Annotated in this window: 409 protein-coding genes, 10 tRNA genes, 1 other RNA gene, 4 pseudogenes and 1 riboswitch (1 of these 425 only partly in view); of the genes and pseudogenes, 164 read left to right on the top strand and 260 right to left on the bottom strand. The window is 71.7% G+C overall.

Annotated features, from left to right (window positions below):
• Positions 1-100: 100 nt before the first annotated feature.
• The 10 genes from H4J02_RS10475 to H4J02_RS10520 all read right to left on the bottom strand — a co-directional run bounded on the left by H4J02_RS10475 (position 101) and on the right by H4J02_RS10520 (position 8,774).
• On the bottom strand, positions 101-1,084 hold the full coding sequence (locus tag H4J02_RS10475) for a cyclase family protein (RefSeq protein ID WP_187674525.1): 984 nt from the start codon (positions 1,082-1,084) through the stop codon (positions 101-103).
• Positions 1,081-1,596, bottom strand: a complete 516-nt coding sequence (locus H4J02_RS10480) for a VOC family protein (protein ID WP_187674526.1) — start codon at positions 1,594-1,596, stop codon at positions 1,081-1,083. The genes H4J02_RS10475 and H4J02_RS10480 overlap by 4 nt, the downstream gene beginning before the upstream one ends.
• Positions 1,593-1,979 carry a 4-carboxymuconolactone decarboxylase gene (gene pcaC / locus H4J02_RS10485; protein WP_187676546.1) on the bottom strand — a complete coding sequence of 129 codons (387 nt, stop codon included), beginning with the start codon at positions 1,977-1,979 and terminating at the stop codon, positions 1,593-1,595. Before pcaC ends, H4J02_RS10480 begins: the two co-directional genes overlap by 4 nt.
• Positions 1,980-2,058: 79 nt before the next feature.
• A complete protein-coding gene (locus H4J02_RS10490; RefSeq protein WP_187674527.1) occupies positions 2,059-2,985 on the bottom strand; it encodes an AEC family transporter in 927 nt (308 codons plus the stop codon).
• Positions 2,982-3,497 carry a VOC family protein gene (locus H4J02_RS10495; RefSeq protein ID WP_187674528.1) on the bottom strand — a complete coding sequence of 172 codons (516 nt, stop codon included), beginning with the start codon at positions 3,495-3,497 and terminating at the stop codon, positions 2,982-2,984. The genes H4J02_RS10490 and H4J02_RS10495 overlap by 4 nt, the downstream gene beginning before the upstream one ends.
• Positions 3,494-4,639 (bottom strand): serine hydrolase domain-containing protein, encoded by a 1,146-nt coding sequence (locus H4J02_RS10500; RefSeq protein ID WP_187674529.1) that lies wholly within the window; start codon positions 4,637-4,639, stop codon positions 3,494-3,496. The genes H4J02_RS10495 and H4J02_RS10500 overlap by 4 nt, the downstream gene beginning before the upstream one ends.
• On the bottom strand, positions 4,639-5,652 hold the full coding sequence (locus H4J02_RS10505; protein ID WP_187674530.1) for a sugar phosphate isomerase/epimerase: 1,014 nt from the start codon (positions 5,650-5,652) through the stop codon (positions 4,639-4,641). Before H4J02_RS10505 ends, H4J02_RS10500 begins: the two co-directional genes overlap by 1 nt.
• Complete coding sequence (locus H4J02_RS10510) at positions 5,649-6,779, bottom strand: Gfo/Idh/MocA family protein (protein WP_187674531.1); 1,131 nt, start codon at positions 6,777-6,779, stop codon at positions 5,649-5,651. The genes H4J02_RS10505 and H4J02_RS10510 overlap by 4 nt, the downstream gene beginning before the upstream one ends.
• A gap of 94 nt (positions 6,780-6,873) precedes the next feature.
• Positions 6,874-7,731: a helix-turn-helix domain-containing protein gene (locus H4J02_RS10515; RefSeq protein WP_187674532.1), complete on the bottom strand. Its 858-nt coding sequence runs from the start codon at positions 7,729-7,731 to the stop codon at positions 6,874-6,876.
• A gap of 149 nt (positions 7,732-7,880) precedes the next feature.
• On the bottom strand, positions 7,881-8,774 hold the full coding sequence (locus tag H4J02_RS10520; protein ID WP_187674533.1) for a LacI family DNA-binding transcriptional regulator: 894 nt from the start codon (positions 8,772-8,774) through the stop codon (positions 7,881-7,883).
• 292 nt (positions 8,775-9,066) lie between these two features.
• Between H4J02_RS10520 and H4J02_RS10525 the strand changes: the two genes are divergently transcribed.
• Positions 9,067-10,122: a Gfo/Idh/MocA family protein gene (locus H4J02_RS10525; protein ID WP_187674534.1), complete on the top strand. Its 1,056-nt coding sequence runs from the start codon at positions 9,067-9,069 to the stop codon at positions 10,120-10,122.
• On the top strand, positions 10,119-11,012 hold the full coding sequence (locus tag H4J02_RS10530) for an NADP-dependent oxidoreductase (RefSeq protein ID WP_187674535.1): 894 nt from the start codon (positions 10,119-10,121) through the stop codon (positions 11,010-11,012). The genes H4J02_RS10525 and H4J02_RS10530 overlap by 4 nt, the downstream gene beginning before the upstream one ends.
• 64 nt (positions 11,013-11,076) lie before the next feature.
• On the opposite strand, the gene H4J02_RS10535 is transcribed toward H4J02_RS10530, so the two are convergent.
• Genes H4J02_RS10535 through H4J02_RS10545 form a run of 3 tightly spaced genes read right to left on the bottom strand, consistent with a single transcriptional unit; the run spans position 11,077 to position 14,171 of the window.
• Positions 11,077-12,357, bottom strand: a complete 1,281-nt coding sequence (locus tag H4J02_RS10535; RefSeq protein ID WP_187674536.1) for an ABC transporter substrate-binding protein — start codon at positions 12,355-12,357, stop codon at positions 11,077-11,079.
• Between the two features lie 45 nt (positions 12,358-12,402).
• Entirely contained in the window at positions 12,403-13,224 is an 822-nt protein-coding gene (locus tag H4J02_RS10540) for a carbohydrate ABC transporter permease (RefSeq protein WP_187674537.1), read from the bottom strand.
• Positions 13,221-14,171: a carbohydrate ABC transporter permease gene (locus tag H4J02_RS10545; RefSeq protein ID WP_222942173.1), complete on the bottom strand. Its 951-nt coding sequence runs from the start codon at positions 14,169-14,171 to the stop codon at positions 13,221-13,223. Before H4J02_RS10545 ends, H4J02_RS10540 begins: the two co-directional genes overlap by 4 nt.
• 363 nt (positions 14,172-14,534) lie before the next feature.
• Between H4J02_RS10545 and H4J02_RS10550 the strand changes: the two genes are divergently transcribed.
• From H4J02_RS10550 to H4J02_RS10560, 3 genes are read left to right on the top strand one after another with little or no spacing between them, the layout of a single operon-like run.
• A complete protein-coding gene (locus H4J02_RS10550) occupies positions 14,535-16,274 on the top strand; it encodes a dihydroxyacetone kinase family protein (RefSeq protein WP_187674538.1) in 1,740 nt (579 codons plus the stop codon).
• The gene (locus H4J02_RS10555) at positions 16,271-16,747 is read left to right on the top strand and encodes a ribose-5-phosphate isomerase (protein WP_187674539.1); all 477 of its coding nucleotides are present in this window, start codon (positions 16,271-16,273) and stop codon (positions 16,745-16,747) included. Before H4J02_RS10550 ends, H4J02_RS10555 begins: the two co-directional genes overlap by 4 nt.
• Entirely contained in the window at positions 16,747-17,508 is a 762-nt protein-coding gene (locus H4J02_RS10560; RefSeq protein ID WP_187674540.1) for a triose-phosphate isomerase family protein, read from the top strand. The genes H4J02_RS10555 and H4J02_RS10560 overlap by 1 nt, the downstream gene beginning before the upstream one ends.
• A gap of 68 nt (positions 17,509-17,576) precedes the next feature.
• Here H4J02_RS10560 and pth read toward each other — a convergent pair whose 3' ends face one another.
• The 9 genes from pth to H4J02_RS10605 form a co-directional block, all read right to left on the bottom strand.
• Positions 17,577-18,161, bottom strand: a complete 585-nt coding sequence (gene pth, locus H4J02_RS10565) for an aminoacyl-tRNA hydrolase (protein ID WP_187674541.1) — start codon at positions 18,159-18,161, stop codon at positions 17,577-17,579.
• A 21-nt stretch (positions 18,162-18,182) separates the two neighbouring features.
• Positions 18,183-18,806 (bottom strand): 50S ribosomal protein L25/general stress protein Ctc, encoded by a 624-nt coding sequence (locus tag H4J02_RS10570; RefSeq protein ID WP_187674542.1) that lies wholly within the window; start codon positions 18,804-18,806, stop codon positions 18,183-18,185.
• Between the two features lie 226 nt (positions 18,807-19,032).
• Positions 19,033-20,064, bottom strand: coding sequence for a D-2-hydroxyacid dehydrogenase (locus H4J02_RS10575; protein WP_187674543.1), 1,032 nt, complete (start codon positions 20,062-20,064; stop codon positions 19,033-19,035).
• Positions 20,061-20,582 carry a gluconokinase gene (locus tag H4J02_RS10580; RefSeq protein ID WP_187674544.1) on the bottom strand — a complete coding sequence of 174 codons (522 nt, stop codon included), beginning with the start codon at positions 20,580-20,582 and terminating at the stop codon, positions 20,061-20,063. Before H4J02_RS10580 ends, H4J02_RS10575 begins: the two co-directional genes overlap by 4 nt.
• Positions 20,583-20,636: 54 nt before the next feature.
• On the bottom strand, positions 20,637-21,557 hold the full coding sequence (locus H4J02_RS10585; protein WP_262406041.1) for a D-isomer specific 2-hydroxyacid dehydrogenase family protein: 921 nt from the start codon (positions 21,555-21,557) through the stop codon (positions 20,637-20,639).
• Positions 21,554-22,345 (bottom strand): carbohydrate ABC transporter permease, encoded by a 792-nt coding sequence (locus H4J02_RS10590; protein ID WP_187674545.1) that lies wholly within the window; start codon positions 22,343-22,345, stop codon positions 21,554-21,556. The genes H4J02_RS10585 and H4J02_RS10590 overlap by 4 nt, the downstream gene beginning before the upstream one ends.
• 5 nt (positions 22,346-22,350) lie before the next feature.
• On the bottom strand, positions 22,351-23,235 hold the full coding sequence (locus H4J02_RS10595) for a carbohydrate ABC transporter permease (protein ID WP_187674546.1): 885 nt from the start codon (positions 23,233-23,235) through the stop codon (positions 22,351-22,353).
• Between the two features lie 64 nt (positions 23,236-23,299).
• Positions 23,300-24,628, bottom strand: a complete 1,329-nt coding sequence (locus H4J02_RS10600; protein WP_187674547.1) for an ABC transporter substrate-binding protein — start codon at positions 24,626-24,628, stop codon at positions 23,300-23,302.
• A 70-nt stretch (positions 24,629-24,698) separates the two neighbouring features.
• Positions 24,699-26,198: an ADP-ribosylglycohydrolase family protein gene (locus H4J02_RS10605; protein WP_262406278.1), complete on the bottom strand. Its 1,500-nt coding sequence runs from the start codon at positions 26,196-26,198 to the stop codon at positions 24,699-24,701.
• Between the two features lie 210 nt (positions 26,199-26,408).
• Here H4J02_RS10605 and H4J02_RS10610 point away from each other — a divergent pair, with 210 nt between their 5' ends.
• Both H4J02_RS10610 and gndA read left to right on the top strand, forming a co-directional pair.
• Positions 26,409-27,074, top strand: coding sequence for a FadR/GntR family transcriptional regulator (locus H4J02_RS10610; protein WP_187674549.1), 666 nt, complete (start codon positions 26,409-26,411; stop codon positions 27,072-27,074).
• A gap of 150 nt (positions 27,075-27,224) precedes the next feature.
• A complete protein-coding gene (gene gndA / locus H4J02_RS10615) occupies positions 27,225-28,628 on the top strand; it encodes an NADP-dependent phosphogluconate dehydrogenase (protein ID WP_262406279.1) in 1,404 nt (467 codons plus the stop codon).
• Positions 28,629-28,839: 211 nt separating this feature from the next.
• On the opposite strand, the gene H4J02_RS10620 is transcribed toward gndA, so the two are convergent.
• Positions 28,840-30,204 (bottom strand): CoA transferase, encoded by a 1,365-nt coding sequence (locus H4J02_RS10620; RefSeq protein WP_187674551.1) that lies wholly within the window; start codon positions 30,202-30,204, stop codon positions 28,840-28,842.
• Positions 30,205-30,420: 216 nt separating this feature from the next.
• On the opposite strand from H4J02_RS10620, the gene H4J02_RS10625 reads away from it, so the two are divergent.
• Positions 30,421-30,792 (top strand): hypothetical protein, encoded by a 372-nt coding sequence (locus H4J02_RS10625; protein WP_187674552.1) that lies wholly within the window; start codon positions 30,421-30,423, stop codon positions 30,790-30,792.
• A 103-nt stretch (positions 30,793-30,895) separates the two neighbouring features.
• Positions 30,896-31,204 (top strand): nuclease, encoded by a 309-nt coding sequence (locus tag H4J02_RS10630; RefSeq protein WP_262406043.1) that lies wholly within the window; start codon positions 30,896-30,898, stop codon positions 31,202-31,204.
• Here H4J02_RS10630 and H4J02_RS10635 read toward each other — a convergent pair.
• Genes H4J02_RS10635 through H4J02_RS10645 form a run of 3 tightly spaced genes read right to left on the bottom strand, consistent with a single transcriptional unit; the run spans position 31,138 to position 34,692 of the window.
• Positions 31,138-31,635, bottom strand: coding sequence for an aldehyde dehydrogenase (locus tag H4J02_RS10635; protein ID WP_187674553.1), 498 nt, complete (start codon positions 31,633-31,635; stop codon positions 31,138-31,140). The two genes, H4J02_RS10630 and H4J02_RS10635, sit on opposite strands and share 67 nt — an antisense overlap.
• 55 nt (positions 31,636-31,690) lie before the next feature.
• Positions 31,691-33,718 (bottom strand): FAD-dependent oxidoreductase, encoded by a 2,028-nt coding sequence (locus H4J02_RS10640; protein ID WP_262406045.1) that lies wholly within the window; start codon positions 33,716-33,718, stop codon positions 31,691-31,693.
• Positions 33,715-34,692 (bottom strand): ribose-phosphate diphosphokinase, encoded by a 978-nt coding sequence (locus tag H4J02_RS10645; protein WP_187674554.1) that lies wholly within the window; start codon positions 34,690-34,692, stop codon positions 33,715-33,717. The genes H4J02_RS10640 and H4J02_RS10645 overlap by 4 nt, the downstream gene beginning before the upstream one ends.
• Before the next feature lie 148 nt (positions 34,693-34,840).
• Here H4J02_RS10645 and H4J02_RS10650 point away from each other — a divergent pair, with 148 nt between their 5' ends.
• Entirely contained in the window at positions 34,841-35,518 is a 678-nt protein-coding gene (locus H4J02_RS10650; protein WP_187674555.1) for a TIGR00645 family protein, read from the top strand.
• A gap of 16 nt (positions 35,519-35,534) precedes the next feature.
• Here H4J02_RS10650 and H4J02_RS10655 read toward each other — a convergent pair whose 3' ends face one another.
• Both H4J02_RS10655 and H4J02_RS10660 read right to left on the bottom strand, forming a co-directional pair.
• Positions 35,535-36,242 (bottom strand): SOS response-associated peptidase, encoded by a 708-nt coding sequence (locus H4J02_RS10655; RefSeq protein ID WP_187674556.1) that lies wholly within the window; start codon positions 36,240-36,242, stop codon positions 35,535-35,537.
• A gap of 81 nt (positions 36,243-36,323) precedes the next feature.
• Positions 36,324-36,683, bottom strand: coding sequence for an Lsr2 family protein (locus H4J02_RS10660; protein WP_187674557.1), 360 nt, complete (start codon positions 36,681-36,683; stop codon positions 36,324-36,326).
• A 261-nt stretch (positions 36,684-36,944) separates the two neighbouring features.
• Between H4J02_RS10660 and H4J02_RS10665 the strand changes: the two genes are divergently transcribed.
• Positions 36,945-41,045: a CARDB domain-containing protein gene (locus H4J02_RS10665; protein ID WP_187674558.1), complete on the top strand. Its 4,101-nt coding sequence runs from the start codon at positions 36,945-36,947 to the stop codon at positions 41,043-41,045.
• Between the two features lie 66 nt (positions 41,046-41,111).
• Here the strand turns inward: H4J02_RS10665 and H4J02_RS10670 are convergent, their stop codons facing one another.
• The 8 genes from H4J02_RS10670 to H4J02_RS10705 all read right to left on the bottom strand — a co-directional run bounded on the left by H4J02_RS10670 (position 41,112) and on the right by H4J02_RS10705 (position 47,173).
• On the bottom strand, positions 41,112-41,597 hold the full coding sequence (locus H4J02_RS10670) for an SRPBCC domain-containing protein (RefSeq protein ID WP_187674559.1): 486 nt from the start codon (positions 41,595-41,597) through the stop codon (positions 41,112-41,114).
• Positions 41,598-41,622: 25 nt separating this feature from the next.
• Complete coding sequence (locus H4J02_RS10675) at positions 41,623-41,961, bottom strand: helix-turn-helix transcriptional regulator (protein ID WP_187674560.1); 339 nt, start codon at positions 41,959-41,961, stop codon at positions 41,623-41,625.
• Positions 41,962-41,994: 33 nt separating this feature from the next.
• Positions 41,995-42,150, bottom strand: a complete 156-nt coding sequence (locus tag H4J02_RS10680; protein ID WP_187674561.1) for a hypothetical protein — start codon at positions 42,148-42,150, stop codon at positions 41,995-41,997.
• Between the two features lie 248 nt (positions 42,151-42,398).
• Positions 42,399-42,474, bottom strand: a tRNA-Glu gene (locus H4J02_RS10685).
• Between the two features lie 65 nt (positions 42,475-42,539).
• Positions 42,540-43,460 carry a diacylglycerol kinase family protein gene (locus H4J02_RS10690; RefSeq protein WP_187674562.1) on the bottom strand — a complete coding sequence of 307 codons (921 nt, stop codon included), beginning with the start codon at positions 43,458-43,460 and terminating at the stop codon, positions 42,540-42,542.
• A gap of 46 nt (positions 43,461-43,506) precedes the next feature.
• Entirely contained in the window at positions 43,507-45,786 is a 2,280-nt protein-coding gene (locus tag H4J02_RS10695; protein WP_187674563.1) for a heavy metal translocating P-type ATPase, read from the bottom strand.
• Complete coding sequence (locus H4J02_RS10700) at positions 45,786-46,067, bottom strand: metal-sensitive transcriptional regulator (RefSeq protein ID WP_187674564.1); 282 nt, start codon at positions 46,065-46,067, stop codon at positions 45,786-45,788. Before H4J02_RS10700 ends, H4J02_RS10695 begins: the two co-directional genes overlap by 1 nt.
• Before the next feature lie 137 nt (positions 46,068-46,204).
• Positions 46,205-47,173, bottom strand: coding sequence for an acetylxylan esterase (locus tag H4J02_RS10705; RefSeq protein WP_187674565.1), 969 nt, complete (start codon positions 47,171-47,173; stop codon positions 46,205-46,207).
• A gap of 58 nt (positions 47,174-47,231) precedes the next feature.
• Here H4J02_RS10705 and H4J02_RS10710 point away from each other — a divergent pair, with 58 nt between their 5' ends.
• Positions 47,232-47,876: an MBL fold metallo-hydrolase gene (locus H4J02_RS10710; protein WP_187674566.1), complete on the top strand. Its 645-nt coding sequence runs from the start codon at positions 47,232-47,234 to the stop codon at positions 47,874-47,876.
• A gap of 33 nt (positions 47,877-47,909) precedes the next feature.
• Here H4J02_RS10710 and H4J02_RS10715 read toward each other — a convergent pair whose 3' ends face one another.
• From H4J02_RS10715 to H4J02_RS10735, 5 genes are all read right to left on the bottom strand, one after another.
• Positions 47,910-48,587, bottom strand: a complete 678-nt coding sequence (locus tag H4J02_RS10715) for a GAP family protein (protein WP_187674567.1) — start codon at positions 48,585-48,587, stop codon at positions 47,910-47,912.
• Positions 48,588-48,685: 98 nt separating this feature from the next.
• The gene (locus H4J02_RS10720; protein WP_187674568.1) at positions 48,686-49,774 is read right to left on the bottom strand and encodes a hypothetical protein; all 1,089 of its coding nucleotides are present in this window, start codon (positions 49,772-49,774) and stop codon (positions 48,686-48,688) included.
• Between the two features lie 344 nt (positions 49,775-50,118).
• A tRNA-Gln gene (locus H4J02_RS10725) sits at positions 50,119-50,190 on the bottom strand.
• Between the two features lie 227 nt (positions 50,191-50,417).
• Positions 50,418-51,923: a glutamate--tRNA ligase gene (gltX, locus tag H4J02_RS10730; RefSeq protein ID WP_187674569.1), complete on the bottom strand. Its 1,506-nt coding sequence runs from the start codon at positions 51,921-51,923 to the stop codon at positions 50,418-50,420.
• A 42-nt stretch (positions 51,924-51,965) separates the two neighbouring features.
• Positions 51,966-52,838: an EamA family transporter gene (locus H4J02_RS10735; protein WP_187674570.1), complete on the bottom strand. Its 873-nt coding sequence runs from the start codon at positions 52,836-52,838 to the stop codon at positions 51,966-51,968.
• 101 nt (positions 52,839-52,939) lie between these two features.
• On the opposite strand from H4J02_RS10735, the gene H4J02_RS10740 reads away from it, so the two are divergent.
• Positions 52,940-53,362: a pyridoxamine 5'-phosphate oxidase family protein gene (locus H4J02_RS10740; protein WP_187674571.1), complete on the top strand. Its 423-nt coding sequence runs from the start codon at positions 52,940-52,942 to the stop codon at positions 53,360-53,362.
• 22 nt (positions 53,363-53,384) lie between these two features.
• Here H4J02_RS10740 and H4J02_RS10745 read toward each other — a convergent pair whose 3' ends face one another.
• From H4J02_RS10745 to H4J02_RS10755, 3 genes are all read right to left on the bottom strand, one after another.
• Positions 53,385-54,152 carry a DarT ssDNA thymidine ADP-ribosyltransferase family protein gene (locus H4J02_RS10745; protein WP_187674572.1) on the bottom strand — a complete coding sequence of 256 codons (768 nt, stop codon included), beginning with the start codon at positions 54,150-54,152 and terminating at the stop codon, positions 53,385-53,387.
• Between the two features lie 105 nt (positions 54,153-54,257).
• Positions 54,258-55,877 (bottom strand): M28 family metallopeptidase, encoded by a 1,620-nt coding sequence (locus H4J02_RS10750; RefSeq protein ID WP_187674573.1) that lies wholly within the window; start codon positions 55,875-55,877, stop codon positions 54,258-54,260.
• A gap of 142 nt (positions 55,878-56,019) precedes the next feature.
• Positions 56,020-56,397, bottom strand: coding sequence for a DUF5997 family protein (locus tag H4J02_RS10755; RefSeq protein ID WP_187674574.1), 378 nt, complete (start codon positions 56,395-56,397; stop codon positions 56,020-56,022).
• A 23-nt stretch (positions 56,398-56,420) separates the two neighbouring features.
• Between H4J02_RS10755 and H4J02_RS10760 the strand changes: the two genes are divergently transcribed.
• Positions 56,421-56,951 carry a LysR substrate-binding domain-containing protein gene (locus H4J02_RS10760; RefSeq protein ID WP_187674575.1) on the top strand — a complete coding sequence of 177 codons (531 nt, stop codon included), beginning with the start codon at positions 56,421-56,423 and terminating at the stop codon, positions 56,949-56,951.
• Between the two features lie 236 nt (positions 56,952-57,187).
• On the opposite strand, the gene araA is transcribed toward H4J02_RS10760, so the two are convergent.
• The 4 genes from araA to H4J02_RS10780 all read right to left on the bottom strand — a co-directional run bounded on the left by araA (position 57,188) and on the right by H4J02_RS10780 (position 62,071).
• Positions 57,188-58,696: an L-arabinose isomerase gene (gene araA / locus H4J02_RS10765; protein ID WP_187676550.1), complete on the bottom strand. Its 1,509-nt coding sequence runs from the start codon at positions 58,694-58,696 to the stop codon at positions 57,188-57,190.
• Positions 58,697-58,704: 8 nt separating this feature from the next.
• On the bottom strand, positions 58,705-59,406 hold the full coding sequence (locus tag H4J02_RS10770) for an L-ribulose-5-phosphate 4-epimerase (RefSeq protein ID WP_187674576.1): 702 nt from the start codon (positions 59,404-59,406) through the stop codon (positions 58,705-58,707).
• Positions 59,403-60,971, bottom strand: coding sequence for a xylulokinase (locus tag H4J02_RS10775; RefSeq protein ID WP_187674577.1), 1,569 nt, complete (start codon positions 60,969-60,971; stop codon positions 59,403-59,405). Before H4J02_RS10775 ends, H4J02_RS10770 begins: the two co-directional genes overlap by 4 nt.
• 113 nt (positions 60,972-61,084) lie before the next feature.
• A complete protein-coding gene (locus H4J02_RS10780) occupies positions 61,085-62,071 on the bottom strand; it encodes a LacI family DNA-binding transcriptional regulator (protein ID WP_187674578.1) in 987 nt (328 codons plus the stop codon).
• 302 nt (positions 62,072-62,373) lie between these two features.
• Between H4J02_RS10780 and H4J02_RS10785 the strand changes: the two genes are divergently transcribed.
• From H4J02_RS10785 to H4J02_RS10810, 6 genes are all read left to right on the top strand, one after another.
• Positions 62,374-63,348 (top strand): ABC transporter substrate-binding protein, encoded by a 975-nt coding sequence (locus H4J02_RS10785; RefSeq protein ID WP_187674579.1) that lies wholly within the window; start codon positions 62,374-62,376, stop codon positions 63,346-63,348.
• A gap of 105 nt (positions 63,349-63,453) precedes the next feature.
• A complete protein-coding gene (locus H4J02_RS10790; protein WP_187674580.1) occupies positions 63,454-65,037 on the top strand; it encodes a sugar ABC transporter ATP-binding protein in 1,584 nt (527 codons plus the stop codon).
• A complete protein-coding gene (locus H4J02_RS10795; RefSeq protein WP_187674581.1) occupies positions 65,034-66,062 on the top strand; it encodes an ABC transporter permease in 1,029 nt (342 codons plus the stop codon). The genes H4J02_RS10790 and H4J02_RS10795 overlap by 4 nt, the downstream gene beginning before the upstream one ends.
• Positions 66,059-67,078: an ABC transporter permease subunit gene (locus tag H4J02_RS10800; RefSeq protein WP_187674582.1), complete on the top strand. Its 1,020-nt coding sequence runs from the start codon at positions 66,059-66,061 to the stop codon at positions 67,076-67,078. The genes H4J02_RS10795 and H4J02_RS10800 overlap by 4 nt, the downstream gene beginning before the upstream one ends.
• A gap of 52 nt (positions 67,079-67,130) precedes the next feature.
• Positions 67,131-68,648 (top strand): sugar ABC transporter ATP-binding protein, encoded by a 1,518-nt coding sequence (locus tag H4J02_RS10805; RefSeq protein ID WP_187674583.1) that lies wholly within the window; start codon positions 67,131-67,133, stop codon positions 68,646-68,648.
• Between the two features lie 7 nt (positions 68,649-68,655).
• Positions 68,656-69,669 carry a LacI family DNA-binding transcriptional regulator gene (locus H4J02_RS10810; RefSeq protein WP_187674584.1) on the top strand — a complete coding sequence of 338 codons (1,014 nt, stop codon included), beginning with the start codon at positions 68,656-68,658 and terminating at the stop codon, positions 69,667-69,669.
• An 18-nt stretch (positions 69,670-69,687) separates the two neighbouring features.
• On the opposite strand, the gene H4J02_RS10815 is transcribed toward H4J02_RS10810, so the two are convergent.
• Genes H4J02_RS10815 through H4J02_RS10825 form a run of 3 tightly spaced genes read right to left on the bottom strand, consistent with a single transcriptional unit; the run spans position 69,688 to position 72,111 of the window.
• Entirely contained in the window at positions 69,688-70,026 is a 339-nt protein-coding gene (locus H4J02_RS10815) for a hypothetical protein (protein ID WP_187674585.1), read from the bottom strand.
• 46 nt (positions 70,027-70,072) lie between these two features.
• Positions 70,073-71,332 (bottom strand): MFS transporter, encoded by a 1,260-nt coding sequence (locus H4J02_RS10820; protein WP_262406049.1) that lies wholly within the window; start codon positions 71,330-71,332, stop codon positions 70,073-70,075.
• Positions 71,329-72,111 (bottom strand): fumarylacetoacetate hydrolase family protein, encoded by a 783-nt coding sequence (locus H4J02_RS10825; protein ID WP_187674586.1) that lies wholly within the window; start codon positions 72,109-72,111, stop codon positions 71,329-71,331. The genes H4J02_RS10820 and H4J02_RS10825 overlap by 4 nt, the downstream gene beginning before the upstream one ends.
• A gap of 42 nt (positions 72,112-72,153) precedes the next feature.
• Here H4J02_RS10825 and H4J02_RS10830 point away from each other — a divergent pair, with 42 nt between their 5' ends.
• The 4 genes from H4J02_RS10830 (at position 72,154) to H4J02_RS10845 (ending at position 73,926) form a co-directional block, all read left to right on the top strand.
• Positions 72,154-72,777 carry an alpha/beta family hydrolase gene (locus H4J02_RS10830; RefSeq protein ID WP_187674587.1) on the top strand — a complete coding sequence of 208 codons (624 nt, stop codon included), beginning with the start codon at positions 72,154-72,156 and terminating at the stop codon, positions 72,775-72,777.
• A 117-nt stretch (positions 72,778-72,894) separates the two neighbouring features.
• On the top strand, positions 72,895-73,317 hold the full coding sequence (locus tag H4J02_RS10835; protein WP_187674588.1) for a hypothetical protein: 423 nt from the start codon (positions 72,895-72,897) through the stop codon (positions 73,315-73,317).
• 2 nt (positions 73,318-73,319) lie between these two features.
• Entirely contained in the window at positions 73,320-73,541 is a 222-nt protein-coding gene (locus H4J02_RS10840) for an AbrB/MazE/SpoVT family DNA-binding domain-containing protein (RefSeq protein WP_187674589.1), read from the top strand.
• Complete coding sequence (locus H4J02_RS10845; RefSeq protein WP_187674590.1) at positions 73,534-73,926, top strand: type II toxin-antitoxin system VapC family toxin; 393 nt, start codon at positions 73,534-73,536, stop codon at positions 73,924-73,926. Before H4J02_RS10840 ends, H4J02_RS10845 begins: the two co-directional genes overlap by 8 nt.
• A 3-nt stretch (positions 73,927-73,929) precedes the next feature.
• On the opposite strand, the gene H4J02_RS10850 is transcribed toward H4J02_RS10845, so the two are convergent.
• On the bottom strand, positions 73,930-75,045 hold the full coding sequence (locus H4J02_RS10850) for a branched-chain amino acid aminotransferase (RefSeq protein WP_187674591.1): 1,116 nt from the start codon (positions 75,043-75,045) through the stop codon (positions 73,930-73,932).
• Positions 75,046-75,101: 56 nt separating this feature from the next.
• Positions 75,102-76,148, bottom strand: a complete 1,047-nt coding sequence (locus H4J02_RS10855) for a 3-isopropylmalate dehydrogenase (protein WP_187674592.1) — start codon at positions 76,146-76,148, stop codon at positions 75,102-75,104.
• A gap of 149 nt (positions 76,149-76,297) precedes the next feature.
• Between H4J02_RS10855 and H4J02_RS10860 the strand changes: the two genes are divergently transcribed.
• Positions 76,298-76,552, top strand: a complete 255-nt coding sequence (locus H4J02_RS10860) for a DUF6458 family protein (protein WP_187674593.1) — start codon at positions 76,298-76,300, stop codon at positions 76,550-76,552.
• 111 nt (positions 76,553-76,663) lie between these two features.
• On the opposite strand, the gene H4J02_RS10865 is transcribed toward H4J02_RS10860, so the two are convergent.
• The 12 genes from H4J02_RS10865 to otsA all read right to left on the bottom strand — a co-directional run bounded on the left by H4J02_RS10865 (position 76,664) and on the right by otsA (position 92,481).
• On the bottom strand, positions 76,664-77,935 hold the full coding sequence (locus H4J02_RS10865) for a hypothetical protein (protein WP_187674594.1): 1,272 nt from the start codon (positions 77,933-77,935) through the stop codon (positions 76,664-76,666).
• Positions 77,936-78,059: 124 nt separating this feature from the next.
• Positions 78,060-79,655 carry a phosphoglycerate dehydrogenase gene (gene serA / locus H4J02_RS10870; RefSeq protein ID WP_187674595.1) on the bottom strand — a complete coding sequence of 532 codons (1,596 nt, stop codon included), beginning with the start codon at positions 79,653-79,655 and terminating at the stop codon, positions 78,060-78,062.
• A 211-nt stretch (positions 79,656-79,866) separates the two neighbouring features.
• Entirely contained in the window at positions 79,867-80,229 is a 363-nt protein-coding gene (locus H4J02_RS10875; protein WP_187674596.1) for a hypothetical protein, read from the bottom strand.
• Positions 80,226-80,708 carry a hypothetical protein gene (locus H4J02_RS10880; RefSeq protein ID WP_187674597.1) on the bottom strand — a complete coding sequence of 161 codons (483 nt, stop codon included), beginning with the start codon at positions 80,706-80,708 and terminating at the stop codon, positions 80,226-80,228. The genes H4J02_RS10875 and H4J02_RS10880 overlap by 4 nt, the downstream gene beginning before the upstream one ends.
• A gap of 52 nt (positions 80,709-80,760) precedes the next feature.
• Positions 80,761-81,897, bottom strand: coding sequence for a mannitol-1-phosphate 5-dehydrogenase (locus H4J02_RS10885; RefSeq protein WP_187674598.1), 1,137 nt, complete (start codon positions 81,895-81,897; stop codon positions 80,761-80,763).
• 78 nt (positions 81,898-81,975) lie between these two features.
• Positions 81,976-84,777 (bottom strand): LuxR family transcriptional regulator, encoded by a 2,802-nt coding sequence (locus tag H4J02_RS10890; protein WP_187674599.1) that lies wholly within the window; start codon positions 84,775-84,777, stop codon positions 81,976-81,978.
• A gap of 207 nt (positions 84,778-84,984) precedes the next feature.
• Entirely contained in the window at positions 84,985-86,010 is a 1,026-nt protein-coding gene (gene ilvC / locus H4J02_RS10895) for a ketol-acid reductoisomerase (RefSeq protein WP_187674600.1), read from the bottom strand.
• Between the two features lie 35 nt (positions 86,011-86,045).
• Positions 86,046-86,555: an acetolactate synthase small subunit gene (gene ilvN, locus H4J02_RS10900; protein WP_187674601.1), complete on the bottom strand. Its 510-nt coding sequence runs from the start codon at positions 86,553-86,555 to the stop codon at positions 86,046-86,048.
• Between the two features lie 4 nt (positions 86,556-86,559).
• Positions 86,560-88,377 carry an acetolactate synthase large subunit gene (locus tag H4J02_RS10905; RefSeq protein ID WP_187674602.1) on the bottom strand — a complete coding sequence of 606 codons (1,818 nt, stop codon included), beginning with the start codon at positions 88,375-88,377 and terminating at the stop codon, positions 86,560-86,562.
• A gap of 56 nt (positions 88,378-88,433) precedes the next feature.
• Positions 88,434-90,158, bottom strand: a complete 1,725-nt coding sequence (gene ilvD, locus H4J02_RS10910; protein WP_187674603.1) for a dihydroxy-acid dehydratase — start codon at positions 90,156-90,158, stop codon at positions 88,434-88,436.
• Between the two features lie 50 nt (positions 90,159-90,208).
• Positions 90,209-91,027: a trehalose-phosphatase gene (gene otsB / locus H4J02_RS10915; RefSeq protein WP_187674604.1), complete on the bottom strand. Its 819-nt coding sequence runs from the start codon at positions 91,025-91,027 to the stop codon at positions 90,209-90,211.
• Positions 90,997-92,481, bottom strand: a complete 1,485-nt coding sequence (otsA, locus tag H4J02_RS10920; protein WP_187674605.1) for an alpha,alpha-trehalose-phosphate synthase (UDP-forming) — start codon at positions 92,479-92,481, stop codon at positions 90,997-90,999. Before otsA ends, otsB begins: the two co-directional genes overlap by 31 nt.
• 104 nt (positions 92,482-92,585) lie before the next feature.
• On the opposite strand from otsA, the gene H4J02_RS10925 reads away from it, so the two are divergent.
• Positions 92,586-93,467, top strand: coding sequence for a sugar phosphate isomerase/epimerase (locus tag H4J02_RS10925; protein WP_187674606.1), 882 nt, complete (start codon positions 92,586-92,588; stop codon positions 93,465-93,467).
• 119 nt (positions 93,468-93,586) lie between these two features.
• Here the strand turns inward: H4J02_RS10925 and H4J02_RS10930 are convergent, their stop codons facing one another.
• The 3 genes from H4J02_RS10930 to H4J02_RS10940 are packed head-to-tail and all read right to left on the bottom strand — an operon-like array spanning position 93,587 to position 98,886.
• Positions 93,587-95,374, bottom strand: coding sequence for a YhgE/Pip domain-containing protein (locus tag H4J02_RS10930; protein WP_187674607.1), 1,788 nt, complete (start codon positions 95,372-95,374; stop codon positions 93,587-93,589).
• A complete protein-coding gene (locus tag H4J02_RS10935; protein ID WP_187674608.1) occupies positions 95,371-98,322 on the bottom strand; it encodes an MMPL family transporter in 2,952 nt (983 codons plus the stop codon). The genes H4J02_RS10930 and H4J02_RS10935 overlap by 4 nt, the downstream gene beginning before the upstream one ends.
• 12 nt (positions 98,323-98,334) lie before the next feature.
• Positions 98,335-98,886 carry a TetR/AcrR family transcriptional regulator gene (locus H4J02_RS10940; RefSeq protein WP_187674609.1) on the bottom strand — a complete coding sequence of 184 codons (552 nt, stop codon included), beginning with the start codon at positions 98,884-98,886 and terminating at the stop codon, positions 98,335-98,337.
• A 159-nt stretch (positions 98,887-99,045) separates the two neighbouring features.
• Here H4J02_RS10940 and H4J02_RS10945 point away from each other — a divergent pair, with 159 nt between their 5' ends.
• On the top strand, positions 99,046-99,234 hold the full coding sequence (locus tag H4J02_RS10945) for a hypothetical protein (RefSeq protein WP_187674610.1): 189 nt from the start codon (positions 99,046-99,048) through the stop codon (positions 99,232-99,234).
• Positions 99,231-99,866, top strand: a complete 636-nt coding sequence (locus H4J02_RS10950; RefSeq protein WP_187674611.1) for a hypothetical protein — start codon at positions 99,231-99,233, stop codon at positions 99,864-99,866. The genes H4J02_RS10945 and H4J02_RS10950 overlap by 4 nt, the downstream gene beginning before the upstream one ends.
• A gap of 45 nt (positions 99,867-99,911) precedes the next feature.
• Here H4J02_RS10950 and H4J02_RS10955 read toward each other — a convergent pair whose 3' ends face one another.
• The 5 genes from H4J02_RS10955 to H4J02_RS10975 form a co-directional block, all read right to left on the bottom strand.
• The gene (locus H4J02_RS10955; protein ID WP_187674612.1) at positions 99,912-100,622 is read right to left on the bottom strand and encodes a FadR/GntR family transcriptional regulator; all 711 of its coding nucleotides are present in this window, start codon (positions 100,620-100,622) and stop codon (positions 99,912-99,914) included.
• A 105-nt stretch (positions 100,623-100,727) separates the two neighbouring features.
• The gene (locus H4J02_RS10960; protein ID WP_222942174.1) at positions 100,728-101,504 is read right to left on the bottom strand and encodes a 3-oxoacyl-ACP reductase; all 777 of its coding nucleotides are present in this window, start codon (positions 101,502-101,504) and stop codon (positions 100,728-100,730) included.
• The gene (locus H4J02_RS10965) at positions 101,501-102,868 is read right to left on the bottom strand and encodes an aldehyde dehydrogenase (RefSeq protein WP_187674613.1); all 1,368 of its coding nucleotides are present in this window, start codon (positions 102,866-102,868) and stop codon (positions 101,501-101,503) included. Before H4J02_RS10965 ends, H4J02_RS10960 begins: the two co-directional genes overlap by 4 nt.
• Complete coding sequence (locus H4J02_RS10970) at positions 102,865-103,611, bottom strand: gamma-glutamyl-gamma-aminobutyrate hydrolase family protein (protein ID WP_187674614.1); 747 nt, start codon at positions 103,609-103,611, stop codon at positions 102,865-102,867. The genes H4J02_RS10965 and H4J02_RS10970 overlap by 4 nt, the downstream gene beginning before the upstream one ends.
• On the bottom strand, positions 103,598-104,965 hold the full coding sequence (locus H4J02_RS10975; RefSeq protein ID WP_187674615.1) for a glutamine synthetase family protein: 1,368 nt from the start codon (positions 104,963-104,965) through the stop codon (positions 103,598-103,600). The genes H4J02_RS10970 and H4J02_RS10975 overlap by 14 nt, the downstream gene beginning before the upstream one ends.
• Positions 104,966-105,156: 191 nt before the next feature.
• Between H4J02_RS10975 and H4J02_RS10980 the strand changes: the two genes are divergently transcribed.
• A complete protein-coding gene (locus tag H4J02_RS10980; protein ID WP_187674616.1) occupies positions 105,157-106,710 on the top strand; it encodes an amino acid permease in 1,554 nt (517 codons plus the stop codon).
• A 9-nt stretch (positions 106,711-106,719) separates the two neighbouring features.
• Here the strand turns inward: H4J02_RS10980 and H4J02_RS10985 are convergent, their stop codons facing one another.
• The 3 genes from H4J02_RS10985 to H4J02_RS10995 form a co-directional block, all read right to left on the bottom strand.
• Positions 106,720-108,036 carry an FAD-binding oxidoreductase gene (locus H4J02_RS10985; protein ID WP_187674617.1) on the bottom strand — a complete coding sequence of 439 codons (1,317 nt, stop codon included), beginning with the start codon at positions 108,034-108,036 and terminating at the stop codon, positions 106,720-106,722.
• Between the two features lie 115 nt (positions 108,037-108,151).
• Positions 108,152-109,393 (bottom strand): alanine racemase, encoded by a 1,242-nt coding sequence (locus H4J02_RS10990; RefSeq protein ID WP_187674618.1) that lies wholly within the window; start codon positions 109,391-109,393, stop codon positions 108,152-108,154.
• Positions 109,394-109,431: 38 nt separating this feature from the next.
• Positions 109,432-110,097, bottom strand: a complete 666-nt coding sequence (locus H4J02_RS10995) for a YitT family protein (RefSeq protein ID WP_187674619.1) — start codon at positions 110,095-110,097, stop codon at positions 109,432-109,434.
• Positions 110,098-110,188: 91 nt separating this feature from the next.
• Here H4J02_RS10995 and H4J02_RS11000 point away from each other — a divergent pair, with 91 nt between their 5' ends.
• Entirely contained in the window at positions 110,189-110,668 is a 480-nt protein-coding gene (locus H4J02_RS11000; protein ID WP_187674620.1) for an Lrp/AsnC family transcriptional regulator, read from the top strand.
• A 59-nt stretch (positions 110,669-110,727) separates the two neighbouring features.
• Here H4J02_RS11000 and H4J02_RS11005 read toward each other — a convergent pair.
• A tRNA-Lys gene (locus H4J02_RS11005) sits at positions 110,728-110,800 on the bottom strand.
• A 47-nt stretch (positions 110,801-110,847) separates the two neighbouring features.
• Between H4J02_RS11005 and H4J02_RS11010 the strand changes: the two genes are divergently transcribed.
• Positions 110,848-111,357 carry a peroxiredoxin gene (locus tag H4J02_RS11010; RefSeq protein WP_187674621.1) on the top strand — a complete coding sequence of 170 codons (510 nt, stop codon included), beginning with the start codon at positions 110,848-110,850 and terminating at the stop codon, positions 111,355-111,357.
• Here H4J02_RS11010 and H4J02_RS11015 read toward each other — a convergent pair.
• Positions 111,354-112,364 (bottom strand): YafY family protein, encoded by a 1,011-nt coding sequence (locus tag H4J02_RS11015; protein ID WP_187674622.1) that lies wholly within the window; start codon positions 112,362-112,364, stop codon positions 111,354-111,356. The genes H4J02_RS11010 and H4J02_RS11015 overlap by 4 nt on opposite strands.
• A gap of 61 nt (positions 112,365-112,425) precedes the next feature.
• On the opposite strand from H4J02_RS11015, the gene H4J02_RS11020 reads away from it, so the two are divergent.
• Both H4J02_RS11020 and H4J02_RS11025 read left to right on the top strand, forming a co-directional pair.
• Positions 112,426-113,517 carry an ATP-binding cassette domain-containing protein gene (locus H4J02_RS11020; RefSeq protein WP_187674623.1) on the top strand — a complete coding sequence of 364 codons (1,092 nt, stop codon included), beginning with the start codon at positions 112,426-112,428 and terminating at the stop codon, positions 113,515-113,517.
• A complete protein-coding gene (locus tag H4J02_RS11025) occupies positions 113,514-114,305 on the top strand; it encodes an ABC transporter permease (RefSeq protein WP_187674624.1) in 792 nt (263 codons plus the stop codon). Before H4J02_RS11020 ends, H4J02_RS11025 begins: the two co-directional genes overlap by 4 nt.
• 25 nt (positions 114,306-114,330) lie before the next feature.
• Here the strand turns inward: H4J02_RS11025 and H4J02_RS11030 are convergent, their stop codons facing one another.
• Positions 114,331-117,831, bottom strand: coding sequence for a bifunctional proline dehydrogenase/L-glutamate gamma-semialdehyde dehydrogenase (locus H4J02_RS11030; RefSeq protein WP_187674625.1), 3,501 nt, complete (start codon positions 117,829-117,831; stop codon positions 114,331-114,333).
• A gap of 94 nt (positions 117,832-117,925) precedes the next feature.
• On the opposite strand from H4J02_RS11030, the gene H4J02_RS11035 reads away from it, so the two are divergent.
• Positions 117,926-118,816, top strand: coding sequence for a LysR family transcriptional regulator (locus H4J02_RS11035; RefSeq protein ID WP_187674626.1), 891 nt, complete (start codon positions 117,926-117,928; stop codon positions 118,814-118,816).
• On the opposite strand, the gene H4J02_RS11040 is transcribed toward H4J02_RS11035, so the two are convergent.
• Positions 118,813-119,166, bottom strand: a complete 354-nt coding sequence (locus H4J02_RS11040; RefSeq protein WP_187674627.1) for a hypothetical protein — start codon at positions 119,164-119,166, stop codon at positions 118,813-118,815. The two genes, H4J02_RS11035 and H4J02_RS11040, sit on opposite strands and share 4 nt — an antisense overlap.
• A 246-nt stretch (positions 119,167-119,412) precedes the next feature.
• Here H4J02_RS11040 and H4J02_RS11045 point away from each other — a divergent pair, with 246 nt between their 5' ends.
• The gene (locus tag H4J02_RS11045; protein WP_120763770.1) at positions 119,413-119,661 is read left to right on the top strand and encodes a WhiB family transcriptional regulator; all 249 of its coding nucleotides are present in this window, start codon (positions 119,413-119,415) and stop codon (positions 119,659-119,661) included.
• 3 nt (positions 119,662-119,664) lie between these two features.
• Here the strand turns inward: H4J02_RS11045 and H4J02_RS11050 are convergent, their stop codons facing one another.
• The 10 genes from H4J02_RS11050 to H4J02_RS11095 form a co-directional block, all read right to left on the bottom strand.
• Positions 119,665-120,732 (bottom strand): hypothetical protein, encoded by a 1,068-nt coding sequence (locus tag H4J02_RS11050; RefSeq protein ID WP_187674628.1) that lies wholly within the window; start codon positions 120,730-120,732, stop codon positions 119,665-119,667.
• Positions 120,726-121,472, bottom strand: a complete 747-nt coding sequence (locus H4J02_RS11055; protein WP_187674629.1) for a hypothetical protein — start codon at positions 121,470-121,472, stop codon at positions 120,726-120,728. Before H4J02_RS11055 ends, H4J02_RS11050 begins: the two co-directional genes overlap by 7 nt.
• Entirely contained in the window at positions 121,469-122,458 is a 990-nt protein-coding gene (locus H4J02_RS11060; RefSeq protein WP_187674630.1) for a VWA domain-containing protein, read from the bottom strand. Before H4J02_RS11060 ends, H4J02_RS11055 begins: the two co-directional genes overlap by 4 nt.
• The gene (locus H4J02_RS11065; RefSeq protein WP_262406050.1) at positions 122,455-123,432 is read right to left on the bottom strand and encodes a VWA domain-containing protein; all 978 of its coding nucleotides are present in this window, start codon (positions 123,430-123,432) and stop codon (positions 122,455-122,457) included. Before H4J02_RS11065 ends, H4J02_RS11060 begins: the two co-directional genes overlap by 4 nt.
• A complete protein-coding gene (locus H4J02_RS11070) occupies positions 123,423-123,896 on the bottom strand; it encodes a hypothetical protein (protein WP_187674631.1) in 474 nt (157 codons plus the stop codon). The genes H4J02_RS11065 and H4J02_RS11070 overlap by 10 nt, the downstream gene beginning before the upstream one ends.
• A complete protein-coding gene (locus H4J02_RS11075; protein WP_187674632.1) occupies positions 123,883-124,770 on the bottom strand; it encodes a DUF58 domain-containing protein in 888 nt (295 codons plus the stop codon). Before H4J02_RS11075 ends, H4J02_RS11070 begins: the two co-directional genes overlap by 14 nt.
• A gap of 9 nt (positions 124,771-124,779) precedes the next feature.
• Positions 124,780-125,775, bottom strand: coding sequence for a MoxR family ATPase (locus H4J02_RS11080; protein ID WP_187674633.1), 996 nt, complete (start codon positions 125,773-125,775; stop codon positions 124,780-124,782).
• Positions 125,776-125,961: 186 nt separating this feature from the next.
• Positions 125,962-127,461 (bottom strand): sensor histidine kinase, encoded by a 1,500-nt coding sequence (locus tag H4J02_RS11085; protein WP_187674634.1) that lies wholly within the window; start codon positions 127,459-127,461, stop codon positions 125,962-125,964.
• Between the two features lie 20 nt (positions 127,462-127,481).
• Positions 127,482-128,720 carry a regulator gene (locus tag H4J02_RS11090; protein WP_187674635.1) on the bottom strand — a complete coding sequence of 413 codons (1,239 nt, stop codon included), beginning with the start codon at positions 128,718-128,720 and terminating at the stop codon, positions 127,482-127,484.
• Entirely contained in the window at positions 128,717-129,349 is a 633-nt protein-coding gene (locus tag H4J02_RS11095) for a hypothetical protein (RefSeq protein WP_187674636.1), read from the bottom strand. The genes H4J02_RS11090 and H4J02_RS11095 overlap by 4 nt, the downstream gene beginning before the upstream one ends.
• A 279-nt stretch (positions 129,350-129,628) precedes the next feature.
• Between H4J02_RS11095 and H4J02_RS11100 the strand changes: the two genes are divergently transcribed.
• On the top strand, positions 129,629-129,889 hold the full coding sequence (locus H4J02_RS11100) for a helix-turn-helix domain-containing protein (protein ID WP_187674637.1): 261 nt from the start codon (positions 129,629-129,631) through the stop codon (positions 129,887-129,889).
• 27 nt (positions 129,890-129,916) lie between these two features.
• Here the strand turns inward: H4J02_RS11100 and H4J02_RS11105 are convergent, their stop codons facing one another.
• Entirely contained in the window at positions 129,917-130,486 is a 570-nt protein-coding gene (locus H4J02_RS11105; RefSeq protein ID WP_187674638.1) for a hypothetical protein, read from the bottom strand.
• Between the two features lie 146 nt (positions 130,487-130,632).
• Here H4J02_RS11105 and H4J02_RS11110 point away from each other — a divergent pair, with 146 nt between their 5' ends.
• Positions 130,633-131,076 (top strand): Rv3235 family protein, encoded by a 444-nt coding sequence (locus tag H4J02_RS11110; RefSeq protein WP_262406051.1) that lies wholly within the window; start codon positions 130,633-130,635, stop codon positions 131,074-131,076.
• 131 nt (positions 131,077-131,207) lie between these two features.
• Here H4J02_RS11110 and secA read toward each other — a convergent pair whose 3' ends face one another.
• From secA to H4J02_RS14120, 8 genes and pseudogenes are all read right to left on the bottom strand, one after another.
• Positions 131,208-134,003, bottom strand: coding sequence for a preprotein translocase subunit SecA (gene secA / locus H4J02_RS11115; protein WP_187674639.1), 2,796 nt, complete (start codon positions 134,001-134,003; stop codon positions 131,208-131,210).
• Between the two features lie 87 nt (positions 134,004-134,090).
• Positions 134,091-134,750 carry a ribosome hibernation-promoting factor, HPF/YfiA family gene (gene hpf / locus H4J02_RS11120; protein WP_187674640.1) on the bottom strand — a complete coding sequence of 220 codons (660 nt, stop codon included), beginning with the start codon at positions 134,748-134,750 and terminating at the stop codon, positions 134,091-134,093.
• 39 nt (positions 134,751-134,789) lie between these two features.
• A complete protein-coding gene (locus H4J02_RS11125) occupies positions 134,790-135,560 on the bottom strand; it encodes a ComF family protein (protein WP_187674641.1) in 771 nt (256 codons plus the stop codon).
• 62 nt (positions 135,561-135,622) lie between these two features.
• On the bottom strand, positions 135,623-137,323 hold the full coding sequence (locus H4J02_RS11130; RefSeq protein ID WP_187674642.1) for an LpqB family beta-propeller domain-containing protein: 1,701 nt from the start codon (positions 137,321-137,323) through the stop codon (positions 135,623-135,625).
• Positions 137,320-138,903 (bottom strand): MtrAB system histidine kinase MtrB, encoded by a 1,584-nt coding sequence (gene mtrB, locus H4J02_RS11135; protein ID WP_187674643.1) that lies wholly within the window; start codon positions 138,901-138,903, stop codon positions 137,320-137,322. Before mtrB ends, H4J02_RS11130 begins: the two co-directional genes overlap by 4 nt.
• Positions 138,904-138,915: 12 nt before the next feature.
• Entirely contained in the window at positions 138,916-139,596 is a 681-nt protein-coding gene (gene mtrA, locus H4J02_RS11140; RefSeq protein ID WP_187674644.1) for an MtrAB system response regulator MtrA, read from the bottom strand.
• Between the two features lie 91 nt (positions 139,597-139,687).
• Complete coding sequence (locus tag H4J02_RS14035) at positions 139,688-139,855, bottom strand: hypothetical protein (protein WP_262406052.1); 168 nt, start codon at positions 139,853-139,855, stop codon at positions 139,688-139,690.
• A gap of 6 nt (positions 139,856-139,861) precedes the next feature.
• Positions 139,862-139,948 (bottom strand): annotated as a pseudogene (locus tag H4J02_RS14120) (hypothetical protein); the annotation flags it as partial.
• On the opposite strand from H4J02_RS14120, the gene H4J02_RS11150 reads away from it, so the two are divergent.
• Together H4J02_RS11150 and H4J02_RS14040 are read left to right on the top strand one after the other, a co-directional pair.
• Entirely contained in the window at positions 139,930-140,259 is a 330-nt protein-coding gene (locus tag H4J02_RS11150) for a transposase (RefSeq protein WP_187674645.1), read from the top strand. The pseudogene H4J02_RS14120 and the gene H4J02_RS11150 overlap by 19 nt on opposite strands.
• A 14-nt stretch (positions 140,260-140,273) precedes the next feature.
• Positions 140,274-141,047: pseudogene (locus tag H4J02_RS14040) on the top strand (IS3 family transposase); the annotation flags it as partial.
• Here H4J02_RS14040 and H4J02_RS11155 read toward each other — a convergent pair.
• Positions 140,971-142,290: a DUF222 domain-containing protein gene (locus tag H4J02_RS11155; RefSeq protein ID WP_187674646.1), complete on the bottom strand. Its 1,320-nt coding sequence runs from the start codon at positions 142,288-142,290 to the stop codon at positions 140,971-140,973. The pseudogene H4J02_RS14040 and the gene H4J02_RS11155 sit on opposite strands and share 77 nt — an antisense overlap.
• Positions 142,291-142,476: 186 nt before the next feature.
• Between H4J02_RS11155 and H4J02_RS11160 the strand changes: the two genes are divergently transcribed.
• The 8 genes from H4J02_RS11160 to H4J02_RS11195 all read left to right on the top strand — a co-directional run bounded on the left by H4J02_RS11160 (position 142,477) and on the right by H4J02_RS11195 (position 150,788).
• Positions 142,477-143,586, top strand: coding sequence for a hypothetical protein (locus H4J02_RS11160; RefSeq protein ID WP_187674647.1), 1,110 nt, complete (start codon positions 142,477-142,479; stop codon positions 143,584-143,586).
• Positions 143,577-144,281, top strand: a complete 705-nt coding sequence (locus H4J02_RS11165; protein WP_187674648.1) for a DUF4129 domain-containing protein — start codon at positions 143,577-143,579, stop codon at positions 144,279-144,281. Before H4J02_RS11160 ends, H4J02_RS11165 begins: the two co-directional genes overlap by 10 nt.
• Entirely contained in the window at positions 144,278-145,468 is a 1,191-nt protein-coding gene (locus tag H4J02_RS11170; protein WP_187674649.1) for a DUF4350 domain-containing protein, read from the top strand. The genes H4J02_RS11165 and H4J02_RS11170 overlap by 4 nt, the downstream gene beginning before the upstream one ends.
• Before the next feature lie 43 nt (positions 145,469-145,511).
• Positions 145,512-146,471 (top strand): MoxR family ATPase, encoded by a 960-nt coding sequence (locus H4J02_RS11175; protein ID WP_262406053.1) that lies wholly within the window; start codon positions 145,512-145,514, stop codon positions 146,469-146,471.
• A gap of 4 nt (positions 146,472-146,475) precedes the next feature.
• A complete protein-coding gene (locus tag H4J02_RS11180) occupies positions 146,476-147,789 on the top strand; it encodes a DUF58 domain-containing protein (RefSeq protein WP_187674651.1) in 1,314 nt (437 codons plus the stop codon).
• Between the two features lie 38 nt (positions 147,790-147,827).
• Positions 147,828-148,535: an aquaporin gene (locus H4J02_RS11185; protein ID WP_187674652.1), complete on the top strand. Its 708-nt coding sequence runs from the start codon at positions 147,828-147,830 to the stop codon at positions 148,533-148,535.
• A 131-nt stretch (positions 148,536-148,666) separates the two neighbouring features.
• Positions 148,667-150,130 (top strand): cell wall metabolism sensor histidine kinase WalK, encoded by a 1,464-nt coding sequence (locus H4J02_RS11190; RefSeq protein WP_187674653.1) that lies wholly within the window; start codon positions 148,667-148,669, stop codon positions 150,128-150,130.
• Positions 150,108-150,788 (top strand): response regulator transcription factor, encoded by a 681-nt coding sequence (locus tag H4J02_RS11195; RefSeq protein ID WP_187674654.1) that lies wholly within the window; start codon positions 150,108-150,110, stop codon positions 150,786-150,788. The genes H4J02_RS11190 and H4J02_RS11195 overlap by 23 nt, the downstream gene beginning before the upstream one ends.
• Before the next feature lie 154 nt (positions 150,789-150,942).
• On the opposite strand, the gene H4J02_RS11200 is transcribed toward H4J02_RS11195, so the two are convergent.
• Together H4J02_RS11200 and H4J02_RS11205 are read right to left on the bottom strand one after the other, a co-directional pair.
• Positions 150,943-151,668 carry a hypothetical protein gene (locus H4J02_RS11200; RefSeq protein ID WP_187674655.1) on the bottom strand — a complete coding sequence of 242 codons (726 nt, stop codon included), beginning with the start codon at positions 151,666-151,668 and terminating at the stop codon, positions 150,943-150,945.
• Positions 151,669-151,781: 113 nt separating this feature from the next.
• On the bottom strand, positions 151,782-152,777 hold the full coding sequence (locus H4J02_RS11205) for a stage II sporulation protein M (protein WP_187674656.1): 996 nt from the start codon (positions 152,775-152,777) through the stop codon (positions 151,782-151,784).
• Between the two features lie 17 nt (positions 152,778-152,794).
• Here H4J02_RS11205 and H4J02_RS11210 point away from each other — a divergent pair, with 17 nt between their 5' ends.
• Positions 152,795-153,625 (top strand): RDD family protein, encoded by an 831-nt coding sequence (locus H4J02_RS11210; protein WP_187674657.1) that lies wholly within the window; start codon positions 152,795-152,797, stop codon positions 153,623-153,625.
• A gap of 170 nt (positions 153,626-153,795) precedes the next feature.
• On the opposite strand, the gene ahcY is transcribed toward H4J02_RS11210, so the two are convergent.
• The 3 genes from ahcY to H4J02_RS11225 form a co-directional block, all read right to left on the bottom strand.
• Entirely contained in the window at positions 153,796-155,280 is a 1,485-nt protein-coding gene (ahcY, locus tag H4J02_RS11215; RefSeq protein WP_187674658.1) for an adenosylhomocysteinase, read from the bottom strand.
• 99 nt (positions 155,281-155,379) lie between these two features.
• Positions 155,380-156,792, bottom strand: coding sequence for a phosphomannomutase/phosphoglucomutase (locus tag H4J02_RS11220; protein ID WP_262406054.1), 1,413 nt, complete (start codon positions 156,790-156,792; stop codon positions 155,380-155,382).
• A 3-nt stretch (positions 156,793-156,795) separates the two neighbouring features.
• Positions 156,796-157,011, bottom strand: coding sequence for a DUF3499 family protein (locus tag H4J02_RS11225; RefSeq protein ID WP_187674659.1), 216 nt, complete (start codon positions 157,009-157,011; stop codon positions 156,796-156,798).
• A gap of 41 nt (positions 157,012-157,052) precedes the next feature.
• Here H4J02_RS11225 and H4J02_RS11230 point away from each other — a divergent pair, with 41 nt between their 5' ends.
• Positions 157,053-157,487 carry a metallopeptidase family protein gene (locus H4J02_RS11230; protein ID WP_187674660.1) on the top strand — a complete coding sequence of 145 codons (435 nt, stop codon included), beginning with the start codon at positions 157,053-157,055 and terminating at the stop codon, positions 157,485-157,487.
• 9 nt (positions 157,488-157,496) lie between these two features.
• Here H4J02_RS11230 and H4J02_RS11235 read toward each other — a convergent pair whose 3' ends face one another.
• The 4 genes from H4J02_RS11235 to galE form a co-directional block, all read right to left on the bottom strand.
• A complete protein-coding gene (locus tag H4J02_RS11235) occupies positions 157,497-159,155 on the bottom strand; it encodes a DUF5719 family protein (protein WP_187674661.1) in 1,659 nt (552 codons plus the stop codon).
• Positions 159,148-161,979 (bottom strand): glycosyltransferase, encoded by a 2,832-nt coding sequence (locus tag H4J02_RS11240; protein ID WP_187674662.1) that lies wholly within the window; start codon positions 161,977-161,979, stop codon positions 159,148-159,150. Before H4J02_RS11240 ends, H4J02_RS11235 begins: the two co-directional genes overlap by 8 nt.
• Positions 161,980-162,102: 123 nt before the next feature.
• On the bottom strand, positions 162,103-162,432 hold the full coding sequence (locus H4J02_RS11245; protein WP_187674663.1) for a WhiB family transcriptional regulator: 330 nt from the start codon (positions 162,430-162,432) through the stop codon (positions 162,103-162,105).
• A 134-nt stretch (positions 162,433-162,566) separates the two neighbouring features.
• Positions 162,567-163,535 (bottom strand): UDP-glucose 4-epimerase GalE, encoded by a 969-nt coding sequence (gene galE / locus H4J02_RS11250; protein ID WP_187674664.1) that lies wholly within the window; start codon positions 163,533-163,535, stop codon positions 162,567-162,569.
• Positions 163,536-163,741: 206 nt separating this feature from the next.
• Here galE and H4J02_RS11255 point away from each other — a divergent pair, with 206 nt between their 5' ends.
• The gene (locus H4J02_RS11255) at positions 163,742-164,695 is read left to right on the top strand and encodes a GlxA family transcriptional regulator (protein WP_187674665.1); all 954 of its coding nucleotides are present in this window, start codon (positions 163,742-163,744) and stop codon (positions 164,693-164,695) included.
• Positions 164,696-164,704: 9 nt separating this feature from the next.
• On the opposite strand, the gene manA is transcribed toward H4J02_RS11255, so the two are convergent.
• On the bottom strand, positions 164,705-165,862 hold the full coding sequence (manA, locus tag H4J02_RS11260) for a mannose-6-phosphate isomerase, class I (RefSeq protein WP_187674666.1): 1,158 nt from the start codon (positions 165,860-165,862) through the stop codon (positions 164,705-164,707).
• 143 nt (positions 165,863-166,005) lie between these two features.
• On the opposite strand from manA, the gene H4J02_RS11265 reads away from it, so the two are divergent.
• A complete protein-coding gene (locus tag H4J02_RS11265) occupies positions 166,006-167,184 on the top strand; it encodes an acyl-CoA dehydrogenase family protein (RefSeq protein ID WP_187674667.1) in 1,179 nt (392 codons plus the stop codon).
• 40 nt (positions 167,185-167,224) lie between these two features.
• On the opposite strand, the gene H4J02_RS11270 is transcribed toward H4J02_RS11265, so the two are convergent.
• Positions 167,225-168,559, bottom strand: coding sequence for a hypothetical protein (locus H4J02_RS11270; protein WP_187674668.1), 1,335 nt, complete (start codon positions 168,557-168,559; stop codon positions 167,225-167,227).
• Positions 168,560-168,575: 16 nt separating this feature from the next.
• Positions 168,576-169,376 (bottom strand): class I SAM-dependent methyltransferase, encoded by an 801-nt coding sequence (locus tag H4J02_RS11275; protein ID WP_187674669.1) that lies wholly within the window; start codon positions 169,374-169,376, stop codon positions 168,576-168,578.
• A 106-nt stretch (positions 169,377-169,482) separates the two neighbouring features.
• On the opposite strand from H4J02_RS11275, the gene H4J02_RS11280 reads away from it, so the two are divergent.
• Positions 169,483-170,811 carry an O-antigen ligase gene (locus H4J02_RS11280; protein WP_187674670.1) on the top strand — a complete coding sequence of 443 codons (1,329 nt, stop codon included), beginning with the start codon at positions 169,483-169,485 and terminating at the stop codon, positions 170,809-170,811.
• Positions 170,808-172,118 carry an O-antigen ligase gene (locus H4J02_RS11285; RefSeq protein WP_187674671.1) on the top strand — a complete coding sequence of 437 codons (1,311 nt, stop codon included), beginning with the start codon at positions 170,808-170,810 and terminating at the stop codon, positions 172,116-172,118. Before H4J02_RS11280 ends, H4J02_RS11285 begins: the two co-directional genes overlap by 4 nt.
• Before the next feature lie 9 nt (positions 172,119-172,127).
• On the opposite strand, the gene H4J02_RS11290 is transcribed toward H4J02_RS11285, so the two are convergent.
• Entirely contained in the window at positions 172,128-174,239 is a 2,112-nt protein-coding gene (locus H4J02_RS11290) for an acyltransferase family protein (RefSeq protein WP_187674672.1), read from the bottom strand.
• A gap of 37 nt (positions 174,240-174,276) precedes the next feature.
• On the bottom strand, positions 174,277-177,177 hold the full coding sequence (locus H4J02_RS11295) for a hypothetical protein (protein ID WP_187674673.1): 2,901 nt from the start codon (positions 177,175-177,177) through the stop codon (positions 174,277-174,279).
• A gap of 94 nt (positions 177,178-177,271) precedes the next feature.
• Here H4J02_RS11295 and H4J02_RS11300 point away from each other — a divergent pair, with 94 nt between their 5' ends.
• Genes H4J02_RS11300 through H4J02_RS11310 form a run of 3 tightly spaced genes read left to right on the top strand, consistent with a single transcriptional unit; the run spans position 177,272 to position 183,031 of the window.
• A complete protein-coding gene (locus tag H4J02_RS11300) occupies positions 177,272-178,828 on the top strand; it encodes a hypothetical protein (protein WP_187674674.1) in 1,557 nt (518 codons plus the stop codon).
• Positions 178,825-180,966 carry a hypothetical protein gene (locus H4J02_RS11305; RefSeq protein WP_187674675.1) on the top strand — a complete coding sequence of 714 codons (2,142 nt, stop codon included), beginning with the start codon at positions 178,825-178,827 and terminating at the stop codon, positions 180,964-180,966. Before H4J02_RS11300 ends, H4J02_RS11305 begins: the two co-directional genes overlap by 4 nt.
• Positions 180,959-183,031 (top strand): hypothetical protein, encoded by a 2,073-nt coding sequence (locus tag H4J02_RS11310; protein WP_187674676.1) that lies wholly within the window; start codon positions 180,959-180,961, stop codon positions 183,029-183,031. The genes H4J02_RS11305 and H4J02_RS11310 overlap by 8 nt, the downstream gene beginning before the upstream one ends.
• A gap of 4 nt (positions 183,032-183,035) precedes the next feature.
• On the opposite strand, the gene H4J02_RS11315 is transcribed toward H4J02_RS11310, so the two are convergent.
• The 6 genes from H4J02_RS11315 to H4J02_RS11340 are packed head-to-tail and all read right to left on the bottom strand — an operon-like array spanning position 183,036 to position 191,626.
• Positions 183,036-185,273: a glycosyltransferase gene (locus H4J02_RS11315; protein ID WP_187674677.1), complete on the bottom strand. Its 2,238-nt coding sequence runs from the start codon at positions 185,271-185,273 to the stop codon at positions 183,036-183,038.
• A 14-nt stretch (positions 185,274-185,287) separates the two neighbouring features.
• Positions 185,288-186,778 (bottom strand): glycosyltransferase, encoded by a 1,491-nt coding sequence (locus H4J02_RS11320; RefSeq protein WP_187674678.1) that lies wholly within the window; start codon positions 186,776-186,778, stop codon positions 185,288-185,290.
• On the bottom strand, positions 186,775-188,607 hold the full coding sequence (locus H4J02_RS11325) for a glycosyltransferase (protein ID WP_187674679.1): 1,833 nt from the start codon (positions 188,605-188,607) through the stop codon (positions 186,775-186,777). Before H4J02_RS11325 ends, H4J02_RS11320 begins: the two co-directional genes overlap by 4 nt.
• Before the next feature lie 11 nt (positions 188,608-188,618).
• Entirely contained in the window at positions 188,619-189,779 is a 1,161-nt protein-coding gene (gene glf, locus H4J02_RS11330) for a UDP-galactopyranose mutase (protein WP_187674680.1), read from the bottom strand.
• A gap of 58 nt (positions 189,780-189,837) precedes the next feature.
• Positions 189,838-190,683, bottom strand: a complete 846-nt coding sequence (locus H4J02_RS11335; protein WP_187674681.1) for a glycosyltransferase — start codon at positions 190,681-190,683, stop codon at positions 189,838-189,840.
• A complete protein-coding gene (locus tag H4J02_RS11340; protein ID WP_187674682.1) occupies positions 190,676-191,626 on the bottom strand; it encodes a glycosyltransferase family 2 protein in 951 nt (316 codons plus the stop codon). Before H4J02_RS11340 ends, H4J02_RS11335 begins: the two co-directional genes overlap by 8 nt.
• Positions 191,627-191,757: 131 nt before the next feature.
• Here H4J02_RS11340 and H4J02_RS11345 point away from each other — a divergent pair, with 131 nt between their 5' ends.
• A complete protein-coding gene (locus tag H4J02_RS11345; protein WP_187674683.1) occupies positions 191,758-192,222 on the top strand; it encodes a GtrA family protein in 465 nt (154 codons plus the stop codon).
• Here the strand turns inward: H4J02_RS11345 and H4J02_RS11350 are convergent.
• From H4J02_RS11350 to H4J02_RS11370, 5 genes are read right to left on the bottom strand one after another with little or no spacing between them, the layout of a single operon-like run.
• Entirely contained in the window at positions 192,210-193,028 is an 819-nt protein-coding gene (locus H4J02_RS11350; protein ID WP_187674684.1) for a sugar phosphate isomerase/epimerase, read from the bottom strand. The two genes, H4J02_RS11345 and H4J02_RS11350, sit on opposite strands and share 13 nt — an antisense overlap.
• A complete protein-coding gene (locus H4J02_RS11355; RefSeq protein ID WP_187674685.1) occupies positions 193,025-193,795 on the bottom strand; it encodes an NAD(P)-dependent oxidoreductase in 771 nt (256 codons plus the stop codon). The genes H4J02_RS11350 and H4J02_RS11355 overlap by 4 nt, the downstream gene beginning before the upstream one ends.
• Positions 193,792-194,607 (bottom strand): glycosyltransferase family 2 protein, encoded by an 816-nt coding sequence (locus tag H4J02_RS11360; protein WP_222942176.1) that lies wholly within the window; start codon positions 194,605-194,607, stop codon positions 193,792-193,794. Before H4J02_RS11360 ends, H4J02_RS11355 begins: the two co-directional genes overlap by 4 nt.
• Positions 194,594-195,592, bottom strand: coding sequence for a glycosyltransferase (locus H4J02_RS11365; protein ID WP_187674686.1), 999 nt, complete (start codon positions 195,590-195,592; stop codon positions 194,594-194,596). The genes H4J02_RS11360 and H4J02_RS11365 overlap by 14 nt, the downstream gene beginning before the upstream one ends.
• Complete coding sequence (locus H4J02_RS11370; RefSeq protein WP_187674687.1) at positions 195,585-196,697, bottom strand: FAD-binding oxidoreductase; 1,113 nt, start codon at positions 196,695-196,697, stop codon at positions 195,585-195,587. The genes H4J02_RS11365 and H4J02_RS11370 overlap by 8 nt, the downstream gene beginning before the upstream one ends.
• A gap of 45 nt (positions 196,698-196,742) precedes the next feature.
• Here H4J02_RS11370 and H4J02_RS11375 point away from each other — a divergent pair, with 45 nt between their 5' ends.
• The 5 genes from H4J02_RS11375 (at position 196,743) to H4J02_RS11390 (ending at position 203,467) form a co-directional block, all read left to right on the top strand.
• The gene (locus H4J02_RS11375) at positions 196,743-198,749 is read left to right on the top strand and encodes a DUF6541 family protein (RefSeq protein WP_187674688.1); all 2,007 of its coding nucleotides are present in this window, start codon (positions 196,743-196,745) and stop codon (positions 198,747-198,749) included.
• Between the two features lie 82 nt (positions 198,750-198,831).
• Positions 198,832-199,695 (top strand): ABC transporter permease, encoded by an 864-nt coding sequence (locus tag H4J02_RS14045; RefSeq protein WP_262406055.1) that lies wholly within the window; start codon positions 198,832-198,834, stop codon positions 199,693-199,695.
• Positions 199,679-200,419 (top strand): ABC transporter ATP-binding protein, encoded by a 741-nt coding sequence (locus H4J02_RS11380; RefSeq protein ID WP_262406056.1) that lies wholly within the window; start codon positions 199,679-199,681, stop codon positions 200,417-200,419. Before H4J02_RS14045 ends, H4J02_RS11380 begins: the two co-directional genes overlap by 17 nt.
• Before the next feature lie 8 nt (positions 200,420-200,427).
• Positions 200,428-201,543, top strand: a complete 1,116-nt coding sequence (locus tag H4J02_RS11385; RefSeq protein WP_262406057.1) for a glycosyltransferase — start codon at positions 200,428-200,430, stop codon at positions 201,541-201,543.
• Between the two features lie 97 nt (positions 201,544-201,640).
• On the top strand, positions 201,641-203,467 hold the full coding sequence (locus H4J02_RS11390) for an S-layer homology domain-containing protein (RefSeq protein WP_187674690.1): 1,827 nt from the start codon (positions 201,641-201,643) through the stop codon (positions 203,465-203,467).
• 18 nt (positions 203,468-203,485) lie between these two features.
• On the opposite strand, the gene H4J02_RS11395 is transcribed toward H4J02_RS11390, so the two are convergent.
• The 3 genes from H4J02_RS11395 to H4J02_RS11405 are packed head-to-tail and all read right to left on the bottom strand — an operon-like array spanning position 203,486 to position 206,428.
• Entirely contained in the window at positions 203,486-204,835 is a 1,350-nt protein-coding gene (locus H4J02_RS11395; protein ID WP_262406058.1) for an LCP family protein, read from the bottom strand.
• A 2-nt stretch (positions 204,836-204,837) separates the two neighbouring features.
• Positions 204,838-205,305, bottom strand: coding sequence for a 5-(carboxyamino)imidazole ribonucleotide mutase (gene purE, locus H4J02_RS11400; protein WP_187676559.1), 468 nt, complete (start codon positions 205,303-205,305; stop codon positions 204,838-204,840).
• A 49-nt stretch (positions 205,306-205,354) separates the two neighbouring features.
• Complete coding sequence (locus H4J02_RS11405) at positions 205,355-206,428, bottom strand: 5-(carboxyamino)imidazole ribonucleotide synthase (RefSeq protein WP_187676561.1); 1,074 nt, start codon at positions 206,426-206,428, stop codon at positions 205,355-205,357.
• 126 nt (positions 206,429-206,554) lie between these two features.
• On the opposite strand from H4J02_RS11405, the gene H4J02_RS11410 reads away from it, so the two are divergent.
• The gene (locus H4J02_RS11410; protein WP_187674691.1) at positions 206,555-207,145 is read left to right on the top strand and encodes a GtrA family protein; all 591 of its coding nucleotides are present in this window, start codon (positions 206,555-206,557) and stop codon (positions 207,143-207,145) included.
• Here H4J02_RS11410 and H4J02_RS11415 read toward each other — a convergent pair.
• Both H4J02_RS11415 and H4J02_RS11420 read right to left on the bottom strand, forming a co-directional pair.
• Positions 207,081-207,647, bottom strand: a complete 567-nt coding sequence (locus H4J02_RS11415; RefSeq protein ID WP_262406059.1) for a PH domain-containing protein — start codon at positions 207,645-207,647, stop codon at positions 207,081-207,083. The two genes, H4J02_RS11410 and H4J02_RS11415, sit on opposite strands and share 65 nt — an antisense overlap.
• A 9-nt stretch (positions 207,648-207,656) precedes the next feature.
• A complete protein-coding gene (locus H4J02_RS11420) occupies positions 207,657-208,448 on the bottom strand; it encodes a biotin--[acetyl-CoA-carboxylase] ligase (protein WP_187674692.1) in 792 nt (263 codons plus the stop codon).
• Between the two features lie 24 nt (positions 208,449-208,472).
• On the opposite strand from H4J02_RS11420, the gene H4J02_RS11425 reads away from it, so the two are divergent.
• The 3 genes from H4J02_RS11425 to H4J02_RS11435 are packed head-to-tail and all read left to right on the top strand — an operon-like array spanning position 208,473 to position 211,127.
• A complete protein-coding gene (locus H4J02_RS11425) occupies positions 208,473-209,300 on the top strand; it encodes a polyprenol monophosphomannose synthase (RefSeq protein WP_187674693.1) in 828 nt (275 codons plus the stop codon).
• A gap of 1 nt (position 209,301) precedes the next feature.
• Positions 209,302-210,909, top strand: a complete 1,608-nt coding sequence (locus tag H4J02_RS11430) for an acyl-CoA carboxylase subunit beta (protein WP_397420162.1) — start codon at positions 209,302-209,304, stop codon at positions 210,907-210,909.
• On the top strand, positions 210,906-211,127 hold the full coding sequence (locus H4J02_RS11435) for an acyl-CoA carboxylase subunit epsilon (protein ID WP_187674695.1): 222 nt from the start codon (positions 210,906-210,908) through the stop codon (positions 211,125-211,127). The genes H4J02_RS11430 and H4J02_RS11435 overlap by 4 nt, the downstream gene beginning before the upstream one ends.
• Positions 211,128-211,572: 445 nt before the next feature.
• Here H4J02_RS11435 and H4J02_RS11440 read toward each other — a convergent pair whose 3' ends face one another.
• The 4 genes from H4J02_RS11440 to H4J02_RS11455 form a co-directional block, all read right to left on the bottom strand.
• Positions 211,573-212,625, bottom strand: a complete 1,053-nt coding sequence (locus H4J02_RS11440) for a hypothetical protein (RefSeq protein ID WP_187674696.1) — start codon at positions 212,623-212,625, stop codon at positions 211,573-211,575.
• Positions 212,622-213,851, bottom strand: a complete 1,230-nt coding sequence (locus H4J02_RS11445) for a sensor histidine kinase (protein ID WP_187674697.1) — start codon at positions 213,849-213,851, stop codon at positions 212,622-212,624. The genes H4J02_RS11440 and H4J02_RS11445 overlap by 4 nt, the downstream gene beginning before the upstream one ends.
• Entirely contained in the window at positions 213,844-214,545 is a 702-nt protein-coding gene (locus H4J02_RS11450; RefSeq protein WP_187674698.1) for a response regulator, read from the bottom strand. Before H4J02_RS11450 ends, H4J02_RS11445 begins: the two co-directional genes overlap by 8 nt.
• A gap of 85 nt (positions 214,546-214,630) precedes the next feature.
• A complete protein-coding gene (locus tag H4J02_RS11455; RefSeq protein ID WP_187674699.1) occupies positions 214,631-215,860 on the bottom strand; it encodes a class I SAM-dependent RNA methyltransferase in 1,230 nt (409 codons plus the stop codon).
• Between the two features lie 21 nt (positions 215,861-215,881).
• Here H4J02_RS11455 and H4J02_RS11460 point away from each other — a divergent pair, with 21 nt between their 5' ends.
• Positions 215,882-216,508, top strand: coding sequence for a nucleoside triphosphate pyrophosphatase (locus H4J02_RS11460; RefSeq protein WP_187674700.1), 627 nt, complete (start codon positions 215,882-215,884; stop codon positions 216,506-216,508).
• Between the two features lie 100 nt (positions 216,509-216,608).
• Complete coding sequence (locus H4J02_RS11465) at positions 216,609-218,366, top strand: biotin carboxylase N-terminal domain-containing protein (protein WP_187674701.1); 1,758 nt, start codon at positions 216,609-216,611, stop codon at positions 218,364-218,366.
• 141 nt (positions 218,367-218,507) lie between these two features.
• Here H4J02_RS11465 and H4J02_RS11470 read toward each other — a convergent pair whose 3' ends face one another.
• Positions 218,508-219,944, bottom strand: coding sequence for an NAD(P)H-quinone dehydrogenase (locus tag H4J02_RS11470; protein ID WP_187674702.1), 1,437 nt, complete (start codon positions 219,942-219,944; stop codon positions 218,508-218,510).
• 75 nt (positions 219,945-220,019) lie between these two features.
• Here H4J02_RS11470 and H4J02_RS11475 point away from each other — a divergent pair, with 75 nt between their 5' ends.
• Together H4J02_RS11475 and H4J02_RS11480 are read left to right on the top strand one after the other, a co-directional pair.
• The gene (locus tag H4J02_RS11475) at positions 220,020-220,847 is read left to right on the top strand and encodes a purine-nucleoside phosphorylase (RefSeq protein WP_187674703.1); all 828 of its coding nucleotides are present in this window, start codon (positions 220,020-220,022) and stop codon (positions 220,845-220,847) included.
• The gene (locus H4J02_RS11480) at positions 220,847-222,511 is read left to right on the top strand and encodes a phospho-sugar mutase (protein ID WP_187674704.1); all 1,665 of its coding nucleotides are present in this window, start codon (positions 220,847-220,849) and stop codon (positions 222,509-222,511) included. The genes H4J02_RS11475 and H4J02_RS11480 overlap by 1 nt, the downstream gene beginning before the upstream one ends.
• 173 nt (positions 222,512-222,684) lie before the next feature.
• Here H4J02_RS11480 and H4J02_RS11485 read toward each other — a convergent pair whose 3' ends face one another.
• Genes H4J02_RS11485 through H4J02_RS11505 form a run of 5 tightly spaced genes read right to left on the bottom strand, consistent with a single transcriptional unit; the run spans position 222,685 to position 226,562 of the window.
• Positions 222,685-222,957, bottom strand: coding sequence for a PTS sugar transporter subunit IIB (locus tag H4J02_RS11485; RefSeq protein ID WP_187674705.1), 273 nt, complete (start codon positions 222,955-222,957; stop codon positions 222,685-222,687).
• Positions 222,954-223,415, bottom strand: a complete 462-nt coding sequence (locus tag H4J02_RS11490; protein WP_187674706.1) for a PTS sugar transporter subunit IIA — start codon at positions 223,413-223,415, stop codon at positions 222,954-222,956. The genes H4J02_RS11485 and H4J02_RS11490 overlap by 4 nt, the downstream gene beginning before the upstream one ends.
• Positions 223,415-224,536, bottom strand: a complete 1,122-nt coding sequence (locus H4J02_RS11495) for an adenosine deaminase (RefSeq protein ID WP_187674707.1) — start codon at positions 224,534-224,536, stop codon at positions 223,415-223,417. Before H4J02_RS11495 ends, H4J02_RS11490 begins: the two co-directional genes overlap by 1 nt.
• Positions 224,537-224,589: 53 nt before the next feature.
• Positions 224,590-225,333, bottom strand: coding sequence for an IclR family transcriptional regulator (locus tag H4J02_RS11500; RefSeq protein ID WP_187674708.1), 744 nt, complete (start codon positions 225,331-225,333; stop codon positions 224,590-224,592).
• A gap of 2 nt (positions 225,334-225,335) precedes the next feature.
• Entirely contained in the window at positions 225,336-226,562 is a 1,227-nt protein-coding gene (locus H4J02_RS11505) for an adenosylhomocysteinase (RefSeq protein ID WP_187674709.1), read from the bottom strand.
• 74 nt (positions 226,563-226,636) lie between these two features.
• Between H4J02_RS11505 and H4J02_RS11510 the strand changes: the two genes are divergently transcribed.
• Together H4J02_RS11510 and H4J02_RS11515 are read left to right on the top strand one after the other, a co-directional pair.
• Positions 226,637-227,584, top strand: coding sequence for a nucleoside hydrolase (locus tag H4J02_RS11510; protein WP_187674710.1), 948 nt, complete (start codon positions 226,637-226,639; stop codon positions 227,582-227,584).
• 215 nt (positions 227,585-227,799) lie between these two features.
• Positions 227,800-228,579, top strand: coding sequence for a hypothetical protein (locus H4J02_RS11515; protein ID WP_187674711.1), 780 nt, complete (start codon positions 227,800-227,802; stop codon positions 228,577-228,579).
• Positions 228,580-228,623: 44 nt separating this feature from the next.
• Here H4J02_RS11515 and H4J02_RS11520 read toward each other — a convergent pair whose 3' ends face one another.
• The 7 genes from H4J02_RS11520 to H4J02_RS11550 form a co-directional block, all read right to left on the bottom strand.
• Entirely contained in the window at positions 228,624-229,913 is a 1,290-nt protein-coding gene (locus H4J02_RS11520) for a thymidine phosphorylase (protein WP_187674712.1), read from the bottom strand.
• Positions 229,914-229,958: 45 nt separating this feature from the next.
• A complete protein-coding gene (locus H4J02_RS11525; RefSeq protein WP_187674713.1) occupies positions 229,959-230,372 on the bottom strand; it encodes a cytidine deaminase in 414 nt (137 codons plus the stop codon).
• On the bottom strand, positions 230,369-231,655 hold the full coding sequence (locus H4J02_RS11530) for an ABC transporter permease (protein WP_262406061.1): 1,287 nt from the start codon (positions 231,653-231,655) through the stop codon (positions 230,369-230,371). Before H4J02_RS11530 ends, H4J02_RS11525 begins: the two co-directional genes overlap by 4 nt.
• Entirely contained in the window at positions 231,652-232,980 is a 1,329-nt protein-coding gene (locus H4J02_RS11535) for an ABC transporter permease (protein WP_262406062.1), read from the bottom strand. Before H4J02_RS11535 ends, H4J02_RS11530 begins: the two co-directional genes overlap by 4 nt.
• Positions 232,977-234,488, bottom strand: a complete 1,512-nt coding sequence (locus H4J02_RS11540; protein WP_187674714.1) for an ABC transporter ATP-binding protein — start codon at positions 234,486-234,488, stop codon at positions 232,977-232,979. Before H4J02_RS11540 ends, H4J02_RS11535 begins: the two co-directional genes overlap by 4 nt.
• An 86-nt stretch (positions 234,489-234,574) precedes the next feature.
• A complete protein-coding gene (locus H4J02_RS11545; protein ID WP_187674715.1) occupies positions 234,575-235,675 on the bottom strand; it encodes a BMP family protein in 1,101 nt (366 codons plus the stop codon).
• 236 nt (positions 235,676-235,911) lie between these two features.
• Positions 235,912-237,027, bottom strand: a complete 1,116-nt coding sequence (locus H4J02_RS11550; protein WP_187674716.1) for a mannose-1-phosphate guanylyltransferase — start codon at positions 237,025-237,027, stop codon at positions 235,912-235,914.
• A 261-nt stretch (positions 237,028-237,288) separates the two neighbouring features.
• On the opposite strand from H4J02_RS11550, the gene sdhC reads away from it, so the two are divergent.
• From sdhC to H4J02_RS11620, 14 genes are all read left to right on the top strand, one after another.
• Positions 237,289-237,624, top strand: a complete 336-nt coding sequence (gene sdhC, locus H4J02_RS14050; protein ID WP_262406280.1) for a succinate dehydrogenase, cytochrome b556 subunit — start codon at positions 237,289-237,291, stop codon at positions 237,622-237,624.
• Positions 237,624-238,076, top strand: coding sequence for a succinate dehydrogenase hydrophobic membrane anchor subunit (locus tag H4J02_RS11560; RefSeq protein WP_187674718.1), 453 nt, complete (start codon positions 237,624-237,626; stop codon positions 238,074-238,076). The genes sdhC and H4J02_RS11560 overlap by 1 nt, the downstream gene beginning before the upstream one ends.
• A gap of 26 nt (positions 238,077-238,102) precedes the next feature.
• Positions 238,103-239,911, top strand: a complete 1,809-nt coding sequence (gene sdhA, locus H4J02_RS11565) for a succinate dehydrogenase flavoprotein subunit (RefSeq protein ID WP_262406063.1) — start codon at positions 238,103-238,105, stop codon at positions 239,909-239,911.
• A complete protein-coding gene (locus H4J02_RS11570; RefSeq protein WP_187674719.1) occupies positions 239,911-240,693 on the top strand; it encodes a succinate dehydrogenase iron-sulfur subunit in 783 nt (260 codons plus the stop codon). The genes sdhA and H4J02_RS11570 overlap by 1 nt, the downstream gene beginning before the upstream one ends.
• Positions 240,694-240,736: 43 nt before the next feature.
• The gene (locus H4J02_RS11575; protein ID WP_187674720.1) at positions 240,737-241,810 is read left to right on the top strand and encodes a YihY/virulence factor BrkB family protein; all 1,074 of its coding nucleotides are present in this window, start codon (positions 240,737-240,739) and stop codon (positions 241,808-241,810) included.
• Between the two features lie 71 nt (positions 241,811-241,881).
• A complete protein-coding gene (locus tag H4J02_RS11580; protein WP_187674721.1) occupies positions 241,882-242,715 on the top strand; it encodes an exodeoxyribonuclease III in 834 nt (277 codons plus the stop codon).
• A gap of 118 nt (positions 242,716-242,833) precedes the next feature.
• Positions 242,834-243,841, top strand: a complete 1,008-nt coding sequence (gene trpS / locus H4J02_RS11585) for a tryptophan--tRNA ligase (protein WP_187674722.1) — start codon at positions 242,834-242,836, stop codon at positions 243,839-243,841.
• A 10-nt stretch (positions 243,842-243,851) separates the two neighbouring features.
• The gene (locus H4J02_RS11590) at positions 243,852-244,415 is read left to right on the top strand and encodes a GNAT family N-acetyltransferase (RefSeq protein ID WP_187674723.1); all 564 of its coding nucleotides are present in this window, start codon (positions 243,852-243,854) and stop codon (positions 244,413-244,415) included.
• Entirely contained in the window at positions 244,403-245,140 is a 738-nt protein-coding gene (locus H4J02_RS11595) for an HAD family hydrolase (RefSeq protein ID WP_262406064.1), read from the top strand. The genes H4J02_RS11590 and H4J02_RS11595 overlap by 13 nt, the downstream gene beginning before the upstream one ends.
• Positions 245,141-245,264: 124 nt before the next feature.
• Positions 245,265-245,392: riboswitch (FMN riboswitch) on the top strand.
• A 79-nt stretch (positions 245,393-245,471) separates the two neighbouring features.
• Positions 245,472-246,488 (top strand): bifunctional diaminohydroxyphosphoribosylaminopyrimidine deaminase/5-amino-6-(5-phosphoribosylamino)uracil reductase RibD, encoded by a 1,017-nt coding sequence (gene ribD, locus H4J02_RS11600; RefSeq protein WP_187674724.1) that lies wholly within the window; start codon positions 245,472-245,474, stop codon positions 246,486-246,488.
• Between the two features lies 1 nt (position 246,489).
• On the top strand, positions 246,490-247,104 hold the full coding sequence (locus tag H4J02_RS11605; protein WP_187674725.1) for a riboflavin synthase: 615 nt from the start codon (positions 246,490-246,492) through the stop codon (positions 247,102-247,104).
• Positions 247,101-248,378, top strand: coding sequence for a 3,4-dihydroxy-2-butanone-4-phosphate synthase (gene ribB, locus H4J02_RS11610; RefSeq protein WP_187674726.1), 1,278 nt, complete (start codon positions 247,101-247,103; stop codon positions 248,376-248,378). The genes H4J02_RS11605 and ribB overlap by 4 nt, the downstream gene beginning before the upstream one ends.
• Entirely contained in the window at positions 248,375-248,851 is a 477-nt protein-coding gene (ribH, locus tag H4J02_RS11615) for a 6,7-dimethyl-8-ribityllumazine synthase (RefSeq protein WP_187674727.1), read from the top strand. The genes ribB and ribH overlap by 4 nt, the downstream gene beginning before the upstream one ends.
• Before the next feature lie 66 nt (positions 248,852-248,917).
• Entirely contained in the window at positions 248,918-250,285 is a 1,368-nt protein-coding gene (locus H4J02_RS11620; RefSeq protein ID WP_187674728.1) for an MFS transporter, read from the top strand.
• Positions 250,286-250,334: 49 nt separating this feature from the next.
• On the opposite strand, the gene H4J02_RS11625 is transcribed toward H4J02_RS11620, so the two are convergent.
• The gene (locus H4J02_RS11625) at positions 250,335-250,814 is read right to left on the bottom strand and encodes a nitroreductase/quinone reductase family protein (RefSeq protein ID WP_187674729.1); all 480 of its coding nucleotides are present in this window, start codon (positions 250,812-250,814) and stop codon (positions 250,335-250,337) included.
• Positions 250,815-251,090: 276 nt separating this feature from the next.
• Between H4J02_RS11625 and H4J02_RS11630 the strand changes: the two genes are divergently transcribed.
• The 3 genes from H4J02_RS11630 to H4J02_RS11640 are packed head-to-tail and all read left to right on the top strand — an operon-like array spanning position 251,091 to position 253,623.
• Positions 251,091-251,438, top strand: a complete 348-nt coding sequence (locus H4J02_RS11630) for a hypothetical protein (protein WP_187674730.1) — start codon at positions 251,091-251,093, stop codon at positions 251,436-251,438.
• Positions 251,439-251,494: 56 nt separating this feature from the next.
• Positions 251,495-251,710 carry a hypothetical protein gene (locus H4J02_RS11635; RefSeq protein WP_187674731.1) on the top strand — a complete coding sequence of 72 codons (216 nt, stop codon included), beginning with the start codon at positions 251,495-251,497 and terminating at the stop codon, positions 251,708-251,710.
• 32 nt (positions 251,711-251,742) lie between these two features.
• Entirely contained in the window at positions 251,743-253,623 is a 1,881-nt protein-coding gene (locus H4J02_RS11640; protein WP_187674732.1) for an ABC transporter ATP-binding protein, read from the top strand.
• 82 nt (positions 253,624-253,705) lie between these two features.
• Here the strand turns inward: H4J02_RS11640 and H4J02_RS11645 are convergent, their stop codons facing one another.
• The 16 genes from H4J02_RS11645 to H4J02_RS11720 all read right to left on the bottom strand — a co-directional run bounded on the left by H4J02_RS11645 (position 253,706) and on the right by H4J02_RS11720 (position 271,496).
• On the bottom strand, positions 253,706-255,166 hold the full coding sequence (locus tag H4J02_RS11645) for an NAD-dependent succinate-semialdehyde dehydrogenase (RefSeq protein WP_187674733.1): 1,461 nt from the start codon (positions 255,164-255,166) through the stop codon (positions 253,706-253,708).
• A gap of 130 nt (positions 255,167-255,296) precedes the next feature.
• Entirely contained in the window at positions 255,297-257,498 is a 2,202-nt protein-coding gene (locus H4J02_RS11650; protein ID WP_187674734.1) for an MMPL family transporter, read from the bottom strand.
• Positions 257,495-258,076 (bottom strand): isochorismatase family protein, encoded by a 582-nt coding sequence (locus tag H4J02_RS11655; RefSeq protein WP_187674735.1) that lies wholly within the window; start codon positions 258,074-258,076, stop codon positions 257,495-257,497. Before H4J02_RS11655 ends, H4J02_RS11650 begins: the two co-directional genes overlap by 4 nt.
• 12 nt (positions 258,077-258,088) lie before the next feature.
• Positions 258,089-259,636: a D-alanyl-D-alanine carboxypeptidase gene (locus tag H4J02_RS11660; protein ID WP_187674736.1), complete on the bottom strand. Its 1,548-nt coding sequence runs from the start codon at positions 259,634-259,636 to the stop codon at positions 258,089-258,091.
• A gap of 95 nt (positions 259,637-259,731) precedes the next feature.
• Entirely contained in the window at positions 259,732-260,715 is a 984-nt protein-coding gene (locus tag H4J02_RS11665; protein WP_187674737.1) for a Gfo/Idh/MocA family protein, read from the bottom strand.
• An 83-nt stretch (positions 260,716-260,798) separates the two neighbouring features.
• The gene (locus tag H4J02_RS11670) at positions 260,799-261,665 is read right to left on the bottom strand and encodes a hypothetical protein (protein WP_187674738.1); all 867 of its coding nucleotides are present in this window, start codon (positions 261,663-261,665) and stop codon (positions 260,799-260,801) included.
• 162 nt (positions 261,666-261,827) lie between these two features.
• A tRNA-Thr gene (locus H4J02_RS11675) sits at positions 261,828-261,900 on the bottom strand.
• Positions 261,901-262,056: 156 nt separating this feature from the next.
• Complete coding sequence (locus H4J02_RS11680) at positions 262,057-263,571, bottom strand: alpha/beta hydrolase (RefSeq protein ID WP_187674739.1); 1,515 nt, start codon at positions 263,569-263,571, stop codon at positions 262,057-262,059.
• 23 nt (positions 263,572-263,594) lie between these two features.
• Positions 263,595-264,749, bottom strand: coding sequence for a DNA polymerase III subunit delta' (locus H4J02_RS11685; RefSeq protein WP_187674740.1), 1,155 nt, complete (start codon positions 264,747-264,749; stop codon positions 263,595-263,597).
• A gap of 10 nt (positions 264,750-264,759) precedes the next feature.
• A complete protein-coding gene (gene tmk / locus H4J02_RS11690; RefSeq protein ID WP_187674741.1) occupies positions 264,760-265,386 on the bottom strand; it encodes a dTMP kinase in 627 nt (208 codons plus the stop codon).
• Positions 265,386-268,106, bottom strand: coding sequence for a type I DNA topoisomerase (topA, locus tag H4J02_RS11695; protein WP_187674742.1), 2,721 nt, complete (start codon positions 268,104-268,106; stop codon positions 265,386-265,388). Before topA ends, tmk begins: the two co-directional genes overlap by 1 nt.
• Positions 268,107-268,205: 99 nt before the next feature.
• Entirely contained in the window at positions 268,206-268,607 is a 402-nt protein-coding gene (locus H4J02_RS11700; protein ID WP_187674743.1) for an Rv3654c family TadE-like protein, read from the bottom strand.
• On the bottom strand, positions 268,607-268,957 hold the full coding sequence (locus tag H4J02_RS11705) for a TadE family type IV pilus minor pilin (RefSeq protein ID WP_187674744.1): 351 nt from the start codon (positions 268,955-268,957) through the stop codon (positions 268,607-268,609). The genes H4J02_RS11700 and H4J02_RS11705 overlap by 1 nt, the downstream gene beginning before the upstream one ends.
• A complete protein-coding gene (locus H4J02_RS11710; RefSeq protein WP_262406068.1) occupies positions 268,935-269,123 on the bottom strand; it encodes a DUF4244 domain-containing protein in 189 nt (62 codons plus the stop codon). The genes H4J02_RS11705 and H4J02_RS11710 overlap by 23 nt, the downstream gene beginning before the upstream one ends.
• A 454-nt stretch (positions 269,124-269,577) precedes the next feature.
• Positions 269,578-270,549 (bottom strand): type II secretion system F family protein, encoded by a 972-nt coding sequence (locus H4J02_RS11715; protein WP_187674745.1) that lies wholly within the window; start codon positions 270,547-270,549, stop codon positions 269,578-269,580.
• Positions 270,546-271,496: a TadA family conjugal transfer-associated ATPase gene (locus H4J02_RS11720; RefSeq protein WP_262406069.1), complete on the bottom strand. Its 951-nt coding sequence runs from the start codon at positions 271,494-271,496 to the stop codon at positions 270,546-270,548. The genes H4J02_RS11715 and H4J02_RS11720 overlap by 4 nt, the downstream gene beginning before the upstream one ends.
• Positions 271,497-271,937: 441 nt before the next feature.
• Between H4J02_RS11720 and acs the strand changes: the two genes are divergently transcribed.
• Complete coding sequence (gene acs / locus H4J02_RS11725) at positions 271,938-273,917, top strand: acetate--CoA ligase (RefSeq protein ID WP_397420134.1); 1,980 nt, start codon at positions 271,938-271,940, stop codon at positions 273,915-273,917.
• Positions 273,918-274,073: 156 nt separating this feature from the next.
• On the opposite strand, the gene H4J02_RS11730 is transcribed toward acs, so the two are convergent.
• The gene (locus tag H4J02_RS11730; protein WP_187674748.1) at positions 274,074-274,532 is read right to left on the bottom strand and encodes a RidA family protein; all 459 of its coding nucleotides are present in this window, start codon (positions 274,530-274,532) and stop codon (positions 274,074-274,076) included.
• A complete protein-coding gene (locus tag H4J02_RS11735) occupies positions 274,529-274,693 on the bottom strand; it encodes a DUF4177 domain-containing protein (protein WP_222942177.1) in 165 nt (54 codons plus the stop codon). The genes H4J02_RS11730 and H4J02_RS11735 overlap by 4 nt, the downstream gene beginning before the upstream one ends.
• A gap of 54 nt (positions 274,694-274,747) precedes the next feature.
• Between H4J02_RS11735 and H4J02_RS11740 the strand changes: the two genes are divergently transcribed.
• The 3 genes from H4J02_RS11740 to H4J02_RS11750 all read left to right on the top strand — a co-directional run bounded on the left by H4J02_RS11740 (position 274,748) and on the right by H4J02_RS11750 (position 278,392).
• Complete coding sequence (locus H4J02_RS11740; protein WP_187674749.1) at positions 274,748-277,312, top strand: transglycosylase domain-containing protein; 2,565 nt, start codon at positions 274,748-274,750, stop codon at positions 277,310-277,312.
• On the top strand, positions 277,309-278,268 hold the full coding sequence (locus tag H4J02_RS11745) for a metallophosphoesterase (protein WP_187674750.1): 960 nt from the start codon (positions 277,309-277,311) through the stop codon (positions 278,266-278,268). Before H4J02_RS11740 ends, H4J02_RS11745 begins: the two co-directional genes overlap by 4 nt.
• Before the next feature lie 47 nt (positions 278,269-278,315).
• Positions 278,316-278,392, top strand: a tRNA-Pro gene (locus tag H4J02_RS11750).
• 38 nt (positions 278,393-278,430) lie between these two features.
• Here the strand turns inward: H4J02_RS11750 and H4J02_RS11755 are convergent.
• From H4J02_RS11755 to H4J02_RS11780, 6 genes are all read right to left on the bottom strand, one after another.
• Positions 278,431-279,096: a thymidine kinase gene (locus tag H4J02_RS11755; protein ID WP_187674751.1), complete on the bottom strand. Its 666-nt coding sequence runs from the start codon at positions 279,094-279,096 to the stop codon at positions 278,431-278,433.
• A complete protein-coding gene (locus H4J02_RS11760) occupies positions 279,096-279,779 on the bottom strand; it encodes a response regulator (RefSeq protein WP_187674752.1) in 684 nt (227 codons plus the stop codon). Before H4J02_RS11760 ends, H4J02_RS11755 begins: the two co-directional genes overlap by 1 nt.
• Positions 279,780-279,847: 68 nt before the next feature.
• Entirely contained in the window at positions 279,848-280,921 is a 1,074-nt protein-coding gene (locus H4J02_RS11765) for an Rv2578c family radical SAM protein (protein ID WP_187674753.1), read from the bottom strand.
• Positions 280,922-281,011: 90 nt separating this feature from the next.
• Positions 281,012-282,607 carry an ABC-F family ATP-binding cassette domain-containing protein gene (locus H4J02_RS11770; protein WP_187674754.1) on the bottom strand — a complete coding sequence of 532 codons (1,596 nt, stop codon included), beginning with the start codon at positions 282,605-282,607 and terminating at the stop codon, positions 281,012-281,014.
• Between the two features lie 260 nt (positions 282,608-282,867).
• Positions 282,868-284,295, bottom strand: a complete 1,428-nt coding sequence (mqo, locus tag H4J02_RS11775) for a malate dehydrogenase (quinone) (RefSeq protein ID WP_397420163.1) — start codon at positions 284,293-284,295, stop codon at positions 282,868-282,870.
• Between the two features lie 91 nt (positions 284,296-284,386).
• Complete coding sequence (locus H4J02_RS11780; RefSeq protein WP_187674756.1) at positions 284,387-284,812, bottom strand: hypothetical protein; 426 nt, start codon at positions 284,810-284,812, stop codon at positions 284,387-284,389.
• A 48-nt stretch (positions 284,813-284,860) separates the two neighbouring features.
• Here H4J02_RS11780 and H4J02_RS11785 point away from each other — a divergent pair, with 48 nt between their 5' ends.
• On the top strand, positions 284,861-285,463 hold the full coding sequence (locus tag H4J02_RS11785; RefSeq protein WP_187674757.1) for a MerR family transcriptional regulator: 603 nt from the start codon (positions 284,861-284,863) through the stop codon (positions 285,461-285,463).
• Between the two features lie 974 nt (positions 285,464-286,437).
• On the opposite strand, the gene H4J02_RS11790 is transcribed toward H4J02_RS11785, so the two are convergent.
• Entirely contained in the window at positions 286,438-287,505 is a 1,068-nt protein-coding gene (locus H4J02_RS11790; RefSeq protein WP_187674758.1) for an aspartate-semialdehyde dehydrogenase, read from the bottom strand.
• Positions 287,506-287,687: 182 nt separating this feature from the next.
• Here H4J02_RS11790 and H4J02_RS11795 point away from each other — a divergent pair, with 182 nt between their 5' ends.
• From H4J02_RS11795 to H4J02_RS11805, 3 genes are read left to right on the top strand one after another with little or no spacing between them, the layout of a single operon-like run.
• Entirely contained in the window at positions 287,688-288,851 is a 1,164-nt protein-coding gene (locus tag H4J02_RS11795) for an SHOCT domain-containing protein (RefSeq protein WP_187674759.1), read from the top strand.
• A gap of 15 nt (positions 288,852-288,866) precedes the next feature.
• Positions 288,867-290,180 carry a TFIIB-type zinc ribbon-containing protein gene (locus H4J02_RS11800; protein ID WP_187674760.1) on the top strand — a complete coding sequence of 438 codons (1,314 nt, stop codon included), beginning with the start codon at positions 288,867-288,869 and terminating at the stop codon, positions 290,178-290,180.
• A 9-nt stretch (positions 290,181-290,189) separates the two neighbouring features.
• Positions 290,190-290,456 (top strand): hypothetical protein, encoded by a 267-nt coding sequence (locus tag H4J02_RS11805; protein ID WP_187674761.1) that lies wholly within the window; start codon positions 290,190-290,192, stop codon positions 290,454-290,456.
• A 361-nt stretch (positions 290,457-290,817) separates the two neighbouring features.
• Here the strand turns inward: H4J02_RS11805 and H4J02_RS11810 are convergent, their stop codons facing one another.
• Entirely contained in the window at positions 290,818-292,083 is a 1,266-nt protein-coding gene (locus H4J02_RS11810) for an aspartate kinase (protein ID WP_187674762.1), read from the bottom strand.
• 492 nt (positions 292,084-292,575) lie between these two features.
• Here H4J02_RS11810 and H4J02_RS11815 point away from each other — a divergent pair, with 492 nt between their 5' ends.
• Complete coding sequence (locus tag H4J02_RS11815) at positions 292,576-292,911, top strand: hypothetical protein (protein ID WP_187674763.1); 336 nt, start codon at positions 292,576-292,578, stop codon at positions 292,909-292,911.
• Here the strand turns inward: H4J02_RS11815 and H4J02_RS11820 are convergent.
• Entirely contained in the window at positions 292,908-293,192 is a 285-nt protein-coding gene (locus H4J02_RS11820) for a SemiSWEET family transporter (protein ID WP_187674764.1), read from the bottom strand. The genes H4J02_RS11815 and H4J02_RS11820 overlap by 4 nt on opposite strands.
• 24 nt (positions 293,193-293,216) lie before the next feature.
• Positions 293,217-293,813, bottom strand: coding sequence for a recombination mediator RecR (gene recR / locus H4J02_RS11825; RefSeq protein WP_187674765.1), 597 nt, complete (start codon positions 293,811-293,813; stop codon positions 293,217-293,219).
• A gap of 763 nt (positions 293,814-294,576) precedes the next feature.
• Between recR and H4J02_RS14125 the strand changes: the two are divergent.
• Positions 294,577-294,930, top strand: a pseudogene (locus H4J02_RS14125) (hypothetical protein); the annotation flags it as partial.
• Here H4J02_RS14125 and H4J02_RS14130 read toward each other — a convergent pair.
• Positions 294,828-296,126 (bottom strand): annotated as a pseudogene (locus tag H4J02_RS14130) (DNA polymerase III subunit gamma and tau); the annotation flags it as partial. The pseudogenes H4J02_RS14125 and H4J02_RS14130 overlap by 103 nt on opposite strands.
• 64 nt (positions 296,127-296,190) lie before the next feature.
• Between H4J02_RS14130 and ffs the strand changes: the two are divergent.
• An RNA gene (ffs, locus tag H4J02_RS11835) (signal recognition particle sRNA small type) lies at positions 296,191-296,287 on the top strand.
• 117 nt (positions 296,288-296,404) lie between these two features.
• A tRNA-Ser gene (locus tag H4J02_RS11840) sits at positions 296,405-296,489 on the top strand.
• 164 nt (positions 296,490-296,653) lie between these two features.
• On the opposite strand, the gene H4J02_RS11845 is transcribed toward H4J02_RS11840, so the two are convergent.
• From H4J02_RS11845 to H4J02_RS11860, 4 genes are all read right to left on the bottom strand, one after another.
• On the bottom strand, positions 296,654-297,046 hold the full coding sequence (locus H4J02_RS11845; protein ID WP_187674767.1) for a PPOX class F420-dependent oxidoreductase: 393 nt from the start codon (positions 297,044-297,046) through the stop codon (positions 296,654-296,656).
• A 105-nt stretch (positions 297,047-297,151) separates the two neighbouring features.
• Complete coding sequence (locus tag H4J02_RS11850) at positions 297,152-297,973, bottom strand: hypothetical protein (protein WP_187674768.1); 822 nt, start codon at positions 297,971-297,973, stop codon at positions 297,152-297,154.
• Positions 297,974-298,296: 323 nt separating this feature from the next.
• Positions 298,297-299,835: a hypothetical protein gene (locus tag H4J02_RS11855; RefSeq protein WP_262406070.1), complete on the bottom strand. Its 1,539-nt coding sequence runs from the start codon at positions 299,833-299,835 to the stop codon at positions 298,297-298,299.
• Between the two features lie 26 nt (positions 299,836-299,861).
• Positions 299,862-300,656, bottom strand: coding sequence for an ABC transporter ATP-binding protein (locus tag H4J02_RS11860; RefSeq protein WP_187674770.1), 795 nt, complete (start codon positions 300,654-300,656; stop codon positions 299,862-299,864).
• Between the two features lie 38 nt (positions 300,657-300,694).
• Here H4J02_RS11860 and H4J02_RS11865 point away from each other — a divergent pair, with 38 nt between their 5' ends.
• The gene (locus H4J02_RS11865) at positions 300,695-301,336 is read left to right on the top strand and encodes a hypothetical protein (protein WP_187674771.1); all 642 of its coding nucleotides are present in this window, start codon (positions 300,695-300,697) and stop codon (positions 301,334-301,336) included.
• A gap of 57 nt (positions 301,337-301,393) precedes the next feature.
• On the opposite strand, the gene H4J02_RS11870 is transcribed toward H4J02_RS11865, so the two are convergent.
• Both H4J02_RS11870 and H4J02_RS11875 read right to left on the bottom strand, forming a co-directional pair.
• Positions 301,394-302,011, bottom strand: a complete 618-nt coding sequence (locus H4J02_RS11870; RefSeq protein ID WP_187674772.1) for a GNAT family N-acetyltransferase — start codon at positions 302,009-302,011, stop codon at positions 301,394-301,396.
• A 3-nt stretch (positions 302,012-302,014) separates the two neighbouring features.
• Positions 302,015-303,289, bottom strand: a complete 1,275-nt coding sequence (locus tag H4J02_RS11875) for a saccharopine dehydrogenase family protein (RefSeq protein WP_187674773.1) — start codon at positions 303,287-303,289, stop codon at positions 302,015-302,017.
• Positions 303,290-303,404: 115 nt separating this feature from the next.
• Between H4J02_RS11875 and H4J02_RS11880 the strand changes: the two genes are divergently transcribed.
• The 4 genes from H4J02_RS11880 (at position 303,405) to H4J02_RS11895 (ending at position 306,635) form a co-directional block, all read left to right on the top strand.
• Entirely contained in the window at positions 303,405-304,460 is a 1,056-nt protein-coding gene (locus H4J02_RS11880; protein ID WP_262406071.1) for an iron-containing redox enzyme family protein, read from the top strand.
• The gene (locus tag H4J02_RS11885; RefSeq protein WP_187674774.1) at positions 304,457-304,678 is read left to right on the top strand and encodes a CDGSH iron-sulfur domain-containing protein; all 222 of its coding nucleotides are present in this window, start codon (positions 304,457-304,459) and stop codon (positions 304,676-304,678) included. The genes H4J02_RS11880 and H4J02_RS11885 overlap by 4 nt, the downstream gene beginning before the upstream one ends.
• Positions 304,675-305,682, top strand: a complete 1,008-nt coding sequence (locus H4J02_RS11890) for an SDR family oxidoreductase (protein WP_187674775.1) — start codon at positions 304,675-304,677, stop codon at positions 305,680-305,682. Before H4J02_RS11885 ends, H4J02_RS11890 begins: the two co-directional genes overlap by 4 nt.
• 101 nt (positions 305,683-305,783) lie before the next feature.
• Positions 305,784-306,635, top strand: coding sequence for a PIG-L deacetylase family protein (locus H4J02_RS11895; RefSeq protein WP_187674776.1), 852 nt, complete (start codon positions 305,784-305,786; stop codon positions 306,633-306,635).
• Between the two features lie 34 nt (positions 306,636-306,669).
• Here H4J02_RS11895 and H4J02_RS11900 read toward each other — a convergent pair whose 3' ends face one another.
• Together H4J02_RS11900 and H4J02_RS11905 are read right to left on the bottom strand one after the other, a co-directional pair.
• Positions 306,670-307,317, bottom strand: coding sequence for a phosphatase PAP2 family protein (locus H4J02_RS11900; protein ID WP_262406072.1), 648 nt, complete (start codon positions 307,315-307,317; stop codon positions 306,670-306,672).
• Positions 307,318-307,339: 22 nt separating this feature from the next.
• Positions 307,340-308,569, bottom strand: coding sequence for a multidrug effflux MFS transporter (locus tag H4J02_RS11905; protein WP_187674777.1), 1,230 nt, complete (start codon positions 308,567-308,569; stop codon positions 307,340-307,342).
• Positions 308,570-308,721: 152 nt separating this feature from the next.
• Here H4J02_RS11905 and H4J02_RS11910 point away from each other — a divergent pair, with 152 nt between their 5' ends.
• Complete coding sequence (locus H4J02_RS11910; RefSeq protein ID WP_187674778.1) at positions 308,722-309,939, top strand: ROK family transcriptional regulator; 1,218 nt, start codon at positions 308,722-308,724, stop codon at positions 309,937-309,939.
• Between the two features lie 13 nt (positions 309,940-309,952).
• Here the strand turns inward: H4J02_RS11910 and H4J02_RS11915 are convergent, their stop codons facing one another.
• The 3 genes from H4J02_RS11915 to H4J02_RS11925 form a co-directional block, all read right to left on the bottom strand.
• The gene (locus H4J02_RS11915; RefSeq protein WP_187674779.1) at positions 309,953-310,954 is read right to left on the bottom strand and encodes a sugar phosphate isomerase/epimerase; all 1,002 of its coding nucleotides are present in this window, start codon (positions 310,952-310,954) and stop codon (positions 309,953-309,955) included.
• A 37-nt stretch (positions 310,955-310,991) separates the two neighbouring features.
• Positions 310,992-312,167: a Gfo/Idh/MocA family protein gene (locus H4J02_RS11920; RefSeq protein ID WP_262406073.1), complete on the bottom strand. Its 1,176-nt coding sequence runs from the start codon at positions 312,165-312,167 to the stop codon at positions 310,992-310,994.
• Between the two features lie 76 nt (positions 312,168-312,243).
• A complete protein-coding gene (locus tag H4J02_RS11925; RefSeq protein WP_187674780.1) occupies positions 312,244-313,281 on the bottom strand; it encodes a substrate-binding domain-containing protein in 1,038 nt (345 codons plus the stop codon).
• A gap of 168 nt (positions 313,282-313,449) precedes the next feature.
• On the opposite strand from H4J02_RS11925, the gene H4J02_RS11930 reads away from it, so the two are divergent.
• Together H4J02_RS11930 and H4J02_RS11935 are read left to right on the top strand one after the other, a co-directional pair.
• The gene (locus tag H4J02_RS11930) at positions 313,450-314,970 is read left to right on the top strand and encodes a sugar ABC transporter ATP-binding protein (RefSeq protein ID WP_187674781.1); all 1,521 of its coding nucleotides are present in this window, start codon (positions 313,450-313,452) and stop codon (positions 314,968-314,970) included.
• Positions 314,967-315,992, top strand: coding sequence for an ABC transporter permease (locus H4J02_RS11935; protein ID WP_187674782.1), 1,026 nt, complete (start codon positions 314,967-314,969; stop codon positions 315,990-315,992). Before H4J02_RS11930 ends, H4J02_RS11935 begins: the two co-directional genes overlap by 4 nt.
• Positions 315,993-316,021: 29 nt before the next feature.
• Here H4J02_RS11935 and H4J02_RS11940 read toward each other — a convergent pair whose 3' ends face one another.
• The 6 genes from H4J02_RS11940 to H4J02_RS11965 all read right to left on the bottom strand — a co-directional run bounded on the left by H4J02_RS11940 (position 316,022) and on the right by H4J02_RS11965 (position 323,064).
• Positions 316,022-317,554, bottom strand: coding sequence for an alpha-N-arabinofuranosidase (locus H4J02_RS11940; RefSeq protein ID WP_187674783.1), 1,533 nt, complete (start codon positions 317,552-317,554; stop codon positions 316,022-316,024).
• Positions 317,551-318,810 carry a family 1 glycosylhydrolase gene (locus H4J02_RS11945; RefSeq protein ID WP_187674784.1) on the bottom strand — a complete coding sequence of 420 codons (1,260 nt, stop codon included), beginning with the start codon at positions 318,808-318,810 and terminating at the stop codon, positions 317,551-317,553. The genes H4J02_RS11940 and H4J02_RS11945 overlap by 4 nt, the downstream gene beginning before the upstream one ends.
• Positions 318,807-319,658, bottom strand: coding sequence for a carbohydrate ABC transporter permease (locus H4J02_RS11950; RefSeq protein WP_187674785.1), 852 nt, complete (start codon positions 319,656-319,658; stop codon positions 318,807-318,809). Before H4J02_RS11950 ends, H4J02_RS11945 begins: the two co-directional genes overlap by 4 nt.
• A complete protein-coding gene (locus tag H4J02_RS11955; RefSeq protein WP_187674786.1) occupies positions 319,655-320,596 on the bottom strand; it encodes a carbohydrate ABC transporter permease in 942 nt (313 codons plus the stop codon). The genes H4J02_RS11950 and H4J02_RS11955 overlap by 4 nt, the downstream gene beginning before the upstream one ends.
• 59 nt (positions 320,597-320,655) lie before the next feature.
• Positions 320,656-321,924 carry an ABC transporter substrate-binding protein gene (locus H4J02_RS11960; protein ID WP_187674787.1) on the bottom strand — a complete coding sequence of 423 codons (1,269 nt, stop codon included), beginning with the start codon at positions 321,922-321,924 and terminating at the stop codon, positions 320,656-320,658.
• Between the two features lie 126 nt (positions 321,925-322,050).
• Entirely contained in the window at positions 322,051-323,064 is a 1,014-nt protein-coding gene (locus H4J02_RS11965) for a LacI family DNA-binding transcriptional regulator (protein WP_187674788.1), read from the bottom strand.
• A 117-nt stretch (positions 323,065-323,181) separates the two neighbouring features.
• On the opposite strand from H4J02_RS11965, the gene H4J02_RS11970 reads away from it, so the two are divergent.
• The gene (locus tag H4J02_RS11970; protein WP_262406074.1) at positions 323,182-325,290 is read left to right on the top strand and encodes an RICIN domain-containing protein; all 2,109 of its coding nucleotides are present in this window, start codon (positions 323,182-323,184) and stop codon (positions 325,288-325,290) included.
• 196 nt (positions 325,291-325,486) lie between these two features.
• Positions 325,487-326,854, top strand: a complete 1,368-nt coding sequence (locus tag H4J02_RS11975; protein WP_187674789.1) for an HNH endonuclease signature motif containing protein — start codon at positions 325,487-325,489, stop codon at positions 326,852-326,854.
• Between the two features lie 61 nt (positions 326,855-326,915).
• Here the strand turns inward: H4J02_RS11975 and H4J02_RS11980 are convergent, their stop codons facing one another.
• A complete protein-coding gene (locus H4J02_RS11980; RefSeq protein WP_187674790.1) occupies positions 326,916-328,367 on the bottom strand; it encodes a GH1 family beta-glucosidase in 1,452 nt (483 codons plus the stop codon).
• Positions 328,368-328,443: 76 nt separating this feature from the next.
• A complete protein-coding gene (locus H4J02_RS11985) occupies positions 328,444-329,565 on the bottom strand; it encodes an ROK family protein (RefSeq protein ID WP_262406075.1) in 1,122 nt (373 codons plus the stop codon).
• 300 nt (positions 329,566-329,865) lie between these two features.
• Here H4J02_RS11985 and H4J02_RS11990 point away from each other — a divergent pair, with 300 nt between their 5' ends.
• Genes H4J02_RS11990 through H4J02_RS12010 form a run of 5 tightly spaced genes read left to right on the top strand, consistent with a single transcriptional unit; the run spans position 329,866 to position 336,602 of the window.
• On the top strand, positions 329,866-331,092 hold the full coding sequence (locus H4J02_RS11990) for an ABC transporter substrate-binding protein (RefSeq protein WP_262406076.1): 1,227 nt from the start codon (positions 329,866-329,868) through the stop codon (positions 331,090-331,092).
• A 31-nt stretch (positions 331,093-331,123) separates the two neighbouring features.
• The gene (locus tag H4J02_RS11995; RefSeq protein WP_187674792.1) at positions 331,124-332,092 is read left to right on the top strand and encodes a carbohydrate ABC transporter permease; all 969 of its coding nucleotides are present in this window, start codon (positions 331,124-331,126) and stop codon (positions 332,090-332,092) included.
• Between the two features lies 1 nt (position 332,093).
• Entirely contained in the window at positions 332,094-332,963 is an 870-nt protein-coding gene (locus H4J02_RS12000) for a carbohydrate ABC transporter permease (RefSeq protein ID WP_187674793.1), read from the top strand.
• A gap of 2 nt (positions 332,964-332,965) precedes the next feature.
• A complete protein-coding gene (locus tag H4J02_RS12005) occupies positions 332,966-335,332 on the top strand; it encodes a beta-glucosidase (RefSeq protein WP_187674794.1) in 2,367 nt (788 codons plus the stop codon).
• Positions 335,325-336,602, top strand: a complete 1,278-nt coding sequence (locus H4J02_RS12010; RefSeq protein WP_187674795.1) for an endo-1,4-beta-xylanase — start codon at positions 335,325-335,327, stop codon at positions 336,600-336,602. The genes H4J02_RS12005 and H4J02_RS12010 overlap by 8 nt, the downstream gene beginning before the upstream one ends.
• A gap of 66 nt (positions 336,603-336,668) precedes the next feature.
• Here the strand turns inward: H4J02_RS12010 and H4J02_RS12015 are convergent, their stop codons facing one another.
• Both H4J02_RS12015 and H4J02_RS12020 read right to left on the bottom strand, forming a co-directional pair.
• Positions 336,669-341,336: an endo-1,4-beta-xylanase gene (locus tag H4J02_RS12015; RefSeq protein ID WP_187674796.1), complete on the bottom strand. Its 4,668-nt coding sequence runs from the start codon at positions 341,334-341,336 to the stop codon at positions 336,669-336,671.
• Positions 341,337-341,546: 210 nt separating this feature from the next.
• Positions 341,547-342,563 carry a LacI family DNA-binding transcriptional regulator gene (locus H4J02_RS12020; RefSeq protein WP_187674797.1) on the bottom strand — a complete coding sequence of 339 codons (1,017 nt, stop codon included), beginning with the start codon at positions 342,561-342,563 and terminating at the stop codon, positions 341,547-341,549.
• 130 nt (positions 342,564-342,693) lie between these two features.
• Here H4J02_RS12020 and xylA point away from each other — a divergent pair, with 130 nt between their 5' ends.
• The 3 genes from xylA to H4J02_RS12035 all read left to right on the top strand — a co-directional run bounded on the left by xylA (position 342,694) and on the right by H4J02_RS12035 (position 346,089).
• Entirely contained in the window at positions 342,694-343,887 is a 1,194-nt protein-coding gene (gene xylA / locus H4J02_RS12025; RefSeq protein WP_187674798.1) for a xylose isomerase, read from the top strand.
• 122 nt (positions 343,888-344,009) lie between these two features.
• Positions 344,010-345,431, top strand: a complete 1,422-nt coding sequence (gene xylB, locus H4J02_RS12030; protein ID WP_187674799.1) for a xylulokinase — start codon at positions 344,010-344,012, stop codon at positions 345,429-345,431.
• A gap of 7 nt (positions 345,432-345,438) precedes the next feature.
• A complete protein-coding gene (locus H4J02_RS12035; RefSeq protein ID WP_187674800.1) occupies positions 345,439-346,089 on the top strand; it encodes a ThuA domain-containing protein in 651 nt (216 codons plus the stop codon).
• A 6-nt stretch (positions 346,090-346,095) separates the two neighbouring features.
• Here H4J02_RS12035 and H4J02_RS12040 read toward each other — a convergent pair whose 3' ends face one another.
• The 14 genes from H4J02_RS12040 to H4J02_RS12105 all read right to left on the bottom strand — a co-directional run bounded on the left by H4J02_RS12040 (position 346,096) and on the right by H4J02_RS12105 (position 362,376).
• Entirely contained in the window at positions 346,096-347,349 is a 1,254-nt protein-coding gene (locus H4J02_RS12040) for a substrate-binding domain-containing protein (RefSeq protein WP_187674801.1), read from the bottom strand.
• A gap of 31 nt (positions 347,350-347,380) precedes the next feature.
• Positions 347,381-348,310: a cyclase family protein gene (locus H4J02_RS12045; RefSeq protein WP_187674802.1), complete on the bottom strand. Its 930-nt coding sequence runs from the start codon at positions 348,308-348,310 to the stop codon at positions 347,381-347,383.
• Positions 348,303-349,592: an APC family permease gene (locus tag H4J02_RS12050; RefSeq protein ID WP_187674803.1), complete on the bottom strand. Its 1,290-nt coding sequence runs from the start codon at positions 349,590-349,592 to the stop codon at positions 348,303-348,305. Before H4J02_RS12050 ends, H4J02_RS12045 begins: the two co-directional genes overlap by 8 nt.
• A gap of 142 nt (positions 349,593-349,734) precedes the next feature.
• Positions 349,735-350,904, bottom strand: coding sequence for a cystathionine gamma-synthase (locus tag H4J02_RS12055; RefSeq protein ID WP_187674804.1), 1,170 nt, complete (start codon positions 350,902-350,904; stop codon positions 349,735-349,737).
• Between the two features lie 33 nt (positions 350,905-350,937).
• A complete protein-coding gene (locus tag H4J02_RS12060; RefSeq protein ID WP_187674805.1) occupies positions 350,938-352,299 on the bottom strand; it encodes a cystathionine beta-synthase in 1,362 nt (453 codons plus the stop codon).
• Between the two features lie 106 nt (positions 352,300-352,405).
• Positions 352,406-354,304, bottom strand: a complete 1,899-nt coding sequence (locus H4J02_RS12065; protein ID WP_397420135.1) for an ABC transporter ATP-binding protein — start codon at positions 354,302-354,304, stop codon at positions 352,406-352,408.
• 114 nt (positions 354,305-354,418) lie between these two features.
• Complete coding sequence (locus H4J02_RS12070) at positions 354,419-355,411, bottom strand: carbohydrate ABC transporter permease (RefSeq protein ID WP_187674806.1); 993 nt, start codon at positions 355,409-355,411, stop codon at positions 354,419-354,421.
• On the bottom strand, positions 355,408-356,376 hold the full coding sequence (locus H4J02_RS12075; protein WP_187674807.1) for a carbohydrate ABC transporter permease: 969 nt from the start codon (positions 356,374-356,376) through the stop codon (positions 355,408-355,410). The genes H4J02_RS12070 and H4J02_RS12075 overlap by 4 nt, the downstream gene beginning before the upstream one ends.
• A 121-nt stretch (positions 356,377-356,497) precedes the next feature.
• Positions 356,498-357,856, bottom strand: coding sequence for an ABC transporter substrate-binding protein (locus tag H4J02_RS12080; protein WP_187674808.1), 1,359 nt, complete (start codon positions 357,854-357,856; stop codon positions 356,498-356,500).
• Positions 357,857-358,117: 261 nt separating this feature from the next.
• Complete coding sequence (rplL, locus tag H4J02_RS12085; protein ID WP_187674809.1) at positions 358,118-358,510, bottom strand: 50S ribosomal protein L7/L12; 393 nt, start codon at positions 358,508-358,510, stop codon at positions 358,118-358,120.
• 81 nt (positions 358,511-358,591) lie between these two features.
• The gene (rplJ, locus tag H4J02_RS12090) at positions 358,592-359,107 is read right to left on the bottom strand and encodes a 50S ribosomal protein L10 (RefSeq protein WP_187674810.1); all 516 of its coding nucleotides are present in this window, start codon (positions 359,105-359,107) and stop codon (positions 358,592-358,594) included.
• Positions 359,108-359,306: 199 nt separating this feature from the next.
• A complete protein-coding gene (locus tag H4J02_RS12095) occupies positions 359,307-360,170 on the bottom strand; it encodes a hypothetical protein (protein WP_187674811.1) in 864 nt (287 codons plus the stop codon).
• Between the two features lie 5 nt (positions 360,171-360,175).
• Positions 360,176-361,636 (bottom strand): cell wall metabolism sensor histidine kinase WalK, encoded by a 1,461-nt coding sequence (locus H4J02_RS12100; RefSeq protein ID WP_187674812.1) that lies wholly within the window; start codon positions 361,634-361,636, stop codon positions 360,176-360,178.
• A complete protein-coding gene (locus H4J02_RS12105; protein WP_222942180.1) occupies positions 361,633-362,376 on the bottom strand; it encodes a response regulator transcription factor in 744 nt (247 codons plus the stop codon). The genes H4J02_RS12100 and H4J02_RS12105 overlap by 4 nt, the downstream gene beginning before the upstream one ends.
• Positions 362,377-362,511: 135 nt before the next feature.
• Here H4J02_RS12105 and H4J02_RS12110 point away from each other — a divergent pair, with 135 nt between their 5' ends.
• A complete protein-coding gene (locus tag H4J02_RS12110) occupies positions 362,512-363,114 on the top strand; it encodes a YqaJ viral recombinase family protein (protein WP_187674813.1) in 603 nt (200 codons plus the stop codon).
• Here the strand turns inward: H4J02_RS12110 and H4J02_RS12115 are convergent.
• On the bottom strand, positions 363,111-363,782 hold the full coding sequence (locus H4J02_RS12115) for a Pr6Pr family membrane protein (protein ID WP_187674814.1): 672 nt from the start codon (positions 363,780-363,782) through the stop codon (positions 363,111-363,113). The two genes, H4J02_RS12110 and H4J02_RS12115, sit on opposite strands and share 4 nt — an antisense overlap.
• Positions 363,783-363,881: 99 nt before the next feature.
• Between H4J02_RS12115 and H4J02_RS12120 the strand changes: the two genes are divergently transcribed.
• A complete protein-coding gene (locus tag H4J02_RS12120) occupies positions 363,882-364,838 on the top strand; it encodes an NADP-dependent oxidoreductase (RefSeq protein ID WP_187676575.1) in 957 nt (318 codons plus the stop codon).
• A gap of 16 nt (positions 364,839-364,854) precedes the next feature.
• Here the strand turns inward: H4J02_RS12120 and H4J02_RS12125 are convergent, their stop codons facing one another.
• Positions 364,855-365,385, bottom strand: a complete 531-nt coding sequence (locus tag H4J02_RS12125) for a GNAT family N-acetyltransferase (protein ID WP_187674815.1) — start codon at positions 365,383-365,385, stop codon at positions 364,855-364,857.
• Positions 365,386-365,541: 156 nt separating this feature from the next.
• Between H4J02_RS12125 and H4J02_RS12130 the strand changes: the two genes are divergently transcribed.
• Positions 365,542-366,975 (top strand): FAD-binding oxidoreductase, encoded by a 1,434-nt coding sequence (locus H4J02_RS12130; RefSeq protein WP_187674816.1) that lies wholly within the window; start codon positions 365,542-365,544, stop codon positions 366,973-366,975.
• Positions 366,972-367,325: a cupin domain-containing protein gene (locus tag H4J02_RS12135; RefSeq protein WP_187674817.1), complete on the top strand. Its 354-nt coding sequence runs from the start codon at positions 366,972-366,974 to the stop codon at positions 367,323-367,325. The genes H4J02_RS12130 and H4J02_RS12135 overlap by 4 nt, the downstream gene beginning before the upstream one ends.
• A gap of 16 nt (positions 367,326-367,341) precedes the next feature.
• Here the strand turns inward: H4J02_RS12135 and H4J02_RS12140 are convergent, their stop codons facing one another.
• From H4J02_RS12140 to rplK, 3 genes are all read right to left on the bottom strand, one after another.
• Positions 367,342-368,592: an MFS transporter gene (locus tag H4J02_RS12140; RefSeq protein ID WP_187674818.1), complete on the bottom strand. Its 1,251-nt coding sequence runs from the start codon at positions 368,590-368,592 to the stop codon at positions 367,342-367,344.
• A gap of 187 nt (positions 368,593-368,779) precedes the next feature.
• A complete protein-coding gene (rplA, locus tag H4J02_RS12145; protein WP_187674819.1) occupies positions 368,780-369,469 on the bottom strand; it encodes a 50S ribosomal protein L1 in 690 nt (229 codons plus the stop codon).
• A 2-nt stretch (positions 369,470-369,471) separates the two neighbouring features.
• A complete protein-coding gene (rplK, locus tag H4J02_RS12150) occupies positions 369,472-369,903 on the bottom strand; it encodes a 50S ribosomal protein L11 (RefSeq protein WP_187674820.1) in 432 nt (143 codons plus the stop codon).
• Positions 369,904-370,051: 148 nt separating this feature from the next.
• On the opposite strand from rplK, the gene H4J02_RS12155 reads away from it, so the two are divergent.
• Positions 370,052-370,684 carry a LysE family translocator gene (locus tag H4J02_RS12155; RefSeq protein ID WP_187674821.1) on the top strand — a complete coding sequence of 211 codons (633 nt, stop codon included), beginning with the start codon at positions 370,052-370,054 and terminating at the stop codon, positions 370,682-370,684.
• Between the two features lie 46 nt (positions 370,685-370,730).
• Positions 370,731-371,048 (top strand): YbjQ family protein, encoded by a 318-nt coding sequence (locus H4J02_RS12160; RefSeq protein ID WP_222942182.1) that lies wholly within the window; start codon positions 370,731-370,733, stop codon positions 371,046-371,048.
• A 19-nt stretch (positions 371,049-371,067) separates the two neighbouring features.
• Here the strand turns inward: H4J02_RS12160 and H4J02_RS12165 are convergent, their stop codons facing one another.
• A complete protein-coding gene (locus tag H4J02_RS12165) occupies positions 371,068-373,518 on the bottom strand; it encodes a DEAD/DEAH box helicase family protein (protein ID WP_187674823.1) in 2,451 nt (816 codons plus the stop codon).
• Complete coding sequence (locus tag H4J02_RS12170) at positions 373,515-375,134, bottom strand: site-specific DNA-methyltransferase (RefSeq protein ID WP_187674824.1); 1,620 nt, start codon at positions 375,132-375,134, stop codon at positions 373,515-373,517. Before H4J02_RS12170 ends, H4J02_RS12165 begins: the two co-directional genes overlap by 4 nt.
• Before the next feature lie 122 nt (positions 375,135-375,256).
• Between H4J02_RS12170 and H4J02_RS12175 the strand changes: the two genes are divergently transcribed.
• From H4J02_RS12175 to H4J02_RS12185, 3 genes are read left to right on the top strand one after another with little or no spacing between them, the layout of a single operon-like run.
• Positions 375,257-375,523 carry a helix-turn-helix domain-containing protein gene (locus H4J02_RS12175; RefSeq protein ID WP_262406281.1) on the top strand — a complete coding sequence of 89 codons (267 nt, stop codon included), beginning with the start codon at positions 375,257-375,259 and terminating at the stop codon, positions 375,521-375,523.
• A 49-nt stretch (positions 375,524-375,572) separates the two neighbouring features.
• Positions 375,573-375,857 (top strand): type II toxin-antitoxin system Phd/YefM family antitoxin, encoded by a 285-nt coding sequence (locus tag H4J02_RS12180; RefSeq protein ID WP_187674826.1) that lies wholly within the window; start codon positions 375,573-375,575, stop codon positions 375,855-375,857.
• The gene (locus H4J02_RS12185) at positions 375,854-376,129 is read left to right on the top strand and encodes a type II toxin-antitoxin system RelE/ParE family toxin (protein ID WP_187674827.1); all 276 of its coding nucleotides are present in this window, start codon (positions 375,854-375,856) and stop codon (positions 376,127-376,129) included. The genes H4J02_RS12180 and H4J02_RS12185 overlap by 4 nt, the downstream gene beginning before the upstream one ends.
• Before the next feature lie 81 nt (positions 376,130-376,210).
• Here the strand turns inward: H4J02_RS12185 and nusG are convergent, their stop codons facing one another.
• The 4 genes from nusG to H4J02_RS12205 form a co-directional block, all read right to left on the bottom strand.
• Positions 376,211-377,155: a transcription termination/antitermination protein NusG gene (gene nusG, locus H4J02_RS12190; RefSeq protein WP_187674828.1), complete on the bottom strand. Its 945-nt coding sequence runs from the start codon at positions 377,153-377,155 to the stop codon at positions 376,211-376,213.
• A gap of 40 nt (positions 377,156-377,195) precedes the next feature.
• Positions 377,196-377,477, bottom strand: a complete 282-nt coding sequence (gene secE, locus H4J02_RS12195; protein WP_187674829.1) for a preprotein translocase subunit SecE — start codon at positions 377,475-377,477, stop codon at positions 377,196-377,198.
• Positions 377,478-377,529: 52 nt separating this feature from the next.
• Positions 377,530-377,602 (bottom strand) — tRNA-Trp (locus H4J02_RS12200).
• Between the two features lie 220 nt (positions 377,603-377,822).
• Positions 377,823-378,719, bottom strand: coding sequence for a LysR family transcriptional regulator ArgP (locus H4J02_RS12205; RefSeq protein ID WP_187674830.1), 897 nt, complete (start codon positions 378,717-378,719; stop codon positions 377,823-377,825).
• A gap of 73 nt (positions 378,720-378,792) precedes the next feature.
• On the opposite strand from H4J02_RS12205, the gene H4J02_RS12210 reads away from it, so the two are divergent.
• Positions 378,793-379,437, top strand: a complete 645-nt coding sequence (locus tag H4J02_RS12210; RefSeq protein ID WP_187674831.1) for a LysE/ArgO family amino acid transporter — start codon at positions 378,793-378,795, stop codon at positions 379,435-379,437.
• A 102-nt stretch (positions 379,438-379,539) separates the two neighbouring features.
• Here H4J02_RS12210 and H4J02_RS12215 read toward each other — a convergent pair whose 3' ends face one another.
• On the bottom strand, positions 379,540-380,193 hold the full coding sequence (locus H4J02_RS12215) for a response regulator transcription factor (RefSeq protein WP_187674832.1): 654 nt from the start codon (positions 380,191-380,193) through the stop codon (positions 379,540-379,542).
• Positions 380,190-381,509 (bottom strand): sensor histidine kinase, encoded by a 1,320-nt coding sequence (locus H4J02_RS12220; RefSeq protein WP_187674833.1) that lies wholly within the window; start codon positions 381,507-381,509, stop codon positions 380,190-380,192. The genes H4J02_RS12215 and H4J02_RS12220 overlap by 4 nt, the downstream gene beginning before the upstream one ends.
• 104 nt (positions 381,510-381,613) lie before the next feature.
• Between H4J02_RS12220 and H4J02_RS12225 the strand changes: the two genes are divergently transcribed.
• From H4J02_RS12225 to H4J02_RS12235, 3 genes are all read left to right on the top strand, one after another.
• Entirely contained in the window at positions 381,614-383,344 is a 1,731-nt protein-coding gene (locus H4J02_RS12225; protein ID WP_187674834.1) for a PspC domain-containing protein, read from the top strand.
• Positions 383,341-383,637 (top strand): hypothetical protein, encoded by a 297-nt coding sequence (locus H4J02_RS12230; RefSeq protein WP_187674835.1) that lies wholly within the window; start codon positions 383,341-383,343, stop codon positions 383,635-383,637. The genes H4J02_RS12225 and H4J02_RS12230 overlap by 4 nt, the downstream gene beginning before the upstream one ends.
• 134 nt (positions 383,638-383,771) lie before the next feature.
• Positions 383,772-384,722 carry a hypothetical protein gene (locus H4J02_RS12235; protein WP_187674836.1) on the top strand — a complete coding sequence of 317 codons (951 nt, stop codon included), beginning with the start codon at positions 383,772-383,774 and terminating at the stop codon, positions 384,720-384,722.
• 111 nt (positions 384,723-384,833) lie between these two features.
• On the opposite strand, the gene H4J02_RS12240 is transcribed toward H4J02_RS12235, so the two are convergent.
• Positions 384,834-386,219: an FAD-binding oxidoreductase gene (locus H4J02_RS12240; RefSeq protein WP_187674837.1), complete on the bottom strand. Its 1,386-nt coding sequence runs from the start codon at positions 386,217-386,219 to the stop codon at positions 384,834-384,836.
• Positions 386,220-386,265: 46 nt separating this feature from the next.
• Positions 386,266-387,567, bottom strand: a complete 1,302-nt coding sequence (locus tag H4J02_RS12245) for a glycosyltransferase (RefSeq protein WP_187674838.1) — start codon at positions 387,565-387,567, stop codon at positions 386,266-386,268.
• Between the two features lie 72 nt (positions 387,568-387,639).
• Between H4J02_RS12245 and H4J02_RS12250 the strand changes: the two genes are divergently transcribed.
• The 5 genes from H4J02_RS12250 (at position 387,640) to H4J02_RS12270 (ending at position 391,979) form a co-directional block, all read left to right on the top strand.
• Positions 387,640-388,278: a TetR/AcrR family transcriptional regulator gene (locus tag H4J02_RS12250; protein ID WP_187674839.1), complete on the top strand. Its 639-nt coding sequence runs from the start codon at positions 387,640-387,642 to the stop codon at positions 388,276-388,278.
• Between the two features lie 160 nt (positions 388,279-388,438).
• Positions 388,439-389,353, top strand: a complete 915-nt coding sequence (locus H4J02_RS12255; RefSeq protein ID WP_187674840.1) for an ABC transporter ATP-binding protein — start codon at positions 388,439-388,441, stop codon at positions 389,351-389,353.
• Positions 389,350-390,216 carry an ABC transporter permease gene (locus H4J02_RS12260; protein ID WP_397420136.1) on the top strand — a complete coding sequence of 289 codons (867 nt, stop codon included), beginning with the start codon at positions 389,350-389,352 and terminating at the stop codon, positions 390,214-390,216. Before H4J02_RS12255 ends, H4J02_RS12260 begins: the two co-directional genes overlap by 4 nt.
• On the top strand, positions 390,217-391,356 hold the full coding sequence (locus H4J02_RS12265; RefSeq protein ID WP_187674841.1) for a sensor histidine kinase: 1,140 nt from the start codon (positions 390,217-390,219) through the stop codon (positions 391,354-391,356).
• Positions 391,353-391,979, top strand: a complete 627-nt coding sequence (locus H4J02_RS12270) for a response regulator transcription factor (RefSeq protein WP_187674842.1) — start codon at positions 391,353-391,355, stop codon at positions 391,977-391,979. The genes H4J02_RS12265 and H4J02_RS12270 overlap by 4 nt, the downstream gene beginning before the upstream one ends.
• Positions 391,980-392,237: 258 nt before the next feature.
• On the opposite strand, the gene H4J02_RS12275 is transcribed toward H4J02_RS12270, so the two are convergent.
• The 5 genes from H4J02_RS12275 to H4J02_RS12295 all read right to left on the bottom strand — a co-directional run bounded on the left by H4J02_RS12275 (position 392,238) and on the right by H4J02_RS12295 (position 396,756).
• On the bottom strand, positions 392,238-393,125 hold the full coding sequence (locus H4J02_RS12275) for a ribokinase (protein ID WP_187674843.1): 888 nt from the start codon (positions 393,123-393,125) through the stop codon (positions 392,238-392,240).
• Entirely contained in the window at positions 393,122-394,225 is a 1,104-nt protein-coding gene (locus H4J02_RS12280) for a UDP-N-acetylmuramate dehydrogenase (protein WP_397420137.1), read from the bottom strand. Before H4J02_RS12280 ends, H4J02_RS12275 begins: the two co-directional genes overlap by 4 nt.
• On the bottom strand, positions 394,222-394,644 hold the full coding sequence (locus H4J02_RS12285; RefSeq protein ID WP_187674844.1) for a MaoC family dehydratase: 423 nt from the start codon (positions 394,642-394,644) through the stop codon (positions 394,222-394,224). Before H4J02_RS12285 ends, H4J02_RS12280 begins: the two co-directional genes overlap by 4 nt.
• Complete coding sequence (locus H4J02_RS12290) at positions 394,641-395,087, bottom strand: MaoC family dehydratase N-terminal domain-containing protein (RefSeq protein WP_187674845.1); 447 nt, start codon at positions 395,085-395,087, stop codon at positions 394,641-394,643. Before H4J02_RS12290 ends, H4J02_RS12285 begins: the two co-directional genes overlap by 4 nt.
• Before the next feature lie 520 nt (positions 395,088-395,607).
• Complete coding sequence (locus tag H4J02_RS12295; RefSeq protein ID WP_187676578.1) at positions 395,608-396,756, bottom strand: MalY/PatB family protein; 1,149 nt, start codon at positions 396,754-396,756, stop codon at positions 395,608-395,610.
• A gap of 46 nt (positions 396,757-396,802) precedes the next feature.
• Here H4J02_RS12295 and H4J02_RS12300 point away from each other — a divergent pair, with 46 nt between their 5' ends.
• Together H4J02_RS12300 and H4J02_RS12305 are read left to right on the top strand one after the other, a co-directional pair.
• Positions 396,803-397,327 (top strand): hypothetical protein, encoded by a 525-nt coding sequence (locus H4J02_RS12300; protein WP_187674846.1) that lies wholly within the window; start codon positions 396,803-396,805, stop codon positions 397,325-397,327.
• A 43-nt stretch (positions 397,328-397,370) separates the two neighbouring features.
• Entirely contained in the window at positions 397,371-398,030 is a 660-nt protein-coding gene (locus H4J02_RS12305; RefSeq protein ID WP_187674847.1) for a DUF2510 domain-containing protein, read from the top strand.
• Here the strand turns inward: H4J02_RS12305 and H4J02_RS12310 are convergent, their stop codons facing one another.
• Positions 398,031-399,128, bottom strand: a complete 1,098-nt coding sequence (locus tag H4J02_RS12310; protein ID WP_187674848.1) for a hypothetical protein — start codon at positions 399,126-399,128, stop codon at positions 398,031-398,033.
• Positions 399,125-400,369: a sensor histidine kinase gene (locus tag H4J02_RS12315; RefSeq protein ID WP_187674849.1), complete on the bottom strand. Its 1,245-nt coding sequence runs from the start codon at positions 400,367-400,369 to the stop codon at positions 399,125-399,127. The genes H4J02_RS12310 and H4J02_RS12315 overlap by 4 nt, the downstream gene beginning before the upstream one ends.
• A 148-nt stretch (positions 400,370-400,517) precedes the next feature.
• Here H4J02_RS12315 and H4J02_RS12320 point away from each other — a divergent pair, with 148 nt between their 5' ends.
• On the top strand, positions 400,518-401,219 hold the full coding sequence (locus tag H4J02_RS12320) for a glycosyltransferase family A protein (protein ID WP_187674850.1): 702 nt from the start codon (positions 400,518-400,520) through the stop codon (positions 401,217-401,219).
• 22 nt (positions 401,220-401,241) lie between these two features.
• Here the strand turns inward: H4J02_RS12320 and H4J02_RS12325 are convergent, their stop codons facing one another.
• Positions 401,242-402,603, bottom strand: a complete 1,362-nt coding sequence (locus tag H4J02_RS12325; RefSeq protein WP_187674851.1) for a sensor domain-containing diguanylate cyclase — start codon at positions 402,601-402,603, stop codon at positions 401,242-401,244.
• 148 nt (positions 402,604-402,751) lie between these two features.
• On the opposite strand from H4J02_RS12325, the gene H4J02_RS12330 reads away from it, so the two are divergent.
• From H4J02_RS12330 to H4J02_RS12340, 3 genes are all read left to right on the top strand, one after another.
• Positions 402,752-403,486, top strand: a complete 735-nt coding sequence (locus H4J02_RS12330) for an EAL domain-containing protein (protein ID WP_187674852.1) — start codon at positions 402,752-402,754, stop codon at positions 403,484-403,486.
• Between the two features lie 278 nt (positions 403,487-403,764).
• The gene (locus tag H4J02_RS12335; RefSeq protein WP_187674853.1) at positions 403,765-404,088 is read left to right on the top strand and encodes a helix-turn-helix transcriptional regulator; all 324 of its coding nucleotides are present in this window, start codon (positions 403,765-403,767) and stop codon (positions 404,086-404,088) included.
• A complete protein-coding gene (locus tag H4J02_RS12340) occupies positions 404,085-404,963 on the top strand; it encodes an SRPBCC domain-containing protein (RefSeq protein ID WP_187674854.1) in 879 nt (292 codons plus the stop codon). The genes H4J02_RS12335 and H4J02_RS12340 overlap by 4 nt, the downstream gene beginning before the upstream one ends.
• Positions 404,964-404,982: 19 nt before the next feature.
• On the opposite strand, the gene H4J02_RS12345 is transcribed toward H4J02_RS12340, so the two are convergent.
• Together H4J02_RS12345 and H4J02_RS12350 are read right to left on the bottom strand one after the other, a co-directional pair.
• Positions 404,983-405,056 (bottom strand) — tRNA-Met (locus H4J02_RS12345).
• A 44-nt stretch (positions 405,057-405,100) separates the two neighbouring features.
• Positions 405,101-405,172: transfer RNA gene (locus H4J02_RS12350), tRNA-Thr, on the bottom strand.
• A 159-nt stretch (positions 405,173-405,331) separates the two neighbouring features.
• Between H4J02_RS12350 and glgX the strand changes: the two genes are divergently transcribed.
• Genes glgX through treZ form a run of 3 tightly spaced genes read left to right on the top strand, consistent with a single transcriptional unit; the run spans position 405,332 to position 411,509 of the window.
• On the top strand, positions 405,332-407,479 hold the full coding sequence (gene glgX / locus H4J02_RS12355; protein WP_187674855.1) for a glycogen debranching protein GlgX: 2,148 nt from the start codon (positions 405,332-405,334) through the stop codon (positions 407,477-407,479).
• Positions 407,476-409,806, top strand: a complete 2,331-nt coding sequence (gene treY / locus H4J02_RS12360; protein WP_187674856.1) for a malto-oligosyltrehalose synthase — start codon at positions 407,476-407,478, stop codon at positions 409,804-409,806. Before glgX ends, treY begins: the two co-directional genes overlap by 4 nt.
• Positions 409,803-411,509, top strand: coding sequence for a malto-oligosyltrehalose trehalohydrolase (treZ, locus tag H4J02_RS12365; protein WP_187674857.1), 1,707 nt, complete (start codon positions 409,803-409,805; stop codon positions 411,507-411,509). The genes treY and treZ overlap by 4 nt, the downstream gene beginning before the upstream one ends.
• Here treZ and H4J02_RS12370 read toward each other — a convergent pair.
• The 4 genes from H4J02_RS12370 to H4J02_RS12385 form a co-directional block, all read right to left on the bottom strand.
• Positions 411,493-413,361, bottom strand: a complete 1,869-nt coding sequence (locus H4J02_RS12370; protein ID WP_187674858.1) for a glycoside hydrolase family 13 protein — start codon at positions 413,359-413,361, stop codon at positions 411,493-411,495. The two genes, treZ and H4J02_RS12370, sit on opposite strands and share 17 nt — an antisense overlap.
• Before the next feature lie 91 nt (positions 413,362-413,452).
• Entirely contained in the window at positions 413,453-414,364 is a 912-nt protein-coding gene (locus H4J02_RS12375) for a sugar ABC transporter permease (RefSeq protein WP_187674859.1), read from the bottom strand.
• Positions 414,361-415,914: a maltose ABC transporter permease MalF gene (malF, locus tag H4J02_RS12380; RefSeq protein WP_187674860.1), complete on the bottom strand. Its 1,554-nt coding sequence runs from the start codon at positions 415,912-415,914 to the stop codon at positions 414,361-414,363. The genes H4J02_RS12375 and malF overlap by 4 nt, the downstream gene beginning before the upstream one ends.
• Before the next feature lie 67 nt (positions 415,915-415,981).
• On the bottom strand, positions 415,982-417,211 hold the full coding sequence (locus H4J02_RS12385; RefSeq protein WP_187674861.1) for an extracellular solute-binding protein: 1,230 nt from the start codon (positions 417,209-417,211) through the stop codon (positions 415,982-415,984).
• Between the two features lie 282 nt (positions 417,212-417,493).
• Here H4J02_RS12385 and H4J02_RS12390 point away from each other — a divergent pair, with 282 nt between their 5' ends.
• The gene (locus H4J02_RS12390; protein WP_187674862.1) at positions 417,494-419,155 is read left to right on the top strand and encodes a glycoside hydrolase family 13 protein; all 1,662 of its coding nucleotides are present in this window, start codon (positions 417,494-417,496) and stop codon (positions 419,153-419,155) included.
• 297 nt (positions 419,156-419,452) lie between these two features.
• Here the strand turns inward: H4J02_RS12390 and H4J02_RS12395 are convergent, their stop codons facing one another.
• The 3 genes from H4J02_RS12395 to H4J02_RS12405 form a co-directional block, all read right to left on the bottom strand.
• Positions 419,453-420,178 carry a M23 family metallopeptidase gene (locus tag H4J02_RS12395; protein WP_187674863.1) on the bottom strand — a complete coding sequence of 242 codons (726 nt, stop codon included), beginning with the start codon at positions 420,176-420,178 and terminating at the stop codon, positions 419,453-419,455.
• 350 nt (positions 420,179-420,528) lie between these two features.
• Complete coding sequence (locus H4J02_RS12400; protein ID WP_187674864.1) at positions 420,529-421,326, bottom strand: inositol monophosphatase family protein; 798 nt, start codon at positions 421,324-421,326, stop codon at positions 420,529-420,531.
• 119 nt (positions 421,327-421,445) lie between these two features.
• Complete coding sequence (locus tag H4J02_RS12405) at positions 421,446-421,631, bottom strand: hypothetical protein (RefSeq protein WP_187674865.1); 186 nt, start codon at positions 421,629-421,631, stop codon at positions 421,446-421,448.
• A gap of 135 nt (positions 421,632-421,766) precedes the next feature.
• On the opposite strand from H4J02_RS12405, the gene H4J02_RS12410 reads away from it, so the two are divergent.
• Complete coding sequence (locus tag H4J02_RS12410) at positions 421,767-422,963, top strand: cytochrome P450 (protein WP_187674866.1); 1,197 nt, start codon at positions 421,767-421,769, stop codon at positions 422,961-422,963.
• A 266-nt stretch (positions 422,964-423,229) separates the two neighbouring features.
• On the opposite strand, the gene H4J02_RS12415 is transcribed toward H4J02_RS12410, so the two are convergent.
• Positions 423,230-423,937 carry a TetR/AcrR family transcriptional regulator C-terminal domain-containing protein gene (locus H4J02_RS12415; RefSeq protein ID WP_187674867.1) on the bottom strand — a complete coding sequence of 236 codons (708 nt, stop codon included), beginning with the start codon at positions 423,935-423,937 and terminating at the stop codon, positions 423,230-423,232.
• An 84-nt stretch (positions 423,938-424,021) separates the two neighbouring features.
• On the opposite strand from H4J02_RS12415, the gene H4J02_RS12420 reads away from it, so the two are divergent.
• The 3 genes from H4J02_RS12420 to H4J02_RS12430 all read left to right on the top strand — a co-directional run bounded on the left by H4J02_RS12420 (position 424,022) and on the right by H4J02_RS12430 (position 425,410).
• Positions 424,022-424,480, top strand: a complete 459-nt coding sequence (locus H4J02_RS12420) for a nitroreductase family deazaflavin-dependent oxidoreductase (RefSeq protein ID WP_187674868.1) — start codon at positions 424,022-424,024, stop codon at positions 424,478-424,480.
• A gap of 65 nt (positions 424,481-424,545) precedes the next feature.
• The gene (locus H4J02_RS12425) at positions 424,546-424,710 is read left to right on the top strand and encodes a hypothetical protein (RefSeq protein WP_187674869.1); all 165 of its coding nucleotides are present in this window, start codon (positions 424,546-424,548) and stop codon (positions 424,708-424,710) included.
• 37 nt (positions 424,711-424,747) lie between these two features.
• Positions 424,748-425,410, top strand: coding sequence for a pentapeptide repeat-containing protein (locus tag H4J02_RS12430; RefSeq protein WP_187674870.1), 663 nt, complete (start codon positions 424,748-424,750; stop codon positions 425,408-425,410).
• Positions 425,411-425,480: 70 nt separating this feature from the next.
• On the opposite strand, the gene H4J02_RS12435 is transcribed toward H4J02_RS12430, so the two are convergent.
• Positions 425,481-425,562: transfer RNA gene (locus tag H4J02_RS12435), tRNA-Tyr, on the bottom strand.
• 145 nt (positions 425,563-425,707) lie between these two features.
• On the opposite strand from H4J02_RS12435, the gene H4J02_RS12440 reads away from it, so the two are divergent.
• Positions 425,708-426,718 carry a LacI family DNA-binding transcriptional regulator gene (locus tag H4J02_RS12440; RefSeq protein ID WP_187674871.1) on the top strand — a complete coding sequence of 337 codons (1,011 nt, stop codon included), beginning with the start codon at positions 425,708-425,710 and terminating at the stop codon, positions 426,716-426,718.
• A gap of 211 nt (positions 426,719-426,929) precedes the next feature.
• Here the strand turns inward: H4J02_RS12440 and H4J02_RS12445 are convergent, their stop codons facing one another.
• Positions 426,930-427,706, bottom strand: a complete 777-nt coding sequence (locus H4J02_RS12445) for a lytic murein transglycosylase (protein ID WP_187674872.1) — start codon at positions 427,704-427,706, stop codon at positions 426,930-426,932.
• A gap of 23 nt (positions 427,707-427,729) precedes the next feature.
• On the opposite strand from H4J02_RS12445, the gene H4J02_RS12450 reads away from it, so the two are divergent.
• The 5 genes from H4J02_RS12450 (at position 427,730) to H4J02_RS12470 (ending at position 433,521) form a co-directional block, all read left to right on the top strand.
• Positions 427,730-428,218 (top strand): YajQ family cyclic di-GMP-binding protein, encoded by a 489-nt coding sequence (locus H4J02_RS12450; RefSeq protein ID WP_187674873.1) that lies wholly within the window; start codon positions 427,730-427,732, stop codon positions 428,216-428,218.
• A gap of 146 nt (positions 428,219-428,364) precedes the next feature.
• The gene (locus tag H4J02_RS12455) at positions 428,365-428,982 is read left to right on the top strand and encodes an RNA polymerase sigma factor (RefSeq protein ID WP_187674874.1); all 618 of its coding nucleotides are present in this window, start codon (positions 428,365-428,367) and stop codon (positions 428,980-428,982) included.
• Positions 428,982-429,437 (top strand): hypothetical protein, encoded by a 456-nt coding sequence (locus tag H4J02_RS12460; RefSeq protein ID WP_187674875.1) that lies wholly within the window; start codon positions 428,982-428,984, stop codon positions 429,435-429,437. Before H4J02_RS12455 ends, H4J02_RS12460 begins: the two co-directional genes overlap by 1 nt.
• A gap of 29 nt (positions 429,438-429,466) precedes the next feature.
• Entirely contained in the window at positions 429,467-431,047 is a 1,581-nt protein-coding gene (locus tag H4J02_RS12465) for a S8/S53 family peptidase (protein WP_187674876.1), read from the top strand.
• On the top strand, positions 431,047-433,521 hold the full coding sequence (locus H4J02_RS12470; protein WP_187674877.1) for a CHAT domain-containing protein: 2,475 nt from the start codon (positions 431,047-431,049) through the stop codon (positions 433,519-433,521). Before H4J02_RS12465 ends, H4J02_RS12470 begins: the two co-directional genes overlap by 1 nt.
• 7 nt (positions 433,522-433,528) lie before the next feature.
• Here H4J02_RS12470 and H4J02_RS12475 read toward each other — a convergent pair whose 3' ends face one another.
• A complete protein-coding gene (locus H4J02_RS12475) occupies positions 433,529-433,924 on the bottom strand; it encodes a hypothetical protein (protein WP_187674878.1) in 396 nt (131 codons plus the stop codon).
• 130 nt (positions 433,925-434,054) lie between these two features.
• Here H4J02_RS12475 and cls point away from each other — a divergent pair, with 130 nt between their 5' ends.
• Positions 434,055-435,524, top strand: coding sequence for a cardiolipin synthase (cls, locus tag H4J02_RS12480; RefSeq protein ID WP_187674879.1), 1,470 nt, complete (start codon positions 434,055-434,057; stop codon positions 435,522-435,524).
• 15 nt (positions 435,525-435,539) lie between these two features.
• Here the strand turns inward: cls and H4J02_RS12485 are convergent, their stop codons facing one another.
• From H4J02_RS12485 to H4J02_RS12495, 3 genes are all read right to left on the bottom strand, one after another.
• Positions 435,540-436,886, bottom strand: a complete 1,347-nt coding sequence (locus H4J02_RS12485; protein ID WP_187674880.1) for an FAD-dependent oxidoreductase — start codon at positions 436,884-436,886, stop codon at positions 435,540-435,542.
• 62 nt (positions 436,887-436,948) lie between these two features.
• Complete coding sequence (locus H4J02_RS12490) at positions 436,949-438,010, bottom strand: polyprenyl synthetase family protein (protein ID WP_187674881.1); 1,062 nt, start codon at positions 438,008-438,010, stop codon at positions 436,949-436,951.
• 16 nt (positions 438,011-438,026) lie between these two features.
• Entirely contained in the window at positions 438,027-438,776 is a 750-nt protein-coding gene (locus H4J02_RS12495) for a class I SAM-dependent methyltransferase (protein ID WP_262406082.1), read from the bottom strand.
• Positions 438,777-438,863: 87 nt separating this feature from the next.
• Here H4J02_RS12495 and H4J02_RS12500 point away from each other — a divergent pair, with 87 nt between their 5' ends.
• The 4 genes from H4J02_RS12500 to H4J02_RS12515 all read left to right on the top strand — a co-directional run bounded on the left by H4J02_RS12500 (position 438,864) and on the right by H4J02_RS12515 (position 444,223).
• The gene (locus H4J02_RS12500) at positions 438,864-440,114 is read left to right on the top strand and encodes an isochorismate synthase MenF (protein WP_262406083.1); all 1,251 of its coding nucleotides are present in this window, start codon (positions 438,864-438,866) and stop codon (positions 440,112-440,114) included.
• Between the two features lie 527 nt (positions 440,115-440,641).
• Positions 440,642-442,735 (top strand): sensor histidine kinase, encoded by a 2,094-nt coding sequence (locus H4J02_RS12505; RefSeq protein ID WP_187674882.1) that lies wholly within the window; start codon positions 440,642-440,644, stop codon positions 442,733-442,735.
• A complete protein-coding gene (locus tag H4J02_RS12510) occupies positions 442,732-443,388 on the top strand; it encodes a response regulator transcription factor (protein WP_187674883.1) in 657 nt (218 codons plus the stop codon). The genes H4J02_RS12505 and H4J02_RS12510 overlap by 4 nt, the downstream gene beginning before the upstream one ends.
• A 109-nt stretch (positions 443,389-443,497) precedes the next feature.
• The gene (locus H4J02_RS12515) at positions 443,498-444,223 is read left to right on the top strand and encodes a hypothetical protein (protein WP_187674884.1); all 726 of its coding nucleotides are present in this window, start codon (positions 443,498-443,500) and stop codon (positions 444,221-444,223) included.
• Positions 444,224-444,622: 399 nt separating this feature from the next.
• Here H4J02_RS12515 and H4J02_RS12520 read toward each other — a convergent pair whose 3' ends face one another.
• From H4J02_RS12520 to H4J02_RS12530, 3 genes are read right to left on the bottom strand one after another with little or no spacing between them, the layout of a single operon-like run.
• The gene (locus H4J02_RS12520) at positions 444,623-445,450 is read right to left on the bottom strand and encodes a polyphosphate kinase 2 family protein (RefSeq protein ID WP_187674885.1); all 828 of its coding nucleotides are present in this window, start codon (positions 445,448-445,450) and stop codon (positions 444,623-444,625) included.
• Between the two features lie 9 nt (positions 445,451-445,459).
• Positions 445,460-447,118, bottom strand: a complete 1,659-nt coding sequence (menD, locus tag H4J02_RS12525; RefSeq protein ID WP_187674886.1) for a 2-succinyl-5-enolpyruvyl-6-hydroxy-3-cyclohexene-1-carboxylic-acid synthase — start codon at positions 447,116-447,118, stop codon at positions 445,460-445,462.
• Complete coding sequence (locus H4J02_RS12530) at positions 447,115-447,459, bottom strand: PLDc N-terminal domain-containing protein (protein ID WP_187674887.1); 345 nt, start codon at positions 447,457-447,459, stop codon at positions 447,115-447,117. The genes menD and H4J02_RS12530 overlap by 4 nt, the downstream gene beginning before the upstream one ends.
• Positions 447,460-447,513: 54 nt before the next feature.
• Between H4J02_RS12530 and H4J02_RS12535 the strand changes: the two genes are divergently transcribed.
• Positions 447,514-447,789: a DUF4229 domain-containing protein gene (locus H4J02_RS12535; protein WP_187674888.1), complete on the top strand. Its 276-nt coding sequence runs from the start codon at positions 447,514-447,516 to the stop codon at positions 447,787-447,789.
• Between the two features lies 1 nt (position 447,790).
• On the opposite strand, the gene H4J02_RS12540 is transcribed toward H4J02_RS12535, so the two are convergent.
• The 4 genes from H4J02_RS12540 to H4J02_RS12555 form a co-directional block, all read right to left on the bottom strand.
• Positions 447,791-448,894: a 1,4-dihydroxy-2-naphthoate polyprenyltransferase gene (locus tag H4J02_RS12540; RefSeq protein WP_316250697.1), complete on the bottom strand. Its 1,104-nt coding sequence runs from the start codon at positions 448,892-448,894 to the stop codon at positions 447,791-447,793.
• 85 nt (positions 448,895-448,979) lie between these two features.
• Complete coding sequence (locus H4J02_RS12545; RefSeq protein ID WP_187674889.1) at positions 448,980-450,110, bottom strand: AMP-binding protein; 1,131 nt, start codon at positions 450,108-450,110, stop codon at positions 448,980-448,982.
• Between the two features lie 4 nt (positions 450,111-450,114).
• Positions 450,115-451,038: a 1,4-dihydroxy-2-naphthoyl-CoA synthase gene (locus H4J02_RS12550; RefSeq protein ID WP_262406084.1), complete on the bottom strand. Its 924-nt coding sequence runs from the start codon at positions 451,036-451,038 to the stop codon at positions 450,115-450,117.
• Positions 451,035-451,400 (bottom strand): hypothetical protein, encoded by a 366-nt coding sequence (locus H4J02_RS12555; protein ID WP_187674891.1) that lies wholly within the window; start codon positions 451,398-451,400, stop codon positions 451,035-451,037. The genes H4J02_RS12550 and H4J02_RS12555 overlap by 4 nt, the downstream gene beginning before the upstream one ends.
• A 60-nt stretch (positions 451,401-451,460) precedes the next feature.
• Between H4J02_RS12555 and H4J02_RS12560 the strand changes: the two genes are divergently transcribed.
• A complete protein-coding gene (locus tag H4J02_RS12560) occupies positions 451,461-452,453 on the top strand; it encodes an o-succinylbenzoate synthase (RefSeq protein ID WP_187674892.1) in 993 nt (330 codons plus the stop codon).
• A 712-nt stretch (positions 452,454-453,165) separates the two neighbouring features.
• Here H4J02_RS12560 and ccsB read toward each other — a convergent pair.
• Positions 453,166-454,146, bottom strand: coding sequence for a c-type cytochrome biogenesis protein CcsB (ccsB, locus tag H4J02_RS12565; protein ID WP_187674893.1), 981 nt, complete (start codon positions 454,144-454,146; stop codon positions 453,166-453,168).
• 4 nt (positions 454,147-454,150) lie between these two features.
• Positions 454,151-455,102, bottom strand: partial view of a cytochrome c biogenesis protein ResB gene (locus H4J02_RS12570; RefSeq protein WP_262406085.1) — the 3' portion only. It continues 611 nt past the right edge of the window; only the last 952 of its 1,563 coding nucleotides appear in the window; its start codon lies off the right edge, out of view; the stop codon is at positions 454,151-454,153.

The raw sequence follows: 455,102 nt of genomic DNA on the forward strand, positions 1-455,102 counted from the left end.
TGCTCCGCGCAACGCCCAGCATCCCGATGGCCCTCGCGGTCCACATGCACGCGCCCGCCACCTAGTTGCGTGCGCCTGCCAGGCGATGCCGCGACAGCGGTCACATGAGGGCGAGGGCGTTCGCGGGCGAGCCGATACCGCCCGGGATCCGCAGCGGCGCTGCCGTGAGCAGGCCCTCCCAGCGGTCCTCGCGCGCGCAGTGCTCGGCGAGCGCGTCGAGGTCCCAGAGCTCGCCCACCGCCATCCCGAGCATGGGGATGAGGCGGTAGTGCAGCCAGCCGTCGACGCTGTCGCGCTCGAACGGCATGGCCTCGAGCGCGGGGTTGTCTGCGACGATCGCCGCGGCCTCGACGTCCCACAGCCACGCAGCGAGGTCCTCGCTCGCCGCGAGACCTGGCGTCGGCGGCATGAGCTCGCGGTCGCGCGAGAGGTCGTCGCTCGGCACCATCGCGGCGATGCGGGCGCGCTCCTCGCGCGAGGCCGCGCGGTAGCCCGCGAGCCATCCGGTTCGCACGAGGACCGCGGAGCCGGGCGCCAGCTCGACGCCCTGGGCGACCGCGGTCGCCACGAGGTCGTCGACGCCGATCAGCTCTCGCGCGTCCCAGCGGATCGGACGACCGTAGGAGGCGCGGTGCCGCGCGACGTCGAGCAGCACGAAGCGCGCTGCGATGCCCCGCGCGCCCCAGCGGTCGATGCCGAGACGGGATCCGCGGCCGACGCCAACGGCACCCGCGGGCACGCCGTTGTAGAAGCCGAGCTCCGGATGCCGCACGTGCGCGAGCGAGTCCCACTGGCTCGAGGCCTGGGGGTGCAGGTCGTCGATGCGGTCGTCGAGCGACGTCGGCTCCTGCACCACGGTGTGCGTGAAGCCGCGGCGCCCGAAGAGCGGCGGGTCGGGCTCGTCGAGCGGCAGCGAGAGCGGGAACGCGACACCCTCGCGCACGAGGGATGCGGCGGCCACAGCGCGGTCGGGCGTCGCCTCGTTGAGCGTGCCGATCTCGTCGTCGGCACCGTACACGCCCCAGGAGGTGCCCCGCGGCGCGTCCTCGCGCACGGCGAGGTCGCGGTAGCGCGGCCGCGTCACAACTCCACCCGGATGCGCTCGTGGGGTGGACGGCGACGGGCGGGCGCCTCGATCGCCTCGACGTACGATCCCACCACGTCTCGCACATCGAAGAAGGCGTATGCACCGTCGCCGTCCACACCATGTCCTCCCCCGCTGAGCACCTCGCCGATGCCGAGTCCGGCGAAGTGGGCACGGGCCTCCGCGAGCGACGGCACGTAGTAGCCCACGTGGTGCAGGCCCGGTCCGCGCTCGTCGAGGAACGTCGTGTAGATGCTCGGCCCGGTAACCGGCTGGATGATCTCCAGGGCAGGGCCGTAGGAGGGCATCGCCACGACGGAGGTGTAGTCGGCGTCCTCGCCGAGATAGCGGCGCACGGGGACGTAGGCGCCGTCGTAGGTCCAGACGTTCCACTCGGCGACGCCGAGGACACGCGCCATGCGCTCGACGGCCGGGCGCAGCTCGGGGACGACGTACGCGATCTGGTCGGGTGCGCGGCCGACGAGCGGCAGCCGCTCGGCGGCGCCCGTCACGCCTCGGCGTCCATGTCCGTGAAGACCTGGCGCGCGACCCGGAACGCGTCGAGTGCGGCCGGCACACCGCAGTAGATGGCGGCCTGCAGGAGCACCTCGCGGATCTCCTCGCGGCTCACGCCGTTGTTGACGGCGCCGCGCACGTGGATCGCGAGCTCGTGCGGGCGGTTGAGAGCCGTCATCATCGCGAGGTTGAGCATGCTGCGAGTTCTCCGCGGCAGCTCGTCACGGGTCCACACGCGACCCCAGCAGTACTCCGTGACGAGCTCCTGCAGGTCGCGCGTGAAGTCGTCCATCGCGGCGAGCGAGCGATCCACGTACGCGTCCCCGAGCACGGCACGACGCACCGCGAGGCCGGCGTCGAATTGCTGCTGGGAGGTCATTTCGCTGGGCATGCGGCCATGCTCCCCATCCGCGCCGAACGGCGCTTGACCACGCGCGTCAGGCTCCTGCGTGTGCAGGTCAGCTCGGATGCAGGAGCGCCGCCGCGAGGAACAGGACGGGCACGGCCACCACGGTGGTGAGAAGCACGACGTCACGCGCGTGGACGACGCCTTTCCCGAAGCGCTCGGCGTACGTGTACACGACCTGCCCGGTCGGCAGTGCGGCGATCACCACGGTCGCGAAGACGATAGCCGGGTCGAGGCCGAGCAGGGGCCCCGCGACGACCCATGCCACGAGCGGCATGATGATCGCCTTGATGACGGTCGCCACGACGATCGGCAGCCGGTCGCTCCCGGGCTCGAGCACCCGACGGCCGCGCAGCGACACCCCGAAGGCGAGCAGCACGACGGGGATCGCAGCGTCCGCGAGCAAGTCGAGCGGCACCTCCACGACATCCGGGAGCCGGATGCCGGAGAGGCTGATGGCCACGCCCGTCGCCGACGCCGCGACGACGGGGTTGCGCAGGGGCTGGGTCACGATGCGCCCGAGCGAGAGCGGCCGACCCGAGGTGCCGTCGAGCACCGCCATGAGCACCGGCGTGAACGCGATGGGCTGCAGCACGAGCACGGCCGCGATCGCCTGCGGGTCGTCGAGCACGAACATCGCGACCGGCAGCCCCATGTTGTTGCTGTTGAGGAACACGACGCTCGCCGCGCCGATCGCGGTCTCGCCCGCGCCGCGCCGGAAGAACGCCAGCGACAGCACGAGGTACAGTACGGCCGCCGCGGCCGCGCTCACGGCCGCCACGAGCATGTAGTCCGACAGGATGATGCGCAGGTCGGCATGCGCGAGGATCCGGAACAGGATCGCGGGCGTCGCGACGTAGAACGCGACGCGGGTGAGGGCGTTCGCCGTCTCCTCGCCGAACGCCCCGAGCCGGGCGCACACGTAGCCGATGAGGATGATCGCGCCGATAACGGCGACGCCCTCGACGACGCCGATCACGACGCCGGCGGCCCCCAGAGGCTCGCCTTGCCCGTGACGGGGTCGCGCCACAGCGGCGACCCGTCGTCGGCCACGAGCGGGCCGGGGAGCGGCGAGATGAACTCCATGCGGATGCCGTCGAGGAAGTTCTTGTCGGTGAACATCAGCAAGATGCGGCCCTGCTCGTCGAACGAGCAGCCGTCGATCGCGACCCCCCTGCTCGCGAGCAGCTCGCGGTGTGCCTCGGGGTCGGCGACGTTCTGGATGCCGAGGTGGTGGATGCCGAGCTGGTCCGGGCCGTGGGTGCCCGATCCGGTGACCTCCATGAGCTCGATACGCGGCGGGCCCTCGAGCGAGAACGAGATGCGGGCGTCGTGGAAGTGCGGCTCGGGGTCGCTGTGGTCGGCGTAGCGCTCGGTGCGGTAGCGCCCGATCGGGCTGAACGTGTAGCCGGTCACCGTCGACCAGCGCTCGATCGCCTCCTCGAGGTCGGGCACGAGGATGCCGATGTGCTCGATGAGGGGTGCGGTCATCGCTGACTCCTGGGTTCGGTGCGCGGGGCGAGCCCCCGCATGCAGTGGCGGATGGTGTCGACGAGGGCGAGCCCCGCGGGGCTCGCCCCCGCCATGCGGGGGAAGACGTCGGTCGTCCAGGCGACCGCGAGGCCCGAGTCGGGGTCGGCGAAGACGAACGAGCCGCCCGCCGCCTCGTGCCCGTAGGAGCGGCCGCCGTAGAGCGGTAGCTGAGCGAACGGCAGCTGCATGCCCGACGAGAACGCGGTCTCGACGCCGAGCACGGCGTCGGTGCCGCGCGACAGCACCTCCTCGAACGAGCGACGGGCGGCATCCGACAGCAGCGGGCCGTCGAGCGTCGCGGCGAGGAGACGAGCGAGGTCGCGTGCGCCCGCGACCCCGCTCGAGGAGGGGAAGCCCGCCCGGAGGAAGCCCGGGTCGTTGTAGATGTCCATCTCGCGCGAGAGCGCTGCGGTGGTGCCCGCGGGGATGCCGCTCGCGGCCACGAAGGCGGCGCGCGTCTCCGAGATGGCGGGGCTCAGGTAGCGCACCTTCGCGACGCGCGGGAACGCGGCATCCGGCAGCCCGAGCCACACGTCGACGCCGAGCGGCCCCGCGACGTGCTCCGCGAGGTACTCCCCCACGGTCGTGCCCACGCGGCGCCGGAAGACGCCCTCGAGCAGCGGGGCGAACGTGAAGGCGTGGTAGCCGTGCCGCGTGTTCGGCTCCCAGTAGGGCTCCTGCTGCGCGACGGCGTCCTCGGCGGCGCCGGCCATGAGCTCGTCGTAGCCCAGCCGGCGGTCGAGCGAGGCGATGCCGGAGCGGTGGGCGAGCACCATGCGGGGCGTGATCGCGGCGGTCGAGGCGCGGCGGAACTCGGGCCAGTCGCTCGCGAGGGGCTCGTCGAGGTCGAGGAGCCCGGCGTCGGCGGCGTGGGCCGCGACGATCGCGGTGACGGCCTTCGAGACCGAGAAGACCGGCTGCACCGTGTCGGCCGCATAGGTGCCGCCCCACAGGTCGACGACGAGCTCGCCGTCGCGCACGACCGCGAGCGCGGCGCCGCCCTCGCCCTGTGCCGAGACGGCGCGCGCGAACACCTCGCGGAGCTCCTCGAAGGGGGCGGCCGCGGTGCCGCCCACCGGGATCTGCTCGGGACCGGACATCAGCGGTAGATCGGCGCCAGGTGCTCGCGGAAGTACTCGAGGCCCTGCGCGAGCTCGACGACCGGGTCGGGCGAGTGGTCGATCTCCTCGGTCGCCCAGCCGCTCCATCCGTGCTCGCGCAGGATGTGCATCCACGTCTCCCAGTCGACGATGCCCGAGCCGAGGATGCGGAACGACTGCATCGTCTGCTCGTGGCGCTGCTTCTGGTCACCGCGCTGGAGGTGGCCGGACTTCGGGCCGATGCAGTCCTTCCAGTGCATCGTCGGGATGCGGTCGATGTGGTCGCGCAGCACCGCCACGGCGTCGCCGCCGTCGAGGGTGATGTGGCCCGCGTCGGGGCACAGCGCGATCGAGGCGGGGTCGGTGAGCTCCAGCACCGTCGCGATGTCCTCGTTGCGCGAGCAGATCGAGTAGGCGTCGGTGTGGATCGCGATCTTGACGCCGTGCTCGATCGTGATCGCGCCCAGGCGGTTGAGGTGCTCGGCGAAGCGCTCGTGCACCTCGCGGTCGACCGGACGGGTGAAGTCCTCCTCGGTCGCCGTGTCGTCGGGGCTCTCGTTGCCGAACCGGCTGCGCGGGAGGTTGCCCGACACGATCGTGCCTGCACCCATCTCGGCGAGGAACTCGGCGTGACGGCGGAACGCGTCGTCGGCGACGGGGATGAGCTCGGGGTCGGCGATCGCGTTGCCGATGAGCTGGCGCCCGTGGGCGTAGCTTGAGCTCAGCTCGAGTCCGCGCTCGTCGAGGGCGGCGCGGAAGCCGTCGACGCTGCCGTAGACCTTGAGCGCGGCCTCCCAGCCGGCCGGGTCGGGGGCGAGCTCGACGCCCTCGAGCCCCGCGTCGCGGGCGCCGTCGAGCATCCCGTCGAAGTAGCGACGCGGGTCGGCCCAGAAGGCCTCAGTCCAGCGCGGGTGGTTGAGGCCCGGCTCGAGCCCCCACCAGCCCGACTCGTAGAAGCCGATGATGTTGGTGCTGAAGCGGATGTTGGGCTCGCCCTCGTGCGCGTGGCTCATGCGTGCGCCCCCGCCTCGCCGACCGTCACCCAGCTGTCCGACTGGGCGGCGGCGTAGACGGCCGCGACGACGTCCTCGACGTGCGCCGCGCGGGCGAAGTCGGGCGCGGTGGGCGTGCCGTCGACGATCGCGCGCACGAAGTGCTGCATCTGGATCGCCGAGACATCGGGGTAGCCCGTGCCGAGGCCGGCGAGGCGCCACCAGCCGTCGGGGTGCTGGTCGTTCGTGTGGATGGTGCGGAAGCCCCGGTGGTCGGCGGGCTCGTCGACGTAGGCGACACGGAAGACCTCGCGGTCGTTCCAGTCGAACTGCACGGCGGCACGGCTCGCGTCGAACTCGAAGTAGACGCGGTTCTTCCGGCCGACGCCGTACTGGTTGACGCTGAAGGTGCCGATCGCGCCGTTCGCGAACTCGGCGAGCCACACGGCCGCGTCGTCGATGAGGTCGCCCTCGACACGCTCGGACTCGGGGCGCCATCCGTCGCCCGAGTAGCTGCGGGCGCGCGCGGCGACGCGCACGATGTCGCCGAACAGGTGCTCGGCGAGGTCGATGATGTGCGAGCCGATGTCGCCGACCGTGCCGGACCCGCCCGTGGCCTTGGTGGCGCGCCAGCGGTTCGGGTCGGCCCAGAAGCCGACCTCCTGCGTGTAGCTCGCCCGGAACTGCAGGGGCGTGCCGAGCTTGCCCTCGTCGAGCAGCTTCTTGGCGAACGACACCGCGGGCGTGTGGCGGTAGTTGTACCCGACCTGCGTCACGACTCCGGCCTTCTCGGCTGCGGCGACGATGGCGCGCGCCTCGTCCGGGTCGTTCGTGATGGGCTTCTCGCAGAACACGTGCTTGCCCGCCTCGATCGCCGCGAGGGCGATCTCGGCGTGGAACTGCGGCGGGGTGCAGATGTCGACGATGTCGATGTCGTCGCGGGCGACGGCGGCACGCCAGTCGGTGCCCGACTCGTTCCAGCCGTACGCGGAGGCCGCCGTGGCCGCGACCTCGGCGTTCGCGTCGACGAGCACCTGCTTGACGATCGTCGCGCCGAGATCGCTCGCGATGGGCGCGAGCGCGTAGGCGAGGCTGTGCGCGCGACCCATGAATCCGGCTCCGACGAGCGCGACCTTCAGTTCCTTCACCGGTGTCCTTCCGTGTGGTGTGGTTCCCAGAGTGCGCGAGCCGCGGCCGGGCGTCTTGCCTACGCCCGACTCGCGATTGCTCGAGACCGCCGTGCTACGCGGATGCGCGCAGCTCGGATGCGCCGGTCGAGCCGAGGGCGGCCTGCCGGTACGCGCGAGGCGAGGCCCCGAAGGTCGACTTGAACAGGCGGCTGAAGTGGGCGGCGTCCCACAGGCCCCAGCGGGCCCCGATCGCGCTCACCGAGACGCCCGCCTGGGCGGGGTCGGCGAGGTCGGTGCGGCAGTGCTCGAGGCGGCGGGTGCGGATCCAGGCGCCGAGGGTCATGCCCTCGCGCTCGAAGAGCCGGTGCAGGGTGCGGGTGGAGATGTTCTGGGCGGCCGCGATGCGGTCGGGCGTCAGGTCGAGCTCGCCGAGATGCTCCTCGATGTAGTCGAGGGCGTCGCGCAGCATCGAGGAGCGCCATCCGCTGGTGGGGTCGTCGTCTGCGGCGTCGAGGCACATGAGGCCGATGAGCCCCACGACGTGCTGCGCGAGGCGGGCCGGGTGGTCGGTGCACGCCTGCCCCTGCGCGGCGAGTCCCCGCAGCAGGTGGGCGACGAGACCGGAGGTTCCGGTCGCGGCGACCTGGACGCGGCCGGCGGCGGCGCGCAGGGCGGGCGCGTGCGGACCGGCCGCGCTCTCGGGGACGCGCACGACGATGAGCTCGGCGTCGCCCGCGACGTCGACCCGCACGCGTCCGGATCCGCAGAGCACCGCGAGCTGCGCGGGGCCGAGCGCCGGGGGCTCCGCACCGAGGCGGGCGACGCCCGCCACGAGGTACGCGACGTCGAAGTAGGACTCCCCGCCCGGGCGGTCGCCGAGGGTCCAGTTCCCCGCGGTGAGCGAGAACACCTCGAGGCGGTCGATCCGGACGGCGGTCGGCGGGACGGCGGCGGGGGCGGGCGTGGTCATCATCGACTCCTTGGGCAGTGGTTACTCGTGTCCGTTACTCGTATCCGTTACACGAGTAACCAACATTGAAAGGGGAGTTTACTCGTGTAAACGGCGGCGTCAAGTTCGCATCCGCGACACGCCGGGGGTGGCGGTCGCGACGGGGCGCGTCAGGCCGTGCGGCGCTCGATGACGTGCAGCAGATCGTGGTCGATCGGCTCGGGCTCGATGTCGTCGAGCAGCGCGATCGCCGACGCCACGACGTCGTCGCCCCAGCGGTCGACGTCGATCTCGACGGTCGTCAGGTCGAGCCGGGCGGAGGGGATGTTGTCGACGCCGATGACGGCGAGGTCGCGCCCCGCCTCGAGCCCGCGCGCCTGCAGCGCGCTCACCAGGAGCAGCCCGATCTCGTCGTTGTGCGTCGCGACGGCCGTGAGCCCCTCGCTCGCGAGGAAGACGTCGAGCGCGGCGGTCACCGAGTCCATGTCGGCGGGATCGACCGTGCACACGACGGGCTCGGGGATGCCGAGCTGCGCGCACTCGTCCTGGAGGCCGCGGAGACGCTCCCCCGCGATGAGCTGGAGGCTCGGCTCGCTCGGCAGCACGTAGCCCAGCACGCGATGCCCCTTCGCGGTCAGGTGGTCGGCCTGCAGTCGGCCGATGCGCGCGTTCGGCATCGTGCCGTGCACGCGCAGGACGCGGCTCGCGGTGTTCTCGAGCCCCTCCTGCTCGCTGAGGGTGAGGCCGCCCATGACGACGACGAGGCTCGGCGAGACGAGCTGCCAGAGCTCCTGCACGGAGCGCAGCGACTCGTCGTAGCGGTGGATGAGCAGCACGAAACCGCGCTCCGCGAGCGCGACGTCGAGCTTCCGCAGCAGCGTGTTCGAGATGTAGCCGGGCGAGAAGTCGCGCACGAGGGCGAGCACGACATCGCTGCGGCCGAGGCGCAGCATCCGGGCCGGCGCGTACGGCACGTGGCCGAGCTCGCGCGCGGTGCGCAGCACGAGCTCGCGCGTCGCATCCGAGATCGCGCGGCCCTCGACGTCGTTGAGCACATAGCTCACCGTGGCGCGGGAGACCCCGCAGGCACGCGCGATGTCGGCGTGCGTGACCCGCTTCGGGCGACGCGGAACGGCACTCGCCTCCGCCGACATCGCTCCCCCTCCCGGGCTGGGCGGCACACGATACGTGCGCCTCGCTCGGGATACTACCCACCGCTCCGCTCGCGACGTTTGCGCGTGGCCGTCAGGGCCTGGCGCGTCCGCGACAGCTCGCTCCCTTGCCCGCCGCTGCCAGACCGTTGCGCGCGTCCGCCACCCTCGTCGGGGCGACGTCGGTCGCGCCTAACATGACGGCATGTCGCTGCCGACAACGCTGCCCGAGCCCGTCATCCCCCGCCTCGTCGGAGGCCCCACCCTGCGCTGGGGCGTTCTCGCTCCCGGCTTCATCGCGGGCGTCTTCGCGTCGACGCTGCACCGCAACACCGACCAGCGGATCGCCGCGGTCGCCTCGCGCAGCGCCGAGCGGGCCGAGACGTTCGCGCGCAGCCACGGGATCGACCGCAGCTACGACGACTACCGCGCCCTCGTCGACGACCCGGGCATCGACATCGTCTACGTCGCCGCTCCCCACACCGAGCACCTCGCGCTCGCGACGCTCGCCCTCGAGGCCGGCAAGCACGTGCTCGTCGAGAAGCCGATCGCCGCGAGCGCCGACGAGGCGCGCCGGATCGCCGAGGCGGCGCGCGCGGCGGGGCGCTTCGCGATGGAGGCGATGCACACGCGCTTCCACCCGCGCATGACCGTCATCGAGCGCCTGCTCGCCGACGGCGCCCTGGGCGAGCTGCGGCTCGTGCAGGCCGAGCTCGGCCTCGGCAACGTGCCCGTCGACCCGACGAGCCGCCTCTACGACCCCGCCCTCGGCGGCGGGGCCGCTCTCGACCTCGGCGTCTACCCGCTGTGGTTCCACGACTTCGTGCTCGGCGCCCCGACCCGCCTCGACGTGAGCGGCACGCTCGCCGTGACCGGCGTCGAGGACCAGTGGAACGCGACCCTCCATCACGACGACGGCGCGACCGGCGAGATCGCCGCCACGATGCGCACGTGGACCCCGAGCCACGCCGCGATCGGCGGGGCCGAGGGCCGCATCCACCTCGACTCGCGGCATCCGCAGCCCGGCGGCTTCACCGTGTACGACGTGCGCAACCAGCCCGTGTCGCGCTTCGACGACGAGACCGGCGTCGTCGGCACCGACGGGCTCTGCCGACAGGCCGCCTGGGCCGCGCAGCACATCGCCGACGGCCTGCTCGAGTCGCCCCTGCACCCGCTCGCCACGAGCATCCGCGTGCTCGAGACCGTCGACGGCGTGCGCGCCGGTCTCGGCGCCGCCCCGATCGGAGAGGACGCCGCATGATCACCGCCCGTTACGCCCGCTACGGAGGCCCCGAGGTCGTCGAGCTCGTCGAGCTGCCCCGACCGGAGCCCGGACCCGGCGAGTACCTCGTCGAGCTGCGCGCCGCGGGGCTCAACCCCGCCGACGTCAAGGTGCGCCGCGGTGCGACGCCGGTCGCCCCGCTCCCCTCCGGCATCGGCCGCGAGTTCGCGGGCGTCGTCGTCGCCGTCGGCGAGGGGGCGGCGCGCTACCGCGTCGGCGACGAGGTCATCGGTACGGGCGAGTGGGTCATCGGCGAGTACGCGACGGCTCCCGAGGAGCTGCTCGCAGCGAAGCCCGCCGAGCTGCCCTGGACGTGGGCGGCGAGCATCCCGGTCGCCATCCAGACCGCGGCCGTCGCCGTCGCCTCGCAGGATCCGCGGCCCGGCGACACCGTGCTCGTGAGCGCCGCCGCGGGCGGCGTGGGCTTCTTCGCCTCGCAACTGGCTGTGCGCACGGGCGCACGCGTTATCGGCACGGCGAGCGAGCGCAACCACGCGCTGCTGCGCGAGCTCGGGGTCGAGCCCATCGTGTACGGCGACGGCCTCGAGGAGCGTCTCCGCGCTCTCGCGCCCGAGGGCATCGACATCGTGCTCGACCACCAGGGCCGCGAGACGATCGAGACCGCGCTCGCGCTCGGCGTCGCCCGCGACCGCATCAACACGATCTCCGGCTACGACGGCTGGTACGCCGTGCGCTACGTGGGCCGCAAGGGCATGAACCGCGAGCTCGTCGAGCGCCTCGCGAGCGAGCTCGTCGACGGCACGCTCCGCATGCGGATCGAAGCCGAGTATCCGCTCGCGCGCATCAGGGACGGCTACCGCCACCTCGAGTCGGGCCATCTGGCGGGCAAGGTCGTGCTCACGATCTGAGGCACCCGCGCACACGAGAACGGCCGCCCCTCGCGAGGGGCGGCCGTTCCGCGTGCGGGGTCGACTACTTGGTGTCGAACTCCTTCTGCATCGAGGCCAGCATGTCGGCCGGCGTCGCCGAGCCCACGAGCAGGCCCTGGATGCCGTTCACCATGGCCGATTCGATGCGGGCGTTGGGCCACATCTGGTTGAGGTAGTGCACCGCGTGGCCCTCGTCGAGAGCCGCGACGAGGTACTCCTCGTTGGCGTCGGCCGGGCTGTAGCCCTCGGTGATCGTCGGGACGGTGCCCGGCATGGCCGCCTGGTACAGCTCGATGTTGTCGGCGAGGAACTGCACGAACTTCTTCGCGGTCTCCTGACGCGGCGTCTTGGCGTAGATCGCCGCGCCACCCTGCGTCGACAGCGTCACGGCGTTGGTGCTCTCGTCGTCGTCGCTGTGGAAGGGGTGGATGCGGAACTCGCCGTCCGGGGCGACGGCCTGCAGCGCCGCGATGCGCGTGCCGATCAGGAACTGGCCGAAGGCCTCGCCCTGCGCGACCATGCGGTTCGACTCGTCGTACGGCGTGCCGGTCGCGTTCGGCTGGAAGCAGCCCGCGTCGATCATGTCGACGTACTTCTCGGTCGCCTCCACGTAGCCCTCGTGGTCGGAGAAGGTCGTCTTGCCGTCGAGCAGCTCCTGGTCGAACTCGGTGCCCTCGCCGTAGACGAGGTCGGCGACGAGCGCGTAGTACGGCGCCTGGCCGGCGTAGAGGTTGTTGCCGGCGAGCGCGTAGGCGACCTTGCCGGCGGCCGAGGCGGCCTCGCAGAACGGGATGACGTCACTCCACGTGGTCGGAGCGGTGAGCCCCGCCTCGTCGAGCGCCGCCTGGTTGTAGACGGGGGCGAAGGCCGTCGCGAGCGGGGCCATGATGTAGGCCGCGCCGTCGATGCTCACGAGCTCGCGGATGAAGTCGGGGTAGGCGGAGACCCAGTCCTGGTCCGAGAGGTCGGTCATGAAGTCGCCACCGTCGAGCTGGCGGATGGCGGCCGTGTTCCCGTCGCCCGGCCACACGTAGAACACGTCCGCCGCGGTCCCCGTGCCGAGCTGCGTGCGGATCGAGGCCTGGTACTGCGCCGTGTCGGCGGTCGTCACGACCACCTGGATGTCGGGGTTGGCCTCCTGGAACGCCGCGACCACGGCGTCGATACCGGCCTTCTCGTTGGCCAGCCAGTCGATCTTGAGGAAGGTGCCGTCGTCGGTCGCGCCACCACCACTCTCGGTGCCGGGTGCCGAGCATCCGGCGAGAAGCAGACCGGTCGCCGCCAACGTGGCAGCTCCGATCGTGAGCTTTCGGTTCCACTGCATCGTGGGTTTCCTTTCTTCGGGGTGCTGTGTTGGTGGTGGGTCTTCTCAGCCCTTGATGCCGCTCGCGAATCCCTGGATGAGGGTCTTCTGGAAGACGAAGAACGCGATGAGCACGGGGATGACGCTGATGAGCAGAGCCGCGAACACGAGCGGCCAGACCGTCGTGTTCTCGTTGACGAAGCTGTAGACGGCGATCGGCACGGTGCGGTTCGGCGATCCGCTGAGGTAGAGCAGCGGGGTGAGGAAGTCGTTCCAGACGAAGAGTCCGTTGAGGATGATCACGGTGCCCGTGATCGGCCGCAGCAGCGGGAACACCACGCGGCGGAAGCGACCGAAGGTGCCCGCTCCGTCGAGGGACGCGGCCTCTTCGTACTCGGCGGGGATCTGTCGCAGGAACGTCGTGTAGAGGAACAGCGTGAACGGCAGGCGCAGCCCGACGTAGATGATGACGAGCGGCACCATCGTGCCGAGCAGGCCGAGCGCCGCGAAGTTGCGGTACAGCGGCACGAGGCCGAGCTGGAACGGCACGAGCAGGCCGATCATGAACAGGTAGAAGGCCGGCGCCGACCAGCGGGCCGTGGCACGAGCGAGGCCGTAGGCGCACAGCGATCCGAGCCCGACGAGCAGCAGCACGCTCACGACCGTGATGACGGCGCTGTTGACCATCGCCTGCCCGAGACCGGACTGCGCCCACGCGTTCGCGAAGTTGTCGAACGTCGGGTTCGCGGTCGGGACGAGCGGCGACGAGAGGTCGGTCTGGTCGCGGATCGAGAGATTGATGAGCACGTACACCGGGACCATGAAGATCAGGGCGACGACGATCATCACGCCCTCGAGGGTGCCGGTGCGCCACGTGTATCGGTTCATCGCGCACCTCCGGAGCGCAGCAGGCCGCGGTACTGGAAGAAGCCCAGGATCCCGACGATGACGGCGAGCACGAGGGCGATCGCCGCGCCTCGTCCGAGCTCGCCGAACTGGAAGGCGGTGCGGTAGACGAGGGTCGAGAGCGAGTGGCTCGAGTCGGCGGGGCCGCCGCCCGTCGTCACCCAGACCTGGTCGAAGATCATGAAGCCGCGGATGAGCGACAGCATGATGTTGACCGTGATGGCGGGCGCGAGCAGCGGGCGGACGACGTACCAGAATCGCGCGATGGGCCCCGCGCCGTCGATCGCGGCCGCCTCGAGCTGCTCCGGCGGAATGCCCTGGAGGCCCGCGAGATAGATGACCATCGTGTAGCCCGTGAACTGCCAGATCACGATGATGCTGATCGAGTAGACGACGAGGTTGGGGTCGCCGAGCCAGTTGGGGTTGGCGTCGTGCAGTCCGATCGCGTGCAGCAGCTGGGTGATCGCGCCGTTGTTGACCTGGAACAGGTACTGCCAGAGGTACGCGATGACGACGGACAGCAGCACGACGGGCATGAAGAACAGCACGCGCAGGACGTTGCGGCTCTTGATGCGCGAGTGCAGGGCGAGCGCGACGAGCAGGCCGAGGATGTTCTCGAAGACCGTCGAGAGGATCGCGTACAGGAACGTGTTGCCGATCGCCTTGACGCTCACGGCGTCCTCGAACAGGCGCGTGAAGTTGTCGATGCCGACGAACGACCAGTCGCTCGAGAGCCCGTTCCAGTTGGTGAACGAGAAGAACACGCCCTGGAAGCTCGGGATGAGCACGACGAACCCGTAGAACACGGCCGCCGGCAGGATGAAGAGCCAGATGAAACGGCTCCCCGTGCGTCGGGCGTTCCGACGGGCCGCGGACTCGCGCACCGTCCGGCCGGTCTCGGCCGGCGACGGCTCGGTCGCAGCGGTCACTGTCGACGTCAACTTCGGCACCTCCTCGGGTCGTGGTTCAGCCAATCTCTCGCTGCGCGACCCGAAGCGCTTGCGTCTGCAAGACACCTTCTAGACACGTGCCGACATCGCCGCGGATGCGACACGACGGCCGGATGTCGCCACGGCCAGTGGCTCGCGAGCCCACGGCTCCCCCGCGAAAAGCGTAAGCCAGGGGCGTATCCCGATCGGCACGCGAGCACGTACGCGCCGTACCCCATCCGGAACCGCGCGCTCGCGTGCGCGCCCGCGGTCATGAGGTCGGCACGGAGACGCAAGCCCCGGACGCTCCGGCCGCGTATCGATGAGATGCGGGCCGCGGAGGCGCCCGCAAGAGGAGCCGAGATGACCCGACTGTTCAACGATCCCGCCGACTTCGCCGACGAGCTCGTCGCGGGCTTCGTCGCCGCCAACCGCGACCGCGTGCGCGCCGTCCCCGGCGGTGTCGTGCGCTCGACCGCGAGCGCGCCCGGCACGGCGGCGCTCGTGATCGGCGGCGGCTCCGGCCACTACCCCGCGTTCGGCGGCCTCGTCGGGCCCGGCCTCGCGCACGGCGCCGCGATGGGCAACCTGTTCGCCTCGCCGTCGACGCAGCAGGTGCTCTCGGTCGCACGCGCCGCCTCGAACGGCGGCGGCGTGCTGCTGTCGTACGGCAACTACGCGGGCGACGTGCTCAACTTCGACGCCGCCGAGGCGCGCCTCAACGCCGAGGGCATCCCGACCCGCACGGTCGTCGTGACCGACGACATCTCCTCGGCCCCCGCATCCGAGCGGCACAAGCGCCGCGGCATCGCGGGCGACCTCACGGTCTTCAAGGTCGCCGGCGCCGCGGCCGAGGAGGGCGCCTCGCTCGACGAGCTCGTGCGCATCGCGACGAAGGCGAACGACCGCACCCGCAGCTTCGGCGTCGCGTTCGGCGGCTGCACGCTCCCCGGCGCGAGCGAGCCGCTGTTCAGCGTGCCGGACGGCCGGATGGCGGTGGGCCTCGGCATCCACGGCGAGCCCGGAATCGGCGAGACCGACATCCCCACCGCCGACGGCCTCGCCGAGCTCTTCGTCGAGAAGCTCCTGGGCGAGCTGCCCGACGACGTGCCCTCCACCGCCGGGCAGCGCGCGGTCGTGATCCTGAACGGCCTCGGCTCGGTCAAGTACGAGGAGCTCTTCGTCGTCTACGGCGGCGTCGCGCGCCGCCTCGAGGAGGCCGGCGTCGAGATCGCCGGCTCCGAGGTGGGCGAGTTCTGCACCTCCTTCGACATGGCCGGCGCCTCGCTCACGCTCTTCTGGGTCGACGAGGAGCTCGAGCACCTGTGGCACGCCCCCGCCGACAGCCCCGCCTTCCGCACGGGCCGCGTGGAGGCCCGATCCGCGGCCGGCGCGGGCGCGCAGGCCGACGAGACCGGCACGCCGGATGCCGTCCCGCCCGCGTCGGACGCCTCGCGCCGCGCGGCGGCCCGTCTCGCGGACGCGCTCGCGGCCCTCGCGGCCACGATCGACGAGAACGTCGCGGAGCTCGGGCGCATCGACGCCGTCGCGGGCGACGGCGACCACGGCATCGGCATGCAGCGCGGCGCGACCGCGGCCGTCCGGGCCGCCACCGAGGCGCGCGACGCGGGAGTCGGGGCCGGGACGCTCCTCGAGCGCGCGGCCGACGCGTGGTCGCACCGCGCGGGCGGCACCTCCGGCGCCCTGTGGGGTGTCATGCTGCGCGCCGCCGGCGAGCGCCTCGGCGACGAGTCCGAGCCCGACGCCGCGACGGCCGCCGCCGCCGTCCGCGACGCCCTCGACGGCATCCGCCGTTTCGGCAAGGCCGAGGTGGGCGACAAGACGATGGTCGACGCGATCGTGCCGTTCGCCGAGACGCTCGCGACCCGCGTCGACGCGGGCGACTCACTCGTCGAGGCGTGGACGGAGGCGGCCCGGGCCGCTCGCGACGCCGCCGCCGCGACGGCCGAGCTGCTGCCGCGGATGGGCCGCGCCCGTCCGCACGCCGAGAAGAGCCTCGGTACGCCCGATGCGGGCGCCCACTCCTTCGCCCTCGCCGTCACCGCGGTCGGGGCCACCCTCTCGCGAAAGGACCCCTCATGACCGCCCTCGAACCGCTGCGCATCGTCGTCGGCTCGGACGACGCCGGCTTCCAGTACAAGGAGGCCCTCAAGGCCGACCTCGAGGCGTCGGACCTCGTCGCCTCGGTGACCGATGTCGGGGTCGACGCCGACGGCCACACCGCCTACCCCAAGGTCGCGATCGCCGCGGCCGAGCTGGTCGCGCGCGGCGAGGCGGACCGCGCCCTGCTGATCTGCGGCACGGGGCTCGGCGTCGCGATCTCCGCCAACAAGGTCCCCGGGGTCCGCGCCGTCACGGCCCACGACTCGTTCTCGGTCGAGCGGGCCGTGCTCTCCAACAACGCGCAGGTGCTCACGATGGGCCAGCGCGTCATCGGCCTCGAGCTCGCCCGCCGCCTCGTGCGCGAGTGGCTCACCTACCGCTTCGACACCACGAGCGCCTCGGCCGAGAAGGTCGCCGTCATCGATCGGTACGAAGCCACCGGGAACTGCTGATGGCGCGCGCCGTCGTCGGCGTGAGCCTCAAGATGTACTTCGGGCACCGTGCCGCGAAGGAGTGGCTGGCCGATGTCGCCGACATCGCCGCGACGTCGCCCGCCGTCGCCTCCGGTGACGTCGAGCTCTTCGTCGCCCCGACCTTCGTACAGCTGCTGCCCGCGCTCGAGGCGGTCGGTGGCACGCGCGTCGTCGTCGCCGCGCAGGACGCGGCGACCCACGACACCGGCGCGTTCACGGGCGAGGTGAGCCCCGCCGAGCTCGCCGAGATCGGCGTCGGGATGGTCGAGCTCGGCCACGCCGAGCGGCGGCGCCTGTACGGCGAGACGGATGCGGTGGTCGCCGAGAAGTCGGCCGCGGCGCTCCGCAACGGCCTCACCCCCGTGCTGTGCATCGGCGAGCCCCACCGGGTCGCACCCGAGGAGGCGCTCGCGTTCGCCGCCGAGCAGGTGCGCGCCGCCCTCGGCGGCGCCCCGGCGGGCCGTGTCATCCTCGCGTACGAGCCCGTGTGGGCCATCGGCGCGAGCGAGCCGGCCCCCGTAGACCACATCCGTCACGTCACGGCGGGGCTGCGCCGGCTGCTCGCCGAGTGGCCCGAGCGCCCCGGCTCCGCCGTCCTCTACGGGGGCTCCGCGGGCCCGGGCCTCCTCACGGAGCTCGGCGACGACGTCGACGGGCTGTTCCTCGGCCGCTTCGCCCACGACCCGGCTGCGCTGCGCGCCGTGCTCGGGGAGGCAGCGGCGCTCGCCGCGACGCGCTAGACGAGACTCGCCCTCGGCCGAGAAAGCCTCGGCGCCGCCGGTGCGAAGCCCGGGAACGGCCTTCGCCGCTACGCCCGCGGCGCGTGCCAGCGCTGCTGGGCGGCGAGCAGGCCCTCGCGCACGAGGTCCTCGGTGGCGTCGGCGGCATCCGAGAGCAGCGACGGCAGCACCTCGCGCTCGGCCTTCGAGAACGGCGAGAGCACGTAGTCGGCCGGATCCTGGCGGCCGGGCGGGCGGCCGATGCCGATGCGCACGCGCGCGAAGTCCGGGGTGCCGAGGGCCGACTGGATGTCGCGCAGGCCGTTGTGGCCGCCGTGGCCACCGCCGACCTTGAGGCGCACGGTGTCGAACGGGATGTCGAGCTCGTCGTGCAGCACGACGACGCGGTCGGCGCCGAGGCCGAAGAACTTGGCGGCCGACGAGACGGGGCCGCCCGAGAGGTTCATGTAGGAGTTGGGCTTCACGAGCACGAGCTTCGGAAGCCCCGGACCCAACCGGCCCTCGGCGAGCTGGGTGTTCGTCTTGTGGCGCGTGAACCGTGCGCCGATGCGCTCGGCGAGCACATCGAGGGCCATCTGGCCCACGTTGTGGCGATGAGCGGCGTAGCCGGGCCCGGGATTCCCGAGCCCGGCTACGAGCCAGGCATCCGCCATGAGCGGGAGGTCGATCCGTCGTTACTCGGCGTCGCCCTCGGCGGCAGCCTCCTCGGCCGGGGCCTCGGGAGCGGCCTCGCCCTCGCCCTCCTCGGGCAGGTCGACCTTCGCGGGAGCCGTGATCGCGACGACGAGCGTCTCGGGGTCGGACACGAGCGAGGCGCCCTTCGGCAGCTCGAGCTCGCCGGCCGTGATGTGCGTGCCCTCCTCGAGGCCCTCGACGCTCACGACGACGTTCTCGGGGATGTGCGTGGCCTCGGCCTCGATCGTGATGGTGGCGGCGTCGAGCGCGACGATCGTGCCGGCGAACGACTCGCCCTCGACGTGCACGGGCACGTCGACCTGGACCTTCTCGCCCTTCTTCACGACGATGAGGTCGACGTGCTCGATGATCTGGCGCACCGGGTCCTTCTGCACGTCCTTCACGAGGGCGAGCTGGCTCGTGCCGGCGATGTCGAGGTCGAGCACGGCGTTCGCCTTGCGCAGGATGAGGCTGACCTCGTGGCCCGGCAGGGTCACGTGCTGCGGCTCGGTGCCGTGGCCGTAGATGACGGCGGGGATCTTGCCGGCGGCGCGGATCTTGCGGGCAGCGCCCTTGCCGAACTGGTCGCGGACCTCCGCGACGAGCTTGTTGTCGTCGGACATGGTGACTCCTTGTGGTGGGGACTGGGCCCCGTCGTGGATTGTTTTCAACTCGAACGCGCAACAGCGTGAGGAAAGACTCTGGGCCTGCCCACCGCGTCGATCACGGATGCGACTCGCGCCGCATCCCTCGCCGAAGTTCCCGACGATTCTACACGCCCCGAAAGTCGCCGTTCCGCGTGTTCGTTCCCGAAGGAACGGGTGCGAACACGCGGAACGGGAACAAAGGTCAGTAGAACTCGCGCGTGTTGACGACGTTGAGCAGCGGCTCGCCGTCGAGGAAGCGGCGCGCGTTCTCGGCGAAGAGCTCGGCGATGAGGCGCGGCTCATGGGGGCTGATGGCGGCGGTGTGGGGCGCGAGCACGACGTTCGGCAGCTCCCACAGGGGGCTCTCCTCGGGCAGCGGCTCGACGGCGGTCACGTCGAGCACCGCGAGGCCGACGCGGCCGTCCTGCAGCGCCTCGATGAGCGCGGGTTCGTCGACGGTCGTACCGCGGCCGACGTTGACGACGGTCGCGCCGGGTTTGACGCTCGCGAGCACCTCGGCCGACAGCATCCCGCGCGTCGCCTCCGTGCCGGGCAGGGCGAGCACGATCGCGTCGGCCTCGGATGCCGCCTCCGCGAAGCGCTCGACGGGCACGATGCGCTCGACGTCCGCCTCGACCTCGCGGCGGTGCACGCCGACCACCCGGCAGCCGAGCGCCGTGAGCTTCGACGCCGTGAGTCGGCCGATCGCGCCGAGCCCGACGACGAGCACGGTCGTCTCGGCGAGCGAGTGGAGCGGCTCGCGCGGGCCCCACTTCTTGTCGCGCTGCATGCCGAGCAGCCACGGGAGGCGCTTGGCGCCCGCGAGCACGCCGAAGACGGCGAACTCGGCGAGCGGCGTCGCGTGCACGCCCGCGGACGTCGTGAAGACGATGCGCTCGAGGTCGGCCTCCGCGAGCCGCGCGGCGCGCACCTGCTGCCCGCCACCCGCGGGGATCGTGTGCACCCACTGGAGGCCCGGATTGGCGGCGACCGTGCGGCCGAGCGCGCGCCCCGACTGGTCGGGCACGCCGAACAGCACGTCGGCCGAGTCGAGCAGCGCCTCGTAGCGCGCCTGCTCCTCGGGCGTGCGCTGCTTGGGCCCGACCATCCAGTCGATCTCGGGGTCGTTGAGCAGCTCCGGCTCCCACACCACCTCGAGGCGCTCGTCGCGCGCGATGAGCTCGACGAGGTCGGCGGCGAGCGGCGTGGCGATCACGACGCGCAGGCGGGTCATGCGGTCTCCAGTTCCTGTGCCGCGGCATCCGCGATGGCGAGCGGGGGCGCGGCGATGTCGTACACGAGCACGTGCTCGTCGGGCCCCGGCAGCTCGAGCGTCGCGAGCTGCGAGTCGAGCAGGGCGAGCGGCATGAAGTGATCGGGCTGGCTCGCCGTGCGCTCGTGCATGCGCTCGGCGAGCAGCTCGCGGGTGCCGTCGAGCAGCACGAAGCGGGCCCCCGGCGCGGCGGCGCGCAGCCGGTCGCGGTAGGCGCGGCGCAGCGCCGAGCACGCCACGACGACGGGCGAGTGCGCGAGCCGCTCCCCCACGGCGTCGAGCCACGGCCAGCGGTCGTCGTCGGTCAGCGGGATGCCGGCCGCCATCTTGGCGACGTTCGTCGCGGGGTGCAGGGCGTCGCCGTCGACGAAGGGGACGCCGAGCCGCTCGGCGAGCAGAGCACCGACCGTCGACTTGCCCGACCCCGAGACCCCCATGACGACGACGGGCGGCACGCGTCCGTGAGACTCCTGCGACATCCGGCTCCTTCTCCCCCGGCCAGTCAACCAGTCGTGCGGGCCGCTCGGTGCGCCTCAGTACCCGAGTGTCGTGTCGACGACGCCCACGAGGGGCTCGCCCGCGATGCGCCGCCGCACGTTCTCCTCGACGCGCGCCGCGAGCATGACGCGGATCATCTCGGGGGTGTCGGCGGTGTGCGGGGTCACGAGTGCGCGCGGCTCATCCCACAGCGGGTGACCCGCGGGCAGCGGCTCCGGGTCGGTCACGTCGAGGCCGGCGCCCGCGATCGCGCCGTCGCGCAGGGCGGCGACGAGCGCGTCCGTGTCGATGAGGCCGCCACGCGCGATGTTGACGACGACAGCGGATGCGGGCAGCAGCGCGAGCCGGCGGGCGTCCATGAGCCCGGCGGTCTCGGGCGTGAGGGCCGCGGCGAGGACCAGCACGTCGGTGCGGGGCAGGTGCTCGTCGAGCTCGCCGAGGGCGACCGTGCGGGAGGCGCCCGGGAGCGGATCCCGCGAGCGCCGAACGACCGTGATGTCGGTGCGGTAGGGCTGAAGCAGGCGCACGAGCTCGCTCGCGATGCCCCCGCCGCCCACGACGAGCACCCGGCGGCCGAAGAGCGACTCCCCCGCTTGCGCGCCCCACTCGCGGGCGCGGGCGCGCTCGGTGAAGCGCCGCAGCACCGCGAGCGCGAGGGCGAGCGCGTGCTCGGCGACGGGCTCGGCGTAGGCGCCCTTCGCCGAGGTCCACGTGAGCCGCGGATCGAGCGTGCCGCGGAACGCCTCGATGCCCGCACCGCCGAGCTGCACCCAGTCGACCGAGCTCGCGTCGAGGAGCGCGCGCAGGCCGTCGGGACCGAGCGCGCACACGAGGCCCGTCGCCTCGGCGAGCGGCGTCACGCGGCCGCCGCCGCGCACGACGGCGCCGGCGAGCGCCTCCGCGAGCAGGGGGTCCGCGGCGGCGACGTGCACGGCATCCGTGCGCCCCGCGGTCACTTGACGGCTCCCGCCGTGAGGCCGCGTTCGAAGAAGCGCTGCATCGAGAGGTACGCCACGACGACGGGCAGCGAGAGCAGCACGAGCGACGCGAAGATCTTCGGGGTGTCGCTGCCGTACTCGCTCGTGAAGTAGAGCGGCACCTGTGTGATGGCCTGCATCTCGGTGGACTGCAAAAGCAGGAGGGGCAGGAAGAACTCGTTCCACGACTGCAGGAAGGTCCACACGAGGACGACCGCGATGATGGGCTTCGCGAGCGGCAGCACGACGCGCAGGAGCGTCGTGAACGAGCTCGCACCGTCGATCTTCGCGGCCTCGAGGATCTCGTCGGGCACCCCGTCGAGGAAGTTCCGCGTCACGAGCACCGTGAAGGGGATCGTGATGGCGGCGAGCGGGAGGATGACCGCGACGTAGGTGTTGAGCAGGCCGAGACGCAGCACGATCGTGAAGATCGGCACGATGAGCGCGATCGCCGGCAGCACGAGGCCGCCGAGCACGACGACGAAGAGCGTGTCGCGTCCTCGGAACCGCAGCTTGCTGAAGGCGAAGGCCGCGAGCATCGTGCACACGAAGACGAGCGCGACGGTGCCGCCCGAGATGATGAGGCTGTTGAGCATGAACCGCAGGAACGGGGTCTTCGTGAGCACGGCGAGGTAGTTCGCCGCGGGCCCCTGACCCTCGAAGCTCTTCGCGACGATCGCGACGAGCGGGAAGGCGAAGGGGATCGCGATGACGGTCGCGAGCAGCTGGATGATGATGCGCTCGCGCAGGCGGGTACGTCCGAACACGGTGATCAGCCCTTCAGGGTCCGGTTGACGCGCATCTGGATGACGGTGAGCGCGAGCGAGAGGACGAGGAGGATGACGGACAGCGCCGCCGCGTAGCCGGCGTCGAATCCCTCGATCGCCTTCTTGTAGATGTACGTCGTGAGGAACTCCGTGCTGCGGCCGGGGCCGCCGCCCGTCGTGAGGTACACGAGCTCGAAGGTCTTGAGCGAGCCGATGATGCCGATGAGCACGAGCGTCGCGTGCGTTCCGCTCAGCTGGGGCACGACGACGCTCCACATCGTGCGGAAGCGGCCTGCACCGTCGAGCTGAGCCGCCTCGATGTGCTCCTGCGAGATCTGCGAGAGCGCCGCCTGGTAGAGCAGGAAGCTGAAGCCCGTCCACGCCCAGATGTTGATCGCGGCGATCGCGAAGAGCGCCGTGTCGGGGTTGGCGAGCCACGGCTGGGTGAGCGCGCCGAGGCCGACCGCCTCGAGCGCGGCGTTGACCGCGCCATCGGGCGAGAGCAGGTTTCGGAACGAGACCGAGATGACGGCGGGCGACAGCACGACGGGGAGGAACATGACGACCTTGTAGACGCCGCGCAGCCACACGCCGCCCGACAGCAGGATGGCCATCGTGAGGCCGAGCAGCATCTGCACCGTGATCGTGATGACCGCGAACACGGCGACATGTCCGAGGGCCGTCCAGAGCACGGGGTCGGCGAAGGCGTCGACGTAGTTCTCGAGCCCGATGAAGACCTGGCCGTCTCCGATGCCGCTCCAGTCGAGCAGCGAGACGTAGCCGTTGTAGGCGACGCCGAGGTAGACGATGCCGACGACGACGATGAGCACGGGCAGCACGTAGAGGTAGCCCGTGCGGTTCAGTCCGAGACGCGCGGTGCGTCGAGTCACGGTCGGAGCCTTTCGCGTGAAGGGGGCGTCGGGGCGGGACGCCGTCGTCCCGCCCCGACGGTTGTCAGGCCGCGTCGATCGCGGACTGGATCTGGGCTGCGGCGTCGGCGGGCGACAGCTGGCCGCTCGCCACCGCGGAGAGCGCCGTCACGAGCGCCTCCTTGACGTCGGGGTTCGACACCTCACGCGGGCCGACGAGCGACTCGCCGCGGGTGATGAACTCCTCGATCGCCGCCGCCTGCTCCGGCGTCTTGACGTCGGAGAGGTCGATGCTCGAGCCGATGAGCGCCGGCGGACGCAGGGCGTCCGAGAGCACCGAGAGGCCCGTCTCCGAGCTCGTGAGCCAGTTCACGAGACGCGCCGCGGCATCCTTCGCGTCGCTCTGGGCCGAGACCGCCCAGCCGACGTCGGGACCGCCGAAGAGGGAACCCGGGGTGCCGCCCTCGACGACGAGCGGGAAGTCGGCCGGCATGAACACGGTGTCCGCGATCGCCTCGTCGCCGTACGTCTCGGCGTACTGCGCCATGCGGGCGTTCGTGGCGTCACGGAACTGCCAGCTGCCGAACGGGATCATGGCCGCCTGGCCCGTGATGCGCGCGTCGTTCGCATCCGGGTACGCCGTCATGCCGAGCGCGCCCTCCTGCACGGCGCCCGACGTGAAGAGCTCCTGCCATGCCTCGAGCGCCTCGATCATCTCGGTCGAGTCGAAGTCCTCGTCGCCCGCGAGAGCCGAGTAGAAGTAGCCGGGCTCCACCTGGTTGGCGACGATCTGGAAGAGGTCGAGGTTCGCGAAGCCGTCCTTCGCGCCCTGCACGAGGCCCTTCTTGCCGATCGCCTCGGCCGCGCGGTTGAACGCGACGAGCTCGTCGAGGGTCGTGGGCACGGCGAGCCCGAGCTCGTCGGCGACGCTCATGTTGACCCACATGAACCCGCCGGAGGACATGTACCAGGGCGCGGCGACCTGCTTGCCGTCGACGTTGTACTGGTCGCTGCCGTTGAGCTTGTCGGCCCAGTCGGAGCCGAGCTCGTCCTCGAGGTAGGGGGTCAGGTCGAGCGTGAGCGGCGCGAACTGCTCCGGGAAGACGCCGACCTGCAGGCCGAACACGTCGGGGCCGTCGGCCGTCGTCGCCGCGAGACGCACGGCGTTGACGTAGTCGCTCGCCTGGATGAAGCGGTAGTTGACCTTGATGTCGGGGTTCTCGGCCTCGAACTTGTCGAAGTAGCCGGGAGCGCTCGCCTCGTCGGGGTTCCACCCCCAGACGTCGAGCGTGACGGGGCCGTCTGCCTCGCCGCCGCCGTCGGCGGGAGAGCAGGCGGCGAGCGCGACGGATGCCGCGACGAGTGCCGTGATGGCCGCCGCTGCGCGACGACGCGGATTGCCGAACTTCATCATTCGATCCTCCTTGATTTTCCTGGTGTCGGGTGTCGGGTGACCGCCCGGCGGACGCCGGACGGTCGCGGGGTCATGAGTCGATGGCGGGGCGGAAGGCGTGCTCGATCCAGAGGGCGCTCGGCATCTCGACGAGTCCGAGCACCCACTCGGCGGCGTCGCGCTCCTTCGGCGGGCGCTTCACGGCGATGACGAGCTCGTGCACGCCGGGCGTCGGCTCGAGGTCGACGAACTGGCCGACGGGCGCCTTGTCGGGCGCGGGGAACATGTACTGCGTTCCCTGGGCGCCGTGGAGGAACTCGCCGTCGAGCCACATGCGGAAGTGCTCGGTGCAGTTGAACATGAGGCGCGCGCGCTCGCGGCCGCGGGCGTCGAAGTGCGCGCGCAGCACGAGGATCGAGTCCTCGAAGTCGTCGCGCGGGAAGGTCGCCCACGTGCCGGCGAGGTGCGCCTCGCGGAACTCGACGCGGTCGGCAGGGGACGCCGAGCCCATCTGCGGCAGCTCGGTGTAGTCGCGCACGAGCCACTTGCCGTGCTCGCCGTTCGTGAAGCCGAGCTCGACGGGGATGCGGTACGCCTCCGGGTCGAAGTCGGCCTCGGCGGCCGCGGGGTAGCGTCCCTCGAGACGTTCGCCGAGCGACAGCACGAGGTCGGTGAACCCGTCGATCGTGGGCGGGGGCGTGATGCCGGTGATCTCCTTGTTGAGCACGAGGTCGCGCCCGATGGGGGCGAGCCAGCGCTCCTCGATCGACTCCGGGTCGAGGATGCCGAGCAGCGCCCCGAGCGACGCGGTCGAGCTGTCGGTGTCCTGACCGCAGTTGTTGCAGATGACGATGCGCTCGGAGAAGTCCGAGCCGGCGAGCCAGCCGAGCACGACGAAGCCCGTGTTGGGGCGCACGTCGGTGAAGTCGGAGCGGCCGTAGCGCTCCATGATGCGCTCGCGGACGTCGATCCAGTCGTGACCCTCGGCGACCCACGCGCGGGTGTCCTGCACGACCGCGCGGATCTCGCTGTCGGCGGGGAGCCCCGCGAGGGCGCCGTCGAGCAGGGCGTCGGTGTCGCTCTGCACGAAGGCGAGCGACTGCAGGCGGGCGAGGAACACCTCGGCCTCGATGCCGGGCCCGGCGTGGTCGAAGCACGCGTCCTCGTAGGCGTAGGCGGCGGCGCGGTCGGGGTCGCCGGGGGCGAGGCAGGCCCACAGCTCGCTGCGGATGGCGGCGCCCTCACCGGCGGCGAACCAGTTGTCGAACGATCCGGTGTAGGGCGGGCGGATGCCCTCGGCGAGGTTGCGCATGCCGACGCCGTACTCGTTCCACGGGAACTTGACGTGCCCGGCCCAGGCGTCGGCGAGCACGTGGCGGTCGACTGCGGGCTCGTCCATCTCGTCGATGACGCACGCGTAGAGCACCTGCAGGTCGAGGTCGTCGTTGGGGACCATCGTGGTGGGGACCGGGAAGTAGTAGGGCGCGTCGATGGGCCCCTCGAGACCCTCGAAGGTCTGGCCGAGGGTTCCCCCCACGGCCTTCCCGAGCCAGCAGCCCATGACCTTGCTCCGCAGCTCGGCCGTCGTCATTCCAGACACGTCGTCGTGTTTCCTCTCGTCGGTGGCAAAAGTATTACCTATACTTTTTGAAAGAGTCAACTCGACCGCAGATCCCTTGCATCTGTTGCTGTCGCGCCGCGATCAGTACGCTGAGGCGAAGCGCACGGCTGAACAGATCATCCGAAAGGAACGACCCTGACCCGCGAGACACTGCACGCCGGCATCCTCGACCGCATCGGGATGCGCATCGTCGAGAACGAGTACGCCCCCGGCCAGGTGCTCCGCACCGAGGATTGGGAGGCCGAGTTCGACGTCTCACGCACCGTGCTGCGCGAGGCGCTCAAGGTGCTCGAGTCGATGCGGCTCATCGAGCTGCGCCGCAAGGTCGGCATCACGGTGCGCCCCGCGATCGACTGGAACGTCTACGACCCGCGCCTCATCCGCTGGCGCCTCGCCGGCGCCGAGCGCCAGCGGCAGATCCACTCCCTCACCGAGCTCCGGCTCGCGGTCGAGCCCGTCGCCGCGCGCAACGCCGCGACGCGCGCGAGCCACACCGACCGCGTCGCGCTCCTCTACCACGCGTCCCAGCTCGAGGATGCGGGCCTCGCGACCGACCTCGAGCGCCTCCACCGCAACGACGTCGAATTCCACCGCCTGCTGCTCACGGCATCCGGCAACGAGCTCTTCGCCTCGCTCTCGGCGCTCGTCGCCGAGGTGCTGCCCGTGACGGGGCACCTCGTGCACGACGTCATCCCCGAGCAGCAGACGGCTCCGCCGCGGCACCTCCACACGATCGCGGCCCAGGCGATCGTCGACGGCGACCCGCGCGCCGCCGAGGAGGCGATGCGCGAGCTGCTCTACGAGGTCGACGAGCAGATGCAGCTCGCGTGGGAGCGCAGCCGCTGACGACCGCGCCCCCGCTCGCAAGGAGGCCGCGCAGCGGAATGCGCGACCCGATAGCCTGAAGACCTCTCCCCTCCTCCCCCGCATCGGAAGGTGTCACGCGTGTCCGGAAACGAAGGCAAGGCCAACATCGGAGTCGTCGGACTGGCGGTGATGGGCTCCAACCTCGCCCGCAACCTCGCCAGCCGCGAGGGCAACACGGTCGCGATCTTCAACCGCAGCTACGAGAAGACCGAGACGCTCGTCGCCGAGCACCCCGAGGCCGGCTTCCTGCCCGCGCGCACCTACGAGGAGTTCGCCGCGACGCTCTCGCAGCCCCGCACCGCGATCATCATGGTCAAGGCGGGCGCCGGCACGGACGCCGTCATCGACGAGCTCGTGCGCGTGTTCGAGCCCGGCGACATCATCGTCGACGGCGGCAACGCGCTCTTCACCGACACCATCCGCCGCGAGAAGGCCGTGCGCGAGACCGGCATCAACTTCGTCGGCGCCGGAATCTCCGGCGGCGAAGAGGGCGCGCTCAACGGCCCGTCGATCATGCCCGGCGGCTCGGCGGAGGCGTGGGAGACCCTCGGCCCCATCCTCAAGTCGATCGCCGCCGTCGCCGAGGGCGAGCCGTGCGTCACCCACGTCGGCACCGACGGCGCCGGCCACTTCGTCAAGATGATCCACAACGGCATCGAGTACGCCGACATGCAGCTCATCGCCGAGGCCTACGACCTCATCCGCCGCGGCACCGGCAAGAGCCCCGCCGAGATCGCCGACATCTTCGCCGAGTGGAACACGGGCGAGCTCGAGAGCTACCTCATCGAGATCACCGCCGAGGTGCTGCGTCAGGTCGACGCCGCCACCGGCAAGCCGCTCGTCGACGTCATCGCCGACCAGGCCGGCGCCAAGGGCACCGGCGCGTGGACCGTGCAGACCGCCCTCGACCTCGGCGTGCCCGTCTCGGGCATCGCGGAGGCCGTGTTCGCCCGCTCGCTCTCGTCGAAGCCCGCCCAGCGCGCCGCCGCATCCGCCCTCCCGGGCCCCGACGGCACCTTCGACATCCACGACGCCGACGCGTTCGTCGAGGACGTGCGCCAGGCGCTCTACGCGTCGAAGATCATCGCGTACTCGCAGGGCTTCGACGCGATCGTGGCGGGCGCCGAGCAGTACGGCTGGGACATCAAGAAGGGCGACATCGCCGCCATCTGGCGCGGCGGCTGCATCATCCGCGCCCAGTTCCTCAACCGCATCACCGAGGCGTACGCCGACGACCCCGGTCTCGTCGCGCTCGTCACCGCGCCGTACTTCGCGGATGCCGTGGCCCGCACGCAGCAGGCGTGGCGTCGCGTCGTGGTCGCCGCGGCCGAGGCCGGCATCCCGGCCCCCGCGTTCGCCTCGTCGCTCGCCTACTACGACGGCCTGCGCGCCGACCGCCTCCCCGCGGCGCTCGTGCAGGGTCAGCGCGACTTCTTCGGCGCGCACACCTACCGCCGCGTCGACCGCGAGGGCACCTTCCACACGCTGTGGTCGGGCGACCGCAGCGAGATCGAGGCCGTCGACACGCACTGACGCTGTGTCTTCTGGCGCCGCGATGATCCGCGGCGCGCGCACCCCCGCGGGTGAGACGGTGGCTGGTTTCGAAACGCCGCTCCGCGGCTACTCAACCAGCGGGTGTGCCTACCCGCGGGTGAGACGGTGGCTGGTTTCGACACGGGTGTGCCCACCTGCTGGTTGAGTAGCGCCCGCAGGGCGCGTGTCGAAACCAGCCCGCTGATGACCCTCACCAGATCGGGTTGTCACTCCCGAGAGGCCGCGGCGCGCGCTCCCAGCCGATGCGCACGCCCGAGACCTCGAGCGGCGGGGTGAGCACCCGCACGGGGCCCCACCCGGTCTGCAGCAGCTCGCCGTCGCTCGGCTCCTCCGCGGCGCCGCGTGCCGCCGCGCGCGGGAGACCGCGGGCGTCCTCGAGCAGCGCGGCCGTGCGCGCGAGCGACAGCCGCGCGATCGACCCGGTGCCGTCGCGCAGCCGATCCCGCAGCCCCACGAGCACGGCGGCGGCCATGAGGTAACCCGTCGCCTGGTCGAGCGCCTGCACGGGCATCGGAACCGGGCGGTCCGCGGCGGCGGCGCGCATGCCCGCATCCGCGATCCCCGCCGACATCTGCACGAGGCTGTCGAAGCCGCGGCGGCCCGCCCACGGGCCCGTGAAGCCGTAGGCATCGAGCGAGACGTCGACGACCCCCGGGCGCGTACGGCGGCGCGCCTCCTCGCCGAGCCCGAGGCGCTCGAGCGCGTCGGAGCGGTAGCCGTGCACGACGACGTCGGCCTCCGAGAGCAGCCGCACGATGTGGGCGAGCTCGGCGGGGTCGTGCCCGTCGAGGCGCGAGGTGCGCTTGCCGAGGGTCATCTCGTGCGCGAGTGCGGGCTCGTCCCAGCCGGGCGGGTCGACACGCAGCACCTGGGCGCCGAGCCCCGCGAGCAGCCGCGTGGCGACGGGCCCCGCCATGACGCGCGTGAGGTCGAGCACACGCAGGCCCTGAAGGGGCCGCTCGCGCGTCGGGCGCCAGTCGGAGGGGGCGCCGTCGGCGTCGGTGGTCGCACGCGCGACGAGCGGCTCGGCCGCCACGGCGGCGCCCTGCGGATGCCTCTTCCACTCCTCGGGACGCCGCATGACGGCCGCGCATCCGCCCTCCGCGACGATGTCGGCCTCGAGCTCGTCGCCGTGCCAGATCGAGACGGCGCGGGCGATGGCGTCGCGGTCGGCCTCGACGCCGAGCACGCGCAGCGCGGCCTGGCGGTGGTGGGGCGCGTTCGTGTGCAGGCGGATCCAGCCGTCGCTCGTCGCGTAGTCGCCCGCGATGGGGTCCCACGGGGACGGCGCGACCCATCCGACGGGCCGCACACCCATGCGGAACCACGCGTCCGCGCGCTCACGCCGCACCGTCGCGCTCGCACCGGGGATGCCGCCGGCATCGAGCAGGGTCGTGAGCGCCGCTGCCGCGGACGCGACGGATGCCGCCGCGAGATCGGAGACCGGATACGGCGACTCGAGGGTCGCGACGCCCGCCACGTTGACGGCGGCGACGTCCACGCCGAGCGCCTCCCCCATCCGCTGCCGCAGCCGCGCGTCCGCCGATCCCGCCATATGCCGACGGTATCCCGCGCGCCGCGGGTGCGGCGAGTGCCGCTCCGGCGGGCGTGGACCGCGCACCCCGAGGTGGTCGAGGAGCGCCGCCGCAGGCGACGCGTCTCGAGACCACCGGACGATGTGCTGCGCCGCGGTGGTCTCGAGACGCGTCCGCTCCGCGGGCGCTCCTCGACCACCTGGGTGAGCCACGGCGCACAGTGCGAGACTGAACCGATGGAGCGCGACGACGGCATCCCGCCCGAGCTCGCCGGCTACGAGCCGGGCGACGGGGGCACGCTCCGCGGACCCCGGATGCGGCGCATCGCGCGCATCGTCGTGCTGCTCGCGGTCGTGTCGCTCGTGCTGCCGGGCGTGCTCATCGGCGTCTCGACGGCGGCCCGCACGGCAGAGGTGGCGTGCGACATCGTCGTCGCGGGCGCGGCGCCCGGCGCGACGCCCGAGGCGCGCTGGGAGTGGACGGGCGCCGAGGGCCCCGGCTGGTACTGCTACGCGAGCACCTTCGGCGGTCGCGAGGTGCAGCTGCGGTTCCTCGGCTTCATCCCCGAGGTGCGCTACCGCGGCGACCCGCCCGGTGTCGGCGTCTGACGCACTGTTTCGGCGTGTGACGCCGCCAGCCGAGATCGCAGGCGACCGCGCCTACTCTTGCAGCATCCCCGGCCGACGGGCCCCGATGCGAGAAGAGGTGACCATGGACGAGGCACGTGTCCAGCAGGAAGCCGGTCTCGCCATGTGCGCCGACGCGTGCTCGGGCGAGGGGCACCGCGTACTCCCCATCCAGGTGGCCGTCGCATCCGCCTCCCCGAGCCGCTGGCGCGACGCGCTCGTCACGACGGATGCGCGGGGCGGCTTCGCCGTCGCACCTCTCGAGGGCGCGCCCGTGCGGCTCTGGCACCACCTGCCGATCGAGCTCGCCGAGGGCGAGCCCGTGGCCTACCACCCCGTCGCCGGGGTGCTCTCGGCCCGCGGCGTGCTGCTGAGCGTGCGCCCCGTCGCCTGATACCCGTCGCCTGATCCGCGCAACCCGCCGTCAGGGAGCTTCGCCATCATGCCCTGGCAGGCCTCCATCATGTTGCGGCACGCCATCGCGCACACGCGGCAGTGCTCGTGCATCTCGGCGTGCTGCTCGCACTCCGCGGCGCACGCCTCGCACATCGCGACGCACGCCTGCAGCATCGCCGTCATGACCGCACTGTCGTGCCCCGTGGGGCGCAGCATCATGCGCATCATGGTCGTCGCCATGTCGGCCATGTTCATGCACATCGACGCGCAGCGGGCCATGCCCTCGCCGCCGTCCGCGTCGGCGCACATGGTGGCCGCCATCGCGCACGCGTTGCACGCCTCGATGCACTCCTGCATCGCCGCGTTGTCGAGACCCATGCTCGACGCGGGCATCGACCCCATCATCCGGGTCATCGTCATCATGTCCACGTTCTCCTCCTCCCGTTCCGGTCAGAGTACGCGCGCGGATGCGACGGGTCGAGGGTCAGGACGCGGGCACCGGCGTGGCGCGCGCGTAGACGAGCTCGACCGCATCGGCGATCGCGGCGTCGATGTTGCGCGGGCTCACTGCGTCGCCGATCGCCACGAGGCGTCCGCGTCCCCTCCCGACCTGCGGCACCATGCCGATCCCGGGCACGGTGCCGAGCCCCGCCGGGCGTACCGAGGCGCGCGGCTCGAGCGCGACGACCGCGTCGAGGCCGCCGATCGTCGCGCGCTCGCCCGTGAGCGAGTCGATCGTCTCGAGCGCACCGCCGCCGAGCGCGGCGACGCGCGACGCCGTGCGCCGACGGAAGCCCCGATGCACCGCGAGGCGCTCGAGCAGCAGCGGGCGGTCGTAGCCGGCGCCGACGTGCGGGAAGACCTGCTCGGCGGGCGTCACGAGCTCGAGCTCGCCGACGACCTCGAGCAGCGAGAGCACGACGCCGGAGGCGTAGGCGGTGCCGTCGGCGTCGACGACCGCGATGCGACGGCCGAGCCGGGCGGGGTCGGCGAGCGCCGTGAACGCGTCGACCGTGCCGTTCGCCGGGAAGCCGGAGACGTAGGCGCCGCCGAGGTGCAGGGAGGTCGTGGCGGGCGCGGTGGACCCCGTCGCGATGACGACGCCGTCGGCATCGAGGGCGTCGATCGCCGCGGCGTCGAGCTCGCGGCCGAGCTCCACCTCGACGCCCGCGCGTGCGAGGTCGCGCACGAGGTCGTCGACGAGCAGGCCGATGCTCTCGCGGCCCGGCACGCGTCGCGCGAGCGCGAGCTGACCTCCGAGGCTCGCGGTGCGCTCGACGAGCCGCACGGCGTGGCCGAGCTCGGCGAACTCGACGGCCGCGCGCATCCCCGCGGGGCCTCCACCCACGACGACCCAGCGCTCGGGGTTCGTCGCCGGCGGCAGCGGGGCGCGCTCCTGCTCGCGGCCCGCACGCGGGTTGACGGTGCACGACACCGGCAGGCCGCGGCTCCCCCGGCCGAGGCAGCCCTGGTTGAGGCGGATGCAGTGGCGGATCTCGTCGGTGCGCCCCATGCGGAACTTCTCGGCGAGGTCGGGATCGGCGATCTGCGCGCGCGTGAGGGCGACCATGTCGGCGACGCCCGAGCGCAGCACCTCCTCGGCGTCCTCGACGCTCAGCGCCGAGCCGACGCCGAACACCGGCACGTCGGGGTTGGCGGCCTTCATCGCCGCGGTCGCATCGCGCAGCCACGCGACCGGCATGGGCGACGATGGGAACACGTAGTGCACGTTGTGGTAGCCGCCCGCGGCGAGGTCGAGGAAGTCGATGCGCGCCTCCGCCCGCAGCCGCGCGACGACCTCGCGCAGCTCGGCGGCATCCATCCCGTCGGGGTGGAACTCGTCGGCGACGATGCGGATGCCGACGGTCGCGTCGTCGCCCACGCGCTCGCGCACGGCGCGCAGCACCTCGCGCGGCAGACGCGTGCGGCCCTCGAGGTCGCCGCCGTAGCCGTCGGTGCGCGCGTTGTAGAGCGGCGAGAGGAACTGGTGCAGCAGGTAGCCGTGCGCCATGTGGATCTCGACGCCGTCGAAACCGGCCTCGAGCGCGAGCTCGGCCGAGAGCGCCCAGTACTCGACGAACGAGCGGATGTCGGCCTCGTCCGCCTCCTTCGTCGCGATGCCCGTCGAGGGCGAGATGAGGCGAGACGGCGCGAAGACGGGGCGCGGCCCGTCGGGGCCGTCGGCCTGCGCCTGCGCGCCGTGGTGGTTGAGTTGCACGAGCACGCGCGCGCCCGCCCCGTGGATCGCATCCGTGAACCGGCGGTTCGCATCGACGCTCTCGCGGCGCCAGGCGTCCTCGAAGTTGCGGATCGAACCGGACGGGTGCACGAAGTGGTTGCCGGCGACGAACAGGCCGCATCCGCCGCGCGCGCGCCGCACGTAGTACGCGGTCTCGCGCTCGGACTCGGCGCGGTCGGAGTACTGCTTCGAGTGCGCCGTCTGCATGATGCGGTTCGGCGCCACGAAGGAGCCGATGCGGAGCGGTTCGAAGAGGAGGGAGCCCTCGGTCACGCCGCGCCGTCGAACATCGACGTGACGGAGCCGTCGTCGAAGACCTCGTGGATCGCGCGCGCGATGAGCGGAGCGATCGGCAGCACCGTGAGGCGGTCCCAGCGCTTCGCCCCCTCGAGGGGCAGGGTGTCGGTCACGACGACCTGGTCGATGAAGTCCGACTGCAGGATCTCGACGGCGGGGTCGGAGAAGACCGCGTGGGTCGCGCCCACGATGACGCTCTTCGCGCCGCGCGCCTTGAGCGCCTCGGCGGCCTTCACGATCGTGCGGCCCGTGTCGATGAGGTCGTCGACGAGGAGGCAGTCGCGGCCGGCGACGTCACCCACGATCTCGTGCACGCTCACCTGGTTGGCGACGCGCGGGTCGCGCCGCTTGTGGATGATCGCGAGCGGCGCGCCGAGCTTGTCGGACCAGATGTCGGCGACCCGCACGCGGCCCATGTCGGGGCTCACGACCGTGAGGGTCGAGGGGTCGACGCTCTGGCGGAAGTGCTCGAGCAGCACGGGCATCGCGAAGAGGTGGTCGACGGGGCCGTCGAAGAAGCCCTGGATCTGGGCGGCGTGCAGGTCGACGCTCATGATGCGGTCGGCGCCGGCGGCCTTGAACAGGTCGGCGACGAGGCGGGCCGAGATCGGCTCGCGGCCGCGGCCCTTCTTGTCCTGACGGGCGTAGGGGTAGAAGGGCGCCACGACCGTGATGCGCTTCGCGCTCGCGCGCTTCGCCGCATCGACCATGATGAGCTGCTCCATGAGCCACTCGTTGATGGGCGAGGTGTGCGACTGGATGACGAAGACGTCGCTGCCGCGGATCGACTCGCCGAAGCGCGCGTAGATCTCGCCGTTGGCGAAGGTGCGCGTGTCGGTCTCGACGAGCTCGGTGCCCAGTTCGGTCGCGATGTCCTCGGCGAGCTGCGGATGCGCCCGCCCCGAGACGATGACGAGCCGCTTCTCTCCGCTGATCTTGATGCCGGACACTGTCCCCGCTACCCGCTCTCCTGTTGGCGACTCGGCACCCTGAGTCTAGTCCCCCGCACATTCCCCTCTCGGCGGCCTCACGGCATCCGGATGCGCGGGGGCTCTATCCTGAGACGGCCCGTCCGACGACCAGGAGCCCGACGCCCGAATGACCGAGCCGCGCACCACCCCGACCACGCCCGCGCAGCCCCAGTTCAAGCCCCAGACCCCGTGGGTGAGCGCTGTCGGCTACTTCATCTTCTTCAGCCGCTGGCTGCAGGCCCCGCTCTACGTGGGCCTCGTGATCGCGCAGGCCATCTACGTCGTCGTCTTCATGGTCGAGCTGTGGCACCTGGCCGAGGAGGTCGTGGGCCACTGGCCGAAGATCGAGGAGGCGACGATCATGCTCGGCGTGCTCGGCCTCATCGACGTCGTGATGATCGCGAACCTGCTCATCATGGTGATCATCGGCGGCTACGAGACCTTCGTCTCGCGCATCAAGGTCGACGGCCACCCCGACCAGCCCGAGTGGCTGAGCCACGTCAATGCGAACGTGCTCAAGGTGAAGCTCGCGATGGCCATCATCGGCATCTCGTCGATCCACCTGCTCAAGACCTTCATCGAGGTCGGCGATCTCGGCGCCCCGAACGCGGACAATGTGACCGGCGAGGACGTGACCTACACGTGGGACGGCGTGTTCTGGCAGGTCATGATCCACGTGACCTTCATCGCCTCGGCGATCGCTCTCGCGCTCATCGACCGCTGGTCGGTGAAGATGCAGATCCTCGCGCACACCGCGGGCGCGGACGACAGCGGCGCACGACCGCTCGAGCCGTCCCTGCACTGAGACGCGGCGCGCGCCGTCAGCTCGCGAGCGGTTCGATGAGCCCCGGATCGCGCGGGTCGACGTTGCGCGAGCTGTTGACGCGGCGGTCGACCTCGTAGCTCGTGAGTGTCGAGGCCACCTCGACCGAGACGGCGTCGAGCATGCCGAGCATTCTCTCGCGGTCGGCATCGGTCGAGAGCTTCGCGGGCGAGAGCCACTCCTCGTAGGCGTCGCGCGTGAGGAAGGCCGGCATCCGGTCGTGCACCTCGCCGGATGCGTCGCGCGCCTCGCGCGTGACGATCGCGCACGAGACGACCCACTCGTCGTCGACCTTGCGGGCCGTCGCGAGGCCTGCGGCGGCGAGGATGCGGCTGTCACCGTGGATGAAGTGCGGCTGCTTGTCGCCTGCCTCGCCCGTCCACTCGTAGTAGCCGCGCATGGGCACGATGCAGCGGTTGCCCGCGAACGCCGACTTCCAGAGCCCGTTCGTCGCGATCGTCTCGATGCGCGCGTTGAACTGCGGACGCGACTTCGCGGTGAGGAACGGCGGGTGGAAGTCCCACGCGGCAGGCTCGAGCGTGCGCACGAGCTCGCCGGATGCGGCAGCCCTCTCACGCACGATCGGCACGAGCTCGGTCGGCGCGATCGAGTACTGGGGGCGCCAGTCGCGGAAGTCGTTGCCCGCGGCGACGAACTCCTCGATCAGCTCGTTGGTCTCGGAGTCGTTCGCGAATCGTCCGCACATGCCGACATCATCCCGCGAGCGTCGGACACCCGCACCCCAGGTGGTCGAGGAGCGCCGCCGAAGGCGACGCGTCTCGACCACCTAGTTGGCGGCCTCGTACGCCTCGACGATCTCCGCCTTGATGCGACCGCGGTCGCCCACGGCGTAGCCGTTGCCCTGCGCCCACGCGCGGATCGCGGAGAGCCGCTCGGCGTCGCCGCCCGACGAGCGCGTGCGACGCGAGCCGGAACCCGACCCCGATGACGCGGCACGCGATCCGCCCACCCGGCGCCCGGCCGAGATGTACGGCGCGAGCGCGTCCGCGAGGGCGCGGGCGTTCTCGGCGGAGAGGTCGATCTCGTATTCGACGCCGTCGAGCGCGAAGCGCGTGCTGCGCGATCCCGCGGGGAGCTCGGTGCCGTCGATGTCGTCCGTGAGGATCGTGATCGTCTTCTTCGCCATGCGGCGAGTGTACGGTCCGGGGCTCTCGCTGCGGGCCCCCGCGTAAGGCCGTGCGTCCGAAACTTGCGCGATCTCGGCATCCGCTGAGACAGCCTCGTCATGGTTTCTGCAAAAAGCAACCAATTTGTAGACAGAACCGTTAAATGCCTTGTGAGCGGGCGCGCGTCGCTCGTAGGTTGTGGGCGCGCACACCGTGGTGCGGCGATCCGCACGGCAGTCCGCTCGTCGTCCCTCAGTGCGCCCGATACAGGGAGACGACACATGACACCATCACGACCCCCCAGCCGCCTCGCGTGGCTCGTCGCACTCGCGACGGGCGTCGCGGGCCTGACCCTCGTGCCCACGGCATCCGCTGCGGGCGCCCCGGTCGACCTCGCGGGCGGCAAGCCGACGAGCGAGTCGGGGCACACGCAGGACTACGCGTCGGGCAACATCACCGACGGGAACGCCGCCACCTACTGGGAGAGCCCCAACAACGCCTTCCCGCAGTGGGTGCAGGTGGACCTCGGCGAGGAGGCCGAGGTCGAGAGCCTGACCCTCGCCCTCCCGAGCGGATGGGAGGCGCGCTCGCAGACGATCGCCGTCGCGGCGAGCAGCGACGGCTCCGCGTTCTCGACCATCCGCTCGGCCGCCGGGGTCGCCTTCCCCGGTGGAGCGAACGCGGTCGACGTCGACGTCGACGACACGACGGCGCGCTACGTGCGGCTCACCTTCACGTCGAACAGCGCGTGGCCGGCGGGCCAGCTCTCCGAGCTCAAGGTGCTCGGCACCTCGTCCGACGGTCCGTCGTCCGCGAGCGAGCTCGCGCACGGGCGGCCGACGCAGGCGAGCTCGACCGTCTACGCCTTCGCCGCCGGCAACGCCGTCGACGGCGACGTGACGAGCTACTGGGAGAGCGGCGCGGGCGCCTACCCCGCGACGCTCACGACGCAGCTCGCCCAGCCCTCCGACCTCACGAGCGTCGTGCTCAAGCTCAACCCGGCGGCGGTCTGGGCCGCCCGGACGCAGACGATCGCGATCGAGGGCCGCGCGCAGGGCGCGACGACCTTCTCGACGCTCGCTCCCGCGGCGCAGCGCACGTTCTCGCCCGCGAGCCAGAACACCGTCACGATCCCCGTGGCCGCATCCGGCATCGAGGAGGTGCGCGTGCGCGTGACCGCGAACTCGGGGGCGCCCGGAGCGCAGCTCGCCGAGCTGCAGGTGTGGGGCACGGCATCCGACGCGCCCGACGTGGGCCCGAACCTTACCGTCTCGAACCTCACCGCGAGCCCCGCGGCGCCGACGCCGTCGTCGCCCATCACGCTCGGCGCGACGGTGACGAACACCGGCACCGCCAACTCCGCACCGTCGACCGTCGCGTTCTCGCTCGGCGGCCAGAGCGTCGGCACGGCCTCCGTCATCGCGCTCGCACCCGGCGCCTCGGCGCAGGTGAGCCTCGCGGTCGGCACGCGCCCCGCGGGCGGCTACCCCGTCACCGCCACCGTCGATCCCTCGAACGCGCAGGTCGAGCTCGACGAGGGCGACAACACCGCGAGCGGCGTCACCGTGACGGTCGCGGACGACGGCCAGCCGGACGGCGACGCGACCGAGCGCGCCGCGGGGCGACCCATCCAGGCGAGCTCCACGACCTGGATCTACACGGCCGACAAGGCGAACGACGGCGACACCACGACCTATTGGGAGAGCGGTGCGGGTGCGTACCCGGCCACACTCTCGGTGACGCTCTCGCCGAAGGTGTCGCTCGACCGCGTCGTGCTCAAGCTCAACCCGGACGCCGCGTGGGCGACCCGCACGCAGACCCTGGCGATCGAGGGCCGCGCGCAGGGCTCGACGAGCTTCACGACCCTCAAGGCCTCCGCGACGTACACGTTCTCCCCCTCGGGGCAGAACACCGTCACGATCCCCGTGACGGGTGCGGGAATCGAGGAGCTGCGGCTCCGCTTCACCGCGAACAGCGGCTCGAGCGGCGCGCAGCTCGCCGAGCTCCAGGTGTGGGGCGTGCCCGCTCCGACGCCCGACCTCGCGATCGCGAACGTCACCTCGTCGCCGTCGGCGCCGACGGATGCGCAGCAGCTCAAGCTCGGCGCGACCGTCACCAACACCGGCACCGCGGCATCCGCGGCCACGACCGTGGCATTCGCGCTCGACGGCCAGGCGGTCGGCACCGCGGACGTCGGGGCGCTCGCCGTCGGCGCGAGCGCGACCGTCACGACGACGGTGCCCGCGCGCACCGCGGGCAGCTACCCGCTCACCGCGACGGTCGACCCGCAGAACACGCAGCTCGAGCTGAGCGAGTCGAACAACACGGCGTCCGGCACCGCGGTCGTCGTGACCGAGACCCCGAGCGCCGACCTCGTGCCCGTCGTGGCGTGGGCGCCGAGCGCGCCGCAGGCGGGTCAGACGACGCAGTTCCAGGTGGCCGTGCGCAACCAGGGCACGCTCGCGAGCTCCGCGACGGCGCACACCGTGACGGTCGAGATCCTGAGCGGATCGACGACGGTCGCGACGCTCACGGGCTCGCTGTCGGGCGCGGTGAACGCGGGTGCGACGAGCTCCCCGATCGCCGTGGGCAGCTGGACCGCCGCGAACGGCAACTACACCGTGCGGGCCGCGGTCGCGGCCGACGCGGCGGAGCTCCCCTCGCGGCGGGCCAATAACACCGCGAGCACCCCGCTCTTCATCGGCCGCGGCGCGAACATGCCGTACACGACGATGGAGGCCGAGGACGGCACCGTCGGAGGCGGCGCGAACGTCGTCGGCCCCAACCGCACGGTCGGCGACATCGCGGGCGAAGCGAGCGGGCGCCGCGCAGCGGTGCTCGACGGCACCGGCGAGTACGTGCAGTGGACGACGACCGCGCCCACCAACACCCTCGTGACCCGGTTCTCGACACCGGATGCGGCGGGAGGCGGCGGGGCGAGTTCGACGCTCAACCTGTATATCGACGGCCAGTTCGTGCGGGCGCTCGACCTCAACAGCCGCTTCGCGTGGCTGTACGGCGACGAGACCTCGCCCGCCGACCAGCCGGGCGCCGGCGCGCCCCGTCACATCTACGACGAGGCGAGCTTCCTGCTCGGCGAGACGTACCCCGCGGGCACCGTGATCAAGCTGCAGAAGGACAGCTCGAACACGGCGGCACGCTACGCGATCGACTTCATCGACCTCGAGGTGGCCACGGCGAAGCCGAACCCCGACCCCGCGAAGTACATCGAGCCGACCGGGTTCACCCACCAGGCCGTGCAGGATGCGCTCGACCGGTTCCGTCAGGACACGACGGGCGCGCTCAAGGGCGTCTACCTGCCGGCCGGCGACTACTCGACGGCGCAGAAGTTCCAGGTGTACGGCAAGGCCGTCGAGGTCATCGGCGCGGGCCCCTGGTACACGCGGTTCTTCGCACCGCAGAGCCAGTCGGGCACCGACATCGGCTTCCGGGCCGAGTCGACGGCCAACGGCTCGCGGTTCGCGCACTTCGCCTACTTCGGCAACTACACGACCCGCATCGACGGGCCGGGCAAGGTGTTCGACTTCACGAACGTGAAGAACATGACGATCGACGACATCTGGGTCGAGCACATGATCTGCATGTTCTGGGCCTCGAACATGGACGACTCGGAGGTCATCAACTCGCGCATCCGCAACACCTTCGCGGACGCGATTAACATGACCAACGGGTCGTCGGGCAACCGCGTCGCCAACAACGCGGCACGCGGCACGGGGGACGACTCGTTCGCCCTCTTCGCCGCGACCGACAACGGCGGCACGGGCCAGTCCGGCAACCTGTTCGAGAACCTGACGTCGACCCTCACCTGGCGCGCCGCCGGGCTCGCGGTCTACGGCGGGCAGGACAACACCTTCCGCAACATCTACATCGCGGACACGCTCGTGTACTCGGGCGTGACGATCTCGTCGCTCGACTTCGGCTACCCCATGGAGGGCTTCGGTCCGGGGAAGACGCTGTTCGACGGGATCACGCTCGTGCGGGCCGGCGGCCACTTCTGGGGCCAGCAGACCTTCCCGGCGATGTGGCTGTTCAGCGCGTCGAAGACCTTCACGGCGATCGACGTGCGGAACGTGGACATCATCGATCCCACGTACTCGGGGATCATGTTCCAGACGAAGTACAGCGGCGGCCCCGAGAACACGTTCCAGAACACGACGTTCCAGAACATCACGATCACGGGGGCCCGCAAGTCCGGCGACGCGTTCGACGCGAAGTCCGGGTTCGGCATCTGGGTCAACGAGATGCCGGAAGCGGGTCAGGGCCCCGCGGTGGGCTCGGCGACGTTCACGAACCTCGTGATGTCGGGCAACGCGCAGGACGTCCGGAACACCACGAGCACCTTCTCGCTGCTGATCCAGTAGCGACGCGGTGACGAGGGGCCGACCGGATGCGTCCGGTCGGCCCCTTCGTGCGCGCGCGGGATGCGCTCAGCCCTCGGCGAGCACGGCCTCCATCTGGCTCATGGAACCGCGCAGGCCCTCCTCCATGCCCATGTCGAGCACCTTCTGCAGGTCGTCGACGGAGTCGTAGCGCGAGAGACACACCATGCGGGTGCCGCCGTCGATGGTCTCGAAGCGATACTCCATGTGCGTCGCCGGCATGCCCTCGACGGGGGCGCCGTCGGCATCCGCGAAGTAGTCCTCGGCCGCGAAGCGCACGCGCTCCTCGACCTCCTTGACGTGCCAGACGCCGTGGAACTGCTCGCCCTCGGGGCTCGTCATGAAGTAGTGCACGACGCCGCCGGGCACGAGCTCGTGCCGCACCACCGTCGCGGGGTAGGTGGGCGGTCCCCACCAGCGCTCCATCTTGCGCGGGTCGGCGTAGAGCGCCCACACCTTCTCGATCGGATACGCGAACGTCGCCTCGACCGTGAGGCTCGCGTTCTCGAGGTCCTTGTCGACCGTGATCTCCATGTCGTTCCTTCTCTCCTGGGTTCCGTCAGTCGTCGTCGTCGAGGAGTGCGGCCATGCGCTCGACGCGTCCGCGCCAGGCCTCCTCGAGCTGGTCGAGCGCACGTCGCGCCCTCCGCAGCGTCTCCGGTTCGGATCGCACGAGAAGCTCCCTCCCCCGGCGCACCTTCGTGACGAGCCCCACCTGCTCGAGCACGGCGACGTGCTTCTGCACGGCGGCGAAGCTCATGGGGTACTCGTCGGCGAGCCGGCTCACGGAGAGCTCGCCGTCGACGCTCCGCCGCAAGATGTCGCGGCGCGTCGCATCGGCGAGCGCGTGGAACAGGCGGTCCACCTCGGCGTCGCTGAGTTCCGTTGATACAACCATTTGGTTGTAGGTTAGGCGCGTCGACGCCGCGCGTCAAGAGGCGGATGCGTCGGGGGCCCGCTTGACGAGGCCGCGGAGGTACGCGATGTGGGCGGCCTGGATCTCGTCGCTGCCGGGGCCCCACGGCGGGCGCTCGGGGTGCTGCATGAGGCGCACGACGGTGAGGCGCTGGAAGGGGGTGAGGGGCATGTGGGGAGTGTGCGCTTGCGATCCGAGTTCGGCAAGAGGACTGCGTGCGAGATTCCCGTGGGCTCGCCCGAACGCGATGCGTTCGGGCATTGCGGCCCCAGCGGGATTCGTCCCCGTCGCTCCCCCAGACGCCGCGCTGCGGCGCCTGGGGCCCCTCGCTCCGTGGGCCCACCCGCGGGTGACGGGGCCTCGTCCTGCCGGGGGCACCAACGCAAGAAGCCCGGTCCTGTGGACCGGGCTTCTTGCGTTGGTGACCCCAGCGGGATTCGAACCCGCGTTACCGCCGTGAGAGGGCGGCGTACTAGGCCGCTATACGATGGGGCCGTTTCGCGACAACTTGAAGATTATGGCACAGGCCTCGGGCCCCGACCAAAACGAGCGGCCGTCACTCAGGCGAGCACGCGCAGAGCGCCCGGCACGACCTCCAGCTCGACCGGCAGCGGGCCCATCCGCTCCCCGTCCGCGTAGGCGACGAGCGGCGCATCCACCTCGATGCGGATGCGACGCGCACGTCGCAGCACGACGCGCGGATCCGTCGTGTGGGTGCCCTTGAACACCCGCGGGAAGATGCGCATGAACGCGATGCGCCCGAGCGGCTTCACGAGCATGACGTCGAGCAGCCCGTCGTCGAGCAGCGCGTCGGGCGTGATGCGCATGCCCCCGCCGAGCGACACGTTGTTGCCGACCGCGACGAGCAGAGCGTCGAGCTCGACGAGCTCGCCGTCGAGCGTCACGCGGTAGCGCAGCGGCTTGAGGCCCGCGAGCTCCGCGAGCAGCGCCAGGATGTAGCGGCTCGGCCCCTTCGGGTGCCGCATATTGTTGGCGCGCTCGTTGACGATGGCGTCGAAACCCGCCGAAAGCGAGCCCGCGGCCCAGCGCTCGAAGACGGCGCCGTCGGCATCGGTCCAGCGCACGCGCATCGCGTCGATCACGCGAGGCTCGCCCTGCAGCGCCTCGCCCACACGACGGATGGCGGCCTCCGTATCGCCGATCGGCAGGCCCAGGCCGCGCGCCATGTCGTTGCCCGTGCCCGCCGGCACGATCGCGAGCGGAACGCGCGTGCCCGCGACGACATTCGCGCCGAGGTTCACCATCCCGTCGCCGCCGACCACGACGAGCGCGTCGGGCTTCGCCCGCACGGCGGCGCGTGCCGACGAGAGCAGCGACTCGAAGTCGGGTTCGGTGAGCGACGTCACCTCGTGGCCCATCGCGCGCAGCGTCTGCACGACCGCGGGGCCCACGTCGCGGCTCGCCCCGAACGAGGCCGAGGGGTTGATCGCGACGACCACCCGCCTCGGCTTCGTCGTCATGCGCACCATCATGGCATCCGCCGCATGCCGGTCCGGCTCAGCCGGCTCAGCGGCCGAAGCGGAGGCGCCGCAGCAGCTGCGCGTTGAGCGCCACGATGACGGTCGACACGCTCATGAGCACCGCGGCGAGCCACGGCGGCATGAGGAATCCGACGCCCGCGAGCACGCCCGCGGCGAGCGGGATGCCGAGCGCGTTGTAGCCGGCCGCCCACCACAGGTTCTGCACCATCTTGCGATAGCTCGCGCGGCTGAGCGTGATCGTGTCGACGACACCGCGGGGGTCGGACGAGGCGAGCACGACGCCCGCGGACTCGATCGCGACATCCGTGCCCGCACCGATCGCGATGCCGAGGTCGGCCGTCGCGAGCGCGGGGGCGTCGTTGATGCCGTCGCCGACCATCGCGACGCGCGCCGCGCCGCCGCGCTGCAGCGTCTCGACCTCGCCCGCCTTCTGGTCGGGCAGCACCTCGGCCCGCACCTCGTCGATGCCGAGGCGCTTCGCGACGTGCTCGGCCACGACGTGCGAGTCGCCCGTGAGCATCGCGACGCGCACCCCGCGGCGGTGGAGCGCCGTGACGGCCTCCGCCGACTCCTCGCGCACGCGGTCGGCGATCGCGAAGACCGCGACGACCCGCGCATCCGTCTCCCCGCCCTCGACGAGCGACACGGCCGTCGAGCCCTCCGCTCCCGCGTCGCGCACGGCGTGCACGAGCGCGGTGTCGAGGCGGATGCCGCGCTCGGTCACGTAGCGTCCGCTCGCGACCGCGAGCTCGCGTCCGTCGACCGTGGCCGTCGCGCCCCGCCCGGCGAGCGCCCGGAAGCCGGTCGCCTTCGGTACGGTCAGGCCGCGCTCGCGCGCCGCCTCGACGATCGCGCGGCCGATGGGGTGCTCGCTGCGCCCCTCGACGGCCGCGGCGAGCGCGAGCGCCTCGTCCTCGGTCATGCCGTCGACGACCGTGACCGCGGCCACCGCCTGGCGGCCCTCGGTGAGGGTGCCGGTCTTGTCGAAGAGCACGACGTCGATGTCCTTCGCCTCCTCGAGGGCCGCACGACTGCGGATGAGCACGCCGCGGCGCGCGCCGATCGCGGTCGAGAGCTGCGCGACGAGCGGGATGGCGAGGCCGAGCGCATGCGGGCAGGCGATCACGAGCACCGCGACGACGCGCTCGAGCACGAACGCGGGGTCGTCGGGGCGCAGCATCCACCAGGCGGCGAGCGTCACGAGGGCCGCGCCCACGGCGACGTAGAAGAGCAGCGCGGCAGCCCGATCCGCGAGCAGCTGCGCGGGCGAACGGCTCGCCTGCGCGTCCTCGACGAGGCGCATGATGCCCGCGAGGGCGGTGTCGCCGCCCGTGCGCGTCACCTCGACCGTGAGGGAGCCGGATGCGATGGAGCCCGCGACGACCGCGTCGCCCTCGGACTTCCCGACGGGCACCGACTCGCCCGTGAGGAGCGACTCGTCGACCTCGGCCTCCCCCTCGACGACGGTGCCGTCGGCGGGGATCGCAGCACCTGGACGCACGAGCACCCGGTCGCCGACCGCGAGCGCGGAGCGAGCGACCGTGACGGGCTCGCCGTCGCGCAGCACCTCCGCCTCGTCGGGCAGCAGCTTCGCGAGTTCGCCGAGGGCGTTCTGCGCGCCGTGCACGGCCGACATCTCGATCCAGTGGCCGAGCAGCATGATCGTGACGAGCGTCGCGAGCTCCCACCAGAAGTCCATGCCGGGCAGGCCGAACATGACGGCGACCGAGTAGGCGGTCGACACGACGATCGCGAGCGAGATGAGCGTCATCATGCCGGGGCTCTTCGACCGCAGCTCGTCCCATGCGCCCTGCAGGAAGATGCGGCCGCCGATCACGACGATCGCCGCGCCGAACGCGGCCGGGATCCACTCGCTTCCGGGGAACCGCGGGCCGCCGAGGCCCAGGATGTCCTGCAGGCCCGTGGAGAACACGAGCGTGGGGACGGTCAGCGCGAGGCAGATCCAGAACAGCTTGCGGAACCGCAGGGGGTCGTGGCCCGCGTGCGCGGAGTGGTCGTGGGCGCCGTGGTGGTGGTGCTCACCCGCTGGTTGAGTAGCCGCCGCAGGCGGCGTATCGAAACCCACGTCGTGATGACCGTGGTCGTGATGACCGTGGTGCTCGTGGTGGTGCTCTACGTCGTGCGCGGGTCTCGATACACCGGCGCTGCGCGCCGGCACTCGACCAGCGGGGGTGGCGTCACCCGCTGGTTGAGTAGCCGCCGCAGGCGGCGTGTCGAAACCAGCCCCGTGATGACCATGATCGTGGTGACCGTGGTCGTGCCCGTGGTGCTCGTGCCCGCTCATCACGCGCCCCGGTTCTGCTGCAGCTCGAACACGGCGAGCAGCTCGGCGACCGCCTGGTCGCGCGTCTCGCCGCCCTCGTCGAACATGTGCGACACGTGGGTGCGCAGGTGGTTCTCGACGAGCAGCTTGTTGAGGCTCCCGAGCGACTTCTGGATGGCGAGGGTCTGCGTGATGATGTCGACGCAGTAGGCCTCGTCCTCGATCATCTTCTCCACGCCCCGCAGCTGCCCCTGCAGGATGCGGGCGCGGTGGAGCGCGCGCTTCTTGATGTCGTCGATCATGACGACAGGGTATACCCCCTGGGGGTATCTGTCACGCGTACGCCAGGATGCTCCCGATGCGGATCGCGTTGCCGAACGGGTCGCGGATCGCGAAGTCGCGCCCGTAGCCCTGGATCTGCTCCGCCTCGCGCGCCACGTCAGTCCCCGAAGACCTCGTGCAGGATGCGCACGTTGTCGCCGTCGGTCTGCGCTCCCCCGCCCTCGTGTCCGTTGAAGGGGAAGACGTCGATGTGCTTCGGCCCGGCGTAGGCGTTGTAGGCGCCGAACACGGTCGAGGGCTTGCACACCTCGTCCATGAGCGCGACCGTGAACCACGCGGGCGCCGTCGCGCGGCGCGCGAAGTTGACGCCGTCGAAGTAGGCGAGCGTCTCGAGCACGGCGGATGCCTTGGTGCGGTGCTGCGCGAGGTAGCGCACGAGCTCGTGGTACGGGTCGGAGTCGTGGATCGTGACGGCCCGCGGGAAGTCGCACAGGAACGGCACCTGCGGCAGCACGGCGGTGAGCCCCTCGACGAGCCCCGCGACCGCGAGCGTGATGCCGCCGCCCTGGCTGCCGCCCGTTACGGCGATGCGGGCGGGGTCGACGACGTCGAGCGTGCGCGCCGCGTCGACGGCGCGCACGGCATCCGTGAACAGGCGGCGGTAGTAGTACGTGTCGCGGCTGTCGATGCCGCGCGTCATGACGCCGGGGATCTGCGGCCCCGTCTCGCCCGCGTCGGCAGTCGCGCCGAGCGACCACCCCGAGCCCTGGCCGCGTGTGTCGACCATGAGGTGCGCGAAGCCCGCGGCCGAGTACACGAGGTTCTCGGTCGGGAGCCCGCGACCCCCGCCGTAGCCCTGGTACTGCACGACCGTCGGCAGCGGGCCCGTCGCCCCGCGCGGCACGCGCAGCCACGCGCGGATGGGCTGGCCCGCGAACCCGGGGAACGTCACGTCCCACACGTCGACCGTGCGGAGCCCCGCATCCACCGGCACGAGCTCGGCGCCCGCGGGCGCGGCGGCGCGGCTCTCGGCGAGCGTCGCCTCCCAGAACGCGTCGAAGTCGGCGGGGTCGGTCTGGGCGCTGCGGTACTGCCGCAGCTCTGCCTCGGGCAGGTCGACGAGCATGCAAGCCCTCCTCGGATCGTCATCACCCTAACGACCGTCGGGGCATAGGGTCGGGATCATGAACGTCACGAAGTACGAGCACTCCGCCATGGTCGTCAGCAAGGGCTCCGATCGGCTCGTGATCGACCCCGGTTCGTTCCTCGCGACGCTGCCCGACACATCCGGCATCGTCGGCATCGTCATCACGCACGAGCACGCCGACCACTTCTCGGTCGACCGCGTGACGGACCTGCTGGAGGCGAACCCGGATGCGCGCGTGCTCGCCCCGCAGGGGGTCGCGGATGCCGCGGCTGCGTCCGGCATCGACGTCGAGGTCGTGAAGGCGGGCGACGAGGTCGAGGTGGGGCCGTTCCCGCTGCGGTTCTTCGGCGAGACCCACAACGTCATCCACTCCTCGATCCCCGTGATCGACAACGTGGGCGTGCTCGTCGACGACGAGTTCTATTACGGCGGCGACTCGTACACGGTGCCCGAGGGCGTCGAGGTGGAGCTGCTCGCGGCGCCGCTCGGCGCCCCGTGGCTCAAGATCGGCGAGGCGATGGACTACGTGCTCGCCGTGAAGCCGCGGCGCGCGTTCCCGGTGCATGACATGACGCTCTCGGTGGCGGGCAAGAAGCTGCACAACGACCGCCTGCAGTGGGCGACCGAGCAGGGCGGCGGCGCCTACAGCGTGCTCGAGCCGGGCGAGTCGATCGACCTCTGACGCCTCGGCGGGATGATCCGCGGGCCGCGACGATCAGAGCCGCGAGAGCCCGTCGCCGATGAGCACGACGGCGACCATGATGACGACGACCGCCGTGACGACGTAGCTGTTGCGCGACACCCACGCGTGCGCGCGTCGCAGAGTCGGCCGCGCGCGCTCCCCCGACCGCCACACGACGATGACGGGCGCGGCGACCGTCGAGAGGCCGATGGCGAGGTAGACGGCCGTGCCGACAGCCCATACGAGCGGCGTGAGCTCACCCGCGTTGAAGGCGAGCGCGGCGGCCGTCGCGAGCACGAGCGCCTTCGGCCGCACGTTGAGGCCGAGGCCGACGAGGAACGCCGTCGAGGCCTTCATGCGTCCGACGCGGCGCAACCAGCCGGGCACCTCCGGGTCGATGTCGTCGCCCGTCGTGCGTCGGCGCCCTCGCCGGAACACCCACACCGCGAACCAGACGCCCACGAGGCCGATGAGGATCTCGCCCGTGCCGACCACGACATCCGGCAGCTGCGCGTCGCCCCGCGGGATCGCGCGCAGCCCCGCCGTGAAACCGACCGTGACGAGCGCGAGCCCCAGCGCGTAGCCGACGAGGTACGCGACACCCACCGCCTGCCCGCGTGGCGACAGCAGGAGCGCGAGCACGACCGTGATCGGCACCGTCGACAGGGCGACGCCGAGGGCGAGGGGCAGGAGCACGCCGAGCACGTCCATCCGCGGCTCCTCTCGCCGGATGGCTCGACCCTACTCGCGCAGACGACGACGGCCCCCGCCCGTGCGAGACGAGCGGGGGCCGAGGCGTTCGTGTGGGATCAGCTGATCAGCACGTGGATCTCGTTGCCCCAGATCGAGCTGATGCGCAGCACCGAGCCGGGCGTCGCATCCGCCGGCACCTCGAACACGAGGTTGACGTCGGCGGTCTCGCCGGTCGCGAGCTCATCGGCGTCGTAGATGTTGCCGGGGTAATCGGCGTAGCTGACGTCGTAGACGTCCATTCCGGAGGTCAGCAGCTCGGTGTAGAGCATGTAGGGCAGGTCGGTGTCCTCGCCGAGGTAGGTGACCGTCATCGGCACGACGATGTAGACGTTGCCCGGCTGGGGCTGCTCGTTGTACTCGTCGGCCGCGAGCACGTCGGCGGTCGCGTCGAGGTTCGGCGCGCCCACGACGACCTGCCACTGGTCGGCCCCGCTGTAGTCGGAGAAGGTGACGGTGTCGCCGACGGCCGCGGGGTTGTTGATGCCGCCGAGCGCGTCCGGGTCGTCGTCGCTGCCCGTGCCGTAGTCCTCCTCGGGGTCGGTGATGACCGGGTCGTCGTCCCAGGTGAAGTCGTCGACGGTGTTCGAGTAGCTCGTGATGAACAGGAGCATGACGACGCTGATGGCCGCCGTGAGCAGCAGCGAGACGCCGGAGACGATCGTGCCGGCGATCGCGAGGCCCTTGCCCTTGTTCTTCGCGAGGAGGCCCACGATTCCGAGCACGACGCCGACGAGGGCGAGCAGCACGAAGAAGAACCCGACGTAGGGGATCCATCCGACGGTGATGCCGAACAGGAACGCGACGCCGCCGAGGATGAGCGAAACGAGGCCCATGACGTTGAAACGCGAGGGGCCCGCGGGGGCGCCGGTCGCGTAGGCCGGGGTGGCCGCGTAGGCGGGGGTTCCGGATGCGGTGGGCGCGGCGCCGGGGGCGGCGTACGGGTTCGCGGGCGTCGCCGCGTAGGGGTTCGCGGGCGCGGCGTACGGGTTGGTCGGCTGCGCGGCCGCGGGCGCGGCGGGCGGCACTGGCGCGGCGGGGGCCGCGTACGGGTTGGCGGGCTGCTCGGCGGCGGGCGCCACGGGTGGCACCGGCGCGGCGGGGGCCGAGCTCGGCACCGTCGTCGACGGCGGAGCGTAGGGGTTCACCGGTTCGGGGGCGGCGAACGGCTCGGCGGGGGGCCTGCCCCGCGACGGGCTCGGGGTCGCATCCGGCTGCGCGGCATCCGCGGCGGGGCGGCATCCGCGGCGGGTGCGGCATCCGGCGCGGCGGGTGCGGGCGGCACGGGCGGCACGTCGGCGGACGGTGCAGGGGGGATCGGGGGGATCTGGTCGTCGCCGGCGGCGCCGGGCTGCTGCGAATCGGACACGAGCACGAGTCTGCCGTGTCGCGGGCCGTGCCGCGAACGGGGCACGCGGGGAGTTCTCCCCGTCTCGCGGCAGCGCGCCCCGAGGACGACAAAACCCCCGCCGGAGCGGGGGTTCTTCGAAAGCTGGGGTACCTGGACTCGAACCAAGAACAACTGAACCAGAATCAGCCGTGTTGCCAATTACACCATACCCCACCGGTCCGGCCAGGGGCCGGGCGGTGCTGCTCGGGCGAACCCGAACCGACTAGACACTTTACCCTACGGATGAGGGGGGTCCGAACCGGGGGCGGTGGTCTCGAGACGCGTCCGCTGCGCGGGCGCTCCTCGACCACCTGGGGTTGGCGCGAGCTCCTCGAGACCCTGGGTTGCGAACAAGCTGGTCGAGGAGCGCCGCGCAGCGACGCGTCTCGAGACCCCCGGCGCTACAGGGCCTGGCGGAAGCGCTCGAGACGCGCGAGCGTCGACTCCTTGCCGAGGATCTCCATCGACTCGAAGAGCGGCGGGCTGATGCGGCGCCCCGAGATGGCCGTGCGCAGCGGGCCGAACGCCGTGCGGGGCTTGAGGCCGGGGCCGCCCTCCTCGACGGGCGTCAGGAGCGCCGCACGCAGCGCCTCCTCGATCTCGACGCGGCCGAACTCCGTGAGCTGCTCGAGGGCCGCCTCCGACGCGTCGAGCACGAGGCGCGCCTCGTCGGCGTCCTTCGGCATCGCGTCGTGCTCGAACTCGAGCTCGTCGTCGGGCGTGAAGAGGAATGCGAGCATGCCGCGCGCCTCCCCCAGCACCGTCACGCGCTCCTGGATGAGCGGCGCCGCCTCGCGCAGGATCGCGCGGTCGCGCTCCGTGGGCGGGTCTGCGAGGTAGCCCTCGAGGTAGGGCACAATGCGCTCCTCGAAGTCGGCGCCGTCGAGCATCCGGATGTGGTCGCCGTTGATCGCGTCGGCCTTCTTCTGGTCGAAGCGGGCCGGGTTCGGGTTGACGTCGCGGATGTCGAACGCGGCCACGAACTCGTCCTGCGTGAAGACGTCGCGGTCGGGCCCGATCGACCAGCCGAGGAGCGCGAGGTAGTTGAGCAGGCCCTCGGGGATGAACCCGCGCTCGCGGTGGTGGAAGAGACTCGACTCGGGGTCGCGCTTGCTGAGCTTCTTCGAGCCCTCGCCGTAGACGAGCGGCATGTGCGCGTACTGCGGGATGAAGTCGGTCACGCCGAGCTCGATGAGCGCGAGGTAGAGCGCGATCTGGCGTGGGGTCGACGACAGGATGTCCTCGCCGCGGAACACGTGCGTGACGCCCATGAGCGCGTCGTCGACGGGGTTCACGAAGGTGTAGAGCGGGGCGCCGTTGGGGCGCACGACGACGAAGTCGGTGAAGCTGCCCGCGGGGAAGGTGATCTCGCCGCGGATGAGGTCGTGGAAGGTGAGGTCGGTGTCGGGCACGCGCAGGCGCAGGCTCGGCTTGCGACCCTCGGCGCGGAACGCCTCCCGCTGCTCCTCGGTCAGTTCGCGCTCGAAGTTGTCGTAGCCCTGGCGCGGGTCGCGGCCGGCGGCGACGTTGCGGGCCTCCATCTCCTCCGGGGTCACGAACGACTCGTAGAGGTGGCCCGAGGCCTTCAGGCGCTCGATGAGCTCGAGGTAGATCTCGGTGCGCTGCGACTGCCGGTACGGCCCGTGCGGGCCGCCCTTCTCGACGCCCTCGTCCCAGTCGATGCCGAGCCAGGTGAGCGCGTCGATGAGCTGCAGGTAGCTCTCCTCGGAGTCGCGCGCGGCATCCGTGTCCTCGACGCGGAACACGAGCTTGCCGCCCGTGTGGCGGGCGTAGGCCCAGTTGAAGAGGGCGGTGCGCACCATCCCGACGTGGGGGGTGCCGGTGGGCGAGGGGCAGAACCGCACGCGCACATCCGCGCCGGTCGCCGTGGAGAAGGGGAGCGACATCCCCTCGATCCTACCGGCGGCGGCGCGGGACGGATGCGGGCGTCAGCCCCACGCGAGGGCGGCGGATGCGGCGAGCGCGAGCGCCACGCCGACCACCTGCACGGGGGTGAGCCGCTCGCGCAGCACCGTGAGCGCGAGCAGCACGGTGCCGAGGGGGTAGAGGGATGCGAGCACGCCCATGATCGCGAGCTCGCCCTGGTGCAGACCCCACACGAGCAGCACGTTGGCGACGGCCATGAGGAGGCCCGCCGCGAGCGCGAACAGCAGGCCCGGATGCCGCGCCTCGACGGGCGGTGCGGCGGCCCCGCCCCACCACGAGTCGCCTCGCACGAGCCGCAGCACGGCGAGCACGACCGCGAAGAGCGCGGCGCCCCCGACGAGGTCGACGAGCAGGGGTGCGTACTCCGATTCGGGCGGCGTCCACTCCATGATCACGTTGTAGCCGCCGAAGCCGACGCCCGACGCGAGGGCGAGCACCACGGCGCGCGTGCCGACGCGACCGCCCTGGCGCTCGCGCGTGACGCCGAGCAGCACCGCGGCGACGACGAGCGCGCCGAGGGCGACGTAGCCGAGCGGGCTGAACCGCTCCCCCTGCAGGATGCCGCCGACCGCGGGGATGAGGGCCGCGACGGCGGCCGTCGTCGGCGAGATGACGCTCATCGGACCGATAGCGAGGGCCGCGTAGAACGCCCAGATCGCGACCGCGCCCGCGAGGCCCGCCGCGAGACCGAGCCACACGGCCTCCGCCGACCACACGGAGCCGACCGCGAGCGTGAGCACGGCGACCGGCACCGCCGCCGCCCCGAAGCTCACGAAGCTCACGAGCAGCGGCGAGACGCGACGCGACCCGAGGCCCCCGAAGAAGTCCGAGACGCCGTAGACGACCGCGCTCGCGAGGCCGACGAGCACGATCATGCGTTCATTCAATCGGATGCCGGCCGCCGGGCCGAACGTCCCTGTCGACGCGCAGCATCCGGGAGGACGATGGGTGCGAGGCACGGACGAAGGAGGACGCCATGACCGACGTGATGAACCCGGTGGAGGTGCTCGACGAGCGCGAATGCTGGGAGCTGCTGGAGCTGGCCCCGATGGGCCGCATCGCCCTCGCCGCCGCCGGCGAGCTCGACATCTTCCCCATCAACTTCGCGGTGCACGACGGTGCGCTGTGGTTCCGCACGGCACCCGGCACGAAGCTCGTCGAGCTCACGGTGAACCCCGAGGTCGCCCTCGAGATCGACGGATGGGACGAGGGCGAGGCGTTCAGCGTCGTCGTGAAGGGCGAGGCCGAGCGGATCGAGCACGGGCAGCAGCTCGACGAGGCAGAACGCCTGCCGCTCGCGCCGTGGGTGCCGACGCTCAAGTACCGCTGGGTACGCATCCGCCCCACCCACGTGACGGGCCGCCGCTTCCGCCGCGGGCCCGAGCCCGAGCGGTTCTGAGGCGAGCGCCCGCCCGCCGTCGTCAGTCGATGGCAGCGGTGAACGCGGGCGGGTAGACCGCGATGCGCGGCGGGGTGAGCCCCGCATCCGTGAACAGCTCGCGCACGCGGTCGCGCACGCGCTCGTTCGCGACCGTGATCGCGGCGACCGCCGAGAGCGGCACGGGGCCGGCGGCGAGCAGCTCCGCGTCGCGGAAGTCGGGGTCGGTCGCGTGCAGGCGGCGGAGGGCCTGCGTGCCCGCCTCGACACCCGCCGAGAAGCGCGTCGCCACGGCGGCCGCGTCGCCGTCGGCGAAGACGACGTCGTCGCCGAGCGCGTCGACCGGCACCGCGAGGATCACGAAGTCGGTGTGCTTGGCGGTGCGCGCCGCATCCGACCAGTGGGCGCCCTCGGCGCCCTCGCGCAGCTCCTGCCAGCGCGTCGAGTCGGGCGAGATCGCGAACGACACGAAGGATGCGACGCTGCGCCCGTCGGGCACCGTCGCGGTCTCGCGCAGCTCGCGCGTCGTCGCCGAGCTCACGTCGACGTCGGGCTCGGCGCCCGCGCGCAGCTCGCCGTCGAGCGCGATCGACTCGAGCGTGCGGATGTGGGTGACGTGGTGCACGCGGCGCCCGGGCAGCTTGAGCGAGGCGGGGGCACCGGATGCGGCGGGCGTGCGGAGTGTCGGCGCACGGCCCGTCGAGGTGCGCGTCGCGGCCGGCCGAGGCGCGGCCTTGGGCGCCGGTGCGGGCGTCCGCGGGAAGCAGACATCGCAGAGACCTTCGTCGAAACCGTGAATGCACTCCGCCACCCCTCCACGCTACGTCACGCGGGAGGGGTGGCGGCACGGCGGCCGCCGACCGGGTGACGGGGGGTTGGGTGTCACCCGGTCGGCGGTGGTTCAGCTCACCTCAGCTCAGTGCCTGCCGCCGTGACCGTTGGAGCCGTGGAAGCCGCGGCCGTCCCAGCCGTGACCCTTCTTCCACTTGTCCCACTTGCCGTGGTCGTGGTGACGCCACTTGTGCGTCTTCACGTCGCCGGAGGTGTGCACGGCGTGGGCGATGGCATCCGCCATCTCCTCGAGCACGACCGCGTCGACGTTCGCCGTCGTGTCGCACGCCTGGTGGTAGCACGGGTCGTACGGCTCGCCGGCGGTGCCGCCGAAGATCGCGGCCTGCTCCTCCGTCTTGATGCCCTCGGCGCCCGTGAAGAGGCCGCCCGCGGGGATGCCCGCGTCGATGAATGCGAAGTAGTCGCTGCGTCCGTCGAACGCGGTCGGCGCCGTGGCGAGGCCCTGCGAGGCGAAGTAGTCGGTGAACAGCTTCTCGATCTCCGCCGAGCCGTCGGGGCCCGCCTCGCCGAACGCGTCGCCGTCGCCGTCATAGACGAACCGCACGGGGTTGACCGAGCCGACCATGTCGAAGTTGAGGTTGAGAGCGGTGTTCGCCACCTGCTCCTCGCTCAGCTGCGAGACGTAGTAGTCCGAGCCCTGCAGGCCGTCCTCCTCGCCCGACCACCACGCGAACACGAGCTGGTTGGCGGGCTTCGACTTCGTCACGGCGAGCTTGAGCGCGACCTCGAGGATCGACGCCGAGCCGGTGCCGTTGTCGTTGATGCCGGGGCCCTCGGCGACCGAGTCGAGGTGGGCGCCCACGACGACCTGCTTGGTCGGGTCACCCTTCTTGCTCTTCGCGATGAGGTTGAAGGTGTCGATCGTGACCTGGGTCGTCTCGAGCACGATGCGCGCCGTCGGAGCGTCGGCGAGGGCGAACGCCTCGCCGATCTCGAAGCTCGTGCCGATCACGGGGATCGCCGTGCCGAGCTCGTTGAGCGTGCCGAACACGACGCCGAAGCGGTCGTCGCCCTCGACCTCGTTGCCCTGGTTGAACACGATGACGGCGGATGCGCCCGCGGCCTCCGCATTCGCGGCCTTCGTCGCGAAGTCGCACGTGCCGCGCTGGATGAGCGCGATGTCGCCCGCGGTGAACTCGGCGAAGTCCTCGGCCTCGCAGCCGGAGGTCGTGGCCCGGTCGCCCTCGAGGTTGATGTCGACCGGCGTGACCACGGCATCCTCGACGGCGCCCTCGCCCGAGTAGTCCATGGGATAGAACTGGTCCTCGAGCACGTAGTCGGTGGGCGTCGGCGCGAGCTGCGAGAACTCGGCGCGGTCGATGTCGACGCGCTCGTAGCTGAACGGCTGCCGCTCGGTCTGGTACCCCGCGAGCTTGAGCAGCTTCTCGATGTAGGCGGCCGAGGCCTCGTGGCCGGGCGTGCCTGCCGCGCGGTTGCCGCCGTTGGCATCCGCGATCTTCTGCAGCTGGTCGAGATGGAACTGGATCGACTTCGCGCTGACGGCCTTCCGCAGCGTCGCGGAGCTGTTCTTGTCGTCGCCGTTGCCGTGGCCCGGGCCGTGCCCGTGCCCTCCCCCGTGGCCGGGCCATCCGCCCGCCGTCGCCGGTGATGCGAGCCCGACGGCGAGGATCGCCCCCGTCAGGATTCCGGTAGCCGTCAGGATGCGGCTCTTCCGAGTTCTCACGTGTTCCCCTTCCCACGTCGCCGCCCGCGAGTCGGACGGCACGGTCAGGTTCGAACGTACCCCCCGTTCGGGGGTAGACAGCATGAGAATGTCCTCACGCGGATGCGGCGGGCCGCGGGATGTGCGGGTCGCCCGGGTCGCGTCAGCCCTGCGAGGCCTTGCGCGCGCGGGACCGCTCGTCGTGCAACCACTGCGGCGGGTCGGCGAGCAGTGCCTGGATCTCGGAGCTCGTCATGGCATCCGCGACCCCCGCCCGGGCGAGGCCCGAGTTGGTGATGCCGAGGCGGCGCGACACCTCGGAGCGCGGATGCGGCCCCTCGGTGCGCAGGGTGCGCAGCCACTCGGGCGGGTCGGTCTGCAGGGCGGCGAGCTCGTCGCGCGAGTGCTGCGCGTCGCGGAACTCGGCGGGGGCGGCGGGCAGGTAGATGCCGAGCTTCTTGGCCGCGGTCTGCGCCGAGAGGTACTGCGCCTTGGGAGGCTTGGGCTGCTGGCGGCGGTCTTCGCGCGGCTCGTCGGTCATGTTCCGAGGGTAGCCTCGTGAGCGTGTCCGGTCCCTTCGTCGTCGCCTTCGTGCCGGGCGCGACCCCGGGCAAGTGGGAGCGGGTCTGGCGAGACCGGATGCCGCGCAGCCCGCTCGAGCTGCGTCCGCTGCCTCAGGACGAGGCGCTCTCGGCGCTGCGCGACGGCTCGGCGCACATGGCGCTGCTGCGCGACGTGACGGCTGACGACGAGCTGCACGCCATCCCGCTCTACCGCGAGCGGCCCGTCGTGGTCGCGCCCAAGGACCACCCCGTGGCGGCGTTCGACGAGCTCGCGCTCGCCGACCTCGACGGCGAGACGATCCTCGAGGGTCAGGGCGCCGACACGGTCGAGCTCGTCGCCGCGAACGTCGGTCTCGCGCTCATGCCCATGTCGGTCGCCCGCGCCCACTCGCGCCGCGACGTCATCGCGCGCCCCGTGACGGATGCGCCCGACTCCGGCATCGCCCTCGTCTGGCCGCGCGCCCTCGACGACTCCCGCACGGATGTGTTCATCGGCATCGTGCGCGGCCGCACGCAGAACTCCTCCCGCTGACCTCCGCTTCCGCTGTTGTGCAGGAGCCTGCTGTTGTGCAGGAGATCGCGGTTATGCAGGAACGCGCCGCTGTTGTGCAGGAGTTCGGCGCGTGAGCCCTGCTGTTCCGGGGATCCGGACGCGGTAGGCGCGCCGGATCCTGCACAACGGGGATCTCCTGCACAACAGCGATCTCCTGCACAACAGCACCAGGGCGGGGGCGGCCGCCCCCGGGCGCGGCGCGGCGCGACCGCTGACTACAGCGCCTGGTTCAGGCGGTAGTACGCGGCGTTCGCCCGCGCCTGGTCCTCGAACGAGCGGATGGTCGTGGTCTCGTCGATCACGAGGAGCTCGACGCCCGCGATGCGCGCGAAGTCCTCCCACGCCTCGATGCCGACCTGGTTCGTCATGACCGTGTGGTGCGCGGCTCCCGCGATGAGCCACGACGTCGCGCTCGTGCGGAAGTCGGGCGCCGGCTTCCAGACCGCACGGCCGACAGGGAGCTTCGGCAGCGACTGCGGCGGCTCGACGTTCTGCACGGCGTTCGCCACGAGGCGGAAGCGCTCGCGCTGGTCGCTGAGCGCGACGACGACGGCGGGGCCCGCATCCGCTGTGAAGACGAGGCGCACGGGGTCGTCCTTGCCGCCGATGCCGAGCGGGTGGATCTCGAGGCTCGCCTTCTTCGAGCTGAGCGACGGCGACACCTCCAGCATGTGGGCGCCCAGGATGAGCTCCTCGCCCGGCGTCATGTCGTAGGTGTAGTCCTCCATGAGGCTCGCGCCGCCGGCGAGGCCCGCGCCCATGACGGCGGCGATGCGCACCAGCACGGCCGTCTTCCAGTCGCCCTCGGCGCCGAAGCCGTAGCCGTCGGCCATGAGGCGCTGCACGGCGAGACCGGGCAGCTGCTTGAGGTCGCCGAGGTCCTCGAAGGTGTCGGTGAACGCGGTCGCGCCGACCTCCTCGAGGATCGAGCGGATGCCGAGCTCGGTCGCGGCGCCGTAGCGCAGCGACTCGTGGCGCTCGCCGCCCGGCAGCAGCTCGGGCGCGACGTCGTACTCGTCGAGGTAGACCTGCACGAGGGCGTCGATGTCGGCGTCCGTCTGGGCGTCGACGCGCGCGACGAGCTCGTTCACGCCCCACGTGTTGACACTCACGCCGAGGCGGATCTCGGCCTCGGTCTTGTCGCCCTCGGTGACGGCGACGTTGCGCATGTTGTCGCCGAAGCGCGCCACGCGCATCCCCTGCGACGCGTTCCAGCCGGCGGCGGCGCGCGTCCAGGTGCCGATCGCGGCGGTCACGGCGGGGTCGGATCCGTGCCCCACGACGGTCTTCCGGGGCACCGACATGCGCGTGAGGATGTAGCCGTGCTCGCGGTCGCCGTGCGCCGCCTGGTTGAGGTTCATGAAGTCGAAGTCGATCTCCGACCACGGGAGCGCGACGTTCGCCTGCGTGTGCAGGTGCAGGAGCGGCTTCTGCAGCGCGTCGAAGCCGTGGATCCACATCTTCGACGGGCTGAAGGTGTGCATCCACGTGATGACGCCGATGACCGAGTCGTCGGAGTTCGCGTCGATCATGGCGCGGCGGATGGCGTCGGAGCTCTTGAGCACCGGCTTCCACTCGATCGTCACGGGGATGTCGGCGGCATCCGAGAGCAGGCGCACGACCTCCTGCGACTGCTCGGCGACCTGGCGGAGGGTCTCCTCGCCGTAGAGGTCCTGGCTGCCGGTCAGGAACCAGACCGTGTAGCTCTTGAGGTCGGGGACGATGCTGCGGCTCACTGGAGTTCTCCCTGGGGCTTCTGCCCATAGACGTTCTGGTAGCGGTCGAAGAGGGCGTCGATCTTGTCCTGCGGGATCGGGATCGGGTCACCCAGCTGGCGTGCGATGTGGATGGTGCGCGCGACGTCCTCGCACATGACGGCGGCCTTGACGGCGTCCTTCGCATCCGTGCCGATCGTGAAGACGCCGTGGTTCTGCATGAGCACGGCGCGCGAGCGGTGCCCCTCGAGGGTCGCGACGATGCCGCGGCCGATCGAGTCGTCGCCGATGATCGCGAACGGCCCGACGGGGATCTCGCCGCCGAACTCGTCGGCCATGCCCGTGATGACGCACGGGATGGCCTCGCCGCGCGCGGCCCACGCCGTCGCGTAGGTCGAGTGGGTGTGCACGACGCCGCCGACGTGCGGCATGTTGCGGTACACGTAGGCGTGCGCCGCGGTGTCGCTCGAGGGGCTGCGCTCGGAGCCGGGCGTGCCGGGCACGACGTTGCCGTCGAGGTCGCACAGGATCATGTTGCCGGGTGCGAGCTCGTCGTAGCTCACCCCGCTCGGCTTGATGACGAAGAGCTCGGCGCCCGGCACACGGCCCGAGATGTTGCCGCCCGTCCAGATGACGAGCCCGTAGCGCGTGAGCTCGGAGTGCAGCGCGGCGACCTGCTCGCGCGTGGCCTGGATCGCGGCGTCGAGGGCGTCGGTCATGCCCGGTCTCCTTCGGTGAGGGATGCGATGGCGGCGTGCTCGATCGCGAGCCCCGCCTGCCAGGCGTCGAGGTAGGCGGCGTAGTCGGCGACCTCGGATGCGTCGGGCGCGACCGTCGTGACCGCGGCATCCGCGAACACGGCCCCGTCGAGCCAGTCGGGCAGCGAGCGGGTCTCGCCGCCCGCGACGGCGTGGCGGTACGCGGCGAGCAGGGCGATGCCCCACGCGCCGCCCTCGCTCGCGGTCTCGCCGACGGCGACGGGCGCGTCGAGCGCGGCGGCGAGCGCGCGCTGCGCCACACCGCCCGTGCGGAAGAGCCCGCCGTGGGCGACCACGGTGTCGAGTGCGACGTCCTGCGCGGAGAGCTCGCGCATCCCGATCGTGAGCGCGGCGAACACCGAGAACAGTTGGGCGCGGCCGAGCGCGGCGAGGCTCAGGCGCGAGCCGGGCGTGCGCACGACGAGCGGGCGGCCCTCCTGCGTGCCGACGATGGGCTCGCCCGAGAGCAGGTTGTACGCGTAGACGCCCTCGCCCTTCGCGTCGAGCGCGCCGCCGAGCAGGGCGGCGAAGATCTCGTCGGAGCTCGCGGTGGCGCCGATCGCGGCGGCGAACTCCTGCAGCACGCCGGCCCACGCGCCGAGCTCGCTCGAGCCGTTGTTGCAGTGCACCATCGCGACGGGGCTGCCGTCGGGGGTCGTGACGACGTCGATGTCGGGGCTCGGCTCGGCGAGCGCGCCCTCGAGCACGACCATCGCGAAGATGCTCGTGCCGGCGGAGACGTTGGCGGTGCGCGGGCGCACGGCGTTCGTGGCGACCATGCCCGTGCCGGCGTCACCCTCGGGCGGTGCGACGGGGATTCCGGGCTGCAGCGCGCCGCTCGCGTCGAGCAGGGCCGCGCCTTCGACGGTGAGCTCGCCGGCATCCGCTCCCGCGGGGAGCACCTCGGGCAGCAGCTCGGCGGCCCGGAACGGCGCGCCGGCCGCGGCAAGGCGCTCCTGCGCGATGCCGAGCAGGCGGGCGTCGTAGTCGCCGGTTGCGGGGTCGATGGGGAACATGCCGGATGCGTCGCCGACGCCGAGCACGTCCCGGCCGGTGAGCAGGCGGTGCACGTAGCCGGCGAGCGTCGTGATGCTCGCGATGCGCGATACGTGCGGCTCGCGGTCGAGCACCGCCTGGTGCAGGTGGGCGATCGACCAGCGCAGCGGGATGTTGGCCCCGAGCGCGTCCGACAGCTCGGCGGCCGCGGGGCCCGTGTTGGTGTTGCGCCACGTGCGGAACGGCACGAGCAGCTCGCCTGCCGCGTCGAACGCGAGGTAGCCGTGCATCATCGCCGAGACGCCGATCGCGTCGAAGGTCGCGGGAGCCTCGCCGAGGTTCGCGACGAGGTCGGCGTAGGCGGCGCGCAGGCCCGCGTGCACCTCGTCGAGCGAGTAGGTCCAGAGCCCGTCCTCGAGGCGGTTCTCCCACGCGTGGGAGCCGGTGGCGATCGTCTCGCCGCCCTCGCCCACGAGGCAGGCCTTGATACGCGTCGAGCCGAGCTCGATCCCGAGATACCTCGCGGTCATGGGTGTCGCGGCCTCCTCGCCGGTCGGGGTCTGGTGCTGGTGTTGCGGATGCTGATGTTCACGTTAACGAACCCTTCGATGCTAGTCCACTGCTCCGCGCATCCGGGCCGCGCTCAGCCTCCCCGCGGGCGCGCCGTCGAGGCGCGCACGACGAGCCGCGGCGGGATCACCGCGGATGCCGACGTGGGCGCGGCGTCGTCGGATGCGGGGGCGAGTTGCGCGAGGAGCGCCTCGACGGCGCGGCGGCCGATGAGGGCGAAGTCCTGGTGCACGGTCGTGAGCGCGGGGCGCACGAAGGGCGCCTCGGGCACGTCGTCGAAGCCGACGACCGAGACGTGCTCGGGCGCGGGGCGACCGGCGTCGGCGAGCGCCGCCATGAGCCCGATCGCCATCTGGTCGTTGGCGGCGACGACGGCGGTCGTCGCTGGGTCGAGCGCGGATGCCGCCGCGAACCCGGATGCCGCGCTCCAGTCGCCCGCGAGCTCCCCGCCCGGCTCGAGGCCGGCATCCGCCATCGCCGCGAGGAACCCGGCCCGCCGCGCGCTCGCCTCGAGGTAGCCCTCGGGCCCCGCGAGGTGCTGGATGCGGCGGTGCCCGATCCCCACGAGGTGCTCGGTCGCGAGCCGTGCGCCCGCCGCCTGGTCGACGCCGATGCCGCCCGGCCGGTCGGGGGCCTGCAGCGTCACGAGGGGCACGCGGATGTCGAGGTCGCGGATGGCGGCGAGCACCGTCTCGTGGGGGGCGATCACGACGAGCGCCTCGACGGCCTGGTCGACGAGGAACTCGAGGGCGGCGACGGTCGCATCGTGCTCGACGGCCGCAGCCGTGACGAGCGGGTGGTAGCCGTGCTCGCGGGCGGCGGACTCGACCGCGAGGACGCTCGACGCGGGTCCGTGCTGGGCGACCTCGGGCGAGAGCACGCCGATCGCGCTCGTGCGGCTCGTGACGAGGGCGCGCGCGGCGAGGTTGCGGCGGTAGCCGAGCTCGGCGATCGCCGCGAGCACCCGCTCGCGCGTCTCGGGCCGGATCGACGGGTAGTCGTTGAGCACGCGCGACACCGTGATGTGGCTCACGCCCGCGAGCGCCGCCACGTCGTGCATGCTCGGGTTCCTCGGTCGCGGTGCCACGGAGGTCAGGCTAGCGCCGCGACCGCGTCCGCCCGGCCGTGGGAAATGTGAAGGCTCACGGGAACGCTCACAGGAAATGCGGTTCCCGAGCGACCTACACTCCCGTAACTACGGGCTCGTTACCGAAATGTTACCGACGAATGCTTGCCTCCCGATGAATTGTGAAGGCTAACATTCGACGCAACGGCCACCCCCAGCGGCCGTCGACGCCAAGAGGCACCACCACCCGGGCACCCCGGCACCGAAGCCGGTCCCCCAGAACGAGGAGGTTCTGTATGAAGAAGATCCTGGCGAGCGTGGCCCTCGTGGGAGCAGCGGCTCTCGCGATGACGGGCTGCGCCACCGACGCCGGCAACGGCGGCAACGGAGGCGGCGGAGACGGCGACCTCATCACGGTCGGCTTCGCCCAGACCGGCTCCGAGTCGGGCTGGCGCTCGGCCAACACCGAGTCGCTCAAGGAGGCGCTGTCGGAGGAGAACGGCTTCAAGCTCGTCTTCAACGCGGCCGACAACAAGCAGGAGGCCCAGATCGCGGCCGTCCGCAGCTTCATCAACCAGGGCGTCGACGCGATCGTCATCGCGCCCATCACGGTCGACGGCTGGGACGACGTGCTCACCGAGGCGAAGGACGCCGGCATCCCGGTGATCCTCGAGGACCGCACCGTCTCGGCGAGCGAGGACCTCTACGCCAGCTGGGTGGGTCTCGACTTCGAGAAGGAGGGCGAGCTCGCCGGTCAGTGGGCTGTCGAGAACGCCGACGGCTCCAACCTGGTGATCCTCGAGGGCACGACGGGATCCTCCGCCGCGCTCGACCGCGCCACGGGCTTCGCGAAGGCGACCGAGGGTTCGAGCATCAAGGTGCTCGACTCGCAGACCGGAGACTTCACGCGCGACGGCGGCAAGAAGGTCATGGAGGGCTTCCTGCAGAAGTACGGCAGCGAGATCAACCTGCTCTTCGCGCACAACGACGACATGGGCCTCGGCGCCCTCGACGCGATCGAGGCCGCGGGTCTCGTGCCCGGCGTGGACATCAAGATCATCACGATCGACGCGGTGCACGACGGCATGCAGGCGCTCGCCGACGGCAAGTTCAACTACATCGTCGAGTGCAACCCGTTGCTGGGCGAGAAGGTCGCCGAGCTCGTGAAGAAGGTCGTCGCGGGCGAGTCCGTCGAGAAGCGCGAGATCGTCGAGGACCAGACCTTCACGCAGGAGCAGGCGAAGGAGGTCCTGCCCACGCGTCCCTACTGATCGGACGCGCACGCAGAGATCCATCCGTCCGCAGGGGACCGGGGCGCACCGGTCCCCTGCGGAACCCCCTGAGCCCCCGACTGCCCTGACACGAGCGAGGAAGCCATGCCCACCCCCACCGACGCCCGGCCCGCCGAGGCCCCGCCGATCGTCGAGCTGCGCGGCATCACGATCGAGTTCCCCGGCGTGAAGGCCCTCGACCGGGTCGACCTCACTCTCCGCGGCGGCGAGGTGCACACCCTCATGGGCGAGAACGGCGCCGGCAAGTCGACGCTCATCAAGGCGCTGACGGGCGTCTACGCGATCGACGGCGGCACCATCACGGTCGCGGGCGAGCCGCGCGAGTTCCGCGGCACCGCCGACGCTCAGGCCGCCGGCATCTCGACCGTGTACCAGGAGGTCAACCTCTGCACGAACCTCTCGGTCGGCGAGAACGTCATGCTGGGCCACGAGGTGCGCGGCCCCCTCGGCATCGACTGGAAGGCCACGCACCGCGAGGCCACCCGCCACCTCGGCAACCTCGGCCTGCGACTCGACACGCGCTCGATGCTCGCGACGCACTCGATCGCCGTGCAGCAGCTCGTCGCGATCAGCCGGGCGATGGTCACCGACTCGCGCGTGCTCGTGCTCGACGAGCCCACCTCGAGCCTCGACCGCGGCGAGGTCGAGCAGCTCTTCGGCGTCATCCGGGGCCTCAAGGAGCGCGGTGTCGCGATCCTCTTCGTCACCCACTTCCTCGACCAGGTGTACGAGATCTCCGACCGCATCACGGTGCTGCGCAACGGCGCGCTCGTGGGCGAGTACCCGGTCATGGAGCTCCCCCGCCACGAGCTCATCTCGAAGATGATCGGCCGCGAGCTCGACGAGCTCGACGCGATCTCCCGCAGCGCCGACCGCGCGATCGACCGCGCGGGCGACCCCGTCATCGACGCGGAGGGTCTCGGCCGCAAGGGCGTGCTCGACCCCGCCGACATCTCCGTCTACGACGGCGAGGTCGTCGGCATCGCGGGCCTCCTCGGCTCGGGCCGCACCGAGCTCGTGCGTCTGCTGACGGGAGCCGACCGAGCGGATGCGGGCCGCATCCGGGTGCGCGGGCGAGCGACGCGCATCACCTCGCCCCGCCACGCGATCGACCACCGCATCGCGTTCTCCTCCGAGGACCGCCGGGCCGAGGGCATCATCGGCGACCTCACGGTCGCGGAGAACATCGTGCTCGGCATCCAGGCGAAGCGCGGCGCGCTGCGGAAGCTGCGCAGGAGCGAGCAGGATGCGGTGGTCGCCGAGTACATGCAGGCGCTCGGCGTGCGCCCTGCGAACCCGCACGCCCTCATCCGCAACCTGTCGGGCGGCAACCAGCAGAAGGTGCTGCTCGCCCGCTGGCTCGCCACGGCCCCGCAGCTCATCGTGCTCGACGAGCCGACGCGCGGCATCGACGTGGGCGCGAAGGCCGACATCCAGCGCAAGGTCGCCGAGCTCAGCGAGCAGGGTCTCGCCGTCGTGTTCATCTCCTCGGAGCTCGAGGAGGTCATCCGCATCGCCCAGCGCATCGTCGTGATGCGCGACCGTCGTAAGATCGGCGAACTGACCTCGCACGACATCGGAGTCGACGACCTGGTCGCCTTCATCGCCGACGAGGCAGCGCAGCCCGAGCGCCCCCTGCAGCCCGAGAGCCCGGAGACCGTGGCATGAAGAAGATCCTGACCCACCGGCTCGTGCTGCCGATCGCGGCGCTCGTGGCCCTCATCGTCATCAACACGGTCGCGCGACCGAGCTTCATCAGCGTGACGGTGCGCAACGAGCAGCTGTACGGGCCGCTCATCGACATCCTGCGCAACAGCGCCCCGCTCATGCTCGTGTCGCTCGGCATGATGATCGTCATCGCGACGCGCGGCATCGACCTCTCGGTCGGCGCGATCATGGCGGTGTCGGGAGCGGTCGCGCTCACGATCATCGACGACTCGGCGACGCCGAACGAGCTCGGCACGGTGCTCGTCGCGATCGCGATCGCCGTCGTCATCGGCCTGCTGCTCGGCGTGTGGAACGGGTTCCTCGTCGCGGTCGTCGGGGTGCAGCCCATCATCGCGACGCTCGTGCTCATGCTCGCGGGGCGCGGCGTCGCCCTGCTCGTGACGGGCGGCTTCATCACGACCATCAACTCGGCTCCCTACAAGTTCATGGCGCAGGGCTACGTCATCGGCCTGCCGTTCGCGTTCTTCGTCTCGGTCGCCGCCGTGACCCTCGTCGCGCTCATCGAGCGTCGCACCGCCCTCGGGGTGCTCACCGAGGCCGTCGGCATCAACCCGGAGGCGAGCCGCCTCGCGGGCGTGCGCTCGCGCGGCATCGTGTGGGGCGCCTACGCGGCGAGCGGTCTGCTCGCGGGCTTCGCCGGCATCCTGTACAGCTCCAACACGATGGCGGCCGACTCGAACGCCGCGGGCCTCTACATCGAGCTCTACGCGATCCTCGCGGTCGTGCTCGGCGGCACCTCGCTCATGGGCGGCAAGTTCACGGTCGCGGGCACCGTCATCGGCGTCTTCACGATCGAGACGCTGCGCTCGACGATCCTCTTCCTCGGGGTGCCGTCTGCGGTCGCGCCGCTGTTCCTCGCCGTCGCGGTCGTGGTCGTCGTGCTCATCCAGTCGCCGCGCGTGCGCGGCATCGTCACCCGAACGGCGCAGGGAATGCGCGGCAGCAAGACGGAGGTCGCCCGATGACAAGCACCCTCGCCCCCGCCGAGAAGACGGATGCGCTCGGCATGCTCCGGCGCTTCCTCAGCCGCCGCGCGTCCTGGGTGCCGGTGTTCGCGGCGCTCGCGCTGCTCATCATCATCTTCATCGCGGCGCAGGCCTACTTCGGCAACTTCCTCACGCCGCGCGTCATCTCGGCGCTCCTGCTCGACAACGCGTACCTCTTCATCCTCGCCGTCGGCATGACGTTCGTGATCCTCACCGGCGGCATCGACCTCTCGGTCGGCGCGGTCATGGCGTTCACGGGGATGTTCGGGGCGAGCCTCCTGCGCGACGGCGTGCCCTCGGGGGTCGTCGTGCCGACCATGCTGCTGCTCGGCGCGACCTTCGGGCTCGTGATCGGCATCCTCGTGCAGTACTTCGACGTGCAGCCCTTCATCGCCTCGCTCGCGGCGATGTTCGCGGCGCGCGGCCTCGCCTTCATGGTGAGCCTCGACTCGATCCGCGTCGAGACGCCCGAGATCCTGTGGCTGCAGTCGACGCGCCTGCAGGGCGCCCCCGGCAGCTTCTACATCACGCCGACGGGCATCATCGCGCTGCTCGTCGTGCTCGTCGCGGCGCTCGTGCTCGCCTTCACGCGCTTCGGCCGCACGATCTACGCGGTCGGCGGCAACGAGCAGTCGGCGCGCCTCATGGGCCTCCCCGTCGTGCGCACGAAGCTGCTCGCCTACGTCGTGAGCGGCGTGTGCGCGGGCCTCGCGGGCGTCGTCTTCACGGCCTACACGGGCGCGTCGTATCCGCTCAACGGCATGGGCACCGAGCTCGACACGATCGCCGCGGTCGTCATCGGCGGCACGCTGCTCACGGGCGGCTCCGGATTCGTCGTCGGCTCGATGATCGGCGTGCTCGTCTACGGCACCATCAAGACCGCCATCTCGTTCATGGGCGCCGACCAGTCGTGGACCCGCATCTCGGTCGGGCTCCTGCTGCTGCTCTTCGTCGTCGTGCAGCGTGTCATCGTCGCCCGCTCCGACCGCCGCTGACACGCACGCCCGGAGGCGCGGGAGGGCGCCGCATCCGGGCATGATGATGCCTATGGTCGATTCGACCCCGCCCGTCGTCGAGGTGCGGGGAGCCACGGTGCGCTTCCCCGCGGAGCTCGCGCTCGACCGCGTCGACTTCCGGATGTTCCCGGGCGAGGTGCACTCGCTCATGGGCGAGAACGGCGCGGGCAAGTCGACGCTCATCAAGGCGCTCACGGGTGCGCTGCCGCTCGACGCCGGCACGATCCACCTCGAGGGGCGCCACGTGCGGTTCTCGACCCCGCACGACGCGCTCGAGGCGGGCATCTCGACCGTGTACCAGGAGATCGACCTGCTGCCGAACCTCACGGTCGCCGAGAACATCTGGCTGGGGCGCGAGCCGCGGCGCCTCGGCGTCATCGACTGGAAGCGGATGCGCGCCGACGCCCGCGCGGTGCTCGAGGACCTGGGGCTCGACATCGACCCCGCCTCGCTGCTCGGCACCCACTCGCTGGCGGTGCAGCAGCTCGTCGCGATCGCGCGCGCCATCCGCGCCGAGGTCAAGGTGCTCGTGCTGGACGAGCCCACCTCGAGCCTCGACCTCGACGAGGTCGCCGAGCTGTTCCGCGTCATCCGCGAACTCAAGCAGCGCGGGGTCGCCATCCTCTTCGTGTCGCACTTCCTCGACCAGGTGTACGAGATCTGCGACCGCGTGACGGTGCTGCGCGGCGGACGCCTCGTGGGCGAGTACCTCACCCGCGAGCTGCTGCGCATCGACCTCGTGCAGAAGATGCTCGGCCGCGGCTCGGGCGAGCTCGTGACACGTCAGCGCAGCGATCCGCCGACAGGCGAGCTCACCGCGCCCTACCTGAGCGCGCGCGGCGTCGACGCCGCGGGCATCACGGGTGTCGACGTCGACCTCGTCGAGGGCGAGGTGCTCGGCGTCGCGGGTCTGCTCGGCTCGGGACGCACCGAGCTCGCGCGCGCCCTCACGGGGGTCGACGGCATCAGCTCGGGCGTCATCCGCGTCGCCGGCACGGGCGAGCACCCGCACGGGCCGCGTCAGGCGATCTCGCTCGGCGTCGTGTACTCCTCCGAGAACCGCCGCAGCGACGGCATCATCAGCGAGCTCTCGGTGCGCGAGAACATCACGCTCGCGCTCCAGGCGCAGCAGGGCGTGCTGCGGCGCCTCCCCGCGTCGCGGGAGCGCGAGCTCGCGGCCAGCTGGATCGACGCCCTCGACATCCGTCCCGCCGACCCGGAGCGCCCCGCCGGCACGCTCTCGGGCGGCAACCAGCAGAAGGTGCTGCTCGCTCGGCTGCTCGCGCTCGCCCCGCGCGTGCTCGTGCTCGACGAGCCGACGCGCGGCATCGACGTCGGCGCGAAGGTCGAGATCCAGAACCTCGTCACGGAGCTCGCCGACAACGGCCTCTCGGTCATGTTCATCTCGGCCGAGCTCGAGGAGGTGCTGCGGGTCTCCGACCGCGTGCTCGTCATGCGCGGGGGCGAGCTCGTGTCGAGCCACGCCGCCGACAGCCTCACCGTCGACTCGCTCCTCGCCCTCGTCGCGCGACCGGACGACGAGGGGTGAGCGCCGCGTGAGCCAGGACGACAAGGGCGCGCGCGCCGCCAACATCTTCGACGTCGCACGCCTCGCGGGGGTGTCGCACCAGACGGTCTCGCGCGTGCTCAACGACCTGCCGAACGTGCGCCCCGCGACGCGCGCCCGCGTGGAGCAGGCGATCGCCCAGCTGCGCTACAGCCCCTCCCCCGCGGCCCGCGCGCTCGTCACGCGCCGCACGCGAACGATCGGTCTCGTGTCGCCGGGGGTCTCCGACTACGGCCCCAGCTCGATCGCGATGCACTTCAACTTCGCGGCCCGCGCCGCCCGTTACAACGTCGAGACGGTGAGCTCGCTCGACGACGACCCGAGCGCCGTGCGGCAGGTCGTCGAGTCGCTCCTGCGGCAGCGCGTCGACGCGATCGTGCTCATCGTCGTCGACATCGCCGTGCTCGAGGTCGTGCGCGGCCTCGACCTGTCGATCCCCGTCGTGGCGGTCGCCGCATCCCCGCGCCCGAACCCCCTCATCGTCTCGATCGACCAGTACCGCGGCGCCCGCAGCGCCGTGCGCCACCTGGCCGAGCTCGGGCACACGCGCATCCTGCACCTCGCAGGGCCGCCGAGCAATCCGGATGCCATCGAGCGCGAGCGGGGATGGCGCGACGAGCTCGTCGCCCGCCGTCTCGACGTGATCGCGCCGCCGCACGGCGACTGGTCGGCCGAGAGCGGGCACCGGCTCGGACCGGAGCTCGGCGTCGAGGCGGGCGACGCCGTGTTCGTGAGCAACGACCACATGGCGATCGGCCTCATGTCGTCGCTGCGCGAGCGCGGCCTCCGGGTGCCCGAGGATGTGAGCGTCGTCGGTTTCGACGACGTGCCCGAGGCGGGCTACCTCTACCCGCCGCTCACGACTGTGCGGCAGGACTTCGCGACCCTCGGCGAGCTCGTCATGCAGAAGGTGCTGCTCGCCGTCGAGGACCCCGACACGGTCACCGAGGACACCCCGCTGCCGACGAAGCTCGTCGTGCGGAAGTCGACGCGCGAGGCCTGAGCCCCGACCCGGGTGGCGTCAACCGAGCGACTGCGCGGCGCGCTCCGCGACGAGCACGACCGCGAAGAGGGCGACGAACGCGATCGCGAGCATGTCGATCGCGAGGAGCCCGAGACGCAGACGTCCGGGAGGCGTCGCGAAGCGCACGATCACCATGCACGCGTAGAGCACGCCCACGACGATCGCCGCGGTGCCCGCGACGCCGACGGGCGGCATCTTGAGCACGGCCATCGGCACGAGCACGCCGAGGGCGATGACGGCCAGGAGACCGCCGAGGATCAGCCACGAGCGACCCTGCGAGGTCGTGAGCGCCGGCTGATCCCGCATGCGCGTCGGATCATCGGGAGGCTGCGCCATGCTTCCAGCCTGCCCCCACGCGCCTGGACGCTTGCCGGAAATCCGCTCAACTCGGTGTGAGGCGCCGGGCCATGCGCGCGACGACAGCGCCGAGCACGATCGCCGCGAGCGACGTCGCCGCGAGGGCCAGACCGCCGTAGCCGAGCTGCGCGAGCACGAGGCCCGCGGCCGCGCCGCCGATCGCACCCGCGGCCGACATGAGCAGGTCGGCTCGCCCCTGGATGCGCGCGCGGCCCACGACGTCGACCGACTCCGTGATGAGGGTCGAGCCCGCGACGCTCGCGGCACTCCAGCCGAGACCGATCGTGAAGAGACCGACCGCGACCCACACCTCCGACTCCGCGCCGACCGAGAGCAGCAGGAGCGCGCCGAGCAGCAGCACCTGGCCGATCGCGATCGTGGCCTCGCGGCCCAGCCGGTCGGCGAGCACGCCCCACAGCGGCGAGAAGGCGTACATGCCGAGCACGTGCAGGCTGATCGTGATGCCCACGAGCTCGAGCCCCGCGCCGTGGTTCACGAGGTGCACGGGCGTCATCGCCATGATCGCGACCATCGTCGCGTGGCTGAGCGAGGTCGCGATCATCCCCGTCGCGACGCCGTTGGCATCCGCCTGCCGCGGTGCGGCCTCCGGCGACGCCGGGCGCTCGAGGCCGATGCGCGTCGCGAGGCGCAGGGGATCGGGGCGCAGCCACACGAGGTACACGACGACCGCAGCGCCCTGCGCGACGACCGTGAAGAGGTAGACGCCCGAAAGCGGAGGCAGCCCCAGGAACTGGCCCACGGCATCCCCGGGCCCGATGAGGTTCGGTCCGAGCACCGCGCCGACCGTCGTCGACCACACGACGACCGACAGGTCGCGGCCGCGGCGATGCGGCTCCGAGAGGTCGGTGGCCGCGAAGCGCGCCTGCAGGTTGACGGCCGTGCCGACGCCGAGCATGACGACGCCCGCGAGCAGCAGGAGCGTCCAGCCGAGCACCGCGGCGACGATCCCCACGACGGCGCCGAGGGCCGCCACGAGGGCGCCCGTCGCGAGAGCGGGCGCGCGGCCCCGGCGGGTGGCGAGCGTCGCGAGCGGCACCGCGGCGATGGCGGCGCCGATCGTCGACATCGTCGCCGCCATGCCCGAGAGCGCCTCCGACCCGGAGACCGCCGCGATGAGCAGCGCACCGGCCGACATCGTCGAGCCCATGCCGATTCCCGCGAGCACCTGCCCCGCGATGATCGCGGCGCGGCTGCGACGACGCACCCGCGCGATCTCGGCCTCGTCGAGCGGGACCGGGGCGCCTGCCGGCACCGCCTCGGTCACGCCGACGGCTCGTCGCGCGAGAGGGCGGGGTTGCTGAGCGTGCCGATCCCCTCGATCTCGATGTCGACCTGCTGGCCGTGGAGGAAGCCGCCGAGTCCCGACGGGGTGCCCGTCATGATGATGTCGCCCGGCAGGAGCGTCCACACGTCGGAGATGTACGCGATGAGCTCGGGGAGCTTGTGGATCATGTCGCGCGTGTTGCCCTGACGGCGCGGCTCGCCGTCCACCCACGTGCGGATCTCGAGCCCCTCGGGGTCGAGCTCGGTCTCGATCCACGGGCCGATCGGGGCGAAGGTGTCGTAGCCCTTCGCGCGGGCCCACTGGCCGTCGGCGAACATCTGGTCGCGCGCCGACACGTCGTTGCCGATCGTGTAGCCGAAGACGTAGTCGGCCCAGTCCTCCGCGCGCACCTGCTTCGCGACGCGTCCGATGACGGCCACGAGCTCGCCCTCGTGCGTGATGCGGCCCTCGACGGGCGGGATGCGGATGGGGTCGCCAGGTCCGACGATCGCCGTGTTGGGCTTGAGGAAGATGAGGGGGTTCTCGGGGGCGTCGACGTTCGCCATGTCCTTGCGGTGCTCGGCGTAGTTGAGGCCGACGCACACGACCTTCGAGCGCGGGATGACGGGCGCGAGCAGGCGGGCCTCGGCGAGCGGCACGCGCTCCCCCGTGGGCTGGAAGCCGGCGAACATGGGGTCGCCCGCGAGGACGACCAGATCGTCGTCGTCGACGATGCCGAACCGCGGGTCGCCACCGGTGCTGAAACGTGCGACTCTCACCCTCCGAGCCTAGTCGCCCCCGCATGCCGGAATACTTGACCCGTGACGACACTCCTTTGGACCGGCCCCGCCGCCTCCGACCGCGTGCTCGTGCTCGCGCACGGCGCGGGGGCCCCCATGGACTCGCGGTGGATGGACGACATGAGCGACCTGCTCGGCGACCGCGGCATCCGGGTCGCGCGCTTCGAGTTCGCCTACATGGCGGCCCGGCGCGACGGTGCGCGCCGACCGAACCCGCGCGCCGAGGCGGTGCTCGACGAGTACCGCGCCGTCATCGATCAGGTGCGCACCGAGACGGATGCCGTGCCCGCGATCGGGGGCAAGTCGTTCGGCGGGCGCGTGGCGTCGATGATCGCCGACGAGGAGCACGCTGCCGGTCACATTCGCGGGCTCGTGTGCCTCGGCTACCCGTTCCACCCCATGGGCAAGCCCGAGCAGCTGCGCACCGCGCACCTCGCCGAGCTCGCGACGCCGGCGCTCATCTGCCAGGGAGAGCGCGACATCATGGGCTCGCGTGACGAGGTCGCCGGCTACACCCTCTCCCCCGCGATCGCGTTCTCCTGGGCGCCCGACGGCGACCACGACCTCAAGCCGCGCAAGGCATCCGGGCACACCCTGCCCGAGAACCTCGCGGCGGCGGCGGATGCGATCGCGGCGTTCGTGTAGCCGTTTCGACACCTCCGTCACCCCTCCCCCGAACCCTCAAGGCCGGTCTGTCCACAGTCGGGTCGTCGATGTCGGCTGACATCCGTACCGTCTCCCGCACACCGATCCGAGGGAGGAATGTTGAAAGTACTCGTAGCTACGCAAGACACCCAGGGGCAACGCGACGACGATTACAACTGGGCCGTCGAAGGAGAACTCGTCTGGGTGCAAAAACCCTGCGCGACGGATCTGCGGCGCATGCCGAATGCCTGCGGCTGCGGCCGTGGATTCGCCGGAGTCGCATCGCATCGGGCGACGTCGACCGCGAAGGTGGTCGAGAGCAGCCTCACGCTGATCGAGTACATCGCAGCGATCCGGACGACTCTGGCCGACGGCGGGTGGCCCCCGTCCTCGGCGGAGTCCATCGCCCAGGGTCTCGTGACGTTCGCCTCGGAATGGGCGGAGGGCAGCGTGCTTCAGCGCGACGTCTGGGTGTTCGAGGCACGCCGCGGGCGTCTCACCGACGGTGGTACCCTGCTCTCGTGGGTGGCACACATGTAGTGGTGGTGGGAACCAAGGGGCGGATGGTGATCCCTGCGGACATCCGATCTCGCCACGAGTGGGCCGAGGGCACGACGCTCCTGACGATCGACACCGACGACGGCGTGATCCTGATGGAGAGGCAGCACGCGTTGCGACTCATCCGGGAACAACTCGCCGGCCGCGACCCCGTCGCCGAGTTGATGCGCGAGCGCCGCCGGGACGCACAACGCGAAGATGAGTGAGCGCTACGTCTTCGATGCCTCCGCGCTTCTCGCCCTCCTGCAGGGCGAGGCGGGCGCTGAAACGGTCGAGCGACTGCTGGAATCCGGGGGCGTGTGCGGCGCGGCGAACTGGAGTGAGGTCGCGCAGAAGGTCTCTGCGGCCGGTGCAGACTGGGACATCGCCCGCGCCCTACTGCTGAGCTACCCGCTCGACGTCGAGCCGGTGACCGCGAGCGACGCCGAACACGCCGCCCGGCTCTGGAAACGCGGCTCGGGCCTCGCCCTCGGCGACCGACTCTGTCTCGCGCTGGCGCACAGACTCGGTGCCACCGCCGTCACCGCCGACGCGGCTTGGGGCGCTCGCGACCGCGTGCACCACATCCGACGGGTCGGCCGCCGGAACTGACCGTCAGGCGTCGAGGCGGTACAGCCAGCCGTGGCGGTCCTCGACGCGGCCGTACTGGATGCCCGTGAGCTCCTCGCGCAGCGACATCGCGAGGCGGTCGTCGCGCTCCGGCATGACGATGTCGCGCCCGTCGGGGGTCTTGATCTCGGCGATGGGCGTCACGACCGCGGCGGTGCCGCACGCGAACGCCTCCACGATGTCGCCCGAGGCGACGCCCTCGCGCCACTCCTCGTAGGCGATGTCGCGCTGCTCGATCGCGTGACCGCGGTCCTTCGCGAGCTGCAGGATGGAGTCGCGCGTGATGCCCTCGAGGATCGAGTCGGATGCCGGGGTGAGGAGGGTGCCGTCCTTGCGCACGAGCACGATGTTCATGCCGCCGAGCTCCTCGAGGTACTTGCCCTCCTGCGAGTCGAGGAAGAGCACCTGGGCGCATCCGTGCTCGTAGGCCTCCGCCTGCGGCAGGAGCGACGCGGCGTAGTTGCCGCCCGTCTTCGCGGCGCCCGTGCCGCCGAACGCGGCGCGCGCGTACGTCGTCGAGAGCCAGATCGACACAGGCGTCACGCCGCCCGTGAAGTAGGCGCCCGCGGGCGAGGCGATGAGGTAGTAGTTGATCTTCTTCGCGGGGCGCACGCCGAGGAACGCCTCCTTCGCGAACGCGAACGGGCGCAGGTAGAGGCTCGTCTCGTCCTGCGTCGGCACCCAGTCGCCGTCGACGGCGATGAGCTGCTTGAGCGAGTCGAGGAAGTACTCGGTCGGCAGCTCGGGCATCGCGAGGCGCTTCGCGGAGCGCTGCATGCGCGCGGCGTTCATCTCCGGGCGGAAGGTCCAGATGGAGCCGTCGGCGTGACGGTAGGCCTTGAGCCCCTCGAAGATCTCCTGCGCGTAGTGCAGCACGGCCGCGGCCGGGTCGAGCTGGATGGGGCCGTAGGGCTGCACGCGGGGACGGTGCCAGCCGCCACGCTCCGACCAGCAGATGTCGACCATGTGGTCGGTGAAGAACTGCCCGAAGCCGGGGTTCGCGAGGATCGCCTCGCGCTCCTCGGGGCTCTTCGCGTTCTCGTTGCGGGTCACCTGGAACTGCAGGTCCTGGTTGGCCATCGGCAGGAGGTTGAGGGTCATGGCTGGCTCGTCTTCTCGAAGGTCGTGAACTCTATTGTGCGCCTGCCGCCCGGGCGTCAGCCCAGTCGTGCGGCGATCGCGCTGCCGACCTCGGCGGTCGTGCGCGGGCTGGTTCCTCGCTCGGCGAGGTCGGCCCCCACTGCCTCCTCGACCCGGTGCGCCGCATCCGTGAGCCCGAGGTGGTCGAGCAGGAGAGCGGTCGACAGGATCGCGGCCGTGGGGTCGGCCTTCTGCTGCCCGGCGATGTCGGGTGCGGATCCGTGAACCGGCTCGAACATGCTGGGGAACGTGCCGTCGGGGTTGATGTTGCCCGAGGCCGCCAGTCCGATGCCGCCGCTGATGGCGCCGGCCAGATCGGTGAGGATGTCGCCGAAGAGATTGTCGGTGACGATGACGTCGAACCTACCAGGGTCGGTGACCATGTGGATGGTCGCGGCGTCGACGTGCTGGTAGTTCCACGCCACGTCCGGATGATTGGCCGCCTCCGCCTCGACGAGTCGCGTCCACAGGCCGCCGGCGTGGGTGAGCACGTTGGTCTTGTGCACGAGCGTCACCTGCTTGCGGCGGCGCTCGGCGAGCTCGAACGCGTAGCGCACGACCCGCTCGATGCCGTAGGCGGTGTTGACGCTCACCTCGTTGGCGATCTCGTGGGGGGTGCCCTTCCGGATGCTGCCGCCGTTGCCGACGTACGGCCCCTCGGTGCCCTCCCGCACGACGACGAAGTCGACCTGGCCGGGGTTCGCGAGCGGGCTCGCGACCGTCGGGTAGAGCACCGTGGGGCGGAGGTTGACGTAGTGGTCGAACGCGAACCGCAGCTTGAGCAGCAGGCCGCGCTCGATGATCCCGCCCGCGAGGCGGGCGTCGCGGGGGTCGCCGCCGACGGCGCCGAGCAGGATCGCGTCGTGCTGCGCGAGGGATGCGAGGTCGGCGTCGTCGAGGATGTTGCCGGTCTCGAGGTAGTGCGCCGCGCTGAACGGGTACGCGGTGACGGCGAGCTGAGCCTCCCCGGCGACCGCGGCATCCAGCACCTTCACCGCCTCGGCGATCACTTCGGGTCCGATTCCGTCTCCCGCGATCACGGCGAGGTCGATGGTGCGCGTCATGCGTTCAGATTATCGGGCCGCGCAGGCGCCGCCGTGCGCGCGTATAGCGCTCCGGGGGCCGCCGAGTCAACGGGCTGTCCGCATCCGGTCGCGAACCCTAATTTCGTACCCAAGCCCCCCACGAGGGGACCGGAAACTAGGAGGCCACCATGAGCATCGGGCTCGGCATCTTCCTCTTCGTCGTCGGAGCGATTCTGACGTTCGCACTGAACGTGCAGACGGACGTGATCGACCTCGACCTCGTCGGCTACCTGCTCATGGGAGCAGGACTCGTCGTCACCATCATCGGACTCGTGCTCCTCATGCGGAAGCGTCAGTCCATCACCACCGTCCGGTCGGACGTCGACCCCGCTACGGGAACGCGGGTCGACCAGCGTGCGACCGAGACCGACCCGCTGCCGTAACCGCAGCTCGGGGTCCCAAGCGGCACGTGCCTTTCGGGTGGGCACGTGCCGCTTTCTCGTGTGCCGCAGCCCGGCCGCCCCGGTGCGGGGGTGGGGAGCCGGGCCGCGGGGTCAGAGGTGCGCGCCGCGGCGGCGGCGGGACGCGATGACGCCGACCAGGCCGAGCAGCAGGAGCACGATCCCGATCGCGAGCTGCAGGATCAGCTCGGCCTCCGCGACGCCCGTGGCCGCGAGGAGCGCGGCGACGGTGACGCCCGCGACGTGGGCCACCACGTTGCCGGACTCGTCGAGCAGGGCGATCGTGTGCACGCCGCCCGGCAGGGAGGCGGGCACCGTGAAGGTGGCCGCGCCCGTGGGTCCGACCCACACCCAGCCCACCGGCGTGGGCTCGGAGTAGAAGGTCACGAAGACCCACTGGTTCGCGAACGCGGCGCCCAGCTGCAGGGTGATCGTGCGGTCGTCGCCCGCCGTGCCGCTCTGGACGGTGGATGCCGGCAGCGCCTGCCCGGACGCGGCGATCGCGTCCTCCGCGGAGGGCGGCGGGGTGGGCTGCGTCGTCGGCGGCTCGGCCGCCGAGGGGGCGTCGAGCACGATCGCGAGCATGAGGGTGCCGTACTCCGCCCACCCGGTGTCGGCGCGGAAGACGCCGGTGGGACCGGTGCTCTCGTAGTTGCCGGCGACGGAGGAGTTCAGGTAGACGCCGTGGACGTCCGCATCCGACCCGACGGTCACGGTGCCCTCGAGCGCCACGTTGAGCGCGTCGTACGGCCCCGTCGTGGCGAGCGGGTGGGCTCCGCCGTTGCGCGTGTCGAAGGCGATGCCCACGATGACCTCACCCGGCAGCGTCACGGCACCCGAGAAGTCGAAGCTGTGGGTGAACAGCACCCCGCTCACGCACGCCGAACCGTCGAACCACTTCTTCCCATCGCAGTTCACCGTGTCGCCGCTCGGGCGGTAGGGGGCGACGATCGTCTCGGTGGAGCTCGCGAGGGGCGCGCCCACCGCGCCGTCGGCGCCGACGGCGTAGAGGGTGACGGTCACCGGATGCGTGAAGGTGGCCCCGGGGGTCGTGGCGCAGTCTCCCGTGTTCCAGGCACCCGTCTCGCAGGCCCAACTCGAGAAGCCGACCTGCACCCGTGCGAGGGCGCCGGTGGCGCTGCCGAGCACCACCCGGTCGCCGAACTCGCTCGTGCGGGTGGCGGAGTAGCCCAGGCTCCCGACGTTGCTGGGCAGCGTCGCCGGGATCGCGTCGTAGGCGACCGAGTCCGCGGCTCCCGCGGCAGGCGCCGCAGCCGACTGGGCGGCCGCGATCGTGGCGATCGACAGCAACGCGACGAGCGCGAGCGCGAGTGCGCGGATGGCGCGCGGCATGGTGATGGACATGTCTTTTCCTCCGGTTCGGGCGCCGCCACGCTACCGGGGGACGGAGCGGACACGCCCGGGGTACACCACGATCACCCCCTGACGGGGGCGGACCGCCCGAGACACCCCCGCACGGGGTACCGGATCAGATGTCGACGATGTCGATCTCGCGCACCTCGGCGGCGTCGATGGCGGTGCGCACGCGCTCGAGCACGTCGTCCGGGACGGGCGAGTCGACCGTGATTATCGACAGCGCCTGGCCGCCCGCGCTGCGGCGGGCGATCTGCATGCCCGCGATGTTGATGCCCGCGTCGCCGAACTCCTTGCCGTAGACGGCGACGATGCCCGGACGGTCGGTGTAGAACATCACGATGTGGTGCTCGTCGATCGGCACCTCGATGTCGTAGCCGTTGAGCCCGATGAGCTTCTCGGCCATCTTCGTGCCGGCGAGCGTGCCCGCGACCTCGACGGACGTGCCGTCGGACAGCACGCCGCGCAGCGTCGTCGTGTTGCGGTAGTCCTTGCTCTCCTCGGAGACGTTGAGGCTCGAGGCGATGCCGCGCTGCTCGGCGAGGAGCGGCGCGTTGACGTACGACACGTTCTCGGTGACGAGGTTCGTGAAGTAGCCCTTGAGCGCGGCGAGACGGTAGACGCTCACGTCGTAGGCGGCGAGCTCACCGCGCACGTCGACCTCGAGGTCGGTGAGGGCGCCGTGACCCGCGACGGCCGCGAGCACCTGGCCGAGCTTCTCGACGAGAGCGATGCCGGGGCGCACGAACGGGTCGATGACGCCGCCGGCGACGTTCACCGCATCCGGCACGAGCTCGCCCTCGAGGGCGAGGCGCACGCTGCGGGCGACCGAGACGCCGGCTTTCTCCTGCGCCTCGTCGGTCGAGGCGCCGAGGTGCGGCGTGACGACGACGTTGGGCAGCGAGAGCAGCTTCTTGTCGACGGGCGGCTCGGCGTTGAACACGTCGAGGCCGGCACCCGCGATGTCGCCCGCGGTGAGGGCGTCGTAGAGCGCGTCCTCGTCGATGAGGCCGCCGCGCGCGACGTTGACGATGTAGGCGGTCTTCTTCATCTTCTGCAGCTGCGGCGCCGCGATCATGCCGGTCGTCTCGGGCGTCTTCGGCATGTGGATGGAGATGAAGTCGGACTGCTCGAGCAGCTCGTCGAGCGTCACCAGGCGCACGCCGAGCTGCTGGGCGCGGGCGGGCGACACGTAGGGGTCGTACGCGACGACCTCGACGCCGAACGCCTGCAGACGCGCTGTGATGAGCGCGCCGATGCGGCCGAGGCCGATGATGCCGACGGTCTTCTCGTAGAGCTCGGTGCCGGTGTACTTCGAGCGCTTCCACTCCCCCGCGGCGAGGCTCGCGTGCGCTGCCGGGATGTGCCGGGCGAGGCTCAGGATGTGGCCGATCGTGAGCTCGGCGGCGCTGATGATGTTGGAGGTCGGCGCGTTGACGACCATGACGCCCGCCTCGGTGGCGGCCTTGATGTCGACGTTGTCGAGGCCCACGCCGGCGCGGGCGACGACCTTGAGCGCGGGGGCCGCGGCGAGCGCCTCCGCGTCGATCTGCGTCGCCGAGCGGATGAGCACCGCGCTCGCGTCGGCGAGCGCCGCGAGGAGCGCGGGCCGGTCGGTGCCGTCGACATCGCGGATGTCGAAGTCGGGGCCGAGCGCCTCGACGGTGGCGGGCGAGAGTTGTTCGGCGATCAGGACGATCGGCTTTGCCACGGAAGTTCCTTTGCGGGGACTGCGGCTCCAGGCCGCGGAGAGGGGATGCCACGGCGCGCGCGGGCGCGGCACAGTCAGCGTACCGGACGCCGCATGCCCGTTTCGGCGCGTGACCTGCGCCATAGTTCCCGTTCCGCGCGTTTGTTCCCGAAGGAACGGGTGCAAACGCGCGGAACGGGAACTCGGCTGGGCGGGAGCGCCAGCGGGAGGGTCAGCCGAGCACGTAGAGGCTCAGCGCGGCGGCGGCGGTCGTGGCGAGGCCCGCCGCGAAGACGACGACGCGCGCGCTCAGCGAGCGGCCTCGCCCGAGCAGCAGCGCCGCGAGGTACGCGACAAGGGGCACGGCGACCCCCGCGACGAGCGTCGCCCACGGGATGTACTCCGCGAACCCCTGCGCCGAATAGAGCGCGGGCAGCGCGATGAGGTTGCTCGCCGCGGCGAACAGGAACCAGCCGTAGAGCGCCGCGAAGATCACGGCGACGCCGATCGCCCAGCCGAGGGGCACGGATGCGGCGGGCGCCCCGGTCGCATCTGCCCCGTTCACGTGCTCGTCCTTCATGTCCTGCTCGCTCACTGCATGCTCCCGATCCAGTAGCCGAGGGCGGGCCACGGCACGAGCACGAGGGCCCCGACGAGGAGGGACAGCATCCGCTTGGGCCCGCGACGGCGCACCCCCTCGGGCGTAAGGGTCAGCACGGCCGCGAACCACAGCGCCGCGGCGACCATCGCGAGGAACTCGCCGAGCTGCCACATGACCTCGCCGAGCAGGTCGAGTCCCGGGTAGAACATGAGCTGCACCGAGAAGATCCAGCCGATCGAGATCGCGAGGTACACAGCACCGAAGGCGTAGGTGCCGAGCTGGAACGCCCGCTCGGCGGGCGTGCGCGGCACGACGGGGGCCTCCTCGAGGGGCGCGTCGTCCGCGCCGGCGGGGGCGGCATCCGTCTCGTCGCGCAGGCGCGGCGTCATGCGTCCGCGGTCGTCGTCGCCCGCCCAGCTGAGGGCGTCGTCGTCGTCCGTCTCGTCGACGGGCTCGGGGTCGCGCGGGGTCACCCGTCCATCCTCCCCCATGGAGGCTGAGCCGAAGACCCGCTCTCGCCGCGCCTCAGGATTCGAGGCGCAGCCGGAACACCTCGGTGAGCTGCGCGTGCAGCGGATGCGCGGGCTCGATCCCGCAGAGCTCGGTCGCGAGGTCGCCCGGGGCGGCACCGGATGCGAGACGCGCCTGCAGCTCGACGGCCTCCGGGTCGTCGGCGGGGTCGAAGCGCAGGGCGGCGCCGACGGCCGTGAGCAGGTTCCAGGCGGGCTCGCCGCGTTCGGCGAGCTGCGCCGCGGGGTCGATGAAGCGCTCGTGCCGGCCGAGCTTGCGCAGCGGCGCGCGGCCCACGCGGGCGCACGAGTCGGGCAGCTCGGGGTTCGTGATGCGCGTGAGCGTCGTGTCGACGTAGCGGGCCTGCTCCTCTTCGGAGAAGCCGTGCTTCGCGATGAGCAGGGCGCTCGTCTCGGCGAGCACGGCGCGCACCTCGGCGAGCACCTCGGGCACCTCGAGCGCCTCCGCGATCGTCGCGATGTCGCGCTGGTAGCCGAGGTAGGCGGTCGCCGCGTGGCCCGTGTTGACGGTGAAGAGCTTGCGCTCGATGTAGGGCTCGAGGTCGTCGACCCAGTGCACGCCCGCGAGCTCGGGCTCGTCGCCGCCGAACGGGGTGCGGTCGACGGCCCACTCCCAGAACGCCTCGAGCGTCACGTCGAGGCCCCCGCGCTGCTCGGGCACGATGCGGTCGATCGCGCAGTTCGCCCAGATCGCGCGGTCCATGTCGCCGCCGAGCTCGCGCACGGCGGCCGCGAGGATGTCGGTGCCGCCGATCGCGTTCTCGCACGCGATGACGATGAGGGGCTTCGCGTCGGCGGCACGCTGCGCGAGGCCCTGCACGATGAGCGGGGCGACGAACTGCAGGATGCGCGCGCCCACGGCGGTCGTGACGATGTCGGCCCGCGCGATCTCGGCGGCCACGTCATCCGGATGCTCGCGCGAGTCGATCGCGCGGTAGCCGTCGATCACGAGCTCGCGGGCCCCCTCGCCCACCTCGTGCACGCGGTAGCTCGGCTCGCGCTGGAGCGCGCCGATGAGCTCCTCGCTCACGTCGGCGAACACGACCTCGTATCCGCTCTCCCGAAGGAACGGGGCCACGAACCCGCGCCCGATGTTGCCCGCCCCGAAGTGCACCGCCGTCGTCGCCGTCATGCCCCCATTCAAGCGGCCCGCCTCGACCCCGGCCAGCCCCGCTGCTTCCGCTCCCCCCGGAACCCCGAGTCGGCGCGCTCAGCCCGCGAGCGTGCTCTCGGGCGCGGATGCGGCGGTCGCCCCCGCCGGCGCCGCCGGCTCGTCGGACTCCGCGCCGAGGATCGCCGCGAGCTCCCCGCGCGAGCGGATGCCGAGCTTGCGGAACACGTTCGCGAGGTGGAACTCGACCGTCTTGACCGTCACGAACTGAGCGCGCGCGATCTCGCGGTTGCGGTCGCCGCGCGCCGCCGCCTCCGCGATGCGGAACTCGGACGGACTGAGGAGCCCCACGCGCTCGTCGGGCGGCAGGATCTCGCCGGGCGCCGTCACGCGCGAGATGAGCGAGCGTGCCTGCACCGCGAGGGGGCGCGCGCCCTCGCGCGTCGCGTACTGGTGCGCCTCGCGCGCGTGCCGCCGGGCCGCCTCCCGCTGGCCGCGCGCGAGCAGCACCTCGGCGAGCCCCAGGTGCGCCTCGGCCGCCTCGTGGTGGCGCGCGTCGACGAGGTCGAGCGCGTGCCGGTAGAACCGCTCGGCCGCCTCGACGTCGTCCTCGAGACGAGCGGATGCGATGAAGAGCGCCGCGCGCCCGTGCGCCGGCACCCCAGGCGGTGTCGTCGCGACCGCCTCCTGCATGACCTCGCGCGCCCGCGCCCGGTCGCCCGTCGCGGCGTACGCGTCGGCGAGCGGCATCCGCCAGTCCTCCCCGAGGATCGGCAGCATGCTCTCGCGCGACGCGAACTCCCGCTCGGCGAAGGCGATCGCGCCGCGCGGGTCCTCGACCGCGACGAGGTGCAGGAGGCGCGCGCCGAGGCTCAGCGCCGCGAACATCTCCGGCTGGGGGCCGCCGTCGAGCCGCGCGACCTCGCCCGCCGCATCCGTGTCGCCCGCCCGCAGGTAGCCCTTCACGAGGTAGTACTGCAGCGAGGGGAAGAAGGTGCGCCAGCCGAGCTCGAAGGTGCCGCGCGCCGCCTCGAGGTCGGCGAGGCCCGAGCGCAGCCGCCCGTAGGCGATGCGCAGGGCGCCGCGCGAGTAGCTCGCCGTGCCGAAGCCCTGCACGCTGCCCGAGTCGCGCGCGTCGGCGATCGCCGCCGAGAGCCACTGCTCGCACTCGTCGTAGAGGCCGTGGATGTTGAGCGCGCCCGAGAGCACGTAGCTGAGCGGATCGTCGGCCGCGCCGGGCGGGAAGGCGCCCGCACCGTAGGCCCGCAGCGCGTGGCCGTCGCCGCCGCCCGCCCCCGACAGGCCGGATGCGAGCGCGACGACGGCGTAGACGGCGCGGTCGGCGTCGGTGTCGAGACGCGGGTCCTGATCGGCGAGCTGCGCGATCTCGGCGAGGAGGGCGCCCATCGGCTCGCCCGTGAACGCGAGCTCGTTCGTCGCGATCTTCGCGAGCACGAGGCGGCGCTCGGCGTCCGTCACCTCGGGGCCCGCCGCGATCGCCGAGCGGGCAGCCGCGTAGCCCTCGCCCGCCGTCGCGAAGTCGCTCGTCATGTAGGCGGCGTCGCCGAGCTCGAGGAAGCGCTCGGCGCGGAGCCGCGGATCGGATGCGTCGCGCGCCGCCGCGCGGATGAGGGCGAGCCCGGCATCCGACTCCCCCGCCATGACACGTGCACGGCCCTCGTCGAACGCCCACTGCGTCGCGGCGCTCGCGGTGAGCGCGCCTTCGGCGCGAGCGCGGGCGAAGAGACGGGCGGCGGTCGCCGGGGTGCCGGCATCGAGGGCGAGGCGCGCCGCGTCAGCGAGGGCGGAGGCGCGGCGGGCGTCGCCGCTCGGCGCCGTCTGCGCCTCGTGCACGGCGACCGCCGGGAGCGGCGCGCCCGCGAGCCGCAGGGCGTCGGCGACACGGCCGTGCAGCTGCGCGCGCCGCTCCGGCGTCAGCTGCGCGAGCACGCCCTCGACGACGATCGGATGCGCGGGCACGACGAGCTCGCCGCGTCGCTCGACGAGGCCCACGGCGTCGAGGTGCGGGAGGAGCTCGGCGAGACGTGCGTCGGCGACGCCCGCGGCATCCGCCACGACCCCCGGCACGATGCCCTCCGCGACCACCGCCGCCGTCTCGACGACGGTGCGGGCGTCTGGCGCGAGGGCCGCGAGCCGCTCGCGCAGCCCCGCGTGCACGCGCGACGGGTCGGCGTCGAGGCCGCGATCGAGCAGCTCGCGCACGTAGAAGGGCACACCGCCGCTCGCCTCGTGCACGACGCGCGGGTCGGCATCCGTGCCCGCACTCAGCTCGCCGACCGCCGCGAGCGAGAGGGCGGCCGGCTCGAGGAGCGTCGTGCGGGGCGCCGCGAGGAGCGCCGAGAACGCGACGTCGGCGTCGAGCGCGGGGTCGGGGCGCGTCGCCACGAGCAGGAGGACGCGGTCGGAGATGAGGCGGGCCGCGACCGTCGTGAGCAGGCGGCGGCTGCCCTCGTCGGCCCACTGCAGGTCGTCGATGACGAGCGCGAGCGGTGCCGTCTCGTCGAGCTCGCTGATCGCCCACTGCGCCGCATACGCGAGGGCGACCGGCTCGGCGGCCTGCTCGCCGCGCAGCACCTCGCGCAGGAGCGCGGCGGGGCCGTCGAAGACGGGCGAGACGGCGGCGTCGTGCGCCTCCGCGCCGAACCACTCCCACAGCAGACCGTGCGAGGTCTGCGGGCTCACGACCGTGAAGGTCGCCCGGCGCACCGCGAAGCCGCGCGCGGTCGCGCGGGCCACGGCGTCCGCGAGGAGCGACGACTTGCCGATGCCGGGCTCGCCCCGCACGACGACCGTGCGCGTCGAGCCGGTCTCCGCCGCCAGGAGCGCGACGTCGATCGCCGCGAGCTCGGCGGCGCGTTCGAGGAGAGGACGGTCGGGCACGGTGACGGAGGTGGTGGAGGTGTGGAGGTGGTGGAGGTGGTGGAGGTGATCCGCCGCCCGGCCGGACGGCGATGCCCCATTGCACTCCCCGAGCGCACCTCAGCACAAGCCCCCCGTCTGGCGGCCGCGCGGCGGGGGAAACGACACGAGGGCGGGGGTCGTTTCCCCCGCCCTCGTGTCACGGCTCCAGCCGCGCCATGGTCACGCTCAGCGCGCGGCGCTGCCCTCGGTGTAGTCGGAGTCCTGCTGCTTCCACGCGAAGAGGGCGCGCAGCTCGCGGCCCGTCGTCTCGATCGGGTGCTGCGCCTCCTTCTCGCGGAGCTCGAGGAACTCCTGCGCGCCGTTGTCCTGGTCGGCGATGAAGCGCTTCGCGAACGCGCCCGACTGGATGTCGGCGAGCACGCCCTGCATGTTCTCCTTCACGCGCGGGTCGATGACGCGCGGGCCCGAGACGTAGTCGCCGTACTCGGCCGTGTCGGAGATCGACCAGCGCTGCTTGGCGATGCCGCCCTCCCACATGAGGTCGACGATGAGCTTGAGCTCGTGCAGCACCTCGAAGTACGCGATCTCGGGCTGGTAGCCCGCCTCGGTGAGGGTCTCGAAGCCGTACTGCACGAGGTGGCTCATGCCACCGCAGAGCACGGCTTGCTCGCCGAACAGGTCGGTCTCGGTCTCCTCGGTGAAGGTCGTCTTGATGACGCCCGCACGCGTGCCGCCGATCGCCTTGGCGTACGACTTCGCGGTCTCCCACGCGCTGCCCGAGGCGTCCACCTCGACCGCGATGATGTCCGGGATGCCGCGGCCCGCGACGTACTCGCGGCGCACGGTGTGACCCGGGGCCTTCGGCGCGACGAGGATGACGTCGACGCCCTCGGGGGCCTCGATGTAGCCGAAGCGGATGTTGAAACCGTGCGCGAAGGCGAGCGTCTTGCCCGCGGCGAGGCGCGGCTTGATCTCGTCGTTGTAGATGCCCCGCTGGTGCTGGTCCGGCGCGAGGATCATGATGAGATCGGCCCACTCGGTCGCGTCGGCGACCGACTTGACCTCGAAGCCGTCCTCCTGCGCCTTGGGCGCGGACTTCGAGCCCTCCTTGAGCGCGATGACGACCTCGACGCCCGAGTCGCGGAGGTTCTGGGCGTGCGCGTGGCCCTGCGAGCCGTAGCCCACGATCGCCACCTTCTTGCCCTGGATGATCGACAGGTCGGCGTCCTGGTCGTAGAAGATCTCAGCCATATTCGTTCCTTAGCTTTCCGTTGGTAAGTCGGTTGTCAATTCTTGTAGACGCGTTCGGTGATGCTCTTGCCGCCGCGGCCGATCGCGAGGAGGCCCGACTGGGCGATCTCGCGGATGCCGTAGGGCTCGAGCACGCGCAGGAGCGCCTGCACCTTGCCCGAGTCGCCCGTCACCTCGATGACGAGCGCGTCCGGCGACACGTCGACGACGCGCGCGCGGAACAGGTTCACGGCCTCGAGGATCTGGCTGCGGGTCGTGTTGTCGACGCGCACCTTGATGAGCAGGTGCTCGCGCTGCACGGACGCATCCGGGTCGAGCTCCACGATCTTGATGACGTTGACGAGCTTGTTGAGCTGCTTCGTGACCTGCTCGAGCGGCAGCTCCTCGACGTCGACGACGACCGTGATGCGGCTGAGGCCGTCGATCTCGGTCGGGCCGACCGCGAGCGAGTTGATGTTGAAGCCGCGGCGGGCGAAGAGCCCCGCGACGCGGGTCAGCAGACCGGGCTTGTCCTCGACGAGGAGGGAGAGCACGTGATGCGACATGTTCTTACTCCTCTTCCCACGCGGGCGCGTGGTCGCGTGCGTACTGGACCTGCGAGTTGCCGACGCCCTGCGGCACCATCGGCCACACCATGGCGTCGCGGCTCACGACGAAGTCGATGACGACCGGACGGTCGTTCGTCTCGATCGCGAGCTTGATGGCGTCGTCGATCTCCTCCTTCTTCGTGACGCGGATGCCGAGGGCGCCGTACGCCTCGGCGAGCTTCACGAAGTCGGGCACCATGCGGGTCGTGTTCTTCCCGTCGAGCGCGCCCGTGTTGAGGTCGGTGAACGAGTGGCGTCCGTCGTAGAAGAGGGTCTGCCACTGGCGCACCATGCCGAGGGAGGAGTTGTTGATGATCGCGACCTTGATCGGGATGTCGTTGATCGTGCAGGTCGCGAGCTCCTGATTGGTCATCTGGAAGCATCCGTCGCCGTCGATCGCCCACACGAGGCGCTCCGGCTCGGCGACCTTGGCGCCCATCGCCGCGGGGACCGCGTAGCCCATCGTGCCCGCGCCGCCCGAGTTGAGGAACGCGTGCGGGCGCTCGTAGCCGATGAACTGCGCAGCCCACATCTGGTGCTGGCCGACGCCCGCGGCGAAGACCGCCTCGGGGCCCGACAGCTCGCCGATGCGCTGGATGACGTACTGGGGCGAGAGGAGGCCGTCGTCGGGCTCGGTGTAGCCGAGCGGGTAGTTGGCGCGCAGCTGGTCGAGGCGCGTCCACCACTCGGCGAGCTCGGGCCGCTGCGCGTTCTGCGAGAACGCGTCGATGAGGTCGAGGATGACCTCGCGCGCGTCGCCCACGATCGGCACGTCGGCCTGGCGGATCTTGCCGATCTCGGCGGGGTCGATGTCGACGTGCACGATCTTCGCGTCGGGCGCGAAGTCCGACACCTTGCCCGTAACGCGGTCGTCGAAGCGGGCGCCGAGCGACACGATGAGGTCGGACTCCTGCAGGGCGAGCACGGCGGGCACCGAGCCGTGCATGCCGGGCATGCCGAGGTGCTGCGTGTGGGAGTCGGGGAACGCGCCGCGCGCCATGAGGGTCGTGACGACGGGGGCACCCGTGAGCTCGGCGAGGGCGAGGAGCTCCTTCGACGCCCCCGAACGGACGACGCCGCCGCCGACGTAGAGCACGGGCCGGCTCGAGCTCGCGAGCAGCTCGGCGGCCGACAGGATCTGCTTGCCGTGCGCCTTCGTGACCGGGCGGTAGCCCGGCAGCTCGACCTTCGGCGGCCAGATGAACGGCGCCGACTTCTGCTGCGCGTCCTTCGTGATGTCGACGAGCACGGGGCCGGGGCGGCCCGTCGTGGCGATGTGGTACGCCGCAGCGAGCGTCGCCGGCACGTCGGCCGGGTCGGTCACGAGGAACGAGTGCTTCGTGATGGGCATCGTGATGCCCGTGATGTCGACCTCCTGGAACGCGTCGGTGCCCATCGAGGTCGAGAAGACCTGGCCCGTGATCGCGAGGAGCGGGACGGAGTCCATGTGCGCATCCGCGATCGCCGTCACGAGGTTCGTGGCGCCGGGGCCCGAGGTCGCGATGCAGACGCCGATACGACCCGACGCGGCCGCGTAGCCCTCGGCCGCGTGGCCGCCGCCCTGCTCGTGGCGGACCAGGATGTGGCGGATCGCGGTCGAGGCCATGAGCTCGTCGTAGAACGGCATGATGGCGCCGCCCGGGATGCCGAAGACGTCGGTGACGCCGAGCTTCTCGAGGCTCGCGAGCACCTGGCCGGAGCCGGTGAGGATGGGCGGCGCCTCGCGCTTGGCGGGCGCAGGGGCCGGCGCGTCGGGCGCCGGTGATGCGGACGCGGTCATGAAGTAGTCCTTCGTGTGAGATGAGTGCGGAGCCGGCCGGGGGCCGGAGCGCGAGATCATCCCGTGACGGCGCCCTCTGCAGCGGAGCGCACGAGACGGGAGTACTTCGCGAGAACGCCACGGGTATAGCGCGGAGGAAGCGGCGCCCAGCCTTCACGGCGGGCTGCCAGCTCGGCCGGATCGACGAGTAGGTCGATTGACCGGGCTGCGATATCGACCCGTATCAGATCACCATCACGCACGAAGGCGATGGGACCTGCGTCCACTGCCTCGGGAGCGATGTGGCCGATGCACAGGCCGGTTGTGCCGCCTGAGAATCGTCCGTCGGTCAATAGTAGGACATCTTTTCCGAGCCCCGCTCCCTTGATGGCGGCGGTGATGGCGAGCATCTCGCGCATCCCGGGCCCGCCCTTGGGGCCCTCGTAGCGGATGACGACGACGTCGCCCTTCTGGATCTCGCCGTTCGTGAGCGCGTCCATCGCGGCACGCTCGCGGTCGAAGACGCGCGCGGGCCCCTCGAAGGTGGCCGCGTCGAAGCCCGCCGTCTTGACGACCGCACCCTCGGGCGCCATCGTGCCGTGCAGGATCGTGAGGCCGCCGGTCTCGTGGATGGGGTTCTCGAGCGTGCGCAGCACCTCGCCGTCGAGCGGCGGGATGGGACCGATGTCGGCGAGGTTCTCGGCGAGCGTCTTGCCCGTGACGGTGAGCGCGTCGCCGTGCATGAGACCCGCATCGAGCAGGGCCTTCATGAGCACGGGCAGGCCGCCGCGGCGGTCGACGTCGTTCATGACGTACTTGCCGAACGGCTTGAGGTCGCCGATGTGCGGCACCTTCGAGCCGATGCGGTTGAAGTCGTCGAGCGTCAGCTCGACCTCGGCCTCGTGAGCGATCGCGAGCAGGTGCAGCACGATGTTGGTCGAGCCGCCGAGCGCCATGCCGACCGCGATGGCGTTCTCGAAGGCCTTCTTGGTGAGGATCTGGCGCGCCGTGATGCCCTTGCGCAGCAGCTCGACGACGGCCTCGCCCGAGCGGTGGGCGTAGTAGTCGCGGCGGCGGTCGTAGCTGGGCGGCGATGCCGAACCCGGAATGGAGAGGCCGAGGGCCTCGGCGACCGAAGCCATCGTGTTGGCGGTGTACATGCCGCCGCAGGCACCCTCGCCGGGCGCGAAGGCGCACTCGATGGCGTGCGCATCCGCCTCCGACATGATCCCGGCCTTGACGCCGCCGACCGCCTCGAAGGAGTCGATGATCGTGATGTCCTTCTCGGTGCCGTCCGAGAGGCGCACCCAGCCGGGCGCGATCGAGCCCGCGTAGAGGAACACGGATGCGAGATCGAGTCGCGCCGCCGCCATGAGCATGCCGGGGATCGACTTGTCGCAGCCCGCGAGCAGCACCGAGCCGTCGAGGCGCTCCGCCTGCATGACCGTCTCGACGCTGTCGGCGATGACCTCGCGCGAGACGAGCGAGAAGTGCATGCCCTCGTGGCCCATCGAGATACCGTCCGAGACGGAGACGGTGCCGAACTGCAGCGGGTAGCCGCCGCCCGCGTGCACGCCCTCCTTGGCGGCCTGCGCGAGGCGCGCGAGGCTCAGGTTGCACGGCGTGATCTCGTTCCACGAGCTCGCGATGCCGATCTGCGACTTGTTCCAGTCGGCGTCGCCCATGCCGACCGCGCGGAGCATGCCGCGGGAGGTCGTTGCCTCGATGCCGTCGGTGACGGTGCGAGAGCGGGGCTTGTGGTCGACGGGCGCAGAGGTACCCGGGGAGTTGCTGTCCGGCATGGGATCGAGGTTACTCCGACGCGCATGCCCTCGTCGGCGCGGGCCGGAGGTCACTGCTCGTGGACGTCGCCCTCGCGGAACGTGGCGAGCGCCGCGAGCACCTCGGCCACATCATCCGGGCCCGGAACACGGTAGGAGGCGAGCGTGGCCCCTTCCCCCGACTTGAGCCCGAGGTCGTGCGGCTGGAGGGCGTCGAAGGCGTCCTCGTCGGTCACGTCGTCGCCCGCGTAGAACACGGCGTCGGCCGCGACGTAGCGGCGCAGGTGCTCGATCGCCTCGCCCTTCGTCGTCGAGCGCACGGCGAACTCGAGCACGTTCTTGCCCTCGCGGATGGTGAGGTCGTCGAGCTCCGCCTGCGCCTCGCGCAGCGCCACGAGGTGCGCGAGGCGGGAGTTCTCATCCGTCGCGAGGCGCGTGTGGAGCGCGAAGCCCGCGGGCTTGGTCTCGAGCCACACGTCGTCGATCGAGTCGGCGACCTGGCTCAGCACCTCCTGCAGCACGTCGACGCGCTCGAGCTCGGCGGTGTCGAGCGAGACGCGGTCGTTCGGGTCGTCGAGGCGCAGCTCGATCCCGTGCGAGCCGACGAGCAGCACGTCGTCGGGCAGGTCCGACACCTCGATGAGCGAGCGCAGCGAGCGGCCCGAGACGAGCGCGACGCGCGTGTTCGGCAGGGCACGGAGCCGCAGCACCGCGGCACGCGCCTCGGGGAGCGCTCGGGCCTTCTCGGGCGAGTCGACCTCCGGCGCGAGGGTGCCGTCGAAGTCGAGCGCGACGAGCAGTCGGCGCACCCGGGCGAGCTCGCGGAGCGCTCCGACGAGCGCCTCCGGCAGCGGCCCCGTCACGAGCGCGGCGGGCGCTCGATCGTCCATTCGAGCGCGTCGAGCGGCTCCGCGCCGCCCCATCCGATGCGGGCGCGACTGCCGTCGAGCGTCGCGAGGAAGGTGTCCGACCAGTGGTTCACGTCGTTCTCCGCGACCTTCTTGCGCAGCGACCGCATCCGCTTCCGCCGCTCCTGGCGGGGCATCTCGATGGCGCGCAGGATCGCGTCCTTGACGCCGTCGATGTCGTGCGGGTTGACGAGGAGCGCGGCGCGCAGCTCGTCGGATGCGCCCGTGAACTCGGACAGGATGAGCACCCCGTCCTCGTCGGCGCGCGCCGCGACGTACTCCTTCGCGACGAGGTTCATGCCGTCGCGCAGGGCCGTGACGAGCATGACGTCTGCCGCGACGTAGAGGGCCGCCATCTCCTCGCGCGGGAAGCCGTGATGCAGGTAGCTGATCGCCTGGTGGCTGATGGTGCCGAAGTCGCCGTTGATGCGGCCGACCGTGAGCTCGATCTCGTCGCGCAGCTGACGGTAGCTCTCGACGCGTTCGCGCGACGGCGTCGCGACCTGCACGAGGGTGACGTCCTCGACCGAGAGCCGGCCGTCTTCGAGCAGCTCTCCGTAGGCCTTGAGCCGGTGGCCGATGCCCTTCGTGTAGTCGAGGCGGTCGACGCCCAGCAGGATCGTCTTCGGGTTGCCGAGGTCGTGGCGGATCTGCGCCGCGCGCTCCTGCACGTCAGGGCGTGCCGCGAGTTCCTCGAAGCTGCGCGTGTCGATCGAGATGGGGAACGCCCGCGCGATGACGCGACGCGATGCGCCGCCGTCCACGCCCGGCACGTCGATGTACGGCGTCTTCGTCGCGTAGCCCTTGAGGCGGCGCACGGCGCGGGAGAAGTTGCCCGCGTCGGCGACGCGCTGGAAGCCCACGACATCCGCTCCGAGCAGTCCGTCGACGATCTGGGTGCGCCAGGGCAGCTGCGAGAAGATGCCGTACGCGGGGAACGGGATGTGGTTGAAGAACCCGATGAGCAGGTCGGGCCGCCGCTCGCGCAGCATCGCCGGCACGAGCTGCAGCTGGTAGTCCTGCACCCACACGGTCGCCGCGTCGTCGGAGATGCGCGCGACGGCGTCGGCGAAGCGGCGGTTGACCTGCACGTAGCGGTCCCACCACTCGCGGTGGTAGCTCGGCTGCGCGATGACGTCGTGGTAGAGCGGCCACAGGGTGTCGTTGCTGAAGCCCTCGTAGTAGAGCTCGAGGTCGGACTCGGACAACGGCACGGGCACGATGCGGATGCCGGCGTTGTCGAAGGGCTCGAGGTCGACGTCGGCCTGCCCCGCCCAGCCGACCCATGCGCCGTCGGCGGCACGCATGACGGGTTCGAGCGCCGTGACGAGGCCCCCCGGAGACTGCTTCCAGCTCGCGTTGCCGGCCTCGTCGACCACGCGGTCGACCGGGAGACGGTTGGACACGACGACGAAGCTGTAACGCTCGTCGGACATGGCCACCACGGTACACGGGCCGCGGGCGACACCCCGGGGGCTTGCGCTTTGGGGCTTGCTGTGACTTCATGCGACGGACATATTCGGGAGCTACCGTGGAGAACATGATCTCGGTCGGCATGAGCACGACGTGCGTCTACCCGTTCGCGGTCGAACACGCCTTCCGCATCGCGCGCCTGGCCGGCTTCGACTCGATGGAGATCATGGTCACGAACGATCCGGTGACCCAGGATGCCGAGAAGCTGCTCGAGATCAGCGACCGCTACGGCCTCCCGATCTCCGCCATCCACGCCCCCGTGCTGCTGCTCACGACCTTCGTGTGGGGCCGCGACCCGCAGGTGAAGCTCGAGAAGTCGGGCGAGCTCGCGGCGGCGGTCGGCGCGGACACCGTCGTCGTGCATCCGCCGTTCCGCTGGCAGTCGGGCTACGCGCAGAACTTCGAGCGCATCGTGCGCCAGACGGCGCAGAACTCGGGCGTCAAGGTCGCGGTGGAGAACATGTTCCCGTGGACCGTGCGCGGCCGCAGCATGAAGGCCTACGCGCCCTCCCCCGACCCGCTCGACCTCGACGTCGACCACATGACGCTCGACTTCTCGCACGCCTCGCTCTCGGGGCGCGACAGCCTCGAGATGGCGATGGCGATGGGCGACAAGCTCACCCACATCCACCTGTGCGACGGCGCGACCGCGGCCGCGGACGGCGCGATCCTCGACGAGCACCTGCTGCCGGGCGAGGGCACGCAGCCCGTCGCCGAGACGCTGCAGTACCTCGCGGGCCGGGGGTGGAACGGCAGCGTCGTCGCCGAGGTTAACGTGCGCCAGGAGAAGGACGAGCAGTACCGCCTCGACAAGCTCGTGCAGACGGTCTCGTTCGCGCGCGAGCACCTGAGCCAGGAGCACGCGACGCGCGAGCCGATCCCGATGCGCGAGCTGCCGCTCAAGATCCGCCAGGCACGCCGAGCCGAGAAGCGCGCCGCGCGCGGCTGACCCGCATCACGACCGCGGTCCCTGCGCCGGCCCGCTACGCGCCCCGGCCCGTCCGCGAGAGTACGTACTTTTCCCGCGAATGGGGCCGAAACGGGCGAAAAGTACGTACTCTCGCGGACCTAGGCAGCGGGGAGGAGCATGCGGAGCACGGATGCGCGGCGCGCGCGGCGGATGACGACGCGGCTCAGCAGGAGGCTCAGCAGGCCGAACGCGGCGAGGCCGAACGCGCTGCCGACCGCGAGGCCGGCGTCGCCGCCCGCGACGATCTGCTGCAGGCCCGTCGTGGCCCAGCCGAGCGGCATCACCTGGCCGAGCCACGCGAACGGTCCCGCGAGGGCCTGACTCGGCAGCACGCCGCCGACGGACGCGAGCTGCACCGCGAGCAGCAGGAGCGAGATCACGAGACCCGCGCGGCCGAGGCCGACCGTGAGCAGCTGGTGGAAGGCCGTGAACGCGAGTGCCGCGACGAGCGCGAAACCGAGTGTCGCCGGCAGCAGGGCCCACGACACCTCCGCCGCGATGTGCAGCAACAGCACGAGCAGCAGCGCCTGCACGGCCGCGACGGCGCCCGCGCGCAGACTCTCCGAGCCGATGACGCGACCCGAGCCCGCGGTCGACGCGAGCACGCGCCGGCTGAGGCGCGGCAGCACGAGGAAGATCGCGAGCGCGCCCACCCACAGTCCGAGCGGCACGAAGTAGGTGCCGATGATCTGGCCGAGCTGCGTGACCGCGTTCTGCGTCGTGACCTCGAGGCCGACGGGGTCCGCGGCGACCTCGGCGGCATCCGTCGACGGCGCCTCGCCGCCCCCGCCGAGCATGTCGGCGCCCTCGCGGAGGCCCGAGGCGAGCTCGGTCGCACCAGTCGCGAGCTGCGCCGTGCCGTCGGCGAGCCCCAGGGCGCCAGCGTCGAGCGTCGCGCCGTTAGAGGCGAGCTGCGCGGCCCCGTTCGCCGTCTGGGAGATGCCCGACGACAGCTGGCCGAGCGAGCCGGCGCCCGCGGCGAGCGCGGAGCCGTTGCCCGCGATCGTCGCGAGGCCGCCGCTCAGCTGCTGCAGGTTCTCGAGGTAGGGCGCGAGGGTCGGGTCGGCCGCGAAGCGCGGGTCGGCCGCCATGTTCTGCGCGAGCGCCGTGAGGCCGCCCGAGATCTGCGAGACGCCGCCCGCGTAGCCCTGGATGCCGGCGCCGAGGTCGCCGAGGCCCGCGGTCTGCTGGCGCATCGTCTGCAGGCCCGAGCTCAGGCGCGAGACGCCGTCTGTGTACTGGTCGAGTCCCTCGGCGAACTGCTGGGCGCCCGAGGCCGCCTGCGTCGCGCCGTCGGCGAGCTGCTCCGCGCCGTCGGCCGCCTGGCCGAACGCCTCGCCGACCGAGCCGAACTGCGTGTAGATGCCCGCAATGTACTGCTTCGTGAGCTCCGAGCCGAAGGCGCGCACCATGCCGTCGCCGAGCGACTGCGCGACCGTGCCCGCGAGGTAGGAGTGGGCGTCATCCGTCTCGAGGCGCAACTGCGCCTGCACGGGGTCGGTGCTCTGCAGCGAGACGACCGACTCGGAGAAGTCGGACGGGATCGTGAGCACGGCGTACACCTCGCCCGCCGCGAGCTTGTCTGCCGCCTCCTCGGCATTCGAGAGCTGCCAGTCCATGCCCGGCGAGTCGGAGCCCGTGAGCTCGGTCACGAGCAGGCGCCCCGCGAGCACGACGTTCTCGGTGCCGTCGTCGGCGGTCTGGGTGACCATCTCGTCGGCGTTCACGATCGCGGCGGGGATGCGGTCGATGCCCGTACCGGTGTCGCTCAGCGCGGCCATCGTGAGGCCCGCGAAGGAGAGCGGGACGACGGCCGCTCCCACGATCGCGAGCACGCGCGTCCAGCGCCGGCGGCGGCGCGGGGCGGGGATGTCGAGGGCGCTCATCGGACGGCTCCTTCGGTGAGGGCGGCGGGTCGGTAGTGGCCGACCGGGCGGGAGAGGACAGGCGGTGCGACGCGGTGCGCGTCGGCGGCGCCGATGACGACGGTCGTCGACGCGGGCGCGAGGCGGTCGGCGGCCGTGAGGAACGCGGCGCCCCCGTCGTCGCCCGGCAGCGGGTCGACGGAGTCGAGCACGACGACGGGCGTGCGCTCGGCGAGGGCGATGCCGAGGGTCGCGACGCCGCGCTCGACGGGCGGCAGGGAGGCGAGCGTCGTCGACCAGCCGACCACGGCATCCGAGCCGGATGCGGCGATGACGTCGCGGATGCGGGCCACCCACGCGCGGGCGCGGCGGCGGGCAGTGAAGGCGCCGTGCCAGGGGCCGGTGAGCCGCAGGCGCTCGGCGAGCAGCTCGCCGAGCGGCAGCTCGCCCTCGCGCGCGGCACCGCCGAACTCGGCGAACGACACGCGGCGCGCGACGTGCGAGGCCTCGCTCGGGAGCGGGCGGCCGGCGACCTGGGCGCGGCCCTCGACGGCCGGGAGGCGTCCCGCGACGGTCGCGGCGAGCATCCGGCGACGGGCCGCCTCGCCGCCCACGAGCGCGATCGAACCCGCGGGCACGCGCCCGTCGTAGGGACCGATGCGGGTGTCGCCGACGCCGCCGACGAGCGCCTCGAGGGTCACGGCGTCGCCCTCGGCGACGCGCGCCTCGGCCCACGCGAGGTCGTCGAGGTGGGCGCGCAGGCCCTCGCCCTCGACGTCGACGTCGGGCAGCAGGCGGTCGAGCCAGCGCGGCAGGTACCAGGCGTGGCGCCCGAAGAGCGCCATGACGGCGGGCACGAGCGTCATGCGGATGAGGAACGCGTCGACCGCGACACCGACCGCGAGGCCGAGGGCGATGACCTTGATCATCGACATGCCCTCGGGCACGAACGCCGCGAAGACGAAGAACATGATGAGCGCCGCCGCCGTGACGACCCGGGCGGCGCCCGCGAAGCCGAGCGAGATGGCCTGCCGCGGCGTCGCTCCGTGCACGTACGCCTCGCGCATGCCCGAGACGAGGAACACCTCGTAGTCCATCGCGAGCCCGAAGAGGATCGCCATGAGCAGGATCGGCATGAAGCTCAGGATCGGGCCCGGCACGACGTCGAGCGCCTCCGCGCCCCAGCCCCACTGGAACACCGCGACGACCACGCCGAACGACGCGAACACCGACAGCAGGTAGCCGAGCGCCGCCTTGAGGGGCACGACCACCGAGCGGAAGACCATCATGAGCAGCAGGATCGAGAGCCCCACGACGACGAGGCCGAACGGCAGCAGGGCCTCGTTCAGGCGCTCCGACACGTCGATCGCGACGGCCGTCGCCCCCGTCACGGCGATCGGGGTGTCGAACTCGCGCTCGATCGCGGGCGCGAGGTCGCGGATGTGCTCGACGAGCGCCGTCGTCTCGGGGTCGGAGGGGCCCGTCTCGGGGATCACCTGGATGATCGCGGTATCGACGGTCTCGTTCGGGATGGGCGTGCCGACGGATGCGACGCCCGGCACGTCGGCGAGCTCGTCGGCGATCGCATCGAGGTCGTCGAGCACGTCGGTCGTCTGCGTGATGTCGACCGTCACGACGAGCGGGCCGTTGCGGCCCGGCCCGAACGCCTCGGCGAGCAGGTCGTACGCCCGGCGGGAGGTCTCCTCCTCGGAGTAGCTGCCGCCGTCGGGCAGCGCGAGCGCGAGCTGCGTCGCGGGGATCGCGGCGACGCCCAGGAGGGCGACGACGGCGAGGATGAAGACGACGGGCGCCTTGAGCACGAGCGCGACCCAGCGCTCGCCGAGCGTGCGGCGGCGCGTGTGGGCGGGGCTGGCATCCGCATCCGCCGTGTCGCGGGCATCCTCGTGCGCGTCCTGTGCGTGCGCGTCCTGGGCGAGCGCGCGGAGGGCCGAGCGGGAGCCGGGCTTCGGGGCGAGGCGGTCGCCGAGCAGGCCCATGATCGCGGGCAGCAGCGTGACCGCGGCGGCCATCGCCATGAAGACCGCGAACGCGGCCGTGACGCCCATGAGCCCGAGGAACGGGATGCCGACGATGAGCAGGCCGACGAGCGCGATCATGACCGTGACGCCCGCGAACACGACCGAGCCGCCCGCGGTGGCGACGGATGTGGCGGCCGATTCCTCGGGGTCCGTGCCGTGGGCGAGCTGGTTGCGGTGCCGCGACAGGATGAAGAGCGCGTAGTCGATGCCCACCGCGAGGCCGATCATGAGCGCGAGCATGGGGGTCGTCGTCGAGAGGGTTGTGAAGGCCGCGAGCCCGAGGATGCCGCCCATCGAGACGCCGAGCGCGACGAGCGCTGTGAGCAGCGGCAGGCCCGCGGCGAGGAGGGAGCCGAACGTCACGATGAGCACGAGCGCCGCGAACACGACGCCGACGACCTCGATGATCGAGAGCCCGAAGTGGAAGGCCTGGAAGACCTGGCCGCCGTACTCGACCTGCACGGTGCTCGAGGCGAGCTCGTCGCCCACCGCCTGAACGTCGGCGAGGGCCTCATCGGAGACCTCCTCGCTCGCGCCCGAGAACTGCACCTGGATGACGGCCGTCATGCCGTCGTCGCTCACCGCGTCGGTCGCGTACTCGCTGAACGGCGAGATCGCGTTCTCGACGCCCTCGACGTCGCCGAGCTCGGTCGCGACGCGCTCGATCTCGTCCTCCAGCTCGGCGATGGGCGCATCCGTCGAGTGCACGACGATCTGGCCGCTCGCGCCCGAGGTCTGCGGGAAAACGGCGGCGAGGCGGTCGATCGCCTGCTGCGACTCGGTGCCGGGGATCTTGAACGAGTCCTGCATCGTGCCGCCGAGCGCGAGGCCGCCGACGACCGTGCCCGCGGCGAGCAGCACCCACGCGATGAGCACGGGGACGGCGCGCCGGTAGGCGAAGCGTCCGATGCGGGAGAGCAGGATGGCCATGGCGCGGTCTCCTTAGGCGGCGGTCACGGGGGCGAGCAGCTCGCCGAGGATGCGGATGAGGGACTCGCGCAGCTGCGCGTCGTCGGGCGAGCCGTCGGGCAGGTAGGCGCCGCTCTGCGCGAGCAGGTAGGCGGCGCCGCCGAGCGCGACGGCGAAGCGCACCTGGTCGTCGACGGACTGTTGCGGGCGTGCATCCGCGATCTGGCGGATGAGCTCCTGGGCGCGTGCGACGACGGGCACGTCGACGAGGGCGCCCGACTGGGTGATGAAGATCTGCGCCGCGAGGCGGTGCTCGAGCAGCAGATCGACGAACTCGACGAGGAAGGCCTGGCGCTCCTCGTCGGTTCCGGCGAGCTGGGCGGTGCGCGGCAGGATCGCGCCGAGCTGCTCCATCGCGGGGCTCAGGGCGGCGTCGAGCAGGGCCTCCTTGGAGGCGAAGTGGTAGAGCACGCTCGCCTTGGAGACGCCGGCGCGGTCGGCGATCGCCTGGATCGAGGTGCCGAGGTAGCCCGCCGCGGCGAACTCCTTCAGGGCCACGTCGCGGAGCTCGGATGCTGTCGTCACCTGATCGACGCTAACTGACCGATCGGTCAAGAGCTGACCGATCGGTCAAACTCTGGGGTGACATTCAGCCAATACGCACCTCGCGCGCTCGGCGCAACCCCCGCGCGGGCCCGTGTGCGGGCGGGGTAGCGTGGGCGGAGGCCGAAGGAGGGTCACACCGTGCGCAAGTTCATCTTCAACACGAGCGTTCTCAGCTCCCTCTTCGGGGCCGTCGGAGTCGTGCAGGCCACCCGCAAGGGGCCGCGCGACTGGCGCCTCATCCTCATGTGGGTCAGCTGGGCCTGCTCGGTCGCGATCGCCGTCGGCACCGTCGTCGAGGAGTCGAAGAGCAAGGAACTGGAGTGGTGATGTACGGATTCGGTGGATTCAACGGGTTTCTGCACTTCATCAGCTCGGTCGCCCAGGTGCTCGGCGCGCTCCTCATCGCCGCCGTCTTCATCGGCGTGACCGTGCTGCTCGTGCGCTTCCTCATCGTCGGCACGCGCGCCGCGCAGCTCTACGTCGACCGCCACGGGCCCAAGAAGCCCGAGCCCGGGGCCGGTCCCGGCGACTACCGCCCCGAGCCGCCGAAGCCGGCGCCCGCCAGCGCCGCCGCGAGCCCGGATGCGACTCCCGCGAGCCCGTCCGCGCCCGCGGCCCCGGCAGCCGGCGCCTCCCCCGCCTCGAGCTCGCCCGCATCCGCTCAGACCCCGCCGACCGCGACCGCTGTGCCTGCTGCGCCGGCGAACGACGAGGGCGCCGACCCCGAGGACGCCGGGGCGAAGGCCGACCCCGACGCGATCGCGACGCCGGCGCCCAAGTCGGCCGCCTCGCACGCCTCGGCATCCGCGACGACCCTCGTGCCGGACGCGAAGCCGCCGGTCTCGCGCGTCTCGGCCGCGAAGCGCGTGCCCGCGCCCAAGCCCGCCGCCGAGCCGAAGCCCGCCGCCGCGCCCAAGCCCGCCACGAAGCGCACCCCCAAGACGCCGCCCGCGGTCTGACCTGCCTCGTTCGTTCGGAGGACGACGTGGCGGGGGGTGCCGCGCTCAGGCGAGGAAGCCGCGCAGGAGCGCCGCGGAGCCCTCGAGATGCTCGCGCATGGCCTCCTCGGCGCCCGCCGCGTCACCCGCGAGGATCGCGAGCACGATCGCCTCGTGCTGACGGTTGGAGTGCTCGATGTTGCGCGCGAGCAACGGGAAGCTGTCGAGCAGCTCGTTGACGCGCGTGCGGTTGTCGGCGATGAGGCCCACGAGCGACGGCACGCCCGCGATCTCCGCGATGCCGAGGTGCAGCCGCGAGTCGAGGCGGCGGTAGTCCTCGGGCGCGGATGCCTGCACCTCGGCGAGGCGCGTCCACAGCGAGGCGCGCTCCGCCGCACCGAGCTCCCGTCCGGCCGCGAGCCGCGCGGCACCGCGCTCGAGCACCGCGCGGATGCCGACGAGATCGTCGAGCTCGCCCGGTCCGGGCGGGGTCGCATCGGTCGAGGTGGGGAGCGGGTTCGCGACGAAGGTGCCGCCGTAGCGACCGCGCTTCGAGGTGAGGTAGCCGGCATCCGCGAGCTCCTTGATGGCCTCGCGCACGGTGTCGCGGCTCACCGAGAAGCGCAGTGCGAGCTCGCGCTCGGAGGGCAGCGCCGCGCCCGGCGCGACGACGCCCAGCCGGATCGTCTGCATGAGGCGCGAGACGGTCTCCTCGAGCGAGTTCCCCGCCCGCACGGGGCGGAAGACGAGGTCGTGCACGAGCGAGTTCTCATCCATCAGCAGCCACCTCCCTTCCGTCGCGATTCTGCCTGCTCCGCTCCGCGGCGCGACCACGCTCGTGCCGCGGAGCGGCCGCGCCGCGGATCATCGCGGCGCCAATAATCACAGCGGGGTCACATACGCCGACGAGATGCCGCCGTCGACGAGGAAGGTGGACGCCGTGATGAAGCTCGCGTCGTCGCTCGCGAGGAACGCGACGGCGGCGGCGAGCTCCTCCGGCTCGGCGAAGCGGCCGATCGGCACATGCACGAGGCGGCGCGCGGCGCGCTCCGGGTCCTTCGCGAAGAGCTCCTTGAGCAGGGGCGTGTTGACGGGCCCCGGGCACAGGGCGTTGACGCGGATGCCCTGGCGCGCGAACTGCACGCCGAGCTCGCGCGTCATGGCGAGCACGCCGCCCTTCGACGCCGTGTAGGAGATCTGCGACGTGGCCGACCCCATGACGGCGACGAACGACGCCGTGTTGATGATGGACCCCTTGCCCGCGGGCACCATGTGGCGGAGGGCCGCGCGCGAGCACAGGTAGACGCTCGTGAGGTTGACGCGCTGCACGCGGTCCCACGCGTCGAGGTCGGTCGTCTCGATCGAGTCGTCGTCGGCGGGCGAGATGCCCGCGTTGTTGAAGGCGATGTCGACGGAGCCGAGCTCGGATGCCGCGGTGTCGAAGAGCGCGTCGACCTGCGCCCTCTCGGCGACGTCGACCGGCACGAAGAGGCCGCCCACGGCATCCGCGGCCGCCTGGCCCGTGGTGGGGTCGAGGTCGCCGATGACGACCTTCGCGCCCTCGGCGGCGAAGCGCTTCGCCGTGGCGAGGCCGATGCCGCTCGCGCCGCCCGTGATGACGGCGACGCGGCCGGCGAGGCGTTGGGTGAGGTCGATCATGCGGTGCTCCCTGTGTAGAAGAAGACGTTCTTGGTCTCGGTGAAGGCGAGCGGAGCATCCGGACCGAGCTCGCGGCCGAGCCCGGATGCCTTGAAGCCGCCGAAGGGCGTCGTGTAGCGCACCGAGGAGTGCGAGTTCACGCTGATGGTGCCCGACTCGACGCCCCGGGCCACGCGGATGCCGCGGGCGAGGTCGTTCGTCCAGATCGAGCCGGAGAGGCCGTAGATCGAGTCGTTCGCGAGGGCGATCGCGTCGGCCTCGTCGTCGAACGGCAGCACCGTGACGACGGGCCCGAACACCTCGTCGCTCGCGATGCGCGCCGCGCGGTCGGCGAGCACGACGGTCGGCGCGAACCACCAGCCGGGCCCCTCGGGCGCGCTGCCGCGGAACGCGACGTCGACGGAGTCGTCGAGGAAGGATGCGACGTGGTCGCGGTGGGCGGCCGACACGAGGGGCCCCATCTCCGTCGCCTCGTCACCCGGCGCCCCCACCCGGAACGCCTTCACAGCGGGCTCGAGCAGCTCGAGGAAGCGGTCGAGCACGCTGCGCTCGACGAGCAGGCGGCTGCGGGCGCAGCAGTCCTGGCCGGCGTTGTCGAAGACGGAGCCCGGCGCGGTGGCCGCGGCGCGCTCGAGATCGGCATCCGCGAACACGATGTTGGCGCTCTTGCCGCCGAGCTCGAGCGTCGAGGGCTTGAGGCGCTCGGCGCAGCCCGCGGCGACGCGCGCGCCCACCTCGGTCGAGCCCGTGAAGACGACCTTGCCGACGTGCGGGTGCGTCACGAACCGCTCTCCCACGACCGAGCCGCGGCCCGGCAGCACCTGGAACAGCCCCTCCGGCAGCCCCGACTCGAGCGCGAGCTCGCCGAGGCGGATGGCGGTGAGCGGCGTCCAGTCGGCGGGCTTGAGCAGCACGGCGTTGCCCGCCGCGAGCGCGGGCGCGAAGCCCCACGATGCGATCGTCATGGGGAAGTTCCACGGCACGATGACCCCGATGACGCCGATGGGCTCGTGGAAGGTCACATCGAGCCCGCCCGCGACGGGGATCTGCTGCCCGATGAGGCGCTCGGGCGCCCCCGCGTAGTAGTTCAGGACGTCGCGCACGTGGCCCGCCTCCCAGCGGGCCGAGGAGATCGGATGCCCCGAGTTGCGCACCTCGAGCAGGGCGAGCTCCTCGACGTGGTCGTCGACGACCGCGGCGAAGCGCCGCAGGGCCGCCGCCCGGTCGGCGGGGGCGAGCGCCGCCCATCCCCGCTGGGCCGCCCGGGCGCGCTCGACGGCCTCCTCGACCTCCTCGAGGCTCGTGTGCCGCACCTCGCCGATGACCTGCTCGGTCGCCGGGTCGATGAGCGTCGTGCTGCTCATGCCGCTCCTCTCGTCGCTCGATACTGGCGGGCCGCCTCGACGAGTCCGGCGAACAGGCGCGCGTCCTCGACGGCGTCCTCCTCCGGGTGCCACTGCACGGCGACGCCGAACGGGTGGTCGGGCAGCTCGACGGCCTGAACCACGCCGTCGTCGCTGCGCGCCGTGACGACGAGGCCATCGCCGAGCTCGTCGACCGCCTGGTGGTGGTAGCTCTTGACGCCGATCGTCTCCTCGCGCACGAGCTCGGCGAGCCTCGAGCCCGCATCGATGCCGACCTCGTTGACCGTGAACACGCCCCCGCCCGCGTTGTAGCGGTTCGAGCCCACGACATCCGGCAGGTGCTGGATGAGGCTGCCGCCGCGCGTCACGTTGAGCACCTGGAGCCCTCGGCAGATGCCGAGGAACGGCACGCCCTGCGCGATCGCGCCCGACAGCAGCGCGTCCTCCCACGCGTCGCGGTCGCGCCGCGGCTCGTCGGTCGTCGGATGCGGCTCCTGGCCGTAGCGCGCGGGGTCCACATCCTTGCCGCCCGTGATGATGAGGCCGTCGAGCGTGCCGAGCACGGTGAGCGCGATCTGCGGGTCGACCGGCTGCGGTGGCAGCAGCACGGGGATGCCGCCCGCGCGGTACACGGCCTCGAAGTAGACCTTGGGCAGGAACGCGGCCTGCACGTCCCACACGCCCTGCTGGGCCCGCTCGAGGTAGGTCGTGAGGCCGACGACGGGTCGCTCAGAACCGCTCAAAGTTGCGCACCCTCTCCCAGTCGGTGACGGCCGATTCGAACGCGGCGAGCTCGACGCGCGCGTTGTTGAGGTAGTGGTCGACGACGTCGTCGCCGAAGGCCTCGCGCGCCACGGCGGATGCCGAGAACAGCTCGGCGGCCTCGCGCAGCGTCGAGGGCACGCGCGGCGCCCCCGAGGTGTAGGCGTTCCCCGCGAGGAGCGGTTCGAGCTCGAGCTCGTTCTCGATGCCGTGCAGGCCGCCCGCGATGATCGCGGCGACCGCGAGGTAGGGGTTCACGTCGCCGCCCGGCACGCGGTTCTCGACGCGCAGCGAGCGACCGTGCCCGACGACGCGCAGGGCGCACGTGCGGTTGTCGAGACCCCACGCGACGGCGGTCGGCGCGAAGCTGCCCTCGGCGTAGCGCTTGTACGAGTTGATCGTCGGCGCCGAGAAGAGCGTGAGCTCGCGCATCGTCGCGAGGATGCCCGCGATCCAGTGCTCCATGAGGGGCGAGAAGCCGTGCTCGCCGTCGCCCGCCATGACGGGCGTGCCGTCGGCGGCGTCGACCACCGAGAGGTGGATATGGCACGAGTTGCCCTCGCGCTCGTTGAACTTCGCCATGAACGTGAGCGACTTGCCGTGGGCGTCGGCGATCTCCTTCGCGCCGTTCTTGTAGATCGTGTGGTTGTCGCACGTCGCGAGGGCCTCGGTGTAGCGGAAGGCGATCTCCTGCTGCCCGAGGTTGCACTCGCCCTTGACGCCCTCGCAGTAGAGTCCCGCGCCCTCCATGCCGAGGCGGATGTCGCGCAGCAGGGGCTCCATCCGTGTGGACGCGAGCAGCGCGTAGTCGATGTTGTAGTCGGATGCGGGGGTCAGGTCGCGATAGCCCTTCGCCCAGGCCTCGCGGTAGGAGTCGTCGAACACGATGAACTCGAGCTCGGTGCCGACGAGCGCCGTGAGCCCGCGCTCGGCGAGGCGCTCGAGCTGCGCCTGCAGCACGGCGCGGGGGCTCTGCACGATGGGCGTGCCGTCGAGGTTCTCGAGCGACGCCATGACGAGTGCCGTGCCGGGAAGCCACGGGATGCGGCGCAGCGTGTCGAAGTCGGGCTTCAGCACCATGTCGCCGTAGCCCGTCTGCCAGCTCGAGAGGCGGTAGCCGTCGACCGTGTTCATCTCGACGTCGACGGCGAGGAGGTAGTTGCACGCCTCCGCGCCGTGCTCCGCGATCTCCTCGAGGAAGAGGCGGCTGCCCACGCGCTTGCCGACGAGACGGCCCTGCATGTCGGGGAAGGCGACGATGACGGTGTCGACCTCGCCCGCCGCGATGAGGGCCTCCAGCTCGCCGAGCTCGAGGTTTCCGGAGCGAACCGCCATGACTCTCCCCTCGTCGGATCGGCCCTCGACCCGACCATTACACCCTAGGTGTCGCCGCCCGTTTCCAGCGAGGCGTCACGAGATGTTTACGCCCAAAGGTAGACATCAGGTACCAAACAGCGCCATCCTCTTCCCCAAGCGTGGACGCCGGAGTCCCGACGCGTCCATACCCCCACTGCGGAAGGACCCCCATGGCAGAGCAGAAGAAGGTGGGCGGCGTCACCTACACGAGCGCCGGATCCGAGTACTTCGAGAAGCGCAAGCTCAAGCGAGCGGCCGGGGTGTGGGGCCTGTGGGGCCTCGCGGTCGCGGCCGTCATCTCGGGCGACTTCTCGGGCTGGAACTTCGGCATCGACTTCGCAGGCTTCGGCGGCATGCTCATCGCCTTCGTGATCCTCGTGGCGATGTACTACGGGCTCATCTTCTCGATCGGCGAGATGTCGTCGGCGATGCCGCACACGGGCGGCGCCTACTCGTTCGCGCGAAGTGCCATGGGTCCGTGGGGAGGCCTCATCACGGGTCTCGCCGAGACGATCGAGTACGTCGCGACGACCGCCGTGATCGTGTTCTTCTCCGCGCAGTACCTCAACGGGGTGACGACGATCCTGTTCAGCTTCGACCTGTCGGAGAGCATGTGGATCTGGTGGATCATCCTCTACCTCGCCTTCATCGCCCTCAACGCATCCGGCGCCAACATCTCGTTCAAGTTCGCGATCGTCGTGTCGATCATCTCGATCGGCATCATCCTCGTGTTCTCGGTGATGGCGGCGTTCTCGGGCGCCTTCAGCTGGGACTCGCTGTGGAACATCGAGGCCGACCCCGACGTCGCGGGCTCGTCGACGTTCCTGCCCAACGGGCCGCTGCCGATCCTCTTCGCGCTGCCGTTCGCGATGTGGTTCTTCCTCGGCATCGAGGAGCTGCCGCTCGCGGCGGAGGAGTCGCACAACCCCGTCAAGGACATCCCGCGCGCGGGCCTCTGGGCGCGCGGCACCCTCATCGTCACCGGCCTGCTCGTGCTGTTCCTCAACACGGGCGTGCTCGGGGCGGAGGACACGGGCGTGTCGGCCGAGCCGCTGCTCGACGGGTTCCGCGCGATCGTCGGCGACACGTGGGCCGCGGTGCTGGGCCTCTTCGCCCTCATCGGCCTGCTCGCATCCCTGCAGGGAATCATGTTCGCCTACGGCCGCAACATGTACTCGCTGTCGCGAGCCGGCTACTACCCGAAGTTCTTCTCGCTCACGGGCAAGCGCAGCACGCCATGGGTCGCGCTCGTGATCGGCGCCGTCATCGGCTTCGTCGCGCTCGTCGTGCTCGACGTGCTCTCGCGCGTCAACACGGATGCGGGGGCCGTCGCGGGGGCGATCGTGCTCAACATCGCCGTGTGGGGCGCCGTGCTCGCCTACCTGCTGCAGATGATCTCCTTCATCATCCTGCGCCGCCGGTACCCGAACGCGAAGCGTCCGTACGTGAGCCCGTGGGGGGTGCCCGGCGCGGTCATCGCGGCCGTCATCGCGGCGCTCATCTTCGTCGGCTTCCTGCTCAATGAGACGTTCCAGCCCGCGATCGTGGCGATCGCGATCGTCTACGTGCTCATCCTCATCGGCTTCGCGGTGTGGGGCCGCAACCGCCTCGTGCTCTCGCCCGAGGAGGAGTACGCCCTCTCGGGCGGGCTGCACGGCGACCCGCAGAAGGAGGGCTACGACGCCATGGAGGGCGAGGTCTTCGAGGGCGAGCCGCGCGCGTAGTGGGAGGCGCTACACGATGTTGTGGTTCCGCGCGAGCAGGTTCTCCGGGTCGTACCGCCGCTTGACAGCACGCAGGCGCTCGAGGGTCGCCGGCGGGTAGATGAGCGGCAGCACGCTCGGGTCGCCCTTCTCCACGAAGTTGCCGTAGGTGCTCGTGATGCGGGCGCGCATGGGCTCCCACGGGGCCGCAGCTGCCTCGACGAGCTCGGGGGCGGCATCCGGGGGCAGCATCACGACGCGGAACAGCATGACCTCGCGGTCGCGCACGGCGAAGGCCGTGGCATCCGGATCGACGCGCGCGAATGCGCCGCCGAGGTACCGGACGGATGCCACGGTCGGCGCCTCGAAGCTCCGCACGGCCGCCGTGTAGTCGGCGATGACGTCGTCGTCGAAGTCGGCGAGGCCGTGACCGCCGACCATCGTGACGGGCGGCGGCGACATGGCCTCCTCGACGAGGTCGCTGTACGGGCGCCGGGAGATGTCGGAGCCCGTGACGCCCGGCAGTGCGAGGAGCGGTGCGATGGCAGCGAGCGCGGCTGCCTCGTCGTCGCCCGCGTAGCAGACGATGAGCTGCGCGCTGGGGGGCACGTCGGGGCCCATCGCGGGCAGTGCGAGGAAGGTGGCCGAGAGCTCGTCGGGCGCCTCGCGCATGGCGTCGCGCCACGCGCGCAGGGCACCCGCGAGGTCGTCGAGGGCGAGGCTGATGTGGCCGCCGACGACCGCGGGCAGGCGCGTCGCGCGGAACGTGAAGTGTGTGGCGACGCCGAAGTTGCCTCCTCCGCCGCGAAGCGCCCAGAACAGCTCGGGCTCCGAGTCGGCGGATGCCGTGACGTAGCGCCCGTCGGGCAGCACGATGTCGGCGGCCTCGAGGATGTCGATCGTGAGGCCGACGGCGCGCACGAGCCAGCCCATGCCGCCGCCGAGGGCGAGGCCGCCGACGCCCACGTCGCGGGTGTCGCCCGAGGTGATGACGAGGCCGTGCGGGGCGAGCGCCGTGGCGACCTCGCCCCACGTCGCGCCCGTGCCGACGCGGACGGTGCCGTCGTCGTGCACCTCGATCGAGTCGAACGCCCTCATGTCGATGACGAGACCGTCGGGGTTGGGGAACGCCTTCGCGCCGTGGCCGCCGGAGCGCACCGAGACGGGCAGGCCGTGCTCGCGGGCGAGACGCAGCGCATCCGCCACCTGCTCGGGGGTGGTGGGCCGCACGATCGCGGCGGGGTCGCCCGCGCCGAAGTACACGGGGCGGACGTCTTCGTAGGCCGCGTCGCCCGGGAGCAGGATCTGCGCATCCGTGGCGTCGCGGAGGGCGGTCAGGTCGGTCATGTGGTGGTTCCTCTCGTGACGGGGGGCCACGCTACTCGCGGGGGGCGACAGCGCAACAGGGTTTCGACACGCTCGCCGCGCTCGCTGCTCAACCAGCGGTGTTCGCGCGGTCGTTTCAGAACACGGTCGCCGCGAACCCGACGACCCGCGGGTCGGGGCCGCGCGCGTCGTCGACCTCGGGCACGAGGCGCCAGCGATCGAAGGCACCGCAGGGATGCGAGATGCCGAGCAGCACGACGTCGCCCACAGCGGGCCCGGCATCCGTCGGCACCGCGACGATCGCGTGCTGGTCGTTGAGCGCCGTGACGCGCGCGCCCGGGAGCGCGCGTCCGTCGGCGGCGCCGAGCACGACGGGGAGATCGTAGTCGTAGGGCACATCGCGCTTGCCGGCGTCGAGCACCGCGAGCCCGGGCTCCGGCCGCGAGATGACGCGCGCGAAGACGGTGAGCGCGGGAGCGAGCGGCAGCCCCGCGGTCTGCGCGTAGAAGACGTCGTCGTGCGCCTGGAACGCGCCCGACCGCAGCACGATGCGGGCACGCCCCGCAAGCGGCGCGAACTCCTCGGCGACGACGTCGAACCATGTCGAACCGCCCGCCGACACGATGGGGTCGTCGAGGTCGTGCGCGGTGAGCACGGCATCCGCGAGGGCCGCGAGCGAGCCCAGATACCCCCTCACCCGAGCGACCGTCGACGGCTCGCGATCCGATCCGTAGCTGCCCTCGTAGCCCGCGACGCCGCGCAGCCGCAGCCGCGGGGTGGCGGCCACGGCATCCGCGACCGCGAGCGCCGCCTCGGCGCCCCGCGCGCCCGCACGACCGCCCGCGTCGCCGAGCTCCACGAGCACGTCGATGGGCCGCTGGCCCGGCGTCGCCGCGAGCCGCGCGACGCCCTCGATCGAATCGACCCAGCACGCGAGCTCGAGCTCCGGATGCGCGTCGAGCTCCGCCGCGATCCACGCCGCCCCGACGGGGTCGACGATCTCGTTCGCGATGAGGATGCGGTCGACCCCCGCCGCACGCGCCACCTGCGCCTGCCACGGCGTCGCGAGGGTGAGGCCCCAGCATCCGGCGTCGAGCAGGCGCCGCCACAGCGCGGGCGCCATCGTCGTCTTGCCGTGCGGCGCGAGCAGCATCCCGCGCTCGGCCGCCCACGCCGTGAGCGCCGCGACGTTCGCATCGGATGCCGCCCGGTCGAGCACGAGCAGCGGCGTCGCGAAGGCGCCCACCGGATGGCGTTCGGCGGCGACCTCCGAGGCTCGCCTCCCCCACAGGGCGGGCGGCACCGACTTGTGCACGACGCCGAGCACCGGATCGAGCATCGGATCGAGGTCGAGCGCAGACTCGGCGGACGTCGTCATGCGCCCATCGTCGCAGGCAGCGGCGCCGACGTCAGCGCTCAGTACCCCAGGTACCGCTCGGGCCGGTGGTTGAGCACGAGACTCACGTTGAGCACGACGACGCCGAGCGCCGACACGAGCACGAGCAGCGGCTCGACCGCGAAGAGCGAGCCGAGCACGACGAGCCCGTCGAGCACCATGAGCGTGTAGCCGGCGCGGAAGCCCGTGCGCTCCTGCAGCACGAGCGCCGCGATGTTGAAGCCGCCGAGGCTCGAGCGGTGCCGGAAGATGACGACGACGCCCACGCCGACGACGAGGTTGCCGACGAGCGACGCGAAGAGCGGATGCAGCTCGAGACCGCCGAGCACCCCCGGCAGCCCGTACACGGCGCTCAGCACCGCGACGAGCACGATCGTGCCGGCCGTGCGCAGCGTGAAGCTCCAGCCCTTGCGGCGCACAGCGACCACGAAGAACGGCAGGTTCACGAGCACGAAGATCACCGGGTACGGCAGCCCTGTGAGGTAGCCGACGAGCAGCGCGAGCCCCGCCGTGCCGCCCGTGACGACACCCGCCGCGTGCAGCATGTAGAGCCCGAGCGACACGAGCACGCTGCCCGTGATGAGGCCGACGACGTCTTCGAGGGGCGTGTGGCGGTGGGGCACGGGCGTGACGACGGCATCCGGGGTGACCGCGGATGCGGGGGCGGAGGCGGATGCGGCGGGCATGTTCCGATGGTCGCCGCGCCTCCGCATGGAGCGCAACAAAGCACGCCGAGGTTGGTACGGTTGCTCGACAACACGACGCGAGGTGAGCAGAATGACCACTCCCGCATCCATCGACGCGACCGACGCTCGCATCCTCGCCGCCCTCGACGAGGACCCGACCGCGACCGCGCTCGCCCTCTCGCGCAGCCTCGGCCTCGCGCGAAACACGGTGCACGCGCGCCTGCGCCGCCTCGAAGGCGGCGGCGCGCTCGGCCCCGTGAGCCGCCGCGCGCGCCCGTCCGCGCTCGGCTACCCGCTCGTCGCGTTCATCGAGATCGCCATCAGCCAGGGCACCCTGCGCGAGGCGTACGGCGCGCTCGCAGACATCCCCGAGATCGTGGAGATGCACGCGACGACGGGCGCCGCCGACCTGCTCGCGAAGGTCGTCGCGCGCGACACGGCCGACCTGCACCGCATCACGACGATGCTGCTCGAGATCGAGGGCGTGCAGCGCACGAGCACCGCGGTGTCGCTCGAGGAGGTCGTGCCGCCGCGCATGGCTCCGCTGCTCGCGCGGCGCGTGGAGGGGTAGCGGCACCGTGCACCGGCAACGAGAAAGCCCCACCTCTCAGGATGAGGCGGGGCTGTCAGTACACCCCCCGGGACTTGAACCCGGAACCCACTGATTAAGAGTCAGTTGCTCTGCCAATTGAGCTAGAGGTGCGCGGCCCGAATTACCGGGCCGAGGAACAAAGATAGCATGACCGCGACATGACTTCGAACGCGCGCTCTTCCGACCCGGCATCCGCTCCCGTCCGCCTCGAGGAGGGCACGGTCGCACCCGACTTCACGGTCGTCGACCAGCACGGCGAGCCGTTCACGCTCTCGCAGCTGCGCGGCCGCAAGGTCATCCTCTACTTCTACGGCGAGGCCGGCACCCCCGCGTGCACGGGCCAGGCGTGCGACTTCCGTGACCGTCTGGACGCCTTCACCGAGGAGGGTTACACGGTCGTCGGCGTCTCGCGCGACGAGGTGCCCGCGATCGCGAAGATGGCGAGCGACGAGCACCTCACCTTCACGCTGCTCTCCGACCCCGACCGCCACGTGCACGGCCTCTACGGCACGTTCGGCACGAAGCTGCTCTACGGTCGCGAGGTGCAGGGCGTCATCCGCGCGACCTTCGTGATCGACGAGCAGGGTGTCATCGAGCGGGCCTTCTACAACATCAAGGCGACGGGTCACGTCGCGATGCTGCGCAAGCGGCTGGGGCTCGCGGTCTAGCCGACGGGCACGCCACCCGGCCGAGCGGGCTTCGGCGTCGGCGGCGCGTCGAGCGCCCGCAGCATCCGCCCGAGCAGCTCGCGCAGCTCCGAGCGCTGCGGCTCCGCGAGGTCGACCGTGTACTCGGCCCCTGCCGGGATCCACGACAGACCGAACATGGTCTCGCGCACGTCGCTGCCGCCGACCGGCCAGCGCGTCCGGCCGTCGCCCTCGGGTGTCGAGCCCTGCGCCCACTGCCCCATGTACGCGCGGAAATCCTCGATGCCGATGTCGATCACCGCATCCGTCTCGACGGGTGTTCGGGTCCACGACATCGCGACGACGATGAACTCCTCGACCTGCTCGGGCGTCAGTGGTCGCGGCTTCGCGAGCACGCGCGTGTGCTGGATGTCGCTCAGCCGGTCGACCCGGAACGTGCGCCAGTCGTCGCGGTCGAGGTCCCAGCACAGCAGGTACCAGTGGCGGTCGGCGGGCGCGAGGGTGTGCGGCTCGACGCGGCGCACCGACTCCTCCCCCGCCGCCGAGACGTACCGCATCCGGATGCGCTCGTGGTCACGGCAGGCGAGCGCGAGCTGGGCGAGCACCTCGGTGTCGACCGCGGAGCCGGATGCGACGCCCGTCGGCTGCACGCTCGCCGCGATCGCCTCGACCCGGCGCCGCAGCGCGGGCGGGAGCACCTGCTGCACCTTCGCGAGCGCCGTGAGGGTCGTGTCGGGTCCACCGACGAGACGCTGGGTGGCGGCGACGCGAAGGCCGACGGCGATCGCGACGGCCTCCTCGTCGCCGAGCAGGAGCGGCGGGAGCGCGGCACCGGCCTCAAGGCGGTAACCGCCTGCCGCGCCGGGGAGCGACTCGATGCGGTAGCCGAGGTCGCGCAGCCGCTCGACGTCGCGGCGCACCGTGCGCTCCGTCACCCCGAGGCGCTCGGCGAGCTCGGGGCCGGGCCAGTGCCGGTGCGTCTGCAGCAGGTCGAGGAGCGCGAGGGCGCGGGCCGTCGTGTCGGACATGCGCCTATCCTCCTCCGGCTCGAGGACAGAATCTGTCCGGGTTGCTTCCTAGCCTGGCCGCATGACCACCGCACAGATCATCGAGGCCGAGGGCCTCACCAAGAGATTCACCGTCAAGAAGGCCACGGTCGACGCCGTCACCGACCTCACCTTCCAGGTCGCGCCGGGCGAGCTCGTCGCGTTCCTCGGGCCGAACGGCGCCGGCAAGTCGACGAGCCTGCGCATGCTCACGACCCTCATCCCCCCGACCGCCGGCACGGCGCGCGTCGTCGGCCACGACATCCTGCGCGACCCCGCGGGTGTGCGCGCCCGCATCGGCTACGTCGGCCAGCTCACGAGCGGCAGCTTCGCCCAGCGCGTGCGCGACGAGCTGCTCGCGCAGGGCGCGTTCTACGGCATGGGCCGCGCCGCGACCGTCAAGCGGGCCGACGAGCTCATCGAGTCGCTCGACCTCGCGAGCTTCGCGACCCGCACGGTGCAGCAGCTGTCGGGCGGCCAGAAGCGCCGGCTCGACATCGCGCTCGGGCTCATGCACGCCCCGCCGCTGCTGTTCCTCGACGAACCGTCGACGGGGCTCGACCCGCAAAGCCGCGCCAACCTGTGGGAGCACATCCTGCGGGTGCGCGCCGACCACGGCACGACCGTCTTCCTCACGACGCACTACCTCGAGGAGGCCGACCGCTTCGCCGAGCGCGTCATGGTCATGGACCGCGGACGCGTCATCGCCGACGACACGGCCGCGCGCCTCAAGGCGACCCTCGCGGGCGACGTCATCACGCTCGGGTTCGCGGATGCCGCCGACGCCGAGCGCGCGATGGCGGTCGTGCAGGCGCTCACCGATCGCGAGGTGCGCCGCGACGACGCCACGACGGTCGGCGTGACCGTGCCCGAGGGCGAGAGCCTGCTGCCGACCGCGATCCGGCGGCTCGACGCGGAGGGCATCGCGGTGCGCACGGCGACGGGCGTGCCGCCCACCCTCGACGACGTTTTCCTCGCCCTCACGGGTCGCACGCTGCGCGAGGCGGGCGAGGGCGACCAGGCGCCCGAGGGCGAGACGGATGCCGCGTCCGCCTCCGAGCGCGACCCCGGCGACGCGACCGCGGCATCCGGAACCCCCACCCAGACCACCACCCCGACGGGAGCAGCACGATGACCACCACCGAGACCCCCACGCGCACCGCGGTGCGCCCCAACGTCGTGCGCGACACCCGCAACGTGCTCGTGCGCGAGCTGCGGCCGGTCGCACGCGACCCGTTCACGCTCATCTTCAGCCTGCTGCAGCCGCTCGTCTTCCTCGGGCTGTTCGGGCCGCTGCTCGTCGGCCAGTCGGGCGGCGCGGTCGGCGAGACGCTGCAGTGGTTCGTGCCGGGCGTGCTGGTCATGATCGTGCTGTTCGGCACGGGCGCGACGGGCTCCAACCTGCAGTACGAGATGATGACGGGCTCGCACGAGCGCACGCTCGTGGCGCCCCTGTCGCGCTCGTCGCTGCTCGTGGGCCGCGCGCTCAAGGAGATCGCGCCGATCGTCGTGCAGGCGCTCGTGATCGTGCTCGTCGCGTGGCCGTTCGGCTTCGCGATCAACGGCGCCGGGCTCGTCGCGGGGCTCGCGCTCCTCGCGGTGTTCGGCGTGGGCCTCGGCTCGCTCAGCTACGCGCTCGCCCTCGCTACGAAGGACCGCGAGTGGCTGTTCTGGGGCGTGCAGCAGTCGCTCATCTTCCCGCTGCTCATCCTCTCGGGGATGCTGCTGCCGCTCGACGCGGGCCCGGCCTGGATGCAGGCGGTCGCGACCGTCAACCCGGTCAACTGGATCGTGCAGGCCGAGCGCGCCCTGCTCGCGGGCGGCTTCGGCGAGCCCGAGGTGCTGTGGGGCGTCGTCGCCGCACTCGCCGTCGCCGTCGTCGGGCTGCTCGTCGGCATCCGGGCGATGCGCCGCAGCAGCTGACCACCCCGTCGAGGCCCTGCCCCCGCTAGCCGAGGGGCAGGGCCTCGACGAGGGGGCTCGGGGTGCCGAAGCGGTGGGCCGTGATCGAGACGGCCTGCTCGCGCAGGAAGGCGAGCAGCTCGACGCGGCCGCTCTCGGTCACGGCGCCGTCGTATACGGCGATGTCGGGGCGGCCGCCGAGCGCCGTCAGCAGCTCAGCGCCGCTCCCGCCGACGAGACGGATGCGCGCGTCGCGCAGCGCGGACGCCGAGCGCAGCCACTCCTCGGCCGACTCCGAGCGGATGCCGACCCCGGCCTCGCGGAGCGCGTCCAGATCGGCGGGCGCGAGCTCCGCATCCGTCGAGAGGGTGAGCGCGGCGCCCGCGCGCAGCCCCGCGAGCACGACGCGCGCGAGCTCGACGGGGTCGGCCGCGGCCTCCGCCCGCACGACGACGGGCAGGGCGCGGTAGCGAAACGCGTTGCGCTCGGCGGCGAGTGCCGTGACGTCGCGCACGACGCCGAACTCGGTCTCCCATGCGCGGCGGTCGCTCGCGGCGGCCCGCAGCAGCATCCGGCGCGCCTCGTCGCCGCGCGCGCCGAACACCGCGATGAGCCGCTCGGCCCCGGGATCGACGGCCGCGGGCTCGACCGTCGCCGCGACGGGCTCGACGCGCCCGAGACCCAGCAGGTAGTTGGGCCCGCCCGCCTTCGCGCCCGCGCCGACCACCGAGCGCTTCCAGCCGCCGAACGGCTGCCGTTGCACGATCGCACCCGTCGTTCCGCGGTTGACGTAGAGGTTGCCCGCCTCGACGCCGTCGATCCAGCGCGCGACCTCGTCGGCGTCGAGCGAGTGGAGGCCGGCCGTGAGCCCGTAGTCGACGGCGTTCTGCAGCTCGATCGCCTCGTCGAGGGTCGCGGCGTGCATGATGCCGAGCACGGGCCCGAAGTACTCGGTGCGGTGGAACTCCGATCCGGGCGCGACGCCCGTCTTGATGCCGGGGCTCCACACGCGCCCTTCCTCGTCGAGCTGACGAGGCTCGAGCAGCCAGCTCTCCCCCGGCGCGAGGCGCGTGAGGGCGTCGAGCAGCTTGCCGTCGGCGGGCGCGATGAGCGGGCCCATGCGGCTCGACGGGTCCCATGCCTCGCCGACGGGCATCGAGCGCACGGCGTCGAGCAGCTGCTCGTGGAAGCGCCGTGAGCGCGCGACCGCGCCGACGAGGATCGCGAGCGACGCCGCCGAGCACTTCTGCCCCGCGTGCCCGAAGGCCGAGTACGCGACGTCGCGCACCGCGAGGTCGAGGTCGGCCGAGGGCGTCACGACGATCGCGTTCTTGCCGCTCGTCTCGGCGAGGAGGGTGAGACCCGGCCGGAACGAGCGGAACAGCTCGGCCGTCTCGTACCCGCCCGTGAGGATCACCTGGTCGACGCGCTCGTCGGCGATGAGCGTCTCGCCGAGCGAGGAGTCGCCGAGCACGACGAACTGGAGCGCCTCGCGCGGCACACCCGCTTCCCACAGCGTCTCGGTGAGCACCGCCGCGGTGCGGGCAGTGCGACGCGCGGGCTTGAACACGACCGACGACCCGGATGCGAGCGCGGCGAGCGTCGAGCCGCCCGGGATCGCGAGGGGAAAGTTCCACGGCGGCACGACGAGCGTCACGCGCGCGGGCACGAATCGCGCACCGTCGAGCCGCTCGAGCCCCAGGGACTGCTCGGCGTAGTAATGCGCGAAGTCGACGACCTCCGACACCTCGGGGTCCGACTGGTCGACGGTCTTGCCCGCCTCGGCCGCCATGATCTCGACGAGCTCGCCGCGGCGCGCCTCGAGCAGCTCGCCCGCGCGGTGCAGGATCGCGGCGCGCTCGGCGGCGCCGCGTGCGGCCCAGGACCCGGATGCCGCTGCCGCGGTCGCGAGCACGCGGTCGACGCCCGCCGCATCCGGGATCCGCGATGCCGCCACCGTCTCCTCCCCGAGCCGCGTCGTTCGGCTGCGCTCGAGCGCCGCGCGCGCCCACGCGCGGTTCGCGGCGACCGCCGGGTCGGTGTCGGGCGCGTTGTGGAACCCCTCCCCCGTACCGGGGGCCGGCGCGGGCGGCAGCGTGCGGTCCTGCACGCGGTGCGGCGCGGGCACGGTGTCGTCGACCTCGGCGAGCGACGCGAGGAAGCGGTCGCGCTCGCGTGCGAACAGCTGCTCCGAGCTCGACAGCTCGAACACCGCCGACATGAAGTTCTCACTCGCCGCACCCTCCTCGAGTCGGCGGATGAGGTAGGCGATCGCGGCGTCGAAGTCGGAGGCCGCGACGACGGGCGTGTAGAGCAGCAGGCCGCCCGTGTCGCGCCGCACGGCCTCCGCCTGGGCGGGAGCCATGCCGAGCAGCATCTCGATCTCCATGGCGTCCGCCACCCCGCGCTCGGCCGCGAGATGCCGCGCGTAGGCGAGGTCGAAGAGGTTGTGGCCGGCGACGCCGAGCCGCACATGGGCGGTGTTCTCGGGTCGCAGCGCGACGTCGAGCACGCGCTTGTAGTTCGTGTCGGTCTCCTGCTTCGTGTGCCACGTCGCGAGCGGCCAGTCGTGCAGCGACGCGTCGACGCGCTCCATGGGCAGGTTGGCGCCCTTCACGAGCCGCACCTTGATGCCCGCACCGCCGGCGGCGCGCCGCTCCCGCGCCCAGTCGCGCAGCCGCAGGTAGGCGCCGAGCGCATCCGGCAGGTAGGCCTGCAGCACGATGCCCGCCTCGAGCCCCCGCAGCTCGGGGCCGTCGAGGATCCGCTGGAAGACCGCGATCGTGAGGTCGAGATCCTTGTACTCCTCCATGTCGAGGTTCACGAACTTCGGCGGGGATGCGGCGGCTGCATCCGCGTAGAGCGGAGTGAGCGCCTGCACGATGTCGTCGACCGCCTCGTCGAACGCCCACGGCGAGTGCGGCGCGACGGTCGCAGACACCTTGATCGACACGTAGTCGACGTCGTCGCGCGCGAGCAGCCGCCGCGTGCCCTCGAGGCGGCGAGCGGCCTCACGGGCGCCGAGCACGGCCTCGCCGAGCAGGTTGACGTTCGGTCGCGCTCCGCGATCCCGGATGCGGCGGAGCGCCCGCCCCAGCCGCGGGTCGTCCGCGTCGATCACGAGGTGCGCGACCATGCGCCGCAGCACGGCGCGGGCGACGGGCACGACGACGCCGGGCAGGATCGGCGCGACCATCCCGCCGACGCGCAGGGCCGCGCGCAGCGGCCACGCGAGGAAGCGCGGCGGCCGGCGCGAGAGACGCGTGAGCGCACGGGCCGCGACGCGGGGGTCCTCGGGGCGGATGACGCCGTCGACGAACCCGACCGCGAACGCGAGCCCGTCGGGGTCGCGCAGCAGCCCCGCGAGGCGGCGGGCCGAGGGGTCGACGGGCAGGCGCTCGGCCTCGGCGAGCCAGCGCCGCACCTGGGCGACGACGGCGTCGGCGACGTGCTCCTCGTCGGCTCGCGGGTCGACGTGCTCGCCCGTCTCCGCGGGGGCGGCGGATGCGGGGGCGGCGGGGGCGGCGGATCGCTTCGGCGGGGTCACGCGATCAGTGTGCGCCCGACAATCCCATTAGCAACAGCAACGAGTTCTTCGCGATATCCGTCAGTTGCACTTAACGATCTGCTTGACTGGCGGCATGCTCGACGTGCGCCGCCTCGCCCTCCTGCGCGAGCTCGCGCTGCGCGGCACCATCGCATCCGTCGCCGCCGCCCTGCACCAGACGCCGTCGGCCGTCTCCCAGCAGCTCGCCCAGCTCGAACGCGAGGCCGGCGTGCCCCTGCTGCGGAAGGCCGGCCGCCGCCTGCAGCTCACGCCGCAGGCCGAGCTCCTCGTCGGGCACACCGAGCAGATCCTCGACGCCCTGGAGCGCGCCGACACCGAGCTCGCGGCATCCCTCGAGCAGGCGACGGGCGTCATCCGCGTCGCGATGTTCCAGTCCGCCGCGCTCGCGCTCCTGCCCGCCGCGCTCGACGTGCTCGAGCGCGAGCACCCCGCGCTCACGGCCGTCGTCACCCAGCGCGAGCCCGAGACCGCGCTCCACGAGACCTTCGCGCGCGACTTCGACCTCGTCATCGCCGAGGAGTACCCCGGCCACGCGGCCCCGCCCCTCGCGGGCCTCGACCGGCGCCCGCTCACGACCGACGCCATCCGTCTCGCCGTTCCGCCCGGCGGCGAGGGCAGGTTCGCGATCCGCGACATCCGGGATGCGCGCGACGCCCCGTGGGTCATGGAGCCCTACGGCGCCGCCTCGCGGCACTGGGCCGAGCAGGCCTGCCGGCGCGCGGGCTTCGAGCCGCACGTGCGCTTCGAGACGGCCGACCTGCAGGCGCACGTGCGCCTCATCCAGACCGGGCACGCCGTCGCGCTGCTGCCCGACCTCATCTGGCAGGGCGCCGAGCCGAGCGTCGACCTCGTGCCGCTCGACGGCGACCCGCGCCGCACCGTGTTCACCTCGACGCGGCACGCGATGGCGAACCACCCCGCGGTCGTCGCGTTCCGCGAGGCGTTGGAGCGCGCGGCGGGCTAGCGGCTGCGATCCTGGGTGCCGCGCACGACCGACGGCAGGAAGAGCAGCGCGAAGGTCAGCACCGCCACGATGAGGATCGGCCAGCCCCACGCGGGCTGCGCGAAGCTGCCCTGCAGAGCCCCCAACCCGATCGCGAACTGCAGCACCTGCCACACGATCGCGGACGCCCGCACCCACGCCTGACCGCGGAAGAGGCCGACGATCGTGGCGGCCATCCAGGCGACCGCGATGAGCACGAGCGCCGTGAGCGCGAGGGCCGTCGCGAGAGACGTCGGCTCGGCCGCGATGAGGTCGACGAGCAGCACGATCGCGACCGTCGAGACCCCCGCGAGCTCGATCCCGAGCATCACCGCAAGCCCCCAGAAAACGGGCGGACGAGCAGCGCTATTCACAGGCAGATCCCAACCGAAGACTATTGATTAAGGCGTAACAAGTATGAAACAGTGTTGACGGTTGATGTGACGCTCACGACGTGGTGAGTGCGTTCGAATCGACAAAATCCCCCGCCACATTCGAACCCTCTTCAGCCATGCGCGGAAACTCTCCCGAGAGCCCGTGAACAGCGTCAACAGCAACACGAAACGGAGCACCTCAAGATGGACTGGCGCGATAAGGCCGCCTGCCTCACCGTCGACCCGGAGCTTTTCTTCCCGGTCGGTAACACCGGACCCGCCGTCGACCAGATCGAGAAGGCGAAGACCGTGTGCGGACGGTGCACCGTCTCCGAGCAGTGCCTCCAGTACGCCCTCGAGACCAACCAGGACTCGGGCGTGTGGGGCGGCCTCAGCGAAGACGAGCGTCGCGCCCTCAAGCGCCGCGCCGCGCGCGCTCGCCGCGCCAGCTGACCCTCAGTACGGGTACTCGTCCATCCTCGTCGCGAACTCGTCGCGGTCGGACTCGCTCAGCACCTCGGGCACGAGGAAGCCGATCCGCAGACCCTCGACCGGCTCGTCGGTGCCCGCGACGACCGCCTCGCGCGCCGCACGACGGCTGCCGTCGGCGTCGTGCGTGAGGTCGGTGACGTTCGCGTAGAACCGCATCGGGCCCGGCCAGTCGTCGGTGTACCACTCCCAATCGGTCTGGGTGCGCGGGTCGTCGCTGCCGTAGAAGCGCACGAGATAGTCGGGGTCGAAGCCCGTCGACGGGTCGTTGAGCGGCGTGAGCGCGTAGAAGCCGAACTCGTACAGCACCTCTTCGATCGCCGCCATCGCCGCGAGCTTGAGGGCGTGGTCGCGCACGGGCTCGACCGTCGACCACGTGTCGGAGCTGAACGACACGAGCATCGACTCGCCGCCGTAGCCGTTGCGCTCGGCGCGGATGTCGGCCTCGGCCCCCGGCACCCACGCGAAGCCGAACTCCTCCGTGAGGCGCTCGCGGATCGCGGCCATGGCGTCCTCTGCCGTCGCCTGCACCTCCTCGAGCGAGGCGCGCTCGAGGATCTCCTCCTCCGTCTGCCCCTTGATGCCCGGGTACGCGGCCCAGTGGTCGTCCTCGGGGTCGGAGCCGGCCTGCTGCGCGGCACCCGGACGCAGGGCGCTCGCCGCGCCGATCGTTCCGACGTTGACGACGAGGGCGACGGCGAGCGCGATCGCCCCGAGCGTGCGGGCGCGCGCGTTCACGAGCGCCGCGACGACCGCGACGACGAGCGCGAGCTGCAGCGCGAGCGTGACGACGCCGTAGATGGCGGCCGTCGCACCCGCCGCCCACATGATGAGCAGCACGAACGCGAACGCGATCGCGGCGCCGAGCACCGACCAGCCGAGCACGCTCGGGCGACGCGGGGCGGCATCCGGGCCGGGGGCGGCGGATGCGGGGGCCGCGACGCGTACGGCGCCGCGGTAGCCCCCGGGCGGCGGGGGCGGCGGCGCGCCCTCGGCCCCGCCGACGTACTGCCCACGCTCGTGTGACCTCACCATGGCCGATCCGTTCCCGAGCCTCCGCCGTCGCCCTCGTTGCTCTCGTCGCGCTCGTCGCGCTCCTGCTGCCCCTGCTCGAGCCTGTCCTTGATGTCGTCGAGCTTGTCGCCGTCGGGGGTGTCCTGCTCCTCGCCCTGCTCGGGCTCCTCGGGCTGATCGGGCGAGGCGTTGTCCTCGAGCTTCTCGCTCAGGCGCCGCTCCTGCTCCTCGAGCGTCTCCTCCATGCTGCGATCCGGGTCGGGGGATGCGTCGTCCGCCTCGGGAGAGGAGCACTCGGCGGGCGCATCCTCCGTCACGGTGAGCGCCTCCTGCCACGCCTTCGACGCGGCCGCGCCGTCGCCCTCGCGGAGCGCGCGGTCGCCGATCCGCTCGAGCACGATCGCCAGGTTGACGCGCACGGCGCACTGCTCGAGCCCGCGGGCGAGCGCAAGCGCCTCCTCGAATCGCGCGCGCGCACCGTCGAGGTCCCCGAGCTCGGCGAGACCGACGCCCGCGTTGTAGGGCGCCTTCCACGGCTCGAAGACGTTGAACGGCTCCTGCCCGCGGGCGGCCTCCACGGTGCCCGCGTGGTGGCCCGTCGCGTGCGAGGCGACGGCCTGATGCGCGAATGCGTACATGCTGAGCACCTTCGCGCAGAACAGCAGCGCGGCGAGCAGCAGCGGCGTCGAGGCGAGCAGCACGATGCGGCGCACGCGCAGCCGGCGGCGGTTCGCGTGCACGAGGGCGACGGGGTCGGTCACGAGCGCTCACCCCCGCCCGTGCGCGGTCGCCGCACGCTCGCGGCGCTCGCCATGAGCGCCGTCACGCGCGCGAGTTCGAGCGCGAGCAGCGCCGCGACGACGAGCGCGACGATCCACGTGAGATCGACGATCGACTCCGTCGTGCCCTGCGCGGTCGTCGCCGTCGTCGGCGGGGGCGGCAGCTCGAGACGCGTGTCGGCCGAGCGCTCCTGGTACGCGACCCCCAGCTGATCCGCGATGCGCTCGAGATTGGCGGGGTCGATGACCGAGAGCGCCCGCTCCCCCTCGTACTCGATGTAGCTGCCGGGGCCGTCGACGCCCGCGGTCGTCGTGCGCATGGGCCCGCCCTCCGCCGTGCCGTAGCCGAGCACGGCGCCGCCCGACACCTCCGAGGCGCTGCCGGCGAACGACTCCGGCTCCCCCGACCCGGTCTGCTCGCCGTCGCCGAAGTAGAACACCATGCGCGCCCGGTCGGGACGAACGGATGCCGCCGCCTGGAGAGTCTGCTGCACGACGGGCGCCGCGATGCCCACCGAGCTGCCCCGCGAGTTGGCGGTCACCTCCGGGCGCAGTACCGAGAGCGAGGTCACGAGAGCGGTCGTGTCGGTCGTGAGCGGCACGCGCACGACCGCATCCGAGTCGAAGGTGATGAGGCCGAAGCGCGCCCCCGGGTACTCGTTCACGATGCGCTGCACGTCGGCGCGCACGCCCTCGATGCGCGGGCTGTCGCCGTCCCAGTCCTCCGCGACGATGCTCGCTGTCGTGTCGACGACGAGCAGGATGTCGACCTCCGTCGTGAGGGTCTCCGACGTGCCCGGCACGCCCGGCCGCAGCAGGAGCGCACCGCACGCGACGACGAGCGCGAGGCGCACGGCCCACGCGGCACGCGCATCCGGTCGCCGCACGAGCGACCACACCGCGAGCGCGACGAACAGAAGCACGACGATGACGACGATCGCCGCGGGGAGCACGGGCTGGAAGGTCATACGCGCACCCTCCAGACGACGAGCACGAGCGCGAGCGCCGCGACCGCGATGACGACGGGCCACGCGCCCGGCGCGTCGACCTTGACGATGCGCGGCTGCCCGCGCAGTACGGCGGCGTCCTGCGCCTCGACCTCGTCGACGATGCCGTCGATCGTCGTCGTGTCGTGCAGTCCGTAGTAGTCGCCGCCCGTCGCCTCCGCCATCGCCTGCAGCGCGGCGCCCGTCGCGGAGCCCTCCGTCACGGGGTCGATCGCGTAGACGCGCACGTCGAGCGACGCGGCGTAGGCGCCCGCCTCGTCGAGCGTGACCGTCTCGGCGCCGTTCACCTCGTTGTCGGTCGCGAGGATGATCGAGCGCGAGCGCTCCTGGTCGGGGTTGTCGAAGCCGAGCACGCACGCCGCGAGCCCGTCGCCCACGAGCGAGGCGCCGGCGCCGTTGAGCGTGCCGACCCAGAACTCGGGGATGTCCTCGACGTAGTCGAAGCTCTGCCGCACGCTGTCGAGGTGCTCGCGCACGAACGCGTAGTCGTCGGTGAGCGGGAAGACCTGCACGGGCGAGCTGTTGAAGATCGTGAGCCCGATGCGCTCGCCCTGGAACCCCTCGGCGAGGCTCGAGAACAGCTCGAGCACCTCGGCGTCGACGTCGGTCATCGACCCCGACACGTCGAGGCACAGCATGACGTCGCGGTTGCGCGTCTCGGGCTGGATGATGCGCTCCGCCGTCGGGCGGGCCGCGACGACGGCGGATGCGGCGAGGGCGACCGCCGCGAGAGCGAGCACGCCCGCGAGCGCGACCACGCGCATCCGCACCGCGCGCGCGACGCTCGGCAGCGCGCGCACGCGCTCGGCACGCGCGACACGGGCGCCCGCCGCGGCACGGCTGCGGCGCCCGCGACCGAGGAGCACGCCGACGACCGCCGCCGCGACCGCGAGGGCCGCGACGACGGCGAGCATCGCCGGCAGCTCTAGTGCCACGTCTGCACCACCTGCCGCGCGGCCTGGGCGCCCAGCACGGGGTCGACGGGCGCCCCGCGCCGGAAGAGGCTCGGATAGGTGAAGCGGCCGAGGGCGTCGATGAGCGCCGGATGCACGCCCTGCGCCACGAGGTCGCGCAGCGTCAGCACGGGCGCCTCGAGACCGCTGTACTCGTTGACGAAGGCGCGCATGAGGCGGCTCAGCTCGGCGTGGGCTCGACGCGCGTCGAGCTCGCCCGCCCGCACCCGCCGCTCGATGTCGTCGATGCCCTCGAGGTACTCGACGCGCAGCTGCGTGAGCACGGCGGGGCGGTCGACCTCGGGTTGCGCCTCGAGCCGGCGCGGGCGCGTGAGGAACGCGACGAGCACGGCGACGCCCACGATCGCGAGCAGCACCGCGAGCACGAGCAGGAGCCAAAGGAAGCTGTACTGCGCGGGCGGGTAGAGCACGTCATCGCCGGGCATGCGACCTCCCGTGCAGCATCCCGAGCAGAGCGGCGACAGCCGAGTCCTGCCCGTCGAGCTCGACGTGGGTGATCTCGAGGCGGTCGAGCAGGGCGCGGCGGCGCGCATCCTCGGCGCCGCGCTCCGCGTCGAGCTCCGCGACGATCTCAGCGCTCCCGTGCAGGAACTCAGGCACCGCCCATCCGCTCGCCGCGTCGCGACGGGATGCCGCGGGCCGCGCGAGCACGACGGGGTCCGCGTCGCGCAGCGTGATCCAGATGATGTCGTGCTGGGCTCGCAGCCGCCGCAGGCGCCGCTCGACGGCCTCGCCGATGGGCGCCTCGTCGGTCACGATGACGACGATCATGCGCCGTGCGACCGTCTTCGCGACGGCCTCGAGGAGGGCCTCTCGAGGAGCGGGCGTCGTCGCCTCGTCGACGGCCCGGTCGAGGCTGCGCAGCATGAGCTCGACGCCGCCCTCCGAGCGGCGCGGCTCGAGGCGCCGTGCGCGGTCGCCGTCGGCGTACATGAGCAGCGTGTCGTCGCCGTGCCTCACCGCGAGCAGCGCGAGCGCGCCCACGGTGAGCACCGCGAGCTCCTTCTTCGAGCCCTCGTCGCGCGCGAGCGCCTGCATGCCCGTGCCCGTGTCGACGACGAACAGGATGCTGTGGCGCCGCTCCGCGTAGGAGCGCTTCACCATGGGCTCGCCGACGCGCGCCGTCGCGCGCCAGTCGATGTCGCGCACCTCGTCGCCGTGCTCGTACGGCCGCAGGTCCTCGAAGTCGAGGCTGCGCCCGCGCACGAGCGAGGCGTACCCGCCGTCGAGCGGATGCACCGACTTGAGCTTCGAGGCGATGAAGAGTTTGCTCTTCACGCGGGCGAGCAGACCTGACATGACCGAGGGCTAGGGCGTCGGCACGGCGCCGAAGACGGCGTCGACGATGTCCTCGCTGCGGATGCCCTCGGCCTCCGCCTCGTAGGTGAGGAGCACGCGGTGGCGCAGCACGACGTGGCGCAGGCTCGAGACGTCGTCGGGCACGACGTGGTCGCGGCCGTTCAGCAGGGCGAAGGCGCGCGAGGCGCGCAGGAACGCGATGGATGCGCGCGGGCTCGCTCCGTACTTGATGAGACGAGCGCGCTCCTCGCCGATGTACTCCGCGGGATTGCGCGTCACGTAGGCGAGGCCGACGACGTAATTGCGCACTTCGGGCGAGACGTAGATCGACGCCGCGACGTCCTGCAGCATCCGCACCTCCTCGAGGGTCGCGACCTTCGAGGCGTGACGGCCCGGCGCGAGCACGCCCGAGTCGAGGCGCGCGAGCACCTCCAGTTCCTCCTGCGGGCTCGGGTACTGCACGATCTCCTTCAGCAGGAAGCGGTCCATCTGCGCCTCGGGCAGCTCGTAGGTGCCCTCCTGCTCGATGGGGTTCTGCGTCGCGATGACCATGAACGGGTCGGGCAGCTCGTGCGCCTCGCCGCCGATCGTCGTCTGGCGCTCCTGCATCGCCTCGAGCATCGCGCTCTGCGCCTTCGCGCTCGAGCGGTTGATCTCGTCGAGCAGCACGACGTTCGCGTGCACGGGGCCGAGCACCGTGCGGAAGGTGCCCGTCTGGGCGTCGTAGATCTGCGTGCCCGTGATGTCGCTCGGCAGCAGGTCGGGCGTGCACTGGATGCGCTTGAAGCTGCCGTCGATCGTGTCGGCCAACGTGGATGCGGCGGTCGTCTTCGCGAGGCCCGGCACGCTCTCGAGCAGCACGTGCCCGCCCGCGATGAGCGCCACGAGCAGGCTCGTGCGCAGCCGGTCCTGGCCGACGATGCGCTCCGAGTAGGCATCCGTGATGCGCGCGATGACCTCGCGCGCCTCGCTCATCCGCTCGGGCGTCGGCGCGGCCTGGTTCATGGACGGGGCTCCTCCGGGTCAGGACGGCGAGGCGGGCGATCGCCCGGGCCTCCACCCTAACCGGCCCCGCATCCGCCCCACTCACCTCGCTGCTGTCGGTCAAACGCTGCAGCGTTTGGCCACCCGCGACAGGGATAACAGGCGCGCGGGGGCAAACGCTGCAGCGTTTGGCAAGTAACCGACGGGTTAGGGGCGCTGGGTGAGGTACAGCAGCGGCACCTCGATCGTGACCTCGGTGCCCTCCCCCTCGAGCGTGTGCCAGTCGATCGTGCCGCCGAGCTCGCCCTGGATGAGCGTGCGCACGATCTGCGTGCCGAGGCCGGAGCCGACCTTGCCCTCGGGCAGGCCGCCTCCGTTGTCGCGCACACGCACCGAGAGGGTGTCGGTCTTGCGCTTCGCCGAGATCGTGACCTCGCCGTCGTCGCGGCCCGCGAGACCATGCTCGACGGCGTTCGTGACGAGCTCGGTGAGCGCGAGCGCGAGCGGCGTCGCGTACTCCGAGGGCAGGGTGCCGAACGAGCCCGTCTTCTGCGGCCGCACGGTCGTGTTGTGGCTCGAGGCCACCTCCGCGACGAGCAGCAGCACGCGGTCGAAGACGTCGTCGAAGTCGACGTTCTGGCTGAGGCCCTCCGAGAGGGTGTCGTGCACGACGGCGATCGCGGCGACGCGGCGCATGGCCTGCGTGAGGGCGTCGCGCGCGACGTCGTTGTGGGTGCGGCGGCTCTGGATGCGCAGGAGCGACGCGACGGTCTGCAGGTTGTTCTTGACGCGGTGGTGGATCTCGCGGATCGTCGCGTCCTTGGTGATGAGCTCCTGCTCCTGGTGCCGCGACTCGGTGACGTCGCGGATGAGCACGATCGCACCGACGCGGTCGCCGCGGTGCCGCAGCGGGATGGCGCGCAGCGTCACGGTGACCCCGCGCGCCTCGATGTCGGTGCGCCACGGCGCACGCCCCGTGACGACGAGCGGCAGCGACTCGTCGACCGTGAGCTTGCCCGAGAGCAGGTTCGTCGCGACCTCCGCGAGCGACTCGCCCTCGAGCTCCCCCGCGAAGCCGATGCGGTTGAAGGCCGAGAGGGCGTTGGGGCTCGCGAACGTCACCATGCCGTCGACATCGAGGCGGATGAGGCCGTCGGATGCGCGGGGAGCCCCGCGGCGCGGCAGCGTGGGTGCGCCGAGGTCGGGGAAGTCGCCCGTCGAGATCATGCCGAACAGGTCGTCGGCGCACTGGTTGAAGGTGAGCTCCTGGCGGCTCGGCGTGCGCGCCTCGGAGAGGTTCGAGTGGCGCGTGAGCACGGCGATGGGCGTCGAGGTCGTCGCGGCGCCGCTCGGACTCAGGCGACGCAGCACCGGCACGGCACGCACGCGCGTCGGCGTCTCCTCGTACCAGTCGGGCGCGGAGGTGTCGACGATGCGCACCTCCTCGAACGCCTGCCGCACCTGGTCGCGCCACTCGGGCTTGATCTCCTGGCCGACGAAGTCGCGGTAGAAGAGCGTCGCCGCGGACGACGGGCGCGAGTGCGCGACGGCCACGAAGCTGCCGGCGGCCGTGGGCACCCACAGCACGATGTCGGCGAACGCGAGGTCGGCGAGCAGCTGTCCGTCGGCGGCGAGCAGGTGGAGCCACTCGGCGTCGGCCTCCGTCGAGAGGCCCTGCGCGAGCATGAGCTCGGAGAGGGTGGACACGCCCCTAGGCTACGGGAGCCTCACGCGCTCCGTCGCCGGAGCCCGCGCCGCGCGCCCGTCGCCGCGGGGCTCGGGACGAGGGATGCCGCGAGCGAGCGCACCGCGACGCGTGCCGCCGAGCGGGGTGCGGCATCCGCGAGGGGCCGTCCGCCGAGCACGGCCGCGTCGAACGCGGCGGGATCCCACGGCACGAGCACGGGGTCGTCGATGCCGCCGAAGCGTGCGAGGGTCTGTCGCACCTGCCCGCCGGGGTTCACCCCGACGGCGCTCGCACGCAGCTTGTTGACGACGACCGTCACGCGCTCGGGCTCGACGAGCTCGAGCAGCTCGGCGTGACCGCGCAGGAGCCGCGGGATGCCGACCGGGTCGGCCGCACCCACGGCGACGACGCGATCCGCCGCACGGAGCACCTCGAGGCCGGCCGCGTTCCGCCGCGGGCCGTCGACGTCGCGCGCGAGCTCGTCGTCGCGCTCGAGGCTCGCCGCGAGGTCGACGACGACCACCTCGCACAGTCCGCGCAGCGCCGCGAGCGCCGCCTCGACACGCGCCGCGCCGAGCTCGGGCCAGCGGGCGGGCCGGCCGATGCCCGTGAGCACGCGGAACGGATGCCGCGCGCCCCGCGGCACGACGGCGAGCCGCTCGAGCTGCGTCTCGTCGAGGCCGCCGATCCCCGCGAGCCGGCACGCGGCGGCGAAGCCGGGCGCCTCGTCGAGCAGGCCGAGGGCGGGGGCGACGGATGCCGCGTGGGTGTCGGCGTCGGCGAGCACCGTGCGCCACCCCGCGGTCGCGAGCTCGGCGGCGAGCGCGATCGCGAGGCTCGTGCGCCCGGGCGCCCCGTGCGGACCCCACACGGCGACGACCGTCGCTGGCCGTCGCACGGTGCGCGGCATTTCGGGGAGCGGCGCGGCGGGCTCGTCGTCGACGGGCGCGGGCCGACCGCCCTCGAGGAGGGCCCAGTCGGCGGGCCCCTCGACGGGTTCGAGGATGCCGAGCCGGGCCGCGTGGCGGGCGCCGTCGGCGTCGTCGACGACCACGAGCATCCGCACGCCCGCGACGTCGGCCGTCTCGACGAGCCGCGGCGTCAGATGCTGCGGGGTCGCCGCGACGATGGCGAGCTCGACGGGCAGCTGCGGCAGACGCGCCGCGAGCTCGTCGCCGCCCGAGCAGCGCAGCACGACCTCGTGGCCGTGGTGGGCGGCGGATGCGGCGAGCCGCTGCTCGGCGTCGAGCGGGAGCGAGAGGGCGACGCGCACGCTCATCCCCCGAGCGGGAGCCCGGCGGGCACGACCGCGAGGGCGTCGCCGTTCGCCTGCGCCTGGAGCACGCGCGCGACGCGGCCGCGCGGCACGAGCACCTCGACCGAGCCGGCATCCGCGGAGCCGACGAGCCGGTCGTCCTCGACGATCCGGACGACGACGGCGTCGGCGACGAGCACGACGGGGGCGCCGTAGCCGCGGCCGTCGACCTCGGCGGGCGAGGTCCACACGTCGACGCTCGAACCCGGCCGCACCGACGCGCTCACGGGGGCGGCGAGCCGCAGCACGAGCGCCGTCGAGCGCACGCCGGCCGCGTCGCCCACGGCAGCGCGAGGCAGAAGCTCGCCCCCGCGTACGGCCCGCACGACCACGAGCCCCTCCGCGGGCACGTCGCCGGCCCGCAGGTACAGTCCGTCGGCGCCGTCGAGGGCGACGGAGCGCTCGACGAGATCGCCACGATCGATGCGGTCGCCGGGGCTCAGCGCGGATGCCGCCGCGTAGACGGTCGTGCGGGTGTCGAGCGCGCCGACGAGCACCACGACGCCCGCGACCGACGACGCCACGAGCGCGAGCCCCACGACGAGACGCATGTCGATCGCGCCCCGGCGCCTCCTGGATGCCGCGAGGACCACGGTGCCTCCCCTCCCGCCGCGCGTGCCACGGCGCCGCCCATCGTGCCGCGGGATCGCGACCACCCGCCGGAGTTGTCCACAGCGCCCACGGGGATCGGGACAGATGTCCCTTCCCGCCCGATCCAGGCGGCTCCTAGCGTGAGTGCCCGTCACCCGCAGGCTGAGGTGGCGGCGGGGCCCGGGCCGCACCCGCCTGGGCTCCGCCCCACCCGTCCGGTTATCCACAGCCGTCCACGCAGCGGGAGCGATCCCACGGCGCGCCGCCGCATAATCGGGGCCATGACAGCGGATGCGGCTCCCGGGCTCGGACGGTTCCTGACGCTCGCCGACACCGCCGACGTGCTCAACATCTCCGCCGGGCAGGCGTACGCCCTCGTGCGCAGCGGCGAGCTGCCCGCCATCAAGCTCGGCGCCCACGGCCAATGGCGCATCGAACGCGAGGTGCTCGAGGCGTACATCGCCGCCCGCTACGAGGAGACCCGTCGGGCCGGTCTCTGGCACCAGGCCGAGTTCACCGACCTGCCCGAGCTCTTCGCCTGACGGCGCCGCCCACTCGCGGCGCGCCTGTCACGCGCGCACGCACAGCACCGCGTCGAAGGGCACGAGACGGATGCGGCGCACGGCCGCGTCGCGCCTCACCTCCCCCGACTCGTGCTCGGCGAGGTCGAGGTGGTCGCGTGCGACGCGGTCGATCGTGCCGTGCACGACGCCGACGCGCGTGCGCACCTCCACGGGTGCCCGCCGCCGGCACAGGTCGCGCAGCACGAAGCCGAGCCCGAGGCGGGCCGTCAGCGCCTCGGGCGCCGCCGGCTTGAGCCCCGCCGCGAGCTGACCGCCCACGGGCAGCACAGCGGCGACGGCTGCGAGCGGCACGACTGCGGTGCCCGTCGCGGCGCCCGCGGCGCACTCCCCCGCGACCCAGTCGCGGCCGGCGGACCCGACGCGGAGCGCGAGCGACGTGCCGTCCGCGAGCACGAGGACCACGGCATCCGCTCTCCCCATCTCGAGCACGCGGTCGCGCAGGGCGAGCCGGGCGAGCCGCAGACGCTCCTCCTCGACCGCGAGCCCCTGCCGCTCGAGGTCGAGCTCGTGCTCGAGCTGGCTCTCGATGTCGGCGAACAGCTCATCCCAGCGCACGGCAGCGACCGTAGTGCCCGCCCCGCCGGCCGCGTCACAGTTCTCCACAACCCGAAGCCATGTCTCGACACGAGAAACCTTCGTGTGCCAAGGTGAGGCGCGTCCCCCCGTTCGGGGGGAGACAGCCGGGTACAGAGAGGCATGGCATGCGCGGTGGCGAGGCGGCGGTCGACGGCAGCACGGCGCGCGCGATCGCACCCCGTCTCGACGACGAGGAGCTGTTCGGCCGACAGCCCGCCGCCACGCGGGAGCTGCCCGACCCGCGGCCCCTCCTCGAGAACCTCACGCGCTGCGTCATCGAGATTATCGCGGGCGCCCGCGACCTCGAGCAGATCGCGCGCTGGGTCGACGACGGCGTCTACGCGACGCTCCTCAAGCGCGTCGTCGTGTCGGCCCAGGCCCGTCAGGCCGCGCGGCGGCCCGCCGTGCGCCCCGTGTTCACCCTCGGCAACGTGACCCTGTGCGAGCCGCGCGACGGCGTCGTCGAAGCGGTCGTCACCGTGCACGGCCGCGCCCGCACACGCGCCGTCGCCCTCCGACTCGAGGGCCTCGACCGCCGCTGGCGCGCCACCGCGATCCACGTGCTGTAGCCCGCGATCACGTCAGCGGGGATGCGGGCTCGCTTCCGAGACGCCGGCATCGAGACGGGCGGGAGCGCGCCGTCCAGGCGCGCGGGGGCATGCGACTCGCAAGCGAGTCCGCACCCCCGCGCCCGGGGCGACTACCGCTTGCGGTCCTGAGCGCGACGCTGGGCGCGGTTGAGCGGGGCCTGCTGCGGGGCGCCGCCGTCGACGCGCTGCCCGAAGGCGCCGCGCTCGGCGGGAGCCTGCTGAGCCTGCTGCGCCTGCGGACGCGCCTGCTGCTGCGCGCGCGCCGTGGCGGCACGCTGCACCTGGCCGCGCTGGTTGCGCACCTCCACCTCGCCCGAGGCGTCGTCGCTCGGCGCCGAGTAGCTGAGGTTCTGCTGCGGGGGCTGCTGGGCGGTGAGACCCTTCGCCGCGACGCGCGCCTCGCCCTCGCCCGAGGTCACCTCGACCTCGAGGTTGAACAGGAAGCCGATCGACTCCTCGCGGATCGCGTCCATCATCGACTGGTACAGGGCGTAGCCCTCGCGCTGGTACTCGACGAGCGGGTCGCGCTGCGCCATCGCACGCAGGCCGATGCCGTCCTTCAGGTAGTCCATCTCGTACAGGTGGTCTCGCCAGCGACGGTCGATGACCGACAGCACGACACGGCGCTCGAGCTCGCGCGTGGCGGCCGAGCCGAGCTGGTCCTCGCGGCGCTGGTACGCGATGCGCGCATCCGAGAGCAGCTCCTCCTTGAGGGCCTTCGGCTTGAGGCTGCCGCGCGAGCCGGCCTCCGAGAGCACCTCGTCGATGGTGATCGACACGGGGTAGAGCGTCTTGAGCTCCGTCCACAGCGCCTCGAGGTCCCAGTCGTCGCTCGAGCCCTCGGCCGTGTGCTCGTCGACGACGTCACCCACGACATCCGTGAGGAACTTCTGCACGCGGTCGTGCAGGTCGTCGCCCTCGAGGATGTGGCGGCGGTCCGAGTAGATCGCCTCGCGCTGGCGGTTGAGCACGTCGTCGTACTTGAGCACGTTCTTGCGGATCTCGGCGTTGCGCGATTCGACCTGCGACTGGGCCGAGCGGATGGCGCGCGAGACGGCCTTCGACTCGATCGGCAGGTCGTCGGGAGCGCCGCGCATGAGCATCTCGGCCGCGCCCGTGTTGAACAGACGCATGAGGTCGTCCTGCAGCGACAGGTAGAAGCGGCTCTCGCCCGGGTCGCCCTGACGGCCGGAGCGACCGCGCAGCTGGTTGTCGATGCGGCGGGACTCGTGGCGCTCGGTGCCGAGCACGTACAGACCGCCGGCCTCGCGGACCTTCGCGGCCTCCTCCTCGACGCGCTCCTTGACCGCCTCGAATACGCCGTCCCACTCCGCCTCGTACTCGTCGGGGGTGTCGACGGGGCTCAGGCCGCGGTTGTTCATCTCCGCGACGGCGAGGAACTCCGCGTTGCCGCCGAGCATGATGTCGGTGCCGCGGCCGGCCATGTTGGTGGCGACGGTGACGGCGCCGAGGCGACCCGCCTGGGCGATGATCGCGGCCTCGCGCGCGTGGTTCTTCGCGTTGAGCACCTCGTGCTTCACGCCGCGCTTCGCGAGCATGCGCGAGAGGTACTCGCTCTTCTCGACGCTCGTCGTGCCGACGAGCACCGGCTGGCCCGTGCGGTGGCGCTCGACGATGTCCTCGACGACCTGCTCGAACTTGACCTGCTCGTTCTTGTAGATGAGGTCGGGCTGGTCCTTGCGGATCATCGGGCGGTTCGTGGGGATGGGCACGACGCCGAGCTTGTAGGTCGACATGAACTCGGCCGCCTCGGTCTCGGCGGTACCGGTCATGCCGGAGAGCTTCTGGTAGAGACGGAAGTAGTTCTGCAGGGTCACGGTCGCGAGCGTCTGGTTCTCGGCCTTGATCTGCACCCCCTCCTTCGCCTCGATGGCCTGGTGGATGCCCTCGTTGTAGCGGCGGCCGACGAGGATGCGGCCCGTGTGCTCGTCGACGATGAGCACCTCGCCGTTCATGACGACGTAGTCCTTGTCGCGCTTGAAGAGCGCGCGCGCCTTGATCGAGTTGTTGAGGAACGAGATGAGCGGCGTGTTCGCCGACTCGTAGAGGTTGTCGATGCCGAGGTAGTCCTCGACCTTCTCGATGCCGGGCTCGAGCACGCCGACCGTGCGCTTCTTCTCGTCGACCTCGTAGTCGACGCCCTCCTGCAGGCGCTTCGCGATGTTCGCGAACTCGCCGAACCAGCGGTTCGCCTCACCCGACGACGGGCCGGAGATGATGAGCGGCGTGCGGGCCTCGTCGATGAGGATCGAGTCGACCTCGTCGACGATCGCGAAGAAGTGCCCGCGCTGCACCATGTCGGACGCCTGCCACGCCATGTTGTCGCGCAGGTAGTCGAAGCCGAACTCGTTGTTCGTGCCGTAGGTGATGTCCGCGGCGTACTGCTCGCGACGCTCAGCGGGGCTCTGGCCGGAGAGGATGCAGCCCGTCGTCATGCCGAGGGCGCGGAAGACGCGGCCCATGAGCTCGGACTGGTAGCTCGCGAGGTAGTCGTTGACCGTGACGACGTGCACACCGCGCGCGGGGATCGCGTTGAGGTAGGCGGCCGTCGTCGCGACGAGCGTCTTGCCCTCGCCGGTCTTCATCTCGGCGATGTTGCCCATGTGCAGGGCGGCACCGCCCATGAGCTGCACGTCGAAGTGACGGAGGCCGAGGGTGCGCTTGGCGGCCTCGCGCACGGCGGCGAAGGCCTCGGGGAGCAGGTCGTCGAGGGTCTCGCCGTTCGCGTAGCGCTCACGGAACTCCGCGGTCTCGGCGCGCAGCTCCTCGTCGGTGAGCTCCGAGAACGCGTCCTCGAGCTCGTTGACGGCTTCCGCGTATGCCTTGAGCCGACGCAGGATCCTGCCTTCGCCGACGCGCAGGACCTTCTCGACAACGTTCGCCACGAATGGCCTCCTGTCCGGGTTCCGGGCGCGCGGAGGCGCCCTTGACCTCGACAGCCTAGCCGCCCCGGGGCCGAGTACGCCGTGAGTTCAGCGCCCTGCCAGGGCCGCGACCTCCGTGTCGAGCTTGATGACACCGTAGTCCCAGCCCTTGCGGCGGTACACGACGCTCGGCTTGTCGGTGCGCGCGTCGATGAAGAGGAAGAAGTCGTGACCCACGAGCTCCATCCGGTCGACGGCGTCCTCGGCCGTCATGAGCTCCGCGGGGAACTCCTTCTCGCGGATGACGACGGGGCTCCAGTCCTCCTCCGTCGCCTCCTCGTCCACCACCGGTACGGCGCCCGTCGCGACCTTCTCGATCACGTCGGCCGGCGCGGGTGCGACGGCGACCTTCGCGAAGCCGTCCGCCGCCGCCTCGCGCAGCGACGTGGGGCGGTGCTGGCCGCGGTGCACCTTCTTGCGATCCTTCGCCTGACGGATGCGCTCGAGGAGCTTGTCGAAGGCGATGTCGAACGCCGAGTACTTGTCGCCCGACTCCGCCTCGGCGCGCACGATCGGGCCCGGGCCGATGACCGTGAGCTCGATGCGGTCGTCGCCGCTCGACGCGATCGTCTCGCGGTGCCGCGAGAGCTTCACCTCGAAGGCGAGAGCGCGCGGGGCGAGGTGGGCGATCTTCTCGGCCTTCTCGTCGACGTAGTCCTCGAACCGGTCCGGGATCCCGACGTTGCGTCCGGTGATGGTGACATCCATGGCGACCTCCCTGATCCGGCCGAAGTGCCGCCTAGTGGATCAGGCGGTCGTCTCCTTCGCGCCTTTTCGCCCACCGTAGCCCGGCCCGTCCGGGTTGTCACCCGCTTTTCGCTGAGGGCTGCGTGTGAGCCGCGCGCGGCGCGCCGAGCGCAGCGGCGTGGCCGCGATCGCGACCGCCGCGACGACCTCGCCGCCCGCATGCCGGATGGCGCGCGCGGCCTCCGCGAGCGTCGCGCCCGTCGTGACGACGTCGTCGACGAGCACGAAGACGCGACCGTCGAGGGGCCCTCGGGCGCGATGCACGCCGCGGAGGTTGGCCTCCCGGTCGTCCCGTGCGAGGCCCTTCTGGGTGCGGTGCGGGCGCGCGGGTCGCAGCACGCGCACGTGACGGATGCCGGCGCGCGCGAGCACGAGGCGCACGGGGTCGTAGCCGCGGCGGCGAAAAGCAGCGCGGCTCGAGGGGATCGCGCAGGCCTCGGCGGCATCCGGCACCGCCTCATCGTCCACGGCGAGGGCGACCGCGGCCGTGAGCAGCCCCGCGAGCGGGGTCGCGAGCCCCGTGCGGCCGTCTTTCGCGGCGAGCACGACACGTTGCACGAGGTCTCCGTAGGCGGCGCCCGCGAAGACCCGGATGCCGCCCGGCGCGACCGTGCGCACGGGCTCGGCCGCCCGCAGTCGCGCCCGGCACGCGTCGCACAGCTCGCGGCCGTCGGCACCGCATCCGGCGCACGCGACGGGGAGGACGAGCGCGACGGCGTCGAGGAGCGCCTCCCGCACGAGCGTGGCCCAGGCACCGCTCACCGCATCCACGCCCCGAGCGTGCCGGACGTGCCGCGCGACGGGAGCGCGGCATCCGGGATCGGTGGAGAGCGCTACTGCTGGGTCGCGAGGAAGGAGGCGACGATGCCCGTCGACTGCCAGCCGCCGCTCGAGTTGCGGCGCCACACGGTGCCGTCGTCGGCGCGCACGCGCACGCCGTCCGCCGCGTTGCCGCCCACGAGCTGCGCGCCGCCCTCGAGTGAGCCGAGGCTGTCGTGGCGTCCGCCGATGCGGTACAGGTCGACCTGCGTCTCGGAACCGGACTCGCTCAGCGTGACGACCGTCGACGAGTCCGCCCACGCCGCGTCGAGGAGCGGCGACGAGCTGATCGGCAGCGCGAGCGGCGTGCCGAGGCCGATGGGCACCCCCGCGGCGTCGCGGACGATGCCCACGAGGGTGAGCGCCGATCCGTTCGGGCCGCGTGTGCCGAGCAGCAGGCGCGCGCCGTCGCGCGAGACGTCGAGCGACACGATCGCGCCGTCGACGTGCGGCGACCCGACCTCGTGCGCACCGCCGCCCGCGTCGAACGCGAGGATGCTGCCGGGGTCGGATGCGACGGCCGACCACACGAAGCCGTCGCGGTCGATGCTCGGGTCGACGAGGCCCGCACGGGTGTCGACGAGCAGCGGATCCGCGTCGGCGCTCACCGACCACACGCCCGCGGCGGTGCGCACAGCCGCCTGCGCGCCGCCGCGCGCGAGCGTCGCACCCAGGGCGCCGAGCGCCTCCACGCGCGCGCTGATGCCGGGCACGGCGTCGACCGTCGACGCCGTGAGGTAGCCGAAACCGCGCTCCGTCAGGCCGAGGGGGTCGGCGCTCACCGGGTACGACGACTCCGTCGGCTGGCCCGAGCCGGCCTCCACGGGGAAGCCGCCCACCGTGACCTCGACCGAGACGACGTCGCTCAGCGCGCTGAGGCTCAGCCGCAGCTGCTCCTGCATGCGCCAGCGGGCCGCCGCATCCTGGCTCGCGATGTCGCCCGCGAGCGCGACCGTCGCCGTGCCGCTCGACACCTCGACGCCCGGGTCGAGCTTCGTGCCCGACGGGAACGCACTCACGAGCACGCCGTTGCCGTACCAGGGCGACGGACCGGCGAGCAGCTCCTTCACGATGCGGTCGGCGCGGGATGCCGTGTTCGGGAACCAGCGCACGTCGGGCACGAGGCCGCGCCAGCCGGGGTCGAAGAAGTAGAGCGGGTAGGTGCCGAAGGTGCTCATGAAGCGTGCGCTCGTGAGCAGGATGCCCTCGGGCGCGCTCGCGATGCGCCACTCGCCGTCGGCGTTCTTCTCGAAGGTGTACGGCAGCTCCTGCGCCTCGGCGCGCGGCAGTTCGGTGTAGACGCCCGTCGCGTCGACGAAGGCGCCGACGTTGACGTTGACCTCGAGCCGGTCCTCTTCGGGGCCGCCCTGCACGACGATCGGGGTGTCGCTGATGAGCACGCGCGCCGTCGGCGACCACTCGGCGCGGAAGTCGGAGGTGAGGAATTCGCGCGCGACCGAGTAGTTCTGCTGCGGGGCGCGTTGGGCGATGAGGAAACCGGTGAGCAGGCGGTCGGGGGTGTCGCCCGGCTGCGGGCCCTCGGCGAGCGTCAGCAGCTCGCCGCCGCCGTCGTCGCCGCCGATCTCGACCGTGCCGACGGGCCCGCTCGTGGGGATGCCGGCGCAACCCGCGAGGAGCGCCGCGACGGCCGCGAGCGCCGCGAGGGGGCGTGCGCGGGATGCGCTCCTGCCGCCGTTGATCTCGGCGCCGCTCATGCCGCCACCTCCGTGTCGGGCGGGAGGCCGAGCGGGGAGCCACCCGTGAGCGCCTCGCCGCGGCGCCGCGGGATGGTGAGGCGGAAGCACGTGCCCTCGCCGGGCTCCGACCACACCGCGAGCTCCCCGCCGTGCGCCGCCGCATCCTCGAGCGAGATCGCGAGGCCGAGGCCCGTGCCGCCCGTCGTGCGCTGGCGGGACGGGTCGGCGCGCCAGAAGCGGTCGAAGACGCGCTCGACGTGCTCGGGCTTCATGCCGACGCCGTAGTCGCGCACCGCGATCGCGACCGCCCGCTCGTCGGAGTCGACGTAGACGACGATGGGCTTCGCCTCGCCGTGATCGATCGCGTTGCCGAGCAGGTTCTGCAGGATGCGGCGGATGCGGCGCGCGTCCACGTCGGCCTCGAAGTAGCCGCCGGGAGCCACGAGGCGGATCTCGCTGCCGCGCTCGACCGCGAGCGGCTCGACGGCGGAGATCGACTCCTCGACGAGCCGCACGAGGTTCGTGGGGTCGGTCTCGAGCTCGACGGCGCCCGCGTCGTAGCGGCTCATCTCGAGCAGGTCGGCGAGCATCGCCTCGAACCGCTCCACCTGCGTGTGCAGCAGCTCGGCGGTGCGGGCGGTCGTGGGCGGGAAGTCGGCACGCTGGTCGTAGAGCACGTCGCCCGCGAGGCGGATGGTGGTGAGGGGCGTGCGCAGCTCGTGCGACACATCCGACACGAAGCGCTGCTGCACGTGCGACAGGTCGGCGAGCTGGCGGATCTGGCTCTGCAGGCTGTCGGCCATGCGGTTGAAGGAGCGGGCGAGGGTGGCGAGTTCATCCTCGCCCTTCACGGGGAGGCGCTCCTCGAGGTCGCCCGCGGCGAGCTTCTCGGACACGTCGGCGGCGACGCGCACGGGCCCGACGACGAGGCGCACGACGAGGTAGGCGACGCCCGCGAAGAGGCCGACGAGCGCGATGCCGGCGGCGATGAGGATGCCCTGCACGAAGTCGAGGGTCTGCTGCACGTCGGACAGGTCGTAGACGAGGTAGAGCTCGTAGCGGCCCGAGAGCACCGTGTCGATGGATGCGGCGGTCGTGATTCCGGGCACGTCGCCCGAGTCGCGGTGGATGGCCACCGGCTGCCACGTGACGGTCGTGCCGGCGCCCTCGAGGGCTTCGTCGCGGAGCTCATCCGAGACGAAGCGGTCGGTGAAGTCGACGAAGCTCGCGCGGTTCTCGACGAGCACGGGGGCGTCCTGGCCGGTGGTGCGCAGGAGGGCGAGGTAGCTCGCCGTGGTGGAGCGCTGCACGGCGTCGAGGGCGGAGTCGGCGGTCGACTGCACGTCGGCGCCGTCGCCGAGCTCGGCGGCGTTGGTGAACATCCGCTGCGCCTGGTCGGCGGCACGGCCCGACTCGGCGAGCACCTGGTCGCGGCGGGAGTCGAAGAGGTTGGTGCGCACCGACGACGAGATGAGCACGCCGATGACGGTGACGGCGAGGGCGGAGAGCACGACGGTGAGCACGATGGTGCGCACCCGCAGCGAGCCACGCCACAGGTGGAGCAGGCGTTCCCGCCAGGTGCGCCACTCCCACCGCACGTGCGTGGTCTCCTAGGTGACGGCGCCCGCGCGGTAGCCGACGCCCCGCACTGTCGTGACGATGCGCGGGTTGTCGGGGTCGTGCTCGACCTTCGCGCGCAGGCGCTGCACGTGCACGTTCACGAGGCGCGTGTCGGCCTTGTAGTGGTAGCCCCACACCTGCTCGAGCAGCATCTCGCGCGTGAACACCTGCTGCGGTTTGGCGGCGAGCGCGAGCAGCAGCTGGAACTCGAGCGGGGTCAGGTTGATGCGGCTGTCGCCCCGGCGCACCTCGTGGCCGGCGACGTCGATGACGAGGTCGCCGATCTGGATGCGCTCGGTCGTGTCGGGAAGGCTCGGGCGCAGGCGGGCCCGGATGCGCGCGACGAGCTCCTTGGGGTTGAAGGGCTTGACGACGTAGTCGTCGGCGCCCGACTCGAGACCCTGCACGACATCCGTCGGCTCGCCCTTCGCGGTGAGCATGATGATGGGCACGCCGGACTCGCCGCGCACGGTGCGGCACACCTCGAGGCCGCTCATGCCGGGCAGCATGAGGTCGAGCAGCACGAGGTCGGGGCGCTCGCTGCGGAAGCTGTCGATGGCCGCGGTGCCGTCGGCGGCGAACAGGGGCTCGTAGCCCTCGCCGCGGAGGATGATGCCGATCATCTCGGCGATCGCGGGGTCGTCGTCGACCACGAGAATGCGCGCGTTCATGGACCTCGTTGCTCCGTGTCTCCCCGCGGGCGCGGGGCTGTGCCTGGATTCAGAGTAGTGGGAGGGCGGCTGGGGGCGGGCGGGCGCGGCGTCACGCGGTCGCGCGCAGGCGGGCGTGGGCGGGGCTGCGGGTGGGCAGGGGTGTGCGGCGGAGGGTGCCCGCGTCGTCCGGGGCCTCGAGCAGGTAGTCGCCGCGTTCTCGGCGGATGCGCCAGCCGTTGTTGTGCACGGTGAGGTGGCAGAAGCGGCACAGGAGCACGCCGTCGTCGACGTCGGTGCGGCCGTGGTGCTCGTCCCAGTGGTCGATGTGGTGGGCCTTGGAGTTGCCCGGGTTTGACGGACATCGAGACAGCGGCTGTTCGGTCGCGGGAAGGTGTTCTTGTGGCGCGGGAGTTTTCGCAGGAGTTCAAGGATCAGGTCGTCGAGTTGTATCGGCGTGGCCGGACGTTCAAGGATCTGGCGCGGGAGTTCGAGCTGTCGGCGACGACAGTGTCGAACTGGGTGCGGGTGGCGGACAAGAAGGCGGCCGGGTCGTTGCCTGATCGGCCGGTCGAGTCAGACAAGGCGAAGATCGCCCGGCTGGAGCGGGAACTCGGGGAACGGACCGAAGAGCTGGAGGTCCTGGGAAAAGCGTTGGCCTTCTTCGCGAGGCGTCACCGGTAGAGGTCTACCGGTGGATCGCGGCGGAGAAGGCCAGAACCCCGACCAGGCGGATCTCGATGCTGTGCCGTGTGCTGGGTGTGTCGCGGTCGGGCTACTACGACTGGGTCGGCCGCGGCCCGTCCCGCCGTGCCCTCCAGGATGCTGCGGTGCTGGAGCGGATAGAGGCGATCCATGCCGAGTTCGCCTATTACGGAGCGCCACGGGTGCACCGCGAGTTGCTTGCTCAAGGGGTTCGGATCGGTCGGCATCGGGTCGCGCGGCTGCTGCGAGAAAACGGATTGCATGCCCGCCGAGGTCGAGTCGGAAGCCGGCGACGTTCGGTGCCAACCTCACGCCGCATCGACATCATCGACGCGGTCAAGCAGCAGTTCTCGGTCGCGGCAGCGAACCGACTGTGGTTCACGGACTTGACGATGATCCGCACCGGCGAAGGTTGGCTGCACGCCGCCGTCGTGCTGGACGCCTTCAACCGCGAGGTGATCGCCTGGGCCACCGATGGGCACGAAACCCCGCGGACAGCGATCACGGCGCTGACAGAAGCAATCAAGATCCGACACCCGAAACCCGGATGCGTGATCCACTCCGATCGCGGCTACCAGTTCACCTCCAACGACTGGAACGACCTCGCAGCCCAACACGCAATGGTCGTCTCGATCGGTGAACGGAAGGACCCGCACGACAACGCCGTGATGGAATCCTGGTTCGCCTCGTTCAAGAACGAGGATCTCTACCCGATCGGGCAACCCGCGACACGAGCCGAGGCACGAGCCCGCCTCTTCGCCTACATCTGGGCCTACAACACCCGGCGACTGCACTCCAGCCTCGGCTACGTCGCCCCCATCCGCTACAACTGAAGACAGACAACCGTCCGTCAAACCCGGGCAACTCCACCTCGCACCAGGAGGGCGGCCGACCGCACATGAGGCAACCGCCGTCGCGGGCGGCGAGGGCGAGGCGCTGCTTCTCGCTGAACAGGCGCTGCTCGCGACCCAGGTTGAGCACCCGCCCGTCGCCGTCGAACAGGAGCGGCACGGCGCCGCCCGCGCAGATGAAACGCTCGGCGGTCGCGACCGAGACGGCATCCGTCTGGCCCTCGAAGTACGCGGCACCGCTGCGGCGGTCGAGGTCGGCCTGCGTGACGAGGATGCGGACGGCGGGCTTGCGGTCCCCGAGGAGCGCGCCGTCGTCGACGCGGGCACCCATCCGCAGGAGATCGACGAAGACGTCGAGGGCGAGCTGCTCGGTCGTGCGCTCGTCGCGCACGATGTCGTCGGCGCGCCGGGCGGCATCCGGATCCACGAACCGCGGACCACCCCTGCGCGGGGACGTCGCGGCGTCGAGAATCGGGACGACGACGGCGGCCGACTCGGGGTCGAGCAGCGCCGTGAGGCGCGTCATGCCGTCGGGCTGCGCGGAGGTGCGAAGGGACCGCGAAGCGCGCAGTGCTTCCTCGCGTGCGGGGATGCCCGCCTCATCGAGCGAGTCGCGAGCGAACGCGGCACGTGCGGCGAGCTCCTCGACCGTGAGCGCGGGCGCCTCCGCGACGAGCATCCGCGCCGCCTCGGCGAGCACCTCGTCGGCGACCCGGTCGGCCGCCGCCTCGAGCCGGGTGCGGATGACGCTCGCGGCCTCGACCGAGATGCCGGCATCCGCGACGGCTGCGCCGATGACCCGTCGCCACTCCGGCACGGGCGGAGCCGCCGGCTCCTGTCGCGTGCTCGGCAGCAGTTCCGAGGTCGTCACGAGCGTGCGGGCGTCGCGCCGCGAGCCGCCCGTGACCTTCGCGATGAGGTCTTCCGCCGAGCGCACGCCGTTCGCCCGGGCGAGGCCGCCGTTGCCGAGCTCGCGTCGCGAGCGATGCGCGATCTCCCCCGCGACCGTCGCGGCGAGCGCCTCGAGCCGTTTCCGCGCCTCGGCGATCGAGCGCTGCGCTGCGAGCAGCTCCGCATCCGGGAACGAGCCGACGGGTGCGGGCGTGAACGGCACCGACAGGTCGCCCACCAGGGCGAGGGAGTCGGTGAACGAGGCCATGCCCCATTCTCCCAAGATTCGAACGCTTGTTCTACCGCGGAGGGGAGATCAGTGGAGAAGTCGCATCCACAGATGGGCACGGGAGAGGAACACGCAATCGCCCCGATACCGCACCCCGCGAACCACCGGGTGTGACACCATATGCCGCAGGCGGCTGAGCACCGCTCGCGAACGAGAGGGGTCTGCGTGGCGGAGTTCACGGGCGCATTCCCCGCGCCCACGTGGACGCCCCCGGCTCCCGAACCGTTCGTGCCGCTGCGTCCGCTCACGCTCGGGCAGATCCTCGCGGGTGCCTTCCGCGCGCTGCGCCACAACCCCGGCGTCGTGCTCGTGCCCGCCATCGTGTTCTCGCTCGCCGCGAGCCTCGGCGGCCTCGCGTTCGGGGCGTTCGTGGTCGACCCGCTCGCCGCCTCGATCGGCTCGGGCTACGGCAGCGCCTCGCTCTACGCGTGGGTGAGCGGGTTCGGGGCGGGCGCGCTTGGCTGGCTCGTCATCCAGGCGCTCGTGATCGGCTCGGGCGTCCCGCAACAGGCGGTCGCCGCGGTGGATGTGAGCCACGCGGTCGTCGGGCGCCGTCTCACGCCGCGCGGGTTCCGCCGGCGCACGCGCGGCATCCGCGCCCGCACCTTCGCGTGGACGGGCCTCGTCGTGCTCGCAGTCGTGCTGGGCGGCACGGTCGGCATCGCCGCGATCGGCCTGCTCGAGCCCACGGGCCCCTACGCGGGCCTCTTCACGGGCTTTCTCGTCTACCCCGCGTGCGCCGCCCTGGTGGCGTGGCTCGGCACGAAGCTCGCGTTCGTGCCCTCGGCCCTCGCGGTCGAGCGCCTGCGGTTCGGCGCCGCCCTCGCGCGCTCCTGGCGCCTCACGCGCAAGAGCTTCTGGCGCACCTTCGGCATCCGCCTCCTCGCGTGGGGCATGATCTGGATCGCCACGATGCTCGTGAGCGTGCCCGTCACGCTCCTCGTCGGCTGGCTCGCGAGCATCGTCGCGGGCAACGGCGACCTCGGCGACTACCTCGCCGTGACCCGCGCGGGCGACATCGCGGCGGGGGTCGTCTCGGCGGTGATCGCGGCCATCGGGCTCGTCGTCACGACGTCGGTCGACGCGCTGCTCTACCTCGACCTGCGGATGCGGCGCGAGGGTCTCGACCTCGAGCTCTCGCGCTTCATGGAGCGGCGGCGCCCCACGACGCGCATCGACCCCGACGAGGTCGACCCGTTCCGTCCGCCGGCCGACCTCGCATCGTCGCGCGTCCCGTCCTCGAGCACCGCGGATGCGGGGTCGCCGTGGGCGTGAAGCTCCCGTTCGACGTGCCCGTCGACCCCGACCGCGACGAGGCGCGCCGGCTGCTGGAGGATGAGCTCGAGAAGTCGCGCTACCGGCAGGACGACACGCGCGCCGAGACCCCCGAGTGGCTGCAGGCGTTCTACCGCTGGCTCGAGGACCTCATGAACGGCCTCACGGGCGAGAACTCGATGCCCGGCTGGGTCGTCGTGCTCGTGATCGTGCTCATCGCGGTGATCGTCGTGCTGTTCCTCGTGTTCGGGGTGCCGCGGCTGCGGGCGCGGAGCGGCGTCCGCTCGTCGGGCGACGAGCTCTTCGAGGCCGACGACCACCGCGACGCCGCGACGATGCGCCGCGACGCCGAGGCCGCCGCCCGCGCGGGGCGCTTCGCGGAGGCGATCGCGGAGCGGTTCCGCGCGATCGCCCGCTCGCTGCACGAACGCACCCTCGTGTCGACCGTGCCGGGCTCGACGGCGCACGACGTGGCCCGCCGGGCAGCGGCCCCGCTGCCCGAGCACGCCGCTGCCCTCGACCTCGCCGCCGACGACTTCGACGCCGTGCGCTACCTCGGCGACCCCGGCGACGCCGAGCGCTACGCGCGCATGAGCGCGCTCGACGAGGCCGTGCAGCGCACGCGTCCCCGCCTCGAGACCGCGGCATCCGCATCCGCCCCCTCCCCTGAGCCGTTCGCGAGGGTCGAGCCGTGAGCGCGCCCGCCGTCGCCCCCGCCCCGCCGACCGCCGCCGAGGAGGCGCCGCCGCGCCGTCGCGTCGGCCTCGTCATCGTCTGGATCGCGGTCGCCGTCGTCGTGGTGTTCGGCGCGCTGCTCGTGTGGGCGGCCGCCTCGGCGTCGGATGTCGGCGAGCACCGCCGCTCCCCCGTCGACCCGGGACCGCGCGGGGCGATGGCCCTCGCGGAGGTGCTGCGTGCGCAGGGCGTGGAAGTGACCGTCACGAGCTCGTTCGGCGCGACCCAGGCCGCGCTCGGCGAGGGCGCCGACGCGACGCTCGTGCTCGACGACGACTGGTGGTTGCTCACCGAGGAGACGGCCGCCGAGGTGCTCGCGCTCGGGCGGCATATCGTCGTCGTGCAGCCGAGCGACGACGTGCTCGCGGGTCTCGCGCCGGGCGTCAAGTACGCGGGCTTCGGCGGCGGCTCCCTCGACGCCGACTGCGAGCTCGGCCCCGCCCAGCGCGCGGGCAGGATCTCCGGATCGGGCGACGGCTACACGGCCCCCGCATCCGCGACCACGTGCTACGTCGACGGCGTCGGCAACGCGGCGCTCGTGCGCGTCGAGCGCGGTGTGCGCGAGGTGACGGTGCTCGGCACGGGCGACGTGCTCACGAACGAGCGCATCGTCGAGGAGGGCAATGCGGCCCTCGCCCTCGGCCTGCTCGGCGAGCACCCGCGCGTCGTCTGGTACCAGCCCGACGTCGACGACTACGCCCTCGACGAGTCGGGCCTCGCCGCGCGCCAGGCCGACTGGTACGTGCCGCTCATCGTGCTGCTGCTGCTCGTGGGCGTCGCCGCCGCGCTGTGGCGGGGGCGGCGGATGGGGCCCGTCGTCGTCGAGGACCTCCCGGTCGAGGTGCGCTCGAGCGAGACGATGGAGGGCCGCGCGCGCCTCTACGAGCGCGGCGGCGCCCGGGATCACGCCCTCGGCACGCTGCGCGCCGCGACGATCGCGCGCCTCGCCCGCGCGCTCGGCCTCGGCCCGCGCGCGACGGCCGACGAGGTCATCGCGGCGAGCGCCGCCGTCACGGAGCGCGACCCCGCATCCGTCGACTTCCTGCTGCGCGGCGCGGGTGCCGCCAGCGACTCGGCCTTCGTGGGCCTCTCCGACAACCTGCTCCGCCTCGAGCGCGACGTCGCTCAGGCGGTGCGACCCGACTGAACCCGAACCACCGAACGCTGCACCACCGAACAGAATGGACGACATGGCAACCACCACCGAACTGCGCGACGCGCTGTCGCGGGTCCGCCACGAAGTCGGGAAGGCGGTGGTGGGCCAGGACGGCGCCGTCACGGGCCTGCTCATCGCCCTGCTCGCGAACGGCCACGTGCTGCTCGAGGGCGTGCCGGGCGTCGCGAAGACCCTGCTCGTGCGCTCCCTCTCGCGCTCGCTGAGCCTCGAGACGCGACGCGTGCAGTTCACGCCCGACCTCATGCCGGGCGACATCACGGGCTCGGTCGTCTACGACCCGAAGACGGGCGAGTTCGAGTTCCGCGAGGGCCCGGTGTTCACGAACATCCTGCTCGCGGACGAGATCAACCGCACGCCCCCGAAGACGCAGTCGGCGCTACTCGAGGCGATGGAGGAGCGGCAGGTGTCTGCCGACGGCGTGACGCGACCGCTGCCCGCCCCGTTCCTCGTCGCCGCCACACAGAACCCGATCGAGTACGAGGGCACCTACACGCTGCCCGAGGCGCAGCTCGACCGCTTCCTGCTCAAGCTCGTACTCGACCTGCCGGCGCGCGACGCCGAGGTCGAGGTGCTGCAGCGCCACGCCTCGGGCTTCAACCCGCGCGACCTCGAGGCGGCGGGCGTCACGCCCGTGCTCGACGCCGCGACGCTGCGCGAGGCGCAGGCGGATGTGGCGCGGATGCCCGTGAGCGCCGACGTGCTCGGCTACGCGGTCGACCTCGCGCGCGGCACCCGCCAGAGCCCCTCGGTACGGCTCGGCGTGAGCCCCCGCGGCGCGACGGCCCTGCTCGCGGCCTCCCGCGCGTGGGCCTGGCTCTCGGGAGCAGCGGGCGTGACGCCCGACCACATCCAGGCGATGGCGCTGCCGGTGCTGCGCCACCGCATCCAGCTGCGACCCGAGGCCGAGCTCGAGGGCGTGGGGGCGGATGCCGTGCTGCGGTCCGTCATCCAGCAGGTCCGCGTGCCGATCTGATCCGATGGCGATCTCGGGCTGGTTCGTGGCGGCGCTCGCTCTGGGCGCCGTGCCCGTCGTGCTGCTCGGCGGCTGGCCGGGGCTCGGCCTGTGGGTCGCCCTCCTGACGCTCGCGGGCGTCGTCGACCTCGCGCTCGCGGGCTCCCCAGCGGCGCTGCGCGTCACACGCGAGGTGCCCGCGCGCTCGCGCCTCGGCGAGCCGGTCGAGACGACGCTTCTCGTCGTCAACGCGGGCGGCCGCACGGTGCGCGGCGTCGTGCGCGACGCGTGGCAGCCCTCGGCGGGCGCCCGGCCGACCCGCCAGCGGCTCTCGGTGCCCGCGGGCGAGCGCCGAGCCATCCGCACGATGCTCACGCCGACGCGTCGCGGCGAGCTGCACGCGGCGGGTGTCACGGTGCGCTCCTCGGGCCCGCTCCACCTCGTCTCGCGCCAGCGGACGCTGCGCGCCCCCGCGGCGCTGCGCGTGCTGCCGCCGTTCACCTCGCGCCGGCACCTGCCGAGCCGAATCGCACGCCTGCGCGAGCTCGACGGCCGCACGAGCCTCCTCATCCGGGGCCAGGGCACCGAGTTCGACAGTCTGCGCGAGTACGTGCGCGGCGACGACGTGCGCTCGATCGACTGGCGCGCGACGGCCCGGCGCCGCGACCCCGCGGGCGGCGGTGCGAAGCTCGTCGTGCGCACGTGGCGCCCCGAGCGCGACCGCCGCATCGTCATCGTCATCGACTCGGGCCGCTCGGCGGCTGCGCGCATCGCCGACGAGGTGCGCCTCGACACGGCGTTCGAGGCGAGCCTCCTGCTCGCGGCCCTCGCGACGCGCGCGGGCGACCGCGTCGACCTCGCCGTGTACGACCGCCGCGTGCGCGGTCGCGTGCAGGGCGCGACGGGCGCGCAGCTACTCGCCCGCATGGTCGACGTGCTCGCGCCGATCGAGCCCGAGCTCATCGAGCCCGACTGGTACGGCGTGCCGGCGCTCGTGCGCTCGATCACGCCGCACCGCGCCCTCGTCGTGCTGCTCACGACGATCGAGGCGCCGGGTGCCGCGCAGCCGCTGCTCGCGATGCTGCCCGAGCTCACCCGCCACCACACGGTCGTCGTCGCGTCGGTGACCGACCCGGATGTGCTGGCCGCGGCCTCGCAGCGCGGCTCGAGCGACGAGGTCTACCGCGCCGCCGCCGCCGAGCGGGCCCTGCTCGACGCGACCCGCGTGGCGGCCGCCATCCGCCGCCTCGGTGGGGACGTCGTGACCGGAGCGCCGCAGGATCTGCCGCCCGCTCTCGCCGACCACTACCTCGCGCTCAAGGCCTCGGGGCGGCTATAACCTGAGAGTCGTCTGACCGCCATGAAAGGAATGGACACATGGCCGAATCCCCTGCACCCGCATCCCTCATCCGCCGTCTCATCGCTGAGACGTTCGGAACCTACCTGCTGGTCTTCGGCGTCATCGGCGCCGCGCTCTTCTTCGCGCCCGACAACGGGGCCCTCCCCGTCGCGCTGGCGGTCGGCCTCGCGGTGCTCGCCGGCGCCTACGCCGTCGGCTCCATCTCGGGCGGCCACTTCAACCCGGCCGTCACGATCGGCGCCGCGGCCGCCGGCCGCGCCCGCTGGGCCGACCTGCTGCCCTACTGGGTTGCCCAGATCGTCGGTGGCGTGCTCGCGACGCTCACGCTCGGCCTCTTCGGCGTGCTGAGCGGCAAGGACCTCGACTTCGGCGCCGTCTCGAACGGCTTCGACAGCCACTCGGCGCTCGGCTTCAGCCTGCCCGCCGTGCTCCTCGCCGAGATCGTGGCCACCATGCTCTTCGTGCTCATCATCCTCGGCGTGACCGCCGCGGGCTCGACGACGGCGGGCTTCGCGCCCCTCGCGATCGGCCTCGCGCTCACGATGTTCCACCTCGTGATGATCCCGGTCAGCAACTCGTCGCTGAACCCCGCTCGCTCGATCGCGACCGCGGTGCTCGGCGGCCCCGACGCGCTCGCGCAGCTGTGGGTCTTCCTCGTCGCGCCCCTCGTCGGCGGCCTCATCGCCGGCCTCGTCTATCGCCCGCTCTTCGGCGGCCGCGACTGACATCCCGAAGGCCCGTCGGGCGCCCGCACACGGCATCCGGCGGGCCTTCGTCATGCCCGGGCGCACGCCGTCCTGGCCCATGCGAGACGGCACCCCTCGAACGCGGGCCACGGCACGGCCATAATCGGGGGATGGCGAGTCCCCTGCGGCAGATCGCGCGCTCGGCGCGGGCCCGCATCCTGGGGTCGATGATCCTCGCCGCCGCGATCGGCATGACCGCCGCGGGCGTGAGCGCCTACCTCATCCAGCGCGAACGCGTGCTCGCCCAGATCGACGACCGCCTCACCGCGAGCGTCGAGGGTCTGCAGTGCATCGCCGAGGGCTGCGACGGCAGCGAGGCGCCCGGCACCGTGCTCGACTTCCTCAACCAGTCGATGAAGCGCGTGCTGCCCGACCACAACGAGTCGACGCTCGGACTCATCGACGGCCTCCCGCGCCTGCGACCCTCGAGCGGCATCAGCTTCCGCCTCGACGACGACCCGGCCTTCGTCGAGCGGGTCGTGGAGGAGGCGGATGCCGAGGCCGTCGTGCGCGGCACGGCGTCGACCGCGTTCGGCACGCTGCGCTACGTCGTCATCCCCGTCGCGATCCAGACGGATGCGGCCGAGGGCCTCTACGTCTCGGCCTACGACCTCGACGCCGAGCTCGAGGAGATCAGCGAGGCGTTCCGCACCTACGCCCTCGTCGCGGCGGGCTCGCTCGTGATCGTCGCGCTCGTCGGCTGGTTCGTATCGGGGCGGCTCCTGCGCCCCCTCCGCTCGCTGCAGCAGACCGCGGCCGGCATCGGCGAGAACGACCTCGAGCGGCGCATCGAGGCGACGGGCAGCGACGACGTCTCCGAGCTCGCGCGCACCTTCAACGCGATGCTCGACCGCCTGCAACGCTCCTTCGACGCGCAGCGCCGCCTGCTCGACGACGTGAGCCACGAGCTGCGCACCCCCATCACGATCGTGCGCGGGCACCTCGAGCTGCTCGACCCCGCGAACGCCGCCGAGGTGGATGCCACGCGCGAGCTGTCGATCGACGAGCTCGACCGCATGAACGTGCTCGTCGACGACATCGCCCTGCTCGTGAAGACGAGCCGCCCCGACTTCCTGCACCGCGAGCCCGTCGACGTCGCCGAGCTCACCGAGCAGGTGCTCGCGAAGGCGCGCGCCCTGAGCCCCGCGCACGAGTGGCGCACGGCGGGCTCGGCCCACGTCGTCGCGCGCCTCGACGCCGCGCGCATCACCCAGGCCTGGCTGCAGCTCGCGGAGAACGCCGCCAAGTACGCGCCCGCCGGCACGGCGATCGAGGTCGGCAGCCGCACCGTGCACGAGGACGGCGCCGAGCGCCTCGAGCTGTGGGTGCGCGATCACGGCCCCGGCATCCCGCAGGAGCAGCTCGACTGGATCTTCGACCGCTTCGCGCGCGTCGAGGTCGGCCGCGGCGTCGAGGGCTCGGGCCTCGGCCTCTCGATCGTCGCCGCGATCGCGCTCGCGCACGGCGGTCGCGCGTACGCGCAGAACCCCGCCGGCTCGGGGGCCCGCGTCGCGCTCTCGCTGCCCATCGACCCGCCCGAGGAGGTTCCGGATGCCGCGCATCCTGGTCGCTGAGGACGAGCGGCGCATCGCGTCGTTCGTCGAGAAGGGTCTCAGGGCCGCCGGCTACGGCGTCGAGACGGTCGGCGACGGCGTCGACGCTCTCGCTCTCGCACGCGACGGCGGCTTCGACCTCGTGCTGCTCGACATCGGGCTGCCCGGCATCGACGGCTTCGACGTGCTGCGCCGCCTGCGCGAGGGCGGCAGCACGGTGCCCGTCATCATCCTCACGGCCCGGGACTCGGCCGCCGACACCGTCGCGGGCTTCGAGGGCGGCGCGAACGACTACGTCGCGAAGCCGTTCCGCTTCGACGAGCTGCTCGCACGCGTGCGCGTGCGCCTCGCCGACGCCCGCCAGCAGCAGACCCCCGCGCCCGCGCAGTCGCTCGACTGCGGCCGCGTGAGCCTCGACCTGCGCACGCGGCGCATCACCTCGGCCGCGGGCACCTTCGACCTCTCGGCGCGCGAGTACGCCCTCGCCGAGGAGTTCATGCGCAACCCCGAGCAGGTTCTCAGCCGCGAGCAGCTGCTGAGCCGCGTGTGGGGGCTCGATTTCGACCCGGGCTCGAACGTCGTCGACGTCTACGTGCGCTACCTGCGCCGCAAGATCGGCGCCGGTCACCTCAAGACGGTGCGCGGCATGGGCTACCGCTTCACGGGCGAGCCCGACTAACGGGCGCGGCCCGCCGCATCCGTCGCTCGGCATCCGTCGCGCCGCACGGGCGCCCGGGCAGACGGATGCCGCGGGGCCCTGCACCCCGCGGCATCCGCGTCTCGGACGGTCGGCTCATGCGACCCAGGCGGCCGGGCTCACGCGACCGGGACGGTCAGTGGCGACCGCCGCCCCAGCCGCCGCCACCGTGCTTGCCGCCGTGGTGGCCACCGCCGCCCTTGCCGGATCGGTGCCCGTCGCCGTGACGGTCACCGCCTCGATCCGACGTGCCGTCCCACGACGAGCCGGGGCCGTGCTCACCCGACCGGCTCCCGTCGACCCAGGACTTGTCGCCCCAGGACTTCTCACCCCGGTTCTTGTCGCCGGAGCGCGCGTCGCCCCAGCCCTCGGAACCGTCCCTCGTCCACGTCTTGCCGTCGCCGCCGACCGCCGGGTCGCCGTCCTGCGCGGCAAGCCACGCGGCGCGCTCCTGCTTGAACGACCCGCAGCGCTTGTCGCTCTTCTTCCGGTCGTCGATCACGATCGGGTCGGAGGGGTCGACCTCGTCGACCGCGTCGCCGGAGCCCTGATCGCCCGAGCCCTGATCGCCCGTGCCGTCGTCGTCGACGACCGGCGGGACGACCTCGTCGCTCTCGACCGGGCCATCGGCGGGCGCGTCGTCCGCGGTCGCCTCATCGCTCGGCTCGGCCGAGGGGTCGAGCTTGGGCGAGTCGGCGAGCCTCTTCGTGTCGCCGTCGACCGTGCTCACGCCCGCCACGTCGATCGAACGACCCGTCTGCTCGGCGACGTCGAGCGCCGACGCGTAGCCGATCCCACCGACGAGCGCGGTCGCGCCCATCGCACAGCCTGCGGCGAGGGCGAAGATCCCCGTGCGCTTCATGGTGAAGCCTCCCTTGCGTCGCCCTCAGCCTCGCTCGCGAGCATGAGAGCGCCGAACGGCTTTCATGAGAGCTCTGTCATGTGCGGGGGCCGGTCGGGTCGGGGCGGCGGAGGTCACACCGAGACCGCGCGCCGCGAACCCGTCTCGTACTCCTCGAGGTCGCCCGTCTCCCCCGCGCGGGCGGCGCGTCGGCCGACGACCCACTGGTAGACGAGGAAGGCCGCGAGCGCGACCGTGCCGATGCCGATCTTGATCGGCCACGGCCAGTCCTGACGGGTCACGAAGCCCTCGATGACGCCCGAGACGAAGAGCGCCACCACGAGCCCCACGACGACCGTGAAGAACGCGCGGCCGTCCTGCGCGAGCGCCTGCGCGCGGGTTCGCGCGCCCGGTGCGATCCACGACCAGAAGATCATGAGCCCCGCGGCCGCCGCGAGGAAGATCGCGTACAGCTCGAGCTGGCCGTGCGGCGAGATGTAGAGGAAGAACTGGTCGAGCCGGTCGTAGTGGTTCATGACGGCCGCCGACACCCCGAGGCCCTGCGCGTTCTGGAAGATCACGTACGGCACCCAGAGCCCGAGGATGCCGAACATGACGCACTGCGCCGCGATCCACGCGTTGTTCGTCCAGACCTGCGCCGCGAAGCCCGCCTCCGAGTAGGCGGAGTAGTAGCCGACGAAGTCCTCCTCCGCGTACTGCTGCAGGTCGGAGGGGAGGCCGAGGGCGGCGAACGCGCGCGCATCCGTCGACAGCCACACGAAGTAGGCGGCCGAGATCGCGACCGTCGCGGCGGCGACCGCGAGCGTCAGCCACCGCACGCGGTAGAGCGCGGCCGGCAGCTGCACGACGGCGAAGATCGCGAGCGCGTGCAGCGGATTGCGGCGCACCCCCGTGAAGAGCAGGCGCGCCCGCCAGAGGGCGAGCGAGAGGTGCTCGCCCTGCGCCGAACCGCCGACGGTCGTGCGGATGGTCGCGAGCTGGGCCGCGCCGGTCTGGTAGCGCTCGATGAGCTCGTCGGCCTCGGGTCCCGACGGGCGCCGGTTGCGGGCCAGCTGGGCGAGCCGCTGCCACTCCGCACCGTGGGCGGCGGCGTAGGCGTCGAGGTCCATCTGCTTGAATGATACGCATGGCGGCGGAGCCCGACGCGGACTGGGTCGACACCCTCTCCGATGACGATGCGCTCCTCACGGGCGAGGCGGTCGCGCTCGACCTGCGCCCCGCCGGATTCGCGCTCCGCGCGGCGGGCGCGGTCATCGACTTCGCGGCGTCGCTCATCCTCTTCATCGTGCTGATCCTCGCGTTCTTCGTGCCCGCGGGGCAGCTCGGGCTCGAGGGCGCCTGGGCGACCGTGTTCACGATCACGAGCCTCGTCACGGCCTTCGTCGTCGCGCCGTGCCTCGTCGAGACGCTCACGCGCGGCAAGTCGCTCGGGCGCCTCGCGGTCGGCGCGCGCATCGTGCGCGATGACGGCGGTGCGGCGGGCTTCCGGCACGCCGCCATCCGCGCCCTCGTCGGCGTGCTCGAGTTCCTGCTGACGTTCGGCGGCCTCGCGGCGCTCGTCGGCATCCTCTCCCCCCGCTCGAAGCGGCTCGGCGACCACCTCGCGGGCACGTACGCGCAGTACGAGAGGGCGCCGCGCGTCGCGACGCCAGTGTTCGGGATGCCGATCGAGCTCGCGGGGTGGGCTCAGGTCGCAGACGTGGCACGGATGCCCGACCCCCTCGCGCGACGCATCGCGTCGTTCCTCGCCTCGGCGCGCGACTTCGACTCGGTGCGCCGCGGCTACCTGGCGCAGCAGCTCGCACACGAGGCGTCGCAGTACGTCTCGCCGCTGCCCGCCGTCGAGCCGGAGCTCTTCCTCGCGGGCGTCACGGTCGCGCGGCGCGACCGCGAGGCGCGTGCGCTGCAGCTCGAGGCCGAGCGCCTCGCGCGGCTCGCGCCCGTACTGCGCGGCTAGGTGACCGGGGGCTGGTTTCGACACGCGGCTGCGCCGCTACTCAACCAGCGAGTCAGCCCGCTGGTTGAGGAGCCCGCGGAGTGTCTACCGCTGGTTGAGCAGCCTGCGGAGTGTCTACCGCTGGTCGAGTAGCCCGCGGAGCGGGCGTGTCGAAACCAGCCCCCGATGACTCAGTAGCGGTAGTGCTCCACCTTGTAGGGCCCCTCGACAGGCACCCCGATGTAGGCGGCCTGCTCGGGGGTGAGCTCGGTGAGCTCGACGCCGAGCGACGCGAGGTGCAGGCGCGCGACCTTCTCGTCGAGCACCTTCGGCAGCACGTAGACCTGCGTCTCGTAGGCGGCGCGGTTGACCCACAGCTCGAGCTGGGCGAGCACCTGGTTCGAGAACGAGTTGCTCATGACGAAGCTCGGGTGGCCCGTCGCGTTGCCGAGGTTCATGAGGCGGCCCTCAGAGAGCACGAGCACGCTGCGGCCGTTCGGCAGGCGCCACTCGTGCACCTGCGGCTTGATCTCGACCTTCTCGACGCCCGCGAGCGTCTCGAGCCCGGCCATGTCGATCTCGTTGTCGAAGTGGCCGACGTTCGCGATGACGGCGAGGTGCTTCATCGCGAGGATGTGGTCGACGGTCACGACGTTCTTGTTGCCCGTGCCCGTGACGACGAAGTCGACCTCGTCGATGACCGACTCGAGGCGCGTCACCTGGAAGCCGTCCATCGCGGCCTGGAGGGCGTTGATGGGGTCGATCTCCGACACGATGACGCGCGCGCCCTGGCCGCGGAGCGCTTCCGCGGCGCCCTTGCCGACGTCGCCGTAGCCGCACACGAAGGCGACCTTCCCGCCCATGAGCACGTCGGTGGCGCGGTTGAGGCCGTCGGGCAGCGAGTGGCGGATGCCGTACTTGTTGTCGAACTTCGACTTCGTCACGGAGTCGTTGACGTTGATGGCCGGGAAGAGCAGCCGTCCGTCGCGGTGCAGCTCGTAGAGGCGGTGCACGCCCGTCGTGGTCTCCTCGGTGACGCCCTGGATGTCGGCCGCGATGCGCGTCCAGCGCCGCGGGTCCTCGGCGAGCGAGGCGCGCAGGGTGTCGAGCACGATCGACCACTCGTGGCTCGCATCCGCAGGGGTCTCAGGCACGGTGCCCGCGAGCTCGAACTCGCGGCCCGAGTGCACGAGCAGGGTCGCGTCGCCGCCGTCGTCGAGGATGAGGTTGGGGCCGATCCACTCGGCTCCCGCCTCGGCGGCCTCCGCGGTCCAGTCGAAGATGCGGCTCGTCGCCCACCAGTACTCCTCGAGCGTCTCGCCCTTCCAGGCGAAGACGGGCACGCCGGCGGGGGCCTCGACGGTGCCCGCGGGGCCGACGACGACGGCCGCGGCAGCCTCATCCTGCGTCGAGAAGATGTTGCAGCTCGCCCAGCGCACCTGCGCGCCGAGCGCGACGAGGGTCTCGATGAGCACCGCCGTCTGCACGGTCATGTGCAGGGAGCCGGCGATGCGCGCGCCCTTCAGAGGCTGCGTGGGGCCGTACTCGGCCCGGAGAGCCATGAGGCCCGGCATCTCGTTCTCGGCGAGGCGGATCTGGTGACGTCCGGCCTCGGCGAGCGACAGGTCGGCGACCTTGTAGGGCGCGACGGCGGTGACGGGGGTGGCGATGCTCATCCGTCCATTGTCGCAGGCCCCGCTGATTGTTTCCGTTCCGCGTGTTCGCACCCGTTCCTTCGGGAACAAACGCGCGGAACGGGAACTATGGCGGGGGTTTCAGGCGCGGATGAGCGCCAGGACCTCGTCGCGGATGGCGGCCATCTGCTCGGGCGTCGCGGCCTCCACGTTGAGACGCAGGAGCGGCTCGGTGTTCGAGGGGCGCACGTTGAACCACCAGAAGCCCTCGTCGGGCGCGCCCGTGACGGTCAGACCGTCGAGCTCGTCGAACTCGCCGCGGCCCGTGAAGGCCTCGACGATGCGCGTGTAGGCGGCGGCCACGTCGGAGACGGTCGAGTTGATCTCGCCCGAGAGCGCGTACGGGTCGAAGGAGGCCGCGAACTGCGAGAGCGGCGCATCCTGCGCACCGAACTCGGCGAGCAGGTGCATCGCCGCGAGCATGCCGTTGTCGGCGCCCCAGAAGTCGCGGAAGTAGTAGTGCGCCGAGTGCTCTCCGCCGAAGACGGCGCCCGTCTCGCGCATCCGGTCCTTGATGAGCGAGTGACCCACGTTCGTGCGCACGGGGATGGCTCCCGCCGCCTCGATCGCCTCGGGCACGTAGCGCGAGGTGATGAGGTTGTGGATGACGAACACGTCACCCGTCTCCCCCGCCGCGCGCACACGCGCGACCTCGCGCTGGGCGACGATCGCGGCGACGGCGCTCGGCGACACCGGCGCGCCCGTCTCGTCGACGACGAAGCAGCGGTCGGCGTCGCCGTCGAAGGCGAGGCCCAGGTCGGCGCCGTGCTCCACAACGGCCGCCTGCAGGTCGCGCAGGTTCTCGGGCTCGAGCGGGTTCGCCTCGTGGTTCGGGAAGGTGCCGTCGAGCTCGAAGTAGAGCGGCACGATCTCGAGCGGCAGCGCCGAGAGGCCGGCCGCGTCGCCGAGCACGGCGGGCACGGTCATGCCGCCCATGCCGTTGCCGGCATCCACGACGATCTTGAGGGGACGGATGCCGGAGAGGTCGACGAGCGAGCGCAGGTGCGCCGCGTAGTCGGCGAGCACGTCGCGCGTCGTCACCGAGCCGGGCGTCTCGACCGATGCGACGGAGCCCGCCTCGAGGTACGCCTGGGCGCGGTCGCGGATGGCGGCGAGCCCCGTCGCGAGCGAGATGCCCTGCGCGCCCGCGCGGCTGAACTTGATGCCGTTGTAGCGGGCCGGGTTGTGGCTCGCCGTGAACATCGCGGCGGGAGCGTCGAAGCGGCCGGACGCGAAGTAGGTCTCGTCGGTCGAGCACAGCCCGATGCCCACCACGTCGGCGCCGCGCGCCGACGCGCCACGCGCGAAAGCGGCGGCGAACTCGGGGCTCGAGTCGCGCATGTCGTGACCGACGACGACCGTCTGCCCCGCCGCGTCGAGCTCGTCGACGAAGCCCGCCGCGAGCGCCTCCACGACCTCGGAGGTCAGCTCCGTGCCGACGAGTCCGCGCACGTCGTAGGCCTTCACGAAGGGCGAGAGATCGACGCTAGTCACGGACTACGACTGTAGTTCACCGACCGTGACGTGCCGCACGACCTGCCAGCCCTGGGGCGCCGAGAGCCGCTCGGCGTGCCCGACGCACAGGTCGTAGCTGTGCGGCTCGCGACGGATGGCGAGGGGCCCGAGCACGGCCATCGCGTCGGCGTAGTCGTACGTGAGGGTCGCCACGGCATCCCTGCCGCAGGCCACCTTGCTGCACGGTCGCGCGCTCATCGAGGCGAGCCTACCGCCGCGCACCGACCTAGACTCGGGACATGCCTCGTTCCGCGCGTCGCGTCTCCCCGAGGACGGGCTACCGCGACCGTCACGGGCGCGGTCCCCGCTCCGCGATCACGGGTCCGCATCTGCCGATGCTGCGCACGCGCGTCGACTTCTTCGACGCGTGCGTCGCATCCGCCGTGGAGTACCTGCGCGCGCTGTGGCCCGACGAGCTCGTGGGCGTGCGCTTCGACATCGGCGCGGTGCCGCCGGGCGAGCCGGGGCCCGACGGCGTCGACCGCTGGCGCACCGACCCGCGCACGCGCCGAGTCGTGCTCTACCGGGTGCCGATCGAGCGCCTCGCGCAGCTGCACCGCGACGACGACTGGCACCGCCGCTCGTACATCGAGAGCTGCGTGTTCCGCGCGGTCGCCGAGCTGCTCGGCAAGGACCCGTGGGACATCGCCCCCGAGCGGTTCCGCCACTTCTGAGAGCGGCGCCTACGGGCGCACGACGAGCGGCGCATCCGCTGCCCGCGGCGACACCACGGGGTAGGAGGCGATCGCGCCCGACCCCGCGAAGCTCACCGCCGCCGCGACGCCCTCGCCACCCCGGATGCGGTAGCCGCTGCCCCCGGGAAGGGTCGCGGCGACCGCGCCGATCGCCGGCACCTCGACCGTGAGCTCACCGTCGCCCTCGAGCGAGACGAGCTGGAGGGTGTGCGCCTCGCCGTCGACCGAGACGGCCACGAGCACGGGCGAGGCGGCGGAGGCGACCGCGAGAGCGGCATCCTCGCGGAGCTCGGCGGCGGAGGCGTACCAGGCGAGGTCGGCGTCGCCCGGCACGAGGCGGCCGTCGCCCCGCTGCGTGGGCGCGTCGATCGTGGACGTGCGCACGCCCGCGACGACGGGCACGTCGGAGCGGACGGAGACGAGGTAGGAGCCGTCGGCGAGGATCTCCTCGCCGAGCTCGTGCGCGGCCTCGAGCGGCGTGTCGCTGACCTCCCCGCCCGCGAGGCTCACCTCGAAGGTCGACGGCGACGCGCCGCCCGTCACGGGCGTGAGGCTCACCTCGACGTTGGCGACCTCGTCGCCGGGGTTGCCGAGGCGGATGATCGAGGCGAGGTCGTCGTAGCCCTCGATGCCGAGCGAGCCGGCCACGGCCGTGGCGTTGTGGATGCGCACGGCCGGGATGACGAGCTCGCGCGCGGGCGCGGAGCCCGCGGCCACAAGGTCGACGCCGCCCGGGTCGAGCACGCGCGTGACGGAGGTCTGCAGCCACGCGACGACCTGGCCGCCGCGCGCCTCGACGTGCACCACGGGGGACGCGAGGTCGGGCGCGAAGCCGCTCAGCGGAAGTGCGAGGCGTCCGCCCGCCGGGACGGTGATGCCCGCCATGCCGGGCGCGCGCACCTGCCCGGACTCGCTCCACAGCTCGAGCGTGACGTCGGCCGCGACGGCGGTGGGGTTGACGAGATGCAGGATGCTCGTGCGCCCGACGGTCGTACCGCCGCCGACGAGCCACGCGGAGCTCGTCGGCTCGGCGCACGCCGTCGCCGCGAGGCCGCTGATGCCGCCCTGCCCGCCCGGGTCCTGCCGCTGAGCGGCCGCGAGCACAGCACTCTCGGAGGCCGGCAGCACGAGGGTCGTCGGCTGTTGCGCGGTCGAGGAGCCGGATGCGTCGCCACCGGCGAGCGCGGATGCCGCGGGCTCGCCCGGCTCGGCCGCCGTCGTGAGCGTCGGCGTGCCGACGGGGAAGACGCTGCCGGCCTCCCCGCCGCTCTCGTCGCCGAGGCGCAGAAGAGAGCCGGGGCACACCGTCTGCAGGTCGGCGGGCTCGGGCTCGACGACCGTGCCGAGCGGCTCGACGCCGAAGGTCGTGAGCGGCACGAGCCCGACCGCTGCCACGACGGCGGCGGCGGCCGCGAGGCCCACGATCCCGCGCACGATGCGGAGCGACACGACGGTGGCGCGGCGACCGGCGCCGGGCGTGCGCTTGGGGGCAGGGACGGGGGTCTCCGCGGGCTCCCCCGTCTCCGGGGCGGCGGCCTCGGCCGCGGGGGTCTCGCCCGTCGGCGTCCCGGGCTCCGGCGTCACCGGCTCCGGCGTCCCGTGCTCCGGCGTCACCGTCTCGGCATCCATGCGCTCGTCGTCAGCCATCGTTGTCCTCGTCGAAGGTCGTCGCGGCCGGCTCATCGAGCGACGAGCGCGTCTGCACGACGCGCCGGCGCCGCCCCGTCGGGATCGCGAGCAGGAGCGCCGCGAGCAGCACCGTGAGCTGAACGGCGAGCACGCCGACGCCCCACGCGCCGCGAGCGGGCTCGTCGTCCTCCGTGCGCTCGAGGCCCGTGAAGGTCCACAGGGTGCCGTAGCCGCTGTCGCTCGCGGCGGTCATGGCGGGCGAGGCGTCGAGCGAGGCGACGGCGCGCTGGCGAACGGCCGCCGCATCCGCTCCCGCCCCCGCGTTCTGGGGCGAGACGAGCACGAAGCCCACCTGGAAGCGCTGCAGCTCGGAGGCGGGGTCGTAGCCGCCCCGCGAGGCGATGTTGCCGGCGAGCTCGGCGAGGGCGAGGTCGTCGTCCGAGAGGCTCGTGCGGCCCGCGTGGAGCGCCGACTGGTCATCGAGCGTCGCACCCTCGCCGCGCTGCAGCTGCACCGCGAGCGACCCGTCGGGCTGCGGCGTGAGCACGAGCGTGCCGACCCCCGGGTCGGCGTCGGCCGCGGCATCCGCGAGGGCGGGCAGGATGCGCCCGTCGCCCGCGTGCACGGGCGACGCTCCCACGAGCGAGGCGCCGAGCAGCGGCGCGACCGCGATGACGGCGGCGGCGACCGCGGCGACGCCCACGGGCACGGCGGCGCGGCGAATGGCGTCGAGCCCGACGACCGCGGCGCCGACGAGGCCGAGCCAGTAGACGCTCAGCGCGCTGCCCGGCCAGGGGCCCGTGACGGCCGTGCCGACGGTCGTCACGTGCAGGCTGTTCGCGGCCCACGCGGTCGCGAGGCCGCCCGCCGCGAGCGCGAGGGCCGGGATCGAGCGCCCGGCGCCCGGCAGGAAGAGCGAGAGCAGCGCGACGAGCACGACGAGCGCGAGGAGGGCCGCGGGCACGATCGTCTCCCAGCCGGCGGTCGGCAGGCCGAGGAGCGCGAGGATGCCGCCCCATCCGGACGCATCGCCGTCGGCGCGCCCGATGAGCAGCCCCCAGCCGCTCGTCGGCGTGTACGGCAGCACGACGCCCGGGTCGGCGAGCGCCGCGAGCGGCGAGCCGCTGCGGATCGCGTCGATCACGAGCGGCGCGAAGAGCGCGATCGCGGGGATGGGCACGCCGATCGTGCGCACGAAGCCGCGCGGCCGCGCGAACGCCCACGCGATGACGCCCACGAGCAGCACGGGTGCGACTACGGGGGCCGCGGCCGTGATGGCGGCGAAGAGGAGCGCGGCGGCCGCCGAGGCGCTCCACGATCGCGCGCCCTCGATGAGCGCGAGCGCGAACCACGGAAGCAGGAGGTGCACGAGCACGGCGCCGACGCGCCCCTCCCCGAGCGCCGAGAGGAACGCGGGTGCGGCGGCCCACAGGATCGCGGCCGCGACGGGCGGCCAGACGCGCTCGGAGAGTCGGGTCGCCGCCCACCACGCGCCGAGCGCCGCGAACGGCAGCGCCGCGAACCACAGCAGCACGATCGAGAACGACGGGTCCCACCACGTTGCCGAGCCGAGCAGAGCCCACAGGTAGGTCGCGGGGTCGGCCGCGCCCGCGAAGCCGACGCCGATCTCGCGCCAGCCCCATCCGATCCGCGACCACAGCTCGGTCGCGCGCGACGCGAGCGGCAGGAGCCCGCCGCCCTCGAGCGTCGCCGCTCCGAGCAGGGGCCAGAAGACGATGACGCCCGCGACGATCACGGCCGCGACGACCCACGTGCCGCCGCCGAGGAAGGATGCGCGCACGAGGTCGCGCTCCCGGCCCAGTCGGTCGTCGATGCGGTCGCGCTCGTGCGCACGCTGCTCGCGCAGGGCGGCCCCCCGCATCCGGAGCGGTGCGATCGCGCGCCAGCCGACCTTGTCCGCGCGGCGCAGGCGGGAGCGGGCACCCGGCACGGTGGGGTCGACGAGAGCGCGGAGCGCGGCCGAGAGCTCCCCCGGCACGGCGTTCGGCCGCTTCGCGAGCAACTGCCCGAGCGAGCGGATGATCGCGAGCGGCAGGAGCGCGAGCCAATGCACGGGCACGAGCAGGGCGGGCGCGTAGACGAAGCGGCGGTGCAGCTGCGCGCTGCGGGCGACGCGGCGACGCAGTCGCGGGCTCGCTGGGCGCCTGCGGCCGATGTCCTCGGGGTTGCGGGCGCGCTCGACGCGCGCGTCGGGCACGCGCACGACGCGGTGGCCCGCGAGGCGGGCGCGGATGCCGAGGTCGAGCCCGGCGTCGGCGGCCGGCAGCCCGGCGTCGAGCCCGTCGAGCGCGTGCCACACGGGGCGGCGCACGAGCGCCCCGTCGACGGCGACCGCGAGCACGTCGGTGACCGTGTCGTACTGGGCCTGGTCGAGCTCGTCCTCGACGAGCACGACGGTCGCGCCGAGCTGCGAGATGGTCTCGCCGTAAGAGCGCAGGCGCGCGTGGTCGGAGGGGTCGACGAGCTTGGGTCCCGCGACGGCGACCGAGGGCGCGACCTCGACGGCCGCGAGCAGGGCGCGCAGCGCATCCGGTTCGGGCGCCGAGTCGGCGCGGAGCAGCCACAGCCACTCCTCTTCGCCCTCGGCGGGCGGCACGGCGCGCAGGGCGCGGGCGACACCCGTGCCGTAGCTGCCGCCCGTCGCGGTCACGACCTGCGTGACACCGGCGGCCTCGAGCGTCTCGGTGCGGAACTGCGTCGTCGGCTCGGCCACGACGATGAGCGCGTCGGGGCGTCGCGTCAGCGCGGCGAGCGCCGTGAGGGTGCCGTCGAGCCAGCCGTCGCCGTCCTGGACGACGAGGATCGCGGTGACTCTGGGCATCCCTCCCACGCTAAGCGCCGTTCAACGGATGCGGGGCAGCGCCACGCAGTTCAGCCAGCCTCAGGTGGTCGAGGAGCGCCCGCCGTGAGGCGGACGCGTCTCGAGACCCGACCCCGCCCCGGCCTACGCCGTACGGCTGCGACGCAGCTTGCGCCGCTCACGCTCGGAGAGCCCGCCCCAGATGCCGAAGCGCTCGTCGTTCTCGAGCGCGTACTCGAGGCACTGGGCGCGCACCGAGCAGCCGGTGCAGATGCGCTTCGCGTCGCGCGTGGAGCCGCCCTTCTCGGGGAAGAAGGCCTCGGGGTCGGTCTGCGCGCACAGCGCGTCGGTCTGCCACGCGAGGGGGTTGTCGTCGTCCTCGACGGTGGCGGGGCGCAGGCCCGGCATGCCGAGCTTGACAGGGTCGACGAACCAGTCCTCGGGGACCGAGGGACGATACTCATTCCTCGTCATTCCGCCCTCCCCTCGCGACACCGGCCGTCACGTTCCTGCTAATTACACTCGTGTGATTCCCCCGCGTCAAGTCGCGGAATGGTAGCGGGGGCGGGTCCGGGCGTGTCGCGACTCGCCGGGCTACGAGATCTCGATCAGGACTCGACACTCGCCGTGCGCGCAGCCCACGCGCTCGCGACCATCTCGTCGAGCGTGTGCCGCATCCGCCAGTCCAGGTCGCGGGCCGCGAGCTCGCCCGACGCGACGATGCGGGCAGGGTCGCCGGGGCGCCGCGGGGCGATCTCGGGCGTGAACTCGATGCCCGTCACGCGCGCCATCGCCTCCATGATCTGGCGGACGGATGCGCCCTCGCCGCTGCCGAGGTTGTATGCGGCCTCGAGGGGCCGTCGGTCGGCGAGCGCTTGGGCCGCGGCCACATGCGCGAGCGCGAGGTCGGCCACGTGCAGGTAGTCGCGGACGTTCGTGCCGTCGGGCGTCGGGTAGTCGTCGCCGAAGATGCGCGGCGTGCGGCCGTCGACGAGCGCGTCGAACACGAGCGGGAAGAGGTTGTGGGGGCTCGCGTCGTAGACGTCGGGGTAGCCCGAGCCGACGACGTTGAAGTAGCGCAGCGAGGTGTGCTTGAGGCCCGCAGCGACGCCCTGGTCGCGCAGCAGCCACTCGCCGATGAGCTTCGACTCGCCGTACGGCGAGGTGGGGTTCTTCGGGGTGTCCTCGGTCACAAGGTCCTGGTCCGTGTTGCCATAGACGGCAGCTGACGACGAGAACACGATCTTGTCGACGCCCGCCTCGGCCATCGCGGCGAGCAGCACGCGCGTGCCCTCCACGTTCTGCTGGTAGGTGTGCAGCGGGCGCTCGACCGAGACGCCCGCGTACTTGAAGCCCGCGACGTGGATGACGCCCGTGACCTGGTGTTCGCGGAGCACGTCGAGCAGCAGTCCGCCGTCGAGGATCGTCCCCTCGACGAAGGTGACGCCCGGCGTCACGAACCTGCGTCGGCCGCTCGAGAGGTCGTCGACGACGACCGCGCCGAGGCCGGCCTCCTGGAGTGCGCGCACCACGTGCGCGCCGATGTAGCCGGCACCGCCGGTCACGAGCCACGTCATGGCTCCAGGCTAGTGGCCCTGTTCAGGCGTGACGGATGCGGCGCCCCTCGCGCACGACGGAGACGACGCTTCCGGCGACGCCCGCCGCGGCGAGGCCGCCGAGGATGAGCATGAGAAGGATCATGGCAGGAAATCTACGACTTGGCGAAAAGCGTCACGAGTGGCATGATCGACACAAGTCGTACAAAAACTGCCAAGGAGTCCGGATGCTCAAGAAGGTCGTGTGCCTTGCCCTCCCCGGCACCGCCCCGTTCGAGTTCGGGGTCGTGTGCGAGGTCTTCGGGATCGACCGCAGCGAGATGGGCGGCCCGCGCTTCGAGTTCGCGATCGCGACCGCCGACCCGGGTCCCGTGCCGACGAGCATGGGCTTCGACATGCTCATCGAGAACGACCTCTCGATCGCATCCGACGCCGACCTCGTGGCTGTGCCCGCGCACACGATCGGCCCCGTCGACGAGCGCTACCTCGACGTCATCCGCGAGGCCGAGGCGCGCGGGGCATGGGTCATGAGCGTGTGCTCGGGCGCCTTCGTGCTCGCCCAGGCGGGCGTGCTCGACGGCCGCCGGGCGACGACCCACTGGATGCACACCGACCGGCTCGCCCGCGACTTCCCGAACACCGAGGTCGACCCCGACGTGCTCTTCGTGCAGGACGGGAAGGTCGTCACGGGCGCGGGCACCGCGGCGGGCATCGACGCCGCGCTGCACATCGTGCGCGAGGAGTACGGCGCCGCCGCCACCAACGTCATCGCGCGCCGCATGGTCGTGCCGCCGCAGCGCGACGGAGGGCAGTCGCAGTACATCCCGACCCCGGTGCCCGAGTGCCGCACCGACAGCTTCGCGCTCGTGATCGAGTGGATGCTCGAGAACCTCGACCAGGACCTCACGGTCGACCAGCTCGCCCGCCGCGCCCTCATGTCGAGCCGCACCTTCGCCCGACGCTTCCGCGCCGAGACGGGCACGACGCCCGCCGCGTGGCTCAACCGCCAGCGCATCCTGCGGGCGCAGCAGGAGCTCGAGCAGACGGATGACGGCCTCGAGCAGATCGCGCAGCGCTCGGGCTTCGGCACTGCGGCGGTCATGCGGCACCACTTCCTCAAGGTGCTCGGCACGACGCCGACCGCCTACCGTCGCGCGTTCGGCGAGCGCGTCGCGGTCTGACCGCGAGCGCTACCCGGACTGGCGAGCGCTGCCGTCGTGCGGGGCGCGCTCGCCGGATTCGCCAGCGCTCGCGACGAAGACGGTTCCGGATCCTCGCACGCCGAGCCACGTCTCCCCCTCGACGTAGACCGCGCCGCCGCGCGCGAGACGCGGCCCGCCCTCGAGGGCGACGTCGCCATCCGTGCAGAGCGCGATCGCGGGACCCTCGAGCCGCACCTCGACACCGCGCGCCGCGGCATCCGGTTCGATCACCGTGAGCGCGAAGTCGGGCACGTTGGGGCGGAAGACGTGCACACCCGGCTCGGGTTCGTGGGGGTGCAGGTAGGGCGCCGGGAGAGGGCGGAAGTCGAGCACCCGCAGCAGCTCCGGCACGTCGACGTGCTTCGGTGTGAGGCCCCCGCGCAGCACGTTGTCGCTCGCGGCCATGAGCTCGATGCCGAGGCCCTCGAGGTAGGCGTGGATGTTGCCCGCTGGCAGGTAGAGCACCTCGCCCGGGCGCAGCTCGACCGTGTGCAGCAGGAGCGAGATCGCGATTCCGGGGTCGCCCGGGTAGTGGTCGGCGAGGGTGCGGACCGTCTGCCAGCTCGGCCCGTCGGCGATGGCCGAGGCCTCGACGACCGCGTCCACGAGGTCGACGACGCCCTCCCCGCGCCCGATGAGCCACGAGAACACGTCGCGCAGCGCACCGTCGTCGGTCAGCCGGTCGAGGAGCGGCGCGATGCGCGGATCGTCGGCGACGGGCGCGAGCACGGCGCGCGTCTCGGCGACCGGTCGGAAACCCGACAGGGCGCGGAACGGGTCGGAGAGGGCGTAGATGATCTCGGGCTTGTGGAACGCGTCTTTGTAGTTGCGCTCGGGCGCGTCGAGCGGCACCCCCGCGGCGTTCTCACGCGCGAAGCCCTCGGCCGCCTGGGCGGGCGTCGGATGCGCCTGCAGCGAGAGCGGGGACGCCGCCGCGAGCACCTTCATGAGGAACGGGAGGCGCCCGTCGACGACGTCGAGGAGGCTGCGCTCCTTGCCCACGACCTCCGCGGGCGAGCCCGGATGCGCGCCGAGCCACAGCTCGGCCTCCGGCTGACCGGTCGGCTGCCGACCGAGCAACTCCGCGATCGCGGTCGTCGACCCCCACGCGTAGCCGCGCGGCGTGTTGGTGATCGGCACGAACATGGAGCCTCCCCTCGGCAGACGGATTGGTTCAAACTACCAACCGCTTTGGACACGCCCCTAGCCCGCCCGTAGGCTCCGGATGCCCGCATCCGACACGGCGACCCGACCGGCGGATGCCCATCCGGAACAAGGGAGTGACCCGCATGTCCTTCTCGCAGCTCGCCAGCGACTTCTACGGCTTCGAGACGAAGCTCACCGAGACCGAGCGCGAGGCGCTCGCGGGCCTCCGCGCCTGGCTCGAGGCCGACGTCAAGCCCCTCGTGAACGACTACTGGGATCGCGCCGAGTTCCCGAAGGAGATCCTTCCCGCATTCCACCAGCAGCCCGTCTTCGGCATGCAGTGGGACGAGACGAAGAGCTTCGAGAACTCCGCCGTCTACCGCGGCTGGGCCGCGCTCGAGCTCGCGCGCGTCGACGCATCCGTCGCCACCTACGTGGGCGTGCAGAACGGCCTCGCGCTCGGCGCGATCGGCGTGTGCGGCTCGCCCGAGCAGCGCGCCGAGTGGCTGCCGAAGCTCGCCGACGGCTCCGTCATCGGCGCGTTCGGCCTCACCGAGCCGCTCTCGGGCTCCGACTCGGCGCAGGGCCTCCGCACGACGGCCACGCGCGACGGCGACGAGTGGGTGCTCAACGGCGCGAAGCGCTGGATCGGCAACGCCACCTTCAGCGACATCGTCGTCATCTGGGCGAAGGACACCGCCGACGGCCAGGTCAAGGGCTTCATCGTGCCGACCGCGACGCCCGGCTACACGGCCACCAAGATCGAGCGCAAGCAGGCCCTCCGCATCGTGCAGAACGCCGACATCGTGCTCGACGACGTGCGCGTGCCCGAGAGCCTGCGCCTGCAGAACGCGAACTCGTTCCGCGACACCGCCGCCGTGCTGCGGCTCACGCGCGCCGAGGTGGCGTGGGCGGCCGTCGGCGTCGCGATCGGCGCCTACGAGGCCGCCCTCGCCTACACGCAGGAGCGCATCCAGTTCGGCAAGCCCATCGCATCCCACCAGCTCGTGCAGCAGCACCTCGCCGAGATGATCGGCGGCATCACCGCCTCGATCGCGATGTGCACGCGCGTCTCGGAGATGCTCGACGAGGGCACCCAGAAGGACGAGCACGCGGCCCTCGCGAAGGCCTACGCGACGAGCCGGATGCGCGAGGTCGTCGCGCGCGCCCGCGAGGTCATGGGCGGCAACGGCATCGTGCTCGACTACGACGCGGCGCGGTTCTTCAACGACGCCGAGGCGCTGTACTCCTACGAGGGCACGCGCGAGATGAACACCCTCATCGTGGGCCGCGCGTTGACGGGCAAGGCCGCGTTCGTCTGACGTTCGTCGGTCGAGCGGTCGCGCCCCCGCGGATGCCGCCCTACTGCCGCCCTGTGAACTGCCAGAGCGGCTCGACGACGACCTTCCGCCACGGACGGCGACGAGGCCTGCGGGTCACGGGACGGGCCGCTTCCAGGCTCACACGGCGCGACCGCGGCGTGTCATCCCACGTGGCGACGAGCGCGCGGGCCTCGTCGATCCACGCCTCGCGGGCCGCGAGCTCGGGCCCGAAGTCGCGGACATGGGCGCGCGGATCGGCGAGGAACAGTTCGAGGTCGACCGCCGGGCCGAAGATGGTCGACTTCTGTCGGTAGTAGTCGTTCAGGGAGATGATGCGCGTCGGCACCCCCTGCAGCGTGAGGAAGAGCGCCGTGTGGTAGGACGAGGTGATCCCGAACTCGACGTCGAAGGCGCCCCGACCGCGAACCTCGCCCGGCGCGAGCTGCAGAGCCATGCGCGCGAGGTCCGCGACCGCGTAGGAGTCGAACGGGAAGAAGGCATCGAAGCCCTTGAGCGAGGGCAACGAATCACGGATGACCTCGCGCACGTCGTCATACGCATGGAGCACGACGACATCGTGATCCGGGCGAGCAGCCTGCACCTGGCCGACGAGGTTGCGGGCCTGATCGTGCTGCTCCCGGCTCGCGGTGTACTCCGCCGTCGTGTTCAGGTGAAGCGCGAACGCTGTCGGCTTCGCCGAGCGGACGGCGGCGAGCGCATCCGCCCATGGCTTCATGGTCTCGATCGTGTCGTCGAACGAGAACCGTGCGGCGTCCGCGAACGGGGTCCCGCGAACGAGCTCCAGGCTCGGATGGTCACGCAGCCCGATGAGACCGGGCGGGAGGACGGAGAAGATGCTGCAGAGCTCGGGGAGGATGTCGGCGTCGAGTTGGATACCCGAGAGCAGGTAGTTCTCGACCCCGACGGTCTCGATGAGGTCGCGGATGATCCGCACATGCCGTGCGCCCCACATGGCGTTCAGATGGCCACCGCCGTACAGATGCATCGCGCCGCCCCGCGCGACGCGACTCACTGCCTCGAGCCCCATGAGGCTCGCGTCCATCGCGTCGAAGCTCGTGTAGAGCACGTGCTCCACGCCGAGCCAGCGCTCCAGAGCCAGCGTGTAGTCGGCATCGATGACCGACTCGAGGGCGACCATCGCCACGACCTCGAACCGCCCATCGGCCCGATGGAACGCGATCGTGTTCTTCAGTTGCAGGATGTCGCCGAAGTTGTTGTAGCCCTCGTAGCTGCCGTAGAGGTACACGCGAGGAGTGGAGGATTCGAGAAGGCGGCGGGTGGCCTCGCGGGCGTAGTAGTACACGGACGCTGCAGGCGCGCGGGTTCCCTCGGCCACCGGGGTCGGGTGCGGCATCCTGCGATGCTACAGGCTAGCCCCGCGCGAGGATCTCGCCGTGCGGCATGACCATCCAGCCGCTGTCGTCGTCCCGCCACCCGAGCCAGCCCTCGCGCACGAGGTCGAGGGCTGCTCGGTCGCCGATGCCGGTCGCGAGCACGCCCGAGGCGTACTCCGACTCGACGGCGCGGTCGGCCCACAGCCCGCCCCACCAGTCGCGCGTCGGCTGATCCGTCCAGCACCAGACGGATGCGCCCGCCTCGACCTCGGTGAAGCCCGCCTCCTGCGCCCACGACTTGAGGCGACGCCCCGCATCCGGGTTGCCGCCGTTGTGGCGCGAGAGGCGCACGTAGGTGTCGCGCCACGCGTCGAGGCCCTCCGAGTCGGGGAAGACGATCGAGCCGACGTAGTCGCAGTCGCGCGCCGCGACGATGCCATCGGGCGAGACGAGTCCGCGCCACGCTCGCAGTGCCTCGACGGGGCGGCCGAGGTGCTGCAGCACCTGGTGCGCGTGCACGACGTCGAACGAGCCGTCGTCGAAGCCGGGCGCGTAGGCGTCGGCCACGCGGAACTCGACGTTGTCGACACCCTGCGCCTCGGCGAGGCGGGAGGCCTCCGCCACGACTGCCTCCGAGGCGTCGATGCCGATGACCTTGCCCGGGTACACGAGGCGCGCGAGGTCGACCGTGATCGTGCCGGGGCCCGCGCCCACGTCGAGCACGTTCATGCCCTCGCGCAGGTGCGGCACGAGGTAGGCGGCGGAGTTCGCGGCGGTGCGCCACCGGTGGGAGCGCAGCACGCTCTCGTGGTGGCCGAGGGTGTAGCGCTCGGGCATGGGGAAAGCCTAGGCGGGGAAGCTGGACTGTTACCGCCGCCTCGGGCGACCGGCGCGACCGCGCGAGGCTCGGGAACCGCGCCCACCCAACCGCTAGCCTGAACGCATGAAGACGGCGAGCGTGTACCAGCGCGCGCTCGGCATCCTCGCCTTCTTCACCCTCGCGGCCGGCGAGTTCTGGCGCCACCTGCTCGGATGGTGGGGCTGGGGCGCGATCACGGGCATCCTGCTCGTGCTCGCCATCGTCGAGCTCGTGCGCGGACGCGTCGACGTGCGACGCCTGCCGATCACGCTCATCGCCTTCCTCGCCCTGTGCACCGCGTCGATCATCTGGTCGGCGTACCCCGGCGCATCCGTGCTCGGGGTGCTCGCGACGCTCGCGACGACCGTCGGCGCCGGGTTCCTCGCGAGCTGCTACCGCTGGGACGAGGTGCGCGGCATGCTGACCGCCGCGCTGCGCTGGGTGCTCGGTCTCTCGCTGCTCTTCGAGCTCTTCGTCTCGGTCGTCATCCGCGAGAAGCTCCTGCCCTTCTGGGTCGACTACAGCCACCTCGAGAAAATCCCCAACGCGTTCTACTGGTCGCGCAACCTGCTCTTCGAGGGCGGACGCATCCAGGGCATCGTCGGCAACTCCAACATCCTCGGGATGCTGTCGGTCCTCGCGCTCGTGCTCTTCGCCCTGCGCCTCGCGCTGCGCAAGGGCTCCCCGATCTGGGGCTGGGTGTGGATCGTCGTCGCGGTCGCGATGATCGCCCTCACGCGCTCCTCGACCGCGCTCGTCGCGCTCGGCGTCATGGTGCTCGTCGGGGCCTACGTCGTGCTCGTGCGGCGCACGAGCGGCCGGGCCCGGCTCGCGACCTACCTCGGCGGAGCGCTCGGCGCCGCCGCGCTCGTCACGATCGCGATCGTGTTCCGCGCCCCGCTGCTCGCGCTGCTCGGCAAGCGCAGCGACCTCACCTACCGGCTCGAGATCTGGGACAGCGTGTGGGCGCTCGCCTCCGAGCGTCCAGCCGCGGGATGGGGCTGGGTGAGCTACTGGGCGCCGTGGGTCGAGCCGTTCGACGACCTCGTCGTCATCCGCGGCGTCACCTACCTGCAGGCCCACAACGCGTGGCTCGACGTCTTCCTGCAGCTCGGCATCCTCGGGCTCATCGCGTTCGGCGCGCTCGTCGCGACGGCCGTCGCTCGCAGCTGGCTCCTCGCAATCGACGTGCGCGGGGAGCGCAGCGAAGGGCACGGGCTGCGCTGGCCGGCATCCGCTCTCCCCCTCGTGCTGCTCGCGGGCCTGCTGACCCAGAGCCTCGCCGAGAGCCGCCTCATCGTCGAGCTCGGGTGGGTGCTGCTCGTCATCATCCTCATCAAGACGGCGTGGCCCGACACCGTGCGCGACGACCGGCCCGACCCGACCCAGATCGTGGGGCGCGCGTCGCGATGACGTCCGACGGGCCCCGGCTGCTCGACCCCTGGCTGGGGTTCCTGCGCTCGCGCCCGCTCTCGGCGGCGCTCGTCACGACCGGCATCCTGCTCATCGCCACGAGCTACCTGTGGATCCGGCTCACCGGATGGGCGGGCTACCTCGGCGCGCTGTCGGTGCTCGTGCTCGTCATGGGGCTCGTGCTGATCGCCCGGCGCGACGAGATCGAAGGCATCGTCGTGCCGCCCATCTCGATGCTCGCCTACCTCGGCTGGGCCACGCTCTCGATCGTGTGGAGCTCGTACCAGTGGGTGACGGCGGGCGGACTCGCGTACCTCTATGCCGTGACCGCGGTCGCCCTCTTCATCGCCTTCACGCGCGACACCATCCAGATCGTGCGCTCGATGGGCGACGCTCTGCGCTGGGTGCTCGGCCTCTCGCTCGGCATCGAGCTCTTCGCGGGGCTCATCATCGACATCCCCATCCCCTACCTGAGCGTCGGGGCCCGCATCGCCGAGCTGGGGCCGATCTCCGGCATCCTGCAGACCCGCAACCAGCTCGGCGTCGTCGCGATCATCGCGGCCATCAGCTTCGCGACCGAGCTGCGCACGCGATCCGTGAACCGGCTCACGGGCATCCTGTCGCTCACGGCCGCGGGGCTCTGCATCGCGCTCACCCGCTCCCCCGTCATCCTCATCACGGCAGGGGTCGTGTTCGTCGCCGCGGCGGTGCTCTACGGAGTGCGCCGCGTGCGGCCCGAGCGTCGGCAGCGCTGGCAGTTCATCCTGCTCGGGGCGGCTGTCGTGCTGCTCGCCCTCGCGTGGTTCTTCCGCGCTCGCATCATCTCGATCACGAACGCCGGCGGGCAGCTCGACTACCGCCTGCGGGTGTGGAACAAGATGCTCGAGTTCCTCGGCGGCAGCTGGCTGCAGGGGTGGGGCTGGACGGGCCGCTGGCATCCCGACGTGGCGCCGTACTCGGCCATCACCACGTCATCCGACAAGCCGCCGGGCTCGGCGCTCAACGCGTTCTACGACGTGCTCTTCCAGGTCGGCGCCATCGGCCTCGTGATCTTCGTCGGGATGGTGGGGCTCGCGTTCGCGCGCTCGTGGCTGCTCGCGGGTCGCCGCCGCAGCATCATCTACGCGTGGCCGGCGCTCGTGCTCATCGCGCTCATCCTCGTGTCGCTCATGGAGAGCTCGATCCTCGTCGAGTTCGGCTGGCTCGTGTTCGTGATCTGCTGCGTGAAGGCCTCGCAGGAGCTCAGCTGGCGCACCGCGCTCTCGCGCGTGCCGCCGCCCGCCCCCGTTTCGGATACCGGGTCCTGAGCCCGGGAGTCAGGGGAGATCGCGCACGGCGCTCGCGAGGAACGGCGCGATCGAGCGGGCGAAGAAGCTCGACATGTGGTTCGCGTCCCCGTACGCGACGAACCCGCCGATGACCGAGTGGCACAGCTCCGCGTCGCAGAAGTGACCCGTCAGGTCGAGGGGCAGCACCCCCTCCTGACCCTCGGCCGCGGCGAGCAGCGGGTCGGTGGTGAGCGCCGTGGCCGCGTCGGCCGTGCACGGGTCGACCGTCGAGCGCGCCTTCGCGACGCACTCGGGGATGTCACCCACGCCCATCTGCGGAAGGTCGGCGAGCACGACCACCGTCTTGCCCGCCTCCGCGAGCGCCGCCCAGGTCTCGCGGTAGCCCGCCGCCTGCGCCTCGTGGGTGTCGGCCGGGGCTCCCCCGTCCACCGTGTACTCGCGGCTGATGCTCGAGGTGAACACGATCGAGATCTCCGGGTCGGCGACGATGCGCTGCAGCACGGCGTCGTTCCACGCCCGGCAGCTCTCGGCGCCCGCGGGATAGAACACGGCGCTGAGCCCGTCGGAGGCGTTGAAGGCGCACGACGATTTCGCGATCATGTCGACCCGCCACCCGCGCTCCGCGGCGACCGCGCCCAGAGCGCTCGACCAGTGACCGGCGTGGGAGTCGCCCACGAGCGCGACCCGCGTCGTCGCCCGGTCCTCCGGCGCGCCGAACGTGCACTCGAGGATCGCGTCGATGTCGCGGTCCTGCTGGCAGGTGTCGCCGTTCGGCACCACGTTGCGGGTGTTGACCGCGTTGACGAGCACCGAGTCGGGGAAGGTGAGAAGGTGCGGATCCGCGCAGTCCGCGTCGGCCGCCGTGGCCGCGGCGCCGAAGCACGCCGCGCCGCTGTCGAGCTCCTGCTCGAGCTGCGCGGTGACCGACTCGAACCGCTGCTGCACCGACAGCCACACGCCCCCGGCGGCGCCGACCACGAGGGCCATCGTCGCGACCGATGCGACGAGGGTACGGACGCCGCCCTGCAGCCACGGCGCCGCGCGGAAGGGGTCCTCGACGAAGCGCTTGGTCACGGCGGAGAGCACGAGCGCCACGACGAGGAGCGCGAGCTTGTAGACCGTTCCCGCCTGCGGGATGACCGCGAGGAGCAGGATGACGAGCGGCCAGTGCCAGAGATAGAGGGAGTACGAGATGTCGCCGACCCACTGCACCGGGCGAAGACTCACGAGACGATCGGGGGCGAAGCGGGTCCCCGAAGTGCCGGACCAGATGACGGCCGCGGTCGCGACGACGGGGAGCGCCGCGACCCACCCGGGGAAGGGCAGGGTGTCGCGATAGATCAGGACGCATCCGACGAGGACGACCCACGCGGCCCACGCGAGCACCGTGCGTGCGCGTGCCGACGGGACGACGGCTGCGGGCACCAGGGCGAGCAGGCCGCCGACGCCGAACTCCCACGCACGCGTCGGCGTGATGAAGTAGGCCGCGAGGGGGTCCGCGGCCGTCCACCAGATCGAGAACGCGAACGAGGCGGCGACCACGACACCGAGCACGATCGCCACGACCCTCTCGCGCCGGGCGGCGAGCCGGGCGGCGAGCACGATCGCGCCGATGATGATGAGCGGCCAGACGATGTAGAACTGCTCCTCGGCCGAGAGCGACCAGTAGTGAGTCACGGGCGAGGGCGAGGCCGCCGAGGCGAAGTAGTCGGTCGCGTCTGCGGCGAGCGCCCAGTTCTCGACGTAGAGCGCGGCGGCGCCGACGTGCCGCATGACGTTCTGCCAACTGCTCACGGGGAGCGCGACGGCCGTGATGACGAGGGAGGCGAGCAGCACGAGGAGGCTCGCGGGGAGCAGGCGCCGCGCGCGGCGAGCCCAGAATGCGCCGAGCCGGATGCGGCCGCTGCGCGTCGACTCTCGGATGAGGTGTCCTGTGATGAGGAAGCCCGAGATCACGAAGAAGATGTCGACGCCGATGAACCCGCCGTGCACGAGTCCCGGCCAGAAGTGGTTGCCGACGACCGCGAGCACCGCGAGGGCGCGCAAGGCCTGGATCTCGGGACGGACCTCGCGGCGCGACGGCGCGACGATGCCGGCTGTCGGGCGCGGCTCGGCACCCTTGAGGTCACGCCGGCTCACTCGAACACCTTCCTGTCGGCGTCACCGACGTTCCCGCTCAGCGGACCAGGACGGCCCCGACTCCCGCACGCCACTCGATGCGGCCGGATTGGAAGTACTGGACGAAGTCGCCCCCGCCCGTCGCGGTCTGCCAGCCACGGGGGTAGCCGATCTCGGATCCGACCGGCCCGCCGACCTTGAGATAGTAGTCGCCGATTCCGCCGCTCACGAAATATCCGCCGAGGCCCGACCAATAGATGCGGCCGCTCTGGAAGGCCTGCACCCAGCCGCCGTCGGACAGCTCGTACTGGGGACCGACGGGGAAGCCGAGGCCAGAGCCGCTGCGACCGCCGCGGGCCACGTAGAGCTGCCCGATGCCGCCGGGCACGAGATACGCCGGCTGGCCGTCCTGCATGTAGATCCGGCCGCCCGAGAACGACTGATAGAGCCCTCCCGGGGTGTCGCCGACCGGCGCCGTCGGGTACCCGACGGTGGAGGCCGGCCCGCCTGCGGCCTCGTAGGCCTCACCGAGCGGCCCCGTGACGATCTGCGACCCGGTGGATCCGCTCCAGTAGATCGAGCCGTTCTGGAACCTCTGCACCCAGCCGGCGCTCGTGGGCTGGTACTGGCCCGAGGTCGGGAAGCCGAGGCTCGATCCGGTCGCTCCCCAGCGCGCGTAGTCGAGGCCGATGCCGCCGGGCACGCCCCACGCACCCGTCTGCGAGGACCAGTACATCGTCCCGTTCTGGAACTTCTGCGAGACGCCGTTCGCGATGTTCGTCGCTCCAGCCGTGGGGTAGCGGAGCGGATCCGCGGTCGGCCCGCCGTTGCGGTCATACGCCTGCGCGATCTCTCCCGTCACGACGACCGCGCCCGTCCCCGGAGCCCAGTAGATGGCGCCGCTCTGGAACCTCTGCATCCAGCCGCCCGCGCTGTCGCCGAGCTGGAACTGCTGGCCGATCGGGTACCCGAGACCCGACCCGAGCGGACCACCGGCGGCCGTGTACTTCTCACCGATGCCGCCCGAGACACGCTGCGGCGCGAGACCGTCGGCGCCGTAGATGCGGCCGTTGACGTACGAGTCGTACCAGCCGTTGCCCGCGCCACCGATCGAGGTGCGCCCGCCGACCTTGGCGCCGAGGGATCCCTGCGGACCGCCGTTCGCGTAGTGGGACGCGCGCGTGGGGTCCGAGATCGTGGTCGTCGCGGTGCCGTTCTCCCAGCGGATCGTGCCGTACTCGAACTGCTGCGTCGTCACGGCGCCCGAGGTCACGGCGTCGGCCGTGGGGTAGCCGAGACCGCTGCCGAGGGGCCCGCCCGCGGCCTCATAGGCGATGCGGATGCCGCCCGTCACAATGCGGGAAGCGCCCGACCAGTACACGGCACCGTTCTCGAACGGCTGCATCCATCCCCAGGAGCTGATCTGTCGCTGCGCACCGGCGGGGTAACCGAGGCTCGCGACCGTCGGCCCGCCCCACGCCGCGTAGTCGATGCCGATGCCGCCGGGAACCTGCCAGGCGCCCGTCGACTCGGACCAGTACAGCCTGCCGTTCTGGAACTGCTGGATGGCTCCGCCTCGCGGCCCCGCGACCTGATCCGCGGTCGGGTAGCCGAGGCCGCTGCCGACGGGACCGCCCGCGAGCTCGTACGCGTCGCCGAGCTTGCCCGGGACGAGCCGCCCGCCGCCCGCGGAGCTGTAGTAAAGGCGTCCGATCTGGAACTCCTGGATGGTGCCGCCGCCCACGGAGTACTCGGGATCCACCGGGTAGCCAAGGCCGGAGCCGAGCGGGCCGCCCATGCGCTCATACGTGGTGCTGATCCCGCCGCGCACGGGTACGGACCCGAGCGCGGGGGTCCAGTAGATCCTGCCGTTCTCGAAGTCCTGAACCCAGCCGTACGCGGCGTCGTCGAAGAGCCGCTGCTCGGAGGTCGGATAACCGAGGCCGGTGCCGTGCGGTCCGCCGCGGTTCGTGTAGTAGATGCCGATGCCACCCGATGCCGTTCGGGCCCCGGTCTGAGACGACCAGTAGACCTGGCCGTTCTCGAAGTTCTGCATCCAGCTCCACCGGGCGCGGTCGACCAGGAACTGATTGCTCGTGGGCGCCCCGAGCGCCGCGTTCGTCGCGCCGCCCTTCGCGACCCAGTACTCGCCAATCGCACCTGAGACGCTGTAGCCCTCGATCGTGCCGAACCAGTCGCTCCACAGCCGCCAGAAGTTGCGGTTGCCGTAGGAGCTGCACCCGTCGCCCGTGCCGTAGAGGTTGCCGAGCGCCGCGGCGTTCGGCTGGTAGGGCGTGTAGATGTAGAGGCCCGCGGTGGCCTGGTTCTGGATGTAGACGCTGCCCGCACCGCACGCGGAGTTGGGGTGCCACTTGATGGTGTTCCAGCGGCCGGCCTGATAGTTCCAGGAGGTCGGAGTGGCCTGATAGATCTTGAACTGTCGCGCGGCCTGATAGACCTGGTTGAAGAAGCCGTAGAACTGGGCGTCGCAGGGCGCCGTGTCGGGGCACCCGTAACCGGTCGCCGAGCGGTAGCGACCCGTCGTGGGGACCGTCGTCGTGACGAGGCTCTGCTCCTTCTCGAGGAGCACCAGCAGCACGCGGGCCGAGATGCCACAGCTGCGTTGCACGCCCTCGATGATCTGCGCGGCCGTGTGCCACACCGCGCCGTAGCCCGAGCAGTACCGGTCCGGAGACTTGGCGACGGTCGTCACCGCGTAGTTCTTGAGGCAGAGCGAGCCGCCGCACGCGGCACCCTTCTGGTCGAGGAACGCCTGGATGGCGTCGACCGTCATGTCGGAGCCGTTGTAGAAGGCGGCGTCGCTGATGAGGTAGCCGGGGTTGAAGAGGGACGCATCAGCCGCCTCGGCCCGTTGGGTCTGCGGCGGGAACAGTCCTACGACGAGCGCGACGGCCAGCCCGCCGATCAACCACTTGCCGATCCTCTTCCCGGTGCGCACGTTACCTCCCCGTTCCGAGCCCCTTCTTCCAGGCTAACCTCGCCGGCCCGGATCATCGGGGAAGCTGCGGCGCGGGTCGGTAGGCTTGATCGCCATGCGATCCCCCGACGCGACGCCCTCGCGCCTGCCCGATGAAACCGCCCCGGCGACAAGCGCCCTGCTGCGGATCGGGGCCCTCACCACGGTCGCAGCAGCCGTCGTCGTCGTCGTGCTCATCCTGGATCTCGTCTCGCGCCCGATCGCCGACGACTACAGCTGGCTCGCCGCAGGCCGGGATCGAGGCGTCGGGGGCTTCACGATCTGGTTCCTCACCGACGTCACCGGCCGCTTCTCCAATGCGGCCCTCATGGGCGCGACCACGGGCATCCTGGGCGACCTCGCCGTTCCGGTCGTGCCGGCGGGCCTTCTCGTGCTGCTCGTCGCCGCGACCGCCTGGCTCGCGACGACGGTGCTGCGCGTGACTCTCGGGTGGGCGCGCCGTGAGGCGATCGCAGGCGGTGCGGCGCTCGCGCTCGTCGCGACCGCCGCACTCGTCATCGCGACGCCGAGCATCTACGACGCCTTCGTCTGGTACAACTCGGCGTGCATCTTCCTCGCGTCCCTGGCGGCGCTCGTCGCCGTCGGCGCGGGATGGCTCCGCCTCGAGACGTCGGAGCGTTCGCCGCTGCGCCCCGCGACCGGGGCACTCGCCCTCGCGGCGCTGCTCGCGGCGGGCTTCGCCGAGTCGACCGCCGCCGTCGCCGCCGCCATCGCGATCCTCGCGCTCACCGCCCGTCTGGTCGCGAAGCGCGGAGGGGCGCGTCTCATCCCCTCGGCAGCCGTCCTCGCGGGCACGCTCGTGGGCACGCTCATCGTGTTCTTCCTCCCGGGCACGTTCCGCCGCCTGCAGATCCAGGACGAGATCTTCGAGCCGCTCACTCTCGGCGGGTTCGTCAAGGGCACCCTGACGGGCGGGCTCATGCCGTGGTCGCTCGTGAGCACCTGGCGGGTCGTGGCCGTGCTGCTCGTGGCTGCCGCCGTATGGGCCGTCTGGCACGCACAGCTGCGTCGTCACGCCCGCCTCGTCGCGGCATCCGCCGCCTTCCTCGCGATCGTGCCCGCGTTCGCGAACGCGGCGCTCACGATGTACACCGTGCACAGCGTGCCCTATCGCTCCCAGCTCGTCGTGACGATGTTGACGGTCGTCGGCCTCGGCGTGGTCGTCGCGGTGGGCCTCAGCCTGCTCGGCGAGCGCGTCCGAGCGCGGGCCGGCACGGTCTCGTGGGCTGTGGCTGCTGTGACCGTGCTCGCCGTAGCCCTCCCGCTCACGAGCGTCGCGGAGGCGACCTTCGCACGCCACGGCCTCGAGACCTTCCGCGACGCCGACATCCTGCAGCAGGTCGACGGCGACGGGCCGGTCGAAGTCGTGCCCGCGCCTCTCCTGCTCGCGACGACGGAGGCGACCGAGTTCGGCTTCGCGGGGGCCGGGGGCACCTCGGGCTGGTACTTCGGGTCCATCGCCTCCTACTACGGCATCGACAGCGAGCGGATCGTCGTCGTCGAGGAGCAGCCCCCCGGCTACTGCGTCAACCGCGACTGGTCGCGATTCATCGACGGACGCGACCTCGCCGGCTACTATTCCGTCGCGTCGTGCACGGATCTGGCCCGATGACCCTTTTCCGCGAGGACACGATCCGGCGCGCCACGACGGTCTCGACGTGGGCAGCCGCGGTCTACCTCGCTGCCATCGCGATCTCCGCCGTCGTCATCGCCGTCGCCACGGCGGCGAACTTCTCCGGCTACGGCGTCGACGGCCCGTTCCAGCTCTACAACCCACTCCGCCGGATGGCCGAAGGAGAACTGCCGGGGCGCGACTTCCCGTTCTTCCACGGACCGGGCGTCGTCGCCATCCACTATCCCTTGTTCAGCATGCTGGGGGGCAACATCTTCGCGTCCGAGATCGCGCGGTGGCTCGTGTCGCCCGCACTGTTTCTGGGCAGCGGCTACCTCTTCTTCTGGTCTGCGCTGCGCGGGAAGCGGGCGGCCCTCATAGCGATCGCCGTCGCGACGGCGATCGTCCTGCCCTTCGACCGCATGGTCGACCCGAGCAACTCCCTCCTCGGCATCCGCACGACCTTCCCGCTCCTCGCGGCGGCCGCGTACTTCTGGACGCCGCGTCGCCACCGGATGCTCGGTCCGATCCGGATCGACTGGTCGCGCGTCCTGGTGATCGTCGCGCTCGGCGTCGCCGTGCCGATGGGGACCGAGCAGGGAGCGGCAGCGATCGGCGCCTACCTCCTCGTCTCCACCGTCCGCCAGGCGATCACCTCCCGTTCGGTCGTCCGCACGCTCGCGTCGACCGCGTTCGACACCTTCGCCCTCCTCGTCGCCGTGCTTCTCGCGACCGCCGCTTTCACGGGGGGCCACGCCATGGAGGCGCTCCGCTACGCCTTCATCGACGTCCCCGCCGACCAGGGGTGGGTGTTCGGAGCGCCGCCGAACACCAATCTCACGTGGGAGGCGCTCCGCATCGAACTCCTCGGCGGATGGACGTTCCGCCTATCCCCCGTGCCCGTCTATTGGCTGATGGCGCTCCTCGCGATCGCGAGCCTCGTCGTGCTGCGACGGCTGCGCGTGATCGGTCCGCGCATCCTGTGGCCGGCAGCCTTTCTCCTCGTATACGGGCTCGCGACGCTCGCGTCGGTCGTCGGCTACGTCAATCTGCGGGACCAGATGGCGCCCCTCGCGCGCGTCTCGGCCATGCTCCTCGTCCTGCTGGCCATGCTCACGATCATGCGCGCGGACCGCCTCGCCACACTCCCCTCGGGTCGAGTGATGCGGACGGGCATCGTGCGCGGCATCACCGGGGGCATCGTCGTCGTCATGGTCGTACTGATCGGGGCGTCATCGGCGCACCGCGCTCAGACGGTGCTCTCGGTGCCGGTGCGCAGCTCCTTCGCCGCCGCACCCGCATCGTTCGGCGCACCCGACGCCGACATCGTCGGCGAGGGGTGGCGCATGGCACTCGACGCGTTCGCCCCGCACATCGCTGACGACGAGATCGTCTGGTCGACCTACCAGGGGCTCTATCAGAGCGTGCGGGGGCAGCTGACTCCGGCCGCGGGCGGCGAGGACTACATCATCCACGCCGTCGGTGCAGAGCGCCGCGACGCCTACACCGCCTCTTTCGTCGAGGTCGACCCGCGGTACGTCATCACGCTCAACCCGAACTACTCCATCTACGAGGAATGGCTCTGGTCGCGCTTCCCGCAGTTCTACGAGCGGGTCTTCACGCACTACCGGATCGTCGCCGTGAACGGCACCAACTATCTGTGGGAGCGGCTCGACGAGGACGCGCGTGCTACGTCCTGGACCGCGCTCGACCTCACCGACGGCGTCGCCGAGCTGCCCGCCGCGGACGATGAGGTGCGGCTCTTCGAGGTCGAGGTGGAGTACGAGGCCGGCACGAGCATCGGCCCTCTCGACCGACTCCCCCGCTATCTCGTCGACATCGAGGATTCGGGGCTCGCCTATCCGGTCGCCGTGCCGCCCCAGCGCGCGAGCTGGACCTTCTTCGTCCCGTCCCTCCCCGGCCAGGGAGGACCTCAGCTGAGTGCGTCGACGATCGGCATCGTGCCGTCGGCGGAACTCGACATCACGGGTATCCGGTACCGCGAGGTCGACGTCGACAGCGACTCGCGCGAGCTCTTCGTGCACAACTTCTGCATCACGAGCGTGGAACAGCGTCCGGAAGCCTTCTGCGACGACTACCGCGACGCCCGCGAGGAGCGCTATGGGTCCCGTGACTGACGCCCGCGCCGGCCGCATCCTGCGCGGCACCGTCGTCGGCCTCGCGGTCGCGTACCTTGCGACGCTTCTCATCGCCTCGGTCGCGCGCGCGCTTGCGATGGCGACGGGCTTCGACGGCTTTGGCGTCGACGGCCCATTCCAGCTCTACAACCCCCTGCGTCGGCTTGCCGAGGGGGGCGTACCGGGCGTCGACGTGCCGTTCTTCCACGGAGTCGGGGTGCTCGCGCTCCACTTCCCGCTCTTCGCGCTGCTCGGCGAGAACATCTTCGCGTCGGAGATGTCGCGCTGGCTCGTCTCGCCGATCGTCTTCCTCGGCACGGGGCTCATCGCGATGCGGATCGTGCTCCGCCGTTGGCTCCCGGCGATCGTCGGCCTCGCCGTGTACACGATGATCGTGCTGCCGCTCGACCGCATGGTCGACCCGAGCAACTCGCTGCTCGGCATCCGCACGACGCTCCCCGTGCTCGCCGCGGCCCTGCTTGCGGCGACCCCCCGCCGCGGGTGGCGGCTCGGCTCCATCTCGATCGACCTGCCGGTCGTGGGCGCGATCATCGCTCTGGGATTCGCCGTGTCGTTCGGCACCGAGCAGGGAGCGGCGGCTTGCGGGGCGTTCCTCGTGATCCGCGCGATCATGCTGCTGCGAGCCCGTGCGCGCTGGCGCACGCTGCTCCAGCTTTTCGTCGAGGCGGTCGCCCTCGTCGTCGCGATCGTCGGGGCGTCGGCGCTGCTCACGGGGGGACACCCGCTCGAGGCGTTGCGCTACGCGCTCGTCGACATCCCCGGCGACCAGGGCTGGGTGTTCGGCGCGCCGCCCAACGTCAGCCTCACGTGGGACGCGCTCCTGTGGGAGCTGCGAGGCGGGCCGACCTTCCAGCTCACGGCCGTGCCCGTGTACTGGATGCTGGCCCTCGCGGCCCTCGTCGCCGTCGTCGTCGCCCGCCGCCTGCGCGCTCTCCGCTCGCGGGCCATGTGGGCGGCCTCGATGATGGGTCTCTACGGACTCGCGGTGCTCGCATCGATCACGGGCTACCTCAATCTCATCGACCAGATGAGCCCGCTCGCGCGGGTCGCCGGCTTCTGGCTCGGCGCGTCGCTCGTCGCGATCGGGTGGCGTCTGCCCGCCCTCGTCCGGGTCGGAGCCCCCCGGCGGTGGGCGACCGCCGGGATCGCCGGTGTCGCGGCCCTCGCGCTCGTCGCGAGCACGGTCGGCAGCGCGACGCGCGCGATGCGCGATGCGTCGGCCGTCGACACGACGCAGCTCGCGGGCGCGACCACCGCGAGCGACGACGAGCTCCTCGGCGAGCGCTGGCGGGAGCGGGCCGACGCCTTTCTGCCTCTGATCCCTGACGACGCGACCGTGTGGAGCGAATACAGCGGGCTCATCGACAGCATCCGTGGCGACCTCACGCCCGCCCCCGGTGGCGAGGACTACGCGATCCATGCGCTCGGCGAACGCAGGGGGCCCTATGAGGACGCCTTCCTCGAGGTGCGTCCGGACTTCGTCGTGACGTCGCGATCGGGGTACAACCTGTTCTCGGAGTGGCTGTGGTCGCGCTGGCCGCGGATGTACGGCGAGCTGTTCCGCTCCTACACGCCCGTCGCCGAGTCCGACGCCTACGTGCTCTGGGAGCGCGGCACCGCCGCGGAGACCCACGCCCTCGGGTCGGTGCTCTCGGACGGCGCCATCCGGCTGCCGAGGAACGACTCGGACGAGGTGGTCGTCTATCGCGTCACCGTGACCTACGACGCGCAGCTGACGCGGCTGCCCCTGGCGTCGCGCCTTCCTCGCTATCTGCTCGAACCCGCGGGAACCTCGCTCGTCTTCCCCATCTCGCTGCAGCCGGGGCTCGGCGAGACCTGGGCCTTCCTCGTGCCCGTGCTGCCAGGTGCCGAGGAGCCGAGCCTCGCCCCCCGCACGAGCGGCATCGTGCCGTCAGCGCGGCTCACCATCACGTCGGCGGTGGCGGAGCAGATCTCGATCCCGACGGAGACGCAGAGGTTCTTCGTCGACTCGCTGTGCGACAACATGCTGACGGACGTCGAGACGACGCCCGCGTGCCGCTGACGCGTCAGACGGTGTAGGAGTCGCGCTCGCGCACGGTGCGGGCGAAGGCCGTCCAGCTGTGCCGCTCGTCCACGAGCTCTCGTGCGGCGCGCCCGCGCGAACGCACTCCCTCCGGGTCGCCGACCATCGAGGCGATCTGGTCGACGTACGCGGCGGCGTCGTCGAATCGCTCGACGATGTAGCCGGTGGCGGGACCTACGAACTCCGCGACACCTCCCACGCGCGGCGCCAGGGCGGGCAGCTCGTAGGTCGCCGCCTCGAGAATCGTGTTGGGCAGGCCCTCCCACTGCGAGGTGAGCATGATCACGTCGTACCGGTCAGGCTCGAGCACCTCGAGACCCCCGTCGAAAGCGCCGCGATAGCGCACATGCGACGAGCGCGTGACCTCGCGGGCGGCCGAGTCGACCTCGATGCCCGCACTGCCGAAGACGTGGAACTCGACCGGCAGCCCCCGTTCCGAGGCGATGCGGGCGACGTCGAGCAGCACGTCGAGACGCTTCTGGCGGTCGAAGCGGGCGGCCCACAGCACACGCAGCGGTTCGTCGGCTGTGAAGGGCCGAACCTCGCGAGCGCGGGGCTCGAGCTCCGGAGGATCGACCGGCTGGTAGTGCACGGCGAACTCGCGCTCGGGGTAGTCGTAGGTCTCGCGCAGGAATCGCACGATGTCCGCGTTGTCGGTGAAAACTGCGTCGACGTGCTCCATGTACTGCCGAAGGCCCTTGAGCATGTAGTGCGTGAGGCGCCCCTCCTCGGTCTCGTCGATGCAGAAGACCGAGAGGAAGAGGCGACTGCGCTGGGCGAGTGCGGCGGAGTTCTTCGTGTAGACGCGGTAGCCGACGTTCGAGTTGACGAGGTGGATGATGCGCGGCGCGAGCTGCGTCATCGCCAGGCCGAGCACGCGGTCCTGCCGCTCGGGCTGCATCCCGTGGAACGCCTCCGGCACCTGGACGAAGCTCACCTCCGCGGGCAGGCGCGAGGCCCACTCCGACTCGCCGGGCTCGGTGCCGAGAACGACGATGCGGGCGTCGGTGTCGGCCTCGAGGATGGCGCGCACGTAGTTGAGGATGACCTTGTCGGCGCCTCCGCGGCGCAGCCACGGCACGACGAAGAGGTAGTCGGGGGTCGCACCCACGCTGTCGACGAGCTGCCAGTAGACGTCGGTGAACACCGATCGCTGGGGCGCGTAGTACTGCATGCGGGCGAGGGTGCGCTTCTCGGGGAACACGTGCGGCTCGATGCGGTGCATCGCGCGCCACTCCTCGCGCAGCTGGTCGGGGATATCGCCCCACGGCGCACCGCCGCGCGCGTTGTTGACGCGCCAGACGAGTTCTCGGAGCTCCTCCTGCACCATCGGGAACTGCGGGTGCCCGCCGACGACGCGGCGCACGGCGCGGAAGCCGGTCTTCGCGACCTGGACGACCGCTCGACGCCCGAGGCCCTTGACGCGTGCGCCGACGCCCGGGCGCGAGGCGGGCTCGGCGGAGCCGACGAGCGCGCCGCGGTTGCGCGCGTTGATGCCCTCGGGGATCGAGCGATCGGCGAAGTAGACGCTGTGAGGGAGCATCGCGGCTCCCGCGACGTGGCGGGCGAGGAGCGAGCCGACACGCTTGATGCGGTAGAAGAGCGAGGTGCCCGGCACGGGAAGGTGATCGATGCCCTTCGCGAGGGTCTCGGCGTTCCACTGCCAGTCCTCGGGACCGGTTCCCGTCTGCGCGTAGGTCGCGATGTAGGGCACGTCGACGAACGTCTGCCTGCGGGCGATGCACGTCGCGTCCCAGAGGTTGTCCTCGGCGAGCGCGAGCGCGTCGAACTGCGGGTCGCGGGAGGACACGATCTTCCACAGCACGTCGAGGGCGTCGAAGGACACGATGTACTCGGGGTGCGCGACGACGGGCTCCTCATGCGCCGCGACGAAGGCGACCGCGTTGCGGAACCAGTCGAGCGAGACCATGTTGTCGCCGTCGCACATCGCGACGAACTCGCCGCGCGCGAGGCGCACGCCGTCGTTGCGCGAGAGACCGAGGTCTCCGTTGTCCACGACCACGATGTCGTGCGGGATGTCGCCGAGCACGCGCGGCGCGGCGTCTCGGATGTACTCCTCGGTCGCCGGATCGGGACGGTCGAGCACGATGAGGACGTCGACGGCGAGCTCGCCCTCGGCCGCGCGGATGGCGCGCTCGATGCTGCGCAGCGTCGGGTAGGCGAGCCGCAGCTCGCGGTGGAGGTTGAGAACTGCGGTCAACGTCCGGTCCGGCGTCACCGAATCCGCCATCGGCTCACGATTCCTCTCAGCCACGTCGTGGCGTCGTCCAAGTCACGGAAGGCCTCGAGCTTGCGCTCCTGGTCGGATCGCGCTGCCTCGACGGCCGCGGGATCGGCGGACAGTTTCAGGACCGCCACCTCCGCGTCGCGCAGCAACCGCCGCGGTGCCCGCGGGACGAGCAGAGCGTCCGAGACGAGGGTGCGCTGGGCCCCCACATCCGCCGAGATGACCACGGCGCCCGCGGCATGACCCTCCATCGCGGTCAACGCTAGCCCCTCATTCTGGGAGGTCACGATGAGGCAGTCCGCCTCCGCGAAGGTGTGGTCTACCGGCACATCGGAACCCCGCAGCTCGATCACGTCCCCGAGGCCGTAGCGCGCGACGAGCGAGCGGATGCGGGGCTCGGCGGGGCCGGACCCGTGAAGCACCGCGCGCAGCCGCGGCATCCGCCCCGACCGCCGGAGCCGCCGCACGAGCTCGATGAAGAGCTCCGGCCGTTTCTGCTTCACGAGCCTGCCGACGAAGACGAGCGTCTGCGTGTCCGCGAACGGTCGACGCCGGTGTGCTTCGACCTCCCCCGCGACGCCGAGAAGCGTCGCGACGTGGATGCGATCTCGCGCCATGCCGGACAGCTCGGCGAGCTGCTCCGCGAGCGGCGGGGAGATCACGTGGTGGGCGGTGATCTGCGCGTCATGCTGGGCGGAGAGGAGCGGGAAGCCTCCGTCCTCCCACTCGACGAGGTGCAGCGAGTCGATGACGGGCACGTCGGGACGCAGGGCGGCGAGGCGCGGGAGCCAGCGGTAGACGGCACGGGCGTGGTGGATGAGCACGCCCCGTACGTCGAACGCGCCGAGCAGGGCGTCGAGGGCGCGATCCGCGTCGGCGGACGCGAGGTCGTCGAGCGGCAGGTGCAGGGCGCCGAGGGCGGCGGCCTGCGCAGCGAGCGGGTGCGCCGAGCGCTGATCCGTCACCAGGATGGGGACGAGCCCCGCCTCGGCGACGATGCGTGCGCTCGCGAGCGCCCAGCGCTCAGCACCCCCGACCTCGAGCCAGTACATGCCGACGATGACGGCCGGGCGACCGGCGCCGGGGGCGACGGGGTCGAGCCGCTCCGTGGCAACGCGCGCGCGGAAGGCCGGCGCGGCGGCACGCATCATGGCGCTGAGCCGCCGCTGGGCGATCTCGTCGGCGAGCACGGGGAAGCGGTCGTTGAGGGCCCTCCAGGAGCGTCGCAGCGCCGACGGCGCGGGCGGAACGGGCGGCTCCGGGAGCGCGAGCTCGACGCGGGCGGCCGGGCCGCCGCCCAGGGCGGACCGCGCGCGGACGCGGTCCCCGCCGAGCCCGAGCTCCAGTTCGGCGGCGGGGTGCAGCAGCGCCTCGCGCGAGAGGCGGCCGAGGGCGAGCATCCGCTCCCCGGGCTCGAGGCCGTCGAGCGTCGCCCGCGCGGGATCGTCGAGGGCGAGGAGCTCGGGCACCTCGATCATGCATCCCTCGCCGTGTCGGCGAAGATCCGCTCCCACGTCGCCCGCGAGGCGACACCGAAGCGGTCCGCGCGGAAGTCGGCGGCGAGAGCGTCCCAGCGTGAGCGGTAGGCGCGGTTGAGTCGGATGCTGCGCCGCACAGCCGCGCGGAACGCGCTGCGGTCGCGCGTGCGCACGACCCAGGCGCGCCCGTCGGCGGTGCGGGTCTGGATGACGTCCTGCGCCGCGATGTGCCACCAGCGCGCCGTGCCGTCCGTCACCCGCACGGGGCGTCCGCTCCCGGGCCGTGCGATCAGGTGGCGCAGCAGCTGCCCGCCGAATCGCGCGACGCGCCCGAACCGACCGGGCTCCGCACCCCCGATCGCGATTTCGCGCGCGGGCGCGAGCTCGTCCTCCGTCCGGACCCGCGTCTCCGGATGCTCGGACGCGAGCGCCCGGATGTCGCGCAGGCGCGTGCCGAGCTCGGCGACGAGCGCATCCGGTCCCGCGAGCACGGCCTCGAAGGCGAGGTGCCGAAGGGCGACGGCGTAGTAGTCCATCGAGAGCAGGTAGCGCAGGTCGATCGCCAGGTTGTGCAGCCACAGGCTGCCACCGCGACGACGACGCGCGTGCAGGAGCGCCGTCACGAGCCTGTTGCGAGCGTGGTAGAACGCCTGCCAGTCGGTCGTGTCGTCCTTGTTCGCCCATGCGACATGCCAGGCGGCCACGCCCGGCAGCGAGACGACGGATGCGCCGTCGGCCTGGGCGCGCAGGCCGAACTCGGCATCATCCCACTTGATGAAGAACGGCATCGAGTAGCCGATGCGCTCGACGAGGTCGACCGGGATGAGGCACATCCACCAGCCCGAGTAGTCGGGGCGGTACACGCGGTGCATCCAGGGCGTCTCGGCGAGGCCGCTCTCGGCGAGGTCGTGCCGCAGCGGCGTGAGCGATCGCCACACGAAGGAGCGCTGCTCGATGCCCTCGGCGAATGAGTGCACGACGGTCGGGTGTGCGATGTCGAGCATGTGGCCGCCGACGACCGTCGGCTCGCGGCAGTAGGAGGCGAAGGCGACCGCGCGCAGGATCGACTCGGGGTCGAGGCGGATGTCGTCGTCGAGCAGGATGACGAAGTCGCTGCGGCCGGCGACAAGCGTCTCGTGCATGCCGCGCGAGAAGCCGCCCGACCCGCCGAGGTTGGCCTGCTCGATGAGCTGCAGCATGTCGCCGAGTGCGGCGGCGACCTCGGGGAAGCCGTCGGCGGCTCGCACGTGGTCGGTGCCCTGGTCGACGACGTACACGGCGTCGACGACGCCGCGCAGAGCGGGCTCGTCGGCGAGAGCGCGGAGCACGTCGAGGCAGTAGGGCACGCGGTTGAGCGTGGTGATCGCCAGGCTCGCCGTCGCGTCATGGCGCGCGGGCACTGCCTCGGTCGACCATGCGATGCGGCTCGCGCGGACAGGCACGTCGCCCGCCTCGAGCTCGACCCAACACCATCCGCCGTCTGGGAAGCCGGTCAGATCGACGCGGTGCGTCCAGGCGCCCGCGGGCGCGTCGGACTCCACGATCGTGCGCGGCGCCCCCGTGCCGTCCGTCGCGACGACACGGACGCGGGCGGGCGCGCCGAGCTCGACGCCGAGGTCGACCGTCTCGACGACCGTCGCGGCGCGCCACTGCCCCGCCGGGAGCGCCGCGGAGTACCCGCTCAGCGCGAGCCGGGCACGGGGCGCGAGCTCGAGGGCGTCGCGCGACACGACGCGCACCCCTTCCGGAAGGTGCGGACGGTCGAAGACGAGGGCGAGGTCCGACTCCCGCTCGGGGAACCGGACCCGTGCGATCGCGGTCGGCGTCACGGGCGCGCGCCTCAGCCGGCGCTCGCGAGCAGCTGCGGGAGCTTGTTGTCGAACGCCGAGAGCGCCGAGCCGATCGCCATGTGCATGTCGAGATACTGGTATGTGCCGAGGCGCCCGCCGAACAGCACGTTCGGCTCCGCCGCCTGACGCTCGCGGTAGGCGAGGAGGCGCGCACGGTCCTGCGGGGTGTTCACCGGGTAGTACGGCTCGTCGCCGCGGTCCGCGAAGCGCGAGAACTCGCGCATGATGACCGTGGCGTCGCGCGTGTAGTCGCGCTCGGGATGGAAGTGACGGAACTCGTGGATGCGCGTGTACGGCACCGACTCGTCGCCGAAGTTCATCACGCTCGTGCCCTGGTAGTCCGGGATCGGCAGCACCTCTCGCTCGAAGTCGAGAGTGCGCCACTGGAGCTCGCCCTCCGCGTAGTCGAAGTAGCGGTCGACGGGACCCGTGTAGACGACAGGCAGACTGCCGACGGTCTTCGACTTCGAGAGCGCATGCCCTTCGTCGAAGAAGTCGGTGTCGAGCATGACCTGGATGCGCGGGTGATCGGCCATCCGCTCGAGCCAGGCGGTGTAGCCGTCGACCGGAAGCCCCTCGTGCGTGTCGCTGAAGTAGCGGTTGTCGTAGGTGTAGCGCACCGGCAGTCGGCTGATGATGTCGGCCGGGAGCTCGCGCGGGTCGGTCTGCCACTGCTTGGCGGTGTAGCCGCGGATGAACGCCTCGTAGAGCGGGCGCCCGATGAGGGAGATCGCCTTCTCCTCGAGGTTCGAGGCACCGCCCGTCGCGACCTCGGCGGCCTGCTCGGCGATGAGCGCGCGGGCCTCGTCGGGCGAGTACGACGCCTGGAAGAACTGGTTGATCGTGCCGAGGTTGATCGGCATCGGGTACACGACGCCGCCCACGTTCGTGTAGACGCGGTGCTGGTACGACGTGAAACGCGTGAAGCGGTTGACGTACTCCCACACACCCTCGTGGGAGGTGTGGAAGAGGTGCGCGCCGTAGCGGTGGATCTCGATACCCGTGTCGGGGTCGGCCTCGCTGTAGGCGTTGCCGCCGAGGTGCCCGCGGCGCTCGATGACGCCGACCCGCAGGCCGTGCTCCTCGGCGACACGCTCCGCGATCGTGAGGCCGAAGAAGCCCGATCCGACGACGAGGAGGTCGATGTCCATCACGCGCTTGTCATCCGTTTCCGCCCTCGGGCTGCGGGCCGCACTCCAGGATACGGCGTCACGCCCGATGCCGCCGCGCCACGAGGCGGCGGTAGGCGACACGGCGCACAGCGACCGGCACGAGCCGGTAGCCCCCGCGCACGACGACGTTGCGCACATACTGCCCGCTCGTCGTGAACCCCGACGCGCGGAAGGCGCGCTGCAGGGCGAGCTCGCTGCGAAGCAGCCCGATGCCGCCTCGGCGATGGTAGGCGCCCGAGCTCACCCGGTAGTGGACGAGCGGTTCGGGCACGTTCATGACGCGTGCACCGCGCGCGATCATGCGCGCGAAGAGCCAGTAGTCCTCCATGGTGCCCATCGGCAGGTAGCCGCCCGCCTCGAGCACAGCGGAGCGTCGGTACACGACGGTGGGGTGGTTGAAGGGCTGCTGGAACCGCGAGACGCGGACGATCTCCTCGGTGCCGAGCGGGGGCACGCGCCGCTCGAGGATGATCTCGCCCTCGCGCGGGTCCTGGACGAACTCGTACATCCCCGAGCCGACGAGGTCGAACCCCTCCGCGATGTGGGGCAGTTGCACGGCGAACCGGCTCGGCGCCGAGACGTCGTCGGCATCCATGCGCGCGACGACCTCGTGCGCGGCCTCTTCGAGACCGCGGGTGAGCGCGACGGAGAGCCCCGAGTTCTCCGGCAGGGTCACCACCCTGACCGGCACGGGCGAGTCGGCGACGAGCCGGGCGACGGCCATCGCGAGGCCCCCCGGCACAGGGCCGTCCTGCACGAGCACGACCTCGGAGGGCCGCAGCGTCTGATCGTGGACGGTGCTGCGGAACGCGCGCTCGAGGTGGGCGGGATCGTCGTTCCGATAGAACGGGAGGAGGAGCGAGAACGGAGGCAGGTCAGACACGGCCGCCTCGGCTCGCGAAGGCCGTGATCGCGTCGACGGCCGGCGGGAGGTCCGCCATCGAGGCCCCGTTCGGCCGTGGCGCACTGCGGGTGCCGTCACGCCAGCCGCGGGCGCGTGCCTCACGCAACACTCCCGGCTCGGCAGACCGGCGCACGGTGCGCATCCAGCGACGCACCGTCGAGCCACCGTAGACGAGCTTCTCCCATGCCGTCAGCCCGTCCGAGAAGCGGAAGAGCCAGAGCTTGTTGCGCACCTCGTAGTAGAAGCGGGGGCCCGGGTCGGCATCCGTCGAGCCGAGCACCTTCGTCTTGTGCACGACGACGCTGCCCGGGCAGTAGACACCCAGGCGACCGCGGATGAGGCGCGTCGAGTACTCGAAGTCGTCGTTCCAGATGAAGTAGTCGGCGATCGGCAGGCCACGCTCGCGCACGACGGCGGCGTCGACGAGTAGCGACACGAAGGAGGCGCTGCGCACGGGGACGAGGCCGAGCCCCTCGATCCGCGCGCGGGCCTTGCGCGAGGCGAACGGATCGCGTCGCGGCGTGTTCATCGGGTGGTCGGTGCCGTCGTGCCAGACGACGCGCGAGGCGTAGACGGATGCGGCGCTGCCGACCGCCTGCCGCGCGGCGAGGAGCTCGGCGAGGGCCGTCTCCGTCGGCACCGTGTCGTCGTCCATGATCCAGACGAGGTCGGCGCCGTGGGTGCCGATCGCGTCCGCGATCCCCACGGCGAAGCCGCCGGCGCCGCCCGTGTTCCGCTCGAGGCGGATGACGTTCGCACGTGGGCTCGCGGCGCGCGCGACATCCGAGGAGTCGTCGTCGGACGCGTTGTCGACCACGACGATGTCGTCGACGGGTCGCGTCTGAGCCTCGAGGGCCTCGAGGGCCTCTCGGAGGAGGTCGCGCCGATTCCAGGCGACGACGACAGCAGTGACACGGACCACAACGACTCCGGGTTCTTCCGGCACTCGAGACGAGGCCGCGACGGACGCACAAGCCCCGCTAGTCTACGAGGCGCCCATCCATGCCCGGTTACAGTGGAGGGTCAGCCAGACGAGACGAAGAGGCGGGGACCGTGCGGCACGTGAAGGCGATCCTCGGCATCCTACGGACGCGCGAGTTCTGGACCTTCTTCGGCGGCTCCGCCGCGGGCCTCGCCGTCGATCTGGTCGGCTTCCAACTGCTCGTGTGGGCGGGTCTGCCCCCCTGGCTCGCCAACGGCACGAGCTCGGTCGTATCGATCACCGTCGTGTACCTGCTCGTGACGCGCTACACCTTCGGCGTCGGAACGCGGCTCTCGACCTACGTGCTCTTCGTCGGCTGGTACCTGACGTCGATCGTCGTCTTCTCGAGCCTCATCCAGCTCGCGGTGTCGCTCACCGACTGGGTGCCGTTCGCGTGGAAGCTCGTGACGGTCCCGATCTCGTTCTCGCTCAACTACCTCTTCAGCCGGTTCCTGTTCCTGCCGAAGCAGAAGCACGACGCCGAGCTGCTCGAGGAGGAGACCCCCGACGACGGCCCGGAGGGTCAGCCGGCGTAGTAGCGCCTCGCGAGCTCGACGGCTGCTGCGGCGCGCGCCGGCCCTTCGCCCGCGTCGCCCGGGCGCATCTCGATCGACACCGCGCCCGTGTAGCCGATCGCCGCGAGCGCGGACGCCGCGGATGCGTGATCGACCTCCGTGTCCTCGAGCGCGCCGAGGTAGGGCGCGCTCGCGTGGAAATGCCGCAGAAGGCCGCCCGCCGCGCGCACCGACGCTCCGACATCGTCGCCGGCGAGCGTCATCCCGGCGGCGTCGAGGTGCAGGCCGAAGCCGGGGTGGTCGACGCGCGCGACGAGCTCGATCCCCTGCTGGGCGTTCACGACGTAGTTGCAGTCATACGCCGTCGGGTTCGGCTCGATGCAGAAGACCGTGCCGTGATCGACGGCGACGCGGCCGAGCCCACGGAAGAACTCCTCCGCGATCGCATGCGCCTCCTGGAGGTCCATTCCCTCAGGCACGCGACGGTTCTTCGGCGAGCCGAACACCATCCGCTCGGCGCCCAGCTGCCCGGCGAGCTCGATGAAGCCCTCGAGATATCGGGCCGTCTGCTCGCGCACCTGCGGGCTGCCGAAGACCTCCAGGTCGAGGCGCCCGAAGAGCATCGACTGGAAGGCGCTCACGCGGATGCCGTGGTCGGCCCAGAACCCGAGGTACTCCGCGCGTTCTGTCTCGCTCGTCGCGAGCGGGTCGGTGAAGGTCTTGGTGGGGGCGATCTCGACCTCGGTCACGTCGGCTGCCTGCAGGGCGGCGGCGACGTCGGCCTCCTCCTCGGCGGGCCACGCGATGTTGCTGATCGCGAGCCTCACCGGGCGCGCTCCGCTGCGACGAACTCGACGAGGTCGGCGAGCGTCTGCTCGCGCGAGAAGGTGTAGCCGTCGACCCCGCCGAACGCATCCGCGTGCACCGATCGCACGTCGTAGCTGCCGGGCTTCACGCCCTCGGGCTCATTGTCGAAGTCGATGCCGAAGGCGACGCGCGCGATCTCGTCCGTGCGCAGCGGCGGGCTCGAGAGGTTGACGAGGCGCAGCCCGGCGTCATGGGCGGTGCCGAGGTCGTGCCACAGGCGCGCGACGTTGTAGTACTGGAAGCTCCCCGCGCGGTGGATGCGGTCGACGTTGTTGTCGTGCAGGAGGTCGTAGATGACGTTCTTCTTGAGGCCCGGTCCGAAGAGCCCCGGCAGTCGCACGATGAGCGCCTCCGGGTGGTGCTCACGCACGAAGGATTCGAGCTGCAGGCGGTGCAGACCGTAGGGGTGCAGACCCTCGGTCGGGATGACCGTCGTCTCGTCGACACCGACCGGGTTCCCATAGACGTCGACCGTCGAGACGAGCACGAAGCGGTCGGCGCGCACACCGGCGACGAGCTCCTCGAGGTCGCGGATGTGGGCGAGGTCGGACTCCGGGTCCTGGTTGATGCGCCACTTCTCCGCACGTGCGGCGGCGAACACGACGAGTCCGAACTCGCGCCCGATCGCCTCGCGCGAATTCGCGGAGCCGTAGTGCTCGTCGAAGTCGCCAGCCGCGGCGAGGTTGCTCCCGACGAACCCCGATGCTCCGAACAGTGCTGACGTCATGCGCGTCGATCCTCCTTCAGCCGGTACTTCCCGGCGGCGGCGCGGAACAGCACGCCGAGCACGTGGATGTTGCCCTTGACGGGGCTGATCTTGGTGGGCGTCTTGCCCTTCGGGTAGGCGCGCGTCACCGGCGTCTCCGTCGTGCGGAAGCCCGGCCGGCGCGACGACTCGATCGCGAGGTGATAGTGCAGCTCGTAGGTCTGGAACACGTCGCGGAACACGCCGATCTGAGGCGACGCGAGCAGTCGCGCACTGTAGGCACGGAATCCGTTCGTCGTATCGGTGTGCCGACGGCCCGCCGCGAGGCTGATGAGCGGCGCATGCAGCACCTTGAGACCGATGAGCCTCGAGAGGGGGGTGTTGATGGCCTTGCCGCCGGGGATGAAGCGGGAGCCCTGGACGTGGTCGTAGCCCTCGTCGAGCAGGCGGAGGAAGTCCGGGATCGCCGCGACGTCGTCCTTGCCATTGCCGTCGACCACCACGACCCCGGCGTAGCCCTCGCGCAGCGCCCACGCGAAGGCCATCCGCATCTGCGCGCTGAGCTTGCCCGGTCCCGTCTTCGTGAGGAGTGCGCGTACGCCGTTCGCCCCGAGGTACTCGAGGTCGAGAGAGCCGTCGGTGCTGCCGCCGTCGGCGACGACGGTGTCGGCGTCGTAGCCGAGCTCGTTCATGCGGGCGAGCTGCTTCCGCACCTTCTCGCCCTCGTTGATGACGAAGACGACGACGCAGTAGCGGTGCGCCTTCGGGGCGAGCACGTCGATGCGCGACGCCGGCACCTGCCAGCCGGCGTCGTCGAGGTCAGTTGCTGACATTGCGGCGCTCGAGGTCGGCGATGAGCGTCTCGCTCTCGAGTTCCTCCATCACGAAGTAGCTGGGCTCGCGTCGCGTCTCGGTGAGGATCCGCCCGAGGTACTCGGCTTGCACCGCGATGATGACGGAGATCACGAAGAACATGAGGGAGAGCTGGAGCGACGTTGTCGTCCAGCCCTCCGCGACGCGGTCGGCGACGAGGCGCACGACGATGACGTACACGGCGTAGAGCAGGTTGAAGAGGCCCCCGAGCACGCCCACGATGGTGACGACGCGCAGCGGGTGGGTCGAGTAGCTCGACACCATCTCGATGGCCTCCATGTAGCCCGCCTTGAAGGTGCGGCGTCGCGAGGGCCCCTCGATCGGCGTGTACGAGTACTCGGTGAGGCGGAAGCCGATGAAGCGGATGAGATGACGCAGGTAGCGGTGGCTGCGCTGCGACGCCGTGAGCGAGTTGACCGCGCGGCGTGTGAGCCCCGTGAGGTAGGTCGCCTGCAGCGGGATGTCGACCCCGAGGTAGCGGCGGTTGTACCAGTAAAAGAGACGCCGCCCCATCCGACCGATGAAGTTGCTGTCGATCGGCAGGGTGCTGACGCCCTGGATGATGTCGTTGCCCTCCCGGCCGAGCTTCACGATCTCGGGGATCGTCTCGACCGGGTCGTGGGCGGGCGACATGACGACGACGTAGTCGCCGACCGCCGACTCGATGCCGGCGAAGATCGCCGTGTCGATCGTCGTGGGCCGCGAGAGGCGGAGGATGCGGATGCAGGGCACGGTCGCGAGCAGCTCGCGCAGCTGCACGAGCTCGCCCGGCTCGGCGCCGTTGTCGACGAGGATCACCTCGTAGTTGGCGTAGCGCGTGCTGAGCTCGGCGTGAACGCGGCGCACGAAGTCGCCCCCGCCGCGCAGGGTGGGGTCGAGCACCGCGACTACCGAGACGAAGACGTCGGAGAGCACCGGAGTCGACGTGGCAGGTGAATCAGCCATACAGAATGGTCAGCTCCTGAAGTACGTCATAGATGTTGTCTAGTTTGCCACCCATGATGCAGGTGTAGTTGCGGAGGCCGTGATCCGGCCGGAAGAGGATGGGGCGGGAGTCGTCGGACGCGCTCTTGGGCAGCACCGTCTTGACCTCCCAGATCGAGTCCTTCTGCTCCATGCCGACGAAGCCCGGGAGGAACCGCAGAAGGTCGGCCCGCATCGCCTGGTAGCGCGACACGGCGGGCAGCGAGGCGAGCACCTCGTGAGGGTCGAGCTCGCGCGGCAGCTCGTCGTCGCGCCAACGGTGGTGCGGTGTGTAGCGCACGTGGCTCAGGGTGTGCAGTCCGCGGCTAGGGAACGGCATGACGGAGAAGAACGGGCCGTCCATCACGGTGACCGCGGTCTTGCGCAACTCGTCCGGCAGCTCGACGAGGGCCATCTCGGTGATCTCGTGCTGGAGCGGCACCGTGGGGATGCCGGAGCGTCGGTGAAGGGGGTTGAGCTCCGAGTAGGTGGCGCTCACGACGGCGTGAGCACGTCGGGTTCCGCTCTGAGCGTGCACATCGATGTCGGTCTCACCCGCCTGCTCGATCGACTCCACCCGGTCGCCGTAGCGCACCTCGATGCCACCCGCGACCTCGATCCGGTCGAGCAGGACGCGACGCAGCACGCGCGAGTCGAAGGCCGGCTCGGTGACATGGTAGACCGCCTCGACCGCGAGGGGGTTGAAGAGCTCGGCGACCTCGGACTCGGCCGGCTCGAGGAAGGCGCCGACGCGCGCACAGAACAGCTCGAACTGCCGGGCGTTGACCTTCGAGAGGGTGCGGGCGATCGCGTAGTAGTGCTCGAAGTCGTCGACGACGGCATCGCCGAACTCGCGCACGAACACCGGGAAGTTCACCTGCGAGCGGTACGCCGTCAGGATGCTCCGCGGGTAGTGATATCCCCCGTGGACGCGCGCCTGGTTGACGTAGCTCGCGCGATCCATCGCGGCGTCCTCTTTCTCGAAGACGACGACGGAGTTGAAGCCGAGGCTCTCGCGCAGGTGGAGTGCGATGCGCAGTCCGTAGAAGCCGGCGCCGATCACGACTGCGTCGGTCGGCCGCTGCATCCGTTCAGACTAACAGCCGAGCCCTCGCCGGATAGGGTCGAGGTCGTGCTGCTCGACTGGTCCGCGGTGGCCCCGCCGTTCGTCGTCGCACTCGTGTGCGTCCTGCTGCCCGGGGGGCTCGTGGCGACGCTGTTGCGCGTGCGCGGGACGGCCGCGATCGCCATCGCGGGGCCGATCTCGGTCGCGATCATCGGGGTGACCGGCGTCCTCGCCGACCTCGTGGGCGCGCCGTTCGGCGCCGGCGCTGTCGCGGTCTGCACCGCCCTCGCCGCCGCGGCCGCGTTCGTGCTGCGCCGCTTCACGCCGCTTGTGCGGCGGGCGACCGACCGCTGGGCCCGTCCGTCCCTCGCGCTCGTCGGCGGCCTCGTCGTGGGCTCCGGCGTCATCGGGCTCACGGCTCTGGCGTGGCTGCCGTCCCTGCCGATCGATCAGAGCTACGACGGCGTCTTCCACGCGAACGCGATCGCGTCGATCCTCGACGGCGGCTCCGCCTCCTCGTTCCGCCTCTACGCGATCACGCACCCGAGCGACGGCGTCGAGTTCTATCCGGCCGGGTGGCATTCGCTCGCGGCTCTCTCCGCCCAGCTCACGGGGGCACCGGTGCCGTTCGCGTCGATCGCGACGTGGTGGGCCGTCGCCTCCGCGGTATGGCTGCCGGGGATCGCCTGGCTGAGCGAGCTGCTCGTACGCGGCCCTCGGATGCTCGTGCTGCCTGCTGCCGCCGTGGCGGGATCCGCCTTCACGATATTCCCCGCGCTCCTGCTCGACTGGGGTGTCATCTATCCCACCTTTCTCGCCTACTCGCTCCTGCCAGCGGGGGTCGCGCTGACGGTCGCCGCCTTCGGCGCCACCCGCAGCGAGGCGGCACCGCGGATCCCGCTCGCGTGGGCCGCCCTCATCGTGTGGTTCGCCGGCGCGTGCTTCGCGCATCCGCGCTCGCTGCCCACGGGCCTCGTCGTGCTCGCGCCGTTCCTGGTCTGGCGCGTCGCGCGCTGGGTCGCGCCGCGCCTGCGCGACCCAGCCAGGCGCCGACGGTGGCTCACGTGGCTCGCCGCGGGGGCGACCGCGCTCGTGCTCGCGGGCGTCGGCGCGGTGGTCTTCGCCTTCCGCTACTTCGACGTGGCGAACCGCCCGATCTCGGACCGTCTCAACGGAGGCCCCGCCCTCGCGACGATGACCCCCGGCGAGGCCGTCTGGTCGGTGCTCGCGCAGTCGACCCCCACCTCGACATGGGCACTCCCCGCCTCCCTCGTCCTCGCCGCGCTCGTGCTGAGCGGTGTCGTGCTCGCGATCGTCCGCCCCTCGCTGCGGTGGGTCGCCGTCGCCTACGCGCTCGTCGCGCTGCTGTTCTGCCTCGCCGCATCCTCCGATTCGGACATCGCCAAGCTGGCCACGGCGCTCTGGTACAAGGACAAGTTCCGCCTGATCACCGCGCTCCCGTTGCTCGGTGTCCCTCTCGTCGCACTCGCTCTCGTCGGCCTGCGCGGCCTCATCGTGCGCCTCACGCGTCGCCGGCTCCCCCGCATCGCCCGCAACGTGCTCGCAGCGCTCGTGGCGGGCGCGCTCCTCGTGCTCACGGTCGAGTCGCCCGCGCTCGCCGCGATGCGCGGGACGCTCGCGGCGTCGTTCGACGTCGGCGACGAGAAGGATGGGCGCCTCATCGACCGCGACGACGTCGCGCTCCTCACGCGTCTCCCCGACCTCGTGCCCGAAGGGGAGCTCGTCGTCGGCAACCCGTGGAACGGATCCGTGCTCACCTGGTCGGTCGGCCGGCGCGAGGCGCTCTTCCCCCACCTCGTCGGCATGTGGGACCCTGACCGTCTGCTCGTCGCCGCCGGGCTGTCGCAGGCGGCCGAGAACCCGATCGTGTGCGACGCCCTCGAGCGCCTCGGCGTCGGCTACGCGTACTACTCCGAGGGCCTCCTGTGGGACGGGGATCCGCAGGCGCAGGCGTTCCCGGGCGTCGACGCGGCGCACGGCGACCCGCGCGTCATGGAGCTCGTGGCCCGCGAAGGGGATGCCGAGCTGTACCGCATCACCGCCTGCGGATGACGCCCGGGCACGACGGGTAGAATCGCTCGAGCCCGCGCGGCCCGCGGCCGCGTCCGGCCGCCCGATCCCCGAATGAGGTCCCGTGACAACTGATGCGTCGGTCGGCGGTTTCGTGCGCCCTGGCGATAGCGCCGGGCTCATCGACGTCTTCCGTCGCCGCTATCTGCTGAGCCTTCTCATCCGCAAGGAGGTGCAGGTCCGCTACCGCGGATCGGTGCTCGGCTGGCTGTGGTCGTACGTGAAGCCCACCGCGCAGTTCATCGTCTTCTTCCTCGCGCTCGGCGTCTTCCTCCGCCTCAACGCGAGCATGGACGTCTACCCGATCTACCTCTTCAGCGGCCTGATCGCCGTGAACTTCTTCACGGAGGCGTTCTCGAACGGCACGAAGTCGATCGTCGACAACGGCCCGCTGATCAAGAAGATCTACCTGCCACGCGAGATGTTCCCCGTCGCGTCGACGATCGTGGCGTTCATCAACTTCCTCCCGCAGCTGCTCGTGACCGTCGTCGTCGCACTCTTCGTCGGGTGGCACCCCGAGCCGCTCCAGCTCCTCGGCGTGCTCATCGGCATCCTCATCATCGCCGTGCTCGCGACCGGCCTCGGGATGCTGTTCGGCGCCATCAACGTGTCGTTCCGCGACTCGCAGAACTTCGTCGAGCTCATCGCGCTCGTCGTGACGTGGGCATCACCCGTGCTCTACCCGTGGACCACCGTGCGCGACGCGTTCCCCGACTGGCTCGTGCAGGTCTACCTCATGAACCCCGTCACGGTCGCGGTCGAGCTCTTCCATGCGGGCCTGTGGTTCCCGACCACGCCCGGCACCTTCGAGCTGCCGCCTGACCTCTACCTGCGCGCCGGAGTCGGCGTGCTCATCGCGGTCGCGGTGCTGCTCCTCGGCCAGCTCGTCTTCCGTCGTTTGGAGGGTCGTTTTGCCCAAGACCTCTGACGCGGAGGCGCGCATCATCGTCAAGGACGTCAGCAAGCGCTTCGTCCTGCGCCACACGCACTCCTTCAAGGAGACCTTCGTCGCACTCGTGCGCCGGAAGAGGCTCGCGACGACCTTCGACGCACTGCACGACGTCTCGGTGACCATCCGCGAGGGCGAGTCCGTCGCTCTGTTCGGGTTCAACGGCTCCGGCAAGTCGACGCTGCTCAAGCTCATCTCAGGGGTCCTTCGACCGGACGGCGGCGAGCTGCTCACGCGCGGTCGAGTCGCGGGTCTCATCGAGGTCGGTGCAGGCTTCCACCCTGACCTGAGCGGTCGCGAGAACATCTACCTCAACGCGGCCATCCTCGGCATGTCCAAGAAGGAGATCGACGAGCGCTACGACGAGATCGTCGAGTTCAGCGAGATCGCGGACTTCATCGACACCGAGGTCAAGCACTACTCCTCGGGCATGTTCGTGCGCCTCGCCTTCGCGGTCGCGATCCACACGACCGTCGACATCCTGCTGGTCGACGAGATCCTCGCGGTCGGCGACGAGCCGTTCCAGCGCAAGTGTCTCGACAAGATCCGCGAGCTGCAGAGCCAGGGCAAGACGATGGTCGTCGTGAGCCACGCGCTCGACACGGTCGCCGACCTGTGCCCACGCGGTGTGCTGCTCCGGAAGGGCCGCGTGGTCTTCGACGGCCCCTCGCACGAGGCGGTCGCGATGCTGAGGGCGAAGTAGGCGGAGCGGTGGCGATCTCACTCCGGTACGTGCTGGACGAGATCCTCGACGCAGCGCTCCCCGCGACGGGGAGCGCTGCGGAGCAGCTGGCCCGCGCCCTCATCCGCACAGCCCCCGAGGGGGCGGAGGTCATCGGACTCGTGTCGGCGTCGCCCGAACCCGAGTACGCGGAGCTCGCCGAACGTCTGCCCGGTCTCGCGGGGCTCGAGAAATCGGCGCTCGCCCGCCGCGAACTCGCGTCAGCCTGGCGCCGTGGACTCGTCTCGGCGCCGAGGGGGATGCTGCACTCGCCGAGCCTGCTGGCCCCGCTCGGCCGACACGACCGCGTCAACGACCCCGGTACGCAGGTGGCGGTGACGCTGCACGACGCACTTCTCTGGACCGATCCCGAGACGGTCATGGGCCGCTCGCTCGCGTGGCAGCGCGCGATGATTCGGCGCGCGGAGCGCTACGCCGACGCCCTTGTCGTGCCCAGCCACGCCGTCGCTGCGGCCGTCGCCGAGCACGCCGACTTCGGCGACCGCGTCCGCGTCATCCCGCTCGCGCCGGCCGAGGGGCTCACGATCCCCCACGACGCTCTCGCGCGCTTGCGCGAGCTCGGGCTGCCGAACAGCTACGTGCTGTCTTTCGCCACACCCAACCCTCGCCACCGCCTCGGCGATCTGCTCGAGGCCTTGCTCCCGCTCGACGTGCCGCTCGTGCTCGCGGGCGACTCGGACGAGACGACGATCGAGGCGCTTCGCGAGACTGCAGGCTTTCCGGCCCACCGGCTCGTGCGCCTCGGCCGTCTCGGGGCGCACGACCGCGCAGCCGTACAGGCCGGAGCCGCGGTGTTCGTCCAGCCGAGCCGCGAGGAGGGCTTCGGCCTCGGAATCCTCGAGTCGTTCGCGCTCGGCGCGCCCGTCGTCTGCTCGGACGCGCCCGCGTTCGTTGAGCTCGTCGACGACGCCGCGGAGGTCGTATCGGGTGACGGCTTCGCCGAGGGACTGCGCAGCGCGATCGCGCGCGTGCTCGACGACGAGGGGCACGCCGAGCGCCTCAGTGTCGCGGGCCGCGACCGCGCGCGTGCCTTCAGCTGGCGCGACTCCGCCGAGAAGGTCTGGCAGCTGCACGCTGACCTCTGACGAGGGGACTTCCCCCCAGGCTTGGCGACTGCTACTTTTCGGCTGATCGCCGTCGGGCGATGACCGCCGACAGCACATCCCGATCGAACAGGCGCTGATGACCACCACCCGTCCCCGCTTCGCGGCATGGTCCCTCGTCGCAGCGATCGCCGTCGCCTCGACCCTCCTCAGCGCCACGCCGGCCGCTGCCGAGCCTGCCTCTATCACGGGGCACGTCGACCTCGGAACCCCCGGCGTCTCTGCGGGGGAGGGTGAGGTGCGCGTCCAGGCATCGCTCTCCCGGTCGATGATCAACCCTCTCACGACGTTCACCGACGCCTCCGGGCACTACGCCGTGCCGGGGGCGACGACCACCAACCGCTACTACGTGATGTTCGAGTACCTCGGGGATCAGCCCCTCGCGAGCACGACCCAGGTGTACGGCACGCGCGGTGGCGAGGTGCTCGATCACGTCATCCCGCCGGGCTACATCGTGTCGGGCCACGTCGGATTGCACGAGGCGGGGACACCCGCCGCCGGCGTGACGGTCGAGCTGCGCCCGAACGACGGCAGCGTGGGTTTCGCGACCCACCGCACGACCACCGGCTCGGACGGGAGCTACGCCTTCCCGCGCGTCGAGGCCGTCGACATGATCCTCGCGTTCTCGTTCGTGCCCGGCCAGCTGCAGCCGCCCATCGACTGGTACTTCGATACGGACGGGATCGGCTCGTCTCGCCCGGGTCCCGGCCGTATCATCCATCCGACCGCCGACCGCACCGACTACGACGTCGTACTGCGCGGTGGCGCCGGTATCACCGGCATCATCACGGACTCGAGCGGCGAGCCCATCGCGAACATGCCCGCCAACGCGGCGTGCATCCTGCCCGACTACTCCGCAGGACCGCGCTACACCGCGCACTCCGACGAGGACGGGCGCTACATCTTCCGCGGGATCCCGAAGGTCTGCCGGATGTCCGTCGCCGTGGGCGGATACGGCGGGCCGAACGGACGGTGGCCCTCCTACGTCGACATGTCCGGAAACGTCATCGTGGAGGGCGTCGACATCGTCGTCTACGAGCAGACGTCGTTCACGGTCGCCTTCGACGGGCCCGGCTCCGCCGCCTCCTACGACGACGTCTACGGTCAGCTCCAGGTCGCGTACTCGGCGTGGGACGAGGACGCGGAGGAGTGGTCCGAGTGGTCGACCATCCACCGCGCGGGGGCTGGCTTGTGGAACATGCCGGACCTTCGACCCGGCTACTACTACATCGACATCTACCGCTTCCAGAACCCGTACTTCCCCGGCGTCGAGGCGCTCGTCTACCTCGAGGAAGGCGACACCCCGCGCTACGAGGTCTGGATGCCGAACCCCATGTCGGTGCAACTGCTGACCTTCGCGGACGTCGACCCGTCGAACGGGTTCTACGAGGAGATCGAGTGGCTCTATCGCGCGGGAATCACGCGCGGCACCGTGGGCACGGACGGTGTGCGCCGATTCGACCCCGCGCAGAACGTGTCGCGCGGCGCGATGGCGGCCTTCCTCTACCGCGCCGCCGGCGAGCCCGCATTCACGCCCCCTGCAACGCCGAGCTTCATCGATGTGCCGAAGAGCTATCAGTTCTACAAGGAGATCGAGTGGATGAAGGCCCAGGGCATCGCGATGGGCACCCGGGCCGGAGCCGTGACCTACTACAAGCCGTACGACGACGTCATCCGTCGCGATATGGCGGCCTTCATCTACCGTGCCCAGGGCTCGCCAGCATTCGACGCCCCCACGACGCCGCCTTTCACCGACATCCCTGTGTGGTCCACCTACGCGAGGGAGATCGCGTGGATGAAGGCGGAGGGGATCACGCGCGGTAACGCCGACGGCAGCTTCGCGGCCGAGGCACCTGTCTACCGGGCCGCCATGGCGGCGTTCCTCTATCGCATCTACGGCGACTGAGGTCGACCCGGCTCCCGCTCAGCCCGCAGGCGTCTCCGTCGGCTTCGGCCCGACGAGCTCCTGCACCTTCGCGCGGATGAACGCGTAGTCCGGGTTCTCGGGGTCGACATCCGGCGGCGTGAGGTCGTACGAGACGACCTCCTGCTCCTTCGCCTTCTCGCCGAGCTGCACGAAGTACGACAGCATCTGCTTCGGGATGTCGGTCTTCACGACCTGCTTGCCGGCCTCCGCGATCCCCACGAAGTTGGAGAGCACGTTGCCGGGCGTGAACTGGTCGAGGATCGCCTCCTGCACCTGGCGCTGGCGCTGCATGCGCGTGTAGTCGCTCGTGCCGTAGCGCGTGCGGGCGTAGGTGAGGGCCCAGCCGCCGTCCATGTGGTAGTCGCCGGGCTCGAAGTAGCCGGCGGGCGGCAGGGAGTTGCCGTGCTCGTCCTCGTTCGCGCCGTACGGCACGCGCTCGGTGACGGTGATGTCGATGCCGCCCATCGCGTCGATGAGGTCGGCGAAGCCCTGCATGTCGATGATGACGAAGAAGGGGATCTCGAGGCCCGTCACGCCTTCGACGGCGTCGCGCATCGCCTCGATGCCGGGGCTCGAGCCGTTCGCCTCGGCGTCCGGGTAGAGGTAGGCCCAGTCGAGCTCGCCGTACGTGTAGAGGTAGTCGATAATGCAGCCGCTGCCGCAGTCGTAGCCGTTCGGCAGCACCTCCCACATGGGCGAGCCCTCCGAGAACGGCACGTTCTCGAGGTTGCGCGGGATGCCGATGAGCGTCACCTGGCCGGTCTCGGCGTCGACGCTCGCGACCGAGATGCTGTCGGGCCGCATCCCCTGGCGGTCGGGTCCGGCATCCCCGCCGAGCAGCAGGATGTTGTAGCGGCCGTCGACGGGCTCGACGGTGGGACGCTCAGCGAAGATCGCGTCGAGCAGGCCGATGCCCGAGGTCGAGACGACGGCGCCGTACGCGGCCGTGCCCGAGACGGCGGCGAGCGCGACGACCGAGAGGCCGGCGACGAACGCGCGCGCCGCGGGGGCGACGCGCACGAGCACGACGAGCCGCAGGGTGTCGAGCGTCAGCACGACCCACAGCACGGCGTAGAACACGAGCGCGGCCGCCCCGCCCGCGAGCACCCACGTGTTGGTCGCGATCGTGAGCAGCAGGCCGCGCGCGAAGAGCAGCAGCGCGAGGGCGACGAGCGCGATCGCCCAGAGCACGAGCGTCGCGCCGAGGCCGAAGCGGCCGAGGCGGCGGTTGCCCGCGAGCACCTGCGCCGAGCCGGGCACGAGCAGGTTGAGCCCGACGAGCCACCAGGCGCGCTTCGTCATGAAGTCGGTGTCGGTGCGATCCGGGTCGCGCAGCACGCTCGCCATGCTCAGAGCTTCTGCTGCAGCGCCGCGTTCTTCTCCTCGACGAGCACCTCGAGCGAGGCGGCGAAGTCGGCGAGACGGGCGGTGAGCTCGGGGTCGCCGGAGGCGAGGATGCGCGCCGCGAGGATGCCGGCGTTGCGGGCTCCGCCGATCGACACGGTCGCGACGGGGATGCCCGCGGGCATCTGCACGATCGAGAGCAGCGAGTCGAGGCCGTCGAGCTTCGCGAGCGGCACGGGCACGCCGACGACGGGGAGGGTCGTGACGGATGCGAGCATGCCCGGCAGGTGGGCCGCTCCCCCGGCGCCCGCGATGATGACGCGCAGGCCGCGGTCGGCTGCCTCGCCTCCGTAGCTCATGAGCTTGCGCGGGGTGCGGTGAGCCGAGACGACCTCGACCTCGTAGGGGATGCCGAACTCCGCGAGCACGGTGGCCGCGTCCTGCATGACCGACCAGTCGGAGTCGGAACCCATGACGACGCCGACGAGGGGCTTCAGCTCAGGCACCCCTCGATGCTACGGGTCAGTCCTGGAAGAAGGCCGCCGCGGCACGCGCTCGGGCGACGACGTCGTCGAGCTCGGCGCCCGTCGCCGTCACGTGCCCGACCTTGCGACCGGGCCGCGACTCCTTGCCGTAGGAGTGCAGCTTGACCTCGGGCCGGTCGGCCATGGCGCGCGCGTAGCGGTCCGGCATCCGCTCGCCCGAGGGGCCGCCGAGGATGTTGACCATGACGCTCACGGGCGCGAGCGGCTCGGTGTCGCCGAGGGGCAGGTCGAGCACGGCGCGCAGGTGCTGCTCGAACTGGCTCGTGACGGCGCCGTCGATCGTCCAGTGGCCCGTGTTGTGCGGGCGCATGGCGAGCTCGTTGACGAGCAGGCGCCCGTCCTCGGCCTCGAAGAGCTCGACGGCGAGTACGCCCGTGACGTCGAGCTCGGATGCGATGCGCTCGGCGAGCGCGCGCGCCTCCTCCGGCAGGCCCCCGGCCCGCGGCGCGGGCGCGAACACCTCGGCGCACACGCCGTCGCGCTGCACGGTCTCGACGAGCGGCCACGCGCGCACCTCGCCCGAGGGGCGTCGCGCGACGAGCTGCGCGAGCTCACGGCGGAAGGGCACGAACTCCTCGACGAGGAGGCCGTCGGCCGCGTCCGCGAACCAGTCGTCGGCTCCGGATGCGTCGCGCACGACCCGCACGCCCTTGCCGTCGTAGCCGCCGCGCGGGGTCTTCACGACCGCGATCCCGCCGTGCGCGTCGAGGAACGCGCCGAGCTCGGCGGCATCCGCGATGCGTGCCCAGTCGGGCACGGGGGCGCCGATCGCGCTCAGGCGCTCGCGCATGACGGTCTTGTCCTGGGCCACCGCGAGCGCGTGCGGCCCGGGGTGCACGGCCACGCCGGAGGCGACGAGCCGGTCGAGCACGTCCTGCGGAACGTGCTCGTGGTCGAAGGTGACGACGTCGACGTCGGCCGCGAACGCGAGCACCGTGTCGACGTCGCGGTAGTCGCCGACGGCGGTCGCCGCGAGGGCTGCGGAGCTGCCATCGATCTCCGCGAGCACGCGCAACTCGATGCCGAGGGCGACGGCGGGAGGGATCATCATGCGGGCGAGCTGCCCGCCCCCGATGACGCCGACTCTCACAGGATGCCTCCCCAGCTTCGCGTGGAAAACGGCGGCTAGACTGCCGCCTCTACGACCCTACGGCCCCCGACGCGGAAGGCACGACGCGTGCGCAAACTCTTCGCCCAGTTCGCGCGATTCGGCGTCGTCGGCCTCGTCGGCCTCGTCATCGACTTCGGGGTGTTCAACCTCCTGCGCGCGACGGTCTTCGACCCCGAGAACGTGCACGAGGGGCCCGTGCTCGCGAAGCTCATCTCGACCGCCCTCGCGATCGTCGCCAACTGGATCGGCAACCGCTACTGGACGTTCCGCGAGCACCGCGGCCGCCAGCTGTGGCGGGAGTTCGCGGAGTTCATGCTCGTGAGCCTCGGCGGCATGGCGGTCGGGCTCGCGTGCCTGTGGGTCTCGCATTACGTGCTCGGCTACACGAGCATCCTCGCCGACAACATCTCGGGCAACGTCATCGGCCTCGCGCTCGGCACGGCGTTCCGGTTCACGTTCTACAAGACGTGGGTGTTCGCCCCGCACCGCGGCGAGAGCGGCCCCGCGGTGTTCCCTGAGCACGCCGAAGCGGATGCGGCTCCCGCCGCCGAGCCGGCCGGCGCCGACGAGGCCTCCGACTCTCCGGTGGCCGTCAGCGGCGACCGAGCAGCGTCGTCTCGTCGCCCGGCCGCGACTGCTCCCGCTGACGCCGGGTAGCGACGGGGTTCACCGCGAGCTCCATGAGGTCGTTGAGCGTCGCCTGCACGAGGTTGGCGCCCGGCACGTCGCGCAGCACGACGGGATGCTCGAGGCCCGTGTTGATGAGCACGTCGCCCGAGCCGAACATGCCCTGCAGACCGTTCTTGCGCACCGTGACGTCGTAGCCGCGGCTGTGCAGCAGCTCCTGGCGCGTGCGCACGAAGACGCCGCCGCGCAGCACGATGCGGCGCGTCGTGATCGTGTAGTTGCGACCGAGCCACGCGATGAGGGGCAGCAGGAACAGCACGACGGCGACGAGCACGGCCCCCGCGAGCACGAGCCAGTTCTGCCACGCCTCGGGCAGCGTGCCGCCGAAGTAGCCGAGCGCAGCGGCATCCGCGACGAGCACGACGCACGGCAGCACGAGGGCGCGACCGTGCGAGCGCAGCCTCGCCACGACGGCCTCCGGCTGCACCGTCTGGGCGGCGCCGGGCACGCCGCCGGGTGTCGCGTGCGTCATGCTCCCGTTCTACCTGACGTGGGTCACATCGCCCGCCGCGACAGACCGCGTCGCGCCGTGCTCGTCCGCCACGACGAGGCGGCCGTCGGGGTCGAGGTCGACCGCGGTGCCGCGCAGGATGTCACCGTCGGGCAGCTCGACGTCGACCCGGCGGCCGAGCGTGAGGCATCCGGCGCGCGCGTCGGCGCGGATGCCCGAGGCCTCCGGGTCGGCCCCTGCGGCCAGGTAGGCGGTCACGCGAGCCCGCAGCCCCTCGAGGTAGCCCGCGAGCACGGCGTCCTCGAGCGCGTCGTCGACGGGCAGGCCCTCGACCGCGAGCGACGTCGCCGTCGGCACGGGCAGCTCCTCCGTCGTCATGCGCGTGTTGATGCCCGAGCCGATCACGACGCCCGTTCCGGCGGGCAGCAGCTCGGCGAGGATGCCGCTGATCTTGCGCCCGTCGACGAGCACGTCGTTGGGCCACTTGAAGCCCACCGCGCGGTTCGGAAGCGCGTGGCGCACGGCCGCCGCCATCGCCGTACCGGCGATGAGAGGCAGCCAGCCGAGGCGGTCGCCCTCGGGGGCGCTGCCGTCCGCGAGGCGCGGGCGCAGCAGCACGGATGCGGCGATCGCCGCGCCGGGCGGCGCCGTCCACGAGCGCCCCAGCCGCCCCCGGCCCGCGCTCTGGTAGCGCGTGAGCATGACGGTCATGTCGCGCATGCCCTCGCGGTCGGCGCGCGCGCACAGCTCCGTGTTGGTGGAGCTCGACGACGCGACCTCGTACAGGGCCGCGGCGACGCTCCGGCTCCGATCGAAGGTCATGGCCGCCAGCCTAGGATGTCGGTCATGCCGTCCGCGCGAGCCCCACGCTCCGGGCGCGTCCTCGTCATCACGCCCACCTACGACGAGGCCGACAACCTGCCCACGACGATCGAGGCGCTCCTCGCCTCGGGCGCCGACTGCGACGTGCTCGTCGTGGACGACGCGAGCCCCGACGGCACGGGCGAGCTCGCCGACCGCATCGCCGCATCCGAGCCCCGGGTGCACGTGCTGCACCGCGCCGCGAAGGACGGCCTGGGCCGCGCCTACCTCGCGGGGTTCGCGTGGGCGCTCGAACGCGGCTACGACATCGTCGTCGAGTTCGACGCCGACGGCTCGCACCCCGCCGACGCCCTCCCCGCGATGCTCGAGGCCCTGTCGGCGGATGCCGCGACGGGTCTCGTGATCGGCTCGCGCTGGGTGCCCGGCGGCCGCCTCGTCGACTGGCCCGCCTCCCGCCGCCTGCTGAGCCGCGCGGCCAACGCGTACGCGCGCGTCATGCTGCGCCTCCCGGTGAAGGACGTGACGGCCGGCTACCGCGCCTACCGGGCGGCGGTGCTCGACGAGATCGCGCACCAGGTCGTCGACTCCCGGGGCTACTGCTTCCAGATCGACCTCACCATCCGCACCCACGAGGCCGGATGGCGCATCCGCGAGGTGCCCATCACCTTCCGCGAGCGCCGTGCGGGCGCCTCGAAGATGAGCCGCGACGTCGTGGCCGAGGCCATGTGGCGCGTCACAGCGTGGGGCGTGCAGCGGCTCGTGCGCCCGCCCCGCACCCGCGCCCTCGGACAAGGCATCGCGCCCGGTCTTGTCGATTCGCACAACCCCGTGCCCCGGGAGGGCGACGGATAGGCTGGGCGCCGTGACCGACGAAACCGCCGCCCCCGACCTCTTCACGACCGCCGGCAAGCTCGCCGATCTCAAGGTGCGCTACCACGAGGCCGTGACGGCGAGCGGCGAGGCGGCCATCGCGAAGCAGCACGCGAAGGGCAAGAAGACGGCCCGCGAGCGCATCGAGGCGCTCCTCGACCAGGGCTCGTTCGTCGAGCTCGACGAGTTCGTGCGCCACCGCACTCACGCCTTCGGCATGGAGGGCAACCGCCCCTACGGCGACGCGGTCGTCACGGGCACGGGCACGATCCACGGCCGCCAGGTGGCCGTCTACGCGCAGGACTTCACGATCTTCGGCGGCTCGCTCGGCGAGGTCGCGGGCGAGAAGATCATCAAGGTCATGGAGCTCGCCCTCAAGACGGGCGTGCCCATCATCGGCATGCTCGACTCCGGCGGCGCGCGCATCCAGGAGGGCGTCGTCGCCCTCGGCAAGTACGGCGAGATCTTCCGCCTCAACACCGCGAGCTCGGGCGTCATCCCGCAGATCTCGATCATCCTCGGACCCGCCGCGGGTGGCGCCGTCTACGGCCCCGCGCTCACCGACTTCGTCATCATGGTCGACAAGACGAGCCAGATGTTCGTCACGGGTCCGGATGTCATCCGCACCGTCACGGGCGAGGACGTCGGCATGGAGGAGCTCGGCGGCGCGCTCACCCACAGCCAGCGCACGGGCGTCTCCCACTACCTCGCCTCCGACGAGGAGGACGCGCTCGACTACGCGCGCACGCTCGTGAGCTTCCTTCCCGACAACAACCAGGCGGAGCTGCCGGTGTACGACTCCGAGTCGGAGCTCGAGATCAACGACTCGGACCGTCGGCTCAACACGATCATCCCCGACTCCCCCAACCAGCCGTACGACATGCTCGAGGTCATCGAGCGCATCGTCGACAACGGCGACTTCCTCGAGGTGCAGCCGCTCTTCGCACCGAACATCGTCATCGGATTCGCGCGCATCGAGGGCCGATCGGTCGGCATCATCGCCAACCAGCCGAACCAGATGGCGGGCACGCTCAACATCGACGCGGGCGAGAAGGCCGCGCGCTTCGTGCGCTTCTGCGACGCGTTCTCGATCCCCATCCTCACGCTCGTCGACGTGCCCGGCTACCTGCCGGGAACCGACCAGGAGTGGACGGGCGTCATCCGCCGCGGCGCGAAGCTGCTCTACGCGTATGCCGAGGCGACCGTGCCGCTCGTGACGGTCATCACGCGCAAGGCCTACGGCGGCGCGTACATCGTCATGGGCTCGAAGCAGCTCGGCGCCGACCTCAACTACGCCTGGCCGACGGCCGAGATCGCGGTCATGGGCGGCCAGGGTGCGGTCAACATCCTGTACCGCAACGAGCTCAAGGCGGCCGAGGCCGCAGGCGAGGACGTCGCGGCCGTGCGCACGCACCTCGCCAACGAGTACACCTACAACGTCGCCTCGCCGTTCCTCGCCGCCGAGCGCGGCGAGCTCGACGGCATCATCGAGCCGGCCGCGACGCGACTCGTGGTCATCAAGGCGCTGCGGGCGCTGCGCACGAAGCGCGCGGCGCTGCCCGCCAAGAAGCACGGGAACATCCCGCTGTGACCCAGAAGCCCGAGCAGCTGCCCGCCGCGATCCGCGTCGTGGGCGGCGACCCCACGCCCGAGGAGCTCGCCGCGACGACGGCCGTGCTGCAGAAGGCGCTCGACGAGCTCGCGGGCATGCACCGCCGCACGCAGCGCACGATGACGACGTGGGAGCGGGAGCGCCGCGGCCTGCGCACGCCGCTCGAGCGCGGCGGCTGGAGCCGCTGGGCCCGCTGAGGTCGGGGGGCACCGCCGTTGCGAAACGGCGATTCGACGACGGAATCCGTCGCGCTCTGGGAAAACGCTTCCCTTATGCGCCGTAGAATGCGGCGTTGTACCCCGGAAAGCGCGCTCGTATCCCTTAAATCAGGGCCACGTCACCCGAAAATGTACCCCGAAAGTCCCCCGAAATGACGACTTACAGAGTTGTCATGGCGTCCGCATACTTGTGTACTAGCAGGTGTATCTCATCGAGTTACACAGCATCACCGGTCGTCTAGGGTAAGCAGACCGTTGATGTGGGGGCGAGTCAGGGCGATATTCGGGTTGTCGCCCTGACTCGAATCTTGCGAGGGGCCGGATGCCAAGCGTCCGGCCCCTCCTCTTTTCCCCACGCCGTAGGCGGTCGAGGAGCGCCCGCGCAGCGGACGCGTCTCGAGACCCGATGGCCGACCGGGTTCACTCAGTCCGCGAGCGCGGCCGCGTGCGAGGTCCGCGGGATCTCGAGCCAGAGCTCGACCTCGTCGTCGGGCTCGCCGCCGAGCAACGTGACGGCCTCGTCGTCGACCGTGCGGAGACCGACCACCGTGACCGCGACATCCGAGCCCTCGGGCACGGTGCGCGCGATGACGCGATCGGCCGTCGTCTCGCGGAGTGCGAGCGCGAGCCGCCCGAGAACGCGGTCGAGCTCGGCGTCGGAGAGGTCGTCGATGCCGCCCTCGTCGAGCAGGGTCACGATCGTGCCCCGCCGGCGGGCGAGCATGACCTGCTCGCGCACGGCGTCGTTGAGCAGCTTGCGTCCGCGGATCTCGTCGCGGATGGCCGCCTCGAGGTGGAGGCACTCGGCGCGCTGAGCGGGCGTCAGGTCGCCGCCCGAGGCGCGGATGGTGCGCAGCATCGGCAGCGCCATCACGCTCGTCTGCCCGAGGCGGAACTGGCGCTCGTGCAGGTGCGCCTCCTGCGCCGCCTGCCACTCGGTCGCCTCGCGCTCGGCCTGCGCGAAGCGCTCCGAGTCGCGCGAGGCCTTCGCGAGCGTGTTGGTGAGGATGTGCGCGACGCCGACCCACGACGCCGAGCCGATCACGCCGATCGTGCCGAGCGCGCCCGCGCCCGACCAGAAGAGCGTCTGCACGACGAGGAAGATGATGCCCGCCCACGCGAAGCCCGGGCGCAGGCGCACGGTGGTGATCGTCATGAGCGTGCCGATCGCCGCGACGTACCAGGTCGCGTACCCGTTGCCCCCCGGGCGGGCGGGGTCGAGCACGACCGTGATGAGCGGCGGGAGCGCCACGGCGACGCCGAGCGAGAACGACGCGAGCCAGATCGGCATCCGTCCCTCGCGCGTCGGCCACAGCACCGCGGCCGTCACGACGGCGTAGAGGATCATGCCCGCGACGACCGCGCCCGGCTCGCTCGCGTAGCCCATCGTGAGCGAGTAGCCGGCGAGCACGAGGTGGTAGCCCGAGAACACCGCCGCGAGGGCGACGATGAGCACGCGGGGAACGCCGATCGTCATCGCGCACCCCCCTTCGGCGCGGGCCAGTGCAGCGCGACGACGGTGCCCTCGTCGAACGCCGTGTCGATGACGGCGGCACCGCCGACGCTCGCGACGCGCTCGAGGATCGACACGCGCACGCCGAGGCGCTCGGTCGGCACGGCATCCGGGTCGAAGCCCACGCCCCGGTCGCCGACCTCGATCACGAGGTCGTCGGCGTCGCCGCGGATGACGGCCCAGCGGTCGACGTGCCCGCCCGCGTGCTGGAGGCTGTTGACCATCGCCTGCACCGCGGCCGAGTAGAGGGCCTCGGCGACGGCGACCGGGATGCGGCCGAAGCGGACGCGATCGGCGTCGACGCGTACGGGCTCCGAGAGCGCGGCGGCGGCATCCGCGATGCGGTTCGCGAGGGCGGCGACGGAGACCTCGGCGTCGCCCTGCGGCGCCTCGGTCACGGCGTCGCGCAGATGGCCGATCGCGTTCCCCGCCATGTGCGCTGCGAGCTCCTTCGACTCGACGCTCTCGGCGCGCGCCGCCGACAGCAGCGTCGTGAGCACGCTGTCGTGCACGATCGCGTCGACCTGCACGCGCTCCGCCTCGATCGCGTGCTGGCGCACGGCGTGCCCGTAGCGCTCGAGCGCGGTCGCCTGCGCGCGGTCGACCGACGACGCCGCGTTCCGCAGGATCGCCGTGATGATCGTGATGGCGCCGCCGAGGATGATCGCGTAGACGGAGTCGAGCACCGACTGGGTGATCGTGACCCCGCCGCCGGGGGGCGTGATCCGGATCATCCCGTAGAGCAACGGCACGACGACGACGTAGACCGTCGCGAGACGGATGCCGAGGCCGACGGTCGCCATCGCCGTCGCGATCGTGAGCGTGTAGTAGAGCCAGTAGCTCTCGTCGGGCGCCTCCGCGGGATCGAGCACTGCGAAGGGCCAGCTGAAGAGCGCGACGAGGTAGACGACGGCGAACGTCACGTGCCCGACCCGCATCCAGCGCCCGAAGGTCGACGCGACGGCCGTGAAGGCGAGCGCCGCGACGAGCGTGCCGACCATGACGACCGACCACGTCGGGTGCATGTTCGGCAGCTGGTCGGCCATCGCCGGCACCGACTGCAGCATGAACGCGATGCCGAAGCCGGCGGCCGTGCGTGCGATTGCCGTCGTGACGCGCACGAGGCTCAGAGGGTTGCGGACGGTCCGGCCCCGCGGGACGGCGGTGGGTGCCGCGAGGGCGTCAGCCATCGCTGTCGGAGTCGAGCCCCGGCAGGATGCCGTCTTCGACCGCCCGACGCAGGAGGTCCACCTTCGTGGGGGCGGGACGCCCGACCTCGACGTACTTGGCGCGGATGCGGTCGAGGTACTCGCGCGCCGTCGAGTAGCCGATGCCGAGCTGCTCGGCCGCGAGCTTGAGCGGGAGCCCCGAGGCGTACAGGTGCAGGATCTCGCGCTCGCGGCGGCCCAGCTCGGCCTTCGCGAAGTCGCGATCGGCGTCGATCGCGCTCGCCCACTCGAGGTTGTTGAGCACCTCGCCGCGCGCGACCGTCGCGGCCGCCGTCACGACGGTGCGCATGGAGGCCGACTTGGGGATGACGCCCGCGGCACCGGCGGCGAGCGCCTCGCGCACGAGGTCGACGCGGTCGGCGATCGAGTGCACGAGCACGGGGGCGCCGATCGCCTGCACGCTCTTGACGTTCTGGGTGACGCTCGAGCCGTCGCCGAGCGACAGGTCGAGCACGACGACGTCGACCTCACGGCCGGCGAGCCCCTCGATGAGCTCGGGCACGTTGGGCGCGGCGAGGGCGAAGTCGTGCCCCGCCTCGACGAACGCCGCCTTGAGACCCACCCGCACCGACTCGTGGTCGTCGACGACGGCGACGCGCGCGGGTCGCGCCTGGGCGCCTGTTCCGGGTTCGGATCGATCCACCACGGTGCTCATGCTCTCTCCAGGTCGGGTGCGGCGGGCCGCCGCGGCTCATCGTAGCGCGAGGGACGCACCACGGGGTGGAACGGGCTGTCCACCGTCATGCGCGCACGAACGCGCCGACCGCCTCGACGTGGTGCGTGCTCGGGAACAGATCGAAGGCGCGCAGCCCCGTGAGCTCGTAGCCGAGCTCGCGCAGGAGCCCCGCGTCGCGTGCGAACGCGACGGGGTCGCAGGCCACATAGACGAGCTGCGCGGGGCGCACGGCGGCGATCGCGGCGAGCACCTCGCGCCCCGCGCCCGACCGCGGCGGGTCGAGCACGACGGTCGCGGCGGCGAGCCGCGCGCGTTCCGGGACGGATGCGTCGGCGAGCGTCTGAACCCAGCGCTCGACGCGAGCGGTGAGGGCCTGGGCGCCGAGCCAGTCGGCGAGGTTCTCCTGCGCGTGCTCGGTGGCGCGCGGGTCGGACTCGACCGAGGTGATGCGCACGCTCGACCCGAAGCGGTCGCCGACGGCGGCCGCGAGGAGGCCGACACCGCCGTAGAGGTCGAGGTTGGCGGCGCGCGGGTCGAAGAGGGTCTCGTCGATCGCCTCCTGCACGGCGCGCGTGAGCGTCGCGGGCGCGGCGGAGTGCACCTGCCAGAAGCCCGCGTCGTCGACGCGGAACTCGCGGTCGCCCACGCGCTCGCGGATGACGGTCGGGGTCTGCGTGCCGAGGATGAGGCGGGCACCGCCCACGCTCGGCGCGATCACCTCGACGGCACCGCCCGCGTGCTCCGGCATCCGCTCGCCCAGCGGGGCGGTCTCGCGCAGCTCGGCGGTGCCGAGCGGCAGGTCGGCGACGGGCACGACGCGGTGCGAGCGCGCGGCGTACGGGCCGATCGTGCCGTCGTCGGCGACGTGGAGGCGCTCGCGCGTGCGCCATCCGCCGCCGTCGGCCGGGCCCTCGACGGCCTCGACATCGACCTCGCGCTCGATGCGCGCCATGCGCGCGAGGGAGTCGGAGATGACGTGCGCCTTGAGCGTGCGCTGGTGCTCGGGCTCGATGTGTCCGAAATCGGCGCCGCCGGGACGCTCCGCGGGGTCGCGCGACACGTCGGCCTCGGGCCACAGGTGCGGCCGCCGGTGCGGGCTCGCCTCGAGCACCTCGACCGTGTCGGCCCACCAGAAGCGCGGCTTCCGGTCGTCGGAGATGCGTGCGCGCACGCGCTCGCCCGGGATCGCATCCGCGACGAATATCACGCGCCCGTCGAGCCGGGCCACGCCGTAGCCGCCGTGGGCGATGTTGGTAGCCTCGACCTCGACCTCGCGGCCCTTCATGTCACCCATTCCTACGAGCATAGGAGCCCTGTGCGGCTGTACCTGGCATCCACCTCCCCGGCCCGCCTCGCGACGCTGCGCGCCGTCGGCATCGAGCCCGTGCCCGTGCCGTCGCACGTGGACGAGGATGCCGTGGCCGCGGCCGCCGGACCGCAGGACCCGGACGCCTTCGTGACCCTCCTCGCGCGGGCCAAGGCGGAGGCCGTGGCCGAACGGCTCGTCGACGACGGAGGGCTCGACGGGCTCGTGCTCGGCGGCGACTCGGCGTTCGAGATCGACGGCGTCGTGCACGGCAAGCCGCACCTGCCCGAGACGGCGCGCGAGCGCTGGCGCGCCCAGCGCGGGCGCTCGGGCGTGCTGCACTCGGGCCACTGGCTCATCGACGCGCGCGGCGGGCTGCTCGGCCGCGCCGTGGGGGGCGCGACGAGCGCGGTCGTGCACTTCGCATCCGACATCACCGACGACGAGATCGACGCGTACATCGCGACGGGCGAGCCGCTCGAGGTGGCCGGCGCCTTCACGATCGACTCCAAGGGCGCGGGCTTCATCGACCGCATCGAGGGCGACCCGCACACGGTCGTGGGGCTGAGCGTGCCGTACCTGCGCACGCTCGTGCGCTCGCTCGGCATCGAGTGGCCGGAGCTCTGGAACCGCTGAGCCGCCGCCGATCGTTGTAGACGCAACGCAAGCCGTCGCGGCGTGTTTGTGCCCGCCCGACAACGGTTCGGAATACCGCGGCCCCTAGGCTGGGGACACTATGCCTCGCATCACGAAGGTCCTGATCGCGAATCGGGGAGAGATCGCGGTGCGCGTGATCCGCGCCGCCCGCGACGCCGGAATCGCATCCGTCGCCGTCTACGCCGACCAGGACCGCGGTGCGCGGCACGTCGTGCTCGCCGACGAGGCGTACGCCCTCGACGGCTCGACGAGCGCCACGACCTACCTCGTCATCGACAAGATCCTCTCCGTCGCCCGCCGCTCGGGCGCCGACGCCGTGCACCCCGGCTACGGCTTCCTCGCCGAGAACGCCGACTTCGCGCGCGCCGTCATCGACGCCGGACTCATCTGGATCGGCCCCTCGCCGGATGCCATCGAGCGCCTCGGCGACAAGGTGTCGGCCCGCCACGTGGCCGAGAAGGTGGGCGCCCCGCTCGCCCCCGGAACCCTCAACCCCGTCTCGGGCGCCGACGAGGTGCTCGAGTTCGTCGACCAGCACGGCCTGCCCGTCGCCATCAAGGCGGCGTTCGGCGGCGGCGGGCGCGGCCTCAAGGTCGCCCGCACGCGCGAGGAGGTGCCGGAGCTCTTCGATTCCGCCACGCGCGAGGCCGTCGCGGCGTTCGGCCGCGGCGAGTGCTTCGTCGAGAAGTACCTCGACAAGCCGCGCCACGTCGAAACCCAGTGCCTCGCGGATGCCGAGGGCAACGTCGTCGTCGTGTCGACGCGCGACTGCTCGCTGCAGCGCCGCCACCAGAAGCTCGTCGAGGAGGCGCCCGCGCCGTTCCTCACCGACGAGCAGCGCGAGCTGCTCTACAGCTCGTCGAAGGCCATCCTCAAGGAGGTCGGCTACGTCGGCGCCGGCACGTGCGAGTTCCTCATCGGGGTCGACGGCACGGTGTCGTTCCTCGAGGTCAACACGCGACTCCAGGTCGAGCACCCGGTCTCCGAGGAGGTCACCGGCATCGACCTCGTGCGCGAGCAGTTCCGCATCGCCGAGGGCGGCATCCTCGACTACCCGGACCCCGTGACCCACGGCCACTCGATCGAGTTCCGCATCAACGGCGAGGACCCGGGTCGCAACTTCCTGCCGACCCCGGGCCCCATCCAGGCGATCCGCTACCCGGGCGGCCCCGGCGTGCGCGTCGACTCGGGTGTCACGACGGGCGACGAGATCTCGGGCGCCTTCGACTCCCTCATCGCGAAGCTCATCGTGACCGGCTCGACGCGCGAGGACGCCCTCGAGCGCGCCCGCCGCGCGCTCGACGAGTTCGAGGTCGCGGGCCTGCCGACCGTCATCCCGTTCCACCGCGCGATCGTGCGCGACCCCGCGTTCACCGCCGAGAGCGGCGAGTTCGGCGTCTTCACGCGCTGGATCGAGACCGAGTTCTCGGGCGAGCTCGAGCCCTGGGGCGGCGTGCTCGCCGAGGCCTCGGCTCCCGAGAAGCGCCACTCGGTCGTCGTCGAGGTCGAGGGCAAGCGCGTCGCGGTGTCGCTCCCGACGACGCTCCTGCCGTCCGCCACGGTGTCCGCTCCCCCGCCCCCGCGTCGCCGCGGCGGCTCGCGCGCGGTGTCGACGGCATCCGGCGACGCGGTCAAGGCGCCCATGCAGGCGACGGTCGTCAAGGTCGCGGTGAACGAGGGTGACAAGGTCGTCAAGGGCGACCTCGTGGTCGTGCTCGAGGCGATGAAGATGGAGCAGCCGCTCACGGCCCACAAGGACGGCACGATCGGCCCGATCGACGCCACCGTCGGCGCCACCGTCTCCTCCGGCCACCTGCTCCTGACGATCGCCGACTGACCCCGTCCCGTCCGCGAAAGTACGTACTTTTCGTCCGTACAGGCCCGTCAGAACGGAAAAGTACGTACTCTCGCGGACGCTCGGGGCTGTGACGCGCACGCGCGGGTGCGCCGGCCGCGGGGGGCGCGGCGGGCGCGCGGGTCAGCGGACGATGTGCATGGCGCGGGCGGCATCCGTCACCGCGCCCGAGAGGGACGGGTAGACCGAGAACGCGCGCGCGAGCTGGTCGACCGTGAGGCGGTGCTCGACCGCGAGCGCGATCGGCAGGATGAGGTCGGACGCCTTCGGGGCCACGACGACGCCGCCGATGACCGTGCCCGAGCCCGTGCGGGCGAACAGCTTCACGAAGCCGTCCTTGATGCCCTCCATCTTCGCGCGCGGGTTCGAGGCGAGCGGCAGCTTGTAGATCTCGCCCTGCGCGAGACCCTCCTCGATCTGCTTCTGCGACCAGCCGACCGTCGCGACCTCGGGGTGCGTGAAGATGTTGCTCGTCACGTTGCGCAGCTCGGTGGGGTTCACGGCGTCGCCCATCGCGTGGAAGACGGCCGTGCGGCCCTGCATCGAGGCGACGGATGCGAGCGGCAGGAAGTCGGAGCAGTCGCCGACGCCGTAGATCATCGGCATCGAGGTGCGCGCGACGCGGTTGACGCGGATGTGGCCCGAGTCGGTGAGCTGCACGCCCGCCTCCTCGAGACCGATGCCCGCGGTGTTCGGCACGGAGCCGACGGCGAGGAGACAGTGGGAGCCCTCGACCGTGCGTCCGTCGGCGAGCGTCACGACGACGCCGTCGCCCGAGCGCTCGACCGACTGCATGCGGGACTTCGAGAGCACCGTCATGCCGCCGCGGACGAAGACGTTCTCGATGACGCGCGCGGCATCCGCGTCCTCTCCCGGGAGCACCTGATCGCGGCTCGAGACGAGCGTGACCTGCGCGCCGAGCGCGAGGTAGGCGGATGCGAACTCCGCACCGGTGACGCCGGAGCCGACGACGATGAGGTGCTCGGGCACCTCGTCGAGGTTGTAGAGCTGGGTCCACGTGAGGATGCGCTTGCCGTCGGGCTTCGCGCTCGGCAGCACGCGCGGGCTCGAGCCCACCGCGACGACGAGCGTGTCGGCGGCGACCTCGTCGAAGTCGACGCGCTTCTTGCCCTTGCCGGTCGACACGACGAGGCGGTCGGTGCCGTCGAGGCGGCCGTCGCCCGTGACGATGCGCACGCCCGCCTTCACGAGCTGCGACTTCATGTCCTCCGACTGCTGACGCGCGAGCAGCATGAGGCGCTGGTTGACGGCCGCGAGGTTGACGGTGACCTCGGGCCGCACGGCGCGGCCCTTCTCGGTGCGCGTGAAGAACTGGACGCCGAGATCGGCGGCCTGGCCGACATCCGTCGCGGCCCCCGCGGTCGCGATGAGCGACTTCGACGGGACGACGTCGGTGAGCACCGCCGCGCCGCCGACGCCCGCACGTTCGACGAGCGTGACCTCCGCTCCGAGCTGCGCTCCCGTGAGGGCGGCTTCGTATCCGCCGGGCCCCCCTCCGAGGACGGCGATGCGTTGGGTCCGCTCGAACTCGTAGGGCATGCCTCAATTGTCGCGCATCCGCTGACCGGATACGCGCGACCGTCCGAACCGGGCCTCTGCTCGTAGAGTGAGGGGATGCACAACGAGCACCCTCTCGACGGCGACGACGTGGACCCGTTCGCCGTCGCACGCATCGCGGCCGACCAGCTCGCGGAGGCCACGGGCGTCGAGAAGCACGACATCGCGCTGACCCTCGGCTCCGGTTGGGCGAAGGCCGCCGACCTCCTCGGCGAGACCGTCGCGACCGTGCCCGCCACGGAGATCCACGGCTTCAGCGCCCCCGCGCTCACGGGCCACGTCGGCACCCTCCGCAGCATCCTGCTGCCGAACGGCAAGCGCGCCCTCGTGATCGGGGCGCGCACCCACTTCTACGAGGGGCACGGGGTGCGCCGCGTGGTGCACTCGGTGCGCACGGCCGCCGCCGCGGGCGCCACGACGATGATCCTCACGAACGGCGCGGGCGGCATCAAGGAGCACTGGACGCCCGGCACCCCCGTGCTCATCAGCGACCACATCAACCTCACGTCCGCGTCGCCGCTCGAGGGCGCGACCTTCATCGACCTCACCGACCTGTACTCGCAGCGCCTGCGCGACGTGGCCCGCAGCATCCAGCCCGACCTCGACGAGGGCGTCTACGTGCAGTTCCGCGGACCCCACTACGAGACCCCGGCGGAGGTGCAGATGGCGAAGAGGATCGGGGGCCACATCGTCGGGATGTCCACCGCCCTCGAGGCGATCGCCGCCCGCCAGGCGGGCATGGAGATCCTCGGGTTCTCGCTCATCACGAACCTCGCCGCCGGCATCTCACCCGAGCCCCTCAGCCATGCCGAGGTACTCCAGGCAGGCAGGGACGCCGAGCCGGTGATCTCCGAGCTGCTCGCGCGCGTCGTGGCGGCCATCTGATGGCGACGACCGACCCGGTCGAGGCCGCGCGCGCCTGGGCCGCCCAGGATCCGGACGAGGTCACGCGCGCCCAGCTTGAGGCGCTGATAGCCCGCACCGACGCGGGCGACCCGGATGCGCGAGCCGAGCTCGCGGCCCGTTTCGCGGGGCGCCTGACGTTCGGCACGGCGGGGCTCCGCGGCGAGCTCGGCGCGGGTCCGCTGCGCATGAACCGCGTGCTCGTCTCGCAGGCGGCCGCGGGTCTCGCGGCGTACCTCCTCGCACGCGAGGAGAAGCCGAGCGTCGTCATCGGCTACGACGGCCGCCGCAACTCCGACGTCTTCGCGCGCGACACCGCCGAGATCATGGCGGGCACGGGCGTGCGCGCCATCCTGCTCCCCCGCCTGCTGCCGACCCCCGTGCTCGCGTTCGCGGTGCGCCACCTCGACACGAGCGCGGGTGTCATGGTGACGGCGAGCCACAACCCCGCGCCCGATAACGGCTACAAGGTGTACCTCGGCCGCCTCGACCACGGCTCGCAGATCGTGTCGCCCGCCGACGCCGAGATCCAGGCCGAGATCGTGCGCGCCGCAGAGCGGTCGATCGCCGACCTCCCGCGCTCCGACGCGTACGAGACGGCCGGCGAGGAGCTCGTCGACGAGTACGTGCGCCGCACCGCCGAGCTCTCGACCGATGCGCAGCCCCTCAAGGTCGTCTACACGGCCATGCACGGTGTCGGGTGGGAGACCGCGCGCCGCGTGTTCGACGCCGCGGGCTTCCCCGACGTCGTCTCGGTCGCCGAGCAGCAGGAGCCCGACGCCACCTTCCCGACCGTCGACTTCCCGAACCCCGAGGAGGCGGGCGCGATGGACCTCGCGTTCGCGGCGGCGGCGGAGCACGGCGCCGACGTCGTCATCGCGAACGACCCCGACGCCGACCGCGTCGCCGTAGGGGTTCCGGATGGCGCGGGCGGTTGGGAGCGGCTCTCCGGCAACGAGGTGGGCTGGCTGCTCGGCTGGCGCGCCGCCCGCCGAGCCGCCGCGCTCGGCCTCGAGCACGGCACGCTCGCGTGCTCGCTCGTGAGCTCTCCCGCGCTCGGCGTCGTCGCACGCAAGGAGGGTCTCGACTTCGCCGAGACGCTCACCGGGTTCAAGTGGATCTCGCGCGTCGGCGGCCTGCTCTACGGCTACGAGGAGGCCCTCGGCTACCTCGTCGACCCCGAGAAGGTGCGCGACAAGGACGGCATCTCCGCCGCCGTCGAGGTGCTCGCCCTGTTCTCCGAGCTCAAGGCCGCGGGGCAGACCTTCGCCGAGCACCGCGCCGCGTTCGCCGACCGCTTCGGCGCGTTCGCATCCGGCCAGATCTCGGTGCGCGTCGCCGACCTCGCCCGCATCCCCGAGCTCATGGCTCGGCTGCGCGCCGAGCCTCCGCGCGAGATCGGCGGCATCCGCGTCGAGCAGATCGACGACTTCTCGGGCGGATTCGCCCAGTTCCCGCCGAGCGAGATCCTGCGCTTCCACCTCGAGGGCGGCTCGCGCGTCATCGTGCGCCCGAGCGGCACGGAGCCGAAGCTCAAGTGCTACCTCGACACGCGCTCCGACGAGGGCACGGCGGCCGAGCGGCAGGCGGCGGCGGATGCGGCGCTCGCGGCGCTCGACGCGGGCATGCGCGCGCTGCTCGCCTAGCTGCTCTCCCGCTGGTTGAGTAGCCCGCGCAGCGGGCGTATCGAAACCCGACGAACGCATGACGTCGGTGGGGTTTCGATACGCGCCCTCCGGGCGCTACTCAACCAGCGGAGTGGGGCGCTGCGCGGGCTACTCACCCAGCGGGTGTGTGTCGCACCCACGGGGATCGGCGATCACCCCAGCGCGAGCTCGAGCTTGCGCTGCAGCTCCGCGGTGTCGAAGTAGTTCTCGACGACGATGACGTCGGCGAAGGTGCGTCCGATGGCCTCGACGAACTCCGGGCCCGTGAGGATGACCTGGGCGTCGTCGAGCTCCGACTCGAGCATCGTGACGTCGATCGCGACGACGCGCGCGTCGACGCCGATGCGCTGCAGGACGCGCTCGGTGTTGATCTTGAGGATGCCGCTCGTGCCGATCCCCGCGCCGCACAGGGTCAGGATCTTCACGACGCCGAGGCCCCCAGGATGGCGCGCACGTCATCCGCTGTCGTGGCGGCGGCGATGCGCGTGACCGCGTCGGAGTCGTTGAAGATGTTGGCGATCTCGGCGACGAGCTGCAGGTGGCGTGCGCTCGAGGCGCCCGCGAGGGCGAGCACGACGCACACCGGGTCGTTGTAGGGGTGACCGAAGGGCACGGGCTCGGCGAGGGTGACGATCGCGAGGCCGTCGCGGCGCACGGCGGGGCCGGGGCGGGCGTGGGCGAGCGCGAGACCGGGGGCGACGACGACGTACGGGCCGTGCTCCTCGATCATGCGCACCATGTCGGTCGCGTAGCCGGCATCCGTCGCTCCGCTCGCGGCGAGCGCACGCCCGGCGATCTCCACCGACTCGCGCCAGTCCTTCGGGCGCACGCCGAGGACGACGCCCTCGTCGGGGAGCGGGGGGAGCGCGGGCTGTGAGTCCATCAGGCGGCGCCGAACCCCTCCTCGATCATGGCGACCAGCTCGGCGCGGCCCTCGAGCGACAGGAACGCCGCCTCGGCCGCATTGATCTGGAACGTCATGAGGTCGTCGAGGTCGTAGCCGAAGGTGTCGACGAGCAGCGCGAGCTCCCGCGTGACGTTCGTGCCGCTCATGAGGCGGTTGTCGGGGTTGACGGTGACGCGGAAGCCGAGCTGGTAGAGCAGGTCGAACGGATGCGCCGTGAAGTCGTCGCCCCACGCCGCGATCGCGCCCGTCTGCAGGTTCGAGGTGGGGCTCGTCTCGAGCGCGATGCCGCGGTCCTTGACCCACTGGGCGAGTCGGCCGAGGCTCACGTAGCTGGCCTCGTCGTCCTGCGACTCGATCGTGATGTCCTCGGCGATGCGCACACCGTGGCCGAGGCGCAGGGCATGGCCGTCGACGAGCGCGCTGCGGATCGACTCGAGGCCGTCGGCCTCGCCCGCGTGGATGGTGACGGGGAAGCTCTCGCGCGCGAGCAGGTCGAACGCGTCGGCGAAGCGCGTGGGCGGGAACCCCTTCTCGGGGCCGGCGATGTCGAAACCGACGACGCCACGGTCGCGGTACTTGAGGGCGAGCTGGGCGATCTCGAGGCCGCGGTCGAGGTGGCGCAGCGAGCACAGCAGCTGGCCGACCCCGATGCGGTGGCCGGCATCCGCGGCGTTCTGGATGCCCTGCTCGATGCCCTCGGTGACGGCCTCGACGGTGTCGTCGAGCGTGAGGCCGTTCTGGAGACTCAGCTCCGGCCCCCAGCGCACCTCACCCCACACGACGCCGTCGGCCGCGAGGTCCTCGACGAACTCGCGCGCGATGCGCGTGAGGTTCTCGCTCGACTGCATGACGGCGTTCGTGACGTCGAAGGTCTTCAGGTACTCGACGAGCGAGCCCGAGTCGGCCTTCTCGTGGAACCAGTCGGCGAGCGCGTCGGCATCCGTCGCAGGCAGCTCGTAGCCGATCTCGTCGGCGAGCTCGATGATGGTCTGCGGCCGCAGGCCGCCGTCGAGGTGGTCGTGGAGCGATACCTTCGGCAGGGTGCGCAGGTCGACTCCGTCGACGACGTGGTGGTCTGCGGATGCGGCGTCGCTCATGCCTCCAGCGTAGTCGGGCGGAGGCGCCCGATCCTGTGGCGACGCCGAATGGGTCAGTCGCCGGAGCGCGGCGGACGCGACGGATGCAGGCGTGTGGAGATCGCATCCGCCGCCTCGACTGCGAGCACGCGCACGCGCTCGGCGTCGGCCTCGCTGAAGCTCGTCGTGACGTACGGCACGGTGAGCGCGGCGCGCGCGTGACCCCGCACATCGCGCACCGTCGCGACCATGTCGGCGATGCCGGGCTCGCGCGGGTCGTCGCGCCGCAGCGAGCCGTCGGATGCGATGCGCGCGACCTCGTCGGGGTCCACCTCGCCGATGAGCGCGGCCCGCAGCTCGGGTTCGGCGCCCGCGACGAGCACGGTGCCGGTCGCGCTCGCGAGCGGGAACGCGGCGCCGACGCGCACGCGGTAGCCGAAGTCGGCCGGGCTCTCGACCTGGGCGACGACGCGCACCGCTCCCCCGTCGAGCACGGCGAGGTTGCACGACTGCCGCACCTCGGCGGCGAGGTCGCGCATGACGGGCGTCGCGGCGACCAGCAGACCGCGCAGGGGCGCGTGACGGTGGGCGAGGTCGAACGCCGCCATCGAGAGGGAGTAGACGCCGGATGCGCGGTCGCGCACGATCCACCCGCGCGCCTCGAGCGTCACGAGCACGCGGAAGATCTGGCTCACGCTGCGACCGGTCGCCTCGGCGATCTCGGTCTGCGTGAGGCCGCCCTCGCGGTCGGCGAGCACCTCGAGCACGTCGAGCGCCTTGTCGACGGCGGGCACGGAGTAGTCGGGCGACTCGGCCATCGTCAGCGGTCCGCCCCCATGGCGCGCAGCATCCGCCGGGCGATCTCGCGGTCGATGTCGTCGGGCACGGGTTGCGCACCGGCAGCGAGCTCGGCCGCGCGGGTCGCGACGCGCTCGAGCGAGAGGGCCTGCAGGAGGAAGCCGAGGTCCATCGACTCGAGGGAGTTGCCCTTCGGCTCGCGGCCCGCGAGGTTCATCATGCGGCCGTCGGCGAGGAGCACGACGTGGCGGCCGTCCGGCAGCTCGATGCGCTCGATCGCGTCGTCGAGGCGCGTGACGGATGCGGCGCCCGCCTTGAGCGCGGGCACGTCGATCTCCCAGGGGAAGTGCCCGCAGTTGGCGAGCACCGCGCCGTCGGCGACGCGCGCGAAGAACGGCTCGGCGAGCACGCCGGGTTGGCCGGTCGCGGTGATGAAGACCTCGCCCCATTCGGCGAGGTCCTCGATCGCGGCGACGCGGAAGCCGTCGAGAGCGGCCTCGAACGCCTTGAGCTCGTCGACCTCGACGACCGCGACCTTGCCACCGAGCTGACGCAGGTAGTGCGCGACGCCGCGACCGCACCATCCGTAGCCCGCGACCACGAAACGGCGGCCCGGCACCATGAGGTTCGTGATGCGCATGAAGCTCTCGACGACCGACTGACCGACGGCGTGCTTGTTCTCGCCGATCGCCTTGAGCAGCGAATCGTTGATCACGATGACCGGGAACGGGATGCGGCCCGCGAGCTCGCCGCGGAGGCGATCGCCGCCCGAGGTGGTCTCCTCGGTGCCGCCGAGGATGCGCGCGGTCGTGCCGCGCTCGACGACGCCCGCCGCGAGGTCGGCGCCGTTGTCGAGCAGGATGTCGGGCGCGGCGTCGAGCACGGCGGCGAGGTTGGCGTGGTGGTCGTCGATGCTGTCGTCACGACGACCGTGGACGGTGAGGCCGATCGCGCGCAGGTGGGCGACGACGTCGTCCTGCGTGGAGCCGTGATTGCCGGTCGCGACGATCTCGGCCCCGCCAGCGGCGAGCGTCTCGAGCAGCACGGCGGTCTTGGGCTCGAGGTGGAGCGACATGCCGACGCGGTGGCCGGCGAAGGGGCGCGTCTCGGAGAAGTGCTCGCGCGCGGCGGCGAGGAGCGGCATCCGGGAGCGGATCCACGCGATGCGCGCGGCACCGCGCTTGGCGAGGGCGACGGCGTCGGCGTCGGCGATGACGGATGCCGTGGTCGCGGGGGCCTGGGGCTGCATGCTGACATGCTCGCACAGGTTCCGCCAACGAACAAGATTTTCATATACGAGAACCGCGGATCTAGGATGGGACCATGCCCCGACGGATCATCCTCGACTGCGACCCCGGCCACGACGACGCGATCGCGCTCCTGCTCGCGCACGGCAACCCCGAGATCGAGCTCGCGGCGGTCACGACCGTGGCGGGCAACGCGGGCATCGAGAACGTCACCCGCAACGCGCTCTCGGTGGCGCGCATCGCGGGCATCACGGGCGTCCCCTTCGCCCGGGGCGCGGGCCGGCCGCTCGTGCGCAGCGTCGAGTTCGCCCCCGACATCCACGGCGACTCGGGCCTCGACGGTCCCGTGCTGCCCGAGCCCGCGTTCGACGTCGACCCGCGCGGCGCCGTGCAGCTCATCATCGACACGGTCATGGAGTCGGAGCCCGGCACCGTCACGCTCGTGCCGACGGGCGCCCTCACCAACATCGCGCTCGCCGCGCGCATCGAGCCGCGCATCGTGTCCCGCGTGCGCGAGGTCGTGCTCATGGGCGGCGGCGTGCACGGCGGCAATTGGAGCCCGACGAGCGAGTTCAACATCGTCATCGACCCCGAGGCCGCGCACATCGTCTTCAACGAGTCGTGGCCCCTCACGATGGTCGGAATCGACGTGACGCATCGCGCCCTCGCGACGCCCGAGGTGCGGGATCGCATCGCGGCCGTCGGCACGCGACCGGCCGAGTTCGTGGGCGAGCTCCTCGACTTCTTCGGCGCCACCTACCTCGAGGCGCAGGGGTTCGCCTCCCCGCCCGTGCACGACCCCGTGGCGATCGCCTACGTCATCGACCCCGCCGTGTTGCAGGTCGTCAAGGCCCCGCTCGACGTCGAGCTCTCGGGCACGGTCACGCTCGGCATGACCGTGGCCGACCTCCGCCGACCCGCGCCCGCGGACTGCACGACCCAGGTCGCGCTCGGCATCGACGAGTCCCGCTTCTGGGACCTCGTCGTCGACGCCCTCGAGCGCATCGGCGACCCCGAGGCGTAGCCCGTCCTCCCCACCCCGCCGGTCCGCGAGAGTACATACTTTTCGCCGCGTGGCGCCCGTTTGCGACCCGAAAGTCCGTACTTTCGCGGACCATGAGCGAACAGCTTCCGGTCCACTTCCGCGTCCGAGACGCACTCGATCGGGGTGTCACACGAGACGCACTTGCCGGGGACGACTGGTACGTCCCGTACTGGGGCATACGGTCTCGGAAACAAGTGAGCGACCTCCGGGAGAGGGCGGATGCCTTCCTCCCACGGCTCCCGGCGCGCGCCTTCTACTTCGGCCCCACGGCCGCGGAGCTCCACGGCATCCCCATCCCCCACCGCACGACGAGCCTCGCCCTGCACATCGGCGTCCGGGCCGGCGATCGGCGAGTCGAGGCCCGCGGCGTCGTCGCCCACCACGTGACGATCGACCCCCGCGACGTCACCTCCCTCGAGGGGCTTCCGGTGACGACCGCAGCGCGCACCTGGTGCGACCTGGCGGCCGGCGGGCTGCGACGACATGAGGTCATCGCGGCGGGCGACCGCATCCTGTGGGCAGACGACCCGCTCGGCACACTCCACGATCTCCGGACAGCGCTCGCGCGATACGAAGGACGCCGCGGCAGCAAGCTCATGCGCGACGCGCTCCCCGCGCTGTCGAGCGGATCGGCATCGCCGCCCGAGACGTGGTTGCGGGTGCTCGTGATCGACGCGGGCCTGCCTGTCCCATCGGTCCAGGTCGAAGTGGCGAACCGCTGGGGCCGGGTCCTCGGGCGCTGCGATCTCGGCTGGCCGGAGCTGCAGGTCGGGCTCGAGTACGAGGGCGACCACCATCGGACCGACGCCGGCCAGTGGCGTTACGACGTCCGCCGCTACGGCGAGATGCAGGAGGCCGGCTGGTTCATCATCCGCGTCACCTCGGACGACATGCGCGACTCCCACGCACGCGCTGTCCTGCTCAACCGCATCCGCTCCGCGATCTCCGCGAGAGTACGTACTTTGCAGCCGTAGGGCGCGGAATACGCCGAAAAGTACGTACTTTCGCGGACGAGTGGCTAGGCGAGGCGGGTGCGGATGAGGGGGCGCTCGGGGAGGGCGGCGCCGGAGGGAGCGATCGAGTAGGCGCCCTCGAGGGCCTCGAGCGCGCGCGGGAAGCGGGCCTCGTCGTCGGCGTGCATCGTGAAGAGCGGCTCGCCTGCGCGCACCGCGTCGCCCGGCTTCTTGTGCAGGTCGATGCCCGCCGCGTGCACGACCGGATCCTCCTTGCGCGCGCGGCCCGCCCCGAGTCGCCACGCCGCGACGCCGAAGGGCAGCGCCTCTTGCGTCGCGAGCACGCCGTCCTCGGATGCCGTCACGACGTGCGACTCGCGCGGCGTCGGGAGCTCCGCATCCGGGTCACCGCCCTGGGCGGCGATCATCGCGCGCCAGGTGTCCATCGCGCGGCCGTCCTTGAGCGCGGACTCGACGTCGGCATCCGGCACGCCCGCCATGTCGAGCATCTCGCGCGCGAGGGCGAGCGTGAGCTCGACGACGTCCGCGGGTCCGCCGCCGGCGAGCACCTCGACCGACTCGCGCACCTCGTTGGCGTTGCCGATCGCGAGACCGAGCGGCACGTTCATGTCGGTGAGCAGCGCGCGCGTCGCGACACCCGCCTCGTTGCCGAGGCGCACCATCGTCTCGGCGAGCTCGTGGGCGCGGTCGTAGTCCTTCATGAAGGCGCCGCCGCCGAACTTCACGTCGAGAACGAGCGAGGCCGTGCCCTCCGCGATCTTCTTCGACATGATCGACGACGCGATGAGCGGGATCGCCTCGACGGTGCCCGTGATATCGCGCAGCGCGTAGAGCTTGCCGTCGGCGGGCGCGAGGTCGGCGCCCGCGGCGCACACGACGGCGCCCACCGAGCCGAGCTGGGCCAGGAACTCGTCGTTCGACAGGCGCGCACGCCATCCGGGGATCGACTCGAGCTTGTCGAGCGTGCCGCCCGTGTGGCCGAGGCCGCGACCCGAGAGCTGCGGCACGGCGACGCCGAACGACGCCACGAGCGGGGCGAGCGGGAGGGTGATCTTGTCGCCCACGCCGCCCGTCGAGTGCTTGTCGGTCGTCGTCTTGCCGAGGCCCGAGAAGTCGAGGCGCTCGCCGCTCGCGACCATCGCGAGGGTGAGCTCGCGGATCTCGTCTGACGTCATGCCGTTGAGGAAGACCGCCATCGCGAAGGCCGACATCTGCTCGTCGGCCACGTAGCCGCGCGTGTAGGCGTCGACGAGCCAACGGATCTCGTCGGCCGTCAGCGTTCCCTTGTCGCGCTTGCGATGGATGAGGTCGACGGTGTCGAAGGGCTCGACCATGGCTGGTCCTTTCCTGGGTGGTGCGGATGCGGGGCGCACGTCGCGCTACTCCCCCGCATACTCCTCGAGGGTGCGCGGCCCGAAGGCGTCGGGGATGACCTCGTCGATCGTCTTGATCCCCGACACCGTCTCCAGCAGCATCCCCTCGGCCGAGTGCTCGAAGAGCAGCTGACGGCAGCGTCCGCACGGCATGAGGGTCTGGCCCTTGCCGTCGACGCACGTGAAGGCCACGAGCTTGCCACCGCCCGTCATGTGCAGCGTCGACACGAGGGCGCACTCGGCGCACAGAGTCAGTCCGTAGGAGGCGTTCTCGACGTTGCAGCCCGAGATGATGCGGCCGTCGTCGACGAGCGCCGCGACTCCCACCGGGAACTTCGAGTACGGCACGTAGGCGTGCGGGATGGCCGCGTTCGCGGCCCCCCGCAGCGCCTGCCAGGTCTCCTGGCTGATCTCGGTCATGACTTGATGTACGGCTTTCCGGCGGCCGCCGGGCCGCGCGAGGTGCCGACGAGGCCGGCGACCGCGAAGATCGTCACGACGTACGGCAGCATGAGCATGAAGTCGGACGGCACGGGCGACCCGATGATGCCGAGCACGCTCTGCAGGTTCGTCGCGAAGCCGAACAGCAGGCCCGCGAGGGTCGCGCGGATGGGATCCCAGCGTCCGAAGATCACGGCTGCGAGGGCGATGAAGCCCGCACCGTTCGTCATCTCCTTGCCGAACTGGCCGACGACATCGAGCGTGTAGTAGGCACCGCCGATGCCGACGACCGCGCCCGCGAGGGAGACGTTCCAGAAGCGCGTGCTCGTGACGTTGATCCCCACGGTGTCGGCGGCCGTCGGGTGCTCGCCGACGGCGCGGACGCGCAGGCCCCAGCGGGTCTTGAACAGGCCGAACCAGACCAGGAAGACCGCGATGTACATGATGTAGACGATGAGCGTCTGACGGAACAGCACCGGCCCGAGGATCGGGATCTCGGAGAGACCCGGGATGGGCAGCACCTCGAACTTCACGGGCTTGTTGAGGGCGGGGTCGGACGTGAGCACCTTCGAGTAGAAGAAGCTCGTGAGGCCCGTGACGAGCACGTTGAGCACGACGCCCACGATGACCTGGTCGACGAGGTACTTGATCGAGAACGCCGCGAGCACGAACGACACGAGCACCGCACCCACCATCGCCGCGAGGAGGCCCGCGAACGGGTTGCCCGTGAGGGAGCCGACGATGGCGGCCGAGAACGCGCCGAAGAGCAGCTGACCCTCGATCGCGATGTTCACGACGCCCGCGCGCTCCGAGATCACGCCGCCGAGCGCCCCGAAGACGAGGGGCACGCTGAGGGCCAGGGTTCCGACGAGCATGCCCGGCACGGGGATGTTCTTGTCGGCCGCGACCCACGTGAGGAAGGCGAACAGGAACAGCACGGCGAACACGATCGACAGCCACAGCGGCGCGTGGCCCGAGCCGAGCGCGACGTAGGCCGCGGCGCCGAGGGCGCCGACGACGAGCAGCAGCGCCGTGATGACGACGGTGATCTGGGTGGGCAGCACGAGCGGCGCGAGCTGGATGGCGTCGCGCTGCGTCGAGAGCGTGAACATCGTCTCGCCGCTGTTGGGGAAGACGAAGGCCATGAGCAGGCCGACGAGCGCGAAGACGCCGAGGATGACGGGCGTCTTCCAGCTGCGGACGAGCGCCTTCTCGTGCACGATGGGTGCCGCCGAGGCGGGAGCCGGAGCGGTCGTGGTCACTTGGTCACCACCTTCTCGGCCGCGGGCTTGGGAGCTCGCGCGGTCACGGTCGCGTCGGGAGAGGGCAGGCGGAAGATCGACCGCACGAGGGGCGGGGCCGCGATGAGCAGCACGATGACGGACTGCACGACGAGAACGATGTCGATGGGGATGCCCTCGCCCGCCTGCATCGTGTAGCCGCCCGCCTTGAGCGCTCCGAAGAGGATGCCCGAGAAGAACACGCCCCACGGACGTGAGCGTCCGAGCAGGGCGACCGTGATCGCGTCGAAGCCGATGCCGGCGTCGACGCCGGCCGCGAAGCCCGTCGTCGTCGTGCCGAGCACCTGCGAGGCGCCCGCGAGGCCGAGCAGGGCTCCCGAGAACAGCATCGCGAGCACGTAGGTGCCCTTGACGCTGATGCCCGCGGTGAGCGCGGCGCGCGGGTTCTCACCGACCGCGCGGAAGCGGAAGCCCATGCTCGAACGGTTGAGCAGGTACCAGACCCACACGGTCGCGAGGATCGCGAGGATGAAGCCGAGGTGCACGCGGTAGGAGCCGACGCCGAGCAGGTCGGAGAGGGTCGGGAACACCGCGGACTCGAGCGCGGGCGGCGACTTGGGCGTGTTGGAGCCCGGCGCCTGCAGCGCACCCTGCGTCTTGAGCAGGAACGAGATGAGGTAGAACGCGACGTAGTTGAGCATGATCGTGAGGATCACCTCGTGCGCACCCGTACGCGCCTTGAGCACACCCGCGATCCCGGCCCAGATGGCGCCGCCGGCGAGGGCCGCGGCTGTGGCCAGCAGGATGTGCAGGGGCGCGGGCAGCTCGATCGACCAGCTCACCCATCCGGCCGCCGCGGCCGCGATGAGGATCTGGCCGCGACCGCCGATGTTGAACATGCCGACCCGGAACGTGAGGGCCACACCGAGGCCGGCCGCGATGAGCGGCGTGGCGAAGGTAAGCGTCTCGGTCAGCGGCTTGATGGCGTTGACGAAGTCGCCGCGCTTGGGGTTGTAGATCGCGCCCTGGAAGAGCGAGGTGTAGGCGCCTGAGATCGACTCCCAGATCGCACGGAAGGTGTCGGACGGACGGGAGAAGAAGTACCCGGCGGCCTTCTGCACGTCGGGGTCGGTCGCCGCGATGAGGACCGAGCCCACGAGCAGCGCGATGACGATCGCGAGCAGCGAGATGAGCCAGCTCGAGCCGGCGATCTCGCGCAGGATGCGGTTGGCGGCAGGAGGCGGCGGGACGTCCGCCTCGGGTGCGCGCTGCTCGGCGGGCACCTGTGCGGCCTCGACGGTCTCGTCGGGCACCTGCCCCTTGGCGGGGATCTGCTCGTCGCTCACGCGGCCGCTCCTGTCGTCTCGCCGGCCATCATGAGGCCGAGCACGTCACGGGGGGTGTCGCCCGGCACGATGCCGACGATCCCGCCTCGATACATGACCGCGATGCGGTCCGCGAGGGCGGTGACCTCGTCGAGTTCGGTCGACACGACGATGACGGGGATGCCGGCGTCGCGCGCCGCGACGATCTGGTTGTGCACGAACTCGATCGATCCGACGTCGAGTCCGCGGGTGGGCTGGGATGCGACGAAGAGCCGCAGGTCGCGGCTCAGCTCGCGTGCGAGCACGACCTTCTGCTGGTTGCCGCCGGAGAGACGTCCGGCGTGTGTGCCGATGCCCTGCGCGCGGATGTCGAACTCGCCGAGCTTCTGTTCCGCGAACTCGGCGAGCTCGCCGAGCTGCAGGGTACCGGCCTTCACGAAGGGCGCACCCACGGAGCGGTCGAGCATGAGGTTCTCGGCGATCGTGAACTCCGCGACGAGGCCGTCTTCCTTGCGGTCCTCCGGCACGAACCCGACGCCGGCGTCGAGCACCTTGCGCACGCTCTTGCCCACGAGCTCGACGCCGTCGAGCGTGATGGAGCCGCTCACGCGCGTCTGGGTGCCGAGGATCGCCTCGGTGAGCTCGGTCTGGCCGTTGCCCTGCACACCGGCGACGGCGAGGATCTCACCCGCGCGAACGGTGAAGGAGACGTCCTTGACGACGTACTGGTCGCGCGCGTCGATGACCGAGAGGTCGGTGACCACGAATGCGTCGGCGCCCGGGTTGGCGGGCTCCTTCTGGATGGTGAGCTCGACGGCGCGGCCGACCATGAGCGATGCGAGCTCGGTGTTGCTCGCGGTGGGCGATGCCTCGCCCACGACCTTGCCGAGACGGATGACGGTGATGCGGTCCGCCACCTCGCGAACCTCGCGCAGCTTGTGGGTGATGAAGACGATCGCGGTGCCCGACTCCTTGAGCTGGCGCATGATCGCCATGAGCTCATCGGTCTCCTGCGGGGTCAGCACGGCGGTGGGCTCGTCGAACACGAGCACCTGGGCGTCGCGCGAGAGCGCCTTGATGATCTCGACGCGCTGCTGCACGCCGACCGGGAGCTCCTCGACCACGGCATCCGGGTCGACGTCGAATCCGAATCGGTCGGAGATCTCGCGCACCTTCGCGCGTGCGGCCGCGAGGTCGAGCACGCCCGGCCCCTTGGTCTGCTCGTGACCGAGCATGACGTTCTCGGCGACAGTGAACACGGGGACGAGCATGAAGTGCTGATGCACCATGCCGATGCCCGCCTTCATGGCGTCTCCCGGGCCGGAGAAGTGCTGCACCTCGTCGTCCAGCAGGATCTCGCCCTCGTCGGCCTGGTAGAGGCCGTAGAGCACGTTCATGAGGGTGGACTTGCCGGCGCCGTTCTCGCCGAGCAGGCAGTGGATCTCGCCGGGTTCGACGGTCAGATCGATGTGGTCGTTGGCGACCAGGGCACCGAACCGCTTGGTGATGCCGCGGAGTTCGAGCTTCATTGTCTCAATCTAGGAATCGGTCCTCGGCACGGCAACGGGGAGACCGGCATGGCCGGCCTCCCCGTGCCGTGTTGCGAGGAAGTGGGTTACTGCGGGGTCGCCGGGGACTCGACCTTGATCTCGCCCGCGATGATCTTCGCCTTCAGGTCCTCGAGGGTCGCGCCGAGGTCGGCGGGAACCTTGGACTCCCAGTCGTGGAACGGGGCGATTCCGACGCCGCCGTTCTCGAGCGTGCCCACGTAGGGCGTGATGTCGAACTTGCCACCCGCAGCGGCGACCACGGTGTCGTGGACACCCGCGTCGACGCCCTTCATGACGGAGGTCAGGAGGAGGTCGGCCACGTCGGGGTCGGTGTTGTACACGTCGGCGTCGACGCCGATGAGGGCGATGTCGCCGCCCTTCTCACGGATGGCCTCGCCGGCGCTCTGGTAGATCGGGCCGCCGACCGGGAGGAGCACGTCGGCACCCTGGTCGAGCAGGTTCTGCGCCGCGGTCTTGGCCTCGACGCCCGCAGCGAAGCCGCCGGTGAACGAGCCGGTCTGCGACGCCTTGTCCCAACCGATCGCCTTGACGGACGCGCCGTTCTGCTCGTTGTAGTAGGCGACGCCGTCGACGAAGCCGTCCATGAAGATCGTCACGGGGTTGATCTGGATGCCGCCGAAGGTGCCGACGACGCCGGTCTTCGAGGTGGCGGCCGCCGCGTAGCCGGCGAGGAACGCCGCCTCTGCCGTGTTGAAGAGGATCGGCTTGCCGTTCTCCGTGTCGTTCTTGCCGTCGAAGTCACCGTCGAGCGAGTCGTCGACGATGGCGAACTCGACGTCGGGGTTCTCCTGCGCGGCCGTGATGGTCGCAGCGGACAGCAGGAAGCCGACCGTGACGATCATGTTGCAGCCCTCGCCGAGGAGGCTCTCGATGTTGGGGGCGAAGTCGTCCTCGGAGGCCGACTCGACGGTCTTGGTCTGGATGCCGAGCTCCTCGCCGGCGGCCTCGAGGCCCTCCTTGCCGAGCTGGTTGAACGACTTGTCGTCGAACCCGCCCGAGTCGGAGACCATGCAGGCGAGGAAGTCGGATGCGCCGGACTCGTCCGGCGTCTCCTCGGGCGCCGAAGCGCAGCCGCTGAGCACGAGGGCGCTCGCGCCGAGGATGGCGAGACCGGAGAGGCCGGCCTTGCGGGTCGTGATTGTCACTGTGTCCTCCAAGAAGTCGCCGGGCAGGATGACCGGCGGATCGCGATACACGTTACCTTCTGTGACGCACGCCGAGGACTGAGCATCGGCGCTCGCAACAGAAGAGTTACACAGCCCCCCACCCCCGGAAACAGTCAGGAAATGTTTGTGCTCAGATGAGCACTTCCGCCCGAGGGAGACGTCTTCAGGAGCGCCCCGAACCGGGTACGGCTACCACCCGAAGAGGGGTATGGCCCCTAGAGGACGTCGTCGCGGCCGGACAGCTTGAGGGCGTCCACGACGCTCTTGACGCGCTGCGCGTTCGCGGTCGTCGTGACGAGGAGCGCGTCGGCGGTGTCGACCACGACGATGTCGTGCACGCCGATGAGCGAGATGATGCGGTCCGACTGGCTCACGACGATGCCGCTCGACGCATCCGCGAGCACGCGCGCGTTCTCGCCGAGGATCGAGAGGTCGCTCGCCCGGCCCGCCGACTTGAGCTTCGCGACCGACGCGAAGTCGCCCACGTCGTCCCAGTCGAAGCGGCCAGGGATGACGGCGAGGCCTCCAGCGGCAGCGGCCGGCTCGGCGACGGCGTAGTCGATCGCGATGCGACGCAGGCCCGGCCAGAGGCGGTCGACCGCGGGGCCGCGGGTGGCGGCGTCGTCCCACGCGGCGGCGAGCTCCTCGATCTGGGCGAGCAGCTGGGCGTCGAACTCGCCGAGACGCTCGAGCAGCCGGTCGGCGCGCGCGATGAACATGCCCGCGTTCCACAGGTGCCGACCGTCGGCGAGGTACCGGGCGGCGGTGGCGGCATCCGGCTTCTCCACGAAGCTGCGCACGAGGAGGGCGTCGGGGGCGCCGTCGATCTCGGCGCCGTCGGAGCACTCGATGTAGCCGAAGCCGATCGCCGGCTCGGTGGGCTGGATGCCGATCGTGACGATGTAGCCGGCGTCGGCCGCGACGACGGCCTGCTCGACGGTGGCGCGGAAGGCGTCCTCGTCCTGGATGACGTGGTCGGCCGCGAAGGAGCCGACGATGACGTCGGGCTCGCGGCGGCGCAGGATGGCGGCGGCCAACGCGATCGCGACGGTCGAGTCGCGCGGCGCGGCCTCGAGCACGATGTTGCGGTCCTCGAGCTCGGGGATCTGCTCCTCGATCGCGGACCGGTGGGCGCGGCCGGTGACGATCATGACGCGCTGCGGACCGGCGAGGGGGGCGAGACGCTCCCACGTGCCGCGCACGAGCGTGCGGCCCGAGCCCGTGAGGTCGTGGAGGAACTTGGGTGCGTCGGCGCGCGAGAGGGGCCACAGGCGCGACCCGACGCCGCCCGCGGGGATGACGCCGTAGAACCGCTCGAGGGGAGTCGACATGCCACTCACCTTAGAGAGGGCGCCGCGACGATGGGACGGCAGCATCCGGGGATATCTCGATATCGAGACAAGTTAGGGCACCCTCAACTGCGAGCCCCTGGGGGCGGGCATAGACTGGAGGCCGTTCCAACGACGAGCGACTCGCGAGGGAGAACTGCCGTGACGAGCCAGGCCGCACCAGCTGAGAGCCCAGCGGCATCCATCCCCGAACCCAAGAAGCGCAAGCTGCCGGCCGGCACCCTGTACCGCGGTCGCGAGGGCATGTGGTCGTGGGTGCTCCACCGCATCACCGGCACCGCGATCTTCTTCTTCCTCCTGGTGCACATCCTCGACACCTCGCTCATCCGCATCAGCCCCGAGGCGTACGACGCCGTCATCGGCACCTACAAGACGCCGATCATGGGCCTCGGCGAGGTCGCGCTCGTCGCCGCGATCGGCCTCCACGCTCTCAACGGCCTCCGGATCATCCTCATCGACATGTTCTCGTGGGGCCCCCGGGCGCAGAAGGCGATGTTCTGGATCGCCATCGCCCTCTGGATCGTTCTGCTGGTCGGCTTCGTGCCGCGGCACCTGATGGTCGTCTTCGGAGGACACTGATGAGCACCGACAACATCGCCGCGCCGCGCAGCCCCTACCTGAGCCACCGCAAGCGCAACCGCTTCAACATCGAGAAGTGGCGCTGGATCTACATGCGCGTCTCGGGCGTCCTGCTCGTGGTGCTCATCTTCGGACACCTCTTCTACAACCTGATCTTCCCGGGCAAGGTGTCGATCCTCGACTGGGCGTTCGTCGCGGGCAAGCTCGCCGACCCGTTCTGGGTCGTGTGGGACACCCTGCTGCTGTGGCTCGCGCTCATCCACGGAGCGAACGGCATGCGCACGCTCGTCAACGACTACGCCCACGGCCGCTTCCGCAGCATCCTGCTGTGGGGCCTCGGCGGCACGACCGTCGTGCTGATCTTGCTCGGCACGCTCGTGCTGACGACCTTCGACCCCTGCCTCGGCGAGCCCACGAACGCCGAGCTGATCGCGATCTGCGCGGCCCAGTAGCCCCGCTGCCACTAGTGAGAGAGAACGTGAGCGACTTCCTGCAGTTCGAAGACGGAGACGTCATCGACGGCGTCCACTACCACCGACACGACGTCGTCATCGTCGGGGCGGGCGGTGCCGGCATGCGCGCCGCGATCGAGGCGGCACCGCGCGCCAACACCGCGGTGATCACCAAGCTCTACCCCACGCGCTCGCACACGGGCGCGGCGCAAGGCGGCATGGCCGCGGCGCTCGCGAACGTCGAAGAGGACTCGTGGGAGTGGCACACCTTCGACACCGTCAAGGGCGGCGACTACCTCGTCGACCAGGATGCGGCCGAGATCCTCGCGAAGGAGGCCATCGACGCGGTCCTCGACCTCGAGAACATGGGCCTCCCGTTCAACCGCACCCCCGAGGGCAAGATCGATCAGCGCCGCTTCGGCGGTCACACGCGCGACCACGGCAAGGCGCCCGTGCGCCGCGCCTGCTACGCGGCCGACCGCACGGGCCACATGATCCTGCAGACGCTGTTCCAGAACTGCGTCAAGCTCGGCGTCAACTTCTTCAACGAGTTCTACGCGCTCGACCTCGTCATGACCGAGGTCGACGGCGTGCAGAAGCCGTCGGGCGTCGTCGCCTACGAGCTCGCGACGGGCGAGCTCCACGTCTTCCAGGCGAAGTCGATCGTCTTCGCGACGGGCGGCTTCGGCAAGATCTACAAGACCACCTCGAACGCCCACACCCTCACGGGCGACGGCGTCGGCATCATCTGGCGCAAGGGCCTGCCTCTGGAGGACATGGAGTTCTTCCAGTTCCACCCGACCGGTCTCGCGGGCCTCGGCATCCTCCTCACGGAGGGCGCACGCGGTGAGGGCGCCATCCTGCGCAACGCCTCGGGTGAGCGCTTCATGGAGCGCTACGCGCCCACCATCAAGGACCTCGCCCCCCGCGACATCGTCTCCCGCTGCATGGTGCAGGAGGTCGCGGAGGGCCGCGGCGCCGGCCCGCACAAGGACTACGTGCTGCTCGACTGCACGCACCTGGGCGCCGAGGTACTCGAGACGAAGCTGCCCGACATCACCGAGTTCGCGCGCACCTACCTCGGCGTCGACCCGGTGTACGAGCCCGTGCCCGTCATGCCGACCGCGCACTACGCGATGGGCGGCATCCCGACCAACGTCAAGGCCGAGGTGCTGCGCGACAACGAGACCGTCGTGCCGGGCCTCTACGCCGCGGGCGAGTGCGCGTGCGTCTCGGTGCACGGCTCCAACCGCCTCGGCACCAACTCGCTCCTCGACATCAACGTCTTCGGCAAGCGCGCAGGCAACAACGCCGTCGACTACGCCGAGACGGTCGACTTCACCCCCCTCCCCGCGGATGCCGCGGCCGCCGTGCGCGAGATGGTCGACAACCTGCGCAACGCATCCGGCACCGAGCGCATCGCGGCGCTCCGCAAGGAGCTGCAGGAGGAGATGGACCGCAACGCCCAGGTGTTCCGCACCGACGAGTCACTCGCGAAGGTCACCGAGACGATCCACCAGCTGCGCGAGCGCTACAAGAACGTCTCCATCCAGGACAAGGGCAACCGGTTCAACACCGACCTGCTCGAGGCGATCGAGCTGGGCTTCCTGCTCGACCTCGCCGAGGTCGTCGTGTTCTCGGCGAAGAACCGCAAGGAGAGCCGCGGCGGTCACATGCGCGACGACTACCCGAAGCGCGACGACGAGACCTACATGAAGCACACGATGGCCTACCTGACGGGCGACCCGCACTCGGCGAACGCCGCCGACCACATCACGCTCGACTGGAAGCCGGTCGTGATCACCAATTACCAGCCCATGGAGAGGAAGTACTGATGGCCGGCGCAGCCACCCTCGAGGCGGTCGACAACACGCCCAAGGCCGAGGCGCCCGTCCAGGCCTTCACGGTCACCCTCATCATCCGGCGCTTCGACCCGGAGAAGGATGCCGAGCCGTACTGGCAGGACTTCGACGTCGAGCTCTTCGCGACCGACCGCGTGCTCGACGCGCTTCACAAGATCAAGTGGGAGATGGACGGCTCGCTCACGTTCCGTCGTTCGTGCGCCCACGGCATCTGCGGCTCGGATGCCATGCGCATCAACGGCCGCAACCGCCTCGCGTGCAAGACCCTCATCAAGGACCTCGACATCTCGAAGCCGATCTACGTCGAGGCGATCAAGGGCCTCCCGCTCGAGAAGGACCTCATCGTCGACATGGAGCCGTTCTTCGCCTCCTACCGTGAGATCCAGCCCTTCCTCATCGCGAGCGACAAGCCCGAGAAGGAGCGCATCCAGTCGGTCGCGCAGCGCGAGCGCTTCGACGACACGACCAAGTGCATCCTGTGCGCCGCGTGCACCTCGAGCTGCCCCGTGTTCTGGACCGACGGGCAGTACTTCGGCCCCGCCGCGATCGTCAACGCGCACCGCTTCATCTTCGACTCGCGTGACGAGGCCGCGAACGTGCGCCTCGACATCCTCAACGACAAGGAGGGCGTGTGGCGCTGCCGCACGACCTTCAACTGCTCGGAGGCGTGCCCCCGTGGCATCGAGGTGACGAAGGCGATCGCCGAGGTCAAGGCCGCCGTGCTGCGCGGCAAGCCCGACATCCCGAAGGCGTAGTCAAGCCCCTCCCCCGTGCGCCTCACGCCGATAGCGTGGGGTGATGGCCGACGAGTCCCCGGAATCCGCGGAGTCCCAGGAGTCCGCGGAGAAGAAGAGCCCGCCCGCGTCCATCGCGTGGGTGCAGCGCGTCGTCGCGTGGGTCATGGCGCTCAAACCCGTGCGCGTGTTCCAGGACTACGCGGCGCACCGCGGTCCGCTGCTCGCGGCGGGCCTGTCGAACCAGGCGATCTTCGCGGTGTTCGCGGCGATCTGGGTGGCGTTCTCGGTCTTCGGGCTCATCGTCGCATCCCAGCCCGACCTCCAGGCGGCGCTCCTCCAGCTCATGGCGGATGCCGTGCCCGGCCTCATCGACACGGGCGACGGCGACGGCGCGATCGACCCCGCCGACCTCGTCGACACGACGGTGCTCGGGTGGACGGGCGCGATCGCCCTCGCGGGCCTGTTCTTCACCGCGCTCGGTTGGCTCGCATCCGCTCGGGACGCCGTGCGCCTGCTCGGCGACCTGCCCGCGCCGACCACGAACTTCCTGCTGCTCAAGCTCAAGGACCTGGGCCTCGCGATCGGTTTCGGCATCCTGCTGCTCGTCTCCGCGGGTCTCTCGGTGCTCTCCTCGCAGGCGCTCGAGGGCCTCATGGATCTCGTCGGCATCCGCGACCACGCCGTCGCCGCGATCTCGGCGCGTGTGCTGTCGATCGTGCTCATGTTCGTGCTCGACGCGGTCGTGCTGGGCGCGTTCTACCGTGTGCTCGCGGGCGTGCACATCCCCATGCGTTTCCTCGCGCAGGGCGCGCTGCTCGGCGCCGCGGCGCTCGGCGTGCTCAAGGTGCTCGGCACGGCGCTCCTCGGCGGGGCGACCAACAACCCGCTGCTCGCGGGCTTCGCGGTCATCATCGGTCTGCTCATCTGGTTCACCCTCATCTGCCAGGTGATCCTCGTGGCGGCGTGCTGGGTGTTCGTGTCGATGGCGGATGCGGGGGTGCCTCTCGACCCGGCCCTCGCGGCCGAGCGGGAAGCCGAGGAGGAGCGCGAGCGGGAACGGATGCGCGAGCAGCTGCGCGCGGAGCTCGCCGCCGAGCGCCGCCCGTTCTGGAAGCGGCTGTTCGGGCGCGGCTGACGGCGTGGCCCGCGACCCGGTCGGAGGCCCGGCACAGGTGAGGGTCGGGGGCGCTCGTTAGAGTTGAAGGCGTGTCCCGTCCCCTCCGCATCGCGACTGTCAACGTCAACGGCGTGCGCGCCGCCTTTCGCAAGGGGATGGGCGAGTGGCTCGCCCCGCGCGGCATCGACATCCTCGCTCTCCAGGAGGTGCGTGCCGAGACCGACGACCTCACGGCACTGCTCGGCGACGAGTGGGACGTGCTGCACGACCCCGCCACGGCGAAGGGGCGCGCGGGCGTGGCGATCGCGAGCCGCCGCAAGGCCGAGATCCACCGCGTGACCTTCGGACCCGACGACTTCGACTCCGCCGGTCGCTGGCTCGAGGCGGACTACGACGTCGACGGCACGATCGTCACCGTCGTCTCCTGCTACGTGAACTCGGGCGAGGCCGACACCCCCAAGCAGGTCGAGAAGTACAAGTTCCTCGACGCGATGGCCGAGCGCCTGCCGAAGCTCGCCGAGCACAACCCGCTCGCGCTCGTCGTGGGCGATCTCAACGTCGGCCACCGCACGCTCGACATCAAGAACTGGAAGGGCAACGTGAAGCGCGCGGGCTTCCTGCCCGAGGAGCGCGCCTACTTCGACCGGTTCGTGGGCGCCGAGGGCGAGGACGGCTACAACGCCGGCGCGGGGTTCGGCTGGGTCGACGTGGGCCGCCGCTTCGCGGGCGAGGTGCCCGGCCCGTACACGTGGTGGTCGCAGCGCGGTAAGGCGTTCGACACCGACACCGGCTGGCGCATCGACTACCACCTCGCGACGAAGGCCCTCGCCGACACGGCCGTCTCGTACACGGTCGACCGCGCGGCCGCCTACGACGAGCGATGGTCCGACCACGCCCCCGTCGTCGTCGACTATGCGATCTGAAAGATCGCAGGTTGAGTAGCCTGCGCAGCAGGCGTGTCGAAACCCAGCTCTGAATACTCCGCTGGTTGAGTAGCAGCCGCCGGCTGCGTGTCGAAGCCAGCCCACGAAGGACTCCGAAATGACCAAGCCCCGCCTGTTCTCGGGCATGCAGCCCTCCGCCGACTCGCTCCACGCGGGCAACTACATCGGAGCGCTCCTGCAGTGGAAGCAGCTGCAGCGCGACTACGACGCCGTCTTCTGCGTCGTCGACCTGCACGCGATCACCGTGCCGCAGGACCCGGCCACCCTGCGCGAGAAGACCCGCCGCACGGCCGCGCAGTATATCGCCGCCGGCATCGACCCCTCCGCCTCGACGCTCTACGTGCAGTCGCACGTGCCGGCGCACGCGCAGCTCGCCTGGGTGCTCAACACGATCACGGGCATGGGCGAGGCGAGCCGCATGACCCAGTTCAAGGACAAGACGGCGAAGCAGGGTGTCGAGTCGGCATCCGTCGGCCTCTTCACGTACCCGATCCTGCAGGCGGCCGACATCCTGCTGTACGACGCGCAGATCGTGCCCGTCGGCGAGGACCAGCGCCAGCACATCGAGCTCACGCGCGACCTCGCGCAGCGCTTCAACAGCCGTTTCGGCGACACGTTCGTCATCCCCGAGGCGTCGATCCTCAAGGAGACGGCGAAGGTCTACGACCTGCAGAACCCGGGCTCGAAGATGTCGAAGTCGGGTGAGACCGAGAACGGCATCCTGTGGCTGCTCGACGAGCCGAACCGGCTCGTGAAGAAGATCAAGTCGGCGGTGACCGACAACGACGGCTCGGTGCACTACGACCCCGAGGGCAAGCCCGGCGTCTCGAACCTGCTGACGCTGCTCTCGGTGCTGAGCGGCACGGCGATCGAGACGCTCGAGCACGAGTTCGCGGGTCGCGGCTACGGCGACCTCAAGGGCGCCGTCGCGGATGCCGTGGTCGCCGAGTTCGGTCCGGTGCGCGAGCGGGCGCTCGAGCTGCTCGCCGACCCCGCCGAGCTCGACCGCGTGCTCGCGGCGAACGCCGACCGCGCGAACGCGATCGCCGAGGCTACCCTCGCCCGCGTGTACGACGCGGTCGGCTTCCTCTCCCGCCGCTCGTAGGGTGTCGGGGATGGAGCCCGTCGTGCTGCGCACCGAGCGCCTCGTGCTCTCGGTGCCGACCGACGACGACATCGACACCATCGTCGAGCTCTGCCAGGACGAGCTCATGCTCGACACGCTCGCCTCGCTTCCCTGGCCGTACACGCGCGCCGACGCGGAGTTCTTCGTGCGCGAGGTCGTGGCGGCCGGCTGGGAGCACGGCCTCGGCCTCGGCACCGTGTGGGGCATGCGGGAGCGGGAAGGCGGACCGCTTCTCGGCACGGTCGGCTGGAACGCCGAGCGGGCGGAGATCGGGTACTGGATGGGGGCGCCGTCTCGCGGCCGCGGCTACATGACCGAGGCGGTGCGCGCCGTCTGCGCGTGGGTGTTCGCGGAGCTCGGCGTCGAGCGCATCGGCTGGGAGGCGGTCGCGGGCAACGCTGCATCGGCTCGCGTCGCGCGGGCCGCGGGGTTCCGCTACGACGGCGAAGGGCCGTCGAACATCGCGTTCCGCGACGGATCGCACCCGCACAGCCGTCACGGGCACCTGCTCGCGACCGACGACGGCGCGCCGAAGCCGGGGTGGCCGCTGTGAGCGGGGGCGGCATCCGCGCGGTGCTCTTCGACCTCGACGACACGCTCTTCGCCCACCGCGAGTCGGTCGAGACCGGCATCCACGCCTACCGGGCGGCGCTCGGCGGGGCGCTCGCGCAGGGCGAGCCCGCGGCGGAGTTCGCCCGCTGGAACGCGCTCGAGGAGGAGCACTACCACCGCTACCTCGCGGGCGAGGTCGACTTCCGCGAGCAGCGGCGGGCGCGGGCGCGGGGCTTCGTCGCCCCGTACGGCATCGAGCTCGACGACGGGGCCGCCGAGGCGTGGTTCGAGACGTACCTCGTGCACTACGAGACGAGCTGGCGGCTGCACGACGACGTCGGCGACTGCATCGCGGCGATCGCGCCGCGCGCCCTCGGCATCATCACGAACGGCGAGCTCGCGTTCCAGACCGCGAAGATCCTCGGCACGGGGCTCGAGGCGCTCATCCCGCTCGAGAACGTCGTCGCGAGCGGCGAGGTCGGCGTGGCGAAGCCGGATGCGCGCATCTTCGAGCTCGCGGCGGATCACCTCGGTGTGACGACCGCCGAGGCCTGCTACGTGGGCGACCGCCTGCACACGGATGCGATCGGCGCGGCCCGCGCGGGCATGCTCGGCGTGCTCATCGATCGCCGCGGCGTCGCGACGGCGGAGCAGCTGGCCGAGGCCGCCGCGGAGGGCGTGCACGTCATCCGCTCGCTCGACGAGCTGCCGGCGCTGCTGGGCTGAGTGGTCGCTTCTCGGCCTCAAATAGCCCGGATAGGGCCAGAAACCGACCAGTCAGGGGACGGAGGGTCACGCGGCGCAACGGGAATACACGGGCGGAGGGGGCGTTGTAGACTCCGAACGAAGCAAGTGCTCCGGGGGCGGTGGAATTCCGCACCGGCGGTTACAGTCCGCGAACCCCGTTCCGAGAGGGACGGGGCCGATCCGGTGGAATTCCGGAACCGACGGTCAGAGTCCGGATGAGAGGAAGCACGCGCCGAGGCATCCGTCTTTTCGCGGAGCGCGGCGCCGCGACCCACGTCGTGCATCCCCGGACAGGACCGGAAGGGATGCGATGGCCGCCACCGCCTACGACGCCGCCATGCGCCGCGCCCTCGACCTCGCCGCGCGCGGGCCGGTCACGGGCGGCAACCCGCAGGTCGGCTGCGTGCTGCTCGACGCATCCGGAGCCGTCGTCGCCGAGGGTTGGCACCGCGGCGCCGGCACCCCGCACGCCGAGGTCGACGCCCTCTCGCGCGTCGCCGACGCCCGCGGCCTCACCGCCGTCGTCACCCTCGAGCCGTGCAACCACACCGGCCGCACGGGCCCCTGCAGCGAGGCCCTCATCGCCGCCGGTGTCTCACGCGTCGTCTACGCCGTGAGCGACCCCGGTCACGAGTCGTCGGGCGGCGCCGAGCGCCTGCACGAGGCGGGCATCGAGGTCGTGCCCGGCGTGCTCGCCGACGAGGTCGCCGCGTTCCTGCACATCTGGCTGACCGTCGCCGCTCGCGGGCGCCCCTGGGTGACCGTCAAGTGGGCCTCGACCCTCGACGGTCGCGCCGCCGCGTCCGACGGCACGAGCCAGTGGATCACCGGCACCGCCGCCCGCCAGCGCGTGCACGAGCAGCGCGCCGCATCCGACGCCATCCTCGTCGGCAGCGGCACCGTGCTCGCCGACGACCCCGCCCTCACGGCGCGCGGCGACGCGGGCGAGCTGCTCGGGCACCAGCCGCTGCCCGTCGTCGTGGGCGAGCGCCCCGTGCCCGCGGATGCCGCCCTCCGCCGCCACCCGGCCGGCCTCGTCGAGACCGGCACCCGCGACCTCGGTCGCATCCTCGCCGAGCTGCACGAGCGCGGCGTCGGCCGTGTCTACGTCGAGGGCGGGCCGACGCTCGCGTCCGCCGTCATCGCCGCGGGCCTCGCCGACGAGTACGCCGTCTACCTCGCGCCCGCCCTGCTGGGCGGCGAGCGTCTCGCGGTGGGCGACCTCGGCATCCGCACGATCTCCGAGGCGCGACGCCTCACGATCACGAGCGTCGAGCAGCTCGGAGAGGACCTGCTCGTCATGGCGCGACCCGAGAGAAGGAGCTGACATGTTCACCGGCATCATCGAGGAGGTCGGCGAGGTTCTCGCATGGGAGCCCGTCGGCGACGCCGCGCGCATCACCGTGCGCGCCCCGCTCGCCGTCTCCGACGCGAAGCACGGCGACTCGATCTCGGTGTCGGGCGTGTGCCTCACCGTCGTCGACCAGGGCGACGACTGGTTCACGGCCGACGTCATGGGCGTCTCGATCGACGTCACCACGATCGGCGAGCGCCGCCCCGGCGACCGTGTCAACCTCGAGCGCGCCGCCGCCGTCGGCGACCGCCTCGGCGGCCACATCGTGCAGGGCCACGTCGACGGCACGGCGACGGTGCTCTCGATGGAGGACGGATCGGGCTGGCGCGTCGTGCGCTTCACGCTCGCCCCGGAGCTGGCCCCGCTCGTGACCCGCAAGGGCTCGATCGCGATCGACGGCACCTCGCTCACCGTGAGCGCGGTCTCGGACGCGACGGCGCCCGAGCAGTGGTTCGAGGTGTCGCTCATCCCCGAGACCCTCGAGGCGACGACGCACGGCGCGCTCGCGCCGGGCGACCGGGTCAACATCGAGACCGACATCCTGGCGCGGCACGTGGAGCGGATGCTCCAGATGGGAGTGAACCGATGAGCCTGAGCGACATCCCCACGGCGCTGAAGGCGCTGCGGGAGGGACGGCCCGTCATCGTGGCCGACGACGAGGGACGCGAGAATGAGGGCGACGTCGTGCTCGCGGCCGCGACCGCGAGCCAGGAGTGGATCGCGTGGGCGGTCAAGCACTCGTCGGGCTTCATCTGCGCGCCCATGACGAACGAGATCGCCGACCGGCTGAACCTGCCGCCCATGGTCGCGCACAACGAGGACCCGCGCGGCACCGCCTACACGGTGTCCGTCGACGCGGCCGACCGCCTCTCAACGGGAATCTCGGCATCCGACCGTGCCCACACGCTGCGCGTGCTCGCCGACCCCGCGTCGACGCCCGCGAGCCTGCACCGCCCGGGTCATGTCATGCCGCTGCGCGCCGTCGACGGCGGCGTGCGCGAGCGCGACGGGCACACGGAGGCATCCGTCGACCTCATGAAGCTCGCGGGCCTCACGCCCGTCGCGGCGATCGTCGAGATCGTCGACGAGGACGGCGAGATGATGCGCCTGCCGAACCTGCTGCGCCTCGGCGAGCGCGAGAACGTGCCCGTCATCACGATCGAGGCCCTCATCCGCTTCATGGAGGAGCGCCGCTGCGAGGCCGACCCGAAGGCCGAGGTCACGGTGCCCGAGTGGCAGCGCGTGAGCTTCGAGGTCGAGACCAACGTCCCCACCGCGCACGGCACCTTCCGCGTGCGCGCCTACCGCGACCGCTCGACGGGCGCCGACCACGTCGCGTGGATCGCCGGCGAGCCCCGCGACGGCGCGCTCGTGCGCGTGCACTCGGAGTGCCTCACGGGCGAGGCGTTCGGCTCGCTCAAGTGCGAGTGCGGACCGCAGCTGCAGTCGGCGCTCGACACCATCCGCGAGGAGGGCGGCGTCGTCGTCTACCTGCGCGGCCAGGAGGGGCGCGGCATCGGGCTCATCAACAAACTGCGCGCCTACCGCCTCCAGGAGGAGGGCTTCGACACCCTCGACGCGAACCTCGCGCTCGGCCTGCCCGGCGACGCACGCGACTACGGTGCCGCGGTCGGCATCCTCAAGGACCTCGGCATCTCGCGCGTGCGGCTGCTGAGCAACAACCCCGAGAAGGCCCGGCAGCTCGTCGAGCGCGGCGTCGAGGTCGACGCGCTCGTGCCGCTCGTCGTGGGCGTGGGCGAGTTCAACGAGGGCTACCTCGACGCGAAGCGCGACCGGATGGGGCACGCGCTCCCCAGCCACCAGGAGCTGGTGGCCGACCTGACGAAGGGACTCAGCGAATGAGCGGCGAAGGCCGACCCACCCTGCTCGACATCGACGGCACGGGCCTCCGCATCGCGGTGGTCGCCGGCACGTGGCACGAGCGCATCATGGAGGGCCTGCTCACGGGCGCCCTCCGCACGCTCGAGCAGTCGGGCGCCCACGTCGAGGTGCTGCGCGTGCCGGGCAGCTTCGAGCTGCCGGTCGTCGCGAAGGCGGCGCTCGAGGCGGGAGCGGATGGCGTGGTGGCGCTCGGCGTGATCATCCGCGGCGGCACGCCCCACTTCGAGTTCGTCTCGAACGCTGCGACCGACGGGCTCACGCGCGTCGCGATCGACACCGGCAAGCCCGTCGGCTTCGGCGTGCTGACCCTCGACGACGAGCAGCAGGGCATCGACCGCGCGGGCTTCCCCGGGTCGAAGGAGGACAAGGGCCGGGAGGCGGCGGAGGCCGTGCTCGCGACCGCCCGCGTCCTCGCGCGCGTGCGCCGCGGCTGAGCCCGCTCGTGCGCCGGGAGTGACCGGGGGCGGACCGAGCGGTCCACCGGTGGGAGAATCGTTCCCATGAGCAGCGCACCGGCCCCCGCATCCGCTCCCGCCAATCCGCGTTCACGCGTCGTCGTGGCGAGCCTCATCGGCACGACGATCGAGTTCTACGACTTCTACGTGTACGCGACGGCGGCGGTGCTCGTGTTCCCGCACCTGTTCTTCCCGACGGGCGACGAGACGGTGGCCCTGCTGTCGTCGTTCGCGATCTTCGGGGCGGCGATGGTGGCGCGCCCGCTCGGCGCCGTGTTCTTCGGGCACCTCGGCGACAAGCGCGGGCGCAAGGTGACGCTCGTGGGCGCGCTGCTCACGATGGGCATCGCGACCTTCCTCATCGGCGTGCTGCCGACCTACGCGCTCGTCGGCTGGTTCGCGCCGCTGCTGCTCGTGATCCTGCGGCTCGCGCAGGGCTTCGCGCTCGGCGGCGAATGGTCGGGTGCCGCGCTCGTCGCGACCGAGAACGCCCCCACCGGCAAGCGCGCCTGGTACGGCACCTTCCCGCAGCTCGGCGCGCCCATCGGGTTCATCATCGCGAACGGCCTGTTCCTCATCATCGCGGCGGTGCTTCCGTCGTCCGACCCGTCGCTGCCCTCGGAGGAGTTCCTCTCGTGGGGCTGGCGCATCCCGTTCCTGTTCTCGGCGATCATGGTCGCGGTCGGCCTCTGGGTGCGGCTGCGCCTCGTCGAGTCGGCCGCGTTCACGAAGGCGTCCACCGCGGGCAAGCTCGCCAAGGTGCCGCTCGCCACCGTCTTCCGCACGCACTGGCGCGAGCTCATCCTCGGCACCTTCTACATGCTCGCGACGTACGTGCTCTTCTATCTCATGACGACGTTCTCGCTCAGCTACGGCCGCGCGGCGACGGATGCGGCGGTGCCGGGCCTCGGGTACGAGTACACGACTTTCGTGCTACTCATGATCTTCGGCGTCGTGTTCTTCGGCATCTTCACGCTCGTGTCGGGCCCCCTCGCCGACCGCTTCGGACGCCGCCCGACGCTCATCGTCATCACGGCGGCCATCATCGTGTTCGGGCTCATCTGGGTGCCGCTGCTGTCGCTCGGCCAGATCGGCGTCGTGCTGTGGCTCGTGCTCGGCTTCACCCTCATGGGCTTCACCTTCGGTCCGATGGGCGCGCTGCTGCCCGAGCTCTTCCCGACCGTGCTGCGGTATACCGGTTCGGGCATCTCGTACAACGTGTCGTCGATCCTCGGCGCCGCGGTCGCCCCGTTCATCGCCGTGTGGCTGTGGACGGTCGGCGAGGGCAGCCCCGTGTGGGTCGGCGTGTACCTCGCGGTCATGGCGACGCTCACGCTCATCGCGCTGCTGCTCGGGCGCGAGACGAAGGACGTGGAGCTCGACGACGTGGAGATCCCGGAGGCGCTGCCGTAAGGCCTGCGGGGGTCTCGATACACCCGCTTCGCGGGCACTCGACCAGCGGTCAGGCGCGCTCGAGGCGCAGGATCGGGATGCGGCGGTCGGTCGACGCGCGGTAGCCGAGCAAGGTGCGGCGCGTCATGCGGTTCGAGGTCTCGATGATCTCGGCGAATCGGCGCTCCGCCTCCTCGGGCTCGAGCTGGGTCGCGACCACGTCGATCCGCTCTCCCCCGACCTCGATGTACGCCTTGTCGGGGTTCTCGGCGAGGTTGTAGTACCAGGCCGGGTGGTAGCGCCCGCCCGCGGCGCTCGCGGTGATGAGCCAGCCGTCGCCGTCCTCCATATAGCCGACGGGGTTGGTGCGCTCGAGGCCGGTCTTGCGGCCGATGGTCGTGAGCGCGAGCACGGCGGCGCCGTTACGCGAGCCGGGCTTGCGCGGCTTGCGCGCCTGCCGCACGAGGTAGCGCGTGATGATGCCCTCGATGCCCCGGTTGGTGGGCTGCTTGGCGCCGTAGGTGCCGCTCGGGAGTGGGGTGAAGCCCATGGTGGTGGTGTCCGTTTCCGGGGCGTCGGATGCGCCCGCCGAACGGAGACTATATCCGATACCCCACCAGTGTGGCGAATTGTGCGATGCATCCGGCCCGCTCGTGTTCGATTGACATGTCAACCGAGAGAGGCATCACGTGGAATTCGCACCCCAGGACCGGCGACGCCCGAGATCACGCCCGCCGACGGCATCATCTACGCGACGCGCAGCATCACGGCGACGTTCTCGTGCCCTCCGCTCATCGTCGGCTCGATCATGTCGAAGAAGCTCGCCGTGAGCCCCGTCGCGATCGTCATGAGCATCGGCTTCGGCTCGGGCTCCACCCTCATCGAGCAGGACGAGGCCCGCGAGCTCGGTCGCATGCTCGCCGACACCGCGCAGCGCCTCGGCGTGCACGCCGCGTTCCCGCTCGCCGACTACGACTCGATCGTCGGCCGCAACATCGGCAGCCACCTCGCCGTCAAGGAGATGGTCGCGTTCCTGCGCGACCCCTCCGACCAGCCGCGCCTGCTCGAGTTCGTGCTCACGATGACGGGCGAGATGTCGCCGCGAACGCCCACGCCGTGGAGCCGAGGGGTCACTTTCCATCACCCGCACCCGCCGCCATGCGACAGGAAGTGACACCTCGATGTCAACTCGGGTTGACGCGTCGCACCTCGTCAACTACGGTTGACGCCATGGACGCCGGGCAGCTGCACACGCTCGCGGGCGACGCCGGATCCCAGGATCCGCTCGTGGCGCTGCGGGCGGTCGCGCGGATGCGGCGTGAGCTCGACCGGCACGAGGCGGCGGCCGTGCGACGCGCCCGCAACGCGGGTGCGTCGTGGCAGCTCATCGCCCTGTGCCTCGGGGTCACCAAGCAGGCCGTCCACAAGAGGTACGGGCGCGCCTGACGCGCCACCGCATCCCCCCGGAGAGACACACCATGACGAGCACCGACGCGCCCGCGCGCCGCAACCCCCTGCGCCGCAACCCCCTGCGCCGCAACCTCCTCCGCCGCACCCCCGACACGGGGCCGCGCGCGTCGTTCCGCGAGCTGCTGCCGTACCTGACGGAGCACAAGGGGCTGCTCTCGCTCGCGATCGTGCTGAGCCTCGTCGCCGCGGCGCTCTCGCTCGCCCAGCCCGCGCTCGTCAGCCAGGTCATCACCGTCGTGCAGGACGGCGGCGCAGTCGGCGCGCTCGCGTGGCTGCTCGTCGCGCTCGTCATCGCCAACGGCATCGTCGGCGCCGTGCAGCACTACCTGCTGCAGCGCGCCGGCACGAGCGTCGTGCTGTCGTCGCGCCGCGCCCTCGTGCGCCGGATGCTGCGCCTCCCCATCAGCGAGTTCGACACGCGCCGCTCGGGCGACCTCGTCTCGCGCGTCGGCAGCGACACGACGCTCCTCTACGCCGTGCTCACGCAGGGTCTCGTCGACGCCCTCGGCGGTGCCGTGGTCTTCGTCGGCGCCATCATCGGCATGGCCATCATCGACCCCGTGCTGCTCGGCGCGACCGTGCTCGTCATCGCGCTCGCGATCGGCGTCGTCGGCGGGCTCTCGGGCCGCATCCGCATCGCGAGCCGGGAGCAGCAGGAGAAGGTCGGCGAGGTCGCGGCGGGCGTGCAGCGGGCGATCTCCGCCATCCGCACCGTGCGGGCGGCCAACGCGACCGAGCGCGAGACCGAGGCGATCGAGGCGGATGCGCGCGCCGCGTGGGGAGCCGGCATCCGCGTCGCGAAGGTGTCGGCGCTCGTCGTGCCGGTCGCGTCGATCGCGATGAACGTGTCGTTCCTCGTCGTGCTCGGCCTCGGCGGCTACCGCGTCGCGTCGGGCGCGATCACGATCGCGAGCCTCGTCGCGTTCATCCTGTTCCTGTTCCTCATGATCATGCCGCTCGGGCAGGCCTTCGGCGCCGTCACCTCCGTCAACCAGGCGCTCGGCGCGCTCGGCCGCATCCAGGAGATCATGCGCATCCCCTCGGAGGACGAGGGCGACCACGCCGTCGAGACCGCGCCCGATCTCGCGACGGATGACGCCATCCGCTTCGAGGACGTGCGGTTCTCCTACCCCGAGCAGGCGCACGCGACCGAGCAGGAGAAGGTGGTCGCGTCGGAGCTCGGCGAGGACGCCGTCGAGCCGCACGACCGCGAGGTGCTGCACGGCGTCTCGTTCGGGGTGCCGCGGGGCAGCCGTGTCGCGCTCGTCGGGCCGTCGGGTGCCGGGAAGTCGACGATCCTCGCGCTCATCGAGCGCTTCTACGACCCGAACGCGGGTGTCGTGCGTGTCGACGGGGTCGACGTTCGGTCGCTCCCCCGCGAGCAGCTGCGCAGCCGCATCGGCTATGTCGAGCAGGACGCGCCCGTGCTCGCCGGCAGCATCCGCGACAACCTCACGCTCGGCACGCCCGACGCGAGCGACGAGCAGTGCGTCGAGGTGCTGCGCACCGTCAACCTCGGCGAGGTGCTCGACCGGGATCCGGCCGGCCTGGATGCGGCGGTCGGCGAGGAGGGCGTCATGCTCTCCGGCGGCGAGCGACAGCGCCTCGCGATCGCGCGGGCCCTGCTCGCGGCGCCGCCCATCCTGCTGCTCGACGAGGCGACGGCGTCGCTCGACGGCGCGAACGAGCAGCTGCTGCGCGAGGCGATCGACGCCGTGGCGGCCGAGCGCACCCTGCTCGTCATCGCGCACCGCCTGTCGACGGTCGTCGACTCGGATGCCATCGTCGTGCTCGACCACGGCCGCGTCGTCGGCGTCGGCACGCACTCGGAGCTCGTCGTCTCGACCCCGCTCTACCGCGACCTCGCGAAGCACCAGCTTCTGGTGTGACATGGCGCGGCTGGAGCCGTGACGTCACGGCGGGAGTTGTTTCTCCCGCCGTCGGGTCACGGCTCCAGCCGCGCCACGACACTCAGGACATCGGGGTGAGCGTGTACTTCGTGTCGAGGTACTCGTGGATGCCCTCGAAGCCGCCCTCGCGGCCGAGGCCCGACTGCTTGACGCCGCCGAACGGGGCCGCCGCGTTCGACACGACGCCCACGTTGAGGCCCATCATGCCGGTCTCGAGCTGGTCGATCATGCGCTGGCCGCGCGCGAGGTCGCGCGTGAACACATACGACACGAGGCCGTACTCGGTGTCGTTCGCGCGACGCACGGCATCCGCCTCGTCGGTGAAGGTGGAGATCGCGAGCACGGGCCCGAAGATCTCCTCGCGCAGGATCTCGGATCCCGGGGTCACCCCCGCCACGACGGTCGGCTCGTAGAAGGTGCCCGGCCCGTCGACCGCCTGGCCACCGGTCGTGACCTGCGCGCCCTTCGCCACGGCATCCGCGACGAGCTCGGACGCCTTCGCGACGGCCTTCCCGTCGATGAGCGGTCCGATCGAGACGCCGTCCTCGGTGCCGCGGCCGACCTTCATCGCGGCGACGCGCTCGGTGACGCGGCGGGTGAACTCGTCTGCGACATCCGCGTGCACGAGGAAGCGGTTGGCGGCCGTGCAGGCCTCGCCGATGTTGCGGAACTTCGCGAGCATCGCGGCGTCGACGGCCTTGTCGAGGTCGGCGTCCTCGAAGACGATGAACGGCGCGTTGCCGCCGAGCTCCATCGAGGTGCGCAGCACGCCCTGCGCGGCCTGCTCGAGCAGCTTGCGGCCCACCGGAGTCGAGCCCGTGAACGAGAGCTTGCGCAGGCGCGGGTCGCGGATGATGGGCTCCGACACGTCGTTCGACGTCGACGTCGTGATGACGTTGACGACGCCCGCGGGCACGCCCACCTCCTCGAGCAGCTTCGCGAAGTACAGCGTCGTGAGCGGCGTGAGGGTCGCGGGCTTCACGACGACAGTGCAGCCGGCCGCGAGGGCAGGCGCGATCTTGCGCGTCGCCATCGCGAGCGGGAAATTCCACGGCGTGATGAAGAAGCACGGCCCCACGGGGCGCTGCGTGACGATCATGCGGCCGGTGCCCTCGGGGTTCGGCCCGTAGCGGCCCGTGATGCGCGGGGCCTCCTCCGAGAACCAGCGCAGGAACTCGCCGCCGTAGGTGACCTCGCCGCGGGCCTCCGCGAGCGGTTTGCCCATCTCGAGCGTCATGAGCAGCGCGAACTCGTCGGCACGCTCCATGAGCAGCTCCCACGCAGCCCGCAGCAGCTCGCCGCGCGTGCGCGCCGGGGTGGCCGCCCACTCGGATGCCGCGGCGACGGCCGCGTCGAGGGCGCGGATGCCGTCCTCCGGGGTCGCGTCGGCGATCTTCGCGATCGTCTCACCCGTCGCCGGGTCGTTCACGTCGATCGTGCGCGAACCCGCGCCGTCGACCCACTGTCCGCCGATGTACAGCTGCGTCGGCACCTTCGCCAGCAGCTCGTTCTCCGAGATCATATGCCCATCCTCTCGCGTCCGGCGACCTGCCGTGCGCCGCATCCGCGCCCCTCGCCGTCCGCGAGAGTACGTGCTTTTCCCCGATGACGGGCCGCCGAGGCGGAAAAGTACGTACTCTCGCGGACGGGGGTCAGCGGGGCAGCTGCTCCGCCCGCGCGAGCTTGGAGGGCCACCAGATCGCGCGGCCGATGTCGTAGGCCGCCGCCGGCACGAGCAGCGAGCGCACGATGATCGTGTCGACGAGAACGCCGAAGGCGACGATGAACGCGATCTGCGCGAGGAAGAGGATCGGGATGACGCCGAGGGCCGCGAAGGTCGCCGCGAGCACGATGCCCGCCGAGGTGATGACGCCACCCGTCACGACGAGGCCCTTGATGATGCCGGGTCGCGTGCCGATCGCCGCGCTCTCCTCGCGCACGCGCGTCATGAGGAAGATGTTGTAGTCCACCCCGAGCGCCACGAGGAACACGAACGCATACAGCGGCACCGCCGGGTCGGCCCCCGGGAACCCGAAGAACCCGTTGAACACGAGCGCCGAGACGCCGAGCGCCGCCGCGAACGACACGATGACGGTTCCGATGAGCAGCAGCGGCGCCACGATCGAGCGCAGCAGCAGCATGAGGATGAGGAAGATCACGACGAGGATGATCGGGATGATCAGGTTGCGGTCGTGGATCGACGTGTCGTTCGTGTCGACCGCGGTGGCCGTGACGCCACCGACGATCGCGTCCGGGTCGACGTCCTTGATCGCCTCGCGGAGCTCGCGCACGGTCTGCTGCGCCGCATCCGAGTCGGCCGCGTCGGCGAGCGTCGCCTGCAGCATGACCTGACCGTCGACGACGGTCGGCTCGAGCGCCACGAGCGTCGGGAACGGGAAGGGCTCCGCGTCGGTGCCCACGGGCATCGTGCCGTTGGGAGAGTTGTCGGAGACAGCGACGACCGACTCGACCCCGTCGAGGGCGAGGGCGGCATCCGCGAGCTCGGTCAGCTCGTCCTCGGAGCCGACGATGACGGCGGGGCTGCCGGAGCCGCCCGGGAAGTGCTCGCCGAGCAGCTCCTGGCCGTCGCGGGCCTGCGACTCGCTCAGGATGAGGTCGGACTGCGCGACGCCGTCGGCCTTGAGCTGCGTGACACCGAGCGCCGCGACGAGCAGCACGAGCGTCGATGCGATCCACACCGTGCGGGGGCGGCGCGAGACGAGGCGCCCGACGCCCGCCCACAGACGCGACTCCGACTCCTGCGTGCCGACCTTCGGGCGGAACGGCCAGAACGCGGCCCGGTTCGTCGCGAACAGCAGCGCGGGCAGCAGCGTCAGCGCGCCGAGCATCGCGAACACGATGCCGAGCGAGCCGACCGGGCCGAGCGCCTTGTTCGAGTTGAGGTCGCTGAACAGCAGGCACAGGAGGCCCGCGATCACGGTGCCCCCGGATGCGAGGATCGGCTCGATCGAGCCCTTGACGGCCGCCTTCGTGGCGTCCCACCGGTCGGCGTGCTCGCGCAGCGCCTCGCGGAAGCGCGAGACGTAGAGCAGCGAGTAGTCGGTCGCGGCGCCGATCACGAGGATGAACAGGATGCCCTGCACCTGCCCGTTGATCTGCACGACGCCCGCCTTCGCGAGCCACCACACGACGAGGATCGCCGCGGCGAGCGCGAACACCGAGGTGCCGAGCACGAGCACGGGCAGCAGCGGAGAGCGGTAGACGAGCAGCAGGATGACGAACACGGCGCCGAGCGCCACGATCAGCAACAGGCCGTCGATGCCGGCGAACGCGGCGACGAGGTCGGCGGAGAAGCCGGCCGGGCCGGTGACGGCCGCGGTGAGCCCGTCGGGTGCCTCGGCGATGAGCTCGCGCACCTCGCCGACCGACTCCTTGAGTTCGCCCTCGGCGTCGATCGGCACGAACACCTCGACCGCCTCGCCGTCGTCCGACGGGATGGCGGGGCTCAGCTCGCCGACGGACGGCAGCTCGGCCATCTCCTCGAGCACCTCGGCGATGAACTCCTCGTCGCCCGCCTCGAGCCCGCCCTCGCGCTGGAAGACGAGGATCGCGGGGATCTCGTCGGCGCCGAGGAACTCCCCCTGCAGTTCGGCGACGCGCGTGGCGTCGGCGCTCGCGGGCAGGTAGTCGGACTGGTCGTTCGACGAGACCTCGCCGATCTTGCCGAAGTAGGGGCCGCCGACACCCGCGGCGGCGAGCCAGCCGAGGATGAGCAGCGAGGGGAGCACGACCCGCAGCGTGCGGGCGAGGCCGGAGCGACGCGGTCGCTCGGCGGTGGCGGATGCGGGGGCGGATGCGGTGGTGGTGGTCTCGGATGCGGCGCGGCGGCTCATCGGGCCGACCGCACCTTGCCGCCGGCGGCCTCGACCTCGACGAGCGCCTGAGCGCCCGTCACGGGGTCGACGGCGGCGACGAGGTCGCTCAGCACGGTCACGGCGCGTCCCGCGGCGATCGCGTCGAGCGCCGAGGCGCGCACGCAGTAGTCCGTCGCGATGCCCACGACCTCGACCTCCGTCACCCCCAGCCGGTCGAGCTCCTCGGAGAACGCCGCCCCCTCATCCGTCGTGCCCTCGAAGATCGAGTACGCGGGCACGCCCTGCCCCTTGCGCACGTGCACGTCGACGAGCGAGGTGTCGAGCGCGGGGTGGTACTCGGCCCCGGGCGTGCCGGCGACGCAGTGGCGCGGCCAGGTGTCGACGTAGTCGGGCTCCGCATCCGCCGCGAAGTGGCCGCCGTTGTCGTCGTCGCCGTTGTGCCAGTCGCGGGAGGCGATGACCACGTCGTAGCGGTCGGGGTTCGCCTCGAGGTGCGCGGTGATGCCCTGTGCGACGGCCGCGCCGCCCTCGACGCCGAGAGCGCCGCCCTCGGTGAAGTCGTTCTGCACATCGATGATGAGCAAGGCCCTGGTCATGGGTCGTTCCCGTCAGTTGTTGGAGAGGTTGTCGCCGCAGCGGAGCGCGGCGATGGTGAGGGTGTCGAGCGCGGCGCGCGCGTCGCTCGCCTTGAGGCCCTCGGCGACGGCCGTGAAGGAGAACGCGTACTGCGCGCCGTCGGCGGCGGTGAACCATCCGGACAGCGTCGACGCGCCCGAGAGGCTGCCGGCGGCACCCGTGACGTTGTCGCGGCCCTCGGTGTTGTCGCCCGTGAAGCGGTCGACGAGAGTGCCCGACTTGCCGGCGACGGGCAGCACGCCCCGCACGACGTCGAGGCCCCCCTCGCCGCCGAGCACCTTGCGCATGAGCGCGGTCATCACCTGCGGGGGCACGGCGTCGCCCGCCGAGACACCGGACCCGTCGCGGATGGTGACGCCGTCGCTCGGGATCTCCCACGAGAGGAGGGCTCCCGTGATCGCCCCCTGCAGCGACGCGGCGCTGCCGCCCATGTCGGACTCGCGCGACACGATGCGCGCGAGCATCTCCGCGAGGGTGTGATCGTTCGCGAGGAGCATCTGCGAGATCCAGTTGCGGATCGGCTGCGACTTCACCTCCGCGAGCGTCGTCGTGCCGACCGCGCTCCCCGCGATGGTCGTGACGTCCTCGGCGACGATATCGCCGTCCACGTCGGCGTCGCGCAGAGCCTCGATGAAGGCGCTGCCGGCGCGACCGACGGGGTCGTTCGAGCGCTCGCTCACGGCGGCGCGCGGGTCGCTGCGGTCGCCGTCGACCTGCAGTGCGGTCACCTCGGAGAGGGTGCCGCGCGTCAGCTCGCCGCGGTCCCACGTCTCGTCCCAGCGGTCGTTCGCGTTCCAGTAGCCCGCGTCGAGCACGACGCGCGCGATGGGGATGTCGGGGTACTTCGCGCGGTAGTTGGCGATCGTCGTCTCCGCGAGCGTCTGCAGCTTGGGCGCACCCGGGTAGAAGCTCTCCTGGCCGGCGGGCAGGGCGGACAGCGTCGCGTCCCCGCGGCCGACGAGCACGATCGTGCCGGGGCTCGAGCCCTCGTAGACGCTCGTCGTGACCTGGAAGTCGGGACCGAGCCGCGAGATGGCGGCGGCGGCCGTGAGCACCTTCATCGCCGACGACGTGGGCGCCGGGGCGGCACCGCTGCGGTCGAAGAGCGACTCGCCGGTGTCGGTGCGCACGACCGTGCCGACGAGCCCGCCGAGACGCGGGTCGGCCGCCTGCGGGGCGATCGAGCACGTGCGCAGCCGGGTGGCGGATGCGAGCTCCGCCGGCAGAGGACGCTCCGGCGCGGCGGAGGGCTCGGGGGTGGAGACCGCGGCGCGCTGATCGCGCGAGGCCCACGCGGCTCCCGCGAACACGGCGCCCGTGCCGAGGAGCGCGAACGCGACGGCGCTCGCACCGACGATCCACGCGACGGGGTGGCGGCGCAGGAGTGCGCCGATGCCGCCGGGCGTCTTCGCAGCGGCCGGCGCCGCATCCGCGTCGACCGCGGGAGGGGTCGTCGGGGCGCCCTTGCCACGCGCGGCCTCGCGGGCAGCGCGGCGCGAGATCGGCTGCTCGTCGGTCACCTCGCAATGATACCGGCGGGGTCCCTCGGCGACCGCTGCCGGACGGCGACCCTTGCGCACGGGGCGCGGGTGCGCTACTCGCTACCCGCTACCCGCTACTCGCCGGGGTAGCGCAGCCCGATCTGCCGGCGCACCTCGTCGAGCGTCCCCATGATGCCGACCGTCTCATCCGGGGGCAGGATGTCGCCCGCCGTGACGCCCGCCGCGACGAGGCGCTCGAGCTCCGCGGCCTGGAACTGCATGCCGCGCCCGGGCACCTTCTCGTCGTAGCGCTCGACGACGTTCTCCTGCGGGTCGATGACGGTGAACGACGTCGCGTTGTACCAGACGGGGTCGATCTCGATGCGCGCCTCGGTGCCGATGACGACGGCCGTCGACGGGCCGCGGGCGTCGAGCTGCGTGTGCAGCACCGCCTGCTCCCCGCCGGGGAAGCCCAGGATGATCGCCGTCTGACGGTCGACACCCGTCGCGGTGGGCGACGAGATCGCGTGCACGGTCGATGGCGCGCCGAAGACGTCCCACGCGAACGACACCGGGTAGATGCCGAGGTCGAGCAGGGCACCGCCGCCGAGCGCCGGGTTCTGCAGACGGTGCTCGGGGTCGAGCGGCAGCTTCTGGTCGTGGTCGGCGATGACCGCGCGCACCTCGCCGAGGGTGCCGGATGCCATGATCTCGCGGATCCGCACCATGTGCGGCAGCCATCGGGTCCACATCGCCTCGAGCACGACGAGGCCCTTCGACGCACCCAGCTCGACGACGCGACGGGCCTCATCCGCGTTGAGGGTGAACGGCTTCTCGACGAGCACGTGCTTGCCGTGCTCCAGCGCGAGCAGCGCGTTCTCGGCGTGGAACGGATGCGGCGTCGCGACGTAGATGACGTCGACCTCGGGGTCGGCGGCGAGCGCCTCGTAGCTCGCGTGCGCCCGCGGCAGGCCGAACTCGGCGGCGAACGCGTCGGCGCCCTCCTGCGATCGGGAGCCCACAGCGGTCACCGTGAACCCGGCGAGCTGCAGGTCGGTGGTGAACATGCGGGCGATGAGCCCGGTCCCGAGGATGCCCCAGCGCAGTCGTTCGCTCATGCGTCCAGCGTAGGGGCCGCGGGCCGCGCATCCGTCTCCCTACCGGGCCTCGCGGCCCACGGATGCGCGGCCTGCGGAGTCTGTCAGCAGCCGCCCCAGCGGGCCGCCGCGCGCGCGAAACCGTAGCCGTCGTTGGGCAGGCCGCCGTGCACCATCGCGAAGCAGATGACAACGCCGCCCATCGAGCCCGAGTACGTCGGGCGGTAGAGCGACTTCTGGTGCGATGCCGAGTTCCACCACTTCTGCGCGACCGTGGCTCCCGAGTTGCCGGAGCCGCCCGCGAGGTTGCCGTCGCATCCGACCGCCGGCGCGCCGTCGGAGCGCGGCGTGCCGTTGTGGCCCCACGCGCTGTTGACGTCAGGGCTCGGATCCTCGGCGATCCAGAACAGCCGCGCCTCCATGCACGCGTCGTAGCGGAAGTTCGACATCGGCACGGGCTCGAGGCAGTTCGCGACGCGGATGGCGTTGTACTGCGCCGCGAACGACTGCAGGTCGGCCGAGGTGGTGCCGCCGACCCCGCCCGCCGACGTGATGCCGGGGGCGCCCGGCGTCGAGCCGCCCACGTTGCCGGGGCACGACTGCCCGGCCGCCTGGCGTGCGGCGACGCGCTCCGCGGTGCCGCTGCGGCGGGCCGCCGGCGACTGCGGGATTACGACGGGCTTCGGCACCGGCTTCTGCGCGAGGTGCTCGGAGTCGACCCGCAGGTCGCGCTCCGGCTTCGCGGGCAGCGCGTCGGACTCGACGGCGATGGCGACGGCAGCGAGAGCGGATGCGGTGTCGCCGACGCGCCCCGTCGTCGCGACGGGCGACGTGGCCGCGACGGGCAGCATGGCGCCGCCTTCGGCGTGCGCGGAGGTGCCGGATGCCGGTCCCCCGCCCCCGACGAACGGCAGGCCGAGCGCGAGCACGGCACCGAAGACCGTCCCCACGAGAATCGTGCGCTTGAGCACTCTTGAACCCCCCAGTTCAAGATGTCCCCGCCTCCCCCCACAGGAGCCGGATAGCGCCTCCCCCCACAGGCTGCGCTACGCGAGACAGGCTACGCGCGGTCGACAGGAAGGTCGACCCCCCGGGCAGGGGACAACATCCCCGCTGCGGTCGTCGTGAATCGGAGCCGCCTGTGGGAATCGAACCCACGACCTTCTCATTACGAGTGAGACGCTCTGCCGACTGAGCTAAGGCGGCGTGCGCTGCGAGCAGCGGCACAGCCTCCGAGCATAGCCGATCTTTCGGGGTGCTCGAACCGCGGCCGCGACGCCCCCTCCCGCTGGTTGAGTAGCCGCGCGCCGCGCGCACTCGACCAGCGGCAAAGCGGCACCCGCGGTCAAGCGGCGACCCGCGTCAGCACATGGGGTCGGCCGCCGGCACGACGCCGTCGACGAGGTACGCGTCCGCGATCTCCGTGACGCACTCGCTGTCGCCGTAGGCCGTGTGCCCCTCGCCGCGGTGGGTCACGAGGTGCCCGCGTTCGAGCTGCGAGGCGAGCGCCTGCGCCCACACGTACGGGGTCGCGGGGTCGTTGGTCGTGCCGATGACGAGGATGTCGGGCGAGCCCGGCGCGCTGATCGGCCCGCGCTCGACGGTCGACGCGAAAGGCCACTGCGGACACTGGGCGCCGCCGTACGCCATCCACGGCCCGAACACGGGCGCCTCCTCCGCGAGCTGCGCAGCCTGCGCGCGCATCGTGTCGCGGTCGCCGTCGCTCGGGTAGTCGAGGCAGTTGATGGCGATGAACGACTCGGTGCCGTTGCTCGAGTAGGTGCCGCCTGCCTCGCGGTCGTTGTAGACGTCGGCGAGGAAGAACGCGGTGTCGCTGCCGCCGTCGAAGGTCTCCTGGAAGAGCTCGTCGAGGTACACCCAGTTGCCGCGGTTGTAGAGCGGCAGGATGATCGCGCTGAACATCGTGCTCGCCCCGAGCCGTCGGCCGTCGCGCCCCGCGAGGGGTCGCGCGTCGAGCTGTCGCAGCAGCTCGGCGATGCGGGTACGCGCCGCCTCGACGGTGCCCCCAAAGGGACACTCCTCGCGCTCGAGGCAGTCCTCGAGGTACGCCGTGAGCGCGCCCTCGAACCCCCGCGCCTGCGTGAGGCTCACGTCGAACTCGGTCGTCGAGGGGTCGACCGCCCCGTCGAGCACGAGCCGGCCCGCGCGGTCGGGGTAGAGCTCGGCGTAGCGGGCCCCGAGGTAGGTGCCGTAGGAGTACCCGATGTAGCTGAGCTTCTCGTCGCCGAGCACCGCCCGCAGCAGGTCGAGGTCGCGTGCTGCGCTGATCGTGTCGACGTGCTCGAGCAGCGGTCCGGTGTGCTCGAGGCACCCGAGCCCGAACTGCCGGTTGCGCTCCTCGGCGGCGGTGATCCACGCATCCGAGCCGCGCTCTCCCGCCACGATGCCGTAGATGAAGTCGTCGAGCTCTGCGTCGTCGGCGGTGCACTGCACGGGCGTGGACGCGCCGACACCACGCGGGTCGAAGCCCACGACGTGGAACTCGCGCTGCAGGGTCTCGCTCGTCGCGAAGTCGATGGAGTCGCGGATGAAGTCGACGCCCGAGCCGCCCGGCCCGCCGGGGTCGACGAGCAGCGAGCCGCGCGCCTTGCCACCGGTCGCGGGCTGGCGGATGAGCGCGAGCTCGATCGTGTCGCCCGCAGGGTCCGCCCAGTCGAGCGGCGCGGTCGCGGCGGCGCACTGCAGGCCCGTGCCGCATCCGGTCCATCGCAGCACCTGGTGGTAGTACGGCGCGAGCTCGGCCGGCACGTCCTCGCCCGTCGGGGTCGAGGTGGCCGACGGGCGCGTCGGCATGAACCACGACACGCAGCCCGTGAGCAGCAGGGCCGCGGCGACGGCGGCGGCGAGAGCGCTCATCCCCCGCCGCGCGATGCGGCGCGTCACCGGGTTCCCGCCGGGGCGCGGCGGATGGCCGAGACGAGCATCGCCTCGAGCGCGAGCGCGGGCGCGACGTTGCCCTCGATGCGGGTGCGCGCCTCGCCGATCGCGTCGAGCGTCGCGAGGGTCTGCGCGGGCGTCGACCGCTCTGCGGCCTGCGCGAGCTCGGGGTAGATCGCGAGGTTCACGGGCTCGAGCTCGACGCCGAGCTGCAGCAGCAGCACGTCGCGGTAGAGCGAGAGCAGGTCGACGAGGATGCGGTCGATGCCGTCGCGCAGGCTGCGAGTGGCCCGGCGCTTCTGGTCCTCCTCGAGCACCTTGAGCTGGGCGCGCAGCGCGGGCGGCACGGTGCCGCCGGGCTCGACGCCGAGCGACCGCAGGGCCTGCTCGCGCTCCTCGGCGTCGCGCTCCTCGGTGATGGCCTTGGCATCCTGCCCGGCGATGTCGAGCAGCTCGGCGGCGGCGAGCACGGCGCCGGAGACGCTGCGGATGCCGAGGGCGAGCTCCATGGTGCGCTTGCGGCGCTCGCGGGCTTTCTCATCGGTCGCGAGGCGGTGCGCCATGCCGATGTGGGCCTGGGCCTCGCGGGCGGCGCGCATGGCATCCGGGCGGCTCACGCCGTCGCGGCGCTCGATGAGCTCGGCGACGTCGTCGACGCTCGGCACGCGGAGGCGCACCGACCGCACGCGCGAGCGGATGGTCGGCAGCAGGTCGGCCTCGCTCGGGGCGCAGAGGATCCAGATGGTGCGCTCGGGCGGCTCCTCGAGCGCCTTGAGCAGCACGTTGGACGTGCGCTCCGCCATCCGGTCGGCGTCCTCGATCACCATGACGCGGTAGCGCCCGACCGAGGGCGAGAACTGGCTCGCGGTGACGAGCTTGCGCACGTCCTCGATCTTGATGATGACGGCCTCGGTGCTGAGCACGGCGAGGTCGGGGTGCGTGCGGGCGGCGACCTGCGCGGCCGTGTGCTCGAGGTCGCCCGGCACGTCGGGGCGCGCGAGCAGCTCGGTCGCGAAGGCGTAGGCGAGCGTCGAGCGGCCCGATCCGGGCGGGCCGGTGATGAGCCAGGAGTGCGCGAGCGACTCACCGGATGCGGCGGCGCGCACGGTCGCGATCGCCTCCGCCTGGCCGGTCAGCTCGTCCCAGATGCCGCTCATCGTTGTCAGGCTACGCGAGCAGGTCCGACACCCGGTGCCGGATGCGCGCGGCGAGCGCGTCGACGGGTTCGGTCGCGTCGAGCACGAGGAAGCGCTCGGGCTCGGCCGCGGCGAGCGCGAGGTACGCCTCGCGCACGCGGTGGTGGAACTCGGCGGCCTCCGCCTCGAGGCGGTCGTAGCGCGTGCGGGAGTCGTCGAGTCGCGCGCGACCCGTCTCGATGTCGAGGTCGAGGAGCACCGTGAGGTCGGGGAGCAAGCCCTCGGTCGCCCACAGCGACACGTTCCGCACCTCGTCGGGGTCGAGCACGCGGCCCGCGCCCTGGTATGCGACGGACGAGTCGAGGTAGCGGTCCTGGATGACGATGTCGCCGCGCTCGAGCGCGGGGCGCACGACGGTCGCGATGTTGTGCGCGCGGTCGGCGGCGTAGAGGAGCGCCTCGGCGCGCGGGGCGATGTAGCCGCGTCGGTGCAGGATGATCTCCCGCAGCTCGCTGCCGAGTTCGGTGCCGCCGGGCTCGCGCGCGTGCACGACCGTGCGCCCCTGGTCGGCGAGCCATTCCGTGAGGAGCGCCACCTGGGTCGACTTGCCCGACCCGTCGCCGCCCTCGAAGGTGAGGAACAGGCCGCGGGCCGCCATCAGCGCTTCTTCGCCGCGGCGGGCTTCTTCGCGCGGGTGGCGGGCTTCTTCTTGACCGGTCCCTTGGCGCGCTTGTCGGCGAGCAGCTGCACGGCGCGGTCGAAGTCGACGCCCTCGACGGTCTCGCCGCGCGGGATGGTCGCGTTGGTCTCGCCGTCGGTCACGTAGGGCCCGAAGCGGCCGTCGCGGATGCGGATCGGCTTGCCGCTCGTCGGGTCGGCGTCGAACTCCTTGAGCGCGCTCGACGGGCGACGGGCGCCGTACTTCGGCTGAGCGAAGATCTCGAGCGCGGCGGGCAGCTCGATCGTGAAGATCTGCTCCTCGCTCTCGAGCGAGCGCGAGTCGGTGCCCTTCTTGAGGTACGGCCCGTAGCGGCCGTTCTGGGCCGTGATGGGCTCGCCCGTCTCCGGGTCCTCGCCCACGGTGCGCGGCAGCTCGAGCAGCTTGAGTGCCGTCTCGAGGTCGATCGTGGCGACCTCCATCGACTTGAAGAGGGATGCGGTGCGCGGCTTCGGCGCGGCGGCCTTCTTCGTCGCCTTCTTCTTCTTGGGCTTCTCGTCGACCACCTCGCCCGTGGCGGGGTCGACGGCGACGCCTTCGACCTGCGCGGGCGCATCCGCCTCGGGCTCGGGCTCGAGCTCGGTGACGTACGGGCCGTAGCGGCCGTCCTTGACGACGATCGTCTTGCCGTTGGCGGGGTTCTCGCCGAGCACGCGGTCGGTCACGATGGGCGCCTCGATGAGCTCACGGGCCTTCGCGGGCGTGAGTTCGTCGGGGGCGACGTCCTCGGGCACGTTGACGCGGCGCGGGGTCTCGGATCCGTCCTCGACCTCGAGGTAGGGGCCGTAGCGGCCGACACGCAGGGTGATGCCGTCGTCGATGCGGATCGAGTTGACCTCGCGGGCGTCGATGTCGCCGAGGTTGTCGACGATCTCGCGCAGGCCGGGGTGCTCGCCGCCTCCGAAGTAGAACTGGTTGAGCCAGTCGACGCGCGCCGCCTCGCCGCTGGCGATCTTGTCGAGGTCGTCTTCCATTTCGGCCGTGAAGTCGTACTCCACGAGCTCGCTGAAGTGGTCCTCGAGCAGGCGCACGACGCTGAACGCGATCCAGTTGGGCACGAGCGCCTGGCCACGCGGGGTCACGTAGCCGCGGTCGATGATGGTCGAGATGATCGAGGCGTAGGTCGAGGGGCGTCCGATGCCGAGCTCCTCGAGCGCCTTCACGAGGCTCGCCTCGGTGTAGCGCGGCGGCGGGGTCGTGTCGTGGCCCTTGGCCTGGAGCTCGGCGACCGTGAGCGCCTGGCCCTCCTCGAGCGGCGGCAGCTTGGCGCTCGCCTCGTCGGCGGCGTTGCGCGCCTCGTCGCGACCCTCCTCGTACGCGGCCTGGTAGCCGCGGAAGGTGATGACGGTTCCGGATGCGGTGAACTCTGCGCGCGCGCCCTCGCCCCCGTCGGCGGCGATCGTGACGGTCGCGGTCGAGCCCTTCGCGTCGGCCATCTGGCTCGCGATGGTGCGCTTCCAGATGAGGTCGTAGAGCTTGAACTCGTCGCCGCGCAGCTGCGAGCTGAGCTCGGCGGGCGTGCGGAAGGTGTCGCCCGAGGGGCGGATGGCCTCGTGGGCCTCCTGCGCGTTCTTCGACTTGGAGGCGTAGACGCGCGGCTTCTCGGGGATCGAGTCGGCGCCGTAGAGCTTGACCGCCTGCGAGCGCGCCGCGTCGATCGCCTGCTGCGAGAGCGTCGTCGAGTCGGTGCGCATGTAGGTGATGTAGCCGTTCTCGTAGAGCGACTGCGCGAGGCTCATGGTCGTGCGCGCCGAGAAGCGCAGCTTGCGCGAGGCCTCCTGCTGGAGGGTCGACGTCGTGAACGGTGCGGCGGGGCGACGCGAGTACGGCTTCGTCTCGAGCTTCGCGACGGTGAACGTCGCGGTGTCCGCGCGCAGCGCGTCGACGAGGGTGTCGGCGGCGCGCTCGTCGAGCGCCACGACATCCGCCTTGAGCTTGCCGGCGTCGTCGAAGTCGCCGCCCTGGGCGATGCGCTTGCCCTCCAATCGGGCGAGGCGCGCGGTGAAGGAGGAGTCGGCGTCGGCGGCGGCGAGCTCGGCCGTGAGGTCCCAGTAGTTCGCCGAGACGAACGCGAGGCGCTCGCGCTCACGGTCGACGACGAGGCGCGTCGCGGCGGACTGCACGCGGCCGGCCGAGAGCCCCGGACCGACCTTGCGCCACAGCACAGGCGAGATCTCGAAGCCGTAGAGGCGGTCGAGGATGCGGCGGGTCTCCTGCGCGTCGACGAGGGCGGTGTCGATCTCGCGGGTGTTCTGCTCGGCGCGCTGGATGGCGTCCTTGGTGATCTCGTGGAACACCATGCGCTTGACGGGCACCTTGGGCTTGAGCACCTCGAGCAGGTGCCACGCGATGGCCTCCCCCTCGCGGTCTTCATCCGTTGCGAGGTAGAGCTCGTCGGCTTCTTTGAGCGCGCGCTTGAGCTCGGTGACCGTCTTCTTCTTGCTGTCAGAGACGACGTAGTAGGGCTCGAACCCGTTGTCGACGTCGACCGAGAATTTGCCGAGGCTGCCCTTCTTGAGCTCGGGCGGCAGGTCCTTGGTGTCGATGAGGTCGCGGATGTGCCCGACGGAGGCCTGCACCTCGTATCCGTCGCCGAGGTACTGCGCGATCGTGCGCGCCTTCGCGGGCGACTCGACGATCACGAGCTTCTTCGTGGGCACTCCGTGTTTCCTTCCGTAGATCCGAGGCACACCATACACACACAGTCAGGGCGTCGCCTCGCGCTGTCTCGGGTCTTTGGTCCCGGATGCGGCGCGCCCCTACGGGGCGGGTCCGGCCCGCGAATCCGCCGTGATCACGACTCCCGCGAGCTCGAGCCTCGTCTCGACGACCACCTCTGCGCCCTCGACGCGGCATCCGGCGAGGGCCACGCGATGCGCTGCGGCCACCCGCGCGGCGAGAGCGCACGGCTCGCCCGCGACGGCGCCGAGGAGCGCGTCGGCTGCCGCGAGGGCGGCTCCGTCGGCAGCGGCGACGACGCGCTGTCGCGTGGTGAGCGCGCCTCCGAGCGCGACGACCGCGAGCGCGCACATGACGGTCGCGGCGACGAGCGCGAGCGCCGTGATGCCGCCGGCGCCGCGGTCGGTGGCGAGCCAGCCGAGGAACCGGTCGCCGGCACCCGGGCGCGGGCGACGCGGGGGCCGGCGGTGTCGCGACCGCATCAGCGTCCTCCGTCGAGAGCGCAGCTGCTCGCGACGAGCGTCAGTCCGGCGACCGCCGCGGGGCCGCGGGCGGCCGCCTCGAGCCGTGCGCACACGAGCCCGTCAGATCGGGACACCGAGACGGATGCGCCCGACGCCGCGCGTGCGACACGGCCCGCCACGGCGCCCGGCGCCTCTCCCCTGCCGTAGCCGCGTGCCGCATCCGCTGCCGCATCCTGCAGCCGCAGCTGCTGCGCGCCGACGCCGATCGCGCCCACGCACACCGCGAGCACGAGCGCGACGGCGGGGAACGCGACGGCGAACTCCGCCGCGGCGGCCCCCTCGTCGTCAGCCGCCGAACGCGAGCGCATCGCGCACGAGGTCGGTGAGGATCTGCTGCACCTCCGCCGAGCGCAGGATGACCACGAGCAGGCCGGCGAAGCCGACCGCCGCCATGATCGTGATCGCGTACTCGGCGGTCGCGGCGCCCTCGTCTCGCCGCATGCGGTTCGCGAGCCGCTTCATCCGGGTTCCCATGGGATTCCTCTTATCTGTCGTGGATGGCGCGCCCACACCCCATGCTCATCGAGTCGCCACCGCCCCGCGCCGCCGCATCCCACATCCGTGGACGCCCCCGCGTCGTGCCCCCTGTTGACGACCGGCCCGCGCACCCGTCCGCCGCCGCAAGGCAGCTTTTTCGCTGTTTTGCAGGAGTTGCGCTGTTGTGCAGGAGCCCCGCCGTTATGCAGGAGTCCCGCGGTTGCGCAGGAGCTGACTGTTGTGCAGGACTTCCGAGCGCGCACCCTGGCGCAACCCCCGGCTTTACGGCGCGCTCGCGCGACCCTCCTGCACAACAGCGCGAGGTTCCTGCACAACGGCCCAACTCCTGCACAACAGCGCGAGGTTCCTGCACAACAGCGGGACTCCTGCACAACGGCCCGACTCCTGCACAACGGGTTCGGCACGGGGAGCGGTGTCGACGCCCCCGCGCTCAGAACGCGGCGAGCGCCCCGCGGAGGATGCCGATCATGAGCGGCACGACGCCGAGCAGCACGAACGCGGGGAGGAAGCAGACCCCGAGCGGGGCGAGCAGGCGGGAGCCGAGCAGCGCCGCGCGGCGCAGCACGTCGGCGAGGGCGCGGCGTCGGGCACGAGCGGCCTCCGCGCGGAGGAGCGCCGCCGCCGGCACGCCGGCGCGAGCGGCGAAGTCGAGGGTCGCGCGGGCGTCGGCCACCGGCGCGTCGAGCCCGCAACGGGCGGCGGCGCGCTCGACCCGCCGCTGCGCGGCATCCGGAGCCGCCCCACCCGACATCGCGAGCGCGAGCAGCTCGTGCCCGAGGCCGGCGAGCGGATCGGTCACGCGCGCGGCCGCGACGAGCCGTCGGTTCCAGCGGATGCCGGCCGCGAGAGCGGCGGCACCGAGCGCCGCGGAGACCGCACCCGGCACCGTGCCGACGACGACCCCGACCGGGTCGGCACCGATGAGCAGCGCGAGAGCCACCCCGGCGAGCGGCAGCAGCGCGACGATGCGCGCCGTCGCGAGCGGGCCCGCGAGAGCGAGGTCGACCTGGCGATCCGCGTCGGCGAGTGCGCGGAGCGTCTCGGCGGCGCGTTCGAGCACGCCCGCAAGGGGTGCACCCGTCTCGGTCGCGACCGCCCAGCACACCGCGAGGTACCGCCAGCCGCGGCGCACCTCGTCCGTGGAGCCGCCCGTCGCGCTCACGATCGTCTCGGGCGCGTCGAGCGGGCTTCCGCGGGCGGCAGCGGCGGTGAGCTGCGGGGAGTCGTCGAGCAGCCGCAGTGCTGCCATCGGCTCGAGGCCCGCGGCGAGCAGCACGGCGAGGCGGTGCACGGCGTCGGCTGTCTCGTCGAGCGCCGCGCCCGGTTCCTCGCGCGCCGCACGGCCCGGCAGCGCGCGAGCCATGACCTCGAGGCCCGGCAACACGCGGCGCGCCGCGGTCACGACACCTCCGCGACGAGCCGTCCGTGCGACCCGAGCCGCAGCCGCCCCACCTCTGCGAGCACCCGCGCACCATCCGGGCCGCGGGCGACATGCAGCACGGCGTCGATCGCGCTGACCGCCTGGCGGGCGAGCGCGGCATCCGTCCACCCCGCGAGCGCTCCGAGCGCCTCCAACCGCGCGGGCACGTCGGCGAGCGAGTTGGCATGCAGGGTGCCCGCGCCGCCGTCGTGACCGGTGTTGAGAGCGGTGAGCAGCTCGCGCAGCTCGGCACCGCGGCACTCCCCCACCACGAGGCGGTCGGGCCGCATGCGCAGGGCCTCGCGCACGAGCCGCTCGAGGCCGACGGCACCCGCACCCTCGAGGTTGGGCTGTCGCGCCTCGAGGCGGATGACGTGCGGATGATCGACGCGCAGCTCGGCGACGTCCTCCACGAGCACGATGCGCTCGTGCGGACCCGCCGCAGCGAGGAGCGCGCCGAGCAGCGTCGTCTTGCCCGCGCCGGCCGCCCCGGTCACGAGCACATTGGCGCGCCGCGCCACAAGGGCCTCGACGGCCGCGCGCTCGACGCGCGCGAACATCCCCTCCGCCGCGAGCGCGCCGAGGTCGAAGCGCGCGATGCGCGGCAGCCGGATCGACAGCACCGCGGCATCCGGAGACACCGGCGGCAGCACCCCGTGCACGCGGATGCCGCCCCCGATGCGCACGTCGGTCGCCGGCGCGGCCTCGTCGAGGTGCCGCCCGCCCGCGGCGACGAGCCGTACCGCGAGCTCGCGGGCCTCCCCCGGTGGGATGCGGATGCGGGGCTCACGTCGCGCGCCCGCGCCGCGGTCGACCCACACCGAGCCGTCGGGGTTCACGAAGACGTCGGTCGCCGCCGGGTCGACGACGAAAGGCGCGAGCGGACCGAAGACGGCCGCGTCGGGGATCGCTCGTTCGCCGGGGTGCACCCCTCGAGGATGCGCCCGCGGAACCCCCCGCGAACGGGCCGGGCACGGCATCCGGGGACAGCGCGAGACCCCGCCCACGGAGGAGGAGGGGAACCCGGATCGGGCGACCGCTAAGGCGCCGGTTAAACGGAGGGGCGGCGCCCAGTTGGGGGGAAATGGGCGCCGCCACAGCAGTGCGACGAATGGGGGGAATCGGGGCACTGCGAAATCCGAGAGGTTACGCTCGGTGCCCCAGAGTCTACTGCATGGGTGCCCCATCGCAATGGGAAATTAAGGCCCCCTCGGGCCCCGCATCCGCTCGTCCTCACCGTCGCCACCGCTGACCGACGGCGGCACCTGCAACACGCGGACACGTCCCCTGCGCGTGGTTAGGATCGGGAGCGTTCACCGGAGAACCCGCGCGACTACCAGGCACGGTCGCGAATCGACACAAGGATGATGATGTCCCAGAACTCGATCGACAGCCTGCTCACCGAGACCCGCCGCTTCGCGCCGAGTCCCGAGTTCGCCGCGACCCGCGTCGCCGGCCCTGAGCTCTACAAAAACGCCGCCGCCGACCGGCTCGCCTACTGGGGCGACCGGGCGCGTGAGCTGCACTGGCACAAGCCCTTCGAGACCGTGCTCGACTGGAGCAATCCGCCCTTCGCGAAGTGGTTCGCCGACGGCAAGCTCAACGTCGCCTACAACTGCCTCGACCGCCACGTGCTCTCAGGGCTCGGCGACCGCGTCGCCATCCACTGGGAGGGCGAGCCGGGCGACAGCCGCAGCATCACCTACGCCGAGCTGACGGCCGAGGTGAAGCGCGCCGCGAACGCCCTCGCAGCTCTCGGCGTGACGCAGGGCGACCGCGTCGCCATCTACCTGCCGATGATCCCGGAGGCCGTGGTCGCGATGCTCGCGGTCGCGCGCCTCGGCGCCATCCACTCGGTCGTCTTCGGCGGCTTCAGCGCCGAGTCGCTGCGCGCCCGCATCGAGGACGCCGAGGCGAAGCTCGTCATCACCGCCGACGGCGGATACCGCAAGGGCAAGGTCTTCCCGCTCAAGGGCACCGTCGACCAGGCGCTCGAGGGCGAGACGACCGTCGAGCACGTCGTCGTCGTGAAGCGCGGCGGCAACGACGTCGAGTGGACCGAGGGGCGCGACCTCTGGTGGGACGAGGCCATGGCGGATGCCGACCTCGACCACGAGGCACAGGCCTTCGAGGCCGAGAACCCGCTCTTCATCCTCTACACCTCGGGCACCACGGGGAAGCCGAAGGGCATCCTGCACACGAGCGGCGGCTACCTCACCCAGGCGGCCGCGACGCACCACGACGTGTTCGACCTGCACCCCGAGTCGGACGTCTACTGGTGCACGGCCGACATCGGATGGGTCACGGGCCACAGCTACGTCGTCTACGGCCCGCTCGCGAACGGCGCCACGCAGCTCATGTACGAGGGCACCCCCGACACTCCGCACCCGGGCCGCTGGTGGGAGCTCATCCAGAAGTACGGCGTGACGATCCTCTACACGGCGCCCACCGCCATCCGCTCGTTCATGAAGACGGGCCGCCAGGTGCCGCAGCAGTTCGACCTGTCGAGCCTGCGGCTGCTCGGCTCGGTGGGCGAGCCCATCAACCCGGAGGCGTGGATCTGGTACCGCGACGTCATCGGCGGCGGCGAGACGCCCATCGTCGACACGTGGTGGCAGACCGAGACCGGGGCGATCATGATCTCGGCGCTGCCGGGCGTCACGACGCTCAAGCCGGGCAGTGCGCAGGTGCCGCAGCCGGGCATCACGATCGACATCCTCGCCGACGACGGCACGCGCGTGGACCCGCCGAACGGCGGGCTGCTGACGGTGCGCGAGCCGTGGCCGTCGATGCTGCGCGGCATCTGGGGCGACCCCGACCGCTTCGTGGAGACCTACTGGGAGAAGTTCCGCGACCACGGGTGGCGCTACTTCGCGGGCGACGGCGCGCACGTCGACGAGGACGGCGACATCTGGCTGCTCGGCCGCATCGACGACGTCATGAACGTGTCGGGTCACCGCCTGTCGACCACCGAGATCGAGTCGGCGCTCGTCGGCAACCCGATGGTCGCGGAGGCCGCCGTCGTGGGGGCCTCGGATGACACCACGGGTCAGGCGGTCGTCGCCTTCGTGATCGTCAAGCAGTCGCACCGCGACGAGCACACCGACGAGGAGTTCGTGCAGCTGCTCAAGGCTCACGTGGCCCAGGCGATCGGCGCGATCGCCCGCCCGCGCGACATCTTCCTCGTGACGGAGCTGCCGAAGACCCGCTCGGGCAAGATCATGCGCCGCCTGCTGCGGGATGCCGCGGAGGGCCGCCAGATCGGCGACACGACGACGCTCGCCGACACGATGGTCATGCAGACGATCAGCGACAAGATGCGCGCCCGCGCCGCGGGCACCGCGAGCTGACGCGGGCTGGTTTCGACACGCCGCTCCGCGGCTACTCAACCAGCGGGAGTTCGCAGAGCTGACGCGAGCGAAGAAGGGGGCGGCGCTTCCTCTCGAGACATTCCTGTCTCATGGATCGGGGAAGGCGCCGCCCCTTTCGAAGCGACCCGCGCAGACCTACGCGAACTCGAGCACCAGCTCCACCTCGACCGGCGCGTCGAGCGGCAGCACCGCGACGCCCACGGCCGAGCGGGCGTGCGTGCCGGCCTCGCCGAAGATCTCGCCGAGCAGCTCGGATGCGCCGTTGACGACGCCGGGCTGGCCCGTGAAGTCGGGAGCGGATGCGACGAAGCCGACGACCTTGACGACCTTCGTCACGCGGTCGAGCGAGCCGATGACGCTCTCGGCCGCGGCGAGCGCGTTGAGCGCGCAGACGCGAGCGAACTCCTTCGCCTCGTCGGCCCCGACCTCCGCGCCGACCTTGCCGGTCGCGGGCAGGACGCCGCCGATCATGGGCAGCTGGCCCGCCGTGTAGACGAGGTTGCCGCTGATCTGCGCCGGCACGTAGGCGGCGACGGGCGGGACGACGGGCGGCAGCGCGAGGCCCAGCTCGGCGAGACGGTCTTCGATGCTCATTCGGCACTCTCCTCGACGGGGCGCTTGAGGTAGGCGACGAGCCCGCCCTCGGGCCCCGTCACGATCTGGACGAGCTCCCACCCCTTCGCGCCCCAGGTGTTGAGGATGGCGGTCGTGTTGTGGATGAGCAACGGCGTGGTCACGTATTCCCAGGTCGGCACTTTTCGGGCTTCCGTTCAGGTATCGGGAAGGAGTTCTCCCGTACCCTGAACCCTATGCCCGCTCAAGGATCCTCGGCTAGGAGTCTGCTCGGCGCAGGGGCCGGCCTTCTCGGCTTCAGCGCCATCGCCGGCCTCCTGGTGACCGTCATGGTGGCCCCCGCCATCGCCGTCACCGGGATGACCGCGAACAACTCCATCTCCGTGTTCCAGGAGATGCCCGACTACATCACGATCGACAAGCAGCACGAGCGCAACACGATCGCCGTCCGCAACCCCGACGGCTCGCTCCTGCCGATCGCCACGTGGTTCGACCAGAACCGCGAGGAGGTCACGCTCGACCAGATCGACGAAGACCTCAAGTGGGCGGCCATCGACGGCGAGGACCGCCGCTTCTACGAGCACGGCGGCGTCGACATGCCGTCGCTCATCCGCGCCGCCGTCGGCCAGGCGACCAAGACGAGCTCCTCGGGCGCCTCGACCCTGACGATGCAGCTCGTTCGCAACATCCTCGTGCTCCGCGCGGTGAACAACACCGACTACACGGAGGAGCAGCGCACGGAGGCCATCGAGGCCGCGACCTACCCCGACCTGAACCGCAAGCTCCGCGAGATGAAGCTCGCGATCGGCATGGAGAAGAAGTACTCCAAGGACGAGATCCTCGCGGCGTATCTCAACATCGTCGGCATGGGCTCGAACACCTACGGTGTCGAGGCCGGCGCGCAGCGCTTCTTCGGCACCTCCGCGAAGGATGTGACGCCCGCCCAGGCGGCGAGCCTCATCGCGATCGTGCAGAACCCGGTCAAGAACACCCTCATCTACCCCGAGAACTACGAGCGCAACGAGAAGCGCCGCAACGTCATCCTCGGCTGGATGTACACGCAGGGCCACCTCGACAAGGCACAGTACGAGGAGGCGCTCGCGACCCCGGTCGACGAGACCACCGTCAGCTCGAACCCGCCGAAGTCCGGCTGCGCCGTCGCGGCCGTCGAGTACCGCCTCCCCTGCGACTACGCGCTCAAGAGCGTGCTCAACGGCGAGGTGCCCTCGCTCGGCAGCGACCGCGACGAGCAGATCAAGACCTGGCGCGAGGGCGGCCTCACGCTCGTGCTGTCGATCAACCCCGACACGCAGACGACGGCCACTCAGGTCGCGCAGCAGTACGCCCCGCCGGAGGAGTCGCGCTTCAAGCTCGGCGCGGCGCTCGCGAGCGTCCAGGTCGGCACAGGCCGCATCATCTCGATGGCGCAGAACAAGGTCTTCGACGACACCGGCACGGGTGACCCGGTGTCGACCTCCGCAGTCAACCTGACGGCCGACGCCTCCCACGGCGCCTCGAAGGGCTTCCAGCCCGGTTCGACGTACAAGCCCTATGTTCTGCTCGCGTTCCTCAACGCCGGTCACGGCCTCAACGAGACGTTCAACGCGAGCGTCCGCGACGTGCCGATGGCGAAGTTCCAGGACAGCTGCGGCGGCCCGTACGGCGGCCGGTTCAAGTTCCGCAACGACCAGAATGAATCCGGGCTCTACACCGTCACCCGCGGTACGGCCGGCTCCGTCAACTCGGTCTTCATCCAGATGGCGATGGAGGTAGACCAGTGCGACATCGCCAAGCTCGCCGCCTCGATCGGTGTGCACCGCGCCGACGGCAAGCGGGACGGCTCGGACCTGTCGACGCTTCCGGTGTGCTCGATCGGCGGTTGCGAGAACAACATCGCGCCGCTCACGCAGGCCGCCGCCTACGCCGCGATCTCCAACCACGGCGTGTACTGCGAGCCGATCATCGTCGACGACATCCTCGACGCGAACGGCGAGTCGCTCGGCGGCCAGGTGCCGGACTGCGGGCAGTCGCTCGTGACGCCGGCTGTCGCCGACACGGCGGCCTACGCGATGCAGTCCGTGATGGGCGGAACCGCCTCAGCGTCGAACCCCCGCGACGGCACCCCGTACATGGGCAAGACGGGTACGACCGACGCCGCCGTGCACACGTGGATGGTGGGCTCGTCGCCGCAGGTCGCGACCGCGGTCTGGGTGGGCAACATCGAGGGCGAGCAGAACCTGCGACGCATCTATGTGAACGGCGTGCAGGCATCCGTGCTCCGCCACAAGATCTTCCTCCCCTACGCGAAGAAGCTCGACACGTACTTCCCGGGGGGCGCGTTTGCGCAGCCCGATCCCGCTCTCCTCAAGGGCGTGCAGGTCAACGTGCCCGACGTGCTCGGCCTCACGCCAGAGCAGGCGAAGTCGGCGATCGAGCTCGCCAACCTCGCCTACGAGGACGGCGGCCAGATGGATTCCGATCTCCCGGTGGGCACTGTCGTCGGCACCGACCCGGGAGCGGGTTCGCAGGTGCCTAAGGGAACCGGGGTGCGCGTCTTCACGAGCAACGGTCAGGCGGCCACCGTGCCCGACGTGGTCTCCCCGAACCAGAACTACAACGACGCGAAGGACGACCTCCAAGCCGCGGGCTTCACGAACGTGACACAGGTCTGCGAAGAGGCGGAGCCAGGTGATCCGCCGGGCACCATGAACAACGTGGTCGCCCAGAACCCGGCAGCGGGATCCGTCGTGAACAAGGGCATCCAGGTGACGCTCACGGTCAGGAAGATGTCCTGCCCATGACGTCGGCGGGACGCGCGGTGGCCGGCGCGCTCGGAGCGACGGCCGCCGCGGGTCTCGCGGCGTTCGCGTGGGGCGCCCTCGTCGAGCGCAACCGCTTCACCGTGCGCCACGAGACCCTCGCGGTGCTCGAGCCGGACGCCCGACCGATCACGATCCTGCACCTGAGCGACCTGCACATGGCCCCGTGGCAGCGCGCAAAGCAGGACTTCATCCGCTCGCTCGCCGTCTACGAGCCCGACCTCGTCATCGACACCGGCGACAATCTCGGTCACGAGGACGGTCTCGCGGGCGTACGGCGCGCGCTCGACGTCTTCGAGGGTGCAGCGGGCGTCTTCGTGCACGGCTCGAACGACTACTACGGCCCCGTGCTCAAGAACCCCTTCGGCTATTTCTTCGAGGGCGCCCACGGCCGGGTCAAGAACGAGCCCGACCTCGACACGGCCTCCCTCGACTCCTACCTCGAGGGCGAGCTCGGCTGGTTCGACCTCAACAACGCCGTGCGCGCGATCGAGCTCAAGGGCACGCGCATCGAGCTCATCGGAACGGGCGACGCGCACCGCGGCTGGGACCGCCTCGGCGAGCTGCCCGGCATGGTCGAGCGGATGCGCGAGGAGGTCGAGTGGTCGACCCCGGAGCCGCGCCAGGTGCTCACGATCGCCGCGACCCACGCGCCGTACCGCCGCGTGCTCGACGCGTTCGCGAGCCAGGGCGCCGACATCGTCTTCGCGGGGCACACCCACGGCGGTCAGGTGCGCATCCCAGGCCGGCCGGCGCTCGTCACGAACTGCGACATCCCGCGCGAGCAGGCGCAGGGCCTCTCGGTGTGGCGTGCCGGTGCCCAGTCCTCGTTCCTGGAGGTGTCGGCGGGGCTCGGCACGTCGATCTACGCGCCCGTGCGCTTCGCGTGCCCGCCCGAGGCGATCGTGATGACCCTCACGCCCGTGAAGGTGGACTGACCGGCGCGCGAAATCGGCTATCCTTGACAGGTTGCCTCTGGCAGCACCGGGGTATGGCGCAGCTTGGTAGCGCGCGTCGTTCGGGACGACGAGGCCGCAGGTTCAAATCCTGTTACCCCGACCACAACGAAAAGGGCCGCCTTCGGGCGGCCCTTTCGCATGTCACGTGAAGTCGGCGTCCGGCTCCGTGCCGTAGCTGAACTCGAGCTTGGGCCGCCAGCCGCGGTTGAGCACACCACCCGACTCCTCGAGGTAGCACGCGCCGCACAGCGACTCGTAGGTGACCGACTCGCCGTCGATCGCGACCTGGTCGCCGTCGAACACGAAGCGCTCGCCGACCTTGCGCCCGTTGAATACGGCCTTGCGGCCGCAACGGCAGATCGTCTTGAGCTCCTCGAGGGAGTGGGCGATCTCGAGCAAGCGCCGGCTGCCGGGGAACGCGACCGTCTGGAAGTCGGTGCGGATGCCGTAGGCGAGCACGGGGATGTTCTGCTCGATCGCGACCCGCAGCAGGTCGTCGACCTGCTGCTCGGTGAGGAACTGGGCCTCGTCGATGAGGAGGCAGCTGATGTCGCGGCCGCGGACCTCGACGGCGCGGGCGCGCTCGCGCTGGAAGCGGGCGAGCAGATCCTCGGCCGGCGCGACGGTGAAGTCGACGGGCCGCACGACGCCGAGGCGCGACACGATCGCGTCATCGCCCTTCGAGTCGATGGCGGGCTTCGCGAGCAGCACCTCGTGTCCGCGCTCCTCGTAGTTGTATGCCGCTTGCAGGAGCGCCGTGCTCTTGCCGGAGTTCATCGCCCCATAACGGAAGTACAGCTTCGCCACTACTCGAGGTATCCGTCCTCCGCCGCACGGCGGATCAGCTCTGCCTTCTTGCCCGCCGGCCGACCGGCCTTCGCGTACTTCTCGCGCACGCGCCGCAGATAGGTCTTCGCGGTCTCGTACTGCACGTTCATGCGCTCGGCGACGGCGGCCGTGCTGTGGCCGGAGACGTAGAGCTTGAACGCCTCCTCCTCGCCGGGGCTGAGCTTCGGCTTGAGCTGCTGGAGGGGTGCGGACGCGGTGGCGCGCTCGACCTCCTCGTCCTCCGGCGGGTCCATGCCCATGACGCGGCGGGCTGCCGCCATGACGTTCGCCATCGGCAGCGACTTGGAGAGGAACTCGCTCGCGCCCGCGGCGAAGGCGCGGTCGCGGGCCTCGCGGGTGTCGAGGCTCGAGAGCACGATGACCTTGGCGCCGGCGGCGCGGCACGTGCGCACGCGCGCCTCGATCGAGATCGGCTCCTTGAGCTGGAAGTCGATGAACACGAGGTCGGTCGGGAAGGCGGGGCTCTGCACGAGCTCCAGCCAGTTCGCCGCGCCGAGCACGACGTCGAAGTCGGGCGCGTGGCGCTCGATCCAGGTACTCAGCGTGTCGAGCAGCACCTCATGGTCGTCGAGGATCGCGAGACGCACGACCGCACCCCCGGTCTCTCCGCGCGCGGGGGCAGCACTGAGCGTCGGGTTCATGCGATGAGCCTACCGCCGCCGATGTCCCAATCACGGGGGGAAGCGTCCTGAATCGTGTCCCGAATCCGTCAGAACAGAGTGGGTTGGAGCGCCGCGGCGGCCGCAGGGCTCAGCTCGGATGCGAGCGCTCCCACCCCGGCAGACCCACGGGGCCGCGTCGCGGGGATCCCCGTGGACGGGTCGAGCCGCGGGCGGTCGAGCCCGTACCGCCGGATGAGCGGGCGGATGCGCGCCGCGAGCTGCGCGCGGTACTCCTTCGGCGCGTAGGCCCCCGCGCCGTAGAGCGCGCGATACCGGGGCACGAGTTCGGGGTGGGTGCGGGCGAGCCACGCGGCGAACCACTCCTTGGCGCCCGGCCGCAGATGGAGCGCACTGTAGGCGACGCTCGTGGCCCCGGCATCCGCTATCCGCTCGAGCGCGAGCTCGAGGTGCTCGCGCGAATCGGCGAGATACGGCAGCACGGGCATGAGGAAGACGGCGCACGGGAGCCCCGCCTCGCGCACAGCCTTGACGGTCGCGAGCCGGGCAGCCGTGGTGGGGGCGCCCGGTTCGATCGCGTGCTGCAGCTCGTCGTCGTAGATGGCGATCGACATCGCCGTCTCGACGGGCACGCGCTCGGCCGCGGCCTGCAGCAACGGGATGTCGCGCCGCAGCAGCGTGCCCTTGGTGAGGATGCTGAAGGGGGTGTCGGCGGCGGCGAGCGCCGCGATGATGCCCGGCATGAGCCGGTAGCGGCCCTCCGCCCGCTGGTACGGGTCGGTGTTGGTGCCGAGCGCGACGTTCGGACGCTCCCAGCTGGGCCGCCGCAGCTCCTTCTCGAGCACCTCGACGACGTTCACCTTGACGACGATCTGGGTGTCGAAGTCACGGCCCGCGTCGAGGTCGAGGTAGGTGTGCGTCTGGCGGGCGAAGCAGAAGACGCACTGGTGGCTGCAGCCTCGGTAGGGGTTGATGGTCCAGCCGAAGGGGAGGGCCTTGGACGCGCCCGGCACGTGGTTGAGGGCCGACTTGGCGAGCACCTCGTGGAAGGTGAGCCCGGCGAACTCGGGCGTCTGCACGGAGCGCACGAGGTTGTTGAGGCGGGCGAGTCCGGGCAGCGCGTCGTCGCGTTCCACGCCCAGCTCCTGCCCGCTCCACCTCATCCAGACATTCGAACATGCATTCGAAGATGCGTCAAGCGGATGCGGCGCGCCCCTCGCGGCCGTCGACCGCATCCACGCTCCGATCCTCCCTCACGCGGCCGCGAGGGCGAGCTCCTGGCCGTCCCACCGCCGCCGCAACCACCTGTCGTGACTGGCCACGACGACCGCCCCGGGGTAGCCGCCGAGGGCCTCCTCGAGCTCGGATGCGAGGGCGAGCGAGAGGTGGTTGGTGGGCTCGTCGAGCAGGAACACGTGGGGCGGCCGCGCGACGATGAGCGCGAGCGCCGTGCGCCGCTGCTGGCCGATCGAGAGGCGCCCGACGGGGCGATCGAGCTCGCGCTCGGGGAGCAGGCCGAGCGCCGAGAGCGGCAGCTCCTCCGCCCGACGCTCCCCCATCGCGCGCTCGTACAGCTCGCGCGGGGTGCGCGCCGCATCCGCCCACCGCACGTCCTGGTCGAGCACGGCGATGCGCAGGCCCTTGCGGCGCGTGATGCGACCCGCGTCGGGCGCGATGCGTCCCGCGAGCACGCCGAGGAGTGTCGACTTGCCCGCGCCGTTCGGGCCCGTGACGAGCAGGCGCGCATCCGGGGCGACCTCGAGGTCGCCGACGGCCAGGCGCCCGTCGACGCGCGCGCCCTCGAGCGTGACGAGCGGCTCGGCGCCGTCGAGCAGGTGCGAGCCCCGCGGGATGCCCGCGAAGCTCAGAAGCGCGGGCGGCTCGCCCACGCGACCCTCGCGCAAGGTGTCGAGGCGCACGGCGGCGTTCCGGATGCGGCGCGCCACCTGCCGTTCGCGCCCGGCCGCCTTGATGTTCCAGCCGAACTTCTCGTTGTCGGGACGCACGCGGGTCGACGCCATCGCGCGCTCGGTCGTCGTGACCGTGACCTCGAGCCGGGCCTGCTCGCGCTCCTCGTCGACGAAGCGCGCCTCCCATCGGGCGCGCTCGGCGGCCTTCGCCGCGAGGTAGTCGCTGTAGCCGCCGCCGTAGCGCGTCACGCCCCCGGACGCCGCCGGGTCGATGTCGACGAGCCCCGTCGCCACCTCGTCGAGGAATGCGCGGTCGTGGCTCGCGAACAGCACGGGCCCGCGCCACGCGCGCAGCCGCTCCGCGAGGAAGGCGACGGCCGCGTCGTCGAGGTGGTTGGTGGGCTCGTCGAGCAGGAGCGCGTCCGGCCGGGCCAACAGCAGCGCCGCGAGGGCGACGCGGCTGCGCTGCCCGCCGGACACCTCGCCGACGCGACGGTCGAGCGGGAGGTGGCCGACACCGAGCCCGTCGAGCAGCTCGTCGCGCCGGGCGTCGAGCGTCCAGAGCTCGGCCGCATCCGCCGCCTCGAGAAGCTCGGCGTAGCGGTCCGCTGCCGCAGGGTCGCCGGATGCGAGCGCCTCGCCCGCCGCCTCGAGCTCGGCCTCGAGCGCCCGCACGGCGCCGAGTCCCTCTTCGAGGATCGCGGTGAGCGGCGCATCCGGTGCTGTGCGCACCTCCTGCCGCAGCAGAGCGGATGCGGCGGGACGCTCGACGCGGCCGGCATCCGGTTCCCGCTCGCCCGCGAGCACGGCGAGCAGTGTCGACTTGCCGGCGCCGTTCTCGCCGAGCAGGCCGATGCGCTGCCCGGGGCTCACGGTCAGGGACAGGTCGGCGAACACGCGGCGGTCGCCGAAGGAGACGCCGATGCCGTCGGCGCGCACAACAGGGGAAGGGGTGAATGGGGATCGCAAAGGAAGCCGTCCGATCGCTCGACCCTCGAGAGGAGGGGAGACGAACCCCGCCGGGCGGATGCCGCGGGCGCGGGGATGGATCGGAGCTACAGCTTCACGGGGAGCGACGTTACGTCACCGCTCCCCGCGCGTCAAGCGCTCGCGCACCATCCGCTGCACTGTTCTGCGCCGCGCGGCAGTCATCACTGGCGCGCGGCGCCAAACGCTGCAGCGTTTGGGGGAAAGAAACGTCAGACGGCCAGGCCGAGGACCTTCGCCGTGTCCTTGAGCTCCTTGGCGGCCTTCTTGGGCGTGTCGGAGAGGAGCGTGCCGTAGGAGGGGATCATCTCCTCGAGGCGCGGCTCCCAGCCCGTCATGCGCTCGGGGAAGCACCTCTTCAGCACGTCGAGCATGATCGGCACGGCCGTCGAGGCGCCCGGCGAGGCGCCCAGCAGGCCCGCGATCGAGCCGTCTCCGCCCGACACGACCTCCGTGCCGAACTGGATGACGGCCTTGCCGTCGGGGCCCTTCTTCATGATCTGCACGCGCTGACCGGCCGTGATGAGATACCAGTCCTTCTGCTCGGCTTTCGGCGCGAACTGCTGCAGCGCCTCCTGGCGCTTCTTGCGCGTCGCGAGCAGCTCGGTGACGAGGTACCACACGAGGTCGAGGTTCTTGAGACCGGCGCCGATCATCGTGCCGAGGTTGTGCCAGCGGATCGACGCGAACAGGTCGAACCACGAGCCGTTCTTGAGGAACTTGGGCGTCCACCCGGCGTACGGCCCGAACAGCAGGCTCGCCTGGCCGTCGACGACGCGCGTGTCGAGGTGCGGCACCGACATGGGCGGGGCGCCGACCGACGCCTTGCCGTAGACCTTGCCCTGGTGCTTGGCGACGATCTCGGGGTTGTCGGTGCGCAGGAACTCGCCGCTGATGGGGAAGCCGCCGTAGCCGCGGATCTCCTTGATGCCCGACTTCTGCAGCAGGTGCAGTGCCGCGCCGCCCGCGCCGACGAAAACGAAGCGCGCCGTGAGCTCGAAGGGCGTGCCGCCGACCTCGTGGCGACCGGATACGCGCCACGTGCCGTCCTTGAGGCGCTTGAGGCCCGTGACCCGACGCTCGGTGCGCAGCGTCGCGCCGTTCTCGACGAGGCCGTCGAGGAGGTGCTCGGTGAGTGCACCGAAGTCGACGTCGGAGCCGCCGACGATGCGCGTCGCCGCGATGGGCTCGCTCTTCTTGCGACCCGGGATGAGCAGCGGGGCCCACTCCCGGATGACGCGCGCGTCTTCCGTGTACTCGAGGCCCGGGAAGAGGGGGTGGTCCTTGAGCGCCTCGTAGCGCTTGCGGAGGTACTCGACGTTCTTCTCGCCCCACACGAAGCTGAGGTGCGGAACCGGGTTGATGAAGCGCGTGGGCTCCGGCAGCATCCCCTTCGAGATCAGGTACGACCAGTACTGGCGCGACACCTGGAACTGCTCGTTCACCTTGACGGCCTGGGTGATGTCGATCTGCCCGTTCTTCTCGGGCGTGTAGTTGAGCTCGCACAGCGCCGAGTGCCCCGTGCCCGCGTTGTTCCACGGGTTGGAGCTCTCCTGAGCGACCTCCGGCAGGGCTTCGAGGATGGTGATCGACCACTCGGGCTCGAGCTGCTGGAGCAGCGAGCCGAGCGTGGCGCTCATCACCCCGCCGCCGATGAGGACGACGTCGACGGGTTCAGACACGCCTTACATCCTACGTGTGCCCCACACGGCCTCCGACCGGCCGAAAGTCCTACGGGAGTCGCGCGATACCCCCGCCCACGAGCCCAAGGCCCGCGGCGGCGAGTCCGATCGTGAGCGATCCAGCGCCGATCCACAGCAGCGCCATGGCTCGTCCGGGGCGCTGGGGGTCCGTCCCGAGCACGGAGAGGAAGAAGCCCGCGGGCATGAGGAGCGCGGCGACGGGGATGCCGAAGCGGCCCACGAGGTCGAGGGCGAGCGGCAGCTCCACGGTGTCGAGGAGCGGGATGACGGCGACGCTCAGCAGGAGCAGCACGGCCGCGTGGCCATGGCCCGCGCGGAAGAAGTTCTTCTGCAGGGCGTTCGCGGGGATGGCGCCGCGATGCACGCGCGTGAGGAACCATCCGCCCGACTCGACGGTGATGAGGCTCAGAAGGAGGGCGCCGAGCAGGATGGTGGTCCATGGTTGGATTGTCATGGTATCCAATATTAGATACTGGAACTATCCAATACAAGGGGTGATCGCGTGCTGATCTCCGAGCTGTCCGCCCGCACGGGCGCGAGCGTGCCGACGCTCAAGTTCTACCTGCGCGAGGGGCTGCTCCACCCCGGCGAGAGCCTGTCGCAGACCCGCTCGGCGTACGACGAGACGCACGTGCGACGCGTGGGCGTCATCCGGGCCCTCACTGAGACTGTGGGACTCAGCGTGCAGCAGGCGCGCGGCGTGCTCGCCGTCGTCGACGAGCCGGGGCCCGACCTGTACGCCGCCTATGGCCGGGCGCTCGGTCACCTGCCGCCCGCGGTCCCGGCGGCCGACGACTACCCGCGCGCCCGCGCCGTCATCGAGCGACTGGGGTGGGCGTACGAGCCGGAACACGTCGCGACGCGCCAGCTCGAACAGGCGCTCGCGGCCGCCGAGGCCGTGGGCGTGCCGCTCGACGACGAGCGCCTCGCGGCCTACGGGCCCCACGTGCACGCCATCGCCGAGCACGACCTCGCGCGCGTGCCGCGGGAACCGGATGCGGCGATCGCCTACGCCGTGCTCGGAACCGCCGCGCACGAGCCCGTGCTCGCGGCCCTCCGCCGGCTCGCGCACCAGGACATCGCGGCGCGCGGCGCCGCCGGTTGACTGCCGCGCTTCCTCTTGCTCACGCTCAGCGCGATTGCGGCGCCGCCTTCACGCTGGTTGAGTGCCGCGCGCCGCGCCGCGGGCGCGACGCACGGCGTATCGAAACCCGACGGACGGAGGACGTGCGGAGGTAGCGCATCCCTTGGCCCGCTGTTGATACGCGGGTGCGAGGGTTTCGATACGCGTCGTGCGCTCCGCGCGCGGCGCTACTCAACCAACGGGATGGGGACGACCCCGTGCTTCACCGCTGCCATCGGGCAATGCCGCTCGCGCGCGCGACTTCACCGCTGGTTGAGTGCCGCGCGCCGCGCCCGTAGGGGGCGACGCACGGCGTATCGAAACCCGACGGACGGATGACGTGCGGAGGGATCGCATCCCTTGGCCCGCACTTGATACGCGGTGCGAGGGTTTCGATACGCGTCGCGCGCTCCGCGCGCGGCGCTACTCAACCAACGGATAAGGGGTGCCCAGCGGCACCGCTGCCATCGGGCAATGCCGCTCGCGCGCGCGAGTTCACCGCTGGTTGAGTGCCGCGCGCCGCGCCGCGGGCGCGACGCACGGCGTATCGAAACCCGAGGTACGGATGACGTGCGGAGGGATCGCATCCCGTGACCCGCACTTGATACGCGGTGCGAGGGTTTCGATACGCGTCGCGCGCTCCGCGCGCGGCGCTACTCAACCAACGGATAAGGGGTGCCCAGCGGCACCGCTGCCATCGGGCAATGCCGCTCGCGCGCGCGACTTCACCGCTGGTTGAGTGCCGCGCGCCGCGCCGCGCCGCGGGCGCGACGCACGGCGTATCGAAACCCGAGGGACGGATGACGTGCGGAGGGATCGCATCCCGTGACCCGCACTTGATACGCGGGTGCGAGGGTTTCGATACGCGTCGTGCGCTTCGCGCGCGGCGCTACTCAACCAACGGATGGGGCTGGCCGCTCAACCGGCGGTGGCGCACAGCGCGAGGCGCTCGAACGTCAGGCGGTGGTCGCCGACGCGAGCCGCGCCGCCGCGAGCTCCGCGATCTGCACCGCGTTGAGCGCGGCTCCCTTGCGCAGGTTGTCGTTCGAGATGAAGAGCGCGAGTCCCTTGCCGTCGGGCACCGACTGGTCCTGGCGGATGCGGCCCACGAAGCTCGGGTCGGCGCCGGCCGCCTCGAGCGGGTTGGGCACGTCGGCGAGCTGCACGCCGGGCGCGTCGGCGAGGAGCTTGCGCGCGCGCTGCGGGGTGATGGGCTCGCGGAAGGTCGCGTTGATCGAGAGGGAGTGGCCCGTGAAGACGGGGACGCGCACGCACGTGCCCGAGACGAGCAGCTCGGGCAGCTCGAGGATCTTGCGCGACTCGTTGCGCAGCTTCTTCTCCTCGTCGGTCTCCTCGAGGCCGTCGTCGACGATCGAGCCGGCGAGCGGCACGACGTTGAAGGCGATGTTGCGCGGGAACTTGGCCGGCGCGGGCAGCTCGACGGCGCCGCCGTCGTGCACGAGACCCATCGCATCCTGAGCCACCGCCGCCGTGGCCTGCTCGAGCAGCTCCTCGCCGCCCGCGAGGCCGGCGCCCGAGACCGCCTGGTAGGTCGAGACGACGAGGCGCTCGAGACCGGCCTCCGCGTCGAGCACCTTGAGCACGGGCATCGCTGCCATCGTCGTGCAGTTGGGGTTCGCGACGATGCCCTTGACGGCCTCGTCGAGCGCGTGCGGGTTCACCTCGGAGACGACGAGCGGCACCTCGGGGTCCATGCGCCAGGCGCTCGAGTTGTCGATGACGAGCACGCCCGCCGCGGCGAAGCGCGGGGCCTGCACCTTCGACATGGTGGCGCCCGCGGAGAAGATCGCGACATCGAGCCCGGTCGGGTCGGCCGTGGCGGCATCCTCGACGACGATGTCCTCGCCCTTGAAGGGGAGCGTCGTGCCCGCGCTGCGCTCGGACGCGAAGAAGCGGATCTCGGCGATCGGGAAGTCGCGCTCCACGAGGAGGCGGCGCACGACGGCGCCGACCTGGCCGGTGGCGCCCACGACGCCGAGACGGATGCCCTGGTTGTTGCTCACCGGGTCATCGTACCGGCGCCCCCGCTGTGTTTCCGGCGGACGACGGCCAGGGTTCGACGAGATCCGGTCACCCTCCTCGTCTGCCCCAGTTCCGGGATCCAGGGCGGCGGCATCCGAACCTGGGAGGACGGATGACGCCCGCGCCCGATAATCTGACCTCAAACCACCCGAAGGAGTGATTCGTGGGCTTCATCAAGGCATTCAGCGGCGCGATCGGCGGCATGTTCGCCGACCAGTGGATCGACTTCTACACCATCCCCAACGTGCAGCCCACGGCGGCGCTGTTCCCGGCGGTGAAGAAGGAGACCAACGCGGGTCGCGGCTCCAACACCAAGGGCTCCGAGCACATCATCTCGAACGGCTCGAAGATCGTCGTGCCCGAGGGCTACGGCCTCATCACGATGCAGGACGGCGAGATCACGGGTCTCATCGCCGAGGCCGGCGGCTACACCTGGCAGTCCGACGACGTGAACAGCCAGTCGATCTTCGCGGGCGACGGGTTCCTCAGCCCTCTCATCAAGCAGAGCTGGGAGCGCTTCAAGCGGGGCGGCATCCCCGGATCGCAGCAGGCCGCGTTCTACGTGAGCCTCAAGGAGCTGCCGAACAACCGCTTCGGCACGCAGAGCGAGATCTACTGGGATGACGCATGGCTCGGCACGCAGGTCGGCGCACTGACGCGCGGCTCGTACACCCTGCGCATCGTCGACCCGATCCTCTTCGTCAAGAACTTCGTGCCCGCCACGTACCTCACGGGCGCCCAGGTCTTCGACTTCACCGACATGAACAACGACGCGGCGACGCAGCTGTTCAACGAGGTGGTCTCGGCGCTCGCCCCGGCGTTCTCGAAGTACACCAACGACCCGAGCCGCACGCGCATCACCCAGATCCAGTCCGACTCGCTCGGCTTCGCGAAGAGCCTCGCCGAGGCCGTCGAGGAGGGCTACGACTGGAAGGCCAACCGCGGCCTCGAGATCGTCTCGACCGCGATCGTCTCGATCGAGTACGACGCCGACACGACCGAGCTGCTGTCGAAGGTCAAGCGCGCCGACGCGCTCTCGGGTGCCCGCGGCAACTCGAACCTGCAGGCCTCGGTCGCGCAGGGCATCGAGTCGGCGGGCGCCGAGGGCGGCGGAGCCGGCATCCTCGGCGTCGGCATGGCGGCCGGATCGCTCGGCGGGCTCGCCGGCCTCCAGCAGCCCGTCGCCCCCGCAGCGCCGGCCGCGTCGGCCGCTCCCGCCGCGGACGACCCGGTGGCGAAGCTCACGCAGGCGAAGCAGATGCTCGACGCGGGCCTCATCACGCAGGAGGACTACGACGCCCTCAAGGCCAAGGTCCTCGGCAGCTAAGGACTCCGCACGGCGATGAGCGACCCGACCACCACGCCTCAGCCGCCTGTGCCGCCGGTCGACCCGGCGGCGCAGGCCGCTGCGCCCGACGCAGCCCCGGCATCCGCTGCTTCCGCTGCCCCGGCCACCCCCGCCGTGCCGCCGGAGCTGCAGGAGGCGCTCGCCGACGACCGCCCGATCGACACGTCCAACGCGAAGGGCGACGGCCTCACGAAGTGCCCGCGCTGCGGCTCGGCCGAGATCGGACCGGTGCCGGGCAGCGACAACCTGCGCTGCGCGTTCTGCCGCTTCGAGTGGGTCGCCGCGAACTTCATGCAGAGCGTCGGCTTCGACTCCCCCATCGAGCACCTCGAAGGCATCGTCGTCACGACGGGCGTGAGCGACATCGACCGCGACGCGTCGAACATCATCACGCTCAAGTGTCAGGGCTGCGGCGCCGAGGTGGTCATCAACACCGAGAGCCAGCTGCAGTCGCGGTGCCACTGGTGCCGGCAGGTGCTCTCGCAGCAGACGCAGATCCCGAACGGCGCAGTACCGGATGCCGTGCTCCCGTTCCGCCTGACGCACGAGCAGGCGGTCGAGCAGGTGCGCAAGTTCGCCAACAAGCGCCGCCTCTTCGCCCACAAGCGCTTCAAGGCGGAGTTCACGCCCGAGAACGTCGTCGGCGTCTACATGCCCTACCTGCTCGTCGACGGCAACGCGCACGCCGACGTCGCGGGCTTCGGCGAGATCAAGACCCGCCAGTACCAGCGCGGCTCCGACAACAACAAGACGACGTACTACGACGCCGACGTGTACCGCGTGGCCCGCAGCTTCGACTTCACCGTCGACGACCTCACGATCGAGTCGTCGTCGTCACGCGCCGACCACGACACGAAGCGCAACACCAACAACGTCATCAACACGATCCTGCCGTTCGACACCAAGAACGCGGTCAAGTACGACGCCAACTACATGGGCAGCTACACCTCGGAGAAACGCGACCTCAACGTCGACGCCGTCATGCCCGTCGCGCAGCACCAGATGCTCAGCATCGCCCGCCAGAAGGCCACCGACGCGACCACGTACGACCGCGGCGTCCGCTGGGAGAGCGAGGCGCTCGAACTCAAGGGCACCCGCTGGGTGTCGGTGCTGCTGCCCGTGTGGCTCTACTCGTACTACGAGAAGAAGCCGAATGGCAACGAGTTCCTGCACTACATCGCCGTCAACGGGCGCACCGGCGAGACGATGGGCAGCATCCCCGTGAGCGTGCCCAAGCTGCTGCTCGCCTCCTTCACCGTCGGCACCGTGCTCGAGGCCTTCGCGGTCTGGGTGCTCTGGAACTTCTAGGGGGAACGGATGCTCGAGCTCACGATCGCCATCATCACCGCCGAGAGCGACTGGCCCGGCTGGCTGCTCGCCCTCGGCCCCGTCGGCGCGTCCGCGTTCTACGGCGCCATGTGGATGGCGTACCGCAACACCGACAAGAGCCACTCGTTCGAGCGCGAGACCGAGGTCGTCGTCTCGAACCTCACGGGCGAGGACGTCAAGGTCGGCGAGAACAACGGCACGACGAAGCGCTGGATCCAGGGGCGCAACGACGACAAGCCGCGTCAGCGGCTCTGACTCTTCTGGCGCCGCGCCGGTCAGCCGGCGTCGCCCGCGTCGTCGGGCTGCGGGTCACCCTGTGTGAGCTCGTCGTCGCCGACGTCTCCCTCGGCCTGCGACGGCTTGTCGGCGGGGGTCGTTCCGCTCATGATTCCCTCCCGGGGGTCGTGTCGTACGACCCAGTGAACGCGCGAGCGCGCGTCACCGCACCGGCCTTGCCGTCGGCGGGGAGGAGGGGTACGGTTACCGCCCTCCGGCGCCGAGACGGCGCCGGGAACCGGGTGCGCGAAGGCCAGAAATGGCCTTCGCCTTTAGCGCCCTCCGGCGCCGAGACGGCGCCGGGAACCGGGTGCGCGAAGGCCAGAAATGGCCTTCGCCTTTAGCGCCCGGTTCCTGCATACACCACGGCCTCGGTGTCGCCGTCGAGGCCGAACGCCGTGTGCACGACGCGCATCGCGTCGGGCAGGGTGTCGGCGCGCGTGACGACCGAGATGCGGATCTCGGAGGTGGAGATCATCTCGATGTTGATGCCCGCATCCGAAAGCGCCCGGAACAGCAGAGCCGAGACGCCCGAGCTCGTGCGCATACCGGCGCCCACGACGGCGAGCTTGCCGATCTGGTCGTCGTACTGCAGCGACTGGAAGCCCGTCTCCTGCTGCTCGGCGCGCAGAGCCGTGAGCACCTTCTCGCCCTCCGCCTTCGGGAGGGTGAACGAGATGTCGGTGAGACCCGTGGCGGCGGCCGACACGTTCTGCACGATCATGTCGATGTTGGCGCCGGTCTTCGCGACGATGGTGAAGATCTCCGCGGCCTTGCCGGGCACGTCGGGGACGCCCACGACGGTGATCTTGGCCTCGCTGAGGTCGCCGGCGACGCCCGTGATGATGGGCTCTTCCACGGTTTCTCCCTCCACCTGGTTGACGACCCAGGTGCCTTCGTTGTTGTTGAACGACGAGCGCACGTGCAGCGTCACGCCGTGCCGGCGCGCGTACTCCACCGCCCGGATGTACAGGACCTTCGCGCCCGCTGCCGCGAGCTCGAGCATCTCCTCGCTCGTGACGCGGTCGAGCTTGTGTGCCTTCGGCACGACGCGCGGGTCGGCGGTGAAGACGCCGTCGACGTCGGTGTAGATCTCGCAGACATCCGCGCCGAGCGCGGCGGCGAGAGCGACGGCGGTCGTGTCGGAGCCGCCACGGCCGAGCGTCGTGATGTCGCGGCTGTCGCGGTTGAAGCCCTGGAAGCCCGCGACGATCGCGATGGCACCCTCGTCGAGCGCCTCACGCACGCGACCCGGAGTGACGTCGACGATGCGCGCGGCGCCGTGCTGCGCATCCGTGATCATGCCCGCCTGGCTGCCCGTGTAGGAGCGCGCCTCGTAGCCCATGTCGCGGATCGCCATCGCGAGCAGCGCCATCGAGATGCGCTCGCCCGTCGTGAGCAGCATGTCCATCTCGCGCGCGTCGGGGATGGGAGAGACCTGGTGGGCGAGGTCGATGAGCTCGTCGGTCGTGTCACCCATCGCGGAGACGGCGACGACGACCTCGTTGCCGGCCTTGCGGGTCTCGACGATGCGCTTCGCGACCCGCTTGATGCTCTCGGCGTCGGCGACGCTCGAGCCGCCGAACTTCTGGACGATGAGGGACACGGGGAGCGACTCCTGGGGTGGGGAACGAAGGAAATCCTACCGAGCCCCGGATGCCGCTCCGCGCACGGGGGATCGACCGCCCGAGCGGCGACCCCTCGGACGGGGGCTTTCGACTGGGACATGAGCCTCCGTCACAATGACGTCGCCCCCGACGAAAGGACCCCGCGTGCCCGCACAGCTGATGCGGGGTCCGGCAGGTGCGGCCGGCGTCGATGGCGAAGACGGTCGGGACGGCAAGGCCGGGGCCGACGGCGCCCAGGGAGCCGACGGGCGGAATGGCGCCGACGAGGAGGACGGCGCGGACGGAGCCGATGGCGTCGACGGCCGCGACGGGACGGCAAGGACGCCCAGCGGTACGTCCAGGGGTTCTACTGGCTCGCACCCCGGTACCAGGCGATCGGCGCCGACTCCACGGCCCCTCTCCTCCAGGGCGTCGGCGCGGGCACCTCCGGCACGGGGAATCTGTTCAGGATCGCGCAGGACTCCCGACTGGTGTTCACGGCCCGCCACTCCGGCACCTATCTCGTGTCGTACTCGCTCGTCGCGCCCGCGACGGGGCCGTCAGCCCTCGTGCAGACCGGTGCCCTCAAGAACGACAGCACCCTTGTCCCCGGCAGTATCGGGGCCCTGTACACCGGCACCGGCTCGCAGACGACCGCGAGCTTCTACATCCACCTCGACTCCGGTGAGACGATCGATTTCGTCGGCGACACCACGACGCCCTCGCTGTTCAACTACATCCCGAGCGTCAACTTCCAGCTGATCGCGTTCGACGACGGGGTCGTGTACTGCGCCGAAGACTGGATCTGCCAGACCCCGCCGGCCTAGACGGCATCCGCCCGGGGCCGCTCTCGGCGCCGGAAGGCGAGGAACGCCGCGACCGTGAGCGAGTTCACGACGACCGCGACGACGTTCCACAGCACGACCGAGGTGGACCCGATGAACGCCCCGTAGACGACCCAGAGGATCTGGAAGCTGCCGGTGATCGCCGCCATGCGCGGGTTCATGCCGCGACTGGATCGGCGTCTCAGCATGGTGACGAGGTCGGGCAGCGCGGCGAACGTGGTGCCCGCCCCCGCGACGAGTCCGATGACGGTGACGGCGTCCATGTGACATCCCGGAGGCCGGCGGGGCTAGTCGACGACGCGACGCCCCTCGAAGGCCCGCCCGAGCGTGACCTCGTCTGCGTATTCCAGGTCTCCACCGACCGGCAGGCCGGATGCGAGGCGCGAGACCGTGAGCCCGGGCTGCACGAGCAGGCGCGTGAGGTAGGTGGCGGTCGCCTCGCCCTCGAGGTTCGGGTCGGTCGCGATGATGACCTCGGTGACCTCTGTGGAGGCGAGACGCTTGAGGAGCTGCGGGATGCGGAGGTCGTCCGGACCGATGCCGTCGATGGGGCTGATGGCGCCGCCGAGCACGTGGTAGAGCCCCCGGAACTCGCGCGTGCGCTCGATCGCCACGACATCCTTCGCCTCTTCGACGACGCAGATGACGGCGGCGTTGCGGCGCGGGTCGCGGCAGATGGCGCACGTCTCCTGCTCGGAGACGTTGCCGCAGATCTGGCAGAACTTGACCTTCTCGCGCACGACCGTGAGGATCTCGGCCAGCCGTGTGGTGTCGAAGCTCTCGGTCTGCAGGATGTGGAACGCGATGCGCTGGGCCGACTTCGGGCCGATGCCGGGGAGCTTGCCGAGCTCGTCGATGAGGTCCTGGACGATTCCCTCGTACACGGGCTACGCCTCGCTGTCGCGGTCGGCGGACACGGATGCTGCTCCGGCCGGGCCGGGCTCCTCGACGAGGCGCACGGGGCGGTCGCGGGGGTTCAGCTGCACCTCTTCGATGAAGCTCGCCTTGAGCACCTCCCGCACGACGGCCTCGCCGTAGCGGCCGGGGCGGTTGGGGTTGCTCGAGGCGCGCTGCTGCGCGGGCCTCTGGGCCTGCGCGGGCTTGCCGGGCTTCTCGGGCTGGTCGGCGCGGGCGGGCGCCGCCTGTGCGGACCCCGCGGCACGCACGGGCGCGGGGCGCTCGTCGGGCTGCGGGTAGGGCGGCTCGTCGTCCGGTGGCGGAGGCTCCTCGTCGGCCGGTGGCGGTGCGTCGTCGTCGCTCGGCGCGGACGCCGGCGCTGAGCCCGGGATGGGCGTGACGTTCCAGCCCGTCGCGGCGGGCGCGGGAGCGGATGCGGGGCTCGGGGCGGATGCGGGACGCTGCGCGGCCGGGCGCGCCACCTCGGGTGCGGATGCCGTGGGAGCGGATGCGGCCGGGCTCGCGACCGCGGGGGCGCCGCCCTCGACGCGCGCGATGAACTTCACGCGGACGCCGAGCACCTGCACGATCGCCTGGCGGAGGTGCTCGCTGACGCTCTCGCCCGCGCCCTGCGACTGGCGGAAGCTCTGCACGTCGTTGTCGCTCGGGAAGGTGAGCGTGAGCACCTCGTTGGCGCCGTCGTAGGCGCGCGGCGTCGACGTGTAGACGACCATCCACGAGCCGCGCTTGATGCCCTGCACGATCTCGAGGATCTCGGGCCACGCGTCGCGGAGCTGCTGGAGGGTCACGGGGGCCGCGGGGTCCCGGGGGGCGCGGGACGGCTTGGTGGGCTCAGGGTCTGCGGGGGCGGTGGTCTCGATCGCCGTATCGAGCTGGTCGAGACGACGCGTGCCGCCGTCGGCGACGCGCTCCTCGACCATCTGGGTGGAGGTGGGGGCCGGGGGCTCGGCGACGTGGGTTGCGGCTGCGGCAGCCGTGGCCACCGAGAGCTCGGGGGCCTCGTCCTTCGTGGCGGGCGCCGGGGTCGACGCGGCGGGGGCCGACGGCGCGGGCGCGGATGCGGCGGGGCGCGCGGAGGGTGCGGGGGCCGCGGCTGCGGGGGCGGCATCCGCTCCCTCGATGCCGATGCGGCGCTCGAGACGCTCGACGCGGGCGAGGGTGCCGCGCTCGGTGTCGTCGGACGACGGCACGAGCAGGCGCGCGGCCATGAGCTCGAGGTGGAGGCGCGGCGAGGTGGCGCCCGTCATCTCGGTGAGCGAGGAGTTGACGACGTCGGCGGCGCGCGACAGCTCGACGGGACCGTACGCGGCGGCCTGGTGCTGCATCCGCTCGATCTCGTCGGCGGGCACGCCGCGCAGCACGGCACCCGCCTGGTCGCGGGTGGCGGCGACGACGATGAGGTCGCGCAGGCGCTCGAGCAGGTCTTCCACGAAGCGGCGCGGGTCTTGCCCCGTCTGGATGACGCGGTCGACGCCCGCGAACACGCCCTGCGCGTCGCGCGCCGCGAGCGCGTCGACGATCTCGTCGAGCAGGGCGCCGTGCGTGTAGCCGAGCAGGGCGACCGCGCGCTCGTAGCGGACGAGGTTGCCCTCGGAGCCTGCAATGAGCTGATCGAGCAGCGAGAGGGTGTCGCGCACCGAGCCGCCGCCCGCGCGCACGACGAGGGGCAGCACGCCGCCCTCGACCTCGATGCCCTCCTCGCCGCACAGGTGCTGCAGGTAGTCGAGCATCTGGGCGGGCGGCACGAGCCGGAACGGGTAGTGATGGGTGCGGGAGCGGATGGTGCCGATGACCTTCTCGGGCTCGGTCGTCGCGAAGATGAACTTCACGTGCTCCGGCGGCTCCTCGACGAGCTTGAGCAGGGCGTTGAAGCCCTGCGGCGTGACCATGTGGGCCTCGTCGAGGATGAAGATCTTGTAGCGGTCGCGCGCGGGGGCGAAGGCGGCGCGGTCGCGCAGGTCGCGGGCGTCGTCGACGCCGTTGTGGCTCGCGGCGTCGATCTCGATGACGTCGAGCGAACCGCCGCCGTCGCGGGCGAGCTCGACGCAGCTCGCGCACTTCCCGCAGGGGGTGTCGGTGGGGCCCTCGGCGCAGTTGAGGCAGCGGGCCAGGATGCGCGCGCTCGTCGTCTTGCCGCATCCGCGGGGGCCGGAGAAGAGGTACGCATGCCCGACGCGGTCGGTGCGGAGGGCGGTGCGGAGCGGATCGGTCACCTGCGTCTGCCCGATCAGCTCGGCGAACGTCTCCGGGCGATAGCGACGGTAGAGGGCGGTGACCACGCGTCAAGAGTAGTCGGCGCGACCGACCCTGACCGGGCCCCCGCTTTATACCGGTAGACTCGTCTGCGGCTCCCCGCGTGGCGCCATCCAGGCCAACTCCCCCAGGGCGGAAACGCAGCAAGGGTAACCGGGCTCTGGCGGGTGCGCGGGGGGTCCCTGTGTTTAACGGCGCCGCGATAATCCGCGGCGCACGCTCCACCGGCCGCGCGCGAGCGCCCGGCTCCGCTCGGTTCCTGGCGCCGGTATGCTGGACGGGACGCCGTCTGCCGATGGCGCCAGGAGGATTCGCCTAGTGGCCTATGGCGCACGCTTGGAAAGCGTGTTGGGTGAAAGCCCTCGGGGGTTCGAATCCCCCATCCTCCGCTCATGCGTCAGGGGTCGGCCCACAGGGTCGGCCCCTGACGCATTTTCTGATGCCGCGGATTCGAAGCCTCGGGTGGGCCCCGCCGCCCAGAGGCTCCAAGCGCGGCGCAGCCGCGTGTGGAGGGGGCGGTGGGACGAATCCCCCATCCTCCGCAACCGACGCTCTACGCGCGCGTGATCAGCAACGCCACCGACTCCCGAGGCCGCCCCGTGCGCTCCCCCGACCGCGCGATCCGGTACTGGATGCCGTACTTCGCGAGCATCGCGGTGTCGAGCGCTTCGCGGATCTCGGAGCTCGCGTCGACCACGGCGACGGCTTCGACGCTCTCCGCGCCGTTCTTCACGCGGCCGCGCATGTCGCACGGGGTGAGCGTCACGCGCGGGGTGTGGCGCAGGCGCTTGACCTTGCCCGACTCCGCCCCCGTCGTCACGTACAGCCGCTCGCCGTCGTCGGCGATCCACACGGGCGTCGGCACGGCTTCGCCGCTGCGGCGGTAGGTGGTCAGGAGCACGAAGGTCGAGCGCGCGAGCTCGGCGAGATCCGGAGGCGTGGGCACCCTCCCAGGATGGCGGATGCGGCGGCGGGCCTCGTGCGCGTCGGAACTACAGGCTGGATGGGTGTCCGTCCCCGCCGCGGTGCTCGACCGCGCGCGACCGGCCTGTCAGCGCTGCGGGCGTCGGGCGCGAATCAGAGCGGCGACCGCCTCGCGCACCGCGTCAGGCCGGGAGAACACATCCTCGGCTATCACTCGGAGGGTGAGGTAGCCCTGTCGGGCGGCCTCGAGGTCGCGGCGACGGTCGTTGCGTTGCACGCTCCACTCGGAATGGAAGGCCCGGCTGTCGCACTCGAGGATGAGCCACCCATCGAGGAGCATGTCTACCCGCCCCACCCCGACGATCAGTACCTGCAACTCGATGCGACATCCGATGCCGCGGGCGATGAGTCGCAGAAGACTCTCGCCGCCCGCCTCCGCTCGCCCGTCGACGAGCCGACGAAGCGGGCGATACCGCGCCGGGAGCGCGGAGAACAGCTCGTCGAGCTCGTCGACGCGGAGGACGCCCAGCTGGAGCGCGGAGTCGATCGACGCGACCGCGGCCCTCGGCGGCTGACAGCGGACGGCATCGGCGAGGGCGTCGATCGGCTCGACGAGGAGCGCATCGGGGTGGGGCGTGCGCAGGAGGCGACGCCGGTGGATGCGTCGGATCGAGGCGTCGGCGGCGGGCAGCCTCGACGCCGTGCGGGGCACGTGCACGTGCACCCCGTCGGTCTGCAGTACGAAGACGCCGAGGAGCGCGAGCGCCGACACGCACGTCACCCGACCCTGGATCCGCGCCGCTGATCGGCACGGATCCGGCAGCCAGGGGTGCCCGTATGCACCCGGCCGCAGCCGGGCGAGGTCACCGGCCGCCACCGCGGCCCGGATGCGTCGCTCCGACCAGCCGTCGGCCCGGAGCGCTCCTGTACGGATCAGCCGAAACGTCACGTCGTCATGCTGGCGGCCGCCCGCAACGGCGTCGGCGCCGACGACGGGTTCCGCGGAGGAGCGCAGGTGCAACAGGCTGAGGACGATCGGATGCCGCTGCCGGGCGCGGCGGCGGCGGATCTGGCCTGTAGGCCCGACATCAGCGGGACGCGACGGGACGGCGGTGGCTCGTCCGGTCGCTCGTGAGCGGCCGGCGACGCGGGGGTGTCGGAACCGGGGCGGGGGTGACTCGTGGGCTGGTTTCGACACGCGCCCTTCGGGGGCTACTCAACCAGCGGTGAGGGACCAGCGGTGACGGGCCCGCGGGTGAGGTGTCCCGCCCCTCAGTACCCCGAGGTCGTGCGGATGCGGGCGAGCAGTTCGGGCGCCGTGCGGTCGAAGGCGCGGCCCCCGAGGGCCACGCCCGCCGCCGCGGCGCCGACGCCGATCACCAGCCCCACCACCAGCGCGAGCCACGAGAGCAGCGCCGAGCCCTGGAACGCCGCGAGCACGGCGAGCACGATCGCGGGCGAGACGAGCAGGGCGGCGAGGAACGTGAAGCCCATGAGCGCGAGGCCCACCCAGAAGCTCTGACCGGGCACGCGCTTGAAGATGTTGTCGCCCGCCGCCGGCACGGGGATCACGAGGTAGGCGGAGCTGATCGCGCAGATGCCGAGGCCCGCGAGCTCGGCGCCGAGGGCGCATCCGAGCACGGCGGGCAGCAGGTCCCAGCGGCCGGAGAAGCCGACCGTCACGACGGCCACGACGACGAGCAGCGGCAGGGCCGCGGTCGCCGCGCCGAGCAGGCGCCCGAGCCGGTCGGCCCGCCCGGTGACGCCCGTCGCGAGCACCGATGCGAACGCCGTGCCGTCGTAGGAGACGTCGGCGTACGGCACGAGGCCGAGCAGCACGGCGGGCAGCACGACGACGAACGCGAACAGCGCCCCCTCGACGCGTCCGCCGAGGGCGAAACCGAAGAGGGCGGGAAGCAGCGCGACGATGAGCAGGTTGCGCGAGTAGCGCGGATCGGCGAGCCAGTACCGCGTCGACCGCGCCCACGTCGCCCCGACCTGCCCCGTGGGGCCGACGCCGAACCAGCCGAGGCGACCGCCGCGTCCGCTCGTCACGCGTCGCGGGGCGGATGCGGATGCCGCGAGCACGTTGCGTCGCCACAGCAGCCAGAGCAGGCCGAGGGTCGCGATGCCGACCGCGAGCTTCGCGAGCCCGACGCCGACGCGGCCCGCGGCGAGCTCGCCCGGCACGGCCCAGATCGCGCCGACGGGGGTCCACGAGATGCCCTCGACGATCGCGGCGACGCGCTCCCCCGTGAGGCGGCCCGAGCCGTCCGAGAGCACCCCCAGCAGCCCCGTCACGATGGGCCCCGCGAGCACGATCGCGGCGAACGCGACGAGCGCGATGACGTTGCCGACGCGTCCGCTCCCCCGCGACGAGAACGAGGCGACGGTGCGCGACGCGATGACGCACGTGAGCACCCCGAGCGGCAGGCACACGAGCGCGACGAGGAGCGCGACGGGCCAGCGTCCCCACGCGAGCAGCGCCGAGAGGGCACCGAGCGTCGTCGCGATGCCGGGGATGCCGGCGAGGCCGACCACCGCGAGCGCGACCATCATCCGCCGCGTGCTCATGGGGAAGGGCGCGAGCTGCTCGGGCCCGATCGTCGTGTCGATGCCGCCCGCGATGAGCGGCGCGACGCACCAGCCGACGACGAGCAGCGCTCCGCCGACGGTCGCGACGCCCCGCACGGCCTCGAGCCCCGACACCCCGATGACGGCGAGCGCGAACGCCGCGAAGGCGAGACCGCCCGCGGCGCCGATCGCGCCGAACACGAACCCGATGAGCTGCCACGGGCTCCGGGCGAGCATGTTGCCGAGGATGCGGTACCTGAGCCTCAGGACTGTCGCAACCACGCGGGTCCCTCCGAGCGCGTGCGGCCGCCGACGAGCTCGAGGAACCGCTCCTGCAGGCTCGCGCCGGCCCGCACCTCGTCGACGGAGCCGGCCACGAGCATCCGCCCCTGCGCCATGATCGCCACGTGGTCGCACATGCGCTGCACGAGGTCCATCGAGTGGCTCGACACGATGACGGTGCCGCCGCTCGCGGTGTAGGAGCGCAGCACGTCCTCGATGCCCGCCGCCGAGACCGGGTCGACCGACTCGAACGGCTCGTCGAGCACGAGCAGCCGCGGCGCGTGCACGAGGGCGCACGCGAGGGCGACCTTCTTCGTCATGCCCGCCGAGTAGTCGGCGACGGGGGTGCCCGCGGCCTCGCGCAGGTCGAGCAGGTCGAGCAGGTCCGACGTGCGCGCGGCGACCTCCTCGCGCGGGAGGGAGAACAGCATCCCCGTGTAGGTGATGAGCTGCTCGCCCGTGAGCCTGTCGAAGAGCCGCACGCCGTCGGCCAGGTTGCCGATCATGCGCTTCGCCGCGACGGGGTCGCTCCACACGTCGACTCCGTGGACGGATGCGGTGCCCGCGTCGGGACGCAGCAGCCCGGTCGCCATCGACAGGGTCGTCGTCTTGCCGGCGCCGTTCGGACCGACGAGCCCGTAGAACGAGCCGACGGGCACGGTGAGGTCGACGCCCGCGACGGCGAGCTTCTGACCGAAGCGCTTCACGAGCCCCTCGAGGGCGAGCGCCGGCAGGGGCGCGGATGCGGCTGGCGCGGATGCGGCTGGCGCGGACATGCGGCAACGCTAGCCGAGGAGCGGTCTAGCCTGGTGCCGTGGCGGTCGAGACGGATGAGGCGCACGGCATCCGCCTGCGCGTGCGCCCGAAGACCTCGCTGCTGAGCAACGCGTTCGCGTCGATCCTTCTCGGCACCTCCCCGATCTTCGCGGTCGTCTACTGGTTCGCGTCGTCGCGCGGCGGCGTCGACCTCGCGCTGCTCGCCCACGCGATCGTCGTGACCATCGGGCTCCTGCTGCTGTGGCGGCAGCTGAGGGTGTTCTGCGCCGTGACCGACGACGAGCTCATCGGCAACGGCATCTTCACGCCCCTCGTGCGCGTGAAGCTCTCCGGCATCCGTCGTGTGCTGCTCGTGCCGATCTACGTGGGCGCGGCACGCGATCCCATCATGCAGCTTCTCGTGACGGGCGACGACGGCCGCCGGGTGTTCCGGATGCGCGGCAACTTCTGGCGCGACGACGAGCTGCGCGCGCTCGCGGCGGCGCTCCCCGTGCCGGTCGAGGAGGCACCCGAGGCGCTCGCGTCGCGCGACTTCTTCCGCACCTACCCGGGCGCCGCGTACTGGTTCGAGCAGCGTCGTCCGCTGCAGGTCGCCGTGGTCGCGGTCGCGCTGCTCGCCGCCCTGTCGGTCGCCGTCTGGGTCATGCGGCTGCTCGACCTGCCGGTGCGGTTCCTCTAGCTAGCGGCGGTCTCGAGACGCGTCCGCTGCGCGGGCGCTCCTCGACCACCTGGGTAGCTAGCGGCGGGGCGGGATCCAGCGGCCGAGCGCGGGACCCTGCGGCGTCGACGACGGCAGCTCGACGAAGCCGACGGCCTCGTAGAAGGCCCGCGCGGGCTTGTTGGCGGGGTCCATCGTGAGGTGCACGCCCGGCACGCCCGCTCCGGCGAGCGCGGGGATGAGCATGTTCTCGATGAGCGCGCGCCCGTACCCCCGCCCTTGCGTGCCCGGCAGCAGGTCGATGTGGAAGTGCGCCGGGTACTCGTCGAGCTCGGGCAGCTCGAGGATCTCCGGATGCCGCCCGCGGTTGACGAGCTCCTCCTCGGCCGAGAAGGGCTCGGTCGGGTCGGGGTAGCGGTCGGCGAACCAGGGCGTCCACTTCTCCCGCCACCAGCGGATGAAACGGCGCGTGCTCGGGACGGCCACGAGGTAGCCGACAGGCCCGTCGCCCTCGTCGACGACCCACGCCCACTCGGGCGAGGCCGTCACGTAGGGCTCGAGGAACAGGTCGGGCAGCAGGTCGTCCGTCGACCAGCGGCCCGTCGCATCCGACCCTGCGGCGCCCGTGAGCACGCAGATCTCACGCAGGCGCGTGAGGTCGCCCGAGCGGTAGGGGCGCAGCCCGGTGTTGCTCATGGCTCAGCGGACCGTTCGGTCGTCGAGGCCCCAGGCCTGTCCGTAGCCGCCCTCGGCCTCGGGCTTCGCCATGAGCTCGAGGAACGGGGTTGCGGGGAACGCCTCGGGCCCGAGCACGCCGACCCCCGACCAGACGCCCGTCGCGAGCAGCTCGAGGGCGATGACGGGGTTGAGGGCCGTCTGCCACACGACGCACTGGCTCTCGTACTCGGCCATCGTCCACTCGTTGTCGCTCACGTGGTACAGGTACACCTCGCGGTGCGAGCCGTCGGTGCCCGTGCCGGTCACCCACACTCCCGCGCAGGTCTTGCCCGTCATCCGGGTTCCGATCGTGGCGGGGTCGGGCAGGGCCGCGGCGACGACGTCGCGCGGGGCGACCTCGACGGGGCCGCTCGCGCTGCGCACGCGGAGCGGCGCGGTCTTGTCGAGGCCGAGCAGGTTGAGCGTCTTGAGCACGCCGATGAACTCGTCGCCGAGGCCGTACTTAAACGTCACGCGCTTGGCGTCGAGCCAGCGCGGCATGAGCAGCACCTCCTCGTGCTCGACGTTGACGCACTCGACGGGCCCGATGCCCTCGGGGAACTCAAAGACCTCGGGCTCAGAGAACGGCGGGGTCGTGTACCAGCCGCGGTCCTTCTCCCACACGACGGGCGGGTTGAGGCATTCCTCGATCGTCGTCCAGATGCTGAACGACGGGGCGAAGATCTCGTTGCCGGCGTCGTCGCGCACGACGAGGTTGGCGCCGTCGCGGGTGCCGAGCTCGTCGATCTCGCTGAACAGCTCGTCGGCGGCGTAGCGCGCGAAGACGTCGGAGAGGCCGGGTTCCACGCCCATGCCGACGAGGGCGAGTCGCCCCGCCTGCTCCCAGTCGGGCGCCTGCGCGAACTGGTCGTCGCCGAGCTTGACGCCCGTCTCGCTGTAGGGATTCTCGGGGTGCGGCTCGGAGAGGCTCATCGCCATGTCGAGGTAGTCGGCGCCCGCCGCGAGCGCACCCGCGAAGATCGTCGGCACGAACTTCGGCTCGACGGCGTTCATGACGTGGGTGGCGCGGTGCTCGCGCGCGACGGCGGCGACGGCGTCGGGGTCGGATGCGTCGATGCGGGCCGCGACGAAGCGGTCGCCCTGGGGACCGTGCTTGGCCTCGATCCACGCGATCGTGCGCTCGGCGCGACTGACGTCGTAGTCGCTCACGATGACGGTCTCGAAGAAGTCGCGACGGGCGGCGATCTTGGCGATGGCGTCGCCGACACCGCCCGCCCCCACCAGCAGGATTCTCATGAGCCGAGGCTAACGGGCGCGGGGGCGGCGCGGCATCCGGACACGGCCGGTACCACGGTGCCGAGCGGGGGTCAACCGCCTCGGGTGATCGCGCCGTGCGGGACATCCTGTTCGGGTGACGTTCCAGACCCTGCACGACATCCGCACCCGCCTTCCCTTCGAGGCCCGCGGCCCCCTGAGCGCGGCGATCATCGCGCTGCTCGAGGGCGACCCCGATGCTCGGCCCGACCGCCTGCCGGCCCTCGCCCGCGACGCGGCCCGCGCGGACGACCCGATCTTCGACGACGACCTGCAGCTCTCGCTCTTCACCCTCTACGCGATCGCCTACGGCTCGCTCGACCAGCTGGGCGCGGAGTGGGAGTGGGACGTCGACCTCATCTCAGCGCGCACCGAGCTCGAGCGCGCGTTCGAGGCGGCGGTGCGCGAGCGCACGCCGGTTCCGGATGCGCCCCTCCCCCGCGCCGAGGCGGTCGCCGAGACGCTCTTCGCGCTCACCGCGCCGACCCCCGGCCCGAGCCTCTCGCGCTACGTCGCCCGCAAGGCCGACCGCGAGCAGGCGCTCGAGCTGCTTATGCAGCGCAGCATCTACACGCTGCGCGAAGCCGACGCGCACTCGTGGGCCATCGCGCGGCTGACGGGTCGCGCGAAGGCGGCGCTCATGGAGATCCAGGCCGACGAGTACGGCGGCGGCGACTTCGACCGCATGCACCAGGAGCTCTACGCGCGCACGCTACGGCACGCGGGGCTCGACGCGAGCTACGGCGCCTACGTCGACCGTGTGCCCGCCATCACGCTCGCCTCGTTCAACCTCATGACGATGTTCGGCATGAACCGGCGCCTGCGCGGCGCGGCCGTCGGGCACCTCGCGGCGTTCGAGATGACGTCGTCGATCCCGTGCCGCTTCGTGGCCGAGGGCCTGCGCCGCGTCGGCTTCGACGACGTCGTGGCCGACTACTACGACGAGCACGTCGAGGCGGATGCCGTGCACGAGCAGATCGCGGGCCGCGACCTCGCGGGCTCCCTCGCCGAGGACGAGCCCGAGCTGCTCGACGACATCCTGTTCGGCGCGGCCGCGTGCCTCACGATCGACGGCTGGGCGGGCGACCACATCCTGAACGCGTGGGAGGCGGGTCGCTCGTCGCTGCGCGAGCCCACGGAGGCTCGACCGTGACGGGCGAGCGCCCCGCGCGCATCACGGCGTGCCCGGACGGGCCGCTGCTCGTGCGCGGCGACGTCGAGATCGTCGACGCCGAGGGCCACCCCGTGCCGCGCCACCGCGCGACCGTCGCCCTGTGCCGCTGCGGGGTGTCGACGATCAAGCCCTACTGCGACGGCACGCACAAGGTCGTCGGCTTCCGCACGACCGAGCCGGAGGAGCCCGCGCGATGAGGCTCAAGCCGCTCGCGGAGCAGGTCGTCGTCGTCACGGGCGCGTCGAGCGGCGTGGGGCGCGAGGCCGCCCTGCGGTTCGCGCGCGCGGGCGCCACGGTCGTCGCCGTCGCGCGGAACGAGGATGCGCTCGAGAGCCTCGTCGCGCAGGTCGCGTCCGAGGGCGGCGCGATCCGCCGCGTCGTGTGCGACGTCGCCGACCCCGAGCAGGTCGAGCGGGCCGCGGCGCTCGCCGAGGAGTGGTTCGGCCGCATCGACACGTGGGTCGGCAACGCGGGCGCCATGGTCTACGGCGCGTTCGAGGACACCCCGGCATCCGACTTCCGCCGCATGATGGACGTCAACTTCCTGGGCCAGGTGAACGGCGCGCACGCGGCCCTGCCGGCACTTCGGCGCGCGGGCGGCGGCGCGCTCATCGCGATCGCCTCGACCGAGTCGTACCTCACGCTCCCCATGCACAGCGCCTACTCGGCGTCGAAGGCCGCCGTCGCGTCGCTCATGGACGGTGTGCGCCGCGAGGTCATCGCGCGCGGCTTCCCCGTCTCGGTGACGACCGTGTTCCCCGCCGTCATGGACACCCCCGGCTACCTGACGACGCGCAACCGCATGGGCAAGGACCCGTCGGCCCCTCCCCCGTACTACGACCCCGCGGTCGCCGCCGAGTGCGTGCTGTTCGCCGCGACCCACCCCGTGCGCGACCTCTACGCGGGCGGCGGGGCGCGCTACATGGCGGTGCTGCAGGCGCTCGCCCCGCGGGCGCTCGACGTCGCGCTCGGGCGGGTCGGCATCCGTCTCATGCGCGGCGAGAACCCCGCGCCGTACGAGCCCGGCAACCTCGACGACGCCCTCGACCTCGGCCGCGTGCGCGGCGGCGCACTGCCGGCACCCGGGCGGCGCAGCGTCTACACGTGGCTCGAGCTGCACCCCCGCGTGCGCCTGGGCCTCGGCGTCGGGATCGCGGCGGCCGTCGCGGCGGGCGTCGTGCTGCGACGCGTCGCGCGCTGATCGGCGACACGGCGCGGCGCGGGTAGGCTCGGCGGAACCCGTCGGCGTCGACGGCGCCCGATCCCGCGAGCGCCCCGGCGCCTCGCATCGATCGGAGCACCATGCGCAGGAAGCGCGCCCTCATCACGACCGGCGTCGTCGCCGGCGTGCTCGCCCTCCTCGTCGGCGGCCTCTACTGGGCCGGCCGCTCCCTCTTCTACGAGCCCACCGCGCGCGGGGTCGACTCGGTGATCGGCGAGCTCGGAGGCACACGCGTGCTCGGGGTGTTCGCGCACCCCGACGACGAGCAGACCGTCAACGGCCTCTTCTGGCGAGCGAAGGACCGCGACGGCGCGTACACCGCGATGATCACGGCCACGCGCGGCGAGGCCGGGCACCAGTCGCCGACCGTGGGCCGGCAGGAGGACCTCGGCGACATCCGCAAGGCCGAGGCGCTCAAGAACAGCTTCAACCTCGGCGTCGACCGGCACGTCGTGTGGGACTACCCCGACGGCGGCGTGCCCGAGTCGGATGCCGACGAGATCGTCGAGCGCATCGTCGAGGAGCTGCGCCTCGTGAAGCCGGATGTCGTGGTCGCCTTCTGGCCGGAGTCCGGCGCGACCGGCCACGCGGACCACATGAAGATGGGCGAGCTCACCGAGCGCGCGATCGCCGAGGTCGCGGCGGGCGGCGGCGCGTACCGCGGCCCCGACCACATCGTCTACACGATCAGCCCCTCGAAGGCGCTCGAGGCGTTCGGCGGCGAGGTCGGCGCGCGCGTCGTCGCGAACCAGCCGAAGCCCGAGTACGCGATGGCGGCCGAGGTCGGCAAGAAGCACGAGGGCTGGACGATCCACGCCTCGCAGTCGAACTTCATGCAGGAGTCGTACATCCTGCCGACGTGGCTCATCTACCTGCTGTGGGACGAGGAGTTCTACCACGTGCGCGACCTGCGCGCGGAGCCGCTGCCCTAGCGGCGGCACTCAGCACAGCGACCTGGCGCCGGACTCAGCGTCGGCGCGTCTCGACGGCATCCGGGAACCGCTCGCGGTGCATGCGCGGAAGCAGCAGGCACCACACGAGGAACGCGACGCCCGCCCCGAGCAGCGCGCCGCCGACCGTGTCGGTGATCCAGTGCGCGCCGAGGTAGGTGCGCGTGAACGACATCGCGACGAGGTAGAGCATGCCGACGACCCAGATCCAGGCGCGCTGCAGCAGCAGGCCGAGGCTCACCGCGATGACCGCGGCGTTGGTCGTGTGCCCGGACGGGAACGAGCCGTTGTCGAGCGGCAGCAGGATCTCGTCGGGGCGGCTGCGCGCGAACGCGGCCTTGAGCAGCTGGCACACCCCCGCCGCGACCGCGGAGGCGAGCACGAAGTCGAGCGCCGCCCACGGCCTGCGCGCGAACACGAACGCGACGCCCACGCCGATCGGCACGACGAGGATCGCGAACCAGCCGCCGCCGAGGAAGTCGAACACGAGGCTCGCGGTGCGGCCCACGGGGTCGCGCCAGCCGACGACCTCCGACATCCACGCCTCGTCGAGCAGGATGCTGTCGCGCAGCACGACGACGAAGCCGAGGGCGAGCGTCAGGACGACGAGCCCGACGCCGGCGAACACGTACGGTCGCCGAGGGACGCGCGCGGGGTGCTCCATCCACCCACGCTAGTCGACGGGCTCAGCCCTCGAGAGGGGGCACGCTGCGCGGACGCACGACCGTCCACAGCACGACGATCGCGATCACGATGCCCACGATCATGACGCCCGCCATCGGCACGGCGTTCGTGATCGTGAAGAGGCCCACGATGGGCGAGACGAGCCCCGCGACGCCGAAGTTGGCTGCCCCCAGGACGGATGCCGCGGTGCCGGCCTCGTGCCCGTGGCGCACGAGCGCGAGGGCCGAGATCGCCGGGAAGTTGAAGCCGCATCCGGCGATGAAGAACCACAGCGGGATCGCGATGCCGAGGAACCCGCCGCCCGCGAGGTCGAGCGAGACGATCGCGACCGCCGCGACGAGCTGCAGGATCGTCGCACCCGCGATGATCCACTGCGGGCCGATGTGCTTCTGCAGGCGGCTCGAGACCTGCACGCCCACGATGACGCCGATCGAGTTGAGGCCGAAGAGCAGGCCGTACTCCTGCGCGCTGAGCGCGTAGATGTCCTGAAAGAGGAAGGGCGAGCTCGCGAGGTAGGCGAACAGGGCCGAGAAGTTCGCGCCCGCGATGATGACGGCGCCGACGTAGATGCGGTCGCGGAAGATGGCGCCGTAGCGCTGCGCGACCGTCGAGTGGCCGCGCACGCTGCGGGCCTCGACGGGCAGCGTCTCCTTGAGGAAGATCGCGTTGGCGACGAGCACGAGGAAGCCGAGCACCGCGAGGAAGGCGAAGAGGCCGCGCCAGTCGACCACGAGGAGCAGCTGGGACCCGACGACGGGGGCCACCACGGGCGCGAGGCCCGAGACGAGCGCGAGGCGGCTCAGCATCCGCACGAGGGGGTAGCCGCCGAAGAGGTCGCGCACCATCGCCTGCGCGACGACACCGCCGGCCGCCGCGCCGACGCCCTGGAAGACGCGCGCGACGCCGAGCCACAGCAAATCGGGGGCGAGCGCGGCGGCGAAGCACGCGACGATGTGCAGCGCGGTCGCGATGAGCAGCGGGCGACGACGGCCGACCTGGTCGGAGAGCGGCCCGACGAACAGCTGGCCGAGCGCGAAGCCGACCATCGTCGCCGTGAGGGTGAGCTGCACGAGCGCCGTCGGTGCGGCGAGCTCGCGCTCGAGCGTCGGCAGCGCGGGCAGGTACAGGTCGATCGTGAACGGGCCGAGCGCGGTGAGCGCGCCGAGCACGAGCACGTAGGTGAGCCGTTCGGCGCGGGAGAGCGCGTCGCCGGGATGCACGGCAGCAGACAACAGAGGTCCTCGGGTGGTGCGAGTGGGAGAAAGAAGAAACGGAGAGGGCCACCTCTCCGTGTTCTCCGATCCTATATGTGACGTTTCAACGAGCGACTGCCCAAACCGCCGCCATGGCGCACTTCGGTCGAGCGCTGTGCCAACATTGGTTCATGAGCGACGTAAGTGCGGGCCCGGAGCGACACGTCACCGCGCTGGGCTCGTCCGCCGCGAGCGACCTCTTCCAGATCCTGCGCGACGGGCGCCCTCGCACCCGCACGGAGCTCTCCGCCATCACGGGCCTCGCCCGCTCGACGATCGCCCTCCGCATCGACGCCCTCATGAAGCTCGGCCTCGTCGGCTCCGTGGGCGACGCCGTCTCGACGGGCGGACGACCCTCCTCGCAGTTCGCGATCGCCGCGAGCGGCCGCGTCGTGCTCGGCGTCGACGTCGGCGCCTCGCACCTGCGCATCGCCGTGAGCGACCTCACGGGCGCGACCCTCGTGCGCGTCCAGGAGCAGCTCGACGTCGCCGAGGGTCCCGAGGTCGTGCTCGACCGCGTCGCGGAGCACGCCCACGCGCTTCTCGCCGAGCTCGGGCGCACGGCATCCGACCTGCTCGCGATCGGCATCGGCCTGCCCGGCCCCGTCGAGCACTCGAGCGGCCGCCCCATCAACCCGCCGATCATGCCCGGCTGGGACCGCTTCGACGTGCCCGGCTACCTCGCCTCGAGCTTCGCGGCGCCCGTGCTCGTCGACAACGACGTCAACATCATGGCCCTCGGCGAGCGCGAGCACGCGTGGCCCGAGGTCGACCACCTCATCTTCGTGAAGGTCGCGACGGGCATCGGCTCGGGGGTCATCTCGAGCGGCCTGCTGCAGCGCGGCGCGCAGGGCACGGCGGGCGACATCGGGCACGTCTACGTCGCGCGTGGCGCCGAGGTGCCGTGCGCGTGCGGCAACCGCGGATGCCTCGAGGCGCTCGCCTCCGGCCCCGCGATCGCGCGCGCCCTCACCGCGACGGGCCTCACGGCATCCTCGAGCCAGGACGTCGTCGAGCTCGTCAAGCGCGGCAACATCGACGCCATCCAGGCCGTGCGCCAGGCGGGCCGCGACATCGGCGAGGTGCTCACGACGTGCGTGAGCCTCATCAACCCCTCGGCGATCGTCATCGGCGGCTCGCTCGCCCAGGCGGGCGAGCACCTCATCGCGGGCGTGCGCGAGGTCGTCTACACGCGCTCGATGCCGCTCGCGACCGAGCACCTGCAGATCACGCAGTCGAAGACGGGCCCGGATGCGGCGGTGCTGGGGGCGAGCATGCTCGCCATCCACCACGCGCTCGCGCCCGAGTCGATCGAGGCGATGGTCGCCGCGACGGCCGCCTCCCGCTGAGCGGCCCCGCTCGCTATCGCGTGCTGAAGGCGGCGTCGAACGCCGCATCCGGTGCGTCGAAGGCGAGCCGGCGCACGTACTCGAGCGCCTCGGGCGCACCGACGAGGCGGTCCATGCCGGCGTCCTCCCACTCGACCGAGATGGGGCCGTCGTAGCCGATCTGGTTCAGCATCCGGAACGCGTCCTCCCACGGCACGTCGCCGTGGCCCGTCGAGATGAAGTCCCAGCCGCGGCGACCGTCGGCCCACGCGAGGTGCGAGCCGAGTCGGCCGTTGCGGCCGTTGCCCATGCGCTTGCGCGTGTCCTTGCAGTCGACGTGGTAGATGCGGTCGCGGAAGTCCCACAGGAAGCCGACGGGGTCGAGGTCCTGCCAGACCATGTGGGAGGGGTCCCAGTTGAGGCCGAACGCCTCGCGGTGCCCGATCGCCTCGAGGGTGCGCACGGTCGTCCAGTAGTCGTAAGCGATCTCGGACGGGTGCACCTCGTGGGCGAAGCGCACGCCGACCTCGTCGAAGACGTCGAGGATGGGGTTCCAGCGGTCGGCGAAGTCCTGGTAACCCGCGTCGATGACCTCCTGCGAGACGGGCGGGAACATCGCGACGTACTTCCAGATGGCCGAGCCCGTGAAGCCGATGACCGTGTCGACGCCGAGCGCGCGGGCGAGCCGGGCCGTGTTCTTCATCTCCTCGGCGGCGCGCTGCCGCACGCCCTCGGGGTCGCCGTCGCCCCACACCTTCGCGGAGACGATGTCGCGGTGCCGGTGGTCGATCGGGTCGTCGCACACGGCCTGACCCTTGAGGTGGTTCGAGATCGCCCACACCTTGAGGCCGTGGCGCTCGAGCAGCTCGAGCCGCCCCTCGACGTAACCCGGCTCATCCCAGCGCCACGGATCGAGATGGTCGCCCCAGCAGGCGAGCTCGAGCCCGTCGTAGCCCCAGCCGGCCGCGAGGCGCGCGACCTCCTCGAGCGGCAGATCGGCCCACTGGCCGGTGAAGAGCGTGATGGGACGTGCCATGGGATCCTCCTCGATTCCTCGTGTCCAGCGTCGTGGCTCAGGCGACGCGCGTCCAGGCGCTCTCGCGCCCGGCGCTGCGCTCGACGGCGTCGAGCACGCGCTGCACCTGGAGGCCGTCGGCGAACGACGGCCGCGGCTGCTCGCCCGCGGCGATTCCACGGACGAAGTCGACGACCTGATGCGCGAAGCCGTGCTCGTAGCCGAGCATGTGACCCGCGGGCCACCAGGCCGCCACGTACGGATGCGCGGGCTCGGTCACGAGCACGCGCGTGAAGCCCTGCCGGTCGTCGGGGGCCGTGCGGTCGTAGACCTCCAGCTCGTTGAGGCGCTCGAGGTCGAAGGCGATCGCACCCTCGGTGCCCGACACCTCGACGCGCAGGGCGTTCTTGCGTCCCGTCGCGAAGCGCGTCGCCTCGAAGCTGCCGAGCGCGCCCGAGTCGAAGCGGCCCGCGAAGATCGCGAGGTCGTCGACCGTCACCTCGCCCGTGCCGGCGCCCGCGGCACCGCCGAGGGTCGCGCCGTCGGCGGGCGCGGCGGCGGGCAGCGGACGCTCGGAGACGATCGTCTCGATCGTGCCCGACACCGATTCGAGCCGCAGGCCCGTGATGAACTGCGCGAGGTCGATCGCGTGGGCGCCGATGTCGCCGAGCGCCCCCGAGCCCGCCCTGTCCTTCCGGAGCCGCCAGGCGAGCGGGACCGTCGGATCGACGAGCCAGTCCTGGCGGTAGCTCGCACGCACCTGGTTGACGACGCCGATGCGCCCCTCGGCGACGAGGTCGCGCGCGAAGGTCGCGGCCGGCACGCGCCGGTACGTGAAGCCGACCATCGCGAAGACGCCGCGCTCGGCGGCGCGCGCCGCGGCATCCGCCATGGCCTCCGCCTCGGCGACCGTGTTGGCGAGCGGCTTCTCGCACAGCACGTGCTTTCCCGCCTCGAGCGCCGCGATCGCGATCTCGGCGTGCGAGTCGCCCGGCGTCACGATGTCGACCACGTCGATGTCGTCGCGCTCGACCGCGGCGCGCCAGTCGGTGGCCGACTCGTCCCAGCCCCAGCGTTCGGCGGCGTCGGCGACACCCTCGGCGTGGCGGCCGACGACGAGCGCGAGCTCGGGCCGCGCCGGCAGGTCGAAGAAGCGGGGTGCCACGCGCCACCCCTGCGAGTGGGCGGCGCCCATGAAGCCGTAGCCGATCATCGCCACGCGCATCGACGACATCTCATCCTCCTGACGGAACGGGTGCGGAGATGGGCCGGGCGCCGCCCCCGAAGCGGCGCCCGGCGCGGAGGAAGGGTCAGGAGGTGAAGGCCGTCGGCAGGTACTGGTCGACGTTGTCCTTCGTGACGACGGGCGCGTTGAGCACGATGCGCGTCGGCACGTCGACCTCGACGAGGTCGGCCATGGCCTTCGCCTGCGCGACGAGGCGCGCGAGACGGATGCCGTCGGCGGCCTGCGTCGACGGGTAGATGATCGTCGCCTTCAGCACCGTGTTGTCGGCCTTGATCATGTCCATCGCGTTCTTCGAGCCGGCGCCGCCGACCATGAGCATCTCGTCGCGGCCCGCCGCGTCGAGCGCCGCCATGACGCCGACGCCCTGGTCGTCGTCGTGGTTCCACAGCGCGTCGATCTGCGGCGCCGCGGCGAGCAGCTGCGACGCCGCCGCCTCGCCGCCCGCGACCGTGAAGTCGGCCGCGACGCGGTTGCTCACCTCGAGGCCGCAGTCGTCGAGGGCGTCGGCGAAGCCGCGCGAGCGGTCCTGCGTGAGGGGCAGGGAGTCGATGCCCGCGATCTCGGCGACCACGGCATCCGTGCCTCCGAACTGCTCGCAGATGAAGGTGCCGGCGCTCACGCCCATGCCGTAGTTGTCGCCGAGCACGGTGACGCGGGCGGCGAACGGGCTTGAGAACTCGCGGTCGACGTTGATGACGGGGATGCCTGCCTCCATGGCCTTGATCGCCACGTCGGTGAGGGCGGCGCCGTCGGTCGGGAGCAGCACGATGGCGTCGACGTCGTCGTTGATGAAGGTCTCGATCTGGCTGATCTGGAGGTTCGCGTCGTTCGTGCCCTCCGCGACCTTGAGCTCGATGTCGTCGTACTTCTCGGCCTCCGCGAGGGCGGCCGAGTTGATGGCGCCGAGCCAGCCGTGGTCGGCGGCGGGGCCCGAGAAGCCGATGACGACGGTGTCGCCGCTCGCCTCGTTGTCGGTGTTGTTGGTGGGTTCGCTCGACGTACCGGTGTCGCCCGCCGTGCATCCCGTGATGAGGCCGAGGGCCGCGACTGCGGCGCCCGCGGAGATCACGAGGCGCCGGCGCGAGGTGCGGACTGCGCGCATTGCATTTCCTCCATAGCTCGGTGAGTGCTGTGCGCCAGCGGGACGGCGCCGCGCGTTGCGGAGCTGGGGGTGTCCTCGTTGACGGTCGTCACGCTAGCAGAAACGACATTGCCGCATCCAACTTTTTTATGTCGCTCGACATAAGGGCACGATGCTATGGTGCAGGCCATGGTCAAAGGCGACACCACGGCGTCATTACTGTCGATGCGCGGTATCACCAAGTCGTTCGCGGGCGTGCACGCCCTCAAGGGCGTCGACCTCGAGGTGCGCGCGGGCGAAGTGCACTGCATCCTCGGGCAGAACGGCGCCGGCAAGTCGACGCTCATCAAGGTGCTCTCGGGCGCGTACCAGCCCGACGGCGGCGAGATCCTCTGGCAGGGCCGAGCCGTCGACATCCCGAACCCGGTTGCCGCCCTCGAGCTCGGCATCGCGACCATGTACCAGGAGCTCGACGTCGTCGACGGGCTCAGCATCACCGAGAACATCTTCCTCGGGCACGAGCTCGCGAGCGTCGGCGTGCTGCACCGCGGCGCCGCCAACCGCCGCGCGCGGGAGCTGCTCACGCGCCTCGGCCACGGCGACCTCAACCCGAACCGCGAGGTCGGCACCCTGTCGGCCGCCGGCAAGCAGATCGTGAGCATGGCCCGCGCCCTCTCGCGCGACGCGAAGCTCATCGTCATGGACGAGCCGAGCGCCGTGCTCGACTCGGAGGAGGTGAACAACCTCTTCCGCGTCGTCGGAGAGCTCACCGAGCAGGGCATCGCGATCGTCTACATCTCGCACCGGCTCGAGGAGATCCGCCGCATCGGCGACCGCATCACGGTCATCAAAGACGGAGCGAGCATGGCATCCGGGCTCCCCGTCGACGAGACGCCGACCCCGCAGCTCATCACCCTCATGACCGGCCGGGCGATCGAGCACGTCTTCCCGCCGCGGCGGCCCGTGCCCGCGGATGCGCCCGTCGCGCTCGAGGTCGCGGGCCTCGGGCTGCGCGGCGTCTTCGCGGATGTCGACCTCACGGTGCGCGCGGGAGAGGTCGTCGGTCTCGCGGGCCTCGTCGGCTCCGGGCGCTCCGAGATCCTCGAGACGATCTACGGCGCCCGCCGCGCCACGCACGGCACCGTGCACGCGAACGGCGAGCGGCTGCCCGCCGGGTCGGTGCGGCACGCCGTCAACGCGGGAATCGGGCTCTCCCCCGAGGAGCGCAAGAGCCAGGGCCTGCTGCTCGACGAGCCCGTCTTCAAGAACATCACCCTCGCGACCTTCGCCCGCTACGCCCGGGCGTCGGTGCTCGACGAGCGCCGTGAGCGCGCCATCGCGCGCGAGCAGATCGACGCCCTCGAGCTGAGACCGCCCGACCCCGACCGCGTGACGCGCACCCTCTCGGGCGGCAACCAGCAGAAGATCCTCCTCGCGCGCTGGGTCGTCGAGGGCACGCGCATCCTGCTGCTCGACGAGCCCACGCGCGGCGTCGACGTCGGCGCGCGCTCGGAGATCTACGCCCTCATCCGCCGGCTCGCCGACGCGGGCACCGCGATCCTCGTCGTCTCGAGCGAGATCGAGGAGGTGCTCGGACTCTCCGACCGGGTGCTCGTGATCGCCGAGGGCCGCGTGCTCGCGACGACCGCCGCGGAGGACATCGACGAGCACGGCGTGCTCGACCTCGTCATGAAAGGAACGGCCGCGTGAGCGAGACCCCCTCCCCCACCACGACCGAGACGACGGCCCCCCGCCGCGAGAGCGCCGTCAGGCGCTTCCTCTCCGGGTCGGCCGGACGCAACCTCGGACTCGTCATCGCGGTCGTGCTCATCGTCGTCGTCGGCTGGGCGACGGGCGGCGAGCGCTTCATGAACTTCGACAACTTCGTCACGATCGTGCGCTACGGCTCGATCCTCGGCGTCATCGCGATCGGCATGACCTTCGTCATCACGGCGGGAGGCATCGACCTCTCCGTCGGGTCGGTCATGGGGCTCGCGAGCGTCGTCGCGTCGCTGTCGTGGATCCAGACCGCGGCGACCCAGTCGACGTGGCTGCTCATGGTCGTCGTCGCGATCGCGGTCGGCGGGCTCGCCGGCCTCATCAACGGCGTCGTGATCGCCTACGGCAAGGTCGTGCCCTTCATCGCGACCCTCGCGATGCTCGTCGCCGCACGCGGCCTCGCCGAGATCTTCGCCAACAAGTCGACGCAGGTCGTGAACGTCACGGGCTTCCTCACGTTCTTCCGCGGCGACTTCATCGGCATCCCGTGGCTCATCTGGTTCTTCGTGATCGCCGCCGTGCTCGGCTGGTTCCTGCTCGCGCGCACGACCTACGGACGCCGCACGATCGCGATCGGCGGCAACCACGAGGCCTCCCGACTCGCGGGCCTCAAGGTCAAGCGCCACACCGTGTCGCTCTACGTGCTCTCGGGAATCGCGGCGGGCATCGCGGGCGTCATGATCCTCGCCCGCACGACGGCGGGCACCTCGACGCACGGCCAGCTCTACGAGCTCGACGCGATCGCCGCGGTCGTCGTCGGCGGCACGCTCCTCATCGGCGGGCGAGGCACGATCGTCGGCACGGTGCTCGGCGTGCTGATCTTCTCGGCGCTCAGCAACATCTTCACGATGAACAACCTCAACATCTCGGTTCAGGCGGTCGTGAAGGGCGTCATCATCGTCATCGCGGTGCTGCTGCAGCAGCGGTTCGCGGCGCGCTCCTCGCGCACCTGACGCGGGGCCGCATCCGCTCGCCCCTCTCGTCAGGCGAGCTCGACGGCCGTCCACGACACCGGCGGCAGCACGATCGTGAGCGTGCCGTCGGCGAGCGCGGCGGATGCGTTGGGCGCGAGCCCGATGCGGTCCGGCTGCTCGAGGGTGTTGGCCGCGTCGAGGTCGTCGTCGGTGAGGGTCACGGCCGACACGACGCGGGACGCGCCGAGGGTGGCGGCGTCGACGCGCAGCTCCACGGCATCCGTCTGCGAGCGGTTCACGAGGAAGACAGCGGATGCGCCGGCCTCGGCATCGCGCGTCGCGACCGCGTCGACGAGGGGCACGGTGCCGTAGCGCGCCGTCTCGTAGCCCGGCACGTCGAGCTCGAGCCGCACGGCCTCACCGCGCGCGAGACGCGAGGTGGTCGCGAACGGGAAGAACGTGGTCTGGCGCCAGGCGGGCCCGCCCGGCTCCGTCATGATCGGCGCGATGACGTTGACGAGCTGCGCGAGCGAGGCGCTCGTCACGCGGTCGGCGTGCTTGATGAGCGAGATCATGAGGCTGCCGAACACGACCGCGTCGAGCACCGAGTAGCGGTCCTCGAGGATGCGCGGCGCGATCGGCCAGTTGCCGATGCCCGTCGCCTTGTCCTCGTCGTGGTAGCGGTCGATGTACCAGATGTTCCACTCGTCGAACGAGATGCGGATGCGCTTGTCCGAGCCGCGCGCGGCGCCCACCTCGTCGGCCGCGGCGACGACCTCCTCGATGAAGAGGTCCATGTCGACGCCGGATGCCAGGAAGCTCGCGCGGTCGCCCTCGCGCTCGGAGTAGTAGGCGTGGCACGAGATGTAGTCGACGTCGTCGTAGGTGTGGGCGAGCACCGTGCGCTCCCACGCCCCGAAGGTCGGCATGTCGCGCGCCGACGAGCCGCACACGACGAGCTCGAGGTCGGGGTCGAGCTGGCGCATGGCCTTCGCCGTCATCCCCGCGATCTTGCCGTAGTCCTCGGCGGAGCGGTGGCCCAGCTGCCACGGGCCGTCCATCTCGTTGCCGAGGCACCACATCCGCACGTCGAACGGCTCGTCGCGCCCGTTCGCACGCCGCAGCTCGCTCGTCGTCGTGCCGCCTGGGATGTTCGTGTACTCGAGCAGGTCGAGCGCCTCGGTCACGCCGCGCGTGCCGAGGTTGACGGCGAGCATGAGCTCCGAGCCGACCTTCTCGAGCCAGCCGGCGAACTCGTGCAGCCCCACCTCGTTCGTCTCGGTCGAGTGCCACGCGAGGTCGAGTCGGCGCGGGCGTTCGGCGCGCGGCCCCACCGAGTCCTCCCAGCGGAAGCCCGACACGAAGTTGCCGCCGGGGTAGCGGATGGTCGTGACGCCGAGCTCCTTGACGAGCTGGATGACGTCCTGGCGGAAGCCGTCGGCATCCGCGCTCGGGTGGCCGGGCTCGTAGATGCCGTCGTAGACATGCCGCCCGAGGTGCTCGACGAACCCGCCGAAGAGGCGGCGGTCGATGGCTCCGATCGGGTCGGATGCGACGGTGACGTGGGCGGTGAGCACGGGACGATCTTCTCCTGCGGTCATGGGCGGTTCTCGAGGCTCGTGGCCTCCCGGCGGAAGGCGTCGACGAGCGGCGTGGGGCGACGCTCGAGGCCGGCGGGCGTCTCGACGAGCTCGTAGAGCCCCATCGTCAGCCGATGCGCCTCGCGCGGCGCGGTCGAGTGACGCCACGTCCACTCGTACATGTCGAAGAGGGGCCACCAGGTGTAGCCCACGACGTCGACGCCCTCGGCGCGGAGGCGGCGCACGGCCTGCGACGACTCGGCGAGCCAGGCGGCCCGCTCGGGCACTGATGCCGTGACGCACGTCTCCGAGACCATGACGGGCGCGCCGTAGCGGGCCGCGCCCTCCCGAAGCAGCTCGACGAGCCCGTCGACGCCGTCGTCGCGCACGGGCCGGGGGTCGCCGAAGCCGCCCCCGTGGTGCACGCCCGACTCGAGCAGCTCGGTCGAGTGCCGCGGGTAGTAGTTGATGCCGTACACGTCGGGCTGCACGGCGTGGTCCGCGAACCACGCGAGCGCGTCGTCGCCCACGCCGTGCTCGGCGAGCAGGGCACGCAGGGGGTGCCTGTCGCTGACGCGGCCCGTCACGAGGTCCTCGACGAGCCACACCTGGTGACGCAGCCGGTGCGCGAGTTCGCGCTGGTCGGCGGCGTCGAGGTCGCCCGCGTACCGCATCCCCGCGTCGACATGGACGAAGGCTGCGCGTTCGCCGAGCACGTCGCGCATCCCGAGCTGGGCGAGAGCGAAGCCGCGGGCCAGCTGGTCGACCATCCGGACGAGGCCCCGCTGCCCCGCCAGATAGGGCGGCCAGTACGCGTACTCCCCCGAGAAGAGGGCGTGGATCATGGGCTCGTTGAGCGGCGTGTAGTCGCTCACCGTGTCGGCGTAGCGTTCGGCGACGCGGGCCGAGTACTCGGCCACCCGCTGCGGGTAGTCGGCGTCGTCGAACTGCCGCGGCATCCAGAGCGGCGTGCCGTAGTGCATGAGGTCCACGATCGGACGCAGCCCCAGCTCCGCGAACCGCGCGAACACCCCGTCGAGCCACGACCAGTCGAAGCGGTCGGGCTCGGGCTGCACGCGGTACCAGGGCACCCCCCATCGCACGAAGCGCGCGCCCGCATCCGCCGCGAGCCCCAGGTCGTCGTGCCAGCGGATGTCGTGCTCGGTGAGCGCGTATTCGTCGATCGCGCGCTCCCCCGACCGCTCCTGCGGCACGAAGGTGTCCTCGATGCCGACGCCGAAGTGCAGCTCGCCGTCGCGGTACCAGGGCGTCGTCATTTCAGTCCCGTCGTCGCGATGTTGTCGATGAAGCGTCGTTGCACGAACAGGAAGCCGATCACGAGCGGCACGACGGCGACGAGCGAGCCCGCCATCATGACGCCGTAGGGGATGATGCCGCCGGGACCCGTGAGCAGCGTGAGGCCCGAGGTGATCGTTCCCATCTCGGCCTGCGTCGTGAAGACGAGCGGCCACAGCAGGTCGTTCCAGTTGTTGACGAACGTGAACACCCCGAGCGTCATGAGGGCCGGCACGACGTTCGGCAGCACGATGCTGCGGAACACCCGGAACTCGCTCGCGCCGTCGATGCGCGCCGCGTTGTCGAGGTCGCGCGGCAGCGCGAGGAAGAACTGGCGCAACAGGAAGATGCCGAACGCGTCGGCGGCGCGCGGTGCGATGAGACCCTGGTAGGTGTTGATCCACCCGAGCTCCGCCACCAGCTGGTAGACGGGGATGAGCGTCGCCTGGAACGGGATCATAAGGCTCGCGATGATCGCGACGAGCAGCACCTTGCGGCCCCGGAAGTCGATGCGGGCGAGCGCGTACGCCGCGAGCGAGTCGAACACGAGCGCGCAGAGGGTCACCCCGCCCGCGAAGACGACGCTGTTGATCACGAGCCGGCCGAAGGGCAGCTCGTCGAGGATGCGCGCGAGGTTGTCGAGCGTCCACTCGCTCGGCATGAGGGTGGGCGGGTAGGCGTTGACCTCCGCCGTGGGCTTGAACGCCGTGAACACGATGATGGCGATCGGCAGCAGCACGAACGCCGTCACGACCGCCATGACGAGGAACGTGACGACGGATGCGGGACGGATGCGGGCGCGCGCGGCGCGCGGGGCGAGGGCGGTCATCCGAGGTCCTTCTCACGACGTCCGAAGAAGACGAACTGCACGATGCTGAGCAGCAGCGTCGCGATGAGCAGCACGTACGACAGGGCGGAGGCGAAGCCGAGCTCGAGGCGGCGGAAGCCGGAGCGGTAGATCTCCATGACGATCGTCTGGGTGCTGCCGTAGGGCCCACCGCCCGTCATCACGTAGATCTGATCGAAGGCCTGCAGGGCGGCGATGAGCGCGAAGATCAGCACGAACGCGAAGGTGTTCGACAGCAGCGGGAGCGTCACGTTCGTGAACCGGAGCCACGCGCCCGCCCCGTCGACGCGCGCCGCCTCGTAGAGCGACGCGGGGATGTCCTGCAGACCCGCGAGGAAGATGACCATGTAGAAGCCGAAGTTCTTCCACACCGCGACGAGCGCGACGGCCGGCATCGCGAGCACGGGATCCTCGAGCACGTCGCCGAGCTGCACGCCCGCGCCCTGCAGCCAGTGGTTCAGGAGGCCGAGCCTCGGATCGAGCAGGTACGACCAGGCGAAGGCGGCGACGGCGAGCGACACGATGAAGGGCAGGAAGAGCGCCGTGCGGAAGAAGCCGCGGAAGGGCAGGGCCGGGCTGTTGAGCACGAGTGCGAGCGCGAGGGCGATGAGCACCGCGGTCGGCGTGAACAGCACCGTGTACCAGAGGGTGTTGAGCATCGCGTCGCGGATGTCGGGGTCGGTGAACACCCGCACGTAGTTGTCGAGGCCCACCCACTCCTCGGCCCCGAAACCGCTCGCATCCGTGAACGAGAGCCGCAGGGCCGAGAGCATCGGCCACGCGACGAACAGCCCGAGGATGACGAGGGCGGGCGCGAGGAAGCCGAGCGCCGTGAGGGTGCGGCGGCGCTCCACGCGGGCGCCGCGTCGTCCGCCGAGCGGTGCCGGCGGCCGGTAGGCGCGTGCTGCTGGTGCTGACATGACTCCCCGATCGAACGCGGGCGGCGCCGCCGTCGACGCCGCCCGCGGGTTATCGAACGTTACTGGTCGGCGAGCGCCGACTCGACCTTGCTCTGCGCCGCCTCGAGGAGGCCCGCGATGTCCTCCCCGGCCATCGCGCGCTGCGTCAGCTCGTCGAGCGCCGACAGCACATCGGTGCTGTTGACGACACCGGGCAGCAGCGGGCGCGTGAACGGGGTGAACTGCGAGAGCGCGGCGACCGTGGCGTTCTCCGAGACCGCCTCGGCGGGGATCCCGCTGCGCAGCGGAGGCCAGCCCGAGCCGAGCGACCACGCTGCGGCGTTGTCGTCGTTCAGGAAGAACGACAGGAACTGCTTCGCCGCCTCCTGCTTGCGCTCGTCGCCCTGGTCGGTGATCGAGAGCGTGAGGCCGATGGCCGACGCCGCCTGCGTCTGCGGGCCCGCGGGGATGGGCGCGATCCCGTAGTCGATGCCCGCGTCGCCCGCGATGAAGGTCATCCAGGGGCCGCCGAAGGTCATCGCGGCGCGACCCGAGCTGAACACGCTGTCGGCCTCGATGCCGTCGACCCCGGTGGGCGAGATCTTGTCGTTCGCGATCGCGTCGCGCCAGAACTCGAGGGTCTCGGCGTTCTCGGGGCTGTCGATGACGGCCGCGCCGTCGCGCACGATGTCGCCGCCGTTGCCCCAGAGGAGCGACGGCCACACGCCGTTGCCGACGGTCGCGTGGTCGGGCAGCACCATGCCGTAGCGCTCGGGCGTGCCGTCGCCGTTCTCGTCGACCGTGAGCTTCTTGGCGGCCTCGACCCAGGCATCCCAGTCGGCGGGGACCTCGGCGATGCCGGCCTCGGCGAAGGCGGCCTTGTCGTAGTAGATCGCGACCGGCACGAAGCCGATCGGCACGCCGTAGCTCGTGCCGTCGACCTCGGTCATCGCCTTGGCGCCCTCGACGACGTCGCCCGCGTTGCTCGCGGCATCCGCGTAGAAGTCGTCGAGTGCGATGAACGCTTTCTTGGCGGCGTAGACGGGGAATCGCTCGGCGGGCATCGCGACGAGGTCGGGGCCGGTCTTCGACGAGAGCGCGGGGAGCAGGGTGTCGTCGATGACATCCCAGGTGTTGATCTCGGTGCTGATGCGCACCTCGTCCTGACTCTCGTTGAACTCGTCGACGATACCCTCGAGGACGTCGCCGTCTGCCTCGGTGTAGCCGTGCCAGAAGACGAGCTCGACGGGGCCGTCGGCGTCGCTGTCGCCCCCGGCCGAGCAGCCGGTGAGCACGAGGGCGGCGGCGGCGATGGCGCCGACGCCCGCGAGTGTGATGTTGCGGGTCATCTCGGTTCCTTCTCTGATGCGGGACTGCGTTGTCTGCATAGGGCTGTGACGCCTGCCGGGGCCGCGTCTTCTACAACGTTGTAAAGGCATCATGCGATCGAAGCGCGCGCCGTGTCAAGTCACGGTTCAGGACGCTGCGCCGGTCGACTCGCGCTCGACGATCCGGAAGCCCGAGCGCAGCTCGCGCCGCGGCCCCACCTCGGCGCCCGAGATGCGATCCAGGAGCACCTCCACCGCGAGGCGCGCGATCTCACGCCGCCCCGGATCGACCGTGCTGAGACTCGGGAGCGAGTAGCGCCCCTCGTCGACGTCGTCGAAGCCGATGATCGCGACCTGGCCGGGAACATCGATGCCCTGCTCACGCAGCACGCGCAGGGCGCCGAGGCCGAGCTCGTCGTTGAGGGCGAACACGGCATCGAACTCCACGCCGCGCGCGAGCAGCATCCGCATCGCCTCGGCACCGTTGACCCGGTGCCACGGACCGGCGTCGACCACGAGCTGCTCGCGGTACGGGATGCCGTGCGCGTCGAGCGCGGCCCGGTAGCCGGACATGCGCAGGCCGGCCGAGCCGATGACCTCACCCGGGTGCGCACCGAGCACGGCGATGCGATCCCGCCCGAGACGGATGAGGTGCTCGGTCGCGGCGCGGGCGCCCTCGACGTTCTCCATCGTGACGTGATCGACGGGCCCATCGAAGATGCGCTCGCCGAGCAGCACGAGCGGGTACCCCACCTCGAGGTTCGCCGTGTCATCCGATCCCAGCGCGAGCGGGCTGAACAGAAGCCCGTCGGTCAGCTGGCGCCGCGAGCCGTGCAGTACCTCGAGCTCGCGGCGACGGTCACCGCCGGTCTGCTCGATGAGCACGACGATGTCGCGCTCGTCCGCCGCGGTGATGACCTCGTCGGCGAGCTCGGCGAAGTACGCCATGCTCAACTCGGGCACCGCGAGGCCGATCGCGCCCGTCCGCCCGGACCGCAGCGTGCGCGCCGTGCGGTTGGGGCGGTATCCGAGCTCCTCGATCGCCGCGAGCACGCGGGCACGCGTCGACTCGCTCACGTGCGGGTAGTCGTTGATGACGTTCGAGACCGTCTTGAACGAGACGCCCGCGACGCGGGCGACGTCGCGCAGGGTCGGGCTCATGGAGTTCACCGTAGCCCGGGGGCTCGCCGCCTCGCGCCCTTGACACCCGTTCGGGCGACGGCCTAGGTTCGGCTGCGAGCCCGCGTCTACAACGTTGTACACACTTGGAGGTCTCGCATGTCGATGCACACCCATACGACGGCGGGGGGCCGCGGACTCCGCCGCGCGGCGCTCGCCGTCGCGGCGGCGCTCGCACTCGTCGCCACGTCCATCCCGGGCTCGTCGCCCGCGGAGGCTGTCACCACGGGCAACGGAGCGCTCGTCTACGCTCCCGCGGCCGGCAGCTCGTTCAACCCGGAGGGCGGCACGCCCGCAGGCACCACCTACGCCAAGGTCATCGTGCTCAAGCACAACGGCAGCGCGAACGGCACACAGCTCGTGACGTTCGACAAGCTCGTGCTCCAGGGCGGAGTCCAGGTGTACCCGATCTACCGGAGCACGAACGACGGCGCCAGCTGGACGCACGTCGCCGACGTCAACCCGAGCGCCACCTTCCCGGCTCTCACGCGCACCGCCCAGCCGTTCCTCTTCGAGGTCACGGAGACGACCGGATCGCTCACCGCCGGCACGATCCTCCTCGCCGGCATGATCATGCCCGAGGACCGGTCGAGCAGCCGACTGGTGCTCTACAAGAGCACCAATCAGGGCACCAGCTGGAGCTACGTGAGCACGATCGACACGGGCGGGCCCGCGGTCTACGATCCGAGCCCCAGCTCGACGACGACCACCGTTTGGGAGCCCTCCCTCGCGATCGATGCGAGCGGCGGTTTGGTCGCCTACTTCTCCGACGAGCGGCAGAAGGGCAGCAACGTGCTCCAGGCCGTGTCGTACCGCCGCTCGACCGACGGCGGGGCGACATGGGGACCCCTGGTCAACGTCTCGGCTCCGACCAACAAGAGCGACCGCCCGGGCATGATCATCGTCACGAAGATGGGCGACGGTCGCTACATGGCGACCTTCGAGGTGGTCAATCGCCCGAGCCAGAGTCTCAACACAGCGCCCGTGTATTACAAGATCTCCAACGACGGTCTCAACTGGGGCAGCTCGACGAGCATCGGAACAGCGGTGACCCTCGCCGACGGCCGCGGGATCGGCTCCTCGCCGTACGTGAAGTGGGTCCCGAGCGGCGGCCCGAAGGGCATGGTCGTCATCGCGAGCAAATGGTCGCTCACCTCGTCCGGGGCGATCGACGGCGGGCAGAACTTCTACGTCAACTACAACCTGGGCGAGGGCCCGTGGGAGCGACTGCCGATGGCGGTGACCTACGACGCCACCGACACCCAAGGCGGCAACTTCAGCGGATTCGCCCAGGGCATCGACGTGAGCGTCGACGGGCGCACGCTGTACCAGGCCACCAACGTCGAGAACACCTCGACGGCGCTCAACGACATCCGGGTCGGATCGATCCCGCTCGACGCCCAGCAGTACGAGGCCGAGCTTGCCACGATCAACGACGCGAGTCTCGTGTCGCATGCCCAGGCCGCGGGAGGCTCGAAGGTGGGCAATATCAACAACTCGGGCAGCTACGTGCAGTTCTCGGTGCGCGTACCCTCCGCCGGGAGCTACACACTCAATGTGCGCTACGACAACGGGTACACCTCCGCCGCGACGCACAACGTGAGCGTCAATGGCGGGGCGGCGTCATCGATCAGCTACCCACGCACGGTCGACTGGGGGCGCTACGCGTGGGCGCAGAAGACCGTCACGCTCAATGCGGGCGTCAACACCATCCGATTCACGAAGGGCACCAACTTCGCCGAGCTCGATCAACTGCAGGTGTGGCGCAGCGCGGGACTGGACCCCCAGTTCCAGCTCGTCAACCGCTCGAGCGGAAAACTCCTCGAGGTGCTCAGCGCCCTGACGACCGACGGCGCCGCCGTCGGCCAGTGGGGCCCGACGGCCCACGCGACGCAGCGCTGGACGGTGCAGCCGGTGACCGGTTCGACGGTGAGGTTGGCGAACCTCAACAGCGGGAAGCTCCTCGAGATCCCCTCGGCGCAGACCGCGGACGGCGTGGACGCCGTCCAGTGGGGCCCCACGGGGCACGCGACCCAGACCTGGAACGCGGCGACGAGCGGAGGCTGGTGGACGTTCGCGAATGCCAACAGCGGCAAGCTCCTCGAGATCGCGAGCTGCTCGGCATCCGACGGGGCCGTCGCCCAGCAATGGACCGCCACGGGCGCGACCTGCCAGCAGTGGCGCCTCAAGAAGGAGGCGATCCAGTAGGACCCGGTGGGCGCGGCCTCGGGCTCAGGCCGCGCCCACCGACGATCCGCGCCCGGTCGGTGAGACCGCTCCTCCACCGGCCGTCGCGGCACAACTTGTCCACGAATATGCCCGCTGACCTGGGCTTTCTCTCCGGCCGTCGATACAATTGCAGCATCGAATCGACCCCATCCTGATGCGAGCGGAGACTCCCGGCATGTCCCTCAGCGCACGCCTCGCCGACGCCACCGATGCGGTCGGCGGGCTGTGCGGCGACGCGGTCGTCGACCGGGCGGATGCGCTTCGCGGGCTCGCTCACGACGATGTGCTCGACCTCGCGCGACTCGCGGGCGAGCTGTCGCGGCTCGTCGGGGCGCTCGGGGCCGTCGTCTCGTCGGAGCTCGGCCACCGCATCCAGACGGATGCCGTGTTCCGGCGCGTCGCGCTCGGCGGAGACCAGGGCGGTCGCTTCGCCTCCGAGTTGCTGCGCGACCTCACGCGGGCCGACGACGACACCGTGCGCGCGTGGGAGGTGGTCGGCGAGGCGATCGCTCCGCGAACCTCACTGCAGGGCGAGGCGCTCCCGTGCCGTCACGAGGCCGTCGCCGAGGCCGTGCTCGGGGCGTCGATCCCGGTGGCGCATGCGGCGATCGTGGCACGCGGCATCTCGCGGGTGGCCTTCGCGGCCGGCGCGGAGGAGCTCGCCGCGGTGGAGACGACGCTCGTCGACTATGCGGGCTCGCTCACGACCCGGCAACTGGGCAAGCTCGTGCGGCAGTTGCCCGACCGGAACGACCCCGACGGCGCGGCGCCTCGCGAAGAACAACTGCGCGCGCGGTCCTCGGTCACGATCCGCGAGCTCCCGAACGGCCTCACGCGCCTCACCGCCGACCTGCACCCGGAAGCCGCCGGCTTCGTCCGCTCGGCGCTCGACGCGCAGACCGCCCCGCGCCGGGTCGCCTTCGCCGCCGCGAGCACGGAGACGGCCTCGAGCGACGACATCCTCGCCGACACCCGCCCCCTCGCGCAGAAGCGTGTGGACGCCCTCACGACCATGGCCCGCGACTTCCTCGCCCACGACCCCGGCCGCCTCGCGGGCACGGCCGTCACGATGCTCGTCACGGTGGGCCTCGACGAGCTGCGAACAGGGCTCGGCGTCGCGCACATCGCGGGCATCGACGAGCCGATCTCCGCTACCACCGCGCGCCGACTCGCTGCGGACGCCGAACTCGTGCCCGTCGTGATCGGCGGCGAAGGTGAGGTGCTCGACCTCGGCCGCGGATCGCGCCTCTTCACCGAGGCGCAGCGCCGGGCGATGGTCGTGCGCGACGGCGGATGCATCTGGCCCGGGTGCTCAGCCCCGCCCGCCTGGTGCGAAGCGGCGCACCTCGCGCCATGGTTCCCGCACGGACGCACCGACCTCGACAACGGAGCCCTCATGTGCGCGGGCCACCACCGGCGCTTCGACCACGACGGCTGGGCGCTCCGGCGCCACGACGGCATCCCCTACCTCATCCCGCCGCCGTGGCTCGACCCGCTGCAAGCCCCGCGGAGAGCGGGGCGCGTGCCCGCACTCGCGGCCTGAGGCTCGCGCGCGCCCCTGTACCGCGCGTAGGCCCTGTGCCCCGTAGCCCGCGTAGCCCCAGTCAGCGCTCGCCGAGCGGCGACGCGGGCAGGCGACGCGTCGCGATGAGCTCGCGCAGCCACAGCGCCGAGTCCTTGAGGATGCGCTCCTGCGTGTCGTAGTCGACGCGCACGATGCCGAAACGCTTCGAGTAGCCGTAGCCCCACTCGAAGTTGTCCATGAGCGACCACACCTGGTAGCCGCGCAGGTCGACGCCCTGCTGCATCGCGCGGTGGGCGGCCGTGAAGTGGCGCACGAGGTAGTCGACGCGCTCGGCGTCGTGCACGCGGTTGCCGGCATCCGTCTCGGTCACCTGGTCGTCGAAGGCGGCGCCGTTCTCGGTGATGAGCAGCGGCTGCTCCGGGAACTGCTCCTTGAGCGACAGCAGCAGCTCCTCGAGACCGTCGGGGGCGATGTTCCACCCCATCGCCGTGTAGGGGCCGGCCTGCTTGAGGAACTCGACGTCGCGCGAGCCGGGCCAGGGAGACCCGCCCATGTCCTTGTGACCATCGTTGTTGGAGCGCGGGCTCACGCCGTCCCACATCTTGACCGTGACGGTCGAGTAGTAGTTGACGCCGAGGACGTCGAGCGGCTGGTTGATCTCGGCGAGGTCACCGTCGCGCACGAACGCCCAGTCGGTGACGCCCGCCGTGTCCTCGAGGAGGTCGGCGGGGTACTGACCGAGCAGCATGGGGTTCGTGAACGCGCGATTCGCGAGCGCGTCGATGCGGCGCTTCGCCTCGGGCGACGTGTCGTCGTCGCCCCGGATGACGTGGAAGTTGAGCGTGACCGATACGTCGGGGTCGTTGGTCGCCGCGCGACGGATCTCCTGCACGGCGAGGCCGTGCGCGAGGTTGAGGTGGTGCACGGCGGCGAGCGCCGCGGCGCCGTCGGTGCGGCCGGGGGCGTGCGCGCCCGATCCGTAGCCGAGGTAGGCGGAGCACCACGGCTCGTTGAGGGTCGTCCAGGTGTGCACGCGGTCGCCGAGCGCCTCGGCGGTACGCGCCGCGTACTCGGCGAAGCGGTACGCGGTGTCGCGCACGGGCCAGCCGCCCGCATCCTCGAGCTCCTGCGGCAGGTCCCAGTGGTACAGGGTCGCGATGGGGCGGATGCCGCGCTCGAGCAGCCCGTCGACGAGCCGCGAGTAGAAGGCGACGCCCGCGGGGTTGATGGCGCCCTTGCCGCCCGGCTGGATGCGCGGCCACGCGATCGAGAACCGATACGACTGCAGGCCGAGGTCGGCCATGAGGTCGAGGTCCGACTCCCAGCGGTGATAGTGGTCGTCGGCGACGTCGCCCGTGTCGCCGTTCCACACCTTGCCAGGGGTGTGACTGAAGGTGTCCCAGATCGACGGGCCGCGCCCGTCCTCGCGGGCGGCGCCCTCGATCTGGTACGAGGCGGTCGCCGAACCGATCACGAAGTCGGGGGCGAACTCGAGGCCGTGGGCACGGTAGTCGTCGGATGCGGGGGGCATCCCCCCATTCTCTTCCATAGTTCCCGTTCCGCGTCTTTGTTCCCGAAGGAACGGGTGCGAACACGCGGAACGGGAACTATGAGGAGGCGTAGGTGGCGGGGTCGGCGAGGATCGCCGAGAACGCGAGCTCGGCGGCGCCGATGAGCAGACGGTCACGGCCGAGGGCGGCCGGACGGATGCGCGTCCCCTCCCACGCGACGGGGAGCGTGCGCGCCGAGACGGCCGCCTCGAGCGCGGACGCATCCCATTTGAGGAGCGTCGCGAGGAAGCCGCCGAGCACGACGAGCTCCGGCCCGAGCACGTTGATGGCGTTGCCGAGCGCGCCGCCGAGCACGATCTGCTGACGCGCGAGCTCGGCGTGCAGCCGCTTGTCGGTCGAGGAGAGCACGGCGGCCTCGAACTCGGGCTCGTCGAGGCTGTGCGGCCCGAGGATCTCGAGCAGCCGTGCGCGGCTCACCTCCTCCTCGAGCGTGCCGCCGACGGTCGCCCGGTGGGCGGGGTCGTCGAGGCGCGGCCGGTTGTGGCCGAACTCGCCCGCGTAGCCGTAGGCGCCGCGGTAGGGCTGACCGTTCACGATGACGCCGCCGCCGATGCCGCTCGCGCCGCCGTTGAGGTACACGAGCTGGTCGACGCCACGGCCGACGCCGAAGAGGCGCTCGGCGAGGGCGCCGAGGGTCGCGTCGTTGTCGGCGACCGTGGGCAGTCCGACGACCGACTCGACGAGCCGCGCGAACGCGCTCTCGCGCCATCCGAGGTGGGGCGCCCAGCGCACGACCCCGTCGCTCGCACGCACGAGACCGGGCACGGCGAGGCCGACGCCGACGAGCACGCGCTCCTTCGCGGGGCCGGCGCGCAGCTCGTCGACGATCCCGCCGATGGTCGCGGCCGCCTCCTCGGGACTCGCGATGTGGTCGAGCTCACGACGGATGCGGTGGTCGAGTCGCCCGCCGAGACCGACGAGCGCGACGGTCACGGCGTCGATCTCGGGGTTGACGGCGATGATCGCGGGTCGCGGATCGGGCAGCACGCGGCGCGAGGGCCGGCCGACGCGGTTGGTCGCGCCCGGGTCGCCCTCGAGCACGAGGCCGAGGTCGACGAGCTCGGCGACGAGCGCGCCGATCGTCGAGCGGTTGAGGCCCGTGAGCGCGGTCAGGTCGGCCCGCGAGGGCTCTCCCCCGCGGTGGACGAGCTCGAGCACTGTCGAAAGGTTTCGACGCCGGACGGAGTCGACGGTGTCTCCCAGTGCTGCCACGAGGCACACCTTAGCGCCTGTTCCGCGCCCGCGGATCCCAAGGAGTACAGGGGCGTTCGCCCCCCGGTTGGGGGATCAACCGTTATTTTGTTGTTATTGACGGCAATTGACCCCCGTGCGTATGATCGCCGCATCCCAACCACTTTCGACGTGGATGTCGAAACTTTCGAGAGGTGTTCGAAGATGAACAAAGCCCGGATCACTCGGGTGGGAGCGGTCGCCACGGCGACGGCCCTCGCAATCGGCTTGACCGCCTGCACCACCGGCGGCGACAACGGCGACGGCGACACCGTCACCATCACGTGGTGGCACAACGCGACCGCCGACCCGCAGAAGGCGATGTGGGAGGAGGTGGCCAAGGAGTTCGAGGAGGCCAACCCCGGCGTCAAGGTCGAGGTCACCGGCTACCAGAACGAGGACCTCCAGCGCACCCTCATCCCGAACGCGCTCCAGTCCGGCGACGCGCCCGACATCTTCATGGTCTGGCCCGGCGGCGAGGTCCGCTCGCAGGCCGAGGCCGGCTACCTCAAGGACCTTACCGACGTCCTGGCCGACACCATCTCCGAGTACGGCGGAACGGTGAAGCCGTGGCAGGTCGAGGGCAAGCAGTACGCCATCCCCTACACCTTCGGCATCGAGGGTTTCTGGTACAACAAGGACCTCTTCGAGGCCGCCGGCATCGACGAGGTGCCCGAGACGCTCCCCGAGCTCGAGGAGGCCAACGAGAAGCTCCGCGCGACCGGCGTCGCGCCGATCGCCGTCGGTGCGGGCGACCTGTGGCCGGCCGGTCACTGGTGGTACCAGTTCGCTCTCGCCGCGTGCTCGACCGAGACGCTGCAGACGGCCATCCCGGCGCTCGACTTCAGCGACCCCTGCTGGGTCGAGGCGGGCGAGCTGCTGCAGGACTTCGTCGCGACCGAGCCCTTCCAGGACGGTTTCCTCGCGAGCTCCGGCCAGCAGGGCGCTGACAGCTCGGCGGGTCTCGTCGCGAACGGCAACGCCGCGATGGAGCTCATGGGCGCGTGGAACGCCGGCCAGATCGGCTCCCTCACGCCCGACGCGACCGTGCCCGAGTGGCTCGGCTGGTTCCCGATGGTGAGCGTCCCCGGCACCGCGGGTGACCCGACGATCACCATGGGCGGCGGCGACGGCTTCGGCGTCTCGGCCGACGCGCCCGACGAGGCCGTCGAGCTGCTCAAGTACATCGCGAGCGCCGACGTGCAGAAGCGCTTCGCCGAGACCGGCGCCGGCATCCCGGCTCACCCGGACGCGGTGGACTCGCTGACCGACCCGAGCCTCAAGTCGATCGCCGAGGGCCTCGCCGGCTCCTCGTACGTGCAGCTCTGGCTGGACAGCGACCTGGGCCCGACCTTCGGCAACCCGCTCAACCAGGCCATCGTGAACCTCATGGCGGGCACCGGCACGCCCGAGGACATCGTGAAGGCGCTCAAGGACACGGCCGCCACGCTGTAGGCGTCCGCCCAAGGAACTGTCACTCAAGACAATGACAAGCACCATTCAGGCAGGGCCCGCGGTCAACGCGGGCCCTGCCGCCCCACCCGCCCACACCCGCAAGCGCCGCGTCGACGGCCGCAAGTGGCTCGAGATCGCGCTCTTCGCCGGTCCCGCGCTCATCGTCTTCGTCGGCTTCGTGATCCTGCCGGTCGTGCTCGCCGCCGTGTACAGCTTCTTCAACTGGAACGGCCTCGGCCCGCTCGAGCGCTTCATCGGCTTCGACAACTACATCCGCGCGCTGACGGATCCACTCTTCCTCAAGTCGATCGGCAACAACTTCACGGTCGTCGCGCTCTCCCTCCTCATCCAGGGACCGCTCGCGATCATCGTCGCCCTGCTGCTCAACCGCCGTATGCGCGGGCGCACCATCATCCGTGCCGCGATCTTCGTGCCGTACGTGCTGGCCGAGGTCATCGCGGGTCTCTCCTGGAAGCTCCTGCTGTCGCCCCGCGGCGGCTTCAACGCCTTCCTCACGAGCATCGGGCTCGGCGACCTCGCCCAGCCCTGGCTCGCCCAGCCGGACACCGCCCTCTGGGTCATGTTCGGCATCCTCACCTGGAAGTACCTGGGCTTCGCGATCCTGCTCATGCTCGCGGGACTCCAGGGCGTGCCCGAGGAGCTCTCCGAGGCAGCGGCGATCGACGGTGCCAGCTGGTGGAAGATCCAGTGGCACATCACGATCCCGCTGCTCGGCCCCACCATCCGCATCTGGGCCTTCCTGTCGATCATCGGCTCGCTGCAGCTGTTCGACATGGTCTGGGTCACCACCAAGGGCGGCCCCGTCGGGGCCACGAGCACGATGGCGACGTACATGATCCAGTACGGCCAGGGGAACCCCGGCTACGGAAGCTCCGTCGCCGTCATCCTGTTCCTGATCTCGCTCGTGATCGCCGTGCTCTACCAGCGCCACGCCATGCGTCGTGACCTCGGAACGTCCGACGCTCGAGGAGATGACTGACATGTCGACCGCAACCGCACCTGCAGCCCAGGCCGGCTCGCGCTTCGGCTGGCGCTCGCCCGTCGTCTACGTGGTCGCCCTCACGGCGATCCTCGTGTCGATCATCCCCGTGCTCTACATCTGGATCTCGGGCTTCCGCACGAGCGCCGACCTCAACGCGAACCCGGGCGGCTGGCCCGACCCGTGGTTCCTCGGGAACTACGCGAACGTGCTGTCGAGCCCGCGGTTCTGGGGTTCGGTGTTCTCGTCGTCGCTCGTCGCCGTGGGCACCACCGCCGGCGTCGTGGTGCTCGGACTGTGCGCGGCCTACGTGCTCGCGCGCTACACGTTCCGCGGACGCCAGTGGCTCTACACCTTCTTCTCGGCCGGGCTCATGTTCCCGCTCACGGTCGCGGCGCTGCCGCTCAGCATCCTGCTGCGCGACATCGGCCTGCACGGCACGTTCCTCGGTGTGATCATCCCGCAGGTGGCGTTCTCGCTGCCCGTGACGATCATCATCCTCGTGCCGTTCCTGCGCGCGATCCCGAACGAGATCGAGGAGGCCGCCCAGATCGACGGCGCGAGCCGCATCGGCTTCTTCTGGCGGATCGTGCTGCCGCTCTCGCTGCCCGGTCTCATCACGGTCGGCGTGCTCGCGTTCCTCGGTTCGTGGAACGGCTACCTGCTGCCCCTCCTCGTGATGGCGGCCGGCGGCATGCCGCAGGACCTGTGGACCCTGCCGCTCGGCGTGCAGCAGTTCTCGACGCAGTACTCGCAGGACACGGGTGCCGTGCTCGCGTACACCTCGCTCGCGATGATCCCCGCCCTCGTGTTCTTCCTCGCCGCTGAGCGCCGCATCGTCGGCGGTCTCACGGGCGCGGTGAAGGGATAGGGATGTCGCTCGACGTCGGTGTCGTCCCGGTCTGGCGCGACACCACTCAGCCCACGGCCGTGCGCGTCGAGGCGCTCATCTCCGAGATGACGCTCGACGAGAAGCTCGCCCAGCTCTACGGGATCTGGGTGGGTGCGGATGCGTCGGGCGGCGAGGTCGCCCCGCACCAGAACGAGATGATCGACGACGTCGACATCGAGCAGCTGCTGCCCACGGGCCTCGGCCAGCTGACGCGGCCCTTCGGGACCGCGCCCGTCGATCCCGCCCTGGGTGCGCTCTCGCTGCAGCGCACCCAGGAGCGGATCGCCGCGTCGAACCGCTTCGGCATCCCCGCCGTCGCTCACGAGGAGTGCCTCGCGGGCTTCGCGACGTGGGGCGCGACCGCCTACCCCGTGCCGCTCGCGTGGGGCGCGACCTTCGACCCGGCCCTCGTGCGCGAGATGGCGGGACGCATCGGCTCCGACATGCGCTCGGTCGGCGTGCACCAGGGTCTCGCGCCCGTGCTCGACGTCGTGCGCGACGCCCGGTGGGGCCGCGTCGAGGAGACCATCGGCGAGGACCCGTACCTCGTCGGCACGGTCGCGACGGCCTACGTGCAGGGTCTCGAGCGCGCGGGCATCGTCGCGACGCTCAAGCACTTCGTGGGCTACTCGGCCTCGAAGGCGGGCCGCAACCTCGCGCCCGTCTCGGTCGGCCCCCGCGAGCTCGCGGACGTGCTGCTGCCTCCCTTCGAGATGGCCGTGCGCGAGGGCGGCGTGCGCTCCGTCATGAACGCGTACACCGACATCGACGGGGTGCCGACGGCCGCCGACCGCGGGCTGCTCACCGAGCTGCTGCGCGAGAGGTGGGGCTTTACGGGCACCGTCGTGGCCGACTACTACTCGGTCGGGTTCCTCGCGGCGCTGCACGGCGTCGTGGCGGAGGGCGACTGGGGCGCGGCCGCGGTCGCGGCCCTCGACGCCGGCATCGACGTCGAGCTGCCGACGGTGCGCGGCTACGGCGCCCCGCTCGCCGAGGAGGTGCACGCGGGCCGCCTCGACGAGGCGGTCGTCGACACCGCCCTGCGCCGCGTGCTGACCCAGAAGGTGGACCTCGGCCTGCTCGACGACGCGTGGTCGCCCGTGCCGAACGCCCTCGCGGGCGCGGATGCGGATGACGCGGCCGCCCTGCGCGGAAGCGTCGATCTCGACTCGGCCGAGAACCGCGAGCTCGCGAGGCGCCTCGCCGAGCGCGCGATCGTGCTGCTCAAGAACGACGGCGTGCTGCCGCTCGCGAAGCCCGCCCGCATCGCCGTCGTCGGCCCGACCGCCGACGACCCGTACGCGGTGCTCGGCTGCTACTCCTTCCCCGCGCACGTCGGCGTGCAGCATCCGGAGACCCCGATCGGCATCGCCCTGCCGACGCTGCTGGAGTCGCTGCGCGCGGAGTTCCCCGACAGCGACCTCGTCTACGTGCAGGGCACGAGCGTCGACGGCGGCGAGACCGCCGAGATCCCGGCCGCCGTCGCGGCCGCGGCCGACGCGGATGTCGTCATCGTCGCCCTCGGCGACCGTGCGGGCCTCTTCGGACGCGGCACGAGCGGCGAGGGCTGCGACGTCGAGTCGCTCGACCTGCCGGGCGCGCAGCAGCAGCTGCTCGACGCGGTCATCGGCGCGGGCACGCCCGCCGTCGTGACGCTCCTCGCGGGCCGCCCGTACGCGCTCGGCTCCGCACCGGAGCAGGCGGGCGCCATCATCGAGGCGTTCTTCCTCGGCGAGGAGGGCACCCCCGCGATCGCGGGCGCGCTCAGCGGTCGCGTGAACCCGGCCGGCCGCCTGCCGGTGAGCGTCCCCGCGACGCCCGGCGCGCAACCGTCGAGCTACCTCGCGGCGCCCCTCGCGCGCAGCAGCGGGGTGTCGAGCATCGACCCGACGCCCGCCTACTGGTTCGGCCACGGGCTCTCGTACTCGACATTCGCGTGGAGCGACCTCGGCGTCTCGGGCAAGGTCTTCTCGCAGACCGTCGACGTGCGCGTCGAGGTCGCCAACACAGGCGACCGCGCGGGATCGGATGTCGTGCAGCTCTACCTGCACGACCCCGTCGCGAGCGTCGTGCGCCCCGTGCAGCGCCTCATCTCGTACGCACGCGTCGACCTCGAGCCCGGCCAGTCGGCCACGGTCTCGTTCCGCGTGCCGGCCGAGCTCGCGTCGTTCACGGGCCGCGACGGCCGCCGCATCGTCGAGCCGGGCACGCTCGTGCTGGGCCTCGGCCGCTCGGCGGGCGACATCGTGTTCGAGCACGCCGTCGAGCTCACGGGCGAGACGCGCGAGGTCGACCACACGCGCCCGCTGCACGCCGACGTCACCGTGACCCCCACGTCAGGTGGTTGAGGAGCGACCGCCGCAGGCGGACGCGTCTCGAAACCGCCGCCCGGCACCGCCCCACCGGGTCGGCGAGCTGCACCTGCGGCTCGTCGACCCGGAGGGCGCCCCGCTCGCCGAGCGCGAGGTCGTCGTCGAGCAGACGCGGCACGCCTTCGCCTTCGGGTCGACGGGCTTCGAGCTCATCCCCCACGCGAACGGGGAGGCGGATGCCGCGGCGCTCGCCGAGCACTGGCTCGGCGTGTTCGACACGGCAACGCTCCCCTTCTACCGAGGCGACTTCGAGCCCGAGCCAGGCGTGACGCAGACCGACCGCATCCGCGCCGCCGCGCGCTGGTTCGCCGACCGCGACGTTCGCCTCAAGGGCCACCCGCTCGTGTGGCACACCGTCAAGGCGCCGTGGATGGACGCGCTCTCGCTCGACGAGGGCTGGCGCGTGACGCTCGAGCGCGTGCGCCGCGAGGTCGGAGCCTTCCGCGGTCTCGTCGACACGTGGGACGTCGTCAACGAGGCCGTCATCATGCCCGTCTTCGAGAACGAGCCCGACGGAGTGCCCAACGTCATCTCGCGCATCGCGCGGGCGAAGGGGCGCATCCCGCTCATCCGCGAGGCGTTCGACGCCGCGCGCGAGACGAACCCCGGCGCGACGCTGCTCATCAACGACTTCGACCTCTCGAGCGCGTACGAGTGCCTCATCGAGGGCCTGCTCGAGAACGGCGTGCGCATCGACGCGATCGGCCTGCAGACGCACATGCACCAGGGCTACTGGGGCGAGGAGACGATGCTCGCGATGGTCGACCGCTTCGCGCGCTACGGCCTGCCGCTGCACCTCACCGAGAACACGCTGCTGTCGGGCGAGCTCATGCCCGCGCACATCGTCGACCTCAACGATTACCAGCCCGACTCGTGGCCCTCGACGCCCGAGGGCGAGGCGCGGCAGGCCGACGAGCTCGTGCGACACTACCGCTCGCTCGTCGGGCATCCGTCGGTGCAGTCGATCACCTATTGGGGCATCACGGATGCGGGGGCCTGGCTCGGCGCACCGGCCGGCCTCCTGCGCGCCGACGGCTCGCGCAAGCCCGCGTACGACGCGCTGCGCGAGCTCGTGCGCGGCGAGTGGTGGCTTCCCCCGACCCGGATCCGCACGGACGACGATGGGGTCGTCCGTGTGTCCGGCTTCCTCGGCGACTACCGCGTCACCCTGGGCGACCGCACCGCGGCGTTCTCGATCGAGCGCTCCGGAACGGATGCGGCGCTCGACCCCCTCGTGCTCGCCTGACCCGAACGGGCGAGCGCGTGAGCGGCGCCCGGGCCGCGCCGACGGACCCGGGCGCCGCATCCTCCGTCAGGGGCGACGGAGGGCGCTCTCGCGGCGGCGGGCTCGGAGGACGAGCGCCGCACCTCCCGCGAGGAGCATCAGGAGCGCAGCACCGAGCGCTCCCGACACGTCGGCGCCGGTCGCGGCGACGGCCGCGGCGAGCACCGTGAGCTGACCGCTCGCGAGGAGCGAGCCGTCGACGTAGGCGGCGATGCGGTACGAGCCCGGCGTCGTGTCGGACGGGATCGTGACCGACCCGCTCGCCGTGCCGTCCGGTCCGATGAGGAGCGTGCCGAGCGTCGCCGGGAGCGCGGCGGCGGATGCCGTGCGCGCCGTCGCGGGCGCGCCACCCGATCCGCCTCCCGCGGCCGCCGCGGGCCGGTCGAGTTGGAGCTCGACGACGGTGCCCGGCTCGAAGCCCGAGAGCTCGACGTCGACCTGGCCGCCCGCGCGCACCGTGGTGCTGCCGAGCGTGACGGTCGGGCGATCCTCACCCGGCTCCTCGGGGCCGGCCGGTCCGACGAGCTGCCCGACGCCCCAGCGCGCGGTCGACTGGTAGCCCGCACCCGAGGGGTCGGCCCAGTTGGCGATGCCGATGCGCGCTCCACCCTGGGCGTCGTTCACCTGGAAGTCGACGCCGTGGAACGAGCCGAGCACGCCCGCGTCGCCGAGGGTGATCGCGGCCTCCACCACGTAACCCCCGTCGACGGTCGAGGTGGCCGACTGCACGCGACCGCGCTGGAACGCCTCGTCGCCCGTGCCGAACGACAGCACGTTCGTGGCCGAGATGCGGATCTGGCTGTCGTCGTAGCGGTACGAGCCGTTCTTGACGTTGCCCGGGTCGATGTAGAGCTCGACCGAGTCCTGGATCCACGGGTCGGAGCCCGACACGTCGACCACGGGGTCGGCGACGGCCGCGAGCACGTAGAGGGTGCCGGCGCGCCACAGGGTGCGCACGGTGGCCTCGGCGCCCGAGCCCTCGACGTGCTTCGACGTCGTCACGACGTTCGCGTGCTCCCACACGTCGTCGACCGTCCCGTCGATCTGGGGGGCCGCATCCGCCTGCACGACCTCGAGGAACGAGAGCGCCTCGAGGAGCGTGAGGGTGCCCGTCTCGCCGGGCGCGTTCCAGGCCACGGTCGAGAGCCCGTCGGTCACGCGCACGTCGAGGGCGAGGGTGTCGGCCTCGGCGGCCCCGTCGAGCGGGAGCTCGACGATCGCGCGGTAGCCCGTCGCGGTCTCGGCGACGACGCCCGTGGCGCCGCCCGAGCCGTTCCGTCCGAGCGTCACCGTCTCGTCGCCGAGCTGCAGCTCGATGGAGTCGTTGCCGGCGCTCAGGTCGTCGACCTCTACGAGCACCGTGAGACGGTCGGGGCTCCAGCGCGACTGGAAGCGCGCATCCGCCGAGATCGCGATGAGCGGCAGGCGGTCCCACTCCGCCGCGGCGAGGCCGTCGGTGGTCGCCAGGATGTCGGCGCGGAAGACGTTCGCCGTGCGCAGCGGCGCGGGAAGCTCGGCGTCGACGATGCCGTAGTAGGCGGGCTTCGCTTGAAGGCCGTCGTCGAAGACGAGCGGCGCCCCGTTCGAGTTGCGCCAGCTGCGCCCGTCGGTCAGGCCCCACACCGTCACCGAGAACATGTCGCCGGTGCGCGCCTGGAAGTCGCGGAACTCCCAGAACGCGTCGCGGTAGTAGTAGCCCTGGGCGACGAGCTTCGCCTGCGTCACGGGAGTGCCGGTCGTGACGTCGAGCTCGGTGACCGCCTGCAGGAGGCCGGTGTCCTCGAACGCCTCGAGCGCATCCGCGAGCGCCGTCACGGGCATCGAGAGGCTCACGTGGAACTGGTGCCCCACGCCGTCGATGGGAACGCCGCGCTCGAGCAGGCGCTCGACGAGCGCGTGGTAGCGCTGCTGCTTGCCCGACTGCTCGGTGTTGTAGTCGTTGATGAAGAGCTTCACCGGGCGGTCGGAGCCGGGCGCCGCGTAGAGCTCGTTGAACGCCTCGTCCGCGTAGTGGAAGGCGGCGTCGATGAACTCCTCGCCGAGGATGCGGAACCACTCGCTGCGGCGCAGGCCGTCGGGGTTGTCGCCCGAGTCGGCGACGACCTCGTTGACGACGTCGAACGCGACGAGCGGGTTCGTCTCGGAGCCGAAGTCGCCGTACTGGTCGTGCAGGGCCTTCGCAACGGCGTAGATGTGCGTGCGCAGCCGCTCGTCGAGGATGTCCTGATCGGCCGGGCTCGAGGTGAGCGGCGTGCCCCCGTCGTCCTGGAAGAGGAACTCGGGCGTCTGGCTGTGCCACACGAGCACGTGGCCGTACATCCGCAGCCCGTTCTCCTGCGCGAAGTCCATGAGCGACTTCGCCTCGGGGTGCAGGCGGAAGTTGCGCTCCGCGTCGTACCACGCCTCCGGCTTCATGTGGTTCTCCGGCGTCAGCTGGTCGAAGTGCTTGAGCGTGAGCTGTGCGGGTCCGCCGAGCGTCTCGCGGCTGTCGACGGCGACGCCGACCGGGAAGTCGACCGTCTCGTGGATGGGCTCGAGGTCCTGGATGACGGCGGGGGCGGGCGTGCTGACGACGATGTCGTCGATGTAGAACGTCGTCGTGTTCGGCACCTGGTACGCCGTCTCGAAGTAGATGTAGGTGCGCTCGGACTCGCCCAGCGTGAAGCGCTGCGTCACCTGCACCCAGTCCGTCTTCGACATACCCGTGAACTGCCCGAGCGTCGAGTACGTCGACGTGTCGCCGTTGACGCCCTCGCTCGACAGCCACACGTCGCCGACCGGGCCGTCGTCGGCGAAGCGCAGCCACGCCGTGAGCTCGTAGGTGACGCCGGGCTCGAGGATGCCCGTGACCTCGTGACGGATGCCGGCTCCCTCGTCGGGACGCTGGGTCACGGTCGCGGCCTGGGCTCCGCCGTGCACGGGATCGGTGACGATCTCGACGACGGGCGCTCCGCCCGCTGCCGCGCGCGGCTCCCATCCGTCGAGGCCCTCCTCGAAGTCGGTCGAGAGGGCGACCTGTCCGCCCGGCGGCGGGGTGCCGACGGGGAGCGTGAAGGTCCAGCCGGCGTCGAGGCGCTCCTGCACGACCGTCTTGACGGCCGCGATGCTGCCGCTGCGGTCGCCGCCGCCGTCGTGCACGAGCACGATCTGGCCGGGCTTGATCGCGGCGCGCAGGTTGGTCTCGAGGGTCGCCTGGTTCTGCGTCTCCCAGTCGCTGATCGTGTTGATGACGGCGAGCGGCTGCATGCCGAGCGACACGGCGACACCCGGGGTGCTGCCCCAGCTGCCGTTCGGCGCACGGAAGAACGGCACCTTCGCGTTCGGGTCGCCGAGGGCCTCGCGGATGATGCGCAGGTTCTCGACGAGGTCGTCGCGGATGGCCGTGGTCGACCACGAGCCCATGTCCGCATAGCTCGTCGTGTGGTTGCACAGCGTGTGCCCCTCGGCCACGATGCGGCGCAGCAGGGTCGCCCCGCCGGGCGCCTCGATGTTCTGGCCGATGACGCAGAACACGGCCTTGATGTCCTTCTCCTTGAGGAAGTCGAGCAGCTCGGCGGTGTCGTCGCCGTTGGGCCCGTCGTCGAAGCTGAGGGCGGCGACGTCGCCCGTGCCCTGGGCGAGTGTCGTCGGGGTCGTGGTCGGGTTCACGGCGCCTCCGGGCGTCACGTCGGGGTCGGGCGCGGGGCCCGCGTCGTCCTCGGTCGTCACGAGGATGTCGTCGACGTAGTACGTGTACGGGGCCTCCGTGGCGAGGTCGCCGGTGCCGATGTAGACCTGGAGCGTCGCGGGGTCGCCGTCGGCGGGCGTCGTGTAGGTGCCCGAGACGGTCGTCCAGGCGTCGGCCGTGACGGCCGTGTCGGCGATCCAGTTGTAGGGGGGCTTCATGACGAACCGCACGTTCGTACCGGGCGTGCCCGGTGCGAGTCGCACGCGCATCGAGAAGGTGTACTCGGTGGCGGGCTCGAAGACGCCGGTCGGGCTCTGGATGCCGACGTAGTCGGCCGAGCGGTCCGCGACCTGCAGCACCTTGCCGCCGTCCAGGTCGATGACGGAGAGGGTCGAGCCGTCGCCGCCCGACTGCTGCCACGTGCCCGTCGTCCCGTCCTCGAAGTCGACCGCCGTGACGGTCGTCACCGTGGGACCGACGGGCGGGCCCGTGATCGTCAGGTCGTCCACGTAGTAGGTGTACGCGCCGGCGGGGGTGGGGTCGTCGGTGCCGATGTAGACCTGCAGAGCCGAGGTGTCGGCATCCGCGGGCACCGTGTAGGTGCCCGTCACCGTCGTCCAGGCACCCGCGGTCACGGTCGTCGGCCCGATCCAGGTGTACGCGGGCTTCATGACCCAGCGGAACTGCTTGTCGGAGACGCCGTCCGCGAGCCGCGCGCGCATCGAGAACGTGTACGTCTGCCCCTCCTCGAGGGAGGTGAGCGCGCCCGCCGCCGTCTGCACGCCTACGTAGTCGGCGGCGCGGTCGGCGACCTGCAGCACCTTGCTGCCGTCGAGGTCGACGACCGAGAGCGTGCTGCCGTCGCCGCCGGACTGCTCCCACCCCCCGAGGGTGCCGTCCTCGAAGTCGGTGTGCACGACGGCGACGTCGGCGGCCTGGGCGGCGCTGACCGCGAAGAGCGACCCCGCCGCGAGGGCGACGGCCGCGATAGTAGCGGCGAAAGTTTCGATGCGACGAGAGGTCAACACGTGCGCTCCTTTGCGCGAGTGGGACACGAGTTCGGCCACGATAGGTAGGTCCGGCCCGGAAAGACAACGGGTATGTTGCGGTCCGCAACTTAACGTTACCGACCCGTTATCGAAACTTTGTCGAAACTATCGTGGCACCGCTCCCACTGCCGTTCGACGGCAGGGCGCGGACGGCGCGCGGCATCCGCGACCCTCCCTGGCGGCTCGGTGTCAGGCGAGCTGCGCCGTGCTCTCGCGCACGACGAGGTTGGTCGCGAGGTCCATGCGCGGCACCGACTCGAGCGGCGCCTCCCCCATGCGGATGACGAGGCGCGTCGCCTCCTCGGCCATGCGGCGCAGAGGCTGCCGCACCGTCGTGAGCCGCGGGCTCACCCACTTCGCGAGCGGGATGTCGTCATAGCCGACGAGCGAGAGGTCCTCCGGCACGCGAAGGTCGAGCTCGCGCACGGCCTCCATGACGCCGAGCGCCTGCAGGTCGGAGCCCGCGAAGATCGCGGTCGGGCGGTCGGGACCCGTGAGCAGCGCTCGACCGTGCTCGTATCCGCCCGAGGTGTGGAAGTCGCCGAAGCGGATCCAGTCCGGGTCGATCGCCAGGCCCGCGGAGTTCATGGCCGAGCGGTAGCCGTCGATGCGCGCGTGCGAGCACATCATGTCGTCGGGACCCGTGATGGCCGCGATGCGCGTGTGCCCGAGCTCGATGAGGTGGCGCGTCGCCATGAGCCCGCCCGACCAGTTGGCGGAGCCGACCGAGGGCACCTCGGGCGAGGGGTCGCCCGCGGGGTCGATGATGACGAAGGGGATGGCGCGCGCCCGGAGGGCCTCGCGGTACTCGGGGGGCAGGTCGGAGAACACGAGCACGACGCCCGCCGGCCGACGGCGGAGAACGCCCTCGACCCAGTCGGACGAGGGCGAGTGGCGGCTGCCGCTCTCGGTGAGCACGACGCTCAGGCCGTGCGCGGTCGCGACATCCTCGACGCCGCGGATGATCTCCATCGACCACGCCGCTTCGAGCTCGTGGAAGACGAGCTCGATGAGACCCGTGCTCGAGAGGTTCGACTTGCGGCGCAGGTAGCCGTGCTCCGCGAGCAGGCCCTCGACGCGCGCGCGGGTCGCGGCCGACACATCCGGACGGCCGTTGAGCACCTTCGAGATGGTCGACAGGGACACGCCGGCTTCATCGGCGACCTGCGCGAGCGTCACGCGTTCGGATGCGGCGGGGCGTGGCATCTTCGTCCTTTCGACCGGCTCAGTCTAGGCGGACGGTTTCGAGGGTTTCGCGAAACTGTCGGACTTCCGCCCGCGTGTCTCATGGTATATGTTTGCTCTCGCAACATTTACTCGACGAGGAGATCCCGCGATGACCGCGCTCACACCCACCCGCGACGACAAGTTCAGCTTCGGACTCTGGACCGTCGGCTACAACGGCGCCGACCCCTTCGGCGGCCCGACCCGCGCCGCCCTCGACGTCGTGCACGTGGTGGAGAAGCTCGCCGAGCTCGGCGCCTACGGCCTCACCTTCCACGACGACGACCTCTTCGCGTTCGGATCGACGGATGCCGAGCGCCAGACCCAGATCGACCGCCTCAAGGGCGCGCTCGAGGCGACCGGCCTCATCGTGCCGATGGCGACTACGAACCTCTTCTCCGCCCCCGTCTTCAAGGACGGCGGCGTCACCTCGAACGACCGTCAGGTGCGCCGCTACGCCCTGCGCAAGGTCATCCGCCAGCTCGACCTCGCCGCCGAGCTCGGCGCCAAGACGCTCGTCTTCTGGGGCGGCCGCGAGGGCGCCGAGTACGACTCGGCCAAGGACATCCGCTCGGCGCTCGCCCGCTACAAGGAGGCCATGGACCTCCTCGGCCAGTACGTGCTCGACAAGGGCTACGACATCCGCTTCGCGATCGAGCCGAAGCCCAACGAGCCCCGCGGCGACATCCTGCTGCCGACCGTCGGCCACGCGCTCGCCTTCATCAACGAGCTCGAGCACCCCGAGCTCGTGGGCCTCAACCCCGAGGTCGGCCACGAGCAGATGGCGGGCCTCAACTTCCAGGCCGGCATCGCCCAGGCCCTGTGGCACGGCAAGCTCTTCCACATCGACCTCAACGGCCAGCGCGGCATCAAGTACGACCAGGACCTCGTGTTCGGTCACGGCGACCTGCACAACGCGTTCGCGCTCGTCGACCTGCTCGAGAACGGCGGACCGAACGGCGGCCCGGCCTACGACGGCCCGCGCCACTTCGACTACAAGCCCTCGCGCACCGAGGACGAGACGGGCGTGTGGGAGTCGGCGGCCGCGAACATGCGCACCTACCTGCTCCTCAAGGAGCGCGCCGCGGCCTTCCGCGCCGACCCCGAGGTGCAGGAGGCGCTCGAGGCCGCCAAGGTCACCGAGCTCGCGCAGCCGACCCTCGGCTCGGGCGAGACGATCGACGACCTCGTCGCCGACCGCTCCACGTGGGAGGACTTCGACCCGGGCGCCTACTTCGACGGCAAGGGCTTCGGCTTCGTGCGCCTGCAGGCCCTCGCGACGGAGCACCTGCTCGGCGCCCGCTGACCCACCACCCCGTTCCTGTCCGCGAGAGTACGTACTTTTCGGCAGATCCAGCCCGAAAGGGCGGAAAAGTGCGTACTCTCGCGGACGTGTCTGACGGCATGAGAAGTGAAGGAGGGCGGGCGATGACGCTCGTCGCGGGGGTCGACTCGTCGACCCAGAGCTGCAAGGTCGTGATCCGGGATGCGGAGTCGGGCGCCGTCGTGCGCACGGGCCGCGCGTCGCACCCCGCGGGCACGGAGGTCCCGCCCGCCGCGTGGTGGGATGCGCTCCGCACGGCGATCGCCGACGCGGGCGGCATCGACGACGTCGCCGCGATCGCGATCGGCGGCCAGCAGCACGGCATGGTCGTGCTCGACGCCGAGGGCCGCGTCATCCGCGACGCCCTGCTCTGGAACGACACGCGCTCGGCGCAGGCGGCACGCGACCTCATCGCCGAGTTCGGCGCGGGCGAGCTCGCCCGGCGAACCGGCAGCGTGCCCGTCGCCTCATTCACGGCCACGAAGCTGCGCTGGCTGCGGGATGCCGAGCCCGAGAACGCGGCGCGCGTCGCGGCGGTCGCGCTCCCCCACGACTGGCTCAGCTGGCGGCTGCGCGGCTACGGCCCCGCCGACGAGAGCCCCCTCGGACCCGACCTCGACGCACTCGCGACCGACCGCTCCGACGCATCCGGCACGAGCTACTGGAGCCCCGCGACGGGCGACTACGACCGCGAGCTGCTCATCGCATCCCTCGGCCACGACGCCGTGCTGCCCCGCATCGTGGGGCCCGGCGAGGCAATGGGAGAGACCGCGGCGCAGGACGGCATCCCGGCCGGCGTGCTCGTGGGCGCCGGCGCGGGCGACAACGCGGCGGCGGCCCTCGGCCTCGGCGCGCGGGCGGGCGACGTGGTCGTCTCGATCGGCACGAGCGGCACCGTCTTCGCGGTGACGGATGCGCCGGTCGCCGACGAGACCGGTACGGTCGCGGGATTCGCCGATGCGTCGGGTGTGTACCTGCCCCTCGTCGCGACGCTCAACGCGGCGCGCGTGCTCGACCGCGTCGCCTCCCTGCTCGGCGTCGACCACACCGGCCTCGGCCAGCTCGCCCTCGCGGCCGAGCCCGGCTCCGACGGCCTCGTGCTGCAGCCCTACTTCGAGGGCGAGCGCACCCCCAACCTGCCCGACGCGACCGCGACGCTCTTCGGCATGACGCTCGCCTCGACGACCCGCGAGAACCTCGCGCGCGCAGCCGTCGAGGGGATGCTGTGCGGCCTCGCCGACGGACTCGACGCCGCGCGCCGCCTCGGTGTCACGGCCTCGCGCGTGCTCCTCGTGGGCGGCGCGGCGGCCAACCCGGCCGTGTCGCGCATCGCCGCGGAGGTCTTCGACGCGCCCGTCGAGGTGCCCGAGCCCGGCGAGTACGTGGCGCTCGGCGCGAGCGTGCAGGCGGCGTGGGTGCTCACGGGCAGCCGCCCCGAGTGGCGCCCCGAGACCCTCGCGCGTCCCGACGCCTCGCCCGTGCCGCGCATCCGCGAGCAGTACGCGGCGCGCGCCGTCACCCCGTAGCGCGCCCATGGCGGATGCCGTTCTGCTGTCCGGAGGCGGCGACTTCGTCGACCCGTGGCATCCGTTCGCCGAGACGGCCGCGCGGATCGTCGACGTGCTCGCGGAGACCGGCGTGCGCACGACGATCGTCGACACGGCCGCGGCGTTCGCGGCGGCGCTCGGCGCGGGCGCCCGTCTCGCGGTCGTGCAGGCGTCGAACGACTTCGCCCCCACGCCCCACGACGGCGTCGTGATCGACGCGCTCGCGACGCACCTGGGCGCCGGGCGGCCCCTGCTCGCCGTGCACTCCGCCGCGTGCCTCTTCGCCGACCGGCCCGAGTGGGAGCGGATGCTCGGCGGACGCTGGGTGCCGGAGCTCAGCTACCACCCCGAGCTCGGCCCCGCGCGCGCGAGCCTCGCGCCGCATCCGATCACCGAGGGGCTCGCCGAGGTCGAGGTCGTCGACGAGCGCTACACGGCGCTGCGGGTGTCGCCCGACGCCGAGGTGCTCGCGTGGCACGAGGAGGCGGGCGCGCGGCATCCGCTCGCGTGGGCGCGGCGGCACGGCGATGCGCGGGTCGTCTACGACGCGCTCGGACACGACGCGCGCTCCTACGAGAGTCCGACCCGGCGCGCGCTGCTCGCGGCCGAGGTGCGCTGGCTGCTCGCGGCCGGCTGAGCCGCATCAGCCGAGCAGGCGCTCCGCGTCGCCGACGGTCGCCACGAGCTCGGGCTCGAGCAGCAGCGTCGGCACCTCGCGGATGCCGTTGTCGGTCGTCGCGCCGCGCGTCACGGTGGGCGCGGCGCCCTTCACGACCTCGCGCACCATCGCCGCGACGGCGCGTGCGAGGGCGCGCGGGTCCTCGTAGACGGTCGCGGTCTGCTGCTCCTCCGCCACGGCGTGGAGGCCGTCGCGCGTGGGCCCGCCGCCCGTGAGCACGACGGATGCCGGGGCCGCGTCGGGATCGGACGCCCCACTCTCCGCCGCGTCGCCGCCTTTCGCATCCGTGCCGGCGTCCGCGCCCGCATCTGTGCCGGCGTCCGGCTCCGCGTCCTCGTTCGGAGGCGTCGTCGCATCCGGCGGCGGCGGGGTCGGGTCACGGCTGGGACCGATGCCCGGATCCGGCGTCTCGGCCGGCTCGACGGGCGCGGCCGTCCAGCGCTCCCCCGGCTCGACGACAGCGAGCCCCGCGTCGGCGAGCACCTGCGCCACGGCCGCGCTCATGGCGTCGCTCGGCGAGAGGATCCCCTGCAGCTCGACGCCGTCGGCGAGCAGCTCGGCCACGCGGTCGGCCGCCGTGCCGGGCGACCCGCGCAGGATCGCCGCCTGCTCGAGGGTCGTGCGCTCCGACGGCACCGTGAGGCGTCCCGCGTCGAGCAGCGGCTGCAGCACTTCCATCGCACCGGCGAACGCCTCCTGCGCGCCCGGGTCGTCGCCCGAGCCCGCGAGCAGCTCGACCGCGAAGGGTCCGGCACCCGGGTCGCCGAGGCCGAGGCCGTCGACGAGCGCGCGCGCCTGCAGCCGCCCCGCCTCGCGGTGATCGAACGTCGCGAAGTAGTCGACGCGGTCGGAGTCGAGGATGAGCTCGTCGTAGGCGATGATCGAGACGCCCTCGCCCGCCTCCTCGCCGAGCACCGCCGCGATCGCCGTCGTGTCGACGGGTGCCACGACGACGGCCGCGGGCTGCGCCTCGAGCACGTCGCGCAGCTGCTCGAGCTGCCGCGGGATGTCGTCGCCCGCGAAGCGCACCTCGACCGCGTAGCCGTCATCGGCGAGCTCCTGCCGCAGCACCTCGGCGCTCGCACCCCAGTCGTCGTCCGCGCCGCCGGGGAAGAGCACCGCGACGGGCGGGCCGGTCGGGGCGGGGGTGCACGCGGTGAGCCCCGCGCACGCGAGCCCGACGGCGATCGCCGCCGCGAGCATCCGCGCCCCTGCCACGCCCCGAGCCTACTTTCGCGGGGCGTCCGCGTCAGCCGAGCGTCGCGTACGCCCGCACCGTGAAGGTGCCGAAGCCCTCGACGGCGGGCGGCACCGCCGTGAACCGCGCGCCCGACGGCGGAAGCTCGCCGAGGTTCGTGAGGTGCTCGACCACGTGGATGCCGGCCGCGAGCAGCCCCGAGTGCGCGGGGCGCGGGCCGTGCGGCACGACCTCGTCGATGTTGAGCGAGTCGATGCCGACGATGCTCGCGCCCTGCTCGACGAGGTAGGCGGTGGCCTCCGCCGTGAGGAACGGCGCGTCGTCGCCGTACGCGGGGGTGCCGAAGTGGCGGTCCCAGCCGGTGTGCAGCAGCACGGCCTTGCCGCGCACGTCGCGGTCCCACAGCACGGAAGCGGGGATGCCGCGCGTGCCGAGGTCGGTGAGGTGGAAGACCTCGGCGGGCACGTCGACGAGGCTCGCGAGCTCGAGGCCCGCGAGGTCGGGGCCGTCCGCGTAGCGGTGGTACGGGCTGTCGAGGTACGTGCCCGTGTTACCGATCATCGTGATGATGTCCATCGCGAACTCGGTGCCCGCCTCGTAGTGGCTGCGCGAGTCCTCGCGCGTGAGGTGCGGCGTGAAGGTCGGCGCGGGCAGCCCCGGGTACGTCACGAGCCCTTCGCGGATGCGGTGGCTCAGATCGACGACGCGGCGCACGGATGCGGCGGGCGCCGTCTCGATGCCGCGCGTGCCGCGGTGCGCTTCCTCGACGATCTCGAGGTTCTCGATGTCGACCGAGCCGACGAGCGCGAGACTGAGGTGCTGCACGAAGAGGCGACCCACCTCATCCGCGTCGACGTCGGGGCGCGGCAGGTCGATGCGGAACCCCTCGGCCGTGAGACCGCCGCCGTTCGCGAAGGTCACGCGGGCGTCGAAATGCGCTCGGTATTCGGCCGCGCGGTACTGCGTGGTGGTGTCAGGCACGGCGGAACCTCCGGATGAGCGTCACCGCGACGGCGACGACGGCGAGCAGGGCGGGCACGAGCAGGTTCTGCCACGCGAGCACGAGCAGCGCGCCCGTGAAGACGAGCGACACGAGCGCCATCCACCAGCCGACCGTGCCGCGCTCGAGCAGCCGCACGGCGGCGACCATCCCGAGGAAGTAGAGGGCGACCATCGAGGCCGTGTGGATGAGGATGAAGGTCTGCAGCTCGACGCCGAGCGCCGTGAAGAGGGTCGCGTAGCCGAGCAGCAGCACGGCCACGAGGGCGAGCGCGCGCCGCGGCACGGCCCCCGCCTCCGCGCCCTTCGCGAACCAGCGCGGCAGGTGACCGTCGCGGCCGAGGGATGCCGTGAGGTTGGCGAAGGCCGGCACGTAGGCGTTGAGCACGCCGAGCACGATGATCGTCGCGATGCCGCCGACGACCGCGGGGCCGAAGCCCGGCCAGTTGATGGCGACGAGGTCGATGAGGGGCGCGTCGCCGCGCGAGCCCGCGGCGCCGAAGACGCCGACCGTGACGACCTGGAGCGCGAGGTAGGCGAGGCCCACGACCGTGAGCCCGATGACGGTCGCCCACGCGATCGTGCGCCGCGGGTTGCGGAACTCGTGCGCGATGTGGGTGATCGCCTCGCCGCCCGCGAACGCCCATACGAAGAGGCTCACTCCGAGGCCGACGCCCTCCCAGCCGTGGGGCAGGAAGGGCGTGAAGTTCTCGGCGCGAGCGGCGGGGGCGGCGCTCGCGATGACGCCGACGACGACCGCGACGAGCAGCGCGGAGAGCCCGAGCTGGAGCCGCCCCGACACACGCACGCCGAAGAGGTTGAGTACGAGCGAGATCACGAGGAAGCCGATGCCGATGGGTCCGACCCAGGCACCCTCGATCCCGAACGCGGCGGTGAGGTACTCCCCCGCGAGCGTCGCCACGACGGGAGCGCCGAATCCGACGCCGAAGAGGAACCAGTAACCCGTGGCGCGTGCGGCGGTGTCGCCGAGCGCGAGCCGCACGAACGTCGCGACGCCCCCGCCATCCGGATACCGCCCCGCGAGCGCCGCGAAGGTGCCGGCGAGCGGGATCGACAGGGCGAGCACGATGACGACGGAGAGGATCGACGCGGGCCCAGCAGCATCCACCCCGAGGCCGGGCAGCACGAGGATGCCCGTGCCGAGCACCGCCGCGACGTAGAGGGCGGATGCCGTGGGCAGCCCGATGCGCCCGTGCACCTGGGGTGCCGGGGTCTCCGCCGTGGTGGTCGCCGTTACGCTCACGCTCTCATCCTTCCGTGGCGCGATCTAGCGCACCAGCGACTTTCCGCCATCCAGTCGCAACAACCCGCCGCCATAGTTCCCGTTCCGCGTGTTCGCACCCGTTCCTTCGGCGACAAACACGCGGAACGGGAACTATGGCGGGTCAGACGCGGTCGAGCGTCTCGAGCACGTCGGCCACGAGGTCGTCGACGCCCTCGATGCCCACCGAGAGCCGCACGATCGCGGGCGACACCTCGAGCGCGGTTCCGCGCACGGATGCGTGGGTCATCTCCGACGGGTAGCAGACGAGCGACTCCACGCCGCCGAGCGACTCCGCGAGCGTGAACAGCCGCGTCGACTCGACGAAGCGCAGCGCAGCCGCCGCATCCGTGAGCTGGAGCGAGATCATGCCGCCGAAGTGGCGCATCTGCCGCGCGGCGATCTCGTGGCCCGGGTGGTCGGGCAGGCCCGGGTAGTACACGGCGTCGAGCTTCGCGTGACCCGCGACGGCCTCGGCGATCGCCTGGGCGTTCTGCGAGTGGCGCTCCATGCGCAGGTGCAGCGTCTTGAGTCCGCGCGTCGTGAGCCACGCATCCATCGGGCCGCTCACGGCCCCCGCGGCGAACTGGGTGAACGAGACCCGGTCGGCGAGGTCCTCGCCCTGCACCTCGAGGCCCGAGTTGAGGATCACGGCGCCGCCGAGCACGTCGCTGTGGCCGCCGATGTACTTCGTCGTGGAGTGCACGACGACGTCGGCGCCGAGGGCGAGAGGCTGCTGCAGGTACGGCGAGGCGAAGGTGTTGTCGACGACCACGATCGCGCCGGCGGCGTGGCCGAGCTCGACGAGGGCGGGGATGTCGCTGATCTTCATGAGCGGGTTCGAGGGCGTCTCGAGCCACAGCACGCGCGTGTTCGGGCGGATGGCGGCGCGCACGGCGTCGAGGTCCGTCATCTCCACGGTCGACAGCTCGAGGCCCCACGGCACGACGAGCCGGTCGACGAGGCGGTGCGTGCCGCCGTACACGTCGTTGCCCATCAGGATGTGGTCGCCGGGAAGCAGGATCGAGCGCAGCAGCGCGTCCTCGGCCGCGAGGCCCGACGCGAAGCTGAACCCGCGGTCGCCGCCCTCGAGGGAGGCGAGCTGGGTCTCGAGCGCGGTGCGGGTCGGGTTCGTGCCGCGGGCGTACTCGTAGCCGTTGCGGAAGTTGCCGACCCCGTCCTGCTTGTACGTCGTCGACTGGTAGAGCGGCGGGATGACCGCGCCGGTCGTGGGGTCGGCATCCTGGCCCGCGTGGATGGCGCGCGTGGCGAAATCGTCGAAGGTGCTGCTCATGGAACTCTCTGTTTCTGCGTGCGGGGGCGCGGGCTACTCGGCGAGGAACGCGAGCAGGTCGTGCCGGGTGACGACGGCGGCGGGCTTGCCGTCGGCGGTGACGAGGAGCGCATCCGCGTCGGCGAGCGCGTCGCGGGCGGCGGTGACCGAGTCGTTCATGCCGATGAGGGGCAGCGGCGCGCCCACGAACGCGGCGAGCGCATCCGTCATCTTCGCGTCGCCGTGGAAGACGGCGTCGATGAGGCTCTTCTCGTCGATCGAGCCGACGACCTCGCCCATGACGACGGGCGGCTCGGCCGACAGCACGGGCATCTGCGAGATGTCGAAGCGGCGCATCTTGTCGATGACGTGGCGCACGGTGTCGCTCGGGTGCACGTGCACGAGGCCCGCGAGCTCCGGCTCCTTCGTTCCGACGAGGTCGGCCACCGTCTTCTCGCCCTCGGCGGGCAGGAAGCCGTACGAGCGCATCCAGCGGTCGTTGAAGACCTTGCCGAGGTAGCCGCGGCCGCCGTCGGGCAGCAGGATCACCATGACGTCGTCGGGCCCGAGCTCCTTCGCGGCCTTGAGACCGGATGCCACGGCGAGCCCCGAGGACCCGCCGACGAGCAGGCCCTCCTCGCGCGCGAGGCGGCGCGTCATGTCGAACGACTCGGCATCCGAGCTCGCGATGATCTCGTCGACGACCTCGGGGTCGTAGGCGGTCGGCCAGAAGTCCTCGCCGACGCCCTCCACGAGGTAGGGGCGACCCGTGCCGCCCGAGTAGACGGAGCCCTCGGGGTCGGCGCCGATCACCTTGATCGCGGGGTTCTGCTCCTTGAGGTAGCGGCCCGCGCCCGAGATCGTGCCGCCCGTGCCGACACCCGCGACGTAGTGCGTGACCTTGCCGTCGGTGTCGCGCCAGATCTCCGGACCCGTGGTCTCGTAGTGGCTGAGCGGCCCGTTGGGGTTCGAGTACTGGTCGGGCTTGAAGGCGCCCGGGATCTCCTTCGAGAGGCGGTCGCTCACCGAGTAGTAGGAGTCGGGGCTCTCGGGCGCGACGGAGGTCGGGCACACGACGACCTCGGCGCCGTACGCCTTGAGGGTGTTGATCTTGTCTTCCGAGACCTTGTCGGGGCACACGAAGACGCAGCGGTAGCCGCGCTGCTGGGCGACGAGCGCGAGCCCGATGCCCGTGTTCCCGGATGTCGGCTCGACGATCGTGCCGCCCGGCCTCAGCTTGCCCTCGCGCTCGGCGGCGTCGATGATGCGCTGCGCGATGCGGTCCTTCGAGCTGCCACCCGGGTTCACGTACTCGACCTTGACGAGCACGGTGGCCCGGATGCCCTCGGTCACCTTGTTGAGCTTCACGAGGGGGGTGTTGCCCACGAGGTCGAGCACCGTCTCGGCGTACTTCATCCCACGAGCCTACTCGCGGCGCCCCGTGTGTTACCGGGGCCGCAGCCGCCCCCGCGGCCCCCTCCGTCGGCGGAGCACCCGCGGATGCGCGCCCGACCCGGCCCGGTCAGTCGCCGGTGGCGGCGGCGGCCGCGGAGATCGCGGCGGATGCCGTGAGCTGCTCCGCGAAGAGGCGCGCGTACTCGCCGTCGAGGGCGAGCAGCTGGGGGTGCGTTCCCGACTCCACAATGCGGCCCGCACGCACGACGTGGATGACGTCGGCGTCGACGACGGTCGACAGTCGGTGCGCTATCGCGATCGTGGTGCGGCCACGCGAGGCCGCGTCGAGTGCGCCCTGCACGATGCGCTCCGACACGGTGTCGAGGGCGCTCGTCGCCTCGTCGAGGATGAGCACGGCCGGGTCCTTGAGCAGCACGCGCGCGATCGCGACGCGCTGCTTCTCGCCGCCCGAGAGGCGGTAGCCGCGCTCCCCCACGAGCGTGTCGTAGCCGTCGGGGAAGCCCGCGATCGTGTCGTGGACGTTGGCGGCGCGGCACGCGGCCTCGAGCTCCGCATCCGTCGCCTCGGGCTTCGCGTAGCGCAGGTTCTCGGCGATCGTCGCGTGGAAGAGGTAGGTCTCCTGGCTCACGACGCCGATGTGGTCGACGAGGGATGCGTGGCGCAGCTCGCGCACGTCGTCGCCCGCGAAGAGCACCGCGCCCTCGCTCGCCTCGTAGAGCCGCGGCACGAGGTACGACACCGTCGTCTTGCCCGCGCCCGACGGACCGACGAACGCGACGTACTGGCCGGGCTCGATGCGGAATGAGACGTCCTGCAGCGTGCCGGGGGCGTCGGGGGCGGCATCCGGATACCGGAAGGTCACGTCGCGGAACTCGACCTCGCCGAGCCGCGTGGCATCCACCTCGCGGGCGTCGGCGGCATCCGTGATCGACGGCACGAGGTCGAGGTACTCGAAGATGCGCGCGAAGAGGGCGCGCGAGGTCTGCAGGTCGAGCGCGACGCGAAGGAGCCCCATGAGCGGGAACATCAGCCGGGCCTGCACGGTCGTGAACGCGACGATCGTGCCCGCCGTCACGGGGATGTCCTGCAGGATGAGCCACGCCGCCACGAGGTACACCACGGCCGGCACGACCGACATGAACACCCCGACGACCGCGAAGAACCACTGCCCCGACATCTGCTGCCGCACCTGCAGTTGGATCTGCCGCTCGTTCTCGGCCGCGTAGCGCCCGATCTCGGCGGGCTGCCGGTTGAAGGTCTTCGCGAGCAGGATGCCCGACACCGAGAGCGTCTCCTGCGTGATCGCGGTCATCTCCGACAGCGATTCCTGCGTCTGCGTCGCGATGCGCGCCCGCACCTGGCCGACGCGCCGCTGCGCGAGCACGAGCACGGGCAGCAGCACGACCGCGACGACCGTGAGCTGCCAGCTGAGCAGCAGCATCGCGACGAGCGCGCCGATCACGGTCACGGTGTTGCCGACGACGCTCGAGATCGTGTTGTTGAGCACGGATGCGACGCCGCCCACGTCGTTCTGCAGCCGCGACTGGATGACACCCGTCTTCGTGCGCGTGAAGAACCCGAGCTCCATCGCCTGCAGGTGGCTGAAGAGCCGCACCCGCAGCGCGCCCATGACCGAGTTGCCGACGCGCGCCGTGAGGTACGTCTGCCACACGCCGAGCACCGCCGACACGAGCCACAGCGCGACCATCGCGCCCACGAGCCACAGCAGCACGGGCACATCCGGGCGCCCCTCCGGCGGGAAGAGCCCCTCGTCGAACGCGCGCTGAGTGAGCAGCGGCGGCAGCACCCCGAGCCCCGCGGACACGAGCACGAGGGCGATCGTGATCGTCAGCTGGGTCGCGAACGGCCGGAACAGCTCGCCGATGCGCCGGTAGAGGTGCGGGATGCGCGGGGCCGCCGCGTTCTCCGCGCGCTGCACCTCGGCATCCCGGTTGCCGACGCCGCGAGCCATGCCGCCGCGTCCGCCCCCGCCGCCCATGCTCATGATGCGAGCCTACGTGGGCTGGTTTCGACACGCTCCCTGCGGTCGCTACTCAACCAGCGCGCATCACCGCTGGTTGAGTAGCGCCGCAGGCGCGTGTCGAAACCAGCCCCCGGGTCACCCCTTCGTGGAGCCCGCGAGCAGACCGCGCACGAAGTAGCGCTGCAGCGAGAAGAACACGATGAGCGGCACCACGAGCGACACGAACGCACCGGCCGTGAGGCGCTGCCACTCCTGACCGCGCGATCCGACCATCTCGGCCAATCGTTGCGTGAGCGGTGCCGCGTCTTGCGTTCCGCCCGAGAAGATGAGCGCCACGAGCAGGTCGTTCCACACCCAGAGGAACTGGAAGATGGCGACGGATGCGAGGGCCGGGATCGCGAGCGGCAGCACGATGCGGAAGAAGATCTGCCCGTGGGTCGCGCCGTCGACGCGCGCCGCCTCGATGACCTCGCCCGGGATCTCCGAGATGAAGTTGTGGAGGAGGAAGATCGCGAGCGGGAGCGCGAACATCGTGTGCGCGATCCAGATCGGCAGGTAGTTCTGCACGGGGATCATGGGGATGATCTCGTGGAGCCACTGCTGACCCGGCTTGAGGAACGTCGAGAAGAACTGCAGGAGCGGCACGAGGGCCATCTGCAGCGGCACGATCTGCAGCGCGAACACGAAGATGAACAGCCAGTTCACCCACTTGAAGCGCATCCACGCGAACGCGTACGCGGCCATCGACGCGAACACGAGCGGGAAGATCGTCGACGGGATCGCGATGAAGAGCGAGTTGACGAAGTAGGCGCCGAGCTGCGGCGACGACTGCGACGGCGAGAGCAGCACGTCGCGGTAGTTGTCGAGTGTGAAGCCCGGGTTCTGGAAGATCGTCCACCAGCCCGTGTTGAGGATGAGCTCTGCCGGGCGGAACGACGAGATGAAGAGCCCGAAGGTCGGGATCGTCCACACGACGGCGATGATGAGCGCCGCGACGGTCGCACCGCGCGAGGTGAGGCGCTGCTTGACGCGCTTCGCCTTCCCGCCGCTCGTGCGATCCTCGACGGCGACCTCGATCTCGCCCTTGCCGCCCTCGACGGGCAGATCTGCGGGGGCCACGGAGCTCATCGGATCTCCCTCTGCTTGCGAAGCACGTTGACGTTGTAGATGACGATCGGCAGCACGAGCACGAACAGGATGATCGCGAGCGCCGATCCGCGTCCGACCTCCGAGGCACGGAACGCCTGGGTGTACATCTCGTTGGCCACGACGCTCGAGTTGAAGTTTCCGGCGGTCATCGTGCGCACGATGTCGAAGACCTTGAGCGTCGCGATCGAGATCGTCGTGAGCACGACCACGAGCGAGCCCCGGATGCCGGGCACCGTCACGTTGCGGAAGCGCTGCCAGGCGTTGGTGCCGTCGAGCTGCGCCGCCTCGATCTGCTCCGTCGGGATGCCCTTGATGGCCGCCGACAGCACGACCATCGCAAAGCCGGTCTGGATCCAGATCATGACGATGATGAGCAGGAAGGTGTTGAGAGGGTCCGACTGCAGCCACTGCACGGGATCCCCGCCGAACGCGACGACGATGGCGTTGAGGAGGCCGATCTGCTCGCGGCCCGCCGACTTGTACTCGTAGACGAAGCGCCAGATGATGCCGGCGCCCACGAACGAGATGGCCATCGGCATGAACACGAGCGCCTTGTAGACGCGCTCGCCGCGCGACTTGTCGATGAAGACCGCGTAGGCGAGACCGAGGATCGTGGAGACCGTCGGCACGAGCGCCACCCAGATGATCGTGTTGATGAGCGTGCGGATGGCCGTGGGCTGCGTGAACGCCCACACGAAGTTGTCGAGGCTGAAGTTGCCGCCCTTGTCGACGAACGACAGGCCGAGCGTGCGGAACGCCGGGTAGATGAGCCCGATCGCGAGCAGGATCATCGCCGGGGCGAGGAACCCCACGAGCTGCCAGTAGTCACGGCCCTTCTTGGGGGCCTTGTCGATGAAGAAGATCAGCAACCCGATGATCACGGCGAAGATCGCCAGTCCCATCAGGAGTTGCAGGATCTTGCCGATCAGATCCGCGGTGGTCATCGCGTTACTCGCTTCCTTCGCCGTCGAAGTGGTGGAGCAGGGCGCGGGCCCTGCGTCGAGAGTAGAGCGGGGGCGGGGCTGCGGAACAGCCCCGCCCCCGGATCAGGATGCGATCAGTCGATCAGCTGCTGGGCCAGCTGGCCTCGATGGTGTCGACCACCGTCTGGGTCGACTGTCCGCCGATCCAGGACACGATGCCCTTCCAGAACGAGTCCGCGCCCACGGCGCCCGGCATGAGGTCCGAGCCGTCGAAGCGGAACGTGGTGTCGGGGTCCTGCAGGATCTCGATCGACTGCTTGAGCAGCTCGCTGGACGCGTTCTCCGGGTCGAGGCCCTTGTTGGCGGAGATGACACCGCCGAGGCTCACGCGGTTGTTCGCCCAGGTGTCGCTCGACAGGAAGGCGCGAACCACCTCGACCTCCTCCGCGTCGCGGAACGCGACGGGGAACTCGCCACCGCCGGTGACGGCCTGCGGGTCGTCAGCGTTCACGGGCGGGAGCAGGAAGGCGAAGATGTCGCCGTCGGGGGCGACGACGTTGCCCTCGTCACCGTTCGGGTTCCAGAAGGTCTCGTAGAACGAGGCCTGGTGGTGCAGCGAGCACTCTCCGTCGAGGATCGGCAGACCCGCGGTCTGGAACGCCTCGCTGATCTGGGTGGACACGTCGCCGATGCCGCCGTTGACCATGTCGGGGTTCTTCAGGTACTCGCCTACGCCGTCGAACGCCGCGACGATCTGCGGGTCGTTGAACGGGATCTCGTGCGTCACCCACTGGTCGTAGACGTCGGGGCCCGCCTGGCGGAGCACGAAGTCCTCGATCCAGTCGGTGCCCGGCCATCCGGTCGCCTCACCGGACTCGATGCCGACGCACCACGGCTTGTGGTCACCCTCGGACGCGATCTGCTCCGACAGCGCCTTGAGCTCGTCGAGGGTCGTCGGGATCTCGTATCCCTTATCCTCGAACTCGGCCGGCGAGTACCAGACGTAGCCCTTGATGGACGCCATGAGCGGGGCCGCGTAGAAGGTGCCCTCGTAGGTGCCGTACTGCTTCCAGTCCTCCGACCAGAACTCGTCGACGTTCGCCTCGACCTCGGCCGAGGCCGGGATGAGCCAGCCGCCGGCAGCGAGGCGGGCGAGCAGACCGGGCTGCGGGATGATGCCGATGTCGGGGGCGTTGCCACCCTCCGCGAGCACCGCGATCTGAGCCTCGAACTCGCTCGTGCCCTGGTAGTTGATCTCGATGCCCGTGCAGACCTCGAAGTCGGCCCACGACTGGTCGAGACGGTCGGCCTCGAGGTCGAGGATCGTGCCGCCGATCGTGACGGTCTTGCCCTCGAACGTGCCGTACGCCTCGTAGGGCGCGCAGTCGACGTCCTCGTTGCCCTCGTTCGCGATGTCGCCGGTGCAGCCGGCGAGCGCGAGCGCGGCGACTCCGGCCGCCGCGACACCGGCCAAGAGCCGGTGGTTCACCCGTGAACGCATAGTTCCTCCTCGTTGAGCCCCGGCCCCGCGGGTGGCGGGTCCGGGGTGCGGATGGTGCAGGGTGAAGCGGTTCCGCGGGGTCACGTTCGCGATCACGGGAACCGTTTCCACTCCCCACGCTAGGCGAGCGCTCCCACGGGCGGCAAGCCGGGCGTCCCCCGAAGAGGTCACGATCCGGCAACACGAGCCCCCGGGAACGCGGAAGGGCGCCGCCCCCGTGGGGAGCGGCGCCCTTCGCTGAAGCGGCTGGCGCGAACGTCCTTACTTGAGGACGATGGTGGCGCCGGCCTCCTCGAGCTGAGCCTTCGCCTTCTCGGCGGTCTCCTTGTTGGCACCCTCGAGAACGGTGCTGGGCGCACCGTCGACGAGAGCCTTCGCCTCGCCCAGGCCGAGGTTCGTGAGGGCACGGACCTCCTTGATGACCTGGATCTTCTTGTCGCCGGCGGCCTCGAGGACGACGTCGAACGAGTCCTTCTCCTCGGCCTCCTCGGCGGCGCCACCGGCACCACCGGCGGCGGGGGCGGCGGCGACGGCGACCGGCGCGGCAGCGGTGACCTCGAAGGTCTCCTCGAACTTCTTCACGAACTCGGACAGCTCGATGAGCGAGAGCTCCTTGAACGCCTCGAGCAGCTCGTCGGTGCTGAGCTTGGCCATTTCTTTCTCCTTAGCTGTGGGGCGAGCGCCCCGGGTCGATAGCCCCGATGCGGATGCGACGGGGATGTCTGTTTGCGAGGGTCAGCTCGCGGATTCCTGCTTCTGGCGCAGCGCGTCGACCGTGCGGACGGCCTGGGCGAGCGGCGCGTTGAACAGGTAGGCAGCTCCGAACAGCGAGGCCTTGAAGGCGCCGGCCAGCTTGGCCAGCAGCACCTCGCGGGACTCCAGATCGGCGAGCTTGCCCACCTCGGCGGCGGTCAGGGCGGCACCGTCGAAGTAGCCGCCCTTGACCACGAGCAGAGGATTGGCCTTGGCGAAGTCACGCAGAGCCTTCGCGACGGCGACGGTGTCGCCGTGCACGAACGCGATCGCCGAAGGGCCCTCGAGGAGGTCGTCGAGACCCTCCACGCCGGCTTCCTTCGCAGCGATCTTGGTAAGCGTGTTCTTCACCACGGCGTAGCTCGCGTGCTCACGGATGCTCGTGCGCAGCTGCTTGAGCTGCGCCACCGTGAGGCCGCGGTACTCGGTGAGCACGATCGCGTTCGAGTTGCGGAAGTTGTCCGTCAGCTCGGCGACCGTGGTTTCCTTGTTCGCCATGGCGCTCCTTGTCGTATTGGATGTCACGCCGACGACTGCTGGTCGCGCCCCGCTCGCATGAAAAAAGCTCCGGCGCACGCGCACGGAGCTGGACCCTGGGGTTGCTACACACGCCTGCGCGGGTCCCTCTCACGAGAGCTTCGTCTGCGTCCTGCAAGCAGGCGCGCAGAGACCGGCGGTCTTCGGCGTACCGAGGGTATCACACGGCGGCGCGGTCTCGAGACCCGTCCCCCTCCGGGCGGCGCTCCTCGACCACCTGGGTGCGAGGGTCTCGAGACGCGTCGCCCTCCGGGCGGCGCTCCTCGACCACCTGGGTGTCGTCGGCGTGCGCACCCGAGGTGGTCGAGGAGCGCCCGGCGGAGCCGGACGCGTCTCGAGACCCCCGCACCCGCGGCAGCACGTAGAGCGCGACGACGATCACGAGGAAGAGCGCGACGGCGGCCGCGATCGCGATGCCGAGGCCCGCATCCGTCGTCTCCGGCTCCGGCTCGGCAGCGGGCGCCACGACCTCATAGTCGGCGAGCGGCACGGGCCCCGTGAGCCCCGAGGTGCCCGGCACGAGGGGTGTGAGGGTGTCGGCCTCGAGGGCGAGCCACGCGGATGCGCCGGGGTCGCGCACGAGACGCGCGGCATCCGGCACCTCGGCGAGCGCGGCAGCCGCATCCGCGTCGGCCTCGAACTCGGCGAGCTCGGGGCGCTCGGTGTCGAGGTTGATCCACACGATCGCGACGCCCACGGGCTGCTCGCCCACCGAAACGGGAACTGCCCACTCGTTGACCATGCGCGTCGCGATCGCCTCGACGTCGCCCGCGAGGCGGTCGTCTGTCCAGTGGTAGACGCGCGAGATGGGGCCGGGTGTGGTCGTGTCGTCGAACTCGACGCCCTTCCCCTCCGCGTCGAGGCCGTAGACGGCGTCGAGCCGCTCGACGAGCCCGCCGCCCGTCACGTAGGCGGTGACCTCGGGCGGCACGGATCCCTCGCTCGCGGATGCCGCGGCGGGCGCGACGAGCACGCCCACGAGGGCGAGCGGGAGCAGGGCGAACGATCGGGGGGCGGATCGCATGGCGCTCAGTCTGCCAGGTCGCCGGCCTCCGGCCGCGGAGCACGGAGCGGGAGCCGCACGGTGAAGCGCGTGTCGCCGGGCACGCTGTCGACGCGGATGCCGCCGCCGTGCGCGTCGACGACCGCGGCCACGATCGCGAGCCCGAGGCCCGTGCTGCCGGTCGCGCGCGTGCGGGAGGAGTCGCCGCGTGCGAAACGCTCGAAGAGCACGGGCTGCAGCTCCGGGTCGATGCCGGGCCCGTCGTCGGCCACGGTGAGCACGGCATCCTCGCCGTCGCGCGCGAGCGTGACCGTCACGGCGGTTCCCGCGGGCGTGTGCCGGTGCGCGTTCGCGAGCAGGTTCACGACGACCTGCTGCAGGCGCGCGGCGTCGCCCTCGACGGCGAGCGGCGGCTCGGGCGCCACGACCTCCCACTCGTGGTCGGGGGCCGCGACGTAGGCGTCGCCCACGGCATCCGTCACGAGCCGCACGAGCTCGACCTCGCTGTGCTCGAGGCTGCGCCCCTCGTCGAGGCGGGCCAGCTCGAGCAGGTCCTCGACGAGCGCGGTCATGCGGACCGACTCGGACTCGATTCGGTCGAGCGAGCGGATGGCGTCGTCCGGCAGCTCGGAGTCGATGCGCCGCGTGAGCTCGGCGTAGCCGCGGATCGAGGCGAGGGGCGTGCGCAGCTCGTGGCTCGCATCCGCGACGAAGCGCCGCACCTTCTCCTCGGAGCGCTGGCGGGCGACGAGCGCCTCCTCGACGTGGCCGAGCATCGCGTTGAGCGCCGCACCGACCTGGCCCACCTCGGTGCGCGGGTCGGCCTCGGCGGCGGGCACGCGCTCGGGGATCGCGGCGTCTCCGGATGCGAGCTGCAGCTCGGTCACGCGCGTCGCGGTGTCGGAGACGCGGCCGAGCGGGCGCAGGGCGACCCGCGTGAGGGCGACGGCGCCGAGCCCCGCGAGCAGGAGCGCGCCTGCCGTCACGAGGGCGAGGATGCCCGCGAGGGTCCACGCCGTCTGGTCGACCTCGGCGGTCGAGAGGCCGACGGCGTAGGAGCCGTTCTCGCCGTGGCGGGCCTCGACGCGGAAGGTGCCGAGGCCCGAGATCCCCACGGTGGAGATGACGCCCGAGCGCGCGTCGAGCACCTGCGCGATCTGCTGCTCGGTGAGCGCGGCCTGCATGCCCGGCCCCGTGTAGATGTAGCCCTGCGCCGCTCCGCTCGGGAGTGCGACCGCGAGCACGACGCCGCCGCGCAGGTTGTCTCCGCCGCCGGGCAGCGTCGCGGGCGAGCCGGACGAGACGGCGCGCATGATGTCGTGCACCTGCGCGTCGAGCCGCTGCGTGAGGTTCTGCCGCAGGGCGAGCACGCTCACCGTGCCGATGAAGATGCCGAGCAGCGCGACGAGCGCGACGACCCCGATCGCGACGCGGCTGCGAATCGACCACGGCGCGCGCGACGGATGGGGGGCGGACGCCTCGGTCATGTCGCGGGCTTCAGGATGTAGCCGACGCCGCGCACCGTGTGGATGAGGGGCGGCATCCCCTCGCCCTCGATCTTCTTGCGCAGGTAGGAGATGTAGATCTCGACGATGCTCGAGCGGCCCTCGAAGTCGTAGCTCCACACGCGGTCGAGGATCTGCAGCTTGCTGACGACGCGGCGCGGGTTGCGCATGAGGTAGCGCAGCAGCTCGAACTCCTTCGCCGTGAGCTCGATGGGCCGCCCGGCGCGCGTGACCTCGTAGCTCTCCTCGTCGAGCGTGAGGTCGCCGACGCGCAGCACGGGGTCGGTGTAGCCGGTCACGGCACGGCCGCTGCGACGCAGGAGGGCGCGCAGCCGCGCGACGACCTCCTCGAGGCTGAAGGGCTTCGTGACGTAGTCGTCGCCGCCCGCCGTGAGCCCGACGATGCGGTCGGCCACGGCGTCCTTCGCGGTGAGGAAGAGCACGGGCACGTCGTCGCCCGTCGAGCGCAGGCGGCGGAGCACCTCGACGCCGTCGAGGCCCGGCATCATGACGTCGAGCACGATGACGTCGGGCTGCAGAGTACGCGCCTTGGTCAGGGCCGACGCACCGTCGGTCGCGGTCTCGACCTGCCATCCCTCGTAGCGCAGCGCCAGCTGCACGAGCTCGCCGAGCGACGCCTCGTCGTCGACCACGAGCGCGCGCACGGGCGAGCCGTCGGGGCGCGTGAGGGCGGTGGATGCGGTGGCGGCGGACGTGGTCACCCTCCCGATTGTGCTCCCCTCGCTGGGAGTTCCCTATGCCGCGCCTGGAGGTCGCCCAAGCGGCGGCCATGACCCGGTCGCGGCGGCACGCGCGTCGCGGTCGGCGGTGTCGTGCGGGTGAGCGAGACTGGACGGGTGCAGCCCACCCTCTCGCTCTTCGATGCGCCGCCCGTGTCGCATCGCGAGCGCATCGTCGCGGATGCGGCCGACCGCGTGAGCTGGCTGCGCGAGCGGGCGCGGGGCGTGACGGCCACCGACGTGGCGCGCCTCACGGGCGAGAAGGCCGTGCGCGCCGTGGCGATGGAGAAGCTGCTCGGCTCGCGTTTCAGCGGCAACGCCTTCACGCAGCACGGCCGCGTGCGCGAGCCCGAGATCGGCCGCTGGGTGGCCCGCACCCACGCCGGCATGCGCGGCAACACCGCTCTCTTCCACGCCGACGGGCAGCGGGCCCACCTCGCGACGCCGGATGGCATCCGCGAGTCCGAAGGACGGCTCGAGCTGTGCGAGATCAAGACGACGCGCAGCGCGTGGAAGTCGATCCCCCGGCACTACCTGCGTCAGGTGTGGTGGCAGCAGTACGTGCTCGGGGCCGAGCGCACGCTCGTCGTGTGGGAGCAGCACGAGAACTTCGTGCCCGTGAGCGGCGTGCCCGAGTGCCGCTGGGTCGACCGCGACGAGAACGAGATCCACCGCCTCGTGCAGCTCGCCGACCAGCTGCTGCTCGCGATGCGCCGCTAGCGCGGCCGCCGCATCCGCGAGACCGCGACGACCCCGCATCCGGCGACGGCGATGAGCGCCGCGATCGCGACGACGTAGAGCGCGACCGTGCCGTAGCCGTTCTCGAAGTTCGCGGGGTCGAGGAACGGATAGGGGTACCAGCCCTGGCGGCCCGTCGCGTCGCTGTAGACGAGGGGACCGCGCACGAGGGTGTAGAGCACCCACACGATCGGGTAGATCACGACGATGCCGACCGTGCCCCACCCGAGCCGGCGGCGCCCGGGCGCGAAGAGCCAGTCGACGAGCAGCACGATCGGCACGACGACGTGCAGCACCTCGTTCGACCACGCGAGCGTCGAGCCCTGCGGCAGCTCGATGCCGCGCAGCAGCAGGTTGTAGACGACACCCGTCGTCACGAGGTAGGTCGTGGCGCACGCGCGCAGCACGGCGAACCAGCGCGGGTCCTCGCCCCCGCCCCGGGCGAGGTGCACGGCGCCGATCGCGAGCGACACGGCGCCCACGATGTTCGACTGGATCGTGAAGAACGAGAAGAAGTTCGCGACCGAGGTCGCGAGGTCGCGCACGCCCGTCGTCGTCCAGTAGTCGAGGCTCACGAGCAGCTGGCCGACGACGGCGGCCACGACGGCGATCGCCCCGGCCGCGCGGAGCAGGATGAAGGCGGTGCGCATGGCGGCAAATTAGCAGCACGGTGACATGCGTGTAACACCGATGACGCATGACACCCGTTGAATGGCACCCGAGGCGGAAAGGTCGACGACATGACGATGATGCGAGCCGTGACCTTCACGGCGCCCGGCGGTCCCGAGGTGCTCGGGCTCGACGAGGTCGCCGTGCCGACGCGCGTCAACGCGGAGTTCCTCATCCGCGTGGTCGCCGCGGGCGTCAACCCGATCGACGCGAAGACCCGCGCCGGCCGCGGCGCGTGGCCCGGCGTCACGTCGACGCCCGTCGTGCTCGGCAACGACTTCTCCGGCATCGTCGTGGAGGCGCCCTACGAGGCCCACCCGCTGCAGCCCGGCACCGAGGTGTACGGCATGGGCATGGTGCCCCGCACGAGCGGTTCCTACGCCGAGTTCCTCACCGTGAACGCGCTGAGCGTCGCGCGCAAGCCGCCGTCGCTCTCGCACGCCGAGGCGGCCGCCGTGCCGCTCGCCGCGCTCACCGCGTGGGGCATGGTCGTCGAGACGGCGAAGGCGCACGAGGGGCAGCGGATGCTCGTGCACGCGGGCGCAGGCGGCGTCGGCCACTTCGCGGTGCAGTTCGCGTCGTACTTCGGGGCGCACGTCGTCGCGACGGGGTCGGCGCGCAACGCCGCGTTCCTGCGCGAGCTCGGCGCGGCCGAGGTCGTCGACTACACCGCGGGCCCCTTCGAGGAGGCCGTCGGCGAGGTCGACGCCGTCATCGACCTCATCGGCAACGTCGCGGACGAGACGGGCTCGCGGTCGCTGCGCGTCATCCGTCCGGGCGGCATCTACGTCAACGGGCCGACGGGCTCGTTCCCGACGATGGCCGAGGAGGCCGAGGCTGCCGGCGTGCGCGCGACGGGCTACCGCGTGACCCCGGATGCCGCGACGCTCGCGATCGTCACGCGACTCATCGAGTCGGGCGACGTGCGCGTCTACGTCGACCGCGTGCTGCCGCTCGACGACGTCGCCGAGGCGCACCGGCTCATCGAGTCGGGGCACACGCGCGGCAAGATCGTGCTGACCGTCGCCGAGGGCTGAGATGGATGCGCGCGGCTCAGATCGCGCGCTCGAAGACGTAGTCGTCCTCGTAGCGGTCGCCCACGAGGAACCGCTTGACTCCCACGCGCTCGAACCCGCTCTTGCCGTAGAAGCGCTGAGCCCGCGTGTTCTGCTGGTTGACGCCGAGCCAGACGCCCGCCGCCTCGCGCGCCGCCGCCGCGTCGAGGGATGCCGCCATGAGCGCCGCCGCGACGCCGGCCCCGTGGTGGTCGGGGTGCACGTAGCACTTGCTCAGCTCGACCGTGGGGCGCAGGGTGATCGCGGCGGCGACGTCGGCATCCGCGGGCTCCCCCTCGACGAGCAGCGCGTAGCCCGTGAGCACGCCCGCCTCGTCGACCCCGACGAGCACGTCGCGCGCGGTGTCGTCGAGGTAGCGCGCGAAGTGCTTGGCCGTGAGGTTCGCGGCGATGAACGCGGCCTTCGCCTCGGCGGTGACGTGCGGCGGGCACGCGAGCGGGAAGGTGAGCGCGGCGAGCGCGGCGAGGGCCGGGAGGTCGTCGGGGGTCGCGGGGCGCACGTGGGTCACCCGTCCAGGGTAACGGGGGCGGATGCCACTCTTTCCGTCGTCCGGGCGCCTCGCGACCTCGGAATCCGCAGCCGTTCGCGTCCGCGACCGCCGAATCCGTTTGCCAGCAGCCGTCCGCGTCCGCTTGAATGATGACGATCCCCAGGAGCTCCTGAGATGCCCACGCACGACACCGTGTTCGAACGCCGGCCCGCGCCGGCATCCGCCGTCGCCCACGCGCTCGCGCAGACGCGGCAGGCGCCCTTCTGGCTCGACGAGCTCCGGGAGCCGGACGCGCATCCGCCGCTCCGCGGCGAGACGAGCACCGACCTCGCGATCGTCGGCGGCGGCTTCACGGGCCTCTGGACGGCCGTGCGCGCGAAGCAGCGCGACCCCGGCCGCCGCGTCGTGCTGCTCGAGGCGAAGCGCCTCGGCTGGGCGCAGTCGGGCCGCAACGGCGGCTTCGTCGAGGCGAGCATCACGCACGGCGAGGAAAACGGCCGAAGCCGCTGGGCCGACGACTACGAGACGCTCGAGCGCCTCGGCAGGGAGAACCTCGACGCCATGGAGCGCACCGTGCTCGAGCACGGGCTCGACGTGCAGTGGGAGCGCACGGGCGAGCTCGACGTCGCGACCGAGCCGCACCAGCTCGCGTGGCTGCACGGCACGCGGCCTCGTGACGGCGAGTCGGACGTCGTGCTGCTGGACCGCGACGAGGTGCAGGCGCACGTCCACTCCCCCACCTACCTCGGCGGCACGTGGCGCAGGCGCGAGGTCGCGCTCGTGCACCCCGGCCGCCTCGTGCACGAGCTCGCGCGGCTCGCATCCGAGCTCGGCGTCGAGCTGCACGAGGGCTCCCCCGTGCGACGCCTCGAGGACGCCGCGGCAGGCGTGCAAGTCGTGACCGACGACGGCGCCGTCACCGCCTCGCACGTCGCGCTCGGCACGAGCGTCTACCCCTCGCTCCTCACGCGCAACCGCCTCATGACGGTGCCCGTCTACGACTACGTGCTCATGACCGAGCCGCTCGACCCGGGCCAGCTCACGGCGATCGGATGGCAGGGTCGCCAGGGCATCGGCGACCTCGCCAACCAGTTCCACTACTACCGGCGCACGGCTGATGACCGCATCCTGTTCGGCGGCTACGACGCGATCTACCACTACGGCGGCCGCGTACGCGCGGCCTACGAGGACCGCCGGCAGAGCTTCGAGCGGCTCGCCTCGCACTTCTTCACGACGTTCCCGCAGCTCGAGGGACTCACCTTCACGCACAAGTGGGCGGGCGCGATCGATACGAGCACGCAGTTCTGCGCCTTCTTCGGCACAGCGCGCAAGGGCCGCGTCGCCTACGCCGCCGGCTTCACGGGGCTCGGGGTCGGCGCGACGCGCTTCGCCGCCGACACGATGCTCGACCTGCTGGGCGGCGAGCCGACCGAGCGCACCGAGCTCGAGATGGTGCGGAGGCGACCGCTTCCGTTCCCGCCCGAGCCCGCGGCATCCGTCGGCATCAACGCGACCCGCTGGTCGCTCGACCGGGCCGACCACAAGGAAGGCCGCCGCAACCTGCTGCTGCGCACGCTCGATGCGCTCGGATTGGGGTTCGACTCGTGAAGTCCGGAGAGGTCTTCGCCGCGCTCGCCGCCGAGATCGCGCACGAGGCAGTCGAGGGCGAGGAGCGCGTCTCGGGCGCGCCGACGACGGGCTCCCTCGAGATCGGCACGACCGTCGACGGCGCCGAGCTCGGCGTGTGGGAGATCACGCCGGGCGTCGTGCGCGACGTCGAAGTGGACGAGGTGTTCGTCGTGCTCGCGGGCTCGGCGACGATCGAGTTCGCCGACGGGCGCCCCGCGATCGACGTGTCGGCCGGCTCGGTGGTGCGTCTCGACGCGGGCATGCGCACGACGTGGACCGTGCACGAGACGCTCCGCAAGATCTACGTGCTGCCGCCGTCGGCGGGTTGATCTCCGCCCGGCGGGGTCAGGCCGCAATGCGGGCGCGCAACGCGCGGTGCTGGAGGGTCGCCGAGATCGCGACGAGCAGCATCCCCGCGCTCGCGATCGCGACCGACGCGAAGACGGATGCCGTGCCCGCGGCCTCCGCGAACGCCCCGACCGTCGCGACCGTGAGGCCCTGACCGATCGTGACGGCGCTCGAGAGCATCGCCATGTTCGTGGCGAGGCGCCCCGCGGGCGCGCTCTCGGCGCCGATCGTGAAGACCGTCACGAGCGTCGCGCCGACGGCGACGCCGACGAACACGAAGACGACGATGATGACCGGCAGCTGCGGCGCGGCCCACAGCACAAGGCCCGCGACGAGCATCGCCGACGCGCCGAGCACCCAGCGCAGGTGCAGCGGGAAGGTGCGCGGCAGGCGGCCGACCGTGATGGCGGCGACGGCCGAGGTGGCGCCCATGACGCCGTAGACGAGACCTGTGCTCTCACCGAGCCCGACCTCCTCCATGACGGCCGTGACGGAGGCGAGCGTCGAGCCGAAGTAGGCGCCCATGAAGAGCATGCCCGCGACGGGCAGCAGCACAGCGAGCGAGACGAGCGCGCGTCGCGGGGCGACCACGGCATCCGGATGCGCGGCGCCCGGCTGCACGGCCCGGGCGGTGCGGTGCAGACCGAAGGCGCTCGCGAACACGAGCACCATGAACGCCGCGACGATGACGGGGGCGGCCGGCGAGATGAGGGTCGCGAGCACGCCGACGAGCACGGGGCCGCCGACGAACGTGATCTCCTCGACCATCGACTCGTAGCCGAGGGCCGTCGAGACGCCGCGGCCGCCGCGACGGGTGTCGTCGTCGAGGAGCGCGAGCCAGCGCGCGCGGGCGTACGCCGCGACGGGCGGGATCGTGGCGCCCGCGAGGAGCGTCAGCACGAAGATGAGCCAGAACGGGGTGTCGCCGTAGACGGCCGCGACGATGCCGAGCAGGAGAGCCGCGTGCAGGATCGACACGACGACCGAGACGATGCGCTGGCCGTGGCGGTCGGCGATCGCGCCGAGCAGCGGGCCGCCGACGCCCATCGCGATGCCGAAGGCCGCCGACACGAGGCCCGCCTCGGCGATCGAGCCGCGCACGACGGTCACGAGGGTCAGCAGTCCGACGATGTTCATCGCGAACGGGATGCGCGCGACGAAGCCGAGCACGAAGAACCACACCCCCGTGATGCGCGCGAGGTGCGCGATCCGCGTGATGGGGGCGGCATCCGTCGACGGCTGTGTCAACTGGTCTCCTCGGGGGTGTTGCGGGTGGAGCGGTGTTGCGGGTGGAGCGGTGTTGCGGGTGGAGCGGTGAAACGGCGAGGGGGCCCGCCGAAGCGGACCCCCTCACGCTGTTCACTTGCTGCGAAGGGCCGGGCGCTCGCGCGCGGCCGGCCCTTCGTGCGCCGCGGATTATCGCGGCGCCGGGACGTTACAGCGCTGCGACGTCGAGCGGGACGCCGGGGCCGAAGGTGGTCGAGAGCGACCCCTTCTGGATGTAGCGGCCCTTCGAGCTGGACGGCTTCGCACGCTGGATCTCGTCGAGCGCGGCGCCGAAGTTCTCGCGCAGCTGGTCGGTGGTGAAGCCGGCCTTGCCGATGACGAAGTGCACGTTGGCGTGCTTGTCGACGCGGAACTCGATCTTGCCGCCCTTGATGTCGGACACGGCCTTGGCCACGTCCGGCGTCACGGTGCCGGTCTTGGGGTTCGGCATGAGGCCGCGGGGGCCCAGCACCTTACCCAGACGACCGACCTGGCCCATGAGCTCGGGGGTCGAGACGGCCGAGTCGAAGTCGGTGTAACCGGCGGCGACCTTCTCGATGAGCTCGGCGCCGCCGACCTCGTCGGCGCCCGCCGCGATCGCAGCCTCGGCCGCGGGGCCGGTCGCGAACACGATGACGCGGGCGACCTTGCCGGTGCCGTGCGGGAGGATGACGGTGCCGCGCACCATCTGGTCCGCCTTGCGCGGGTCGACACCGAGCTTGAGCGCGACCTCGACGGTCGAGTCGAACTTCTTCGAGCCGGTCTCCTTGACGAGGGCGACGGCCTCGTCGGGACCGTAGAACTTGCCGGCCTCGATCTTCTCGGCGGCGGCGCGGTATGCCTTGGACTTCTGAGCCATGATTACGCCTCCACCGTGATCCCCATCGACCGGGCGGTGCCGGCGATGATCTTCTCCGCAGCGTCGAGGTCGTTCGCGTTGAGGTCGACCTGCTTCTGCTCGGCGATGGCGCGCACCTGCTCACGCGTGAGCTTCGCGACCTTCACCGTGTGCGGGGTGGAGGAGCCCTTGGCGACGCCGGCGGCCTTCTTGATGAGCTCGGCGGCGGGCGGGGTCTTGAGGATGAACGTGAACGAGCGGTCCTCGTACACGGTGATCTCGACCGGGATGACGTTGCCGCGCTGGTTCTCGGTCGCGGCGTTGTACGCCTTGCAGAACTCCATGATGTTCACGCCGTGCTGACCCAGCGCGGGGCCGATGGGCGGCGCGGGGTTCGCGGCGCCGGCGTTGATCTGGAGCTTGATCAGGCCGGTCACCTTCTTCTTCGGTGCCATGTTCTCTTTCTCTCTGTCGAACGGGACCGGTCGGCCCCACTCTCCCGACATCCGGGCGGATGCGGTGGGGTTCCCCGGGCGCGCGAAGGCACCAGGGCAACCTGGACATCATACGCGACATCCCGCTGGCCCGCACTACTCTCTACCCGTGGTCCCCCTGGCATCCCTCGGCGCGTTCGTCGCCGCATCCGTGCTGCTCATCCTCATGCCCGGGCCGAGCATCCTCTTCGTCATCGGACGCTCGATCGCCTACGGCCGCCTCGCGGGCGTGCTGTCGGTCGTCGGCAACGCGCTCGGGATGCTGCCCCTGCTCACGCTCGTCGCCCTCGGCGTCGGCGCCCTCGTCGCGCAGTCGGTCGTCATCTTCACGGCCATCAAGATCGTGGGCGCCGGCTATCTCGTCTACCTCGGCATCCAGGCGATCCGTCACCGCAACGAGGTCGTCGAGACGGATGCCGGACCGCGCCGCTCGGCCTGGCGCCTGCTCGGAGAGGGCTTCGTCGTGGGCGTCACGAACCCGAAGACGATCGCGTTCTTCGTGGCCGTGCTGCCGCAGTTCGTCGACTACTCGGCGGGCGCCATCCCGCTTCAGCTCGCGGAGCTCGGCGTCGTGTTCGTCGTGCTCGCGCTCATCCTCGACTCGTGCTGGGCCCTCGCCGCGGGCGCCGCGCGCGACTGGTTCGCCACCTCGCCGCGCCGTATCTCGACGCTGCGGGCGGCCGGCGGCGGCATGATGATCGGCCTCGGCGGGTTGCTGCTGCTCACCGGCAACAGGCACTGAGCGCCCGGGTGGGCGCCGCGCCTGCCATCATGTGCGGATGTTCGTTGTGACGACAGACGAGATCCCCGGCTACCGCATCACGCGCGCCCACGGCCATGTACTCGGCACGATCGTGCGCACGCTCTCGCTCGGCGCCGGGCTCGGAGCCATCGGCAGTGCGCTCGGAGGCGGCGAGGGGGGCGAGATCACCGCCTACTCGCAGTTGCTGTGGGAGAACCGCCAAGAGGCGATCAAGCGGATGTGGGCCGACGCCGAGCAACGCGGCGCCAACGCGGTCGTCGGCATGCGCTTCGACTCGAACGACCTCGAGGGCGTCGCCGAGGTGTGCGCCTTCGGCACCGCGGTGACGGTCGAGCCGATCTAGCGGTCGTGCGCGGATCGCGTCAGGCCCGAGCCGCGCGCACTAGCTGCGGCCAGTCCTTCGCCTGTGCGATGTGCGCCTCGGTCACCAGCAGGTAGTGCCAGACGCCGAAGGAACGCGAGGCGTTGACGCGCAGGATCCAGGCCTCCGCCGCTGCCGCCTTCTCCACAACATCGGCGGCGTGCTCATCGCGATCCGACTTGGCTTCGAGCAACCAATGCTCTCCATCGACGACGGCGACGAAGTCCGGGTAGTAGCGCTGGCCGCTGTCCCGCGTGATCCACGCCTGCCCGCCATCGCGCTGCGTGTAGAGGCGCTGCCACCGCTCGACCTGCTCCCACGAGTCGAGTTTGTGGGCGAGCGCCCATTCCGCCGTCGCTGAGTCGAACGCGGCGTACTGCTCGATCGAACGCGACCACGGGCCCGCCCACGCACCTTTGCGGAACTCGTCCCACTTGGACCGCATGTTGGTCGGGCGCATACGGGCCTCCGGGATCTCGACCGGATCCCACGTCCGAGCGGGCCGCGCCATGGCGCCCCTATAGGCGGCTGCCACCAGCTCCGTCAGCGCGTCCTCGGCAAGGCTCGCCGTATCGCCGCTCCAGCGATAGTGCTCCCCGCTCGTCACTCCCGCGCCGCGGAGGAATGCATCGACGAGGTCGTCGAGGCGAGCGAGCTCTGTCAGGTCGGGGGCGACCAGCCCGGTGCGGTCGAGCGCTTCTGCCAGGCGAGCCCGCACTTCCTCCGCCGATATGTCGACGACCGAGGCGTCGACGGAATCGACCCGCTGCTCACCGACCGTCACCGCGCCTTGGAGGTCGCGCTCAGCGGCCACCGCGATACGCACGAGGCTCACGCCGGGTTCCGTCCGGAATCTGCGGCCTCGCGCCTCGACGTCGAGCAGGTCAAGACTCGCGAGGCTGAACGCCGGCGGCCGATAGCTGAGTTCCTCGCGTGGGAATGGAATCCCAGCGAGGCCGGCGTTGCGGGGCATGGGCGTCGGATGGGTGACGGAATCCGCATCCGACCGCGCCATCCCCTCGGCATCCGACTGGTCGATCGCGAGAAGGATGTCGGCGAGGCTCACGCCGTCGAGAGACTCGGTCGAGCGCACGGTGATCGTGAGCCCCGCCGGGGCGCTTTCACCCGAGCGCTCTGCCCCCTCAGCGGCCGCGGACTCAGCCTCGTGGATCTCGACGGTCACCGAGCCGGGGATCCCCCCGCCGGAGCGGTCCCCGACGAGCGACTCCAGAAGGGCGTCCTTGTTCCTGAGAAGTTCGCGGTATGAGTCGTGCGCCACGATGTCGACCTGATCGATCGCGGGGACTCCCGTACGCTCCCCAAACGGCAGCCGCAGGCCGCGTCCGAGGATCTGCTCGGTGAGCGTCTCGGAAGCGAGTCGACGGAGGGCCACGATGACGCCGATGTTCTTGACGTCCCACCCTTCCTTGAGCTTGTTCACCGAAACGATCGCACGCACAGGCGACGTGGGCGCCTCGACCGAGGCGAGGAGTTCGAGCGCTCGATCGGAGGACTCGGATGTGATGAGAAGCACCGAGTCCTTCTCGGGCAAGTAGTCACGTGACAACGCGTCGGCGGTCTCCTGCGCATGGGCGATGTCCTGGCAGACGACGAAAAGAACCGGGGTGACTCGAGAGAGCTCTCGTCCGTCGGCATAGGCGTGCCACGACGGTTCCTTGTAGTCACGGAGCCGGACGGCATCCGCAAGCTGGGTCCGTTCGTCGCGGTGGTCGTCCGAGCGGTACACGATGACGGGGATCTTGACGTAGCCGTCGGCGATGGCGTGTGCCAGTGGGTACCGGAAGACGACCTTGTCCGCCTTGACGTCGGCGGGATCCGGCGTGGCCGTGAGGCCCACGATCGCGCGCGCCCGAAGTTCGCGGATGGCGTCCGAGAACGCCTGAGCAGCGGGCCTGTACACGTGGTGCTCGTCCGCGATCACGACGAGGTCGCGCGCGTCCTGCAAGTGCTCATACAGGGCGCCGCCGATGTACTCGTCTTCCTTGCGGGCGCGCATGGCGCGCTCACCCCTCGGGCGAAGCAGCATCTGGACGGTGAAGACGTAGAGCTTGAGACGATGCCGATCGTGAAGCGCGTCACCGACGGTGCCGCGCTGGAAGTTGTCCGCCGTGATCAGCAGGGGCTCGATCGTCGCGCCACTGATGTGCTTCGGGTGGCCAGGGGTGAAGTTAGCGATCGTCTTCTGCTCGATCGTCGAACCCGGGACGACGATCAAGACATCCCGCACGCCGACGCGAGCCAGATACTCGACGAGCGCCGCCGCGAGGTAGGTCTTGCCGACGCCGGTGGCTAGATCGGCGATGACCTCGCGGCCTCCACCACGGGCGACTTCGTCGACCAGCGCCCGGAGGGCGGCATGATTAGGGCCACGCAGATCCATTGCGGCCGCTATCTCATCGATGAGCGCGTCATCAACGGGCAGCGTTGTCACCGACCCACTCCACTCACTTCAAGGCCGCTCGGGTAGCGGACGATGCGGCTCCCCGGGGCGGCCGCCCGGAGGGCCTCCCTGGCACCGGGCGCAACCATCGGAGCAGCGAGCAGCAGCAGCTCGTCGTCCCCTAGGGCAGAGACGAGCGATGAAACGAGTCCCTCGTCCGCGACGCCACGGACGACCGCCAGCCGAGAGCGCCCCTTGGTTCCGATCAACTGCGCGTGGTCGATAGCCGGATCCGCGTCGAGTCGATATCCGAGTTGCGCGGCGACCGACCGCTCGAGGCGCCCCGGCTCGGCGCTCAGATCGACCACGGTGGCCGTCTGCTGCTCGCTCTGGACGACCTGGACGACGGGTTGTGCCACTCGAATCTCAGTGAAGCCGCCCCCACCGAGCCACCCGGTCGATCCGGTGACACCTCCCGCGTCAGCACCGTCCACGACTTTCTGTAGACGCGGACGCGTAAACGACTGCACAGTCGACTCCTGCTGCTCGACGGTCACCCAGCGGCGCCGCATCTTGTGGGCCACGGCCGCGGTCGTGCCGGATCCAGCGAAGGCGTCCAGGACGATGTCGCCTGGGTTGCTTCCCACCTGGATCACACGTTCGATCAGGCGCTCAGGCTTGGGCGTCGAGAAGGGCACTGCGCCCGGGAACATAGCCACGAGTTCGGCCTTGCCCGTTCCCGTGGTGCCTACCTCGGCATGCGTCCACCAGGTGTTCGGCACAAGGCCGGCCTGCACCTCGGCGAGGAACTTCTTGATGCGAGGCACCCCATCCCCAGCGCCGAAGGTGATGCGGTTGTCAGCGAGCATCTCCTCGTAGCGGTCTCGAGTGAACAGCCAACAACGACCGGGCGGCGGATCAATGGGCCGACCTGACGGGGACACGATCGTGTAGAACTGCGCTGAACGGCGCCCTTTCTCCGCCTTGGCGTGCATCGGCGTGGACTGCCACGGTCCGCGAGGATCGTGGTCGGGATTCGAGTACCGGGCGAGCTGCTCGTCAGTACTGGGAAGGACATTGCGAACGGCTTTCCAGTCGCTCCCGTACGGCGCATAGACGAGGATCGAGTCGTTGCTCGTGGAGATCGCCGTCCGATTCTCTCGCGTATGCGTCTTCTGCCATACGATCGTCGCGACATAAGCACTTCGCCCGAAGACCTCGTCCATGAGCACTTTGCAGTAGGCCAGTTCGGCGTCGTCGAGGTGCACCCAAACGGACCCATCGGGGGCAAGCAAATCGCGGATGGCTTCGAGTCGCTGCCGCATCATGCTCAACCACACCGAGTGCTCGAGAGCGTCGTCGTAGTGCTCGAAGGCCTGCCCCGTATTGAAGGGCGGGTCGATGTAGACGAGCTTCACTTTGCCGCGGTAGACATCCGCGTACTCGGGGATTCGGGCAAGCGAGCGCATCGCATCCAGTCCGTCGCCACGAATGAGCAGGTTGTCCGTCGGGGCACCAGTGGCGTCGCCGACGAGACTCACCGGGTCGAGAAGGCGGACCTCGCGCGCGCGCCAGTCGTCAGGATCGACCCACCGGTAGCCGCCCGCGCCGTCGGAGATCAGCGCCTTCTCCTTGTTGGCCCACGAGAGCGTGAGGCGACCACTCACTCGGTCGCCTCCTCTCGGGTTGCGGGCGCCGGACCGCCTCGCGTCATTCAGAGTACAAGTACCCGGTGACCTTCACCCTGGCACAAGCCACCGGGCGCGCCGAGGCTTGACCAGTGCCCCGAGTGCCCTCCGACGCCGCCACCCACATCGGTGCGCTGATCTCTGCGGAGCGGCTGAGGATCGGGATGACGCAGGACCAGCTCGCGGCCGCGAGCGGTATCGACTCCTCCAACATCCGCGCGTACGAGAACGGACGGGCCATGCCGAGCATCCAGACGCTCGTCCGCCTGGCGGAGGGGCTGGGCGGCTCGCCGGCCGAGCTGCTCGTCGGACTGCGTTCCGACATGTTCCCGGTTGCGCTCGAGGACCGGCGTCGTCGGGCGGGTTGAAGGCAATAGAAGCCTGCGATCGGCCCGAATTCAGGCCTATGCTGTGCTCATGCAGACCCTGCCCATCTCCAAGGTGAAGGACAAGCTCAACGACTTCGTCGACTCCGTGGCGATGACCCACGACCAGGTGACGATCACCAAGAACGGATCACCGGCAGCGGTGCTCATCGGCATCGACGAGTGGGAGTCCCTTCAGGAGACGCTGTTCTGGCTCTCTCGGCCGGGTGTGCTCGACGACGTCGCCGAGGCGCGGCGTGAGCTCGCAGAGGGGCGGACCTCCAGCGAGGATGAGATCCGCGCCGAGTTCGGCGTGCCCCGTCGGCAGACGCGGTGACGGACGAGAGCCACCGGGTCGAGTTCGCGGGCACCGCGAAGCGCGACCTGCGCGGGGTGCCGCCGCGCATCGTCCCGGCGATCATCGAGTTCGTCTACGGCGATCTGGCGCGAACGCCCCGACGCGTGGGCAAACCCCTCCAGCGAGAACTCGAGGGGCTCTGGGGTGCGCGCCGCGGCCCCTACCGGATCATCTACGAGATCGTCGACGAGAAGCTCGTCGTCCTGGTGATCCACGTCGACCATCGGGCAGACGTCTACCGGCCCCGCTGACATCACCCGAGTGCACGAAAGGCCGGGCGCTCACGCGCGGCCGGCCTTTCGCATGTGCGGCGGATGATCGCCGCGCCAGACTTACAGCTTCGTGACCTGGTCGAACGACAGCTCGACGGGGGTCTCGCGCTCGAAGAGCGAGACGAGCACGGTGAGCTTGCCGCTCTCGGGCTTGATCTCGGAGATCGTGCCGGGAAGGCCCGCGAACGAACCCTCCTTGATGGTGATCGTCTCGCCGACCTCGAAGTCGACCTCGGCCGGGATGACGCGCGGCGCGGCCTTGCCTCCCTTCGCAGCGGCGGCGCCCTTGACCGGGGCCTCCACGACCTGCACGAGGCTCTTCAGCATGTTGAAGGCCTCCTCGAAGCGGAGGGGCGTCGGGTTGTGCGAGTTGCCGACGAAGCCCGTGACGCCCGGCGTGTGACGCACGACCGACCACGAGTCCTCGTTGAGGTCCATGCGCACGAGCACGTAGCCCGGGATGCGCACGCGGTTGACGAGCTTGCGCTGGCCGTTCTTGATCTCGACCACGTCCTCCATCGGGACCTGGACCTCGTAGATGTAGTCCTCCATCGCCATCGACTGGCGGCGGGACTCGATGTTCTGCTTCACGCGCTTCTCGAAGCCGGCGTACGAGTGGATGACGTACCACTTGCCGAGCTTCGCGCGCAGCTCGGCGCGGAACTCCTCGTAGGGGTCGACCTCGGCCTCTTCGTCCTCGTCGTCCTCCTCCTCGTCCTCGGCCGCGGCCGCAGCGGCGTCCGCCTCCTCGGGCGAGTCGATGTCGAGGGCGTCGTCGACGATCGCGTCGGCCTCGGGGTCGGATGCCGCCTCGAGCGCGTCGAGCGCGCTCTCGAGACCGGCCTCGACATCCGAGTCCTCGTCGACGATGTGGATCGCGCGGTGCTCGGCGGACTCGCTGGCGGCCTCCTCGGATGCGAGGACGTTGCCCTCCTGGGCCTCGTCCTCCTCGGAGGACTGCTCGGCTGCGGTCGCGAGGTCGATGTCGCGCTCTTCTGAAGTCACGGTGAGTAGTTCTTTCCTTGTGGGGATGAGCTGCCGGGGGTCAGCTGCTGAACGTGTCGTCGCCGAACGCCCAGGTCACGATCCAGCTGAAGAGCTGGTCGAGGCCCCAGACGAGGCCCATCATGATGACCACGAACACGAGCACGACGCCCGTGAATCGCAGCAGCTCGCGGCGGGTCGGGGTGACGACCTTCCGGAGCTCGGCGATGACCTGGCGGATGAAGAGAGCGATCCGCGCGAACGGATTGCGTCGCTCGGCGCGCTCGCGCTTGGCGTTCGCGACGACGTCCTCGCTGGGCTCGTCGATCACCTTGCGTGCCACTCTCACTACCCTTTCGGCCGGCGATCCCGCGTGCTCTCGCACGAGGGATTCGCAGGGCGGACAGGACTCGAACCTGCAACCTGCGGTTTTGGAGACCGCTGCTCTACCAATTGAGCCACCGCCCTATGTCGCCTGCTTCCCGCATCCTCCTGCCGCCTTCCGGGCATGCCGAAGACTGGGGTTCGAGGCAACCTGCACAAGCATACGGCATCCTCCGCCGAGCGCTCGCCCCCGGTGCCCCTGCCCCTCCGCTCCGATCGCTGACCGGTCGGTTTCTGGCCTCAAACGGCGGGAATGGGGCCAGAAACCGACCAGTCAGCGATCGAAACGTCAGCGCGGGCAGGGTCAGCGGGGGCGGAGGGATGCGCGCGCGGCGGCGATGACGGATGCCGCGACCGCGTCGAGGGCCGCCGAGCGCAGGTTCCACTGCTGCCAGTAGAGCGGCACGCGCACGCCGGGGCCGCCGGGGGCGAGCTCGACGAAGGTGCCGGGGGCGGCATCCGCGAGCTGCGATTCGAGCAGCATGCCCCAGCCGAGGCCGAGCTCGATCGCCCGCAGGAAGTCGGCCGAGCCCGACACGTAGTGCCGCGGCGGGTCGAGCCTGCGTCGGGAGGCGCGGCGCAGGAACCGCGTCTGCAGCTCGTCGTCGTGGTCGAAGTCGACGACGGGCGCGAGGGCGAGGGATGCCGCGTCGGCGCCGCCGGGGAACCAGCGTGCGGCGAAGTCCCGGCTCGCGGCCGGGTGATACACGAGCACCCCGAGCGGCGTGACGCTGCAGCCCGGCACGGGCTCGGCCTGCGACGTGACGGCCGCCATGACGCGGCCCGAGGCGAGCAGGGCGGCGGTGCGGTCCTGGTCCTCGCGGTGCAGGTCGACGACGATGCGGTTCGCGGTGCACGCCTCGGCGATCGCCGGCAGGAACCAGCTCGTGAGCGAGTCGGCGTTGACGGCGAGGGGCACGGTCGTGAACCCCTCCCCCGCGCCGTCGAGGCGGAGCGCGGATGCGGCATCCGTCTCGAGGAGGGCGATGTCGCGCGCGAGCCGCACGAGGATCTCGCCCGACTCGGTGGCCCGCACGGGCTTCGTGCGCTCGACGAGCACGCGGCCGAGCTGCGTCTCGAGCGACTTGATGCGCTGGCTCACGGCGGACGGCGTGACGTTGAGGGCGCGTGCGGCCGCGTCGAAGGTGCCCGCGTCGACGACGGCGCGGAGCGTGGCGAGCAGATCCCGGTCGAGATTCATCTGAAGCGAGGCTAATGCTTCTTGAGAATCCTGAACTGGATTGATGTCGGCCGGAGGCCTAGCGTCGTGACTCGTGACCACATCCGCTGCCCTCGCCGCCGCCTTCGCGGGGTTCGCCCTCGGCCTCTCGCTCATCGTGGCGATCGGGGCCCAGAACGCGTTCGTGCTGCGTCAGGGCATCCGCAAGCAGCACGTGCTCGCGATCGTCGCACTGTGCGCGCTCTCCGACATCGTGCTCATGCTGCTGAGCATCGCCGGCACGGGCGCCGTGCTCGCCGCGGTGCCGTGGATCATGACGGCCGTGCGCATCGGCGGCGCCGTCTTCCTCGTCTTCTACGGCGTGCACGCGGCCCGCCGCGCGCTGTGGCCGAAGGGCGAGGTGCTCACGGTCGACGCGGCCCCGGATGCGGCGGCCCGGCGCCGCTCCCTCGCCGCCGCCGTCACGACGTGCCTCGCCGTCACGTGGCTCAACCCGCACGTGTACCTCGACATGGCGATCGTCGGCACCCTCGCGAACGGCCACGGCGACGCCCGCTGGCTCTTCGGGGCGGGCATGGGCGCGGCATCCGTGCTGTGGTTCACGACGCTCGGCTTCGGGGCGCGCGCGCTCGCACCCGTCTTCGCGCGGCCCGTCGCGTGGCGCGTGCTCGACGGAGCGATCGCGCTCGTCATGCTCACGCTCGCGTTCTTCGTCGCGCTCCCCCTCGTCACGGGCTGATCCGCGAGAGTACGTACTTTTCGCCCGGAGCCGTGGGTGAGGGGCGAAAAGTACGTACTCTCGCGGACGGGTGACGAGAACCCGCGTGGCGCGCAGGCGAGTTCAGAGCAGGCGGCGCTCGAGTGCCCAGGCGGTGAGCTCGTGGCGCGAGGAGAGCTGCAGCTTTCGCAGCACCGACGACACGTGCGTCTCGACGGTCTTGATCGAGATGAAGAGGTGGGATGCCACCTCCTTGTAGGCGTAGCCGCGCGCGATGAGGCGCATCACCTCCTGCTCGCGGGCCGAGAGGCGGTCGAGCTCGTCGTCGGTCGCGGCGACCGCCGGTGCGCCGGCTGCCGTGCCGAAGGCGTCGAGCACGAAGCCGGCGAGGCGCGGCGAGAACACCGCATCGCCCGCGGCGACCGTCGCGACGGCGGCAGCCACGTCCGCCCCGCTTGTTGCCTTCGTGATGTAGCCGCGTGCGCCCGCGCGGATGACGCCCACGACGTCCTCGGCGGAGTCGGAGACCGAGAGGGCGAGGAAGCGCACACTCGACAGCACGGCGGCCGAGCGCCGCACGACCTCCGCGCCGCCGCCGCCCGCGCCGCCCGGCAGGTGCACGTCGAGCAGCACGACGTCGGGGCGCAGCTCGTCGATGACGCGCACGGCGGCGTCGACGTCGCCCGCCTCCCCGACCACCTCGACGGCGTCGCCGAGATCGGTGCGCAGGCCCGTGCGGAAGATCGAGTGGTCGTCGACGATGATGACGCGGGTCATGCCGCTCCCCCGTTGCCGTTCGCGGCGCCGGTGCCGTTCGCGCGGCCGGTGCCGCCCGCAAGCCGGGCGCGCGGCATCCGCAGCTGCACCTCGGTGCCGTCGGGCCCGCTCATGACGATGCCCGTGCCGCCCGCGCGCGCCATGCGCCCCACGATCGACTCGCGGATGCCGAGGCGCCCGTCGGGCACGGCATCCGGGTCGAAGCCGGCGCCGCGGTCGCGCACGAAGACCTCCACCGCATCCGGGGTCGCCTCGGCGTAGACGGTGACGTCGCCGCCCGCGTGCCGCGCCGCGTTCGCGAGGGCCTCGCGCGCGGCCGCCGCGAGCGCGCGCGACTCGACCTCGGCCACATCGCCGACGGTGACGACCTCGATGCGCACGGCGTGCTCGAGTTCGAGCTCGCGAGCGATCGTGCGCAGCTCGGTCGCGAGGTCGCCCGCGAACGGGTCGGTGCCCGCGAAGAGCCAGTCGCGAAGCTCCCGCTCCTGGGCGCGCGCGATGCGCGCGATCTCGGATCCGGCACCCGCGCGGTTCTGGATGATCGCGAGCGTCTGCAGCACCGAATCGTGCAGGTGCGCCGCGATCTCCGACCGCTGCTCCTCGCGGGCGAGGGCCGCGCGCTCGGCCGACCGCACGGATGCGCGGGCGAGCAAGGGCGGCACGACGAACGTCGCGAGGCCGAGCAGCACCGGCACGACGGCGACGATCGCCACGAGGGTGCGCGAGTCGGCGAAACCCCCGGCGAGCAGCGCGAGACCGTACCCCACGAGGAACCCACCCGCGACGGCGCGCACGCGGGGCGCGGATGCCGCCCGCCGCTCGTCGCGCGCGTCGACCACGAGGGTCCACACGATCGCCGCGACGGCGGCCGCCGTGGCCTCGACGACGCCGACGGGCAGGGGCGTCCAGGTGACGAGCCAGCTGACGGGCACGAGCAGTGCGAGCACGCCCGCGGCGACCAGCAGCGCGACGGCGACCGGCACCTCGCGGCGGAGGGGCGCATCCGGGGTCGCGGTCTCGCGGGGCACGAGCGCCCAGAACCACGCGTAGAGGAGAGGGGATGCCGCGGCGAAGGGGAGGATGCCGAACTCGCCGCGCAGGAAGATCGCGAGGCCCGCCCAGAGCACGCCGATGACGGCCGCGGCGGCGAAGATCGTGCGCACGAGCGCGGCGGGCCACGCGAGGTGACGGGCGAGCGCGACGCTCGCTCCCGCGAGCCAGACCTCGCGCGGCCGCACGAGCGCGGGGCGCACGGGGCGCACCCGGCGCACGCCCCGCGCGCCCTCGAGGGGCTGCTCGGCGGCGGGTGCGGTCATGCGACGATCCAAGCATGCGCGACCCGCCCCGCAACGAGGGATCAGGGGACGATCAGGGCGAACCCCCATAGAGCGGGGCCCGTGCCGGCGGGCACGCTCGAGGCATGGCACGACGCACCACCGCATCCGAACCGCCGACGCCCGAGGAGACGCCCGACGAGATGCCCGCCGAGGGCGTCACGAGCGAGGTGGCAACCGCTACCGTCGGCTCCGACGAGCCGACCGCCGGCCCCGGTGAGCCCAGCGCGGCATCCGCGGGGCCGAGCGCGGCATCCGCGGAGCATCCGTTCTTCACGTGGCTGCGCGGCCTCGGCGTCGTGCGGCAGGAGGGTTGGCTCGGCGGCGTGTGCGGGGGCCTGGCCGCGCGCATCGGCGTCGACCCGCTCATCGTGCGGGGCATCGCGGTCGTGCTGGCGGTCGTCGGAGCTCCCGTCGCGTTCGTCTACGCGATCGCGTGGTTCCTGCTGCCCGACACCGCCGGCACGATCCACGCCCGCGAGCTCGGGCACGGCCGCGTCACGCGCGCGTTCCCCGGCATCGTCGCGGTGTTCCTGCTGTCGTTCCTGCCGCTCACGCAGGGCTTCTGGGCAGCGGGCGCCCTCTACTGGAATGACCCCGGCTGGGGCGGGGCGATCGCGCGCGTGCTCGTCACCCTCGTGCTGCTCGGCGGCGTCGTCGCGCTCGTCGTGTGGCTCGCGCAGCGCGCCTCGGGCGACGTCACGACGGGGCCCGCGACGACCGACGGGCGGCCCGAGACCGTGCCGACGTTCCCCGCGGAGGCGGCGACGGATGCCGGGGGCGCGGCCGCCGCATCCGCCGCGACCCCGGCCGCCGCGCCCCTCGTGGAGCCGGGCGAGCCGCCCGCTCCCCGGGCCGACGCATCCGCCGAGGAGCTCGCGGCGTGGAAAGCGAGTCAGGACGCGTGGCAGCAGCAGCGGGCCGCGTGGGCCGTGGAGCAGCGCCGCGCGGAACGCGAGCGCCGACAGGCAGAGGCGAACGCGCGGGCGCAGGAGGCGCTCGCCGCCTCGCGTGAGCGGGCCCGCATCCGGAGGCTCACGAGACCCCGGGCGAACGCGCGGATCGTGTTCCTCATGCTCGGCGTCGCCCTCGTCGCGGGGGCGATCGCCGCGTTCGCGGCCTGGCAGTCGCCGTCTATGCGCGGAGCGGAATGGATCGTGGGGGCCGCCGTCGTCGTGCTCGTGCTCGGCCTCGGAACGGTCGCCGTCGCCCTCGGGCGGCGCCGCAGCGGTGCGCTCGGGTTCTTCTCGATCCTCGCCGTGCTCGCGCTCGCCGTCGCGATCGTCGTGCCGACGGATCGACAGCTGCTGGCCCCGGGGGTGTCCTGGGGCATCGACGCGTCACGCGACGGACGCTATGCGCAGCTCGCCGGGACGACGTCGATCTACGTCGCCGACGACGACCGGCCCGCGCGCACGATCGACCTCTGGCAGGCCGCGGGCGGCATCGAGGTGCGGGTCGCCGAGGGCGCGAGCGTGCGGATCGAGCTGATCACGGAAGCCGCTCGTGGGGAGTTCGGCGTGCTCGCGGAGACCGCCGGGAGCATCGGCATGTGGGCCCGCTACGAGGTCGCCGACGGACGCCGCACGGTCACGATCGGCGACCCGGACTCGCTCGACGTCGTGGTGCGGATCTGGACGCGCCACCCGAGCGCCCTGTACGTGTCCACGACCACCGAGGAGGAGACTCCGCCTCCGCTCGCCCCCGAACCGGACAGCGTCGAGCGCTGGAGGGTCGACACGGGCGAGGCCCTGCCGCCGACCCACGCGCCGAGCTCGACGCCCTCCCCCACCTCGACCGAAGGAGCCGCCCCGTGAGCGACACCCGCGCATCCGCCGCCCCGAGCGCCACGGAGGACGCCGCGCCGCCGCCGCGCCCGCGCATCCGCACCGGTGCCGCGCTGTGGGGTCTCGTGCTCATCGCGGTCGCGTCGTACGTGCTCTGGGCCGCCGCGACCCCCGAGCGCCGTGAGTCGGTCGTCGAGGCGGTACTGACCCTCACACCCCTCGGCTGGACCGTGGTCGTCGTGATGGCCGTCGGCGCGACGATCACGCTCCTCGCGCTCGCTGCCGTCATCCGCCGCCTGCAGGCCCGACTCAACTCTCGCTGACCGGTCGGTTTCTGGCCTCATTTCCGGGTTTTGGGGCCAGGAACCGACCACTCAGAGTTGTCCACAGGCGGCAGCGTGCACAGATTCGGCTGGGGCCGACGCCGAGCCGGCGCGGAGGTGCTGGGGTCGGAGGCATGCCCCGACCCGCCACCCCGCTGCCGCCCGAGTGGATGTCCGACGGCTTCCGCGTGCATGAGGCCCACCTGCGCGGCATCCCGCCCGGGCGGATGTCGGGGCGCGACCTCGTCCGCCCGTTCAACGAGGTGCGGATGGCGGATGCGCCGCGCGGGCCCCGGCAGCTCGCCTTCGCGTACGCGCTGCGGCAGGCACCGGATCAGGTCATGAGCCACACGACGGCGCTCCTCCTCTGGGGCGCACCTCTACCGAGACGGATCGAGGAGCAGCAGGCGTTGCACGTCTCGTCGATCGGACCGGCCCGACCCAGAACGAACCACACGATCCCCCACCGGCTCTACCCGCATCGGACGCCCGTGACGATGCTCGGCGACCTGCACATCACGACCCCCGCGGTCAGCTGGGTGATGAGCGCGCCGCTCCTCGCCCTCGACGAGCTGGTCGCCGCGGGCGATTACCTCGTGACCGGCACGCGCCCGTTCGACGGTGCGCCGCCGCTCACGACGATCGCCGAGCTCGCGGCGACGGTCGCCGCGCGTCCCGGCGACCGCGGCATCCGTCGCGCCCGCGAAGCGCTGGACCTCGTGCGCTACGGACCGCTCTCGTCGCGGGAGACCGGCGCTCGGCTGATGTTCATGAGAGCCGGGCTCCCGGAGCCCGAGCTCAACTACACGGTGCAGCACCCGGCGGGCTCGGGTCCCGTCGCGATGATCGACCTCGCCTATCCGGAGTTCCGGGAGGCGATCGAGTACGAGAGCCTGCTCCACCTGAGCCCGGAGAAGTTCCGCCGCGACATCCGTAAGGTGCAGCAGCTCGCCGCGATCGGCTGGGAGACCCACCGACTCACGGCCGACGACGTCGACGCGCGCTTGCGCACGCCCGCATCCCGCGCGGCCGCGGCCCGCATCCGCGCGTCTCTGCGCGCCCGCGGCTGGCGCCCCGATCGCTGAGTGGTCGGTTTCTGGCCTCAAAACCCTGAAATGAGGCGAGAAACCGACCAGTCAGCGAAAAAATAGGAGGGCCCGGGCGGCACCACCTCCACGGGCGCCCGGGCCCGGCATTCACGCGTCGAGGGACGCGGTGAACACCCCCTGCGGGTCGAGTCGCCGCGCAAGGGAGACGAGGCGCTCGATCCGGTCGGGACGGGCTGCGTCGCCGAGGTCGCGCCACGTGGCGACGAAGCTCGGCAGGAGGGTGCCCCCGGCCCACGGGGCGAGCACGTCGGCGAGCGCCTCCATCGAGTTCTCGGCCGCCGTCACCGCCTCGGGCACCGGTGCGATCGTGAGGGCGTTGACGACGTACTCGGCCTCGACCTCGGTCGCGAAGCCGTCGCGCGTCGTGGGCGCGCCCGAGAGGTGGCGCAGCTGCACCTGCAGGAAGCGGCCCGGGGTCGTCGCGGCGCCCAGGATCACCGGGAGCGCCGCATCCGGGAGCTCGCGCAGCGCGACGCCGCGCTGGACCGCGGGCGACGGGTCGGTCGGCTCCTCGCAGATCGCGCCGAGCTCGCTCGGCTGACGCGGGCCCACCGTGTCGTGCACGACGGGGCCGACGGCGCGGATGGGCGCGAGCACCCGCTCGAGAGCGTCGAGGCCCGCGGTGGTGACGGCATCGACGGTCACGAAGGAGCGGCCCCGGATGGGCTCGGGCAGCTCGGGCAGCGGCGGGAAGTTGAGCACGCTCGCCCACAGGCTCGTCGCTTGGTCGACGGAGCGCGTCGCCTGGGCCCACGCCTGCAGCACGGCGTGCGCGAAGTCGGCGGGGAACATGATGCGGCCGCCCGCGAGCTCACCAACGAGCGCGAGGTCGAGCTCGATCGCGGTGACGGCGACGTAGCGACCGCCGCCGCCGCGGAGGCCCCACAACAGCTCGGGGTCGGTCGACTCGTCGACCCAGCCGCGCTGCCCGTCGGCCGTCACGACCTCGGCGGCGCGCAGGGCCCCGGCGGCCGCGCCGTACTGGCGGGTCAGCCACGTGTAGCCGCCCTGCAGCACGAGGCCGACGGCCGACACGACCGGGCTCGAACCGGCGAGCGCCGTGAGGCCGGTGCCGTCGAGCGCGGCCTGCAGCTCCCCCATCGAGACGCCGGGTCCGACGATCGCGGTGCGCGCGTCGGGCGACACCTCGAGGCGGCGCAGCGCGCCCGTGCGGATGAGCAGCGTGCCGTCGAGGCGCGAGCTCGCGCCGTGTCCCGGCCCGAGCACGGTGACCCGGATGCCGTGGCGCGACGCGTGGGCGACCGCGGTCTGCACGTCGTCGGCGTCCGCGGCCTCGACGACCGCGATGGGGCGCGCGGCGACGGACACGTTCCACGGCAGCGCCGCGAGGTCGAAGCCGGCGTCGCCGGGGAGGTGGAGGGCGCCCTCGAGGCGCGAGCGCAGCTCGTCGGCCTCGGGCAGCTGGGCGGGCATGGGGTTGGAGGTGGACGTGGGGGTGGAGTCGATGGTCACAGTGGATCCCTGATGTGGTGGTGGACAGGTGGAGGTCAGGCGGAGGTCAGGCCGCGGGGCTGTGCGAGGCGACGAGCTCGACGAGCACTCGCTCGAGCCCCGGGAGGCCCGGAGAGGCGACGATATCCCGGCCGATCGCGGCGCTCTTGGCCTTGTACTCCGGCGCAACGATGACGCAACGTACGGCGTCGCGCACCTGCTCCGGCGTGGGCCGGTCGGTGTGCAGATCGATGCCGACGCCGAACCAGTCGACGCGTGCGGTGACCTCGATCTTGTCCTCGGTGAGGCCCGCGGTGACGAGCGGCACCCCGTGCTCGAGCGCGTAGTGCACGCCGCCGTAGCCGCCGTTGGTGACCATGACATCCGTGAGCGGCAGCAGCTTGTCGTAGGGCAGGTACCGTGCGATGCGGACGTTCGCCGGGTAGTCGCGCACGGGCACCTCGCGGCCGCCCGTGGAGACGACGACGAGCACGTCTTCGTCGGCGAGTCCCTGGATGGCGGGGTCGATGAGCTCGCCGAAGTCCGTGTTGGCGACGGTGCCCTGCGTGACGTGCACGACGGGGCGTGAACCGTCGAGATCCGCCCACCATTCCGGCAGCGGCATATCCGACGGACGGGTGCGCGACACGGGACCGACGAAGTGCACGGTGTCGGGCAGGTCGGAGCGCGGGTACTCGAACGACGGCACCGTGAACTGCACGATCGCGTCGGCGAGTCCGGGCGAGCTCATGAAGTCGGCGCGCAGCGTGCCGCCCGCCTCGGCGACGAGCTCGGCGGCGTAACGCTGCAGGGCGCGGAAGATCACCTTGCGTGCGACGAACGAGAGCATCGAGTTGCGCATCCGTCCCGCGAGGCCGGGCTTCGGCTTGACGCCGAGGCCGAAGGGCGCGGTGTCGCGGCTCGCGAGGCCGAGCGGCACGATGCCGAGGTTGACGACGGGCGGGCGGTCGCCGGGGCGGCTGAGGAGCATGAGCGCGCCCGTGAAGAGGCTCTCGAACAGCACGGCGTCGGGGCGTCGCTCGGCGATCGCGCCGTCGAGCGCGGTGAGCTGGGCCGGCCCGGGCTTGAGGAAGATCTCGCGCAGGTCGAAGCGGATGCCGGGCACGCCCGACAGGCCGACGCGGCCGGGGAAGGCGGCATCCATGTCGGTGTCGTCGTAGTCGGCCTCGGCGGGCAGCGGCAGCCACTCGGCGCCGGCCTCCTCGACCGCGGCGCGGTAGCGCGCGCCCGTGAGGAAGCGCACACGGTGGCCGGATGCGACGAGGTGGCGCGTGGCGGCGAGGAGCGGGGTGACGTGGCCGTGCACGGGGGTCGAGCACACGAGCAGGTCGAGGGAGGTGGTGGTCATGGTGGTGGTGGTTTCCAGCGGTAGGCTTTGGTGGACTTGTGAGAGTATTCACCACCCTGATAGGAAAGTCAAATGACTCCCCGCGCCTACGTCTCCCCGCTGCGCACGGCACAGGCCGCGGCGACCCGCCGACGCATCCTCGAGGCCGCCGCCGAGCTCTTCGCGCGCGACGGATATGCCGCCACCTCGCTCGCCGCCCTCGCGGAGGAGGCCGGCGTCTCGCTCGAGACCGTCAAGGCCAACGGACCCAAGAGCTCCCTCATCCTCGCCGCCTTCGACCAGACCTTCACGGGCGAGGTCGGAGACGCGGATGCCGCCCCCATCCACGAACGCAACGTCGGCACGAGCGTGCGCGAGGCGAGCGATGCCGAGTTCCTGCGCGCGTGGGTCGAGTTCGTGACGGGCGCCAACGAGCGCATCTCACGCCTGTGGATCGCGCTGCTCGACGCCTCGATGGGCGACGCGGCCGTCGCGAAGGGGCTCGAGGGCCTGCAGGAGCGCCGACGCAGCGACTACCGCGCGTCGATCGCCGAGTTCCGGGCGCGGGGCCTCGCGAAGCGCGCCGCCGACGACGAGCAGCTCGCCGCATCCCTGCTCTTCCTCGCCTCGCCGAGCGGCTACGTGCAGCTCGTGCTCGACGCGGGCTGGAGCCTCGAGCAGTACCAGGACTGGCTCGTCGACACCGTCGAGCGCACGATCTTCACCCCCTGAGCCCGCGCACCATCCGCTGAGTGGTCGGTAAATCGCCCCAAACCCGCGAGATAGGGCCAGAAACCGACCGATCAGCGTTCGGAGGGGTCCACCGAATGGGGGATGCGAGAACCACCGGGCGGGAGAGGTCGCGCACCGCGCGCCGCGCCAGCATGGAGGCATGACCACCGAGAACGTCGTCGAGGTACGGGGACTCCGCAAGAGCTACAAGGGCGGCTTCGAGGCCGTGCGCGGCATCGACTTCGACATCCACCGCGGCGAGACCTTCGCCCTGCTCGGCCCGAACGGCGCCGGCAAGTCCACCACCATCGAGATCCTCGAGGGCTACCGCGACCGCACCGGCGGCGAGGTGCGCGTGCTCGGCACCGACCCCCGCCGCGGCGGCCTCGCCTGGAAGTCGCGCCTCGGCATCGTGCTGCAGTCGACCGGCGAGACCGGCACCGCGACCGTGCGCGAGGCGCTCCACCACTTCGCCGGCTACTACCCGAACCCCCGCGACGTCGACGAGGTGATCGCCGCCGTCGGGCTCGAGGAGAAGGCCCGCACGCGCATCTCGAAGCTCTCCGGAGGCCAGAAGCGCCGCGTCGACGTCGCGCTCGGCATCATCGGGCGCCCCGAGCTGCTCTTCCTCGACGAGCCGACCACGGGCTTCGACCCCGAGGCGCGCCGCCAGTTCTGGGCGCTCATCCGCTCGCTCCGCGACGAGGGCACGACGATCCTCCTCACGACCCACTACCTCGACGAGGCCCAGCAGCTCTCCGACCGCGGCGGCATCATCGCCGGCGGCGAGCTCGTCGCCCTCGGCGCCATCGACGAGCTCGGTGGAGCGGATGCGCGCGTCCCGATCGTGCGCTGGCTCGAGAACGGCGTGCTGCGCGAGGAGCGCACGACCGAGCCGGGCGCGCTCGTCGCCCACCTCGCCGCATCCGGCGAACCCGAGCGGCTCGAGGTGATCCGCCCGAGCCTCGAGGACATCTACCTGGACCTCGTCGGCGAGACGGCCCGCGCGTCCGCCGATGCCGCCCCCGGCACCGCCCCCGCCCCCGCCCCCGCTCTCGAAGGGAGCCTCGCGTGACCACCGCGACCACCGCATCCGTCCGCCCGCCGGCGCGCCCCGCGTCGTTCGGACCCGCCCGCACCATCCGCCTCGGCCTCTCGCGCGTCGGCCACGAGCTGCGCGCCTACTTCCGGCAGGGCGACACGGTGTTCTTCACCTTCCTGTTCCCGCTGCTCATGCTCACGATCTTCTCGGTCGCCTTCAGCAACGGGGACTTCGGTCGCACCCCCGAGGGCGACCCCGTGACCGCCGCGCAGTTCTACCTGCCGGCGATGCTCGCGGCGGGCGTGCTGCTCTCCGGCCTGCAGAACATGGCGATCGACATCGCCACGGAACGCAGCGACGGCACCCTCAAGCGCCTCGCCGGCACCCCGCTCTCGCCCGTGAGCTACTTCATCGGCAAGATCGGCCAGGTGCTCGTGACCGGCCTCGCGCAGGCGGCCCTGCTCATCGTCGCTGCGCGCGTCGCGTTCGACGTGCCGCTGCCGACCGAGCCGGAGCACTGGGCGACCTTCGCGTGGGTGTTCCTGCTCGGCGTCACGACGTGCGCGATCCTCGGCATCGGCCTCGCGGGCCTGCCCCGCTCGGGCAAGAGCGCGTCGGCCGTCATCATCCCCATCGTGCTCGTGCTGCAGTTCATCTCGGGCGTCTACATCCAGTTCACGATGCTGCCCGAGTGGCTGCAGAACGTCGCGAACCTGTTCCCCCTCGCCTGGCTCGCCCACGGGATGCGGTCGGTGTTCCTGCCCGCGGACTATGCGGCCCTCGAGGCGGGCGGCGAGTGGAACCTCGTCGGCATCGCGATCGCGTGCGGCATCTGGCTCGTCGCGGGTCTCGTGGCGACCCGCCTCACCTTCCGCTGGATCCGCAAGGATGGCTGAGTGATCCGCTCTCGCTGGTGGCTGCTGGTCATCGCCGCAGCCGCCGTCGGACCGGTCGTCGTCCTGACGATCATCGGCTCCCCCGTCGTGGACATCGCGACGGGGGCGGCCGTGTGCGCCGCGTACGCCGTCGTGTTCCTGCTGCTGCGCCCACGCGTCGTCGAGGGCAACGGCTACGCCATCGCGCTCATCGTCGCGACGATCGCGTGGTCGGCGACTCTCACGGGCGTCGAGTCGCTGCTCGCCGTCACGCAGACGGTCGCCTACCCGGTCGCGTGGGTCGTGTCGCGCGGTCGCGGGGCGGCGATCGTCGCGAGCCTCGGCATCGCCCTCGGCGTCGGCGCGGGGTTCCTGCTCGGCGAGGAGGGGCCGGATGCGTGGGGCACCGCTCTCGTGAGCCAGACCCTCTCGTTCGGCTTCTCCACGATCATGGGCCTCTGGATCTCGCGCATCGCCGAGCTCGGCGAGGAGAAGGCGCGCCTGCTCGACGAGCTCCAGGCGACGCAGGCGCAGCTCGCGGCGGCGGAGCGGGATGCGGGCGTCACCCACGAGCGCGCCCGCATGTCGCGCGAGGTGCACGACACCGTCGCCCAGTCGCTCACGGGTCTCGTGCTGCTCGCCCAGCGCGCCCGCCGCGCGCACAACGCCGGCGCGCTCGACGACGAGCTGCTGGAGCTCATCGAGTCGGGAGCGCGCGACGCGCTCGCCGAGACCCGGGCGCTCGTCGCATCCGCCGCCCCCGTCGAGCTCTCGCAGGGCGGGATCGCGGATGCGCTGCAGCGGCTCGCGGAGCGCTTCGAACGCGAGGCGCGCATCCGGGTGACGGTGCAGACGGCGATCGACGTGCCCCTCGACCGCGACACGGAGGTCGTGCTGCTGCGGTGCGCGCAGGAGGGGCTCGCGAACGTGCGCAAGCACTCGGGCGCCGACGCGGCGCACGTCGCGCTCGTCGCCGGGGCGGACGGCGTGCGGCTCACGGTGCGCGACGACGGACGCGGGTTCCCCGCCGAGCTGCGCGCGGGCTTCGGGCTCGCGGGCCTGCGCGACCGGCTCGCCCTCGCGGGCGGCGCGCTCGAGGTCGACGGCACGCCCGGCGCCACGACGATCACCGCGACCCTGCCTGCGGGAGGCGCCTCATGATCCGGATCCTCGTGGTCGACGACCACCCCGTCGTGCGCGCCGGGATCGTCGCGCTGCTCGACGAGGCCCCGGACGTCGAGATCGTCGGCACGGCGGCGAGCGGCGAGGAGGCGCTCGCGCTCGTGCCATCGGCGGCGCCCGACCTCGTCGTCATGGACCTGCGGATGCCGGGTATCGACGGCGACGAGGCGACCGCTCGCATCCTCGCGGCCCACCCCGAGGTGCGCGTGCTCATCCTGACGACGTACGAGACGGATGACGCGATCCTGTCCGCCATCGCGGCCGGCGCGAGCGGCTACCTGCTGAAGGCCGCGCCCGAGGAGGAGCTGCTCGCGGGCGTGCGCGCCGTCGCGGCGGGAGAGGTTGCGCTCGCGCCGAGCGTCAGCCGGATGCTCGTGGCCCGCACGCGTGAGCCCGCCCGCCCCGCGGGGCCCGAGCTGAGCCCGCGCGAGCTCGAGGTGCTGCGGCTCGTCGCCGAGGGGCTCTCGAACCGCGAGATCGGGGCGCGCATCCACCTCGGCGAGGCCACCGTGAAGACGCACCTCATGAAGGTCTTCGGCAAGCTCGGCGTCAACGACCGCACGCGCGCGGTGACCCGGGCGATGGAGCTGGGGCTGCTGTGATGTCTGGCGCCGCGACCACCGTTGGTTGAGTAGCGCCGCGCCGCACCCCCGCCGCTGGTTGAGTAGCGCGCGGCCGCGCGGAGCGCGACCGCACGCGTATCGAAACCCTCGCACGGCGTATCAAGTGCGGGCCATGGATGGATCATGCGCCGACGTCATGCGTCCGTCGGGTTTCGATACGCCCGCTCCGCGGGCTACTCGACCAGCGGGAGAGCCGGCGCAGCCGGCACGGCACAGCAGCGGCGAAGCCGCTCCCGCTCACACGAGCGGCGCGACCTCGTCCCACGTGGGCATCGACGTGGAGGCCCCCGCACGCGTCGTCGCGATCGCGGCGGCGACGGCCGCCGCACGCAGAGCGGATGCCTCCGCCTCCCCCGCCGCGAGCCGCGCCACGAGCACGCCCGTGAACGTGTCCCCGGCCCCGGTCGTGTCGACCGGCGTCACCGCATACGGTTCGACCGACTCGACGATCTCGCCACCCCGAGCAACGAGCGCACCGCGCGCCCCCCGCGTCATCACGACCATGCCGGCCCGCTTCGACAGCGCCCGCGCCGCATCCGTCTCGTCGTCGATGCCGGCGAGCTCGCGCGCCTCGCCCGCGTTCGGCACGAGGATGTCGACCGCATCCAGGAAGTCCTCCGGCAGCGGCAGCACGGGTGCGGGCGTCACGACCGTCGTGACCCCGACCGAGCGGGCGAACGCGACGGCCTCCGCGACGAGCGGCAGCGGGCGCTCGAACTGCACGACGAGGTAGCGCGCCGAGCGGATCGCGTCGCACTGCACGTCGTCGAGCGGCAGCTCCACGCCGTTCGCGTCGGGCACGACGACGATCGCGTTCTCGCCGCCGTCGAGCACCGAGATGTGGGCCGTTCCGGTGGGGCGCTCGACGAGGGCGATGCCGTCGGTGTCGACGCCCGCAGCCGCGAGGGTCTCGCGCAGCTCGCGCCCGAACGCATCCCCGCCGACCGCGCCGAGGAACGCCACGGAACCGCCGACGCGCGCCGCCGCGATCGCCTGATTGAGCCCCTTGCCGCCCGGCACGGTCGCGAACGAGCTGCCGAACATCGTCTCGCCGGGCTCGGGCAGCCGCGGCTGCCGCACCACGAGATCCATGTTGGCGCTGCCGAGCACCACGATGTCGCTCACAGCGTCACCCCCACGAACACGGGCTCCGGGTGGAGCCGCACGCCGAACTGCGCGAGCACGCGCATCTGCACGAACGAGGCGAGCTGCACGACGTCGGCCGCCGTCGCGCCCCCGCGGTTGACGATCGCGAGCGTGTGCTTCGACGAGATCGCGGCGCCCGATCCGGGCAGCGAGAAGCCGCGCGCGATGCCCGACCGTTCGATGAGCCACGCTGCCGAGAGCTTCACCTCGTAGGGGCCGGATGCGAGCGACGGCACGTCGTCGCCGGGCGCGAGCACGCGATCCGCCTCCTCGGGCGACACGGGCCAGCGAGGCGCCTCGGGCGGTAGCGAGCGGGCGAAGGTCTCGGTGACGATCGGGTTGGTGAAGAACGAGCCCGCGCTCACCGAGTCGGGGTCGGCGGGGTCGAGCACCATGCCCTTCGAGGCGCGCAGTGCGAGCACCGCGCGGCGGGCCTCGGCGAGGGTCACGCGGTCGCCGAGCGAGACGCCGAGAGCGGATGCCAGCTGCGCGTACGCGACGGGACCCGACCATCCGCCCGCGTCGAGGTCGAGCTCGACGGCGAGCACGATGCCCGCGCGGCCGCGCTTGAGGGCGCTCGTGCGGTAGCCGAGACCCAGCTCGGATGCGTCGAGCCGCACGAGCTCGCCCGTCGCGTAGTCGAGGAAGTCGACCCCGACGAGCCGGTCGCCGAGTTCCTGGCCGTAGGCGCCGATGTTCTGCACGGGCGCGGCACCGACGGTGCCGGGGATGCCGCTGAGGGCCTCGATGCCCGCGAGGCCCGCGTCGACGGTCGCGGCGACGAGCGCATCCCAGCTCTCGCCCGCGGCCGCGCGCACGCGCGCGTGCCTGCCGTCGGCGTCGAGCGCGATGTCGATGCCGCGCGTCGCGACGCGGATGACGGTGCCGTCGAAGCCGTCGTCGTCGATGACGACGTTCGAGCCGCCGCCGAGCAGCAGCCAGTCGTCGCCCGTCTCCCACACCTCGAGCGCCGTGCGCACGAGCTCCTCACGCGTCGTCGGGGCCACGAGCTCGCGCGCGGGCCCGCCCACGCGCAGGGTCGTGAGCTCGGCGAGACGCGGCGCGTCCACGCCCGTCACGCGTCCAGACGCACGACCGCCTGGGCCTTGCCGAGCACGGTCTCGCCGTTGAACGTCACCGTGAGGTCGATGCGCGCAGCGGCCTCGTCGAGGCGGCCGACCTTCGCGACGACCGTCACGAGGGCGCCCTCCGCGGGGTCGACGACGACGGGGCGCGTGAAGCGCACCTGGTAGTCGACGACGCGGCCGGGGTCGCCCACCCAGTCGACGACGGGCTGTACGGCGAGCCCCATCGTGAGCATGCCGTGCGCGAGCACGCCCGGCAGACCGACGGATGCGGCGACGTCGTCGCGGTAGTGGATGGGGTTGAAGTCGCCGGATGCGCCCGCGTAGCGCACGAGGGAGTCGCGGCTGAGCGCGAACTCGGCCTCGGCGACGACGTCGCCGACGGTCAGGCTGGAGAGGGCGGGCGTGCTCATTCGTCACCTCGCACGACGAGGGTGGATGTGGCGGTCACGACGTGCTCGCCGGATGCGTCGGAGATGAGCGCGTCGGCGGTGACCATCGAGTGGCCGCCGAGGCTCTTGACGCTCGTGACGGTGAGCGTCGCGGTGAGCTCGTCGCCCGCGACGATCGGCCGGCTGTAGCTGAAGCGCTGGTCGCCGTGCACGACGCGGCTGAAGTCGATGCCACCCTCGGGGTCGGCGAGCAGCTGAGCGAGAGCGTGCTCCTGCACGACGACGGGGAACGTCGGAGGCGCCACGACATCCGCGTAGCCCGCGGCCTGTGCGGCCTCGACGTCGTGGTGGAGGGGGTTGGTCGCGAACACGGCCCGCGCGAACTCGCGCACCTTCTCGCGACCGACCAGGTAGGGGGCTGTCGGCGGGTAGCTCCGCCCCTGCAGCTCGGGGTTGACGCTCACCCGTCGAGCCTACTGCGGCGGGTGGCGGTGGTCTCGAGACGCGGCGCTTCGCGGCGCTCCTCGACCCCTGGGGTTCCTGCGGCGTCAACGTGCGGAACCCCGGCGACCTTCGCGGTCGGCCGGGGTTCCGGGGGGTCTGTGCGGTGGTCTGCCTTACTGGCAGGACTCGCAGTAGAGGTCGTCCATCGGGTCGACCGGAACTGCGTAGCCACCGACGGTGTCGACGTCGTTCATGGCAACCTCCCTCAAAAGTCTCAACTAGTGCTCCAAGGTTTTCGCCCTGGTGAGTCACCACTATATAACGGGAATTCCACGAATGTCATTCCCCTAGATGTTGTGTCTCGGCGTGTCGCCCAACGTCTTTTCGAGCACCCTCATTCCACCAGCAACCACCGACATCGGCGCGGCTGGAGCCGCGCCCCGACGGCGGGAGAAACGCCTCCCGCCGCGATGTCGTAGCTCCAGCCGCGCCACGAGATCACGGCAGGGGTGGGGCGCACGGACGGGGCGCGGGCGACCCTCAGGGGCGCGTGAGGGCGGCGATGCGGGTGATCGCCTCGGTGAGCAGCTCGGGGCTGCACGCGAGGTTCAGGCGCACGTGGCCGACGCCCTCGCGGCCGAACGTCGGCCCGTTCGAGAGGGCCACGCGCGCGTGCTCGAGGATGTGCTGGGCGGGGTCGTCGCCCCAGCCGTACGCCGAGAGGTCGATCCAGGCGAGGTAGCTCGCCGAGGGTCGGCGCAGCCGCGCGAGGGGGAGTTCGGATGCGAGCAGCCGCTCGAGCAGGTCGACGTTCGCCGTGATCGCGGCGAGCGTGTCGGCGAGCCACTCGCGCGAGTCCGCGAAGCCCGCGCGCGTCGCCATGAGACCGAAGAGGCCCGTGCGGAACGTGACCTCGTCGGGCAGGCCGCGCACGACATCCGCCATCCGCTCCGACGCGGGAACGATGAAGGCCGCCTTGAGGCCCGCGAGGTTGAACGCCTTGCTGCCGGACTCGGCGGCGATCGCGTGCTCGCGCGCCGCATCCGACACCGTGAGGTACGGGGTGAACTCGACGCCCGGGTGCACGAGCGGGGCGTGGATCTCGTCGCTCACGACGAAGGCGCCGTGGCGCTCGACGATCCGCGCGAGCTCCTCGAGCTCGCCCCGCGTGTGCACGAGGCCGAGCGGGTTGTGCGGGTTGCACAGCAGCACGCCGCGCGCCCCCGCCGCGAGCGCGCGGTCGATGCCCGCGAGGTCGAGCGCATAGGTGGAGCCGTCGTCGAGCAGCGGCACCTCGACGACGCGCGCGCCGGCCTCGGGGATGAGGTCGAAGAAGGGCGGGTAGACAGGCGGCGTGATGATGACGCCGTCTCCCGGTGCCGAGAGCCGCCGCAGCGTCTCGACGATGACGACGCTCACATCCGTCGTGATCCCGAAGAGCGCGGGGTCGGGCGACCAGCCCCACGCGTCGCGCGCGAACCCGGCGAACGCCTCCGCGGCGCCCGTGTCGCGCGGGTTCACGTAGCCTGTGTCGCTGCGCTCGACGGCGGCGTGCAGCGCCTCCGCGATGGCCCGCGCGAGCGGGTAGTCCATCTCGGCGACGAACATCGGCAGCACGTCGGACGGATGCTCGGTCCACTTCTCGCTCGTGCGTCGCCGCAGGCTGTCGAGGGGCTCGGCGTGTGTCATACCCACCTCACGATGCTAGGGCGGGCGCGCCGCTACTCTCTCGGATGTGAGCGGCCTCGTCATCCCTCCCCCGGCGGCGCGGGAGATGAACACGACCCGGGAGCGGCCGCTGCTTCCGCCCGGCACGCGCGTCGACGGCGTGTGGGTGTGGCTCATCGTGGTCGTGCCGTGGGTGCTCGCGTCGACCATCTACCTCTTCGACATCGGCGAGGTGCTCGACGCCCTCTGGGTCGACGACGTGCAGGGCGCCCTCGGCCACGTCGCTCTGCACGCGGGCGTGCTCGCGGCGAGCTCCGTCGCGACGATCGGGCTGGCCCTGCTCTTCGCGTGGCGCGACTCGCGTGCGCTGCGCACCGTCGGCGTGCTGCATCCGTTCCCCTGGGGTTTCGCGGCGATCGCGGGCATCGTCTACGTCATCGGCCGCCACGTGATCCTGCGCAAGGTGACGCGACCCTCGGTCGCCCCGCTCGCGACCTCGATCGCGCTCTACGTGCTCTGGTACTCCGTGTTCGGCGTGTGGGCGGTCGTGACGCTCACGAACGGCCTCGTCGGCCTCGGGTCGCTCGCCTGACGCGGGGCGCCCGCCCCCTAGGATCGGCTGCGAGGAGGCCCCGATGACCGACCACCACCCGACAACCGCCCAGGCCACCGCCCAGGCCGCACCCGGCTGGTACCCCGACGGATCGGGTGGCCAGCGCTGGTGGGACGGCCGCGGCTGGACCGACCACACCGCCCCCGCCCCCGCCCCCGCCGCGCCGACGGGAGCAGCGATCGTGCGCCCCACCCTCCCGGCGGGCACGAGCGTCGACAACGCGTGGGTGTGGGTCGTGTCGCTCATCATGGTCGTCGCGTCGCTCCCGTTCTTCTTCTTCGACATGTCGGGTTACATGCGCGCGATCATCGAGGCCGAGGTGTCGGGCTCGACGAGCGGCATCCCCTCGGTGATGGCGAACTACTTCGTCTTCCTGGCCGTCACGCAGGTGCTCGGCCTGGCGGCGTGGGGCTTCACGGTCTTCGCCGCGTTCCGCGACTACAAGCACCTCGAGAGCGTCGGCGTCGTGCGACCCTTCCACTGGGCGTTCGCCTTCATCCCGTACACGATCGTCTACCTCATCGGCCGCCACGTCGTGCTGCGCAAGGTCGTGCGCACCGCGGGTTGGCCGCTCTGGGCGCACATCGCGAGCTACGGCCTGGTGTTCGTGGCGGCGATCGTCTGGGCGATGGTCGTGATGCAGTCGATGTTCAACGACCTCATGTACATGTCGTTCACCTGATCAGGCGCCCCGCACGACCCCGAGCGGCTCGAACTCGAGGTCGAGCATGCGGGAGTTCGGGCGCACGAGCGCGCCCGGGAACGCGGCGCGGATGAGCGCCTGCAGCTCGGGCCCGAGCCGGCGCTTGCCGGTGCGGTCCCACGCGAGGGTGAAGCGGATGCGGTCGCCGCTCCTGCTGAGACGCGCGCTCAGGCGGCGGTCGGCGAGCGCCGCGCACGCCGCCTCGATCGTGGCGTGCTGCGTCTCGTCCATGTGACCGGCGAGGCCCTCGGGGTCGTGGAGCCGCCAAACGAGGTCGCTCAGCCACCGGCCGTCGACCTCTGCGACGAGCTCTCGACGGAGGGCCTCGCTGAGCGCACGGGCGCGCTCGGCGTCCTCGGCATCCGCGCTCCCCGCCTCGAGCAGGCCGCGCAGGAAGGGGCCGACCTCGGCTTCGACGAGGGCGATGCGCTCCTCGCGCAGCTGCTCGCGCACCTCGGCGCGCAGTGTCTCCGCGAGCTCGGCACGGGCCCCCCGAGAGGCGTCGCGCCACTCGAGGAGCCGGATCACGATGATGCGCGCGAAGGTCGCCGCGCCGACGGTCGCCGCGAGCATCGGCCCCGCCGTGAGGCCCGCGTACACGAGCGGCACGAGGCTCGCCCCGAAGGCGACCTGGCCCGCGACGGTGATGGCCCCGACGATGAACGCATCGACGACGCCCATGACGAGGATCTCCCGCGCGGGCCGGTAGCACCCGGTGACGAGCACGAGGAGCGCGTAGGCGAGCGGCGCCCAGTCGGATCGCACGGTCGCGTTGGTCTCCCACTGCGCGGCGGCCTCGAGCAGCACCGCCGCGAGGCACAGCACGTGCAGGAGCACGGCATCCGCTCGCGTGAAGGGGGCGCGGCTCGGGGAGCTCGCGAGGATGACGACGAGGCACGCGGCGGCGATCGCGAGCAGGGCGAGCACGAGCAGCGGCCGGTCGTTGTACTCCGCGACGTGGATGACGCTCAGCGAGACCGCGAGCGCGAACGCGGTGGCGGTGAGCCCCCATACGAACATCTGCGCGGTGACGGCGGCGAGCGGGTCGAGCTGCTGAGCGCTCGTGCGCGAGCTCACTCCTCCACCCCCCTCGGAACCGTGATGTGCACCGAGGTGCCGGCGCCAGGGCTGCTCCACAGGCGCACCCGCCCGCCGAGGCGCTCGATGCGGCCGCGCACCGACTCGCTGATGCCGAGGCGGTCGAGCGGCACGGCATCCGGGTCGAAGCCGACGCCCTCGTCGACGATCGTCACGCTCACGCCGTGCGCGTCGCTCGAGATGGTGACCCACGCCTCGGCCACCCCGGCGTGCCGGGTGACGTTGACGAGGCACTGCTCGACGGCGCCGCGCAGCGCGTCGGCGACCTGCTGCGGAAGCGCCGCGAGCGCGGCCCGGTCGCCGTCGACCGCGACCCGCAGGCCGCCCGCCTCCCCGACGGCCGCGATCCACGCCCCCGCATCCGTGCCGCCGTCGGTGTCGGCGTGCAGCACGGGGAGCATCGCGGTCGACTCGAGGGCGCGCTCGATCATCGAGCGCTCGGGGCCCGACAGCTCGCCGGGTGCCCGCGACGCGAGGGCCGCGAGGGCGCCCAGGATGTTGTCGTGCAACTGCGCGATCGACTCGCGCCCCTCGAGCTCCCGCACCCGGCGCACCCGCATCCGTCGATCGGCGGCGTCGAGCGTCGCGCTGCCGCCGCGGGCACGGGCGCGCGCGAGGGGGAACATCGCGTAGCTGGCGGCCAGCCCGAGCGCGAGCAGGATCGGCGGCATGTCGACACGGAACTCGAGGCCGACGAGGAGGCCGGTGCCGACGACCGTGAGCTTGGTGACCACGAGGCCGAAGATGGAGCCCGCGATCCCGCCCGTCCAGTGGTCGAAGGTGGTGCCTGCGATGACGGCGGCGCTCGTGGCCATCGACAGCACGAAACCCGCCGTGCCCGCGTAGTTCTGCGCCGGCGACTGCGACATCGCGACGGTGAGGGCGGCGAAGGCCGCGAGCACGACCACGGTCGCGAGACCGAACCCGCCGATCGTGAGCGGCTGGGCGCGCCAGGCGACGACGTTCGCGGCGGCCATCACGAGCACGGGCACGGGCGTCCACCACACGAGGCTGCCGGGCTGGAGCAGGATGAGCAGCACCGCCTGCGCGATGATCACGCCGAACACGACGAGGTTGATGGCGACGGATGCGGTGACGAGCGCGGCGCGGGTCGTGACGGCAGCCTGGTGGAGCGGGAAGATCCATACCCCGTCGACGGTGACGGCATCCGCTCCCGCGACGAGGGGGGCCTCCGCGTCACGCGCTCGCGTGCGTGCCATGAGGTGAAGGGTAGCGATTGTCCCCCGTGGGGGACATGCCCCTGTTGAGGGCGCGGACCCGTGCGTCTACCCCGGACCGCGCTACCGCGTGCGGCACGCCCGCGCAAGCGGATGTCGGCCGCGGCGCTGCCCGCCTACCGTGGCCCGCGTGAAGATCTCCGCCGTGATCCCCGTCAAGGACGATGCGTCGCAGCTGGAGGACTGCCTGCGCGCCCTCGCGCGGCAGACGCGCCCCGCCGACGAGGTGGTCGTCGTCGACAACGGCAGCGACGACCGCAGTGCGGAGGTCGCCCGGCGCGCGGGCGCGCGGTGCGTGCGCGAGGAGCAGCCCGGCATCCCGGCGGCGGCGTCGACGGGCTACGACGCCGCGACGGGCGACGTCATCGCGCGCCTCGACGCCGACTCGGAGCCGCCGCCCGACTGGCTCGCGCACATCGAGGAGGTGTTCGCGCACCCGTCGGCGCCGGATGCCGCCACCGGCTCGGGACTGTTCCCCTCGCTCGGCAGGGCGGGCCGCTGGGCGGCGCAGACCCTCTACATGGGCGGCTACTTCGCGGTCTTCACGCCCGTGCTCGGCCATCCGCCCGTCTTCGGCTCCGCCTTCGCGATGACGGCCGGGGCGTGGGATGCCGCGCGCACCCGGGTGCACCGCGACGACCCCGAGGTGCACGACGACCTCGACCTCGCATTCCAGCTCGACTCGGTGCGACGCGATCGGCGGCTCGACGTGCCCATCTCGGCGCGGCCGTTCGGCGACGTCGTCGCGTTCGGCAGGCGCATCCGTCGCGGGGCGCACACGGTGCTCGTCAATCGCGGGCCGCGGGCTGTGAAGGAGAGACGGCGCGCATGAGCCGGAGCGGCAGCCGGCCGCCCTACGCGCGGGGCGCCGCGTCGTCCGCCGCGACGACCGCGTCGGCGACCGAGACCCGATCGCCCCCCGCCATCTTCGCGGCGTACATCGCGTGGTCGGCGGCGCGGATGAGCTGATCCATGACGGGCGCTCCCCCGTTGCCCACGGCGACCACCCCGACGCTCGCCGTGATCGGCAGATCGGCGGGCAGGTCGCTGTAGGGCTCTGCGATCGCGCTCCGGATGCGGTCGGCCAGCACCGCCGCGTCGCCCGCGCTCTCGACCGCCGCCACGACGATGAACTCGTCGCCGCCGAAGCGGCCGAGCACGTCCTTCTCGCGGATGAGACCCCGCAGGCGCTGACCGACCTCGCGCAGCAGGGCGTCGCCGGCCGCGTGACCGAGGCGGTCGTTGACGGCCTTGAAGCCGTCGAGGTCGATGAAGATCACCGTGAGCGCCTCGTAGGAGTCGAGCAGCGTGCGCGTCACGTCCTCCTCGACGAGGCGCCGGCTCGGAAGCCCTGTGACCTCGTCGTGCATCGCGGCGCGACGGATCGTCTCCTCGAGCCGGATGCGCGCGATCGCCTGGGCCGCCTGGTTCGAGAGCGCCTCCGCGAGCGGCACGGCTTCCTCGTCGAACTCACGGGGGTGGTCGAAGTAGCAGACCATGGCGCCCACGGAATCGCCGTGCGAGCGCATGGGCGAGGCGATCGCCGCGTGGATGCCTCCCGCGCGATAGACGTCGCTCATCCGCACGCCCGGGGTGTAGGCATCCGCGTCCTCGGGGCGGCGGACGAGGATGACCTCGCCCCCGAGCAGGGTCGTCGAACCCGTGGGCCGGAAGCCGGGAGGCCAGTGCGCCGCGAGCGGGTTGACGCCTGCGGCCTGGACGAGTCCACCCGCTCCGCGCAGGTGCACGCTCACGTGGCTCGCGGCGAAGGCGCGCTGCGCGACATCGGCGAGCAGCTCTGCCGCTTCGGCCTCCGTGCGCACGTTGCCGAAGCCGACGGCGGAGTTCAGCAGGATCTGGAGACGCTGGCGGCCTCGCTCGGTCTTCGCCTCGGCGCCGCGGAAGCCGAGGTTGAACGCCGACCGCGTCGAGACGTCGTAGACCGCGAGCTGCTGCACGCCCGAGGGATCGTCGGAGTCGAGCTCACCGACGACGACCGGTCGGACGATGCCCGACGCACCGTGGAGCGTCGCGTCGGTCGGACGCATCCCGTCGGTGCCGGCGAGCGGCATCCGCAGGGTGAGGAACGCCTCGAGCGGGCGGCCGACGACCTCGGCGCGCTCCGAGCCCATCCACTCCAGCGTGGTGGTGTTGACGTCGACGATGACGGAGTTCTGATCGATCGTGATCCGACCGCAGGCGGTCAGCCCGTGCATGTTGAGCACCGCCTGGTGCTGCGCTGCCTACTCTCCACGTTCGAATGATCGCTGGGCGCGAGGCCGCTGTCAAACTTGCGCAATACGCCGTGATCCCCTCCGAGCGCAAGGGCGAGTTCCCACGTCGGCACGCGCGTATATTCGGGCCGTGCCCGCACTCGACCTCGCCCTCGTCGGCGCGGTCTCGCGCGGCGAGATCACGGCCGTTTTCCAGCCCCAGTTCGACATCGCGTCCGGGCGGATCGCGGGCGCCGAGGCGCTGTGCCGGTGGAGCCATCCCGAACTCGGCGAGGTGCCTCCCGTCGACTTCATCCCTGTCGCCGAGGACGCGGGCCTCATCGACGAGATCGGGCGCTTCATGGCGGAGCGCTGCCTCGCGGCGCTCGCCGAGTGGTCGATCGACGTCGCGCTCAACGTCTCGCCCTACCAGCTGGCCACGCCTGCCTTCACCGACTGGCTCGCCGTCGGCGTGCGCGCGCGGTCCGGGCACGGGGGCGACCTCATCCTCGAGATCACCGAGTCGCGCGAGCTCCACGACGTGCCGGCCGTCTTGCAGCACCTCGACCCGCTCCGCCGGCTCGGCGTCGTGATCAGCCTCGACGACTTCGGCTCGGGGCACGCCTCGCTCGTGCAGCTCGTGCGGCTGCTGAGCGGCGAGGTGAAGGTGGATCGCTCGCTCATCGCGGATGCGTCGGCTGGGGCGGCGGCGCAGATCGCCGAGGTCGTGGAGGTGGCGCATGGCCGCGGCATGCGCGTCGTGGCCGAGGGCGTCGAGACGCAGGCCCAGCTCGACCGGGCGCGCGAGCTCGGATGCGACCGGGCGCAGGGCTATCTGCTCGGCCGCCCGATGCCGCGCGAGGAGTTCGCGCTGCTGCTCGGCTGAGGCGGCTCCCTCTCGGCGGGCTCTGGATGGGCAACTACCCCGACCGGGACGAGCCCTAACGCGAGAACCGCTGCTGCGCCGCCTGCTTGCTGACGCCGAGGGCACCGCCGATCACTGTCCACGAGTCTCCGGCCGCCCGAGCGGCCCGCACCGCATCCCGAAGTCGCGCCTCCGCCGCATCCAGCTCCTCGTTGGCGCGGACGCGCTGTGGGCGGCCGGAAGTGGCCGCGAACTCCGGACCGTTGACAGGTGACCATAGAGTCACCTAATTTCGATGCGTGGACACCGATGCCGTGATCGCCGCGATCGCGGACCCGTCGCGACGACGCATCCTCGACGCGCTGCGCGCACGGGACGGGCAGAGCGTCGGCGAACTGACAGCCACCCTCGCGCCGCTCGGTCGGCACGCCGTGCTCAAGCACGTCGGCGTGCTCGAGCACGCCGGTCTCATCGTCTCGCGCAAAGAGGGACGCACCCGGCTCTGCCACCTGAACGCGGTGCCGATCGTCGCGCTCGCGCAGCGGTGGATCGACGACTTCGGGGCGCGAGCGTCGAGCGGCCTGCTCGCACTCAAGTCCGACCTGGAGAGGAACCAGAGATGACCGACGACCGCGTCTACCGAGTCGATGTGACGACCACGCCCGAGCGCGCCTGGGCCGCGCTCACCGATCCCGACACGGTACGCCGCTACTACTTCGACACCGCGCCTCGCACGAGCTGGGAACCCGGCTCCCCCATCGAGTTCGTCGACGACGACGGCCAGGTGCAGGTCGTCGGGGAGGTGCTCGAATACGATCCGCCCATCCGGCTGGCCCACACCTTCGTGGCCACCTGGTACGGCGGCCACGACGATCAGGGGTCGCTGCACTGGGAGATCACCCCCACGGCGAGCGGATGCCGCATCACCCTCATCCATCGCGGCGCCCGAGCCGACACCCGCGAGGGGTCGGAGACCGCCGACGGGTCGCGCCACATCATCGACGCGTTGAAGGCGCTGCTCGAACGGCCGGCCGACATCATCCGCAGCGCCGAGGTCGATGCACCGCTGAGTCGCGTGTGGGAGGCGATCGTCGACTCCCACGCCTTCGGCACGTGGTTCGGCGCGGAGTTCGACGGCCCCTTCGAGGTCGGGGCGACGACAGCGGGACGGATCGTGCCGACGGCGATGGATGCGGAGGTCGCCGCCGCCCAGGAACCGCACCGCGGTGCCGCGCTCACCCTCGACGTGCTCGCGATCGAGCCTCAGCGTCGTTTCGCCTTCCGCTGGCACCCGGTGGCGGAATCCACCACCCAGACGACCGTCGAGTTCACGCTCGAGGCGGTGGGCCCGGAGCGGACCCGGATCACCGTCACGGAGGACGGATTCGATCGGCTTCCGAGCGAGATCCGTGATGACGCACGCGACGGGAACGCCGGAGGCTGGGAGGCCCAGACTCGTCTACTCGCGGAGTACCTGCGCCGGGCCACCGCCAGGTGAGACCGATCTCGGTCATCGGTAGCTGAGGCGGGACTCGAACCCGCGACCTCACGATTATGAGTCGTGCGCTCTCACCAACTGAGCTACTCAGCCACGCGTCCACCGACGCGAGGCCGAGCCCCGATCCGATGAAGCAGAGCCCCGAGTCAGGATTGAACTGACGACCCCTTCCTTACCATGGAAGTGCTCTACCACTGAGCTATCGGGGCGAACCGCGGATGCCGCGGCACCCGCAAGAGCCTACCATCCGTCAAACCCCTCGCACGCCACCCGGCGGGAGTCAACCCCTGCCGCGAGGCGCACCTCTCTGTCTACCGTCGGAAGCGGCGGCACGTCCGTCGCCCGTCACCCCTTGACGAAGGACGTCCATGCACACCTGGCCCGGCTCCGCCTACCCCCTCGGCGCCACGTTCGACGGCAACGGCACCAACTTCGCGCTCTTCAGCGAGGCCGCCGAGGGCGTCGAGCTGTGCCTGTTCGACGACGACCTCGCCGAGACGCGCATCCCCCTCACCGAGGTCGACGGCTACGTGTGGCACGCCTACCTTCCCGGCATCCGTCCCGGTCAGCGTTACGGCTACCGCGTGCACGGCCCCTGGGACCCGGAGAACGGATGCCGGTGCAACCCCGCCAAGCTGCTGCTCGACCCGTACGCGAAGGCGACGACGGGCGACATCCGCTGGGGGCAGTCGCTCTTCTCGTACACCTTCGGCGACGAGGACTCGTTCGACGACACCGACTCCGCGGCCGACATGATGCACGGCGTCGTCGTCGACCCGTTCTTCGACTGGGCGGGCGACCGCGCGCCGCGCACCCCCTACGACGAGACGATCATCTACGAGGCCCACGTGAAGGGCCTCACCAAGCTGCACCCCGACGTGCCGGAGGAGCAGCGCGGCACCTACGCGGCGCTCGCGCATCCGTCGGTCATCGCGCATCTGCAGAAGCTCGGCGTGACGGCGCTCGAGCTCATGCCCGTGCACCAGTTCGTGCAGGACTCGACGCTCGTCGAGAAGGGCCTGCGCAACTACTGGGGCTACAACACGATCGGCTTCCTCGCACCGCACGCCGAGTACGCCTCCCCCGGCGCGCCCGGCCAGCAGGTGCAGGAGTTCAAGGCGATGGTGCGCGACCTGCACGCCGCCGGCATCGAGGTGATCCTCGACGTCGTCTACAACCACACCGCGGAGGGCAACCATCTGGGCCCCACGATCTCGATGCGCGGCATCGACAACGCCGCCTACTACCGCCTCGTCGAAGACGACAAGCGGTACTACATGGACTACACCGGCACGGGCAACTCGCTCAACGTCGGCCACCCGCACACGCTGCAGCTCATCATGGACTCCCTGCGCTACTGGGTGACCGAGATGCACGTCGACGGGTTCCGCTTCGACCTCGCCGCGACGCTCGCGCGCGAGTTCTACGAGGTCGACCGCCTCGCCACCTTCTTCGAGCTCGTGCAGCAGGACCCGGTGGTGTCGCAGGTGAAGCTCATCGCCGAGCCGTGGGATGTCGGCCCCGGCGGCTACCAGGTGGGCAACTTCCCCCCGCAGTGGACCGAGTGGAACGGCAAGTACCGCGACACGGTGCGCGACTTCTGGCGCGGCCACCCGTCGACGCTCGGCGAGTTCGCATCCCGCATCACGGGCTCCGCCGACCTCTACGAGCAGACCGGCCGCCGCCCCGTCGCGAGCATCAACTTCGTGACCGCCCACGACGGTTTCACCCTGCACGACCTCGTCAGCTACGACGAGAAGCACAACGACGCGAACGGCGAGAACGGCGCGGACGGCGAGTCGCACAACCGCTCGTGGAACAGCGGCGCCGAGGGCCCCACCGACGATCCCGAGGTGCAGGCGCTGCGGGCGCGGCGCCAGCGCGACCTGCTCGCGACGCTGCTGCTCTCGCAGGGCGTGCCGATGATCGCCCACGGCGACGAGCTCGGTCGCACGCAGCAGGGCAACAACAACGTCTACGCGCAGGACTCCGAGCTCAGCTGGGTGGACTGGGGGAACGCGGATGCGTCGCTCATCGAGTTCACGGCTGCTCTCGCGGGCCTGCGGCGCGACCACCCCACGTTCCGCCGCCGCCGCTTCCTCGAGGGCCGACCGCTCGACGGCGCGCGCGACGACCGCCCCGACATCGCGTGGCTGCGCCCCGACGGCGAGCGGATGCGGCCCGAGGACTGGGACGCGGGCTTCGGCAAGTCGATCGGCATGTACCTCGGCGGCGCCGCGATCCCCGGCCGCGACGTGCGCGGCGAGCGCATCGTCGACGACGACTTCCTCGTCTACTTCTCGTCGCACGACGGCGACGTCGAGGCGACCGTGCCCGAGCTGGGGCCCGAGGAGTGGGTGGTGCTCGTCGACACGAGCGGCGCATCCGTCGACAGCGCCCTGCGCGTCGGCGACACCCTCACGCTCGCGCCGTTCTCGATGGTCGTACTCACCGAGCGCGCCGCGGCGGCGGCCGAGACGGGCGACGGAGCCGTGAGCGAGGCGCTGACCTCGTGAACCGGCGCCCCGCATCCACGTACCGCGTGCAGGTGAGCGCGGACTTCCCGCTCGCCGACGCCGCGGAGCTCGCCGACTACCTGCGCACGCTCGGCGCCGACTGGTTCTACCTCTCGCCGCTGCTCGCGGCGACGCCCGGGTCGACGCACGGCTACGACGTCGTCGACCACTCGCGCGTCGATCCCGAGCGCGGCGGGTCCGAGGGCCTCGAGCGCCTCTCGCGCGCCGCCGGCTCGCGCGGCCTCGGCGTGCTCGTCGACATCGTGCCCAATCACATGGGCGTCGGCGTGCCGCACGAGAACGCGTGGTGGTGGGACGTGCTCACCCACGGGCAGCACTCCGCCCACGCGCACGCCTTCGACATCGACTGGGCGGCGGGCGGCGGACGCGTGCGCATCCCGGTGCTCGGCGAGAGCATCGCGGATGCGGCGGCATCCGGAGCCCTCCGCATCGAGGAGGGCGAGCTGCGCTACTACGACCACCGCTACCCGCTCGCCCCCGGTACCGCCGACGACGGCGCACCGGTCGAGGCCGTGCACGATCGCCAGCACTACGAGCTCATGCACTGGACGCGCGCCGACGCCGAGCTCAACTACCGCCGCTTCTTCGGCGTCAACGAGCTCGCCGCGGTCAGGGTCGAGCTGCCCGACGTGTTCGCCGACACGCACCGCGAGATCGCCCGCTGGGTGTCTGCCGGGCTCGTGCACGGCATCCGCGTCGACCACCCCGACGGCCTGCTCGACCCCGGCCGCTACCTCGACGACCTCGCCGAGGCGACCGGCGGATGCTACGTGCTCGTCGAGAAGATCCTCGAGCCGGGCGAGCAGCTGCCGCCGTTCTGGGCGACCGCCGGCACGACCGGCTACGACGCGCTCGGCGACATCGACCGCGTGCTCGTCGACCCCGCGGGTCGCGCCGAGCTCGGCGCCCTCGACTCGCGCCTGCGGGGCGGCAGCGTCGCGTGGGCCGACGTCATCCACGGCACGAAGCGCGCGATCGCCGACGGGCTGCTGCGCTCCGAGGTGAACCGGCTCGTGCGCGAGGTGCGCGGCGCGGGCGACGCGGGGCAGCACGGCGACGACGAGCTCGCCGACGCGATCGCGGAGCTGCTCGCGTGCTTCCCCGTCTACCGCAGCTACCTCCCCTTCGGCATCGAGCACCTCGAGCACGCGCTCACGGATGCCGAGGGCCGCCGCCCGGACCTCGCGCCCGTGCTGCGCACGCTCTCGCACGTGATCGGCGACCCCGAGCATCCGGCGGCCCGCCGCTTCCAGCAGACCTCGGGCATGGTCATGGCGAAGGGCGTCGAGGACACGGCGTTCTACCGCACCTCCCGGCTCGCGAGCCTCACCGAGGTGGGCGGCGACCCCTCGGAGTTCGCGGTCGACGTGGCCGAGTACCATCGACGCCAGCAGGCGCGGCTCGCGACGCATCCGGAGTCGATGACGACGCTCTCGACGCACGACACGAAGCGCGGCGAGGACACCCGCGCGCGCATCGACGCGATCGCCGAGGTGCCCGAGGTGTGGGTCGACTTCCTCGAGCGACGCCGCGACGCGTTCGACCTCGGCGACGGGCCGCTCGAGAACCTGTTGTGGGAGTCGGTCGTCGGGGCGTGGCCGCGCGAGCGCGAGGCGCTGCACGGCTACGCCGAGAAGGCAGCGCGCGAGGCCGGCACCTCGACGCGCTGGACGGCGCCCGACGAGGCCTTCGAGCAGCGGCTGCACGCCTTCATCGACCGCCTCTTCGACGACGCCGACACGCGCGACGACCTCGAGCGCATGGTGTCGTTCCTGCGCCCGGCGGGATGGTCGAACGGTCTCGCGGCGAAGCTGCTGCAGCTCGCCTCGCCGGGCGTTCCGGATGTGTACCAGGGCTCCGAGCTCTGGGAACGTTCGCTCGTCGACCCCGACAACCGCCGGCCTGTCGACTTCGCCCTGCGCCGCAAGCTGCTCGCGCGCATCGACGGCGGCGAGCTGCCGCCGATCGACGAGACGGGCGCCGCGAAGCTGCTCGTCACGAGCCGTGTGCTGCGCCTGCGTCGCGACCGGCCAGACCTCTTCACGCGCTACACGCCCCTGCCGACGGCGGGCCACGCATCCGACCACGTCGTCGCCTTCGACCGCGGCGGTGCGATCGCGGTCGCGACACGCCTGCCCCTCGGACTCGAGGCCGTCGGCGGCTGGGACTCGACCGAGCTGTTGACACCCGCGGGCGCCTACGTCGACGTGCTCACGGGCGCGACGGTCGAGGGCGGGCGGGTGCCGCTCGCGGGCCTGCTCGAGCGCTACCCCGTCGCGCTGCTCGTCAAGGAGGAGGCGCCGTGATCGCGCGGGTGTGGGCGCCGGGAGCCGAGCGCGTCGAGCTCGAGCGGGGCGGCATCCGGGAGCCCCTCGCGCGAGTCGACGGCGGCTGGTGGGAGGGCCCCGAGCTCTCCCCCGGCGAGCGCTACGGCTTCGCGCTCGACGGCGGGCCCACGCGCCCCGACCCCCGCGGGCGCTCGCTGCCCGACGGCGTGCACGGGCTGAGCGAGGCGCGCGAGCTGCCGACCGAACCCGTCGCGACGCCCGGCTGGGCCGGCCGCGAGCTCGCCGACGCCGTGCTCTACGAACTGCACGTCGGCACCTTCACGCCGGCCGGCACGCTCGACTCGGCGATCGAGCGCCTCGACCACCTCGTCGCGCTCGGCATCGACGCCGTCGAGCTGCTGCCCGTCAACGCCTTCAACGGCGAGCACGGCTGGGGCTACGACGGCGTCGCATGGTTCGCGGTGCACGCGCCCTACGGGGGCCCGGATGCGTACCGCCGCTTCGTGGAGGCGGCCCACGCGCGCGGCCTCGCCGTCGTGCAGGACGTCGTCTACAACCACCTCGGACCGAGCGGCAACTACCTGCCCGAGTCCGGCCCCTACCTGCGCAGCGAGCGCAACACGTGGGGCGAGTCGGTGAACCTCGACGAGCCCGAGGTGCGCCGCTACATCCTCGACAACGCCGCCATGTGGTTCGACGAGTACGGCGTCGACGGCCTGCGCCTCGACGCGGTGCACGCCCTCGACGAGCGCGGCGCGCCGCACCTGCTCGCGGAGCTCGCGGCCGAGACGGATGCGCGCTCCGCCCGCCGCGGCCGCCCGCTGTGGCTCATCGCGGAATCCGACCTCAACGACCCCGTCATGTTCGAGCCGCGCTCCGACGGCGGGCACGGCCTCACCGCCCAGTGGAGCGACGACTACCACCACGCCGTGCACGTCGCGCTCACGGGCGAGACGCAGGGCTACTACGCCGACTTCGCGCCGCTCTCCGCCCTCGGCATCGCCGCGACGCGCGGCTTCTTCCACGCGGGCACGTACTCGTCGTTCCGCGAGCGCGAGCACGGCCGCCCCATCCCGCGCGAGGCCGAGGCGTGGCGGCTCGTGACCTTCTCGCAGAACCACGACCAGATCGGCAACCGCGCCGCGGGCGACCGGATCACGGCATCCCTCTCCGAACGCCGCCTCGCCATCGCCGCCGTGCTCACCGTGCTCTCCCCCTACACGCCCATGCTCTTCATGGGCGAGGAGTGGGCCGCGTCGACACCGTGGCCGTTCTTCTCCTCGCACCCCGAGCCCGAGCTCGCCGAGGCGGTCGAGAACGGCCGCCTCGAGGAGTTCGCGCGGATGGGGTGGAACCGCGACGAGATCGCCCACCCGCAAGACCCGGCGACCTTCGCGGGCGCACGGCTCGACTGGGACGAGCTCGACGAGCCCCTCCACGCCCGCATGCTCGAGCGCTACCGCGCGCTCATCGCCCTGCGCCGCCGCGAGCCCGAGCTGCACAGCCCGCGCATCGCCGAGCTCGCGGGCACCTGGGACGACGACGCGCGCACCATCACCCTCGCGCGCGGCCGCATCGCCATCCGGGTCAACCTCGGCGACGAGCCGTGGCGCACGGGCGAGACGGCCGACGTGCTCTTCACGACGACGGATGCCGCGCCCGTCGAGGGCGGCGAGCTCGTGCTGCCGCCCGACAGCGCGGTCGTCAGCCGGCGAGGCTGAACGGCGGCAGCTCGACGCCCGGAATACGCCACGCGGCGAACGCCGGGCCCGCGGTCGAGACGCGACCCTCCGCCCACGGCACGGGCGCATCCGCGTTCTCGGCGAGCAGCAGCTCGGCGTCGTCGGGCAGCTCGGTGCCGAGGTCGACCGAGGTGAGGGTGCGCGTCGCGAGCACGAGCACGCGCTCGGCCGCGGCCTCGCGCACGAACGCGACCGCCTCATCCGACACGTGGATCCAGCGGATGCCGCCCTCCGCGATCGCGGGATGCGCGCGCCGCAGGGCGATGAGCCGCCGGTACAGGCCGATCGTGTCGGCGTGCTCGCCCACGCGGTCCCACGGGATGGGCGTGCGCGCCTCCTCGCCGTCGGCGGCCGTCAAGCCGAACTCGTCGCCCGCCCACACGACCGCGATGCCCGGCATCGTCATCGCGAGGCCCGCCGCGACCGGGAGCGTGCCCTCGCGCGCCGACGTCACGAAGCGCGGGGTGTCGTGGGTGTCGAGCGTGTTCATCGTGTGCAGCCGCGTGCGCCACGGGAACGCGGCCGCGAACTCGCGATGCGCCGCGTAGAACTCGCGGCCCGTGTAGTCGCTCGTGCGGCCGAGCGTCATGCCGAGGCCGCCGCCCGCGGGGCTGCCCGGCACCGAGAGCCAGTTCCAGAGCGGCCGCGTGAAGTTCGCGTAGGTCATCGCGCCGTGCCACGCGTCGCCGAGGAAGTCGCCGCCCGAGGCGTCGTTCGTCGACTCGCCGAGCAGCAGGGTGTCGGGGTTCACCTCGACCATCGTGCGGCGGATGGTGCGGCGCACCTCCTCGTTGAGGTCCTCGTCGCGGTAGCGGCCCGTCATGTTGGCCACGTCGATGCGCCAGCCGTCGAACGAGAAGGGCGGCTTGAGGAACCGCGCGACCACCGAATCCGGCCCCTCGATGAACCGCTGCCGCAGCTCCGTCGACTTCCAGTTGAACTTCGGCAGGCTGCGATGGCCGAGCCACGACACGTAGTCGGTCTGCTGCTCGTCGAGCCACAGGTAGAACTCGCTCTCGGGCGCTCCCGGGTTGCCGTAGGCCGCGCGGAACCACTCGTGCGCATCGCCCGAGTGGTTCGTCGTGAGGTCTCCGATGACGCGGATGCCGCGCTCGTGCGCCGCCTCCACGAGCCGCACGAGCGCCTCGTCTCCCCCGAGCAGCGGGTCGACGTGGTCGAACGACTGCGCGTCGTAGCGGTGATTCGACGTCGCCGGGAACACGGGCGTGAGGTAGAGCACATCGACGCCGAGGTCGACGAGGTGGTCGAGGTGCTCGCGCACGCCGTCGAGGTCGCCGCCGTAGAGCTGCGTGCCCGTGCCCGGCCCCTCATGGATGACGGGGTCGCCCCAGGATGCCGGCAGCGCCCACTCGGGAGCCTCGCGCCCGTCGGCGGCGGCCGAGCGCGCGAAGCGGTCGGGGAACACCTGGTATAGCACCGAGCCGCGCGCCCACCCGGGCGCGGGATCGAACGTCACGAGCCGGAAGTCGTCGATGTCGCGCGTCTCGATCGTCGACACCCCGCGCGAGGTGAGCCACCACGTGTCCGACTCGAAGTCCTCGAGCAGCCAGCGGTAGCCGTGCACCGGGTTCTCGACCACGACCTCCGCCTGCCACCACACGGCATCCGGAGCCTCGTGCACGACGTGGGCGTCGGTGTAGCTCGGCTCGCGGTCGGGGTTCGAGCGCACGCGCACCGTACGCAGCGCGGGGAACGACCGCGGCACGCGCAGCCGCAGCGCCACGACGCCGCCCAGCACGGGCTCCTGGGTGGAGACGTAGAGGGGCGAGCCGTCGTGGTGCGGCAACGAGGCCAGCTCGAGGTCGGTCACGCGGGGCACCCTAGACCTTTCGTGTGTCGGAGGGGTTACCGGGGGCTGGTTTCGACACGCGCCTGCGGCGCTACTCAACCAGCGGTATCCATCACTTCACGGCGCCCGCGGTGATGCCGCCCACGATGTAGCGCTGCAGGGCGAGGAAGAGCGCCACCACGGGGATCGCCGCCATGATCGCGCCCGCCGAGAACGCGCTCCAGTCCGCGTAGCGCGGGTTCGAGACGAGCTTCACGAGACCCACCGCGAGCGTCTGGTTCTCGGGGTCGATGAGCAGCACGGATGCGATGAGGTACTCGCTGAACGACGCGATGACCGAGAGCAGCGCGACGACCGCGAGGATGGGCGCCACGAGCCGCAGGATGATCGTGAAGAAGATGCGGGCGTGGCCCGCGCCGTCGATCTTCGCGGCCTCGTCGATCTCCACCGGCACCGTGTTGAAGAAGCCGTACATGAGGTACGTGTTCACGCCGAGTGCGCCTCCGAGGTACACCATGATGAGCCCGATGTGCGTGTTGAGGCCGAAGGCCGGGAACACGTCGCCGATCGCGCTCATCATGAGGAAGATCGCCACCGCGCCGAGCAGCTGCGGGAACATCTGGATCACGACGATCGTGATGAGCCCGAAGCGGCGGCCCGTGAACCGCATCCGCGAGAACGCGTAGGCCGCGAGCGCCCCCATGAGGGTCGACGCGACCGCCGTGACGGCCGCGATGAGGATCGTGTTGCCGAACCACAGCAGGTACGGGTTCTGCGGGTTGGTCAGGATGCGCCAGAAGCTCTCGATCCCGATGCGCGAGAAGAGCGCGTTCGAGCCCGTGAGGGTGCCGTTCGGGTTGAGCGCGCTCGAGACCACGAACAGCAGCGGGAACACCGCGAAGACCGAGACCACGATCGCGACGACGTGGCGCCATCCGGTGTCCGCGAACCAGCGGCCGGGGTTGCGCCGACGGGGAGCCGTCGCGCGCGCGGCGGTGCGGAGGTGCGAGAGGTCGGTGGTCATCGCTGGATCTCCTCGAGGGCCTTGGTCCGGCTGAAGCTCACGACCGCGATGATCGCGACGATGAGGAAGATGATGATCGAGAAGGCGGAGGCCAGACCGTAGTCGCGGTTCTGGCCGGTGAACGCCACCTTGTAGACCATCGAGATCAGCAGGTCGGTGTGGCCGACCGGCAGGCTCGTCGTCGTGTCGCGCGGACCGCCGTTGTTCAGCAGGTACACGAGGTTGAAGTTGTTGAAGTTGAACGCGAACGACGCGATGAGCACGGGCGCGGTCGTCGAGAGCAGCAGCGGCAGCTTGATCTGCCGGAACACGCTCCAGCCGCGGGCTCCGTCCATCGTGGCCGCCTCCGTGAGCTCCTCCGGGATGGCCTGCAGAGCGCCCGTGCAGATGAGGAACATGTAGGGGAAGCCGAGCCACACGTTCACGAGGATCGCGCTCACCTTGGCGAGGCTCGGGTCCGACAGCCAGGGGATCGAGGCGCCCTGGAAGAGCACCTGGTTGATGAAGCCGAAGCTCTCGTTCATCATGCCGTTCCACACGAGGATCGAAAGGAACGCCGGGAACGCGTACGGCAGGATCAGCAGCAGCCTGTAGTACTTGACCCCCCGCATCCGCGCGTTCTGGAACGTGATCGCGAGCAGCAGGCCGAGCGCGAAGCACAGGAGCACGGAGAGGATCGCGAACGCGAAGGTCCAGATCGTCACGTAGATGAGCGGCCCGCGGATCGACTGCTCGGTGAACGCGCGGGCGAAGTTGTCGAAGCCGACGGTGATCTGCCAGCCCGGGCGCAGCTCGGCGCCGTCGTCTGCCACGAACGCGCCCGTGCCGCGGTCGGTGTACACGACGCCCGTCTGGGTGTTCGTCATCGTGTCGGCCTGCTCGTCGAACTCGAGCGTCGAGAGGTAGCGGTAGGCGTTGCTGCCCTCGGGCGTGCGCAGGGCGCCGTCGTTCGGGTCGTCGGAGTACGGCACCGCGAGCGCCGTGATCTCGGCGGTGCGGGCGATGACCTGCTGGAAGGTGAGACTCGTCCATCCGGGAGCCGAGACGGCGCGGCCGTTCTCGAACTCGGCGTCGTCGACGCGGCTGAGCGGCTCGTCGTTGGTGCCGACGTAGGCCTCGCCGGTCTCGGGGTCGGTCACGAGGAGGCCGAGCTCGCCGAGACGGTCGACGACGGTGACGGGGTAGGTGGGCGAGTCCTCGACGCGCTGCAGCGAGGATGCGAGGAGCGACGAGACCGCCTGCTCCTTGGTGCCGTTGTGGCCCGTGCCGTAGTTCGTGAAGCCCACGTAGCCCGTGTAGAGCAGCACGAACACCTGGAACACGGCGAGGAAGATGAGGCCGGGCGTCAGGTACTTCGCGGGGATGAGCCGCCGCGAGAGGTAGATCCAGTTGACGAGGGCCGTGACGGCGAGCACGGCGATCGCGGCGACCCAGTTGTCCTGGAGCACGAGCACGAACGCCGCGTAGATCGAGACCGCGTCGACGATGCCGAGCAGCACGATCTTGACGAGGAGGGATCGCACGGTGGGGCGATCGGTGGGCAGGGCCATCGGTGTCTCTCTGTCGTGGGGTGGGCCCGCCGGCCTGGCGGCCGGCGGGCCCGGGTTCAGCAGCTGATCAGCTGATCGCGGCCTGGACGTCGGCGACGAGCTTGTCCCACGTCGCCGTCGGGTCCTCGCCGTTGATGATGGCTGCCTGGGCCACGCCCCAGTACTGCCACACGGAGCCCATCGCGGGGATCGCCGGCATGGCGACCGCGTCGGCGCCGACCGTCGCGAAGCCCGCGATGATCGGGTCGCTCGAGGCCGTCTCAGCGGCGGCGTTCAGGGCGGGGAGGATGTTGCCGGCCTCGTAGAGCGAGAGCTGCACGTCCTCGGAGCCGAGGTAGTTCACGAGGAAGTCGGTCGCGGCGACCTTGTTCTTCGACTCGGCCGAGAGGAAGAAGCCCTTCACACCGGCGAACGGCTGGGCCGGGCTGCCGGTCGGGCTCGGGATCGGGTCGATCGCGACGTCGATGCCCGCGTCGATCGCGGCGCCCACGTTCCACGGGCCCGTGAGCCAGAAGGCGGCCGTGCCGTCGAGGAAGGCCTGCTTCGCGATCGCACCGTCGATGTCGGTGTTGAAGACGCCCGTGCCGGTCTTGCCCTGGCTCGCGAGCCATCCGGCGAACTCGTAGCCGCCCTGCGCGCCGAGCTGGAGGTCGGCCGGGTCGTAGGAGCCGGATGCGTCGGTGCCGAAGACGGGGGCGCCGAACGCGGTCTGGAACGGGTACAGGTGGTACGGGTTGCCCTCGGCGCCCTGCTCGACAACGAACGGCTGGGCGAGGCCGGCGGCCTGTCCCTTGGCGATCATGTCGTCGAAGCTCGCCGCGGCCTCGGGGGCGAGCGCGGTGTTGCGCAGCACGGCGATGTTCTCGACCGCGTACGGGAGCATGTAGGTGGTGCCCTCGTAGGTGGCGGCCTGGATGGCGACGTCGAGGTAGCCGGAGGCGGAGTCGCCGAGCTCGAGCGGCGCGACGACGCCGTTCGTCGTCAGCTCGCCGAGCCAGTCGTGGGCGCCCATCGCGATGTCGGGGCCCTCGCCGGTCGGAACCTGCTGGATGAAGTCGTCCTTGATGGTCGCGTTGTCCTTGGAGACGAGCTCGACCTCGACACCGGTCTTCTCGGTGTACGCCTCGGCGGCGCCCTTGAGGGCGTCGACGCGCTCCGCGTCGACCCAGACGGTGAGCGACCCGGCGGTGTCGCCGTCGTCGCCGTTGTCACCCGAGGCCTGGCATCCGCTGAGCACGAACGCCGACGCGACGGCGATGGCGCCGATCCCGAGGGCCCCCTTCTTGGTCACCTTCATTGGTGTGGTCCTTTCCCTGTGTGCGGTTCGCGGCCGCCAGAGGGAGGCCGTTCTCCGTAACGCTCGGTGCAAGCGTTTGCACACATGAGAACCCACGACCCGCCCGCATGTCAAGTCATCTCGATCACGGCGGGATAACACCTGTGAGCGGATTGACAGTCCGGGGTGGAACCGTTTACAAAGGACGGACATCGACGGGGCGCGCCGACGGCGATACGTCGGCGTAACAGGCGGTCGCTAGCATCGTGGGCGCCCGAGCACCCCCCGAGCAAAGGAACCATCGTGAACTCGACGATCGGCCGCGCGACGCAGCGCGACGACTGGTGGCGCACCGCCGTCATCTACCAGGTCTACCCCCGCTCCTTCGCGGATGCGAACGGCGACGGCGTCGGCGACCTCCCCGGCATCACCCATCGCCTCCCGGAGATCGCCGAGCTCGGCGTCGACGCCATCTGGCTCTCGCCGTTCTTCACCTCGCCGCAGAAGGACGCCGGCTACGACGTCGCCGACTACTGCGACATCGACCCGCTCTTCGGCACGCTCGCCGACTTCGACGCGATGCGCGAGCGGGCGCACGAGCTCGGGCTCAAGGTCATCATCGACCTCGTGCCCAACCACTCCTCGAGCGAGCACGTGTGGTTCCAGGCGGCCCTCGCATCCGCTCCCGGCTCCCCCGAGCGGGCCCGCTACATCTTCCGCGACGGCCTGGGTGACGACGGCGAGCTGCCGCCCAACAACTGGGAGTCGGTGTTCGGCGGTCGCGCCTGGACGCGCGTGACCGAGCCCGACGGCACCCTCGGCCAGTGGTACCTGCACCTGTTCGACTCGTCGCAGCCCGACTTCGACTGGTCGAACGAGGAGGTGCGCGAGTACTTCCGCGGCGTGCTGCGGTTCTGGCTCGACCGCGGGGTCGACGGCTTCCGTGTCGACGTCGCCCACGGTCTCGCGAAGGCCGAGGGGCTCCCCGACTACACGCCGCCCGCCGAGGCCGGCAGCATGGGCGGCGACGAGGCGAACGTGCCCTACTGGGCGCAGGAGGGCGTGCACGAGATCTACCGCGACTGGCACGCGGTGCTCGCCGAGTACGGCCCCGACCGCATCCTCGCCGGCGAGGCCTGGGTCGAGCCGCTCACGAAGCTCGCGAAGTGGGTGCGCCCCGACGAGATGCACCAGACGTTCAACTTCAGCTACCTCGAGACGCCGTGGGAGGCCGCGCCGCTGCGCGTCGTCGTCGACGAGTCGCTCGCCGCGTTCGGCTCGGTGGGCGCGCCCAGCACGTGGGTGCTGTCGAACCACGACGTCATCCGTCACGCCACGCGTCTCGCGCTCACTCCCCCGCCGCCGCAGGGTCAGGGCCTCGGGCCGCGCTCCGAGTCGCGCGCCGACGTCGCCCTGGGCCTCCGCCGCGCGCGGGCCGCGACCGCGTTCATGCTCGCGCTGCCCGGCTCCTCGTACCTCTACCAGGGCGAAGAGCTCGGTCTGCCCGAGGTCGTCGACCTGCCCGACGAGGCCCGTCAAGACCCGAGCTTCTTCCGCACTGCGGGCGAGACCTACGGTCGCGACGGATGCCGTGTGCCGATCCCGTGGGAGGCCGCCGCGCCGTCGTACGGTTTCGGCCCGAGCGACGCGAGCTGGCTGCCGCAGCCCGCGTCATGGGCCGAGTACGCGCGCGACGCGCAGCTCGGGGTCGACGGCTCGACGCTCGAGCTGTACCGGACGCTGCTGACGCTGCGTCGCGAGCACCGTCTCGGCTCGGGCGAGCTCGAGTGGCTGCCCGAGTCGGCGGGCGACGTGCTCGTCTTCCGCAACGGCGACGTGACCGTCGTGGCCAACACGGGCGCCTCGCCCGCCGCGCTGCCCGCGGGTCGCGTGATCGCGTCGAGCGGGCCGCTCGAGGGCGAGGGTGTGCCGTCCGACACGACGGTGTGGCTCGTCGCCGAGTAGCCGGGCGGCTTCGCCGCGCTCTGCCGCCGCCGCGGTTTCGATACGCCCGCTGCGCGGGCTACTCAACCCGCGGGGGTGGGGGCCTCACCGCGGGTTGAGTGCCACGCGCCGCGCCGCAGGCGCGACGCACGGCGTATCGAAACCACACCGACGTCTGACGTTCGTCGGGTTTCGATACGCGCCGCTGCGCGGCGCTACTCAACCACCGGTAGAGCGCGCTCCGCGGCGCTACTCAAACAGCGGGGTGGGCGCGCTCCGCGCGCTACTCAACCAGCGGGGTGGGCGCGCTGCGCGGCGCTAGCCCGCGTGCGTCTGCAGCCACACGAACGGGTCGACGTGCGCCCCGTTCACGGTGACCTCGAAGTGCAGGTGCGGCGCCGTCGTGACACCGGTCGAGCCGACGAGGCCGATGAACTCGCCGACGGGCACGCTCTGCCCGACGGAGAGCGGCGACGATCCGAACTGCATGTGCGCGTAACGCGTGCGCACGGTCTGGCCGTCGATGCGGTGCTCGAGCACGACCGTGTGACCGAAGCTCCAGTGGTCCTCGCGCTCGACGACGACGCCGTCGGCGACGGCGAAGATGGGCGCGCCCGCCCCGGGCACGAAGTCGATGCCGCGGTGGTCGGTGGAGCAGGCGCCGCAGTCCTTCGCGCGCAGGCCGTAACCCGACGAGATCGGCACCGTGTAGGGGAACGGCCAGCGGATGGCGCCCGAGCCGTTCGAGCTGTAGCTGTAGTTGCGGGCGCCGTACTTGTCGCGCAGCACCTGCGCCCACGACTTCACCTCGAAGTCGTCGCGCGCGACGGTGATCGCGTCGTGGTCCTCGTGCACGTCGAGGCCCTGACCCTCCACGACGAGGCTCGCCGCGATGAACTCCTCCTCGACCGCCGCGTCGGCGCTCTGCACGCCGAGAACGTTGGCCGGAAGCGACATGCCGACGACGAGGGCGCCCGCGGATGCGAGGGCAGCGACCGAGAGCAGTCGCGAGGCGATCGTGTGGCGCACGTTCCCAGTGCGCACGGCACGAGGAGCGGCGACGGCCGCGGCAGCGGCGGGCGCTGCGGGGGCGGGCCTCACGCGCGAGGCGGGTTCGACATCCGGTGCCGTGGGGAACGTGAAACCGGCCTGCGGCGCGGCCGTCTCGGGCTGCGCGGAAGCCTGCGCTCGCTCGCGTGCGCGGAGCTCGCGTCGGGATGTCGCCGGGGGGAGCGAGTCGTCGTTCCCCGCCGTCACGATCTCGGGTTCCGGTCGCGACGGGGCGGCGTGGTGCAGATGTTCACGCAATCCTCCGGGCTCGCGACGAGTGGTTCGGGTCATCGGGCAACCCCTCGATGGTACCCGAGGCCCTGCCGCACGACCAGCCCGCGGGGTCAGACTCCCAGCTCGACGAGCAGCTCCTCGAGGGGGCGCACGACATCCGGGTGGCCGGCGATGAGGAACTCGCGGCTCGGGTGCGCGTCGCCGAGGCCCTTCACGAGAGCGCCGGCCTCCTCGGCGATGAGCGCGCCGGCGGCGTGATCCCACGGGTTGAGCGTGCGCTCGTAGAACGCGTTGAGGCGGCCGGCGGCGACGGATGTCAGGTCGATCGAGGCCGTGCCGAAGCGGCGGATGTCGCGCACGCTCGGCAGCATCCGCGCGGCCACGGCGCCCTGTTGCCCGCGCAGTTCGGCGTCGTACGCGAAGCCCGTGCCGATGAGGGCCTGTTCGAGCGGCACCGGATCGGCGACGCGGATGGGGTGGTCGCCGAGGAGTGCGCCGCCGCCGCGCGTGGCGGTGTAGAGCTCGCCGCTCGCGGGGTTGTAGACGACGCCGACGAGGGCGGTCCACGTGGCGGGGTCGGGGTCGCCTTCGACGAGCGCGATCGAGACGGCGTAGTGCGGGATGCCGTAGAGGTAGTTGACGGTGCCGTCGATGGGGTCGACGACCCACGTGACGCCGCTCGTGCCGCCCGTGGCGCCGCCCTCCTCGCCGAGCACCCCGTCGTAGGGGCGCGCCTCGGCGATGCGAGCACGGATGAGCTCCTCGACCTCGCGGTCGGCGGCGGTGACGACGTCGACGATGCTCGACTTGGTCGCCGCGACCTCGACGCCCTCCCGTCGCCGTGCGGCGGCGAGGTCACCCGCCTCGACGGCGACGGCCCGGGCGAGTTGCAGCAGGTCGGTGCTCATGCCTCCACCCTCCCACGTCCGCTGCTCCGCCGAGACGCGGAGGCATCCGCGATAGTTCCCGTTCCGCGTGTTAGTTCCCGAAGGAACGGGTGCAAACACGCGGAACGGGAACTATGGCTTCAGCCGACGCCGTTGGTGTCGGGGTTCGCGTCGTTCACCGGGTCGGGGTCGACGGGCTGGCCCGTGTCGGGGTCGATGGGCAGGTCGGTCGCGCCGCCCGACTCCGGTCCCGAGGTCGACGCCTGCTCGAGGCCCGCCTCGAGGTCCTGCGACGCCAGCTCTTCGTCTCGTTCGTTCGTGTCCATGTGGGCACCTCCTCGATCCCAAGCTCGCACGGGGGCCCGGATGCGCCGAGGGGGTTGACAGCGCCCTCGATATCGACTGAGCGCGGCGCCGTCAACCCCCGTGAGCGCGCCCGTCGCTCCCCCTAGCGTGTCGACGTGGAAGACACTCTGAGACTGCTGCGCGACGGCTACCTGTGGGGCACCCGCGGGTTCGACGAGGCGGGGGCCGACGTGTTCCGCACGCGCCTGCTCGGCCGCCGCGTGCTCGTGCTGCGGGGAACGGATGCGGCGCGCTTCTTCTACGAGGACGGCCGCTTCCGCCGCGGCCCCGGCGCCGTGCCGATGTCGATCGCGCACCTGCTGCAGGACGAGGGCAGCGTGCAGACGCTTGAGGGCGAGCGGCACCGCGTGCGCAAGCGCCTCTTCCTCGACCTCGTGTGGGGTGAGGAGGCGCGTGCGGGGATCACGGACGCCGTGCTCGTCGCGTGGGACGCGCTCGCCGCCCAGCGCGAGGGCGGCCCCGTGCGGCTCTTCGACCACGCGGCCGAGGCGCTCACGGTGGGGGCGCTCGCCGCGGTCGGGGTGCCCGGGCCGTACGACGCCGAGGCCGTCACATCGGAGCTCGTGTCGATGGTCGAGAACGCGGGGCGCGTGGGCCCGCCCAACTGGCTCGCGCGCGCCCGCCGCGGCGTGGCCGCCGAGCGGCGTGCGCGCGAGTGGATACGCGACGCACGCGCGAGGGGCGACGAGGCGAGCGCCCTCGGCCGCATCGCGCACCACCGCGAGGACGGCGAGCTGTTGCCCGAGGGCATCGCGGGCGTCGAGCTGCTCAACGTGCTGAGGCCGTCCACCGCCGCGGCGCACTACCTCGTGTTCGCGGCGTGGGCGCTGCATCGGCGACCCGAGCTGCGCGAGCGGATGACGGCATCCGAGGAGTTCCGCGCGGCCTTCGCGCAGGAGGTGCGCCGCTTCTTCCCGTTCTTCCCCTTCATCGGCGGGCGGGCGACGCGCGAGCTGTCGTGGCGCGGCCACCGCATCGAGGAGGAGGACTGGGTGATCCTCGACCTGTACGGCACCGACCACGACCCGCACACGTGGGATCACCCGCAGCTCTTCGACCCGAACCGCTTCCTGGGGCCCGGCGCCGACCGGCTCGTCGTCGCCCAGGGCGCGGGCGATCCCGCGGCGGACCACCGCTGCCCCGGCGAGCTGCTCACACGCGACCTCATCGATCGCACGGGCCTGCTGCTCGCCGAGCGTCCGCCGCACGTGCTTCCCGAGCAGGACCTGCGCATCAGCCTGCGTCGCTTCCCGGCGATGCCGCGCGACGGGATGCGCGTGACGCTCGTCTGAGCCGCGCCGGCCGCACGGGGCCGCGCCCGCCGCGCCCGCCCGGCTCAGCGCGAGCCGACCGGTCGCCGCGCCTCGAGGTCGAACCGCTCCCCCGACACGAGCACGTCGACGCGCACGCCGTGGATCGACATGACCTCCTCGGGCCGCGCCTCGGCGACGTTGGTCTTCTTCGCGAAGGACCGCTCAGGCCAGCAGCTCGACGACTGATCGCGTCGACCTGCCCGGCGGAAGGGCCCCCGCGGGGGTGAGGGGCCCTTCCGCCTTTCTCATGACGCTGCGCGGCGCTGCAGCCCCTCGATGATGAGGTCGAGCGCGAAGGCGAACTCCGCGTCGTCGTCGCACGTGCCGAGCGCGCCGTCGTGGGTCGCCGCGACCGCGAGCTCGGCGACGTACGGAAGGGTCGGCGCCCACGCGCGGGCCTGAGCGGCGACAAGCGCGGGATCTGTCTCGGCCGGCGCCTCGTCGAAGAGGTTGTCGCTGAACCCGAGCACGCGCGTGCCGAGCGCGTGCAGGGCGTGGTGCGCGAGCTCGACCGAGAGCCCGCCCTCGCGCAGGATGCCGAGCACGGCGTCGATGTGGGCGATCGTCGCGGGCCCCGGCCGGACGCGCGACTCGAGCACGCGAGCGGACCACGGATGCCGCAGCAGCGTCGCGCGCATCGCGAGGATGAGCGCGCGCAGCCGGTCGCCCCAGTCCCCCGTGGGCTCGGGGCGCTCGGCGGAGGCGACGAGGGCGTCGCCGATCGCGTCGAGGAGCGCCTCCTTGTCGCGCACGTGGTGGTAGAGCGACATGGGATCGACGCCGAGCTCGCCCGCGAGGCGCCGCATGCTGAGCGCGTCCAGGCCGTCGCGGTCGGCGAGCGCGATCGCGGTGTCGACGATGCGCTCGCGCGAGAGGCGCTCGCCTCGCGGTGCGCGAGCCGGGGCGGCGGGGGCGGCGGGCGGCGCGGTGGGCGAAGCGGGACGTCGGGGCATCGCTCGGAGTCTAGCTCTTGACTGGTCTACGGCGTAGGGCTATTGTTCCCTACACCGTAGGTCTACGTCGTAGAGGAGCGCCCCATGACCGCCGAACAGAAGATCCCGCCGCGCTGGATCATCCGCACCATCTGGCGCGGTCACCGCCTGCTCGTGCGGGTCACCGACGGCCGACTCGGCCTGCCACGACCCGAGCGCGGCCGGCGCATGGGCATGATGCGCGTGCACGCGATCGGCCGCAGCTCGGGTGAACCGCGCCCCGTCGTGCTCGGCTACTTCCCCGACGGCGAGGCGGTCGTGACGCTCGCGATGAACGGATGGGCCGCATCCGACCCGTCCTGGCTGCGCAACCTGCGCGCGCATCCCGAGGTGCGGGTCGACCTCGGGCGCGAGCGGCGACGGATGCGGGCCCGCGTCGCCGAGGGCGCCGAGCGCGAGCGCCTGTGGCCGGGGTTCACCACCTACCCCGGCTGGGGCGACGTCGAGGCGTTCTCGGCCCGCCGCCCGAACGGCACATCGGTTGTGGTGCTCGACCCCGTCTGAAGCGCTACGGCGCCGCCGTGTCAAGGCCCTCTCGTGAGCGAGGGCGAGTCCGTACCGTCGAGAGCGTGTGGACTCTCATCATCATCCTCCTGGCCATCTGGCTCCTCCTGACCGTGCTCGGCTTCGCCATCAAGGGCCTCATCTGGCTCGCGGTGCTCGGCATCGTGCTCTTCGCCGTCACGGCGATCATCGGCTTCATCCGCCGCGGGCGCTCGGGCACGCGCGCCTGACGCCCCCGCGAGCCTGACGCCGCCGTAGGGTGGCGGGATGGCCGCACCACCGCCCGTCGCCGCGCCCCGGGTCGACCCCGTAAAGCTGCCGGTCGATCTTCAGTGCGGCGACACCTACGACCTCGAGCCGGGCGCCATGCTCGAGGGCTTCGCCTTCGACGGCCTGCGGCTCGACGAGTTCAGCCTGCGCGACGCGCACCTCGAGCTGTGCCGCCTCACCGAGGTGAGCGCGCCCGAGACCGAGCTGCGCGGCGCCTCGTTCGTCGAGGTCGTCATCGAGCGGCTCGACGTTCCCGTGCTCCGCGGCTCCCGCGCGAGCCTGCGTGACGTGCGCATCGAGGGCGGCCGCCTCGGCTCGGCGGAGCTCTACGACTCCGAATGGCGCTCGGTGCACGTCGTCGGCTGCAAGCTCGGCTTCGTCAACCTCCGTGGCGCCTCGCTGCACGACGTGATCTTCACCGAGTGCACGATCGACGAGCTCGACCTCGGCTCGGCCGACGCACGCCGCGTCACCCTGCCGGGCACGCGCATCCGCCACCTCGACGTGACGCACGCGACCCTCGCCGACGTCGACCTGCGCGGATGCGAGCTCGAGGAGCTCACGGGCGCCGGCTCCCTGCGCGGCGCCGTCGTCGACCCCGACCAACTCGCTCTGCTCGCGCCGATCCTCGCGAGCGAGCTCGGCATCCGCGTGGAGTGACCGCCGCGTCGCGCCGGGGACCTCATGCGAGAGGGCCCGGTGCGCTCGGCGCTCCAGGCCCTCTCAGATGTGGCGAGTGAGGGATTCGAACCCCCGAAGGCTTAGCCGGCTGATTTACAGTCAGATCCCTTTGGCCGCTTGGGTAACTCGCCAGGTGCACGCTCGACTCGTGTGTTCACCAACCGCGCGCGCCAGTCAAGGATACAAGGTCGCGGAGCCCGTTGAGACCACGCTCCCCGGAGGGCGCGGGGCGCGCCGATAGGATGCGAGCAGTCATCACCCAGCGCAGGAGGACGCGTGCCCGGCATCCACGAGGTCGCCCAGCTCGCGGGCGTCTCCGCGGCGACGGTGTCGCGCGCGCTCTCGGGCCGCGGCTCCGTCTCCCCCACGACACGCGCCAAGGTGCAGGCGGCCGCGAACGAGCTCGGCTACGTCGTCTCGTCGAGCGCCTCGGGCCTCGCGACCGGACGCACGCGCAACGTCGGCGTCGTCATCCCGTTCCTCAACCGCTGGTTCTACGGCGCCGTCATCGAGGGCGCCGAGTCAGCGCTGCTCGAGCAGGGCTACGACCTCACCCTCTACAACCTCGGCGGCAGCGACGAGGAGCGCCGGCTCGTGTTCGAGCACTTCCTGCTGCGGAAGCGCGTGGATGCCGTGATCGCCGTCTCGCTCGAGCTCACGTCCGATGAGGTGAAGCGGCTCATCGACCTCGACAAGCCCATCGTCGGCGTCGGCGGCCCCCTCCCGGGCGTGCGCACCCTGAGCCTCGACGACGTCGAGCTCGGCCGCCTCGCCACCGAGCACCTCATCGCCCTCGGCCACACCGAGATCGCCCACATCGGCGGCGACGCGCTCGAGATGGACTTCCACCTGCCCACCAACCGCCGCCACGGCTACGAGGAGGCGATGCGCGCCGCGGGCCTCGAGACCCCCGACCGCTTCTTCCACGCCGCCGACTTCACGATGCAGGGCGGCTACCGCGCGGCGAAGCAGCTGCTCGGCAACCCGGCCGGGCGTCCGACGGCGATCTTCGCGGCATCCGACGAGATGGCGATCGGTGCAATCCTCGCCGCGAAGGACCTCGGCATGCACGTGCCGGGCGACGTATCGGTCATGGGCATCGACGACCATGAGCTCGCCGAGTTCTTCGGCCTCACGACGATCGCGCAGTTCCCCGACATGCAGGGGCGGATGGCGGTCGAGGTGCTGATGGACGAGCTGCACCCCGGCGCTCGCTCGGCCGAGGAGCTCAACATCGACCTGCCGTATGAGCTCGTCGTGCGCTCGTCGACGGCGCGGCGGCACTGAACCGCGGCATCCGCTCTCCGCTTCCGCGCTTCCGCGCCTCCGCGCCTGCTCCTACGCAGGCGCCTCCTGCTGTTCTGCAGGAGTTCTGCTGTTGTGCAGGAAGCTCCCGCTGTTCTGCAGGAGATCGCTCCCAGGGGCCCCTGTTTCCGGGGGCGCGGCCGAGCACTCGCGCAAGACTCCTGCACAACAGCAGAACTCCTGCACAACAGCGTCAACGCAGGGCGGCGACAGCGTCCGCGTAACGGAGGGCGTACTTCGCGACCGTGCCGAGGTACACCTCGGGGGCGTTGTAGGCGCGGATCCCGGCGCGCCACCCGTCCTCGGTGTCGAACGCGCTGCTCGCGCGGCACAGGTAGTTCGCCGCCGCCATCGCTGCATCGTCGACGTTCTGCGGGTCCTGCACGCCGTCGGCGTTGCCGTCGACGTGCCAGTTGCGCCACGCCTCCGGGATGAGCTGCATCGGCCCCACGGCGCGATCGGCCTCGGCCGTGCCGTCGATCTCGCCGCCGTCGCTGTCGGGGATGAGCGCCACGCCCTCGCCGTTCAGGTCCGGCCCGTAGATGGGCGGGGTGACGCTGCCGTCCTCGGCGATGCTCGAGTCGCCGTGCCGCCCGTGGTCGCTCTCGACCGCGCCGACCGCCGCGAGGGTCGCCCAGTCGAGCTTGCACTCGGGGCGGTGGTCCTCCTTGACGATCACGGCACCCGCGTACGCCGCGAGCGCCCGCCGCGGGATTCCCGTCGCATCCGACACCTCGTCGAGCCACGCCGGGTCGGCGAGCGTCACGACCGAGACGCCGTCGAACGGGTTCATCGTGCGCGGCGGCGAACCGGCGGGCGGGGCCCAGCGCGGCAGGGGCTCCTCGGATGCCGCGGGCGGCCCGCCGAGGCCCCCGCGCGGCGCCAGGAACCACCCGATGCCGCCCACGAGGAGGGCGACCGCGACGACCACCGCCACGACCGCGCCGATGATCGGGAGTCGGGCGCGCATCCGTCAAGTCCTAGCATGGCGGCATGGCAGATTCCTCTTTCGACATCGTGAGCAAGGTCGACTCGATGGAGACCCAGAACGCATTGAGCCAGGCGCAGAAGGAGATCGCGCAGCGCTACGACTTCAAGAACGTCGGCGCGTCGATCGAGTTCTCCGGCGAGAAGATCCTCATGAAGGCGAACTCCGAGGACCGCGTGAAGGCCGTGCTCGACGTCTTCGAGCAGAAGCTCATCAAGCGCGGGATCTCGCTGCGCTCCCTCGACGCGGGCGAGCCGTTCGCCTCCGGCAAGGAGTACCGCATCGAGGCGCGCATGAAGGAGGGCATCTCCTCCGAGGACGCGAAGAAGATCTCGAAGATCATCCGCGACGAGGGCCCCAAGTCGGTCAAGTCGCAGATCCAGGGCGACGAGCTGCGCGTGCAGTCGAAGAGCCGCGACGACCTGCAGGCCGTCATCGCGCTCCTCAAGGGCAAGGACCTCGACGTCGCCCTGCAGTTCGTCAACATGCGATGAGTCGTTGCCGCTGAACTGACCGCCAGCGGAGCCGGGCCCTCGCGCGGGGCCGGCGGAGCGGGCGCCGCGGATTATCGCGGCGCAGAACGGGCTCTGTATCAACGGGGGCTTGTGACTGCTCTTGATGAGCGGTGAAGATCAGACACATGAGCGACGGCGAGACCGTCCGCACCCCCCACCCCGACCCCGACGAGCGCGCGGCCGTCGATCCGCTGTGGGCGCGCGCGGCCGAGCTCTTCGATGCGTGGCGCACGGGCCGGCCGGATGCGATGGACGACCTCGTGCGCTCCGTCTCGCCCGTGCTGTGGCACGTCGTGCGCGCCTACGGCCTCGGTCGCGAGGAGGCGCAGGACGTCGTGCAGTCGACGTGGCTCGCGCTCGTGCGCAGCCGCGACGCCGTCAAGGACCCCCGCACGGTCGTCGCGTGGTTGACCACGACTGCGCGACGTGAGTCGTGGCGCGTCGTCAAGGCGGACGGGCGCACCACATCCGCCGACGACGAGGAGCTCGAGCGGCTCGGCCGCAGCGAAGCTCCCGCCGAGGCCGTCGCCGAGCGCAACCTCGAGGCCGATCGCCTGTGGCGCGCGGTCGCGGCGCTCTCCGAGCGCTGCCGCCGCCTCGTGCGCGTCATCGCGTTCTCCGAGCGCCCCGACTACGGCAGCATCTCGGCCGAGCTCGGCATGCCCGTCGGCAGCATCGGGCCGACGCGCGGCCGCTGCCTCGACAAGCTCCGGATGCTGCTCGCCGAAGGGGAGGCCGTGTGATGCCCGAGAACGACGCCCGGCTGTTCGCGGCCCTCCGCGACATGTGGGAGCAACGCGACCCGATGCCCGAGGGGCTCGTCGACGACGTCATCATCGCCCTCGAGACGGAGCGCCTCGCCGAGGAGTACCGGCAGCTCATGCTCGTGTCGGATGCGCGCGAGCTCGCGGGGGCGCGCGGTGCGGCCCCCCGCATCCTGGAGTTCGGCGCGGCGGCGGTGACGCTGCTGCTGCGCATCGAGTCCGACGGCGGCAGCCACCGCATCGACGGCTGGCTGGCCCCGCCGCGCGGCGGCCGCGCCGAGCTGCTCGTGGGCGGCGCGGAGGTCGCCTCCGCGACCATCTCGCCCGAGGGCCGCTTCGAGTTCCCCCGGGTGGCCGCGGGCATCTGCCGCATCGTCATCCGCTCCGCGGGCGAGGACGGCTACAGCGTCACAGGCGAGTTCGAGGTGGACTGACCCGATCCGGGTCCGACGAGAGGAACGACATGCGCGCTGACGACGGCTCGCGGGACTGGCGGATGCGGGCGCGGGCGCAGCTGCCGCGCGGCGTCGTGCGCGTGGTGACGCGCGACGACGCCGCGGAGGATCCCGCGCTTCCGACGGGCTATGTGCCCTCGCGGCTGCTCGTGTCGACGCTGCTGCCCGACGACCACCCGGCGCGCGAGGAGCTCGCGGCGCTCGTGAAGGAGCTCGGCTGGGAGCTGCGACGCGAGAAGCGACGCCGCGACGCCGTGCTCGAGGAGCCGCCCGAGGTCACGAAGGAGAGGCTCGAGCGCTACCCGTGGGCGGCGGGCTCCCCCGGCATCGAGGTGCTGCAGCTCGTGGCGACCCCGGGCGCCCCGACGCCCGACGCGTGGGAGGTGCTGCGGCTCGCGCGCTCGCGCGGCGTCGAGCTGCCGGGCGTCGGACTCGCCCACGTGGGCCACCTCGCGCCGTTCCACTCGACGAACCCGTTCCACTCGACCAACCCCTTCCACTCCACCAACCCCTTCCATTCGACGAACCCGTTCCACTCCACGAACCCCTACGGCGGTGGCGGCACACCCGCGGTCGAGTACGGCCTCGCGGGCAGCGGCGGACGCCAGGTGGTCGCGGTCGTCGGGCCCGACCCGGCATCCGTCGTGCCGCGCCCCCGCGGGGAGGCGGTCGTCGGCATCCTCGACACGGGATGCGGCGAGCACCCCTGGCTCGATCCGGTCGTCGACCGCGCGTCGACGTTCGCGGCCCTCGGGCGCACGGATGCGGCATCCGACCCCGAACGCGCGCCCGACCAGCTCGGTCCGCTCGAGGGGATGCTCGACGACGGATCGTGGCACGGCACCTTCGTCGCGGGGCTCGTGCACCAGAGCGCGCCGCACGCGCGCATCGTGCCGGTGCGCATCGCGGGCTCGGACGGGCTGTGGGAGGAGCAGGAGCTCGTCGACGCGCTCGCGGGCCTCGTCGCGCGGGTGGAGGGCGGCGAGCGGCTCGACGTGCTCAACCTCTCGCTCGGCTACTACCACGAGACCCCGGAGCGGGGACAGTTCGACATCACGGTCGCCGAGCTGCTGCTGCGGCTGCGGCGCGCGGGCACGGTCGTCGTGTGCTCGGCGGGCAACGACGCGACCGACAGGCCGCTCTTCCCGGCGGCCTACGGCCTGTGGGAGCCGGAGCCTGCCGAGGGCGCGCCGTGGATCGATCCCGGCGACGGCGCCCCTCTCGTCTCCGTCGGCGCGCTCAACCCCAACGGCACGGTCGCACTCTTCAGCAACGTCGGGCCGTGGGTGCAGGTGTTCGCGCCGGGCGCGGCGGTCGTGAGCACGGTGCCCGCCGGTCCCGCGGGCGGACCGTTCGCGGGCGGCATCCAGGCGACGGCCGCGGTGCCGGCCTACGGGCTGCGCCGCGAGACGATCGACCCCGACGACTTCAGCGGCGGCTTCGCCGTGTGGAGCGGCACCTCGTTCGCGGCGCCCGTCGTGGCGGGCCTCATCGCGGCCGAACTGCAGGCGGATGCGGCGGAGCCCTCGGTGGAGCGCTCGCGCGCCGTCGTCGAGGCGGTGCTCGCCCGGCTGCGCGACGACTCCTGATGGCCGTGCGGCTGGGGGCGGCCGAGCTCTACGTGCGCGCCGTCGCGGCGGGCAACGCGGGGCGGCACGCGGCCGCCCGGCGCGACCTGCTCGCCGCCCGCGAGCGCGAGCCCGACCCCGACACGGCCGCGCTCGTCGCCGGCACGCTCGCCTACCTCGACTCCGAGACGGGCTCGCCCGCCGAGGCGATCGCGACGATCGAGGAGGTGCTGCGCGATCCGCAGCTGGCCGAGCAGACGCGCGCCGTGCTCACGAGCCAGCGCGGTCTCCTCGAACTGCGCCGCGGCCGCGACGACGACGCCCTCCGGCACCTGGGCGACGCGATCGAGCGCCTCGGCGACCACCCCGTCGCCCTCGGCCGCGCGCACCTCAACCGGGGGCTCGTGCGGCTCGGCCGGTCCGACGTCGACGGTGCGGAGCGCGACTTCGCGCGCGCCGCGCAGGCGTTCGCGCGCGCGGGCGACGCGGTCGAGGAGGCGAAGGCGCACAGCAACGAGGGCTACGCGGCGATGCTGCGCGGCGACCTGGGCCGTGCGATCGGCACGATGGATGCGGCGGCGCGCGTGCTCGGCGAGCTCTCGCCCGTCATGCGCGCGGTGAGCGACGGCGACCGCGCGGAGGCCCTGCTCGCGGCGGGCATGACAGCGGATGCCGTGGCCCTCCTCGAAGACGCCGCCCGCATCTACGGGGCCCGGCGGCTGCGGCAGGCGCAGGCGGAGGCCGAGCTGCTGCTCGCGCGCGCCCTCCTCGAGGAGGAGCCCGCACGGGCCGCGCAGGTCGCATCCCGGGCGGCCCGCCGCCTGCGCGGACGCGGCAACGCGAGCTGGGCGGTGCGGGCGGACGCGCTCGTGGCGACCGGTCGTCTGCGAGCGGGCACGGCATCCGCTGCCCACCGCGACGGTGCGCGGGAGCTCGCGCGCGAGCTCGAGGCCCTGCACCGCCGCGACGACGCCGCCCTCCTGCGGCTCGAGCTCGCGCTCGACGCCCTCGCGCGGGGCGATGCGGCCGACGCGCGCGCTCTGCGTCATGCCGCGCATCCGGATGCCGACGCCCCGCTCGCGGTGCAGGTGCGCGCCGCCGAGGTCGACGCGGGCCTCGCCGCAGCCGGCGGCGACGCGGATGCGCTGCTCGCCTCGGCCGCCCACGGCATCGAGACCCTCACGACCTGGCAGGCGAGCCTCGGCAGCCTCGAGCTGCACAGCGGCGCCGCGGTGCACGGGCGCCGGCTCGCCGTGCTCGGCACGCGCGCCGCTCTCGACCGCGGCGACCCGCAGGAGGTGCTCGACTGGTCGGAGCGCGTGCGACGGTTGAGCGGCAGCTTCCCGCCCCTGCGCCCGCCCGCCGACCCCGAGGTCGCCACGGCCCTCACCGAGCTGCGCGAGCTGCAGCGCTCCGACGCGAGCCCCGCCACCCACGCGCGCGCCGCCGGGCTCCGCGACGAGGTGCGCCGGGCGCACTGGGCGGATGCGGCGCGCGCGACCCGCAGCTCGGACGCGGTCGTCGTCGACGAGCTCGGCGCGGCCCTCGCCGCCGACGGTGCAGCCTTCGTGACCCACCTCTGGACCGAGGAGGGTCTCGCCGCGCTCGCGATCGCGCCCGGCACGGCCCCCGGCGGCCGCATCGTCGAGCTCGGGCGTGCGCGCGTCGAGGAGCTGCTCGGCGGCCTGCTCGCCGACCTCGACGTCGCCGCGACGACCCTCCCCGCCGTGCTGCGCGAGACCGTCGACACGGCCCTCGCCCGCCGGCTCGCCGAGCTCGACGCGCTCCTGCTCACCCCGCTCGGCGACGTCATCGCCGCCGCCGACCGGCTCGTGCTCGCGCCATCGGGAGCCCTCGCGGGCGTGCCGTGGCCCATGCTGCCGAGCGTCGCGGGCCGGCCGCTCGTCGTCGCCGAATCAGCCCGGCGCTGGCTCGACGAGCGCCGCCCGCCCGCGGCGCCCCGCAGCGTCGGGTTCGCCTCCGGTCCCGGCGTCACGCGCGCCCGCGACGAGCTCGAGGCCGCCGCCGCCGTATGGCCCGCCGAGGCACGCGAGGTGCGCCACGACGCCACGGCCGCAGAGGTCACGGCCGTCGCCGAGCGCGTCGACCTCCTGCACATCGCGGCGCACGGGCGGCACTCGGCCGAGCATCCGCTCTTCTCCGGGTTCGAGCTCGCCGACGGCCCCTGGTTCGGCTACGACATCGACCAGCTCGCGCGGACGCCGGATGCCGTCGTCATGTCGGCGTGCGAGCTCGGCCGCTCCGCGAGCCGCTGGGGCCTCGAGGCCCTCGGCATGGCGCGCGCCTGGCTGCAGTCGGGCGCCCGCTCGGTGCTCGCGGCGCCCGCGGCCGTGGGCGACGAGGCGGCATCCGAGCTGCTGCCCGCCGTGCACCGAGAGCTCGCACGCGGGCGCGGCATGGCCGACGCCCTGAGCCTCGCGACCACCGCGACCGGTCTCAGAACGCCGTTCCTCGCGCGCGGCTCAGGGTGGTGACGGGCTGCTACGGAAGCACCGTCAGCCCGCCGAACCACCAGACGCCCGCGCGATCGACGACGAGATCGATGCCGACCCGCGCATCCGCGACGCCGAGCACCGCGACGAGCAGCTCGGCCGCCGCGAGCGTGCGCCCCGGCACTGCGGCGCCCAGCAGCATCTCGATGCGGCGCGCGTCGGCGACGCGGCCCGACAGCACGACGAGCTGGACGACCCGCCCCTCCGGACCACCGGCGTGCAGGGCGCCTTCGAGGAGGGGGTCCGGAGAGGCGTCGTCGTCCCAGCACACGGCGGGACAGTCGAACCCGGCCCGGGAGGCCGCGAACGCGGCGAGAAGCGGGTCAGGTGACCGCTGGGCGACGGCGGGTTCCCCGAGCGCTCTCGGTTCGTCGACGATCGTCATCATCCGCTCCTCCCGATCCGACGGGATGCCGCGGAGGATCCGCGACAGGGATCAAGAGCGCGAGCGCCCCCGCCTGATACACGGATGCGGTGGAATGGCGGCGGAGGCCCGCTCAGGCCAGACTGAGCGGATGGACGATCGACTGCTCGCGTGGCTCTCGCTCGCGTCGGTCATCGCCCTCATCGTCGTCGACCTGGGTGTGCGCATCGCCGCGCTCATCATCGTGCCCCGCAACCGGCGCCCTCAGACGGCGATGGCGTGGCTGCTCGCGATCTTCTTCATCCCCTATCTCGGCATCCTGTTCTTCCTGCTGTTCGGCAGCGCGCGGCTCCCCAAGGGTCGGCGGCGCAAGCAGCGCGAGATCAACGAGTACATCCTCGAGACCACCGAGGGCATCGACCTCGTGCAGAAGGACCCGGCGTGGCCGACCTGGCTCGAGCCGCTCGTCGAGCTCAACCGCACGCTCGGCGCGATGCCGCTCGTCGGCGGCAACAGCGCGCGCATGTGGGCCGACAACCAGGAGGCCTTCGACGCGATGACGGAGGAGATCCGTGCGGCGAAGCGCATCGTCCACGTCGAGTTCTACATCCTGTCGCTCGACGACACGACGCGGCCGTTCTTCCAGGCGCTCGCGGATGCGCGTGCCCGCGGCGTGAAGGTGCGCGTGCTGCTCGACCACCTCGGCAACCTGCAGTACCCCGGCTTCCGCCGCACGAAGAGGTTCCTGAACGCGGCCGGCATCGAGTGGCACCTCATGCTGCCGCTGCAGCCCTACAAGGGGAAGTTCCAGCGGCCCGATCTGCGCAACCACCGCAAGCTGCTCGTCATCGACGGCGAGGTCGCCTTCACAGGTTCGCTCAACGTCATCGAGACGCCGTACCAGAAGAAGAAGAACCACAAGAAGGGCCTGCACTGGAAGGACTACTGGGTGCGGTTCGAGGGTCCCGTCGTCGCCGGCATCGACGCGATCTTCGTGACCGACTGGTACTCCGAGACGGATGAGCTGCTCATGCGCGAGGCCGCCCCCGTGCGGCTTTCGGGCGACGGGCACCTCGACTGCCAGGTCGTGCCGAGCGGCCCCGGGTTCTCGGTCGAGAACAACCTGCGCCTCTTCAACTCGCTCGTCTACAACGCGCAGAAGCGCATCGTGCTCGTGAGCCCCTACTTCGTGCCCGACGACTCGATGCTCTACGCCGTCACGACGGCCGCGCAGTCGGGCCTCCACGTCGAGCTCTTCGTCTCCGAGATCGGCGACCAGTTCATGGTGTACCACGCGCAGCGCAGCTACTACGAGGCGCTGCTCAGGGCGGGCGTCAAGATCTACCTCTACCCCGCGCCGACGATCCTGCACGCGAAGCACATGACCTTCGACGACGAGGTCGCCATCATCGGCTCGAGCAACATGGACATGCGCTCGTTCACCCTCGACCTCGAGATCTCGGTCATGGTGCACGGCGAGCCGTTCCTCGGCCAGCTGCGCGAGGTCGAGGACGCCTACCGCGCGGTGAGCCGCGAGCTCACGCTCGAGGAGTGGAACCAGCGGGGGCGCGGCATCCGCATCGTCGACAACCTCATGCGCCTGACGGCCGGCCTGCAGTAGCCGACCGATCGCGTATCAGTCGCGCGAGATGCGCACCATCTCCTCGCGCGGCACGACCTTGATGCGCGCGCGGCCGTGCGGCTGCCCGAGCGCCATCTCGTGCTCGTCGAGGCGGTGCCAGCCGTCGAGGTCGGTGTAGATCACGCCGCGCTCCTGCAGGAGGGCGGGGATCGCGTCCTCCTCGGGCTCCGACGGGGTCCACCAGCTCGCCTGGCCCTTCACGAGGTGCGAGATGGTCTCCATGGCATCCGACTTCGTGTGACCGATGAGGCCCACGGGACCGCGCTTGATCCAGCCCGTCGCGTACACGCCCGGCACGACCTCGTTGTGGTGGTCGACCACCTGGCCCTCGTGGTTCGGGATGACGCCGCGGTCCTCGTCGAACGGGATGCCGTCGAGCGGCGAGCCGAAGTAGCCGACCGCTCGGTACAGCGCCTGGATGGGCACCTCGCGGATCTCGCCCGTGCCGCGCACGCCGCCCGAGCCGTCGGGCTCCGTGCGCTCGTACCGGAACGCCGTGATGCCGTGCTCGTCGCCGACGACCTCGAGCGGCTTCGCGTAGAAGTGCAGGTGCAGGCGACGCGACGCCTGGCCGACCTCGCGCTGACGCCACTGGCTGAGCACCTTGTCGATCACGAACACCTGCTTGTTCGACTCGATCGCGCGGCGCGACGCCTCGTCGTAGTCGAAGTCCTCGTCGTACACGATCATGTCGACGTCGCGCAGCTCGCCGAGCTCGCGCAGCTCGAGCGGTGTGAACTTCACCTGCATGGGGCCGCGGCGGCCGAACACGTGCACGTCGGTGACGGGCGAGACCTTGAGCCCCTCGTAGACGTTGTCGGGGATCTCCGTCGGCAGCAGGTCCTCGGGGTGCTTCGCGAGGATGCGGGCCACGTCGAGAGCGACGTTGCCGTTGCCGATCACGGCGACCGACTGCGCCTCGAGCGGCCACTCGCGCGGGTAGTCGGGGTGGCCGTCGTACCAGCTCACGAAGTCGGCGGCGCCGTAGCTGCCGGGCAGGTCGATGCCCGGGATGTCGAGCGACGCATCCCGCACCGCGCCCGTCGCGAAGATGACCGCGTGGTAGTGCTTCTTGAGGTCGTCGAGGGTGATGTCGCGCCCGTACAGCACGTTGCCGAAGATGCGGATGTCGCCGCGGTCGAGCACCTCGCGCAGCGCCGTGATGATGCCCTTGATGCGCGGGTGGTCGGGGGCGACGCCGTAGCGCACGAGGCCGTAGGGGGCGGGCAGCTGCTCGAACAGGTCGATCGAGACGTCGAAGCTGCGCTCGTACTTGAGCAGGATGTCGGCGGCGTAGATGCCGGCGGGGCCGGCGCCGACGATCGCGAGACGGAGCTTCATGGGGGGTGATCCTTCCTGTGCGCCTGCGGCGCTGAGTGCGTACGGGGAGGCGGTGGGAGCGCTCAGCCGGAGCGCTCGACGATCGCCTGCGCGAAACGGCTGAGCGACTTCTTCACGGGCCCCTCGGGCAGCGGCTCGAGCGCCGCGACCGCGTCGTCGGCCCAGCGGCGGGCCTCCGCGAGCGTCGCCTCGGTCACCGGATGCTCGCGCAGCTCCGCGACCGCCTGGGCGAAGAGCTCGGTGTCGGCGTCGGGGGCGAGGCCCGCGTCGAGGCGGGCCAGGAGCGCGGCTGCCTCCGCATCCGTCTGGGCCTCGCGACGCAGGTACAGCAGCGGCAGGGTCGGCACACCCGCGCGCAGGTCGGTGCCCGCCGCCTTGCCGGTCTGCTCGATCGCGGCCGAGAGGTCGATGACGTCGTCGACGAGCTGGAAGGCCACACCCACCTTCTCGCCGAACACCTCGACCGGCTTGCGGTACTCGTCGGGGGCGTTCGAGAAGATGACGCCCACGAGCGCCGCGCACGAGATGAGCGAGCCGGTCTTGTCGGCGAGCACGCCGAGGTAGTGCTCGATGGGGTCCTGGCCGGGCTGCGGGCCGACCGTCTCGTGCAGCTGGCCGAGGCACAGGCGCTCGAAGACGTCGGCCTGGATCGTGAGGGCGCGCTCGCCGAGACCCGCGATGAGCTTCGAGGCGCGCGCGAACAGCAGGTCGCCCGTGAGGATCGCGACCGAGTTGCCCCACACCGTCTGAGCGCTCGGCACACCGCGCCGCACCTGCGCGTCGTCCATGACGTCGTCGTGGTAGAGCGACGCGACGTGCGTGATCTCGACCGCCTGCGCCGCCACCACGACGTCGTCGGACGCGCCCTCGCCGAGCTGCGCCGTGAGGAGCGCGAGCACCGGGCGCACGCGCTTCCCGCCCGCGTCGAGCAGGTAGCGGCCCGCGGCATCCGCGATGTCGTCGGCGAACGAGAGCTGCGCCGTGAGACCGGCCTCGACCTTCTCGAGGCCCGCCTCGATGGCGCGCGCGAAGCTCTTCTCCTCGTTCGACGCGAAGAGCGCGTCGCCGAGGCCGAGCGAGGCGCCGAGCGTGCGGCGCCGGACGATCGAGGGGGACGGGGTCACGTTGCGGCCGATCGGGTCAGGTCGTCGGGCGCGGCGCGCGGCGGCGTGCGTGAGACGCGCGGACGGCCGGGTCGACGGGCTTGCGGGCTCGATGCAGGGCGACGACGCCGCCCGTGAGGTTGCGGTGGGCGACGCGGGCGAAGCCGACGCCGCGGATCCACTTCGACAGGGCCTGCTGGTCGGGCCACTGGTTGATCGACTCCATGAGGTACTCGTAGGCGTCGGGGTTGCTGCTCGCGAGCTTCGTGACGACGGGCATGCCGAGCTTCATCCAGCCGTCGTAGCCGAGGCGCATGACCGGGTTCGTGGGGTGCGAGAACTCGCAGATGACGAGGCGACCACCGGGCTTGAGCACGCGGTACATCTCGCCGAGCGCGACGATCGGGTCGGAGATGTTGCGCAGTCCGAAGCTGATCGTGACGGCGTCGAACTCGTCGTCGCCGAACGGCAGGCGCTCGGCGTCGGCCTCGACGAACTCGAGCTTGGGGTGGCGCTTGCGCCCCTCCGCGATCATGCCGGGCGAGAAGTCGACGGCGACGACGGTCGCGCCCGACTTCGCGATCGCGGCGGACGAGGTGCCCGTGCCCGCGGCGATGTCGAGGATGCGCTCGCCCGGCTGCGGGTCGATGGCCCGCACGGTGGCGATACGCCAGAGCGGCGCGTTGCCGAGCGAGAGGATGTCGTTGGTGCGGTCGTAGCCGCGGGCGACGTCGTCGAACATGCCGGACACCTCGTCCGGCCGCTTCTCCATGTCCGCCCTGTTCACCACCGGCCATCCTATCCGGGCCGTATGCGGGCACGCCCGGGCCCTTCGGCCCCACAGCGTGCGCGCAACGCGGCCTAGGGTGGAGTCGTGACCGTTCCCGAGGGCTCAGCGCCCGCGCTCACCGCCCGCACCCGGGTGGTCGAGCCGGTGGCATCCCTGCTCCCGCTCCTCGACCCCCGCGCGCCTCTCGTCTTCATGCGCCGCGGCGAGGGCGTCGCCGGGCTCGGCGAGGCGCTGCGCCTCACCTTCCGCGGCCCCGACCGCATCGCCGAGGCGGCCGAGACGTGGCGGCGCATCGCATCCGCCGCGACCGTCGACGACCCGGTCGGCAAGTCGGGCTCCGGCCTGCTCGCCTTCGGCGCCTTCACGTTCGACGAGACGTCGGCGTTCGAGAGCGTGCTCATCGTTCCCCGCACGATCGTGGGCCGCCGCGACGGCCTCACCTGGATCACGGATGTCGCAGTCGCGGGTGAGGACACCCCCGCCTCCCAGCCGGCCCCTTCCGCCCTCGGCGCCGAGTTCCGCCTGTCGCTGCAGCCGGGCGACGTGAGCCCCGAGCTCTACCGCGACCTCGTCGCGCGCGCCGTCGACCGCATTCGCTCGGGCGAGCTGCGCAAGGTCGTGCTCGCGCGCGACCTCGTCGGCCACCTGCCCGAGGGCGGCGACCTGCGCCGCGTGCTCACCGACCTCGCGCTCGGCTACCCCGACACGTGGACCTTCGCCGTCGACGGCCACATCGGCTCGAGCCCCGAGACGCTCGTGCGCGTCAACCACGGCAAGGTGACGGCGCGCGTGCTCGCCGGCTCGATCGCCCGCGGTGCCGACGCGGATGCTGACCACGCCGCCGCCCTGCGTCTCGCCACCTCCACGAAGGACCTCGACGAGCACCGCTACGCCGTGCAGAGCGTGCTCGACGCGCTCGCCCCGCACGCGCGTGCGGGGGTGTCGGCGAGCGAGATCCCGTTCACGCTCAAGCTGCCGAACCTGTGGCACCTCGCGACCAACATCGAGGGCACGTTGTCGGACGTCTCGTCGGCGCTCGACCTCGCGGCGGCGCTGCACCCCACCGCCGCCGTCGCGGGCACGCCGACCTCGAAGGCCATGGACCTCATCCGCGAGCTCGAGCCCCTCGACCGCGGACGCTACGGCGGACCCGTGGGCTGGGTCGACGCCGACGGAGACGGCAAGTGGGCCGTGTCGCTGCGCTCCGCCGAGGTCACGCCGGGCGGCGACATCCGCGCATATGCCGGCGGCGGCATCCTCGCGGCCTCGGACCCGGATGTGGAGCTCGCGGAGACGAAGCTCAAGTTCCGGCCCGTGGTGGAGGCGTTCGCGTAGGAGCGGTCGCGCTGCGCGCGGCTGCGTCGTCGGCGCCTGCGGCGCCGGGGCTGCCGCACGCCCGCGGGGGTGCCGCGTCGCCCCCGCTCCGCTGGTTGAGTAGCGCCGCGCCCCTTCTCCGCTGGTTGAGTAGCGCCGCGCGCGAAGCGCACGACGCGTATCGACACCCTCGCAGGGCTCCTCCGCCGTTGGTTGAGTAGCGCCGCGCGCGAAGCGCACGACGCGTATCGAAACCCTCGCACCCACGTATCAACAGCGGGCCAAGGGATGCGCTACCTCCGCACGTCATGCGCGCCTCCGGTTTCGATACCGCGCGTCGCGCGCTGCGCGCACGGCGCGCGGCACTCAACCAGCGGTGAACACGCGGCGCAGCACGCGAAGCGGAGCGGAGCGCAGGGGCAGCGCGCCCTGCGCAGCAGGGCGGCGACGCGCAGCGGCACGCAGCACCCCGCGACCAGCGGCACCGCGACACCCCGCGGGACGCGTGTCCCGTGACAGACGGGACACCCCGCTGCCACGATGAGCGCATGCGCCACACGTCGAGCCGGGTCACCGTGATCGCGCTCGTCGTCATCAGCGTGGTGTCGAGCGTCGTGGCGTTGTATTTCGACGCGCTCGTACTGCCCACGCATCCGGAGCCCCTGGAGACGCCGGGCTGGTCGAGCGTCGTCACGGGCCTCGCGATGGTGATCCCGGGCGCGCTGCTCATGTGGCGTCTCGACTGGCATCCGATCGCCTTCGTGCTGTTGTTCTTCGGCACGCTGTGGGTGCTCGACGCACCCGCGAGCGCCTCCCTCAACTACGCCTGGTACTTCGACCGCGACGCCCCGTGGGGGCCGGCCGCGTTCTGGTACTACTCGCGGCTCGGCTCGATCCTGATCCTGCCGGTCCAGCTGCTGCTGATCCTGTTCCCCGACGGGCGCTTCCCGCGCGGCTGGCGTCGCGTGGTGGGCATCGCCTCGATCGTCTGCGGCTTCGGGATGCCGTTCTCCTTCATTTTCGCGCCCGGGCACATCCTCGCCGTCGACGAGCCGGGCCGCCTCGCGGAGCTCGAGGCGTTCGACCCGGGCATCCTCGCGATCGAGCTGCCGACCGAGGTGTGGCTCTTCATCCTGCGCAACTCGCCGAACCTCATGCTGCTGGGGCTCGTGCTCGCGCTCGTCGTCGCCATCAGCCGGCGCTTCGGGGCGGATGCGGAGCTGCGGGCGCAGCTGCGCTGGCTCGTGTGGTCGGGCGCCGTGTTCATCGGCGCGACGTTCCTCTACCCGTACCTGCCGCAGGCGGCGGTGGATGTGCTGCTGGGTCTCACGATCGCGCTCGTCGCGGGGGCGGTCATCATCGCCGTCACGCGCTACCGCCTGTACGACATCGATCGCCTGCTGTCGTGGACGGTCGTCTACGGCGTGCTCATCGTCGCCGCGATCACGGTCGACGTGCTGCTCGTGCTGTTCGTGGGCGGGGTGCTCGACGACCGCGTCGCGATGCTCATCGCGGTCATCGCGGTCACGATCGCCTACGCGCCGCTGCGCGAGAAGCTCTTCGCCCTCGCGGCGCGCGCCGTGTACGGCAAGCGCTCCGACCCGTACGGGCTCGTGTCGGCGCTCGGCGACCGGCTCGCCCGCTCGACCGACACGGAGGGCCGCATCGAGGATCTGGCCCGCACGATCGCGGAGGCGTTCGCGTCGCCGTACGTGCGCGTCGAGATCGACCGGCACGATGCCGAGCCCATCGCGGCGGAGGTCGGCACGCGCGGCCGCGAGATCACGCGCGTACCCATCGAGTACGAGGGCGTGCAGATCGGCCGCATCGAGATGCAGCCCGGACGCCGCCCCGTCGTCTCGCCGCGCGATCAGCGCCTCCTCGAGGACCTCGTTCGTCTCGCCGCGGCCGCCCTCCGCAACGCGGAGCTGAACCGCGAGCTGCAGGGCATCCGTGAGTCGCTCGTGCGGGCCCGGGAGGAGAGCCGCTCGCGCCTGCGCCGCGACCTCCACGACGAGCTCGGGCCCTTGCTCGCGGGCGTCAAGCTGCGCCTCGAGACCTCGCGCAACCTCATGGAGCGCGCACCCGAGCGCGCGGGCGAGGTGCTCGACGCGGCGATCGCCGAGCAGAGCGAGGTCATCGTCGCGATCCGCCGCATCGTGCACGAGCTGCGTCCGCCCGCCCTCGACGACCTCGGGCTCACGCGCGCCATCGAGCAGCTGACGGACCGCGTCGACGGCGCCGGATGCGCGGTGCGCGTCGAGGCGGATGTCGCGCATCCGCTCCCTGCCGCCGCCGAGGTCGCCGCGTTCCGCATCGCGTCCGAGGGGCTCACGAACGCCCGCCGGCACTCGGGCGCGCGCGAGGTCGTCGTGAGCCTCCGCTCGAGCGACGGGACCCTGCGCGTCGAGATCGCCGACGATGGGCGCGGCATCGACCGGTCGGCGACGCCGGGCCTCGGCCTGCGCTCGATGCGGGAGCGTGCCGAGGAGCTCGGCGGCACGTTCACGGTCGATTCGGGCCCCGATCGCGGCACCGTGCTCGTCGCCACCCTGCCCATCGCGCCCGCGACCGCGCCGACGCCCGCCGCATCCGCCCCCACCCCCGAACCCGAACCCAAACCCCAGGAGCAGCTCGCATGACCGCCGAGACCACGCGCGTCGTCCTCGTCGACGACCACCCCGTCTACCGAGACGGGCTCCGGATGCTGCTCGAATCGGTCGACGAGGTCGAGGTCGTCGCGGTGGCCGAGGACGGCCTGTCGGCGCTCGACGTCGTCGACGGCGCGGATGCGGACGTCGTCGTCATGGACGTGCAGATGCCCGGCCTCGACGGCATCGCGGCGACGCGCGAGCTCACGGCGCGCCATCCGCACCTCGCCGTGCTCGTGCTCACGATGTCGGAGGACGACGAGACCGTGTTCTCGGCCATGCGGGCGGGCGCCCGCGGCTACCTCGTGAAGGGGTCGAGCCAGCACGAGATCGTGCGCGCCATCCGCTCCGTCGCGTCCGGGGAGCTCGTGTTCGGGGCCGCCATCGCGCTGCGCGTCGCCGCCTTTTTCGCGGGGCGGCCGCCCACCCCCGACACTCCCGCGTTCCCGCAGCTCACCGAGCGCGAGCGCGAGATCCTCGACCTGCTCGCCGCCGGCCGCTCCAACCCGCAGATCGCGCAGGCGCTCTTCCTGTCGCCCAAGACGGTGCGCAACAACGTGTCGAACATCTTCGCGAAGCTGCAGGTGGCCGACCGCTCGGAGGCCATCGTGCGCGCCCGCGACGCAGGACTCGGTCGCCTGTAGCGTCCCGCGGCACGACGGGACCGCGACGGGACCCCGCTCCCTGACGCGACGGGACGCGGCGCCGAGAGTGTGGAGGCACACACCACCACCCCTCTCGGAAGGCACCACCATGACCACCACCTCCACCCCCGAATCCGACACCCCCGCGGTCGCCGAGGCGACGAGCCTCGAGGCCGTCGGCAAGCCGCGCCGCACGCGCGCGGCGCTCGGCCCGTTCCGCCCCCACCTGCTCGAGCGCATCGGCGGGGCCGCGTTCATCGCCGCCCCGCTGCTGCACGTCGCCGGCATGGCCACCTCGCCCGTGCAGACGGAGCCCGGCGAGGCCGGCTACATCGCCTCCCTCGCCGCCGACCCGACGCTCAGCATCGTCTCCGCGACGCTCCTGCACTACGGATGGGTCGCGTTCGCGATCGCGGCCGTCGCGGGCCGCGGGCTCCTGCGGGGGAAGCGCGGCAGCGTCTGGCTCCCCGCGGCCGCCGTCGTGCTGCTCATCGGCTCGATCCAGATGTCGGGCCTGCTGCTGTCGGACTGGTTCCTCATCAGCGCCGGCAACGTGCTGCCGCTCGACACCGCCGTGCTGCTGAGCGAGACCGCGAAGGCGGATGCGTGGGTCGCCGTATGGCAGCTCACGGGCATCGTCGGCGGGCTCGGCGGACTCATGGCCTACGCCCTCGGCCTCGCCCGTGCCGGCGTCGTGTCGTGGTGGATCGCGCCCCTCGGCGGGCTCGCGTGGTTCGCGCCGATGCTCGTGTCGGGCCCCGTGTCGATCGCGCTCATCGCGGTGCTCTTCGCGCCCTTCTACGTGGCGGGGGTGCGCCTCATCGCGAAGCGCTGAGCCGCCGCCGCCCCGGGCGCCCCTCTCCCGACGGAGGGGCGCCCGTTTTGTTCGTCCGGTTTCGATACGCCGTGCGTCGCGCGCTACGCACACGGCGCGCGGCACTCAACCAGCGGTGAACACGCGCCGCGCGTCCCGCGTCCGCCGCCCCATCCCGCTGATTGAGTAGCGCCGCGCGCGCAGCGCACGACGCGTATCGAAACCCTCGCACCGCGTATCAACAGCGGGCCACGGCTCCGATCCGTCCGCACGTCATCCGTTCGTGCGGTTTCGATACGCCGTGCGTCGCGCGCTGCGCGCGCGGCGCGCGGCACTCAACCAGCGGGAGACCGGCGGCCCGCACGTGCGGTGACGTCAAGCGGGCCCGCTCCCCCGCGACCCCGGTGAACCAGCGCGCGCCTACGACGCCGCGAGCGCCGCCTTCTGCTCCTCCACGTCGAAGTCGGCGGGTGGCCAGTCCTGGCCGAGCGAGCGCAGCGCATCCGTGAGCAGCTGCGAGACGGCGAGCCGCGCGTACCACTTGTGGTTCGCGGGGATCACGTGCCACGGGGCGGCCGCGGTCGAGGTGCGCTCGATGGCGACCTGGTACGCCTCCTGGTACTGGTCCCACAGGGCGCGCTCCTCGAGGTCGCCCGGGTTGTACTTCCAGTACTTGTCGGGGCGCTCGAGCCGTTCGGCGAGGCGCGCACGCTGCTCCTCCTTCGAGATGTGCAGCATGCACTTGACGACGACGGTTCCGGATGCGGCGACGCGCTCCTCGAAGTCGACGATCGCCCCGTAGCGGCGCTCGATCTCGTCGGCGTCGGCGAGCTTCCGTACGCGGCCGATGAGCACGTCCTCGTAGTGGGAGCGGTCGAAGACGCCGATGATGCCGGGCTTCGGCAGCTCGCGTTCGACGCGCCACAGGAAATCGTGGGCGAGCTCCTCGGGGGTGGGCTTCTTGAAGGCGTGGATGTGCACACCCTGCGGGTCGACGGACCCGACGACGTGCCGCACGATGCCGCCCTTGCCGGCGGTGTCCATGGCCTGCAGCACGAGCAGCACGTTGCGCGGGTCGTGCTCCTTGTTGGCGAACAGCAGCTCCTGCAGCTCGTCGAGCTCGGCCTCGCCCGCGGCGAGCGCCTTCTCGGCGTCTTTCTTGTTCCCCGTGAAGCCGGGGGTCGCATCCGGGTCGACGTCGGCGAGACGGAAACCGGCACCTGCACGGAGCACATCGGCGAAGCTCATGCGCTCACGCTAGCGGGAGAGGGCGACCTCGACGATGACCCTGCCGGGGGTGGGGGTGAGGCCTCCCGCGAGCTGCCCGCGCTCGGTGACGAGCCGGTGCTCCCAGCCGTACGCGGATGCGAGGGTTGCGAGGTCGACGTGCTGCGGCGTGAGCAGAACGCGGTCGGCGAGCGCGGGGTCGGCCGAGCGGGCCACCTCGAGGCCGTCGAAGATCGTGCCGCCGTGGTCGTTGCCGACGACCACCTGCAAGCGCGGCCACTCCTCGCCGTCGCCGCCGAGCAGCGACCCGACGTCGTGCAGCAGCGCGAGGTCGCCGAGCAGCACGCGCGTGACGCCGGGGCGCGACTCGTCGCGCTGCGCGGCGAGCGCGATGCCCGTCGCGGTCGCGATCGTGCCGTCGATGCCGGCGAGGCCGCGGTTGGAGTAGACGGGGATGCGCTTGCCGGGCGCGATGCGGTCGAGCTCGCGGATGAGCCGCGAGGCTCCCAGCACGAGCCGGTCGTGGGGCCAGGATGCCGCCCACACCGCCTCGGCGAGCTCGCGTCGCGTGACGGGGGCGCGCATCCGCTGCAGCTGTTCGCGCGCGAAGTGCGCGCGCTCGACGTAGTCGGTGCCGATCGATGCGACGCTGCCCTCGTCGACCTCGAGCAGCTGCCGCGAGGCGTGCACCCAGCGGCGCGCCCACGACGGGTCCGGCTCGCGCGAGGTGTCGACGACGACGCGGTCGGCGAAGCGCGCGACGCGGCGGCCCGGGTTGTAGTCGTCGAGGCCCGCGGTGCGCACCACGATCGTCTCGACGCCGCGCCGTTCGATGAGGGCGGGCACCTCGCGGCTGAGCGTCGGGTGCCCGAACACGATGACGCGCGCGACGCGGTCGCCGAAACCGGCGGCGCCGAGCAGCTCGCGGTAGGCCGCGACGAGGTTGGGGCCGAAGCGTGCGCCGCTCGCGACCTCGGCGAGCAGCGGGGCGCCGAGCTCGCGGGCGACGCGCTCCGCATCCTCTCCCGCGCCCGTGCCGGCGACGACGACCGTGCCAGGCGCGGGGCCGAGCTCGAGTACCTCGTCGGCGGGCGGGTCGGCGGGCTGCCACTCGCCGGGCTCGACGTCCGGCATCCGTACGGCCGACGACAGCGGCTCGCGGAAGGCGAGGTTCACGTGGCGGGGACCGCGGATGCCGGCGAGCACCTCGGCCGCGAGCGCGTCGGCCGCGTCCTCCTCGCCCGGCTCCCCCGTCGGCGCGGGCACGTCCCACGAGTGGGGCGCCACGTCGCGGAAGATGCCCGCCTGCCGCGTGGTCTGGTTGGCGCCGACGCCGCGCAGCTCCTCGGGGCGGTCGGCGCTCACGACGAGCAGCGGCACCCCCGAGTGCGCGGCCTCGAGCACGGCGGGGTGCAGGTTGCCGACGGCGGTTCCGGATGTCGTCACGACGACCGCGGGCACGCCCGTCTCGAGCGCGAGGCCGAGGGCGAGGAAGCCCGCCGAGCGCTCGTCGATGCGCACGTGCAGGTTCAGCAGCCCGGCCTGCTCGAAGCGCGCTGCGGCGAGCGCGAGGGCCTGCGAGCGCGATCCGGGGCACACCACGACATCCGTGACCCCGCGGCGCACGAGGCCGGCGAGGAGCGCGGTCGCGTAGACGCTCGCGGGCGCCTCCGGTGCCGCCGGGCTCACTGCGGGTTCTTCGGGGTGTCGTCGTCTCCGTCGAGCTCCGAGAGCTTCTTCTCGAGGTCGCGGATGCGCTGCTCCTGCTCCTTCTCGCGCGCGAGGCGCTGCAGGAACTCGGGGTCGTCGTCGGGGGCCACGGGCTTGGCGGGGCGCGGGTGCAGGGGTTCACGACCGAGCGCGAACCACAGGATCGGGCCGATGATCACGATGCCGATCGCGATGACCGCCCAGAGCGGCTTCGGGAGGGCCCGCACGCGGTGCGGCTCGATGCGCACGATGTCGACGACGGCCGCGACGAGGAGCACCACCGCGACGATCAGCGGGAGGTAGCGCAGCAGAGCGGCCATGACCCGATTCTAGGCGGCGGCGGGCTCCCAGCGCCGCCCGCCTATGATTGCCGGGTGCCCGCCTGGATCCCCTACACGCTGCTGCGCCTCGCCCTCTTCGGCGGCACCTTCGCGCTCCTCTACGCGCTGGGCCTGCACTACGTGCTCGCGGCTGTCGTCGCCGCGGTCGTCGGGCTCACGGTGTCGTACATCTTCTTCCCCAAGCTGCGGAACCGCGTCTCGGAGGAGCTCGCCGCCCGCCGCGAAGCCGCGCAGGCGAAGGCCGACGCCGAGGCGCGCGGGACGGATGCCGAGCGCGGCGTCGACGAGCGCGCCGAGGACGGCGCCTGACTCAGGCGACGGCGCCGACGCCCACCTCGACGTAGAACGACAGCGCGGCCCACAGGCCGATGCCGTACGCGAGCGCCGTCAGCAGCGTGAGCTTGAGCGCGAGCACGAACTCCTTCGCCGTGCGCGCCGTGAGCACGATGAGGATCGCCGGCGCCCCCGCGAGCAGCGCGAAGTACACGTACGGCGCGAGGTCGTGGAAGAGCACGAAGAACACGAGGATGCCGAAGGGCGCCGCCACGAGCACCGCGTAGAGGATGCGCCCGGGCAGGTCGCCCATCCGCACCGCGAGCGTGCGCTTGCCCGCCACGGCATCCTGGGCTCGGTCGCGCAGGTTGTTGACGTGCAGCACGGCGACGGCGAAGAGGCCGGCCGCGGTACCGCCGATCCACGCCTCGGCGTTGACGGTGAGCACCTGCACGAACATCGTGCCCGCGACCGCGGCGATGCCGAAGAACGCGAAGACGGCCACCTCGGCGACGCCCGCCATGTAGCCGTAGGGGCGCTTGCCGCCCGTGTAGAACCACGCGACGACGATCGCGACGGCGCCGAACGCGAGCAGCCACCACTGCTGCGTGCGGATGACGAGGATGAGCCCCGCGACCGCTGCGAGCCCGAAGAACACGAGCGCGACGAGGAGCACGTGCTTCGGCTTGGCGCGGCCGGAGCCGACGAGACGGGCGGGGCCGACGCGGTGGGCGTCGGTTCCGCGCACGCCGTCGGAGTAGTCGTTGGCGTAGTTGACGCCGATCTGCAGGCACGCGGCGACGGCGAGGCACAGCAGGATGCGCACCCAGTGGTCGTACCAGTGCGCCATCTGCAGACTCGCGGCGCCCGTGCCGATCGCGACGGGCGCGATCGCGAGGGCGAGCGTGAGGGGGCGCGAGGCCGAGATCCAGGTGCCGAGTGTCGCGGGCTTCATCTGCGGGGCGCCGGGCGGACGGCCTCCGGGGCGTCCGCTCCTGCCGCCCTTGCCCTTCGCGGGCGCGCTCTTCGCCTGGGCGTTCTTGCCCTTCGCGGGCGCCTTCGCGGCGGGCCCGTTCTTGGGGGCTGCCGCACCCTTCGCGCGATCGATGGCCTGGGGATCGAACCGTTGCTGCTTCGCCACGAGGTGAAGCCTACTGACCGCCGCCTCAGTTCCCGTTCCGCGTGTTTGCACCCGTTCCTTCGGGAACTAACACGCGGAACGGGAACTAAGGCTGGGGGTGAGGGCGGGCCGCGAGGGCCGCGCGGTCGGGCTTGCCGCTCGGCAGGAGCGGTAGCTCGGGGACGCGGATGAGGCGGTCGGGTCGCGCGACGGGCCCGAGGGATGCGGCGATCGCCTTGAGCGCGGCCGCATCGTCGACCTCGGGGCCCGCCGCGTACGCGATCGGGCGCTCGCCCCACCGCTCGTCCGCGACCCGCACGACCACGGCATCCGCGCATCCGGGTTGGGCGCGCAGCACCTCCTCGATCGCGCCGAGCGCCACCTTGACGCCGCCCGAGACGATGACGTCGTCGCGGCGGCCGAGCACGCGGAGCGTCTCGCCGTCCCACTCCCCCGCGTCGGCCGTGCGGAACCAGCGCACGCCGCCCTCGTCGAGGAAGCGCTGCTCGGTGAGCGCGTCGTCGTCGAGGTAGCCGAGGGCGACCGTCGCGCCGCCGAGCTGCACCTCGCCGTCGACGATGCGCACCCGCGCCCCGCCGATCGGGCGGCCGTCGTAGACGCAGCCGCCGCTCGTCTCGCTCGAGCCGTAGCTGCGCACGACCGGGATGCCGGCCTCGCGCGCGCGGTCGACGAGCGGCCGCGGCGTGGCCTGGCCGCCCACGAGCACCGCCTGGAACCCGCGCAGCACCTCGCGCGCCGCGGCGTCGTCGAGCAGGCGCGCGAGCTGCGCGGGCACGAGGGCGACGGCGTGCGGCAGCTGGGGCGACAGCCGCGCGGCGGCCGCCGTGAACGCCTCGGCCGTGAAGCTCCCGTCGCCGAGCGCGACGGGCTCCGTCTGGGCGCACAGCGAGCGCGCGAGCACGTTGAGGCCCGCGATGTAGTGCACGGGCAGCGCGAGCAGCCACTGCGCGGGGCCGCCGAGCGCCGACTCGCTCGCCGCGGCGGAGGCGAGCACGGCATCCGCGGGGAGCACGACGCGCTTCGGGCGTCCCGTCGTGCCGCTCGTCTCGACGACGAGGCCCACCTGCTGCGGCACGCGCTCGGGCAGGGGTGCGGCAGCCGACCCGGGGTCACCCGACGCGACGAAGAGCGCGGGACCGCCCGCGAGCGCGTCGCGCAGGGCCGCGAGCACCGCGGTCTGCCCCGCGGCGGCCGGCACCTGGACGAGCGGCCTCATCGGATCAGAAGTGCCAGGGGTAGGGGCCCCAGTCGGGGTCGCGCTTCTCGAGGAACGCGTCGCGGCCCTCGGCGGCCTCGTCGGTGCCGTAGGCGAGCCGCGTGGCCTCGCCCGCGAACACCTGCTGGCCCACCATGCCGTCGTCGACCGCGTTCATGGCGAACTTGAGCATGCGGATGGCGGTGGGGCTCTTGCCGAGGATCGTCTCGGCCCACGCGAGGCCCGTGCGCTCGAGCTCGGCGTGCGGCACGACCGCGTTCACGGCGCCCATCTCGTACGCGCGCTGGGCGTCGTACTCGTCGGCGAGGAAGAACACCTCGCGCGCGAACTTCTGACCCACCTGACGGGCGAAGTACGCCGAGCCGTAACCCGCGTCGAAGGAGCCGACGTCGGCATCCGTCTGCTTGAAACGCGCGTGCTCGCGGCTCGCGATCGTGAGGTCGCACACGACGTGCAGCGAGTGACCGCCGCCCGCCGCCCAGCCGGGCACGAGGGCGATGACGACCTTCGGCATGAAGCGGATGAGGCGCTGCACCTCGAGGATGTGGAGTCGGCCCGCACCATGACCCCCGGATCTCGATACGCCGCCTTCGGCGGCTACTCGATCAGCGGGGGCAGCGTACTCGTACCCGCTCTTCCCCCGGATGCGCTGGTCGCCCCCCGACGAGAACGCCCAGCCGCCGTCCTTGGGGCTCGGGCCGTTGCCCGTCAGCAGCACGACGCCGACGCGCGGGTTCTGGCGCGCGTCGTCGAGTGCGCGGGCGAGCTCGTCGACCGTCTGCGGGCGGAAGGCATTGCGCACCTCCGGCCGGTTGAACGCGACGCGCGCGATGCGCCCGCTCGCGTCGAGGTGGTAGGTGACGTCGCCGAGGTCATCGAAGCCGGGCACCTCACGCCACACCTCGGGGTCGAACAGCTCCGAGATCACAACGCTCCGATCCAGGTCAGCCCGTACAGCAGCACGACGGGGTTGAGCAGCAGGCCCACGACGATCGCCGCGATGCCCCATCCGCGGCCCCAGCGTCCGACGACCGCGATGATCCCCGCGACGACGGCGAGCGCGCTCAGCAGCACCGCCGAGATCGAGAGGCCCACGGCGAGCTCGAACATGTCGCCGAGCGAGCACAGCAGGGCGACGCCCCACGTGACGACCATGAGGATCGCGATGCCGCCCGCGAGAGATCCGGGCCAACGGGGGCGACGGCGCGCGGCGTGCTCGGCGGGGCCGTCGGGCGTCTCGTCGCCCTCGGCGTCAGCCGGGACGTCGAAGATCTGAAGCCCGTCGGTCACGCTCCCACCCTAGGCGCTGCGGGCCTCGGCGCGGCGGCGGATGCGGGGCAGACTGGGAGCATGACGCCGACGCCGGATGCCGAGGAGCTCGTCGAGGCGGCGCACGTCGTGCGCCTCCCGCTCGTGACGCGCTTCCGCGGCGTGACGGAGCGCGAGGCGGTGCTGCTGCACGGCCCGCGTGGGTGGGGCGAGTTCTCGCCGTTCCTCGAGTACGACGACGCGGAGGCGTCCGCATGGCTCGCGGCGGCGATCGAGGCGGGCTGGGGTGAGCCCGCGCCTGTCGTGCGCGACAGCGTGCCCGTCAACGCGACACTGCCGACCGTGCCGGTCGACGGCATCCGCTCGGTGCTCGACCGCTTCGGCGACGTGCGCACCGTCAAGGTGAAGGTCGCCGACCCGCGCGAGACCCTCGCCGACGACGTCGCGCGCGTGCGCGAGGTGCGGCGCATCCTGGGGCCGGAGGGGCGCATCCGCGTCGACGCGAACGGCGGGTGGAGCGTCGACGCCGCCGAGCGGGCGGCGCACGAGCTCGCGCGGTTCGACCTCGAGTACCTCGAGCAGCCGTGCGCGACCGTGCCCGAGCTCGCGGAGCTGCGCGATCGGCTGCGTGACTGGCAGCTGCCGATCGCGGCCGACGAGAGCGTGCGGAAGGCGTCCGACCCGCTCGAGGTCGCGCGGGCAGGCGCTGCCGACCTGCTCGTCGTGAAGGTGCAGCCGCTGGGCGGGGTCGCGGCGGCGCTGCGCATCGTCGCAGAGGCGGGGCTGCCCGCGGTGGTGTCGAGCGCGATCGACACCTCGGTCGGCCTCGCCATGGGCGCGCGGCTCGCCGCCGCCCTCCCCGAGCTCGACTACGACTGCGGCCTCGGCACGGCGGCGCTGCTCGCCGCCGACGTCACGCGGGAGACCCTCCGCCCCGTCGACGGCGCCATCCCGGTGCGCGACGTGGAGCCGGATGCAGAGCTGCTGCGCACGCACGCCGCACCCCCCGAGCGCACCGCGTGGTGGCACGAGCGTCTACGCCGCTGTGCCGCGGTGCTCGCGTCGCGCGACTGACGTCGAGCGGTGGTCGAGCGCTGCGTTGCTGACGTGGAGCGGTGGTCGAACGCTGCGCGCTCTCCCGCTGTCGTCAGCCGTGCTCCGCGCGCGGGGGCGGGCGCACGTTTCACCGCTGGTTGAGTGCCGAGAGCCGCGGGTTCACCGCTGGTTGAGTGCCGCGCGCCGCGCGCGCAGCACGCGACGCACGGCGTATCGAAACCCGACGAGCGGATGACGTGCGGAGGGACCCGTCCATCGACCCGCTGTTGATACGCGGTGCGAGGGTTTCGATACGCGTCGTGCGCTCCGCGCGCGGCGCTACTCAACCAACGGCAGGCGGGACGGCGGGGGCGCCTGCGCTCGGTGCGAGATCACCGCTGGTTGAGTGCCGCGCGCCGCGCCCGCAGGGTGCGACGCACGGCGTATCGAAACCCGACGGACGAATGACGTGCGGAGGGAACCCGTCCATCGACCCGCTGTTGGTACGCGGTGCGAGGGTTTCGATACGCGTCGTGCGCTCCGCGCGCGGCGCTACTCAACCAACGGGAAGGGGGCGGCGGTGGGTTTCGATACGCGTCGTGCGCTCCGCGCGCGGCGCTACTCAACCAACGGGAAGGGGCGTATCCGCGAAGCGCAGCCGCCCCAAGGCGGCCATCAGCACAGCCCCGACGCCGTCAGGCGGCGGGACCGCAGGGGCACGACCGTCAGGCGGCGCGACCGCCGCCCCCGCTCACAGCCCCGAGTACGCGTGAAACCCCTTGAAGAATAGGTTCACGATCGTGAAGTTGAAGAGCACGGCCGCGAAGCCGACGATCGAGAGCCACGCGGAGGGCGCACCGCGCCATCCGCGGGTCGCACGGGCGTGGATGTAGCCGGCGTAGACGACCCAGATGATGAACGTCCACACCTCCTTGGTGTCCCAGCCCCAGTAGCGGCCCCACGCGTGCTCGGCCCAGATGGCGCCGGCGATCAGCGTGAAGGTCCAGAACGCGAAGCCGATGACGTTGACGCGGTACGAGGTGTTCTCGAGCGCCTCGGATGCCGGGAAGCCGGCGAGGAAGCGCGGCCCCTTGGCGGGGTCCACCTCGCGGCGGGCCTGCAGCAGCTGGGCGATCGAGAGGCCCGCGCCGAGCGCGAAGAACCCGGTGCCGAGGATGGCGACGAACACGTGGATGACGAGCCAGCCCGACTGGAGCGCCGGCGGCAGCGGCACGACGTCGACGTAGACGTTGAGCGTCGAGAGCATGAGCAGCAGCGCCGCGAGGCCCGTGATGTAGGCGCCGAGGTACCGCACGTTGCGGAAGATGTTGACGGCGAGATACACGCCGACGATGACGGCGACACCCGTGATCGCGAACTCGAACATGTTGGCCCACGGGGCGCGGGCGGCGGCGACGCCGCGCAGCACGACGCCGATCGCCTGCACGACGAAGCCCAGCACGGTGAGCGCGAGCGCGATGCGACCGGCCTTGCTCGCGCGAGCGGATGCGGCTGCCGCGGTCGGCGGGGCCGGCGGCGCGAGCACGGTGCCCGACCCCTCGACCTTCGCAGCCTCGGCCTTCGCGGCGGCGGCGGATGCGGGCCGCGCGGCGACGACGTCGCGCGAGCGCCCCGACAGGTCGACGACGTAGGCGATGAAGGCGAGCACGTAGATCGCCGCCGCCGAGTACACGGCGAGGAGGGAGTAGGCGGCGAGGGTCGCGGTCGTCACGGGTTCATCCTACGTTCGGGGTCTGGAGGCGGGCGCTGTGCTTGTCGGCCAGCTCGGCCACGGCGGCGTCGAGGCCGGGGTCCTCGCCACGGGCGAGTCCCGCGTACTCGAGGCGCACGCCGCCCGAGCCGTCCGCGGTGGCCTTGATCCACATCCGTCGTCGCGGCACGAAGAGGCTCACGAGCAGACCGCCGAGGATGAGGAGCGAGAAGACGAGCACCCAGCCCTCGGTGGGGTCGTGGTGGAACTCGATGCCGACGAAGCGCTTGTAGCCGTCGAACGAGATCGTGCCGAGGCCGCCCGGCAGCTCGGCCGTCTGGCCCTGCGTGAGCTCGAGCGCGGGCGCGTCGGCCTTGGGCCCGGCGACCTGGGTGAGGCCGTCGGTGTCGAGCGAGTAGGCGTTGACGGCGACGCCGTCGTCGAGGCCGAGGTCGCCCGTGTAGACGGTGAGGGTGAGGAGGCTGCCGTCGCCCGGGTAGGGCGACATCGACGTGTAGGTGCCGTCGGTGAGCTGCAGCGGGTCGGGGTAGAAGAACCCGAGCATGCCGACCTGCTCGTCGAGGTTGTCGGGCACCTTGATGACGCCGAGGCTGCGGAGGTTGTTGTCCTGCGGGATGAACGCGACGGGCCCCGAGTAGGCGACCTCGCCATCCTCGTCGCGCACCGTGACGACGGGCGCGAAGCCGTTGCTCAGCAGGTAGACCTTGGTGCCGCCGAGCTCGAGGGGCGAGTTCACCTTGAGGTCCGCGTCGGTCCAGTCGCCCCCGGGCTCGCGCGTGGAGAGGTGGGCCGTGAAGTCGATGGGCTGGTAGACACCCGTCGCGGGGTCGAGCTGGTAGCTGCCCTCGAAATCGTCGAGGCGCACCGAGAACGGCTCGAGCGCCGTCTCGGTGAAGAAGCGGCCGGGGTTGAACGAGTCGTAGCTCGCGAGGGAGTTGGTGAAGGCGGTGTCCTCG

Source organism: Protaetiibacter sp. SSC-01 (genome assembly GCF_014483895.1).
Classification (GTDB): domain Bacteria; phylum Actinomycetota; class Actinomycetes; order Actinomycetales; family Microbacteriaceae; genus Homoserinibacter.

What these genes read in the sequence shown, in the direction of transcription:
- pcaC (WP_187676546.1), bottom strand. Translation starts at nt 1,979, where the DNA reads ATGACCTCCCAGCAGCAATTCGACGCCGGCCTCGCGGTGCGTCGTGCC.
- H4J02_RS10495 (WP_187674528.1), bottom strand. Translation starts at nt 3,497, where the DNA reads ATGACCGCACCCCTCATCGAGCACATCGGCATCCTCGTGCCCGACCTC.
- H4J02_RS10500 (WP_187674529.1), bottom strand. Translation starts at nt 4,639, where the DNA reads ATGTCCGGTCCCGAGCAGATCCCGGTGGGCGGCACCGCGGCCGCCCCC.
- H4J02_RS10505 (WP_187674530.1), bottom strand. Translation starts at nt 5,652, where the DNA reads ATGAGCCACGCGCACGAGGGCGAGCCCAACATCCGCTTCAGCACCAAC.
- H4J02_RS10515 (WP_187674532.1), bottom strand. Translation starts at nt 7,731, where the DNA reads ATGACCACGCCCGCCCCCGCCGCCGTCCCGCCGACCGCCGTCCGGATC.
- H4J02_RS10525 (WP_187674534.1), top strand. Translation starts at nt 9,067, where the DNA reads ATGTCGCTGCCGACAACGCTGCCCGAGCCCGTCATCCCCCGCCTCGTC.
- H4J02_RS10530 (WP_187674535.1), top strand. Translation starts at nt 10,119, where the DNA reads ATGATCACCGCCCGTTACGCCCGCTACGGAGGCCCCGAGGTCGTCGAG.
- H4J02_RS10535 (WP_187674536.1), bottom strand. Translation starts at nt 12,357, where the DNA reads ATGCAGTGGAACCGAAAGCTCACGATCGGAGCTGCCACGTTGGCGGCG.
- H4J02_RS10540 (WP_187674537.1), bottom strand. Translation starts at nt 13,224, where the DNA reads ATGAACCGATACACGTGGCGCACCGGCACCCTCGAGGGCGTGATGATC.
- H4J02_RS10550 (WP_187674538.1), top strand. Translation starts at nt 14,535, where the DNA reads ATGACCCGACTGTTCAACGATCCCGCCGACTTCGCCGACGAGCTCGTC.
- H4J02_RS10555 (WP_187674539.1), top strand. Translation starts at nt 16,271, where the DNA reads ATGACCGCCCTCGAACCGCTGCGCATCGTCGTCGGCTCGGACGACGCC.
- H4J02_RS10560 (WP_187674540.1), top strand. Translation starts at nt 16,747, where the DNA reads ATGGCGCGCGCCGTCGTCGGCGTGAGCCTCAAGATGTACTTCGGGCAC.
- pth (WP_187674541.1), bottom strand. Translation starts at nt 18,161, where the DNA reads ATGGCGGATGCCTGGCTCGTAGCCGGGCTCGGGAATCCCGGGCCCGGC.
- H4J02_RS10570 (WP_187674542.1), bottom strand. Translation starts at nt 18,806, where the DNA reads ATGTCCGACGACAACAAGCTCGTCGCGGAGGTCCGCGACCAGTTCGGC.
- H4J02_RS10575 (WP_187674543.1), bottom strand. Translation starts at nt 20,064, where the DNA reads ATGACCCGCCTGCGCGTCGTGATCGCCACGCCGCTCGCCGCCGACCTC.
- H4J02_RS10580 (WP_187674544.1), bottom strand. Translation starts at nt 20,582, where the DNA reads ATGTCGCAGGAGTCTCACGGACGCGTGCCGCCCGTCGTCGTCATGGGG.
- H4J02_RS10600 (WP_187674547.1), bottom strand. Translation starts at nt 24,628, where the DNA reads ATGATGAAGTTCGGCAATCCGCGTCGTCGCGCAGCGGCGGCCATCACG.
- H4J02_RS10605 (WP_262406278.1), bottom strand. Translation starts at nt 26,198, where the DNA reads ATGACGACGGCCGAGCTGCGGAGCAAGGTCATGGGCTGCTGGCTCGGG.
- H4J02_RS10610 (WP_187674549.1), top strand. Translation starts at nt 26,409, where the DNA reads ATGCGCATCGTCGAGAACGAGTACGCCCCCGGCCAGGTGCTCCGCACC.
- gndA (WP_262406279.1), top strand. Translation starts at nt 27,225, where the DNA reads ATGGGCTCCAACCTCGCCCGCAACCTCGCCAGCCGCGAGGGCAACACG.
- H4J02_RS10620 (WP_187674551.1), bottom strand. Translation starts at nt 30,204, where the DNA reads ATGGCGGGATCGGCGGACGCGCGGCTGCGGCAGCGGATGGGGGAGGCG.
- H4J02_RS10625 (WP_187674552.1), top strand. Translation starts at nt 30,421, where the DNA reads ATGGAGCGCGACGACGGCATCCCGCCCGAGCTCGCCGGCTACGAGCCG.
- H4J02_RS10630 (WP_262406043.1), top strand. Translation starts at nt 30,896, where the DNA reads ATGGACGAGGCACGTGTCCAGCAGGAAGCCGGTCTCGCCATGTGCGCC.
- H4J02_RS10650 (WP_187674555.1), top strand. Translation starts at nt 34,841, where the DNA reads ATGACCGAGCCGCGCACCACCCCGACCACGCCCGCGCAGCCCCAGTTC.
- H4J02_RS10655 (WP_187674556.1), bottom strand. Translation starts at nt 36,242, where the DNA reads ATGTGCGGACGATTCGCGAACGACTCCGAGACCAACGAGCTGATCGAG.
- H4J02_RS10660 (WP_187674557.1), bottom strand. Translation starts at nt 36,683, where the DNA reads ATGGCGAAGAAGACGATCACGATCCTCACGGACGACATCGACGGCACC.
- H4J02_RS10665 (WP_187674558.1), top strand. Translation starts at nt 36,945, where the DNA reads ATGACACCATCACGACCCCCCAGCCGCCTCGCGTGGCTCGTCGCACTC.
- H4J02_RS10670 (WP_187674559.1), bottom strand. Translation starts at nt 41,597, where the DNA reads ATGGAGATCACGGTCGACAAGGACCTCGAGAACGCGAGCCTCACGGTC.
- H4J02_RS10675 (WP_187674560.1), bottom strand. Translation starts at nt 41,961, where the DNA reads ATGGTTGTATCAACGGAACTCAGCGACGCCGAGGTGGACCGCCTGTTC.
- H4J02_RS10680 (WP_187674561.1), bottom strand. Translation starts at nt 42,150, where the DNA reads ATGCCCCTCACCCCCTTCCAGCGCCTCACCGTCGTGCGCCTCATGCAG.
- H4J02_RS10690 (WP_187674562.1), bottom strand. Translation starts at nt 43,460, where the DNA reads ATGACGACGAAGCCGAGGCGGGTGGTCGTCGCGATCAACCCCTCGGCC.
- H4J02_RS10695 (WP_187674563.1), bottom strand. Translation starts at nt 45,786, where the DNA reads ATGAGCGGGCACGAGCACCACGGGCACGACCACGGTCACCACGATCAT.
- H4J02_RS10700 (WP_187674564.1), bottom strand. Translation starts at nt 46,067, where the DNA reads ATGATCGACGACATCAAGAAGCGCGCGCTCCACCGCGCCCGCATCCTG.
- H4J02_RS10705 (WP_187674565.1), bottom strand. Translation starts at nt 47,173, where the DNA reads ATGCTCGTCGACCTGCCCGAGGCAGAGCTGCGGCAGTACCGCAGCGCC.
- H4J02_RS10710 (WP_187674566.1), top strand. Translation starts at nt 47,232, where the DNA reads ATGAACGTCACGAAGTACGAGCACTCCGCCATGGTCGTCAGCAAGGGC.
- H4J02_RS10715 (WP_187674567.1), bottom strand. Translation starts at nt 48,587, where the DNA reads ATGGACGTGCTCGGCGTGCTCCTGCCCCTCGCCCTCGGCGTCGCCCTG.
- gltX (WP_187674569.1), bottom strand. Translation starts at nt 51,923, where the DNA reads ATGTCGCTCCCCTTCTCCACGGCGACCGGCGCGGATGTGCGCGTGCGG.
- H4J02_RS10735 (WP_187674570.1), bottom strand. Translation starts at nt 52,838, where the DNA reads ATGATCGTGCTCGTCGGCCTCGCGAGCGCGGTCGTCTACGGCGTCTCG.
- H4J02_RS10740 (WP_187674571.1), top strand. Translation starts at nt 52,940, where the DNA reads ATGACCGACGTGATGAACCCGGTGGAGGTGCTCGACGAGCGCGAATGC.
- H4J02_RS10755 (WP_187674574.1), bottom strand. Translation starts at nt 56,397, where the DNA reads ATGACCGACGAGCCGCGCGAAGACCGCCGCCAGCAGCCCAAGCCTCCC.
- H4J02_RS10770 (WP_187674576.1), bottom strand. Translation starts at nt 59,406, where the DNA reads ATGACCGACGCCCTCGACGCCGCGATCCAGGCCACGCGCGAGCAGGTC.
- H4J02_RS10775 (WP_187674577.1), bottom strand. Translation starts at nt 60,971, where the DNA reads ATGACCGCGAGGTATCTCGGGATCGAGCTCGGCTCGACGCGTATCAAG.
- H4J02_RS10780 (WP_187674578.1), bottom strand. Translation starts at nt 62,071, where the DNA reads ATGCACGACGTGGCGGCGCTCGCGGGCGTGAGCCACATCACGGTGTCG.
- H4J02_RS10785 (WP_187674579.1), top strand. Translation starts at nt 62,374, where the DNA reads ATGAAGAAGATCCTGGCGAGCGTGGCCCTCGTGGGAGCAGCGGCTCTC.
- H4J02_RS10790 (WP_187674580.1), top strand. Translation starts at nt 63,454, where the DNA reads ATGCCCACCCCCACCGACGCCCGGCCCGCCGAGGCCCCGCCGATCGTC.
- H4J02_RS10795 (WP_187674581.1), top strand. Translation starts at nt 65,034, where the DNA reads ATGAAGAAGATCCTGACCCACCGGCTCGTGCTGCCGATCGCGGCGCTC.
- H4J02_RS10800 (WP_187674582.1), top strand. Translation starts at nt 66,059, where the DNA reads ATGACAAGCACCCTCGCCCCCGCCGAGAAGACGGATGCGCTCGGCATG.
- H4J02_RS10805 (WP_187674583.1), top strand. Translation starts at nt 67,131, where the DNA reads ATGGTCGATTCGACCCCGCCCGTCGTCGAGGTGCGGGGAGCCACGGTG.
- H4J02_RS10815 (WP_187674585.1), bottom strand. Translation starts at nt 70,026, where the DNA reads ATGGCGCAGCCTCCCGATGATCCGACGCGCATGCGGGATCAGCCGGCG.
- H4J02_RS10835 (WP_187674588.1), top strand. Translation starts at nt 72,895, where the DNA reads ATGTTGAAAGTACTCGTAGCTACGCAAGACACCCAGGGGCAACGCGAC.
- H4J02_RS10845 (WP_187674590.1), top strand. Translation starts at nt 73,534, where the DNA reads ATGAGTGAGCGCTACGTCTTCGATGCCTCCGCGCTTCTCGCCCTCCTG.
- H4J02_RS10850 (WP_187674591.1), bottom strand. Translation starts at nt 75,045, where the DNA reads ATGACCCTCAACCTCCTGCCGATGGCCAACCAGGACCTGCAGTTCCAG.
- H4J02_RS10855 (WP_187674592.1), bottom strand. Translation starts at nt 76,148, where the DNA reads ATGACGCGCACCATCGACCTCGCCGTGATCGCGGGAGACGGAATCGGA.
- H4J02_RS10860 (WP_187674593.1), top strand. Translation starts at nt 76,298, where the DNA reads ATGAGCATCGGGCTCGGCATCTTCCTCTTCGTCGTCGGAGCGATTCTG.
- H4J02_RS10865 (WP_187674594.1), bottom strand. Translation starts at nt 77,935, where the DNA reads ATGTCCATCACCATGCCGCGCGCCATCCGCGCACTCGCGCTCGCGCTC.
- H4J02_RS10885 (WP_187674598.1), bottom strand. Translation starts at nt 81,897, where the DNA reads ATGACGGCGACGACGGCGGTGCACTTCGGGGCGGGCAACATCGGGCGC.
- ilvC (WP_187674600.1), bottom strand. Translation starts at nt 86,010, where the DNA reads ATGGCTGAGATCTTCTACGACCAGGACGCCGACCTGTCGATCATCCAG.
- ilvN (WP_187674601.1), bottom strand. Translation starts at nt 86,555, where the DNA reads ATGTCGCATCACGTGCTCTCCCTCCTCGTCGAGGACAAGCCCGGTCTG.
- H4J02_RS10905 (WP_187674602.1), bottom strand. Translation starts at nt 88,377, where the DNA reads ATGACCGCGTCCGCATCACCGGCGCCCGACGCGCCGGCCCCTGCGCCC.
- ilvD (WP_187674603.1), bottom strand. Translation starts at nt 90,158, where the DNA reads ATGCCGGACAGCAACTCCCCGGGTACCTCTGCGCCCGTCGACCACAAG.
- otsB (WP_187674604.1), bottom strand. Translation starts at nt 91,027, where the DNA reads ATGGACGATCGAGCGCCCGCCGCGCTCGTGACGGGGCCGCTGCCGGAG.
- otsA (WP_187674605.1), bottom strand. Translation starts at nt 92,481, where the DNA reads ATGTCCGACGAGCGTTACAGCTTCGTCGTCGTGTCCAACCGTCTCCCG.
- H4J02_RS10925 (WP_187674606.1), top strand. Translation starts at nt 92,586, where the DNA reads ATGATCTCGGTCGGCATGAGCACGACGTGCGTCTACCCGTTCGCGGTC.
- H4J02_RS10930 (WP_187674607.1), bottom strand. Translation starts at nt 95,374, where the DNA reads ATGAGCGCCCTCGACATCCCCGCCCCGCGCCGCCGCCGGCGCTGGACG.
- H4J02_RS10935 (WP_187674608.1), bottom strand. Translation starts at nt 98,322, where the DNA reads ATGGCCATCCTGCTCTCCCGCATCGGACGCTTCGCCTACCGGCGCGCC.
- H4J02_RS10955 (WP_187674612.1), bottom strand. Translation starts at nt 100,622, where the DNA reads ATGGATGAGAACTCGCTCGTGCACGACCTCGTCTTCCGCCCCGTGCGG.
- H4J02_RS10960 (WP_222942174.1), bottom strand. Translation starts at nt 101,504, where the DNA reads ATGATCGACCTCACCCAACGCCTCGCCGGCCGCGTCGCCGTCATCACG.
- H4J02_RS10965 (WP_187674613.1), bottom strand. Translation starts at nt 102,868, where the DNA reads ATGAGCAGCACGACGCTCATCGACCCGGCGACCGAGCAGGTCATCGGC.
- H4J02_RS10975 (WP_187674615.1), bottom strand. Translation starts at nt 104,965, where the DNA reads ATGGCGGTTCGCTCCGGAAACCTCGAGCTCGGCGAGCTGGAGGCCCTC.
- H4J02_RS10980 (WP_187674616.1), top strand. Translation starts at nt 105,157, where the DNA reads ATGGCAGAGCAGAAGAAGGTGGGCGGCGTCACCTACACGAGCGCCGGA.
- H4J02_RS10985 (WP_187674617.1), bottom strand. Translation starts at nt 108,036, where the DNA reads ATGACCGACCTGACCGCCCTCCGCGACGCCACGGATGCGCAGATCCTG.
- H4J02_RS10990 (WP_187674618.1), bottom strand. Translation starts at nt 109,393, where the DNA reads ATGACGACGTCCGCCGAGTCTGCGCTCGACCTCGATCCGATGCTCGAT.
- H4J02_RS10995 (WP_187674619.1), bottom strand. Translation starts at nt 110,097, where the DNA reads ATGCCCGCCGCATCCGCCTCCGCCCCCGCATCCGCGGTCACCCCGGAT.
- H4J02_RS11000 (WP_187674620.1), top strand. Translation starts at nt 110,189, where the DNA reads ATGACCACTCCCGCATCCATCGACGCGACCGACGCTCGCATCCTCGCC.
- H4J02_RS11010 (WP_187674621.1), top strand. Translation starts at nt 110,848, where the DNA reads ATGACTTCGAACGCGCGCTCTTCCGACCCGGCATCCGCTCCCGTCCGC.
- H4J02_RS11015 (WP_187674622.1), bottom strand. Translation starts at nt 112,364, where the DNA reads ATGTCCGACACGACGGCCCGCGCCCTCGCGCTCCTCGACCTGCTGCAG.
- H4J02_RS11020 (WP_187674623.1), top strand. Translation starts at nt 112,426, where the DNA reads ATGACCACCGCACAGATCATCGAGGCCGAGGGCCTCACCAAGAGATTC.
- H4J02_RS11025 (WP_187674624.1), top strand. Translation starts at nt 113,514, where the DNA reads ATGACCACCACCGAGACCCCCACGCGCACCGCGGTGCGCCCCAACGTC.
- H4J02_RS11035 (WP_187674626.1), top strand. Translation starts at nt 117,926, where the DNA reads ATGCTCGACGTGCGCCGCCTCGCCCTCCTGCGCGAGCTCGCGCTGCGC.
- H4J02_RS11045 (WP_120763770.1), top strand. Translation starts at nt 119,413, where the DNA reads ATGGACTGGCGCGATAAGGCCGCCTGCCTCACCGTCGACCCGGAGCTT.
- H4J02_RS11050 (WP_187674628.1), bottom strand. Translation starts at nt 120,732, where the DNA reads ATGGTGAGGTCACACGAGCGTGGGCAGTACGTCGGCGGGGCCGAGGGC.
- H4J02_RS11060 (WP_187674630.1), bottom strand. Translation starts at nt 122,458, where the DNA reads ATGACCTTCCAGCCCGTGCTCCCCGCGGCGATCGTCGTCATCGTCGTG.
- H4J02_RS11070 (WP_187674631.1), bottom strand. Translation starts at nt 123,896, where the DNA reads ATGCCCGGCGATGACGTGCTCTACCCGCCCGCGCAGTACAGCTTCCTT.
- H4J02_RS11075 (WP_187674632.1), bottom strand. Translation starts at nt 124,770, where the DNA reads ATGTCAGGTCTGCTCGCCCGCGTGAAGAGCAAACTCTTCATCGCCTCG.
- H4J02_RS11080 (WP_187674633.1), bottom strand. Translation starts at nt 125,775, where the DNA reads ATGAACCAGGCCGCGCCGACGCCCGAGCGGATGAGCGAGGCGCGCGAG.
- H4J02_RS11090 (WP_187674635.1), bottom strand. Translation starts at nt 128,720, where the DNA reads ATGAGCGTGCGCGTCGCCCTCTCGCTCCCGCTCGACGCCGAGCAGCGG.
- H4J02_RS11100 (WP_187674637.1), top strand. Translation starts at nt 129,629, where the DNA reads ATGACAGCGGATGCGGCTCCCGGGCTCGGACGGTTCCTGACGCTCGCC.
- H4J02_RS11110 (WP_262406051.1), top strand. Translation starts at nt 130,633, where the DNA reads ATGCGCGGTGGCGAGGCGGCGGTCGACGGCAGCACGGCGCGCGCGATC.
- hpf (WP_187674640.1), bottom strand. Translation starts at nt 134,750, where the DNA reads ATGGATGTCACCATCACCGGACGCAACGTCGGGATCCCGGACCGGTTC.
- H4J02_RS11130 (WP_187674642.1), bottom strand. Translation starts at nt 137,323, where the DNA reads ATGAGCGGCGCCGAGATCAACGGCGGCAGGAGCGCATCCCGCGCACGC.
- mtrA (WP_187674644.1), bottom strand. Translation starts at nt 139,596, where the DNA reads ATGAACGCGCGCATTCTCGTGGTCGACGACGACCCCGCGATCGCCGAG.
- H4J02_RS11155 (WP_187674646.1), bottom strand. Translation starts at nt 142,290, where the DNA reads ATGGCCTCGTTCACCGACTCCCTCGCCCTGGTGGGCGACCTGTCGGTG.
- H4J02_RS11175 (WP_262406053.1), top strand. Translation starts at nt 145,512, where the DNA reads ATGGCAACCACCACCGAACTGCGCGACGCGCTGTCGCGGGTCCGCCAC.
- H4J02_RS11180 (WP_187674651.1), top strand. Translation starts at nt 146,476, where the DNA reads ATGGCGATCTCGGGCTGGTTCGTGGCGGCGCTCGCTCTGGGCGCCGTG.
- H4J02_RS11185 (WP_187674652.1), top strand. Translation starts at nt 147,828, where the DNA reads ATGGCCGAATCCCCTGCACCCGCATCCCTCATCCGCCGTCTCATCGCT.
- H4J02_RS11190 (WP_187674653.1), top strand. Translation starts at nt 148,667, where the DNA reads ATGGCGAGTCCCCTGCGGCAGATCGCGCGCTCGGCGCGGGCCCGCATC.
- H4J02_RS11195 (WP_187674654.1), top strand. Translation starts at nt 150,108, where the DNA reads ATGCCGCGCATCCTGGTCGCTGAGGACGAGCGGCGCATCGCGTCGTTC.
- H4J02_RS11200 (WP_187674655.1), bottom strand. Translation starts at nt 151,668, where the DNA reads ATGAAGCGCACGGGGATCTTCGCCCTCGCCGCAGGCTGTGCGATGGGC.
- H4J02_RS11205 (WP_187674656.1), bottom strand. Translation starts at nt 152,777, where the DNA reads ATGGACCTCGACGCCTACGCCGCCGCCCACGGTGCGGAGTGGCAGCGG.
- H4J02_RS11210 (WP_187674657.1), top strand. Translation starts at nt 152,795, where the DNA reads ATGGCGGCGGAGCCCGACGCGGACTGGGTCGACACCCTCTCCGATGAC.
- ahcY (WP_187674658.1), bottom strand. Translation starts at nt 155,280, where the DNA reads ATGAGCATCGCCACCCCCGTCACCGCCGTCGCGCCCTACAAGGTCGCC.
- H4J02_RS11225 (WP_187674659.1), bottom strand. Translation starts at nt 157,011, where the DNA reads ATGAGCGCGCGACCGTGCAGCAAGGTGGCCTGCGGCAGGGATGCCGTG.
- H4J02_RS11230 (WP_187674660.1), top strand. Translation starts at nt 157,053, where the DNA reads ATGCCTCGTTCCGCGCGTCGCGTCTCCCCGAGGACGGGCTACCGCGAC.
- H4J02_RS11235 (WP_187674661.1), bottom strand. Translation starts at nt 159,155, where the DNA reads ATGGCTGACGACGAGCGCATGGATGCCGAGACGGTGACGCCGGAGCAC.
- H4J02_RS11240 (WP_187674662.1), bottom strand. Translation starts at nt 161,979, where the DNA reads ATGCCCAGAGTCACCGCGATCCTCGTCGTCCAGGACGGCGACGGCTGG.
- H4J02_RS11245 (WP_187674663.1), bottom strand. Translation starts at nt 162,432, where the DNA reads ATGACGAGGAATGAGTATCGTCCCTCGGTCCCCGAGGACTGGTTCGTC.
- galE (WP_187674664.1), bottom strand. Translation starts at nt 163,535, where the DNA reads ATGACGTGGCTCGTGACCGGCGGTGCCGGCTACATCGGCGCGCACGTG.
- H4J02_RS11255 (WP_187674665.1), top strand. Translation starts at nt 163,742, where the DNA reads ATGCTCAAGAAGGTCGTGTGCCTTGCCCTCCCCGGCACCGCCCCGTTC.
- manA (WP_187674666.1), bottom strand. Translation starts at nt 165,862, where the DNA reads ATGTTCGTGCCGATCACCAACACGCCGCGCGGCTACGCGTGGGGGTCG.
- H4J02_RS11265 (WP_187674667.1), top strand. Translation starts at nt 166,006, where the DNA reads ATGTCCTTCTCGCAGCTCGCCAGCGACTTCTACGGCTTCGAGACGAAG.
- H4J02_RS11270 (WP_187674668.1), bottom strand. Translation starts at nt 168,559, where the DNA reads ATGCCGCACCCGACCCCGGTGGCCGAGGGAACCCGCGCGCCTGCAGCG.
- H4J02_RS11275 (WP_187674669.1), bottom strand. Translation starts at nt 169,376, where the DNA reads ATGCCCGAGCGCTACACCCTCGGCCACCACGAGAGCGTGCTGCGCTCC.
- H4J02_RS11280 (WP_187674670.1), top strand. Translation starts at nt 169,483, where the DNA reads ATGAAGACGGCGAGCGTGTACCAGCGCGCGCTCGGCATCCTCGCCTTC.
- H4J02_RS11285 (WP_187674671.1), top strand. Translation starts at nt 170,808, where the DNA reads ATGACGTCCGACGGGCCCCGGCTGCTCGACCCCTGGCTGGGGTTCCTG.
- H4J02_RS11300 (WP_187674674.1), top strand. Translation starts at nt 177,272, where the DNA reads ATGCGATCCCCCGACGCGACGCCCTCGCGCCTGCCCGATGAAACCGCC.
- H4J02_RS11305 (WP_187674675.1), top strand. Translation starts at nt 178,825, where the DNA reads ATGACCCTTTTCCGCGAGGACACGATCCGGCGCGCCACGACGGTCTCG.
- H4J02_RS11320 (WP_187674678.1), bottom strand. Translation starts at nt 186,778, where the DNA reads ATGATCGAGGTGCCCGAGCTCCTCGCCCTCGACGATCCCGCGCGGGCG.
- glf (WP_187674680.1), bottom strand. Translation starts at nt 189,779, where the DNA reads ATGGACATCGACCTCCTCGTCGTCGGATCGGGCTTCTTCGGCCTCACG.
- H4J02_RS11355 (WP_187674685.1), bottom strand. Translation starts at nt 193,795, where the DNA reads ATGACGTCAGCACTGTTCGGAGCATCGGGGTTCGTCGGGAGCAACCTC.
- H4J02_RS11360 (WP_222942176.1), bottom strand. Translation starts at nt 194,607, where the DNA reads ATGTCAGCAACTGACCTCGACGACGCCGGCTGGCAGGTGCCGGCGTCG.
- H4J02_RS11365 (WP_187674686.1), bottom strand. Translation starts at nt 195,592, where the DNA reads ATGGCTGATTCACCTGCCACGTCGACTCCGGTGCTCTCCGACGTCTTC.
- H4J02_RS11370 (WP_187674687.1), bottom strand. Translation starts at nt 196,697, where the DNA reads ATGCAGCGGCCGACCGACGCAGTCGTGATCGGCGCCGGCTTCTACGGA.
- H4J02_RS11390 (WP_187674690.1), top strand. Translation starts at nt 201,641, where the DNA reads ATGACCACCACCCGTCCCCGCTTCGCGGCATGGTCCCTCGTCGCAGCG.
- H4J02_RS11395 (WP_262406058.1), bottom strand. Translation starts at nt 204,835, where the DNA reads ATGGCGAGCGTGCTGCGCGACCCGGATCGCACCGACACCGACTTCATG.
- purE (WP_187676559.1), bottom strand. Translation starts at nt 205,305, where the DNA reads ATGGGTTCCGACTCCGACTGGTCGGTCATGCAGGACGCGGCCACCGTG.
- H4J02_RS11405 (WP_187676561.1), bottom strand. Translation starts at nt 206,428, where the DNA reads ATGATGATCCCTCCCGCCGTCGCCCTCGGCATCGAGTTGCGCGTGCTC.
- H4J02_RS11415 (WP_262406059.1), bottom strand. Translation starts at nt 207,647, where the DNA reads ATGACGCACGCGACACCCGGCGGCGTGCCCGGCGCCGCCCAGACGGTG.
- H4J02_RS11420 (WP_187674692.1), bottom strand. Translation starts at nt 208,448, where the DNA reads ATGACCTTCGATCGGAGCCGGAGCGTCGCCGCGGCCCTGTACGAGGTC.
- H4J02_RS11425 (WP_187674693.1), top strand. Translation starts at nt 208,473, where the DNA reads ATGCCGTCCGCGCGAGCCCCACGCTCCGGGCGCGTCCTCGTCATCACG.
- H4J02_RS11440 (WP_187674696.1), bottom strand. Translation starts at nt 212,625, where the DNA reads ATGACGATCGGCGTTCCCCGCGTGCTCATCGTCGCCCTCGCGGCGGTG.
- H4J02_RS11445 (WP_187674697.1), bottom strand. Translation starts at nt 213,851, where the DNA reads ATGGCTGACGCCCTCGCGGCACCCACCGCCGTCCCGCGGGGCCGGACC.
- H4J02_RS11450 (WP_187674698.1), bottom strand. Translation starts at nt 214,545, where the DNA reads ATGAGCACCGTGGTGGATCGATCCGAACCCGGAACAGGCGCCCAGGCG.
- H4J02_RS11455 (WP_187674699.1), bottom strand. Translation starts at nt 215,860, where the DNA reads ATGGGTGACATGAAGGGCCGCGAGGTCGAGGTCGAGGCTACCAACATC.
- H4J02_RS11465 (WP_187674701.1), top strand. Translation starts at nt 216,609, where the DNA reads ATGCCTCGCATCACGAAGGTCCTGATCGCGAATCGGGGAGAGATCGCG.
- H4J02_RS11470 (WP_187674702.1), bottom strand. Translation starts at nt 219,944, where the DNA reads ATGCCCTACGAGTTCGAGCGGACCCAACGCATCGCCGTCCTCGGAGGG.
- H4J02_RS11475 (WP_187674703.1), top strand. Translation starts at nt 220,020, where the DNA reads ATGCACAACGAGCACCCTCTCGACGGCGACGACGTGGACCCGTTCGCC.
- H4J02_RS11480 (WP_187674704.1), top strand. Translation starts at nt 220,847, where the DNA reads ATGGCGACGACCGACCCGGTCGAGGCCGCGCGCGCCTGGGCCGCCCAG.
- H4J02_RS11490 (WP_187674706.1), bottom strand. Translation starts at nt 223,415, where the DNA reads ATGGACTCACAGCCCGCGCTCCCCCCGCTCCCCGACGAGGGCGTCGTC.
- H4J02_RS11495 (WP_187674707.1), bottom strand. Translation starts at nt 224,536, where the DNA reads ATGAGCGACGCCGCATCCGCAGACCACCACGTCGTCGACGGAGTCGAC.
- H4J02_RS11500 (WP_187674708.1), bottom strand. Translation starts at nt 225,333, where the DNA reads ATGGCCGAGTCGCCCGACTACTCCGTGCCCGCCGTCGACAAGGCGCTC.
- H4J02_RS11505 (WP_187674709.1), bottom strand. Translation starts at nt 226,562, where the DNA reads ATGCAGCCCCAGGCCCCCGCGACCACGGCATCCGTCATCGCCGACGCC.
- H4J02_RS11510 (WP_187674710.1), top strand. Translation starts at nt 226,637, where the DNA reads ATGCCCCGACGGATCATCCTCGACTGCGACCCCGGCCACGACGACGCG.
- H4J02_RS11520 (WP_187674712.1), bottom strand. Translation starts at nt 229,913, where the DNA reads ATGGTCGAGCCCTTCGACACCGTCGACCTCATCCATCGCAAGCGCGAC.
- H4J02_RS11525 (WP_187674713.1), bottom strand. Translation starts at nt 230,372, where the DNA reads ATGACCGAGATCAGCCAGGAGACCTGGCAGGCGCTGCGGGGGGCCGCG.
- H4J02_RS11540 (WP_187674714.1), bottom strand. Translation starts at nt 234,488, where the DNA reads ATGAAGCTCGAACTCCGCGGCATCACCAAGCGGTTCGGTGCCCTGGTC.
- H4J02_RS11550 (WP_187674716.1), bottom strand. Translation starts at nt 237,027, where the DNA reads ATGTCGACTCCCCTCGAGCGGTTCTACGGCGTCATCCCCGCGGGCGGC.
- sdhC (WP_262406280.1), top strand. Translation starts at nt 237,289, where the DNA reads ATGTGGTCGTGGGTGCTCCACCGCATCACCGGCACCGCGATCTTCTTC.
- H4J02_RS11560 (WP_187674718.1), top strand. Translation starts at nt 237,624, where the DNA reads ATGAGCACCGACAACATCGCCGCGCCGCGCAGCCCCTACCTGAGCCAC.
- H4J02_RS11570 (WP_187674719.1), top strand. Translation starts at nt 239,911, where the DNA reads ATGGCCGGCGCAGCCACCCTCGAGGCGGTCGACAACACGCCCAAGGCC.
- H4J02_RS11575 (WP_187674720.1), top strand. Translation starts at nt 240,737, where the DNA reads ATGGCCGACGAGTCCCCGGAATCCGCGGAGTCCCAGGAGTCCGCGGAG.
- trpS (WP_187674722.1), top strand. Translation starts at nt 242,834, where the DNA reads ATGACCAAGCCCCGCCTGTTCTCGGGCATGCAGCCCTCCGCCGACTCG.
- H4J02_RS11590 (WP_187674723.1), top strand. Translation starts at nt 243,852, where the DNA reads ATGGAGCCCGTCGTGCTGCGCACCGAGCGCCTCGTGCTCTCGGTGCCG.
- ribD (WP_187674724.1), top strand. Translation starts at nt 245,472, where the DNA reads ATGGCCGCCACCGCCTACGACGCCGCCATGCGCCGCGCCCTCGACCTC.
- H4J02_RS11605 (WP_187674725.1), top strand. Translation starts at nt 246,490, where the DNA reads ATGTTCACCGGCATCATCGAGGAGGTCGGCGAGGTTCTCGCATGGGAG.
- ribB (WP_187674726.1), top strand. Translation starts at nt 247,101, where the DNA reads ATGAGCCTGAGCGACATCCCCACGGCGCTGAAGGCGCTGCGGGAGGGA.
- ribH (WP_187674727.1), top strand. Translation starts at nt 248,375, where the DNA reads ATGAGCGGCGAAGGCCGACCCACCCTGCTCGACATCGACGGCACGGGC.
- H4J02_RS11620 (WP_187674728.1), top strand. Translation starts at nt 248,918, where the DNA reads ATGAGCAGCGCACCGGCCCCCGCATCCGCTCCCGCCAATCCGCGTTCA.
- H4J02_RS11625 (WP_187674729.1), bottom strand. Translation starts at nt 250,814, where the DNA reads ATGGGCTTCACCCCACTCCCGAGCGGCACCTACGGCGCCAAGCAGCCC.
- H4J02_RS11635 (WP_187674731.1), top strand. Translation starts at nt 251,495, where the DNA reads ATGGACGCCGGGCAGCTGCACACGCTCGCGGGCGACGCCGGATCCCAG.
- H4J02_RS11640 (WP_187674732.1), top strand. Translation starts at nt 251,743, where the DNA reads ATGACGAGCACCGACGCGCCCGCGCGCCGCAACCCCCTGCGCCGCAAC.
- H4J02_RS11645 (WP_187674733.1), bottom strand. Translation starts at nt 255,166, where the DNA reads ATGATCTCGGAGAACGAGCTGCTGGCGAAGGTGCCGACGCAGCTGTAC.
- H4J02_RS11650 (WP_187674734.1), bottom strand. Translation starts at nt 257,498, where the DNA reads ATGAGCCGCCGCGCCGCATCCGAGACCACCACCACCGCATCCGCCCCC.
- H4J02_RS11655 (WP_187674735.1), bottom strand. Translation starts at nt 258,076, where the DNA reads ATGACCAGGGCCTTGCTCATCATCGATGTGCAGAACGACTTCACCGAG.
- H4J02_RS11665 (WP_187674737.1), bottom strand. Translation starts at nt 260,715, where the DNA reads ATGAGCGAACGACTGCGCTGGGGCATCCTCGGGACCGGGCTCATCGCC.
- H4J02_RS11680 (WP_187674739.1), bottom strand. Translation starts at nt 263,571, where the DNA reads ATGAGCGCTCTCGCCGCCGCCGTCGCCGCGGCCCTGCTGCTCACGGGC.
- H4J02_RS11685 (WP_187674740.1), bottom strand. Translation starts at nt 264,749, where the DNA reads ATGAGCGGCATCTGGGACGAGCTGACCGGCCAGGCGGAGGCGATCGCG.
- tmk (WP_187674741.1), bottom strand. Translation starts at nt 265,386, where the DNA reads ATGGCGGCCCGCGGCCTGTTCCTCACCTTCGAGGGCGGCGACGGGTCG.
- H4J02_RS11700 (WP_187674743.1), bottom strand. Translation starts at nt 268,607, where the DNA reads ATGCGGTCGCGACACCGCCGGCCCCCGCGTCGCCCGCGCCCGGGTGCC.
- H4J02_RS11705 (WP_187674744.1), bottom strand. Translation starts at nt 268,957, where the DNA reads ATGCGCTCGCGTTCGGCGGCTGACGACGAGGGGGCCGCCGCGGCGGAG.
- H4J02_RS11710 (WP_262406068.1), bottom strand. Translation starts at nt 269,123, where the DNA reads ATGGGAACCCGGATGAAGCGGCTCGCGAACCGCATGCGGCGAGACGAG.
- acs (WP_397420134.1), top strand. Translation starts at nt 271,938, where the DNA reads ATGTCCCAGAACTCGATCGACAGCCTGCTCACCGAGACCCGCCGCTTC.
- H4J02_RS11730 (WP_187674748.1), bottom strand. Translation starts at nt 274,532, where the DNA reads ATGAGCATCGAAGACCGTCTCGCCGAGCTGGGCCTCGCGCTGCCGCCC.
- H4J02_RS11740 (WP_187674749.1), top strand. Translation starts at nt 274,748, where the DNA reads ATGCCCGCTCAAGGATCCTCGGCTAGGAGTCTGCTCGGCGCAGGGGCC.
- H4J02_RS11745 (WP_187674750.1), top strand. Translation starts at nt 277,309, where the DNA reads ATGACGTCGGCGGGACGCGCGGTGGCCGGCGCGCTCGGAGCGACGGCC.
- H4J02_RS11760 (WP_187674752.1), bottom strand. Translation starts at nt 279,779, where the DNA reads ATGAACCCGACGCTCAGTGCTGCCCCCGCGCGCGGAGAGACCGGGGGT.
- H4J02_RS11765 (WP_187674753.1), bottom strand. Translation starts at nt 280,921, where the DNA reads ATGAGGTGGAGCGGGCAGGAGCTGGGCGTGGAACGCGACGACGCGCTG.
- mqo (WP_397420163.1), bottom strand. Translation starts at nt 284,295, where the DNA reads ATGAGCGCCACGCTCGGCTCGCTGCTCCAGCAGCTCGAGCCCGAGTGG.
- H4J02_RS11780 (WP_187674756.1), bottom strand. Translation starts at nt 284,812, where the DNA reads ATGACAATCCAACCATGGACCACCATCCTGCTCGGCGCCCTCCTTCTG.
- H4J02_RS11800 (WP_187674760.1), top strand. Translation starts at nt 288,867, where the DNA reads ATGAGCGACCCGACCACCACGCCTCAGCCGCCTGTGCCGCCGGTCGAC.
- H4J02_RS11805 (WP_187674761.1), top strand. Translation starts at nt 290,190, where the DNA reads ATGCTCGAGCTCACGATCGCCATCATCACCGCCGAGAGCGACTGGCCC.
- H4J02_RS11820 (WP_187674764.1), bottom strand. Translation starts at nt 293,192, where the DNA reads ATGGACGCCGTCACCGTCATCGGACTCGTCGCGGGGGCGGGCACCACG.
- H4J02_RS11855 (WP_262406070.1), bottom strand. Translation starts at nt 299,835, where the DNA reads ATGCTCGCCCGGAGCCCGTGGCAGCTCATCGGGTTCGTGTTCGGCGCG.
- H4J02_RS11860 (WP_187674770.1), bottom strand. Translation starts at nt 300,656, where the DNA reads ATGTCCGCGCCAGCCGCATCCGCGCCAGCCGCATCCGCGCCCCTGCCG.
- H4J02_RS11870 (WP_187674772.1), bottom strand. Translation starts at nt 302,011, where the DNA reads ATGAGCAACACCGGGCTGCGCCCCTACCGCTCGGGCGACCTCACGCGC.
- H4J02_RS11875 (WP_187674773.1), bottom strand. Translation starts at nt 303,289, where the DNA reads ATGAGAATCCTGCTGGTGGGGGCGGGCGGTGTCGGCGACGCCATCGCC.
- H4J02_RS11890 (WP_187674775.1), top strand. Translation starts at nt 304,675, where the DNA reads ATGAGGCTCAAGCCGCTCGCGGAGCAGGTCGTCGTCGTCACGGGCGCG.
- H4J02_RS11895 (WP_187674776.1), top strand. Translation starts at nt 305,784, where the DNA reads ATGCGCAGGAAGCGCGCCCTCATCACGACCGGCGTCGTCGCCGGCGTG.
- H4J02_RS11900 (WP_262406072.1), bottom strand. Translation starts at nt 307,317, where the DNA reads ATGGAGCACCCCGCGCGCGTCCCTCGGCGACCGTACGTGTTCGCCGGC.
- H4J02_RS11910 (WP_187674778.1), top strand. Translation starts at nt 308,722, where the DNA reads ATGAGCGACGTAAGTGCGGGCCCGGAGCGACACGTCACCGCGCTGGGC.
- H4J02_RS11915 (WP_187674779.1), bottom strand. Translation starts at nt 310,954, where the DNA reads ATGGCACGTCCCATCACGCTCTTCACCGGCCAGTGGGCCGATCTGCCG.
- H4J02_RS11920 (WP_262406073.1), bottom strand. Translation starts at nt 312,167, where the DNA reads ATGTCGTCGATGCGCGTGGCGATGATCGGCTACGGCTTCATGGGCGCC.
- H4J02_RS11925 (WP_187674780.1), bottom strand. Translation starts at nt 313,281, where the DNA reads ATGCGCGCAGTCCGCACCTCGCGCCGGCGCCTCGTGATCTCCGCGGGC.
- H4J02_RS11930 (WP_187674781.1), top strand. Translation starts at nt 313,450, where the DNA reads ATGGTCAAAGGCGACACCACGGCGTCATTACTGTCGATGCGCGGTATC.
- H4J02_RS11940 (WP_187674783.1), bottom strand. Translation starts at nt 317,554, where the DNA reads ATGACCGCAGGAGAAGATCGTCCCGTGCTCACCGCCCACGTCACCGTC.
- H4J02_RS11945 (WP_187674784.1), bottom strand. Translation starts at nt 318,810, where the DNA reads ATGACGACGCCCTGGTACCGCGACGGCGAGCTGCACTTCGGCGTCGGC.
- H4J02_RS11950 (WP_187674785.1), bottom strand. Translation starts at nt 319,658, where the DNA reads ATGACCGCCCTCGCCCCGCGCGCCGCGCGCGCCCGCATCCGTCCCGCA.
- H4J02_RS11955 (WP_187674786.1), bottom strand. Translation starts at nt 320,596, where the DNA reads ATGTCAGCACCAGCAGCACGCGCCTACCGGCCGCCGGCACCGCTCGGC.
- H4J02_RS11960 (WP_187674787.1), bottom strand. Translation starts at nt 321,924, where the DNA reads ATGACCCGCAACATCACACTCGCGGGCGTCGGCGCCATCGCCGCCGCC.
- H4J02_RS11965 (WP_187674788.1), bottom strand. Translation starts at nt 323,064, where the DNA reads ATGAGCCCGACCCTGCGCGACGTCGCCCGCGTCGCGGGCGTCTCGTTC.
- H4J02_RS11970 (WP_262406074.1), top strand. Translation starts at nt 323,182, where the DNA reads ATGTCGATGCACACCCATACGACGGCGGGGGGCCGCGGACTCCGCCGC.
- H4J02_RS11975 (WP_187674789.1), top strand. Translation starts at nt 325,487, where the DNA reads ATGTCCCTCAGCGCACGCCTCGCCGACGCCACCGATGCGGTCGGCGGG.
- H4J02_RS11980 (WP_187674790.1), bottom strand. Translation starts at nt 328,367, where the DNA reads ATGCCCCCCGCATCCGACGACTACCGTGCCCACGGCCTCGAGTTCGCC.
- H4J02_RS11995 (WP_187674792.1), top strand. Translation starts at nt 331,124, where the DNA reads ATGACAAGCACCATTCAGGCAGGGCCCGCGGTCAACGCGGGCCCTGCC.
- H4J02_RS12000 (WP_187674793.1), top strand. Translation starts at nt 332,094, where the DNA reads ATGTCGACCGCAACCGCACCTGCAGCCCAGGCCGGCTCGCGCTTCGGC.
- H4J02_RS12005 (WP_187674794.1), top strand. Translation starts at nt 332,966, where the DNA reads ATGTCGCTCGACGTCGGTGTCGTCCCGGTCTGGCGCGACACCACTCAG.
- H4J02_RS12020 (WP_187674797.1), bottom strand. Translation starts at nt 342,563, where the DNA reads ATGCCACGCCCCGCCGCATCCGAACGCGTGACGCTCGCGCAGGTCGCC.
- xylA (WP_187674798.1), top strand. Translation starts at nt 342,694, where the DNA reads ATGACCGCGCTCACACCCACCCGCGACGACAAGTTCAGCTTCGGACTC.
- xylB (WP_187674799.1), top strand. Translation starts at nt 344,010, where the DNA reads ATGACGCTCGTCGCGGGGGTCGACTCGTCGACCCAGAGCTGCAAGGTC.
- H4J02_RS12035 (WP_187674800.1), top strand. Translation starts at nt 345,439, where the DNA reads ATGGCGGATGCCGTTCTGCTGTCCGGAGGCGGCGACTTCGTCGACCCG.
- H4J02_RS12055 (WP_187674804.1), bottom strand. Translation starts at nt 350,904, where the DNA reads ATGAGCAGCACCTTCGACGATTTCGCCACGCGCGCCATCCACGCGGGC.
- H4J02_RS12060 (WP_187674805.1), bottom strand. Translation starts at nt 352,299, where the DNA reads ATGAAGTACGCCGAGACGGTGCTCGACCTCGTGGGCAACACCCCCCTC.
- H4J02_RS12065 (WP_397420135.1), bottom strand. Translation starts at nt 354,304, where the DNA reads ATGAGCATGGGCGGCGGGGGCGGACGCGGCGGCATGGCTCGCGGCGTC.
- H4J02_RS12070 (WP_187674806.1), bottom strand. Translation starts at nt 355,411, where the DNA reads ATGAGCTCCGTGGCCCCCGCAGATCTGCCCGTCGAGGGCGGCAAGGGC.
- H4J02_RS12075 (WP_187674807.1), bottom strand. Translation starts at nt 356,376, where the DNA reads ATGACCACCGCGGATCTGATCGGCAAGATCCTGCAACTCCTGATGGGA.
- H4J02_RS12080 (WP_187674808.1), bottom strand. Translation starts at nt 357,856, where the DNA reads ATGCGTTCACGGGTGAACCACCGGCTCTTGGCCGGTGTCGCGGCGGCC.
- rplL (WP_187674809.1), bottom strand. Translation starts at nt 358,510, where the DNA reads ATGGCCAAGCTCAGCACCGACGAGCTGCTCGAGGCGTTCAAGGAGCTC.
- rplJ (WP_187674810.1), bottom strand. Translation starts at nt 359,107, where the DNA reads ATGGCGAACAAGGAAACCACGGTCGCCGAGCTGACGGACAACTTCCGC.
- H4J02_RS12095 (WP_187674811.1), bottom strand. Translation starts at nt 360,170, where the DNA reads ATGCGATCCGCCCCCCGATCGTTCGCCCTGCTCCCGCTCGCCCTCGTG.
- H4J02_RS12100 (WP_187674812.1), bottom strand. Translation starts at nt 361,636, where the DNA reads ATGACCGAGGCGTCCGCCCCCCATCCGTCGCGCGCGCCGTGGTCGATT.
- H4J02_RS12115 (WP_187674814.1), bottom strand. Translation starts at nt 363,782, where the DNA reads ATGCGCACCGCCTTCATCCTGCTCCGCGCGGCCGGGGCGATCGCCGTC.
- H4J02_RS12120 (WP_187676575.1), top strand. Translation starts at nt 363,882, where the DNA reads ATGCGAGCCGTGACCTTCACGGCGCCCGGCGGTCCCGAGGTGCTCGGG.
- H4J02_RS12130 (WP_187674816.1), top strand. Translation starts at nt 365,542, where the DNA reads ATGCCCACGCACGACACCGTGTTCGAACGCCGGCCCGCGCCGGCATCC.
- rplA (WP_187674819.1), bottom strand. Translation starts at nt 369,469, where the DNA reads ATGGCTCAGAAGTCCAAGGCATACCGCGCCGCCGCCGAGAAGATCGAG.
- rplK (WP_187674820.1), bottom strand. Translation starts at nt 369,903, where the DNA reads ATGGCACCGAAGAAGAAGGTGACCGGCCTGATCAAGCTCCAGATCAAC.
- H4J02_RS12180 (WP_187674826.1), top strand. Translation starts at nt 375,573, where the DNA reads ATGCAGACCCTGCCCATCTCCAAGGTGAAGGACAAGCTCAACGACTTC.
- H4J02_RS12205 (WP_187674830.1), bottom strand. Translation starts at nt 378,719, where the DNA reads ATGAATCTCGACCGGGATCTGCTCGCCACGCTCCGCGCCGTCGTCGAC.
- H4J02_RS12215 (WP_187674832.1), bottom strand. Translation starts at nt 380,193, where the DNA reads ATGACCCGCGTCATCATCGTCGACGACCACTCGATCTTCCGCACGGGC.
- H4J02_RS12220 (WP_187674833.1), bottom strand. Translation starts at nt 381,509, where the DNA reads ATGACCGCACCCGCCGCCGAGCAGCCCCTCGAGGGCGCGCGGGGCGTG.
- H4J02_RS12225 (WP_187674834.1), top strand. Translation starts at nt 381,614, where the DNA reads ATGGCACGACGCACCACCGCATCCGAACCGCCGACGCCCGAGGAGACG.
- H4J02_RS12235 (WP_187674836.1), top strand. Translation starts at nt 383,772, where the DNA reads ATGCCCCGACCCGCCACCCCGCTGCCGCCCGAGTGGATGTCCGACGGC.
- H4J02_RS12245 (WP_187674838.1), bottom strand. Translation starts at nt 387,567, where the DNA reads ATGACCACCACCTCCCTCGACCTGCTCGTGTGCTCGACCCCCGTGCAC.
- H4J02_RS12250 (WP_187674839.1), top strand. Translation starts at nt 387,640, where the DNA reads ATGACTCCCCGCGCCTACGTCTCCCCGCTGCGCACGGCACAGGCCGCG.
- H4J02_RS12255 (WP_187674840.1), top strand. Translation starts at nt 388,439, where the DNA reads ATGACCACCGAGAACGTCGTCGAGGTACGGGGACTCCGCAAGAGCTAC.
- H4J02_RS12270 (WP_187674842.1), top strand. Translation starts at nt 391,353, where the DNA reads ATGATCCGGATCCTCGTGGTCGACGACCACCCCGTCGTGCGCGCCGGG.
- H4J02_RS12285 (WP_187674844.1), bottom strand. Translation starts at nt 394,644, where the DNA reads ATGAGCACGCCCGCCCTCTCCAGCCTGACCGTCGGCGACGTCGTCGCC.
- H4J02_RS12295 (WP_187676578.1), bottom strand. Translation starts at nt 396,756, where the DNA reads ATGACACACGCCGAGCCCCTCGACAGCCTGCGGCGACGCACGAGCGAG.
- H4J02_RS12305 (WP_187674847.1), top strand. Translation starts at nt 397,371, where the DNA reads ATGACCGACCACCACCCGACAACCGCCCAGGCCACCGCCCAGGCCGCA.
- H4J02_RS12315 (WP_187674849.1), bottom strand. Translation starts at nt 400,369, where the DNA reads ATGGCACGCACGCGAGCGCGTGACGCGGAGGCCCCCCTCGTCGCGGGA.
- H4J02_RS12325 (WP_187674851.1), bottom strand. Translation starts at nt 402,603, where the DNA reads ATGCACGGGCTGACCGCCTGCGGTCGGATCACGATCGATCAGAACTCC.
- H4J02_RS12340 (WP_187674854.1), top strand. Translation starts at nt 404,085, where the DNA reads ATGACCGACGACCGCGTCTACCGAGTCGATGTGACGACCACGCCCGAG.
- glgX (WP_187674855.1), top strand. Translation starts at nt 405,332, where the DNA reads ATGCACACCTGGCCCGGCTCCGCCTACCCCCTCGGCGCCACGTTCGAC.
- H4J02_RS12375 (WP_187674859.1), bottom strand. Translation starts at nt 414,364, where the DNA reads ATGACCACCGACCTCTCGCACCTCCGCACCGCCGCGCGCGCGACGGCT.
- malF (WP_187674860.1), bottom strand. Translation starts at nt 415,914, where the DNA reads ATGGCCCTGCCCACCGATCGCCCCACCGTGCGATCCCTCCTCGTCAAG.
- H4J02_RS12385 (WP_187674861.1), bottom strand. Translation starts at nt 417,211, where the DNA reads ATGAAGGTGACCAAGAAGGGGGCCCTCGGGATCGGCGCCATCGCCGTC.
- H4J02_RS12400 (WP_187674864.1), bottom strand. Translation starts at nt 421,326, where the DNA reads ATGAGCACCGACCTGCTGCAACTCGCCCGGGCCGTCGCCGTCGAGGCG.
- H4J02_RS12405 (WP_187674865.1), bottom strand. Translation starts at nt 421,631, where the DNA reads ATGGACACGAACGAACGAGACGAAGAGCTGGCGTCGCAGGACCTCGAG.
- H4J02_RS12415 (WP_187674867.1), bottom strand. Translation starts at nt 423,937, where the DNA reads ATGCCCCGACGTCCCGCTTCGCCCACCGCGCCGCCCGCCGCCCCCGCC.
- H4J02_RS12420 (WP_187674868.1), top strand. Translation starts at nt 424,022, where the DNA reads ATGACCGCCGAACAGAAGATCCCGCCGCGCTGGATCATCCGCACCATC.
- H4J02_RS12430 (WP_187674870.1), top strand. Translation starts at nt 424,748, where the DNA reads ATGGCCGCACCACCGCCCGTCGCCGCGCCCCGGGTCGACCCCGTAAAG.
- H4J02_RS12445 (WP_187674872.1), bottom strand. Translation starts at nt 427,706, where the DNA reads ATGCGCGCCCGACTCCCGATCATCGGCGCGGTCGTGGCGGTGGTCGTC.
- H4J02_RS12450 (WP_187674873.1), top strand. Translation starts at nt 427,730, where the DNA reads ATGGCAGATTCCTCTTTCGACATCGTGAGCAAGGTCGACTCGATGGAG.
- H4J02_RS12455 (WP_187674874.1), top strand. Translation starts at nt 428,365, where the DNA reads ATGAGCGACGGCGAGACCGTCCGCACCCCCCACCCCGACCCCGACGAG.
- H4J02_RS12460 (WP_187674875.1), top strand. Translation starts at nt 428,982, where the DNA reads ATGCCCGAGAACGACGCCCGGCTGTTCGCGGCCCTCCGCGACATGTGG.
- H4J02_RS12465 (WP_187674876.1), top strand. Translation starts at nt 429,467, where the DNA reads ATGCGCGCTGACGACGGCTCGCGGGACTGGCGGATGCGGGCGCGGGCG.
- H4J02_RS12470 (WP_187674877.1), top strand. Translation starts at nt 431,047, where the DNA reads ATGGCCGTGCGGCTGGGGGCGGCCGAGCTCTACGTGCGCGCCGTCGCG.
- H4J02_RS12475 (WP_187674878.1), bottom strand. Translation starts at nt 433,924, where the DNA reads ATGACGATCGTCGACGAACCGAGAGCGCTCGGGGAACCCGCCGTCGCC.
- cls (WP_187674879.1), top strand. Translation starts at nt 434,055, where the DNA reads ATGGACGATCGACTGCTCGCGTGGCTCTCGCTCGCGTCGGTCATCGCC.
- H4J02_RS12485 (WP_187674880.1), bottom strand. Translation starts at nt 436,886, where the DNA reads ATGAAGCTCCGTCTCGCGATCGTCGGCGCCGGCCCCGCCGGCATCTAC.
- H4J02_RS12505 (WP_187674882.1), top strand. Translation starts at nt 440,642, where the DNA reads ATGCGCCACACGTCGAGCCGGGTCACCGTGATCGCGCTCGTCGTCATC.
- H4J02_RS12510 (WP_187674883.1), top strand. Translation starts at nt 442,732, where the DNA reads ATGACCGCCGAGACCACGCGCGTCGTCCTCGTCGACGACCACCCCGTC.
- H4J02_RS12515 (WP_187674884.1), top strand. Translation starts at nt 443,498, where the DNA reads ATGACCACCACCTCCACCCCCGAATCCGACACCCCCGCGGTCGCCGAG.
- H4J02_RS12520 (WP_187674885.1), bottom strand. Translation starts at nt 445,450, where the DNA reads ATGAGCTTCGCCGATGTGCTCCGTGCAGGTGCCGGTTTCCGTCTCGCC.
- H4J02_RS12530 (WP_187674887.1), bottom strand. Translation starts at nt 447,459, where the DNA reads ATGGCCGCTCTGCTGCGCTACCTCCCGCTGATCGTCGCGGTGGTGCTC.
- H4J02_RS12545 (WP_187674889.1), bottom strand. Translation starts at nt 450,110, where the DNA reads ATGAGGCCGCTCGTCCAGGTGCCGGCCGCCGCGGGGCAGACCGCGGTG.
- H4J02_RS12560 (WP_187674892.1), top strand. Translation starts at nt 451,461, where the DNA reads ATGACGCCGACGCCGGATGCCGAGGAGCTCGTCGAGGCGGCGCACGTC.